The 461373-nt window shown below is 69.7% G+C and carries 392 protein-coding genes, 5 tRNA genes, 3 rRNA genes, 12 pseudogenes and 1 riboswitch (2 of these 413 cut by a window edge); of the genes and pseudogenes, 184 read left to right on the top strand and 228 right to left on the bottom strand.

Annotated features, from left to right (window positions below; genetic code table 11):
• Window positions 1-757, top strand: the 3' portion of a protein-coding gene (locus OG747_RS27425) for an ADP-ribosylglycohydrolase family protein (RefSeq protein ID WP_405882059.1). Its footprint begins 179 nt before the window's first position; only the last 757 of its 936 coding nucleotides appear in the window; its start codon lies beyond the left edge, outside the window; it ends in the stop codon at window positions 755-757.
• A gap of 316 nt (window positions 758-1073) precedes the next feature.
• Here the strand turns inward: OG747_RS27425 and OG747_RS27420 are convergent, their stop codons facing one another.
• Window positions 1074-1766, bottom strand: a complete 693-nt coding sequence (locus OG747_RS27420; RefSeq protein WP_405882058.1) for a TetR/AcrR family transcriptional regulator — start codon at window positions 1764-1766, stop codon at window positions 1074-1076.
• A 158-nt stretch (window positions 1767-1924) separates the two neighbouring features.
• Here OG747_RS27420 and OG747_RS27415 point away from each other — a divergent pair, with 158 nt between their 5' ends.
• Complete coding sequence (locus OG747_RS27415) at window positions 1925-2836, top strand: ABC transporter permease (RefSeq protein ID WP_405882057.1); 912 nt, start codon at window positions 1925-1927, stop codon at window positions 2834-2836.
• Between the two features lies 1 nt (window position 2837).
• Window positions 2838-3662 (top strand): ABC transporter ATP-binding protein, encoded by an 825-nt coding sequence (locus tag OG747_RS27410; RefSeq protein ID WP_405885696.1) that lies wholly within the window; start codon window positions 2838-2840, stop codon window positions 3660-3662.
• Between the two features lie 123 nt (window positions 3663-3785).
• Here OG747_RS27410 and OG747_RS27405 read toward each other — a convergent pair whose 3' ends face one another.
• The 4 genes from OG747_RS27405 to OG747_RS27390 form a co-directional block, all read right to left on the bottom strand.
• On the bottom strand, window positions 3786-4937 hold the full coding sequence (locus OG747_RS27405; protein ID WP_405882056.1) for a glycosyltransferase: 1152 nt from the start codon (window positions 4935-4937) through the stop codon (window positions 3786-3788).
• Window positions 4934-7852 carry a CDP-glycerol glycerophosphotransferase family protein gene (locus tag OG747_RS27400; RefSeq protein ID WP_405882055.1) on the bottom strand — a complete coding sequence of 973 codons (2919 nt, stop codon included), beginning with the start codon at window positions 7850-7852 and terminating at the stop codon, window positions 4934-4936. Before OG747_RS27400 ends, OG747_RS27405 begins: the two co-directional genes overlap by 4 nt.
• 123 nt (window positions 7853-7975) lie before the next feature.
• Window positions 7976-8482 (bottom strand): GtrA family protein, encoded by a 507-nt coding sequence (locus tag OG747_RS27395; protein WP_405882054.1) that lies wholly within the window; start codon window positions 8480-8482, stop codon window positions 7976-7978.
• A gap of 142 nt (window positions 8483-8624) precedes the next feature.
• A complete protein-coding gene (locus OG747_RS27390) occupies window positions 8625-13565 on the bottom strand; it encodes an NAD-glutamate dehydrogenase (protein WP_405882053.1) in 4941 nt (1646 codons plus the stop codon).
• A 663-nt stretch (window positions 13566-14228) separates the two neighbouring features.
• On the opposite strand from OG747_RS27390, the gene OG747_RS27385 reads away from it, so the two are divergent.
• Window positions 14229-14795, top strand: coding sequence for a DJ-1/PfpI family protein (locus OG747_RS27385; protein WP_405882052.1), 567 nt, complete (start codon window positions 14229-14231; stop codon window positions 14793-14795).
• Window positions 14796-15023: 228 nt separating this feature from the next.
• Here OG747_RS27385 and OG747_RS27380 read toward each other — a convergent pair whose 3' ends face one another.
• On the bottom strand, window positions 15024-15692 hold the full coding sequence (locus OG747_RS27380; RefSeq protein WP_405882051.1) for an HAD family hydrolase: 669 nt from the start codon (window positions 15690-15692) through the stop codon (window positions 15024-15026).
• A 58-nt stretch (window positions 15693-15750) separates the two neighbouring features.
• The gene (locus OG747_RS27375) at window positions 15751-16266 is read right to left on the bottom strand and encodes a DUF6912 family protein (protein ID WP_405882050.1); all 516 of its coding nucleotides are present in this window, start codon (window positions 16264-16266) and stop codon (window positions 15751-15753) included.
• A gap of 335 nt (window positions 16267-16601) precedes the next feature.
• Between OG747_RS27375 and OG747_RS27370 the strand changes: the two genes are divergently transcribed.
• Entirely contained in the window at window positions 16602-17192 is a 591-nt protein-coding gene (locus OG747_RS27370; RefSeq protein ID WP_405882049.1) for an Rv3235 family protein, read from the top strand.
• Window positions 17193-17310: 118 nt separating this feature from the next.
• On the opposite strand, the gene secA is transcribed toward OG747_RS27370, so the two are convergent.
• Complete coding sequence (secA, locus tag OG747_RS27365; protein ID WP_405882048.1) at window positions 17311-20127, bottom strand: preprotein translocase subunit SecA; 2817 nt, start codon at window positions 20125-20127, stop codon at window positions 17311-17313.
• 244 nt (window positions 20128-20371) lie between these two features.
• On the opposite strand from secA, the gene OG747_RS27360 reads away from it, so the two are divergent.
• The gene (locus OG747_RS27360; RefSeq protein WP_405882047.1) at window positions 20372-20968 is read left to right on the top strand and encodes a GNAT family N-acetyltransferase; all 597 of its coding nucleotides are present in this window, start codon (window positions 20372-20374) and stop codon (window positions 20966-20968) included.
• Window positions 20969-21350: 382 nt separating this feature from the next.
• Window positions 21351-22529, top strand: a complete 1179-nt coding sequence (locus OG747_RS27355; RefSeq protein ID WP_405882046.1) for a winged helix-turn-helix domain-containing protein — start codon at window positions 21351-21353, stop codon at window positions 22527-22529.
• A 6-nt stretch (window positions 22530-22535) separates the two neighbouring features.
• On the opposite strand, the gene OG747_RS27350 is transcribed toward OG747_RS27355, so the two are convergent.
• The 7 genes from OG747_RS27350 to mtnA form a co-directional block, all read right to left on the bottom strand.
• Window positions 22536-23282 (bottom strand): response regulator, encoded by a 747-nt coding sequence (locus OG747_RS27350; protein ID WP_405882045.1) that lies wholly within the window; start codon window positions 23280-23282, stop codon window positions 22536-22538.
• A 206-nt stretch (window positions 23283-23488) separates the two neighbouring features.
• Complete coding sequence (hpf, locus tag OG747_RS27345) at window positions 23489-24181, bottom strand: ribosome hibernation-promoting factor, HPF/YfiA family (RefSeq protein WP_405882044.1); 693 nt, start codon at window positions 24179-24181, stop codon at window positions 23489-23491.
• A gap of 313 nt (window positions 24182-24494) precedes the next feature.
• The gene (locus tag OG747_RS27340) at window positions 24495-25445 is read right to left on the bottom strand and encodes a ComF family protein (RefSeq protein ID WP_405882043.1); all 951 of its coding nucleotides are present in this window, start codon (window positions 25443-25445) and stop codon (window positions 24495-24497) included.
• Window positions 25446-25610: 165 nt separating this feature from the next.
• A complete protein-coding gene (locus OG747_RS27335) occupies window positions 25611-27449 on the bottom strand; it encodes an LpqB family beta-propeller domain-containing protein (protein WP_405882042.1) in 1839 nt (612 codons plus the stop codon).
• Window positions 27439-29550 (bottom strand): MtrAB system histidine kinase MtrB, encoded by a 2112-nt coding sequence (gene mtrB / locus OG747_RS27330; protein ID WP_405882041.1) that lies wholly within the window; start codon window positions 29548-29550, stop codon window positions 27439-27441. Before mtrB ends, OG747_RS27335 begins: the two co-directional genes overlap by 11 nt.
• A 1-nt stretch (window position 29551) precedes the next feature.
• On the bottom strand, window positions 29552-30241 hold the full coding sequence (mtrA, locus tag OG747_RS27325) for a two-component system response regulator MtrA (RefSeq protein WP_015659998.1): 690 nt from the start codon (window positions 30239-30241) through the stop codon (window positions 29552-29554).
• Between the two features lie 8 nt (window positions 30242-30249).
• A complete protein-coding gene (gene mtnA, locus OG747_RS27320) occupies window positions 30250-31401 on the bottom strand; it encodes an S-methyl-5-thioribose-1-phosphate isomerase (protein WP_405882040.1) in 1152 nt (383 codons plus the stop codon).
• 140 nt (window positions 31402-31541) lie between these two features.
• Here mtnA and OG747_RS27315 point away from each other — a divergent pair, with 140 nt between their 5' ends.
• The 5 genes from OG747_RS27315 to OG747_RS27295 are packed head-to-tail and all read left to right on the top strand — an operon-like array spanning window position 31542 to window position 37128.
• Window positions 31542-32888: a glycerophosphoryl diester phosphodiesterase membrane domain-containing protein gene (locus tag OG747_RS27315; RefSeq protein WP_405882039.1), complete on the top strand. Its 1347-nt coding sequence runs from the start codon at window positions 31542-31544 to the stop codon at window positions 32886-32888.
• A 4-nt stretch (window positions 32889-32892) separates the two neighbouring features.
• Entirely contained in the window at window positions 32893-33639 is a 747-nt protein-coding gene (locus tag OG747_RS27310) for a DUF4129 domain-containing protein (protein WP_405882038.1), read from the top strand.
• Window positions 33636-34829, top strand: a complete 1194-nt coding sequence (locus OG747_RS27305; protein ID WP_405882037.1) for a DUF4350 domain-containing protein — start codon at window positions 33636-33638, stop codon at window positions 34827-34829. Before OG747_RS27310 ends, OG747_RS27305 begins: the two co-directional genes overlap by 4 nt.
• On the top strand, window positions 34829-35818 hold the full coding sequence (locus OG747_RS27300; RefSeq protein ID WP_405885694.1) for an AAA family ATPase: 990 nt from the start codon (window positions 34829-34831) through the stop codon (window positions 35816-35818). The genes OG747_RS27305 and OG747_RS27300 overlap by 1 nt, the downstream gene beginning before the upstream one ends.
• On the top strand, window positions 35818-37128 hold the full coding sequence (locus tag OG747_RS27295) for a DUF58 domain-containing protein (protein WP_405882036.1): 1311 nt from the start codon (window positions 35818-35820) through the stop codon (window positions 37126-37128). Before OG747_RS27300 ends, OG747_RS27295 begins: the two co-directional genes overlap by 1 nt.
• Window positions 37129-37230: 102 nt before the next feature.
• Here OG747_RS27295 and rrf read toward each other — a convergent pair.
• From rrf to OG747_RS27275, 4 genes are all read right to left on the bottom strand, one after another.
• A 5S ribosomal RNA gene (gene rrf / locus OG747_RS27290) occupies window positions 37231-37347 on the bottom strand.
• Window positions 37348-37441: 94 nt separating this feature from the next.
• Window positions 37442-40564 (bottom strand): 23S ribosomal RNA (locus tag OG747_RS27285).
• Window positions 40565-40879: 315 nt separating this feature from the next.
• Window positions 40880-42405 (bottom strand): 16S ribosomal RNA (locus tag OG747_RS27280).
• Together the 16S, 23S and 5S rRNA genes form the textbook arrangement of a ribosomal RNA operon.
• A 612-nt stretch (window positions 42406-43017) precedes the next feature.
• A complete protein-coding gene (locus tag OG747_RS27275; RefSeq protein ID WP_405882035.1) occupies window positions 43018-44025 on the bottom strand; it encodes a stage II sporulation protein M in 1008 nt (335 codons plus the stop codon).
• Window positions 44026-44144: 119 nt separating this feature from the next.
• On the opposite strand from OG747_RS27275, the gene OG747_RS27270 reads away from it, so the two are divergent.
• Complete coding sequence (locus OG747_RS27270; protein WP_405882034.1) at window positions 44145-45155, top strand: RDD family protein; 1011 nt, start codon at window positions 44145-44147, stop codon at window positions 45153-45155.
• A gap of 69 nt (window positions 45156-45224) precedes the next feature.
• Here the strand turns inward: OG747_RS27270 and OG747_RS27265 are convergent, their stop codons facing one another.
• From OG747_RS27265 to OG747_RS27230, 8 genes are all read right to left on the bottom strand, one after another.
• A complete protein-coding gene (locus OG747_RS27265; RefSeq protein ID WP_405882033.1) occupies window positions 45225-45839 on the bottom strand; it encodes a hypothetical protein in 615 nt (204 codons plus the stop codon).
• Window positions 45840-45938: 99 nt separating this feature from the next.
• Complete coding sequence (gene ahcY, locus OG747_RS27260) at window positions 45939-47396, bottom strand: adenosylhomocysteinase (RefSeq protein ID WP_405885692.1); 1458 nt, start codon at window positions 47394-47396, stop codon at window positions 45939-45941.
• A 521-nt stretch (window positions 47397-47917) separates the two neighbouring features.
• A complete protein-coding gene (locus OG747_RS27255; protein ID WP_405882032.1) occupies window positions 47918-48898 on the bottom strand; it encodes a cation diffusion facilitator family transporter in 981 nt (326 codons plus the stop codon).
• A gap of 141 nt (window positions 48899-49039) precedes the next feature.
• Complete coding sequence (manA, locus tag OG747_RS27250; RefSeq protein WP_405882031.1) at window positions 49040-50191, bottom strand: mannose-6-phosphate isomerase, class I; 1152 nt, start codon at window positions 50189-50191, stop codon at window positions 49040-49042.
• A gap of 83 nt (window positions 50192-50274) precedes the next feature.
• Entirely contained in the window at window positions 50275-51402 is a 1128-nt protein-coding gene (locus OG747_RS27245) for an SIS domain-containing protein (protein WP_405882030.1), read from the bottom strand.
• Window positions 51403-51526: 124 nt separating this feature from the next.
• Window positions 51527-51697 (bottom strand): Trm112 family protein, encoded by a 171-nt coding sequence (locus OG747_RS27240; RefSeq protein ID WP_266413406.1) that lies wholly within the window; start codon window positions 51695-51697, stop codon window positions 51527-51529.
• A 196-nt stretch (window positions 51698-51893) separates the two neighbouring features.
• Window positions 51894-53255, bottom strand: a complete 1362-nt coding sequence (locus OG747_RS27235; protein WP_405882029.1) for a phosphomannomutase/phosphoglucomutase — start codon at window positions 53253-53255, stop codon at window positions 51894-51896.
• 412 nt (window positions 53256-53667) lie between these two features.
• The gene (locus tag OG747_RS27230; RefSeq protein WP_405882028.1) at window positions 53668-54147 is read right to left on the bottom strand and encodes a DUF3499 domain-containing protein; all 480 of its coding nucleotides are present in this window, start codon (window positions 54145-54147) and stop codon (window positions 53668-53670) included.
• Window positions 54148-54390: 243 nt separating this feature from the next.
• Here OG747_RS27230 and OG747_RS27225 point away from each other — a divergent pair, with 243 nt between their 5' ends.
• Entirely contained in the window at window positions 54391-54840 is a 450-nt protein-coding gene (locus OG747_RS27225; protein WP_405885691.1) for a metallopeptidase family protein, read from the top strand.
• A 116-nt stretch (window positions 54841-54956) separates the two neighbouring features.
• Here OG747_RS27225 and OG747_RS27220 read toward each other — a convergent pair whose 3' ends face one another.
• The 3 genes from OG747_RS27220 to OG747_RS27210 form a co-directional block, all read right to left on the bottom strand.
• Window positions 54957-56456, bottom strand: coding sequence for a DUF5719 family protein (locus tag OG747_RS27220; RefSeq protein ID WP_405882027.1), 1500 nt, complete (start codon window positions 56454-56456; stop codon window positions 54957-54959).
• Entirely contained in the window at window positions 56453-60220 is a 3768-nt protein-coding gene (locus tag OG747_RS27215; protein ID WP_405882026.1) for a glycosyltransferase, read from the bottom strand. Before OG747_RS27215 ends, OG747_RS27220 begins: the two co-directional genes overlap by 4 nt.
• A 262-nt stretch (window positions 60221-60482) precedes the next feature.
• Window positions 60483-60746, bottom strand: coding sequence for a WhiB family transcriptional regulator (locus tag OG747_RS27210; RefSeq protein WP_003975777.1), 264 nt, complete (start codon window positions 60744-60746; stop codon window positions 60483-60485).
• A 735-nt stretch (window positions 60747-61481) separates the two neighbouring features.
• On the opposite strand from OG747_RS27210, the gene OG747_RS27205 reads away from it, so the two are divergent.
• From OG747_RS27205 to OG747_RS27190, 4 genes are all read left to right on the top strand, one after another.
• Complete coding sequence (locus tag OG747_RS27205) at window positions 61482-62009, top strand: cysteine dioxygenase (protein ID WP_405882025.1); 528 nt, start codon at window positions 61482-61484, stop codon at window positions 62007-62009.
• A gap of 62 nt (window positions 62010-62071) precedes the next feature.
• The gene (gene cofD, locus OG747_RS27200) at window positions 62072-63031 is read left to right on the top strand and encodes a 2-phospho-L-lactate transferase (RefSeq protein ID WP_405882024.1); all 960 of its coding nucleotides are present in this window, start codon (window positions 62072-62074) and stop codon (window positions 63029-63031) included.
• Window positions 63028-64383 carry a coenzyme F420-0:L-glutamate ligase gene (locus OG747_RS27195; protein WP_405882023.1) on the top strand — a complete coding sequence of 452 codons (1356 nt, stop codon included), beginning with the start codon at window positions 63028-63030 and terminating at the stop codon, window positions 64381-64383. Before cofD ends, OG747_RS27195 begins: the two co-directional genes overlap by 4 nt.
• A 132-nt stretch (window positions 64384-64515) precedes the next feature.
• Window positions 64516-65517 carry a DNA-3-methyladenine glycosylase family protein gene (locus OG747_RS27190; RefSeq protein ID WP_405882022.1) on the top strand — a complete coding sequence of 334 codons (1002 nt, stop codon included), beginning with the start codon at window positions 64516-64518 and terminating at the stop codon, window positions 65515-65517.
• A gap of 263 nt (window positions 65518-65780) precedes the next feature.
• On the opposite strand, the gene OG747_RS27185 is transcribed toward OG747_RS27190, so the two are convergent.
• Window positions 65781-66863: a sugar phosphate nucleotidyltransferase gene (locus OG747_RS27185; protein WP_405882021.1), complete on the bottom strand. Its 1083-nt coding sequence runs from the start codon at window positions 66861-66863 to the stop codon at window positions 65781-65783.
• Window positions 66864-66982: 119 nt separating this feature from the next.
• The gene (locus OG747_RS27180) at window positions 66983-68335 is read right to left on the bottom strand and encodes a peptidoglycan recognition protein (protein ID WP_405882020.1); all 1353 of its coding nucleotides are present in this window, start codon (window positions 68333-68335) and stop codon (window positions 66983-66985) included.
• 128 nt (window positions 68336-68463) lie between these two features.
• Between OG747_RS27180 and OG747_RS27175 the strand changes: the two genes are divergently transcribed.
• From OG747_RS27175 to OG747_RS27160, 4 genes are all read left to right on the top strand, one after another.
• Complete coding sequence (locus OG747_RS27175; protein WP_405882019.1) at window positions 68464-69219, top strand: TIGR03089 family protein; 756 nt, start codon at window positions 68464-68466, stop codon at window positions 69217-69219.
• Between the two features lie 258 nt (window positions 69220-69477).
• Window positions 69478-70773 carry an LCP family protein gene (locus OG747_RS27170; RefSeq protein ID WP_405882018.1) on the top strand — a complete coding sequence of 432 codons (1296 nt, stop codon included), beginning with the start codon at window positions 69478-69480 and terminating at the stop codon, window positions 70771-70773.
• Between the two features lie 244 nt (window positions 70774-71017).
• A complete protein-coding gene (locus tag OG747_RS27165) occupies window positions 71018-72760 on the top strand; it encodes an LCP family protein (RefSeq protein ID WP_405882017.1) in 1743 nt (580 codons plus the stop codon).
• A 155-nt stretch (window positions 72761-72915) separates the two neighbouring features.
• A complete protein-coding gene (locus OG747_RS27160; RefSeq protein WP_405882016.1) occupies window positions 72916-74694 on the top strand; it encodes an LCP family protein in 1779 nt (592 codons plus the stop codon).
• Window positions 74695-74761: 67 nt separating this feature from the next.
• Here the strand turns inward: OG747_RS27160 and OG747_RS27155 are convergent, their stop codons facing one another.
• Entirely contained in the window at window positions 74762-75802 is a 1041-nt protein-coding gene (locus tag OG747_RS27155; protein WP_405882015.1) for a glycosyltransferase family 2 protein, read from the bottom strand.
• Window positions 75803-76067: 265 nt separating this feature from the next.
• On the opposite strand from OG747_RS27155, the gene OG747_RS27150 reads away from it, so the two are divergent.
• Window positions 76068-77474 carry an LCP family protein gene (locus OG747_RS27150; RefSeq protein WP_405882014.1) on the top strand — a complete coding sequence of 469 codons (1407 nt, stop codon included), beginning with the start codon at window positions 76068-76070 and terminating at the stop codon, window positions 77472-77474.
• A gap of 66 nt (window positions 77475-77540) precedes the next feature.
• Here the strand turns inward: OG747_RS27150 and OG747_RS27145 are convergent, their stop codons facing one another.
• Entirely contained in the window at window positions 77541-78089 is a 549-nt protein-coding gene (locus OG747_RS27145; protein ID WP_405882013.1) for an acyl-CoA thioesterase, read from the bottom strand.
• 118 nt (window positions 78090-78207) lie between these two features.
• Between OG747_RS27145 and OG747_RS27140 the strand changes: the two genes are divergently transcribed.
• Entirely contained in the window at window positions 78208-79503 is a 1296-nt protein-coding gene (locus tag OG747_RS27140) for an LCP family protein (protein WP_405882012.1), read from the top strand.
• A gap of 74 nt (window positions 79504-79577) precedes the next feature.
• Window positions 79578-80204 (top strand): HAD family hydrolase, encoded by a 627-nt coding sequence (locus OG747_RS27135; RefSeq protein ID WP_405882011.1) that lies wholly within the window; start codon window positions 79578-79580, stop codon window positions 80202-80204.
• Between the two features lie 402 nt (window positions 80205-80606).
• Here OG747_RS27135 and OG747_RS27130 read toward each other — a convergent pair whose 3' ends face one another.
• The 5 genes from OG747_RS27130 to OG747_RS27110 all read right to left on the bottom strand — a co-directional run bounded on the left by OG747_RS27130 (window position 80607) and on the right by OG747_RS27110 (window position 86256).
• Window positions 80607-81188 carry a TetR/AcrR family transcriptional regulator gene (locus OG747_RS27130; RefSeq protein ID WP_405882010.1) on the bottom strand — a complete coding sequence of 194 codons (582 nt, stop codon included), beginning with the start codon at window positions 81186-81188 and terminating at the stop codon, window positions 80607-80609.
• Window positions 81189-81633: 445 nt separating this feature from the next.
• Complete coding sequence (locus OG747_RS27125; RefSeq protein WP_405882009.1) at window positions 81634-82101, bottom strand: VOC family protein; 468 nt, start codon at window positions 82099-82101, stop codon at window positions 81634-81636.
• A 215-nt stretch (window positions 82102-82316) separates the two neighbouring features.
• Window positions 82317-83267, bottom strand: coding sequence for an NmrA/HSCARG family protein (locus OG747_RS27120; protein ID WP_405882008.1), 951 nt, complete (start codon window positions 83265-83267; stop codon window positions 82317-82319).
• Window positions 83268-83695: 428 nt separating this feature from the next.
• Window positions 83696-84484 carry an SDR family NAD(P)-dependent oxidoreductase gene (locus OG747_RS27115; protein ID WP_405882007.1) on the bottom strand — a complete coding sequence of 263 codons (789 nt, stop codon included), beginning with the start codon at window positions 84482-84484 and terminating at the stop codon, window positions 83696-83698.
• A gap of 614 nt (window positions 84485-85098) precedes the next feature.
• Window positions 85099-86256 carry an acyl-CoA dehydrogenase gene (locus OG747_RS27110; protein WP_405882006.1) on the bottom strand — a complete coding sequence of 386 codons (1158 nt, stop codon included), beginning with the start codon at window positions 86254-86256 and terminating at the stop codon, window positions 85099-85101.
• A 175-nt stretch (window positions 86257-86431) separates the two neighbouring features.
• On the opposite strand from OG747_RS27110, the gene OG747_RS27105 reads away from it, so the two are divergent.
• Complete coding sequence (locus OG747_RS27105; protein WP_405882005.1) at window positions 86432-87775, top strand: UDP-glucose dehydrogenase family protein; 1344 nt, start codon at window positions 86432-86434, stop codon at window positions 87773-87775.
• A 226-nt stretch (window positions 87776-88001) separates the two neighbouring features.
• Here OG747_RS27105 and OG747_RS27100 read toward each other — a convergent pair whose 3' ends face one another.
• The 4 genes from OG747_RS27100 to OG747_RS27085 form a co-directional block, all read right to left on the bottom strand.
• Entirely contained in the window at window positions 88002-89144 is a 1143-nt protein-coding gene (locus tag OG747_RS27100; protein ID WP_405882004.1) for a dipeptidase, read from the bottom strand.
• 134 nt (window positions 89145-89278) lie between these two features.
• Window positions 89279-90475: a dipeptidase gene (locus OG747_RS27095; RefSeq protein WP_405882003.1), complete on the bottom strand. Its 1197-nt coding sequence runs from the start codon at window positions 90473-90475 to the stop codon at window positions 89279-89281.
• Window positions 90476-90480: 5 nt separating this feature from the next.
• On the bottom strand, window positions 90481-91017 hold the full coding sequence (gene purE, locus OG747_RS27090; protein ID WP_405882002.1) for a 5-(carboxyamino)imidazole ribonucleotide mutase: 537 nt from the start codon (window positions 91015-91017) through the stop codon (window positions 90481-90483).
• Window positions 91014-92165, bottom strand: a complete 1152-nt coding sequence (locus OG747_RS27085) for a 5-(carboxyamino)imidazole ribonucleotide synthase (protein ID WP_405882001.1) — start codon at window positions 92163-92165, stop codon at window positions 91014-91016. Before OG747_RS27085 ends, purE begins: the two co-directional genes overlap by 4 nt.
• A 195-nt stretch (window positions 92166-92360) precedes the next feature.
• Here OG747_RS27085 and OG747_RS27080 point away from each other — a divergent pair, with 195 nt between their 5' ends.
• A complete protein-coding gene (locus OG747_RS27080; RefSeq protein WP_405882000.1) occupies window positions 92361-92945 on the top strand; it encodes a GtrA family protein in 585 nt (194 codons plus the stop codon).
• Between the two features lie 51 nt (window positions 92946-92996).
• Here the strand turns inward: OG747_RS27080 and OG747_RS27075 are convergent, their stop codons facing one another.
• Window positions 92997-94280 carry an ATP-binding protein gene (locus OG747_RS27075; RefSeq protein ID WP_405881999.1) on the bottom strand — a complete coding sequence of 428 codons (1284 nt, stop codon included), beginning with the start codon at window positions 94278-94280 and terminating at the stop codon, window positions 92997-92999.
• Window positions 94281-94449: 169 nt separating this feature from the next.
• Complete coding sequence (locus OG747_RS27070) at window positions 94450-95127, bottom strand: response regulator transcription factor (RefSeq protein ID WP_018566970.1); 678 nt, start codon at window positions 95125-95127, stop codon at window positions 94450-94452.
• 491 nt (window positions 95128-95618) lie between these two features.
• On the opposite strand from OG747_RS27070, the gene OG747_RS27065 reads away from it, so the two are divergent.
• Window positions 95619-97115, top strand: coding sequence for an oligopeptide:H+ symporter (locus OG747_RS27065; protein WP_405881998.1), 1497 nt, complete (start codon window positions 95619-95621; stop codon window positions 97113-97115).
• 329 nt (window positions 97116-97444) lie between these two features.
• On the opposite strand, the gene OG747_RS27060 is transcribed toward OG747_RS27065, so the two are convergent.
• Together OG747_RS27060 and OG747_RS27055 are read right to left on the bottom strand one after the other, a co-directional pair.
• Window positions 97445-97747: a DUF397 domain-containing protein gene (locus tag OG747_RS27060; RefSeq protein ID WP_405881997.1), complete on the bottom strand. Its 303-nt coding sequence runs from the start codon at window positions 97745-97747 to the stop codon at window positions 97445-97447.
• Window positions 97729-98571 carry a helix-turn-helix domain-containing protein gene (locus OG747_RS27055; RefSeq protein WP_405881996.1) on the bottom strand — a complete coding sequence of 281 codons (843 nt, stop codon included), beginning with the start codon at window positions 98569-98571 and terminating at the stop codon, window positions 97729-97731. Before OG747_RS27055 ends, OG747_RS27060 begins: the two co-directional genes overlap by 19 nt.
• A gap of 188 nt (window positions 98572-98759) precedes the next feature.
• On the opposite strand from OG747_RS27055, the gene OG747_RS27050 reads away from it, so the two are divergent.
• The 3 genes from OG747_RS27050 to OG747_RS27040 are packed head-to-tail and all read left to right on the top strand — an operon-like array spanning window position 98760 to window position 99255.
• Window positions 98760-98909 (top strand): hypothetical protein, encoded by a 150-nt coding sequence (locus OG747_RS27050; RefSeq protein ID WP_164405967.1) that lies wholly within the window; start codon window positions 98760-98762, stop codon window positions 98907-98909.
• The gene (locus OG747_RS27045; RefSeq protein WP_405881995.1) at window positions 98906-99085 is read left to right on the top strand and encodes a hypothetical protein; all 180 of its coding nucleotides are present in this window, start codon (window positions 98906-98908) and stop codon (window positions 99083-99085) included. Before OG747_RS27050 ends, OG747_RS27045 begins: the two co-directional genes overlap by 4 nt.
• Entirely contained in the window at window positions 99082-99255 is a 174-nt protein-coding gene (locus OG747_RS27040; protein WP_405881994.1) for a hypothetical protein, read from the top strand. The genes OG747_RS27045 and OG747_RS27040 overlap by 4 nt, the downstream gene beginning before the upstream one ends.
• Before the next feature lie 130 nt (window positions 99256-99385).
• Here OG747_RS27040 and OG747_RS27035 read toward each other — a convergent pair whose 3' ends face one another.
• The 7 genes from OG747_RS27035 to OG747_RS27005 all read right to left on the bottom strand — a co-directional run bounded on the left by OG747_RS27035 (window position 99386) and on the right by OG747_RS27005 (window position 105814).
• Complete coding sequence (locus OG747_RS27035) at window positions 99386-99955, bottom strand: GNAT family N-acetyltransferase (protein WP_405881993.1); 570 nt, start codon at window positions 99953-99955, stop codon at window positions 99386-99388.
• 126 nt (window positions 99956-100081) lie between these two features.
• Complete coding sequence (locus tag OG747_RS27030; RefSeq protein WP_405885690.1) at window positions 100082-101338, bottom strand: hypothetical protein; 1257 nt, start codon at window positions 101336-101338, stop codon at window positions 100082-100084.
• Window positions 101339-101400: 62 nt separating this feature from the next.
• Window positions 101401-102579, bottom strand: coding sequence for a hypothetical protein (locus tag OG747_RS27025; RefSeq protein WP_405885689.1), 1179 nt, complete (start codon window positions 102577-102579; stop codon window positions 101401-101403).
• A 56-nt stretch (window positions 102580-102635) separates the two neighbouring features.
• Entirely contained in the window at window positions 102636-103583 is a 948-nt protein-coding gene (locus OG747_RS27020; protein WP_405881992.1) for a hypothetical protein, read from the bottom strand.
• Between the two features lie 45 nt (window positions 103584-103628).
• Window positions 103629-104393: an LPXTG cell wall anchor domain-containing protein gene (locus OG747_RS27015; RefSeq protein ID WP_405881991.1), complete on the bottom strand. Its 765-nt coding sequence runs from the start codon at window positions 104391-104393 to the stop codon at window positions 103629-103631.
• Between the two features lie 217 nt (window positions 104394-104610).
• Window positions 104611-105123 carry an ATP-binding protein gene (locus tag OG747_RS27010; protein WP_405881990.1) on the bottom strand — a complete coding sequence of 171 codons (513 nt, stop codon included), beginning with the start codon at window positions 105121-105123 and terminating at the stop codon, window positions 104611-104613.
• Window positions 105124-105445: 322 nt separating this feature from the next.
• Window positions 105446-105814 carry an STAS domain-containing protein gene (locus tag OG747_RS27005; protein ID WP_405881989.1) on the bottom strand — a complete coding sequence of 123 codons (369 nt, stop codon included), beginning with the start codon at window positions 105812-105814 and terminating at the stop codon, window positions 105446-105448.
• Between the two features lie 250 nt (window positions 105815-106064).
• Between OG747_RS27005 and OG747_RS27000 the strand changes: the two genes are divergently transcribed.
• Window positions 106065-106919, top strand: a complete 855-nt coding sequence (locus OG747_RS27000; RefSeq protein ID WP_405885687.1) for an RNA polymerase sigma factor SigF — start codon at window positions 106065-106067, stop codon at window positions 106917-106919.
• A 396-nt stretch (window positions 106920-107315) separates the two neighbouring features.
• Here OG747_RS27000 and hutI read toward each other — a convergent pair whose 3' ends face one another.
• From hutI to hutU, 4 genes are read right to left on the bottom strand one after another with little or no spacing between them, the layout of a single operon-like run.
• Window positions 107316-108503 (bottom strand): imidazolonepropionase, encoded by a 1188-nt coding sequence (hutI, locus tag OG747_RS26995; RefSeq protein WP_405881988.1) that lies wholly within the window; start codon window positions 108501-108503, stop codon window positions 107316-107318.
• 35 nt (window positions 108504-108538) lie between these two features.
• Window positions 108539-109912: a formimidoylglutamate deiminase gene (locus tag OG747_RS26990; RefSeq protein ID WP_405881987.1), complete on the bottom strand. Its 1374-nt coding sequence runs from the start codon at window positions 109910-109912 to the stop codon at window positions 108539-108541.
• Window positions 109909-111138, bottom strand: coding sequence for an allantoate amidohydrolase (locus OG747_RS26985; protein ID WP_405881986.1), 1230 nt, complete (start codon window positions 111136-111138; stop codon window positions 109909-109911). The genes OG747_RS26990 and OG747_RS26985 overlap by 4 nt, the downstream gene beginning before the upstream one ends.
• A complete protein-coding gene (gene hutU / locus OG747_RS26980) occupies window positions 111135-112808 on the bottom strand; it encodes a urocanate hydratase (protein WP_405881985.1) in 1674 nt (557 codons plus the stop codon). Before hutU ends, OG747_RS26985 begins: the two co-directional genes overlap by 4 nt.
• 166 nt (window positions 112809-112974) lie before the next feature.
• Here hutU and OG747_RS26975 point away from each other — a divergent pair, with 166 nt between their 5' ends.
• The 5 genes from OG747_RS26975 (at window position 112975) to OG747_RS26955 (ending at window position 116956) form a co-directional block, all read left to right on the top strand.
• Complete coding sequence (locus OG747_RS26975; RefSeq protein ID WP_405881984.1) at window positions 112975-114444, top strand: diaminopimelate decarboxylase; 1470 nt, start codon at window positions 112975-112977, stop codon at window positions 114442-114444.
• A 278-nt stretch (window positions 114445-114722) separates the two neighbouring features.
• On the top strand, window positions 114723-115121 hold the full coding sequence (locus OG747_RS26970; RefSeq protein WP_405885686.1) for a hypothetical protein: 399 nt from the start codon (window positions 114723-114725) through the stop codon (window positions 115119-115121).
• Between the two features lie 107 nt (window positions 115122-115228).
• The gene (locus OG747_RS26965; RefSeq protein WP_405885684.1) at window positions 115229-115960 is read left to right on the top strand and encodes a transcriptional regulator; all 732 of its coding nucleotides are present in this window, start codon (window positions 115229-115231) and stop codon (window positions 115958-115960) included.
• 38 nt (window positions 115961-115998) lie between these two features.
• Complete coding sequence (locus OG747_RS26960) at window positions 115999-116514, top strand: roadblock/LC7 domain-containing protein (protein WP_405881983.1); 516 nt, start codon at window positions 115999-116001, stop codon at window positions 116512-116514.
• A gap of 67 nt (window positions 116515-116581) precedes the next feature.
• Entirely contained in the window at window positions 116582-116956 is a 375-nt protein-coding gene (locus OG747_RS26955; RefSeq protein WP_405881982.1) for a hypothetical protein, read from the top strand.
• A 26-nt stretch (window positions 116957-116982) separates the two neighbouring features.
• On the opposite strand, the gene OG747_RS26950 is transcribed toward OG747_RS26955, so the two are convergent.
• The 3 genes from OG747_RS26950 to OG747_RS26940 all read right to left on the bottom strand — a co-directional run bounded on the left by OG747_RS26950 (window position 116983) and on the right by OG747_RS26940 (window position 120330).
• Window positions 116983-117552, bottom strand: coding sequence for a hypothetical protein (locus tag OG747_RS26950; protein WP_405885682.1), 570 nt, complete (start codon window positions 117550-117552; stop codon window positions 116983-116985).
• 127 nt (window positions 117553-117679) lie between these two features.
• The gene (locus OG747_RS26945; protein WP_405885681.1) at window positions 117680-118546 is read right to left on the bottom strand and encodes a MurR/RpiR family transcriptional regulator; all 867 of its coding nucleotides are present in this window, start codon (window positions 118544-118546) and stop codon (window positions 117680-117682) included.
• Window positions 118547-118650: 104 nt separating this feature from the next.
• Window positions 118651-120330, bottom strand: a complete 1680-nt coding sequence (locus OG747_RS26940; protein ID WP_405881981.1) for an aromatic amino acid ammonia-lyase — start codon at window positions 120328-120330, stop codon at window positions 118651-118653.
• A 140-nt stretch (window positions 120331-120470) separates the two neighbouring features.
• Between OG747_RS26940 and OG747_RS26935 the strand changes: the two are divergent.
• A pseudogene (locus OG747_RS26935) lies at window positions 120471-120895 on the top strand (ATP-binding cassette domain-containing protein); the annotation flags it as partial.
• A 216-nt stretch (window positions 120896-121111) separates the two neighbouring features.
• On the opposite strand, the gene OG747_RS26930 reads toward OG747_RS26935, so the two are convergent.
• Window positions 121112-123988, bottom strand: coding sequence for a PKD domain-containing protein (locus tag OG747_RS26930; RefSeq protein WP_405881980.1), 2877 nt, complete (start codon window positions 123986-123988; stop codon window positions 121112-121114).
• A gap of 754 nt (window positions 123989-124742) precedes the next feature.
• Between OG747_RS26930 and OG747_RS26925 the strand changes: the two genes are divergently transcribed.
• Window positions 124743-125195 carry a hypothetical protein gene (locus tag OG747_RS26925; protein ID WP_405881979.1) on the top strand — a complete coding sequence of 151 codons (453 nt, stop codon included), beginning with the start codon at window positions 124743-124745 and terminating at the stop codon, window positions 125193-125195.
• 323 nt (window positions 125196-125518) lie between these two features.
• Here the strand turns inward: OG747_RS26925 and OG747_RS26920 are convergent, their stop codons facing one another.
• Window positions 125519-126523, bottom strand: a complete 1005-nt coding sequence (locus tag OG747_RS26920; RefSeq protein ID WP_405881978.1) for a LacI family DNA-binding transcriptional regulator — start codon at window positions 126521-126523, stop codon at window positions 125519-125521.
• A gap of 150 nt (window positions 126524-126673) precedes the next feature.
• On the opposite strand from OG747_RS26920, the gene OG747_RS26915 reads away from it, so the two are divergent.
• From OG747_RS26915 to OG747_RS26895, 5 genes are all read left to right on the top strand, one after another.
• On the top strand, window positions 126674-127573 hold the full coding sequence (locus OG747_RS26915) for an amidohydrolase (protein WP_405881977.1): 900 nt from the start codon (window positions 126674-126676) through the stop codon (window positions 127571-127573).
• On the top strand, window positions 127570-128097 hold the full coding sequence (locus OG747_RS26910; RefSeq protein WP_405881976.1) for a cysteine dioxygenase: 528 nt from the start codon (window positions 127570-127572) through the stop codon (window positions 128095-128097). Before OG747_RS26915 ends, OG747_RS26910 begins: the two co-directional genes overlap by 4 nt.
• A gap of 131 nt (window positions 128098-128228) precedes the next feature.
• Window positions 128229-128894, top strand: a complete 666-nt coding sequence (locus OG747_RS26905; RefSeq protein ID WP_405881975.1) for a carbonic anhydrase — start codon at window positions 128229-128231, stop codon at window positions 128892-128894.
• A gap of 60 nt (window positions 128895-128954) precedes the next feature.
• Window positions 128955-130565 carry a SulP family inorganic anion transporter gene (locus OG747_RS26900; protein ID WP_405881974.1) on the top strand — a complete coding sequence of 537 codons (1611 nt, stop codon included), beginning with the start codon at window positions 128955-128957 and terminating at the stop codon, window positions 130563-130565.
• 10 nt (window positions 130566-130575) lie between these two features.
• Window positions 130576-131016, top strand: a complete 441-nt coding sequence (locus OG747_RS26895; RefSeq protein ID WP_405881973.1) for a hypothetical protein — start codon at window positions 130576-130578, stop codon at window positions 131014-131016.
• Between the two features lie 466 nt (window positions 131017-131482).
• Here the strand turns inward: OG747_RS26895 and OG747_RS26890 are convergent, their stop codons facing one another.
• A complete protein-coding gene (locus OG747_RS26890; RefSeq protein WP_405881972.1) occupies window positions 131483-132877 on the bottom strand; it encodes a cystathionine beta-synthase in 1395 nt (464 codons plus the stop codon).
• A gap of 143 nt (window positions 132878-133020) precedes the next feature.
• Between OG747_RS26890 and OG747_RS26885 the strand changes: the two genes are divergently transcribed.
• The 3 genes from OG747_RS26885 to OG747_RS26875 all read left to right on the top strand — a co-directional run bounded on the left by OG747_RS26885 (window position 133021) and on the right by OG747_RS26875 (window position 136611).
• Window positions 133021-134046 (top strand): SGNH/GDSL hydrolase family protein, encoded by a 1026-nt coding sequence (locus OG747_RS26885; protein ID WP_405881971.1) that lies wholly within the window; start codon window positions 133021-133023, stop codon window positions 134044-134046.
• A 247-nt stretch (window positions 134047-134293) separates the two neighbouring features.
• The gene (locus OG747_RS26880) at window positions 134294-135514 is read left to right on the top strand and encodes an acetyl-CoA C-acetyltransferase (protein WP_405881970.1); all 1221 of its coding nucleotides are present in this window, start codon (window positions 134294-134296) and stop codon (window positions 135512-135514) included.
• Window positions 135515-135798: 284 nt separating this feature from the next.
• Window positions 135799-136611, top strand: coding sequence for a hypothetical protein (locus OG747_RS26875; protein WP_405881969.1), 813 nt, complete (start codon window positions 135799-135801; stop codon window positions 136609-136611).
• Window positions 136612-136760: 149 nt separating this feature from the next.
• Here OG747_RS26875 and OG747_RS26870 read toward each other — a convergent pair whose 3' ends face one another.
• Window positions 136761-137072, bottom strand: a complete 312-nt coding sequence (locus OG747_RS26870) for a hypothetical protein (protein WP_405881968.1) — start codon at window positions 137070-137072, stop codon at window positions 136761-136763.
• Between the two features lie 104 nt (window positions 137073-137176).
• Here OG747_RS26870 and OG747_RS26865 point away from each other — a divergent pair, with 104 nt between their 5' ends.
• Window positions 137177-137407: a DUF4287 domain-containing protein gene (locus OG747_RS26865; RefSeq protein WP_026178224.1), complete on the top strand. Its 231-nt coding sequence runs from the start codon at window positions 137177-137179 to the stop codon at window positions 137405-137407.
• A 150-nt stretch (window positions 137408-137557) separates the two neighbouring features.
• Here the strand turns inward: OG747_RS26865 and OG747_RS26860 are convergent, their stop codons facing one another.
• The 3 genes from OG747_RS26860 to OG747_RS26850 all read right to left on the bottom strand — a co-directional run bounded on the left by OG747_RS26860 (window position 137558) and on the right by OG747_RS26850 (window position 140166).
• Window positions 137558-138436, bottom strand: coding sequence for a Bax inhibitor-1/YccA family protein (locus OG747_RS26860; RefSeq protein ID WP_405881967.1), 879 nt, complete (start codon window positions 138434-138436; stop codon window positions 137558-137560).
• A 232-nt stretch (window positions 138437-138668) separates the two neighbouring features.
• The gene (locus tag OG747_RS26855) at window positions 138669-139895 is read right to left on the bottom strand and encodes a 4-hydroxybenzoate 3-monooxygenase (RefSeq protein ID WP_405881966.1); all 1227 of its coding nucleotides are present in this window, start codon (window positions 139893-139895) and stop codon (window positions 138669-138671) included.
• A gap of 188 nt (window positions 139896-140083) precedes the next feature.
• Window positions 140084-140166: transfer RNA gene (locus tag OG747_RS26850), tRNA-Leu, on the bottom strand.
• 392 nt (window positions 140167-140558) lie between these two features.
• Between OG747_RS26850 and OG747_RS26845 the strand changes: the two genes are divergently transcribed.
• Together OG747_RS26845 and OG747_RS26840 are read left to right on the top strand one after the other, a co-directional pair.
• Window positions 140559-141329 (top strand): ABC transporter ATP-binding protein, encoded by a 771-nt coding sequence (locus OG747_RS26845; RefSeq protein ID WP_405881965.1) that lies wholly within the window; start codon window positions 140559-140561, stop codon window positions 141327-141329.
• A 98-nt stretch (window positions 141330-141427) separates the two neighbouring features.
• Window positions 141428-143956 (top strand): ABC transporter permease, encoded by a 2529-nt coding sequence (locus OG747_RS26840; RefSeq protein ID WP_405881964.1) that lies wholly within the window; start codon window positions 141428-141430, stop codon window positions 143954-143956.
• A 184-nt stretch (window positions 143957-144140) separates the two neighbouring features.
• Here the strand turns inward: OG747_RS26840 and OG747_RS26835 are convergent, their stop codons facing one another.
• From OG747_RS26835 to OG747_RS26800, 8 genes are all read right to left on the bottom strand, one after another.
• Complete coding sequence (locus tag OG747_RS26835; RefSeq protein WP_405881963.1) at window positions 144141-145442, bottom strand: class I SAM-dependent methyltransferase; 1302 nt, start codon at window positions 145440-145442, stop codon at window positions 144141-144143.
• A 258-nt stretch (window positions 145443-145700) separates the two neighbouring features.
• On the bottom strand, window positions 145701-147095 hold the full coding sequence (locus OG747_RS26830) for an NAD(P)/FAD-dependent oxidoreductase (RefSeq protein ID WP_405881962.1): 1395 nt from the start codon (window positions 147093-147095) through the stop codon (window positions 145701-145703).
• A gap of 509 nt (window positions 147096-147604) precedes the next feature.
• Window positions 147605-148546, bottom strand: a complete 942-nt coding sequence (locus tag OG747_RS26825; RefSeq protein WP_405881961.1) for an exopolyphosphatase — start codon at window positions 148544-148546, stop codon at window positions 147605-147607.
• Complete coding sequence (locus OG747_RS26820) at window positions 148543-149142, bottom strand: DUF501 domain-containing protein (protein ID WP_405881960.1); 600 nt, start codon at window positions 149140-149142, stop codon at window positions 148543-148545. The genes OG747_RS26825 and OG747_RS26820 overlap by 4 nt, the downstream gene beginning before the upstream one ends.
• Before the next feature lie 78 nt (window positions 149143-149220).
• Window positions 149221-149697 carry a septum formation initiator family protein gene (locus OG747_RS26815; protein ID WP_405881959.1) on the bottom strand — a complete coding sequence of 159 codons (477 nt, stop codon included), beginning with the start codon at window positions 149695-149697 and terminating at the stop codon, window positions 149221-149223.
• Window positions 149698-149849: 152 nt separating this feature from the next.
• Complete coding sequence (gene eno / locus OG747_RS26810) at window positions 149850-151145, bottom strand: phosphopyruvate hydratase (RefSeq protein WP_405881958.1); 1296 nt, start codon at window positions 151143-151145, stop codon at window positions 149850-149852.
• A 297-nt stretch (window positions 151146-151442) separates the two neighbouring features.
• Window positions 151443-152156, bottom strand: coding sequence for a transglycosylase family protein (locus tag OG747_RS26805; RefSeq protein ID WP_405881957.1), 714 nt, complete (start codon window positions 152154-152156; stop codon window positions 151443-151445).
• Window positions 152157-152160: 4 nt separating this feature from the next.
• A riboswitch (cyclic di-AMP (ydaO/yuaA leader) is annotated at window positions 152161-152323 on the bottom strand.
• Between the two features lie 182 nt (window positions 152324-152505).
• Window positions 152506-152700 (bottom strand): hypothetical protein, encoded by a 195-nt coding sequence (locus OG747_RS26800; protein ID WP_405886102.1) that lies wholly within the window; start codon window positions 152698-152700, stop codon window positions 152506-152508.
• Between the two features lie 187 nt (window positions 152701-152887).
• Here OG747_RS26800 and OG747_RS26795 point away from each other — a divergent pair, with 187 nt between their 5' ends.
• A complete protein-coding gene (locus tag OG747_RS26795) occupies window positions 152888-153385 on the top strand; it encodes a hypothetical protein (protein ID WP_405886101.1) in 498 nt (165 codons plus the stop codon).
• Here OG747_RS26795 and OG747_RS26790 read toward each other — a convergent pair.
• A pseudogene (locus tag OG747_RS26790) lies at window positions 153295-153582 on the bottom strand (transglycosylase family protein); the annotation flags it as partial. The gene OG747_RS26795 and the pseudogene OG747_RS26790 overlap by 91 nt on opposite strands.
• 404 nt (window positions 153583-153986) lie before the next feature.
• Here OG747_RS26790 and OG747_RS26785 point away from each other — a divergent pair.
• Window positions 153987-155243, top strand: a complete 1257-nt coding sequence (locus OG747_RS26785; RefSeq protein ID WP_405881956.1) for a cytochrome P450 — start codon at window positions 153987-153989, stop codon at window positions 155241-155243.
• Window positions 155244-155394: 151 nt separating this feature from the next.
• A complete protein-coding gene (locus OG747_RS26780) occupies window positions 155395-156618 on the top strand; it encodes a globin domain-containing protein (protein WP_405881955.1) in 1224 nt (407 codons plus the stop codon).
• A gap of 303 nt (window positions 156619-156921) precedes the next feature.
• Here the strand turns inward: OG747_RS26780 and OG747_RS26775 are convergent, their stop codons facing one another.
• From OG747_RS26775 to OG747_RS26755, 5 genes are all read right to left on the bottom strand, one after another.
• Window positions 156922-157944, bottom strand: coding sequence for a nucleoside triphosphate pyrophosphohydrolase (locus tag OG747_RS26775; RefSeq protein WP_405881954.1), 1023 nt, complete (start codon window positions 157942-157944; stop codon window positions 156922-156924).
• A gap of 122 nt (window positions 157945-158066) precedes the next feature.
• Window positions 158067-158726, bottom strand: coding sequence for a SurA N-terminal domain-containing protein (locus tag OG747_RS26770; RefSeq protein ID WP_405881953.1), 660 nt, complete (start codon window positions 158724-158726; stop codon window positions 158067-158069).
• Between the two features lie 195 nt (window positions 158727-158921).
• On the bottom strand, window positions 158922-159581 hold the full coding sequence (locus tag OG747_RS26765) for a hypothetical protein (protein WP_405881952.1): 660 nt from the start codon (window positions 159579-159581) through the stop codon (window positions 158922-158924).
• A gap of 60 nt (window positions 159582-159641) precedes the next feature.
• Window positions 159642-159953 carry a hypothetical protein gene (locus tag OG747_RS26760; RefSeq protein WP_405881951.1) on the bottom strand — a complete coding sequence of 104 codons (312 nt, stop codon included), beginning with the start codon at window positions 159951-159953 and terminating at the stop codon, window positions 159642-159644.
• 58 nt (window positions 159954-160011) lie between these two features.
• On the bottom strand, window positions 160012-160839 hold the full coding sequence (locus OG747_RS26755; protein ID WP_405881950.1) for a glycoside hydrolase domain-containing protein: 828 nt from the start codon (window positions 160837-160839) through the stop codon (window positions 160012-160014).
• 390 nt (window positions 160840-161229) lie between these two features.
• Between OG747_RS26755 and OG747_RS26750 the strand changes: the two genes are divergently transcribed.
• Window positions 161230-161949, top strand: a complete 720-nt coding sequence (locus OG747_RS26750) for a hypothetical protein (protein ID WP_405881949.1) — start codon at window positions 161230-161232, stop codon at window positions 161947-161949.
• A 97-nt stretch (window positions 161950-162046) separates the two neighbouring features.
• Window positions 162047-162406 (top strand): hypothetical protein, encoded by a 360-nt coding sequence (locus OG747_RS26745; RefSeq protein ID WP_405881948.1) that lies wholly within the window; start codon window positions 162047-162049, stop codon window positions 162404-162406.
• A gap of 79 nt (window positions 162407-162485) precedes the next feature.
• Here OG747_RS26745 and OG747_RS26740 read toward each other — a convergent pair whose 3' ends face one another.
• From OG747_RS26740 to OG747_RS26730, 3 genes are all read right to left on the bottom strand, one after another.
• Window positions 162486-164057, bottom strand: coding sequence for a hypothetical protein (locus OG747_RS26740; RefSeq protein ID WP_405881947.1), 1572 nt, complete (start codon window positions 164055-164057; stop codon window positions 162486-162488).
• A gap of 77 nt (window positions 164058-164134) precedes the next feature.
• A complete protein-coding gene (locus tag OG747_RS26735) occupies window positions 164135-165871 on the bottom strand; it encodes an insulinase family protein (protein ID WP_405881946.1) in 1737 nt (578 codons plus the stop codon).
• A 33-nt stretch (window positions 165872-165904) separates the two neighbouring features.
• Window positions 165905-166855, bottom strand: a complete 951-nt coding sequence (locus OG747_RS26730; RefSeq protein WP_405881945.1) for a hypothetical protein — start codon at window positions 166853-166855, stop codon at window positions 165905-165907.
• Between the two features lie 440 nt (window positions 166856-167295).
• Here OG747_RS26730 and OG747_RS26725 point away from each other — a divergent pair, with 440 nt between their 5' ends.
• Both OG747_RS26725 and OG747_RS26720 read left to right on the top strand, forming a co-directional pair.
• Window positions 167296-167739 (top strand): hypothetical protein, encoded by a 444-nt coding sequence (locus OG747_RS26725; RefSeq protein ID WP_405881944.1) that lies wholly within the window; start codon window positions 167296-167298, stop codon window positions 167737-167739.
• 114 nt (window positions 167740-167853) lie between these two features.
• Window positions 167854-168573 carry a hypothetical protein gene (locus OG747_RS26720; RefSeq protein WP_405885679.1) on the top strand — a complete coding sequence of 240 codons (720 nt, stop codon included), beginning with the start codon at window positions 167854-167856 and terminating at the stop codon, window positions 168571-168573.
• Window positions 168574-168770: 197 nt separating this feature from the next.
• Here the strand turns inward: OG747_RS26720 and OG747_RS26715 are convergent.
• Both OG747_RS26715 and OG747_RS26710 read right to left on the bottom strand, forming a co-directional pair.
• Window positions 168771-168860, bottom strand: a pseudogene (locus OG747_RS26715) (IS5/IS1182 family transposase); the annotation flags it as partial.
• A 91-nt stretch (window positions 168861-168951) separates the two neighbouring features.
• Window positions 168952-169926: an alpha/beta fold hydrolase gene (locus OG747_RS26710; protein WP_405881943.1), complete on the bottom strand. Its 975-nt coding sequence runs from the start codon at window positions 169924-169926 to the stop codon at window positions 168952-168954.
• Between the two features lie 306 nt (window positions 169927-170232).
• On the opposite strand from OG747_RS26710, the gene OG747_RS26705 reads away from it, so the two are divergent.
• Window positions 170233-170676, top strand: coding sequence for a polysaccharide biosynthesis C-terminal domain-containing protein (locus tag OG747_RS26705; RefSeq protein ID WP_405881942.1), 444 nt, complete (start codon window positions 170233-170235; stop codon window positions 170674-170676).
• 16 nt (window positions 170677-170692) lie between these two features.
• Here the strand turns inward: OG747_RS26705 and OG747_RS26700 are convergent, their stop codons facing one another.
• From OG747_RS26700 to OG747_RS26690, 3 genes and pseudogenes are all read right to left on the bottom strand, one after another.
• On the bottom strand, window positions 170693-171409 hold the full coding sequence (locus OG747_RS26700) for an HNH endonuclease family protein (protein WP_405885678.1): 717 nt from the start codon (window positions 171407-171409) through the stop codon (window positions 170693-170695).
• 148 nt (window positions 171410-171557) lie between these two features.
• Window positions 171558-171821: pseudogene (locus tag OG747_RS26695) on the bottom strand (hypothetical protein); the annotation flags it as partial.
• Between the two features lie 449 nt (window positions 171822-172270).
• Entirely contained in the window at window positions 172271-173149 is an 879-nt protein-coding gene (locus tag OG747_RS26690; protein ID WP_405885677.1) for an SCO6745 family protein, read from the bottom strand.
• Between the two features lie 200 nt (window positions 173150-173349).
• On the opposite strand from OG747_RS26690, the gene OG747_RS26685 reads away from it, so the two are divergent.
• Entirely contained in the window at window positions 173350-173958 is a 609-nt protein-coding gene (locus OG747_RS26685; protein ID WP_405881941.1) for a TetR/AcrR family transcriptional regulator, read from the top strand.
• A 273-nt stretch (window positions 173959-174231) separates the two neighbouring features.
• Here the strand turns inward: OG747_RS26685 and mfd are convergent, their stop codons facing one another.
• From mfd to OG747_RS26665, 4 genes are all read right to left on the bottom strand, one after another.
• Entirely contained in the window at window positions 174232-177771 is a 3540-nt protein-coding gene (gene mfd / locus OG747_RS26680; RefSeq protein WP_405881940.1) for a transcription-repair coupling factor, read from the bottom strand.
• 71 nt (window positions 177772-177842) lie between these two features.
• Window positions 177843-178211 (bottom strand): helix-turn-helix domain-containing protein, encoded by a 369-nt coding sequence (locus OG747_RS26675; protein ID WP_405881939.1) that lies wholly within the window; start codon window positions 178209-178211, stop codon window positions 177843-177845.
• Window positions 178212-178457: 246 nt separating this feature from the next.
• Window positions 178458-181037, bottom strand: coding sequence for an ABC transporter permease (locus OG747_RS26670; RefSeq protein ID WP_405881938.1), 2580 nt, complete (start codon window positions 181035-181037; stop codon window positions 178458-178460).
• Complete coding sequence (locus tag OG747_RS26665; protein WP_405881937.1) at window positions 181034-181822, bottom strand: ABC transporter ATP-binding protein; 789 nt, start codon at window positions 181820-181822, stop codon at window positions 181034-181036. The genes OG747_RS26670 and OG747_RS26665 overlap by 4 nt, the downstream gene beginning before the upstream one ends.
• Before the next feature lie 405 nt (window positions 181823-182227).
• Here OG747_RS26665 and OG747_RS26660 point away from each other — a divergent pair, with 405 nt between their 5' ends.
• Window positions 182228-183733 (top strand): MFS transporter, encoded by a 1506-nt coding sequence (locus tag OG747_RS26660; RefSeq protein WP_405881936.1) that lies wholly within the window; start codon window positions 182228-182230, stop codon window positions 183731-183733.
• A 16-nt stretch (window positions 183734-183749) separates the two neighbouring features.
• Here OG747_RS26660 and OG747_RS26655 read toward each other — a convergent pair whose 3' ends face one another.
• The 3 genes from OG747_RS26655 to OG747_RS26645 form a co-directional block, all read right to left on the bottom strand.
• Entirely contained in the window at window positions 183750-184637 is an 888-nt protein-coding gene (locus OG747_RS26655; RefSeq protein ID WP_405881935.1) for a cellulose-binding protein, read from the bottom strand.
• A gap of 191 nt (window positions 184638-184828) precedes the next feature.
• Window positions 184829-187474, bottom strand: coding sequence for an SUKH-4 family immunity protein (locus OG747_RS26650; protein ID WP_405881934.1), 2646 nt, complete (start codon window positions 187472-187474; stop codon window positions 184829-184831).
• A gap of 7 nt (window positions 187475-187481) precedes the next feature.
• A complete protein-coding gene (locus OG747_RS26645; protein ID WP_405881933.1) occupies window positions 187482-188495 on the bottom strand; it encodes an SMI1/KNR4 family protein in 1014 nt (337 codons plus the stop codon).
• A 229-nt stretch (window positions 188496-188724) separates the two neighbouring features.
• Between OG747_RS26645 and OG747_RS26640 the strand changes: the two genes are divergently transcribed.
• The gene (locus OG747_RS26640; RefSeq protein WP_405881932.1) at window positions 188725-189231 is read left to right on the top strand and encodes a YwqJ-related putative deaminase; all 507 of its coding nucleotides are present in this window, start codon (window positions 188725-188727) and stop codon (window positions 189229-189231) included.
• A gap of 137 nt (window positions 189232-189368) precedes the next feature.
• Complete coding sequence (locus OG747_RS26635) at window positions 189369-189863, top strand: SUKH-3 domain-containing protein (RefSeq protein WP_405881931.1); 495 nt, start codon at window positions 189369-189371, stop codon at window positions 189861-189863.
• A 179-nt stretch (window positions 189864-190042) separates the two neighbouring features.
• Here the strand turns inward: OG747_RS26635 and OG747_RS26630 are convergent, their stop codons facing one another.
• Complete coding sequence (locus OG747_RS26630; RefSeq protein WP_405881930.1) at window positions 190043-191359, bottom strand: sensor histidine kinase; 1317 nt, start codon at window positions 191357-191359, stop codon at window positions 190043-190045.
• A gap of 167 nt (window positions 191360-191526) precedes the next feature.
• Between OG747_RS26630 and OG747_RS26625 the strand changes: the two genes are divergently transcribed.
• From OG747_RS26625 to OG747_RS26595, 7 genes are all read left to right on the top strand, one after another.
• Window positions 191527-192396, top strand: a complete 870-nt coding sequence (locus OG747_RS26625; RefSeq protein ID WP_405881929.1) for a hypothetical protein — start codon at window positions 191527-191529, stop codon at window positions 192394-192396.
• 11 nt (window positions 192397-192407) lie between these two features.
• Window positions 192408-192478, top strand: a tRNA-Gln gene (locus tag OG747_RS26620).
• A 117-nt stretch (window positions 192479-192595) separates the two neighbouring features.
• Window positions 192596-194044, top strand: a complete 1449-nt coding sequence (gene glmU, locus OG747_RS26615) for a bifunctional UDP-N-acetylglucosamine diphosphorylase/glucosamine-1-phosphate N-acetyltransferase GlmU (protein ID WP_405881927.1) — start codon at window positions 192596-192598, stop codon at window positions 194042-194044.
• Between the two features lie 134 nt (window positions 194045-194178).
• Window positions 194179-195153 (top strand): ribose-phosphate diphosphokinase, encoded by a 975-nt coding sequence (locus OG747_RS26610; RefSeq protein ID WP_405881926.1) that lies wholly within the window; start codon window positions 194179-194181, stop codon window positions 195151-195153.
• A 202-nt stretch (window positions 195154-195355) separates the two neighbouring features.
• Window positions 195356-195949, top strand: a complete 594-nt coding sequence (locus OG747_RS26605) for a 50S ribosomal protein L25/general stress protein Ctc (protein WP_405881925.1) — start codon at window positions 195356-195358, stop codon at window positions 195947-195949.
• A gap of 127 nt (window positions 195950-196076) precedes the next feature.
• On the top strand, window positions 196077-196688 hold the full coding sequence (gene pth / locus OG747_RS26600; protein WP_405881923.1) for an aminoacyl-tRNA hydrolase: 612 nt from the start codon (window positions 196077-196079) through the stop codon (window positions 196686-196688).
• Between the two features lie 95 nt (window positions 196689-196783).
• Window positions 196784-197281: a hypothetical protein gene (locus tag OG747_RS26595; RefSeq protein WP_405881921.1), complete on the top strand. Its 498-nt coding sequence runs from the start codon at window positions 196784-196786 to the stop codon at window positions 197279-197281.
• A 91-nt stretch (window positions 197282-197372) separates the two neighbouring features.
• Here OG747_RS26595 and ppc read toward each other — a convergent pair whose 3' ends face one another.
• Entirely contained in the window at window positions 197373-200117 is a 2745-nt protein-coding gene (gene ppc / locus OG747_RS26590) for a phosphoenolpyruvate carboxylase (RefSeq protein ID WP_405881919.1), read from the bottom strand.
• A 339-nt stretch (window positions 200118-200456) separates the two neighbouring features.
• Here ppc and OG747_RS26585 point away from each other — a divergent pair, with 339 nt between their 5' ends.
• Window positions 200457-201470, top strand: coding sequence for an acyl-CoA desaturase (locus tag OG747_RS26585; RefSeq protein WP_405881918.1), 1014 nt, complete (start codon window positions 200457-200459; stop codon window positions 201468-201470).
• Window positions 201467-202147: a TetR/AcrR family transcriptional regulator gene (locus OG747_RS26580; protein WP_351698195.1), complete on the top strand. Its 681-nt coding sequence runs from the start codon at window positions 201467-201469 to the stop codon at window positions 202145-202147. Before OG747_RS26585 ends, OG747_RS26580 begins: the two co-directional genes overlap by 4 nt.
• A 32-nt stretch (window positions 202148-202179) precedes the next feature.
• On the opposite strand, the gene OG747_RS26575 is transcribed toward OG747_RS26580, so the two are convergent.
• A complete protein-coding gene (locus OG747_RS26575) occupies window positions 202180-202446 on the bottom strand; it encodes a Uma2 family endonuclease (protein ID WP_405881917.1) in 267 nt (88 codons plus the stop codon).
• Between the two features lie 233 nt (window positions 202447-202679).
• On the bottom strand, window positions 202680-203438 hold the full coding sequence (locus OG747_RS26570) for a GntR family transcriptional regulator (RefSeq protein WP_405881916.1): 759 nt from the start codon (window positions 203436-203438) through the stop codon (window positions 202680-202682).
• 130 nt (window positions 203439-203568) lie between these two features.
• Between OG747_RS26570 and OG747_RS26565 the strand changes: the two genes are divergently transcribed.
• The 3 genes from OG747_RS26565 to OG747_RS26555 are packed head-to-tail and all read left to right on the top strand — an operon-like array spanning window position 203569 to window position 205044.
• The gene (locus tag OG747_RS26565; protein ID WP_405881914.1) at window positions 203569-203829 is read left to right on the top strand and encodes a hypothetical protein; all 261 of its coding nucleotides are present in this window, start codon (window positions 203569-203571) and stop codon (window positions 203827-203829) included.
• A 4-nt stretch (window positions 203830-203833) separates the two neighbouring features.
• Window positions 203834-204127: a hypothetical protein gene (locus tag OG747_RS26560; protein ID WP_405881913.1), complete on the top strand. Its 294-nt coding sequence runs from the start codon at window positions 203834-203836 to the stop codon at window positions 204125-204127.
• Window positions 204124-205044, top strand: coding sequence for an ATP-binding protein (locus OG747_RS26555; protein WP_405881911.1), 921 nt, complete (start codon window positions 204124-204126; stop codon window positions 205042-205044). Before OG747_RS26560 ends, OG747_RS26555 begins: the two co-directional genes overlap by 4 nt.
• On the opposite strand, the gene OG747_RS26550 is transcribed toward OG747_RS26555, so the two are convergent.
• Together OG747_RS26550 and OG747_RS26545 are read right to left on the bottom strand one after the other, a co-directional pair.
• Entirely contained in the window at window positions 205019-205402 is a 384-nt protein-coding gene (locus OG747_RS26550) for a glyoxalase (protein WP_405881909.1), read from the bottom strand. The two genes, OG747_RS26555 and OG747_RS26550, sit on opposite strands and share 26 nt — an antisense overlap.
• A 4-nt stretch (window positions 205403-205406) precedes the next feature.
• On the bottom strand, window positions 205407-206225 hold the full coding sequence (locus tag OG747_RS26545) for a trans-aconitate 2-methyltransferase (protein ID WP_405881908.1): 819 nt from the start codon (window positions 206223-206225) through the stop codon (window positions 205407-205409).
• Window positions 206226-206402: 177 nt separating this feature from the next.
• Here OG747_RS26545 and tamR point away from each other — a divergent pair, with 177 nt between their 5' ends.
• Complete coding sequence (gene tamR / locus OG747_RS26540; protein ID WP_405881907.1) at window positions 206403-206900, top strand: MarR family transcriptional regulator TamR; 498 nt, start codon at window positions 206403-206405, stop codon at window positions 206898-206900.
• Here tamR and OG747_RS26535 read toward each other — a convergent pair.
• On the bottom strand, window positions 206859-207626 hold the full coding sequence (locus OG747_RS26535; RefSeq protein ID WP_405881906.1) for a LuxR C-terminal-related transcriptional regulator: 768 nt from the start codon (window positions 207624-207626) through the stop codon (window positions 206859-206861). The genes tamR and OG747_RS26535 overlap by 42 nt on opposite strands.
• A 267-nt stretch (window positions 207627-207893) precedes the next feature.
• On the opposite strand from OG747_RS26535, the gene OG747_RS26530 reads away from it, so the two are divergent.
• Window positions 207894-208337, top strand: coding sequence for a GNAT family N-acetyltransferase (locus OG747_RS26530; protein WP_405881904.1), 444 nt, complete (start codon window positions 207894-207896; stop codon window positions 208335-208337).
• A 132-nt stretch (window positions 208338-208469) separates the two neighbouring features.
• Here the strand turns inward: OG747_RS26530 and galK are convergent, their stop codons facing one another.
• The 3 genes from galK to galT are packed head-to-tail and all read right to left on the bottom strand — an operon-like array spanning window position 208470 to window position 211644.
• Window positions 208470-209612: a galactokinase gene (gene galK, locus OG747_RS26525; RefSeq protein WP_405881902.1), complete on the bottom strand. Its 1143-nt coding sequence runs from the start codon at window positions 209610-209612 to the stop codon at window positions 208470-208472.
• Window positions 209613-209620: 8 nt separating this feature from the next.
• Window positions 209621-210583, bottom strand: a complete 963-nt coding sequence (gene galE, locus OG747_RS26520) for a UDP-glucose 4-epimerase GalE (RefSeq protein WP_405881901.1) — start codon at window positions 210581-210583, stop codon at window positions 209621-209623.
• Window positions 210580-211644 carry a galactose-1-phosphate uridylyltransferase gene (galT, locus tag OG747_RS26515; protein WP_405881899.1) on the bottom strand — a complete coding sequence of 355 codons (1065 nt, stop codon included), beginning with the start codon at window positions 211642-211644 and terminating at the stop codon, window positions 210580-210582. Before galT ends, galE begins: the two co-directional genes overlap by 4 nt.
• 153 nt (window positions 211645-211797) lie before the next feature.
• On the opposite strand from galT, the gene OG747_RS26510 reads away from it, so the two are divergent.
• Both OG747_RS26510 and OG747_RS26505 read left to right on the top strand, forming a co-directional pair.
• Entirely contained in the window at window positions 211798-213519 is a 1722-nt protein-coding gene (locus OG747_RS26510) for a sodium:solute symporter family protein (RefSeq protein ID WP_405881898.1), read from the top strand.
• A gap of 40 nt (window positions 213520-213559) precedes the next feature.
• A complete protein-coding gene (locus tag OG747_RS26505; RefSeq protein WP_405881897.1) occupies window positions 213560-213871 on the top strand; it encodes a hypothetical protein in 312 nt (103 codons plus the stop codon).
• A gap of 363 nt (window positions 213872-214234) precedes the next feature.
• Here OG747_RS26505 and OG747_RS26500 read toward each other — a convergent pair whose 3' ends face one another.
• Both OG747_RS26500 and OG747_RS26495 read right to left on the bottom strand, forming a co-directional pair.
• Window positions 214235-215113: a hypothetical protein gene (locus OG747_RS26500; RefSeq protein WP_405881896.1), complete on the bottom strand. Its 879-nt coding sequence runs from the start codon at window positions 215111-215113 to the stop codon at window positions 214235-214237.
• A gap of 33 nt (window positions 215114-215146) precedes the next feature.
• Window positions 215147-215560: an ATP-binding protein gene (locus OG747_RS26495; RefSeq protein WP_405881894.1), complete on the bottom strand. Its 414-nt coding sequence runs from the start codon at window positions 215558-215560 to the stop codon at window positions 215147-215149.
• A gap of 235 nt (window positions 215561-215795) precedes the next feature.
• On the opposite strand from OG747_RS26495, the gene OG747_RS26490 reads away from it, so the two are divergent.
• The 3 genes from OG747_RS26490 (at window position 215796) to OG747_RS26480 (ending at window position 218212) form a co-directional block, all read left to right on the top strand.
• Window positions 215796-216647, top strand: coding sequence for a helix-turn-helix domain-containing protein (locus OG747_RS26490; RefSeq protein WP_405881893.1), 852 nt, complete (start codon window positions 215796-215798; stop codon window positions 216645-216647).
• 9 nt (window positions 216648-216656) lie between these two features.
• The gene (locus OG747_RS26485) at window positions 216657-216863 is read left to right on the top strand and encodes a DUF397 domain-containing protein (RefSeq protein ID WP_405881892.1); all 207 of its coding nucleotides are present in this window, start codon (window positions 216657-216659) and stop codon (window positions 216861-216863) included.
• 68 nt (window positions 216864-216931) lie between these two features.
• On the top strand, window positions 216932-218212 hold the full coding sequence (locus tag OG747_RS26480; protein ID WP_405881891.1) for an ATP-binding protein: 1281 nt from the start codon (window positions 216932-216934) through the stop codon (window positions 218210-218212).
• Window positions 218213-218266: 54 nt separating this feature from the next.
• On the opposite strand, the gene OG747_RS26475 is transcribed toward OG747_RS26480, so the two are convergent.
• The 9 genes from OG747_RS26475 to rsmI all read right to left on the bottom strand — a co-directional run bounded on the left by OG747_RS26475 (window position 218267) and on the right by rsmI (window position 229373).
• A complete protein-coding gene (locus tag OG747_RS26475; protein WP_405881889.1) occupies window positions 218267-218971 on the bottom strand; it encodes a LuxR C-terminal-related transcriptional regulator in 705 nt (234 codons plus the stop codon).
• A gap of 388 nt (window positions 218972-219359) precedes the next feature.
• A complete protein-coding gene (locus OG747_RS26470; protein WP_405881888.1) occupies window positions 219360-221201 on the bottom strand; it encodes a PQQ-binding-like beta-propeller repeat protein in 1842 nt (613 codons plus the stop codon).
• A gap of 232 nt (window positions 221202-221433) precedes the next feature.
• Window positions 221434-223242: an ABC-F family ATP-binding cassette domain-containing protein gene (locus OG747_RS26465; RefSeq protein ID WP_405881887.1), complete on the bottom strand. Its 1809-nt coding sequence runs from the start codon at window positions 223240-223242 to the stop codon at window positions 221434-221436.
• Window positions 223243-223358: 116 nt separating this feature from the next.
• Window positions 223359-224300: a 4-(cytidine 5'-diphospho)-2-C-methyl-D-erythritol kinase gene (locus OG747_RS26460; RefSeq protein WP_405881886.1), complete on the bottom strand. Its 942-nt coding sequence runs from the start codon at window positions 224298-224300 to the stop codon at window positions 223359-223361.
• On the bottom strand, window positions 224297-225169 hold the full coding sequence (gene rsmA, locus OG747_RS26455) for a 16S rRNA (adenine(1518)-N(6)/adenine(1519)-N(6))-dimethyltransferase RsmA (protein ID WP_405881885.1): 873 nt from the start codon (window positions 225167-225169) through the stop codon (window positions 224297-224299). The genes OG747_RS26460 and rsmA overlap by 4 nt, the downstream gene beginning before the upstream one ends.
• A 112-nt stretch (window positions 225170-225281) precedes the next feature.
• Window positions 225282-226751, bottom strand: coding sequence for a ubiquitin-like domain-containing protein (locus tag OG747_RS26450; RefSeq protein WP_405881884.1), 1470 nt, complete (start codon window positions 226749-226751; stop codon window positions 225282-225284).
• A 190-nt stretch (window positions 226752-226941) separates the two neighbouring features.
• On the bottom strand, window positions 226942-227814 hold the full coding sequence (locus OG747_RS26445; RefSeq protein WP_405881883.1) for a TatD family hydrolase: 873 nt from the start codon (window positions 227812-227814) through the stop codon (window positions 226942-226944).
• Between the two features lie 81 nt (window positions 227815-227895).
• A complete protein-coding gene (locus tag OG747_RS26440) occupies window positions 227896-228315 on the bottom strand; it encodes a hypothetical protein (RefSeq protein ID WP_405881882.1) in 420 nt (139 codons plus the stop codon).
• 200 nt (window positions 228316-228515) lie between these two features.
• On the bottom strand, window positions 228516-229373 hold the full coding sequence (gene rsmI, locus OG747_RS26435) for a 16S rRNA (cytidine(1402)-2'-O)-methyltransferase (RefSeq protein ID WP_405881881.1): 858 nt from the start codon (window positions 229371-229373) through the stop codon (window positions 228516-228518).
• Between the two features lie 242 nt (window positions 229374-229615).
• Between rsmI and OG747_RS26430 the strand changes: the two genes are divergently transcribed.
• Both OG747_RS26430 and OG747_RS26425 read left to right on the top strand, forming a co-directional pair.
• Window positions 229616-231355 carry a dolichyl-phosphate-mannose--protein mannosyltransferase gene (locus tag OG747_RS26430; RefSeq protein ID WP_405881880.1) on the top strand — a complete coding sequence of 580 codons (1740 nt, stop codon included), beginning with the start codon at window positions 229616-229618 and terminating at the stop codon, window positions 231353-231355.
• 49 nt (window positions 231356-231404) lie between these two features.
• Window positions 231405-231524, top strand: a pseudogene (locus OG747_RS26425) (integrase); the annotation flags it as partial.
• Window positions 231525-231564: 40 nt separating this feature from the next.
• On the opposite strand, the gene OG747_RS26420 reads toward OG747_RS26425, so the two are convergent.
• Both OG747_RS26420 and OG747_RS26415 read right to left on the bottom strand, forming a co-directional pair.
• Complete coding sequence (locus OG747_RS26420; RefSeq protein ID WP_405881879.1) at window positions 231565-232281, bottom strand: hypothetical protein; 717 nt, start codon at window positions 232279-232281, stop codon at window positions 231565-231567.
• 353 nt (window positions 232282-232634) lie between these two features.
• Complete coding sequence (locus OG747_RS26415; RefSeq protein WP_405881878.1) at window positions 232635-233132, bottom strand: hypothetical protein; 498 nt, start codon at window positions 233130-233132, stop codon at window positions 232635-232637.
• Window positions 233133-233346: 214 nt separating this feature from the next.
• On the opposite strand from OG747_RS26415, the gene OG747_RS26410 reads away from it, so the two are divergent.
• The 3 genes and pseudogenes from OG747_RS26410 to OG747_RS26400 all read left to right on the top strand — a co-directional run.
• A complete protein-coding gene (locus OG747_RS26410) occupies window positions 233347-234981 on the top strand; it encodes a penicillin-binding transpeptidase domain-containing protein (protein ID WP_405881877.1) in 1635 nt (544 codons plus the stop codon).
• A gap of 97 nt (window positions 234982-235078) precedes the next feature.
• Entirely contained in the window at window positions 235079-236749 is a 1671-nt protein-coding gene (locus tag OG747_RS26405; protein ID WP_405881876.1) for a penicillin-binding transpeptidase domain-containing protein, read from the top strand.
• A gap of 117 nt (window positions 236750-236866) precedes the next feature.
• Window positions 236867-237084 (top strand): annotated as a pseudogene (locus OG747_RS26400) (EamA family transporter); the annotation flags it as partial.
• Here the strand turns inward: OG747_RS26400 and OG747_RS26395 are convergent.
• Complete coding sequence (locus OG747_RS26395) at window positions 237001-237636, bottom strand: TetR/AcrR family transcriptional regulator (RefSeq protein WP_405881874.1); 636 nt, start codon at window positions 237634-237636, stop codon at window positions 237001-237003. The pseudogene OG747_RS26400 and the gene OG747_RS26395 sit on opposite strands and share 84 nt — an antisense overlap.
• Window positions 237637-238299: 663 nt before the next feature.
• Between OG747_RS26395 and OG747_RS26390 the strand changes: the two genes are divergently transcribed.
• From OG747_RS26390 to OG747_RS26365, 6 genes are all read left to right on the top strand, one after another.
• Window positions 238300-238479 (top strand): hypothetical protein, encoded by a 180-nt coding sequence (locus OG747_RS26390; RefSeq protein ID WP_405881873.1) that lies wholly within the window; start codon window positions 238300-238302, stop codon window positions 238477-238479.
• A 124-nt stretch (window positions 238480-238603) separates the two neighbouring features.
• On the top strand, window positions 238604-239872 hold the full coding sequence (locus OG747_RS26385) for an FAD-dependent monooxygenase (RefSeq protein WP_405881872.1): 1269 nt from the start codon (window positions 238604-238606) through the stop codon (window positions 239870-239872).
• 731 nt (window positions 239873-240603) lie between these two features.
• Window positions 240604-241365: a class I SAM-dependent methyltransferase gene (locus OG747_RS26380; protein ID WP_405881870.1), complete on the top strand. Its 762-nt coding sequence runs from the start codon at window positions 240604-240606 to the stop codon at window positions 241363-241365.
• A gap of 291 nt (window positions 241366-241656) precedes the next feature.
• Window positions 241657-242598, top strand: coding sequence for an ABC transporter ATP-binding protein (locus OG747_RS26375; RefSeq protein WP_405881869.1), 942 nt, complete (start codon window positions 241657-241659; stop codon window positions 242596-242598).
• Window positions 242595-243983 (top strand): ABC transporter permease, encoded by a 1389-nt coding sequence (locus OG747_RS26370; RefSeq protein ID WP_405881868.1) that lies wholly within the window; start codon window positions 242595-242597, stop codon window positions 243981-243983. The genes OG747_RS26375 and OG747_RS26370 overlap by 4 nt, the downstream gene beginning before the upstream one ends.
• Before the next feature lie 4 nt (window positions 243984-243987).
• Entirely contained in the window at window positions 243988-246744 is a 2757-nt protein-coding gene (locus tag OG747_RS26365; protein WP_405881867.1) for a bifunctional YncE family protein/alkaline phosphatase family protein, read from the top strand.
• 610 nt (window positions 246745-247354) lie between these two features.
• Here OG747_RS26365 and OG747_RS26360 read toward each other — a convergent pair.
• From OG747_RS26360 to OG747_RS26340, 5 genes are all read right to left on the bottom strand, one after another.
• Window positions 247355-247528, bottom strand: a complete 174-nt coding sequence (locus tag OG747_RS26360) for a hypothetical protein (RefSeq protein WP_405881865.1) — start codon at window positions 247526-247528, stop codon at window positions 247355-247357.
• Window positions 247529-247605: 77 nt separating this feature from the next.
• Complete coding sequence (locus tag OG747_RS26355) at window positions 247606-248592, bottom strand: hypothetical protein (protein WP_405881864.1); 987 nt, start codon at window positions 248590-248592, stop codon at window positions 247606-247608.
• Window positions 248593-248688: 96 nt separating this feature from the next.
• Window positions 248689-249171 carry a hypothetical protein gene (locus OG747_RS26350; protein WP_405881863.1) on the bottom strand — a complete coding sequence of 161 codons (483 nt, stop codon included), beginning with the start codon at window positions 249169-249171 and terminating at the stop codon, window positions 248689-248691.
• A gap of 143 nt (window positions 249172-249314) precedes the next feature.
• On the bottom strand, window positions 249315-249461 hold the full coding sequence (locus OG747_RS26345) for a hypothetical protein (RefSeq protein WP_405886100.1): 147 nt from the start codon (window positions 249459-249461) through the stop codon (window positions 249315-249317).
• A 71-nt stretch (window positions 249462-249532) separates the two neighbouring features.
• Window positions 249533-249889 carry an SsgA family sporulation/cell division regulator gene (locus tag OG747_RS26340; RefSeq protein WP_405881862.1) on the bottom strand — a complete coding sequence of 119 codons (357 nt, stop codon included), beginning with the start codon at window positions 249887-249889 and terminating at the stop codon, window positions 249533-249535.
• Window positions 249890-250072: 183 nt separating this feature from the next.
• On the opposite strand from OG747_RS26340, the gene OG747_RS26335 reads away from it, so the two are divergent.
• The 7 genes from OG747_RS26335 (at window position 250073) to OG747_RS26305 (ending at window position 256713) form a co-directional block, all read left to right on the top strand.
• Window positions 250073-251158 carry an energy-coupling factor ABC transporter permease gene (locus OG747_RS26335; protein WP_405881860.1) on the top strand — a complete coding sequence of 362 codons (1086 nt, stop codon included), beginning with the start codon at window positions 250073-250075 and terminating at the stop codon, window positions 251156-251158.
• Window position 251159: 1 nt separating this feature from the next.
• Window positions 251160-251921, top strand: a complete 762-nt coding sequence (gene cbiQ / locus OG747_RS26330; protein WP_405881859.1) for a cobalt ECF transporter T component CbiQ — start codon at window positions 251160-251162, stop codon at window positions 251919-251921.
• Window positions 251909-252724, top strand: a complete 816-nt coding sequence (locus OG747_RS26325) for an energy-coupling factor ABC transporter ATP-binding protein (protein WP_405881858.1) — start codon at window positions 251909-251911, stop codon at window positions 252722-252724. Before cbiQ ends, OG747_RS26325 begins: the two co-directional genes overlap by 13 nt.
• Before the next feature lie 27 nt (window positions 252725-252751).
• Window positions 252752-253231, top strand: a complete 480-nt coding sequence (locus tag OG747_RS26320) for a MarR family winged helix-turn-helix transcriptional regulator (protein ID WP_405881857.1) — start codon at window positions 252752-252754, stop codon at window positions 253229-253231.
• A gap of 176 nt (window positions 253232-253407) precedes the next feature.
• On the top strand, window positions 253408-253884 hold the full coding sequence (locus OG747_RS26315) for an organic hydroperoxide resistance protein (RefSeq protein WP_405881856.1): 477 nt from the start codon (window positions 253408-253410) through the stop codon (window positions 253882-253884).
• Between the two features lie 73 nt (window positions 253885-253957).
• Window positions 253958-255127: a serine hydrolase domain-containing protein gene (locus OG747_RS26310; protein ID WP_405885675.1), complete on the top strand. Its 1170-nt coding sequence runs from the start codon at window positions 253958-253960 to the stop codon at window positions 255125-255127.
• Window positions 255128-255216: 89 nt separating this feature from the next.
• Entirely contained in the window at window positions 255217-256713 is a 1497-nt protein-coding gene (locus tag OG747_RS26305; protein ID WP_405881855.1) for a metallophosphoesterase, read from the top strand.
• Window positions 256714-257018: 305 nt separating this feature from the next.
• Here OG747_RS26305 and OG747_RS26300 read toward each other — a convergent pair whose 3' ends face one another.
• Together OG747_RS26300 and OG747_RS26295 are read right to left on the bottom strand one after the other, a co-directional pair.
• Window positions 257019-257279, bottom strand: a complete 261-nt coding sequence (locus OG747_RS26300; RefSeq protein WP_405881854.1) for a DUF397 domain-containing protein — start codon at window positions 257277-257279, stop codon at window positions 257019-257021.
• Window positions 257276-258121 carry a helix-turn-helix domain-containing protein gene (locus OG747_RS26295; RefSeq protein ID WP_405881852.1) on the bottom strand — a complete coding sequence of 282 codons (846 nt, stop codon included), beginning with the start codon at window positions 258119-258121 and terminating at the stop codon, window positions 257276-257278. The genes OG747_RS26300 and OG747_RS26295 overlap by 4 nt, the downstream gene beginning before the upstream one ends.
• Window positions 258122-258257: 136 nt before the next feature.
• Here OG747_RS26295 and OG747_RS26290 point away from each other — a divergent pair, with 136 nt between their 5' ends.
• The 3 genes from OG747_RS26290 to OG747_RS26280 all read left to right on the top strand — a co-directional run bounded on the left by OG747_RS26290 (window position 258258) and on the right by OG747_RS26280 (window position 260222).
• Window positions 258258-258704: an ATP-binding protein gene (locus OG747_RS26290; RefSeq protein ID WP_405881850.1), complete on the top strand. Its 447-nt coding sequence runs from the start codon at window positions 258258-258260 to the stop codon at window positions 258702-258704.
• A gap of 103 nt (window positions 258705-258807) precedes the next feature.
• A complete protein-coding gene (locus tag OG747_RS26285; protein WP_405881849.1) occupies window positions 258808-259731 on the top strand; it encodes a hypothetical protein in 924 nt (307 codons plus the stop codon).
• Window positions 259728-260222, top strand: a complete 495-nt coding sequence (locus OG747_RS26280; RefSeq protein WP_405881847.1) for a hypothetical protein — start codon at window positions 259728-259730, stop codon at window positions 260220-260222. The genes OG747_RS26285 and OG747_RS26280 overlap by 4 nt, the downstream gene beginning before the upstream one ends.
• 94 nt (window positions 260223-260316) lie before the next feature.
• On the opposite strand, the gene OG747_RS26275 is transcribed toward OG747_RS26280, so the two are convergent.
• Both OG747_RS26275 and OG747_RS26270 read right to left on the bottom strand, forming a co-directional pair.
• Window positions 260317-262542, bottom strand: a complete 2226-nt coding sequence (locus OG747_RS26275) for an MMPL family transporter (RefSeq protein ID WP_405881846.1) — start codon at window positions 262540-262542, stop codon at window positions 260317-260319.
• A gap of 117 nt (window positions 262543-262659) precedes the next feature.
• Window positions 262660-263250 carry a TetR/AcrR family transcriptional regulator gene (locus OG747_RS26270; RefSeq protein WP_405881845.1) on the bottom strand — a complete coding sequence of 197 codons (591 nt, stop codon included), beginning with the start codon at window positions 263248-263250 and terminating at the stop codon, window positions 262660-262662.
• A gap of 211 nt (window positions 263251-263461) precedes the next feature.
• On the opposite strand from OG747_RS26270, the gene OG747_RS26265 reads away from it, so the two are divergent.
• The gene (locus OG747_RS26265; RefSeq protein ID WP_405881844.1) at window positions 263462-266872 is read left to right on the top strand and encodes a S41 family peptidase; all 3411 of its coding nucleotides are present in this window, start codon (window positions 263462-263464) and stop codon (window positions 266870-266872) included.
• 152 nt (window positions 266873-267024) lie between these two features.
• On the opposite strand, the gene OG747_RS26260 is transcribed toward OG747_RS26265, so the two are convergent.
• From OG747_RS26260 to OG747_RS26245, 4 genes are all read right to left on the bottom strand, one after another.
• Window positions 267025-267261 carry a hypothetical protein gene (locus OG747_RS26260; RefSeq protein WP_405881842.1) on the bottom strand — a complete coding sequence of 79 codons (237 nt, stop codon included), beginning with the start codon at window positions 267259-267261 and terminating at the stop codon, window positions 267025-267027.
• A gap of 86 nt (window positions 267262-267347) precedes the next feature.
• Window positions 267348-268232: an SDR family oxidoreductase gene (locus OG747_RS26255; protein ID WP_405881841.1), complete on the bottom strand. Its 885-nt coding sequence runs from the start codon at window positions 268230-268232 to the stop codon at window positions 267348-267350.
• A complete protein-coding gene (locus OG747_RS26250) occupies window positions 268229-269146 on the bottom strand; it encodes an alpha/beta fold hydrolase (RefSeq protein WP_405881839.1) in 918 nt (305 codons plus the stop codon). The genes OG747_RS26255 and OG747_RS26250 overlap by 4 nt, the downstream gene beginning before the upstream one ends.
• Window positions 269143-270738 carry a flavin-containing monooxygenase gene (locus tag OG747_RS26245; RefSeq protein ID WP_405881838.1) on the bottom strand — a complete coding sequence of 532 codons (1596 nt, stop codon included), beginning with the start codon at window positions 270736-270738 and terminating at the stop codon, window positions 269143-269145. The genes OG747_RS26250 and OG747_RS26245 overlap by 4 nt, the downstream gene beginning before the upstream one ends.
• A gap of 154 nt (window positions 270739-270892) precedes the next feature.
• Between OG747_RS26245 and OG747_RS26240 the strand changes: the two genes are divergently transcribed.
• Window positions 270893-271522, top strand: coding sequence for a MerR family transcriptional regulator (locus OG747_RS26240; RefSeq protein ID WP_405885673.1), 630 nt, complete (start codon window positions 270893-270895; stop codon window positions 271520-271522).
• A 147-nt stretch (window positions 271523-271669) separates the two neighbouring features.
• Complete coding sequence (locus OG747_RS26235) at window positions 271670-272398, top strand: Crp/Fnr family transcriptional regulator (protein ID WP_405881837.1); 729 nt, start codon at window positions 271670-271672, stop codon at window positions 272396-272398.
• A gap of 95 nt (window positions 272399-272493) precedes the next feature.
• Here the strand turns inward: OG747_RS26235 and OG747_RS26230 are convergent, their stop codons facing one another.
• The 6 genes from OG747_RS26230 to OG747_RS26205 form a co-directional block, all read right to left on the bottom strand.
• Window positions 272494-274254 (bottom strand): hypothetical protein, encoded by a 1761-nt coding sequence (locus OG747_RS26230; RefSeq protein ID WP_405881836.1) that lies wholly within the window; start codon window positions 274252-274254, stop codon window positions 272494-272496.
• Window positions 274251-275159: a protein phosphatase 2C domain-containing protein gene (locus OG747_RS26225; protein ID WP_405881834.1), complete on the bottom strand. Its 909-nt coding sequence runs from the start codon at window positions 275157-275159 to the stop codon at window positions 274251-274253. The genes OG747_RS26230 and OG747_RS26225 overlap by 4 nt, the downstream gene beginning before the upstream one ends.
• A gap of 614 nt (window positions 275160-275773) precedes the next feature.
• On the bottom strand, window positions 275774-276451 hold the full coding sequence (locus OG747_RS26220) for a vWA domain-containing protein (protein ID WP_405881833.1): 678 nt from the start codon (window positions 276449-276451) through the stop codon (window positions 275774-275776).
• Between the two features lie 19 nt (window positions 276452-276470).
• A complete protein-coding gene (locus OG747_RS26215) occupies window positions 276471-278267 on the bottom strand; it encodes a hypothetical protein (protein WP_405881832.1) in 1797 nt (598 codons plus the stop codon).
• A gap of 2 nt (window positions 278268-278269) precedes the next feature.
• On the bottom strand, window positions 278270-280534 hold the full coding sequence (locus OG747_RS26210) for a hypothetical protein (protein WP_405881831.1): 2265 nt from the start codon (window positions 280532-280534) through the stop codon (window positions 278270-278272).
• Complete coding sequence (locus OG747_RS26205; RefSeq protein WP_405881829.1) at window positions 280531-281337, bottom strand: hypothetical protein; 807 nt, start codon at window positions 281335-281337, stop codon at window positions 280531-280533. The genes OG747_RS26210 and OG747_RS26205 overlap by 4 nt, the downstream gene beginning before the upstream one ends.
• A gap of 236 nt (window positions 281338-281573) precedes the next feature.
• Here OG747_RS26205 and OG747_RS26200 point away from each other — a divergent pair, with 236 nt between their 5' ends.
• Complete coding sequence (locus OG747_RS26200; protein ID WP_405881828.1) at window positions 281574-282458, top strand: hemolysin III family protein; 885 nt, start codon at window positions 281574-281576, stop codon at window positions 282456-282458.
• Between the two features lie 50 nt (window positions 282459-282508).
• Here the strand turns inward: OG747_RS26200 and OG747_RS26195 are convergent, their stop codons facing one another.
• Entirely contained in the window at window positions 282509-283378 is an 870-nt protein-coding gene (locus tag OG747_RS26195; RefSeq protein ID WP_405881827.1) for a lysophospholipid acyltransferase family protein, read from the bottom strand.
• Window positions 283379-283685: 307 nt separating this feature from the next.
• Between OG747_RS26195 and OG747_RS26190 the strand changes: the two genes are divergently transcribed.
• Window positions 283686-284363: a lysophospholipid acyltransferase family protein gene (locus tag OG747_RS26190; protein ID WP_405881826.1), complete on the top strand. Its 678-nt coding sequence runs from the start codon at window positions 283686-283688 to the stop codon at window positions 284361-284363.
• 160 nt (window positions 284364-284523) lie between these two features.
• Window positions 284524-284871 (top strand): hypothetical protein, encoded by a 348-nt coding sequence (locus OG747_RS26185; RefSeq protein WP_405881825.1) that lies wholly within the window; start codon window positions 284524-284526, stop codon window positions 284869-284871.
• Window positions 284872-284957: 86 nt separating this feature from the next.
• On the opposite strand, the gene OG747_RS26180 is transcribed toward OG747_RS26185, so the two are convergent.
• On the bottom strand, window positions 284958-285146 hold the full coding sequence (locus tag OG747_RS26180; protein WP_405881824.1) for a hypothetical protein: 189 nt from the start codon (window positions 285144-285146) through the stop codon (window positions 284958-284960).
• Between the two features lie 69 nt (window positions 285147-285215).
• A complete protein-coding gene (locus OG747_RS26175; protein ID WP_405881823.1) occupies window positions 285216-286019 on the bottom strand; it encodes an exodeoxyribonuclease III in 804 nt (267 codons plus the stop codon).
• A gap of 58 nt (window positions 286020-286077) precedes the next feature.
• Here OG747_RS26175 and OG747_RS26170 point away from each other — a divergent pair, with 58 nt between their 5' ends.
• Window positions 286078-286563, top strand: coding sequence for a GNAT family N-acetyltransferase (locus OG747_RS26170; protein WP_405881822.1), 486 nt, complete (start codon window positions 286078-286080; stop codon window positions 286561-286563).
• A 67-nt stretch (window positions 286564-286630) separates the two neighbouring features.
• On the opposite strand, the gene OG747_RS26165 is transcribed toward OG747_RS26170, so the two are convergent.
• The 7 genes from OG747_RS26165 to galU all read right to left on the bottom strand — a co-directional run bounded on the left by OG747_RS26165 (window position 286631) and on the right by galU (window position 292213).
• Window positions 286631-286704 (bottom strand) — tRNA-Ala (locus OG747_RS26165).
• Window positions 286705-286803: 99 nt separating this feature from the next.
• Window positions 286804-288054: a gephyrin-like molybdotransferase receptor GlpR gene (gene glpR, locus OG747_RS26160; protein ID WP_405881821.1), complete on the bottom strand. Its 1251-nt coding sequence runs from the start codon at window positions 288052-288054 to the stop codon at window positions 286804-286806.
• A 173-nt stretch (window positions 288055-288227) separates the two neighbouring features.
• Complete coding sequence (locus tag OG747_RS26155) at window positions 288228-288902, bottom strand: GNAT family N-acetyltransferase (RefSeq protein ID WP_405885671.1); 675 nt, start codon at window positions 288900-288902, stop codon at window positions 288228-288230.
• The gene (locus OG747_RS26150) at window positions 288899-289411 is read right to left on the bottom strand and encodes a molybdenum cofactor biosynthesis protein B (RefSeq protein ID WP_405881820.1); all 513 of its coding nucleotides are present in this window, start codon (window positions 289409-289411) and stop codon (window positions 288899-288901) included. Before OG747_RS26150 ends, OG747_RS26155 begins: the two co-directional genes overlap by 4 nt.
• Window positions 289408-289887 carry a cyclic pyranopterin monophosphate synthase MoaC gene (gene moaC / locus OG747_RS26145; RefSeq protein WP_405881819.1) on the bottom strand — a complete coding sequence of 160 codons (480 nt, stop codon included), beginning with the start codon at window positions 289885-289887 and terminating at the stop codon, window positions 289408-289410. Before moaC ends, OG747_RS26150 begins: the two co-directional genes overlap by 4 nt.
• A gap of 96 nt (window positions 289888-289983) precedes the next feature.
• On the bottom strand, window positions 289984-291306 hold the full coding sequence (glp, locus tag OG747_RS26140; protein ID WP_405881818.1) for a gephyrin-like molybdotransferase Glp: 1323 nt from the start codon (window positions 291304-291306) through the stop codon (window positions 289984-289986).
• Between the two features lie 4 nt (window positions 291307-291310).
• Window positions 291311-292213: a UTP--glucose-1-phosphate uridylyltransferase GalU gene (gene galU / locus OG747_RS26135; protein WP_405881817.1), complete on the bottom strand. Its 903-nt coding sequence runs from the start codon at window positions 292211-292213 to the stop codon at window positions 291311-291313.
• A 134-nt stretch (window positions 292214-292347) separates the two neighbouring features.
• On the opposite strand from galU, the gene OG747_RS26130 reads away from it, so the two are divergent.
• Window positions 292348-292923: a 5-formyltetrahydrofolate cyclo-ligase gene (locus OG747_RS26130; protein WP_405881816.1), complete on the top strand. Its 576-nt coding sequence runs from the start codon at window positions 292348-292350 to the stop codon at window positions 292921-292923.
• A gap of 132 nt (window positions 292924-293055) precedes the next feature.
• Here OG747_RS26130 and OG747_RS26125 read toward each other — a convergent pair whose 3' ends face one another.
• On the bottom strand, window positions 293056-295818 hold the full coding sequence (locus tag OG747_RS26125; protein WP_405881815.1) for a penicillin acylase family protein: 2763 nt from the start codon (window positions 295816-295818) through the stop codon (window positions 293056-293058).
• A 302-nt stretch (window positions 295819-296120) separates the two neighbouring features.
• Here OG747_RS26125 and OG747_RS26120 point away from each other — a divergent pair, with 302 nt between their 5' ends.
• The 6 genes from OG747_RS26120 to mscL all read left to right on the top strand — a co-directional run bounded on the left by OG747_RS26120 (window position 296121) and on the right by mscL (window position 302125).
• Window positions 296121-297647: a potassium/proton antiporter gene (locus OG747_RS26120; RefSeq protein WP_405885670.1), complete on the top strand. Its 1527-nt coding sequence runs from the start codon at window positions 296121-296123 to the stop codon at window positions 297645-297647.
• A gap of 393 nt (window positions 297648-298040) precedes the next feature.
• Window positions 298041-299303, top strand: a complete 1263-nt coding sequence (locus OG747_RS26115; RefSeq protein WP_405881814.1) for an MFS transporter — start codon at window positions 298041-298043, stop codon at window positions 299301-299303.
• Between the two features lie 68 nt (window positions 299304-299371).
• Window positions 299372-299695, top strand: a complete 324-nt coding sequence (locus tag OG747_RS26110) for an FmdB family zinc ribbon protein (RefSeq protein WP_405881813.1) — start codon at window positions 299372-299374, stop codon at window positions 299693-299695.
• A 231-nt stretch (window positions 299696-299926) separates the two neighbouring features.
• Complete coding sequence (locus OG747_RS26105) at window positions 299927-300760, top strand: S-methyl-5'-thioadenosine phosphorylase (protein WP_405881812.1); 834 nt, start codon at window positions 299927-299929, stop codon at window positions 300758-300760.
• Between the two features lie 156 nt (window positions 300761-300916).
• Entirely contained in the window at window positions 300917-301516 is a 600-nt protein-coding gene (locus OG747_RS26100; RefSeq protein WP_405881811.1) for a hypothetical protein, read from the top strand.
• 138 nt (window positions 301517-301654) lie between these two features.
• Complete coding sequence (gene mscL / locus OG747_RS26095) at window positions 301655-302125, top strand: large conductance mechanosensitive channel protein MscL (protein ID WP_405881810.1); 471 nt, start codon at window positions 301655-301657, stop codon at window positions 302123-302125.
• A gap of 19 nt (window positions 302126-302144) precedes the next feature.
• Here mscL and OG747_RS26090 read toward each other — a convergent pair whose 3' ends face one another.
• Window positions 302145-302357 (bottom strand): hypothetical protein, encoded by a 213-nt coding sequence (locus tag OG747_RS26090; RefSeq protein ID WP_405881809.1) that lies wholly within the window; start codon window positions 302355-302357, stop codon window positions 302145-302147.
• Window positions 302358-302760: 403 nt separating this feature from the next.
• Here OG747_RS26090 and OG747_RS26085 point away from each other — a divergent pair, with 403 nt between their 5' ends.
• From OG747_RS26085 to OG747_RS26075, 3 genes are all read left to right on the top strand, one after another.
• Window positions 302761-303792, top strand: coding sequence for a P1 family peptidase (locus tag OG747_RS26085; protein WP_405881807.1), 1032 nt, complete (start codon window positions 302761-302763; stop codon window positions 303790-303792).
• A 289-nt stretch (window positions 303793-304081) separates the two neighbouring features.
• Entirely contained in the window at window positions 304082-305308 is a 1227-nt protein-coding gene (locus tag OG747_RS26080) for an Ig-like domain-containing protein (RefSeq protein WP_405881805.1), read from the top strand.
• A 157-nt stretch (window positions 305309-305465) separates the two neighbouring features.
• Window positions 305466-306215 carry a DUF6227 family protein gene (locus tag OG747_RS26075; RefSeq protein WP_405881804.1) on the top strand — a complete coding sequence of 250 codons (750 nt, stop codon included), beginning with the start codon at window positions 305466-305468 and terminating at the stop codon, window positions 306213-306215.
• Between the two features lie 101 nt (window positions 306216-306316).
• On the opposite strand, the gene OG747_RS26070 is transcribed toward OG747_RS26075, so the two are convergent.
• The 5 genes from OG747_RS26070 to OG747_RS26050 form a co-directional block, all read right to left on the bottom strand.
• Window positions 306317-306577 carry a hypothetical protein gene (locus tag OG747_RS26070; RefSeq protein WP_405881802.1) on the bottom strand — a complete coding sequence of 87 codons (261 nt, stop codon included), beginning with the start codon at window positions 306575-306577 and terminating at the stop codon, window positions 306317-306319.
• Window positions 306578-306665: 88 nt separating this feature from the next.
• The gene (locus OG747_RS26065; RefSeq protein ID WP_405881801.1) at window positions 306666-308735 is read right to left on the bottom strand and encodes a fructose-specific PTS transporter subunit EIIC; all 2070 of its coding nucleotides are present in this window, start codon (window positions 308733-308735) and stop codon (window positions 306666-306668) included.
• 259 nt (window positions 308736-308994) lie between these two features.
• The gene (pfkB, locus tag OG747_RS26060; protein ID WP_405881800.1) at window positions 308995-309948 is read right to left on the bottom strand and encodes a 1-phosphofructokinase; all 954 of its coding nucleotides are present in this window, start codon (window positions 309946-309948) and stop codon (window positions 308995-308997) included.
• Entirely contained in the window at window positions 309945-310706 is a 762-nt protein-coding gene (locus OG747_RS26055) for a DeoR/GlpR family DNA-binding transcription regulator (protein WP_405881798.1), read from the bottom strand. Before OG747_RS26055 ends, pfkB begins: the two co-directional genes overlap by 4 nt.
• 621 nt (window positions 310707-311327) lie before the next feature.
• Window positions 311328-312872 (bottom strand): MFS transporter, encoded by a 1545-nt coding sequence (locus OG747_RS26050; RefSeq protein WP_405881796.1) that lies wholly within the window; start codon window positions 312870-312872, stop codon window positions 311328-311330.
• A gap of 62 nt (window positions 312873-312934) precedes the next feature.
• On the opposite strand from OG747_RS26050, the gene OG747_RS26045 reads away from it, so the two are divergent.
• On the top strand, window positions 312935-313900 hold the full coding sequence (locus OG747_RS26045) for a helix-turn-helix transcriptional regulator (RefSeq protein ID WP_405881794.1): 966 nt from the start codon (window positions 312935-312937) through the stop codon (window positions 313898-313900).
• A gap of 765 nt (window positions 313901-314665) precedes the next feature.
• Here OG747_RS26045 and OG747_RS26040 read toward each other — a convergent pair.
• Window positions 314666-315667, bottom strand: coding sequence for an RNA polymerase sigma factor RpoD/SigA (locus OG747_RS26040; RefSeq protein WP_405881793.1), 1002 nt, complete (start codon window positions 315665-315667; stop codon window positions 314666-314668).
• 169 nt (window positions 315668-315836) lie between these two features.
• Here OG747_RS26040 and OG747_RS26035 point away from each other — a divergent pair, with 169 nt between their 5' ends.
• Entirely contained in the window at window positions 315837-316412 is a 576-nt protein-coding gene (locus OG747_RS26035) for a GNAT family N-acetyltransferase (RefSeq protein WP_405881792.1), read from the top strand.
• A gap of 77 nt (window positions 316413-316489) precedes the next feature.
• Here OG747_RS26035 and OG747_RS26030 read toward each other — a convergent pair whose 3' ends face one another.
• Entirely contained in the window at window positions 316490-317308 is an 819-nt protein-coding gene (locus OG747_RS26030; RefSeq protein WP_405881790.1) for a dioxygenase, read from the bottom strand.
• Between the two features lie 127 nt (window positions 317309-317435).
• Between OG747_RS26030 and OG747_RS26025 the strand changes: the two genes are divergently transcribed.
• Window positions 317436-317945 (top strand): MarR family winged helix-turn-helix transcriptional regulator, encoded by a 510-nt coding sequence (locus OG747_RS26025; RefSeq protein ID WP_405881789.1) that lies wholly within the window; start codon window positions 317436-317438, stop codon window positions 317943-317945.
• A gap of 211 nt (window positions 317946-318156) precedes the next feature.
• Here the strand turns inward: OG747_RS26025 and OG747_RS26020 are convergent, their stop codons facing one another.
• Together OG747_RS26020 and OG747_RS26015 are read right to left on the bottom strand one after the other, a co-directional pair.
• Entirely contained in the window at window positions 318157-319707 is a 1551-nt protein-coding gene (locus tag OG747_RS26020; protein ID WP_405881788.1) for an MFS transporter, read from the bottom strand.
• Between the two features lie 199 nt (window positions 319708-319906).
• Window positions 319907-320551 (bottom strand): TetR/AcrR family transcriptional regulator, encoded by a 645-nt coding sequence (locus OG747_RS26015; RefSeq protein WP_405881787.1) that lies wholly within the window; start codon window positions 320549-320551, stop codon window positions 319907-319909.
• 308 nt (window positions 320552-320859) lie between these two features.
• Here OG747_RS26015 and OG747_RS26010 point away from each other — a divergent pair, with 308 nt between their 5' ends.
• The 5 genes and pseudogenes from OG747_RS26010 to OG747_RS25990 all read left to right on the top strand — a co-directional run bounded on the left by OG747_RS26010 (window position 320860) and on the right by OG747_RS25990 (window position 325560).
• Window positions 320860-322146, top strand: coding sequence for a M6 family metalloprotease domain-containing protein (locus OG747_RS26010; protein ID WP_405881785.1), 1287 nt, complete (start codon window positions 320860-320862; stop codon window positions 322144-322146).
• A 151-nt stretch (window positions 322147-322297) separates the two neighbouring features.
• The gene (locus OG747_RS26005) at window positions 322298-324220 is read left to right on the top strand and encodes an IclR family transcriptional regulator C-terminal domain-containing protein (RefSeq protein ID WP_405881784.1); all 1923 of its coding nucleotides are present in this window, start codon (window positions 322298-322300) and stop codon (window positions 324218-324220) included.
• A 171-nt stretch (window positions 324221-324391) separates the two neighbouring features.
• Window positions 324392-324808 (top strand): annotated as a pseudogene (locus OG747_RS26000) (nuclear transport factor 2 family protein); the annotation flags it as partial.
• A 22-nt stretch (window positions 324809-324830) separates the two neighbouring features.
• Window positions 324831-325130 carry a hypothetical protein gene (locus OG747_RS25995; protein WP_405886099.1) on the top strand — a complete coding sequence of 100 codons (300 nt, stop codon included), beginning with the start codon at window positions 324831-324833 and terminating at the stop codon, window positions 325128-325130.
• Window positions 325131-325487: 357 nt separating this feature from the next.
• A tRNA-Arg gene (locus OG747_RS25990) sits at window positions 325488-325560 on the top strand.
• 47 nt (window positions 325561-325607) lie between these two features.
• On the opposite strand, the gene xerC is transcribed toward OG747_RS25990, so the two are convergent.
• A complete protein-coding gene (gene xerC / locus OG747_RS25985) occupies window positions 325608-327281 on the bottom strand; it encodes a tyrosine recombinase XerC (protein WP_405881783.1) in 1674 nt (557 codons plus the stop codon).
• On the bottom strand, window positions 327278-327964 hold the full coding sequence (locus tag OG747_RS25980) for a helix-turn-helix domain-containing protein (protein WP_405881782.1): 687 nt from the start codon (window positions 327962-327964) through the stop codon (window positions 327278-327280). The genes xerC and OG747_RS25980 overlap by 4 nt, the downstream gene beginning before the upstream one ends.
• Before the next feature lie 94 nt (window positions 327965-328058).
• On the opposite strand from OG747_RS25980, the gene OG747_RS25975 reads away from it, so the two are divergent.
• The 5 genes from OG747_RS25975 (at window position 328059) to OG747_RS25955 (ending at window position 333868) form a co-directional block, all read left to right on the top strand.
• Window positions 328059-328289, top strand: a complete 231-nt coding sequence (locus OG747_RS25975) for a hypothetical protein (protein WP_383825078.1) — start codon at window positions 328059-328061, stop codon at window positions 328287-328289.
• Between the two features lie 233 nt (window positions 328290-328522).
• Window positions 328523-329851 (top strand): DUF3631 domain-containing protein, encoded by a 1329-nt coding sequence (locus OG747_RS25970; protein ID WP_405881780.1) that lies wholly within the window; start codon window positions 328523-328525, stop codon window positions 329849-329851.
• A gap of 550 nt (window positions 329852-330401) precedes the next feature.
• Window positions 330402-331241, top strand: a complete 840-nt coding sequence (locus OG747_RS25965; protein ID WP_405881779.1) for a DUF2637 domain-containing protein — start codon at window positions 330402-330404, stop codon at window positions 331239-331241.
• A 345-nt stretch (window positions 331242-331586) separates the two neighbouring features.
• Window positions 331587-332156 (top strand): MobC family plasmid mobilization relaxosome protein, encoded by a 570-nt coding sequence (locus OG747_RS25960; protein WP_405885669.1) that lies wholly within the window; start codon window positions 331587-331589, stop codon window positions 332154-332156.
• On the top strand, window positions 332153-333868 hold the full coding sequence (locus tag OG747_RS25955; RefSeq protein ID WP_405881778.1) for a relaxase/mobilization nuclease domain-containing protein: 1716 nt from the start codon (window positions 332153-332155) through the stop codon (window positions 333866-333868). The genes OG747_RS25960 and OG747_RS25955 overlap by 4 nt, the downstream gene beginning before the upstream one ends.
• Before the next feature lie 6 nt (window positions 333869-333874).
• Here the strand turns inward: OG747_RS25955 and OG747_RS25950 are convergent, their stop codons facing one another.
• The 7 genes from OG747_RS25950 to OG747_RS25920 form a co-directional block, all read right to left on the bottom strand.
• On the bottom strand, window positions 333875-335008 hold the full coding sequence (locus OG747_RS25950; RefSeq protein ID WP_405881777.1) for a hypothetical protein: 1134 nt from the start codon (window positions 335006-335008) through the stop codon (window positions 333875-333877).
• 89 nt (window positions 335009-335097) lie between these two features.
• Complete coding sequence (gene fxlM / locus OG747_RS25945) at window positions 335098-337179, bottom strand: methyltransferase, FxLD system (protein ID WP_405881775.1); 2082 nt, start codon at window positions 337177-337179, stop codon at window positions 335098-335100.
• 21 nt (window positions 337180-337200) lie between these two features.
• The gene (locus tag OG747_RS25940) at window positions 337201-338475 is read right to left on the bottom strand and encodes a lanthionine synthetase C family protein (RefSeq protein WP_405881774.1); all 1275 of its coding nucleotides are present in this window, start codon (window positions 338473-338475) and stop codon (window positions 337201-337203) included.
• Complete coding sequence (locus OG747_RS25935) at window positions 338472-341426, bottom strand: lantibiotic dehydratase (RefSeq protein ID WP_405881772.1); 2955 nt, start codon at window positions 341424-341426, stop codon at window positions 338472-338474. The genes OG747_RS25940 and OG747_RS25935 overlap by 4 nt, the downstream gene beginning before the upstream one ends.
• Window positions 341427-341643: 217 nt before the next feature.
• Entirely contained in the window at window positions 341644-341823 is a 180-nt protein-coding gene (locus OG747_RS25930) for an FxLD family lanthipeptide (RefSeq protein WP_016825826.1), read from the bottom strand.
• Between the two features lie 189 nt (window positions 341824-342012).
• Window positions 342013-342201, bottom strand: coding sequence for a hypothetical protein (locus OG747_RS25925; protein ID WP_019759144.1), 189 nt, complete (start codon window positions 342199-342201; stop codon window positions 342013-342015).
• Window positions 342202-342428: 227 nt separating this feature from the next.
• On the bottom strand, window positions 342429-342875 hold the full coding sequence (locus tag OG747_RS25920) for an ATP-binding protein (RefSeq protein WP_405881771.1): 447 nt from the start codon (window positions 342873-342875) through the stop codon (window positions 342429-342431).
• A gap of 240 nt (window positions 342876-343115) precedes the next feature.
• Between OG747_RS25920 and OG747_RS25915 the strand changes: the two genes are divergently transcribed.
• A complete protein-coding gene (locus OG747_RS25915) occupies window positions 343116-344399 on the top strand; it encodes an XRE family transcriptional regulator (protein ID WP_405881770.1) in 1284 nt (427 codons plus the stop codon).
• Window positions 344396-344935, top strand: coding sequence for a GNAT family N-acetyltransferase (locus tag OG747_RS25910; RefSeq protein ID WP_405881769.1), 540 nt, complete (start codon window positions 344396-344398; stop codon window positions 344933-344935). The genes OG747_RS25915 and OG747_RS25910 overlap by 4 nt, the downstream gene beginning before the upstream one ends.
• A 64-nt stretch (window positions 344936-344999) precedes the next feature.
• Here the strand turns inward: OG747_RS25910 and OG747_RS25905 are convergent.
• From OG747_RS25905 to OG747_RS25835, 15 genes and pseudogenes are all read right to left on the bottom strand, one after another.
• Window positions 345000-345571: pseudogene (locus tag OG747_RS25905) on the bottom strand (ISAzo13-like element transposase-related protein); the annotation flags it as partial.
• A gap of 99 nt (window positions 345572-345670) precedes the next feature.
• A complete protein-coding gene (locus tag OG747_RS25900; RefSeq protein WP_405881768.1) occupies window positions 345671-346765 on the bottom strand; it encodes a ComEC/Rec2 family competence protein in 1095 nt (364 codons plus the stop codon).
• Window positions 346762-347472 (bottom strand): response regulator, encoded by a 711-nt coding sequence (locus OG747_RS25895; protein WP_405881767.1) that lies wholly within the window; start codon window positions 347470-347472, stop codon window positions 346762-346764. Before OG747_RS25895 ends, OG747_RS25900 begins: the two co-directional genes overlap by 4 nt.
• Before the next feature lie 2 nt (window positions 347473-347474).
• Window positions 347475-349724, bottom strand: a complete 2250-nt coding sequence (locus tag OG747_RS25890) for an ATP-binding protein (RefSeq protein WP_405881766.1) — start codon at window positions 349722-349724, stop codon at window positions 347475-347477.
• 230 nt (window positions 349725-349954) lie between these two features.
• Window positions 349955-350626, bottom strand: a pseudogene (locus OG747_RS25885) (transposase); the annotation flags it as partial.
• A 428-nt stretch (window positions 350627-351054) separates the two neighbouring features.
• The gene (locus OG747_RS25880) at window positions 351055-352206 is read right to left on the bottom strand and encodes a tyrosine-type recombinase/integrase (protein WP_405881765.1); all 1152 of its coding nucleotides are present in this window, start codon (window positions 352204-352206) and stop codon (window positions 351055-351057) included.
• The gene (locus OG747_RS25875; protein WP_405881763.1) at window positions 352206-352388 is read right to left on the bottom strand and encodes a helix-turn-helix domain-containing protein; all 183 of its coding nucleotides are present in this window, start codon (window positions 352386-352388) and stop codon (window positions 352206-352208) included. Before OG747_RS25875 ends, OG747_RS25880 begins: the two co-directional genes overlap by 1 nt.
• Window positions 352381-353676 (bottom strand): replication initiator, encoded by a 1296-nt coding sequence (locus OG747_RS25870; protein ID WP_405885668.1) that lies wholly within the window; start codon window positions 353674-353676, stop codon window positions 352381-352383. The genes OG747_RS25875 and OG747_RS25870 overlap by 8 nt, the downstream gene beginning before the upstream one ends.
• Before the next feature lie 165 nt (window positions 353677-353841).
• On the bottom strand, window positions 353842-354087 hold the full coding sequence (locus tag OG747_RS25865; RefSeq protein WP_405881762.1) for a SpdD protein: 246 nt from the start codon (window positions 354085-354087) through the stop codon (window positions 353842-353844).
• A gap of 25 nt (window positions 354088-354112) precedes the next feature.
• A complete protein-coding gene (locus OG747_RS25860) occupies window positions 354113-354307 on the bottom strand; it encodes a hypothetical protein (protein WP_099921822.1) in 195 nt (64 codons plus the stop codon).
• A gap of 15 nt (window positions 354308-354322) precedes the next feature.
• The gene (locus OG747_RS25855) at window positions 354323-354514 is read right to left on the bottom strand and encodes a mobile element transfer protein (RefSeq protein ID WP_075027204.1); all 192 of its coding nucleotides are present in this window, start codon (window positions 354512-354514) and stop codon (window positions 354323-354325) included.
• A gap of 12 nt (window positions 354515-354526) precedes the next feature.
• A complete protein-coding gene (locus OG747_RS25850) occupies window positions 354527-355147 on the bottom strand; it encodes a DUF2637 domain-containing protein (RefSeq protein WP_405881761.1) in 621 nt (206 codons plus the stop codon).
• Window positions 355148-355234: 87 nt separating this feature from the next.
• Window positions 355235-356614 (bottom strand): FtsK/SpoIIIE domain-containing protein, encoded by a 1380-nt coding sequence (locus OG747_RS25845; protein ID WP_405881760.1) that lies wholly within the window; start codon window positions 356612-356614, stop codon window positions 355235-355237.
• The gene (locus tag OG747_RS25840) at window positions 356614-356970 is read right to left on the bottom strand and encodes a hypothetical protein (protein ID WP_095854128.1); all 357 of its coding nucleotides are present in this window, start codon (window positions 356968-356970) and stop codon (window positions 356614-356616) included. The genes OG747_RS25845 and OG747_RS25840 overlap by 1 nt, the downstream gene beginning before the upstream one ends.
• A gap of 174 nt (window positions 356971-357144) precedes the next feature.
• Window positions 357145-357933, bottom strand: a complete 789-nt coding sequence (locus OG747_RS25835) for a GntR family transcriptional regulator (protein ID WP_010985167.1) — start codon at window positions 357931-357933, stop codon at window positions 357145-357147.
• Between the two features lie 107 nt (window positions 357934-358040).
• Here OG747_RS25835 and OG747_RS25830 point away from each other — a divergent pair, with 107 nt between their 5' ends.
• The 6 genes from OG747_RS25830 to OG747_RS25805 all read left to right on the top strand — a co-directional run bounded on the left by OG747_RS25830 (window position 358041) and on the right by OG747_RS25805 (window position 363181).
• Entirely contained in the window at window positions 358041-358448 is a 408-nt protein-coding gene (locus OG747_RS25830; protein WP_405885667.1) for an NUDIX hydrolase, read from the top strand.
• A 46-nt stretch (window positions 358449-358494) separates the two neighbouring features.
• Complete coding sequence (locus tag OG747_RS25825) at window positions 358495-358923, top strand: ATP-binding protein (protein WP_405881758.1); 429 nt, start codon at window positions 358495-358497, stop codon at window positions 358921-358923.
• Window positions 358917-359264: a hypothetical protein gene (locus tag OG747_RS25820; protein ID WP_405881757.1), complete on the top strand. Its 348-nt coding sequence runs from the start codon at window positions 358917-358919 to the stop codon at window positions 359262-359264. Before OG747_RS25825 ends, OG747_RS25820 begins: the two co-directional genes overlap by 7 nt.
• Window positions 359261-359638: a hypothetical protein gene (locus OG747_RS25815; protein WP_405881756.1), complete on the top strand. Its 378-nt coding sequence runs from the start codon at window positions 359261-359263 to the stop codon at window positions 359636-359638. Before OG747_RS25820 ends, OG747_RS25815 begins: the two co-directional genes overlap by 4 nt.
• Window positions 359639-360211: 573 nt before the next feature.
• Window positions 360212-362158, top strand: coding sequence for a hypothetical protein (locus OG747_RS25810; protein ID WP_405881754.1), 1947 nt, complete (start codon window positions 360212-360214; stop codon window positions 362156-362158).
• A gap of 864 nt (window positions 362159-363022) precedes the next feature.
• Window positions 363023-363181 (top strand): hypothetical protein, encoded by a 159-nt coding sequence (locus tag OG747_RS25805; RefSeq protein WP_405881753.1) that lies wholly within the window; start codon window positions 363023-363025, stop codon window positions 363179-363181.
• Window positions 363182-363332: 151 nt separating this feature from the next.
• Here OG747_RS25805 and OG747_RS25800 read toward each other — a convergent pair whose 3' ends face one another.
• On the bottom strand, window positions 363333-363647 hold the full coding sequence (locus OG747_RS25800) for a hypothetical protein (RefSeq protein ID WP_405881752.1): 315 nt from the start codon (window positions 363645-363647) through the stop codon (window positions 363333-363335).
• Window positions 363648-364035: 388 nt separating this feature from the next.
• On the opposite strand from OG747_RS25800, the pseudogene OG747_RS25795 reads away from it, so the two are divergent.
• Window positions 364036-364277, top strand: a pseudogene (locus OG747_RS25795) (DNA mismatch repair protein MutT); the annotation flags it as partial.
• A gap of 265 nt (window positions 364278-364542) precedes the next feature.
• Here the strand turns inward: OG747_RS25795 and OG747_RS25790 are convergent.
• A complete protein-coding gene (locus OG747_RS25790) occupies window positions 364543-365058 on the bottom strand; it encodes a hypothetical protein (RefSeq protein WP_405881750.1) in 516 nt (171 codons plus the stop codon).
• 1112 nt (window positions 365059-366170) lie between these two features.
• Between OG747_RS25790 and OG747_RS25785 the strand changes: the two genes are divergently transcribed.
• Both OG747_RS25785 and OG747_RS25780 read left to right on the top strand, forming a co-directional pair.
• Window positions 366171-367883: an RICIN domain-containing protein gene (locus OG747_RS25785; RefSeq protein WP_405881748.1), complete on the top strand. Its 1713-nt coding sequence runs from the start codon at window positions 366171-366173 to the stop codon at window positions 367881-367883.
• A 573-nt stretch (window positions 367884-368456) separates the two neighbouring features.
• Window positions 368457-368532: transfer RNA gene (locus OG747_RS25780), tRNA-OTHER, on the top strand.
• Between the two features lie 68 nt (window positions 368533-368600).
• Here OG747_RS25780 and OG747_RS25775 read toward each other — a convergent pair.
• Complete coding sequence (locus OG747_RS25775; RefSeq protein ID WP_405881747.1) at window positions 368601-369566, bottom strand: tyrosine-type recombinase/integrase; 966 nt, start codon at window positions 369564-369566, stop codon at window positions 368601-368603.
• 387 nt (window positions 369567-369953) lie between these two features.
• On the opposite strand from OG747_RS25775, the gene OG747_RS25770 reads away from it, so the two are divergent.
• Both OG747_RS25770 and fxsT read left to right on the top strand, forming a co-directional pair.
• Window positions 369954-370295 carry a hypothetical protein gene (locus OG747_RS25770; protein WP_405881746.1) on the top strand — a complete coding sequence of 114 codons (342 nt, stop codon included), beginning with the start codon at window positions 369954-369956 and terminating at the stop codon, window positions 370293-370295.
• Window positions 370296-370316: 21 nt separating this feature from the next.
• A complete protein-coding gene (gene fxsT, locus OG747_RS25765; RefSeq protein WP_405881745.1) occupies window positions 370317-372470 on the top strand; it encodes an FxSxx-COOH system tetratricopeptide repeat protein in 2154 nt (717 codons plus the stop codon).
• A 210-nt stretch (window positions 372471-372680) separates the two neighbouring features.
• Here fxsT and OG747_RS25760 read toward each other — a convergent pair whose 3' ends face one another.
• Window positions 372681-373334, bottom strand: coding sequence for a DNA-binding response regulator (locus OG747_RS25760; RefSeq protein ID WP_405881744.1), 654 nt, complete (start codon window positions 373332-373334; stop codon window positions 372681-372683).
• A 74-nt stretch (window positions 373335-373408) separates the two neighbouring features.
• Between OG747_RS25760 and OG747_RS25755 the strand changes: the two genes are divergently transcribed.
• The gene (locus tag OG747_RS25755; protein WP_405881743.1) at window positions 373409-374266 is read left to right on the top strand and encodes an aldo/keto reductase; all 858 of its coding nucleotides are present in this window, start codon (window positions 373409-373411) and stop codon (window positions 374264-374266) included.
• A 411-nt stretch (window positions 374267-374677) separates the two neighbouring features.
• Here OG747_RS25755 and OG747_RS25750 read toward each other — a convergent pair whose 3' ends face one another.
• Window positions 374678-375502: a polysaccharide deacetylase family protein gene (locus OG747_RS25750; RefSeq protein WP_405885666.1), complete on the bottom strand. Its 825-nt coding sequence runs from the start codon at window positions 375500-375502 to the stop codon at window positions 374678-374680.
• A 663-nt stretch (window positions 375503-376165) separates the two neighbouring features.
• On the opposite strand from OG747_RS25750, the gene OG747_RS25745 reads away from it, so the two are divergent.
• The 3 genes from OG747_RS25745 to OG747_RS25735 all read left to right on the top strand — a co-directional run bounded on the left by OG747_RS25745 (window position 376166) and on the right by OG747_RS25735 (window position 378028).
• Window positions 376166-376432: a hypothetical protein gene (locus OG747_RS25745; protein ID WP_405881742.1), complete on the top strand. Its 267-nt coding sequence runs from the start codon at window positions 376166-376168 to the stop codon at window positions 376430-376432.
• Window positions 376429-376875: a hypothetical protein gene (locus OG747_RS25740; protein ID WP_405881741.1), complete on the top strand. Its 447-nt coding sequence runs from the start codon at window positions 376429-376431 to the stop codon at window positions 376873-376875. The genes OG747_RS25745 and OG747_RS25740 overlap by 4 nt, the downstream gene beginning before the upstream one ends.
• A gap of 586 nt (window positions 376876-377461) precedes the next feature.
• Window positions 377462-378028 (top strand): Uma2 family endonuclease, encoded by a 567-nt coding sequence (locus OG747_RS25735; RefSeq protein ID WP_405881740.1) that lies wholly within the window; start codon window positions 377462-377464, stop codon window positions 378026-378028.
• A 286-nt stretch (window positions 378029-378314) separates the two neighbouring features.
• Here OG747_RS25735 and fumC read toward each other — a convergent pair whose 3' ends face one another.
• Window positions 378315-379787 (bottom strand): class II fumarate hydratase, encoded by a 1473-nt coding sequence (gene fumC, locus OG747_RS25730; protein ID WP_405881739.1) that lies wholly within the window; start codon window positions 379785-379787, stop codon window positions 378315-378317.
• Window positions 379784-381445: an NAD-dependent malic enzyme gene (locus OG747_RS25725; protein WP_405881738.1), complete on the bottom strand. Its 1662-nt coding sequence runs from the start codon at window positions 381443-381445 to the stop codon at window positions 379784-379786. Before OG747_RS25725 ends, fumC begins: the two co-directional genes overlap by 4 nt.
• A 239-nt stretch (window positions 381446-381684) precedes the next feature.
• Here OG747_RS25725 and OG747_RS25720 point away from each other — a divergent pair, with 239 nt between their 5' ends.
• Complete coding sequence (locus tag OG747_RS25720) at window positions 381685-381915, top strand: hypothetical protein (RefSeq protein WP_405881736.1); 231 nt, start codon at window positions 381685-381687, stop codon at window positions 381913-381915.
• 217 nt (window positions 381916-382132) lie between these two features.
• Here OG747_RS25720 and OG747_RS25715 read toward each other — a convergent pair whose 3' ends face one another.
• Complete coding sequence (locus OG747_RS25715) at window positions 382133-382342, bottom strand: hypothetical protein (RefSeq protein WP_405881735.1); 210 nt, start codon at window positions 382340-382342, stop codon at window positions 382133-382135.
• A gap of 356 nt (window positions 382343-382698) precedes the next feature.
• A pseudogene (locus tag OG747_RS25710) lies at window positions 382699-382866 on the bottom strand (DUF2000 family protein); the annotation flags it as partial.
• A 168-nt stretch (window positions 382867-383034) separates the two neighbouring features.
• On the opposite strand from OG747_RS25710, the gene OG747_RS25705 reads away from it, so the two are divergent.
• Window positions 383035-383193, top strand: a complete 159-nt coding sequence (locus OG747_RS25705) for a hypothetical protein (RefSeq protein WP_405881733.1) — start codon at window positions 383035-383037, stop codon at window positions 383191-383193.
• A gap of 217 nt (window positions 383194-383410) precedes the next feature.
• Here OG747_RS25705 and OG747_RS25700 read toward each other — a convergent pair whose 3' ends face one another.
• Both OG747_RS25700 and OG747_RS25695 read right to left on the bottom strand, forming a co-directional pair.
• A complete protein-coding gene (locus OG747_RS25700) occupies window positions 383411-383713 on the bottom strand; it encodes a putative quinol monooxygenase (RefSeq protein WP_405881732.1) in 303 nt (100 codons plus the stop codon).
• Between the two features lie 332 nt (window positions 383714-384045).
• The gene (locus OG747_RS25695; RefSeq protein ID WP_405881731.1) at window positions 384046-385008 is read right to left on the bottom strand and encodes a carbohydrate kinase; all 963 of its coding nucleotides are present in this window, start codon (window positions 385006-385008) and stop codon (window positions 384046-384048) included.
• Between the two features lie 247 nt (window positions 385009-385255).
• On the opposite strand from OG747_RS25695, the gene OG747_RS25690 reads away from it, so the two are divergent.
• The 4 genes from OG747_RS25690 (at window position 385256) to OG747_RS25675 (ending at window position 389327) form a co-directional block, all read left to right on the top strand.
• Window positions 385256-386272 carry a sugar ABC transporter substrate-binding protein gene (locus OG747_RS25690; RefSeq protein WP_405881730.1) on the top strand — a complete coding sequence of 339 codons (1017 nt, stop codon included), beginning with the start codon at window positions 385256-385258 and terminating at the stop codon, window positions 386270-386272.
• 128 nt (window positions 386273-386400) lie between these two features.
• A complete protein-coding gene (locus OG747_RS25685; protein ID WP_405881728.1) occupies window positions 386401-387396 on the top strand; it encodes an ABC transporter permease in 996 nt (331 codons plus the stop codon).
• Window positions 387393-388229: an ATP-binding cassette domain-containing protein gene (locus tag OG747_RS25680; protein ID WP_101404508.1), complete on the top strand. Its 837-nt coding sequence runs from the start codon at window positions 387393-387395 to the stop codon at window positions 388227-388229. The genes OG747_RS25685 and OG747_RS25680 overlap by 4 nt, the downstream gene beginning before the upstream one ends.
• 75 nt (window positions 388230-388304) lie before the next feature.
• Window positions 388305-389327 carry a LacI family DNA-binding transcriptional regulator gene (locus OG747_RS25675; RefSeq protein ID WP_389597215.1) on the top strand — a complete coding sequence of 341 codons (1023 nt, stop codon included), beginning with the start codon at window positions 388305-388307 and terminating at the stop codon, window positions 389325-389327.
• 82 nt (window positions 389328-389409) lie between these two features.
• On the opposite strand, the gene OG747_RS25670 is transcribed toward OG747_RS25675, so the two are convergent.
• The 4 genes and pseudogenes from OG747_RS25670 to OG747_RS25655 form a co-directional block, all read right to left on the bottom strand.
• Entirely contained in the window at window positions 389410-392157 is a 2748-nt protein-coding gene (locus tag OG747_RS25670) for a hypothetical protein (protein ID WP_405881727.1), read from the bottom strand.
• 648 nt (window positions 392158-392805) lie between these two features.
• The gene (locus tag OG747_RS25665) at window positions 392806-393192 is read right to left on the bottom strand and encodes a VOC family protein (RefSeq protein ID WP_405885664.1); all 387 of its coding nucleotides are present in this window, start codon (window positions 393190-393192) and stop codon (window positions 392806-392808) included.
• Between the two features lie 120 nt (window positions 393193-393312).
• Window positions 393313-393777, bottom strand: a pseudogene (locus OG747_RS25660) (site-specific integrase); the annotation flags it as partial.
• Window positions 393778-393919: 142 nt separating this feature from the next.
• Window positions 393920-394852 carry a helix-turn-helix transcriptional regulator gene (locus OG747_RS25655; protein WP_405881725.1) on the bottom strand — a complete coding sequence of 311 codons (933 nt, stop codon included), beginning with the start codon at window positions 394850-394852 and terminating at the stop codon, window positions 393920-393922.
• A gap of 300 nt (window positions 394853-395152) precedes the next feature.
• On the opposite strand from OG747_RS25655, the gene OG747_RS25650 reads away from it, so the two are divergent.
• From OG747_RS25650 to OG747_RS25585, 14 genes are all read left to right on the top strand, one after another.
• Window positions 395153-396217 (top strand): hypothetical protein, encoded by a 1065-nt coding sequence (locus OG747_RS25650; protein ID WP_405881724.1) that lies wholly within the window; start codon window positions 395153-395155, stop codon window positions 396215-396217.
• A 128-nt stretch (window positions 396218-396345) separates the two neighbouring features.
• Window positions 396346-396771, top strand: a complete 426-nt coding sequence (locus tag OG747_RS25645) for an organic hydroperoxide resistance protein (protein ID WP_405881722.1) — start codon at window positions 396346-396348, stop codon at window positions 396769-396771.
• Window positions 396772-397625: 854 nt separating this feature from the next.
• Window positions 397626-399167 carry a histidine ammonia-lyase gene (hutH, locus tag OG747_RS25640; RefSeq protein ID WP_405881721.1) on the top strand — a complete coding sequence of 514 codons (1542 nt, stop codon included), beginning with the start codon at window positions 397626-397628 and terminating at the stop codon, window positions 399165-399167.
• The gene (locus tag OG747_RS25635) at window positions 399164-399463 is read left to right on the top strand and encodes a hypothetical protein (protein ID WP_405881719.1); all 300 of its coding nucleotides are present in this window, start codon (window positions 399164-399166) and stop codon (window positions 399461-399463) included. Before hutH ends, OG747_RS25635 begins: the two co-directional genes overlap by 4 nt.
• Window positions 399460-400560 (top strand): hypothetical protein, encoded by a 1101-nt coding sequence (locus tag OG747_RS25630; RefSeq protein ID WP_405881718.1) that lies wholly within the window; start codon window positions 399460-399462, stop codon window positions 400558-400560. The genes OG747_RS25635 and OG747_RS25630 overlap by 4 nt, the downstream gene beginning before the upstream one ends.
• A complete protein-coding gene (locus tag OG747_RS25625; protein ID WP_405881717.1) occupies window positions 400557-402866 on the top strand; it encodes a beta-ketoacyl synthase N-terminal-like domain-containing protein in 2310 nt (769 codons plus the stop codon). The genes OG747_RS25630 and OG747_RS25625 overlap by 4 nt, the downstream gene beginning before the upstream one ends.
• A gap of 67 nt (window positions 402867-402933) precedes the next feature.
• On the top strand, window positions 402934-403824 hold the full coding sequence (locus OG747_RS25620) for a hypothetical protein (protein WP_405881715.1): 891 nt from the start codon (window positions 402934-402936) through the stop codon (window positions 403822-403824).
• Window positions 403825-404162: 338 nt separating this feature from the next.
• Window positions 404163-404720 carry a hypothetical protein gene (locus OG747_RS25615; protein ID WP_405881713.1) on the top strand — a complete coding sequence of 186 codons (558 nt, stop codon included), beginning with the start codon at window positions 404163-404165 and terminating at the stop codon, window positions 404718-404720.
• A gap of 182 nt (window positions 404721-404902) precedes the next feature.
• On the top strand, window positions 404903-406036 hold the full coding sequence (locus OG747_RS25610; protein WP_405881711.1) for a histidine kinase: 1134 nt from the start codon (window positions 404903-404905) through the stop codon (window positions 406034-406036).
• A gap of 146 nt (window positions 406037-406182) precedes the next feature.
• On the top strand, window positions 406183-407130 hold the full coding sequence (locus tag OG747_RS25605) for an ABC transporter ATP-binding protein (protein ID WP_405881710.1): 948 nt from the start codon (window positions 406183-406185) through the stop codon (window positions 407128-407130).
• Window positions 407123-407875: an ABC transporter permease gene (locus tag OG747_RS25600; RefSeq protein ID WP_405881709.1), complete on the top strand. Its 753-nt coding sequence runs from the start codon at window positions 407123-407125 to the stop codon at window positions 407873-407875. The genes OG747_RS25605 and OG747_RS25600 overlap by 8 nt, the downstream gene beginning before the upstream one ends.
• Window positions 407876-407933: 58 nt before the next feature.
• The gene (locus OG747_RS25595; protein ID WP_405881707.1) at window positions 407934-408194 is read left to right on the top strand and encodes a hypothetical protein; all 261 of its coding nucleotides are present in this window, start codon (window positions 407934-407936) and stop codon (window positions 408192-408194) included.
• A gap of 46 nt (window positions 408195-408240) precedes the next feature.
• Window positions 408241-408915: a response regulator gene (locus OG747_RS25590; protein WP_405881706.1), complete on the top strand. Its 675-nt coding sequence runs from the start codon at window positions 408241-408243 to the stop codon at window positions 408913-408915.
• A 645-nt stretch (window positions 408916-409560) separates the two neighbouring features.
• Complete coding sequence (locus OG747_RS25585) at window positions 409561-409800, top strand: hypothetical protein (RefSeq protein ID WP_405881705.1); 240 nt, start codon at window positions 409561-409563, stop codon at window positions 409798-409800.
• Between the two features lie 78 nt (window positions 409801-409878).
• Here the strand turns inward: OG747_RS25585 and OG747_RS25580 are convergent, their stop codons facing one another.
• Window positions 409879-412554 (bottom strand): WD40/YVTN/BNR-like repeat-containing protein, encoded by a 2676-nt coding sequence (locus tag OG747_RS25580; RefSeq protein ID WP_405881704.1) that lies wholly within the window; start codon window positions 412552-412554, stop codon window positions 409879-409881.
• A 151-nt stretch (window positions 412555-412705) separates the two neighbouring features.
• Window positions 412706-413056 (bottom strand): undecaprenyl diphosphate synthase family protein, encoded by a 351-nt coding sequence (locus tag OG747_RS25575; protein ID WP_405881703.1) that lies wholly within the window; start codon window positions 413054-413056, stop codon window positions 412706-412708.
• 79 nt (window positions 413057-413135) lie between these two features.
• Here OG747_RS25575 and OG747_RS25570 point away from each other — a divergent pair, with 79 nt between their 5' ends.
• Entirely contained in the window at window positions 413136-413450 is a 315-nt protein-coding gene (locus OG747_RS25570) for a hypothetical protein (RefSeq protein ID WP_405881702.1), read from the top strand.
• A 45-nt stretch (window positions 413451-413495) separates the two neighbouring features.
• Window positions 413496-413831 carry a glycosyltransferase gene (locus tag OG747_RS25565; protein ID WP_405881701.1) on the top strand — a complete coding sequence of 112 codons (336 nt, stop codon included), beginning with the start codon at window positions 413496-413498 and terminating at the stop codon, window positions 413829-413831.
• A gap of 88 nt (window positions 413832-413919) precedes the next feature.
• Here OG747_RS25565 and OG747_RS25560 read toward each other — a convergent pair whose 3' ends face one another.
• The 6 genes from OG747_RS25560 to OG747_RS25535 form a co-directional block, all read right to left on the bottom strand.
• A complete protein-coding gene (locus OG747_RS25560; protein ID WP_405881700.1) occupies window positions 413920-414294 on the bottom strand; it encodes a hypothetical protein in 375 nt (124 codons plus the stop codon).
• Between the two features lie 152 nt (window positions 414295-414446).
• A complete protein-coding gene (locus tag OG747_RS25555) occupies window positions 414447-414668 on the bottom strand; it encodes a hypothetical protein (RefSeq protein WP_405881699.1) in 222 nt (73 codons plus the stop codon).
• 88 nt (window positions 414669-414756) lie between these two features.
• A complete protein-coding gene (locus OG747_RS25550) occupies window positions 414757-415287 on the bottom strand; it encodes a MarR family winged helix-turn-helix transcriptional regulator (protein ID WP_405881698.1) in 531 nt (176 codons plus the stop codon).
• 41 nt (window positions 415288-415328) lie between these two features.
• Window positions 415329-415823, bottom strand: coding sequence for a DoxX family protein (locus OG747_RS25545; RefSeq protein ID WP_405881697.1), 495 nt, complete (start codon window positions 415821-415823; stop codon window positions 415329-415331).
• Between the two features lie 53 nt (window positions 415824-415876).
• Window positions 415877-417766 (bottom strand): amidohydrolase, encoded by a 1890-nt coding sequence (locus OG747_RS25540; protein WP_405881695.1) that lies wholly within the window; start codon window positions 417764-417766, stop codon window positions 415877-415879.
• A 98-nt stretch (window positions 417767-417864) separates the two neighbouring features.
• Window positions 417865-418551: a YoaK family protein gene (locus tag OG747_RS25535; protein ID WP_405881694.1), complete on the bottom strand. Its 687-nt coding sequence runs from the start codon at window positions 418549-418551 to the stop codon at window positions 417865-417867.
• A 65-nt stretch (window positions 418552-418616) separates the two neighbouring features.
• Here OG747_RS25535 and OG747_RS25530 point away from each other — a divergent pair, with 65 nt between their 5' ends.
• On the top strand, window positions 418617-418754 hold the full coding sequence (locus tag OG747_RS25530) for a hypothetical protein (protein ID WP_405881693.1): 138 nt from the start codon (window positions 418617-418619) through the stop codon (window positions 418752-418754).
• A gap of 434 nt (window positions 418755-419188) precedes the next feature.
• Here the strand turns inward: OG747_RS25530 and OG747_RS25525 are convergent, their stop codons facing one another.
• From OG747_RS25525 to OG747_RS25510, 4 genes are all read right to left on the bottom strand, one after another.
• Complete coding sequence (locus tag OG747_RS25525; RefSeq protein ID WP_405881692.1) at window positions 419189-419851, bottom strand: hydrolase; 663 nt, start codon at window positions 419849-419851, stop codon at window positions 419189-419191.
• A 779-nt stretch (window positions 419852-420630) separates the two neighbouring features.
• Window positions 420631-421263: an LAETG motif-containing sortase-dependent surface protein gene (locus tag OG747_RS25520; protein ID WP_405881691.1), complete on the bottom strand. Its 633-nt coding sequence runs from the start codon at window positions 421261-421263 to the stop codon at window positions 420631-420633.
• 551 nt (window positions 421264-421814) lie between these two features.
• Window positions 421815-422492, bottom strand: a complete 678-nt coding sequence (locus tag OG747_RS25515; RefSeq protein ID WP_405881690.1) for a GAP family protein — start codon at window positions 422490-422492, stop codon at window positions 421815-421817.
• 932 nt (window positions 422493-423424) lie between these two features.
• A complete protein-coding gene (locus OG747_RS25510) occupies window positions 423425-424879 on the bottom strand; it encodes an amino acid permease (protein ID WP_405881689.1) in 1455 nt (484 codons plus the stop codon).
• 394 nt (window positions 424880-425273) lie between these two features.
• On the opposite strand from OG747_RS25510, the gene OG747_RS25505 reads away from it, so the two are divergent.
• Both OG747_RS25505 and OG747_RS25500 read left to right on the top strand, forming a co-directional pair.
• Window positions 425274-426008, top strand: a complete 735-nt coding sequence (locus OG747_RS25505; protein ID WP_405881688.1) for a FadR/GntR family transcriptional regulator — start codon at window positions 425274-425276, stop codon at window positions 426006-426008.
• A gap of 76 nt (window positions 426009-426084) precedes the next feature.
• Window positions 426085-427557, top strand: coding sequence for an APC family permease (locus OG747_RS25500; RefSeq protein WP_405881687.1), 1473 nt, complete (start codon window positions 426085-426087; stop codon window positions 427555-427557).
• A gap of 182 nt (window positions 427558-427739) precedes the next feature.
• On the opposite strand, the gene OG747_RS25495 is transcribed toward OG747_RS25500, so the two are convergent.
• The 6 genes from OG747_RS25495 to OG747_RS25470 form a co-directional block, all read right to left on the bottom strand.
• Window positions 427740-429128: a S8 family serine peptidase gene (locus tag OG747_RS25495; RefSeq protein ID WP_405881686.1), complete on the bottom strand. Its 1389-nt coding sequence runs from the start codon at window positions 429126-429128 to the stop codon at window positions 427740-427742.
• A 566-nt stretch (window positions 429129-429694) separates the two neighbouring features.
• Window positions 429695-430273, bottom strand: coding sequence for a hypothetical protein (locus tag OG747_RS25490; RefSeq protein ID WP_405881685.1), 579 nt, complete (start codon window positions 430271-430273; stop codon window positions 429695-429697).
• A 695-nt stretch (window positions 430274-430968) separates the two neighbouring features.
• The gene (locus tag OG747_RS25485) at window positions 430969-431475 is read right to left on the bottom strand and encodes a CAP domain-containing protein (RefSeq protein WP_405881684.1); all 507 of its coding nucleotides are present in this window, start codon (window positions 431473-431475) and stop codon (window positions 430969-430971) included.
• A gap of 928 nt (window positions 431476-432403) precedes the next feature.
• Complete coding sequence (locus OG747_RS25480) at window positions 432404-433411, bottom strand: hypothetical protein (RefSeq protein WP_405881682.1); 1008 nt, start codon at window positions 433409-433411, stop codon at window positions 432404-432406.
• 69 nt (window positions 433412-433480) lie between these two features.
• Entirely contained in the window at window positions 433481-434008 is a 528-nt protein-coding gene (locus OG747_RS25475) for a hypothetical protein (RefSeq protein WP_405881681.1), read from the bottom strand.
• 793 nt (window positions 434009-434801) lie between these two features.
• A complete protein-coding gene (locus tag OG747_RS25470) occupies window positions 434802-435134 on the bottom strand; it encodes a carboxymuconolactone decarboxylase family protein (protein ID WP_405881680.1) in 333 nt (110 codons plus the stop codon).
• A 771-nt stretch (window positions 435135-435905) separates the two neighbouring features.
• On the opposite strand from OG747_RS25470, the gene OG747_RS25465 reads away from it, so the two are divergent.
• Window positions 435906-436754, top strand: a complete 849-nt coding sequence (locus OG747_RS25465) for an HAD family hydrolase (protein ID WP_405881679.1) — start codon at window positions 435906-435908, stop codon at window positions 436752-436754.
• Window positions 436755-436818: 64 nt separating this feature from the next.
• On the opposite strand, the gene OG747_RS25460 is transcribed toward OG747_RS25465, so the two are convergent.
• From OG747_RS25460 to OG747_RS25440, 5 genes are all read right to left on the bottom strand, one after another.
• Entirely contained in the window at window positions 436819-437031 is a 213-nt protein-coding gene (locus OG747_RS25460) for a hypothetical protein (protein WP_405881678.1), read from the bottom strand.
• A gap of 162 nt (window positions 437032-437193) precedes the next feature.
• A complete protein-coding gene (locus tag OG747_RS25455; RefSeq protein ID WP_405881677.1) occupies window positions 437194-438339 on the bottom strand; it encodes a 3-oxoacyl-ACP synthase III family protein in 1146 nt (381 codons plus the stop codon).
• A gap of 75 nt (window positions 438340-438414) precedes the next feature.
• Window positions 438415-439452, bottom strand: coding sequence for a hypothetical protein (locus tag OG747_RS25450; RefSeq protein ID WP_405881676.1), 1038 nt, complete (start codon window positions 439450-439452; stop codon window positions 438415-438417).
• 105 nt (window positions 439453-439557) lie between these two features.
• Window positions 439558-440181 (bottom strand): hypothetical protein, encoded by a 624-nt coding sequence (locus OG747_RS25445; RefSeq protein ID WP_405881674.1) that lies wholly within the window; start codon window positions 440179-440181, stop codon window positions 439558-439560.
• A gap of 92 nt (window positions 440182-440273) precedes the next feature.
• Window positions 440274-441056: an AfsA-related hotdog domain-containing protein gene (locus OG747_RS25440; protein WP_405881673.1), complete on the bottom strand. Its 783-nt coding sequence runs from the start codon at window positions 441054-441056 to the stop codon at window positions 440274-440276.
• A gap of 340 nt (window positions 441057-441396) precedes the next feature.
• Here OG747_RS25440 and OG747_RS25435 point away from each other — a divergent pair, with 340 nt between their 5' ends.
• The 7 genes from OG747_RS25435 (at window position 441397) to OG747_RS25405 (ending at window position 447933) form a co-directional block, all read left to right on the top strand.
• Window positions 441397-441999 (top strand): TetR/AcrR family transcriptional regulator, encoded by a 603-nt coding sequence (locus OG747_RS25435; protein WP_405881671.1) that lies wholly within the window; start codon window positions 441397-441399, stop codon window positions 441997-441999.
• Between the two features lie 619 nt (window positions 442000-442618).
• Window positions 442619-443407, top strand: a complete 789-nt coding sequence (locus OG747_RS25430) for an SDR family NAD(P)-dependent oxidoreductase (RefSeq protein ID WP_405881670.1) — start codon at window positions 442619-442621, stop codon at window positions 443405-443407.
• A 78-nt stretch (window positions 443408-443485) separates the two neighbouring features.
• Complete coding sequence (locus OG747_RS25425) at window positions 443486-443716, top strand: 4-oxalocrotonate tautomerase family protein (RefSeq protein ID WP_405881668.1); 231 nt, start codon at window positions 443486-443488, stop codon at window positions 443714-443716.
• A gap of 111 nt (window positions 443717-443827) precedes the next feature.
• Window positions 443828-445255, top strand: a complete 1428-nt coding sequence (locus tag OG747_RS25420) for an MFS transporter (protein WP_405881667.1) — start codon at window positions 443828-443830, stop codon at window positions 445253-445255.
• Between the two features lie 139 nt (window positions 445256-445394).
• Window positions 445395-447101: an acyl-CoA carboxylase subunit beta gene (locus tag OG747_RS25415; protein ID WP_405881666.1), complete on the top strand. Its 1707-nt coding sequence runs from the start codon at window positions 445395-445397 to the stop codon at window positions 447099-447101.
• The gene (locus OG747_RS25410) at window positions 447098-447367 is read left to right on the top strand and encodes an acyl-CoA carboxylase subunit epsilon (RefSeq protein WP_405881664.1); all 270 of its coding nucleotides are present in this window, start codon (window positions 447098-447100) and stop codon (window positions 447365-447367) included. Before OG747_RS25415 ends, OG747_RS25410 begins: the two co-directional genes overlap by 4 nt.
• A 29-nt stretch (window positions 447368-447396) precedes the next feature.
• Window positions 447397-447933: a MerR family transcriptional regulator gene (locus OG747_RS25405; RefSeq protein WP_405881662.1), complete on the top strand. Its 537-nt coding sequence runs from the start codon at window positions 447397-447399 to the stop codon at window positions 447931-447933.
• Here the strand turns inward: OG747_RS25405 and OG747_RS25400 are convergent.
• Window positions 447894-449048 carry an acyl-CoA dehydrogenase family protein gene (locus OG747_RS25400; protein ID WP_405881661.1) on the bottom strand — a complete coding sequence of 385 codons (1155 nt, stop codon included), beginning with the start codon at window positions 449046-449048 and terminating at the stop codon, window positions 447894-447896. The genes OG747_RS25405 and OG747_RS25400 overlap by 40 nt on opposite strands.
• A gap of 133 nt (window positions 449049-449181) precedes the next feature.
• Here OG747_RS25400 and OG747_RS25395 point away from each other — a divergent pair, with 133 nt between their 5' ends.
• A complete protein-coding gene (locus tag OG747_RS25395) occupies window positions 449182-449853 on the top strand; it encodes a TetR family transcriptional regulator (RefSeq protein WP_405881660.1) in 672 nt (223 codons plus the stop codon).
• On the opposite strand, the gene OG747_RS25390 is transcribed toward OG747_RS25395, so the two are convergent.
• Window positions 449826-450941, bottom strand: a complete 1116-nt coding sequence (locus tag OG747_RS25390; protein WP_405881659.1) for a ScbA/BarX family gamma-butyrolactone biosynthesis protein — start codon at window positions 450939-450941, stop codon at window positions 449826-449828. The two genes, OG747_RS25395 and OG747_RS25390, sit on opposite strands and share 28 nt — an antisense overlap.
• Window positions 450942-451058: 117 nt before the next feature.
• On the opposite strand from OG747_RS25390, the gene OG747_RS25385 reads away from it, so the two are divergent.
• On the top strand, window positions 451059-451754 hold the full coding sequence (locus OG747_RS25385) for a ScbR family autoregulator-binding transcription factor (protein WP_405881658.1): 696 nt from the start codon (window positions 451059-451061) through the stop codon (window positions 451752-451754).
• 22 nt (window positions 451755-451776) lie between these two features.
• Here the strand turns inward: OG747_RS25385 and ccrA are convergent, their stop codons facing one another.
• The 3 genes from ccrA to OG747_RS25370 all read right to left on the bottom strand — a co-directional run.
• Entirely contained in the window at window positions 451777-452961 is a 1185-nt protein-coding gene (gene ccrA / locus OG747_RS25380) for a crotonyl-CoA carboxylase/reductase (protein ID WP_405885662.1), read from the bottom strand.
• A gap of 202 nt (window positions 452962-453163) precedes the next feature.
• Window positions 453164-457138 carry a type I polyketide synthase gene (locus OG747_RS25375; protein WP_405881657.1) on the bottom strand — a complete coding sequence of 1325 codons (3975 nt, stop codon included), beginning with the start codon at window positions 457136-457138 and terminating at the stop codon, window positions 453164-453166.
• Window positions 457131-461373 carry the 3' portion of an amino acid adenylation domain-containing protein gene (locus OG747_RS25370; protein WP_405881656.1) on the bottom strand. Its footprint extends 3521 nt past the window's final position, so only the last 4243 of its 7764 coding nucleotides appear in the window; the start codon falls outside the window, past its right edge — the gene reads right to left on this strand; its stop codon occupies window positions 457131-457133. Before OG747_RS25370 ends, OG747_RS25375 begins: the two co-directional genes overlap by 8 nt.

Raw genomic sequence — 461373 nt, 5'->3', positions numbered from 1 at the left:
CGACACGCAGATGGCGGTGTTGGTCGGGGAGTCGCTGCTGGACCGCGAGGGCCTTGAACTCCCCGACATGTTCCGGAGGTTCCAGCGGTGGGCCGCCGCCGAGCCCAAGGACATAGGGCTGCAGACCGAGGCCGTACTCGGCGGCGGGGACCCCTGGGACCTCGCCGCCGCGCTGCACTTCCAGGTCAGTCAACGGGCTGCGGGAAACGGGGCGTTGATGCGGGCCGCCCCCTCCGCGGTGTACTTCGCGGCGCAGGGACGGGACGCCACCATGGACGCCGCCCGGCGCATCGCCGCGCTCACCCACGGCGACCGGGCGGCCTGGGAAGGCACCGCGGTGTTCCACGAGTTGATCCGGGTCGCGCTCGACGGCGGCGATCCGGTCGCCGCCGTACCGGCAGCCCTGGAGGCCGTGCATCCGGATCACCGGGCTCGGTACGCCGTCGTTCTCGCCGACGACTGGCATCCCGACCGGGCCACGGAGTTCAACGGCGCGGTGTGGCCCTGTCTCGGGTCCGCCGTGTGGGCGGTGCGGACCACCGGCTCGTACGAGGACGCCGTGCGGGCCGCCGTCGATCTGGGCGGTGACACGGACACCGTCGCCGCCGTGACGGGTGGGCTGGCCGGAGCCGTGTACGGGGCGGACGGCATCCCGGCGCGGTGGGTCGCGCCGCTGCACGTGCCGTTGCCGGGGTTCGGCGGGCGGGTACTGCGGGCACCCGAACTCGTCGGCCTTGCCCGGCGGCTGACGGCCTGAGCGCCGGCCACCGCGCCCCGAGGACCTCAGAACCTGAGGACTTGAAGACCTCGGAACCGAAGGCCTGAGGACCCCAGGACCTGACGAGCACCCGTCCGGTTACGAATCCTTGTTGAGGTACGCCAGTACGGATCGGCCGATGAATGCCGCGCACGACGTGCCGCAGCTCCGTCAGCGCCTCTCGCGACCGCGGTCGGCATGGGTGTCGTCTCCCTCGGAGCGGGCAGCGCCCTTCTCAAGGGCCGGGGGCACGGACCGCACGCCGCCTGAGCCCGGCCCTTTGACAGGTGCCTGAACCCGCCTCGGACAGATGCCCTCACAAGGCCCGGAGCGCCGCCGCCGTAGCCCGGGCCAGGCTCACCAGATACCCCTTCGGCAGCTTGGGCCCGCGGACCACCACCGCCCGCCAGTACAGCGGCCCCGACATGAGATCGAGCGCGAGTTCCTGGTCGATCCCCTCGCGCACCTCGCCCCGCGCGGCCGCCGCCGCCACGATCCCGCTCGCCACCCCCTGCTGGCCTTCCCTCAGCGCCTTCTGCATGGCCTCGGCGATATCGGGGTTGCGGGCCGCCTCGGCCTGGAGGTCCGGGATGATCTGGCCGGCCACGGGGTGCCGCAGCGCGCGGGACGTGAGCTCGTACAGCAGACGCAGGTCGCCTTCGAGGGAGCCCGTGTCGGGGGCGGGCAGTCCCTGGATCGCGATGGCGGAGACCAGGTCGAGGACCAGGTGAAGTTTCGAACGCCACCGCCGGTAGACCGCCGTCTTGCCGACGCCCGCGCGGCGCGCGATGCCCTCGATGGACATCCGGGCGTAGCCGACGGCCGCGAGTTCCTCGAAGACGGCGGCCCGGATCGCCTCGGTCACGTCCTCCCGCAACACGGCCGCGCCCGCCGGGGCCCTACGACGCGGGGCCTTCCCGGCGGCACTCCCCGCAGCACTCCCCACGGCACTCTCCGCACTCGCGGCGGCACTGGTGGTGTCGGCGTTCGTCGTCATGCGCTCCAGCATAGGCCGTTACGACGATACGGTTGCGTTCCGACGTCAAGAAGCTCTAGTCTCGCGTTGCGACGATACGGTCCCGTCCCGACCTAAGAAGCTGGCAAAGGCGCAGCAAGAAACGGTAAAGACGGCCCGCGCATCCCACCCCCCGAGCGAAAGCAGCGGATGTGAGCCAGGTCCTCCACACACCGCCGACGTCGGTTCCCCCCACCGACGACCCCGCGGCGCTCGCCGCCCATTACGGCCTCACCGTCAGCGGCGCCCGCCCGACCCTGCCCGAGTACGTCCGCCAGCTCTGGGCACGACGCCACTTCATCACCGCCTTCGCCACCGCCAAGCTCACGGCCCAGTACAGCGAGGCGAAGCTCGGCCAGGTCTGGCAGGTCATGAACCCGCTGCTGAACGCGGCGGTCTACTACTTCATCTTCGGTGTGCTGCTCGGCACCAAGCGCGGCGTGCCGGACTTCGTCCCGTTCCTGGTCACCGGCGTCTTCATCTGGACCTTCACCCAGAGCTCGATCATGGCGGGCACCCGGGCGATCTCCGGCAGCCTCGGCCTGGTCCGCGCCCTGCACTTCCCGCGGGCCGCGCTGCCGGTGTCGTACGCCATCCAGCAGCTCCAGCAGCTGCTGTTCTCGATGGCCGCGCTGGTCGTCATCCTGCTCTGCTTCGGCGTCCCCGTCAGCGCCTCGTGGCTGCTCGTCGTGCCCATCCTGGTGCTGCAGTTCGCCTTCAACGCGGGTGCGGCGATGATCATGGCGCGGATGGGCGCCAAGACGCCGGACATCGCGCAGCTCATGCCGTTCGTGCTGCGCACCTGGATGTACGTCTCCGGTGTCATGTGGAGCATCGCCTCGACGCTCAAGCACAGCCACATGCCGCACTGGGCGATGGTCGCGCTGGAGAGCAACCCGGCCGCCGTCTACATCGACCTGATGCGCTACGCGCTGATCAACAGCTTCCACGCCCACCAGTTGCCGCACCACGTGTGGGCGCTGGCGATCGGCTGGGCCCTGCTCGCCGGGGTCGGCGGCTTCATCTACTTCTGGAAGGCCGAGGAGACGTACGGACGTGGCTGACATGGCTGACACCCTCACGCAGGACGCCCGGCCCCAGGGCGCGGCCGGTGCCGCCGACGCGCTCATCCCCACCGTCATCGCCGACCACGTGGACATCATCTACCGGGTCAACGGCACCGGTGCGGGCCGCGGCTCCGCCACCGCCGCGCTCAACCGCATGCTGCGGCGCAAGCAGGCCGAGAAGGCCGCGGGCGTCCGCACGGTGCACGCCGTCAAGAACGTGTCCTTCACCGCCTACCGCGGCGAGGCCATCGGACTGATCGGCACCAACGGCTCGGGCAAGTCCACCCTGCTCAAGGCGGTCGCCGGCCTCCTCCCCGTGGAGAACGGCAAGATCTACACCGACGGCCAGCCGTCGCTGCTCGGCGTCAACGCGGCCCTGATGAGCGACCTCACGGGTGAGCGGAACGTATACCTCGGCGGGCTCGCCATGGGCATGTCCCGCGAGCAGGTCAGGGAGCGCTACCAGGAGATCGTCGACTTCTCCGGCATCAACGAGAAGGGCGACTTCATCACCCTCCCGATGCGGACGTACTCCTCCGGGATGGCGGCGCGGCTGCGGTTCTCCATCGCGGCGGCCAAGGATCACGACGTGCTGATGATCGACGAGGCCCTGGCCACCGGGGACCGCTCCTTCCAGAAGCGCTCCGAGGAGCGGATCCGGGAGCTGCGCAAGCACGCGGGCACCGTGTTCCTGGTGAGCCACAACAACAACTCGATCCGGGACACGTGTGATCGGGTGCTGTGGCTGGAGCGCGGGGTGCTGCGCCTGGACGGGCCCACGGAGGATGTACTCAAGGAGTACGAGAAGTTCACGGGGAAGTAGGCGGGACGAAGTAGGGGGCGCGGGGAACTGCGCGATCTCGGCCGCGGGTTGACCGTGGCTGGTCGCGCCTATGCGGCGGAGCCGCACAGGTCACAGCCCCGCGCCCCTTCGGGGCGCCTCAGCTCACCTCTCCAGGAAGGCGAACAGGTCCTCCCACCTGCGTACGATCTCGTCCGTCGTGTAGCGCTGGATGTTGACGCGGGCCGCCTCGCCCATGCGGTCCCGTAGGTCCTTGTCGGACATCAGGGTGTCGAGGCGGCGGGCCAGTTCGGCGGTGTTGCCGAGGGTGGCCAGGAGGCCGTCCTCGCCGTCGCGGACGATCTCGTGGACGCCGGGTGCGCAATCGAAGGCGGCGCACGGCAGGGCGGTCGCCATGGCCTCCATGAGGGCGAGGGGGAAGCCCTCGCCTCGGGAGGACAGGACGAAGACGGAGCCGCCGCGCAGGGCGCCGGGTACGTCGCTGGTGCGGCCCATCCACTCGACGGAGTCGTCGAGGCCCAGGGCGGTGCACTGCTTCTTGAGCATCTCCTCGTCCTCGCCGGAGCCGAAGATCCGCAAGGTCCAGTCGGGATGGCGGGGCGCCACCTCGGCCCAGGTGTCGAGGAGCATGTCGATGCCCTTCTGGTCCGAGAGCCGGCCGATGCTGACGACGACGTTCTCCGTGCGCGGCGAGGGCACCTCGGGCATGAAGGGGATCGGGTTCGGCATGAAGGACGCGTTGTCGAGGCCCTGGCGGATCCACAGGTCGGCGTCCTCGCGGGTGAGCGCGAGCATCCGGTCGACGTCCTTGTAGTGCTTCTCCACCCGCCCGAAGCGCGAGGTCGCCTTCGAGTACGCGAAGGACTCGTGGCTCATGCCGATGACGGTCAGGCCGGTGGTGTCGGCCAGTTCCACCCACTCCATCGCCCACACCTGGGTGACGATCACGACGGCGCCGGGGCGCGCGGCCCGGAAGAGCCGGGTCAGCTTGGCGGCCTGTTCGCGCATGCCCGCGGCCCGTTCGGCGCGCAGCTTGCGCTCGGCCACGTTGAGCCGCCCCTTGATGCCGCGCGCGGAGCCGACGCGCGGCGGATGGACGTCGTACAGCGTCGTGGTGGGGTACGAGAGCTCGCCGAGCTCCTGGACGACCGCGGGCTCGGTGATGCCGATGACATGGACGCGGTGGCCGCGCTCGGTGAACAGGCGGGCCATCTGGTGCGACCAGCTGGTCACCCCGCCCAGTTCGTCGACGCTGTTGGAGACGAAGAAGATGTCCCGCTCACTGTTCGCGGTCACGCGCGCCTCCACTGGGAGAAGAACTGGTCGACGATGCTCTGCGCGGCGTTCCCCTGGTCGAACTCGCTGAAGTCGGCGACGAACCGCTCGCGCGGGGCCGCGTACTTCACCTTCTGCTCCTCCAGCGAGTCGAGGACGGCGTGCAGTTCGTCCTCGGTGCGGACGACCGGGCCGGGGGCTCTCTCCAGCAGGTCGAAGTAGGTACCGCGGCCCTCGTGCACGTACTCGTCGTAGTCGTAGGCGAAGAAGAACATCGGGCGGTCGAGGAGGGAGTAGTCGAACATCACGGATGAGTAGTCGGTGATCAGGCCGTCGGCGAGCGCCAGCAGCGGGGTCATGTCGTGGTGGTTGGTCACGTCGATGATCCGGCCGCGCACGGAGGGCGGCAGCACGACGTGGTTGAGATAGTGCGAGCGGACCAGGAGGACATAGCGGTCGCCGAAGGTGTCGGCGAAGCGCTCCACGTCGAAGGGCAGCTCGAACCGCCGCTTGCCGCCGCGCTGGCGGAAGGTCGGGGCGTACAACAGGATCTGCTTGTCCTCCGGGATGCCCAGCTCGGCGGCCAGCGGACCGCGTTCACGGCGTCCGGTGGCCTCCTCCTGCTGCTTGGCCTGGACGAGCGCGTCGTTGCGCGGGTAGCCCACCCGCAGCAGCGTCCGCTCCTGGAGCCGGAACGCCCGCGCGAGGGTGTGCACATCGTGCTCGGAGCGGATGAGGAACCGGTCGAAGCGGTCGAGGGTGCGCTGTTGCTCGGCCTGCTCCTCGCGGGACTTCAGCTTCCACTCCGGCTCGTCGAAGCCCATCCGTTTGAGCGCCGAGCCGTGCCAGGTCTGGATGTACGTCGTCTCGGGCCGCTTGGCGACCTTCAGCGGGTAGCTCTGGTTGTCGACCCAGTACTCGGCCTGCGCGAGCGCCTTGAGGTAGGGCAGTGACCAGCGGCGGACGAGCGTGGCGTCGGACGGGAAACCCTGGGGGTCCTCCGCGTAGGCCCAGACGGCCTCGAACTGAATGCCCTGGCGGCGCATCTCCTCGTAGATGGCCTTGGGGCTGTCGCTGTACTGCCGGCCCAGGTGGCTCTCGAAGACGACGAGGCCCTTCTTGACGGGCAGGCGGCTGAACAGGTCGTGGTAGACGCGGAGCTTGGTGTCGCCGGAGGCGAGTTCCTTGCGCAGCGCCTTGGCCTTGCGGTAGCCGGTCTTGGCGAGCCGCCCGGTCGGGCCCTGCACACCGCGCTGGACCAGGTCGTTGGCCTTCTTGTCCGGGACGAGCCGGAAGGAGAGGTGGCCGCGGGAGGAGACCTCGGGCTCGATGCGGTCGGCGACCAGCCGGGTCAGGCGGGGCCGCACGGGCAGGTGCCCCTGGGCCAGCTCGGGTTCGGAGGCCGTGAGCCGGGTCGTGGTGCGGACCGTCCGGGCGCCTTCGCCCTCACCGGCGACGGAGAGGTGGAGGCGTACGTCCCACACCTCGTCCACGATGCCCAGCGGGCGCAGGCCCTTGGCGAGGTCGGCCGAGGTCTCCCAGGCGATGGCCTCGCCCTCGTGCCGCACGGTGGCCACGGGGAAGCGGAAGGTCTGGAAGCGCACGCCCGGACGGCGGGCGTAGAACTCCAGCTGCGCGGAGAGCCGGGCCTCGGGCTGGATCACGCCGAGCGGGTTGGTGATGCGCCCGGCCAGCCGGACGGTGCCGTCGCTCTCCGCGTACCCGGTCAGCGCGTTGCGCAGGAACATCTTCTCGACCGGCTTGGCGTGGTAGCCGAGCTCGGTGACGTCCAGGACATGCCGGCCGAAGGGGTCGTCCTCGAGGTGCTCGGCGCACCAGTACACGCGGCCGTCGCGCTCGACGAGCGGCGAGGAGATCTTGTCGCGGTTGCTGAGCGTGTCCACGGCGGGCAGCAGGTTATCCCAGTCGCTCTCGTGGAGGAGGTAGGCGCAGATGGCGTGGATCGGCTCGATCTCGTCGAAGGCGGCCCGGTCGATCGACTCCAGGTAGGCGCGCGCGATCTCCGCGAACTCCTGCCGGTAGCCCTCGTCACGGAACGGCAGCTCGCGCAGATGCAGCACCAGGTCGTGCTTGAGCCACTTGACGTCCTTGGCGAACTTCAGCTCCAGCAGGCCGTGGTCGGCGAGGAGCTGGTCGACCCGGCGGTGGATCTCCATGCGGTGCGTGAAGTTGGCGATCTCGTCACGCCGGTTACTGATGGACTTAGTGGACGAATTCGCCGGTTTGTCCACGATCCGCCAGTCGTACACCCGGTTGGGGATGAGGGTGATGCGGCGGGCGGCCACGTAGGCCTGCGCGGAGAACAGCAGGTCTTCGTAGTGGATCCCGACCGGGAACTGAAGGCCCTCGTCGAGCAGGAACTGCCTGCGGTAGCACTTGTTCGTCGACAGCGTGTCGAAGACCAGCAGGTCGGGCAGTTCGGAGATGGACTCCAGGGTGCGGGTGCGCTCGTACAGCCAGGGGTACCACTTGACCTCCTTGCCGTTGCGCGAGTCGACGTGCACGCGCACGCACATACCGGAGACGAGGTCGGCGCCGGTGGACTCGGCGGCCTCCAGCATGTTGCGGCAGGCGTTGCGCTCCAGGACGTCGTCGCTGTCGAGGAAGAGGACGTAGTCGCCGCGGGCCTGCTGGATGCCGTGGTTGCGGGGGGCGCCGCAGCCGCCGCTGTTCTCCGGCAGCCGGAAGGCGCGTACGCGATCGGGGTGCTCGGCCGCGAGCCGCTGGGCCACCTCGTACGAGCCGTCCGTGCTCCGGTCGTCGACGATGACGACCTCCGCGCTCCGCAGCGTCTGGTCGAGGACGGAGCGCACGGCCGTGGGCAGCCGGGACGCGTCGTTGTAGACGATCACGACCACGGACACGGCGGGCACGACTGCTGTTTCTGCCGGCGGGCGGCGGTGATCCACGTTCATCCTATTGATGCTAGACATTCCTGATGGTTCCACCTAGGCGATCTACTCCGTTTGTGTACCACTCAGTTTGTGTACCACTCAAGTAGATGCCGATCGCCCGGAAAGGGTTGTACTGGCTGCCGTCTAGCGACCGTGCTTCGTCTGTTCGAACACCCATGTCCGGTACACCAGGAAGCGGAAGGCCGAGGCCAGCACGATCGACACCGCCTTGGCGAGGTTGGAGCCGAGCGGGCTGTTCATGCCCAGGCCGTGGTAGCCGACGTAGAACAGCGCGCTCTCCATGATGACGCCGATGCCGCTGAAGACAAAGAACAGGGCGATCTGGCGCCGGGTGCGCGAGGCCCGGTCGCGGTAGGCGAAGAAGCGGAAGCCGAGGTAGTTGCTGCCCATGGCGACGCAGCTGGCGATGACCGTGGCCGCCATCGGGGCCCACTTCAGGCCGTGCAGGAGGAGGTTGAAGACCAGGAAGTTGACCGCGACGCCGCTGCCGCCGACGGCCCCGAACTTCACCACTTCGAGGACGATCCGCCGGGTCCGTTCGATCACCCCGGGAGGGGTGGCGGCGGGTGCGGGCTGGGTCGGCGCGGGGGCCTGATGGTCCACAAGGGCCCGCCCCTCGGAGAGGTTCACAGTCACAATTGTCCCTTTTATCAGCAATAGGTAAATTCCAGGTCAGGTTTTCCCGAGAAATCGACAAGAGCGAGGCAAGAAAAGCGCCCCGAGCCGTTTGAAACTCGGGGCGCTTCCACCGGCGAATGAGCGAACGTATGACCTACGAATGCGTGCGCAGCAGCGTCCGCATCGTGCGCATCGCCACCGACAGGTTCGCCAGGTCGAACGAATCCGAGGTCTGGATCTCCTCCAGGGTGGTGCGGGCGCGGCCGAGGATCGCGGCGTTCTTCTCCTCCCAGGCCTTGAAGCGCTGCTCGGGGGTCGAGGTGCCGTTGCCGACGGCCAGGACGTCCGCGGTGAGCGCCGCGTGGGCCGCGTACAGATCCTCGCGGATCGAGGCGCGGGCCATGGACTGCCAGCGGTCGGCGCGCGGCAGCTCGATGATGCGGTCCATGAGCTGGGTGATGTTCAGACGGTCGGCGAGGTCGTAGTAGACCTCGGCGACGGCCATCGGGTTCTTGCCCACGCGGTCGGCCACCGCGACGATGTCCAGCGTCGGGAAGGCCGAGGAGAACCCGGCCACCCGCGTGGCGAGCTCCTCCGGGACGCCGGCGCCCGTCAGCTCCTCGAAGATCTGCTGGTACCACTCCAGGTCCGCGCCGCGCAGCAGCTTGGGCAGCTCGCCCCAGACCTGCGCGACCCCCTCCCGGAAGAAGGAGATGTTCTCGGCGAGCTGGAGCGGCTGCGGCCGGTTGTTGAGCAGCCAGCGCGTACCGCGCTCGACGAGCCGGCGCGAGTGCAGCCGGATCCGGGTCTGGACGGCCGCGTCGACGACATTGTCGAGCCCCTCCACCGCGTCCCACACCTTGCCCGACTCGAAGATCGCACGGGCCGCGGTCTGCGCCCGGACGATCTCCTCCAGCGACGCGCCGGTCTCCTCGCGCAGACGGTGCAGGAAGCTCGTACCGCCCGTGTTGACCGTGTCGTTGACCAGGACGGTCGTCACGATCTCACGGCGCAGCGCGTGCGCTTCGATCTGCTCGCGGAACTTCTCGCGCAGCGCGGTCGGGAAGTACGCGAACAGCAGGCTCTGCAGATACGAGTCGTCGGGCAGCGAGGTGGCGAGCAGCTCGTCGGAGACCGTGATCTTCGTGTACGCGAGGAGCACGGCCGTCTCCGGACCGGTCAGGCCCTGCCCGGAGTTGAGCCGCTCGCGGATCTGCCGCTCGGTGGGCAGGAACTCCAGCGCCCGGTCGAGGTGGCCCTCCCTGACCAGGAAGCGCAGGAAGCGCTGCTGGGCGTGGAGCATGCTCGGGGACTGGGCGAGCGCGTTGGCGATCGCCACGTTCTGCGCGTAGTTGTTGCGCAGGACCAGGGCGCCGACCTCGTCGGTCATCTCGGCGAGCAGCTTGTTGCGCTGTTTGACCGTCAGATCGCCGTTGGTCACCACCGCGTTGAGCAGGATCTTGATGTTCACCTCGTGGTCGGAGGTGTCCACGCCCGCGCTGTTGTCGATGGCGTCCGTGTTGATCTTGCCGCCGTGCTGCCCGAACTCGATCCGGCCGAGCTGGGTCAGACCCAGGTTGCCGCCCTCGCCGACGACCTTCGCGCGCAGGGCGGCGCCGTCCACGCGGATCGCGTCGTTGGCCTTGTCGCCGACGTCCGCGTGCGACTCGGTGGACGCCTTGACGTACGTACCGATGCCGCCGTTCCACAGCAGGTCGACCGGTGCCCGCAGGATCGCCTTCATCAGGTCGGCCGGGGTCATCTTGGTGACGCCCGGTTCGATGCCGAGGGCCTCGCGGACGTGCGTGTTGACCGGGATCGCCTTGGCGGTGCGCGGGAAGACGCCACCGCCGGACGAGATCAGCTCGGCGTCGTAGTCGGCCCAGGACGAGCGCGGCAGCTCGAAGAGACGGCGGCGCTCGGCGTACGAGGTCTCCGCGTCCGGGGTCGGGTCGATGAAGATGTGCCGGTGGTCGAAGGCGGCGACGAGCCGGATGTGCTCGGAGAGCAGCATCCCGTTGCCGAACACGTCACCGGACATGTCACCCACACCCACGACCGTGAAGTCCTCGGTCTGGGTGTTGACGCCCAGCTCCCGGAAGTGCCGCTTCACGGACTCCCAGGCACCGCGCGCGGTGATGCCCATCTTCTTGTGGTCGTACCCGGCGGAGCCGCCGGAGGCGAAGGCGTCCCCGAGCCAGAAGTTGTAGCTCTCGGCGACCTCGTTGGCGATGTCCGAGAAGGTCGCGGTGCCCTTGTCGGCGGCGACGACGAGGTAGGTGTCGTCCCCGTCGTGCCGGACCACGTCGGCGGGCGGCACGACGTCACCGGCGACCATGTTGTCGGTGATGTCGAGCAGCGCCGAGATGAAGGTCCGGTAGCTGCGGATGCCCTCCGCGAGCCAGGCGTCACGGTCCACCGACGGGTCGGGCAGCTGCTTGGCGACGAAGCCGCCCTTGGCTCCGACGGGCACGATGACGGTGTTCTTCACCATCTGCGCCTTGACCAGGCCAAGGATCTCCGTCCGGAAGTCCTCACGCCGGTCGGACCAGCGCAGCCCGCCGCGCGCGACCTTGCCGAACCGCAGGTGCACGCCCTCCACCTTCGGCGAGTACACCCAGATCTCGTACGCCGGTCGCGGCGCCGGCAGGTCCGGGATGGCCTGCGGGTCGAACTTCATGGAGATGTACTCGTGCGGCTTGGCGCCCATCGCCTCCTGGAAGAAGTTGGTGCGCAGGGTCGCCTTGATGAGGGTGAGGAAGGAGCGCAGGATCCGGTCCTCGTCCAGGCTGGCCACCTGGTCGAGGGCGGCGTCCAGCTCCTCCTTCAGGGCGTCGGTCAGCTCGACACCGGCGTGCTGGCGCTCCGGCGACATCCGCGCCTCGAAGAGGGAGATCAGCAGCCGGGTGGTGTGGACGTTGTTGCGGAGGGTGTTCTCCATGTAGTCCTGGCTGAAGGTGGAACCGGCCTGGCGCAGGTACTTCGCGTACGCGCGCAGCACCATCGCCTGCCGCCAGCTCAGCCCGGCACTCAGCACGAGGGCGTTGAAGCCGTCGATCTCGGCCTGGCCGGTCCAGGTGGCGGCGAAGGCCTCCTGGAAGCGCTCGCGGCCGTCGTCACCGAGGTAGTCCCCGTTGCCGTTCAGGGACTTGGGCAGGCGCAGCCCGAAGTCGTAGATCCAGGCCGTCGTACGGTCCGAGCAGCGCAGCTCGTACGGGCGCTCGTCGGTGACCTCGACGCCCATGCGGTTGAGGGCCGGCAGGACCGCCGAGAGCGAGACCTGCTCGCCGGTGCGGTAGATCTTGAAGCGGCGCTCGCCGGGGCCCGCGTTCACCGGCTCGTAGAGGCTGAGCGCGAAGTCCTTGCTCGGGTCGCGGGTGAGCTTCTCCAGGTGGACCAGGTCGGCCACGGCGGCGCGCGGGGTGTGGTCGGCCTTGTAGCCCTCGGGGAAGGCGCCGGCGTAGCGGCGCAGCAGCTCGGCCGCGCGCTCCTCGCCGCACTCGGCGTTCAGCGCCTCGGCGAAGGCGTCCGCCCAGGAGCGGGCGGCCTCGAGGAGCCGGGCCTCGATGCGCTCCTTGTCCGCTTCGCTGAGCTGCGGCAGCTCGGTGCCCTGCGGGACGCGGACCACGAAGTGCAGCCGGGAGAGGATCGACTCGGTGTTCCAGGCGGTGAAGTCGACGCTGGTGCCGTTCAGTTCCTCCTTCAGGATGTCGATGATCCTGAGGCGTACGCCGGTGGTGTAGCGGTCGCGCGGGAGGTAGACAAGGGCCGAGTAGTAACGGCCGTACTCGTCCTGGCGCAGGTAGAGCCGCAGCCGACGGCGTTCCTGGAGGTAGAGGACGCTGGTGACGATGGAGCGCAGCTCGTCGGCGGGCGTCTGGAAGAGCTCGTCGCGGGGGTAGGTCTCCAGGATCTGCAGCAGGTCGCGGCCGTCGTGGCTGTTGGGCGAGAAGCCCGCGCCCTTGAGGACCTCCTCGACCTTGCGGCGGACCACGGGCACGCGCCGCACGGACTCGGTGTACGCGGCCGAGGAGAACAGCCCCAGGAAGCGCCGCTCACCGACGACATTGCCCTCGGCGTCGAACTTCTTCACGCCGATGTAGTCGAGGTAGGACGGCCGGTGCACGGTGGCGCGGCTGTTGGCCTTGGTGAGGACGAGCAGCTTGTGCTCACGGGCCTTGGCGCGGGCGTCGGCGGGCAGCCGCTCGAAGGACGGGCTGACCGGGTGGCTCTCGTTGCCGGCGTGGTGCGGGTCGGAGCGCAGGATGCCGAGCCCGGTGCCGGGCACGGCGGCCAGCGAGTCGTCGTCGCGCAGCTGGTACTCCCGGTACCCCAGGAAGGTGAAGTGGTCGTCCGCGAGCCAGCGCAGCAGCTCACGGGCCTCCTCGACCTCCTGGTCGCGCAGGTCGTCGGCGGTCGGCTCCTTGGGGAGCTCCTCCGCCATGCGCATCGCCGCGTCGCGCATCTTCTCCCAGTCCTCGACGGCCTCGCGGACGTCGGACAGGACGCGCAGCAGATCGGCGGTGATCTGCTTCAGGTCGGCGCGGTCGGTCTCGCGGTCGATCTCGACGTGGATCCAGGACTCGGCGTGCGCGTCGTGCGCCAGTTCCTCGGCGGCGGGCCGGTCGGGCAGTACCTCGATGAGCTCGCCGGTCAGATCACGCCGTACGACGAACTGCGGGTGGATGACGACGTGGATGCCGCGCCCCTGCCGGGACAGCTCATTGGTGACCGAGTCGACGAGGAAGGGCATGTCGTCGGTCACGACCTCCACGACGGAGTGGCTGCACGTCCAGCCGTTCTCCTCGACGGTGGGCGTGTGCACCCGGACGTTGGCCTTGCCCTGGGGGCGATTCTCGGCCAGTCGGTAGTGCGAGAAAGCGGCTCCGAAGACATCGACCGGATCGCGGTCGGCCAGGTCCTCCGGGGCGGTGTGCAGGTAGTAGCGCTGGAGGAACGCGAGCACGGTGTCCCTGTCAGGGGTGCCCTCGCCCGTCGTCCCAGTCGGTAGGTGCCCCCCGACCGGGCTGTTCTCAGCTACCCGGGCAGCCCTCTCGAGCAGCTCGGCCTTGGCTTCGTCCAGCTTGGTCTGCATTGTCCTCTGGCTCCTGTCGCGCGCCGTTGCGTGACGTAGAAGGAAGTACGGTCTCTTCTCCGACGTAACGCCGTGACGCGGGGTGTCCGGTCTGGTCCGACGCTATGCGGCATGGAGAGATGAGCGGGGGTGTATCGGCCATTTTCGGCGCCCACGGAGACTGTGACGCTGATCTCTGCGGCGTCCGTCCCTGGGGTTCCCTGGCCATACGGAGTGCGCTCGCGTTTCCGTCGACGCCTGCGTCTCCGCTTGCGCCCTCAGGTCCGCCTGCGCTTGCGTTTCCACTCGCGCCTGCGGTTCCGCTTGCGCTTGTCGCGTTCGCCGTCCCGTCCCGCCCACGAAGATCAGCGACCGCCGCCCGGTCACGGATGTGGTCCGTGCGGTCCGGGCGCGGGGCAGGGGCGATGACGCCCCCGCGAGATATCGCGCTGATCACGCCACCAGGCTATCGCTCCTCACCCGGGCCCCGTCATGAGCCGTATGTGTACAAAACAGGGGGTGGAACTTTGACAGTCTGCACAGGGACGAAAGGGACGGGGACGTGCAGTCCCTCGGCAACCTCCTCCCGGAGCGGCACGTTGACGAGGACGGCCGACGGGGGCGGAATGGAGCTGGAGCCCCGCTGGGCCCCGCTGAGGCTCCACCGAAGGGAGCGGCACCGACATGACACCGAAGATCCTGATGATCACCGGCGACGCGGCGGAATCACTGGAGGTCCTGTACCCCTACCAGCGCCTGCGCGAGGAGGGCTACGAGGTCCACATCGCGGCCCCCACCCGCAAAACACTCCGCTTCGTGGTCCACGACTTCGAACCCGGCTTCGACACGTACACGGAGAAGCCCGGCTACACCTGGCCCGCCGACCTGGCGTTCGCGGAGGTCGACCCCGGTCAGTACGCCGCCCTGGTGATCCCGGGCGGCCGCGCCCCGGAATACCTCCGCAACGACCTCGAACTCCGCAAGATCCTCAAGTCCTTCTTCGACTCGGACAAGCCGGTGGCCCAGATCTGCCACGGCCCCCTGCTCACGGCGGCCGTCGACGCCCTGCGCGGCCGCCGCGTCACGGCGTACCCGGCGCTGGAGCTGGACATGCAGGCGGCCGGCGCGACCTTCCAGGACGCGGAGGTGGTGGTCGACGGCACACTCGTCTCCGCCCGCGCCTGGCCGGACCACTCCGCCTGGATGCGCGAGTTCCTCACGGTACTGCGAGCGAAGGCGCCGCTGGGCTGAGGCGCCGGTGGGCTGAGGCTCGGGTGGGCTGAGGCTCGGGTGGGCTGAGACACAGGTGAGTGCGGCGCGGGTTAGTGAGACTCCGGTGGGCTGAGCGGGAGGACGCCGGTGGGTGAGCCGGAGGACCTCGGCGGCCCGGGCCGGAGGACGCCGGTAGGTGAGCCGGAGAGGCCACCCGCGCCCGTCCAGCGCCTCCTTCCAGCGTCCCCGGGAGCACGCCGCCTCCGCTCAGGCCGCGAGCCGCTCGGCCTCCTCGACCGCCTCCTCCAGGCTGTCCACCACGGGCACGCCGACCTCCTCGAGGCTGGCGCGGCTGTGCGAACCGCCGGTGTAGAGCACGGCCCGCGCCCCCACGTGCAGGGCGGCGACCGCGTCGTCGGCGGCGTCCCCGATCACCACGGTGCGCTCCGGATCCACCCCCGCGAGCGCACCTATGTGCCGCACCATGTGCTCGGCCTTGCTCCCGCCGGACGGCCCGACCCGCCCCTCCACCCGTACGAAGTGCGGCTCGATCCCGAACCCCCTGACCAACGGCACCAGTTCGTCATGCACATACATGCTCAGCAGCGACTGGCTGCGCCCCGCCGACCGCCAGTCGGCGAGCAGCGTCGCCGCCCCGTCGGTGAGCTCGCACGCTATGCGGTGCTCCGCGTAGTACCGATGGAAGGTCTCGTCCATGACCTGCCACTCGGCGTCCGTCGGCAGCCGCCCCATCAGCCGCTCGTAGAACTTCGGCACCGGCACGCAGTACAACGCCCGGTAGCGCTCCAGCGTGAGCGGTTCCATCCCCAACTCGGCGAACGCCGCGTTCGTCGCCCCGATGATCGCGGCGTTGTCGTGGAACAGCGTCCCGTTCCAGTCCCACACGATGTGCGCTGCTGCGCCCTGCTTCCCCATACCAAGAACGTACCCGCCGCCACTGACAACGCCCCCTTGTCCCGGCACGGGCGAAGACTCAGTCCCCCAACCCCACCAGATGGGAAATCTCCTGCGTCGCGAACCACAGCAGCTCGTGGTCCTCGGCCCCGTCCACGATGAACTGCGCGTCGTCGTCCCCGTGATCGGCCGCCCCCAACGCCTCCACGGCAGCCGTGACATCCTCCTCGGCGTCATCGGCGTCGACGTGCACCGCGGCGGCCTTCGCCAACGCCACGGCTCCCGACACCCGCACCTCACCGAGCGCCGCCGGATCGAGCCCCCGGTCGGGATCGGCGACCGCGGCCCGGTCGGCGACGTCGACCGCGACGACCACCCGACGCCGCACGGTCGCCGGCTCCCCCGCGAGCAGCCGCAGTGAGGCCAGCGCGGCCCGGTTCAGCGCCGCGTACTCGAGTTCCTCGATGTCGTCGGAGAGGTACCACTCGCGCAAGGCGGGCGTGACGGCGTACGCGACGAACGGTCCCGTTCCCAGCTCCCCCGTCTTGTACGCCTCGGCGAGACCGGAGAGGGTCAGGGGGACGTAGACGCGCATGGTTGGCCGCTTTCGTAGTCGGGGGTTCCTGGGGTGGAGGCTCCTGGAAGGGCGGTCCCGCGCCTCCCTGGAGGGCCTTCAGGATACGTGCGGGCGTCCCCTTTCGGGTCCCGGTCCCTCCCCCGTACGGCGTCCACCCCGGGCCGTCGATTCACCCGGTACACCCCGTCCCCGCCAAGCGCCGCACTCCTCCAGGTCACCCTGATAGGTGAACCTCCCGACCGCCGCGGCGCGCCTCGGGCGTCCTTGCGGGGGCCCGCTCCCGCCTCGTACAAGAACCCCGACACGAAAGTTACCGCCCGGTACCACCGGGTCGCAGCGAGCGGGGACGACGTATGAACAAGGTGATGACCAGGACGAAGCGCCGCCCGGGCACCCGCCCGCCCGGCCGCCACGACACCCGCCGCCCGGGCAACACCCCACCCCGCACCCCGGCCGCGGGCACACCCCGCCCGACCCCGGGAGGCAGCCCTCCGCCGGGTACGGCGGGTACGGCGGGTATGGCAGGTACGGCAGGTACGGCAGGTACGCCGACGCCGGGAGCAGCGGGAACAGCGGTCGCAGCCCCGCCAGGACCCGTGCCGCAGCCCCGCCCCACCGACCTCTTCGCCGACCGCCTGCTCGCCGTGCTCAGCGGCCGGCGTCCCGTCCACTGCATGCTGCGCCACACCGCGGGCCGGGCCTACGACGAGCTGGCCTGGCTCGCCGAGCGCGGCCCCCTGCGCGCCCGCGGCGCCCACCCGATCGTCCGTGACGTCGGCTACTACGTCCCCCGCCCCGGCGCGATCGAGGCCTTCGCCCGCATCGGCGCCGGCGACCAGCTCCGCGCGATGGCCTTCCGCCTGGAACAGGGCCCCGACCTTCGCTGGCGCTGCACGGCGGTGGACCTGGGCGGCCCCCGCATGCCCCGCCAGGACGAGGACTGAGTACCTCCTGCGGGCCCCTTGAACCTGCGGGCCCCTGAACGACCCACGGAGCGACGCGAAGGGCCGGACACCCCGAGGTGCCCGGCCCTTCATCGCTCAGCCCGCTCGCGCGGTGGCGTCACTTCTTGCGGCGCCGCCCGTTGCTCTTCTGCTGCTTGCGGCGCTCCGCACGCGTGAGGCCGTCCGCCTCGGAGCGCACGGGCTCCTCGTCGTCGCTGATGAAGTCGCCCTCGACGATGCCGCCCTCGCCGTCCACCTTCGGCGCGGAGAAGTGCAGCCGCTCGCGCCGCTGCGGGGCGTCGAGCCCCTTGGCGCGGATCTCGGGACGCGCACCCGCGGGGACGACGTCCTCCTTCTTCTCCAGCGACGGCGCGGCGTCCTCGACCGGGACCTCCTCGACCTGCTGCTCGACCTGGACCTCCAGGTTGAACAGGTAGCCGACGGACTCCTCCTTGATGCCGTCCATCATGGCGGAGAACATGTCGAAGCCCTCGCGCTGGTACTCGACCAGCGGGTCCTTCTGCGCCATGGCGCGCAGGCCGATGCCCTCCTGGAGATAGTCCATCTCGTAGAGGTGCTCGCGCCACTTGCGGTCCAGGACCGACAGGACGACCCGCCGCTCCAGCTCCCGCATGATCTCGGAGCCGAGCTGCTCCTCACGGGCCGCGTACTGCTCGTGGATGTCGTCCTTGATGGACTCGGAGATGAACTCGGCGGTCAGACCGGCACGGTCGCCGGCCGCCTCCTCCAGCTCGTCGACGGTGACCTTCACCGGGTAGAGCTGCTTGAAGGCGCCCCACAGCCGGTCCAGGTCCCACTCCTCGGCGAAGCCCTCGGCGGTCTCGGCCTCGATGTACGCGCCGATCGTGTCGGCCATGAAGTGCTGGATCTGCTCCTGCAGGTCCTCGCCCTCCAGGACGCGGCGGCGCTCACCGTAGATGACCTCGCGCTGCCGGTTGAGCACCTCGTCGTACTTCAGGACGTTCTTACGCGTCTCGAAGTTCTGCTGCTCGACCTGCGACTGCGCGGAGGCGATCGCGCGGGTGACCATCTTGTTCTCGATCGGCACGTCGTCGGGGACGTTCGCCATCGACATGACGCGCTCGACCATCTGGGCCTTGAACAGGCGCATCAGATCGTCGCCGAGGGAGAGATAGAAGCGGGACTCGCCGGGGTCGCCCTGACGGCCGGAACGACCGCGCAGCTGGTTGTCGATGCGCCGGGACTCGTGACGCTCGGTGCCCAGCACATAGAGCCCGCCGAGATCCTTGACCTCTTCGTTCTCCGCCTTGACGGACTGCTCGGCCTTCTCCAGGGCGGCGGGCAGCGCCGCGGCCCACTCCTCGATGTGCTCCTCGGGGTCGAGGCCACGCTGGCGCAGCTCGGCCTCGGCGAGGTCCTCGGGGTTGCCGCCGAGCTTGATGTCCGTACCACGACCGGCCATGTTCGTGGCGACGGTCACGGCGCCCTTGCGGCCGGCCTGGGCGACGATCGTCGCCTCACGGTCGTGCTGCTTGGCGTTCAGCACTTCGTGCTGAATACCGCGCTTGGAGAGCTGCTGCGAGAGATATTCGGACTTCTCGACCGACGTCGTACCGACGAGGATCGGCTGGCCCTTCTCGTGCTTCTCGGCGATGTCGTCGACCACCGCGTCGAACTTGGCGACCTCGGTGCGGTAGATCAGGTCCGACTGGTCCTTGCGGACCATCGGCTTGTTGGTCGGGATCGGGACCACGCCGAGCTTGTAGATCTGGTGGAACTCGGCGGCCTCGGTCATCGCCGTACCGGTCATGCCGGAGAGCTTGCCGTAGAGGCGGAAGAAGTTCTGCAGGGTGATCGTGGCGAGCGTCTGGTTCTCGTCCTTGATGTCCACCCCTTCCTTCGCCTCGATCGCCTGGTGCATGCCCTCGTTGTAGCGGCGGCCGGCGAGGATTCGGCCGGTGTGCTCGTCGACGATCATGACTTCGCCGTCGATGACGACGTAGTCCTTGTCCTTCTTGAAGAGTTCCTTGGCCTTGATGGCGTTGTTCAGGTACCCGACGAGCGGGGTGTTCACCGACTCGTAGAGGTTGTCGATGCCCAGCCAGTCCTCGACCTTGGCGACGCCGGGCTCGTGGATGGCGACGGTGCGCTTCTTCTCGTCGACCTCGTAGTCCCCGGTCTCCTCGATGCCCTTGAGGGAGTTGCCGGCCTCGCCCTTCTTCAGACGGGTGACCAGCTTGGCGAAGTCGCCGTACCACTTGGTGGCCTGGTCGGCCGGGCCGGAGATGATCAGCGGCGTACGGGCCTCGTCGACGAGGATGGAGTCGACCTCGTCGACGATCGCGAAGTTGTGGCCGCGCTGGACGAGTTCGTCCTGCGACCAGGCCATGTTGTCACGCAGGTAGTCGAAGCCGAACTCGTTGTTCGTGCCGTAGGTGATGTCGCACGCGTACTGCTCGCGGCGCTGGGCCGGCGTCATGTTGGCCAGGATGCAGCCGACATCCAGACCCAGGAACTTGTGGACGCGACCCATCATCTCGGAGTCGCGCTCGGCCAGGTAGTCGTTGACCGTAATCAGATGAACGCCGTCTCCGGAGAGGGCGTTCAGATACGCGGGCAGCGTGCCGACCAGGGTCTTGCCCTCACCGGTCTTCATCTCCGCGACATAGCCGAGGTGGAGCGCGGCGCCACCCATCATCTGCACGTCGTAGTGACGCTGACCGAGGACGCGCTTGGCGGCCTCACGCACGGTGGCGAAGGCCTCAGGGAGCAGGTCGTCCAGGCTCTCCCCATCCGCGTACCGCTGCTTGTACTCATCAGTGAGGGCGCGCAGCTCGGCGTCGGAGAGGTCGACGAAGTCCTCTTCGATGGAGTTGACCTGGTCCGCGATGCGGTGCAGTTTGCGCAGGATCTTGCCTTCGCCTGCACGCATGATCTTCGAGAGGACGGACACGGGGGTTGGTCTCCTTGCCGGTCGGGCCTGGGACGGTCGGATTCAATGACAGATTCAAATCACAGCTTGAGCAACGGCCATCGTAAGCGAGGACCCCACCGCGCCGGGAGGTCTGCCAGTGACAGCCACTAGGACAACGGACAGGGGTTGCTGAAGGTGCCGCGTCCACGCTGCGAAAAGTAACCGAACCATCACTCAGCGCAAAGCGATGGCGCCCTTCCGTCGGCGCGAGCAGAATCAGCCGATGGACCCCGTCACACTGACCACCGGCCGTCTGCTGCTGCGCGCCGTGGGCCCGCACGACACCGACGCCGTGTACGAAGCCGTCCAGGACCCCGACATCCAGCGCTGGACCACGATCCCCTCGCCCTATCTGAGGGAGCACGCGGCAGGCTTCACGGATCAGATGGTGCCCGACGGCTGGGCGGACGGATCCATGTTCACCTTCGGCGTCTTCCTCCCTTCCGGGGAGCTTGCGGGCATGCTCAGCATCACCATGCGCTCCCTGGGCGTCGGCGAGGTCGGTTTCTGGGCCGCCAAGGAGCATCGCGGCAATGGCTACATCACCGAAGCCACCCTCGCCGCCTCCCGCTGGGCCTTCACCAACCTCGCCGTCGACCGCCTGGAATGGCGCGCCGAGGTCGGCAACAGGGCTTCCCGCGCGGTCGCCGAACGCGCCGGCTTCACCCTGGAGGGCACCCTCCGTTCCGCCCTCAACAACAAGGGCGTACGCAGAGACTGCTGGGTCGGCTCCTTGCTCCCCTCAGACTTCGGCCTCGCATCGACAGCCCCGTACCTCCCGCCCCCGTCACCATCCAGCACACCGTCACCGTCCGGATAACCCGACGCCCAGAGCCAACCCGCAAGCCGCCTCCACCCACATTCCGGCGCAGGGACCCACACCCCGGCCCGTCCGACGTCAGGCAAAATGCCGCGGTCCGTGCCCACCCGCCCCGCCCCAAATCCCCCAGCCCCGGCCCGCACCTCCAGCCCACCCGGCATTCGAGAACAAGACCCGAGGACCGTGCCCCACCCACCCCCGGCCCGTCCGGCGTTTGAGGACGAGGCCGTTCAGGCCGAAGCGGGGTCTCGGGGAGGGCGGCAGCCCTCAGCGGGGTGCAGGGGCGCAGCCCCGCCGGGGTCCATGGGCGCTGCCCCGGGGATGGGACGGGTAGGGGCGGCGGGGGCGAGGGACTGTCAGTGGCACCCCCTACCGTGTGGGCATGACGAGCAGCCTCCCGCGTCCCACCACAGAACTCTCCGCCGACGAAGCCCGCCGCATCGCCCTGCGCGCCCAGGGCTTCCTGGGCGCCCCCGACCGCAAGGCCGGCGTCCGCGGAGTGCTGCGCCACCTGGGCGCGGTCCAGCTCGACACGATCTCCGTCCTCGCCCGCTCCCACGAACTCATCCCGTACGCCCGCCTCGGCGCGATGGGCCGCGCAACGGTCGACCAGGCCTACTGGACCGACACGCACGCCTTCGAGTACTGGTCGCACGCCGCCTGCATCCTCCCCATCGAGGAGTGGCCCCACTTCGCCTTCCGCCGCCGCGCCTACAGAGCCCGCCCGCACTGGAACCACGCCCTGCCGGACGGCACCTACGACCAGGTCGTCAAGCAGCTCCGCACCGATGGCCCCCTCACTGCCACGGAGTTGGGCGGCGCGAAGAAGACCAGCGAGTGGTGGGACTGGTCGGGCACGAAGGTGGCCGTCGAGCGCGCGCTGATGTACGGCGAGGTGGTGTGCACCGAGCGCCGCGGCTGGAAGCGGGTGTACGACCTGGCCGAGCGCGCCGTCCCCGACGCCCTGCTCCATGACGAGCTGGACGACGCGGAGTGCCTGCGCCGACTGGTGGCCCTGGCGGGCCAGTCCCTGGGCGTCGGCACGCGCGCGGACATCGCCGACTACCACCGCCTCAAGGGCGAGCAGGTCGACGCGGTGATCGCGGACTCGGGTCTGGTCCCGGTCACGGTGGAGGGCTGGGGCAAGCCGGCATGGGCGGACCCGGCGGCCCTGAAGTCGGCCCCGCGCGGCCGCCACCGTACGACGCTGCTGTCCCCGTTCGACTCGCTGATCTGGGAGCGGGCCCGCACGGAGCGGATCTTCGGCTTCACCCACCGCCTGGAGGCGTACACGCCGAGGCCGAAGCGGGTGTACGGCTATTTCGCGATGCCGGTCCTCGCCGGCGGCCACCTCGTCGGCCGCGTGGACCCCGCCCGCGAGGGCCGCACCCTGGTCGCCAAACAGGTCACCCTGGACGGCCTGAAGGCAGTCCCGGCCGTGGCCCAAGCCCTGCTGGAGGCGGCAAGCTGGGTGGACTGCACAAACATACGCGTGGAGCGAGTGGACGCCCCGGAGCTGCGCGAGCCACTCACGACGGAACTCACCCGCGCGCTGGCCTGACCGGACCTACCGGATCTCGAGGATCTTCTCCCGCATCGCGTACACCACCGCCTCCATCCTGGAGTGCAGCTGCAGCTTCTCCAGGATGTTGCGCACATGGTTCTTGACCGTGTTCTCGGAGATGAACAAATCCTTGGCGATATCCCGGTTGTTCATCCCCGTCGCGACGAGCTTGAGAACCTCCAGCTCACGATCCGTGAGCCGGGGCGCGGGCACCAGTCGGCGCTCGTCCGTCCGCTGAATCATCGACTTGAACTCGGTAAGAAGTTTCGACGCCATCGACGGGCTGATCTGCGACTGTCCGTCCGCCACCGCGCGAATGGCCGTGGCGACCTCGTCCGTGGAGATCTCCTTGAGGAGATAACCGGTCGCGCCCGCCTTGATCGCGTCGTAGAGATCGGCCTCCTCATCGCTGATCGTCAGCATGATGATCTTCGCGCTGGGAGCCACCTCCTTGATGGAGGTGCACGCCTCGATGCCGCCCCGTCTCGGCATGCGTACGTCCATCAGCACGATGTCCGGAAGCAGGTCGGCCGCCTTGTCGACCGCCTCCGCCCCGTCACCCGCCTCGCCGACGACCTGGATGTCTTCCTCGGCCGCGAGCACGATCTCCAGGCCGCGGCGGAAGAGGGCATGGTCGTCCACGACGAGGACCCGAATGGGCTCCTTGCGTGGGGAGCCCCCGTCCGGGCCTATGCCGACGACGCCGCCGTCGGCATCCCCATCACGCATCGGTCCGAAGCTGTCCGCCATCGTTCCTCCCCCTGAAGGCCGTGGCCTGTGTTCCTGCGCCATCGCCAACCCAAGGCAACGACCCACCGATTGAGGCCGGTGCGGCCATGATTTCATGCCCGGACGTCAGTGCGGTGACAGAGCGGGTCGCGAAGTGGTCGCACACCGGTGCCCCTGGGGGCGCACACGCGCTCCAGGGGCACCGGCTCAGCCGTCACCGGGACGGGTCAGCCGCCGAGCGCACCGCCCGGCGCGTCAGATCCGGCCTGGGCGACCATGGGGTCCGTGCTGAGGTGGATGACGCCGTAGTCGTACGCGTGCCGTCGGTAGACGACACTCGGTTCCTTCGTCTCGGAGTCGACGAACAAATAGAAGTCGTGCCCGACCAGCTCCATCTCGTAAAGCGCCTGGTCGAGCGTCATCGGGGCGGCCACATGGGTCTTCTCGCGGACGACGAGGGGGCCTTCGCCCATCACCTCGAGCGAGCCGATCTTCTTGGTCGGCACGCTGTCCAGCTCATCCTCGTGGACGACGCTCCCGTTCCCGTTCAGTGTCGCGGCGCCCGGGACGTGGTCGGCGACCTCGGCTGCCGAGATCCGGCCGTTGCCACGGCGGGTGTAGCGCTTGTCGTGCTGCTTGCGCAGCCGGGCTTCGAGTTTGTCCGCCGCCAGGTCGAGTGCTGCATACGGGTCGCTTGCCGCTGCCTCCGCCCGGATCACCGGACCGCGGGAGCGGAGCGTGATCTCCACTCGGTCGCAACGGTCGGCCTGCCGAGGGTTGGGCTCCTTGGACACCTCGACGTCGAGGCTGATCACCTTGCCATCGAGCTTCTGGATCTTCTCCAGCTTCAGCTTCTCGGCCACGTGCTTGCGGAACCGCTCGGGCACCTCGGTCTTGCGGCCCTTGACGACGATGTCCACGCAGAACTCCGTTCCCGGATTGCTCCGCTGCACTGGCGGAGCGTCTCCCTTTTGCACCAGATCCCGGTGAGTCCCGGAACCTCGGACTTGGTGACTTTCACCTCCTCCTCCCCCATGGGGAAGATCTACACCCCACCGCTTCGGGTGATTCAGAAACCCGCAGTACGGCATTCGGATAGGCGAGGTACGGCCAGCGCCATTGCCTCACAACCGAACATATCTCGCCTGGACGGATGTCGTCACCCTCTACTGCGGCGTACCTCCGGTCAGGTGAATTGACCCGGTCATTACCTGCAACGATGGAAGTTCCCAGTCAGTTCCGGTTTATTTTGAAAGAGTCCGGCGAGGCCGCGACCACGGCTGCGCGGATCGTGTCGCCGACTTCGCTCACACCCGCCATTCCTTGGTGCACTTGTGTCCGGTCGAGGCCCGCCGCTGTTGCCGTTTCCGTTGCCTCGGTCATCCGTTCCCCCATCGCTTCCCCCGCTTCTTCGCCGTACGCATCAGTGTCCGCCACCGCCGCCCGGACGGCACGCGCCGCCTCGGTCAACGAGGCGCCCGTCGTCATCAGGTCGTCCACGAGCACGACCCCGCCACCGCCCGTCAACAGCCGGGCACCCCCTGCGGCGACCTCCAGGGCGCCCGTGAGATTTTCCAGCCGCTGCCGGGAGTTGAGCCCCGACTGGTCCGCCACGGCCCGTCGCTGCCGCAGCACGGCCAGCACACGGGCCGGCGTCCCGGTGCGCCGCAGTTCGCCCGCCGCCGCGAGCGCGATCCGCCGCGCCGGGTCATGGCCCCGTGCCCGCACCGCCCGTCGGGAGGACGGCACGGGGACGAGCAGCAGGGGCCCTCGCCCGCCCCCGACGGCGGCCGCTCCCGACGGACCGCCCCCGGACCAGAGGTGCCCGTTGCTTCCCCTCAGGCGCCCGTCCGAGGCCGTAGGCCGTCCCTCCGGGACCGGGAGGCACAGGTGCCCCACTCCTGCCCGTACAGCGCCCGCCAGGGCCGTTCCCAGCGGTGTCGCGAGTGTCAGTGCCCCCCGTTCCTTGTGGGCGAGGAGTGCCGCGCGCACCTCGTCCTCGTAAGGGGCCGCCGCGTGCACCACCGGCAGCCCGGGCGGCTCCGGATCCGGTCGCACCCGGCGCGGTGCGGCCCCGCTCAGGGCGGCACGGCACTCCGGGCAGAGCACCGTGCGAGGCCTCCCGCAGCCTCCGCACTCGGCCGGCAGCACCAGATCGGTGAGGTCCTGCCACCACCCCCGCATGCCCACCACTGTGCCAACGCACGGGCCGACCGGCCACCCCTGTGGATAACTCTCTGTGGACAACCACATGGCCATCACCCACAAGGCTGACCCACCCGGGACGGCAGAAATCCCTACCCACCCGGGACGGCGGAAGTCGATACCCGGCGGGCCGGCGGAAGGTCCCTACCCTGGATAAATCGGCGCCGTGCCGTCCTTGACGACCTTCTGCCACTGCTCCCCGGACGACAGCCGCACGATGCCGTCCTCCTCCGAGTGCGCCACCAGCGGCAGCCTGTCGTCCTCGGACGCGGCGATCTCCTTCACCCCCGTCAGCGCGGCGGGCGCGGTACCCACCGGAGTGGAACCGTCGACCTGGACGTACCGCATCTGCTGCACGCCACCGGACTCGCGCCCGACGACGACGAGCCGGCTGTCCCCGGCCCACGACATGGCCGTGACCTCCTCCAGTTGCGGCGCGACGGAGCGCAGTTCGAGAATCGAGACGAGGGGCGGCTCGCTGCTCTTGGTGTCGCGCTCGATACGCCCGATCTGCAGCGAGCTCTTGCCGTCCTTCTCGACGATCAGCGCGATGCGCGCCCCGTCGGCGGCCACGCGCACCGCCTGGACGCGCCCGTCGATCCCCGGCGCCGTGACCTGCAGCGGAGTACCCATGCCCTTCTCCAGCAGGAGCAGCCGCGGGTTCTTCGGATCACGGTCGGCCACCCACAGGTCGCCCCGCCCGTCCCAACTGGGCGTCGTCAGCCGGTCGGCAGCCGTCTTGCCCTGGCTGTGCAGCACCGCGTCCCCGAGCGAGGAGCCCGACACCAGCGATCCGACGTACAGCGAACTCCCGTCGGCCGACACGCCGGCCGCGCTGTCCTCGTTCCGCGACACCGCGGCCGCCCGCAGCTTCTTGTCACCCTCACCCAGCGCACCGGGCACCGGCTCGGCCTGCGTGTCTCCGTTGCCGCTGGACAGCCGTACGAGCCGCTGCTTGCCGTCGATGAAGTACTCGTACCCCGGGCGCCTGCCCGTGCCGTGCGAGGCGATGGTCTCCGCCCGGTCCTCGGCGAGCACGCACAACTGCGAACCGTTCGACCGCTGCAACTCCACCTCGTCGACCCCCGTGGGCGTCAGATCCTGGAGCGTGAAGAGGAGTTGGGCCGCCATCTTGTTGCACTGGGTCTCTCCGACCCGGTCGGCCTTGGAGTTCAGCGGGACCGTCACCCTGTTGCGGTCGTCGGGCGACAGCGACGTGACGCCCTTCTTCAGGTCCGTACCGGAGGGGAAACTCGACGTCACCACCGGGTCCAGCCAGCGCGTGGGCCCCTTCAGGAGTGCCCGGACCATCTGCGTCATCGGGTCCACCTCCCCGCGTACATAGACCGGATCGGCGACGGTCTCGAGCGGTCCGCCCGTCCCGGAGGGCGCGTTCGAGGCGAAGTAGTACTTGTTGACGGACACATAGTTGCGCTGGAAGTCGGACTTACCCATCACCACACCCTGCGGCAGCCCGTCGATGCGCCACTGCTTGGTGTCCTTCTGCAGCGTGAGGTGCACCGTCTTGCGGTAGTCACCGGAGTCCGGCGCGTACGCGTGCTGCCCGTCCACGGTGGCGACCTTGCTACCGGACAGCGTGTACGAGTAGTCGTCGCCCTCTCTGGCCCCCGAGTGCTCGGACTCGGTGTTCGGCCCGTCCGCGAGGACGGTCGTGGAGCTGTAGGGGTCCCACGTCTTGCGGGCGCTCGCCGTCAGATACTTGCGTGCCGTCTCGTACTGCGGGTCGTCACTGGTCAGTGCCTCCAGGAAGCCCTGCACGATCTCCGCCGACGGGGCGTCCTCGCGCGGCGGCATCGCGAAGACCCGGACCTGCGAGTCCTGCCTCGGCGTGGACTCGACCCCGCGCAGATCCCCGCTGTCCGGCATCGAGGCGCACCCGGCCAGCAGCAGCGCACCACAGCCGATGTACGCCCCCACGCGCGCAGGACGCCGGCGGCCGCTCCCCTCGCGGTCAGCGCCCACGAAATGCCTCCCCTTGCCCGAGTTCCTCGGGCTCACCTTGTCCGAGCTCTTCAAGCGCGCCGCCCTTCCGGCCGCGCTCCTCCACGCTCCGCTCCCCACCCACGGCAGCCACGTCGTCCGGCCGCCGCGCGGCCCCGGAAGGCCGCGGCACCACACGCGCGCCGTTGCCCGGCAGCGCCGTCGGATCGGCCGTGGGGGACGCCCCGGCCATTCTCGGCACCATGGGCGTGCGCGGCGGCATGGGCGGTGCCACGTACCCGCCCGCGGCCTGCACCGGCACCGTGGCGAGCTTGTCACCGCCGCCGGAGGGCAATCCCGCGTCATTAAGTCCACGATTACGCCGCGAGTCCTTGGGCTCCAGGGGTATCGGGGACCCCCGTAGCGGCTCGTCCGCGGTCCGCGGCAGTGTCAGCCGGAACTGCGAACCGCCGCCCGGCTCACCCCACGCCTGCAGCCAGCCGCCGTGCAGCCGGGCGTCCTCCAGGGCGATGGACAGCCCGAGCCCCGTACCACCGGTGGTACGCGCGCGTGCCGGGTCGGCGCGCCAGAAGCGGCTGAAGACCCGGGTCGCCTCGCCGGGCTTCAGGCCGACGCCGTAGTCGCGCACCGCGACCGCGACCGCCCCGCCCGCCGCGGCGAGCTTGACCACCACTTCCTTGCCGTCGCCGTGCTCCACGGCGTTGACGACGAGGTTGCGCAGCACCCGCTCCACCCGCCGGGCATCCGCCTCGGCGATCACAGGCTGCTGGTCGCCGACGACGCGTATCTGCGAGCTCTTGCGCTCGGCGAGCGGCTCGGCCCCGCTCACGACACGCCGTACGACGTCTCTGAGGTCTATCGCCTCGGCCTCCAGCGCTGCCGCGCCCGCGTCGAACCGGCTGATCTCCAGCAGATCCGCGAGCAGCGTCTCGAACCGGTCCAGCTGATCGGCGAGCAGCTCGGCCGACCGAGCGGTCATCGGATCGAAGTCCGCACGCGCGTCGTGGATGACGTCGGCCGCCATCCGGACGGTCGTCAGCGGCGTACGCAGCTCGTGCGACACGTCGGACACGAACCGGCGCTGCATCCGCGACAGGTCCTCCAGCTGTTGGATCTTCAGCTGGAGGTTCTGCGCCATCTTGTTGAAGGCCTCGCCGAGCCGCGCGATGTCGTCCTCGCCGGTGACCTTCATCCGTTCCTGCAGACGCCCTGCTGAGAGCCGCTCGGCGATCCCGGCCGCCATCCGCACCGGAGTGACGACCTGGCGCACCACTAGCCAGGCGATGGCCCCCAGGAGTACCACGACGAACAGTCCGGCCGTCGCGAGCGTCCCCTTGACCAGGCTGAGCGACTTCTCCTCCTGCGTCAGCGGGAAGAGGTAATAGAGCTGGTAGGGGTCTCCGTTGGGGTCGTTGACCTGCTTGCCGATGACCAGCGCCGGCTGCGACTCCTTGTCGTCCTTGTAGACGACACGCGTGTAGCTCTGGGCCGCCAGCGTGCTGCTGTCGACGCGTGCGCGCAGGTCAACCGGCACGCTGACCGTCGGATCGACATTGCCCGAGTAGCGCGGCCCGAGCCCCGCGCCGCCGTTTCCGGCCACACCGGAGCTGAGCGTCACCACGTCGAAGGCGCCCTGCCCACCACTGGAGAGTGACACCACGAGGTCGCTCATCCACTGGCTGACGTTCTTGGACGGGCGGCCATCAGCGGTCGAACCGTCGTCGCCGTTCGCCGTCGCGGCCGAGTCAGCCTTCTGCTTGGCCACCGAGAAGCCACCGGTGGCCTGGCTCTGCGAGGCCTTCACCTTGGCGTCCAGCAGGCCGTTGCGCACCTGCCCGATGACGACGAAGCCGAGCAGCAGCACAACGCCCAGCGACATCAGCAGCGTCGTGACGACGATCTTGAGCTGGATGTTGCGCCGCCACAGCCGCATCACGGGCAGCAGCGGTCGGCGCACCCAGCGCATGAACAACCGTAGGACCGGGCTGCCCTGGACTCCGCCCTGCAACAGCCCGCCTTCCAAGAACCGTCCCCAGCGGGAGCCCGTCACCTTTCGGCCGACAGGCCGCCCCGAACGGACTCCCGGCTCACCGGGCGCCGAAGCGGCACTGTCCCGGGACATGTCAGCTCGGTCCGGCCTTGTAACCGACACCACGGACGGTCACCACGATTTCCGGCCGCTCCGGGTCCTTCTCGACCTTGGAGCGCAGCCGCTGGACATGGACGTTGACCAGGCGGGTGTCCGCCGCGTGCCGGTAGCCCCAGACCTGCTCGAGGAGCACCTCCCGCGTGAACACCTGCCACGGCTTGCGGGCCAGCGCCACCAGCAGATCGAACTCCAGCGGCGTGAGCGCGATCGACTGCCCGTCCCGCTTCACGGAGTGACCGGCCACATCGATCACAAGATCGCCGATGGCCAGCTGCTCGGGCGCCGGCTCCTCCGAACGGCGCAGCCGTGCCCTGATCCGCGCCACCAGCTCCTTTGGCTTGAACGGCTTCACGATGTAGTCGTCCGCGCCCGACTCGAGGCCGACCACGACATCGACGGTGTCGCTCTTCGCCGTGAGCATCACGATCGGCACCCCGGACTCCGCCCTGATCAGGCGGCACACCTCGATGCCGTCCCGGCCGGGAAGCATCAGGTCCAGGAGCACCAGATCGGGCTTGGTCTCACGGAAAGCGGCCAGCGCCTTGTCGCCGTCGGCTACGAAAGACGGCTCAAAACCTTCACCACGCAACACAATGCCGAGCATCTCGGCCAGTGCGGTGTCGTCATCGACGACAAGGACTCGTCCCTTCATAAACGACATCATCCCATTAACTAAATCGTTACCTGGCGTGACCTGTCACACAGCTCGGCAAGCGCCTCAGCTGTCACGGGCGACACGGCGCCCTCTTCGGTCACGATCGCCGTCACCAACTCGGGGGGCGTCACATCGAACGCCGGGTTGTACGCCTGGGTTCCCAGGGGTGCCACCGGTATCCCGCCTCCCGCTTCCACTCCCGCCAACGGCACCGGCACCTGGGGCGCTGTGACCTCAGTCACTTCATGACCAGGGCGCTGCTCGACCTCGATGGACGCTCCGTCCGGGGTGTCCGGATCCACCGTCGTCACCGGCGCCACCACGATGAACGGCACATGGTGATACCGGGCCAGCACCGCGAGCGGATAGCTCCCCACCTTGTTCGCCACCGAACCGTCGGCAGCGATCCGATCGGCCCCGATGAGCACCGCGTCCACCTCCCCCGCCGCGAACAGAGACCCCGCCGCGTTGTCCGTGAGCAAGGTGTACGCCATTCCGTTGCGCGCCGCCTCGTAAGCCGTCAGGCGAGCACCTTGCAGCAACGGACGCGTTTCGTCCACCCAGAGCCGCCGCAGCCGCCCCGCCCGATGCGCCGCGAGGGCCACCGCGAAGGCCGTGCCCTCCCCTCCAGACACCAGCGCCCCGGTGTTGCAGTGGGTCAGGATCCGGTGCCCACCGCCCGGCAACAGCTCGTCGAGCAGCGCCAGCCCATGCTCGGCCATTCGCGCACTGGCCACGGCGTCTTCTCGGTGCAGCGCCCGCGCCGCCGCGAGCGCCGCCCCGGCGGCCTGCCGCTGATCACCGCCGCCCAAGACCGCCGCACGGTACGCCGCCTGCGCCCGGCGCACGCCGACAGCGAGGTTCACCGCGGTGGGCCGGGCACCCGCCAGCGCACGTGCGGCGTCGTCCACGTCGAAGCCGCGCGCGGCGGCGAGCGCGACACCGTACGCCCCGGCGATCCCCAGCACTGGCGCCCCGCGCACGGCGAGCGTGCGGATCGCCTCCACCAGGGCCGGTGCGTCCGTGCACACCAGTTCGACCTCCTCAGCGGGCAACCGCGTCTGGTCGAGCAGGACCAATACCGGCCCCTCAGGCGGCTCGTCCCAGCGGATCGTCGGTATCTCCAGTGGCCCGTCGTGCTCGCGGGATTGCGCGTACTGATCAGCCATCCGCCCAGTCTGCCCCGTACCCGGCGGACAATTGAAGGTGCACAGCCCATACGGGGGCCGGTCCCCAGCCGGGCACACCGTGGCACGATGGCTGCCAACCTGCCGCCGCGACCGCGGGCGGGCACCGTGAAGGAGCGACGATGAAAGACACTCCGGGCTGGGCCTCGCCCGGATCTGCCCCCTCCAACGGGCAGGAGCCGGACGGCTCCGGCGCCTCGCAGCCCTCGGACCAGGGCGGCGCGGACCAGCCTGAACCGCCCGCGAAGTGGTCCAAGGAGCAGCCCCCGCCCGGCCAGTGGTCCGCTCCCAGTCCGCAGGACCCCGGCCAGACCCCGCCACCGCCCGGTCCGGGCTGGGGCGGCCAGCAGCCTCCAGGCCCGGGCGGCCACGGAGGCCGGGGCGGCGGCTACGGCGGCTGGGGAGGCCCCGGCCGCGGCTACGGAGGCCCTGGGGGTCCCGGTGGCTGGGGAGGCAACTGGGGCGGTCCGCCGCCCGCCGCCAAGCCCGGCGTGATCCCGCTGCGCCCGCTCGGCGTCGGCGAGATCCTCGACGGCGCGGTCTCCACGATGCGGACCTACTGGCGTACCGTCCTGGGCATCTCGCTGACCGTCGCGGTCGTCACGGAGATCGCGGTCATCCTGCTCCAGGGCCTGGTCCTGAACGACACCGCGAGCACGGACGCCCTCAACGACCCGAGCGCCACCGTGGGCGAGCTCAGCCGCGCCTTGGGCGACGCCCTGCTGAGCTCCGGCGTCGTCCTGCTCATCTCCCTGCTCGGCACCATCGTCGCGACGGCCCTGCTCACTTCCGTGACCAGCCGCGCTGTACTCGGCAAGTCGGTCACCACCGCCGAGGCCTGGCGCGACGCCCGACCCCAGCTGCCGAAACTGTTCGGCCTGACCTTCCTGCTGCCGCTCCTCGCCGTCGCGATCATCGGCGTCGGCACCCTGCCCGGCGTGCTCATCGCGCTCGCCGGAGCGAGCGGCGCCGGCGCCGCACTCGCTGTTCTCGGCGGACTCGGCGCGGGCGTCGTCGCTCTCTGGCTGATGATCCGCTTCTCGCTCGCCTCGCCCGCACTGATGCTCGAAAAGCAAGGCGTCCTGAAGTCCATGAGCCGCTCCGCGAAGCTCGTCCGCGGCTCCTGGTGGCGGGTCTTCGGCATCCAGCTGCTCGCCACGATCATCGCCAACATCGTGGCGTCGATCGTCGTGATCCCGTTCACCTTCCTCGCCGGTGCCCTGAGCGGCGACGGCGTCACCGGCTTCCTCAACAGCGGCAACGGCAGCCTCGGCTGGACGTTCCTCATCGTCAGCGGAATCGGCTCGGTGATCGGGTCCATGCTCACCTTCCCGATCACCGCGGGCGTCACCGTGCTCCTCTACATCGACCAGCGCATCCGCCGCGAGGCCCTCGACCTCGACCTGGCCCGCGCCGCCGGCGTCCAGGACTACGGCTCCGGCACCCCCGGCACCACCCCGGGGAGTTGATGCGGTGAGTCCGGCGGGGGGAGTTCTCACAGCAGTAGTGGCACTGCCGCGCACCGGCGCCACGGCGGTCCTCGCGCTGCCGCGCGGCGACGAACCACCGGTGACGATCCCGCGCGACCCCGCGCGGGAGGCGGCCAGGCGCGAGCTGTCCAAGCGGATGTACCACGAGAACGACCCCAGCCTGGTCCAGCGCGCCCTGAACGCCTTCTGGGACTGGGTCGACAAGCTGTTCGGCGCCGCTTCCTCGGCAACTCCCGGCGGTGCGCTCGGACTTGTCGTCATCCTGCTGGCCGTACTGGCCGTCGTGGCCGCCCTCTGGTGGCGCCTCGGCACCCCGCGCCGCACCCCCACGTCATCCGCCGCGCTCTTCGACGACCGCCCCCGCAGCGCCGCGGAACACCGCGCGGCTGCCGAGGCGCACGCCGCCCAGGGACACTGGAACCAGGCCGTCCAGGAACGCATGCGCGCCGTCGTCCGCTCTCTGGAGGAGCGTGCCCTACTCGACCCGCGCCCCGGCCGCACCGCGGACGAGGCCGCGGCCGAGGCGGGCCGCTCGCTGCCCTCCCACACGGACCGACTGCGCGCCGCGGCACAGGACTTCGACGACGTCACATACGGCGGCCGAGCCGCGGGCTCCGACACATACCACCGCCTCACCCAACTCGACCGCGACCTGGAGCGCACCAAGCCCGTACTCACCAGCAGCGCCCGGAGCACGGCCCACAACGCTCGCCAGGGGGCCGCCTCATGACCGAGGCCACCCTGACGTCCACCTCGGCCTCGCCCACCGCCCGCCAGGTGTGGACCCGCGCCCGAGGGATCACCCTCGCGGTCGTGGTCCTGCTGGCGGCCGCTGTCGCGATCGCCGCGATCCGCTCCGGCGCCCAGCACGGCCGCCTCGACCCGCGCTCCGCCGACCCCTACGGCAGCCGCGCCACCGCCGCACTCCTCGGCGACCGTGGGGTCTCCACGCGCGTGGTCACCACCCTGGACGAGGCTCGCGCCGCGGCCGGCCCCGACACCACACTCCTCATCGCCGCCCCCGACCTGCTGACCCACCGTCAACAGGCGAGCCTCCACACGGCGACCAAGAACTCCGGCGCCCGCACGGTCCTGATCGCCCCCGAGTCGCCCTCCCTCGGCACCCTCGCCCCCGGAGTGACCGCCGACCCCGCGATCAGCTTCGACTCGACGCTCTCCCCCGGCTGCGACCTGCCCGCCGCCCGCCGCGCGGGCAGCGCCGACACCGGCGGCATCCGCTACAGCACGACCGACCTCGGCGCCGACGCCTGCTACCCCAGCGACGGCCTGCCCACCCTGCTGCGCATCCCGGCGGCCACCCCGAACGGCGACACCGTCGTCATCGGCGCCCCCGACATCCTCTACAACAACCGTCTCGACAAGCAGGGCAACGCCTCGCTCGCCCTCCAACTGCTCGGTTCCCGGCCCCACTTGGTCTGGTACCTCCCCTCGCTCTCCGACACCTCGGCCACCGACGCGGGCGGCCGGACTTTCCTCGACCTGCTCCCCTCGGGCTGGCTCTGGGGCACACTTCAGCTCTTCATCGCGGCAGCCCTGGCCGCCCTCTGGAGGGCACGCCGACTCGGCCCCCTCGTACCCGAACGCCTCCCCGTCGCGATCCGCGCCTCCGAAACCGTCGAAGGCCGCGCCCGCCTCTACCGCAAAGCCAACGCCCGCGACCGCGCGGCCATCGCTCTGCGCTCCACCACCCGCACCCGCCTCGCCCCCCTCGTCGGCGTGTCCCCCTCCCAGGCGCACACGCCCGAGGCGCTGCTCCCCGCCCTGTCCGCCCAGCTCCACGGCGACGGACAGGCCCTGCACGTCCTCCTCTTCGGCCCGCCGCCGCCCCACGACGACGCGGCCCTCATCTCCCTCGCCGACCAACTCGACGCCCTCGAAAGAGAGGTACGCCGTTCATGATGGACCCGACCACTGACAACGCCGGGTACGCCGGGGATCCGGGCACCGCCCGCTCCTCCCTGGAAGCCCTGCGCGCCGAGATCGCCAAAGCCGTGGTCGGCCAGGACCCCGCCGTGACCGGCCTCGTCGTCGCCCTCCTCTGCCGCGGACACGTTCTACTTGAAGGAGTCCCCGGAGTTGCCAAAACGTTGCTCGTCCGCGCCCTCGCATCCGCACTCGAACTCGACACCAAGCGCGTCCAGTTCACTCCCGACCTGATGCCGAGCGACATCACCGGCTCCCTGGTCTACGACGCCCGCACCGCCGAGTTCTCCTTCCAGCCCGGCCCGGTCTTCACGAACCTGCTGCTCGCCGACGAGATCAACCGCACCCCGCCCAAGACCCAGTCGTCCCTCCTCGAAGCGATGGAGGAACGTCAAGTCACGGTCGACGGCACCCCCCGCCCGCTCCCGGAACCCTTCCTGGTCGCCGCGACCCAGAACCCGGTCGAGTACGAGGGAACGTATCCTCTCCCCGAAGCCCAACTGGACCGCTTCCTCCTCAAACTGACGATCCCTCTCCCGTCCCGCCAGGACGAGATCGACGTCCTCACCCGCCACGCCGAGGGCTTCAACCCACGCGACCTGCGCGCCGCCGGCGTACGCCCCGTAGCGGGCCCGGCCGACCTCGAAGCCGCTCGCGCCGCCGTGGCCAAGACCGTGGTCTCCCCCGAGATCACCGGCTACGTGGTAGACATCTGCCGCGCCACCCGCGAATCGCCGTCCCTCAACCTCGGCGTCTCGCCGCGCGGCGCCACGGCCCTCCTCGCCACCGCCCGCGCCTGGGCGTGGCTGACGGGCCGCGACTACGTCATCCCCGACGACGTGAAAGCCCTGGCCCTCCCCACCCTCCGCCACCGCATCCAGCTCCGCCCCGAAGCGGAGATGGAGGGCGTGACGGCCGACTCCGTCATCAACGCGATCCTCGCCCACGTCCCCGTCCCCCGCTGATGGCACTCACCGGACGCGCCGCCCTCCTGGCGGCTCTCGGCACACTCCCCATCGGCATCTGGGAGCCGAGCTGGACAGGCATCCTCGCCGTGAACGCCCCCCTGGCCCTGGCCTGCGCCTGCGACGCCGCCCTGGCGGCTCCCGTACGCCGCCTCGGCCTGACCCGCTCCGGCGATACTTCCGTGCGCCTCGGCGAAACCGCCGACGTCACCCTGACCGTCACGAACCCGTCCGGCCGCCCCCTGCGCGCCCACCTCCGCGACGCCTGGCCCCCCAGCAGCTGGGAGCCGGGCACCGAGGTAGCCGCCTCCCGCCACCACCTGACGGTTCCCGCCGGCGAACGTCGACGCCTCACCACCCGCCTGCGCCCGACCCGCCGCGGCGACCGCACGGCAGACCGCGTCACGATTCGCTCGTACGGCCCCCTGGGTCTGTTCTCGCGCCAGGGCAGCCACAAGATCCCCTGGACCGTACGAGTCCTGCCGCCGTTCACCAGCCGCAAGCACCTCCCGTCCAAACTGGCCCGCCTGCGCGAACTCGACGGCCGCACCAGCGTGCTGACCCGCGGCGAGGGCACGGAATTCGACAGCCTGCGCGAGTACGTCCCCGGCGACGACACCCGCTCCATCGACTGGCGCGCCACGGCCCGCCAGACCACGGTCGCCGTACGCACCTGGCGTCCCGAACGCGACCGCCACATCCTCCTGGTCGTCGACACGGGCCGCACCTCGGCCGGCCGGGTGGGCGACGCCCCACGCCTGGACGCCTCCATGGACGCGGCCCTCCTCCTCGCCGCCCTGGCGTCCCGGGCCGGCGACCGTGTGGACCTCCTCGCATACGACCGCCGGGTACGCGCCCTCGTCCAGGGCCGCGCGGCAGGCGATGTCCTCCCGTCCCTGGTCAACGCGATGGCGACCCTGGAACCGGAACTCGTCGAGACGGACGCCCGCGGCTTGACCGCCACAGCACTCCGTACGGCACCCCGCCGCTCCCTGATCGTCCTGCTGAGCAGCCTCGACGCGGCCCCCATCGAAGAGGGCCTGCTTCCCGTGCTCCCCCTCCTCACCCAACGCCATACGCTGCTGGTGGCGTCGGTGGCCGATCCGCACGTCGCCCGCATGGCGAAGGCTCGAGGAACCGCCGAAGCGGTGTACGAAGCAGCAGCTGCGGCCCAGGCCCAGACGGAACGCCATCGCACGGCCGAACAGCTGCAGCGCCACGGAGTCACTGTCGTGGACGCGATTCCCGACGACCTGGCGCCTGCTCTCGCGGATGCATATCTGGCACTCAAGGCCGCAGGGCGGCTGTAAGCGGGCACAAAAAAGGGGCCTCCTTTTTCAGGAGGCCCCTAGAAATGATCTCGAACGCAGAAAACCCCCTTGCCATAAGGCAAGGGGGTTTTCTCAAAATTTGTTCGGCGGCGTCCTACTCTCCCACAGGGTCCCCCCTGCAGTACCATCGGCGCTGTGAGGCTTAGCTTCCGGGTTCGGAATGTAACCGGGCGTTTCCCTCACGCTATGACCACCGAAACACTATGAAACTGTAACTACCGCACCATACCCAGTGGCCCAGGGCATGGGGTTGTTCGTGGTTTCAGAACCAACACAGTGGACGCGAGCAACTGAGGACAAGCCCTCGGCCTATTAGTACCAGTCACCTCCAGCGGTTACCCGCCTTCCAGATCTGGCCTATCAACCCAGTCGTCTACTGGGAGCCTTAACCCCTCAAGGGGGTGGGAATACTCATCTCGAAGCAGGCTTCCCGCTTAGATGCTTTCAGCGGTTATCCCTCCCGAACGTAGCCAACCAGCCATGCCCTTGGCAGGACAACTGGCACACCAGAGGTTCGTCCGTCCCGGTCCTCTCGTACTAGGGACAGCCCTTCTCAATATTCCTACGCGCACAGCGGATAGGGACCGAACTGTCTCACGACGTTCTAAACCCAGCTCGCGTACCGCTTTAATGGGCGAACAGCCCAACCCTTGGGACCGACTCCAGCCCCAGGATGCGACGAGCCGACATCGAGGTGCCAAACCATCCCGTCGATATGGACTCTTGGGGAAGATCAGCCTGTTATCCCCGGGGTACCTTTTATCCGTTGAGCGACGGCGCTTCCACAAGCCACCGCCGGATCACTAGTCCCGACTTTCGTCCCTGCTCGACCCGTCGGTCTCACAGTCAAGCTCCCTTGTGCACTTACACTCAACACCTGATTACCAACCAGGCTGAGGGAACCTTTGGGCGCCTCCGTTACTCTTTAGGAGGCAACCGCCCCAGTTAAACTACCCATCAGACACTGTCCCTGATCCGGATCACGGACCCAGGTTAGACATCCAGCACGACCAGAGTGGTATTTCAACGACGACTCCACAACAGCTGGCGCTGCCGCTTCAAAGTCTCCCACCTATCCTACACAAGCCGAACCGAACACCAATATCAAACTGTAGTAAAGGTCCCGGGGTCTTTCCGTCCTGCTGCGCGAAACGAGCATCTTTACTCGTAGTGCAATTTCACCGGGCCTATGGTTGAGACAGTCGAGAAGTCGTTACGCCATTCGTGCAGGTCGGAACTTACCCGACAAGGAATTTCGCTACCTTAGGATGGTTATAGTTACCACCGCCGTTTACTGGCGCTTAAGTTCTCAGCTTCGCCACCCCGAAGAGTGACTAACCGGTCCCCTTAACGTTCCAGCACCGGGCAGGCGTCAGTCCGTATACATCGCCTTACGGCTTCGCACGGACCTGTGTTTTTAGTAAACAGTCGCTTCTCGCTGGTCTCTGCGGCCACCCCCAGCTCAGAGTGCAAGACTCATCACCGGTGATGGCCCCCCTTCTCCCGAAGTTACGGGGGCATTTTGCCGAGTTCCTTAACCATAGTTCACCCGAACGCCTCGGTATTCTCTACCTGACCACCTGAGTCGGTTTAGGGTACGGGCCGCCATGAAACTCGCTAGAGGCTTTTCTCGACAGCATAGGATCATCCACTTCACCACAATCGGCTCGGCATCAGGTCTCAGCCTTGATGTGCGACGGATTTGCCTATCGCACGGCCTACACCCTTACCCCGGGACAACCACCGCCCGGGATGGACTACCTTCCTGCGTCACCCCATCACTCACCTACTACAGGTCTGGTCCGTCGGCTCCACCACTCCCCTTTGCCCGAAGGCTCCGGGACGGCTTCACGGACTTAGCATCGCCTGGTTCAATGTTTGACGCTTCACAGCGGGTACCGGAATATCAACCGGTTATCCATCGACTACGCCTGTCGGCCTCGCCTTAGGTCCCGACTTACCCTGGGCAGATCAGCTTGACCCAGGAACCCTTAGTCAATCGGCGCACACGTTTCTCACGTGTGTATCGCTACTCATGCCTGCATTCTCACTCGTGAACCGTCCACCACTGCCTTCCGGCGCGGCTTCACCCGGCACACGACGCTCCCCTACCCATCACAGCAGGCGTTGGCCCTATAGCTGCAATGACACGACTTCGGCGGTACGCTTGAGCCCCGCTACATTGTCGGCGCGGAATCACTAGACCAGTGAGCTATTACGCACTCTTTCAAGGGTGGCTGCTTCTAAGCCAACCTCCTGGTTGTCTCTGCGACTCCACATCCTTTCCCACTTAGCGTACGCTTAGGGGCCTTAGTCGATGCTCTGGGCTGTTTCCCTCTCGACCATGGAGCTTATCCCCCACAGTCTCACTGCCGCGCTCTCACTTACCGGCATTCGGAGTTTGGCTAAGGTCAGTAACCCGGTAGGGCCCATCGCCTATCCAGTGCTCTACCTCCGGCAAGAAACACACGACGCTGCACCTAAATGCATTTCGGGGAGAACCAGCTATCACGGAGTTTGATTGGCCTTTCACCCCTAACCACAGGTCATCCCCCAGGTTTTCAACCCTGGTGGGTTCGGTCCTCCACGACCTCTTACAGCCGCTTCAACCTGCCCATGGCTAGATCACTCCGCTTCGGGTCTTGAGCGCGCTACTAAACCGCCCTATTCGGACTCGCTTTCGCTACGGCTTCCCCACACGGGTTAACCTCGCAACACACCGCAAACTCGCAGGCTCATTCTTCAAAAGGCACGCAGTCACGAGACACCAAGCAAGCTTGATGTCCGACGCTCCCACGGCTTGTAGGCACACGGTTTCAGGTACTATTTCACTCCGCTCCCGCGGTACTTTTCACCATTCCCTCACGGTACTATCCGCTATCGGTCACCAGGGAATATTTAGGCTTAGCGGGTGGTCCCGCCAGATTCACACGGGATTTCTCGGGCCCCGTGCTACTTGGGTGTTTCTCAAACGAGCCGTTGACGTTTCGACTACGGGGGTCTTACCCTCTACGCCGGACCTTTCGCATGTCCTTCGCCTACATCAACGGTTTCTGACTCGTCTCACGGCCGGCAGACCGTGAAAGAGAAATCCCACAACCCCACATACGCAACCCCTGCCGGGTCTCACACGCATATGGTTTAGCCTCATCCAGTTTCGCTCGCCACTACTCCCGGAATCACGGTTGTTTTCTCTTCCTGCGGGTACTGAGATGTTTCACTTCCCCGCGTTCCCTCCACTTGCCCTATGTGTTCAGGCAAGGGTGACAGCCCATGACGACTGCCGGGTTTCCCCATTCGGAAACCCCCGGATCAAAGCCTGGTTGACGACTCCCCGGGGACTATCGTGGCCTCCCACGTCCTTCATCGGTTCCTGGTGCCAAGGCATCCACCGTGCGCCCTTAAAAACTTGGCCACAGATGCTCGCGTCCACTGTGCAGTTCTCAAACAACGACCAACCACCCATCACCCCCGGTTACCACCGGAGTTCACTGGGGCCGGCACTGAAGGCAGCCAAAATCGGCCGTACCTTCAGACACCCAACAGCGTGCCCGACACCCTCACCGCTTCCCTCATTCGTTCCACGCCCCGAAGAGCAGTACTGGAAGGAGAAGACAGTCAAGTGTGCCGAATAATCAACGTTCCACCCATGAGCAACCAGCATCAGACATTCGCTGATGTACTGGCCTCTGACCTCACCCCGGAGGGATCGGTAAGAAGTGCTCCTTAGAAAGGAGGTGATCCAGCCGCACCTTCCGGTACGGCTACCTTGTTACGACTTCGTCCCAATCGCCAGTCCCACCTTCGACAGCTCCCTCCCACAAGGGGTTGGGCCACCGGCTTCGGGTGTTACCGACTTTCGTGACGTGACGGGCGGTGTGTACAAGGCCCGGGAACGTATTCACCGCAGCAATGCTGATCTGCGATTACTAGCAACTCCGACTTCATGGGGTCGAGTTGCAGACCCCAATCCGAACTGAGACAGGCTTTTTGAGATTCGCTCCGCCTCACGGCTTCGCAGCTCATTGTACCTGCCATTGTAGCACGTGTGCAGCCCAAGACATAAGGGGCATGATGACTTGACGTCGTCCCCACCTTCCTCCGAGTTGACCCCGGCAGTCTCCTGTGAGTCCCCATCACCCCGAAGGGCATGCTGGCAACACAGAACAAGGGTTGCGCTCGTTGCGGGACTTAACCCAACATCTCACGACACGAGCTGACGACAGCCATGCACCACCTGTACACCGACCACAAGGGGGCGACCATCTCTGGCCGTTTCCGGTGTATGTCAAGCCTTGGTAAGGTTCTTCGCGTTGCGTCGAATTAAGCCACATGCTCCGCTGCTTGTGCGGGCCCCCGTCAATTCCTTTGAGTTTTAGCCTTGCGGCCGTACTCCCCAGGCGGGGAACTTAATGCGTTAGCTGCGGCACCGACGACGTGGAATGTCGCCAACACCTAGTTCCCACCGTTTACGGCGTGGACTACCAGGGTATCTAATCCTGTTCGCTCCCCACGCTTTCGCTCCTCAGCGTCAGTAATGGCCCAGAGATCCGCCTTCGCCACCGGTGTTCCTCCTGATATCTGCGCATTTCACCGCTACACCAGGAATTCCGATCTCCCCTACCACACTCTAGCTAGCCCGTATCGAATGCAGACCCGGGGTTAAGCCCCGGGCTTTCACACCCGACGTGACAAGCCGCCTACGAGCTCTTTACGCCCAATAATTCCGGACAACGCTTGCGCCCTACGTATTACCGCGGCTGCTGGCACGTAGTTAGCCGGCGCTTCTTCTGCAGGTACCGTCACTCTCGCTTCTTCCCTGCTGAAAGAGGTTTACAACCCGAAGGCCGTCATCCCTCACGCGGCGTCGCTGCATCAGGCTTTCGCCCATTGTGCAATATTCCCCACTGCTGCCTCCCGTAGGAGTCTGGGCCGTGTCTCAGTCCCAGTGTGGCCGGTCGCCCTCTCAGGCCGGCTACCCGTCGTCGCCTTGGTGAGCCACTACCTCACCAACAAGCTGATAGGCCGCGGGCTCATCCTTCACCGCCGGAGCTTTTAACCCACCCAGATGCCCAAGCAGGTATTATCCGGTATTAGACCCCGTTTCCAGGGCTTGTCCCAGAGTGAAGGGCAGATTGCCCACGTGTTACTCACCCGTTCGCCACTAATCCACCCCGAAGGGCTTCATCGTTCGACTTGCATGTGTTAAGCACGCCGCCAGCGTTCGTCCTGAGCCAGGATCAAACTCTCCGTGAATGTTTTCCCGTAATCGGGACGACACCACGAGAGCGGAACCAAGGGGAGGAATAATCCCCTCGGTTCACAGCGTCCTCGCTGTGCGCCTGCCAGGCAGTGCCCGGCAGGACTTTTTCAAAGGAACCTCGTCCCAGCCGATCGGCCGGAGACGGGGTATCAACATATCTGGCGTTGATTTTTGGCACGCTGTTGAGTTCTCAAGGAACGGACGCTTCCTTTGTACTCACCCGAGAGACTCTCTCAGGCTTTCCTCCGGGCGCTTCCCTTCGGTGTTTCCAACCTTACCAGATCCGCTTTCCGTTCCGTTTCCGGTCGGAATTCATTTCCGGTGGCCGTTGGAAGGCCTTTGCCTATTTGATTGCCTTCCGGCTCCCTTTCGGCGAGTCCGACTTTATCAGAAGTTTTCGACCGGTCTTACCGGCCACTCAGTCCTGAATAATCGGGAGGTGCTTCTCGCGAATCACATTCGCAAGGAGCTCGCAGATACTAACCGCCACCGTCTGGACTTGTCCAGCTCTAGGCAACTGTTTGAATCTACCTCCCCACCAGCTCCGTGTCAACGGTCTTGTGGGGCGAAGAGGAGACTAGCAGGTCAGCGGGTGTGGACGCACATCAGGCGGCCGTCGGGAGCGTGGCGCTGCGCTCGGACTCGTCGATGTCTCCGGTGTCACCGGCCCGTGCCGCACGACCGCCCAGGACATAGACGTACGCGAGAAAGGCCAGTTCAGCCGCTATTCCGATGCCGATGCGGGCCCAGGTGGGGAGACCGGACGGAGTAACGAAGCCTTCGATGGCGCCCGAGACGAAGAGGACCAGCGCCAGGCCTATCGCCATGCCGAGAGCGGCGCGGCCCTCTTCCGCCAGCGCCGTGCGGCGCGAGCGGGGACCCGGGTCTATCAAGGTCCAGCCCAGTCGCAGCCCAGTGCCCGCGGCCACGAAGACGGCGGTCAGTTCCAGGAGGCCGTGCGGAAGGATCAGGCCCAGGAAGGTGTCGAGGCGGCCTGCCGACGACATCAGGCCTATGCCTACGCCGACATTGAGCATGTTCTGGAAGAGGATCCAGAGGACCGGTATCCCGAGGAAGACGCCCAGCACCAGGCACATCGCGGCGGCCTGGGCATTGTTCGTCCAGACCTGGGCGGCGAAGGCCGCGGCGGGGTGGCTCGAGTAGTAGGTCTCGTACTCGCCCCCGGGGCGCGTGAGCCGGCGCAGTTCGCCGGGCGCGGCGATCGAGGACTGGACCTCGGGATGCGTGCCTATCCACCATCCGAGGACGACCGCGACCAGGGTCGAGAGAAGAGCCGTCGGTACCCACCAGTGACGCGAGCGGTAGACCGCCGCCGGGAAACCGTGGGACAAGAATCGGGTGACATCGCGCCAGGAGGCGCGGCGGGTGCCCGTCACCGCACTTCGCGCGCGTGCCACCAGTTGGCTGAGCCGACCCGTGAGCTGCGGGTCCGGGGCGCTGGACTGGATCAGGGAGAGGTGAGTGGCCGTACGTTGATAGAGGGCGACGAGTTCATCGGCCTCGGCCCCGGTGAGTCGGCGCTGGCGACGCAGCAGGACGTCGAGGCGATCCCACTCGGCGCGGTGGGCGGACACGAAGACGTCGAGGTCCATCGGTTCTGCTGCTCCTCGTCCTCTCGTACTGCGTGTCAGCTTGTCGTACCGCGGCGCGATGTGCCCTCAGCTTGGCAGACTGGCCGTTCTCGGGGCAGGCCAGGGGAAGGACAGCGAGCGTGAGTGAGCTAGTGACAGGCGAGGCGGTGGCGCTGGAGTTGCGCCCCGCGAAGCTGCCGAGCCGGGCGCTGGCCGTGTTGCTCGACCTGATCGTGGCGATGGCCGTCTATGTCGTCGTCGCCATCGCCCTGGTGGCTTCGACGGCGACCTTGGACGAGGCGGCGCAGATCGCGGTGTCGATCGCGAGCTTCATTCTGCTGTTGGTGGGCGGGCCGATCGCGGTGGAGACGCTCAGCCACGGCCGTTCGCTGGGGAAATTGGCGCTCGGGCTGCGGGTGGTGCGGGACGACGGGGGGCCGATCCGGTTCCGGCATGCGCTGGTGCGCGGTGCCATCGGCGTGGTCGAGATTCTGATGACGTTCGGAACCGTCGCGTGTGTCGCCTCGCTCGTGTCGGCGCGGGGGCGGCGGCTCGGTGATGTGTTCGCGGGGACCCTTGTCGTGCGCGAGAGGATTCCGGTCGGACGTATGGGCTTCGTGCCTCCGCCGCCGCCCTGGCTGGCGGGGCGGTTCTCCGGACTTGATCTGTCGGCGGTGCCGGACGGGCTGTGGCTGGCCATTCGTCAGTACCTGACGCGGATGCAGCAGCTGGATCCTCAGGTCGGTGCGGCGATGGCGGAGCGCCTCGCCGTCGATCTCGCCTCCCGTACGGGGGCGCCGGCGCCGCAGGGGGTGCCTGCGGCCTCCTATCTCGCGGCCGTGGTGCAGGAACGGCAGGCGCGCGATGCCCGGCGGGCCTTTGGTGGTGGGGCTAGCCCGGCCGTGCCCGGGGGTCCGGGTGGGCCTGTCGCCGGGATACCCGGCGTAGGCGGCGCGGTCATGCAGCGACCGGGGGCCTACGCCTATCCGCCGGCGGCTCCCCCCTCGCCTGTGGCGCCGGCAGGCTCGTATGAGTCGTCGTCCCCTGTCTCGGACCGCCCGGCGGCGTCGGCGCCGCGGGCGCCGCAGCCCGCGGAGCCGCGGGACGAGCAGGCCGACCGCCCTACCACCGGGTTCGCGCCACCTGCCTGACGCTGTCCGAACCTCCGAACCTCCGAACCTCCGAAGTTCTGAAGTGAAGTCCTGAACCTCCCGACGTCGTCAGGCGAAGACCGACGGCGGCGATTCGAGGTGCTCGAGTTCGATGCCGGGCGCCGCGAGGACCACGTCTCCCGCGAGGTGCACGGCGTGCTGCTCCCCCGTATCCAGCGCTGTGACCTGGTATTCGTCCACGGTCAGGGGGCCGTTGTCAGTGGCGTGTGTTTCTCTCGAGATCAAGGCCCAGGACTGGTCGAGGGTGCGCGGGGCGAGGACCGGGTCGGTGAAGGCGACGAGGCGTACGCGGGTTGCGGAGGCATCGGGGGTGAGGCGAAGGAGACGGGCAGTGGCGACGAGGAACGCGGGGGAGGCGCCGGTGAAGGCGTGGGCGCGGACATTGCCTTCAGTGGCCTCGGTGCCGGTGGGGTCGGTGCGGACCCAGGTGACGCCGTCGAGTGCGGCGCCACGGACCTGCCAGGCCGCGGCGTGGAGTTCGAGACGGATGGGGCGGCCCAGTTCGTCGAGGGCGAGGTCGACGGAGCCGAGATGGTCGCCGGAGGGGGTGGTCAGTTGGGAGACGTAGCGCCAGCCGGAGGGGCCGGGCGCGCAGTGGAAGTGTTCTTCGGCGAGGGGGGTGTGATCGTGCGGATCGTGGAGCGAATAACGGCCGCGGGGCATGGGCGTTCAGGTCCTCATCGGGGACAGGCCCCCGCCACGGGGGCGAGGGCCTGCTGACATCCGTACGCCGAGCGGTGGTACCGCTGCTCGGCGGGGTGCTCAGTAGCGGTAGTGGTCCGACTTGTACGGGCCCTCGACCTCTACGCCGATGTACGAGGCCTGCTCGGGGCGGAGCGTGGTCAGCTTGACGCCGAGGGCGTCGAGGTGGAGACGGGCGACCTTCTCGTCGAGGTGCTTGGGCAGCACATAGACGTCGGTCGGGTACTCGCTGGGCTTGGTGAACAGCTCGATCTGGGCCAGGGTCTGGTCCGCGAACGAGTTGGACATCACGAACGAGGGGTGGCCGGTGGCGTTGCCCAGGTTCAGCAGGCGGCCCTCCGACAGCACGATGATCACCTTGCCATCGGGGAACTTCCAGGTGTGGACCTGCGGCTTGACCTCGTCCTTGACGATGCCGGGGATCTTCGCGAGTCCGGCCATGTCGATCTCGTTGTCGAAGTGACCGATGTTGCCCACGATCGCCTGGTGCTTCATCTTGGCCATGTCCGAGGCCATGATGATGTCCTTGTTGCCGGTCGTGGTGACGAAGATGTCGGCCTTGTCGATGACCTCGTCGAGGGTCGTGACCTGGTAGCCGTCCATCGCTGCCTGGAGCGCGCAGATCGGGTCGATCTCGGTGATGATCACGCGGGCGCCCTGGCCGCGCAGGGACTCCGCGCAGCCCTTGCCCACGTCGCCGTAGCCGCAGACGACGGCGGTCTTGCCGCCGATGAGGGTGTCGGTGGCGCGGTTGATGCCGTCGATCAGGGAGTGGCGGCAGCCGTACTTGTTGTCGAACTTCGACTTGGTGACGGCGTCGTTCACGTTGATCGCCGGGAACAGGAGGGTGCCGTCGCGGTGCATCTCGTACAGGCGGTGCACGCCCGTCGTGGTCTCCTCGGTCACGCCGCGGATCTCCGAGGCGAGCTGGGTCCACTTCTGCGAGCCGTCGGTGATGGTGCGGTGCAGGAGTTCGAGGATGACGCGGTGCTCGTCTGACTCGGCGGTGTCGACCGAGGGGACTTTGCCGTCCTTTTCGTACTCGACGCCCTTGTGGACGAGGAGAGTGGCGTCACCGCCGTCGTCCAGGATCATGTTCGGGCCGCCGGTGGGGGTGTTCGGCCAGGTCAGAGCCTGCTCCGTGCACCACCAGTACTCCTCCAGGGTCTCGCCCTTCCAGGCGAAGACCGGGACGCCCTGCGGGTTGTCGGGCGTGCCGTTCGGGCCGACCGCGATGGCGGCGGCGGCGTGGTCCTGGGTGGAGAAGATGTTGCAAGAGGCCCAGCGGACCTCGGCGCCGAGGGCGACCAGGGTCTCGATGAGGACGGCGGTCTGCACCGTCATGTGCAGGGAGCCGGTGACGCGGGCGCCCGCCAGGGGCTGCGCCTTGGCGTACTCCTCGCGGATCGACATCAGGCCGGGCATCTCGTGCTCGGCGAGGGTGATCTCCTTGCGGCCGAACTCGGCCAGGGAGAGGTCGGCGACCTTGAAGTCCTGTCGGTTGTCGACAGTCGTCATGGGGAGCTGCTCCTCGGGATATAAGGCGAGGTGGATACGGCTGGTCTGCGCGGCGGCGAGCATACGCACGCCCAATCCAGGCACGCTGGTGCCCGGCAGGACACAGGCGTGCCTGATGCGCGCAGCGCAGTCCGTCGGAGGCCCTCTCTCCCTCGGCCGGTCCGCGGTGGGACCGCCCGACCGCCATCAGCAGCGACGTCTGGCTCAGTGACCAAGCTACACCGGTTGCCCCGGGCCTCCCCAGCCCGGCTTCGGCCAACAGACGTCCCGGGCAAGGCCCCGGACGGCGACGAGCCCCGTGTGTCGGCGGGTCGTAGGCCTCGCCGTCGGGCGTTCGGACGAGCCGGGGCACGCTTCCGACCAGCGGGGTGTTCACAGCGGGGTGTTCCTGCCGGGAAGTCGCTCGGTCGGTCGTGCCTGTCCGGGTCCGTGCGGACCTGGACGCCGCTGGGGCCCGTCTGAAATCCAGGCAGGCCCCAGCGGCGTACGAAAGGAGGTGGGTCGTGCGAAAGGAGGTGGGATCAGTGCACGGAAGGGGTCTGGGCCGGGCCGCCGGGGGTGGCTTCGGGGTCTGGGCCCTTTGCCGCCTCCGCCTCGCTGTAGATGTCCGGCTCCAGGTAGATCACGCGGGCGATCGGGACGGCGGTTCGGATGCGGGACTCGGCGGCGTTGATCGCGGCGGCGACCTCGGTGGCCGTGTCGTCGTGCTGGACGGCGATCTTCGCGGCGATCAGGAGCTCCTCCGGGCCGAGGTGGAGGGTGCGCATGTGGATGATGCCGGTGACCGTGGCGCCGTCGACGATCGCAGCCTCGATCTTCTTGACCTCTTCGATGCCCGCGGCCTCGCCCAGCAGGAGGGACTTGGTCTCGGCAGCCAGCACCAGCGCGATCAGGATGAGCAGGATGCCGATGCACAGCGTGCCGATGCCGTCCCAGACGCCGTCGCCGGTGAGCAGGGCGAGGCCGACGCCGCCGAGGGCGAGGACCAGACCGATGAGCGCGCCGAAGTCCTCCAGGAGGACGACCGGCAGCTCGGGGGCCTTGGCGCGGCGGATGAACTGCGACCAGGAGTGCGTGCCGCGCAGTTCGTTGGACTCCTTGATGGCCGTCCGGAAGGAGAAGCCCTCGGCGATTATCGCGAACACCAGGACGCCGACCGGCCAGTACCAGTGCTCGATCTCGTGCGGGTGCTTGATCTTCTCGTAGCCCTCGTAGACGGCGAACATGCCGCCGACCGAGAAGAGGACGATCGAGACGAGGAAGGCGTAGATGTAGCGCTCGCGGCCGTAGCCGAAGGGGTGCTGCGGGGTCGCCTCGCGCTGGGCCTTCTTGCCGCCGATCAGAAGCAGGGCCTGGTTGCCGGAGTCGGCGAGCGAGTGGACGCCCTCGGCGAGCATCGAGGACGAGCCGCTGAAGGCGAACGCCACGAACTTCGATACCGCGATCGCGAGGTTGGCGCCGAGTGCCGCCACGATCGCTCTGGTGCCGCCTGAAGCGCTCATGTGCTCCTGCTGTCCCTTCGTACGCCGTCCGGGCCCCGTTCGTACCCTCGTACGCCGGTCCGGGCTTTGCCCGCCCTTTGCGGTGGGCCATTCTTGCAGCCCGGTCCGACAGCGGCGCCTCAGGCCACCACACTCACCTCGTCAGGCCACCACTGTCGCACGGAAGATCGTGCCGGACCCGGACACCTCGGCCTTTTCGGCCGCCGGTACGAAGACCGACTGGCCGGGTGCCAGCGTGGTGCCGTCCGCGTGTACGGAACCCGCCGTGCAGAGCAGGATCTGCGGGGTCGCGCGCGTGAGGTCGTGCGGGGCGGCGCCCTCCGCGAGGGTGTACCGGGAGAGACGGAACTCGTCGATGGGGGTCTCGTAGACCTCCTCGCCGTCGGGGGACGCCTCCGGGCGCAGGACGCCGGGGTCGCTCGCCTCGAAGCGGACGATGCGCAGCAGTTCGGGGACGTCGACGTGCTTGGGGGTCAGGCCGCAGCGCAGGACGTTGTCGCTGTTGGCCATGATTTCGACGCCCAGGCCGTTCAGATACGCGTGCGGGACGCCGGCGCCGAGGAACAGGGCCTCGCCGGGCTGCAGTTGGACGTAGTTGAGGAGCATCGCGGCGATGACGCCGGGGTCGCCCGGGTAGTGGTGGGCGATGTCGGCGTAGGGGGTGTAGGCGCCGCCGAGGCGGGCGCAGGCGGCCGCGGCCTCGGTGACCGTGTGGGCCATCTCGTCGGGGTCCGCGCCCAGTACCGCCGTCAGGACCTCGCGCAGCGCCGCCTCCTCCGGGTGGGCGTGCAGCAGGTCGACGTACGGCTTGAGGGAGTCGACGTCCAGGCCCGCGAGCAGTTCGGCGGCCTCGTCGGGGGCGCGGAAGCCGCACAGGCCGTCGAACTCGGTGAGGGCGCAGATCAGTTCGGGCTTGTGGTTGGCGTCCTTGTAGTTGCGGTGCGGCGCGTCGATGGGAACGCCGCGGCGCTCCTCGTCCTCGTACCCCTCCCTCGCCTGTTCGAGGTTGGGGTGCACCTGGAGGGAGAGGGGGGCGCCCGCGGCGAGGATCTTCAGCAGGAACGGCAGGTGGGGGCCGAACTTGGCGACGGCCGCGCGGCCGAGTTCCTTCTCGGGGTCCTCGTCGATGACCTCGGTGAGGGGACCGCGCGCGGTGAGCGAGGGCGCGCCCGCGTGGGCGCCCATCCACATCTCCGCCTGCGGTTCACCGGTCGGCTCGACGCCGAGCAGCCGCGGGATGGCGGTGGTCGAGCCCCAGGCGTAGGGGCGGACGGTGTTGTCGAGGCGGTCCATGTCTGGTGTTCTCTCCGTACGTACGCTGCGCTGGTCAGGAATCCCGGTTCCAGCAGGCGCTGGTCAGGGGGCCAGGCTCAAGGTCAGGCCCCCGAAGCGAGCGCCAGGTAAACGGCGGCGAAATCCGTGGTGGCGATCAGCTCCGCGAGGGTTTCGAGCTCGCCGCCCTCTTCGGGTTCGAGCTCGCTGATCGCGGTGTCGTGGCTGAGGGCGAGTTCGCGGGCGGCGGGGGCGGCGGTGAGGCCGCCGGCCGGGCGGTCGCGCAGCAGCACCACGCGCGCGTGCAGGGCCTGTGCCTCCTCGACGCGGTCGCGGAAGAAGTCGTCGGGGTCGGCGCCGGCGGCGAGTGCGCCCGCGAGCAGCACACGGTGGGCGGCGAGCGCCTCGGGGAGTTCGGCGGTGAGTCCGGGGCGGCCTGCCAGCTCCGCGAGTGCGGCGGTGAAGCGACGGCCCGCGGGGCCCGCGGAGGTGCCCTCCGTCCAGATCACCGGGAGCGCTTCGGCGAGGTCGGCGGCGAGCGTCTTGGCGGGGTTGCTGTAGGTGGCGATGGCCGGGCCGCAGCGTTCGGCGACGCGGTCGAGGCGGTCGGCGACCTTCTGCAAAGCCTCGGGCGGGGCGGAGACCAGACCGGTGCGGTCCAGCAGTGCGAGCAGCGGGGTGAACAGTGCCCACAGGACGCCGGGGGCGGAGGCCGCCAGGGGCGCGATCGGCTCGTACGGAGCGGTCGCCATCGGTACGAACAGGCCGTGTGCGCCCTCCACCGCCTCCGTGATCGGGCTGCCGGCGGGGGCCACCGCGACGACGGTGCTGCCGCGTCGGTACGCCTGCTCGACCAGGAGTTCGAGGCCGGGTTCGGTGCCGTCGGGGGTGGCGATGAGCAGGAGGTCCACCGGGCCCGCCCAGCCGGGCAGTTCCCAGCGCAGGGCGCCCGCCGCGGGGGCGACGCCGGTGGGGGTGAGCCGGGTGATGGGGCAGCTGGCTCCGGCGAGCGTGCCGAGCAGCTCGGCGACGCCCGTGGCGGCCATGCCGGGGCCGGCGATCATGACGGCACGGGGGCGGCCGTCCGGCTTCAGGTCCGAGATTCCGGCCTCCGCGGCGTGCCGGACCGCGGTACGCACACGGGCGCCGGCCTCGGCGGCGCCCCTGAGCAGCTCGCGACGGTCGGCGCGGGCGAGCGCCTCTGGGTCGTCGAGCAGCGATTCGTCGAGCATGGGTCGGCAGCCTCCCGATCGCCGGTGTGTCGCCTTTACGCCTGTATCGCGGATGTCGCCTGTGTTGCGGGGGTTGCAGGTGCCACGGGTGTCACGTGTGTTGCAAGTACTGCCCGTGGGGCGTTTACGCGGGGCGGCGGGCCTCGTCGACGAGCAGTACGGGGATGCCGTCCCGGACGGGGTAGGCGAGGCCGCAGTCCTGGCCCGTGCAGAGCAGCTCGCTCTCCTGCTCCTTGAGCGGGGCGTGGCAGGCCGGGCAGGCGAGGATCTCCAGGAGGCCGGCTTCGAGCGGCATGGGGTGTCCTTTCGAACAAGGTGAATGCGGCCTGGTCAGCGTACCGCTGTGGAGGGGTGGGGTGCGGGGCTGTGCGGGCGCGGGGGATTTCGCCCCCCGCGCCCGCCAAGGGGCCCCGTCCCTGGACCCCGAGGGATCCTTTCGGCCGTGGGACGGTGGGAGCCGGGGCGCGGCTCCCCCGCGCCCCTTACGGGGCTCAGCCTCGGATGATCTCCAGTACCTCGTCACGTACCTTCGCCATCGTCGCCTCGTCCTTCGCCTCCGCGTTCAGGCGGAGGAGGGGCTCGGTGTTGGAGGGGCGGACGTTGAACCACCAGTCGTCGGCGGTGACGGTCAGGCCGTCGAGGGCGTCGAGGGTGACGCCCTCGCGGCCCTCGTACGCGGCCTTGATCGCGGCGAGGCGGGCCGCCTGGTCGTCGACGGTGGAGTTGATCTCGCCGGAGCCCACGTAGCGGTCGAACTCGGCGACGAGCTGGGAGAGGGGGCCGTCCTGGCCGCCCAGCGCGGCGAGGACGTGGAGGGCGGCCAGCATGCCGGTGTCCGCGTTCCAGAACTCGCGGAAGTAGTAGTGCGCGGAGTGCTCGCCGCCGAAGATCGCGCCGGTGCGGGCCATCTCGGCCTTGATGAAGGAGTGGCCGACGCGGGTGCGGACCGGGGTGCCGCCGTGCTCGCGGACGACCTCGGGCACCGACCACGAGGTGATGAGGTTGTGGATCACCGTCCCGCCGCCGTGCTTGTCCAGTTCGCGGGCGGCGACCAGGGCCGTGATCGCGGACGGGGAGACCGGGTCGCCGTGCTCGTCCACGACGAAGCAGCGGTCCGCGTCACCGTCGAAGGCGATGCCGATGTCGGCGCTCTCCTCACGCACGCGCTGCTGGAGGTCCACGATGTTCGCCGGGTCGAGCGGGTTCGCCTCGTGGTTCGGGAACGTGCCGTCCAGCTCGAAGTACATGGGCACGAGATCCAGGGGCAGGCCGGCGAAGACGGTCGGGACCGTGTGCCCTCCCATGCCGTTGCCCGCGTCGACGACCACCTTCAGGGGGCGGATGGAGGTCAGGTCGACGAGCGAACGCAGGTACGCCGCGTAATCCTCCAACGTGTCACGTTGCGTGATCGTTCCGGGCGTCGCGTCCGAGGTCGGGACGTCCGAGTCGAGCCAGGACTCGACGAGTTCGCGGATCTCGGCCAGGCCGGTGTCCTGGCCGACCGGAGCGGCGCCCGCGCGGCACATCTTGATGCCGTTGTACCGGGCGGGGTTGTGCGAGGCCGTGAACATGGCGCCCGGCAGGTCGAACGCACCCGACGCGTAGTACAGCTGGTCCGTCGAGCACAGCCCGATTTCGGTCACGTCGACACCGCGGGCAGCCGCCCCGCGCGCGAAGGCACGCGACAGACCGGGCGACGAGGGCCGCATGTCGTGCCCGATCACGATGGCTTCCGCTCCGGTCACCTGGACGAAGGCCGCCCCGAACAACTCGGCCAACGACTCGTCCCACTGGTCCGGTACCACCCCGCGTACGTCGTACGCCTTCACGAGCTGCGACAGATCAGCAGTCACGGCCAACCCTCCAGAAGTCCACTTCGGTCACCCCAAACTACCCGTCCCGGCTGACAGTCCGCTGTGAAGTGGCTGATCGGACGCGTATCCGTCACCTGGGGTCCCACTCGTCACCCAGGAGTAACGCACGGATCGAAGCGCCGGCCGTCAGGGGCCAAGGAGGCGCCGATGCGGGCGAGTTGCACGCCGGGCTGGTTCGAGACGGCGATCAAAAAGCTTATGGGCCCGGCCCGGTGCGCCTTCATGGGGACGCCTGCGAGCGGGACGAGGCCGGCGAGAGTTCCTGGACGTACGGGGCGCCTCACCGGATGTCACCGTGCGGGGGATTCCGCGATGCGGAAAGTATTTTCAGCAAGCGGCGAAAATGATCGTGCCCCTGACGACCAGCCGTCAGAGCGGACGAAGTGGACGCTCAGTTGTCCGGCGAGCGCAGCACGCGCAGGTGGCCGCGGCGTGCGACCTCCATCGGGTCCGCCGAGCGTGCGCTGCCGCCACCGGCCTCGGCTGCGCGCTGCTGCGGACGGGCCGCCTCGCGCACCGCGTTGGCAAGCGCTTCCAGATCGTCGCCGCTGGGGCGGGAAGGCGCCGAGGTGTCGGCGAGCCGGACGACCTCCCAGCCGCGCGGGGCGGTGAGGCGCTCGGAGTGCTCGGCGCACAGGTCGTAGCAGTGGGGTTCGGCGTAGGTGGCGAGCGGGCCGAGGACCGCGGTCGAGTCGGCGTAGACGTACGTCAGCGTCGCGACGGCGGGGCGGCCGCAAGCGGTTCGCGAACAGCGACGTACAGGGCTCACGAGGTTGGACGGTACCGCACTCTTGAGCGGGCCGCGACGACTCTCCCCCAGGTCACCCCACCGTGTCGTGCCGCGAGTCCGCGCACAGGGGCCTCCGGACATCCCGCCCTGACCTGGGACGACATCCCATGACGAGATACCGAACGGACCTGAATCCGGTCACCACTTGGTGCAAACCACGTCAATTGCAATGTGAGCGACGGTCGGGGAGGGATACGGAATCGAGCCCAAGCTTGGCTGGAATGGTCATCCGGCGACATCCGGAACCGGCACCGGGCTTCCCGCCCCGGACCCCGCGTGGGGGGCCGGGCGCGCGGACCTCGTGGGGACTACTCTTCGTCAGTGATGGACAACCCCGTACCTCCCACCGCCGCCGCACCCGGGCCCCGCCGTCGCGATCGCCACGGAAGGGGCATGCGCGGCCCCGTCGCGCCCCCACAGGTGCCGCTCGCCGCGAGCCGCGCCGAGGTGTTCGCGGACCTGGTGCAGGACTCCGTGGAGCGACTGGAGCGGCGCTGGCCGCAGCTCGCCGACATCGACTTCATGGTCCTGGAAGTGCCGCGACTGGACGGCTCCGGCGAGGGCTGGAGCGACGAAGCGGTGCCCCTGGGAGGCACGATTCCGGCAGGCGAGGGCCATCCGCCGCGCGTGGTCGTCTACCGTCGCCCGGTCGAGATCCGCACCAAGGGCCGCGACGAGCGCGCCGCGCTGGTGCACGACGTCGTCGTGGAGCAGGTCGCGGAGCTGCTGGGGCTGACGCCGGAGACGGTGGACCCGCGGTACGGCGAGGACTGAGGACCACCGAACCGCCGAACCGCCAAAACACCGGATCACTGGATCACTGGATCACCGGAACACCGTCGGAGCGCCACCGGGTCCCCTGGAGGACCCGGTGGAGCACCCGTACGGGATCAATTCTTCAGCAGCACCGAGAGGTCCTGGTCCGCTTCCGGTACCGCTACCGTCCCGCGGTCGTCCGGAAGGGTCTGGACCGTGAACCCGGGGACGCCCTCCTGGGTCGAGGCGAGGGTCCGGGAGGCGTAGACAGGGCCTCCTGAGACGGGCTCGACGGTCAGGGCGTACGTCCCCTTGAGGCCGGTCGGCACCAGTGCGTCGACGTCCTGGGTCGTACCGCCCTTGATCGTGTACGTCTTCGTCGTCGCCGTGCCGCCCTCGCTGCCCGCGGACGCGGTGACCTTGACCTGGGCGGTCCGGCCGGGGGCGGTCAGGGCGAGTGTGGAGCCCTTGGAGCTGTTGTCGGCGACCGTCGCGCGCGCCGCGACCGGGCTGGTGGCCGGGATGAACGCCATCTCCTGCTTGCCACCCTTGCCGCGCATCACCTGGACGGCGGCGACGACCGGCACCGACGTGTCGGTGGGCGTGAGCACCAGGGAGCCCGCCTCGCCGCGCGTGACGTCGCCGAGGTCCATCGCGGCGGTCATGCCGGACTTGACGTGCAGCGTCTCGTTCCCGGCCGGGGTGATCAGGCCCGAGGGCGAGGCGAGCCGCACCTTCAGGTCGGCGTCCTGGTCGCCGGGCACGAAGGCGACCAGGTGCACGGCCGTGGCGTCCTTCGGGATGCCCGGCATCACGAGGCTGCCCGCCGGGTCGGTGGAGGCGGCCAGCCAGTCGCCGCCGTTCTTGTCGTCCAGGGCCTGGATCACGGCGCCGACCCGGCCGCTGCGGACGGTCACATGGACGGTGAGGTCGGTCTGCGGCGCGCCGGTGAGCGTGTTCAGCAGGATCGGCTCGCTGGAGTGCGGCTGGACCGTGATGCCCTCGCCCACCGTGGACTTGAGGGTGCCGTCCTTGCCGTACAGCTCGATGTCGACGACGGCGGCCGAGTCGTCGGGGTTGGTCAGGTGCACGTAGTCGGTGCGGCTGTCGGCGGTGCTGGCGCCCGGGAACCAGAACTCGGTGTCCGGGGCGGTGCAGTTGGTGCCGAGCAGGCCGCGGCCGGTGCCCGCGGCGACCGCGGTGGTCTCCTGGACGGTCCAGCCGGGCGCGAATTTGCCCTCGGCGGTGCCGACGAGGGCGGGCGCGTCGGCACCCGAGCTGTCGCCGGTGGCCGGCTTGCCGGGCTCCTTGGGCTCCAGCGCGGGCTTGGCGGCCTTCTTGCCGCTCTTCTTGCCGCTCGCGGAGTCCGCCGACTCCTCGGTCGCGGCCTGCAGTTCGGCCTTGCCGGTGTCGTCGGTGCCCTTGGTGACGGGCGTGAACGACGTGTACGCCGTCTCCGCGATCTCGGAGGTGCTGGGCTGCGGGCAGAGCAGGCTGGTGCGCTCCACGGGCTGCTGGACGGCCGTCCTGGCGGTGTTGTCGCCGGAGGCGGCCGGCGCGTTGAGCGAGGCGAAGCCGGTGACGGCGGCGAGCGCTGTCGCGCCGGCGATCAGGGACAGGGTGGTGCGGTTCACTGCTGGCTCCCGTCGGGGCGCTCACTGTCGGTGCCGTGCGGCGGGGGCGGGGGCGTGTTCGGGTCGTAGGCCGCGTCGTAGCCCTGGGTCCCGTCGTAGCCCTGGCCGGTCCCGTCGTAGCCCTGGTGGTAGGTCTGCATCGGGTCGTACGGCGCCGTGCCCCCGTAGGCGTACGGGTCGTACTGGCCCGCCTGGTAGGGGTCCGCCTGGTACGGCTGCTCGTAGGTGCCCGCCGGGTACTGCTGCCGGCCCTGGTACTGCTCGCCGCCGTAGGTGTCGTACTCGGCGCCCCCGTAACTCGGCGTGTCCCACTCGCCGTACGCCTGCTGGTGGGGGACCGCGGCGGGTGCCGGCTCGGTCTCCTCCTCCGGAGGAGGAAGGGGGTCGGTGTCCTGGGCGGTCTGGACGGTCTCGGTCGACTGCTCCTCGGCCTCCGCCTCGGCCTCGGCCTCCGCCTGGGCGCGCAGACGGCGGGCCCGGCGGCCCTCGCCCGTGGCGTCCTGGGCGGGGACGACCTGCTCCTCGGGAAGGTCGTCGTCGACGTCACGGCGCCGCCCGGGCAGGGCGAGGACCACCAGGACGACGGCGAGTGCGCCCTGGGCCCACAGCCAGCCGGTGTGACCCATCGGCGCGTCGAAGGCGACGTCCAGCTTGCCGCCGCTCGCGGGCAGTTCGAAGCCCTGCGCCCAGCCGTCGACGGTGGTGCGAGTGAGCGGCTTTCCGTCCAGGGTCGCCGTCCAGCCCGCGTCGGCGGTGTCGGCGAGACGCAACACGCGGCCCTCTCCCCCGGAGGGGATGGTGGTGTGCAGCTCGACGGGTCCGGCGGCGATGGACAGCGCCTCGCCGGACTTGGGAACGATCGAGACGCGCGAGACCTGCCGGTCCAGGCGCCACAGGGCGCTGCCGTCCTGCTGGCTGAGCCGGGTCAGGCCCGGGGTGGCGTCCAGGACGCGGCTCACCTCGCGGGGCGCGCCCTTGCGGACCAGGACGTAGCGCACGGCGAAGCCGCCGAGCTGGTCGGCCTGGTCGGCGCCGGAGCCCGCGACGAGGTTGGCGACGACCTTGTCGAGCTTCTTGTTCTCCCCGGCCTCCGCCGCGAGTTCGCCGTCGCCCATGCGGGCGCCGGAGCCGCGCACGAGGGTGTAGCCGACGCGGGCTCCGGAGTCGCTGTCGAGGACGAGGGTGCGGGCCTGGTCGCGGGTGCCGCTCTCCTCGGCGACGAACGCGGGCACCTGCACCGGGTCGCGTCGCTCCACGGGCCCGTCGGCGCCGCTGAGGATCCATCCGGCGGCCACCAGCAGCGGGCCGGCGGCCGAGGCGAACGCGATGAGCGCGGCGACCGGCTGGCGCCAGCCGAAGCTCTGCTCGGCCACGCGCGCGCGTGCCCCGTCGGCGCCGAGCGTGGCGGCGGCGAGCAGGGCGAGGCCGTAGACGAGGGTGGCGGGACCGGCCCACGCCGACTTGTTGGACAGCGCGGCGAAGACGAGCGCCACCAGCGCGACGGCCCAGGCGGCCCACACCGCTCGCTGCCGATCGCTGCGCATCAGGGCGGCCAGTGCGGCGAGCACGATGCCTAGGAGCATCACTCCGCTGACCGTCCCGGGGCCGCCGGGGCTGGCGCCGAGCAGGTCGAGCGTGGAGGCCGCGCTCTCGCCGTAGGGCAGACCGGCTTCCTTGAAGAAGCCGAACGGAAGCAGCGTCAGCGACCAAGGGGCGAGGACCAGCAGCGGGGTGCCGAGCTGGGCCAGGAAGCGCGCCCCGTAGGCGGTGATTTCCCTTCGGCGCACTGCGAGGAGCGCGATTCCGAGGACCAGCGCGATGGGCCAGACGATGGGCGTGAAGGCCGTGGTGAAGGTCAGCAGAAGGGCGTACGCCCAGGTGGCGCGCCAGCTGCCGCGCGCGCCGGAGGAGTGGGCCAGTCCGCTCGCGGCGATACCCGCGCGTGCGATGAGCGGCAGCAGGATCGCGAGGACGGCGGTGCCGATGCGGCCGCCGGCGAGGGCGCCGGTGGCGGCGGGCAGGAAGGCGTACACCACGGACGCCCAGGCGCGCAGCAGGCGCGACTCGACGAGCGGGCGCGACGCGAAGTACGCGGCGAAGCCGGCCAGCGGCACGGAGGCCACCAGGAGCACGGTGACCGCGAGCCCGGTGGAGCCGAGGAGCAGGGAGGACAGCAGCGCGACGAGCGCGAGGTACGGCGGCGCGGTCTCGGTGCCTCCGGCGCCCACCGGGTGCCAGCCGTCGAGGTAGCGCGACCACAGCTCGGAGGCGTCGGCGGGCGCGGGCAGCAGGGCGCCGCCCGCGAGCGCTCCGCCGCCGAGCAGCGCACGGCAGGCGAGGAGGGAGACGAACAGCAGCACCAGGAAGAGCATCGGGCCGGGGTTGCGGGCGATGCGCTTGAGCCGGGCGAACTGCTCGATGTCCAGGAAGTCGGCGTCGTCTCCGCCGGGACCGGACTCGACCGCGCCGCCGTGCCGTCCGGCGCCGGTGGTGGCCTCGGGGTCGTCGCGGCCCACGAGGTTGCCCGCGACCTGCTCGACGGTGGCCCGCACGGTCGCGCCGGGCGGCGGGAACAGCGCGCGCAGTTCGCTCTTGTCGACTTGGGGGCGGCCGCGTCTGCGGCGGCCCGCGAGGATCCGCTCGGGGCGCAGCAGGATCCCCAGCAGGCCGCGGATCTCGTCGACGGCCTGTCCGGGGACCTTGCCGACGAGGTAGGCGACGGTGCGCAGCAGGGTGCCGAGGACGAGCCGGATCAGGATCCAGGGCAGCTGTGCCGTACGAGCGTTGACGAGGAGGGTGTAGACGGCGCCCGCCTTGTCGACCTTGTGCGGGGAGGCGGCGGTGCGGCCCACGCAGTCGACGGTGCGGCGCTCGCGGGAGGCGGCCTCGGCGTGCCGGACGACCGCTTCGGGGGCGACCAGGACGCGGTGTCCGGCGGCCTGGGCGCGCCAGCACAGGTCGACGTCGTCCCGCATCAGGGGCAACCGTCGGTCGAAGCCGCCGAGTTCCTCGAAGACATCGCGCCGGATCAGCATGCCGGCGGTGGAGACGGCGAGCACGGGGTGCACATGGTCGTGCTGGCCCTGGTCCTGCTCTCGGCGGTCCAGGCCGGTCCAGCGGCGGCCGGAGTTGGCGATGGTGACGCCGACCTCGAGGAGCGCGCGCCGGTCGTACCAGCCGCGGAGCTTGGGGCCCACCACGGCTACTTCGTGGCCGAGCTCCTGCTCGTTCTCCACGACCCGGAGCAGGTGGGCCAGGGCGTCGGGCTCGGGGGCACAGTCGTCGTGCAGCAGCCAGAGCCACTGCTCGGGTTCGCCGTGCGGGAGCTCCGGCATGTCGTACGTGTCGTCACGCCACGTACGGGTGACGGGGTCCCAGCCGCTGGGGCGCTTGAGGTAGGGCAGGTCGTCCGGGGTGAGCACACCGGCGCCGCGGGTGGCCTCCTCGACGGCCTGGCCGAAGCCGGTGCGCCGGGCGAGGTGCAGCACCCGGTCGGCGCCGAGTGCGTCGGTGAGCAGCTGGGCGGATTCGTCCGCGCTGCCGGTGTCGGCCGCCACCGCGTTCTGCACGGGGCGCTCCTGGCCGAGCAGGCCGGCGAGCGCGTCGGGCAGCCAGCGGGCACCGTCGTGGGAGACGAGCACCGCGGTCACCACGTGGCGCGGAAACTCGGGTGGGCGGGCCGGGTCGAACGACGCTGGGCGGGCCGGGTCGAACGGCGCGGTGGCGGCGTCGTGTGGGACTGCCGAATGGCTGTGCACGGACATCGAGGTACGGGCCCCGGTTCGATGGACTGCGGTGGACGTCTGTGTCCGGCGGGGACAGCGGGACGTCTCGGACGAGGGCCCACACTAACGGCTGAGCAACACGGCGGCCCGCCGCCTGTGGATAACCCACCTGCGACGGGCCGTTCGTTACGTGTCGGTTCGGGACGTGTCGGGTTCGGTACGTGTCGGGTTCGGTACGGAGAGGTGGGTGCCGTTCGGTCAGCGGCACGCACGCGCGCGTACGACGTGTTTTCGGACGGCTTCAGACGGCGGCCTTCTTCAGGCGGCGGCGCTCACGCTCGGACAGACCGCCCCAGATGCCGAACCGCTCGTCGTTGGCGAGCGCGTATTCAAGGCACTCGGAGCGGACCTCACAGGCGAGGCAGACCTTCTTGGCCTCGCGGGTGGAGCCGCCCTTCTCGGGGAAGAAGGACTCGGGGTCGGTCTGGGCGCACAGCGCGCGCTCCTGCCAGCCGAGTTCCTCGTCCGCGTCGTCGACCAGCAGTTGCTGCACCAGCTCGGTCATGTGCGCCCCTCGTCTGTCTTTCGCGTCCCCGTGATGCTGCCGTTACCGATTTCGGCTGAACGACACGAGTGAAATTACAAGTGTGCCGATCCGGGCCAGTCAAGCCGAGATCTGCTATTGGGCCCCTTATTCACTCTGCGGAACCAAGGTTATGCGGAAAGTGTTCAAATCGGCATAAACCATGACGGCCTCAAGGGTCCCCACCAGACCTCCGACCCGCTACCGAGAAGGACGCCCAGAAGTTCGATCTCGTTCCGACGCGGACTTCGATGCGAACCGGATCACATTTTGATCACGGGATCGCATCGAGGTTTGCGCGCCCGGTTGTGCGCCATGTGTCCGGGGCGCCTCCTGAGCAAACCTTTCGCCATACAGATGAACCGGATGAGGTGAAACATTTCCCATATAGCGGACATGAAGTTGACAGTCGAGGTGTGAACCGATCTCCTTGTGGGCATGCTCGCGAACTTGGCACTCACCTCGACCCGCACCGCCGGGTCCCACGGTGCTGCCCGCGTTCGCTGTAGCTGTTGTTGCTGTTCCAGCTGTTGAGCCGTACCGCGCTCCGGCTGCCTCGCCGCCACTGAGGCGAATCCCCGCCCCGGCCTCCGGGACGACCGCCCGCACCAGGGCACTCCTCCCCGTCCGTGATCCGGGCGGAATCCCCGTCCCTGACCCGGACGGAAATGGCCCCGCGACACCCCAGCACTCTCCCGCCGAGGAACCACCGCACCCATGAACAGCGACAACGACCTCCAGATCGCCGGCGACATCCTCGAAGTACCGCATCTGCTCCAGCCGCCGCGCGAGCACCCCGCCACCGTGGCCGAGTTCGTCGGCCTCGTCCGCTCCATCGCCGCCGACCGCTCCCGGTGGGAGCACCTCGTCCAGTACGACGCGACCTCGCGCTGGTACCACCGACTGCACACCGGGCCCGGCTACGAGGTGTGGCTACTGTCCTGGGTGCCCGGACAGGGCAGCGGACCGCACGACCACGGGCGCTCCTCCGGCGTACTCACCGTCCTGGAGGGCGCGTTGACGGAGCGCACGGAGCGCGGCACACGCGCATTGGGGGCAGGATCTCAGCGGGTGTTCGCGCCGGGGTACGTCCACGAGGTCGTGAACGACTCCCTCGAACCGGCCGTGAGCCTGCACGTTTATTACCCGGGTCTCACCGAGATGCCGACGCGCCCCCAGTCTCGGCTTCGTTCGACCGGGGGGACCCCCATGCCCCAGTGCGCGCCCACGGTCGTCACGGCCTGAGGGCGCCGGCGGTCTCGTAACCGCCTCACGCGTTGTCGTACCCGCCTGCCAGACTGAACACCATGCGCATTGTGGTTCTGGCAGGCGGTATCGGTGGTGCCCGGTTCCTGCGTGGTCTCCAGCGGGCCGTGCCGGACGCGGACATCACGGTCATCGGGAACACCGGGGACGACATCCATCTCTTCGGACTGAAGGTCTGCCCGGACCTCGACACGGTGATGTACACGCTCGGCGGCGGCATCAACGAGGAGCAGGGCTGGGGTCGGACCGACGAGACCTTCCATCTCAAGGAGGAGCTCACGGCGTACGGAGTCGGGCCCGAGTGGTTCGGGCTCGGCGACCGCGACTTCGCGACGCACATCGTGCGGACGCAGATGCTGAGCGCGGGCTACCCGCTCAGCGCGGTGACCGAAGCCCTGTGCGACCGGTGGAAGCCGGGCGTCCGGCTGATCCCGATGTCCGACGACCGCGTGGAGACGCACGTCGCCGTGGAGATCGACGGTGAGCGCAAGGCGGTCCACTTCCAGGAGTACTGGGTGCGGCTGCGGGCCTCCGTGCCGGCCGAGGCCGTCGTGCCGGTCGGCGCCGAGCAGGCCAAGCCGGCGCCGGGTGTCCTGGAGGCCATCGCGGAGGCGGACGTGATCCTCTTCCCGCCGTCCAACCCGGTCGTGTCCATCGGCACCATCCTCGCCGTGCCCGGCATCCGGGAGGCCATCGCCGACGCGGGCGTGCCCGTGGTGGGCCTGTCCCCCATCGTCGGAGACGCGCCCGTGCGGGGCATGGCCGACAAGGTGCTGGCGGCCGTCGGCGTCGAATCGACCGCCGCGGCGGTCGCCGAGCACTACGGTTCGGGGCTCCTCGACGGCTGGCTCGTCGACACGGTGGACGCGTCCGTCGTGGAGCGGGTGCGGGAGGCGGGCATCCGGTGCCGGGCCGTGCCGCTGATGATGTCCGACCTCGACGCCGCGGCACAGATGGCGCGCGAGGCGCTGGCGCTGGCGGAGGAGGTGCGGGCGTCTTGAGCGGACGGCTTTCTCCGGGAGACGGGCTTTCGGGCGACGAGGCCTCGGGCGGTGCAGTCGTCTCTCCCGGTTACCGGGTCTGGGCGTTGCCCGGGCTTCCCGAGGTGCGGCAGGGGGACGACCTCGCCAAGTTGATCGCCGTTGCCGAACCCGGGCTGGTCGACGGGGACGTCCTTCTCGTCACCTCGAAGATCGTGTCCAAGGCCGAGGGGCGCGTGGTCGAGGCCGCCGACCGGGAGGCCGCCATCGACGCCGAGACCGTACGGGTCGTGGCGCGGCGCGGGACCCTGCGGATCGTAGAGAACCGGCAGGGGCTCGTGATGGCCGCCGCCGGGGTCGATGCCTCCAACACCCCGGCCGGGACGGTGCTGTTGCTGCCCGAGGACCCCGACGCGTCGGCGCGGGCGATCCGGGACGGACTGCGGGACAGCCTCGGGGTCGACGTCGGCGTCGTGATCACCGACACCTTCGGGCGGCCCTGGCGCACCGGGCTCACCGATGTCGCCATCGGGGCCGCGGGCGTACGGGTGCTGGACGATCTGCGCGGCGGCACCGACGCGCACGGCAATCCGCTGAGCGCGACCGTCGTCGCCACCGCCGACGAGCTCGCCGCCGCCGGTGACCTGATCAAGGGCAAGGCCTCCGGGCTGCCCGTCGCCGTCGTACGCGGGCTGCCCCATGTGGTGGCCGAGGGCGAAGGGGCGCGGGCGATGGTGCGGGGCGCCCGCGACGACATGTTCCGGCTCGGCACCTCGGAGGCCGTACGGGAGGCGGTGACCCAGCGGCGTACCGTACGGGCCTTCACGGACGAGGCGGTCGATCCGGGGGCGGTACGGCGGGCCGTGGCCGCGGCCGTGACCGCTCCCGCGCCGCACCACACGACGCCGTGGAGATTCGTGCTGCTCGAGTCCGAGGAGTCGCGGACGCGGCTGCTCGACGCCATGCGGGACGCGTGGATCGCGGATCTGCGGCGCGACGGGAAGACCGAGGAGTCCATCGCCAAGCGGGTGCGACGCGGGGATGTGCTGCGCAAGGCGCCGTATCTCGTGGTGCCGTGTCTGGTGATGGACGGGTCGCATGCGTACGGCGATCCGCGCCGGGACGCGGCCGAGCGGGAGATGTTCGTGGTCGCTGTCGGAGCGGGCGTGCAGAACTTCCTGGTCGCCCTCGCCGGGGAACGGCTGGGGTCCGCCTGGGTGTCTTCGACGATGTTCTGCCGGGAGGTCGTACGGGACGTGCTGGGGCTGCCGGAGGGGTGGGATCCGATGGGGGCCGTGGCCGTCGGACATGCGGCGGAGGAGCCCAGGGCTCGGCCCGAGCGGGATGCTGCCGCGTTTGTCCAGGTGCGGTGAGCGCGGGGTGCGGTGCGCGCGAGGGTGTGGTGCGCGCAGGGTGTGTGGTGCGCGGGGTGTGCTGAGAGGCGGGGTGTGCTGAGAGCTGAGCGCCTATTCTCGTAGGGCACCCCGATCCTTAGGACCTTTTTCGTGGCTGGACGTTTCGCTCCTCGGCCGACGCGCACGACTGTGCGTGGCGGGCATGTCGCCGTGCCCGGTGGAGTGCCGCGGCAGGCGGTTGTGCCCGGGCGTACGCGTACCTGGACGCCGCCCGGGCCGCTCGATCTCGGGCTCGTGCTCGGGCCGTTGCGGCGAGGGCCGGGGGATCCGACCTTCCGTGCGACGCCGGACGGGGCCGTGTGGCGGGCCAGTCGGACGCCCCTCGGGGCCGGGACGCTGCGGGTCTCCTTGCGGGACGGGGTGGTGCGGGGCGAGGCCTGGGGGCCGGGGAGTGAGTGGCTGCTCGAGCAACTCCCCGAGATGCTCGGCGCGGCGGACGACCCCGGTGTCTTCGAGCCCCGGCATCGGGTGGTCGCGCTGGCGCGGCATCGGCGGCCGGGGTTGCGGTTGACCCGTACCGGGCTGGTGCTGGAGTCGCTGATCCCGTCTGTTCTGGAACAGAAGGTCACCACCGACGAGGCGTATCGGGCGTGGCGGTTGCTCGTACGGAAGTTCGGGGAACCGGCGCCGGGGCCCGCGCCGGAGCGGATGTCCGTCATGCCGGCGCCGCGGGGCTGGGCGTTGATTCCCTCCTGGGAGTGGCATCGGGCCGGGGTCGACAACAAGCGGGCGTCGACGATTCTGCGGGCCGTGCGGGTGGCTGGGCGGCTCGAGGAGGCGGTGGGGATGGAGGCGGGGGCTGCGCAGGCCCGGTTGGAGTTGGTGTCCGGGATCGGGCCGTGGACCTCGGCGGAGACCGTGCAGCGCAGTCACGGTGCGGCGGATTCCGTGACCGTCGGGGATCTTCATCTGCCGGGGATCGTGGGGTACGCGCTGGCGGGGGACCGTGATGCGGACGACTCCGTGATGCTTTCGCTGTTGGAGCCGTATGCCGGGCAGCGGCATCGGGCGGCTCGGTTGATTTTGTTGTCGGGGCGGACGCCGCCGCGACGGGTTCCGCGGATGCCGCGGGGGGATATCGGGCGGCTGTAGTCGGTTGCGTCGGTGGGGGCGGCTGGGCTCGGGTTTCCTCGCCCCCGCCGCCCCTACCCGTCCCATCCCTCTGGGGCCCCGCCCCAGACCCCGCCAGGGGCGCAGCGCCCCGTAAGGGGCGCGGGGAAGTGCGCGACCAACCCCCACCGGCCCGCAGCCAAAGACTCCGGGCGGGCGGGAATCCGGGGCGCGGCCCCGCGGGCGGGCGGGGAGAGCGAGACGCCGCCCCGTCCGCCCGTGCTGGGGGCTCTACTGGTCGATCTCTACTGGTCCGACGAGAAGCGGACCGCGGCGGCTGGGATCCTTGCCTCACACCAGACTCTTACGCCCTCGCGGAGTTCGTTGTCGGGGCCGACCACCGCACCGTCGCCGATGACCGTGCCGGTGAGGATGGTGCGTTCGCCGATGCGGGCGCGGGTGCCGACGAGGGAGTCGGTGATGACGGCGCCGGGTTCGACGACGGCGCCGGACAGGATCGTGCTGCCGCTGATGCGGGCGCCCTCGCCGATGTGCGCGCCGTCGCCGACGACCGTGCCGCCGGTCAGCTTGGCGTCGGGGGCGACCCGGGCCGTGGGCAGGATCAGGCGGTCGCCGCAGCGGCCCGGTACGGCGGGTGAGGGGACGCGGCCCAGGACGAGGTCCGCCGAGCCGCGCACGAAGGCCTGGGGGGTGCCCAGGTCCAGCCAGTACGTCGAGTCCACCATGCCCTGGAGGTGGGCCCCGGTGGCGAGGAGGTCGGGGAACGTTTCGCGTTCCACCGAGACCGGGCGGCCCTCGGGGATCGTGTCGATGATCGAACGGCGGAAGACGTACGCCCCCGCGTTGATCTGGTCGGTGACGATCTCCTCGGGGGTCTGGGGCTTCTCCAGGAAGGCCGTCACGCGGCCCGTCGCGTCCGTGGGGACCAGGCCGTATGCCCGGGGGTCCTCGACGCGGGTGAGGTGGAGGGAGACGTCCGCGCCGGTCGTTTCGTGGGTCGCCACCAAGGCCCGGATGTCCAGGCCCGTCAGGATGTCGCCGTTGAAGATCAGGACCGGGTCGTCGGGGCCCGAGTGGAGGCGCGCGGCCACGTTGCGGATCGCCCCACCCGTGCCGAGGGGCTCGTCCTCGGTGACGTACTCGAGGTGGAGACCCAGCGCCGAGCCGTCGCCGAAGTACGGCTCGAAGACCTCGGCCAGGTAGGAGGTCGCCAGGACGATGTGCTCGACGCCCGCCGCTCTCGCCCGCGCCAGCTGATGCGTGAGGAAGGGGACCCCGGCCGCCGGGACCATCGGCTTCGGGGTGTTCACCGTCAGCGGGCGCAGCCGGGTGCCTTTGCCCCCGACCAGGAGGATCGCTTCTGTCACCTGTCGTCTCTGCTTCCTGCCGGGACCGGCGGATGGTGTTTCGGCTGGCCAGTGTATGCAGTCGGATGTAAGAGGCCTTCGACGGCAGTGGGGTTGTCCTCGATGGCTGGATGCGGACCTCACCGGCCCTGGTAGCGGGCCGCGGCCGTCCTGACCGAGCCGAGTTTGCCGTACAGGAGCCGCCCTGGGCACTCCGTGGCGAACGCGTCCCGATGGCCGGAGATCACGTTCAGTCGTACGTTCTTACCTTTTGGGAAGAGATTGCCACCACCGGACTTCAGGTATGTCGTGCCACGCGGGTCGGCTCCGTAAAGGCCGAGTTTCCATGCCGCGAGTCGCGCGATGGCGGTCACCGCGGCGGCGGACGGCTTGGTACTGCCGTAGCTTCCGAGGACCGCGATCCCCATGCTGTCGTTGTTGAAACCGAGGGTGTGGGCACCCAAGACGGGCTTGGCCACTCCCCCGGCGCGGCCTTCGTAGATGTTTCCGCACTTGTCGACGAGGAAGTTGTAGCCGATGTCGCGCCAGCCACTGCTCACTACGTGGTAGCGGTAGACACTGCGGATGACCGAAGGGCCTTGCGAGCAGAGGTAGTTGTTGCCCGAGGCCGTGTGATGCACGAAGGCGGCCTTCACCTTTTTGGTGTATACGAAGCCGCCCTCGCGCAGGCTCTCGTCCGCACCCCAGCCGCGCCGGGTGACGATGGTCGGGCGCTCGCCGATGTACGGCTCGCGCGCGGCGCCCTCCGGCATTCCCGCGAGCAGGTCCCGTTCCGTCTTCTGGCGGGAGAGCGCCGGGATCTCGGTGGCACCCAGGGGCGCGAGATCCACGTTGGCCGCGGACGCGTACGCCGTCCGCGCGTTCAGCGCGCCGGTGCGCCCGGCACGCCCGGCGCGCCCGACGCCTGCCGGCGTGTATGCGGACGGGGGCTCCGCGCCGGGGTCGACGAGCTCGATGTGCATGCCTCTGGGGAGCGGCGAGTCTCCGGGTTCCGTGGCTCTTTCGTCCGCCTCCGCCTGGACACGTACCTCGACTCCGTCCGAGTCCCCGACCCACAGTGGCGCCGTGGAGCCGCGCACCCGGCCCGAGTCGCGCTCGGCGGTGCCCGGGTCGGCCGCGTGATCGTGGTTGTGGGTCTCGATGTCCTGCCAGCCGGTCCAGTGGTCGGTTCCGGTGGCGCGGGTGCGGACCTGGACGCGACCGCGCAGTTCGGTGTCCGGGTCGTCCCAGATGACACCGACGAGCGAGAACGACCGTACGTCCCGTCTGCCGAGGCCCTGTTCGGGCGCGGCGGCACCGAGGTCGCGGTCGGCGCCGAGCGGGACGAGGGGGAGGGATTGGGTGCCGCCCGGGACGGCGGGCTCGGTCCGCGCCGCCTGGGGTCCGGCCTGCGCCGGGGCGGACAGGGCCAGCGGAAGGGCGAGAGCGGCCGCGCAGGTGACGCCGGCCGAGGAAGCAAGGAATCCACGCATGCCCCCGATCGTGGACATAGTCATACATATCTGTCCATCGCGAAATTGACGGGCCGTCGGGCGCGCTCCTCCGAACCGGTGGTCCGGGCGTCGCGTCCCACCGGCCGCCCCCGCGTACGCTTGCGCGCGTGAACGCCACCGACCGCACCCCTGCCGACCTGCTGCGATCCGCGCTCGCCGCGGACCCCGCGCGACCTCTGGTGACCTTCTACGACGACGCCACGGGCGAACGTGTCGAATTGTCCGTGGCCACCTTCGCCAATTGGGTGGCCAAGACCGCCAACCTCCTCCAGGGCGAGTTGTCCGCCGAGCCCGGCGACCGGCTGGCGCTGCTGCTGCCCGCGCACTGGCAGACGGCGGTGTGGCTGCTCGCGTGTTCCTCGGTGGGCGTCCTCGTGGACGTCGAGGGCGATCCAGGAGCCGCCGACCTCGTCGTGGCGGGGCCCGACGCGCTGGAGGCCGGGCTCGCCTGCTCCGGCGAGCGCGTCGCCCTCTCGCTCGCGCCGCTCGGGCGCCGCTTTCCGACACCGCCCGCCGGGTACGCCGACTACGCCGTCGAGGTGCCGAGCCAGGGGGACCGTTTCCAGCCGTACACGCCGGTGGACCCGGAGGAGCCGGCGCTGATCGTCGCCGGGGCCGAGCACACGGGGGCCGAGGTCGTCGAGCGGGCCCGCGCGGAGGCGGCTTCGCTGGATCTGACGGGGCCCGGGTCGCGGATTCTGTCCGCGCTGCCGTACGACACGTGGGAGGGGTTGAGCGCGGGGCTGTACGCGCCGCTCGCCTCCGGCGGCTCCGTGGTGCTCTGTCGGCATCTGGAGCGGCTGGGCGAGGATGCGGTGGCCAAGCGGATCGAGAGTGAGAGGGTGACTTCGACGGTTCGGTAGGGATCGGCAGGGAGGCCACGGGGGTTGCCGGGGGTTGTTTGTCGCCTGCGGGCGAGTGGGGGCTTGTCGCGCCCACTCGGCGAAGCCGCACATATGCCGCAGCCCCGCGCCCCTCACGGGGCGCGCCCTGCCGTAGGCCCGCGCCCCCTACTGGACCCATCCCCCGTTCGGCCCATCAAAGCCCACCCCTGGCCGCGGGTCCGCGCCATGGTCGTAGGAGCACCGCACGCTCGTACGCCATGAGGGGTGGACTCCGACGTGACCGACAGCGCAGGGCCGGGAACGGGGGCTTCGCCCACCGGTGCCGGGCTCATACGGCGGCGACGGCGGCGCTGGGTCCGGTACGTGGCGCTCGGTGTCACCGTCGTCGTGGTCGGTGCCGTCGGGGTCGGCTGGGGCGCGTACGAGAAGTTGAGCGGGAACATCACGGCGGACAACGACGCGGCCGCCGAGCTCGCCCGTTACGAGAAGGAGCGGCCCACCGCGCTGGTGCGCGGCGCGCAGAACATCCTGCTGATCGGGTCGGACTCGCGGTCGGGGGACGGCAACCGGAAGTACGGCCGGGACTCCGGGACCGAGCGCTCCGACACCACGATCCTGCTGCACCTGGCCGCGAACCGGCAGAGCGCGACCGCCGTCTCGCTGCCCCGCGACCTGATGGTGGACGTGCCGAGCTGCCGACGGAAGGACGGCACCCGCGCCCGGCCGGCGTTCGCGATGTTCAACTCCGCCTTCGAGGTGGGCGGTTCGGCCTGCACGATCCGGACCGTCGAGAAGCTCACGAACATCCGCGTGGACCACCACATGGTCGTCGACTTCCACGGGTTCAAGGACATGGTCGATGCCGTGGACGGCGTCGAGGTGTGCCTGAAGGAGCCCATCGACGACAAGGCCGCCAAACTGAAGCTGCCGGCCGGCAAGGTCGTGCTCGACGGCGAACAGGCCCTCGGGTACGTCCGCGCCCGCAAAAGCATCGGCGACGGCAGCGACACCGAGCGGATGGAACGCCAGCAGCGGTTCCTCGGCGCGCTCGTCAACAAGGTGCAGAGCAACGACGTCCTGCTCAATCCGGCGAAGCTCTATCCCATGCTCGACGCGGCCACCTCCTCGCTCACCACGGACCCGGATCTGGCGAGTCTGCGCGGGCTGTACGACCTGGTGCGCGGCATGCGCGACATCCCCACGGAACGTGTGCAGTTCCTGACGGTGCCCCGGACGTCGTACGCCCACGACGCCAATCGCGACCAGCTCGTGGAACCCGCGGCCCACAAACTCTTCACGCGGCTGCGCGCGGACGCGCCGGTGGTGGTCGCGAAGGACCTTCCGGAGGATTCCGCCGCGAAAAGCGAGAATGCGGCATCCGGGCGTTCGGACCGTGCGGGGAACTCGTACAAGCGTGGTGACGAAGGCGCGTACGACTCCGCATTCGACTACGAAGAGGAGTCGTTCGGCAACAGGAAGTCGAAGGGAAAGCAACCCGCCGGACCCGCCGATACCCCTCCTCCCGCGCCGACTTTCCGGGGGAACACGGCGGCCGAGGGAGGCTGCGAGTAAAGCGCGCGTCAAGCGGAGAACTGTTGAGCGAAGAAGTCTCTGAGAAATAGGGCGGATTGCCCAGTTGTAGGGACGTGGAATTTGTCACCGCCGTCGCTCGACCCTGAACCGTGCGGATAGTGTGAGCGATCCGGTGCACCGGGCCCGAGGGCAGTCCTGGGGGTCGCGCACTGTTTGACCGAGACCCGAGCGCCTTTTGAGGGGGAAGGGCGCCGCGTGGCCCCGACGGAGGATTCAGACAACCGTGGACGCGCAAGGCCGTGGGCGGGCGGACAACATCGATCCCGCAGACCAGTGGGTACTTAACCCGAACACCGGCGAATACGAACTGCGACTGACTCCTTCCGCACCGCAGTCGGGAGTCCCGAGACCGCGCCGCGGCGCCTCCGCGGCATCGGGGGCGGGAACGCGTGCGCGCACGGCGCCGCAGCGGGAGCGGGAGAGTCCGTCGGCTCCCGGCCCGGACGTGCCCGGGCAGCGCCGACGCCGGGGTGCCCCGGCGGAGCCGCCGCCGGGCCGCCGCCGGACGAAGGCGAAGCCGAAGAAGTCGAAGGCGAAGAAGATACTGCTGTGGACCGGCGGCACGATGGCCTTCGTGCTGGTCGCCGTCTCGGCCGCGGGGTATCTCTACCTCAAGCACCTTGAGGGCAACGTCACCACGACGGACGTCGGCAGCGCGGGCAAGAAGGGCTTCAGCAAGAACGAGGCCTTCAACATCCTGATCATCGGCACCGACAAGCGCACCGGCAAGGGCAACGAGGGGTACGGCGACGCGGGCAGCGTCGGGCACGCGGACACCAACATCCTGCTGCACGTCTCCAAGGACCGTACGAACGCGACCGCGTTGAGCATTCCGCGTGACCTGATCGTCAACGTGCCGGACTGTCCGACGAAGCAGACCGACGGCACCACCAAGATCATCCCGGGCACGCAGAACGTCCGCTTCAACACGAGCCTCGGCCAGGACGGCCGGGACCCGGGCTGCACGATGCGTACGGTCAAGGAGGCCACCGGGATCTCGGTGGACCACTTCATGATGGCCGACTTCAACGCGGTCAAGACGCTGACCAGCGCGGTCGACGGCGTCGAGGTGTGTGTGGCGCACGCCGTCAACGACAAGGAGTCGCACCTCAAACTGCCCGCGGGCAAGTCCGAGGTCCAGGGCGAGCAGGCGCTGGCCTTCGTCCGCACCCGGCACAGCTTCGGCAACCACGGCGACCTCGACCGCATCAAGGCGCAGCAGCAGTTCCTGGGGTCCCTGATGCGCAAGATGGCCTCCAGCGACACCCTCACCAACCCCGCCAAGCTGTTCAGTCTGGCCGAGGCCGCCACCAAGGCGCTCACGGTGGACACCGGCATAGGGAGTGTCAGCACCCTCAAGGACGTGGCCCTGGAGCTGAAGAAGGTGCCCACGAAGAACATCACCTTCACCACGGTGCCGGTCCTCGACAACCCGGCGGAGAAGATCAAGGCGACCGTCGTCGTCAACCAGGCGCAAGCCCCCCAGGTGTTCGACGCGATCAAGAACGACGTCTCCTTCACCGCGGTGAAGCAGAAGGAGAAGAAGGAGAAGTCCGCGGCGGCCGCCCTCCTCAAGGGCACCCGTTCCGCCGCCTCCGACATCCGGGTCGACATCTACAACGGCGGCGCCGCGGGAGGCAGCGCACAGGAGGCTCTCAACTGGCTGCAGAATACTGAGGGCGTACCCAAGGCCAGCCAGCTCGGTAACGCCGGCGCGACGCTGAGCAAGACGACCCTGGAGTACTCTCCCGACCAGGCCGATCAGGCACGCAAGCTGGCGGACCTCATGGGGCTGCCCGCTTCGGCGATGAAGCCTGGCAAGAGCGAGACGAACTCACAGGGTCTGCCCGCGATCGTGCTGACCCTGGGCAAGGACTTCAAGGGCGCCGGGGTGTCGATGACCACTCCGACGAAGGCGCCGACCGTCGTCAAGTCCACGGCGGACAAGACAGTGTGCGCCAGTTGATGACCTGACGGGTCCGTCAGACGTCTAACAGGACGCAAGCGCGTCCAGACCGGACGCAAGGACCGGACGCAAGGGGTGTCCGGTCCAGACGCGCGCGTCCAACAGGGCGCGGGAGAGACCCGTTTGTCAGGCGCAGGGTGGGGAGGGGCAGGGAGATGGCGCGAAGCAGTGTGCGTGGGGAGGGGGCTCGACCACGTGAGCGGCAGGCCGGTGATCTGGGCTGGGACGACAGCCTGTACGACGAGAACGGCAATCCCACGGACAAGGGTGACCGGGGTGCCGAGGGCAAGCAGGGCGGCAAGGGCGAAGAGAGCGACAGACCCACGGACGGGGGCGGCGACGACGACGCGTCGGCCGAACCGCGTGGGCAGGGCGGGCACGGCAGTGGCGGCGGGCGTCGGCCTGGAGACGGGGACGGCGGGAGCCCACGGCGCAGACGCCGCGTACTGCGCTGGTCGGCGTCCGTTCTGGCGGTCCTGATACTTGGCACCGCCGGTGCCGGTTATCTCTACTACCAGCACCTGAACGACAACATCAAGAAGGACGACCTGAACCTCGGCGACGAGAAGGACCGGGCGGCCAAGAGCAAGGCGAACGCGGCTGGGCAGACCCCGCTGAACATCCTTCTGATCGGCTCGGACGCCCGGGACACCAAGGAGAACCAGTCGCTCGGCGGCGCCAAGGACGACTTCAACGCCCCCCCGCTCGCGGACGTCCAGATGCTGCTGCACCTCTCCGCCGACCGCAGCAACATGTCGGTGATCAGCATGCCGCGCGACACCCTGCTGACGATCCCCAAGTGCACGGACCCGAAAACCGGTCACAAGTACCCGGAGTCCACCCGCCCGGAGATGACCAATGAGTCCCTGGGGCGCGGTGGTCCGGGCTGCACGGTGGCCACCTGGGAGAAGCTCACCAAAATCCACATCGACCACTTCATGAAGATCGACTTCTCGGGTGTGGTGTCGATGGCGGACGCGATCGGCGGTGTCCCGGTCTGCGTGGATGCCAACGTCTACTCCAAGGACAGCCAGGGCCACGGCTCCGGGCTGAAGCTGAAGAAGGGCACCACCTCCGTCAAGGGCACACAGGCCCTGGCGTGGCTGCGGACGCGGTACGGCTTCGAGGACAACACCGACATCGCCCGGACCAAGGCGCAGCACCAGTACATGAACTCGATGGTCCGCCAGCTGCGCGAGAACGCCACGATCAGCAACCCCGGCAAGCTGCGCAGCCTCGCGGAGACGGCCACCACGGCGCTGACCGTCGACAAGGGCCTGGGCAGCGTGCTGAAGCTCTACGACCTCAGCAACGAGCTGAAGAAGGTCGAGCCGAAGCGCATCACGATGACCACGATGCCCTGGCGGTGGGCCGTGTCGGACAGTAGCCGCGTGGAACCGAGGCCGGTCGAGGCCGAGCAGTTGTTCCGTCTCGTGCGCGAGGACATCGCGCTCGACGGCAAGGACAAGAAGAAGAAGACGACGACGACCGCGGTGAAGGCCTCCACGGACCCGGCCGCCGCGGACGACCAGATCGGTGTGACGGTACAGAACGGCACCGGCACAGCCACGCTGGGCGCGGTCCGCCTGCGCGCGCGTACGGTGGCGCAGTTGCTCGCCGGAAAGGGCTTCACCAGGGCCACGGCGGACACCTCGACGGCGACCGCCGAGGAGACGACGGTGATCCGCTACCCGAGCGCCGATCTGCAGGGCGACGCCCAGGCGGTCGCCAAGGCGCTGGGGATCCCGCTGAGCGCGGTGACGAAGTCGACGGACGTCTCGGGCGTCACGCTCGTGGTCGGCGCCGACTGGCGCGACGGTACGACGTACAAGGCCAAGGCGCAGGACGACACGACGCCGGAGTCGGCGGACGCGCTCAACGGCGCCAAGACCGACGCCTGCATGCACGTGAACAAGGACTACACCTGGTCGTAGACCGGTCGGTAAAAGAAATTGGGCCCCTCTCGACATCGAGAGGGGCCCAACTGCTGTATGGCGAGGCTCAGTTGGCGGGCTCGGTGGTGCTGAGCACCGCCGGGCGGCGGGACGCGATGACCTTCTTCGCGAGCGCCTTCGGGCTGGTGAGGAAGCCGAAGCCCCACGACATGTGCATCGTCGCGAGGGCGACGGGGATCTGCAGGCGGGCCTTCAGCCCCAGCCCCTTGCCCGCGGGCAGCGAGCCCGCGGCTATCGCCGCGAGATAGCCGCCGGGGATCAGGAAGCCCCAGGGCGTCAGCACCGCGCCCACCACGACGCCCGCCGTGATCGCGCACACGGCGGTCGGCGGGGCGAGGTAGCGCAGGTTGATGGAGCCCTCGTGGTAGCGGGCGACGACATGGCGCCAACGCCCGTAGTCCTTGTACTGCTTGGCGAGGGCCCTGACGGACGGGCGGGGCCGGTACGACACCTTCAGCTCGGGCGAGAACCAGATGAGGCCGCCCGCCTCGCGGATGCGGAAGTTCAGCTCCCAGTCCTGGGCGCGGATGAACTCCTCGTTGTAGCCGCCCTGCCGCTCCAGGGCCTCGCGCCGGAACACACCGAGGTACACGGTCTCGGCGGGGCCGGCCTCGCCTCCCGTGTGGAAGGCGGCGTTCCCGACCCCGATCTTCGAGGTCATCGCGGCGGCGACCGCGTGCTCCCAGTCGTTCTCGCCCTCGGCGTGCATGATGCCGCCGACGTTCTGCGCGCCGGTCTCCTCCAGGAGGCGCACGGCGGTCGCGATGTAGTTCGGCGAGAGCATGCCGTGCCCGTCGACGCGGACGACGACGGGGTGCCGGGACGCCTTGATCGCCGCGTTCAGCGCTGCCGGGGTGCGGCCGGTCGGGTTCGGGACGGTGTGGACGCGCGGGTCATCGCGTACGAGCTCGGCGGCGATCTCGTCCGTACGGTCCGAGGACGGACCGATGGCGATCACCACCTCCATCTCGCCGTCGTACTCCTGCGCCAGGATCGCTTGGACGGCCCCGCGCAGATGCCGCTCCTCGTTGAGGACGGGCATGATCACAGAAACGGCGGGGGGCCGCACGTCAGACTTCTCGCTCATCGGACGTCACGTTACCGCGAATGGGGGACACGGGCGCGCGCCGCCCGGCCTAAGGCCCGGGCAGCAGATCCTATGGGCCTACGGTGCTCACCGATCCCCACGTTCACCCCCAGCGGAGGTGTCCCCCTTGCCCACGCCGCCCCGCTCCCCCGCCCGCCCCCGGACCCACCCGCAGCCGCCCCGCCCGCAGCCGCCCCGCTCCCGGCGGCCTCCGGAGCGGTCCACCGTACGGCCACCCGTGCAGAGGAAAAAACCACGCTGGGCCATGCGGGTGGTCACCACGATCTCGGTGGTGGTCCTCGCCTCGGCGGGCATCGGGCACGCGGTGGTCACCAGCCTGGACGAGAACATCGCCCGGGTCGACCCGTTCAAGGACATGAAGAACCGCCCCGCGGCCGGCCACGGCATGAACGTACTACTGGTCGGGACCGACGGCCGCGACAAGATCACGGAGGAGGAACGGCGGAAGTACCGCCTGGGCGGGGCCCCCTGCCACTGCACCGACACGATCATGATCGTGCACATCGCGGCGGACAAGGAGCGGGCCAGCATCGTGAGCCTGCCGCGCGACTCGTACGCCGAGACACCCGCGCACACCGACCAGACCACCGGCACAGAGCACGGCCCGCACCCGATCAAGCTCAACGCGGCGTACGCGGAGGGGGGTCCGCAGCTGACCGTGCGCACCGTCGAGAGCCTGACCCACGTCAAAATCGACCACTACTTGGAGGTCGATTTCACCAGCTTCATGCAGACGGTGGACGTCCTCGGCGGCGTGAGCATCTGCACCAAGCAGCCCCTGAAGGACTCGTACACCGGACTCGACCTGACCGCCGGCACGCACACGCTGAACGGCGGACAGGCGCTCCAGTACGTACGTTCCCGCCATGTCGACGGCGCCTCGGACATCGGCCGGATGCAGCGCCAGCAGCGGTTCCTGGCGGCGCTGATCGAGCGGGCCACGTCGTCCGGGGTACTGCTGAACCCGATGAAGTTCCGTGACGTCACCCGGGCCGTGCTCGGCTCGGTCCGCGCGGACCAGGGGTTCGGCACGGACGAACTGCTGGACCTCGGCCGGGCGATGCGGAACTTCTCCCCTTCCTCCTCCGAGTTCACCACCGTGCCGATCGGGCAGATGTCCTACGTCGTCAAGGGGCTCGGCTCGACCCTGAAGTGGGACGAACCGAAGGCCGCCGCGCTCTTCCAGTCCCTGCGCGACGACAAGCCACTGGCCCCGCCGCACAAGGCGGCACACAAGGCGGCACACGAGGCGGCACACAAGGCGGCGGCGCAGCCCGAGACCGTGCACGTCGACGTGGCCCCGGGGCAGATCCAGGTCCAGGTCCAGAACGGGTCGCCCACAGAGGGCCTTGGCAAGCGCGTGGACGGCGCGCTCGCCGCCACCGGCTTCCACACGACGGGGCAGCCCGTCAACGCCCAGGACCGCACCCTCAAGCACACCGTCATCACCTACGACCCCCGCTGGGACCGCTCGGCGAAGTCCCTCGCGGCCGCGCTCCCCGGCAGCGAACTACGCGCCGTACGCGGGCAGGGCCCCCTGCTGAAGGTGCTCGCGGGGGCGGACTTCAAGGAGGTCACGCGGGTACGGGTGGAGGATCCGTATCAGGGAGATGCGGGGGTGGTAACGGGGGATCAGGTGCTGTGTCCTTAAGGAGGCCGCTCTTGGGCGGCAGCCCCGGGGCGCCGAGGCCGGGGCGGCGGGGCCGGAGTCGGTGCCTCAGTCCTCCAGTCCCTCCGCCGCGCGCTTCTCGCGCAGCTCCATGATGGCCCGTCGCCTCGCCAGCCGGTGCGTGCGCCGGATCTGGGCCTCCTGGTAGCGCCGCTCGTCCCGCTCGGTCTCCGGAAGCACCGGCGGCACCCGCCGCGGCCTGCCATCGGCGTCGACCGCGGCGAAGACGAGATAGGCCGAGCCGACCTGCTGGGCCGGCGCCGACTCGTTCCACCGCTCGGCGAGGACGCGGACACCGACCTCCATGGACGTCCGCCCCGTCCAGTTCACCTGGGCCTTCACATGCACGAGGTCGCCCACACGCACGGGCTCCAGGAACACCATCTCGTCCATGGAGGCGGTGACGGCGGGTCCGCCGGAGTGCCGCCCGGCCACCGCGCCTGCCGCGTCGTCGACCAGCTTCATGATCACGCCGCCGTGCACCGTGCCCAGAAGGTTGGTGTCGTTGTGGGTCATGATGTGGCTGAGGGTGGTCCGGGACGCGGAGGTCGGCTTGCCCGGTATATCGGATTCCGGGGTGGGCGCCTGGTCTGTCATGCGCTCCACCCTATGCGCAGGCGCGCAGGGGTTTTTTGCATCAGCTCTGCAACAGGCGTGACCCAGATCTCCTGACTCTCTTGTAAGACACACCGTGCGGCCCGGCACACTGGTCCGCATGAACGATTGGCCCGAGGGGTGGTCCGACGACAACCGCGGCAGCGGCGGCAACCGTTACGGACGCGGCAGCGCAGGCGCTCAGCCTGAGGGCGCCCGCGTCATGCGGCAGGTACAGCGCGGCCCGGCGGCGCCCGGTCCGCGCCCGGCCGCGCCGCCGTACGGCGGCGTGCCCCAGCAGCCGACATACGGCGACGGCCAGGGGTACGGCGACCAGTACGACTCCGGTTACAACACCGGCCAGGTCTACGGGTCCCCGGGCGGCCCCGGCGGTCCGCAGGGCCCCGGCGGCCCGAACACGCGCGGCCCGCGCCCCGCGCCGAACTGGCGGCGGCGGATCAAGTGGACCGCGATCACGCTGGTCACGCTGCTGGTCGTGGTCTCCGTCAGCACGTACTTCTGGGCGGACTCCAAGCTCCACCGCGACGTGGATCTCTCGACGGTCATCGACCGGCCCGATTCGGGCAAGGGCACGAACTATCTGATCGTCGGTTCCGACAGCCGCGCCGGCTTGTCCGCCGCGGAGAAGAAGAAGCTGCACACCGGGTCCGCCGAGGGCAAGCGCACGGACTCGATGATGATCCTGCACGTCGGGGACAACGGAGACACGCTGGTCTCCCTCCCCCGCGACTCGAACGTGACGATCCCCACGTACAAGGGCTCCGCGTCCGGCAAGACCTTCCAGGGCACGGGCCGCCAGGTGAAGCTGAACGCGGCGTACGCGGAGGACGGACCGACGCTGCTGGTCCGCACCATCGAGTCCAACACCGGCCTGCACATCGACCACTACGTGGAGATCGGTTTCGCCGGCTTCGCGGACATCGTCGACGCGGTCGGCGGTGTGGAGATGACCCTCGACCAGGGCTTCAAGGACAAGTACTCCGGCGCCGACTTCAAGGCGGGCAAGCAGACCCTCAACGGCGAGCAGGCCCTCGCCTTCGTCCGTACGCGCCACGCCTTCGCGGCCTCCGACCTCCAGCGCACCAAGAACCAGCAGAAGTTCCTGTCCGCCCTGGCCCACCAGGTCGCGACCCCCGGGACCGTCCTGAACCCGTTCAAGCTGTACCCGACCATGGGCTCGGGCCTCGACAGCCTCACCGTCGACAAGGACATGAGCCTGTGGAACCTCGCGAGCATGTTCTGGGCGATGAAGGGCGTCACCGGCGGCGACGGCAAGTCCATGAACATGCCGATCTCCGGTTCCATAGGCGGCAACCTCGTCTGGGACAAGGCCAAGGTCAAGACGCTGGTGACCGAGCTGAACAACGACGAGAAGGTGACGGTGTCGGGCAACTGACGACTACCGCCCTCACCGTCACCATGACTGAATCTCCCGTACCGGATGCATCGGATGTGTCGGATGCATCGGATGTGTCGGATGCATCGGATGTGTCGGGTCGCCCCTTCGACGCGGTGCTCTGTGACGTCGACAACGTGATCCGCGTCTACGACCCGACCCCTCTGTCCGCGCTGGAGCGCGCCGCCGGACTCGCCGAGGGCACCACCATGAAGGTGGCCTTCGCGCCGGACACGGTGCTGCCGCTGGTGCTCGGCCGCATCACGCCGGACGAGTGGGCGTGGTCGGCCGCGCGGGGCCTGAGCGGGCTCGTGCCCGAGGTGACGGCCCTGGAACTGACCACGGCACTCGCGCACTCCCCCTTCCACGCCGACGACACGGTCGTGGCGCTCCTGCGGCGGGCCTGTACCCGGGTGCCGCTGATCCTCGTCACCAACGCGTCGGTCCAATTGGAAGAGGATCTCGAGGTGCTCGGCCTGGCGGACCTCGCCGACCACGTGGTCAGCAGCGCGCGGGTGGGCCTCGCCAAGCCGGACCGGCGGATCTACGACCTCGCCGTCGACCTGGCCGGCGTACCGGCCGAGCGGTGCCTGTTCGTGGACGACACCCTGGAGAACGTGCGGGCGGCCACCGCGCTGGGCATGCGGACGGCTCACTACCGCGTACCGGAGGACCTGCGGCGCGCGTTGAACGGTCCCTGACCGGCGAGGGCCTGCCCGGTCGGCGGCGGGTCAGTCGCGGAGGGTACTCCGGCCGCGGCGGCGCGGGCCGTCGAACTTCGCCCGGTCTACCGGGGCTTCGGGGCGGGCTCGGCGGCGCGACCGCACGGACCGCTCCCCTCCTCATGGCGACTGTCCCCTCCCCGCGCGCGTCCCGGAGTCAGTGGCGGCACGAACCTGATCACTGGTGAGGTAGGCATCTGTATGTTCCATCGCCCGGATCGTGCTCGGCTGTCCGGCGAGGAATCCGGTACGGACGAAATCGTCTCCCGCCACCACGTGCAGCATCCAGTTCGTGGCGACGCGGATCCTCGCCGAAACACCGCGGTCCAACAGCTCTACCGGTGCCCGAGTGAGGGGACCACGCACCGCGTCGGCAGCTCCTCAGCTGCCGACGGCCCCAGAAACCTCGTCGGCGAGGCCAATCAGGCTCATCACGGCGCGTCTGATGTCGTCCCAGTTGTATTCGTCCAGGGAGATGCCCGAGGCGCGCGAGTGCTTCGTGACGCCGACGAACGCTCCGAACACCATGGAGAGCAGGACCTGTGGGTCGCCCGGACGAACCGCACCGGTCGCCTGCGCTGCCCGGAGGATCTCCACCAGCTCGGAGTTGAGCCGATGGACAACCTCCAGTGCTTGTGGGCGCAAGTAGTAGCTGTGGATCTGGTGCTCGAGAAATGAGAATGCCTGAGGGTAGGCGGTGGCGAACGCGACCTGGTTGCACCAGATCATGTTGATGGCGGTCACGGGATCGGCCCTGCGCACTTCGTCCGTGATCACGGCGTTGGCGAATGCTGCCTTCGCTTCGGTGAAGACTGCTTCTCCCAGGGCCTGTTTGTTCGGGAAGTAGCGGTAGATCGTGCCGACGGCGACGCTGGCTCGGGTCGCGATCTCCGGGACGTTGGTGCCGTCCCAGGTGCGCTCGTCGAACAGTTCCAGCGCAGCGTCCAGCACTTTGCGGCGCATCGGAGTCTCGTCACTCGTCGCAGATGGGGGCATTGGCACCATTGAAACTTCGTTGAGGTGGGCCGATCTTGTCAAGCTCTGACGTGAATGAAGATTCATTCAGTGGAACCGTCGGCCGTTGAGCGCGGCCGCGTGCTGAGCGTCACTGCCGCCCGCCCGCGTGAAAGAGGTCGCCACACCGGCGGTGGTCTTCCGCGATCGGTCAGGAGCGCCCACGCTACTGACGGATGCCGGCACCATCTCCGACAGCGTCAAGTTGCCTAAGAAGCTGAGGAGTTGTGCGGTCTGTTGATCGCCGGACGTCAGCGCGAGCGGCCCGCTCGGCGCCCGTGGGATCGTCCGTCATCCTGCGCGGTCGCCCGGCTGCCGACGGCCGGATCGTATGGGGCCACCAGTACCCACGTCGTCCGGCAGGAAGCCGAGTACGGCGCGGGCTGCAATACGGTCATACCGGTGGAGCGATAAACAGGCCGCGGTCGACGTCGTTTTGCATTTCCTTCAAAATCGGCTCGGTCAGCGGGTTGGCTGTTCCCCACTGGTCAGTCACTTCCTCGTCCAGGACCGAGTAGTGGTGCGGGTGCCAGGCGTCTTCGTCCAGTTCCTCCATCTCCGTGGTGTATTCGACGCTGTTGCCGTGCGGGTCGAAGAAGTAGGAGAAGGCGTTGTCGCCCGCCAGATGGCGGCCAGGGCCCCACGCCAGGCGTGCCCCGGTACGGAGCAGCCGTCCGGTCCCGCGCAGGAACTCGTCGAGTCCGCGCAACTCGAAGGAGACGTGGTGGATCGAGGCGTGCGGCCCGGCGGCGATGCCCAGACTGTGGTGCTGCGGGCTGATCCGCATGAAGTTCAGGAACATGCAGAAGCTCAGCGGGTCCCCTGCTGGGACCCAGCCATGACGTCCAGATTCACCGCTCATGCGGTAACGGCACAAGTCGATCCCGACAACGACGTGATGCATGCCGGTGTCGCCGACAGTTCCTTCGCTGCGAAACCGCCGTCCCCGAGAGGCCGCGAAGGAAGCCGACGACCACGAGGCGGTTCCGACAAGGGCCCGGGTCAACGGCCCGGGCCCCGTGTGGTGCCGCTCTCAGACGGTGTAGCCGCCGTCGTCGATGTTCATCGTCGCGCCGGTCAGCCCACCTGGATCTTCGAGGCGTTCTCGGCCAGCCAGGTGTCGAAGTCCTTGAGCTCCGGGTTGATCTCCCGCAGCCGGTTCAGGTCACGGGCGCCCGTGAACTCCTGGTCGAAGTCACCGTAGTACTGGAACATGTTGGCGATTTCTTCGGCCGCCGGGATGTCGAGGGTGCGGAAGACGTCGTAGGGCACCGACTGGAAACGCACCGGCTCGCCGAGCGCGGCCCCCAGCTTCTCCGCGTACTGCGCACCGGTCAGATGGTCACCCGCCAGGCTGACGGTGCTGCCGATGAACGGCTCGCCGCCCTTCAGGATGGCGTAAGCCGTCCGGCCGATGTCCGCCACGTCCACCCCGGCGAGGAGCTTGCCGTCCTCCAGCGGCAGGGTGAGTGTCAGCACGCCGTCCTCGGCGCGCTTGGGGGCCAGGGCCTGCAGGAAGCCCTGGAAGAAGAAGGTGGTGTTCAGGAAGGTGGTCGGCACTCCGGCCTGCCTGAACAACTCGTTGGCCTCACCCTTGGCGTCGAAATGCGGCACGTTGTACTTGTCCTGCAGGACGGGCATCCGGTCGTCGTCCAGCGGCAGCAGCTCGCGGGTGTCTTCCAGCGTCGACCACACCACGTGCCGCAGACCCGCGGCCTTGGCGGCCCGAACGAGGACCTCGATCTCCGCCGTCTCCTTGGCCGCCGAGCCATGTGCCCAGAAGTTGGTGACGAGGAATGCGCCGTAGGCACCCTCGAACGCCTTGTGCACGCTCGGCTCGTCGTGGAAGTCCGCCCGTACGACCTCCGCCCCGAGATCGGCGAGTTCCTTTGCGGCGGACGAGTCGGGAGTCCGCGTGAGCGCGCGCACCGTGAAGCCGGAGGCCGGATCGGCGAGGATCGCCCGGGCGGCGCCGCCGCCCTGTGCACCCGCTGCTCCGGCGACCGCGATGACCTTCTTGCCGTTCATGCCAGCTACCCCTGTCCGAGGAGGGTGATTACCTTGACGTGTCAACTAAAGCACGCCGCTGGTTGATGGCTCAACTTCTATGGGATGTATTGAGTCATGATCATTTCGGCTCTCACTCGTGCATCTCACCCTGTTCGACCTTGGCCATCAAGGAGGGGCCGCACCGGCGATCCGATGCCGGGACGGAGCCGGCGTTGGCGTTCGTCCGCCGGCAAGACCACTGGGCACCGGCAAGCAGGTCCGGGCCGGGGTGCCGCCGGGCGGCACCGGCCGACCACAAGCCCGGCTGAATCTGGGTCCAGTTGGGCCACTCCGGCCGGGTCCGGGGAAACCGGGGCCTCGAAGACCGACAGCAGCGAGGCCCCGCCAGCGGGCGGCACTGCCGCCGGGCGGGCGTGGCACACAGGTCACGCGCCCGGAAGCGCGCATCAGCCCTGCTTGGGCCGCAGCAGCCTCTCTCCCAGCCGGGCCATCACGGAGCGCGGCAGGACACGAGGCACCTTGGTGGTGATCTTCCAGGGGAGGCCGACGACGACGTACGGCCGGTTCCGCTCGACGGCGCGCAGCGCGGCCCGCGCCACGCCCACCGGCGGACGCTTCGGCCCGAAGCGCGCCTCGTCCTCGTTGCCCAACACGTCGAAGTACTCGGTGTCGGTGGCGGAGGGGCAGCAGGCGGTGACGCGTATCCCCCTGCCGCGGTTCTCGGCCCACAACGCCTCGCTGAACGACTGCACGAAGGCCTTGCTGGCGGCGTAGACGGCCTGGTACGGCATGGGCTGGAAGGATCCGGCCGACGACACGTTGACGATCGCGCCGTGGCCGCGGGCCACCATGCCAGGCAGGTAGGCGTGGGTCAGGTCCACCACGGCGGACACGTTCACCGCCACCTGCGCGTGGTCCCGCGCCGGGTCCACCTCCTCGTAGCGGCCGTACGTGCCGAACCCGGCGTTGTTGACGAGGATGTCCACTGTCCTTCCCATGGCGTCGGTCGCCCGGCGGACCTCGGCCGCGGCGGTGGGCAGCGAAAGGTCCACGGCGACGACGTCGACGGAAACGCCGTGCTCGCTGCGCAGTTTCTCGGCGAGTTCCGCCAGCCGGCTCTGGCGGCGGGCGACGAGCACGAGGTCGCAGCGGCGGGCGGCGAGTTCCCGGGCGAAAGCGGCACCGATTCCTGAGGAGGCTCCGGTGACCAGCGCGGTGCGGCCGGCGTAGTGCATGACTGCTCCATGGGCGATGGACGTGCCACAGAACGCGCACGTCGTGCGAACGAACCTTCATTCATAGCGAACTGGCGTCAACCCGGCGTCCGGAGGAGGGGTACGGGGCGTCGGTCGACGACGATCGCCGCGACTAGAATGAACTTTCATTCATCGCTGCGGCGTACGTCAACCCGGCGCCCGGAGAAGGAAGCGCTGTGCTGTCCGCTCAAGAGACGAGTCTGCTTGCCCACCTCTCCGGCTTGTCGGCGATGACGGCCTCGGTGGTGACGAACAGCGCGGCGATGGAGACGGCGTTTCTGCAGGGCGGAACGGGTCACCTTCGCCCAGCGCAGGTCCGCTCGGGCTGGACAACGTCTCGTTCCGGGCGTTACTCCCGGGTCGCCGAAGGGGCCGGAGCAGCATGCTCCGACCCCTCGGGCGTGGGGCTTACGCCTCCTCGTCGACCCGGCTCATCAGCTTGCGCAGCTGCTTGCCGGTGGTCTCCAGCAGATTCCGGACCGGCATCAGCCCATGTCGGGGCAGACAGAAGCACCTCAGGCGCGCGCCGCAGGATCTACCGTGCTCCCGGCGCGCACCCAAGATGCGCTGGATCGCTGACCTGCAAAAACCTACTAGGGAAGGTTCCTCGCCATCACGATCCGCTGAACCTGGTTCGTTCCTTCGTATATTTGTGTGATTTTCGCGTCGCGCATCATCCGCTCCACCGGATAGTCCCGCGTGTAGCCATAGCCGCCGAGGAGCTGCACCGCATCGACGGTGACCTCCATCGCCACGTCCGAGGCGAAGCACTTGGCCGCCGCGCCCTGGAAGGTGAGGTCGCGGTCGCCGCGTTCGGACTTGGCGGCAGCCGCGTACGTCAGCTGGCGGGCGGCCTCGACCTTCATGGCCATGTCGGCGAGCATGAACTGGACGCCCTGGAAGTCGGCGATCGGCTTGCCGAACTGCTTGCGCTCCTGGACGTAGCCCTTGGCGTAGTCGAGGGCGCCCTGCGCGATGCCGAGGGCCTGCGCGGCGATCGTGATGCGGGTGTGGTCCAGGGTCTTCATGGCCGTGGCGAAGCCGGTGCCCTCTTCGCCGATCATGCGGTCGGCCGGAATCCGGACGTTGTCGAGGTAGACCTCGCGCGTCGGGCTGCCCTTGATGCCGAGCTTCTTCTCGGGGGCGCCGAAGGAGACGCCCTCGTCCGACTTCTCGACGACGAAGGCCGAGATGCCCTTCGAGCGCTTGGTGGGGTCGGTGACCGCCATCACCGTGTAGTACTCGGACTCGCCCGCGTTGGTGATCCAGCGCTTCACGCCGTTGAGGACGTAGTCGTCGCCGTCGCGGACGGCCTTCGTCTTCATGCCCGCCGCGTCGGAGCCCGCGTCCGGCTCGGAGAGGCAGTACGAGAACATCACGTCGCCCTTGGCGAGAGGCGCCAGGTACCTCTGCTTCAGGGCCTCGGAGCCGGAGAGGATCACCGGGAGCGAGCCCAGCTTGTTCACCGCGGGGATGAGGGAGGAGCTGGCGCAGACGCGGGCCACCTCCTCGATCACGATCACCGTGGCGAGCGCGTCGGCGCCCGCGCCGCCGTACGTCTCGGGAACGTGCACGGCGTGCAGGTCGGAGGAGACCAGGGCGTCCAGGGCCTCCTGCGGGAAACGGGCTTCCTCGTCCACCACGGCCGCGTACGGCGCGATCTTCGCCTCGGCCAGCGAGCGGATCGCGTCACGGAGCATGTCGTGCTCCTCGGACGGGCGGTACAGGTCGAAATCAGCCGATCCGGCCAAGGTCTCTCACGCTCCAAGGACGCTAATTACCGTTAAGTAACCCAAATTTTAGGGGTCGGCCCACGAGAGGGATACGTGAGCTTCGCGACAGGGGGGAACCTGCCCGATGAGGGGCCCGAACATGCCCCGACTATGCTCGGGCAGCGCACTGAAGCCATTCATCCCAGGAGCACCCATGGCCCTCAAGATCACCGTGATCGGCACCGGCTATCTCGGCGCCACCCACGCCGCGGCCATGGCCGAGCTCGGGTTCGAGGTGCTGGGGCTGGATGTCGTCCCCGAGAAGATCGAGATGCTGCAGCGGGGCGAGGTCCCGATGTACGAGCCGGGGCTGGAAGACCTGCTGCGCAAGCATGTGGCGGGCATCGAGGGGTCCACGGGCCGGCTGCGCTTCACCATGGACTGGGCCGAGGTCGGGGAGTTCGGCGACGTCCACTTCGTCTGTGTGAACACGCCGCAGAAGCACGGCGAGTACGCCTGCGACATGTCGTACGTCGACGCGGCCTTCGAGACGCTCGCCCCGCATCTGAAGGGGCCCGCCCTCGTGGTCGGCAAGTCCACCGTGCCCGTCGGCTCCGCGGAGCGGCTGGCGCGCACGCTCGCCGAGCTCTCCCCCGCCGGTGAGGACGCCGAGCTCGCCTGGAACCCGGAGTTCCTGCGTGAGGGCTTCGCCGTGCAGGACACGATGCACCCCGACCGGGTCGTGGCCGGCGTGCGCAGCGAGCGGGCCGAGAAGATACTGCGTGAGGTGTACGCGACGCCCGTCGCCGAGGGCTCGCCCTTCGTCGTCACCGATTTCCCGACCGCCGAGCTGGTGAAGACCTCCGCGAACTCCTTCCTCGCGACCAAGATCTCCTTCATCAACGCCATGGCCGAGGTCTGCGAGGCCGCCGGCGGCGATGTCGCGCTGCTGGCCGAGGCCATCGGGCACGACGAGCGGATCGGAAGGAAGTTCCTGCGGGCGGGGATCGGGTTCGGCGGCGGATGCCTGCCCAAGGACATCCGCGCCTTCATGGCACGGGCCGGTGAGCTCGGCGCCGACCAGGCGCTGACCTTCCTGCGCGAGATCGACTCCATCAACATGCGGCGGCGCGGCCAGATGGTGGAGATGGCCCGGGAGGCGCTGGGCGGCGGGTCCTTCCTCGGCAAGCGGGTCGCGGTGCTCGGCGCGACCTTCAAGCCCGACTCGGACGACGTCCGGGACTCGCCCGCGCTGAACGTCGCCGGGCAGATCCACCTCCAGGGCGGCCAGGTCACCGTCTACGATCCGAAGGGCATGGCGAACGCCAAGCGGCTCTTCCCGACGCTCGGGTACGCCGACTCCGCGGTCGAGGCCGTGCGCGGCGCCGACGTCGTCCTGCACCTCACGGAGTGGCGGGAGTTCCGCGAGCTCGACCCGGCCGCCCTCGGCGAGGTCGCCACTTCCCGCGTCCTGCTCGACGGCCGCAATGCCCTCGACCCGGAGCTGTGGCGCCGGGCGGGCTGGACGTACCGGGCGATGGGACGCCCCACCGCGTAAGCGCTCCGCTGGAGGAACGGTTCGCGAACTGCGGGCCGTCCGTGGCTGGTCGCGCAGTTCCCCGCGCCCTCTGAAGGGCGCTGATCCCGCTCAGCACGCCGTGGGTGACGCCGATCCGGCCGAGGCTCAGTCGGCCGGATCGGCGTCTGTTGCATTCTGCACCACTTCGCTGTGCGCCCGAGGGGCGTCCGCCCGACTGCCCTTGTCCCTGCTGCCCCGGCGGTGTTCAGCCGTCCAGTTCCGCGATCTTGGCCGCGGACGGCTCGCGGCGCTGCTGGGCCGCGCGGGCCGTGAAGTCCGCGCTGCGCAGGGCGCGTTGGACGTTGCCCCAGGTGAGCAGGGCGAGGTCGGTCTCGGACCAGCCGCGGGAGAGGAGTTCCGCGATGAGGTGCGGGTAGCAGGAGGCGTCGGCGAGGTCCTGGGGGTGGGCGGCTCCGGAGTCGTACGTTCCCGAGATGCCGACGCACTCCGGGCCCGCGATCGCGCGGACGTGGTCGAGGTGGTCGGCGACGTCCCGGACGGTCGGGCCCGTCTGCTCGGCGGTGAGCGGGACGAGGCAGACCCCCTTGGCGGCGCCGAGTTCGGCGAGGACGTCGTCGGGGAGGTTCGCCGGGTGGGGGCGCAGGGCGCGGGCCGCGGAGCGGGTGAAGACGACCGGGGCCTTGGAAGCCGCCATGGCGCGGGCGATCGTGGCGTCCGAGGTCCCGGAGAGGTCGGCGAGGACACCGACGCGGTTCATCTCGCGCACCACCTCCTCGCCGAACCGGGTCAGGCCCGCCCCGCTCGCCCAGGAGGCGCCCGAGAGGGTGAGCACGCGCAGGCCGAGCGAGTGCAGGGCGCGCAGAATGCCGAGCGAGTCGCCGAGCGCGCCGGCTCCGGCCGGGCCGGCCACGACGGCGACGCGGCCGCGGTGCCGGGCGTCGTTGACGTCGGAGGCGGTATACGCCATGCACAGGCTCTCGGGGTGGGCCCGGACCACCGTCCGGACCAGGTCCAGCTGCTCCAGGGTCGCACCGACGGCCCGGTCTCCGGCCGGCCCCTCGGGCAGGTGCAGCGACCAGAACAGCGCGCCCACATGCCCTTCCCGCATCCGTGGCACATCCGTGTCCACGGCGCTCTCGCCCAGCTCCAGGTCGTAGCGGGGCAGATGGCGCAGCGCCCAGGGCAGACCGCTGTAGCCGTCGGCGACGGGGTGCCTGGCGAGGAAGGTGTGGGCCCGCACCAGGGGGTCGGCAGCGGGGCCGGCGTCGGGGACGGCGTCGGGGACGTACGGCTCTGTGAAGGGGTCGGCGGCGAAGGGCTCCGCCGACCGGTCGTCGAGCCCGCCGGCCTCTGGGGTGGTGTGCAGTTCGTCCTGGAGGTCGGCCATGGCGGGCTCCGTACGTCGAGATCGGCGTCGTGATCGCTGTACCGTCACCGTCGCACGGAGCCAAGGACGCTTCCTGGTGGGCAGCGCGTTCGGGGGTACCGGGATGCGCGGCCCCGGTACCCGACCCGGAGGGGTCAGCCGTCCAGTTGCTCGATGGTCGCGTGGGACGGCCCCCGCGTCGCCCGGACGTCGCGGGCCACGTCCTCGGCCGCGCCCAGCACCCGTACCGCGTTCTGCCAGGTCACCTTGGCCAGGTCGGTCTTCGACCAGCCGCGGTCACGCAGTTCGGCGATGAGGTTCGGGTAGCCGGAGACGTCGTCCAGGCCGTCGGGCGTGAAGGCCGTGCCGTCGTAGTCGCCGCCGATGCCGAGGTGGTCGATGCCGGCGACCGCGCGCATGTGGTCGAGGTGGTCCGCCACCGTGGACACCGTGGCGACGGGGCGCGGGTGCGACTCCTCGAAGGCGCGGTGCACCTTCATGCCCTCGGAGGTGGTGTCGAGGTGGTGGAAGCCGTGCGCACGCATGTTCTCGTCGGCCTCGGCCGTCCAGTCGACCGCTGCCTGGAGGACGAATTTCGGTACGAACGTCACCATCGCCACTCCCCCGTTGGCGGGCAGCCGCTCCAGGACGTCGTCCGGGATGTTGCGCGGGTGGTCGCACACCGCGCGGGAGGAGGAGTGGGAGAAGATCACCGGGGCGGACGTCGTGTCCAGCGCGTCCCGCATGGTCGTCGCCGCGACGTGCGAGAGGTCGACCAGCATGCCCTCGCGGTTCATCTCCCGGACGACCTCGCGGCCGAAGGCCGACAGACCGCCGACGGCGGGCACGTCGGTCGCCGAGTCCGCCCACGCGATGTTGTCGTTGTGGGTGAGCGTCATGTAGCGCACGCCCAGCGCGTACAACCCCCGCAGCACGGCCAGGGAGTTGTCGATGGAGTGGCCGCCCTCCGCGCCCATCAGCGAGGCGATACGGCCCTGAGCCCGCGCCGCCTCCATGTCGGCGGCGGTCAGCGCAGCGCGCAGGTCGGAGGGGTGACGGTCGATCAACCGCTGTACGCAGTCGATCTGTTCGAGCGTCGCGGTGACCGCGCCCGGGAGGTCCGAGCGGACGTACACCGACCAGAACTGCGCGCCGACGCCGCCCGCGCGCAGCCGGGCCAGGTCGGTGTGCAGATGGGCGCTCTGGTCGGTGGCGATGTCGCGGGCGCCGAGGTCGTAGCGGACCTGTTCGCGCAGCGCCCAGGGGAGGTCGTTGTGGCCGTCGACGACGGGGAACTCCCGCAGCAGCTCCCGGGCTTCCGCAAGGGACTCCGCAAGGGACGAGGAGGTCATCCGCGTCACTTCCCGAAGCCGAAGCCGCCGGTCGCGCCCTCGACCTTGGCGCGCAGTCGCTTGCCCTTCTCGGTGGCCTGGTCGTTCAGCTCCTGCTGGAACTCGCGCATCCGGGCGAGGAGTTCCTCGTCGTGCGCGGCGAGGATACGGGCGGCCAGCAGGCCCGCGTTGCGCGCGCCGCCGACGGAGACGGTCGCGACCGGGACACCGGCCGGCATCTGCACGATCGACAGCAGCGAGTCCATGCCGTCGAGGTACTTCAGCGGGACCGGCACACCGATGACGGGCAGCGGGGTGACCGAGGCGAGCATGCCGGGCAGGTGGGCGGCGCCGCCCGCGCCCGCGATGATCGCCTTGAGCCCGCGCTCGGCGGCCTGCTCGCCGTACGCGATCATCTCGCGCGGCATGCGGTGTGCGGAGACGACATCGACCTCGTACGGGATCTCGAACTCGTCGAGGGCCTGGGCGGCCGCTTCCATGACGGGCCAGTCGGAGTCCGACCCCATGACGATTCCTACGGCGATGCCTTCGACGGGGCTCATTCGGTGATCGTGCCTCTCAGGTATCCGGCTGCGTGGCGGGCCCGCTCGAGGACGTCGTCCAGGTCGTCGCCGTAGGTGTTGACGTGGCCGACCTTGCGGCCGGGCTTCACGTCCTTGCCGTACATGTGGATCTTCAGCTGGGGGTCGCGGGCCATGCAGTGCAGGTACGCGGAGTACATGTCCGGATAGTCGCCGCCGAGAACGTTACACATGACCGTCCATGTGTCACGTGCGCGCGGATCACCCAGGGGGAGGTCGAGGACCGCGCGGACGTGGTTGGCGAACTGGGAGGTGATCGCGCCGTCCTGGGTCCAGTGGCCCGAGTTGTGCGGGCGCATGGCCAGTTCGTTGACGAGGATGCGGCCGTCCGCGGTTTCGAAGAGCTCCACGGCCAGGTGACCGACGACGCCGAGCTCCCCCGCGATGCGCAGGGCGAGCTCCTCGGCCTGGAGGGCCAGTTCGTCCGTTATGCCGGGCGCGGGGGCGATCACCGTGTCGCAGACGCCGTCGACCTGCTGGGACTCGACGACGGGGTAGGCGACCGCCTGGCCGTGCGGGGAGCGGACGACGTTCGCCGCGAGTTCCCGTACGAAGTCGACCTTCTCCTCGGCGAGGACGGGGACACCGGCGCGGAAGGGCTCGGCGGCCTCCTCGATCGACCGGACGAACCAGACGCCCTTGCCGTCGTAGCCGCCGCGAACGGTCTTGAGGATGACGGGGAAGCCGTCTCCCTCGCCGTCGCCCTCGGCCGCGAACCGGGCCACGTCGTCGACGTCGGTCACGATCCGGTGCCGTGGGCAGGGCACGCCGATCTCGTCGAGCTTCGCGCGCATCACGCCCTTGTCCTGGGCGTGCACGAGCGCGTCGGGGCCGGGGCGGACGGGGATGCCGTCCGCCTCCAGGGCACGCAGGTGCTCGGTGGGTACGTGTTCGTGATCGAAGGTGATCACATCACAGCCCCGCGCGAAGTCACGCAGCGTGTCGAGGTCGCGGTAGTCGCCGATGACGACATCGCTGACCACCTGCGCCGCGGAATCCTGAGGGGTGTCACTGAGGAGCTTGAATTTGATGCCGAGCGGGATGCCCGCCTCGTGTGTCATACGAGCGAGCTGACCCCCGCCGACCATGCCGACTACCGGGAACGTCACACTCCAAGAGTATCGGCCGCGCCATGGGGGCCGGTTTCCGCGCCCGCGGTTCTGGTTTTTCCTGTCTGTGACGCGCTCTTACCGGTCTCGTAATGCTGTCTGCAGGCGCGGCAGGGGCTCGCTGGTTAGCATGGCTGGGTTGAAATTTCCGACCGCCATACGACCGATATACGACCTACGGGAGCTCGCGACACCATGGGCAATGCTTCTTCGGGGCTTCATGCGCGGCCTCGCAGCGCGGTTCGCCGCCGATTCGACCACATCCTGCGGGAGGTCGCGAAGTTCGGGGCGGTCGGCGGAGCGGGGCTTCTCGTCAACCTCGTGACCTTCAACCTGGTGCGTCAGGCGACCGGGCTGCAGGTCGTGCGGGCCAGTGTCGTCGCCACGATCGTCGCCATCATCTTCAACTACATCGGGTTCCGCTACTTCACGTACCGTGACCGCGACCGCGGCGGCCGCACCAAGGAGATGGGCCTCTTCGTGCTGTTCAGCGCGGTGGGGCTGGTCATCGAGAACGGCGTGCTGTACGTGGCGACGTACACGTTCGGCTGGGACAGCCCGCTGCAGAGCAACGTCTTCAAGTTCCTCGGCATCGGCATCGCGACGCTGTTCCGATTCTGGTCGTACCGGACGTGGGTGTTCCGTACGCCGTCCGCATCCGGCGGGGAGGACGACGGGGACGACGAGGAGAGCGAGGTCGTGGCGAGCGCGGAGGCGTTCCTGGACGCGGAGCCTGAGCCCCAGCGTCCGCGGGCACGAGCCCGGTCGGGTTCCAGATGACCGATGCGGGTTCGGTCGGGTTCCGGGTGACCCACCCGGCTCGGTCGGTTTCTACCTGACCGTTCGCTCCTCTTCCTCTTCCTCCGCGAACGGCGGCCTCTTCATCGGCGTACGCGACAGGAACAGTCCGAACACCGGCGGCTGCGCCTGAAGCATCTCCAGCCGGCCCCCGTCCGCCTCCGCGAGGTCACGCGCCACCGCGAGGCCGATGCCCGTGGAGTTGCGCCCGCTGATCGTGCGCTCGAAAATGCGGGCGCCCAGGTCGGTGGGGACGCCAGGACCCTCGTCCGTGACCTCCACGACGGCCTGGTTGCCGGTGACACGGGTACGCAGGGCGACGGTGCCGCCCCCGTGCATGAGCGAGTTCTCGATGAGCGCGGCCAGCACCTGGGCGACCGCGCCCGGGGTGCCCACGGCCTGCAGATGCCGCTTGCCCGAGCTGACGATGGCGCGGCCCGCGCTGCGGTAGGCCGGGCGCCACTCCTCCAGCTGCTGCTTGATGACCTCGTCCAGGTCGAAGGAGACGGCGGAGCCGGTACGCGGGTCGCGGGCGTTGGTGAGCAGGCGCTCGACCACGTCCGTGAGGCGCTCGACCTGGGCCAGCGCGATCGTCGCCTCCTCCTTCACGGTGTCCGGTTCATCCGTGAGGGTGATTTCCTCCAGGCGCATGGAGAGGGCCGTCAGCGGCGTACGGAGCTGGTGGGAGGCGTCGGCGGCGAGGCGGCGCTCGGCGGTGAGCATCCGCGCGATCCGCTCCGCGCTGCGGTCCAGGACGTCCGCGACGCGGTCCAGCTCCGGAACGCCGTACCGCTTGTGGCGCGGGCGGGGGTCGCCGGAACCGAGGCGCTCCGCGGTCTCCGCGAGGTCGGTGAGCGGAGAGGCGAGGCGGTTGGCCTGGCGTACGGCCAGCAGGACGGCGGCGACGATCGCGAGCAGGGCGACCGCGGCGATGACCAGGAGGGTACGGCCGACCTCGCGGGTCACCGCCGAGCGGGGCTCCTGGACGGTGACCGTCTCGCCCTCCTCGCCCTTGGCCGTGGCGTGGATGACGTCACCGCTGGGCTGGAGGCCGGCCTCGACGGGGGCCTGGCCGGGGATGCGGATCACGGCGTACCGGTCTTCCGCGACCTGGTTCTTGAGGATCTCCCCGTTGATGTGTTCGTCGCCGAGGATGCGGCTGTCCACGATGCTGGCCAGGCGCAGGGCCTCAGAGTCCACGCGCTCCTGGGCGCTGTTGCTGATCGTGCGGGTCTCGACGATCACGAGGGAGACGCCGAAGACGGCGATCACGACGAGCACGACACTGAGCGTGGACTGGATGAGACGGCGACGCACGGGGCCCTCCGGGCGGGTGGCTATACGTGGACCAGTGTGCCTTGACGCTGCGCCGGCCGGGGCGGGGGCTCGTCGGTCGCGCCCACGCGGCGGAGCCGCACCATGTCACAGCCCCGCGCCCCTTACGGGGGCGCAGCCCCCAGGAACGGACCTCCCGCCCGGTAGGGCCTCAGCTCTTTTCGAAGCGGAAGCCGACGCCTCGTACCGTCGCGATGTACCGGGGATTCGCCGCGTCGTCGCCGAGCTTCTTGCGGAGCCAGGAGATGTGCATGTCGAGGGTCTTGGTGGACGACCACCACGTGGTGTCCCAGACCTCGCGCATGAGCTGGTCACGCGTGACGACCCGGCCGGCGTCCCGGACGAGGACCCGCAGCAGGTCGAACTCCTTCGCCGTGAGCTGGAGTTCCTCGTCGCCCATCCACGCCCGGTGCGACTCGACGTCGATGCGCACCCCGTGCGTGGCGGGCGGCTGCTGCGGCTCCGCGGCGCCGCGCCGCAGCAGGGCCCGGACACGGGCGAGCAGTTCGGCAAGACGGAAGGGCTTGGTGACGTAGTCGTCGGCGCCCGCGTCGAGACCGACGACGGTGTCCACCTCGTCGGCACGCGCGGTCAGGATGAGGATGGGGACGGTGTGGCCTTCGGCGCGGAGTCGGCGGGCCACTTCCAGGCCGTCCATACCGGGCAGGCCCAGGTCCAGGACGACCAGGTCGACGCCGCCCTGCATTCCGGCGTCGAGCGCGGTGGGTCCGTCCTCGCGCACTTCGACCTCGTAACCCTCCCGGCGCAGGGCACGGGCCAGCGGCTCCGAGATGGACGCGTCGTCCTCGGCGAGCAGTACACGGGTCATGGGGTGATGGTAGTCCGCCTCGGACAGCGCCTGTGGCGTGATCGCCAACCGGGATTCTTACCTGCGGCTGTGCGGATCCTTGCCTTCGGCTGTGGGATGCGATCTTGGATGGGGCCTTCGAATGCGTGTCCGTGGTTCCATTATTACCTGTGATCCATCTCTCAAGTCCTTCCATATGCCGCATTGGAATGTCGTATGGTGACCAGACGCCTGTAGCACCACACGGGGACCTTTGGCGAGGTATTGACGCTAAAGGTCTCTTTTGTGTGCGGGCTGGTGTTTGCCAGCCTTGAAAGGAATGACCTGTGGCCGGGCCCGAGCGCATCGACGCGTGACGGGCGTGGATCCCGGTGGTCGCCGTCCACCGCTTCGCAATCCGGAGCGGACTCCCCGTGGGCGTGGGGAAGGACGGTCGAACCCCGCCGGTGCCGGCCGCCCCCCACCGGGCGCGCGACGCTCAAGCAGCGCGTCCCGACCAGCAAGGAACGACCATGGCGTCCAGCCTGACGAAGGACTCGGTGACTCCGGGCACCCCCGGTTCCGAGAGGACCTTCTTCGGCCACCCCCGCGGACTGGCCACTCTCTTCATGACCGAGATGTGGGAGCGATTCTCCTACTACGGCATGAAGGCTCTGCTCCCGCTGTACCTGGTGGCACCGGGCGGCCTGCACCTGAGCGCGGCCACCGCGACCGCGATCTACTCGGTGTACCTGTCGCTGGTGTACCTGCTCGCCCTGCCGGGTGGCTGGTTCGCCGACCGTGTTCTCGGCCCCCGTAAGACGGTCGCCGTCGCGGGCGTCATCATCATGCTGGGCCACCTCACGCTGGCCCTGCCGTCGTCCGGCACGTTCTACGGCGGCCTCGGCCTCGTCGCGATCGGCTCCGGTCTGCTGAAGGCCAACATCTCCACGATGGTCGGTCACCTCTACGACGGCCCGGACGACCCGCGCCGTGACGGTGGCTTCACGCTCTTCTACATCGGCATCAACCTCGGCGCCTTCGCCGCGCCGCTGGTCATCGGCACCGTCGGCGAGAACGTGAACTGGCACCTGGGCTTCGCGCTCGCCGCGGTCGGCATGGCGCTGGGTCTGGCCCAGTACCTGCTCGGCGGCCGTCACCTGAACCCGCGCTCGCACCAGATCCCGACCCCGCTGTCGGCCGAGGAGAAGGCCGCGACGCTGCGCAAGTCCGCGCTGTGGGCCGCTGTCGCCGTCGTCTTCTACTGCATCGTCGGCTTCTCGGGCCACTACACCCTGAACTGGCTCCTGGTCCCGATCACGATCGCCGGTCTGATCATCCCCATCATGGTCATCGGCCGCATCAAGCGGGACAAGGACCTGGACCGCGCCGAGCAGTCGAAGATGTCCGCGTACATCTGGTTCTTCGTCGCCGCGGCCGTCTTCTGGATGATCTACGACCAGGGCGGCTCGACGATGTCGATCTTCGCCGACTCCTCCGCCGAGAACACGATCTTCGGCTGGCAGTTCCCGGTCTCCTGGTACCAGTCCGTCAACCCGGTCATGATCATGGCGCTCGCGCCGGTCTTCGCCTGGGCGTGGCTGGCGCTGAACAAGCGCGGCAAGGAGCCGAGCACGGCCACCAAGTTCGCCTCGGGTCTGATCCTGATCGGTGCGTCGTTCTTCCTGTTCCTGGCTCCGCTGACGATCGCCGAGGGCGGTCACAAGGCGGCCGCGATGTGGCTGGTCGCGATCTACTTCGTGCAGACCGTCGGTGAGCTGACGCTCTCCCCGGTCGGCCTCTCCGTCACCACGAAGATGGCTCCCGCGAAGTACGCCTCGCAGATGATGGGTGTCTGGTTCCTGGCCGTCACCGCCGGTGACGCCACGACGGGTCTGCTCTCCATCGCCAATGTCGACCTCAACAAGACGGGCATCGTCGCCCTGGAGGCCACCCTCGCCGTCATCGCCGGCATCGCGGTGTGGATGTACCGCAAGAAGGTCAAGGAACTGATGGGCGACGTGCACTGACGCACGCCCGAACCTGGCGTTCCACCGAAGGGGCCGCCGCACCAGTGGGTGCGGCGGCCCCTTCGCGTGTGACGCTGTCGGCGCATCCGCTGCGGACGGGTAGTCGGCCGCGGGAATGTGACACTCGGCGCCCAAGTGTCACATTCTCCGGGCCATACACCGTGGCCCCTGGGGCACCGGCCAGACCGCCCACCACGCCGACAGGGAAGCCGACGGAACGCAGGGCCCGAGCCGCCGCACAGGAATGGCGCGCCGCGATCGCCGCCGGGCGGCTGGGAGAGCGCCGCTGATCCCGTCCGGCCGGCCCTGAACCGCGCCCGCCGCGTGGATCAGGCGGTGGGCAGCTCGTCACGTCGTACGGCGGTGACGAAGGACGCCCAGGCGGTGGCGGGGAGTATGAGAGCGGCCCCGTGGGGGTTCTTGGAGTCACGGACGGGGACGAGGGGGGTGGCGGGGGTCGGGAGGTTGTCGGCGACTTCGAGGCACTGGCCGCCGTCCGAATTGCTGTAACTGCTCTTGCGCCAGGCTGCGGCAGCCAGGAAGTCGTCGGAGACCTCGACGCACTCGCCGCCGTCCGAATTGCTGTAGCTGCTCTTGCGCCACGTCACGGCCGTCAGGTCGATGGATCGCACGGTGCTTCCTCCAGCATCTGCCCGATGAACTTCCGCGACTCAGCCGGGGACAATGCCAGGTCGCGCAGCGAATCGTATGCGAGCTGCAGCCGCCCAACCGAGCTTGATTCCTCGATGAGTTCACCCCGGTGAGCGGTCTCCGTGTAGGCCACGGTACGCCCGTTCGGCATCCGCAGGAACATCACGTCGGTGCTGTCCAGGCTGCACGGCCCAGCGCTGAACGGCAGTACCTGGACGGTGATGTTCGGACGCTCGGCGGCCTCCAGCAGGTACTCCAGTTGCTCGCGCCATGCCTCGGTGTCCCGCAGCGCCATGCGCAGCACCGCCTCATACAGGATGGTTCGGAAGCTCGGTCCCCCGTCTCTGGTCAGCAACTCGGTGCGGCCGAGCCGCGCTTCAACCTGCTGGACCAGTTCCTCTCCCCGGATGTCCCCCGCCACGAGCACCTCGGTCGCGTACCCCCTGGTCTGGAGCATGCCTGGGACCCTCGTGACCCCGAAGTGCCACAAGCTCCCCGCTTCCGCCTCAAGCAGCATGTACCTGCGGTACTGCTCCTTGAACTGCGTCGGGTCGCCCACCGCCAGCTCCCACAACGCCAGCAACAACCCCGGCGTCCCGTAATGCCGGTCCAGCGCCTGGGCCACCTCAGGGCTCCCCAGGGTGTGCCCGGTCTCCAGCTTCCCGAGCGTCGACCAGTCCCAGCCCAGTTGCTCCGCGAGCTGACGCAGGCTGGCGCCGCTCTGCTCACGTAACTCCCTCACCTCCTCGGCGAATCGCCTGCGCGGCTCCTGGCTGCGGCTCGTCACCGTCCGTCTCTGCGGCATCCCGTCCTCCCCCTCCGGCGGCTGTGGAATTTGTGGAATTTGGAGTGCCCGGTGTGGAACCAGCGCGCTTCCACGGCATTTCCGCCCTGCTCACACGGCATGCTCGTACTGCCTGAACACGCACCGTAATCCACCGGGTGCGCTCCGCACAGGCATGTCCGCGACCACGCAACCAAGGAGTGAGCCCCATGACCACCACGACCCTCCCCCGACTCCCCCGCCGCACCCGTACCCACAGCACCACCTCATCCCCCTGGACCCCGCCCGGCGGCTGGGCGCGTCCGACCCCCGCGGCTCTGCGGGCGATCGAGGCGGCGCTCGCGCAGTGGTCGGCATGACGGCGCGTACGGCGGTGGCGGCGCCGACACCCCCGTACGGCGGCGGCTGCGACGTGTGCGCGGCGCTGCTGGCCCAGCGGACGGCCGCGAAGGAAGCGGGCCGCACGGGCGAAGTCGCCGAATGCGACCGGGAGTTGCGGGCGCACGGCAGACACGCGGAGGGGTGTATGCCGTGATCGGGCCGACGGACGACGTGAGCCGTCCGCCCGTTCCCGTCGACGGCTGCGAGGCCTGCCGGGAGCTCGCCGCACGGCGCCACGCGGCGCGGGCGGTGTTCGACCACAGCGCGGTGAGCGACGCGAACGTACGGATGCGCGCGCATCTGCGGTCCGCGCACGGCACGTGAACACATGAACACGTGAGGGGGTGCTGTCGGACCCCGCTCACAGACGCCTTCTGGAGCGGGATCCTCACACTTGGAGGTCGTCTCGATTGGTGCTGAAGGAACAGGAGCTGAGACCTGTCGGTCCAGATGTTCAGGGAGCGGGAGTGCCGTTAATAGGCGGTGAAGGGCGGTTCAGGCGCCAGACCACGTCGATGCCGCTGCCTGAGGGAGCTGCGGGTGGTGTTGCCTGCTCACGCCGGACTTCGGTGAACCCCAACCGGCGCGGAATGGCGCCACTGGATGTGTTGGCCAGGTCGTGCGCGATTTCCAGGTACTCCACGTCCGGCAGGGCAAACATCTCGGCAACCATGGCCGCCGTCGCTCTCGTGGCGATGCCCTGGCCGATGGCGGCAGGGTGCAGCCAGTACCCCAACCTCCATCCCTGAGGTTCGGCCCCGCGGTAGGTCTGGCACATGCCGATGAGCGTGCCGTCTTTGGTGATGGCGTAGTTGTACACGTCGCCGCTTGCCCACTTTGACTCGGACTTCGCGAGAAAGTCTCGGGTGTTCTTCTCGCTGTGACAGGCGACCCACGGCTCCCAGGGGCGCAGGTGGTCCAGAGACTCCTCGATCAACTTGAACGCCGGAGCGAAGTCGCCCTGTCCCCGCCAGCGTCGCAGGGCGAAGTCTCCGCACTCGATGATCTGACTCGGTCGCTCCATGACAGCCATGGTTGTTTCGCGGAACGGGTCATTGCAACGGGATATGAGGAACCGGCGGCCCCGTCTGCCTGGCAAGACGGCGATAGCAGATCAAAGCGGCGGCGATGCCGACGAAAGCCAGCACACTCAGCGCACGCGGCGGTGCGGCAGGAAGGTGAAGATCGCCCCGCCGAGCAGGATGACCGTCCCCGCGACCAGGCCGAGGGCCTTGAGCGCGCCGTGGCTGTCGGAGCCGGTTGCCGCCAGGCCGCCGCTGGACGACGTACCGCTGCCCGACGTACCACCCGAGGAGTCGCCGCCCGAGGCACCGCCCGCCTGCTGGGTGGTGTCCAGGGTCAGGGAGACCTCCGACGTGGTCGGGGTGCAGGTCGTCGTCGTACCGAGGGCCTTCACCGTCAGCACGCCCGGGGACAAGGTCGACTGACCGCTCGCACCCGGCTTGTACGTGCCCGTGAGGTCCGGGACCTCGATCGGGTCGCCCGATTTGATCGCCTGGGCGTTGGTCGGGCCCTCGACATGCACCGTTCCCTTGTCCGCGCCGCCCAACGCCACCTCCATCGACGGCTTGACCGAGTCGGCGGGGATGTCCACCGGGCTGTCCATCACGGACTTCTTGAACTGGACCGTGAGGTCGTAACTCCCGCCGTCCTTCTTGGCGTTGATCTGGACGGGGGACGTGGCGCTCTTGTCGCCGATGGGCGTCTTGCAGGCGTAAGGGACGGAGACTTCCTTGCCGGTGAAGTCCGTTTGCCCGCTCGCGCTCGCGCTTGCCGAAGCCGAGTCGGTGGGCTGCGTGGAGGGCGTCGTCGACGGTGTTGTGGAGGGGGTCGTCGACGGTGTCGTCGAAGGGGTCGTGGACGGTGTTGTGGACGGTGTTGTCGAGGATGCCGTCACCTCGATCGTCGCCGCCGGCTGCACCGTCTCCATCGGCGCGCACTTCGTGTCCGTCGAGAAGGCGTTGATGGTGTACGCGTCCGGTGTCAGCGTCACCTCACCGGGTGCCGTCAGCTTCAGCGTGCCCTTCATGTCGGAGAGCACCATGGCCCCGCCCTTGGGGATGGCCGGGTTCTCGCGCGGTCCCTGCATCGCGAGGTCGGCGGTCTGCGCACCGGCCGCCTTGAGGGTGCCGCTCGGCTGGACCGAGTTGGCCGGGAGGTCGATGAGGTCGGGGTTCTTCGAGGCGGCCTGCGTGAACTTCCAAACCACCTCGATCTCATCGCCCACGGTCGCCGTCGCGGGCGCGGTGATCTCCACCTTGGTGGTGCCCTCTACGGGGTCCAGTCCGGAGGCGGCGGGCGGGACGCACTTGGTCGCGTACGACACCTCGGCGGCCTGGGCGGGGCCCGCCGCCACGCCCACCAGGATGCCCGCGCCGCCGAGCAGCAGCGCGACCCCGGCCGCGCTCACTCTCCCTTGGGCTCTTGCTCGCGCTCTCCCTCGCACTCTCACGTTGATCCCTTCGTCGTAGGACTGTTCTCTTGCGGTGCGGAGAGCTGACCGTTCGCCGAGGTCCCCGGATGGTTGTCCGGTGTGAACCACGGCAGGGTCGGGGGAAGGGTCGGGGTCGGGGTCGTAGTGGTCTCAGCCGTCACCGGCGTGCCCGGCGACGCGCCGACCCCGGGCATACGGGACGGGCTCAGCCTGGGCATGCGGAGGGTGCGATCGGGCAGCCGCAGGCTGCCGTGGCGGCCCGCCCGACCCGCCGACCGGCCCGCCCGACCCGGCGATCGGCGCGGCCGCACCCGATCCACCATCGCCATGCCGACCCGGAACACCGCCGCCGGTACGACCACCGCGAGCAGGATCCAGAACAGAGTCACGCCCCAGGGGCGGCCCACGCCCCACGGCTGTTCGGCGAGCACCTTGCCGCCGTACTGGAGGGAGACGGTGTAGTCGCCGTGCGCCCCGGCCGCGAGTTCGACCGGGAGTTTGATCAGCGCTTTCTTCCCGGGGGCGATCGTGCCGCGCCACTGCTGTTCCTCCCACTGCGGGGCGAACACCCCGTGGGAGGTGCCGATCCGGAAGACGGGGTCCTTGACGGCGGCGGTGCCGAGGTTGCCGACGGTGAAGACGAGTTGGCGGGCGGGGGGCGCGCCGAACCAGGTCAGCAGGCCACTGGATCCGTCGAGGCGGGTGTCGGTGAGTACCGAGAGCCGCCCGCCGCCCGTCTCCTTCGGCAGCGGTTCGACCGAGTGGCCCGCGACCATGAAGATCGCGTCCGCCGCCGCCTTCTCCCCCATGACCGTGGCCACGTGCACCACGCACGGGCACGGCTTGGGCGGCTCGGCGACCGGCAGCTTCTTGCTGAAGGTGCCCTTGGCGTCGGTGGTGACGGCGCGGCCGTCGGCGTTGGCGCAGGAGTTGGTGCCGCCGATCACGCCCCGGGACGGCACGGACTGTCCGCAGATCAGCATCATCAGCAGCGTCTTCGGCCGCCATCCGCTGCCGCTCACGGTGATCGAACCGCCCGTTCCCGCCTGGGACGTGGACAGTTTCACGCTAGGTGTCCCGGCGGCGGAGGCGGTGGTCGCGGCGTACGCGGTGGACGCGGTGGACGCGGTGGACGCCCCCGCGAGGGGGGCAAAGACCAGCGCGACCACCGCCACCAGCCCCGCCGCCCGCATCCTGACGGTCGCGGCACCGCTCACCGCACCGCTCACGGCACCCCTCACCACACCGTTCACGACACCGCTCCCGTCCACTCGACTTCCGTACGCGGCTGTCCGCCCGCCTCGCCCCGCGCCGCACGACGACGCCTGGAACGCCGTACGGCCCACAGGGCACCCACCGCCGCGAGCCCGCCCCCGGCCGCGCCCGCCACCGCGCCCCACGGCACGAACCGCACCGACGTGGACGCCGTGGCGTGCGCCCCGTCCGCCGCGGTCACCGTCAGCCGTACGTGGACCGAGTCCAGCGCCGGGGGGTCGCGCCAGGGCTCGGTGAGGGTGACGCGGCGGCCGGGCAGGAGTTCGACGGGCAGGGTGCGCGGGGCGCGGTCCAGGGCCCGGCCGAGGACGCCGTCGGCGCGTACCGCGAGCTTCGGGGTCAGCACGGTGTTGCCGCGGTTGACCAGCTCGTACGAGATGCGCCCGGCGTGGACGGTGACGTGCTCGACCGTGAGCGCGGACAGCGTCGGCCCGGCGAGCCGGAGGTGGAGCCGGACCGCCGAGGAGCGGCCGTCGGCGTCCGCGACGATCGCGCCGGGGTGGTCGCCGGGGGTCGCGCCCGCCGGGATGTTCACGGTGAACGGCACGTCGGCACGGGTGCGCGCGGGGACGCGCAGGGAGAGCGTGCGCACCGGCAGCCGCCGCCCGTCGGCCACCCGCGCGAAGCCGATCCACGCGCCGGTGTCCGTCGCCGCCCGCCGTACGGTGAAGCCGCCGCCCGCGGTGTTGTCGGCGTCCGCGCCGCGCAGCCGGACCGTCAGCGGCCGCGCGCCCGGGTTGAGCACGGACACGCTGTCCTGCAGGACCGTGCCGGGCGCGCCCTCCGCGTAGACGTACGGCCGCCCGTCCGCCGCGCTCGCGGACGGCACGAGGGACCAGCCGTCGTCGGCCACGGCCACCGGTGCGGCGGCGGCCGACAGCAGCGCGGCGACGGCACAGCAGAGGACGGGGGCGGACGGCATCGGCGGCTCCTGCTGGTCGTACGGTCGTACGGGGTCGCAGCGCCCTCAGCGGCGGGTCGTCTGGTGCCTGCGGGTCAGCCACAGCGTGCCCGCCGCGCCCGCGAGCAGCACCGTGCCGCCGAGCGTGCCGAGGGCGATCGCCGAGTCGGCGGGGCCGGTCTGCGGGAGCTGGCCACCGGAGTCCGAGCCGGTCTGGGACCCGCTCGAACCACTGCTCGAACCACCGCTCGACCCACTTGACCCACTTGACCCGCTCGATCCGCTCGATCCGCTCGATCCCGAACCGCCGCCCGCGGCCGTGACGTCGAGGGTCAGCGACGGCCCGGGGTTGTTCGTGGGCGTGCACGTGGTCGTCGTGCCGAGCGCCTTGATGGTGAGCACGCCCGCGGTGAAGGTGACCTTGCCGGTCTTCTTCGGCGTGTACGTGCCCGACAAGTCACTGATTTTGATGGGGGTGTTGGCGGGGATCGCGGCCGCGTTGGCCGGTCCGCTCACGGCCACCGTGCCGCTGTCCGCGCCGCCCACCTTGATCACGGCGCTCGGGGCCATCGCACCCTTGCCCAGTTCCACCGGGCTGGAGGAGACGCCCTCCTGCCAGGACATGGTGAGCTTGTAGCCGCTGCCACTCTTGACGCTCTTGATGTCGATGGGCGAGACGGCGCTCTTGTCGCCGATCGGCGTCTTGCACTGGTAGTTGACGTTCACCACGGCGGCCTGGGCGGCGGGGGCTGCCATCAGCACCGCCGAGCCGGCCAGGGCCGCGGCGAACGCGAGCGCGGCGGTTCGTTTCTGGTACGTCCGGTACGACACCTCGGGGCCTCATTCCTGACGGAACATCAGATCGGCCGTCAAGGTACGCCCGGGGTCCTGTGGAAGGAAGACAAAGTGCGCGCCGGATCCGAGGAGATCCGGCGCGCATTAAGTGACGTACGAAGTGGCGCACCGAGTGACGTACCCAGTGGCGCACGAAGAAGGGTTCGAACCGCGGGTAACCCAAGGTGGGAGTTGCCCGCGGAATGGGGTGGGGCTACGCGGGTGCCCCCAGCTCCGCCCACACGGTCTTGCCCGCGACCCCCGGAGTCCGTACGACCCCCCAGTCCAGGCACAGTCGCTGCACGATGAACATCCCGTGGCCGCCGGGGCGCCCGGCGCGGTGCGGGGTGCGCGGGGTGGGCTGGCCCGCGCCGCGGTCGGCGACCTCGACGCGCAGCACCTTGTTGTCGCAGGCGATCCGGAGTTCCTCGGGGCCCTCGGCATGCAGGCAGGCGTTGGTGACGAGCTCGGAGACGACCAGCAGGACGTCCTCGGCGGCGGCCCGCTGGTCGGCGCTCGCGGCGGGCAGCCAGCCCCACGCGTGCAGTGCCTGGCGGGCGAAGTCGCGGGCGAGCGGCACGACGGCGCTCTCGCCGTCGAAGCTCAGCCTGCGGGCCTGCCGCCCCCCGGACGGGACGGCCGGGCCGTCTTCGGGCGCCCCGGAAGCGCCGCTGTCGCCCGCCTCCGGGCCGCGGTCGCCCGGCGAGTAAGGCCGGGTGGTGCTCATCAGCGCTTCACCTCACCGATTCACCAGTTTCACGATTCAAGACTCAGCACGATTCAAGACTCAGTACGTGCGGATCGAACTTGCGGATCAACGGCGCTCGCGCCGTGTTCATTCTCTGACTCCCGGCCCACGCGCTGCCGACGTGTTCAGGATGTCTCCTGCCCGACCGAACCGTCCGAACACCCACTTATTCGACACGGAACACGTGACGGGAGTAACGCGCCGATCACACGGAGACAACGGAGACGGCGGAAGTGACGGATTTGACGGAGACGACCGAGGCAGGCATCACCCTGGCGCGAGAGAGCCGGTCGGCCCAGACCTAGTCGGCCAGGGCCGCATCGAGCGTCTCGTGGACGGCGAAGACGGCCTCCGCCCCGGTGATCTCGAAGACCCGGGCCACCACCGGCAGCATCCCCGCCAGATGGACTCCGCCGCCCGCGGCCTCGGCCTTCAGCCGGGCGCCGAGCAGCACGTTCAGCCCTGTGGAGTCACAGAACTCCAGCCGCGAACAGTCGACGACGAGCCGGACATACCCCTTTTCGAGGCAGTCCGCGAGTGGCTCACGCAACAATTCGGCCGTGTGGTGATCCAACTCACCCGCGGGGGTCACGACGGCGCTTGAGCCCTCTTCCCGCACCTCGACAAGAAGCCGGCCCGACTGTGCGCTGCCGACCGTCCCGCGGTCCATGCCGTCTCTCTCCCGAGCGTCGCGACTGCTGCTTTTCGCACTCGAACACTACGCCTTCCCCGCGACCTCCGACAGCCGAACAACCGCCCGAAAATGGACATTTCATAATGAAACGCACTTGCGAGGGGTGTGCGAAAGCGGGTAGGGCTAGTAGAGACAGCTATTCGACACGGCCGGCTTCGGAGGCGCCGCACACCGCAGTGCACGTACTGGCATCGGCGGCCATATGCCGAGAACGATGGAGGACACCATGTCACCCCGGCTCGACGCATCGCAGACCCGGACGGCGACGTCGACACCCTCTCTGGACCTCCCGGAGATCCCCCCTTACCAAGAGGTGGGGCCGGTGGACGCACGGGCCCTGTCCAAGACGCTCTTCGAGCGGCTGGAGTCCCTCGAAGAGGGCACCCACGACTACTCGTACGTCCGCAACACACTGGTCGAACTCAACCTCGCGCTGGTGAAGTTCGCCGCCTCCCGCTTCCGCTCCCGCAGCGAGCCGATGGAGGACATCATCCAGGTCGGCACGATCGGCCTGATCAAGGCGATCGACCGCTTCGAGCTGAGCCGCGGCGTCGAGTTCCCCACCTTCGCGATGCCGACCATCATCGGCGAGATCAAGCGTTTCTTCCGCGACACCTCCTGGTCCGTGCGCGTACCGCGCAGACTGCAGGAACTCCGCCTCGACCTGGCCAAGGCGGGCGACGAACTCGCCCAGCGGCTCGACCGGGCCCCCACGGTGGGCGAGTTGGCGGAGCACCTGGGCATCGGCAAGGACGAGGTCGTCGAGGGCATGGCCGCCTCGAACGCCTACACGGCCAGTTCGCTGGACGCCCAGCCCGAGGAGGACGACTCCGAGGGCGCGCTCGCGGACCGCATCGGCTACGAGGACCACGAGCTCGAGGGCATCGAGTACGTGGAGTCCCTCAAGCCCCTGATCGCCGAACTACCGCCGCGCGACCGCCAGATCCTCTCGCTGCGCTTCGTCGCCAACATGACGCAGTCCGAGATCGGCGACGAACTCGGGATCTCGCAGATGCATGTGTCGCGGCTGCTGTCGCGGACGCTGGTGCGCCTGCGCAAGGGATTGACCGTCGAGGAGTGACTGTCCCCACCCTCCGGACTGAGTGACTGCCCCCGTCCTCTCCGGCTGAGTGACTGTCCTCACCCTCTCCGCCCTCTCCACGCTCTCCGCCCTCCCCGACCTCTCCGCCCTCCCCGAGCTCCCCGAGCTCTCCGACTGAAAGCGGTCCGGCCGACAGTGCCGGACCGCTTCGTTTTCCGGCCGTCCGCCTCGGTTTCCGGAGGGCTCGTCGGCTTACCCGCAGAAACCGGACTGCGGGCCGCCTTCGCCTCTGCCTGGACAGCCGCGGCTCCGTGGCCAACGGCGTCGGGATCTGGGACTGCGGCTCGGTCGACGGTGACCGCGGTCACGCCGAACGGCGGGGACGGCCTGTCGCTCCAGCCGCTGAACGGAAGCGGGTGCCTCGTAACCCCGACGTCAGACCTCGCGTACGCCGCGCCGCCAGACGCCGGTGACCAGCGGAACGCCCGGCCGGTAGGCGAGGTGGACGTGGCTGGGCGCGTCCAGGAGGGCCAGGTCGGCGCGGGCGCCGACGGTGAGGCGGCCGATGTCCTCGCGGCGCAGGGCCGCCGCGCCGCCCGCCGTGGCCGACCACACCGCCTCGTCCGGGGTCATCCCCATGTCCCGTACCGCCAGCGCGACGCAGAACGGCACGGAGGAGGTGAAGGACGAGCCCGGATTGCAGTCGGTGGAGAGGGCGACGGTCACGCCCGCGTCCAGGAGGCGGCGGGCGTCGGGCCACTCGGCGCGCGTCGAGAACTCGGCGCCGGGCAGCAGGGTCGCGACCGTCCGGCCGTTCGCCAGGGCGTCGACGTCCGCGTCCGTGAGGTGGGTGCAGTGGTCGGCGCTCGCCGCGTCGAGTTCGACGGCGAGCTGGACGCCGGGGCCGTAGGAGAGCTGGTTGGCGTGGATACGCGGGTGCAGGCCCTTCGCCTTGCCGGCCGTGAGGATCGCGCGGGCCTGGTCGCCGTCGAAGGCGCCCTTCTCGCAGAACACGTCGATCCAACGGGCGTACGGGGCGCAGGCGTCGAGCATCTCGCCGGTCACCAGCGCCACGTACGCGGCCGGGTCGTCGGCGTAGTCGGGCGAGACGATGTGCGCGCCGAGGTAGGTGACCTCGTCGGTGTGCGCCGCCGCGATGCGCAGCGCACGGGCCTCGTCCTCGACGGTGAGGCCGTAGCCCGACTTGGTCTCGAAGGTGGTGGTGCCCTGGCGGAGGGCCTCGCGGAGGTAGCGCGTGAGGTTGCGCTCCAGGTCCTCGTCGCCGGCGGCGCGGGTGGCGGCGACGGTGGTGCGGATGCCGCCGGCCGTGTAGCCGCGGCCCGACATGCGGGCGTTGAACTCCTGGGTGCGGTCGCCCGCGAAGACGAGGTGCGAGTGGGAGTCCACGAAGCCCGGAATCACAGCCCGGCCACCGGCGTCGACCCGATTGTCAGTGGCGGGTGCTTTTCTTGAATCACCGGTCCACGCGATGCGGTCGCCGTCGATGACGACGGCCGCGTCCTGGATCAGACCGAGGGGGGATCTGTCACCGAGGGAGGGGTCGTTGGTGACCAGCGTGGCGATGTTCGTGATGACGGTGGTCGTGCCGGTGGTGCTGCTCATGGCGTCCTCGCGGGGGCGGAGTTCGGCGGTCGTCTCTAGGCGCGCAGGGCTTCCACTGCCTGCGCGAGGGCCTGCGGCACATCGGGAACAAGGGCGTGCGCTCCGTCTCGTACGACGTGCCGACCGCCCACGACGGTGTGGCGTACGTCGGCCGCCGTCGCCGCGAATACGGCCGTCTCGGCGCCGAGGCGCGGCACCGGTCCCGCTGTTCTGACCGAGTCGAGGGCGATCGTCGTGAAGTCGGCGAGCGCGCCCGCTTCGAGGACGCCCGCGTCCTGCCAGCCGAGGGCCGCGTGGCCGTCCACGGAGGCGGCGCGCAGGAGGGCGGCCGCCGTCCAGTGACCGCGGGTGCGGGTGCGCAGGCGCTCGTTCAGCTCCATCGCGCGGGCCTCTTCGAGCAGGTCGATGACGGCGTGGCTGTCGGAGCCGAGGGAGAGCGGCGAGCCCGCTTTCTGCAGGGCGACCGCGGGGCCGATGCCGTCCGCCAGGTCCCGTTCCGTCGTCGGGCACATACAGGTGCCCGTCCCGGAGCCGCCGATCAGCGCGATGTCCTCGTCCGTGAGGTGCGTGTTGTGGACACCGGTCGTGCGCGGGCCGAGGACGCCGTGGTCGGCGAGCAGCCGGGTGGGCGTGCGGCCGTGGGCCTCCTGGCAGGCGTCGTTCTCCGCCGTCTGCTCCGACAGATGCACATGGAGCGGGGCCCGCCGCTCCTCGGCCCAGCGCGCGACCGTCGCCAGCTGTCCGGCGGGCACGGCCCGTACGGAGTGGATGGCCGCACCGATCCGTGCGTGATCACGGTCCTTGAGAAGTGAAGAGCGTTCCGCCCAGGCCTCCGCGCTGCCGTCGGAGAAGCGGAGTTGGTGGTGGTTGGGCGGCTGCCCTCTGTGCTCGTTCAAGAGGCCGGAGGACACATACGCGGTGTCGAGGAGGGTGATCCGGATGCCGGCCTCGCCCGCGGCCGCGATGAGCGCCTCGCCCATCGCGTTCGGGTCGGCGTACGGGATACCGCCTGGCGCGTGGTGCACGTAGTGGAACTCGCCGACGGCCGTGACGCCCGCGAGCGCCATCTCGGCGTACACGGCGCGGGCGAGTGCGTGATAGGTCTCCGGGGTCAGCTTGTCCGCGAAGGAGTACATGATCTCGCGCCAGGTCCAGAAGGTGCCGGAGCCGACCTGGACGGTGCCGCGCAGGGCGCGGTGGAAGGCGTGCGAGTGGGCGTTGGCGAGCCCGGGGAGGGTGAGTCCGCGGAGGATCTCGGCGCCGGGGGGCGGGGTGTCGAGGCCCGTGCGGACGGCGGTGACGCGGCCGTCCGCCCCCGCGGCGGAGCCGCTCATGGACACGGTCAGGGCGACGCCCGGCTCGACGTGGGTGTCGAGCCAGGCGTGCTCCAGCCAGTACGTCTGCGTCACCTGCAGGCCAGCCCTTCGAGTACGTCGGCGAGTGCGGTCACCCCGGCCACGCAGTCGTCCTCGGCGGCGTACTCGGCCGGGGAGTGCGAGACACCCGTGGGGTTGCGTACGAACAGCATGGCGGTCGGGACGGTCCCGGAGAGGATTCCGGCGTCGTGTCCGGCACCCGTGCCCAGCACGGGGACCGTGAGTGCCGCGTCCCCTTCCCCGTCCTTGCCGAGGATACGGGCGAGCTCGTCGCGCAGGGCGTGCTCGAACTCGACGACGGGGGTGAACGACTCGCGGACGACGTCGAGTTCGACGCCCTGGGCTTCCGCGTACTGGCGGGCCGCCTTCTCGATGCCGGTGACGACCGTGTCGAGGGTCGTCTGGTCGGCGGCGCGGGAGTCGAGCCAGCCGCGCACGAGGGAGGGGATGGCGTTGACGCCGTTCGGCTCGACGGCGATCTTGCCGAAGGTGGCGACGGCGCCCACGATCCGGGCCTCGCGGCGGGCGGCGAGGACCGTCTCGGCGTACGACAGCATCGGGTCGCGGCGGTCCACGAGCCGGGTGGTGCCCGCGTGGTTGGCCTCGCCCCGGAAGTCGAAGCGCCAGCGGCCGTGCGGCCAGATGGCGCTGGCGATGCCGACCTGGTCGCCGCTCAGGTCGAGGGCACGGCCCTGTTCCACGTGCAGTTCGACGAAGGCGCCGATGCGTGAGAGGCGCTCGGGGTCCGGCCCGATGGTGTCCGGGTCGTATCCGGCGCGCTCCATGGCCTGCGGGAGCGTGATGCCGTCGGCGTCGGTGAGCCGGTGCGCCTGCTCGACGGTGAGCTGTCCGGCGGCCAGCCGGGAGCCGACGCAGGCGAGCCCGAAGCGGGCGCCCTCCTCGTCACCGAAGTTGACGATGGCGAGGGGGCGAGTGAGTTCGGCGTGCCGGGCGCGCAGTTCGTCGAGGGCGGCGAAGGAGGACACGACGCCGAGGGGCCCGTCAAAAGCCCCACCGTCGGGCACGGAGTCCAGGTGCGAGCCGGTGACCACGGCATCGCCCTCGGCGGGGTCGCCGAGCCAGGCCCACTGGTTGCCGTTCCGGTCCAGCTCGTAGCGCAGCCCGCGCGACTCGGCCTGCGCCCGGAACCAGGCCCGGCAGTCGGTGTCGGCCCCGGTCCAGGCGAACCGGCGGTAGCCGCCCGAGGCGGAGTTGTGGCCGATCGGCAGCAACTCCGCCCACATGCTGTGGAAGGTCACGCGGCGCCACCCTCGCGACCTTCGCGCATCGGGATGCGCACGCCGCGCTCCTCGGCAACGGTCTCGGCGATGTCGTACCCGGCGTCGACGTGGCGGATGACGCCCATGCCGGGGTCGTTGGTGAGCACGCGGCGGATCTTCTCACCGGCGAGCTTGGTGCCGTCGGCGACGGACACCTGACCGGCGTGGATGGAGCGGCCCATGCCGACGCCGCCGCCGTGGTGGATGGAGACCCAGGAGGCGCCGGAGGCGACGTTCACCATGGCGTTCAGCAGCGGCCAGTCGGCGATCGCGTCGGAGCCGTCGAGCATGGCCTCGGTCTCGCGGTAGGGGGAGGCGACGGAGCCGCAGTCGAGGTGGTCGCGGCCGATGGCCAGGGGCGCGGCGAGCTCGCCGGACGCCACCATGTCGTTGAAGCGCTCACCGGCCTTGTCGCGCTCGCCGTAGCCGAGCCAGCAGATACGGGCGGGCAGGCCCTGGAAGTGGACGCGCTCGCCGGCCAGCTTGATCCAGCGGTGCAGGGACTCGTTTTCCGGGAAGAGGTCGAGGATCGCCTTGTCGGTCTTGGCGATGTCCTGCGGGTCGCCGGAAAGGGCCGCCCAGCGGAAGGGGCCCTTGCCCTCGGAGAAGAGGGGGCGGATGTAGGCGGGGACGAAGCCGGGGAAGGCGAACGCCCGCTCGTACCCGGCGAGCTGGGCCTCGCCGCGGATCGAGTTGCCGTAGTCGAAGACCTCGGCACCGGCGTCCATGAAGCCGACCATGGCCTCCACGTGCTTGGCCATGGACTCACGGGCGCGGGTGGTGAAGCCCGCCGGGTCCTTGGTGGCCGCGTCGGCCATGTCGTCGAAGTCGACGCCGATGGGGAGGTAGGCCAGCGGGTCGTGGGCCGAGGTCTGGTCGGTCACGATGTCGATGGGGGCGCTCTCGGCGAGCATGCGGGGCAGCAGCTCGGCGGCGTTGCCCAGCAGGCCGATGGAGAGCGGCTTGCGCTGGTCGCGGGCCTCGACGGCGAGCTGGAGGGCGTGCTCCAGGGAGTCGGCCTTCACGTCCAGGTAGCGGTGCTCGATGCGGCGCTCGATGGCGCGCGGGTCGACGTCGATACAGATCGCGACGCCGTCGTTCATCGTCACGGCGAGCGGCTGGGCGCCGCCCATGCCACCGAGACCGGCGGTCAGGGTGATGGTGCCCGCGAGCGTGCCGTTGAACTTCTTGGCGGCGACAGCGGCGAAGGTCTCATAGGTGCCCTGGAGGATGCCCTGGGTGCCGATGTAGATCCAGGAGCCGGCCGTCATCTGGCCGTACATGGTGAGGCCGAGGGCCTCCAGACGGCGGAACTCCTCCCAGTTCGCCCAGTCGCCGACCAGGTTGGAGTTGGCGATGAGGACGCGCGGGGCCCACTCATGGGTCTGCATGACGCCGACGGGGCGGCCGGACTGGACGAGCATCGTCTCGTCCTGCTTCAGGGTCCGCAGCGTGCGGACCATGGCGTCGAAGGAGCGCCAGTCGCGGGCGGCCTTGCCGGTGCCGCCGTAGACGACGAGCTTGTCGGGGTGCTCGGCGACCTCGGGGTCGAGGTTGTTCTGCAGCATCCGCAGGGCGGCTTCCTGCTGCCATCCCAGGGCACTCAGTTCCGTACCGCGCGGCGCTCGGACGGGGCGGGGTCCTGACATGGTCTGCCTCCTATGCGGACTGTTCCAGCTGATGATGCGGCTGATGGTGCGGCTGATGTTCCAGCGGACTGTTGCAATAGATATTCACATCCTGACTTCTTGAATAGAGCTAGTCAATAGATGCGTGGGCCAGCGCGGGCGCGGCGCGGATGTTTCGCTGGGACGTATGGGCGCAGACATGGACAGGACGGGGAATCCAGTGGGCGACGGAGTGACAGGAACTGTGGTGTCTTCGACGGGCGGGGGCGGCGACCCCGACCCCCATGGCGCCTCACGGCGCGACCGGGCCGTCCGGGCCGCCGTGGAGCTGGGGCTGCTGGGGCCGGAGGCCCCCATCATCGCCCTGCTCGACGTTCCCGGCATCAGGGCCTCGGCGGCGGAGCTGCGGGCCGCCTTCGACGCCGTGACGGCGCCGGGCACGCCCGTGCTGCACGCCTTCGCGGTGAAGGCGACCCCGCTGGTGCCCGTGCTGCGGCTGCTGCACGAGCAGGGCATCGGCGCGGAGGTGGCGAGCCCGGGCGAGCTCGCCCTCGCACGCGCGGCCGGAGTACCCCCGGCGCACACCGTGCTCGACTCGCCCGCGAAGACCCCCGCCGAGCTTCGCGAGGCGCTGACGCTGGGGATCGCCGTCAACGTGGACAACCCGCAGGAGCTGGACCGCATCGACGCGACGGTGCGGTCGGCGGCCACTCGCTCCCCCCTCGGAATCCGGGTGAACCCACAGGTCGGCGCCGGTTCCATCGAGGCGTTGTCCACGGCGACGGCGACGTCGAAGTTCGGGGTGGCACTGTGCGACGAGGGCGCGCGGGAGTGGATCGTCCAGGCGTACGCCGACCGCCCCTGGCTGACCCGGCTGCACGCGCACACCGGGTCGCAGGGCATCCCGCTCTCACTGATGGCGCGCGGCATCGGGGAGACGTACGCCCTCGCCGAGGAGATCAACCGGCGCGTCGGGCGACAGCAGATCGACACGCTCGACATCGGCGGCGGACTGCCGGTCAACTTCGGCTCGGACGTCACGACCCCGACGTACACGCAGTACGCACGGCTGCTCGCCGAGACCGTGCCGGGACTGTTCGACGGTCGGTATGGGCTGGTCACCGAGTTCGGGCGGTCGCTGCTGGCCAAGCACGGGACCGTGGTCGCGCGGGTCGAGTACGCGAAGTCCGCCGGGGGCCGGCCCGTCGCGATCACACACGCCGGGGTGCAGATCGCGACCCGCACGGTCTACGCGCCCGGGTCCTGGCCGCTGCGGATCACCGCGTACGACGCGAAGGGCCGCCCCAAGACGGGACCGGACGTCGTCCAGGACATCGCGGGGCCCGCCTGTTTCGCGGGCGATCTGCTCGCCGAGGGGCGCGCGCTGCCGCTGCTCGAACAGGGTGACTACGCGGCGGCGCTGGACACGGGCGCGTACTACTTCGCGCACCACTACGCGTACAACTCCCTGGCGCGTCCCGGCATTTACGGCTTCGCGACGGTCGAGGGCAGGGACGACGGCGGGGACGAGGGCGGGGGCGGGGACGACGGCGGGAGCACGGGCGTGCGGTTCGCGGTCGTACGGGAGCCGCAGAGCCTCGACGAGATCGTCGCGGAGTCGGGCGGGGCACAGCCGGCGGCACTTACAGGGCTGTAGCCCACCCGGCACCCGGCACCCGGCACCCGGCGAAAGGACACGGCGCTCGCGGGATCGCCGCACACCCTGGCGGGCCTGCGAGCGCCCTCTCGCGCGCCTTCGCAACGCCCTCACCAGCCCCCACACCGGCCCCACCAGCCAGAAAATATGGTCAGCTGACCCACCTTAGTCATCGCGGGCATGTTCCACAGGAAAATGCCAGATCCCTCATCCGTCGCGCACACGTTGCGTAACTTCGTCGTCACTCGGCCGAACCCTTTGGCGGGAGGGGATACGTGGTGCCCGGAATCGACGAGTGCCTACTGGAAGCCATGCGACTGCCCGGTGCCCGGGGCGCCGCGGTGGTCGACTGGACCAGCGGACTGGCCCTGGGCACCGTCGGGGACGCACCGGGCGGTGACCACGAGACGACCGCGGCCGAGGCCGCCGAGCTCGCCCGGCTCGCCGCCGAGCACAAGGCGTTCGCCCCGGCCGACGGCTCCGACTGGTCGGAGCAGGAGACCCCGGTCGAGGACCTGATCGTCAGCAACCGCGACAGCTACCACCTGCTGCGGTTCGTCAGGACCACCTTCGACAGCAGCGTCTTCCTGCATCTGTGGCTGGACCGCGCGGACGGCAACCTCGCGCTGGCCCGGATCCGGCTCGGCGAGATGGCCGGACGGCTGGTGCTGGGATGACGCAGGTCAGAACGCCTCCCGCGCTCGAACTCCCGGTGCGCGACAAGGACCGCGACAAGGACCGCGACCAGGACAAGGCGGCGGGCCCCGGCGGCGGTCTCTCTCCCATGCTCAGCCGGCTCGCCGCCGAGCGGGCCACCGGTGTGCTGGTGCGCGAGCGCGGGGTGCTCTACCTCTGCGACGGGCAGGTCGTGCACGCCGAGAGCCCCGCCACCCCCTCGCTCGACGTGCTGCTCACCGCGCGCGGAGTGCTGACCGCCGAGGCCTGGCGGGAGGCGGTCGCCGAGGCCGGGGCACGGCGGCAGGTGGGACGGTTCCTGGTCGAGCGCGGCCGGATCGCCGAGGGCGCGCTGGAACTGTGCCACCTCGGAGCGTTGTACGACGCGGCGTACTTCGTGCTGGGGCCGAGCAGCACCCCGGCCCGGTTCCGGTACGGGGCCGCGCACTGGCTCGGCCCCGTACGCCCGGTGTCCGTGGCCGCGCTGGAGCGCGAGACGCTGCGCCGCCGCGAGCTGCTGCACCGGGTCTGGCCCGACGCGGCGACGGACACCGCGCCGCTGGCGCGTTCCAGGCGCGCGGCCGAGCCGTCGGTTCCGCTGCGCCAGTGGTCCGTGCTCGGCCGGGTGGACGGCCTGCGGACGGCGTCGGACATCTCGCTCGCCCTCGGGCGGCCCGCGTTCCACACCCTGGTCGACGTCCGCCGGCTGGCCGCGGCCGGGGCCGTCACGGCGGCGAAAGCGCCGGAGCGTGCGCCGCTGCCCCGGGTGCTCACCCAGCCCTCCGCCGATCCCGACGTCGCGTTGTTGCGCCGGCTCCGAGACGCGTTGGAGGCCCTGTGATCCGCGCGCTGCGACAGCGTGCCGAGAGGAGACTGCTGATGGCGGCGGAACCCGAAGTCCTCGACGAGCTGCACCGGTTGAGGGCCCGCGTGCCCCAACTGACCGGTGCGCTGGCGGCCAGCGTCGACGGCCTCGTGCTCGCCCACGACACGCCGGGAGTGGAGCCCGAGGGCGTGGCCGCGCTCACCGCCGCCGCGCTCGGGGTCGCCATGCGCATGGCGGACGCCACCGGGCAGGGCGAGTTCCGCGAACTGCTGGTGCGCGGCGTCGACGGCTATGTGGCGACCTACGCGGCGGGCGCCACCGCCGTGCTGACGCTGCTGGCCCAGGACCGGGTCAACGTCGGGCGGCTGCATCTGGAGGGGCGCCGCTCCAGCACCCGGATCGGCGAGCTCGTGGAGGCCGCGACGGCGCGCGGCGAGCCGGTCACCCCGGCGCGCGCTCCCACGCGGGCGGCCTCCCTGCCGACGCGCACGCGTACGGCGCGCGGCACACCCCGTACGCCCTCGACCCCCGCCCCCACCCCCAACACCCCCACCACATCAGAGAGCTGACCGAAGAGTCGGACCGAAGGGTCGGACCGGAAAGTCGGACCGGAAAGTCGAAAGGGAAAACCACACCATGAGCAACACCGAAACCGCGCTGAAAGAAGCGCTGGCCTCCATCGAGGGTGCGACCGGAGCCGCTCTCGTCGACTACACCAGCGGTATGGCGCTGGGCACGATCGGCGGCAGCAAGGGCTTCGACCTCACCGTCGCGGCGGCCGGCAACACCGACGTCGTACGCGCCAAACTCCGCACCATGGAACACCTGGGGCTGAAGGGCGAGATCGAGGACATCCTGATCACGTTGTCCGACCAGTACCACCTGATCCGGCTGATCAAGGGACGCGGCGGCAACGGGCTCTTCCTGTATGTGGTGCTGGACTCCAAGCGGTCCAACCTGGCGATGGCCAGGCACCAGTTGAAGAGGATCGAGGCGGACCTCGAGGTGTAGCGACCCCCAGTCGCCACGGCCTCGGGTCAGCGGCGTCGCGCTCCGCCGGGCGCGGCGTCGCCGGCCGCCACTCCGGTGGCCCGGCAGGCCTTGACCGGCTTGCCCGCGGGGGCACCGGCGCGCCGGTCGAGCCAGTCGACGCGTACCCAGATCAGCGACTCCTCGGCGCGTTCGCGGCGCCCGAGCCAGCCGGCCTTGAGCCACAGCCCGACGCCCGCGCCGGCCAGCAGCATGCCACCGGCGGCGGGCACCGCGAACGAACTGCCCAGCGCGGCCACGAAGGCGAGCAGCAACCACCGGCGGTGGCCCCGGCGCCAGTTGCGTACCGTCACGGCCCGGTCCTGGAGCACATCGTGCTTGCTCGCGCGGGCGGCCGAGCGGACCAGCGCGGCGTACCGCTTGCGGCGGGTGCACGCCACGACGGCGGCGGCGAGGATGAACAGCGCGGCCCCGGCCATGACCCCGATCCGGCGTCCGGTCAGCCCCGGCAGCAGCACCCCGATACCGGCCGCGAACACCCCGAACCACCACAGTGGTGCGGCCCCGGCCCTCACGACGACGGCCACCCGAGCCAGCCCCTGCCCTCCGCGCGCCACGATCTCCGCCTCCCGTACATGCGTCTTCAGCGTCCTTTGGGCGCGCACGCTAACGAGCGAAGGTGAGATGAATCTGAGAGAGCCTCGGCCCCGCGGAGACCGCGACTGCTCCCCGGCTACTCCACGGCTACTCCACGAACAGGCCCCTGGCCGCCGCCCGCACGTCGAACTCCTCCAGCCGCGCCTGGGCGTCCGGGATGTCGTCGCACATCGCCTCCAGCAGGACGCGCCCGAGGAGCATCGGGGAGCAGGCCGTGTCGAAGGCGAGCCCGGTGCCGACGGCGGCGGGCAGGAGGAGGTCCGAGACCTTCGCGACCGGCGCGAAGGCGGAGTCCGCGACCGTGACGACCGTCAGCCCCGCCTGCTTGGCGTAGGCGAGCGAGTCCACGACCTCGCGCGGGTGGCGGGGCAGCGCGAAGCAGAGCAGGGTGGTGGCTCCGGCGTGGACGGCCGCGTCGATGCGGTCGTGCAGCATGGTGCCGCCCTCGTGCAGCAGCCGTACGTCGGGGTGGACCTTGGCGGCGAAGTACGCGAAGCCGTACGCCTGGGAGGCCGCGGCGCGCAGCCCAAGGACCGGGAGCGGGCGGGAGGCGGCGAGCAGCCGTCCCGCGCGCTGCACCGGGCGCGGGTCGGCGAGCATCTCGGCCAGATGCCTCAGGTTCTCGATCTCGGCCTCGACGGCCTGCTGGTATTCGTTGTACGAGCCCGGGGTCGCCGGCTGTTCGGTGGGCGCGACCTCGCGCAGGTGCTTGCGCAGCGCCGGGTAGCCGTCGAAGCCGAGCGCGACCGCGAAGCGGGTGACGGAGGGCTGGCTGACGCCGGCGAGTTCGGCGAGTTCGACGCTGGAGAGGAACGGCACGTCGGCGGCGCGCCGCACCATGCTGTGCGCGATGCGCCGCTGGGTCGGTGTCAGCCGGTGCCCCTCGAAGAGCGCCTGCAGGCGCCCGGCAGGACTGTCCGTCACGCTCACATCCGCGTTCACATCCGAGTTCATGTCCGCGTTCATGTCGGTATTCACGTCCGCGTTCGATCCCGTCTTCACGTCCGCGCTCAATCCCGCGTTCACGCCCGCGCTCACGTCCATGCTCCTGTCCACGCTCATGACTCGCTCCCCCTCCAGATGTCCGTGAACCGGTCGAGCAGTGCGGCCGCCGCCGTCACGTCGTCGGTCAGCGGGCGGTCGGCCTGGTCCGCGCCGAGCACCGATTCGGCCAGCTCCAGCGCCCGCCCGACCGGCAGCTCCGGGTCGGGCCGCAGATCGCGCTGGCGCAGCGCCCGTACGGCGGCGACCAGTTCGCAGCCGACGACGAGACGGTAGGCACCGCACGCCCGCAGTGTCTGCCGTGCGGCGAGCGAGGCGAAACTCGCCTGTTCCTCGACGCCCCGGGAGAGTACAGCGTGGCCGAGCGAGGCGGGTGCGGAGAAGGCCCGCAGGTCGCCGAGGGCGGCTGCGGCGGCGTACTCCAGGATCATCACGCCGGAGGACGCGGGCTCGTGGTCGGCGAGGAAGGGGCGCAGTCGGGTGTAGGCGGGTTCGTTGAGGGTGGAGAGCCGGGAGGTCGACAGACGGGCCACCTGGGTGATCGCCAGCCTGAAGTGGTCCAGGGCGAGGGCGAGTTGGGCCTGGTAGAAGCCGCCGTGGTGGTACGCGGCCATGTCCTCGGGGGAGATGAGCGGGTTCTCGGCGGCGGCGTTGATCTCGACGACGAGGACCCCTTCGAGCGCGTCCGCGGCGTCGTGCGCGGGCCCGTGGATCTGCGGAACGCACCGGAAGCCGTACGGGTCCTGGATCCGCCCGAGCGGAGGGGTGGGCCGGTCCGCCGCCCCGATCAGCTCCCGCATCCGCCGGGCCACTTCGGTCGACCCCTTGTGCGGGCGCGCGGCGTGCACGGGCGCCGCGTACGCCTCGTGCGACCCGTCCACGGCCAGCAGCGACAGCGCGGCGACGACCTGCGTGGCCTCGATCAGCCCGCGCAGTTCATCCAGCGCGAGGGCGGCCTGCCCGAGGGTGAGCGCGTTGCTGCTGATGAGCGCGAGGGCGTCGTTGTTGTCGAGGGGCTGGGGCTCGGGCGGCACGCCGTGTCCGAGGGACGACACCTCCTCCTCGAAGGACGAGACGCGCTCACCGAGGGACAAGATCCCCTGCCCCGGGGACGGCACACCCTGTCCCGGAGACGGCGCGCCCCGCTCCTGGGGTCGCGGCTCGGACCGGCCGCCCCGCACCTGCGTGGCGTCCGGCCCCCGCCACGGATGCTCCCCCACCAGCGCCAGCCCCACCTGCGCCAGTGCCGCGATGTCGCCCGTGCCCACCGACCCGAACTCGTTCACGACCGGATACGCACCGTTCTCCAGCGCCTCGCACAGCGCCGTGACGACGGTGGGGCGCAGGCCCGCTCCGCCCGCCAGGAGCTGGTTGGCGCGGACGGCGAGCATGGCCCTGACCTGGCGGGCGGGGAGTTCCTCGCCGATGGCGCCGGCGTGGCTGCGCAGCAGGCGCAGGCCGTGCTCGGCGGCGGCCTCGGTGGGCACGTCCTCGTTCCGGTTGGCGCCGACGCCGGTGGAGCGGCCGTAGACGCGACCGGTGGCTGCGATCTGCCGGGCGGCGTCCCAGGACTGCTCGACGCGCTTCATCGCCTCGGTGCCGGGAACGGGGCGCGCGGCCCCGTCGGCGAGCCGCACGATGTCGCCGACACCCGTGCTGCACCCGTCGAGCACCACGAGACCGGCTGTGAGACCGGCCGTCACTGCACTCGGCGTGTCCGCATTCCGTGACGACATAGATCCCAAACTCCCCTCAGCACGGACATTGGATCTTGCCTGGTGGCCATAAGTAACCAGCGATTAACACCGGACCGTTGGCAACCTATTCAGGTACAGAGAACTCTGCATGACGATATGCAGACCGGGCAAGGGACTGCGTCATCCAGCAGGCCGGCCTCTTCCCGCACCGCACGGTGCTCGACAACATCGCCACCGTGCCGCTGCTGCTGGGCTGGGGCCGCAAGAAGGCCCCCGCCAGGGCGGCCGAGCTCCTGGAGACCGTCGGCCTCGCCGCCGACGCCGGCAAGCGCTACCCGCACCAGCTCTCCGGCGGCCGGCAGCTGGGGGTCCCCCCAGGCTCTTAAAGCACTGGGGGAGCGTGGGCGTGGCCCGCGCGCTCGCCGCCGACCCGCCCGTCCTGCTCATGGACGAGCCCTTCGGCGCGGTCGACCCGGTCGTGCGCACCCAGCTCCAGGACGAACTGCTCCGCCTCCAGAAGGAGCTCAGCAAGACCATCGTCTTCGTGACCCACGACATCGACGAGGCCGTCCGGCTCGGCGACCAGATCGCGATCTTCCGCACGAAGAAGTTGGCGTGAGCCTTCGAACGCCGGACGGTTTCATCCTGTCCGGCGTTTCAAAAACGCCGGCCCACCGGGTCGGGCGAATTTCAGGCCGCGCCTTGGCGGGGCTGGGCTTGATCACACGGCGGTTGATGATCTCGGTTGGCCGTGTTCGTGCGCCGCTGTTGGCGTACAGGTTGGCGTACACCGGCCAGCCGCGAGCCGGCTGTCGGCCGGTCAGCCCACCGGGAAGACAGCGTAGTCGCCCAGGAGGTCGGCGTAGACGTCGACGGAGGTGGAGCCGGCGTTGTAGAGGTCGATTTCGCCGTCGGTGCCGACCTTGACCAGCGCGCGGTTGGCCACGGTATGTCCGGTGGTGAAGTCGGCCGAGTGCACGCCGGGGCGGGCGGTGCCGTCGGCGTAGGCGACGAGGTAGCCGCTGCCGGAAGGTGAGGGCACCGTGAGGTTGAGGTCGGCGGCGCTGACCCCGCTCGCCGGGACTCCGTGTGCGCCGGTGACCTTGAGCTTGAGCGTGGCGTGGGCGCCGAGCTTGGCGATCTTCCCGCCGGTTCCCGTGCCGGTGCGGGTGTTGAGGATCCGTCCCGGCCCGACGGGCTGGAACTCCGAACCGCTCGCGGTGGGGCCGTACCAGCCGACGAGGTCCGCGACCAGGTTCGCCGACGACCTGCTGTCGTTGTGCAGGACGACCTTGCCGTCCACCAGCGGGAGCACGATCTGATCGGAGGCCGTCTGCCCGGTGGTCCAGTACGGGCCCGTCACGCTGGAGTCGGAGGTGCCGTGGGTGGAGACGGTGAGGCTACCGGACGCCTTGGTGGTGGTCGCCCCGACGTTGAGCACCACCGCGTCCGCTCCGGTCGGGACGCCGTGGGTGCCGGCGACTGTCAGCGTGACCGAGTGGCCGCCGGCGACCGGGCCGGTGACGCCGCCTGTGCCGTTGCGGGTGTCGAGCAGGCGGGCCGGTGTGGCGGGGTGGTAGGTGCGGGCGAACTGGGCGTGGGCGTGGAGGCCGACCGTGGCGACGTTGACGGTCACCGAGCCGGAGCTGCCGTTGTAGATGTCGACCGAACCGGTCGGGGTGACCTTCACGGTCGCCTCGTTGGTGGCCGTCCGGCCGGGCTCGAAGTTGATGCTGGAGGTGCCCGGCCGGGTGGTGCCGTCGGTGTAGAGAGTCAGGGAACCGCTCGCCTTGGCCTCGCTGGTGACGATCTGCAGTTGGGCTGCGTCCACTCCGTCGGAATCGGCCTGCACCGTGGCCGCCGAGAGCTTCAGCACCCCGTGCGCGGCGATCGTCCTCTCGGCGTCGTAGAGCGGGGCGATGGGCGTGAAGGTGTCCGCGGCGTGGAAGGTCACCTTGGCGGTGGTGGTCCGGCCGAGCCGGTCCGTCTGCGTCAGCGTGGCGGTGTACGTGCCGGGCGCCGAGTACTGGTGGTACGTCTGCTGCGCGCCGCCGCCCGCTGTGTCGTGGCTGCCGTCGCCGAAGGCCACGGTCTGGCTGAGTACCTCCCACGCGTCCGCCGGTTGCGCAACGGCGAACTGTGCCGCCCCCCCGTTGACCTGCCCGTCGCTCGTGGTGTCCGTGGTCACGGACAGCGACGCGGCCGGCGGGGTGGCCGTACCTGCCACCATGTTGCCGTACCGCAGGGTCCGGCTCGTCCCGTCGGTGTCGGTCACTGTGATACTGGCGGGATACATGCCCGGCGTGGTGTAGGTGTGGGTGATCGCGGTGCCCGCGACGCCGGTGACCGGGGTGGTGCCGTCCCCGAAGTCGGCCGAATACGTGAGTGCTTCGCCCCAGGCACTGGTGGCGTCGTCGGTCCTGACCGAGGCGGTGAAGGGGGCGACTCCGCTTGTCGGCGACGGCATGTCGTCGGACGGGACGGTGATGGTGTCCTCCCGCTCGATGGCGCCCCGGTCGGGGCGGGCCGACGTGCCGGTGGCGGTGTCGGCGACGAGCGGGTCGTCGACGCGCTTGGAGCCGTCGATGTCGGTGCCGAGCGCGCCGGGCGCGTCAGCGTCGGCCGAGTCGATGAGGGGGGAGTGTTCGTACGGTGCCGTGAGGGACAGCACGTTGAGTCCGTCGATGTCGTGCGCGCCCTGCCCGGTTGCGTCCCGCAGCGCCGCAGTGGTGGCGTAGGAGGTTCCGGCCCAGGAGTACTCGGCGCGCGGCCGGACGGACGCGCCCGTACCGTTCGCGGCTACGTTGTAGTCACTAATGATCTGGGCCGCCGAGTCGGCCGACACCGCGTACAGCGGCGCGGTGGGCGCCGGGCACGTACTGCTCTGCCTCGCCGCCGCGGAAGCGACCACGTTGTTCTCCACCGCCCCCGAGCTCTGGCCGTCCAGTGAGATTCCGGGGGCGCACGGCGCCACGACCGTGTTGCTCGTCACGTCCGTGCCGGTTGTCCCGCTCACCGCGATCCCGCCCTGCCGCGGGGTGGTCACCACGTTCGTCGTCACGGTGACCCGGGCCGCTCCCGGCTCCACCCGCACGCCGTACGCGTATCCGTCGCCGACCCAGTTCCGCGACACGGTCACGTCCGAGGATTCGCCGTCCACGCTGACCGCGGTTCCCGTGCCCGAGGCCGACAGTACGGGGCGGTCGAACGACAGCCGGTCGAGGGTGACGCCTTCAGAGCCCGTCACCGCCACCCCGTTTCCGTCGTCGTAGGCGACCGTCAGCGATTCGACGCGTACGTCGTGCACCGCTTTCAGTGTCAGCGCCGGCGCGGAGCCGGGCCACGCGAGCACCGCCCGTGAGCCGCCCACGCCGAGGGGTGTTCCGGTGAACGTGATCGGTGCGTCCTTGGTGCCCGACCGCGTCAAGGTCACCGATCCCGAGTAAGGCTGGTTGTTCGGCGACTCGATCTGGACTGTCTGCCCCGGCTCCACCACGTCCGCCGCAGCCTGCACGGTGCAGAAGGGCACGCTCTGTGTGCCGGCACCGGTGTCGCTGCACGCCACGTCGTGGTTCACGTACAGCGTGCCGGCCGCACCTACGTCCGCCGACGCCTCATCGGTCCCCCAGCCGCTCACCATTCCTGCCACGACGAGCACGGCCACAGACACCCCGACTACGGGGCGAGGTCTACGCATGGGATCTCCACGGAGAATTCGCGGTGCGGGCGATGAGCCCTGGGGCTTAGTGCTGAGTCGTCGACCGACGGAGTGCGTGACGAGCATGCCAGTTGGGGGCGAACGACCGCTGGTGGACGGCGGGTTGGCCGTCGCGGACCGCTCGGCTCAGCGCTGACACGCAGCCGCAATCGTGTCAGCCTCGCCCTCAAGGAAAGGCCATGATCCACCCTTGCCTTCCTCAAAAACCGGCTCGCCAGGCGGCTTTGGCGCGGATTCGTTCACCCCGGCGGATGCGCGAGCCGGACGCCGGGCCGTCGAATGTGGCCGCCCACGGCAGGAGACGTTACGAGGCCCAGGGCCTCAAGCGCCGAGCCGTCGGGGCAATGCCGGCGATCCCGATTCCGCCCTCCTCGTATGCATGGTGAGGGAGTACATGGCGGCATCGAGACTGCCCCGGCGGCTCCGGCTTTCAAGACCGTTCCCTCAGGCCGCTCGGGCAAGCAACCCACCCGGGGCAGAACCCCTGATCTCAGATGTCCGTCAAAGCGGATCAAGCCCAAGAGAACGCCCGATGTTCGGCCACCGCGTCAGGCTCCGCATACGCCTCGGCCACGCCTTCGATTTTGCCGCCCTACGGCCGGGGCCATGCGGGTGGTTTCTCCGCGCACCATTTGCGGGGGTTTATCAGGTCAAATAAGTTTGACGTGCATCTGGTGTTGGGCGAGGTGCCATATGCGGCTCGCACACCCAATCCGACCAAGGGAGTTTCGAAGTGTCGACCGATCGGACCATCAATGTACGGTTCTTCAACATGTGGGGTGCGGACATTCAGAGCGTCATTCTGAAGTTCAGCACCTCCAAGAGTGGTGTCGAATCCGATACATATAAGATCGACTCGCTGAAGAACGGGGAGAGTGCCGGACCGTTCGTTCGGCACTACCAGACCGGGATCGGCTCGGAGGAATTCGACTACTGGTATGTCGAATTTGTTTCCACGGGGACACCGAGCGGAAAGTTCTGGTGCAAGAACAACTTCTCCTGCGTGCTGGACTCCGACGTCGACAACAGCCGGGAGGCCCACTTCTGGATCGGTGGGACCAAGAAGGAGGCGTACACAGGATTCCCCGAGGACGGAGGCGGCTGGGAAGACGGATACAACGGAACTCCGTCGGAGAACCCCGGGAGCAATTACACGTGCTACGTCAGCCTGGACGGGCCCGCCTGATCGGCGGAGACCTCTTCGGCCACGGCCCGCCCGCCTCTTCTGCCGGCGGGCCGTTTCGCGGCCCGCCGGAAGCTCCCGGCCCCGAATCTCGCGATGCGCAGGACGAGACGTCAGTCGTCTTGCGTACGCGAAGGGTGCGTGCGCTCATGGTGGTTCGAACGGCAAACAAGGCCCGGGCCTCCGACCCGGGCCTTCACGGAATCCGGCCGTGTCCTGGCTGGTCTGACGGCTGATCCCGGCCGAAGTCCCGATCGCCTGGCAGACAAGAGGCGCCCGCGCGCAGAGCACGCCGACAGGCACTGTGGAGAAGAGGCCCCGCAGGGCTACACCCGTACCGCCGACCCCCGCTCACTCATCCGCGGCGCGCAAAGAATCCTCTTCTTCCGTACCCGCTTCCCCTCGATCGCCGCGACGGTCAGGCGTGCCGCCTCCGCGGCGATCTCCGGCAGGCCCCAGTCCACCGTGGTCAGCGGCGGGGTGAGGACCCGGGACACCGGGTGGTCGTCGAAGCCGACCACGGACACGTCCCGGCCCACCTCCAGCGAGGCCTCGGCGGCGGCCGCGTACACCCCGTACGCCAGTGAGTCGGAGAAGCAGAAGACGGCGGTCGCGGGCCGCGGGCCGACCAGCAGGCGGCGTGCCACCACCGTCGCCTCGCCCAGCTCCTGGGGGCACGGCACCAGTTCGGCCTGCAGCCCGAGCCGTTCGGCGGCCTCGCGGACGTACACGTCGGCCGGCCGGTCCGGCGTGCTCGGCCGGGTCGGGGTCAGCACGGTCACCCGGCGGTGGCCGAGGCCGTGCAGATACTCCAGTACGGCGTCGATGCCGGCCCGGTTGTCGAAGATGACCTGCCCTGCCGTACGGGCCGCACTGAGCGAGTCCCCGACGGCCACCACCGGCAGCGCCTCGGCGATCGCCGCCCACTCCTCGGCCGAGGGGTTCACCGGCGACACCAGCAGCGCGTCGACGCGCTGGTCGCGCAGCTGCTTGGCGAGCTTCAGCTCGCGGTCGGGGTCACCGCCCGCGTCCAGGATCAGCGCATAGCGGTCGCCGGCCAGCAGCTCCCGGCCGATGGCTGCCATCAGCTGCTGCTGCCAGAGGTCCTGAAGGTCGCCCGCGAGGACGCCGACCATGCTGGTGCGGCCGCTGGCCAGGGCGCGGGCGATGGGGTCGGCCTCGTAGCCGAGCTCGGCGGCGGCCCTGCGCACCCGCTCCTCGGTCTCCTTCGAGACGTGCTTGCCGCGCAGCGCGTAGGAGACAGCGGCGGTGGAGAGACCCGTGGCCTCGGCCACCTCCCGGAGGGTGGTGCGCTTATTGGGCCTGGCCATGCCGGGAAGCCTACCGGGATGCGTCCGCATTGTGGGCGCACGGCCCGTCCGCGCTCCGGGCGCACCCTTGACACGCCCCCTTGTTAATCGCTTAAGTTAATCGCATCAGTGAAGCGCTTAACTTCACGTCCATCCTGCGAGGACCGCCGCGTGCCCACCGACGTCCACCAGCACATCTGGCCGCCCGCCTTCGTCGAGCTGCTGCGCGCCCGCACCGCGCCCCCGTACCTCGACGGCTGGACCCTGCACCTGGCGGGTGAGCCGCCGTACGAGGTCGACCCGGCCGACCACGACCTCGCGGCCCGCACCCGCCTGGCCGCCGACGACGGCCTGGACCTCGCCCTGGTCTCCCTCTCCAGCCCGCTCGGAATCGAATACCTGCCGCCCGCCGAGGCCGCCCCGCTGCTCGCCGCCTTCCACGACGGCGCCCTGGCGCTCCCCGCCCCCTTCGGCGTCTGGGCCTCGCCCTGCCTGTCGGAACCGGACACAGACCCGGATGCGGTCGAGCGCGAACTCCACCGCGGCTGCGCGGGCCTCCAACTCCCCGCCACCGCCCTGCTGGACGCGGCCGGCTGGGACTACTGCGCACCCCTCCTCGACGTCCTCACCCGCCACGACAAGCCGCTCTTCGTCCACCCGGGCACGGCCCCGCCCACCCCCGACACCCCGCCCTGGTGGCCGGCCCTGGTCCCCTACCTCCACCAGATGCACGCGTCCTGGTTCGCCTTCCGCGCCTTCGGCCGCGCCCGCCACCCGCGCCTGCGCGTCTGTTTCGCCGCCCTCGCGGGCCTGGCCCCGCTGCACGGCGAGCGGCTCGCGGCGCGGGGCGGAGGGCGCGGCGAGGTCGACTTCGACGCCTTCTACGAGACCTCGTCGTACGGAACCCGCGCCGTGGACGCGCTCGTCCGGGCCGTCGGCATCGACGTGGTCGTCAGCGGCAGCGACCGCCCCTACGCCACCCCCACCGTCCCCGACCTCGGCGCGGCCGCCGCCGTGCACGCCCTGCGCACCGCCAACCCCGCCCGCCTCCTGAAGGGAGCCACCCCATGACGGACCGGTCCACGGCATACCAGTCCCTGCCGGACCGCACGCTCGACAAGCGCGAACTCCAGGACCTCGTCGACGACCTCGCCACCCGCCCCGAACTCTGGCGCGAACAGGTCGCGTTCTCCGACGAGGAGCGGTACTACGCGTCGCTGTACCGCGACGAGTACGTCGACGTCTGGCTGCTGTGCTGGACCCGGCGCAACGACACCGGCTGGCACGACCACGACATCTCCTCCGGCGCGGTGGGCGTCGTACAGGGCTCGTTGACCGAGTCCAACCCGCGCATCGGCGGCAGCCATCTGTCCGTCACGGTCGGCGCGGGCGAGTCCTTCTGCTTCGGCCCCGAGCACATCCACCGTCTCACCGGTGCCACCGACGACGCGGTGTCGATCCACGCGTACTCGCCGCCGCTGTGGCGCCTGGGCCAGTACGACATCACCGAGGACGGCCTGATGCGCCGGATCTCCGTCTCGTACGCGGACGAGCTGCGGCCTCTGAACCTTCCCGCGGACAGCTCCGCCGCCTGATCAAGGGGCGGTATCGCGGCGGCGATGATCTGACGACGAATCGACCAAGGGTCGTTAAATCGATACTCAGGGTGAGTGTGCGTGTGCGTACGGTGAATGAGCGCCATAAGCACAACTCCTGAGGGAGCGTCATGCCCTCGAACCGCAGGGCCTTTCTGGCGGCGACCACCGCCTCCGTACTCACCACAGCCGCGCCGGCGTCGGCCGCCGCCGCACCCCGACCCCGGCCGACGACCGCCCGCACGGCGCTCGACGAACTCCTCGCGGGCAACCGGCGGTACGCCGCCGGACGGCCCCGTCATCCGCACGAGGGGCGCGCCCGGCGGCATGTCCTCGCCGCCGGGCAGCATCCGTTCGCGGTCGTCGTGGGCTGCATCGACTCCCGCGTCCCGCCCGAGCTGGTCTTCGACCAGGGGATCGGGGACCTGCTCTGCATAAGGACCGCCGGGCAGGTGCTGGACGAGGCGGTCCTCGGATCCATCCAGTACGGCGTGGCGGAGCTCGGCATTCCGCTGGTGCTGGTGCTGGGACACGAGCGCTGCGGGGCCGTCGCGGCGACGCTCGAACACCTCCGTACGGGGGCACCCGTACCCGGCCATCTCGCGCTCCTGGTCGACGAGATCATGCCCGCGGCGCTCCGTACCCGGGCGGTGCCCGGGGACTGGGCCGAACACACCATACGGGCGCACGCGGCCTGGGTTCGGGACGCGATCCGGGCGGACCCTGCCTTCACCCCGGCCCATGTGGCCGCCGCGAGGTTCGACCTCGACACCAGCCTGGTCGCCCTCCTCCCCTGAGCCCGCCCCACCCTCGGCGCGTTCCTTTCACCCTCGTACGCGAAGAAGTCGCACACTCTGATGAAGCACTCCCCCGCCCTCACCCGGGCGCTCTCCGTCCTGCCCTCCGCCGCCGACTTCCGTTCCATGGCCCGCGCCCCGCGCCGGGATCTCCTCTGCGGTCTGACCGTCGCCGTGGTCGCCCTCCCCCTCGCCCTCGGGTTCGGGGTCACCTCCGGACTGGGCGCCGCCTCCGGGCTGGTCACCGCGATCGTCGCGGGAGCGCTCGCCGCGCTGTTCGGAGGGTCCGCGAGACAGGTCAGCGGGCCCACCGGGGCGATGACCGTGGTCCTCGTGCCGATCGTCCACGAGTACGGCGCGAACGGGGTGCTGACGGTCGGTCTGATCGCGGGGGTGATGCTGCTGGGGCTCGCCTTCTCGCGGGCGGGGGCGGCCATGGCGTACGTCCCGGCGCCCGTGATCGCCGGGTTCACGGTCGGCATCGCCTGTGTGATCGCGCTGCAGCAGGTCCCGTCGGCGCTGGGGGTGCCGGTGCCGCACGGGGAGCAGGTCGCGGCCGTGGCGGCGCGGGCGGGAGAGGAGTTCGGGCGGAGCCCGCAGTGGGCGGCGCTCGCGCTGTCGCTGGGGGCCGCGGCGGTCATGCTCGCCGGGGCCCGCCTGCGGCCGGGCGTGCCGTTCTCGCTGGTCGCGGTGGCGGCGGCGACCGTCGTGGCGGAAGGACTCGGCCTGCACGTGACCCGCATCGGAAGCCTGCCCGCGTCCCTCCCCGCCCCCTCCCTCGCCTTCTTCGACGCCTCCCGCGTGCCCTCCCTGCTCGCACCTGCGGCCGCCGTCGCGGCACTCGCCGCCCTGGAGTCCCTGCTCTCCGCCTCTGTCGCGGACGGCATGCGGCCCGGCGAACGCCACGACCCCGGCAAGGAACTCTTCGGACAGGGCATCGCCAACCTCGCCGCCCCGCTCTTCGGCGGCGTACCGGCAACGGGAGCGATCGCCCGTACGGCGGTGAACGTCCGTACCGGCGCGGCCTCCCGGCTCGCCGCCCTCACCCATGCGGTGCTCCTCGCGGGGATCGTGGCGGCCGCGGCCCCACTGGTGGCCCGCATCCCGCTGGCCGCGCTCGCGGGCGTCCTGCTGGCCACCGCCGTAAGGATGGTGGAGACGGGCGCGGTACGGGCGATGGCCCGGGCGACCCGCGGGGACGCACTGGTCCTGGCGCTCACCGCGTGCGCGACGCTCGCCCTCGACCTGGTGCGGGCGGTGCTGCTGGGCCTCGCCGTGTCCGTGCTGCTCGCCCTGCGCGCGGCGGTACGGGGCAGCCGCCTCACGCCCGCCGCGACCGACGAGGGGCCGGGGTGCGCGGAGGTCACGTACCGCTTCGACGGACCGCTGCTGTTCGCCGCGGCCCACCGTTTCCGCAGCAGCCTCGCGGACGTGCACGGGGTGTCGGCGGTCGACCTGCGGCTGTCGGGTCTCACGGCCGTCGACGCGACCGGCGCGCTCGCGCTGAAGGACGCGGTCGGAGATCTGCGGGGCCGGGGCATCGAGGTCCGCATCACCGGGGTCGAACACGGTCACCGCAGGGTGCTGGAGTCGCTCGGGGTACTGGCCCCGGGGGTGCACAGCCCGAACAGGGGGGCTATCCCCAGTGCCACGGGGGCCACCGCCCCTTAACGTGAACACCATGACGGGTAGGCAAGCGGGCGGCGACGCCGAACTGAAGAAGGAACTCGACGCCACTCTGCACGCGCGCAGGGAGCTGGGCGAGGATTACGAGTCCGCGCTCGTCGAATCGTTCCTGGAGAAGGTCGAGCAGCGTCTCGACGGCGCGGTGGACCGCCGGGTGCGGCGGCAGCTGGCCGAGCAGCAGATGGTGGTGGCCCGCGGCGCACGTTCCCCGCGGGGGACGTCCGATTCGTGGGGCGAGCGCTTCGGTTTCGGGATCGTCTCGCTGGTGCTCGCGATCCCGCTGTCCGCGATCGGCGGCGCTTTCGCGAGCCTGACCGGCGTGCTGGTGGCCTGGGCCGGCATCGTGGGGATCAACGTGGTCCAGGCCGCGCGCGTCACCCCGGACTTCTTCGGCCGCCGCACGGGCAAGTCACAGGGCTCGGACTGGGACGAGTAACCCCGTTTTTGAAGCGACGAATGCCGTAACCACTAATTGAGGAACCACGACGGCGAGCAACCAGGTCCGCGAGAGCGGCGCCGGTTCAGGCGCAAAGACGCGAAAGGGCCCGGCACCTTCACAGGTGCCGGGCCCTTCCCACGTGTTGCGCGGGGACCGCCGCACCCCCCGTTACCGGGAGGGCGGGACGACGGCGGTCCCCGCGAGGGACGCGGGCCGGGTCAGGACCGGGCTTGCGCGTCCATGGCGTCCATGGAGGTCCGGGAGCCGCTCCGGAGGTCCTTGGCGCCGTTTTGGTGTCGGCCGAGGCGGGGAGCCGCTCCCGCCCTGCCGACACCCACCAATGTGCCGGACCCGTGTTAAGCGGGTGCTGCGCGGACGTGACGCGCTCGTACCACTTCCGCGAAGTTCCCTGCCGAAACGGCGGAAGATCCCTCTCAGGAGCGCCTCCGTGCCCGCTGCCCGGCTACTGCTTGGCGCCGCCCTTGGCGAGGAAGGACAGCAGGTCCTGGCGGCTGACGACGCCGGTGGGCTTGCCCTCGACGAGCACGATCGCCGCGTCGGCATTGCCGAGAACGGACATCAGGTCGCCGACCGGTTCGCCGGAACCGACCTGCGGCAGCGGCGCCGACATGTGCTTCTCCAGCGGGTCCTGCAGCGAGGCCCGCTGGGTGAACAGCGCGTCCAGCAGCTCCCGTTCGACGACCGAGCCGACGACCTCGGCGGCCATCACGTCCGGGTGACCGGCGCCGGGCTTGACGATCGGCATCTGCGAGACGCCGTACTCGCGCAGCACCTCGATGGCCTGACCGACCGTCTCGTCCGGGTGCATGTGGACGAGCGAGGGGATGGTGCCGCCCGCCTTGTCGTTGAGCACGTCACCGACGCGCGCGCTCGGGCCCGAGTCCTCCAGGAAGCCGTAGTCGGCCATCCACTCGTCGTTGAAGATCTTGCTGAGGTACCCGCGCCCGCTGTCGGGAAGGAGGACGACCACGACGTCGTCCGGGCCCAGCCGCTCCGCGACCCGCAGCGCGGCGACGACGGCCATCCCGCAGGAGCCGCCCACGAGCAGCCCCTCTTCCTTCGCGAGCCGACGGGTCATCTGGAACGAGTCCTTGTCGGACACGGCCACGATCTCGTCCGCGAGGGTCCGGTCGTACGCCGTCGGCCAGAAGTCCTCACCGACGCCCTCGACGAGGTACGGCCGCCCGGACCCGCCGGAGTACACGGACCCCTCGGGGTCGGCCCCGATGATCTGGACCTTGCCGTCGCTGACGTCCTTCAGGTAGCGCCCGGTCCCGGAGATGGTGCCGCCGGTCCCCACACCCGCCACGAAATGGGTGATCTTCCCCTCCGTCTGCTCCCACAGCTCGGGGCCGGTGGAGTGATAGTGCGAGAGGGGGTTGTTCGGGTTGGAGTACTGGTCGGGCTTCCAGGCGCCGGGCGTCTCGCGCACCAGCCGGTCGGAGACGTTGTAGTACGAGTCCGGGTGCTCCGGGTCCACGGCCGTCGGGCAGACGACGACTTCGGCCCCGTACGCCCGCAGCACATTGATCTTGTCGGTGCTCACCTTGTCGGGGCACACGAAGATGCACTTGTACCCCTTCTGCTGCGCCACGATGGCCAGCCCGACGCCGGTGTTTCCGCTGGTCGGCTCGACGATCGTGCCGCCGGGCTTGAGGGCGCCGCTCTCCTCCGCGGCCTCGATCATGCGCAGGGCGATACGGTCCTTCACGGACCCGCCGGGGTTGAAGTACTCAACCTTCGCCAGGACGGTCGCCTGGATGCCCGCGGTCACGTTGTTGAGCCTCACCAGCGGGGTGTTGCCGACGAGGCTGATCATCGAGTCGTGGAATTGCACCGTTGTCTCCGGAGCTGCGATTTAACAGGAATGGTCCCGTCAGCCTAAGGCCCTGGGTGACGGTTCACTCGCCGTTGAGATTGGCCGACCCGCTCCGCGGGGCAAGCAGTGGTTGTACGGCTACGAGGAGGTGGCGGCGACGCATGTCGAGCTTGTCGAGGGCGAGGGTGGCACGGCGGATCGCGGCGGGCGCGGCGTACGGCGGCGGCGGGATCGGGCTGGTCGGCGCCGCGGCGGTCGGTGTGGTGCTGGCCGAGGTGCAGCTGGCGAAGCGTCATGTGGGCAACGGGGACAGCCATGCGCCCCGCGCGGACGGTCTGTACGGCTATGCGTACGCGGCGCAGGACGGTCCGCCGCTGCGGCTGACCATGCTCGGTGACTCCACCGCGGCCGGGCAGGGCGTGCACCGGGCCCGCCAGACGCCGGGCGCGCTGATCGCCTCCGGGCTCGCGGCGGTCGCCGAGCGCCCGGTGGAACTCTGCAATGTCGCGTTGCCCGGCGCCCAGTCCGACGACCTCGACCGGCAGGTGGCGCTGGCCCTCTCGGACACCTCCCGGGTGCCCGACGTCTGCGTGATCATGATCGGCGCCAACGATGTCACCCGCCGGATGCCGCCGACCCGGTCGGTCCGTCATCTGTCGGCGGCGGTGAGACGCCTGCGTACGGCCGGGGCGGAGGTCGTGGTCGGCACCTGTCCCGACCTGGGCACGGTCGAACAGGTCCAGCAGCCGCTGCGCTGGCTGGCGCGCCGCGCGTCCCGTCAGCTCGCCGCCGCCCAGACGATCGGTACGGTCGAACAGGGCGGCCGTACGGTGTCACTGGGCGACCTGCTGGGCCCGGAGTTCGAGGCGAACCCGCGCGAGCTGTTCGGCCCCGACAACTACCACCCCTCGGCGGAGGGCTACGCGACGGCGGCGATGGCCCTGCTCCCCACCGTCTGCGCGGGCCTGGGCCTCTGGCCGGCGGAGGAAGAGCGCCCGGACGTCTCCCGTCGCGAGGGCTTCCTGCCGGTGGCGCGGGCCGCCGCGGAGGCCGCCTCCGAGGCCGGCACCGAGGTCACGGCCGCCATGCCCACCGGCCCGCGGGGCCCCTGGGCCCTCCTCAAACGCCGCCGACGCCGCCGCGTCCCGGAAACAGACCCGGCCCCGGCCCCCACACCATCCACCTGAGCTTGAAATCCACCTGAGCTTGAACGGCCTCGTCCTCGAACGCCGGACGGGCCGGGAGTCTCCAGGGGCGCGGGGCTGTGACATCGTGCGGCTCCGCCGCGTGGGCGCGACCGGCCCGGGCGAAAAAGCAAGCGCTTAGAAAAGTGCGGCCGGAGTCACACGGCCGGAGCGGTGACCTGGGCGGTACGGGCGGGTAACTTCCCAAGCAGCCAGGCCCTTCCACCCCATAGCGCCAATGGAGCCGTTGATGCCCGAAGCCGTGATCGTCTCAGCCGCCCGCTCCCCGATCGGCCGCGCCTTCAAGGGCTCTTTGAAGGACGTACGCGCCGACGACCTCACCGCCACCATCATCCAGACCGCCCTCGCCAAGGTCCCCGAACTGGACCCCAAGGACATCGACGACCTGATGCTCGGCTGCGGCCTCCCCGGCGGCGAGCAGGGCAACAACCTCGGCCGCATCGTCGCCGTACAGATGGGCATGGACCACCTCCCCGGCTGCACCATCACCCGTTACTGTTCCTCCTCCCTCCAGACCACCCGCATGGCCCTGCACGCCATCAAGGCCGGCGAGGGCGATGTCTTCATCTCGGCCGGCGTCGAGATGGTCTCCCGCTTCACCAAGGGCAACTCCGACTCCCTCCCCGACACGCGCAACCCCTTCTTCGCCGAGGCGGAGGCCCGCACCGAGGCCGTGGCCCAGAGCGAGGGCTCCACCTGGCACGACCCGCGCGAGGACGGCCTCGTCCCCGACGCGTACATCGCGATGGGCCAGACCGCCGAGAACCTCGCCCGCATCAAGGGCGTCACCCGCCAGGACATGGACGAGTTCGGCGTCCGCTCCCAGAACCTCGCCGAGGAAGCCATCAAGAACGGCTTCTGGGAGCGCGAGATCACCCCGATCACCACCCCCGACGGGACGGTCGTCAGCAAGGACGACGGTCCGCGCGCGGGCGTGACGCTGGAGGGTGTCCAGGGTCTGAAGCCCGTCTTCCGCCCCGACGGCATGGTCACGGCCGCCAACTGCTGCCCCCTCAACGACGGCGCCGCCGCCCTCGTGATCATGTCCGACACGAAGGCCCGCGAGCTCGGCCTCACCCCGCTCGCCCGGATCGTCTCGACCGGCGTCACCGGCCTCTCCCCCGAGATCATGGGCCTCGGCCCGGTGGAGGCCAGCAAGCAGGCGCTCCGGCGCGCCGGCCTGAGCGTCGACGACATCGACCTCTTCGAGATCAACGAGGCCTTCGCCGCCCAGGTGATCCCCTCCTACCGCGACCTGAACATCCCGCTGGACAAGCTGAACGTGAACGGCGGCGCCATCGCCGTCGGCCACCCCTTCGGCATGACCGGCGCCCGCATCACCGGCACGCTCATCAACTCCCTCCAGTTCCACGACAAGCAGTTCGGTCTGGAGACGATGTGCGTCGGCGGCGGCCAGGGCATGGCGATGGTCATCGAGCGCCTCAGCTGAACCCGTTCCCGTAACGGCGACTGAACCCGGCGTGACCGGATCGGCCCGGAGCCCCGTACCCACCAGGGCTCTGGGCCGATTTGTGATCCAATCCCCCCCAAGATGTGACCTATCTCCCCCTGGAGAGCGATTTACGCAGGTCAGAGGCGTTACGCAACTAAACCTCAGGCATAAAGTCCTGTCCATTTTGTGACGTTACGCACTGACAGCTCGATGGTCCACCCTTCAAGCTGATGTAGGAAGTCGGGGGCCGACTTGGAACTGGGAGTACGTCAGTGAGCGCCATGCCGATTGCTTTGCTGCTCACCACCGCCGCGACCGCGGTCGTGGGCGTCGCCGTTCTGCGCATCCTGCGGGGTCTGCGCCGGCAGGTCGCGGCCCTGCACGCCGAACTCGCCGAGAGCAGGGCCACCGCCGCGCGCGGCCTCGTACCGGCCGCGCGCTCAGCCGCGGACGCGGACGAGATACGCGCTGCCGTGGCCGAGGCGCTCGCCGAGGAGCGGGAGCAGGAGCTCGCCGAGGCACGGGCGTTCTGGGCCGCCCAGGAGGCACGTGACGCCTCGGACGCGCCCTCGCTGCTCGGGCTGCCCGACAGCGAACTGTTCCTGCCCCGCCACTCGGACTTCGCGGGCCTGGAGCCCCTGGAACCGGTGACCGAGGCCGGCCTCGACGCCGACGAGTACTTCCCCAAGGACTTCGTGCAGGGAGGCACCACCAGCGACTCGCCCGAACTGGCCGCCGCCCGCCGCCGCCACCCCTCGCACCCCGACTTCGTACCGGTCCAGTCACCCGTCGTGAACGACCACGAACGCACGGTCGCCTGCCTGGAGGAGCTCGCCGAGTCCCGCACGGAGCTGGCCGATGTCCGCCCCGGCCCCCTCGGCACCCTCGACGTCTACGTCTTCGCCGACGGTACGACCCTGTGCATGACCCCCGGCCACCGCGAAACCGCCGAGCGGCTGTCCGCGGCCCTCGCCGCAGGCGAAAGCCCGGTCCTCCTGGGCGGCTCCGGCATCTCCGGCGCCTACGCCCTGACCTTCGCCTGCGGCGAGGAGAGCATCTACGTCCTGGCGGACCGGGTCATAGCGTCACTGTAGAAACACACTCAGTGGGAGCGCCCCGTAAGGGGCGCGCGGGCTGTCACCTGGCGGCTCCGCCGCGACCTGTGCGGCTCCGCCGCGACCTGTGCGGCTCCGCCGCGCGGGCGCGAGCAACCCCGGACGGCCGGCAGTCGGCGGACCCGCCGTCACACCCCCGCCCTCTTCTGCGCTTCCTCCACAAGACCCACAGCCTCCGCGAGCTGTCCCTCGTCCCGCAGCACGAGCGCCAAGTCATGCCCCGCGACGGTGATTTGATCGGCGGCGGCGAACATCCCCGCGTCAGGCATCTCATGAGGCTCCCCGGACGGGTCCTCCAGCCGCTGGGCACGCAGTGCCAACTCCCTGGCCAGCCCCAGCGCCTCGGCGGCGGCCCCCCGTTGCAGCCGGCTCTGCGGAGCGGCCCGCAACCGGTCGGCGAAGTGGTCCACGGCTCGCGTCAACGGCGTCGTATCAAGCACGCCGCGAGACTACGCGCCGCGACGGGACTGTTGCCAACAACCCAACCCTCAGGCACGGTGGCGTGAAGGACCGGCTTACATCCCCATTGCGTCCGGAGGCGCCGATGTCCCAAGTGTTCTCCCAGGAGACCCATCGCAATCTGCTCGCCCGCATCCCCCACTGCACCGGTCGTGAAGTCTCCGACTGGCTGCGCACCGTCGACGAAGGCCCCGCCCTCTTCCGCTTCGAGGAGAAGGTCAGCTGGCTCCGCGCCGAGCACGACCTCGCGTACGGCCACGCCAAGGCGATCATTCACGAGTACGACTTGAGGAGGGCCGCGCGCAAACTGCTCTGAGCGCGCACCACCGAGACCGGACGACCAGGCATCCGAACGAAGCGTTCGAACGAATCATGCGGTGAAGCATGCGAATGAAGCATGCGAACGACGAAGGGCCCGCGAACCGGTGGTTCGCGGGCCCTTCAGACGTTACCGCTCGGCTGCTCGCTAGTCGTTGCTACTGAAGATGGCGACCAGTCGCAGCATCTCGACGTAGATCCACACGAGGGTCATGGTCAGACCGAACGCGGCCAGCCAGGCCTCCTCCTTCGGCGCGCCGTACGCGACGCCGTCCTCGATCTGCTTGAAGTCGAGGGTCAGGAAGAACGCGCCGATCAGGATCGCCAGGATGCCGACGATCGCGCCCAGCGGGCCCATGCTGCGCAGTCCGCCGTCCTCGGCGACGCCGAAGGCGACAAGCAGCAGGTTGACCGCCATGACGACCACGAAGGCGATGGCGATGGACATACCGATGCGCGCGTACCGCGCGGTCACGCGAATCCAGCCCGCCTTGTAGACGAGGAGGGTCGCGCCGGAGACCGCCATGGTGCCGAGCACCGCCTGGAACGGCGCGCCGTTCCACCGGCTGTTGTAGATCTCGCTGATGACCCCGAGGAAGACGCCCTCGAAGGCGGCGTAACCGAGGATCAGCGCGGGCGAGACCGTGCGCTTGAAGGACTGCACCATGGCCAGCACGAACGCGACCAGGCCGGAGGCGGCCGCGAGTCCGTAACTCGTGTTGGACACCGGAAGCAGCGCCCAGGCCAGGATGGCGCCGACGGTGACGGTGCCGAGCGTCATGGCCGAGCGCATGACGACGTCGTCCATCGTCATCCGGCCGGTGGAGGCCGGGGCCTGCGGCGGGGCGCCCTGCAGGTCCTGCTGGGCGTAAGGGTTCTGCGCGTAGGGGTTGCCGCCCTGCTGGGCGTACGGGTTGGCCTGCGTGCCGACAGCGGGTCCCCCGGCCTGCGGCGCCGCGTTGAATCCCGCGTAGCCGTTGTCGCGGCTGAACCCCCGTCGCGAGAAGACCGGGTTGCTGCTCCTCATTTCGCTCCTCCATGGCCATGGTGCATGGCCTTGGCCTCAAGAGTAATAGGTAGGCAAAGGGTTGACCCTAGTGCTTGGGGAGGATCTTTCCCTCGCCCTGCCAAGGTACGCGTGTGTCCCATGACCTGCGAGCACTGGTACCAAGCCGTGACAGGGCCCTTAGGCCGTGCTTAGCCCGTCCGTGACGTCCGTGAGTCCGCGACCGGCTCTTCGCCCCGTCTCGGTCCAGGTCTCAGTCCAGGGGAAACCCGGTGTACCCCTCGGCGAGGTCCGTCTCGGCCGCCCGGGACCCGGCGACCCTGCGCAGCCGGGCCAGTTGGAGGCGGTCCTCGAAGGAGGTGGCGTCGGGGGCGCGGTGCAGCAGGGTCGTCATGTCGTACGAGAACCGCTCGGCCTGCCAGACGCGGCGCAGACAGGTCTCGGAATACGCGTCGAGGCGTTCCGCCGATCCGGTCTCCTCCAGGTGGACGAGCGCGCGGGCGAAGGTGACGACGTCTCCGACGGCGAGGTTGAGTCCCTTGGCGCCGGTCGGCGGGACGATGTGGGCGGCGTCCCCGGCGAGGAAGAGCCGCCCGTGCCGCATGGGTTCATGGACGTAGCTGCGCATGGGGGTGACGGACTTGGAGGTGATGGGTCCGCGCTCCAGCCGCCAGTCGTCGGCGGTCTCGAAGCGCCGCTCCAGCTCGTCCCAGATCTCCTCGTCCGCCCACGCCTCGGCGTCCGTGCCCTCGGGCACCTGGAGGTAGAGCCGGGAGACGAAGGATCCGATAGGGAGCGAAGCGACTTCCTTGGAAGGGTGGTGGCGGGTGACGGGCGGGCGCATGCTGAGCAGGGCGAAGCCGCGGTCGTGGTGGGCGTAGACCAGTTCGTCGTGGGAGGGCGGCACATCGGCGAGGATGCCGAGCCAGCCGAAGGGGTACGTCCGTTCGAAGACGCGGGAGAGTTCGGCGGGTACCGCCTTCCGGGCGACCCCCCAGAAGCCGTCGCAGCCGACGACGTAATCGCACTCGAGTATGTCCTCGCGCCCGTCGTGGCGGAAGCGGACGCGCGGCCGTTCACTCTCCGCCCCCTCCACGGCCAGCGCCTCGGCCTCGAAGAGCAGCGGTCCGCCCTCCCCCAGCTGGAGCGCGATGAGGTCCTTGCAGACCTCGGTCTGGGCGTACACCATCACGGAGCTGCCGCCGGTGAGGGCGGGGAAGTCGACCCGGTGCCGCTCCCGTTCGAACCGCAGCTCGATCCCGTCGTGCCGCAGCCCTTCCCGGTCCATCCGCTCCCCGGCCCCGGCGGCCCGCAGCACGTCCACCGTCCCCTGCTCCAGGATTCCGGCGCGCTGCCGCTGCTCCACGTACGCCCGGTCGCGACTCTCCAGCACCACGGAGCCGATCCCCGCGTTGCGCAGCAGCCGCGCCAGCAGCAGACCGGCCGGCCCGGCTCCGATGATCCCGACGGTGGTACGCATCCGGCACGCCCCTTCGCGTTCCGCTCAAGTCTGTTCGTCTGGTGAAATTTGCTTCACCAATTCCTGACGGGAGTCTCCGACCGCACGCGCTTGCTGTCAACGGTTCGCGATGGAGTCGTCAGAGGCGTCCATGGCGTCCATCGACGAGAAACGCCCATGAGGGATGTAAGGGACAGAAGTGTCGGAGGTGCCCGGAACCGGACTTGAACCGGTACGCCCGCGAGGGGCAGCGAGGTTTAAGCTCGCCGTGTCTGCATTCCACCATCCGGGCAGGCCATGGGCTCCGCATCGAGGTTCCGAGCCTATCGGGGCGCATCCCTCGAACAACGAACGGGCGAACCGATGTTGTCTTATTTTATTGACGTCTGAGGGTGCATCAGCCCTCGGTACGGGCCATCCGCACTTGCCAATAGCCTTTCGGGCGGCGAGAGCCCGCGTATACGGAATGACGGAATTTCACCGCCCGAACGGACGCACTCCCTCAAGTCGTACCCCGACGCCACTCAGGGAGCGCCCTCATCCCCAGGTATGAGACGGCCGTTCGCGGTCCGACCCCAGGCTGCCCCCGGAACCGGAACAGCGGCTGACTACACAGCGCCGAACACCCGCGACGATGGGACACGTCCCCAAAAAACGCCGTCGTCCCGACAGGAGCACCCTCCCGTGACCAGCACACCCCTAGCCGACCGGGCCACCACGGTGGCCGCCCGCGCCACGGAACTGTCGAAGGTCTACGGACAGGGCGAGACCCAGGTGGTCGCCCTCGACCAGGTCTCCGTCGACTTCCGGCAGGCCGAGTTCACCGCGATCATGGGCCCGTCGGGGTCCGGCAAGTCCACGCTGATGCACTGCGTGGCGGGCCTCGACACCTTCTCCTCCGGCTCCGTGCGCATCGGCGAGACCGAGCTGGGCTCCCTCAAGGACAAGCAGCTCACCAAGCTGCGCCGGGACAAGATCGGCTTCATCTTCCAGGCGTTCAACCTGCTGCCGACGCTGACGGCCCTGGAGAACATCACCCTTCCGATGGACATCGCGGGCCGCAAGCCCGACCGGGAGTGGCTCGACAAGGTCATCACGATGATCGGCCTCGCCGACCGCCTCAGCCACCGGCCCTCCCAGCTCTCCGGCGGCCAGCAGCAGCGCGTCGCCGTCGCCCGCGCCCTCGCCTCCCGGCCCGACATCATCTTCGGCGACGAGCCGACCGGAAACCTCGACTCACGCTCCGGCGCGGAGGTGCTGGGCTTCCTGCGCAACTCCGTACGGGAGTTGGGGCAGACCGTGGTGATGGTGACCCACGACCCGGTGGCGGCGGCGTACGCGGACCGGGTCGTCTTCCTCGCGGACGGACGGATCGTGGACGAGGTGCACGGGCCGACGGCGGACTCCGTCCTGGACCGCATGAAGCAGTTCGACGCCAAGGGCCGCACCAGCTGAGGCAGAGGCAACTCGCCCCCGCCGCCTCCCGAACCCGGAGGCCGCGCGACCAGCCCCCACCCGCCGACAACCTCACCCTCCTGGACTGAGAAAACCCCATGTTCCGTACCGCCTTGCGCAACGTGCTCGCGCACAAGGCCAGGCTCCTGATGACCGTGCTCGCCGTGATGCTCGGCGTGGCGTTCGTCTCGGGAACCCTGGTCTTCACCAACACCATCTCGGACGCCTACCAGAAGAGTTCCGCCAAGGGCTTCGACCAGGTCGACGTCGCCATCCAGCCCGAGAGCCAGGAAGACAAGGGCGACACGGTCGGCAAGGAGCAGAAGCTCACGCAGGCACTGCTCGCCAAAGCCGCCAAGGTCCCCGGCGCCGGCACCACCGTCGGTGTCGTGAACGGCTTCACCGCCATAGCCGACAAGAACGGCAAGCTCGTCGGCGGCGGCTTCCAGTCGCAAGGCGGCAACTACTGGGGCAGCAAGGACGCCCGCTACCCGCTGACCAGCGGGCACGCGCCCAAGGGCAAGAACGAGGTCGCGATCGACTCGGAGACCGCGAAGCGCGCGGGCTACAAGGTCGGCGACACCGTACGGCTGTCCGTCGACGGCCCCGTCCTCACCCCCACCGTCGTCGGCATCTTCACCACCGACGACGGCAACGTCGCCGCCGGCGGCAGCCTCGCCCTCTTCGACACGGCGACCGCGCAGCGGTTCTTCCACCGGGTCGGCGAGTACGACGAGATCGATGTGAAGGCGGCCTCCGGCACCAGCCAGACCGCCCTGCGCGGCGCCCTCGACCAGGTCGTCCCGAAGAACGTCGCCTCCACCATCACCGGCAAGCAGCTCGCCGACGACCAGGCGAGCGCGATCGCCTCCGCGATGAGCGGCATGAAGACCGGCCTGCTGGTCTTCGCGGGCATCGCGCTGTTCGTCGGTACGTTCATCATCGCCAACACCTTCACCATGCTGGTCGCCCAGCGCACCAGGGAACTCGCCCTGCTGCGCGCCGTCGGCGCCTCCCGCCGCCAGGTCACCCGGTCCGTGCTCGTCGAGGCCTTCGTCGTCGGCGCGGTCGCGGCGGTGACGGGTCTGGTCGCGGGCATCGGCATCGGCGCGGGCATGCGCTCGCTGATGGGCTCGCTCGGCGCGACCGTCCCGGACGGCCCGCTGATCATCTCCCCCGGCACGGTCGCCACGGCCCTGCTCGTCGGCATCCTCATCACCATGCTCGCCGCCTGGCTGCCCGGCCGCCGCGCCGCGAGGATCCCGCCGGTCGCCGCGATGAGCAGCGTGCACGCACAGGCCACGACGAAGACCCTGGTCGTACGGAACACGATCGGCGCCGTGTTCGCCGCGGCCGGTGTCGCCGTCGTCCTGTACGCGACGACCATGAGCGGCTCGGACGGCCAGGCCCCGATGGGCCTCGGCGCGGTCCTGCTCATCATCGGCGTCTTCGTCCTGACCCCGCTGCTCTCCCGCCCCCTGATCGCGGCCGCGGCCCCGGTGCTCCGCGTCTTCGGGGTCTCCGGCAAGCTGGCCCGCCAGAACTCGGTGCGCAGCCCGCGCCGTACGGCCGCCACCGCCTCCGCCCTGATGATCGGACTCACCCTGATCACCGGGATGACGGTGATGGCGGGCAGCCTGCAGAAGTCGATCGACAAGATGGCCAGCTCCGCGATCAAGGCGGACTACGTCGTGTCGATGGCGAACCGCAGCCCCCTCTCCCCTGAGGTCGAGAAGACCCTCGCAGGCCTCGACTCGGTCACCGACACCAGCTCCCTGCGCAACGCGCCCTCACGCATCGACGGCACGACCGAGTACCTGACGGGCGTCAACGGCAAGTCCATCGCCAAGCTCACCGACCTCACACTCGACGAGGGCGCCTTCAAGGTCGGCGGCACCCAGGTCGTCGTCGACGACGACACCGCCAAGTCGCACGGCTGGAAGGCCGGTTCGGACTTCACGGTCTCGTACGAGGACGGCAAGAAGCAGCACCTCACCGTCGCCGGGGTCTACCAGGGCAACGAGATGATCAACGGCATCATGCTCGACAACGCGACCCTCTCGCCGCACCAGACCGACGCCTCCGACATGCAGGTCATGCTGAAGACGTCCAGCGGCACGTCCGACGCGACCAAGAACAAACTGGAGAAGGCCCTCGGCAACAACCCGGCCATCCAGGTCCAGGACAAGAAGGACATCTCCAACGGCATCGCGGCGATGTTCACCCTCATCCTGAACATGCTCTACGGCCTGCTCGCGATGGCGGTCATCGTCGCCGTCCTCGGTGTCATCAACACCCTGGCCATGTCGGTCTTCGAGCGTTCCCAGGAGATCGGGATGCTCCGCGCGATCGGCCTCGACCGCAAGGGCATCAAGCGGATGGTCCGACTGGAGTCCCTGGTCATCTCGCTCTTCGGCGGCGTGCTCGGCATCGGCCTGGGCGTGTTCTTCGGCTGGGCGGCCGGCGAACTCATCGGCAGCAAGATGTCGACGTACGAACTGGTCCTGCCCTGGGCCCGGATGGCCCTCTTCCTGCTCCTCGCGGGGACGGTCGGCGTACTGGCCGCGCTGTGGCCGGCCCGCCGGGCGGCCCGTCTGAACATGCTGACGGCGATCAAGTCGGAGTAGCCGGGGACGGGAGTAGCCGGGGACCGGTTACGTGAGCCGGTGCGCCGAGGGCCACGGTGTATGGCCCGGGGAATGTGACACTCGCGCGGAGAGTGTCACATTCCCACGGTCGCCTACCCGGCCGCAGCGGACGCGCCAACTGCGTCCGGACCGGAACGGGGCCCCGGTCGTCGGCGGGCCGCTGTCAGCGGGCGGGGTTCCAGGTCCTGGCCCGCAGCGGCATCCCGGAGGCCCCCGAGGTCCCCGGGGTCCGGACCGCCAGCACCTGGTTGACGCCGATGCGGTTGCGTTCGAAGGCGACCGCGGAGGCCGCCATGTAGAGGCGCCAGACGCGGGCGCGACCCGGGCTGGTGAGCGCTACGGCCCGCGCCCACTGCGCCTCCAGGTGGGTGACCCAGCTGCGGAGGGTGAGGGCGTAGTGCTCGCGGATCGACTCGACGTCACGGACCTCGAACCCGGCGCGTTCGAGCTGCGTGACGGTGGTGCCGACGGGCGCGAGCTCGCCGTCGGGGAAGACGTACGCGTCGATGAACTCGTCGACGGCGTAGGCCGATTCATCCCGTTGGGGCCGCCGCCCGATCTGATGATTCAGCAACCGCCCACCGGGCTTCAGAAGGTGGTGGAGCACCTCGGCATACTCCAGGTAGCGCTCGGCGCCCACGTGTTCGGCCATGCCGATGGAGGAGATCGCGTCGTACGGCCCGTCCTCGACGTCCCGGTAGTCCTGCACCCGGATCTCCACCCGGTCGGTCAGCCCCTCGTCCGCGACCCGCTTACGGGCGTACGCGGCCTGCTCGTGCGACAGCGTGACCCCGACGACGCTGACGCCGTGCTCGCGGGCGGCGTGAATCGCCATCGAGCCCCAGCCGCAGCCGATGTCGAGAAGCCGCTGCCCCGGCCTCAGGGCGAGTTTCTGGGAGATGAGTTCGAGCTTGTCGCGCTGGGCGTCCTCGAGGGTGCCGCCGTCCTGCCAGTAGGCGCACGAGTAGACCATCGAGGGCCCGAGGACGATCTCGTAGAAGTCGTTCCCCACGTCGTAGTGGTGGGTGATGGCGCTCTGGTCGCTGCGCTTGGTGTGGAGGCGGCGGCGGCGCCTGCGTGCCTCTTCCTGGGGCGGGGCGGGCGGCAGCGGGAGGCCGCCCATCTTCACCAGGCCGCGCACGGCGGCCCGTACCTGCGGGTCGCGCAGGGACTCCGCGACCCCTCGGGCGTCCTCCCCCCGTTCCCACACCAATCCCGACATCAGGTCGAGGGCGGTGTAAAGGTCGCCCTCCACTCCGAGGTCCCCGGCGACCCAGGCCCGGGCGAGGCCCACTTCGCCCGGTTTCCACAGCAGTCGGCGTACGGCGCGCCGGTTGTGCACGACGAGGGCGGGGGCGTTGGGAGGGCCGGCTTCCGAACCGTCCCAGGCGCGGATGCGCAGCGGGAGCGGGGCCCCCAGCAACTGTTCGACAAGGCTCTTCAGCCGCGGCGCGGCGTCCTGCATGGCGTACACCTCCGAGACAACACTCCCGAACGCTCCAACACCACGTAAACACCAACTGGCCTCGTGCGCAGTCCCCCTTCCGCGTTACAGCTGGGCAAAATGCCTGTACCCGCCATGTTTTTTCGCGCGCGGGTCCGCATCTTCAGGCCGACGCGGGGGTCCAGGGGGCGAGGAGCCCTGGGTGGCCCCGAACACCGAAGGGACCCCCCGCACCACGGATGGCGGAAGGCCCCTTCGGGACGGGCGGGTGACCGGAGGTCAGGAGGCCTTGGCCTTCTCCTCGGTCTTGGCGACGGAAGCCGGGGCGGCGGCGGCCGGCGCCGGCTTGGCGGCCTCGTAGAACTCCTCGCGAGGAGTCTCGATGGCACCGAGCGAGACGACCTCACGCTTGAGGAACATCGCGAGCGTCCAGTCCGCGAAGACGCGGATCTTCCGGTTCCAGGTCGGCATGGCCAGACCGTGGTAGCCACGGTGCATGTACCAGGCGAGACGACCCTTGACCTTGATCTTCGTCTTGCCCATGACGATCATCGCGACGCCCTTGTGCAGGCCGAGACCCGCGACAGCGCCCTTGTTGGCGTGCGAGTACTCCTTCTGCGGGAAGCCCCGCATACCGGAGACCACGTTGTCGCCGAGGACCTTCGCCTGACGCAGCGCGTGCTGCGCGTTCGGCGGGCACCAGGCGTTCTCGACACCGGCCTTGCGGGCGGCGACGTCCGGCACCTGGGCGTTGTCGCCGGCGGCCCAGATGTAGTCCGTGCCCTGCACCTGGAGGGTGGTCTGGGTGTCCACGTGACCGCGCGGGCCGAGCGGCAGGCCGAAGCGGGAGAGGACGGGGTTCGGCTTGACGCCGGCCGTCCACACGATCGTGTTGGAGTCGACCTCGAGGCCGTTCTTCAGAACGACGTGGCCGTCGACGCAGGAGTCCATGGACGTGGAGAGGTAGATCTCCACCCCGCGGCTCTCCAGGTGCTCCTTGCCGTACTGGCCGAGCTTGGGGCCGACCTCGGGAAGGATCTTGTCCGCGGCGTCTACGAGGACGAACCGCATGTCCTCGCGGGAGACGTTGGTGTAGTCCTTCGCCGCGTCGCGGGCCATGTCCTCGACCTCGCCGATGGTCTCCGCACCCGCGAAACCACCGCCGACGAAGACGAAGGTGAGCGCCTTGCGGCGGATGTCCTCGTTGGTCGTCGAGTCGGCCTTGTCGAGCTGCTCAAGGACGTGGTTGCGCAGACCGATGGCCTCCTCGATGCCCTTCATGCCGATGCCCTGTTCGGCGAGGCCGGGGATCGGGAAGGTGCGGGAGACCGCGCCCATCGCGATGACGAGGTAGTCGAAAGGCAGCTCGTACGCCTCGCCCACGAGGGGGGCGACCGTGGCGACCTTGCGGTCCTGGTCGATGGTGGTGACCCGACCGGTGAGGACCTCCGCCTTCGGCAGGACGCGTCGCAGCGGGACGACGACGTGCCGAGGGGAGATGCTGCCGGCGGCGGCTTCGGGGAGGAAGGGCTGGTAGGTCATGTACGACCGGGGGTCGACGACCGTGACGGTCGCCTCGCCGTAGCGCATCTTCTTGAGAATGCGCCGAGCTGCGTACAGGCCTACGTACCCACCGCCTACTACGAGGATCCTGGGACGCTCCGTGGTGCTCATGCCATCGAGTATCCACCCGCCCCTAGAGGGTCGCTCGTGCGCCCCTTCACAAGCTTGGGCATGCCCTCTGCTACACTGCGCGGCCCACGTGCCCCAGGTCATGGCGGCGGAGGGGAACCACCGTGTACTGCGTACCGCTGTCAACACCCTGTGAGCTGCCGCTCCCGGCGCCCAAAGGGGTCGAACCGCCCCTCCGCTTCACCCGCCGGAAACACTCCCGGAACGCTCCGCCGAGCACGCTCCCAAGCCCGGTGAGCCCCCCGAGAGCACCCGAGCGGCCCAGCCGCCCCTCGACAGGGTCCAATTCCTTGTGAAGAACTTCACGAAGTTTTCCGGCGGCGTGTCGCCGAGAGGGTCCGGATGGCCCTCTGGGCGCGCTCATACGTTATCCGACCTGCTCAGGAGAGGCTACCAGTGGGTAGCAAAGTCTCGTCGGAGCTGCCACGCGGGAGCCCCACACGCCCTGCCGGGACGCACAGGACTCACGCGACTCACGCGACTCACGCGACTCACGCGATGGACCACGCGATCCCGTCGAGGATGTCGTGCTCGCTCACCACGACCTCCTCCGCGCCGATCCGCTCCATGATCGAGAGCAGTACGAGGGCCCCGGCGGCGATGACGTCCACACGCCCCGGGTGCATCGAGGGGATCGCGGCCCGCTCGGCGTGGGTGGAGGCCAGCAGCGACTCGGTGATCTCACGGACCTTCTCGTACGGGACACGCGAGTGGTGGATGGCGGCCGAGTCGTACTCGGGGAGGTTCTGCGCGATGGCCGAGACCGTGGTGACCGAACCGGCGAGGCCGACGAGGGTATGGGCCTCGCGCAGGGGGACCGTCTGCTCGGCGAGGTCGAGGGCCGCCTCGATGTCGGCGCGGACGACGTCGATCTCAGCGGGGGTCGGGGGGTCGCTCACCACCCCGTCGTGCACCAGGTGCCGCTCGGTCATCCGTACACAGCCGATGTCCACGGAACGGGCGGCGCGTACGTGGTCGTCGCCGACGACGAGTTCGGTGGACCCGCCGCCGATGTCCACGACCAGATACGGCTTGGCGAGGTCGTCCCGGCCCGTCAGTTCCTTGGTCGCCCCCGTGAAGGAGAACTCGGCCTCCTGGTCGCCGGTGATGACCTCGGGCTCGACACCCAGGATGTCCAGCACACCGCGGACGAACTCGTCCCGGTTCTCGGCGTCGCGCGAGGCGGAGGTCGCCACGAAGCGCAGCCGCTCCGCGCCGCGCTCCTTGATGATCGCCGCGTACTCGCGGCAGGCCGCGAAGGTGCGGTCCAGCGCCTCGGGGGCGAGCCGTCCGGTGCGGTCGACGCCCTGACCGAGCCGGACGATGATCATCCGCCGGTCCAGCTCGACGAGTTCACCCGTCTCAGGGTTCGCGTCGGCGACGAGCAGCCGGATGGAGTTCGTACCGCAGTCGATGGCGGCGACACGGGTCACTTGTCGTCCTCCCTGTCCGTCTCGTCCAGACCGAAGAACCCGCCTCCGTTGGCACCGAGCTTCAGGATGTCCTCCTGAGTCTGCATCGGCATCACACACGGGCCCTTGGCCCACCACTCCGGCAGCATCGCGATCGCCTCGTCCCCGAGGGGGTTCACTCCCGGCCCCGCGGCCAGGGAGTGCGCCACCAGTACGTGCAGACACTTCACCCGGTCCGGCATGCCCCCCGCGCTCGGGAAGCCCTCCAGCACCTCGATGGCGTCGCGACGCGCGATGTAGTCCTCGTGGGCGGCCCGGTACGCGGCGGCCAGCTCGGGATCGGTCGCCAGCCGCTCCGTCATCTCCTTCATGACGCCGCCTGCCTCCAGCGTGCCGATCGCGGAGGCCGCCCGCGGGCACGTCAGGTAGTACGTCGTCGGGAACGGCGTACCGTCGGGCAGCCGGGGCGCCGTCTCGACCACGTCGGGCTGACCGCAGGGACAGCGGTGCGCGATCGCACGCAGCCCGCGCGGCGGCCGGCCGAGCTGTTGCTTGAATGCCTCGACGTCCGCGTCGGTCGGCTCGGTGCGCGGGGTGGGCGGCGGGGGCGTTTCCATGCCTGTGCTCAAGTCTCTTTCTTCATCAATTCACCGGTTCACCAGTTCGTCGGTTCACCAGTTCACCGGTTCGTCGGGTCAGCGGTCGGAGCGGTCCGACTTGTCGACGCCGTCCCAGACATTGGCGTACCAGGGGCGGGCTGCCACCCCCGGGTTCGTACGCGACTGCTTCGCCGCGGTCGGGTCGATCACGACGTATCCGGTCTCGCCCGGCATCACATAGTGCAGCCGTTCCCGGATCTGCTGCTTCGCGTACGCGTCGTCCTGCCAGCGCGCCTTCAGGTCACGCAGCTGTTCGACCCGCGCGCGGGCCTGCTCCCGCTGGCGCTCCAGATCGGCGATCTCGGCGCGCTGGGACACGTACTGCCTTATCGGGTAGGCCAGGGCCACGATCAAGGAACAGAGTACGAGAGCGAGGAGCGCGGCGCGGCCCGTCAGCCGCGAGCGGCGGGCCTGCCGCTTGGTCTGCGAGCGGTAGACCCGGGCCGCCGTCTGCTCGCCGAGCAGCCGCAGCCTGGTCGCGGTGGAGAACCGGTCCCTGTCCTTCCCGGCCATGAGTCCCGCCTCCCCAGTACTACGGTCCCGTCATGTGCGTACGTCCCCGCACACGGTACGGGACCGAGTACGGGGACGTACGTACGACTGGCTAAGGATGGGCCCTGCCGATGGCCATGGCTCGGCCCTGCCGAGGTCAGCCCTTGCTGTGCTTACTGGTTCGCAGAGCGAAACCGCGGGAACGCCGAGCGGCCCGCGTACACCGCGGCGTCGTCGAGGATCTCCTCGATGCGCAGCAGCTGGTTGTACTTGGCGACACGGTCCGAGCGGGCCGGGGCGCCGGTCTTGATCTGACCGCAGTTCACCGCGACGGCGAGGTCGGCGATGGTGACGTCCTCGGTCTCGCCGGAGCGGTGGGACATCATGCACTTGAAGCCGTTGCGCTGGGCCATCTCTACGGCGTCCAGGGTCTCGGTCAGCGAGCCGATCTGGTTCACCTTGACGAGCAGGGCGTTCGCGGAGCCCTCCTCGATGCCACGGGCCAGGCGCTCCGGGTTGGTGACGAAGAGGTCGTCGCCGACGATCTGGACCTTGTCGCCCAGCTTGTCGGTGATGACCTTCCAGCCGGCCCAGTCGTCCTCGTACAGCGGGTCCTCGATGGAGACCAGCGGGTACGCGGAGACGAGCTCCTCGTAGTACTCGGTCATCTCGGCGGCCGAGCGGGACTTGCCCTCGAACTCGTACTTGCCGTCCTTGTAGAACTCGGACGCGGCGACGTCGAGCGCGAGCGCGATCTGCTCGCCGGGGATGTAACCGGCCTGCTTGATGGCCTCGAGGATGAGGTCGAGCGCGGCACGGTTGGACTCCAGGTTCGGGGCGAAGCCGCCCTCGTCGCCCAGGCCGGTGGACAGACCCTTGGTCTTCAGCACCTTCTTGAGGGTGTGGTAGACCTCGGCGCCCCAGCGCAGGGCCTCGGAGAAGGACTCCGCGCCGATCGGGGCGATCATGAACTCCTGGATGTCCACGTTGGAGTCGGCGTGCGAGCCGCCGTTCAGGATGTTCATCATCGGAACGGGCAGCAGGTGCGCGTTCGGGCCGCCCAGGTAGCGGAAGAGCGGGAGGTCGGACGCCTCGGAAGCGGCGTGCGCGACGGCGAGCGAGACGCCGAGGATGGCGTTGGCGCCGAGGGAGCCCTTGTTGTCGGTGGCGTCCAGGTCGAACATCGCCTGGTCGATCAGGCGCTGCTCGGTGGCGTCGTAGCCGACGAGCTCCGGGCCGATCTGCTCGATGACGGCGAGGACGGCCTTCTCGACACCCTTGCCGCCGTAACGGTTGGGGTCACCGTCACGGAGCTCGATGGCCTCGAAGGCCCCCGTGGAGGCGCCGGACGGGACGGCGGCACGACCGGTGCTGCCGTCGTCGAGGCCGACCTCGACCTCGACCGTGGGGTTGCCTCGGGAGTCCAGGATTTCCCGGGCTACGACGACGTCGATGGACGGCACGAGCATCTCCTTCTGGGATGTGACGCGGGTAACGCGGAACCTGTGATGACTCCGCGACATGAGCCTAACCGCCCCGGGGGGATCGGCCAGCCGGTCGCCCACCCTTTGGGCAGAACTGAACGTACACATTGTTTCAGAACGGAACAAAAACGGAAACAAAAAACCCCGCTCCAGTGCGTACGGGGGAACACGCACCGGAGCGGGGGGCCCGTGGGGACGGGGGGTGGTCCTCATCGGTGTCTCCAGTGTGGAGACCCCTTCTATGAGGGACCTGTCATTCAGCTGGGGCGAAGCTGCCGATCATCAGCCGAGGTGCAGCTGCTGACCCGGGTAGATGAAGTCCGCGTCGTCGATGATGTCCTTGTTCAGCTTGAACAGCTGCTGCCAGCCACCCTTGACCTTCTTCTTCTCGGCGATCGAGCCGAGGGTGTCGCCCTTGACGACCTTGTACGCGCCGTCGCCCTTCTTGACCTTCTTGCCGGTCGGGGTGGACACGGTCTTCTCGACGGCCGGGCGGGTCGCCGAACGGGAGGCCGCGGTGTCCGCCGACCGGGTGGTACCGGCGCTCGCCGAGCTGGAAGAGCCCGAAGAGGTGGAGGGGGTGGACGGGCTGGACGGGGTGCCGCTCGCACCACCGGTGTACGCGGCGCTCGACAGACCCGTGCCGCAGGTCGGCCAGGCGCCCTTGCCCTGCGCGGCGAGGACCTTCTCGCCGATGGTGATCTGCTCGGACTTGGAGGCCTGGTCGGCGGTGGAGGAGTACGCGGTGCCGCCGTACGCGGCCCAGGTGGAGGCCGAGAACTGCAGACCGCCGTAGTAGCCGTTACCGGTGTTGATGGACCAGTTGCCGCCGGACTCGCACTGGGCGACGGTGTCCCACTCGGAGGTGGTGGCGGCGGAGGCGCTGCCGGCCGCCATCAGCGGGGCGGCGATGGCGATGCCGGTGACACCGGCGAGCGTGGCGATACGGGTGGCCTTGTTCGGACGGCGGTGCTTGCCCTTGCTGGAAAGCAGCATGGAGTGATCCCCTCACCGACGCCTGCGAGGTGAGCTGTCGGGTTCGGGCGGGTGAGTGCCCGGCCGTGCGCTCTGGGCGCACGGCTTCACCCCAAGCCGCTCCGGTCAACTACCGGGCGCGGCGCTTACCTTGGGTCCCCCGCTCCTGCCTACGGCGCTGACGCGTCGACTGTTCCCGTGCGGCCGTTGGCAGGATTCGGCGTTGCGACCGTCGGGGCCCGCTGTGGCGAGCGGTGATGACCGTAAGCAGTCGATCCGGTGAATTCCAAAGACGATCAGGGCCTTTGAGATCCATATCTCACTCGCGCCAAACCGGACATTCCACGACGAACCATGACGTGAACTGCCCCTACTTTTCGCCCGATTGAGCACCAACTGCAAGGCTCTGACCGGGAAGGATGAGGTTCGGGTCGACGCCGACGGTCTTCTTGTTCGTGTCGTACAACTCGGTCCATCCGCCTTCGAGATCAAGGGCGTCGGCGATGGTGCAGAGGCTGTCTCCGATACGAACGACGTACAAACCGTCGATGACCTCACGGGACACACCGGAGTCGCGGGAGGCATGCCGGCCGGAGGCGTCGTCGGTACGACCGTCCAGCAGACTGTCGGTCGCACTCTCGTCGGCGCTGCCGCCGCGGTGACGTCCGGCGCCGGTCGTCGCACCCTCGGACGTAGTCGAAGAGTCATCGTTCTGCCCGGAGTTGTCCGAGTCGCTGCTCTTCGTCCCATCCGTGGCCGAGCTGTCGGTTCCCTGGGTGTCGCCGGTCGCGGCCTTCGTCGTGCTCTCGGTCGCATTCGGGGATGAAACGGACGAAGGCGAGTCAGATGAAGACGAATCGGATGACGGCGAACCGGACGGCGACGCGTCGCCTGATGAACCGGACGAACCAGATGAACCAGACGAAGTGGACGAACCCTTCGAACTCGATGATTTCGTCGAGTTCGTCGAGTTCGTCGAGTTCGTGGAGCTGGACGAGCTGAACGAGCTCGACGCATCGGGTGTGCTCGACGAGTCGTTCGCCACGCCCGTGTCGACCGCGACGTCACCGGATTTCTTGCTGAGTCCGGAGAGCGGTCCGCAGGTGGGCCAGGCGACGAGACCCCGGCCGTCGAGCACCTTCTCGGCGATGGCTATCTGCTGCGAGCGGCTGGCCTCGTCGGCGCTCGGCGCGTACTTGAGGCCGCCGTACTTCTCCCAGTCGGCCTGGCTCATTTGGAGCCCGCCGTAGTACCCGTTGCCGCTGTCGGCGCTCCACTGGCCGGCGCTCTCGCACTCCGCGACCCGGTCCCAGGTGGTGCCGTCGGCCGCGTGCGCGCTCGCGGCACCGAGCAACGGGATCGCGATCGCCGATCCGGTCACTCCTGCCGCGACGATGAGGGCCGGGGCCTGACGGGGGCGACGATGGCGGCCGTTCCCGGAGAGCATGCGGAAGCCTTTCGCGTGACAGCAGGTGACTACGCGGCGGATGAGCCGCGTTGACGAGTGAACGTATCCGCACCCGATCACTTGTCACAAGTCGATGCAGCGCAGATCACGTGAAGATCACAGAGTTGATGATGCGTCAGGTTTGCGACAGCCCCCGGCACGGCTCCGACGCACCTCCGGCCTGCCTCCGACACGCGCGGTCGACCCTGGGGGACGAGGACGCGGTTGAAGCGCTTTTGGTGTGCGTCAGCGACGAGACGGTCCATCTCGGGTCGGCTCTCCATGGCCCCGGACACGGCTTCGTCCACGTAGGACTCATAGACGGTGACTTCCGGATGTTGGTCAAGCCATCCGTCGGAGTCCTCGCCCACGCAACGCAACGTGACTCCCGGTACCGTCACCCCGTGAACGCCCCACATTTCGAACCTGAACTCTTCACCTGGGAGTTCGCCGCCGACCCCTACCCTGCCTACGCATCGCTCCGCGAGCATTCACCCGTGCACCGCACCACACTTCCCAGCGGTGTCGAGGCGTGGCTTGTGACTCGGTACACGGACGCCAAACAGGCGCTCGCCGACCAGCGGCTCTCCAAGAATCCCGTGCACCATTCCGACGACGCCCGCGGCAAGAGCAAGACGGGCATCCCCGGCGAGCGCAGCGCCAACCTCATGACCCACCTGCTCAACATCGACCCGCCGGACCACACGCGGCTCCGGCGGCTCGTCTCCAAGGCGTTCACCCCCCGTCGCGTCGCCGAGTTCGCCCCCCGCGTCCAAGAGTTGACCGACCGCCTCATCGACCAGTTCGCGCAGACCGGAAGTGCCGACCTCATCCACGAGTTCGCGTTCCCCCTCCCCATCTACACCATCTGCGACCTGCTCGGTGTCCCCAGCGAGGACCAGGACGACTTCCGGGACTGGGCGGGGATGATGATCCGGCACGGTGGAGGGCCGAGAGGCGGTGTCGCCCGGTCGGTCAAGAAGATGCGCGCCTATCTCGCGGAGCTGATCCACCGCAAGCGGGAGGCTCTCCCGGATAACCCCGGCCCCGGCGAAGACCTCATCTCCGGGCTCATCCGCGCCTCCGACCACGGCGAGCACCTCACCGAGAACGAAGCCGCGGCCATGTGTTTCGTACTGTTGTTCGCCGGTTTTGAGACGGTTATCAACCTCATCGGCAATGGCACGTATGCGCTGCTGCGCAACCCGGAGCAACGGTCGCAACTACAGAAGTCGATCGAGCGTGGCGAACAGGAACTGCTCGATACCAGCATCGAAGAGCTTCTCCGATACGACGGTCCTGTCGAGCTGGCCACCTGGCGCTACGCGACCGAAGCCCTCGAAATGGGTGGACAACGAATCGCTTCGGGTGATCCCGTACTCGTGGTCCTCGCCGCTGCCGACCGCGATCCCGCGCGTTTCGACGAACCGGACACGCTCGACCTCACTCGCAGGGACAACCAGCACCTCGGCTACGGACATGGCATCCACTACTGCATCGGCGCCCCGCTCGCCCGTCTCGAAGGCCGCACCGCTCTGGCCACTTTGCTGCGCCGTCTGCCCGACCTCCGGCTTGCCGCCGATCCCGCGGACTTGCGCTGGCGAGGCGGTCTGATCATGCGTGGGCTGCGAAACCTCCCCGTGGAATTCACGGCCGCCTGACAGGTGTGGATCAGCTCGCTGGGGTGGTCCCTCCCGGTCACCGGCCGCGGCGGTTTCCGGCATTCGCCCGCCAATAACCCTTTCACCCCAGACTATCCTTAAATCTCCCTCTCCTTGACTCCATGGAACGCCCGCTCCCTAAATTCGCGCCGTGGACCCCGAAATACTCAGATCCAGCTTCGCGGTCGTCGAGAGACGGGCCGAGTTCGCGGTCAAGTACTTCTACTCGCATCTCTTCCGGCACCATCCGGACGTCCGCGGGCTCTTCCCGCTGGACTTCCCTGAGGACATGGAACGACAGCGGGACCGGTTATTCGCGGCACTCACGTATGTGCTGGAACGACTGGAGGACCCGGCACTGCCGGGGTACTTACGGGAGCTGGGGCGGGACCACCGCAAGTATCTGGCCGAGCCGGAGCACTACGCGGCTGTAGGGGCGAGCCTGATCGCCGCGTTCGCCGTCGTCGCGGGGTCGGCGTGGAACGCGGAGGCCGAGAAGGCCTGGGCCGAGGCGTACGGGGCGATCGCGAACGTCATGCTCCAGGGCGCCTGGGAGGCACAGCGCGGGGGCGAACCGCCCTGGTGGGACGCCGAGGTCGTGTCCCGGACCCGGCACAGCGACGACCTCGTCGTACTGACCCTGCGCCCGCACCACCGGCTCCGCTACCGCCCCGGCCAGTACGTCAGCGTCAACGTCCCCCACCTGCCCGGCATTTGGCGCCCGTACTCGCTCGGCAACGCACCCCGCGCCGACCACACCGTCGACCTGCACATCAGTCAGGTCGAGGACGGGGTGCTGTCCACCGCCCTGGTCCGGCAGGCCCGGAAGGGTGACGTCCTGCGGCTCGGCGCGCCCGGCGGCGGACTGACCCTGCGGGCGCCCGCGGAACGCCCGCTGACCTTCATCGCGGCCGGCACCGGCTGGGCCCCCGTCAAGGCTCTGCTGCAACAGCTCGACGCCACGCACGAGACCACGCACGAGGCCCGGCTGTTCCTCGTCGCCCGCGACACCTCGTACCTCTACGACCGCTCCGCCGTGGAACGCCTGCAGGCCCGGCTGCCGCGCCTCGCCGTCACCTTCATCACCCCCGCTCCCGGCCGCCCCAGGACCCAGGCCACCGAACGGCTGCTGACCGCGCTGGGCAACCGCGCCGGCTGGACCCGCCACGACGTCTACGTCGCCGGCCCGCCCCAGCTCGTCGAGGAGATCACCGAGGTCCTCCCCACCCTCGGCACCCCGCCCGAACGGATCTACCGCGACCTCCTGGCCCCCACCGGAGAGGCCCGTCCCCGCCCGCTGGGCGCGGCGGAGTGGCTCCTCGGCCGGCCTCAACCGAACTGGCACAACCCGGCGAGCCGCGCCCCGAGCGCGTAACCCCGTCTCCGGGGCAGCGGGTCCACGAGCGATCAGACCCCGGCCTTCACAGCGACAGGCCATGAACCTGAACCATCAGGCCCCGGGCTGTTAAGCAGCGTGGCGCATCACCCGGCGTGGCGCCGGGAACGGGGCCCGGCACGCCCGGCCGACGGCGGGCGAACAGGCCAATCAGCCGGCCGTCAGCCCCTCGACCCCACAGCCCGACAGCCCGACAGCCTCGCGGCCTCGCAGCCCTCGGGCAACAGGCCTCGGGCAGCAGGCCCATGAACCAGCCCCTCGCCCTCGCCCTCGCCCCGGCCCTCAGTCGTCATCGGCCGCCCCGGCAGACTCCCGCGCCCGGATCGCGTCCCGGTAGGCCCGCGCAGCCGCCCGCAACGCCGCCTCCGGGTCCACGCCCTCGGCCTCCGCCCGCGCGGCCATCGCCAGCAGCTCGTAGCCGACGCCTTCGCCGCGCGGCACTTCGACCTCGAGTCCCGCCGTGCGCACCCGTGAGGCCAGCTTCGCCGCGAGGGCCAGGCCCGGCTGGCCCAGTGGTATCCCCTCCGTCACGGACGTCCGCCGCTTCTCCACGGCCTTGGTGCGCAGCCAGTGCTCCTTGACCTCCTCGGGGGTCGTGGCCGTCTCGTCCCCGAAGACATGCGGGTGGCGGTGGATCAGCTTGGCGACGATGCCGCCGGCCACGTCGTCGATGGAGAAGGGAGTCTCCACGTCCTCTTCCGCGATCCGGGCGTGGAAGACCACCTGGAGCAGGACGTCGCCGAGCTCCTCCCTGAGCTCGTCCCGGTCACCTTCCTCGATCGCCTCGACGAGCTCGTACGCCTCCTCGATCCCGTACTTCGCGAGACCTTTGTGGGTCTGCTGGGACGACCAGGGGCACTCGACGCGAATGCGGTCCATGACCTGGACGAGGTCGAGGAGACGGGCGCCCGGCAGGTCGTAAGAGGCGGGGAGCAGCTCCAGGTCCGGCATCTGTATGCGGCCGGAGCCGGCGAGCCGGGCCAGGCCGTCGGTGAGGCGCGGCTCGCCCTCGCCGGTGGCGACGACGACCACCGTGCGGCCGTCGGCACAGGCGTCCACCAGGTCCTGGGCGTCGGGGGACGCCTCGTCGACGGTGATGCCCGCCTCGCGCAGATACGGCAGCTGCGGATGCGCGCCGTCCGCGCACAGCACCTGGTCGGCGGCGCGCAGCACCTGCCAGGCGGGCCAGGACAGCAGTCCGGGCGCGACGCGGTGGCTGGTGGTGAGCAGGACGATGCGGCCAGGGGTGGGGGCCTGGGCGGTGGCGTCGGAGCTGGTTGCGTTCACCCCACGAACGTAACCCACGCCGCCGACCGTCCCGGAAGTTATCCACAGGGCGACGGGCGGTCGAGTCACTTATCCACAGCCCGCCCGTTTATCCATAGCCCCACAGCCCCACAGACCCGCCCCGGGGCCTGGCCCGCCTACTACGTCGTCTGTTGCGTCCCCGTCGACGTGACCTCCCGCAGCCACGGCGTCTTCGCGTCGACGCGGCTGCTCTTCTGGACGTCCCAGGCGCCGTAGCGCGGGTTCAGGTCGACGTTCAGCTTCTTGGAGGCCTCGGACATGGCCTTCCAGAACGTGGCCTTGCCCTCGGTGGTGTTCATGTCGGCGCCGAGCGCGGCGGCGAGCTTCTGGGCCTCGATCTCGGTACGGAGGTTGTCGTCGAGACGCTGGGGCGCCACCCCGTACTGCTGGAGCCAGGCCGTCTCCAGCCCCTTCGCGCTGCCCACCTGCCGCTCCAGCCCGGCCCGCAGCTGCTGGGTGTCCTTGCGGGAGACGGTCACACCCGCGTCCTTGGCCGCCTGGTCAAGAACGCGGTCGAGGACCATGGTGTGCAGGGTGTCGCGGGTGAGGCTCCCGGTCTTGGCGACGACCTGCTCGTACTGGGCCTCGTTCTTGACGGCGGCCCGCTGCGCCGAGCGCACCTCGCTCACCCGGCTCTCCAACTGTGCGACCGTGATCCGCTGACCGCCGACGACGGCCGCGGCGCCTGGGTGCGCCTCGCTGCCGCACGCGGTGAGAAGGGGGGCCGCGGCGACGATCGCGGCGGAAAGGACGAACGCGGTGCGACGGCGGCGGTGCAAGGAAACCTCCCGAGGAGATTGTGCGACGGTGCACAAAGTCTTGCGGTGATCGATGGTAGGCAGTGGCCCGGCTCTCGGCCAGCCATTCGACCAACGATTCGCGGAGACTTCAGGTACCGCCGCGGCTCCCGTGCCGCACGGGACGACCACCGTCCGGCCGTACGACCCGGTCACGTCCCGCCGTACAGCCGACCGCTAACCGCGTGCGTTCACCTCGCGCTCGACGACCCCGGCGACCTCGGCGCGCAGTCCGTCGCCGGTGTGGGCCACGGTGATGTTCTTGGCGCTGGTGTTCTTGGCGTTCGTCGCCCCGGTCCCGCCGTCGCCCACCAGCACGAAGCCGACCTTCTGATACCGCGGTGCCGCCTGCGCGGCGGCCGTGACCTCGGGCTTTCCGGCGGCGAGGACGACGTCGCAGGAGCGCTGGAGCAGACCGTCGAGGTACGGCCGCGCGTTGGCCGCGGACTGCTCACCGGTCACCGGTACGTAGCTCACGCGCGCGTGCGTCTTGAGGGACGCGTCCTGCATGCCCTGCCAGACCTCCGCCGCGGTGGTCCCGGCCGCTGTCCCGTCCTTGCCGGTCAGCAGACAGGCGTCGACGTCCTTGTAGTGCCGGGCCGGGGTGTCGGGCAGCTGCCGCTCCGTGCTGTCGGCGCGGGAGAGGAAGTACCCGGTGACGGCGACGGCGGCCACCACCATCACGGCGGCCGCCACCATCGCGATCACCCGGCCGCCCAGTGCCCGCGGCCACTCGAGTACGGTCCGCACGCCGACGGCGAGCCGCGACTCCTTCGTGGCGTCGTGCGCCGCCTTCGCGCGCTGCGCCTGCGGCACCTGTCTGACCCGCTTGACCACGTGGTTCCCGTACTTTCGTTCTTCTGTCCGCCCGGTGCGCCCGGTGCGCCCGGTGCGCCGCTAGTGTCCGACGCGCCGGGGCCAGACCGTCCAGGCGTGCACGGCCGCGCCGGCCATCGACGCCAGGATCAGAAGCCGGTCGTCGGCGAACTCCAGCACATGGGTGGTCTCGGGCGTGAGCTGCATGACCCACGCCACCAGCACGGCGCTGAACGCGCCGAAGGCGGCCCAGTCCGCGCGGGAGCGTCGACGCGGGGCGATCACGAGGGGCGGAACAGGACTCAACAGCCTCAGGCTGACGACGGGCAGCGCCATCAGCCCGGCACGAACGGCTGACGGCCCGACCAGCGCGGGAACCCTTTCGACCCGCATGTCCTGCTCCTCCACTCGGACAACCGACACGGACCACCGACTCGGACCGTCGGTCGGCTCAGCCGGTGATGGCGACCGGTGCGTCCCAGGCGTCGCGGTCCACGGTGATCGTGTAACCGCCGCGCGCCTCCTTGCTGTTGACCATGTACTGGTGAGCGCGGCTGTGGTTGGTGAACTGGGTGGAGCCCCACGGCCAGTCCGTGGTCGTGGTGTTCACCTTGTCCCACAGCGCGTACCAGAGGTTGCCCGGCAGGTCCGTCTTGTCGGTCGCGGTCGCGATGGCCTTGGCGCTGGAGCTGGTGAAGCCGTAGAACCCGGTGCGATACGTCTTGGCCTTCAGCGCCTTGTCGAAGGCGCGTACATACGTCAGCGTGGCGTTGTTGCACGCCGTGTTCGTGGTGTCGTAGGACTCCATGTCCAGGTAGACCGGGCTGCCCGCCTTCATCCCCAGTGCGGACGCCTTGGCGACCGCGTCCGCGGCGTCGGCGGTGCCGAGCGAGGCGGCGTTGGAGGCGGTGAGCTTCTCCGGGTTGGAGCCCGTCTGGCACGACGGCTGAGCACCGACGTACAGCGGGATGAGCTTCCAGCCCACCGTGCTGACCGACTTCACCCAGGACGCGGTGAGGTTGGGCTGGTTGCACCCGCGGTTCTTGCCGCCTATGTAGACGGCGGCCGCGCCGTAGAAGCCGGTGTTCCAGGCCTTCATCGCGGCCAGCGAGGGCGCGGCGCAGGTGTCGAAGGCACGGCCCGTGAACGTCCGTTGCGCGGGCCATGTGGTCGCCGCCATCGACGTCTGCGCCGCGATCCCCGCTCCGGCGATCACGGCGGCGCCTGCCGTCGCCCAAGCGATGTAACGGCCCTTCTTAGACATCCGATGGCTGGACATCCCCACCCCATTCACGACATGCGTACGTCACGGCACGCGGAACGCGTGAGACGCACGGACCAAAGACAGTTGAGCCCCTGACGACGCCATCCCGGCCCACCGACGAAGGGTGTCCGGCCCCCGGCGCGCGGGGCGGATCGCACGGTAACCGACGCCATCCCTCCGAGAGGGAAACCCTTCACCTCATTCACCACAAGAATCACTCAAGGCACAGCAAAACATGGCGAACCCATGGAACCCCCGGCTGCCTCTCTCCCTCTTTTCCTAAATCTGACACGCGCATGCCTGTGCATGGCCTATGCACTAGAGTCCGCCCGGGCCGAACGCTTGCTCGTCCCACCGGTTGACACCGGTTCCCGCCGGTCATCGTCAAAGGATTCAGAGATACCGATGCGTCACCCCTCCCGCGCGGCCAAGGTGCTGCTCGCCGCAGCCGTGCTCCCGCTGGCCCTGGCGGCCTGCTCCTCCGGAACCACCGATCACCCCGCAGCCGCCACGAAGACGAAGGCGGCCAAGGACCCCAACGCCGGTCTGCTGACGGGCGCTCAGCTCAAGAAGGCGCTGGCGCCCGCGTCCTTCTTCGCCTCCGGTTTCGCGGTCGACCCCAGCGCCGCGCGGGACTCCGGCACCACGTACACCCTTCCGAGCTCCTCCCCCGCACCGAAGCCGGACTGCTCCCTGCTCAGCGGCACCAGCTGGATAACGATCACCCGCGACTCGGGGGTGTCCTTCGCCCAGAACGACTACGTCAGCAAGAACACTTCCGAGGACATCGCCCAGGAGGTCGACACCTACCGCGGCACGACCTCGGCGACCGTGCTGAAGGAGCTGGAGAAGGCCGCCACCACCTGCGCAACCTTCACCGACTCCCAGACCCACACCAAGGTGAAGGCCACCGGCGCCGCCACCTCCGGCCTGGGCGACGCGGCGTACACCATCACCCTGACCTGCAGCGCCTGGGAGAACGGCTCCACCCTGATCGGCGTGCGCACGGGAACCGATGTCGTCAGCGTCATGTCCACGGACGGGCACGACAACGGGGCGGCCACGGCGAAGAAGCTGGCGGCGCAGATCGTCACGTCCCTGAAGGGCGAACACCAGCGCGCATGACCCACCGGGTGGGAGCATGACGCCCCCGAGAGGTTTCTCGGGGGCCCCGGGAAACCCCTCGGGGCTCGAGGGGTGCTCGGGGGACACGGGGGGTCTGATGGGCAAGCGCTTGGAGGCCGGCTGGGCCCAGCGGATCGCGTGGTCGGTTCTGGTGGTCGCGACGCTGGGTCTGCTGGTGTGGGTGCCGTTCCTGTACGTGGCGATCCGTCGCGGACGGGGCTCGGACTGGGGCGCGTTCGCCGCGTTCCTGCTGTACGAGGTGGTGACACTGCCGTGGGCGATCGTCCGGTCGAACGGATCGGGTGATCCCATCCTGGGCACGGTCGCACTCGTCGGCATGGTGATGGCGGTGGGGATGCTGCTGTTCGCGCTGTTCGACAAACGGCTGCCGAAGTACACCTCGGTCATGGCGAGTTCGGTACCGGGTCCTCCGCAGGGCAACCCGTACATGCGTTAGACATGCGTTGAGACGTGCGTCAGAGGTGTGTTGGACGTGCCTTGGACGTGTGTACGGCGCGTGTCCGGTGGGCTCGGAGTCAGCGCAGGACGCGCACCGGCGGATTCCTGTCGGTGCCGTCCACGTTGACGATCACAAAGCGGTCGCCCATCGCGTACAACTGAGCGCCGAGAGACTGCGTGTCGGCGTGAATCAGCAGCTCGTCGAGGTTCTTTCCGCTGGAGGCCGCCACCTTGGTCAGCGTGTCCCCGGCCAGTGCCCACACCGCCTCTCCCCGTACGGCGACACCGGTGACCTCGTCGTCGAGCGGCGCGGTCCAGCGCTGCCGTCCGTCGGTGAGGGAGTAGCCCACGAGACGCCCCTCGGCGCTGCGACCGACGCCGTGGTTGCCGTTGTTGTAGAACCGTATGTCACCCGGTTCGGCGGCGGGGGCGATCAGCATGCCGTCGACAACGACCGCCCCGCGTGCCGGGCGGGCCTCGAACGCGGGCGTGAACTGGTCCTGCCGGTCACCGATGTTGACCAGGACGTCGTGGTCGGGCCCGGAGGTCGGGATCGTCGCGCGCAGCCGGCCCGATCGCGCGTAGGAGAGTACGGCGTGTGTGCCGCGCAGGGCCGTCTCCTCGACCCAGACGGTCAGTGGGTCGGCGGACAGGAGTTCGAGCGCGTGCAGGTCGCCGTGGACCGGCAGTTCCGGGCGGGCCCGCTCGCTGCCGTCCACCGCGGACAGCGACCGCAGTACCGGCCGCCCGGTGTCGGCCGCCGCCTCGTCACCGCCGCAGTACGCCAGGACGGCCACCGTCTCTCCCCCGCCCACGGCCTTGGCGGCCCGGCAGCCCCGGCCCGCCGACACCTGCCAGCGCGGCGCGCCGTCGGACAGCCCCACCGCACGCCAGCGGTCCGCGTCCTGCAGTACGGCGACATCGCCCGCGACCGCGAGCAGCCCGCTGTCGGCCGCCGTCCCGTCCGTGCGCTCGGGAGCCCGGACCGGGGTCGACCAGCGGGCGGTGCCGTCGGCAAGGCCGACTGCCGTGACCGCGCCGCATGGACTGCCGGCGGGCGCGTGCCCGAGCAGGCCCGTTCCGCCGCCGGCCGAGTCGCTCATCGCGCACACCTCGTCCTGGCCCGGTGGCGTCCAGCGCCAGGCGACCGTGCCGTCGTCGACCCGATAGCCGACCGCCATGTCCTCACGCACCCGGACGACGATGCCCGCCGCGTCGTCGGACCAGCTGCCGACCGCAACAGCGTCCGAGGGCCGGTCCCGTTCCGCCGCCCATGCCTGCCGCACCCCGTGCCCGCCCAGGGTCACGCAGACGAGCACCAGGGTCAGCGCTCCGACCAGCACGCCGGGCAGCCCGCGCCGCGGCCTCCTGAACGCCACGACCAGGCACGGAACCATGACGGTGAGGCCACCGAGCCCGCCTACAATGAGCACGGCCATCATGAAGCGGCCACCGAGGTCGAACAGGAGACAGACGAGTCCGGCGAGGAGGGCCGTGGCCGTCGCCCCGCCGAGGATCCCGGTGAGCAGGGGCAGGAGAACCGATCCCCCGCGCTTGCCGTACGCGGTTCGTCTCCCACCCGCGGCGCCGCGCTCTTCTCCGGCGCCGCGCTCTTCTCCGGCGGCCCCCGATTCCGACGTGACGGACATGCCGCTACCCCTCCCCCGAGGCCCGGTGCGACAACCGGACCAGGACGAAGGTACCCGTCAGCTCCCCACCCGGCGCCTCACCTGGATGGCTTGCGTCGAGTCCGCCGCAGCACCCGCACGGCCGGCCAGGCCAGCAGCGCGCCGACGCCCCACAGGAAGACGGTGAGCCCGGCCCATTCGCCGATGCTGGTCTGCGGGTCCGAGGAGCCGAAGAGGGTGAACGTGAACGCCACGATGGACCAGAGGCCCGCCAGGACACCGAAGATGACGAGCAGGGCCGTCTGACCGCCGGTACGCCGTACCGGAGCCGAAGCCCCCCTTGGGCCGGCACCGGCGCCACCGGCCGAGTCCCTGACCTCGCCCCCCGGAGCAGCGTCTTCCGGCTGCCGGGGCCGGGGCGGCAGCTGAACGATCGCACTCGGATGCACCGCCGCGTCGATGGTCGCCATGGTGTGCGCGTCGATCCCGTACAGCCCCGGTTCCACCTCCACGGACAGCCCGTCGTGGCCGATGAGCCGGCGCCCGCCGTCGGCCCAGCTCAGCAGGGCGGCGCAGGCGCGGAAGACCACGGTGGCCTGCTCGTTGCCCGCCGTCAGGCTGACGCCCTCGCCCCCGACGACAAGGGCGGAACCGTCCTTGCGTACGGAGTCGAAGCGCGTGCCCTGGACGGTGTACGACGAGGTGGTCGGGGCCGCGGTGTAGCCCGCCCAGTCGGCGGTGTGGCGTGCGGGCGCCTGGAGCAGTGCCGTCCCGGCGGCCTCCAGCGCGACCGCGTGGACGTGCTGCGGAGTCATCGCCCACAGCTCGGCCCGCAGTTCGTCGAGCCCGCGCGGCGGACGATGGGCGAGGAGGTCCTCCGCCGCGCCCGGCAGCCGCCGTACGGCCGCGTCGGGCGCGGTCAGCGTGGCGTCGCTGCGGCTGCGTACGGCCTCCAGGTCGGCCTGCGCGATCCGGCCGACCTGGAGCCCCGCGAGCACGTCGACGAAGCCGCCGAGCACCGCGTCCTGCTTGGCGGGCAGGGCGTCCGCGAAGGCGGTGACGAGCGCGAAACCGTCCCGGCGGGAGGTGTAGTCGGTGGCCGCCGTGTAGGAGTAGCCGCCCTCCTGACGCAGGGAGCGGGAGAGTTCGCGCTCCAGGACTCCCGCGTAGAGCCGGGCGGCGGTGGTGTCGGTGACGACGGAGTCGAGCAGGACGCCGCCCTTGCCGTCGGAGAAGTAGGCGGGAGCGGTGGGGAGGGCGGAGGTGACGGCGGGCATCGGGCGGCGCTCACCCGCGGGCAGCTTGAGCGAGAGCCCGGCCGGCAGCCGCTCCCCCGCGATCCACAGCACGGCGTTGTCCCGCGTGAACCAGGCCCCCGCCCACCTCCGTACGTCGTCCGGCTTCAGCTGTCGTACGCCCCACTCGGGGTAACTGACCAGCCCGTACCCCTGAGCCCCGTACCGCCACAGCGGCAACTGCCCCGGCTCGCGCCGCGCCTCCTCCGTCCGCAGGATCTCCTTCTCGGTCTCCAGCCGTTCCATGGGCAGGTCGAGGAGGGAGGTGCACACGCCGTCGAGGTAGGCGACGATCTCGTGCTCGGCGCCCTCGACATGGAAGTGGGTGAACGCGGCCTTGGTCGCGCCGTTGAAGTGGTAGTCGGCCAGGCCCTGGCGGTGCAGTGCCAGGTGCTCGACCAGGTGGGTGATCCCGGCCCCGGCGAGCGTCTCGTCGGCGACACCGACGCGGAAGACCAGTCCGGCGCGCACGGGCCCGGTGGCGTACGCGAAGAGGGCGGGTACGCCGTCGACCTCGGTGTGGTGGATGGCCTGGCTCATCGTCTGCCTCTGCCTGTCTTGTTCGGCATCCGCTCAGCCTCTTCCGAGGGCGGCGGAACGGTGTCTTACGTACGCCTCCGCGGGCTTGCCGAGGTAGCTCCAGGGGTACTCGGAGGCCAGGTTGCCCAGCGCGCGGAAGTGCGCGGCGGCGCGTGCGGTGTCGCCGATCAACGAGAAGAGGGCGGCGAAGACGCCGTGGATGGTGACCCAGCCGTAGGCCGGCCGGTAGTGCGGGTGCAGCACGGAGCGGTCGGCGGCCTCGACGAGTTCGGCGTGGACATGGGGCTGTCGCAGGTACTCGGTGCGCTCGGCCCCGGCGGACAGGGCGAGCCAGTGCTCCAGATGCGCTTCCGCGACCAGCCCACCGTTGAGCGCCCCTTCCGGCGCGTTCAGCAGGCACTCGCGGGCGAACCCGTGCGCCGCCTCCCAGCTCCCGCTCCACTTGGGGCAGAGCTGCTGGAGCAGCCGGGCCTGTCCGGTGAAGTGGTACGGGTGGTACGCGGCCAGTCGGTCGTAGCGCCGCCGGGCCTCGTTCTGCCCGAGCTGCAGCCCCCTGGCCGTGGTCAGGCGCGAGGCCCAGGCCGCGTCGTGGGACGGGTCGAGGGCGGTGGCCCGGATGAGCAGTTGCTCGGCCTGCCGCAGGTGTGCGTGCAACCCCTCGAACTGCTCCCGGCTGACGTTCTTGGCCCGCGCGTCGGTCCGGATCTCCCAGCCGAGCTCCACTTCCCGGGTCCCGAGCAGGGTGAGGGCGAGTACGTCGTCGGGGGCGGCGGCGACGAGTTCCCGCAGGGGGTGTTCGACCCCGGGCACCTCGGCGACGACGCGAACGAGGAACGCCCGGTCGACGCCCTTCGGAAGCCCGTCGACGTACTGCCGGATGCCCGCCCAGTCCCGGGCGGCGGTGGCCTGCCGCAGCCAGCCGACCTCGGGAAAGGCGGAGGCGAGCTCGAAGTCGGGGGGTGGGAGGGATGCGTCGGTCGGCATGGAGCGGATGGTAAGTGGAGGGTTGGAAGCGGTTTCGGACGAGGTGAGTCGAACCTGTGGGAACACAATGCCCAAACAGCGCATAGAGACGTCGACTTGACCCGCCATTGGCCACACTTGACCTTGCCATGACTCGAACTTGAGTTCACCTTGTCGGAGGTTTCCTTCCGGCTTTCCCCCGACTTGGAACAATCTATGTACGAGCGAGGTGCGACGGCAGCCGCAGCACCTGACCTCCGAGAGCCGGACGTACTCACGCGCCCGCCGCGCGCACCCCCACCGCACGCTCGCCTTCGCGCCCCCCGCGCGCAAGGCTGCGCGCGCCTTGCCGCGCGGGCGGGGACCCACGCCGCTCACGGCTTCACGCTTTCCATGCAGCGACACCCCCGCTCCCCCCTCTCCACACCCACCTGTCCCCACTGTCATCAGGAGCCCCACCCATGGCCATGAACGCCCGCCGCGCCAGACAACTGCTGGAGATCTCGGCCCCCTTGCTGCTCCAGGGCGAGCAGGTCGAACTCACCAGCGTGGCCGGCATCGGGACGGTCTCGGTGCGCAAGCAGGCCCTCACCGCGGCCGTGGTCGGCGTACTCAGCTTGGGGACGGTGATGGCGACGGTCACCCCGCGCCCGATGTACATCGTTCTGACGAACCAACGGATCCTGTTCTTCGACGGCAACCGAGGCGGCAAGCCGGGCAAGCTGCTGATGAACCTCCCGCGCCCGTACGTCACCGCCGGCGCGCCCAAGAAGACCTTCCTGGGTCTCAAGGTCGTCACCCACCTGACCGTCGAGGGCCAGGAGGGCTCCCTCAAGGTCGACTTCCCGGTTCAGACCCGCGCCGACGGCCACCGGTTCGCCGCGGCCCTGCCGGTCACGCGCTGACCTCGATCACGTGTGGCATAGACCTGGGGCATATTCATTCGTACGACCACGATCGAGCTCCTCGACACCGATCTCACCGAGATCAAACCCTTGGTGCGCCGCGTGGACACCCTGATGCGCGTGAACACGGCGGACAGCGGAAGCTACCTGCTCGCCGTGGAGGCGCAAGGCAAACCGGACCCGGACAAGCTCAACAGCTGGACGTACTACCTGGCGTACCTCTACGCCGAATACAAGCTGCCGCCCCTCCTGCTCGTCGTCTGCCAGGACAAGCCCACCGCGTCCTGGGCCGCGCAGCCCATCCGCATCGGCCTGCCCGCCCACACCAGCATCGCGGTCTTCCCACTGGTTCTGGGCCCCGAGAACCTCCCCGCCATCATCGACCCGGACGAGGCGGCCGAAGACCTGGCCCTCGCCGTCTTCTCCGCGCTCGCCCACGCCAACGACCCCGCCCTCCCTGCGATACTGGAGGCGCTGGCGACGGCACTCGCCAACACCGGAGGCGAGACCGCGGAGGACTGGGCGGAATACACCGAGATCGGCCTGGGGGACACCCAGAGCCGCGCATTCTGGAGGCACCTGATGAATCTGCGCCCCAGCCGCTTCCCCGGCAGCGGCACCCTCATCGAGGAAACCCGAACCAAGGGCCGCGTCGAGGGCCGTGCCGAGGGCCGCGCCGAGGACATCCTCCGCATCCTCGATCTCCGCGCCATCGACATCCCCGAGGCCGCCCGCGAGCGTGTCAACGCCTGCACCGACCTGGAGCTGCTCAGCACGTGGTTCGACCGGGCACTCACAGCCACCACCACCGAGGAACTGTTCGCCGAGGCGTAACGAGCCCTGAGAGCAGTCACACCGAAGCAGGCCGCGCAGTACGGAGTCGGCCGCGGGCACGCTCGGCTGAGGAGTCCCAGACCTGGCAGCCCGCCAACGTTCCCAACTACTCCCCGTACGACAGAACTCCTACGAGGCGGCATGAAGGCGGTCGTCGGGATTCGTCAGGCAGATTCGGACGGCACTCCCCTTGCGGGGCCCCACTCCTGGCCTCGGGCGCGTAGCAGACCGGACTGGAACCGAAGTGCCGAGCTGGACAGATCGATCCCTGATGGGTGGACAAGCACGCGAAGCTCCGGGTGGACAGGTTGCTCCTGGTCGACAACCCAGCTACCAGAAGCTTCACCTCTTCCCACAGAACGCCGTCCTGGAGCGCCGTCAGGGCTCGGTGTGCCTCAGCCGGCGGCCCAGGAGGACGGCTCCTGCGCCCGCGATCAACGAGGCGGCGGCGATGCCGGTGAGTGCGGTCTCGGCCAGGGCGTCATGGGTAGACCCCATGGCGGCCAGCGCAGGCCGGACGGAATCGGCCGCTGTGGCGGCTTGGAGCACGAGGTCGGTGACCGCTTCGGGGTGGGCGATCATGGCCACATGGGAGGAATCGATCTCCACCGTGTGTGAACCCGCGCGCTTCGCCTCGAAGCGTTCCTGGTCGGGGTTGATGGTCTTGTCCTGCTTCGCGACGAGGAACCATGACGGGATGTGTTTCCAGGCAGCCACCTTGGCCTTCTCCGAGAACGCGGTCGTTGCCACGGGCCGTTGGGTCACCGCCAGGACCCTCGTGGTGCTCTCCGGCAGGTCGGCGGCGAAGACCTGACGGAGCCTGTCGGGCTTGAGGTAGAGGTCGGTCCCGCTGACGCCGCCGGCCCGGTAGGGAACGGACTTCGTGGCGGTGCCGAGTTCGCTGGGGAACCTGGCGGCCAGGGACATGCCGCTCTCGCCCACGTCGGGCATCAGTGCCGATACGTACACCAGGGACTTCACCCGAGCGTTGCCCGCGGCGGCCGAGCTGATCAGGGCGCCGCCGTACGAGTGACCCACCAATACGATCGGGCCCTTGATGCTGTCCAGCACGGAGGCGATGTAGGCGGAGTCGTTGTACAGCCCGCGCAGCGGATTGGCGGCGGCGATGACGGTGTAGCCACGGCGTTCGAGCCGTTCGACGACCCCGTTCCAGCTGGAGGCGTCCGCGAACGCCCCGTGCACCAGCACGATGGTGGGTTTGGTCGTGATCGTGCCGCCGCCCGCGGCGGCAGGGGCCGCCACGGTCGTGCACAGGGCCATGGCGCACCCGGCCGCGATGACGGGTGTGCGACCTATTCGGCGCCGTGATCCGGGGACCGGAAATGCTGCCATGTCACTCTCGCCTTCCGTGGAACCTGGAGACCTACGGCACCTGAGTGTTCGCCCATCCGCACCGGCAGGCGCGGCCACGCACTCCAACCGGGTTACAAAAGTGGGCTATAGGAGTGAATGCTGGAGTCAACGGGTTTCCAAAACCTACGTTGTGAGCTGTGTGTATTCCGACGACCGTCCAGAGCCGTGGGCAGAGCACTGGCTCGACTGGCATTCCGTCGCAGAAACCGTGCCACTGCGCGAACTTCCGTTCGCCTCGGGTGCAAGTCACTCACATGCGCTACTGGGCCGACAAGGGCTACCAAGGTGTCGGCGGCACCGTGCGGCTTCCCTACCGCGGTCGGCCCGTTCTTCATGGCCGCCCGGATCGCCACGGTGAACATCGCGCCGGCTACCATCTGCCACCTGCTGTTGCCCGCGCGATGGACCGTGACCGGTATGGCGGGCGCCTACACCATGTCATACCTGGCCGGACTCGCCCTGACGGCACGGCTGTTGCGCAAGAAGGTCGGTGGCCGCCTCGACGATGGCGCACTGTGCCGCACCTACACGAAGCCACTGTGCGCCGCCAGCCTTGCCGCGGCACTGAGCTGGGCTGCCTCGCACGCTCTTACCACGGCCATGAACACGGGCACCTGGTCCACCGCGATCACGCTTGCGGTGGGAGCGGTCACGATGGCACTCAGCTATCTCGTTCTCGCCCGTCTCATGAACGTCGGGGAAGTACGGCGACTTCCTGGCCTGAGGTGAGAAAGCCGATGCCGCTTCACCCGCCGCACTGCTTCAGCATCATCTGCTTGTCGGCCATCGTCACGGAAAGGTCGTACTTCAACGACACCTGGGCGAAGCGCACCGAGTAGGCACAGCGGATCTGCTTGTTCGGAGGCAGCCAGGTCGCCGGACCGGAGTCGCTCTTCGCGCCGTTGGCCGGTCCGTCCACCGGGATCAGGTTGAGCGGGTCATTGGCGATGTCCTCCCGCTTGCCCTGCGTCCAGTGCGAGGCGCCCATCTGCCAGTCGTACGACAACGGCATGACGTGATCTATCTGGACCGTCGTCGCACGGGACTTGGCCCACTCGATCGTCTTCCCGGTGTACGGGTCACGCAACGTCATGGAGGTGACAACGCAGTCCGAGCCAGCCCGGAAGCGGACATTCTCGCCATCGCGTTTCAAGAGGTCATTTCGCGAGTCACATCCGTTGTGAGCATAGGGAATACCGCCCGGAGCCGAGTCCATCCAGGCGTAGCCGAACTTGTCCCGTTCGTAGCCCGTCTTGGGGCCGCGCCCCTTCGTCACCACTTTCTCGATCAACGACCGCGCCTTCGCCATGTCCGCGGTGGAAGTGACCGCCGCCAGCCCGGGCTTCGTTCCGTCCGGGTTGTCCAGCGGGTTCACAGCGCGACCGTTGCCGGCAGTCGGAACGGCGGAACCAGAGGGGCCGCTGTCCGAGGACGGGGCGAGGCCTTCACAGCCGGCAAGCATCAATCCGGTAGCCAGTAGTGCGGCGGACGCCACGAGGACGCGCCGACTTCCACCACTGTGCCTCACATGCCTCTCAGTACGCACAGCGCACCGCCCCCGCCATGAGCTGTGAGAACCCTGCGATCATGCCGCGCAGCATAAAGACAACGCGGGTGTCGCACTCGTTGGAGTCCGTGTCGGCCCAGGCCGTGCCGAACCTCGCCCTGCTGTACCCCGTCCTGGGCGCGCGCCCCTTGACGGTCAGCGAGTCCACTGCGGTGAGCGCGGCGCCGCCGGCCCCCGCCCCCTTCGAACCTGCTGAACCCGCGGAGCCTGCTGAACCCGCGGTGTCCTTCGTACAGCCGCTGACACCGGCACCGGCGGCGAACAGCACCACTGCGGCCGCGACCGACCCACCCCTCAGACGCACCACGACGCCCCTCCCCCTGCCTCCCCGGGTCCGCCCTGCACGGGCGCGTTTCCCCTGGTCCCCACGGTAGCGGCCGGGCAGCCGAGGCCATACCCGCCTTACGGGGGCAGTAGGTGCACGCCGGGCGTATCGCCGGTGGTGGCGGACCTCCGGAAGGAGCTTCCGCGTGGGCATCTTCGGCAGATTCAAGGACCAGGCGAAGTCCAAGGGCAAGGACGCGTCCGACGCCGGAGAACGCCCGATCTACAGGTCGAAAAGCCGTCACCCCGCGACGCCCGGACCCACCGCGAATCCGCTGCGGCCGGGTAGTCGGCCGCGGGAATGTGACACTCTCCGCGCAAGTGTCACATTCTCCGGGCCATACACCGTGCCCCTGAGGCCACCGGCCAGACCGCCCACCACGCCGACCGGGATTCGCCAACAGCGGCCGGTCACCGGGCGGGGGCCCGCGCTCACACCTTCCCTATCCCCAGCGTCGACTCCGAAGGCAGCAGTCCCGAGCCCAGGACGGCGACCCAGAACTCGCCGAGCAGGTCGGCGAGGCGGGTGCGGTCGGTCGGGGTGAGGGCGCGCCAGGGGGCGGCGGCCAGTTCGTCCGTGTGGCGCTCGACCTCGGCGCGGAGGGCGCGGCCCGTCGGTGTGGCGCTGCCGGAATCCGTCACGAGGCCGCGCGCGACGAGGCGTTCACGGGCGGCGCTCCACTCCCCCGGGCTCCAGCCGCGGCTCTCGAAGCGCTCCACGGAGGCCGCGCCGATCGCCGCGAACGAGACGAGCGCCTCGACGGGGTCGAGCCCGGCGACGAGCAGCGCCGCGAGGTGGCCGTCGCCACGTTGCTCGCGCAGGATCGTCGCCGCGTGCCAGAGCTGGAGGTGCGGGGCCTCGGGCCACGCCAACTCCGCGTTGGCGGCGGCCATGGGGCGACCTGCGGTGTTCGCGGCCTCGGCGACGCGGCGCAGCAGCCGGGCGGCCTCGGCGAGTTCGGGACTTGCCACGCGCTCGCCGAGTATCGCTCGGTAGGTCCGGTCGATGCCCCTCTCCCTCGCCTTCAGCACGTCCGCGGGGCCGGCCGTGGACCATGCGGAGTCCATGTGCTCGGCGACCATCCGCGGGCTGAAGCTGTAGAAGGCCGACGCCACGCGCTCACTCCCGACCGCCCCCAATGGCGCGGCGCGGAGGGGGAAGTAGGTCGGCCAGCGCTCCCCCGTTCCGTACCCGAGCGCGGCCGACTCCTCGAAGACCTCCGGCGCGTAGTAGAGCACCGCGTGCAGGGGCTCCAGCAGGTGCCACAGGCGGCGCACCTCACCGAGCTCGATACCGATCCCCGTACCCATGCCCATGCCCATGCCCATGCCCATGCTCGCGCCCATACCGATCGCCCCGTCCCCCTGAACCGTCCCGTCGACCTCACTGCCGTTCTCCGACATGGCGAACCCCCTCGTCCCGTCCCCACCCACTCGACAACTTGACACTGACAAGATTGCCCCACCCCGCCAAACTTGTCAATGCCTAGATTCCGCGTACGCTGACAACCATGGAGACCAGCGCCCCCCAACGTCCCTACCACCACGGCGACCTGCGCCGCGCGATCCTGAGCGCCGCCCTCGACGTCATCGCCGCCGACGGCCCCTCCGCCCTGAGCCTGCGCGACCTGGCCCGCCGCGCGGGCGTCTCGCACGCGGCCCCGGCGCACCACTTCAAGGACCGCACCGGCCTGCTCACGGCGATCGCCGCCGAGGGCCACGAGCTGCTGTCGGCCACGCTCGCCGAGGCCACGGATCTGCGGGACGCGGGCGTCCACTACGTACGCTTCGCCCGGGAGCACCCCGCGCACTTCCAGGTGATGTTCACGCCGGAGCTGTTGCGTGAGAACGACCTCGAACTGACCACGGCCCGGGCCCTGACCGCCGACCGCCTACGGACCGCCGTCTCCACCGCCTCCGGGGTTTCCGACGAAATCGACCCCCGTCTCGCCGGTATCGCCGCCTGGTCCCTGGCCCACGGCTTCGCCACGCTGCTCCTCAGTCACAACCTGGACGGAGCGATCGGAGCGATCGGCGGGGTCGGCGCGGTCGGCGGCCAGGACCCCGAGGAGGTCTTCCGCACGCTGACGGGGATGTTGTTCCAGTCACCGTCTGCGTGACCTCGACGTTCGCCCATGTCGAGGGTGAGGCCCGCCGACAGCAGGTGGCGGATGGCAGGTGGTGGATGGCAGGTGGTGGATGGCGGATGGCGGGTGTTGCGAACGCGGGTGACGGTCCACGCCTCGCACACGCGATAGCCGTTCGCCGTGCGCGCCTCGACTCGATCAGGTCCGCCCGCTCGTGGTGGCGCGGGGCACGCGCAGTCGCGCCCGTCATCCGCCCCGGCTCACCTGTCCGCACCCCATCCCCCGGGCCGCCACACGAACCAACCCCTACGACCCGAGAATCGTCGCCAGGAACTCCCCCGTCCACCCCATCAGCTCCCGCCCGACCAACGGCTTCCCGCCCACCTTCGCCGTCTTCGGGCGGGGGACCAGGAGCTGGTGGGCGGCCGGCTTGATGACCGTGCCCGGGTACAGCCGCTTGAGGCGCAGCTCCTGGGACTCCCGCAACTCCACCGGGGCGAAGCGGATGTTGTTGCCCTGAAGCACGATCTCGCCGACGCCGCACGCCCGCGCGAGCATCCGCAGGCCCGCCACCAGCAGCAGGTTCTCCACCGGCTCGGGCAACTTGCCGTAGCGGTCGGTCAGTTCCTCGCGTACGGACTTCACGTCCTCCTCCGTGTTGGCGGAGGCGATGGCGCGGTAGGCCTGCAGGCGCAGTCGCTCACCCGGCGCGTAGTCGTGCGGGACGTGCGCGTCGACCGGGAGCTCGATCTTGACCTCCAAGGGCGGCTCCTCCTCGACGCCGCCTTCCAGGGAGGCGCGGTAGTCGGCGACCGCCTCGCCCACCATGCGGACGTACAGATCGAAGCCGACGCCCGCGATGTGGCCCGACTGCTCGCCGCCGAGCAGATTGCCCGCGCCGCGGATCTCCAGGTCCTTCATCGCCACGTACATGCCGGCGCCCATCTCCGTGTGCTGGGCGATGGTCGCGAGCCGCTCGTGCGCGGTCTCCGTCAGGGGCTTCTCCGGCGGGTAGAGGAAGTACGCGTAGCCCCGTTCCCGCCCGCGGCCGACCCGGCCGCGCAGCTGGTGCAGCTGCGAGAGGCCGAAGTTGTCTCCGCGCTCGACGATCAGCGTGTTGGCGTTGGAGATGTCGATGCCCGACTCGACGATCGTGGTCGACACGAGCACGTCGAACTTCTTCTCCCAGAAGTCGACGACCACCTGTTCCAGGGACTGTTCCGACATCTGGCCGTGGGCCGTGGCGATGCGCGCCTCGGGGACGATCTCCCGCAGTCGGGCGGCCGCCCGGTCGATCGACTCCACCCGGTTGTGGATGTAGAAGACCTGGCCCTCGCGGAGCAGCTCGCGGCGGATGGCGGCGCCGATCTGCTTCTCCTCGTACGGGCCGACGAAGGTCAGTACGGGGTGCCGCTCCTCCGGCGGGGTGGTGATCGTGGACATCTCGCGGATGCCCGTGACTGCCATCTCCAGGGTGCGGGGGATGGGGGTGGCCGACATCGTGAGGACGTCGACGTTGGCGCGCAGCTTCTTCAGCTGCTCCTTGTGCTCGACGCCGAAGCGCTGCTCCTCGTCGACGATGACCAGGCCCAGGTCCTTGAACTTCGTCTCCGACGCGAACAGCCGGTGGGTGCCGATGACCACGTCCACCCCGCCCTCCCGCAATCCCTCCAGGACCGCCTTCGCCTGCGTGTCCGTCTGGAAGCGGGACAGGGCGCGGACGTTCACCGGGAACTGCGAGTAGCGCTCGGAGAACGTCCCGAAGTGCTGCTGCACGAGCAGGGTCGTGGGGACCAGGACCGCGACCTGCTTGCCGTCCTGCACCGCCTTGAAGGCCGCGCGCACCGCGATCTCCGTCTTGCCGTAGCCCACGTCGCCGCAGATCAGGCGGTCCATCGGGACCGTCTTCTCCATGTCCTCCTTGACCTCGGCGATCGTCGTGAGCTGGTCGGGGGTCTCCGCGTACGGGAACGCGTCCTCCAGCTCGCGCTGCCACGGCGTGTCGGAACCGAACGCGTGCCCGGGAGCCGCCATGCGCGCGCTGTACAGCTTGATCAGGTCCGCGGCGATCTCCTTGACCGCCTTCTTCGCGCGCGCCTTGGTCTTCGTCCAGTCGGCGCCGCCCAGGCGGTGCAGGGTGGGGGCCTCGCCGCCCACGTACTTGGTGATCTGCTCCAGCTGGTCCGTGGGGATGTAGAGGCGGTCGCCGGGCTGGCCGCGCTTGGCGGGGGCGTACTCCACCACCAGGTACTCGCGGGTCGCGCCCTGCACGGTCCGCTGCACCATCTCGATGTAGCGGCCGACGCCGTGCTGCTCGTGGACGATGTAGTCGCCGGCTTCGAGGGAGAGCGGATCGATGGTCTTGCGGCGGCGGGCCGGCATCCGCGCGCCGTCCTTGCCGGCCGCCTTCTGGCCGGAGAGGTCGGTCTCCGTGAGGACGGCGAGTCTGAGCGCCGGGTCCACGAAGCCGTAGTCGATCGAGCCGCACGAGACATGGACGACGGACGGGCTGATGTCCGCCAGGTCCGTGTCGAGGCGGGCCGCGATGCCCTCGCCGCCGAGCACCTCGACGGTACGGGCGGCGGGGCCGTGCGCCTCGGTGACGTACACCGTGCGCCAGCCGTCGGCCAGCCAGCCCTTGGTGTCGGCCAGAGCCCTGGCCGTGTCACCGCGGTAGGTCTCCGGAGCGTGCATGCCGAACTTGAGCGTGTCCGCGGCCGGCGCGTCCAGTTCGAGGTCTGCCGCGAACGGCGACACCGACCACCACATCATGTCCAGCTCGCGGGCCCGGTCCCGGACGTCCGCGATGGACCACAGGGAGGCGGCGCCGACGTCGATGGGGGCCTCGCCGCCCCCGGCCGTCGCCGCCCAGGACGCCTGCAGGAACTCCTGCGAGGTCGCCACCAGGTCCGCGGCCCGTGTCCGCACCCGCTCCGGGTCGCAGACGACGGCCATCGAGCCCCTGGGCAGGACGTCGAGCAGCAGCTCCATGTCGTCGACCAGGACCGGAGCCAGCGACTCCATTCCTTCTACGGCGATGCCCTCGGCGATCTTGCCGAGGAGTTCGCCCAGCTCGGGGTGTTCCTCGGCCAGCCGGGCCGCCCGCTGCCGTACCTCGTCCGTGAGCAGCAGCTCGCGACACGGCGGCGCCCACAGGCCGTGCTCCGCGACCTCCAGGGACCGCTGGTCGGCGACCTTGAAGTAACGGATCTCCTCGACGTCGTCGCCCCAGAACTCCACCCGAAGGGGGTGCTCCTCGGTGGGCGGGAAGACGTCCAGGATGCCGCCACGGACCGCGAACTCGCCGCGCTTCTCGACGAGCTCGACCCGGGAGTACGCCGCTGCCGCGAGCGCCTCGACGATCCCGCCCAGGTCTGCGGTCTGGCCGGTGCGCAGCGCGACCGGCTCCAGGTCGCCCAGGCCCTTGACCTGCGGCTGCAGCACCGAACGAACGGGGGCGACCACGACCGCCACCGGGCCGGTCTCGGGGTCGTCGGGGCGCGGGTGGGCCAGCCGGCGCAGGACGGCGAGGCGGCGGCCGACCGTGTCCGACCGGGGGGACAGCCGCTCGTGCGGGAGCGTCTCCCACGAGGGGTACTCCGCGACTGTGTCCGCCGGGAGGAGGGACCTGAGCGCCGCGGCCAGGTCCTCGGCCTCGCGTCCCGTCGCCGTCACCGCGAGGACGGGGCGGCCGGCGTCGCGGGCCAGGGCCGCCACCGCGAAGGGGCGGGCGGCGGGCGGGCCGACCAGGTCGATATGCATCCGGTTACCGTCGGTGGCGGCCTTCACCGCTTCCGCGAGGGCGGCGTCCTTGACGACGGCGTCGAGCAGACCGTGCAGGCTCATGAAGGGCTTCCATCCCGGAGAGTGGGCAACGCGAACCGCCCGACACGTCGCACGGGCCGGGGGTCCCCAGCCTACGACGCTCGCGACGCCACCGCCCTCTCTCCCTCGCACCGCGGGCGGGCGAAGGTGACCGAGACCCCGCGGTGCGGTTCGACGGCCACGAGGAGGACGGAGTCGAACGCCGCGGCGATCCTCTCCAGTAAAGGGAACGTCGGCATGCATTTTCCGTGCTCAAGCCGGGAAATCGCCGCCTGTGTCATACCGGAGAGTTCGGCCAACTGAATTTGCGTCATTCCGCTCTCGTCCCGCAGATTCCGAACGGCCCTCCCCAAAGTTTTCTCCAACGATTTTCCAATAAACCTTCTGCCGCCCGCACGCTCCCCATCCTGCCCCCGTTGATGACGCACCGCCCTCACTCCCGCATCTTCCGTCCGGCTCATAGGGCGACCTGAACCGAGTCTGCGGGCAGAAGTTCTGGGCCGACCCGTACCCGCCGGCCGTGCGCAAGAAGCTGAAGGCGGCCTGCTACAAGACGGCGACGAAGTACTACAACGCCGTCCGCGCCCTCGGCTGACCCCTCTCGCCGACCCCCTTCGGCCCGGTCACCGTCACGGTGACCGGGCCGACGCCGGCGGGGCGCGGGTCCTCTCCCCACGCCCCGCCGGCCGGGACCGCGCCGGAGCCCCCTACTCCGTCGCGATCGCGTTCAGCACGTTCATCCGGCCCGCCCGGAACGCCGGCACCAGGGCCGCGAACAGCCCCACGAAGGCCGAGCCGACGAACACAGCGACGATGGTCGGCCACGGGATGTCCAGGACCTTCAGGCCCTCCAGCGCGAGGAGCTCGTGGGCGGTCGCGCCCCAGCCCATCCCCAGGCCCAGCCCCAGCAGCGCGCCGAAGAGGGCGATCACCACCGACTCCAGCCGGATCATGCGGCGCAGCTGGCGTCGGGAGAGGCCGATGGCCCGCACGAGCCCGATCTCCCTGGTGCGCTCCACCACCGACAGGGCCAAGGTGTTCACCACGCCCAGGACCGCGACCACGATCGCCAGGGCCAGCAGGCCGTAGACCATGTTCAGCAGCTGCCCGATCTGGTCGCGCAGGCTCTGCTTGTAGTCGCTCTGGTCCATGACCTTGACCGTGGGGTCCGAGGCCACGGCGGCCTTGAGTGAGGCGTATGCCCGGTCCTCCTGGCCGTTCTTCGCCGCGGCGAGCAGGCCCGTGTCCAACGGCATCCGGCCGGCCGGGACGTACCGCTCGACCGTCGTGATGTTCGTGTACATCGCCCCCTTGTCGAGCCCGGTGTCGTCCGAGGTGACCGCGGCCACCCGGAGCCGGGCCGTGCGGCCCCCGTCGAAGGCGACCGTCAGCGTGTCGCCGGTCTTCACGCCGTTCTTCTCGGCGAACTCCGATCCGACGGACATCGCGTCGGCACCGTAGGCGCCGGCCAGCGCGCCGGAGAGCGTCGTGCGGCGCAGGTCCTGCATGTAGCCGGGGTCGGTGGCGAGCAGCTGCTCCTTGTGGACGGTGCCGTTCGGCGCGGTCAGCTCGGCGGGCACTTCCTTGACGCGGGTGACGTGGGCGAGGTCCGCGACGCCCCGCGCCGCCTTCTCCGTCGCCGGGTTGAGCGGCCGCATGCCGCCGTCCGTCTTGACGATGAAGTCGGCGCCGACCGACTTGTCCAGCTCCTCGGTCGCCGACGCCACCATGGAGGAGCCGACCACCGACAGGCAGGCGACCAGCGCCAGGCCGATCATCAGGGCCGCGCCTGTGGCGCCCGTACGGCGCGGGTTGCGCAGTGCGTTGCGCTCGGCCATCCGCCCCACCGGTCCGAAGACCCGCAGCAGCACCGCACTGAGCACCCGGACCATCCCGCCCGCGAGCAGCGGACCGATCACCACGAAGCCGATCAGGGTCAGCACGACGCCCGCGCCCAGCATCAGCGCGCCGTCGCTCGCCCTGTCCGCGGTCGCCGCCGTGTAAAGCGCGAACCCGCCGGCACCCGTGAGCACCAGGCCGACCAGACCGCGCACCCAGCCCGCCCTGCCGTCGGCCGGAGTACCGGCGTCGCGCAGTGCGGCCATCGGGGAGACCTTGCCGGCGCGGCGGGCCGGCAAGTAGGCGGCCAGAACGGTGACGACGACGCCGAGCACCAGGCCGGTCACCGGAGTGGTCGCCTTCACCGTCAGGTCCCGCGTCGACAGGTCCATGCCCATCGACGACATGAGCTTCATCAGGCCGATCGCGATGCCGACGCCCGCGCCGACGCCCAGGACCGAGCCCACGACGCCGAGCAGCAGCGCCTCGACCAGCACCGACCGGTTGACCTGTTTGCGGGACGAGCCGATCGCCCGCATCAGGCCGATCTCGCGGGTGCGCTGGGCGACCAGCATCGAGAAGGTGTTGACGATCAGGAAGATGCCGACCAGGAACGCGATTCCGGCGAAGCCGAGCATGACGTACTTGATGACGTTCATGGACGAGCCGACGCCGGAGCGGTTCTCGTCCGCGTACTCCTTCTGCGTCTGCACCTTGTACGAACCGGCGCCGCCGAGGGAGGAGATGACGTTCTGCTTGACCTGCGCGTCGGTGACGCCCTGCGCGGCCACGACGTCGATGTGGGTGAACCGGCCGGTGGTGCCGAGGAGTTCACGCTGGGCGGTGGCGGTGTCGAAGTAGACGACGGCGGCACCGGGGTTGGTCACCTTGAAGGTGGCGATGCCGACGATCCGCGCCTTGAAGTCACCCGTCACGGCTATGGTGCGCAGCTCGTCGCCGAGCTTGAGGTGGTGCTTGTCGGCGGTGTCGGCGTCGACCATCGTCTCGGTGGGACCGCGCGGGGCGCGACCGGAGGTGATCTCCATCGAACGCAGGTCGTTGTGCGTCCAGTTGCCGGCGATCGTCGGGGCTCCGTTGCTGGACCCCATGTTCTTGTTGGCGCTGTTGACGACGGTCACGTTCATCGAACTGATCGCGCCCTCGGCCGACTTGACGCCGCCCGCCTTCCGGGCCTGCGCCAGGACGGACGCGGGAATCGACTCCGGCTTGCCGTTCCGCGGGGTGTCGTCGGTCTTCGCCGCCTTCGGCGAGATGGTGACGTCGGCGGAGGTGGCGGCGAACAGCTTGTCGAACGTCGTGTTCATGGTGTCGGTGAACACCAGCGTGCCGCAGACGAAGGCCACGGACAGCAGCACCGCGACCGCCGACAGCGCCATTCGCCCCTTGTGCGCGAAGAAGTTGCGCATCGAGGTCTTCAGGACGGTCATGACGTACGCCCCCGGGCGTCGAAGTCCTTCATCCGGTCCAGCACCTGATCGGCCGTCGGCTGGTGCATCTCGTCGACGATCTGGCCGTCCGCGAGATACAGCACCCGGTCCGCGTACGAGGCGGCCACCGGGTCGTGTGTGACCATCACGATGGTCTGGCCCAGCTCGTCCACGGAACGCCGCAGGAAGCCCAGTACCTCGGCGCCCGCCCGGGAGTCGAGGTTTCCGGTCGGCTCGTCCCCGAAGATGATCTCGGGCCGGGCGGCGAGTGCCCGCGCCACCGCGACGCGCTGCTGCTGGCCGCCGGAGAGCTGGTTCGGCCGGTGCTTGAGGCGCCCCGCCAGCCCGACGGTCTCCACGACCTGGTCCAGCCAGCCCTTGTCCGGCTTGCGGCCCGCGATGTCCATCGGCAGCGTGATGTTCTCGATCGCGTTCAGCGTCGGCAGCAGGTTGAACGCCTGGAAGATGAACCCGATCCGGTCCCGGCGCAGTTGCGTGAGCTTCTTGTCCTTGAGACCGGTGATCTCGGTCTCGTCGAGGTGGATCTGGCCGGAGGTGACGGTGTCGAGTCCGGCGAGGCAGTGCATCAGCGTGGACTTGCCGGACCCCGAGGGGCCCATGATCGCGGTGAACTGCCCCCGCGCGATGTCCACGTCGATGTGGTCGAGGGCGACGACCCGGGTCTCCCCGGACCCGTACGCCTTGACGACCTGCCGCGCCCGCGCGGCAACGGCCGTACGCCCTCCAGTGCCCCCGTGCCTGGGAATGGTCACAGCCGATGTCACGGTATGTCTCCTATGTTGATTGCTGGGCGGCAGACGTGCGTTGCGCTTCGTCGGTAAGTCTGGCGACGGGGGACGGTCCGGCGCGCTGGTGCCCAGCGCAGTCTTCTCCTGGGGAAAACCCCACCCCGGAACGTGCGGCCTGTACGACTGCTCCCGCTCCCCCGCGGCGTAAAACCAGGTTAAGGACACCCCCTGCCCCGTCTCGTCCTCCGCCGGTACGAGCGCTCCCCGAGACGTAGTGAGGAGGGACCCCTAGGGGCAATCCACCCCTCGGTGGAGTACTCCTCAGGGTTGTCTCCACCCTCGGATCCGGTCAGCGTCCACCCTCCCGCTACGTGAAGGTCAAGTGAGATGGTGGGGGGCGGCGGATAGGTGCAGGGGGAAACGAATCAGGGGGGCACCCAAGTGGGCCAGCGGGACACCGGGATACGGGCCGCGGCGGCGGAACAGTCACCGACCTCACGCAGCCGCAGGGGCGCCGTCGTCGCCGCCCTCATGCTCTCCATGGCGCTGCCCGCGCTCGACTCCACCATCGTGTCGACGGCCGTACCGCAGATCGTCGGCGACCTCGGCGGCTTCTCCGTCTTCTCCTGGCTGTTCTCGGGCTACCTGCTCGCGGTGACGGTCACCCTGCCGGTGTACGGCAAGCTGTCGGACACCTTCGGCCGCAAGCCGGTGCTGATCGCGGGCGCCACCGTCTTCCTCCTCGGCTCGCTGCTCTGCGCCACCGCCTGGAACATGGCCGCGCTCATCGCCTTCCGGATCGTGCAGGGCCTGGGCGGCGGCGCGTTGCAGGGCACCGTGCAGACGCTCGCCGCCGACCTCTACCCGCTCAAGGAACGCCCCAAGATCCAGGCGAAGCTGTCCACGGTGTGGGCGACCTCGGCGGTCGCGGGCCCTGGCCTCGGCGGGGTCCTCGCCGCGTACGCCGACTGGCGCTGGATCTTCCTCATCAACCTGCCGATCGGCGCGCTCGCGCTGTGGCTGATCGTCCGCCACCTGCACGAGCCGGTACGGGATACGTCCGGCCGTCGCCCCCGGATCGACTGGGCGGGCGCGCTGGCCGTCTTCGCCTGCGGCGGCGTACTGCTCACCGCGCTGGTGCAGGGCGGGGTGGCCTGGGACTGGCTGTCGGCCCCGTCCCTCGCCCTGTTCGGCACCGGACTCGGACTCATCGGTGCCGTGGTCGTGATCGAGCGCCGGGCGGCCGAGCCGATCATCCCCGGGTGGGTGTGGCGACGCCGCACGATCGCCGCCGTCAACCTGGCGCTCGGCGCACTGGGGCTGCTCATGGTCGCCCCCTCGGTCTTCCTCCCCACGTACGCGCAGGCGGTCCTCGGCCTCGCCCCCGTCGCCGCCGGATTCGTCCTCTCCGTATGGACCTTGAGCTGGCCGGTGTCGGCGGCGTTCAGCCAGCACCTCTACGGCCGGATCGGCTTCCGCAACACCGCGATGCTCGGCATCGGCGCCGCGACCCTGATCCTCCTCGCCTTCCCCTTCCTCCCCTACCCCGGCGAGCCCTGGCAGCCGGCCCTGCTGATGCTCCTGCTCGGCGGCGCTCTGGGCCTCTTCCAACTCCCCCTGATCATCGGCGTCCAGTCGACGGTCGGCTGGGAGGAACGCGGTACGACGACGGCGTCCGTCCTCTTCTGCCGCCAGACCGGCCAGACCATCGGCGCGACCCTGTTCGGCGCGGTCGCCAACGGGGTACTGGCCTCACGGCTCGGCGGCGCCGGGGACCTGGACGCGGTGACGCGCGCGCTGGACTCCGGCGCACCCGCCGAACACCTGCGCCGCGCGGTGGCGGACGCGGTCCACGCCGTCTACCTGGGCGCGGCCGGCGCCGCCGCACTCGCCTTCCTGATCCTGCTGTTCGTGGCACCGCGACGCTTTCCGGTGCTCAAGGAGTGAGCCCTCACGCGCCCGCCTACTCCGCCGGCGCCCGCCCCGTCAGGGTCGCCAGACTCGCCCGTACGTGATCCATCTGCGCCCGTACGTCGTCCCACCGCTCACCGTGTTCGCGCAGCACCCGCTCCGTCTCCCGGGCCATGCCCTCCTCCCGCACCCGCGCCTCGGCAACCAGCTCGGCGGCCCGCACCACCGCGTCCTCCTGCCCACGCCGAGCCGCCTCCTCGGCCTCGGCGAAGGCGTGCCTGGCCTCCGACAGCGCGGCCTCGGCGCATGCCGCCCGCTCCACAAGCTGCGCGTCGAGCGCGACCGCCCGCTCGACGGCCGCCCGCTCGGCCTCGTCCCAGCGCGCGGCGTGCTCCTTCTCCTGCTCCTCCAGGACCCCCGCCGTCCGCTGCCGCATCTCACGCAGCGCGGCCAGCGCCTCCCCGCGGTTCTCCTTGATCTCGCGACGGGCCGAGACGCGCATCTCGTCGGCCTCCGCGCGGGCGGCGAGCAGCCGCTGCCGGGCGCGTTCCTCGGCCTCGCCGCGCACCTCGTCGGCGTACGCCTGGGCCGCCTCGCGCACCCGGCACCCCACCGCCTCGGCCTCGTCGACGGCGTGCCGGGCCTCACGGCGCGCGGTCTCCCGTACGGACGCGGCCTCCTCCTCGCCGAGTTCGCAGATCCGGCGGGCGCGCTCGCCGAGCGTCTCGTACGTCTGCGGGACGAGCCGCGCCACGACGTCCCTCAGCCGCCGCACCTCCGCGTCCATCTCCTTGGCCAGGACGGTCAGCCGCGCGGCGCGCTCCCAGGCCACGTCGCGGTCCCGCGAGAGCGCCGCGGCGTACGCGTCGACCTGCTCGGGACGGTAACCGCGCCCCCGTACGGCCATGAAGCCGTGCGGCGACACCGATGTGCTGCTCATCCCCGAACCCCTCTCCGATGTGCGCCATACGACATGATTCGTCAACATGATTTGGCGCATATCTTGGTGGATCAGGCATAGATGTACATAACGCGACACTCCGCCCATTCGTTCCGGTCAAGGTGCATAAAAAATGGGTGGGACCCGGTCATACGACCCGGTCCCACCCATGAGCCACCCTCAGCGGCGCGTCACAACAACCCGTCCCACATCTGCTCCAGCAACACCGACCACCAGCTCTCCGGAGAGCCGAGCGCCGCCGGGTCGAGGGAGGCGAGCTGGGCCTGGAAGTCGACGGTCCAGCGACCCGCCTGCTCCTGGTTCAGCCCGAACCGCAGCCGCCACATCCGGCCCAGCAGCGCCAGACAGCGCGCGAACTCGGGCAGCCCGGTGTTCACGAACTGCGGCGGTACGGAGGATCCCCCAGGACCCGCCTCCACGGGCACCGCGACGATGTTCGCCGTGCCGTACTGCACACAGATCGCCTTGCCGAAGTCGCTACCCATGACGAGGTACGAGCCCGCGTCCGCGGCCGGCTGCACCCCGCGCTCCTGCGCCAGCTCCGCGAGCGTCGGCACCGGGCGGCCCGGCTGGGCCTGCGCCCAGAAGAACGGGCCCATGTCGACCGGGAGTCCGGCCACCACCAGGGTGTGCGCCACCAGGTTCGGCACACCCTGCCGCGACACCGCCGCCTGGTCGAACCGGAACAGGCCCGGCCCGAACGCCGCCGCCAGCTCCTGCCCGATCGCCTCCGGCGGAACCGGCGGCGCCGGCTGCACCGGCGGAATCGGCGCGCGCACCGGCGCGGGGCGCGCCGGGCCGTCCGCCACCTGGTGCAACTCGCCCTGGTGCGCGAGGAGCTCGTGCATGCCCTGCTGACGGCTCGTGTGATCCGTGCCGTACGGGGCGATGCTCGTGATCCGCGCCTGCGGCCAGCTCTCCCGGATCATCCGCGCACAGTACGCACCCGGCAGCTCACACGACTCCAACTCCGTGTGCAGCTCCAGCACTTGCTGCGGCGGTACGTTCATCGCCCGCAGCTCGTGCAGGATCTGCCACTCCGGGTGCGGGGTCCCCGGCGCGGAGCGCCGGATCAACTGCCGCTCGGAACCGTCCTGCGCGCGGTAGCGCAGGACGGCCTGATAGCCGGGGCCGACGGTCGGCTGACCGGTCGGGGGATAGCCGTACGCCAGGGGCTGCTGGCCGGGCGGCATGGGCTGCCCCGGCATCACATGCCCCGGCATGGGCTGGCCCGGCAGGGGCTGACCAGGCATCGGCTGGCCCGGCATGGGGGGCTGTCCCTGCATCGGCTGCGGGGCGCCCGGGGGCACTCCGGGGGCCTGCGGGGGCGGCGGAGGCGGGGCGCCGGGGCCGACCACCGGGGGGCCGACCGGCGGACCGGACAGCATGGTCGCGGCGTGGTGAACACCGCCGGGAGGCGTACCCCCCGGAGGCTGCGGAGCACCGGGCGCGGCAGGCGCACCCGGACCCGCCAGGCCCGCGGGCCCGTCCGGGCCGAGCTGCGATACGAGTTGCGTCGGTACGTACCCGCCCGCCGGGGTACCCGGAACACCGGGCCCGGACGGTGGAGGCGGAGGCGGAGGCGTACTCCCGGGCCGCACGCCCGGCACACCCGGGGCGCTCGGCGGAGGCGGCGCGCTCACGCCACCACCCCGCGCGCCCCGCGGCGGCGCCTGCGCCTTGCTGGTCGCGGCGTCGGCGATGTCACCGGCGTTAGGCGCCAGCGGCCGGCGAGGCGCCACGGGGGCCCCCGGACCGCCGAGCGGCGGCGGAGCCTGCTGGGGGTAGCCGTACGCGGGCGCACCCGAAGGCGGCGCGGGAGCGGAAACGGGAGGAGAAGGAGGCGGCGGAGTCCCGGGCACGCCACCGGGCCCCTGCGGGAAGCCGTACGCGGGCGCACCGAGAGGCGGCATACCGGGCGTACCCGGACCACCCTGCGGATAGCCGTACGACGGCGCGCCCTGAGGCGCCACGCCGTGAGGTGCCACACCGTGAGGTTCCACACCCTGCGGGAAACCGGGCGGCCGACCGAAGTCGGGGTCGCCTATCGCGGGTGCCTGCGCCGTGCGCGGGAGTTGGCTGCCGCCGGACATCAGGGCCGTCTGGGCATCCGGGGTCACCCCCGGCGGCGGCGTACCCGGACGCGCCCCGTCGTCGACGTCGGTCAGCGGCGGCGCGAACACGGTCGCCGGCAGCGGTACGGAACGATCCTCGCCCGCGTCCGCGTTCGTGTCCGTCCCCGCCCACGGGGTCGCCGAATCGGGCACGCCCGACGCCGGCACGGCGTCCTGCGGACCCGAGTCCCGCACATCACCGGCCGCAGCGGCGGGCCACGGCGTGGCTCCGGAGGACGCGGCATGCGCCCCCGGCGCCGAGGCCACCGAGCCACCGCCCGCCGAAACTCCCTGCGTACCGCTGGACGCCCCCGCCCGCCGATCAGGAATCCCCAGCTTGTCCGCGGCCTCCTGCAACCACTCCGGGGGACTCAACAGGAACGAGGTCTGGTTCAGATCGACCCGGGCCGCAGGCGCCGGCGCCGGTTCCGGGGACGCCTCCGGCACCCCGTACTCCTCCTCGTACCGGCGAATCACCTCACCGACCGGCAGCCCGGGCCACAGCGTGGCCTCCCCGCTGTCCCGCGCGAGGACGAGCCGCTGCGCGCCCCCGTCGGAGCGCGGACCCCCGGCACGGTCCTCGGCCCACACCACGAACCCGAGCTCGAACTCCCGCACCCGCACCTCACGATGCTGGTACGAGGCCACATCCCCGTTGATCCACTCTTCCGCGCGCTCCTGCGCCTGCGCGAAGGTCACCATCGGAAGTTCACTCCCCCACCGAAGACACCGAAGACACCGAGGCCACTGAAGAGACAGGGACGGCACGCGCGAAGCCGCCGTCCACCATCAGGTTCGCCACCGTCTCCAACTCCGGCGGATTGCCCGCCAGCCGGGACAGGAACTGGTCGAAGTCGGCGCCGCAGGGCAGCAGCAGCCGCCGCACCCGCTCCGCCGGCGGCCAGGCGTCCTGGTCGCGGGCGTCGTCGTACGCGCAGAACCAGACCGACCCGATCGCGTCACCCTTCACCTTCACGGCGAGCAGACCACCCTGCACGAACCCGACACACAGGTAGTCCTTGGTCAGATGGTCGCGCAGACATTTGTTGATGTAGACGAGGTCGTTGACGGCGGCCTCTTCGCGCACCGTGAAGAAGGGCTGGTCAATCAGCAGCCCCAGTTCGGCGTCGAGCGCGGCACCGACAGGCGCACAGCCACCCGCCGCCTTCAGGAACGACCGATAGACACCCGGCAGCCGATAGCCGAGGTCCTCCTCAACTCCCAGCACCTGCTGCTCACTCACCGCCACCGCCGACTTCGGCAACCCGAAGTGCGCGGGCCGCGTCTCCTGCAACGGCCGCGTCCCGCGCTTGTTCTGGTCGACGGCCGCGGTCGCTATACCACCGTGGTGCCGCAACAACGCCTTGACCTCAACAGGAACGAGCTCCAGCCGACGGGTGCCCGGCACGTGGTGCCAGGTCCAGCCGTGCGGGGTGGCCACGGAGGGGATCGTGTCCCACAGATCGTGCCCGGTGGCGGCGAGCGCGGCATTCGCGGACACATAGTCCGTCAGCCGCAACTCGTCCACACCGAAACCCTCCGGAGGCTCGGCGATCTCCGCGGCGGCACGCGCGTACGGCGAGAAGTCGGGGTAGCCGTGCGCGTCGACCCGTACGCCTCTGGGGTGGCGAGCGGCCCGGACCGGATCCGGGAAATGCACGACCTGCCCGGCGTACGCCGCGTTCGGCGGCGCGGCTTGCTGCCCGAGCCGACCTGTCGTCATGACGGTTGCCCCCTGCGGCGTTCTCAATAGCTGTATGGATCGCGGATGTCGACAGCCTATGCGGTTGGAAGACACCGGTCACCGGGCCTCCGGTTCCGTGACCTGCCGTCACCCCGCCGTGACGGTGCGACGAAGCCCGGGCGTGTCGCACGCCCCAGCTTCCGCACCCGCCACGCCATTTGGCAGTCTGTAGCCGCACCGGGGGATGCACGGGAGGGAAAGAACAATCATGAACGCGACGCATACAGGCACGTCCGGGGACCCACGCGTCGGCTGGAGCAGCGCCGAAGCCCCGCACGCCCCCGCCCTCCTGCACCGCCGCGACGGCATACTCCCGACGGTCGCCGCCGCCCTCTCCGTACGCGGCGAGACCCTCACCGGCACGGCGGCACGCGGCGACCAGCCGCCCGCCCTGCACCCCCTCGTCCAGGACTTCCTCGACACCCTCACCAGCGCGCAACGCGACCGTTTCACCGGCCGCTGCGCCGAGGCGATCCTGATCTCCCGGCACATCACCACGGCCGACGCCACCCGCAGCAGACGGGCCGCGCGCAAGCCGATGACCAACGGCGAGGCACGCAAGGCGCTCAAGCAGGCCAAGCTCACCGCCCGCCGCATCCGCGAGGACGGCGACCCGCTGCACGGCAGCTTCGCCCAGCCCTGCCGCGCCTGCACGGCGCTCAGCGACCACTTCGGCGTCCGCGTCGTCGACCCGACAGCGACGACGAACGCCTGAACTCCCCCACTCCCCCACACGTACATACGACGGCGCCCCACGGCACCGACGTCCCAACCCCCATCCCTCATACCTCCCCCATCCCCCATCCCACCTCCCACCCCCCGACTCCACGTCACTCGACGAACGAAGGGCAGATGCACGCCGACCGCACCTCCACCACACGCTTCTCCGTCCCCGTGGACGCCGCGCTGCGCTCCGCGGGATGGCAGCCCGGACGCTGGGACATAAAGCAGGCCGAGTACTGGGCCGACGTGCTGCGGGGATACGAGTCACCCGCCGGGCACCGGCATACCGTGTTCCCGGCGGCGGTGGAGGCATGGGCGGAATTCGGCGGCCTGCACGTGACTCCGTCCGGCCCCGGCCGCCAGCTCGCCCCGACCGCACTGCACTTCGACCCCCTGCACGGCCTCCACCTGGCCCGCACCCTCGGCGACCTCGGCCGCGCCCTGGACACCGAGGTCTGCCCCCTCGGCGAGGAGTCCGACTCCCGCGCCCTGCTGGCCATCGACACCGAAGGCCGCGTGTACGCACTGGACCACACCGGCGACTGGTACCTGGGCCCGGACATCGACGCCGCCCTCACCACCCTCCTGTCGGGCATCGAGCCGGTACGCCTGACGGCCGGCTGACCCAGCCCCAGCCATGGTGTATGGCCCGGAGAATGTGACACTTGCGCGGCGAGTGTCACATTCCCGCGGCCGACCACCCGGCCGCAGCGGATGCCCCAACAGCGTCCGGCCCCGGCCCAGAGGCGCGGGGAGGGTGGGGGCAGCGGGGGCGAGGAGACCCGCCCCTCACGCCCCCGCCCTCACGCCCCCGCCGGGATCACCGCCGACACCCGAAACCCACCCGCATCCGTAGGCCCCGACACAAACACCCCACCCAGCGCGGCAACCCGCTCCTTCATCCCCAGCAGACCATTGCCACCACTCGGCAGATGCACAACGGCCCCCGACCCCAGCTCCGGCGGACACTCGTTCTCCACCTGCATGGCGATCTCGGCGTCACGATGAGCGAGCCGGACATACGTCTTCGCACCCGCAGCATGCTTGTGGACGTTGGTCAGCGCCTCCTGAACGACCCGATACGCGGTCTGCTCTATCTCCGGCGCGTACGCCCGCGCATCACCCTCCACCGACAGATCGACCACCATCCCGGCCGCCGCCGACTGCCCGATCAACTCATCCAGCTCGGCAAGACAGGGCCCGTCGGCCGGATCGTCGACCGCCCGCGACGCCGCGGCGGCAGCGGCAGCCGCCACCCCCACAGCCGCCAACGGCACCGGCTGCGCCCGCACCGTCAGCCCCTCCCCCGTCCGCAACACACCCAGCATCTCGCGCAACTCGGTCAACGCCTGCCGCCCCATGTCACCCACCAGAGCGGCGTTCTTCACAGCCTTCTCGGGATCCTTCCGCGCCACGGCCTGCAGCGCGGCGGCATGCACGACCATCAAGGACACCCGGTGCGCGACCACGTCGTGCATCTCCCGGGCGATCCTCGTCCGCTCCTCGTTGCGCGCCCACTCCGCCCGCTCCTCGGCCCGCTCCGCGAGCAACTGCAGCTCCCGCTCCAACGAGTCCGCCCGCTCCCGCAGGCTCTCCATCAACCGCCGCCGCGCCCCCACGTACAGCCCGAGCAGGACGGGCGGAGCGGTCATGCCGATGGCGGTCGTAATAGAAATAAAGGGGACGAACCAGTCCCCCATGGTCACGTCCCCGCGCACCATGCCCTGATGCGCCCGCACGAACGTGACGATCAGCATCCCGGCGAAGGACATCCCCGCGAGCGCCCCGATGATCCGGCGCGGGAGCTCGGACGCGGCGAGCGTGTACAGCCCGACGAGCCCCATCAGGAACCCCATCTGGGCGGGCGTGATGGCGATCGACACCAGCACCACGGCGATCGGCCACCGGCGCCGCAGCAACAGCACGGACCCGGCGATCAGCCCGAACCCCATCCCCACCGCAACCGGCAGCCCCGCGTCGTGCGCGAACGGAATCCCCTCGATCGCGCACTCCGCCGCCGACGCCGACGCCAGGCCCGCGTCCAGCAGGGCACTGCGCCATCTGACCCACCACCACGGCCCGGTCCCGGCCGCGGTGTGCTCTTCCCCCGTCGTGGTCATGACCCCAGCCTACGTTCGCCCACCGCCCCTTTTCCGGTGACTTTCGCCTACTGGCCTACACCACGCTCCGCAATCGAACAGAAGCGAAACCGTCCGGTATCCCTCGAACTGCCGAATCGCTCACCGTTCGACCCCGGAAGCCTCCATACCGCCCGGACGGTATGCCCATGGCACATCCACATGGCAAATACGCCGATTTCGAGACGCTGCGGGAGCGGGCGGTGGCGCTGCGACGGGCGGGACTCAGCCGCCGCCAGATCCGCGACCGCCTCCACGTCGACAACAACGACATCCTCAACCGACTCCTGGAGGGAGAGCCGCCCCCGGAGTGGACCAAACGCCCGAACGCGAAGGACGACCTCCGCGACAAGGCCCGCGAGCTACGGCTCCAGGGCTGGACCTATGACCAGATCCAGGTGGGGCTGGGCTGCTCGAAGAGTTCGATCTCGCTGTGGGTACGGGATCTGCCGAGGCCGGAGCGGAAGCGCACTCCGGAGGAGGCTTCGGCAATCGCCAAGCGCGGTTGGGAGGCGACTTTGCGGCGCCGCGAGGAGGAGCGCCAGCAGACCAAGAAAGCATCCGTTCGTGAGATCGGCACGATGTCCGACCGCGAGCTCTTCATCCTTGGCGTAGGCCTCTACTGGGCCGAGGGCTCCAAAGCCAAGCCGCACCGTCCACAGGAGCGGGTCACCTTCATCAACAGCGACCCCCACATGATCGAGGCCTACTTGGCCTGGCTCCGCCTGCTGGGCGTCAGCCAAGATCGCCTGCGGTTCCACGTGCACATCCACGAGTCGGCCGACGTAGCAGAGGCCGAGCACTTTTGGGCTCAGCTCGTCGGCACCGATGCCACCTTCGGCAAGACCACGCTCAAAAAACATAACCCGAAGACCAACCGGAAGAACATCAGCGTGGACTACCGCGGTTGCCTGGCTGTCCGCGTTCTGCAGAGCGCGGACTTGTACCGTCGCATTGAAGGCTGGTGGTACGGCATAGTGTTGTCCGCACGCGAGGCCGATCAACCGAATCGGACTTAGCGCGCAAACCATCCCGGGTCGTCTAATGGCAGGACAAAGAGTTTTGGTCTCTTGAATGAGGGTTCGATTCCTTCCCCGGGAGCCCCCACCGAGCGGGCCCTGACAACTCCGTCAGGGCCCGCTCTCATGTCCCCCCTGAAACACCCCGGTATCCTGCGGATGTCCACACCCCAGCCATCCGAAGCCGAAGGGCATATCCGTGAGCGCCAATCCTCCGGCAGCCGTCGTCGTTCTCGCAGCGGGTGAGGGCACCCGTATGAAGTCGGCCACACCCAAGGTCCTGCACGAACTGTGCGGCCGTTCCCTGGTGGGCCATGTGCTCGCGGCCGCGCGCGCGTTGGAGCCCGAGAACCTGGTCGTCGTGGTGGGCCACGCCCGCGAGAAGGTCACCGCGCACCTCGCCGAGACCGACCCCGGCGTGCGGACGGCCGTGCAGGCCGAGCAGAACGGCACCGGGCACGCCGTACGCATGGGCCTGGAAGAGCTGGGCGGCACCGTCGACGGCACCGTCGTCGTGGTCTGCGGCGACACCCCGCTGCTGAGCGGCGAGACCCTGCGGACGCTCGCCGCCACCCACACCGCCGACGGCAACGCCGTCACCGTGCTCACCGCCGAGGTCCCCGACGCCACCGGCTACGGCCGCATCGTGCGCGACGGCGCCAGCGGCGCGGTCACCGCGATCGTCGAGCACAAGGACGCGAGTGAGTCGCAGCGCGCGATCCGGGAGATCAACTCCGGGGTCTTCGCCTTCGACGGGCAGCTCCTCGCGGACGCCCTCGGGAAGGTGCGGACGGACAACAGTCAGGGCGAGGAGTACCTGACCGACGTCCTCGGCATCCTGCGCGAGGCCGGGCACCGCGTCGGCGCCTCCGTCGCCGGCGACCACCGCGAGATCGCCGGTATCAACAACCGGGTCCAGCTCGCCGAGGCCCGCCGCATCCTCAACGACCGGCTGCTCACCGAGGCCATGCTCGCCGGGGTGACCGTCATCGACCCCGCCTCGACCTGGATCGATGTGGCCGTCACCTTCGAGCAGGACGCGATCGTCCACCCGGGGACGCAGTTGCAGGGTGCCACGCACCTCGCCGAGGGCGCCGAGGTCGGGCCCAACTGCCGGCTGAAGGACACCACGGTGGGCGCGGGGGCCCGTATCGACAACACCGTCGCCGACAGCGCCGAGGTCGGGCCGCAGGCGACCGTGGGCCCGTACGCGTACCTCCGTCCGGGCACCCGCCTCGGTCTGAAGGCCAAGGTGGGTACGTACGTCGAGACGAAGAACGCCACGATCGGCGAGGGCACCAAGGTCCCGCACCTGTCCTACGTGGGCGATGCGACGATCGGCGAGTACTCCAACATCGGTGCCGCGAGCGTCTTCGTGAACTACGACGGGCAGGAGAAGCACCACACCACCGTGGGCTCCCACTGCCGTACCGGGTCGGACAACATGTTTGTGGCTCCTGTCACGGTCGGGGACGGCGCGTACACCGCGGCGGGCTCGGTCATCACCAAGGACGTGCCGCCCGGTTCGCTGGCCGTGGCCCGTGGCCAGCAGCGGAATATCGAGGGTTGGGTGGCCCGCAAGCGTCCGGGAAGCGCGGCCGCGAAGGCGGCGGAGACGGCCTCCCGGGAGCCGGAAGGCGAAGCCTGACCGGAAACAGGTGCGTCTGACACGGCGTACCGTGATAAGTGCACACCCGCACCCCCCAGCTGAGAACGCCTCTCGCACTCCAGCCGAGAAGACCTCTCGTGCCCCAGCTGAGACACCTCTGAGGAGACAGTGCTGTGACCGGGTTCAAGACGACCGGCGAGAAGAAGATGATGTTCTTCTCCGGCCGCGCCCACCCCGAGCTTGCCGAGGAGGTCGCCCACCAGCTGGGTGTCGGGCTTGTCCCGACGAAGGCCTTCGACTTCGCCAACGGTGAGATCTACATCCGCTACCAGGAGTCCGCACGCGGCGCCGACTGCTTCCTGATGCAGAGCCACACGGCTCCCATCAACAAGTGGATCATGGAGCAGCTGATCATGATCGACGCTCTGAAGCGGGCCTCCGCGCGGAGCATCACCGTGATCGTGCCGTTCTACGGTTACGCGCGGCAGGACAAGAAGCACCGTGGACGTGAACCGATCTCGGCGCGTCTGATCGCCGACCTGATGAAGACGGCGGGCGCGGACCGCATCCTCACCGTCGACCTGCACACCGACCAGATCCAGGGCTTCTTCGACGGCCCGGTCGACCACCTGTTCGCGCTGCCGATCCTCGCGGACTACGTGGGCGCGAAGGTCGACAAGGCGAAGCTGACGGTCGTCTCCCCGGACGCCGGCCGCGTGCGCGTCGCCGACCGCTGGTGCGACCGTCTCGACGCCCCGCTGGCGATCGTGCACAAGCGCCGTGACAAGGACGTCGCCAACCAGGTGACCGTGCACGAGGTCGTCGGTGATGTGAAGGGCCGCGTCTGTGTCCTCGTCGACGACATGATCGACACCGGTGGCACGATCTGCGCCGCCGCGGACGCGCTGTTCGCGCATGGTGCGGAGGATGTCATCGTCACGGCCACGCACGGTGTGCTCTCCGGTCCGGCTGCCGACCGTCTGAAGAACTCGAAGGTCAGCGAGTTCATCTTCACGAACACCCTGCCGACCCCGGGTGAGCTGGAGCTCGACAAGATCACGGTGCTGTCGATCGCGCCGACGATCGCGAACGCGGTCCGTGAGGTCTTCGAGGACGGTTCGGTGACGAGCCTGTTCGAGGAGCAGTAAGCCCTCGATCCTCTCGATCGCCTGGATCGCCTAGATCGATTTCTTGTACGGCCTCCCCGCCGCGTAAGCTGTCACAGTTGCTCGGCGAGGGAGGCCGTACTGCTTGCGAAAGCGGTTCGGCGGTCCGTTATCGACGCGCTCTTCGTAGCAGGCCGATGTTTTGGCCGGGTGACCTTCCCCAACTGATCTACGAGGAGTGAACATGTCCGAGGTCAAGCTCGCCGCCGAGACCCGTACCGAGTTCGGCAAGGGCGCCGCCCGCCGCATCCGCCGTGAGAGCAAGGTTCCCGGCGTGGTCTACGGCCACGGTGCCGAGCCGCTCCACGTCGCACTGCCGGGTCACGAGCTGCTGCTCGCCCTGCGTACCCCGAACGTCCTGCTCTCCCTGGACGTCGAGGGCAAGACCGAGCTGGCGATCCCGAAGGCCGTTCAGCGCGACGCCATCAGGGGCCACCTCGTGCACGTCGACCTGCTCCTCGTGAAGCGTGGCGAGAAGGTCACCGTCGAGATCCCGGTCCACACCGAGGGCGAGCTGGCCGCCGGTGGCAACCTGCTCGAGCACGTGCTGAACACCCTGACGGTCGAGGCCGAGGCCACCCACATCCCCGAGTCGGTCACCGTCTCGGTCGAGGGCCTTGAGGCCGGCGCCTCCGTCCACGCCAAGGACATCCCGCTCCCCAAGGGCACCACGCTGGCGATCGACGAGGACGCGGTCGTTCTGCAGGTCCTGTCCGCCCAGGCCGAGGAGCCCGCCGCCGAGGGCGAGGGCGCGGGCGAAGCGGCCGCCGAGGCCTGATTCCCCCCGGGATCATCATCTGTGTCAGCCGCCGCTCCCGTCAGGAGCGGCGGCTGCCGCGTATCAAGGACACGACCCGTTTCAAGGACACGGCGCGTATCAAGGACACGGCGCGTATCAAGGACACATGGGAGACACCGACGTGACGACCGACGCCAACGCCCCCTGGCTGATCGTGGGCCTCGGCAACCCCGGCCCCGAGTACGCCATGAACCGGCACAACGTGGGCTTCATGGTCGCCGATCTGCTGGCGGAGCAGATCGGGGGCAAGTTCAAGCGGGCCGGTAAGGCGCAGGCGCAGGTGATCGAGGGGCGGATCGGCCCGCCCGGTCCGGGCAACCGCCGGGTGATCCTGGCCAAGCCGATGTCGTACATGAACCTGTCCGGCGGTCCGGTGAACGCCCTGCGCGACTTCTACAAGGTGCCGACGGCGAACATCGTCGCGATCCATGACGAGCTGGACATCGATTACGGCGTGCTGCGTCTGAAGCTCGGCGGTGGCGACAACGGCCACAACGGGCTGAAGTCGATGACGAAGGCGATGGGCCCGGACTACCACCGGGTGCGGTTCGGCATCGGGCGCCCTCCGGGCCGGATGCAGGTCGCCGATTTCGTTCTGAAGGACTTCTCCTCGGCGGAGCGCAAGGAGCTCGGCTACTTCGTGGACCGGGCGGCGGACGCGGTGGAGTGCCTTGTGATCGAGGGGCTGGAGCGGGCGCAGAGCACGTACAACTCCTGAGTGATTGCCGGGGGCGGTCGATGTACTCGTACAACTGCCGACTTGTCCCCCACCGGGGTTGACCAGGTGCGCAGCCATGGCCAAGGATCGCCGCCATGCCTGCCGTCACCTCACATCGAGGCTCCCGTAGGAGCGCACATCCGGCGCTGCGGTTCGGGCGGTTCGCGGCGATGGGTACGGTCGCGGTGCTGATCCTGATCGCGGGCGTCTGGGGTTCCTGGGGCACGGCTCAGCACGTGATGCTGAGCAAGGGCCGGGAGCAGGGGACCATGACCGTGACGGCCTGTTCCGGTGACACCTGTACGGGGCCGTACGCGCCGACGTCCGCGGGTTCCCGGGCGCGGGCCCGCGTCACCATCGACGAGGCGGTGGCGGTGAAGAAGGGCCGGACGTACACGGTGACCGTGAAGCCCGGCAGCGGTGATGTCGTCCGCAGCGGTCCCGCGGGAATCCTGTATGCCTGGGTCCCGCTCGGTGGCGCCCTGTTGCTCGCCTCGGTGGTGGTCGCGGGCGGCCTGCGGCGGACGCGGGCGGCGTGGGTGCTGGCGGGGGCGGGGATCGTGCAGCTGACGGTCACGTTCCTGGCCTTGTGAGCCGATGGCCGATGGCGGTGCCCCGCGCTCGGGGCACCGCCGACTCGTAGGGGATCAGCCGACTCGTAGGGGATCAGCCGCTCGTAGGGGATCAGCCGGTGTTGCGCAGTCCGGCCGCCACACCGTTGACCGTCAGGAGCAGGGCCCGTGACAGCAGCGGGTCCGGCTCGGCGCCGGCCGCGGCCTCGTCGCGCTGGCGCTTGAGGAGGGCGACCTGGAGGTAGGAGATCGGGTCGAGGTAGGCGTCGCGGATGGAGAAGGTCTGCTGGAGCACCGGGTTGGTGTCCAGGAGCTTCTTGCCGCCGGTGATGCGCAGGACCTCGCGGACCGTCAGCTCGTGCTCGGCCTCGATGGTGGCGAAGACGTGCTTCAGCTCGTCGGGGACGAGGGTCTCGACGTAGTGCCGGGCGATCCGCAGATCCGTCTTCGCGAGGGTCATCTCGACGTTGGAGAGGAAGTTCTGGAAGAAGTGCCACTGCTCGTGCATCTCGTCGAGCACGGTGTCCCCTTCTTGCCGCAGGCCTGCTTCCCGCAGCGCCTTGAGGCCGGAGCCGACGCCGAACCAGCCCGGCACGATCTGCCGTGACTGGGTCCAGCCGAAGACCCAGGGGATGGCCCGCAGGCCGTCGAGTCCGGCGCCGCTGTCGGGGCGGCGGGACGGCCGTGACCCGAGGTGCAGGTCGGCGAGCTGGTCGACGGGCGTGGCGGCGAAGAAGTACGCCGGCAGGTCCGGGTCCTCCACCAGCCTGCGGTAGGCGGAGTGGGCGGCGTCCGATACGACGTCCATCGCGGCGTCCCAGCGGGCCAGTGCCTCGTCGCTCTGCCGCGGGGCGGTGTGCAGGGCGGACGCCTGGAGCGTGGCGGCGACGGTCAGCTCCAGGTTCTCGCGGGCCAGCGAGGGCACCAGGTACTTGTCGGAGATGACCTCGCCCTGCTCGGTCACCTTGATCTCGCCCTCCAGCGTGCCCCAGGGCTGCGCGAGGATCGCGTCGTGGGAGGGGCCGCCGCCGCGGCCGACGGTGCCGCCGCGGCCGTGGAAGAGCCTGAGGCGTACGCCGTAGCGGTGGGCGACGTCGCGCAGGCGGCGCTGGGCGCGGTGGATCTCCCACTGCGAGGTCGTGATGCCGCCGAACTTGGAGGAGTCGGAGTAGCCGAGCATGACCTCCTGGACGTCTCCGCGCAGCGCGACGAGGCGGCGGTAGGAGGGGTCGGAGAGCATGTCCTCCAGGATCGTGTCGGCGGCCTTGAGCTCGTCGGTCGTCTCCAGGAGCGGCACGATACCGATCTTCGCCCAGCCGCCGTGCAGGTCGAGGAGACCGGCCTCGCGGGCGAGGACGGCGGCGGCGAACACGTCGTCCGCGCCCTGGCACATCGAGATGATGTACGACTCGATGACCTCGGGTCCGAAGACCTCCAGGGCTCGCTTGACCGTCTGGAAGACGCCGATGGTCTTCTCGCCGGCGGCGTCCACCGGTGCCGGGGTCGGGGCGAGCGGGCGGCGGGACCTGAGTTCCTTGGCGAGGAGCTTGGAGCGGTAGTCGCGGGGCATGTCGGCGTAGCGCCAGGACTCCTCGCCGAGGCGGTCGAAGAGCTGGCCGAGCGCGTGGTGGTGGGCGTCGGCGTGTTCGCGTACATCCATGGTGGCGAGCTGGAGGCCGAAGGCGGCGAGCGTGCGGATGGTGCGGTTCATGCGGCCGTCGGCGAAGAGGCCGCCGCGGTGCTCGCGCAGCGAGGTCTGGATGAGGGTGAGGTCGCGGAGCAGTTCGGCGGTGCCGAGGTAGTCGCGGCCTGCCTCGTGGGGTGTGCCCTTGGCGAGGCGCTGCTTGGTGTTCTCCAGCTTCTGCCGGATGCAGGTGGCCTTCAGGCGGTAGGGCTCTTCGACGTTGAGGCGCTTGTAGCGGGGGCTGATTTCGGGCAGTCGTTCGAGGTCGGCCTGGAGGGACTCCAGCAGCTCTTCGGTCGCGCCGGTGTACCGGATCGAGTTCGACAGGAAGCCGCGGAGTTCGTCGATCAACTCCAGGGCGTCGTTAATGCCGTGTTCGTGCTGGAGGATGAGGACGTCCCAGGTGACGGCGGGGGTGACGTTGGGGTTGCCGTCGCGGTCGCCGCCGATCCAGGTGCCGAAGGTGAGGGGCCGGGTCTCGTCGGGCAGTGTCACGCCGACGCGCTCCAGCTCGGCGGTCAGGTCCTCCAGGACATCGCCCACCGCGCCGGCGTGCAGCTCGTCGAGGTAGTAGATGGCGTTGCGGGCCTCGTCGGCGGGCTCGGGGCGGACGACGCGGAGTTCGTCGGTCTGCCAGACGAGGTCGATGTTCTCGGCCAGCCGGGTGTCGTGGCGGCGGCGGTCGGCCTCGATGACGGGGGTTTCGAGGAGCGCGGCGATACGGCGCAGCTTGTTGAGGACCGAGCGGCGGGCGGCTTCCGTCGGGTGGGCGGTGAAGACCGGGCGAACGTTCAGGTTCTTGACGGTCGCCCGCAGGTGCTCGGGGTCGGCGTCCTTGAGGCGGTCCGCCGTCCGGGCGAGGAGTCCGCCCTCGGCGGCCCGCTTGGCGCGCAGCTCGCGGCCGCGGTGGACCTGCTCGGTGACGTTCGCCAGATGGAAGTACGTCGAGAAGGCGCGGACCAGCTTGGCCGCGGTCTCCAGCTCGGTGCCGCGCAGCAGCTCGGCGGCGGCTTCGCCGTCCTCGCGGGTCAGGCGGCGGACCTTCTCGACCAGTTCCAGGAGCTCGGGGCCCTCCTGCCGGACGAGGGTCTCACCCAGCAGGTCGCCCAGGCGGCGGATGTCGGCGCGCAGCTCGCTGCTGGTCGTGGTGGTCTGGTCGTCGGCACTGCTCACAGGTGCGGCTCCTTGCAGTGTGGAAGCTCGGCTGAAGAGTGTGGAAGCTCGTCTGAAGCTCGGCTGAGAGGAAACCCGGGTGGCGGCCGCGCGGCGGGTGCCGCTTAGGGACGTGGCATCCGGGAAGAAGAGAGAACGGACCGCGCTGTCCGACCGACTCCAAGGATAGGTGTCCAAGCGGACGCGCAGGTTCTTGGGCTCTTGCCGCCGAGCCGCGCGCTGCCATACTTACGACGCCGTAGGTTACGGAACCGTAGGTCTTCTCGTCAGATGACGGGAAGAGCATGGAATCCCGTGCGGACAGCTCTCTTCACCCTCGAAACCCCACAGGGGACGCCCATGACCACGAGCTCCGATGTGATCGACGACGCCCCGCGGGCGACCAGCGACGACACCCAGCTCCCCGCCGCCACGCTGGGCGGCGAGAAGAAGGGTTCACTCGAACAGCTCACGCTTCTCCTCTTCATCACCGTCCCGTTCCTCGCGCTGCTCGCGGCGGTGCCCGCGGCTTGGGGCTGGGGGGTGAGCTGGCTGGACCTCGGCCTGCTGGTGTTCTTCTACTACCTGGGTTGCCACGGCGTCACGATCGGCTACCACCGCTATTTCACGCACGGTTCCTTCAAGGCGAAACGACCGCTGCGGATCGCGATCGCGATCGCGGGGTCGATGGCGGTCGAGGGGCCGCTCGTCCGCTGGGTCGCCGACCACCGCAAGCACCACAAGTTCTCCGACGCGGAGGGTGACCCGCATTCGCCCTGGCGTTACGGCGAGACGGTCCCGGCTCTGATGAAGGGCCTGTGGTGGGCGCACATCGGCTGGATGTTCGACGAGGAGCGGACTCCGCAGGAGAAGTACGCGCCGGACCTGATCAAGGATCCGGTGATCCGTGCGATCTCGCGTCAGTTCATCTTCTGGACGATGCTCTCGCTCGCTCTCCCTCCCCTGATCGGCGGGCTGGCGACGATGTCCTGGTGGGGCGCGTTCACCGGTTTCTTCTGGGGCTCACTCGTCCGGGTGGCCCTTCTTCACCATGTCACCTGGTCGATCAACTCGATCTGCCATGCGGTGGGCAAGCGTCCGTTCAAGTCGCGTGACCGTTCGGGCAATGTGTGGTGGCTGGCGGTGCTGTCGTGCGGCGAGTCCTGGCACAACCTGCACCATGCCGACCCGACCTCGGCGCGGCACGGTGTGGACCGCGGTCAGATCGACTCCTCGGCCCGGATCATCCGCTGGTGCGAGCAGCTCGGCTGGGCGTACGACGTGCGCTGGCCGTCACGCTCGCGTATCGATTCCCGCCGCAACTCGGACGGGTCGGACTCCCGACGCAAAACGGAAACCGCCGACGCGGCATGATTGAAGGCGTGGCGACCGACTCCAGCAGCACCCCGAGCAGCAGTGAAAAGCCGCGGCGTGCGCGCCGCACCCGCATGACCGGTGCCGAGCGCCGTCAGCAGCTGCTGGAGATCGGTCGCACCCTCTTCGCGGCGAAGGGTTTCGAGGGGACGTCGGTGGAGGAGATCGCGGCGAAGGCCGGTGTCTCCAAGCCGGTGGTCTACGAGCACTTCGGCGGCAAGGAGGGTCTGTACGCGGTGGTGGTGGACCGTGAGATGCGCCGTCTGCTGGACATGGTCACCGGCTCCCTCACCGCCGGTCACCCCCGCGAGCTGTGCGAACAGGCCGCGTTCGCTCTCCTGGACTACATCGAGGAGTACACGGACGGCTTCCGCATCCTCGTCCGTGACTCCCCCATCCCCCAGTCCACGGGCTCCTTCGCGTCCCTGATCTCGGACATCGCCACCCAGGTGGAGGACATCCTGGGCCGCGAGTTCAAGCTCCGCGGCTTCGATCCGAAGCTCGCTCCCCTCTACGCCCAGGCCCTGGTCGGCATGGTCGCCCTGACGGGCCAGTGGTGGCTGGACGTCCGTAAGCCCCGCAAGGCGGAGGTGGCGGCCCATCTGGTGAACCTGGCGTGGCACGGTCTGGACGGCTTGGAGCCGAAGCCTCGGCTGATCGGGCACCGCAAGAGCTGACGGAGCTGACGGTACAGCGGCATCGGGCGGGGTCAGGCCCGGGTGATCGCCTCGCCGATGACAAAGCCCTTCGCCGGGCCATCGGGGATCACGGCGTCCGTGCCATACGGGACACGGTGCTCGTCGGTGTAGACAGCTTTCTTGGGGTCGGGTGAGGCCAGCACGACGACCGTGCCGTCACCGTCGTGGTCATCGACGAGGATGTACAGCGGAATCCCCGCCCGGGCGTACTCGCGGCGCTTGCGGATGCGGTCCCGCTGCTCGTTCAGCCGACCGGGCGGGACAACCTCGATGACCATGGGGACACCGGCTGCGTCGACACCGAGGCCCTCCTCGTCAACGCCCCGGTGCGGCGAGATGCCTTCTGATCATCAGAACGGGTGAGGTCGGGCCACCGGCTCCAGGTGGGGGCGGGTGGCGACGGGCCCGCCTTCGCGGCGGCACAGGCCGCGCGGCGGGTGGCCGGGCAGGCCCGCTTCGTGTCGTACCGGAAGCGGTCGCGTCAGAGGGTACGGTCCAGCCCGTCGCCCTGCTACGGCGCCTCGATCCCGAACTCGTACGCCACTTCCCAGCGAGCATCCGGCACGACGATGTTCGCCGTCTCCACCGGCCGCCCATCGGTGTCGTAGTACGTCCGCTCGATCTCAAGCAGCAGATCGCCCACACTGATCCCCAGCAGATTCGCCTGCGCTTGGGTGGCGCGGGCCGGACGTGGCACTTCGACAGCGGTCTCGACACCAACGCCGATGGATCGCATGCGCTCGACGACCCCCGCCCCGGCAAGCGGTCCCATCTCGGGCAACACGACGGGCGTCCCATCAGTGATCGCCATTGGCTCCCAGGATTCGGAGAGCTGGACGGGCTGCCCATCAGCCAGGAATTCGTAGCGCGTCACTACACACAGGTCTCCTGGACTGATCGCAAGCCGCTCGGCGACGGGTTCGGGAGCAGGCACTCGCGCCTGGCTGTGCGACTCCCAGGTTCCAGCCTTGCCCCGTTCCTTCATATCGGCGCGGAACGGCGAGCCACCGCGGCGCTCACGGTGATGTGAACGGACCATCCGCAGCCGCTCGCGGGGCTTCCGGACGTACGTACCGGATCCCGCGCGACCTTCGAGGAACCCCTCGATGATCAGCCGATCCATGGCCCGCTGGGTGACGTTACGGCCGACACCGTACTCCTCGGCGAGCTGCGCCCGGGAAGGCAGCCGCTCGCCAACCTCCCACTCTCCCGCGAGGATTCGGGCGCGTAGGGAGTTGGCCACTTCAAGGTACGGCGCCTCTCGAGGCATGGACAGCTCTCCGATTTCTCGGTCACAGGTCGGCGAGTGTTCCCAACGACATTGACAAGCTACTGCATCAGGTAGAAGCTACTGAAGTAGAAATACTCTCCGCATTCATGTGCTTACGGAGGCCTCCTTCGTGTGCTCTGCAAAGTCACAAGCGGTCGCGCTGGCCGCCAAGCTCACCGCGCTCACGGGCCACGAGGCACACGTCGAGGAGTTCCCGGATCGCATTCACATCAGGATCGCGCTGCCGCCCCAACTCACCGACGTCCGCCGTCGCTCATTGCTGACAACCCTTGCCGACGCCGACCGGTACGGCCACGACATGACGACGCACGGTTCGTCCTTGTGGGCCGAAATCGACAACCTGAACAACCTTGCAGAAAAGGGGAGTTGATGGCATGACCGACCTGATCCTCCGACTCGCAGCCTATGCACGCACTCTCTTCTCCCCGCGCGGCCGGCACCGCGCCGGGCAACCGCTGCCCCCACCCCAGCCCCGACCCCGGCCGACCCCAGCCCGACACCCCGGCCCATACGCCACCGACACCCCTCTGGACGGCCGCGCAACCGCCCTGATCCGCCCCTACCTCCTCACCCCCGAGCAGCGCAGCCGCCGCCGCGCCCTATGGCTGGCCACATACGGAATCGATGTCGGCCCGCGCCACATCCACGGCATGGAGGTCGCCCGATGAACCCCGCCGAAACCGGCGGACCCCCGCCCCGCCTGCTGCCCTGGACCGGCGCATACGGCCAACCCTGCTACCTCTCCACCGACGGCACCGGCCCCGCCTCCCGGCTCGCCGACCGGATCGAGAACGTACAGCTCGGCCTCGCGGGCGGGCTCCTCGACCGGGCACGGGGCACACTCACCGAGCCCTGCTCGGTTCCGTCCACGGAACTCGGTTTTCTGGCAGGCCAGTTGACGGACGCCCTCCGCGACGCGCTGCTCATCGCCAAAAGCCGAGGCGCTCGCCTCGCTCCGGCAGAGAACGGTCGAGTCCTGCCGAACGGAGTTCGCGCCACGCCACCCCTCGTCGAGGTCATCCACAACGCGCTGGCCCGCTGCCCTCCCACGCCCCAGGCGCTCGATCTGCTCTCGCTCCCCGGCGGGGATCTCACCTCCGCGGGCGCCGCCCGACGCTTCGTACGTACGGCGGCCCGATCGTGGGGACTCCCACCCGACACGGCGGACACCCTGGAAACGATCACCGGTGAGCTCGCCGCGAACGCGCTGGAGCACACCGTCAGCAACTCCATCGCCGTCGCACTCTCCCACACCGCCGACACAGCCACCGTCAGCGTGACCGACGAAGGCCAGAGATCCCAGGTCTTCGTACCGGACACACCAGGGCCCGAGCGGGAACGCGGACGCGGCCTGCTGATCACCGACGCGCTGGCTACCCGCTGGGGGCAACACCAGACCGCGAGCGGTCTCGCCGTGGTTCTGGACACCATCGACAAACTCGCCCACAACCCCCGCCCGGCGGGGTCGACGCCTTACGAGTCACCCGACCTCCGCCGCCTGCGCATCGACGACTACCGGGTTCTTTACGTCATCGGCGACGACGTCATCCGCGTCCTCGTCACACACCTCGGCCGTACTCCGTGACGCACGGCTCCAGGAACTCCAGCCGGTTGCCCACCGGGTCCTCCGCGTAGAAGCGGCGGTGGCCGGGGAGGTTGTCGTCCCAGGTCACCGGGGCGTGGTGGGCTTCGAGCCGGACGGCGTACGCGTCGATGCCGGTGACCAGCAACCCGGGGTGGGCCTTCTTCGCGGGCCTGAAGTCGTCCTCGATCCCCAGGTGCAGCCGCACCGCGCCCGCCTGGAACCAGCAGCCCCCGCGGGCGGCGAGGGCGGGCGGTTTGGGGACTTCGGTCATGCCGAGGATGTCGACGTAGTACGGGCGCAGGCGGGGTTCGCTGCCGGGCGGGGCCGCGAGCTGGACGTGGTCGATGGCGGCGAGCATCCGGTCACGCTCCCTTGTACGCCACGGCGAACAGCCGGCGGAAGGGGAGCACCGTGCCGTACGGGGCCGTCGGATAGGCGTCGCGGAGCAGGTCGCGGTACTCCGTCACAAAGGCGTCCCGGGCCTCGGGGTCGTCCGCGAGCGCCGTGAGGACGGGGCGCAGGCCGGTGCCCTTGACCCAGTCCAGCACCGGGTCCTCGCCGGTCAGGATCTGCATGTACGTCGTCTCCCAGACGTCCACCGCGCAGCCGAGGCGGGCCAGCCGGTCCAGGTAGACCAGCGGGTGATGGACGGAGTCCTCGTGGCGCAGGACGTCGGAGAGGCGGTCCTTCCAGCGGGCGGTGGCGGCGAGTTCGCGCATCAGGGCGTGCAGGGGCGCGTCGATGTTGTTGGGCACCTGGAAGGCGAAGGTGCCGCCGGGGGCGAGCGCGTCGAGCCAGCCGGGGAAGGCGTCCAGGTGCCCTTGCACCCACTGGAGCGCGGCGTTGGAGACGATCAGGTCGTACGTCCCTGTCGGCGCCCAGTCCGTGAGGTCGGCGTGGGCGAAGTCGAGCCGACCACCGCCGGCCGTGGCTCCCGCGTACGCCTCAGCCCTGGCGAGCATCTCCGGGGAGTTGTCGTAGCCGGTGATGTGGGCGGTGGGCCAGCGTTCGGCGAGCTGGACGGTGACGTTGCCGGGGCCGCAGCCGAGGTCGGCGATCCGGGCCGGGTCGGCGGGCAGGGCGGGGACGCGGGCGAGGAGGTCGGCGAAGGGGCGGGCGCGGTGGTCGGCGTGGCGCAGGTACTGGCTCGGGTCCCAGGTGGGGGTGGTGGCGGCAGGCATGGAAGGCCCTCCTCGAATTCACATACGAACATCATCCGTCCAGGCAGGTTCCACGCTCGCAAGAAATTATCTCGACGTCAAGAGACTCCACACTAAGAGGCTCTACGCCGAGAGACTCCCCATCAAGAAACTCCACATCAAGAGACTTCATGTCGACACAACCACTACACTGATCGTATGGAGGACGAGGTCGATCGGCTGGTCGCATCATGGCGCCGGGAGCGCCCTGACCTCGACGTGGAACCGCTCGAGGTACTCAGCCGGGTGAGCAGGCTCGCCCGGCACCTGGACCGCGCCCGACGGCTGGCGTTCTCCGAGCACAGCCTGGAGCCCTGGGAGTTCGACGTGCTGACCGCCCTGCGGCGCGCGGGCTCCCCGTACCAGCTCTCCCCCGGTCAACTGCTCACCCAGACACTCGTCACCTCCGGCACGATGACCAACCGCATCGACCGGCTGACGAAGAAGGGCCTGGTGGAGCGCCTCCCGGACCCGAGCGACCGCCGGGGCGTCCTCGTCCGCCTCACGGACGAGGGCCGCGACCGCGCCGACCAGGCGCTGGCCGGACTCCTCGACCAGGAGCGCGCGATCCTGGCCGAGCTCAGCTGGGCGCAGCGCAGTGAACTCGCGGCGCTGCTACGCCAGTTGACCGCCCCGTTCGACAACATCCCCGGATAGGTCGACGGGCCCGACCCCGGCGCGGCGGGCGAGCGCGACCGCGGCGAGCGTCGAATGCACGCCCAACTTCCCGAGTACGTTCTGCATATGCGTACGGACGGTGTGCGGGGAGAGGAACAGCCTCTCCGCGACGGCCTTCCTGCCCAGCCCCGCGACCATGCACCGCAGCACTTCCCGCTCCCTGGGCGTGAGCGATTCGACGAGCCGCTCGCTCTCGGTGCGGTGCTTGCGCGCGGCGGTCAACTCCCGCAGTACGCCCGTGAGCAGGGCGGGCGGAAGATGCGTCTCGTCGCGCAGCACACCCCGGATGACGGTGAGGAGCCGCGACAGAGAACAGTCCTTGGCGACCCATCCCGAAGCACCGGCCTGCAGCGCGAGGGCTGCCCGGCGCGGGTCGTCCTTCTCGGCGAGCACGACGATACGTACGCTCGGCTGGCCGGAGCGGACGCCCGCGACGAGCGAGATCCCGTCGACGAGCCCGTCCTCGTTGCCCTCCTGGACCGGTACGGCGGGCCGGGCGCCCGGCAGATTGCCGCCCAGGTCGGCGTCGACGAGCAGTACGTCGAATCTGCGGCCTTCCGCGGCCGCCCGCTCCAGGCAGCGCAGCGCGGCAGGGCCACTGCCGGCGGCGGACACGTCGACGTCGGGCTCGGCCGCCAGGGCTGCGGCGAGCGACTCGGCGAAGATGCGGTGGTCGTCGACGACCAGGACACGGATGCGAACCACTGATACCCCCACTGGTCGGGGGACGACCGGCGCAGGTACGACACCCGAAGTGACCCCGAGCCCGCTCGAACTCGGAAAACGGGGTGCCGCAGTCGCACGGCCGCCGCCGTGCTGGAACTGCTACCCCCACTTCGGGCGTCGTACCCGACTGTCTCGCCCCCTGATCAGCACCGGCCCCCACCGGCGCTGTTCACAGGGTACGGCTGGGGGCGAGGAGCGGAAGGCAATTTGCAGAACTGATTGGCCAGTGCGTTTATGGTGAGCCCTATGTTTCATATCGAGACAGGAGACGACAAAGAACGGCGTGATCTGCTCCGCCGACGGCTGCTCGACACCAACACGCAGGCGTCTCCGGTCCTCCGCGCCCTGCGCGGAACCCCTGCCGAACGGGAACTTCCGCTCCATGTCTGGGCCTTGGACCCCGCCGGCGCCCTCGCGGGCGGCCTCGTCGGCCACACCTGGACGACCTGGCTGCACGTGACGTACCTCTGGGTGGACGACCCCCACCGCGGCACGGGCCTCGGCTCCCGCCTCCTCGCCGAGGCCGAGCGCCTCGCCCACGAGGAGCGCGGCTGCCACAACTCCCGCCTGGAGACCTGGGACTTCCAGGCCCCCGAGTTCTACAAGAAACACGGCTACGAGGTGGTGTGCGTGATCCCGGACTATCCCCCCGGAATCACGGAATACACCTTGACCAAGCCGCTGCCCTGACCAGGACTCCCCCGCCTGCGAACACCGGTCACCCCGAGGCTCTTAGGGGCGCGGGGCTGTGACATTGTGCGGCTCCGCCGCGTGGGCGCGCCCAGCCCCCACCCACCCGCAGACAAAGAACACACCCGAGCGTCAGCTCACACGGCGGGCGCCCGCCGAGGGCACCGCCGGGAAGACCCGAGGAGCCGTATAACCGGCGGAGCCGAACGCCTCGGTCACCGCCTTCGTCACCGTGTCCACATCCGCCGACTCCACCAGCACGATCGCCGAGCCGCCGAAGCCGCCGCCCGTCATCCGCGCCCCCAGCGCCCCCGCGGCATTGGCCGTGGAGACAACCAGGTCCAGCTCCTCGCAGGAGATCCGCAGGTCGTCACGGAGCGAGGCGTGCCCGTCCGTGAGCACGGGCCCGATCGCCCGTACGTCACCGGCGTCCAGCAGCGCTATGACCCGCTCCACCCGGTGGTCGTCCGAGACGACATGACGTACGTAACGGCGTACCCGCTCGTCGGACAGGCGCGCGAGCGCCGCGTCGAGCTCCTCGTACGCGACATCCCGCAGATGCGAGACCCCGAGCTGCCGCGCGCCCTCCTCGCACCCTTCGCGCCGCTCGGCGTACGCCCCGTCGCCCAGCGCATGCTTGACGCGCGTGTCGACGACCAGGAGCTCCAGTCCGTCGGCCGCCAGGTCGAAGGGGACCTGCCGGATGGACAGGTCGCGGCAGTCGAGGTGCAGGGCATGCCCCTCGGTGCAGCACGCGGAGGCCGTCTGGTCCATGATCCCGCAGGGCACGCCGACGAAGTCGTTCTCGGCGCGCTGGGAGAGCCGGGCCAGTTCGGGCCCGGTGAGGCCGAGTTCGTACAGGTCGTTGAGGGCGAGCGCCGTCACGACCTCCAGGGCGGCGGAGGAGGACAGGCCCGCGCCCGTCGGCACGGTCGAGGCGAGATGGACATCCGCGCCCGTCACCGCGTGCCCCGCCTCGCGCAGCGCCCAGACCACACCCGCCGGGTACGCGGCCCAGCTGGTGTTGGTCAGCGGCACGAGCTCATCCACCCGCAGCTCGACGACCGGGCCCTCGATGTCGGCCGAGTGCAGCCGCAGGACACCGTCGTCGCGCCGCGAGACCGCCGCGACCGCCGTGTGCGGCAGGGCGAGCGGCATCACGAACCCCTCGTTGAAGTCCGTGTACTCGCCGATCAGGTTGACGCGGCCGGGAGCCGCCCAGACACCCTCGGGCGCGGCCCCGTACAGCTCCTCGAACCCCTCGCGTACGCCCACCGAATTACCTACCGCTCCTTGTTCTGAGCGAACGCCCACGCGTCCGCGACGATCCCCGCGAGATCCGCGCGGGACGGGTTCCAGCCGAGCCGCTCGCGCGCGGTCGCCGCCGAGGCGACGAGCACGGCCGGGTCACCGGCCCGGCGCGGGGCCATGACCTCGGGGATCGGGTGCCCCGTGACCTGGCGGACGGTCTCGATGACCTCGCGGACGGAGAAGCCGTTGCCGTTGCCGAGGTTGCAGATGAGGTGCTCACCGGCGGTGGCCGCCTCGACGGCCAGCAGGTGGGCCTCCGCCAGGTCCGCGACGTGGATGTAGTCGCGGATGCAGGTGCCGTCCGGCGTCGGGTAGTCGTCGCCGAAGACGGAGATCGCGTCCCGGCGTCCCTGCGCCACCTGGAGGACGAGCGGGATGAGGTGCGACTCGGGGTCGTGGCGCTCGCCCTGCGCCCCGTACGCGCCGGCCACGTTGAAGTAGCGCAGCGAGACGGCGCCCAGTCCGTGGGCCGCCGCCTCACCGGTGATCATGTGGTCGACGGCGAGCTTGGAGGCGCCGTAGGGGTTGGTGGGCCTGGTCGGCGCGGACTCGACGATCGGGGTCTGCTCCGGCTCGCCGTACGTGGCGGCCGTGGAGGAGAAGACCAGCTTGCGCACGCCCGCCTCGCGCATCGCCCCGAGCAGCGCCATGGTGCCGCCGACGTTGTTCTCCCAGTAGTTCTCGGGCTTCACGACGGACTCGCCGACCTGCGAGAACGCGGCGAAGTGGAGGACGGCGTCGTAGGAGGAGTCCAGCCACTTGGCGGCGTCGCGGATGTCGCCCTCGATGAAGGTGGCCCCGGCGGGCACGCCCTCGCGGAAGCCGGTGGAGAGGTTGTCGAGGACGGTGACCTCGTGACCGGCCTCGATCAGATGCTGCGCGACCACGCTGCCGACATAACCCGCGCCACCCGTGACCAGGTACTTCCCACTCATGAACTCGCTACCTCTCGCAGTCGCTGGGCCGCGGCTTCCGGCGGCACGTCGTTGATGAACACGCTCATGCCGGACTCGGAACCCGCGAGGAACTTCAGCTTGCCGGAAGTGCGGCGAATGGTGAAAAGCTCGAGGTGAAGCGCGAAGTCGTCCCTGCTCACACCCTCGAACTCCGCCAGCGCGCCGAACGGCGCCTGGTGCCAGGCGGCGATGTACGGCGTCGGAGGCTCGCCCTCACCGAAGATCCGGTCGAAGCGCCTCAAGAGTTCCAGATAGACCTGGGGGAACTCTGTGCGCGCTTCCTCGTCGAGCCCGAGCAGGTCGGGCACCCGCCGCTTGGGGTAGAGGTGGACCTCGTAGGGCCAGTGCGCGGCGTACGGCACGAAGGCCACCCACTGCTCGGTCTCCAGGACGATCCGGTCGCCCTCGGCGAGCTCCCGCGCGATGACCTCGTCGAAGAGGTTCTCGCCACCGGTGGCCTCCTTGTGCGCGGCCAGCGAGCGCAGCATCAGCGCCGTACGCGGGGTGGTGAACGGGTAGCCGTAGATCTGGCCGTGCGGGTGACCGAGGGTGACGCCGATCTCCTCGCCGCGGTTCTCGAAACAGAAAACCTGTTCGACGGAGGGGAGGTGAGACAGCTCCGCCGTCCGGTCCGTCCACACCTCCAGCACCAGCCCCGCCTGCTCCTCCGTCAGGTCGGCGAAGGACGAGTCGTGGTCGGAGGTGAAGCAGACGACCTCGCAGCGTCCGGAGTCGCCGGCGAGCGAGGGGAAACGATTCTCGAAGACGACGACGTCGTACGAGGAGTCCGGGATCTCGCTCAGCCGGTCGCCCTGCGAGGGGCAGAGCGGACACTCGTTCGCCGGGGGGTGATACGTCCGCCCCTGGCGGTGCGAGGCGATCGCGACCGAGTCGCCGAGCAGCGGGTCGCGGCGCACCTGGGAGCTGGTGACGGTCGGCTCGAGCGGACGACGGTCCACCGCGTCGCGCACCGTGTCGTCGCGTGAGTCGTAGTAGATCAGCTCACGACCGTCGGCGAGCCGGGTCGAGGTCTTCTTCACCGCTGGACTCCTCATCCACACCACACTCAACCACCAAACAGAAACAAACACAACAAACCACAAAGCAACAGCAACGTCAATGCCCGCAGGGGTTCGGGGGGTGTCCGTGAAGCTGGAGCAGCGTTGTGGGGCGCACGGGGCATAGATAGCGGCATGCCTACCCCCACCTACCTGGCAGACGGCCCGACCCACCTGGCGAACGGCTCCGCCCGCCTGGCCGCCGAGCTCCGGCTCCCCACGAACGGGCTCGACTACACGATCCTCGGCATCTATTTCGTCGTCGTGCTCGGCATCGGCTTCGCCGCGAAGCGCTCGGTCAGGACGAGCCTCGACTTCTTCCTCTCCGGGCGCTCGCTGCCCGCCTGGATCACCGGCCTCGCGTTCATCTCGGCCAACCTCGGCGCGACCGAGATCCTGGGGATGGCCGCCAACAGCGCGCAGTACGGCGTCTACACCGTGCACTGGTACTGGATCGGCGCCATCCCCGCCATGGTCTTCCTGGGCCTGGTGATGATGCCCTTCTACTACGGCTCGAAGGTCCGCTCGGTCCCGGAGTTCCTGCTTCTGCGCTTCGACAAAGCGGCACACCTGCTGAGTTCGATCCTGTTCGCCTGCGCGGCGATCCTGATCGCGGGCGTCAACCTCTACTCGCTCGCGATCGTCGTAGAGGCACTCCTCGGCTGGCCGCAGTGGGTGGCGATCGTGGTGGCCGGCTTCTTCGTCCTGGCGTACATCACGCTCGGCGGCCTGTCCTCGGCGATCTACAACGAGGTGCTGCAGTTCTTCGTGATCCTCGCCGCGCTGATCCCGATCGCCGCACTCGGCCTGAAGCGGGTGGGCGGCTGGGACGGCCTGACCGACGCACTCGACAAGACCCACGGCTCCAACTTCACGACGGCCTGGGGCGGTACGGGCATCGGTGAGACGAACCCGCTGGGCGCGAACTGGCTGACCATCGTCCTCGGCCTCGGCTTCGTCCTCTCCTTCGGCTACTGGACGACGAACTTCGCGGAGGTGCAGCGAGCGCTCTCGGCGAAGAACCTGTCGGCGGCCCGGCGCACCCCGCTGATCGCCGCGTACCCCAAGATCTTCATCGTCTTCCTGGTGATGATCCCGGGCCTGGTGGCGGCCGTCCTGGTCCCGAAGATCGGCACGAGCGGCTCGAACCTGCAGTACAACGACGCGGTCCCCTACCTGATGCAGGCGCTACTGCCGAACGGCGTCCTGGGCATCGCGGTGACCGGCCTCCTCGCCGCCTTCATGGCGGGCATGGCGGCCAACGTCTCGTCCTTCAACACGGTCTTCACGACCGACATCTGGGGAAAGTACGTGGTGAGGGGCCGAGAGGACTTCTACTACGTCCGTTTCGGCCGCCTGATCACGGTGGTCGGCGTGCTGGCCTCCATCGGCACGGCGTTCCTGGCGTCGTCCTTCTCCAACATCATGAGCTACCTCCAGGCGCTCTTCTCCTTCTTCAACGTGCCGATGTTCGTGGTCTTCGTCGTCGGCATGTTCTGGAAGCGGGCGTCGGTGAAGTCGGGCTTCTGGGGCCTGCTGGCAGGCACGACGGCGGCGATGGTCAACTACTTCGTCATCTACAAGCACGGGATCATCGGCATCCCCTCCGACCAGGGCGCCAACTTCGTGTCGGCGATCGCGGGTTTCGTGGCCGGCGCGGTGGTCATGGTCGCGGTCTCGCTCGTCACCGCCCCCAAACCGGCGGAAGACCTCCAGGGCCTGGTCTACGGCACGCGCTCCCCCGGCATGGCCGAGCCGCCCGCCGTCGGCGACGACGCCTGGTACCGCAAGCCGGCCCTGCTGGGCTGGGGCGCGCTGATCCTGGCGGCGGTCTGCTACATCCCGTTCTCATTCTGATCGCCCAGATCTCGCCCCGACGAGGGAGGCTTAGGAACCCATGTCCGACCACTACTCGGACCGCGACGTCCAGCGCGAGGTCACGGAGCTGGAGCACCAGTCCACGACCGCGACCCGCCTCTTCGACATCCGCACCGTCATCGGCGGCCTGTTCGTCGTCTACGGCATCATCGTCACCGTCGCGGGCCTCACCGCCTCCGACGCCAGCCTCGCCAAGGCCCAGGGCGTCAACATCAACCTCTGGACGGGCCTGGGCATGCTGGCCCTGGGCGTGTTCTTCCTGGTGTGGCTGTGGCTGCGCCCGTTGGCACCACCGGTGCCGTTCCCGGATGAGGAGGGGCCGACGGAGTAACGGTCGTACGTGGGGCCGGGGTTCTCCAAGGATTCCGGCCCCGGACGGCTATGCGGCGCTTCGGGGGTGAAGAGGTCGGCCGGATCGGTCACTTCGAAGGCGCGATCGCGCAAGATCTGGAGCCGCTCCAGATCGGTGGTCGCGAACACCCTGGCATTGACGTCAGGTGGCGCCTCAATGCCCCGCCAGTACAGGAGTTTCAGGACGATGCGCTGCAGGCGCCCCCGTTCGAAGCGCTCCGCATAGCCCTCGGTCCAGGCCTGCTCGGCGGCCTCCAGCCATGCTCGTCGTACCGTTGGGTGCCAGATGTACGAGGGCAGCCTCCAGGGCGCCGAGTCCTGTTGTTGGCTACCGTCCTTCTCCTCAGGCCCCGTCGTCATCGAACAGTTCGGTGGCTTCGGTCACGTGGATGGCTCGTTCCCACCAGATCTTGAGCTGGTCCACGTCGGAACATGCCTTTACCCGGAGCCGGACAGAGTCGGGAACTTGGAGGCCGCGCAGCTCCAGGGTCCTCAGAGTCATCTCGGCCCGCTCCTCGACACGCGTCTCTTCCCTCACCTTCTCCGCGGCCGGGTTCTTGAAGAAGTAGTTCACCGGAGCCATCAGGTCCCTCCAAATCTCCTTCGCCTGGGAATCCACCAGGCCAGACGTCACGAGCTGTACGAGCAGAGCCGCGCTTGCCGGGTCAATCGTCTCCAGAGCCGCCGCGAGTGGTCCCAGTATCGCAGCGGCACGCGGCCCTTTACCATGCGTAATCGCCGAGAGCACCGCGAGCGACACGTCCTGCGCGGCCTCCTTCTCGTCGGTGATCACCGGCACGTTGTCCGGTCCGAGAACCATCGGCCGTACGACGAGCGAGGCCCAGCCGGGCAGACCGAACCGGATGGGCTGTGCGGCCCACCGCGCGGTGGAGCTGCTCTGGGTCATCACGACCAGCACCGGCTCACAGCGGTACTCCTCGTAGAGGTACGAGAGGTAGTACGGCCAACTCCCGCGCTTCCTCTCGTCCTTCTTGCCCTGCGACTCCAGCACCAGCAGATAGTCGCCCTCCTTGGTGTTCACCCGCACCAGGCTGTCCACGCGCCGCTCGACCGGCTCGATCTCGGTCAAGTCCGTGTTGAGCACCGTGAAGCCGCACGGCTCCGGGAACGGCACATGGAACAGCCGCTGAAAGTTGCGGATCAACCCGGCCGTGTCCTTCTGGCCGAAGTGGTGCAGCGCCTCATGCGACGAGCTGACCATCAGCCCTCCTTCCTGTACGACGTGATCAACGAGCTACGCGGCGGCGAGGTCACACCACGCGTACTTGCCGCGCTGCCCGTTCCTGGCCAGCGGCTGCCAGCCCCACAGATCGGCACAGGCCCGCACGAGGCCGAGGCCGCGGCCCTCCTCGGCATCGGTGAGTCGGTCCCACGGCAGGGACGGCTCGGGCGGCTGGGGGTCCGCGTCCCAGGCGCCGATACGCAGGACCCCGGCCCGCCACTGCACCCGTAGCGCCGCCTGGCCCTTCGTATGCCGTACGGCGTTGGAGACCAGCTCGGCCGCGATCAGCTCGGCGGCGTCGGTGAGGCGGATCAGGCCGTGCAGGGTGAGGATCAGGCGGACGGTACGACGACTGACGGTGACGGCGCGGAGGTCGTGGGGGATGTACATCATGTACTCCCAGGGTTCGGCGACGGTTTCGGGCATGGGTGAACTCCGTTCGGGCGGTGGGGGGTTGGAGATACGCGGCGATGGCGGGCGGTGGCATGGCCGCAGCCGTCGTGGCAGGACGGAGTGGTGCGCTTCCGGTACCCCGGGGTTTCGCAGCGTGTGCGTCGCGTCACTGACGGTATTTCCTAACTTTAGGAATACGCAACACGCTGCCGTATTCTGACCCCCGAACGAGGTACACACACGGGACAGTTGGGACGAGGGGGTGTTGATGCCGCCGAAGAGACATCTCACGGCCCGCAGAGTGCGACTGGGCGCCGAACTGCGCAAACTGCGTGAGGCGACGGGCATGAAGGCCCGGGAGGCCGCCGAGTTGCTCGGTGCCGATTCGGTCCAGATCAGCCAGATCGAGTCCGGCGTCGTCGGCGTGAGCGCGGAACGCGTGCGCCGTCTCGCCGCCCATTACGCCTGCACCGACGAGGCGTTGATCGAAACCCTCGTGACCATGGCGACCGACCGGACTCGGGGCTGGTGGGAGGAGTACCGAGGGGTGTTGCCGCCGGTGTTCCTGGATGTCGCCGAGTTGGAACACCACGCAACGTTCCTTCGCGAGGTGGTGATCACGCACGTCCCGGGGCTCCTACAGACCCCTGACTACGCCCGGGCGATCTACTCGTACATGGTCCCGGGGCTGCCCGAGAGCGAGTTGGAGCCTCGCGTGGAGCAGCGCATGCGGCGACGCGTCGCGATCGAGGGCGACGATCCCACTCCGTACGAGACGATCATCCACGAGGTCGCCCTGCGCATCCGCGTGTCCGGCCGGTCGGTCGCCCGCGCTCAACTCCGCCAGATCCTGGACCAGATCGAGCGCGGTCACGCCACCGTGCGGATCATCCCCACCGACCAGGACGGCTTCGCCGGGGCCGGAGCCTCGATGATGTACACCGGCGGCCCGGTGCCCCGGTTGGACACCGGTTTGCGCGATGCCCCGACGGGCACCGCGTTCATCGACGCCGAACCCCAACTGGAGCAGCTTCGAACGCTCTTCCGTAGGGTGGAAAAGGCTTCGCTGGACCCCGCGGCGTCGCGGGACTTCATCCACCGTCTGTCAAAGGAACTGTGAGGCGCTTCCATGACCCAGACCCTGCATTGGCAGAAGTCCACGTTCTCCGACGGCGGTGACGGCAACACCTGCCTCGAACTCGCCACCACCACCCCCGCCACCATCCACCTCCGCGAGAGCGAAGAACCCGCCACCCACCTCACCACCACCCCCACCCCCCTCTCCCACCTCCTCCACCACATAAAGACCGGCGGGCTCGGTACGCCCCTGGCCTGATCGTCGGGCCCTCCGGTCGCCCGGCGTTCGATCTGCGCGGAGAATGAGTAGTCGGCGAGGTGGCGATGATGCCGACATGGCGACTGCGGGACTTCCGCGACGACGATCTCGACCGCGCCATCCAGATCTGGGATCAGGACCGGCAGACGGACGATTCGCCTCCCGTGTTCCCCGTCTCCGAGGTCATGGCCGCCGCCCGGACCGGCGGGCCCGCGGTGGTCGCGGTGGTCGGCGAGGACCTGGTGGGCATGGCGGTGGCGCAGGCCCAGGGCGAGCGGGCCTGGATCACGCTGGTGGCGCTCGCGGGGAACTGGCGCAGCCGTGGGATCGGAAGCGCCCTGATCGCCGAGCTCGAACGGCGCCTGCGCACGCAGGGGATACGCCGGATCGGCGCGCTGCTCGCCCCCGGGGTCACCGGAACCGCGGCGCTGGAGAACTCCGGCTACCGGACCCGTGACGGATTGGTCTTCTACGAGAAGGTCGAGCACCTCGGCGCGAGCGATGCTGGTCTCCTCGCGGAGCTCGGCGGGAGGGTGCAGCCGGGGGGACTCTGGGGTGCCCTCGCGGGGATGGAGCGGGAGAAGGAAGCCATCGAGCGGCGGATCGTGCTGCCGCTGGCCGAGCCCGCGCTGGCCGACCGGTACGGGGTGACGCCGCCGAAGGCGGTCATCCTCTTCGGCCCGCCGGGCACCGGCAAGACCAGCTTCGCCAGAGCCGTCGCCTCCCGGCTGGAGTGGCCGTTCGTGGAACTCTTCCCCTCCCGGCTCGCGGCGGACGGTAGCGGGGGCCTGGCCGCCTCGCTACGGGACACGTTCAACGAGTTGGCCGGGCTGGAGACCGTCCTCCTGTTCATCGACGAGGTCGAGGAGATCGCCGGCGTCCGGTCCGGTGTGGCCGTCGACCCCGGCCACGGAGTCACCAACGAACTGCTCAAGCTGATCCCCGGCTTCCGCGACCACGACGACCGTCTGCTGATCTGCGCCACCAACTCCGTCCGCTCCCTCGATCCGGCGTTCCTGCGCCCTGGCCGGTTCGACTACGTCATACCGGTCGGTCCCCCCGATCCGGTCGCCCGGGAAGCGATCTGGCGGCGCTATCTCGGCCGCGCCGCCGACGGGGTCGGGCTGCACCGGCTGGTGGCGGCCAGTGAGATGTTCACGCCCGCCGACATCGAGTTCGCCGCCCGCAAGGGCGCCCAAGCCGCGTTCGAACGCGAGGTCACCGAGCGCCGGGGCGCGCCGGCCGGCACCGAGGACTACCTCGCCGCCATCGCCGACACCCGTCCCTCGCTCACCGAACAGGCGCTCACCGAGTTCAGAGAGGACATCGAGCAATACGTGCGCATGTGATGCCGGGTTCTCCTGAGCGCGATCAGCGCCTCGCCCGTGACCTCGCCGTCCTTCTCAGCCGGCGTCCTCCGCCGCGCCCCCGGAAGGCATCGGCACCGGCCCCGCCCGGTCCAGCAGCCCCGTCCGCGCCGCCAGCGCCGCCGCCTCCAGCCGTGACCCCACCCCGAGCTTCATCAGCACCCGCTGGACATGGGTCCGGGCGGTCGACGGGGCTATCCCCATTCCGGCCGCGATGAGCCTCGTATCCTCCCCGTCCGCGACCCTCACCAGGACCTCCACCTCGCGTGGGGTGAGCATCTGGAGCAGGCGTTGCCCCTCGTCGTCCGGCTGGGCGGCGGGGTTCAGGAGCTCGTTGAAGGCGCCCTGGAGCAGGGCCGGGGCCACCGCCGCCTCGCCCGCCCGCGCCTTCATGATCGCTCGCTCCACGCCCTCTATGCGCTCGTCATGGCGTACATAGCCCGACGCGCCCGCGGCGAACGCGGCGGCGATGCCGCGCGGGTTCGGGACCGGGCCCAGGACCAGGACCGCCACCTGGGGACGCTCCCGTTTGATCTTGATCACCGGGTCGAAGATTCCCGGCTCGGCGGGTGTCGCCGTACCGATCAGGCACACCTCGGGTGCCCTTGTGATCACCAGCTCCGCCGCTCCCGCGGCGGGCGCCGCCGCGGCGAGCACCCGGTGCCCCCGCAGCTTCAACGCCGAGGCCAACGCCTCGGCGAGCAGTCGGTGGTCGTCGACCACCATGAGCCGCACTCCCATCGAGCAACCCCCCAGTCCCCCCAAGCATCCCCACTGGTTCCCCGTGGATTAGGAGCCCCCCGGCTCTCCACCCCCGGAAGCTACACGCTTGTTCGACGTTGCGCTTCCCCTACTGGAGAGAAGTGCCCCGGAATATCGAAATTCCTCGCATTCGGGAGTGATGAGGGGTAAGCGAACGGCCCCGTCCCTGAGCTGGGACGGGGCCATGGTCAACAGAAGTTGACCTACGGCGTGCCGAACGCGATCACCAAGTACTCCTTCTCGGTCGCGCCGGACGGCTCGCGGTGGTGGGGGCGGCTGACTCATGACGTGTATGCGAATGCGTCGGGGACGGAGACGACGGAGACCATGAAGGAGGCGAAGGGAGTGAAGGTGGCGTACGCGCGCGTCACTTGCCGTACGCCAGCATCAACTTCTCCCTCGACCGGTCGTTGCCCGTCAGCCGGGTGGTGGCGATGTAGAGACGCCCGTCCACGTAGTCGACCGCCTTCGAGAAGAACCCGTTCTCGATCGCCGCCGTGCCCTGCGGGTTCTGCAGCAGCTTCGTCGGCCGGTGGCTGCCGCCGGTCGTCGGGATCGACACGATCTGCCCACCGGCGTCGTACGACGGCTCGACATACGCGATCAGCCGCGTGCCGTCCATCCTCAGCGGCAGCATCGACTCGGCGGCCGGGGACTTGACGCGCCACTTCTCCTTGCCGGTCGACAGGTCGAAGGAGACGATCTCGTTGGCGCCGGTCTTCGCCTCGGTCGGCAGATAGAGGGTGCCGGCGTCGGCGGCGGTGCCGAAGCAGCCCGGCAGATCACGGTCGAGGGAGGCGTAGCCGCACTCGGGTGCGAAGGCGTCGTCGCTCTTGAGCTGCGAGCGGACGTCGCCGTTGTCCCTCAGCGTGGTGACGTTGACCCGATTCTCGTCCTTGTTGGTCATGTAGATGACGACGGGGTCGACGGAGTACATGCGCTCGACCGTCCAGCCCTTGGGGATCTTCGTGGTCCACTTGGCCTTGCCGGTGGCCGGGTCGAGCTCCTGCACCTCGTCGTGCTCGGTGTCGGTGGCGATGCCGCAGGAGGAGACGGCGAGCAGCTTGGCGCCGCCCGCGAACGCGGCCGGGTAGCAGCCCGCGCCGTAGTTCTCCTTGTCCCACAGGTGCTTGCCGCTGGTGACGTCGTACGCCGTACCGGACTGCGAGCGGCCGACCATCAGCGTCTTGCCCGCGATCGACAACTCGATCGAGAGCGTGCTGTCGAAGAGCGCGCCGTCGGGGACCTTGGCGCTCCAGCCCTTGGCGCCGGTGTCGAGGTCGATCTGCTGGAGCTGGTTGCACTTGGCGTTGTCGCCCGCGCCGCTCATGTACGCCACGACGGCCTTGTCGTCGGACGTCTTCCGCGGGGTGACCGCGCAGATCTTCTGCGGGAACGTGATCGGGTCCCAAGTGGGCTTACCGTCACCGACGTTGTACGCGAACACCTGCTTGTACGCGGGCTTCACCGCCGTCTTGTCGGTGATCCACAGGCCGGGGGCGTCGGCGCCGGAACCGGGCGCGTCGGGCGCCTGCTTGTACCAGAGCACCTTCGCCTCGCCGGGCTTCCGGCCGGAGTTGAGGTTCTCGGGGTCCTTGCCGCCGTTGCCGCTGCCGTCGCCGGGGTTGACCGGGGCGCCGGAGGCGGAGGTCTTGCCGCCTTTGCTGTCCTCGGCGACCGGCTTCTTCCCGCCGACACCGCCGCCGACGGCCCATACGGCTGCGCCGGCGACCAGCAGTGCGGCCACGGCCACGCCGATGATCACAGCGGGCCGCCCCTTGAAGGGGTTCTCGGAACCGCCGGGGGGCGGAGGAGGAGTTCCGGGCGGGCCGGGGTACTGCGGCTGCGGCGGGTAGCCGTACCCCGGTCCGTAGCCGGGTTGCCCGCCGTAGGGACCGGGTTGACCGTACGGGCCGGGTTGACCGTGGGAGCCGGGTTGACCGTACGGGCCCGGCTGGGCATACGGTCCCGGCTGGGCGTACGAACCGGGCTGGGCGTACGGGCCCGGCTGGGCGTACGGGCCCGGCTGCTGCGGATATCCGTAGCCGGGGTGCGGCGGACCGGCGGGCGGAGGGGGCGTGCCCTGGGGGATGCCGGGGGGTGCGCCGAAACCGCCCTGCGCCGGTGATGCCGATGGTGGTGCCGACGGCGGCTGGTCCTGCGGTGCCCCGAAGCCGCCCTGCGGCGGCTGATCCGGCGGCTGACTCATCAGCGCGTCTCCCTCATTCACTGAAGTCGCGTCATTCACTGATGTCGCGCCCCACCGGCGGCATGGCGGGCGGTCGACTTCGCGCCACGCCGGTGGTTCTCAGACTGTTCTCAGACGGACCTTTCTATCACTCTGACGCCCTCGCACAGGGGGCCGATCCTCCCCCTGTTCCCAAGGGAGGACCGGCCCGTGATGCCCTCGTTATGCGCCTTTACGCGCTCTGCACCGTGGATTACGCGTCCTCCGCGAGCTCCAGCCAGCGCAGCTCCAGTTCCTCGCGCTCACCGACCAACTCGCGCAGTTCGGCGTCGAGTTTGGCGACCTTCTCGAAGTCCGTCGCGTTGTCGGCGATTTGGGTGTGCAGCTTGGTCTCCTTCTCGGAGATCTTGTCGAGCTGCCGCTCGATCTTCTGCAGCTCCTTCTTCGCGGCGCGGGCATCGGCGGCGGAGGCGGTCCTGGCGGAGGTCGCGGGCGCGGCGGCGAGTACGGCGGCCGCGGCGACCTCCTCCATCCGCTTGCGCCGCTCCAGGTACTCGTCGATGCCGCGCGGGAGCATCCGCAAAGCGCCGTCGCCGAGCAGGGCGAACACGTTGTCGGTCGTGCGCTCGATGAAGAACCGGTCGTGGGAGATCACGACCATCGAGCCGGGCCAGCCGTCGAGCAGGTCCTCCAGCTGGGTCAGCGTCTCGATGTCGAGGTCGTTGGTGGGCTCGTCGAGGAAGAGGACGTTGGGCTCGTCCATGAGCAGCCGCAGCAACTGGAGCCGACGCCGCTCACCACCGCTCAGATCGCCGACGGGCGTCCACTGCTTCTCCTTGTTGAAGCCGAACGTCTCGCAGAGCTGCCCGGCGGTCAGCTCGCGCCCCGTGCCGAGGTCGACCCGGTCGCGGACGGCCTGGACGGCCTGCAGCACCCGCCAGGTCGGGTCGAGTTCGGCGACTTCCTGCGACAGATAGGCGAGCTTGACGGTCTTGCCGGTGCTGATCCGCCCGGCGGCGGGCTGCCGCTCCCCCTCGCTGCGGGCGGCCTCGGCCATGGCGCGCAGGAGGGAGGTCTTGCCCGCCCCGTTCACCCCGACGAGTCCGACCCGGTCGCCGGGCCCGAGCTGCCAGGTGAGGTGCTTGAGCAGCACCTTCGGGCCCGCCTGCACGGTCACGTCCTCAAGATCGAACACGGTCTTGCCGAGCCGCGAGCTGGCGAACTTCATCAGCTCGCTCTTGTCGCGGGGCGGCGGCACATCGGCGATCAGCTCGTTGGCGGCCTCGACGCGGAAGCGCGGCTTGGAGGTACGGGCGGGCGCCCCGCGCCGCAGCCAGGCAAGCTCCTTGCGCACAAGGTTCTGCCGCTTGACCTCTTCCGTGGCGGCGATGCGCTCGCGCTCGGCACGCGCGAAGACGTAGTCGGAGTACCCGCCCTCGTACTCGTACACCGCGCCCTTCTGCACGTCCCACATGCGGGTGCAGACCTGGTCGAGGAACCACCGGTCGTGGGTGACGCACACCAGTGCGGAGCGGCGCTCGCGCAGGTGCTGGGCGAGCCAGGCGATGCCCTCGACGTCCAGGTGGTTGGTGGGCTCGTCGAGGATGATCAGGTCCTGCTCCTCGATGAGCAGCTTGGCGAGCGCGATACGGCGGCGCTCGCCACCGGAGAGCGGGCCGATGACGGTGTCGAGCCCCTGCGGGAACCCGGGCAGGTCCAGCCCGCCGAACAGCCCCGTCAGTACGTCCCTGATCTTGGCGTTGCCCGCCCACTCGTGGTCGGCGAGGTCGCGGATGACCTCGTGCCGGACGGTGGCCGTGGGGTCGAGGGAGTCGTGCTGCGTGAGCACGCCGATGTGCAGGCCGCCGGAGTGCGTGACGCGGCCGGTGTCGGCCTCCTCCAGCTTGGCGAGCATGCGGATGAGGGTGGTCTTGCCGTCGCCGTTCCGCCCGACCACACCGATCCGGTCCCCCTCGCTGACGCCGAGGGAGACTCCGTCGAGCAGGGCGCGGGTGCCGTACACCTTGCTGACGGACTCGACATTGACCAGGTTGACGGCCATTTCTCTCCTGAACAAGGGGGACGATCGACCCTCAAGAGTAGTCCGGGCCTCTGACTACTACGTACCCGTGTGCCCGTATGCCCGTATGCCCCCGTGTGCCCGTGCCCGTGTACCCGTCAGAGGACCGTCGCGCCGGGGGCGGGCCCGTCGGTGACCCGTACCGCCCGGCAGGTGCCGGAGGCGCGCAGCGCGTCGGCGACCGTCCGGGCGGACTCGGCGTCCGGCGTGAGGAAGGCCGTGGTCGGGCCGGAGCCGGAGACGAGCGCGGCGAGCGCACCGGCCGCCCGCCCCGCGGCGAGGGTGTCGGCGAGGGCCGGGAAGAGGGAGAGGGCGGCAGGCTGGAGGTCGTTGGAGACGGCGCCCGCGAGGGCCCCGGCGTCCCCCTTGGCCAGGGCGTCGAGGAGCGCCTGCGAGGCGACGGGCTCGGGAATCCGCACCCCGTCGTTCATCCGGTCGAACTCCCGGAACACCGCCGGGGTCGACAGTCCGCGCTCGGCGATCGCGAAGACCCAGTGGAAGGTCCCGCCGACCTCCAGCGTCCGCAGCTGCTCGCCCCGTCCGACGCCGAGCGCCGCGCCGCCGACCAGGCTGAACGGCACGTCGCTGCCCAACTCGGCGCAGATGTCGAGGAGTTCCTCGCGGGAGGCGTTCGTCCCCCATAGGGCGTCGCAGGCGAGCAGCGCTCCGGCGCCGTCGGCGCTGCCGCCCGCCATGCCGCCCGCGACGGGGATGTCCTTGGCGATGTGCAGGTGGACGGCGGGGTCGATGCCGTACCGGCGGGCGAGTTCGAGGGCCGCGCGGGCCGCCAGGTTCGTACGGTCGAGGGGGACCTGGTCGGCGTCCGGACCCTCGCAGGTGATGCGCAGCTCGTCCGCCGCCGTCACCGTGACCTCGTCGTACAGCCCTACGGCGAGGAAGACATTGGCCAGGTCGTGGAAGCCGTCGGGGCGGGCGGCGCCGACGGCGAGCTGAACGTTGACCTTGGCGGGGACGCGTACCGTCACCGTCTGCGTGTGCGTCTCCGTCTCCGTCTCCCTCTCCCTCTCCGTCTGGGTCACGGCTTGACCGGCTCCTTGTTCTCGGCGATACGGGCGAACTCCTCGACCGTGAGCGACTCGCCGCGGGCCTGCGGCGAGACACCGGCGGCGACGAGTGCGGCCTCGGCGGCGGCCGCGGACCCGGCCCAGCCGGCGAGGGCGGCGCGCAGGGTCTTCCGCCGCTGGGCGAAGGCGGCGTCCACGACGGCGAACACCTCGTGCCTGGAGGCCGTGGTCTTGAGGGGCTCGGAGCGCCGGACGAGCGAGACGAGCCCGCTGTCGACGTTCGGCGCGGGCCAGAAGACGTTCCGTCCGATGGCGCCGGCCCGCTTCACCTCGGCGTACCAGTTGGCCTTGACGCTCGGCACGCCGTACACCTTGGAGCCGGGGTCGGCGGCGAGCCGGTCGGCGACCTCGGCCTGCACCATCACCAGCGTGCGTTCGATGGTCGGGAAGGTGTCGAGCATGTGCAGCAGCACGGGTACGGCGACGTTGTAGGGCAGGTTGGCGACGAGTGCGGTGGGCGCGGGGCCCGGGAGCTCGTTCACCCGCATGGCGTCGGAGTGCACGAGCGCGAACCGCTCGGCGCGGGCCGGCATACGGGCGGAGATCGTCGTCGGCAGTGCCCCGGCCAGTACGTCGTCGATCTCCACGGCGACGACCCGGTCGGCCACCTCCAGCAGCGCGAGGGTCAGCGAGCCGAGGCCGGGGCCGACCTCGACGACCACGTCGTCGTCCCGTACGCCCGCGGTGCGCACGATGCGGCGCACGGTATTGGCGTCGATCACAAAGTTCTGGCCGCGCTGCTTGGTGGGCCGCACGCCGAGGGCACCCGCGAGTTCGCGGATGTCGGCGGGGCCCAGGAGGGCGTCGGGGGTGGGGCTGTTCACGCCCCAAGGGTACGGGTGCGCCGGGGTGCCCAGGTTTTCCTCGTCCCCGCCGCCCCTACCCGTCCCATCCTGTACCTGGGGGTCTGGGACGGAACCCCGGATTGGGGATGGGTCAGTCGTGGAGGCGGGCGCCGCAGTGGGGCCACGGTGTCGCCCCAGTGCGGATGTACAGCTTCTTCGCCCGGAATGTCTGCTCCGTGGCGGGCGCGTTCTCGGGCCGCCCGGAACCACCCAGCGCGTGCCACGTGTGCATGTCGAACTGGTAGAGACCGCCGTAGGTACCGGAGGGGTCCACGGCCCCGGGCCGGCCCCCGGACTCGCAGTGGGCGAGCCCGGCCCAGTTCAGCCGGTCGACACCCTGCACCGACTCGGGCCGCGGCTTCGTACCCACCCGCACCACCTGCACCCGGGGCTCCCGCACCACCTCGGCGCCCACCCTCCACGGCCGCTGCTTGACCCCGTTGACGGTCCGCAGCACGTACGTGACCCGCCTGGTCCCGGCCTCCCCGGCCCGGTCGACGACCTCCGTGCCGCGGAAGAGCAAGGGGTCGTGCGTGCACTGCACCTCGAAGGGGATCACCTCGTCCCGGACCTCGTTCGCCCCGGTGATCCGCATGACGCTCACCGTCTGCCCGTCCCGGGGAAAGCTCCCCGGCGGGACCGACGTCGTGTCCTGGCCGTGGAGGGTGATCCCGGCCTCCTCGACGGCCTCACCCACGGTCGCCGCGTTCGTCCGGATCGTCCGCGCCCGCCCGTCCGCCATGATCGTCACGGTCCGCTCGGTCCGGACGTCGAGCCTGAGCCCCTCCCGCCCGATACGCCGGGAGCGCGCGGTCGACACGTACGCCCCCTCCACCCGCACCCCGAGCTGTTCGAGCGCCGCGTCCACCGTGTGCGCCGTCGTCCACACCTCGCGCGACTGACCGTCGAGGGTGAGGTGCAGGGGCCGGCCGTAGTGCACCGCCACCTCCTCGCCGCTGGTCAGCGCGGTCCCGGGGGCGGGCGCGACGACATCGTGCTCGCCCACCCGTACGCCCTCTTCGGAGAGCAGCTCGGTCACGTCGTCCGAGAAGGTGTGCAACGTGCGCGGCTTCCCGTCGACGCTGAACTCGACGGCCTTGTCCTTGGCGACGAACGCGGAGGTACCGCCGGCCAGGAAGGCGACGACCAGCGCCTGAGGGAGCAGCCGACGCAGCGGATCGGACCGCTCGACGGTACGCCGACGCCGGGCCGAACGCCTCGCCGCACGCCTCGCCTCGGCCCGCCCACCACCCCGGGGCGCCCCAGCCGCCCCAGCCGCCCCAGTCAGGTCCCCCTGCGCCTGCCGGGGCAGCACCGGCCCGGTCGGCACGGTCGGCAGGGTCGGCACGGTCGGCACGGTCGGCACCCAGGACGCCGCCACCTCGTACGCGGGCCGATACGTGTCCATGTAGCCGCCGCCATAGAGTCCCTCGAGGCTTCCGTCATGGGCGCCGGCACCGGCACCGTACGGCTGCTCACGGTTCTCGTAGGTCTCGTGGTCCTCGAACGACGTTCCAGCCAGGCCATACGTCTCGAACTGCGAGTTGGGCGAGTTGCTCACGACGAAACGCTCCAAGGGGTCCGGCGGAGTAAAAAGTGCGCCCGCAGGGCTCGTCCAGGGTGGTGGTGGGAGACGGGTGGGCGACCAGAACCTAGCGGAGCGGTCGTCACTCTCCCAAGCAACGCGGCTACGCTGTGTCGCGACACTCCCCAGAGCCGAGGCCACGGAAAACAGCCGGAGGGGTTATTCCTCAGTAACCAAAAGCGCGCGCAGTGTTCGCGGACAGCGCCATCGCCAGCGTGTCCTCGTCGATGTCCCGTACGGCCGCCATGGCCCGCACCGTGACCGGAATGAGATAGGGCGCGTTAGGCCGTCCGCGGTAGGGAGCGGGGGTCAGGAAGGGCGCGTCCGTCTCGACGAGGACGAGTTCCAGGGGGGCCACGGCCAGCGCGTCGCGCAGCGGCTGGGCGTTCTTGAAGGTCATGTTTCCGGCGAAGGACATGAAGTATCCGGCCTGGGCGCAGATTTCGGCCATCGCCGCGTCGCCGGAGTAGCAGTGGAAGACGGTCCGCTCGGGCGCGCCCTCCTCCTTGAGGACGCGCAGCACATCGGCGTGCGCGTCACGGTCGTGAATGACCAGGGCTTTTCCGTGCCGCTTGGCGATCTCTATGTGGGCACGGAAGGAGCGCTCCTGGGCGGCCTTGCCTTCGGGTCCCGTACGGAAGTAGTCGAGCCCGGTCTCGCCGACGCCCTTGACCTGGGGAAGGGCGGCGAGCCGGTCGATCTCGGCGAGCGCCTCGTCCAGGGCACGGTCACCGCCGGGCTGCCGCGCGCCCTGGCGGGACCATCCGTCGGGGTCGCCGTGCACGATACGGGGCGCTTCGTTGGGGTGCAGGGCGACCGTGGCGTGGACGGCCTCGTACGCCGCGGCGGTCTCGGCCGCCCAGCGCGAGCCGTTCAGGTCGCAGCCGACCTGGACGACCGTGGTCACGCCGACCGACGCGGCCTTGGCAAGGCCTTCCTCGACGGTGCCGGACTGCATGTCGAGGTGGGTGTGCGAGTCGGCGACGGGGACGCGCAGCGGCTCGGGGAGCGGCGGCGCTTCGGTCTTGTCGGAGGGCATGCCCCGATCCTACGAAAGGGGCACGCCGGACCTCACCCGAGTAAGGTCACCCCTCCTTCGAGATCGTCCCGTCGTCGAGATTCATCCCGCCTTGCGGTGGTGGAAGGGGTGCAGCAGGTCGGAGAGGTGCCAGTGGTGCGGTTCCTCGGGCACGGCCGGCTGGTCGAAGGCCTCGTCGTGGGCCGGCTCGGGGTGGTTCGGCACCGGGCGGTGCGCGTGCTGGTGCATGGAGTTCTGGACGGAGGACACCTGGCCGGCGCGCATGATGCGCACCACATGGCCGTCGCAGTTCTGGCAGGAGGGCCGGCTCAGCGGCGACGGCACGACATGGCCGTCGGTCACGTACATCACGAACTCGCTGCCCCCGGCGTCGCGGTGGTGCTCTATCTCGAACGACTGCTCCCAGCCGTGCCCGCAGCGCATGCAAGCGAAGGAATACGACTCGTTGACCACGGCGGTCGCCGCGCTGCGGTTGCCGCGCTGCCCTGCGATCTCACTCATGCCAGCTCCTGCTGTTCCGCTGGACAAGCGCCCCCGGTCAGCGGGGGCGAGGGACGGGTACGTCCCTTCAACCAGTGGACGCTTCTCCGAGCGGGAACGCATCAGGCCTGTCGACTATTGGAGTCGTTTTGGCCTTTCCTTGTCGGAATGCTCTCGGGACCCGGCCTGAGCTTTGCTTTCGGTGGCGCTCCTTTGCTCGTCTATGGGGCGCTGTGCGCCGCGTTCTTTGCCGCGACCACCGCATCAAAGACGTCGCGCTTGGGAATTCCCGCCTCGGCCGCAACCGCCGCGATGGCTTCCTTGCGGCGCTCCCCCGCCTCTTCGCGTACCCGTACCCGGCGCACCAGTTCGACGGCGTCCAGTTCCTCGGCGCCCTTCTCCGGCGCGCCCTCGACGACGACGGTGATCTCCCCGCGTACGCCCTCGGCGGCCCAGGCGGCCAGCTCGCCCAGCGGGCCGCGCTTGACCTCCTCGTACGTCTTCGTCAGCTCGCGGCAGACGGCGGCCCGGCGCCCGTCCCCGAAGACCTCGGCCATCGCGGCGAGGGTGTCGTCGAGCCGGTGCGGGGCCTCGAAGTAGACCATCGTGCGGCGCTCGCCCTCGACCTCCCGCAGCCGGGACAGCCGCTCGCCCGCCTTCCGGGGCAGGAACCCCTCGAAGCAGAACCGGTCGACGGGCAGCCCGGACAGCGCGAGCGCGGTGAGCACGGCGGACGGCCCCGGTACGGCGGTGACCTTGATGTCCTTCTCCACGGCCGCCGCGACCAGCCGGTACCCGGGGTCGGAGACGGACGGCATCCCGGCGTCCGTGACCAGCAGCACGCGCGCCCCACCGGCCAGCGCCTCGACGAGCTCGGGCGTCCGGGCGGCCTCGTTGCCCTCGAAGTACGACACGACGCGCCCGGCGGGCTGGACGCCCAGCGCCTGCGTGAGCCGCCGCAGCCGCCGGGTGTCCTCGGCGGCGACGACATCCGCGCCCGCCAGCTCCTGGGCGAGCCGGGGCGGGGCGTCGGCCACGTCGCCGATGGGGGTGCCGGCCAAAACAAGGGTTCCTGTCACGGTTCCATCCTCGCAGGGCCGATCCACGGCAGCCGCATCCGCTCACAGATAAGCCAAGGCCACGCCTCTTTCACTCCACACCCACTCATCACATCCAGATCCACTCATCACATCCAGTCATCACGATCCAGTCATCACGATCTACTCATCACGGCAGCCGCGACCACGCCTCTTCCACTCCTCATGCCCCTATTACGGCCCGTGCACGGGACTCCCACAGACCTGTTCCCTACGATGGCGCGGTGACCAGTACCGCGTCCTCCACGGACACCCGGCAGGGCCAGGCCGCCGAAGAGCTGCGGCCGTCGTGGCAGCAGCGGCTGCGCCGCTTCGGATACACGGCGCCACCGAGAAGCGATGTGCGCGACCGCCTCGTGCCGCCGTACGCCGAGCCCAGTCCCCGTATCTGGGCGGCGTTCGGGCTGCGCCACGAGGTCGCCGAGCGCGTCAAGCGCTGGTCGGGCTGGGGCGGCCCGCTGCTCGTGACCCTGATGGCGGGGCTGATGCGGTTCTGGAACCTGGGCAGCCCGAAGGCGGTGATATTCGACGAGACGTACTACGCCAAGGACGCCTGGGCGCTGATCCACCGCGGATACGAGGTCAACTGGGACAAGAACGCCAACGACCTGATCCTCCAGAACAACGGGCATGTCGGCATCCCCTCCGACGCCGCGTACGTCGTCCATCCCCCGGTCGGCAAGTACGTCATCGGCATCGGCGAATGGATGTTCGGGTTCAACCCGTTCGGCTGGCGCTTCATGACGGCGCTGCTCGGCACGCTGTCGGTGCTGCTGCTGTGCCGGATCGGGCGCCGGATGTTCCGCTCGACGTTCCTGGGCTGTCTGGCGGGCGCGCTGATGGCGGTGGACGGGCTGCACTTCGTGATGAGCCGGACCTCGCTGCTCGACGGTGTGCTGATGTTCTTCGTGCTGGCGGCCTTCGGCTGTCTGGTCGTGGACCGCGACAAGGCCCGCGCCAGGCTCGCGGCGGCCCTCCCCGCCGACGCACACGGCGTCGTACGCCCCGACGCGCACATCGCCGAGACCACCCGCCTCGGCTGGCGCCCCTGGCGCTGGACGGCCGGTCTGATGCTGGGCCTGGCCCTCGGCACCAAGTGGAGCGGCCTGTACGTCCTGGCGGCGTTCTGCGTGATGGCCGTCCTGTGGGACGTCGGCGCGCGCCGGGTGGCGGGCGCCCGTCACCCGTACGTGGCGGCCCTCAAGCACGACGCAGGCATCGCCTTCCTGGCGACGTTCCCGGCGGCGATCGCCACGTACCTCGTCTCCTGGACCGGCTGGATCCTCTCCCCCGCCAACGGCAAGGGCGGCTACTACCGCAACTGGGCCGCGACCGACGGCAAGGGCGGCAGCTGGACCTTCCTCCCCGACTGGCTGCGCAGCCTGTGGCACTACGAGCACGAGGTGTACAACTTCCACGTCCACCTCTCGTCCCCGCACACCTACCAGTCGAACCCGTGGAGCTGGATCGTCCTGGGCCGCCCGGTCTCGTACTTCTACGAGTCCCCGCTGCCCGGCAAGGACGGCTGCCCGGCCGACGCGGGCGGCAAGTGCGCCCGGGAGGTCCTGGCGCTCGGCACGCCCCTTCTGTGGTGGGCGGCCTGCTTCGCGATCGTCTACGTCCTGTGGCGCTGGGCGTTCCGCCGCGACTGGCGGGCGGGCGCGATCGCCTGCGGCATCGCGGCCGGCTACCTCCCCTGGTTCATGTACCAGGAGCGCACGATCTTCTTCTTCTACGCCGTCGTCTTCGTCCCGTTCCTGTGCCTGGCCGTGGCCATGATGATCGGCGCGATCCTCGGCCCACCCGGCTCCACGGAACGCCGCCGCCTGATCGGCGCGGCGAGCGCGGGCGTCCTGGTCCTCCTGATCGCCTGGAACTTCATCTATTTCTGGCCCTTGTACACGGGCACGGCGATCCCCATAGACCAGTGGCGCTCCCGGATGTGGCTGGACACCTGGGTCTAGCTGCACGGACACACCACGAGGGCGCGGCAGCCTGCCGCGCCCTCGTGGTCGGGCCCTGAACCAGTACCTCGGTCACAGCGATCCGGGGTTCACGCTCCGGACCTACACGCACCTCATGCCGAGCAGTGAGGGACGCACCCGGAAGGCCATAGATGAGCTGTACCTGTAGGTGACGTGAGTGGCGGCGGGAGCGGCCCCGCCGCCCTTGGTCACTGAGAGTCGTAGGCCTTGACGCTCACTGCCGGGCCGTCCGAGTACCTGGCTACCGCGCGGGCGGCGTCGCCGGTGACCTTGACGACTGCCGTACCGTCAGCCGGAACGCGAACCAGCCCCCCGATGGGGGTGACGGAGATCGCTTGCTGCGTCTCGCCCTCAGCCGGCTGGTCGTAAACGAGGTAGGCGACACGCACAGAAACTGCGAAGGCGTCGGTGTTCGTCACGCGCACGGCGGTGAAGCGGGAAAACTTGCTCACGACGTGCCCAGCAGCGTCCAGCGGCTGGGTGGTCACTGGGTGGATATTGGCCCGGACCTTGGCGGTGGCCAGGTGAGCAACGGTGACGCGAACGTCGTAAACCTGGTGCTCGCCCGACCCCGAGAAGCGCAGGATGTCGTAACCCCACCCGTAAGGAACCACCAAACGGCCGCTGTCGCTACCGTAGACGGTTCGGACCTGCACCCCTGGTAGCCGGTGACCGAGCCGATCAAACGCGGTGAACGCCAATACAGGGACGACCGAGCCTGCGTTGGTGTTCTTGATGGACAGTGTCTGGCTGATGTAGTTGTCGCCGCTCTCCCGGTGATACGTGAACGTCAGCGCGTTCTTGTCCGGCTCGAATGACAACTTAGCCGTGCTTACTGCGACTCCGACCAGCGCCACCATAGCCACCCCGACCATCACCCCAGCCCATCTTCGTTCCACCTTCACCCCTCCCGAACGTGCATCCGAGCTCCCCCCGGAAGCGCCGTCGGATCCTAGCGAAAGTGATCACGCAAGTTGACAGAGGAGGCAGGCGGGGGCCGTGCTCGCTCAGGTCTACGCAATCTACGGCGCGAATGCATCCCTCGCGCAGCCCCTGATTACAGTCACGGCCCATGCACGGCCCAGAGCGGAGATCGTGCACCCAGCCAACATGAAGTACCTGGTCAGGCGCTACGCCAGCCGCGACAGAGCGACTTCATCTATTTCTGGCCCTTGTACACGGGCACGGCGATCCCCATAGACCAGTGGCGCTCCCGGATGTGGCTGGACACCTGGGTCTAGCTGCGTAGCCGAGTGGGTCAGATGGGCGGGGACGCTGAGACGAAGTCTTCGCCGCCGTAGAGAGATTCGTAGTGGATCTCAATCCGCAGCCGCCGCAGAACCAGATCACCGAAGCCGGCATGTCGATCACGGTCGAAGGGAGTGAGTCTCAGCAGAAAGACGCTCTGCCCGGACAACAGCACCACACCGCCGGGCAGTGCGTACTTCTCCACATCTTCTGGATCTTCTGGCGTCTGCCTCAGGACACGCTCGAAGGTCGGCCTGGTCCACTGTCCGATGTGCTCGCCATCGAGGTAGACCAGCGTCCGGGTGACGATGGCAGGTCCGAGTCCCGCATTGATCAGTTCGATGCCCGCCCGGTGAGCGACACGATCCCGTATCTGTCGTTGCTGGAGGAGCGGACGTACCGACTGTTTATTGTGTCGCATGCTCAGTCGCGACTGGACGATCGAAACGTAGAGCGAGCCCAACGCGATCACTGTGGCCGCCCCGGCGGTCACCGCTTCTACGCCCACCACATACCCCCCACCACACCTCCAAGGCGTCCCGCCTCCAAGGGCAGGGTTACCCGCTTGGGGCGGGCGCCTCACCATCGCTTGCTCCGGCGGGCTAACAATCAGGGAACGTCGCCCCCACGCGTCACTCCTCCCGCATACAGTGCGGACATGACAAGCCTTTCTGAACGCGTTCAGAAGTTCGGGAAGGGGTCCACGGGGAGGGTTTCGCGCGATGCGCAAGGGGGCAAAGGCCGCCGTCATCGGTGGTGTGTTCGCGGTGATGGTGGGGGGCGCCGGATACGGCGCGTTCAATGTGCTGTCGGCGCTCAGCAGTGACGGGGGCTCAGGGGCGAACGGGCCCGCGGCCGTGAAGACCGGGCCGCCGAGCAGCGCGGAGGTCAAGGAGACCTCGACGAAGTTCTTAGCGGCCTGGGAACAGGGTGACGCCGCCAAGGCCGCGGCGTACACGAACTACGCGACGGCGGCGGAAAGCCTGCTGACCGGGTACAGCGCCGACGCGCACCTCACCGGCGTGAAGATCACGCCGGGGGCGCCGACGGGGGCCTCCGTGCCGTTCTCCGTCAAGGCGACGGTGTCCTTCGAGGGGAAGTCCAAGCCCTTCTCGTACGCCTCGCACCTGACCGTCGTACGCGGGAAGACCACCGGGAAGGCGCTGGTGAGCTGGGATCCGTCCGTCGTGCATCCCGATCTGAAGGAGGGCGACACGCTGGTCACGGGCGAGTCGGCGAGCCCGCCGATCGAGGCCGTGGACCGGAACAACGTTGTCCTGACGAAGGAGAAGTACCCGTCGCTGGGGCCGATCCTCGACGCGCTGCGCGAGAAGTACGGCGACACGGCGGGCGGTACGGCCGGCATCGAGCTGGCGATCCATCACGCGACCGAGGGCGAGGGGGACACCAGCCTGGTCACCCTCACCAAGGGCAAACCGGGCAAAGTGCACACCACCCTCAGCGCGAGCGCGCAGGCCGCGGCGGAGAAGGCGGTGGCGCAGTTCGCCGAGTCGTCCGTGGTGGCGGTGAAGCCGAGCACCGGTGAGGTGCTGGCGGTCGCCAACCACCGGAAGGACGGCTTCAACGCGGCGTTCCAGGGCACCCTGGCCCCCGGCTCCACGATGAAGATCATCACCGCGGCGATGCTCATCGACAACGGCGTGACCACCATGAACGGCCCGGCGCCCTGCCCACAGACCGCGACCTGGCAGAGCCAGACCTTCCACAACCTCACAGGCCTCGTGCCGAACGAGAAGGCGAGCCTCGCCAACAGCTTCGCGCGCTCCTGCAACACGGCCTTCGTGAAGCTGATCGACGAGAAGCCGCTCACGGACGAGTCGCTGACGACGGAGGCGCAGACGCGGTTCGGTCTCGGCCAGAACAACTGGAAGACCGGCATCCCGTCCTTCGACGGCGACATCCCGGCCTCCGGCGGCCCGGACCGCGCGGCGAACGCGATCGGCCAGGGCCAGATCCAGATGAGCCCGCTGAACTTGGCCTCGGTGACGGCGACGGTGGTGACGGGCTCCTTCCGGCAGCCGGTCATCGTGTCGCCCAAGCTCGACAACCGCGAACTGGCGACGGCGAAGGGCCTGCCCAGCGGTACGGCCGCGCAGCTGCGTTCGATGATGAACCTCACCGCGACCAGCGGCACCGCCGCCCAGGTGATGGCCGGGCTCAGCGGCAACATCGGCGCCAAGACCGGCTCCGCCGAGGTCGACGCCCAGTCCAAGTCGAACAGCTGGTTCACCGGGTATCGGGGCGACATCGCGGCCGCCGCGATGACCCAGGGCGGCGGCCACGGAGTGGACGCGGCCGGTCCGATCGTCGCAGCTGTGCTACGAACGGGCGGCTGAAGTCACCCTTGACAGGGCGGGACCCTAGGGTGGGGGCTCTCGTTGAGGAGCATGAGGGTGCCGGGGGACTTGGGGAACAGGCGGAGGATCGAAAACTGTGGGGAACAGAAGGCGCGTCGCCGAGCGACGGAAGACGAACCCCGCCGTGGTCGGCGGGCTGATCGCGGTCGTCGTGGGCGGCGGGGCGTTCGGCGCCTACAGCCTGTTCGGCGGCGGTGCGGCGGCCGAGGACCGGACGTCGGCGACGGCCGACCACAAGGCCGTGAAGACCAGACCGCCGTCGGCTACCGAGGTCACGGCACTGTCCACGCGGTTCCTGACCGCCTGGCAGAGCGGTGACGTCGCGAAGGCGGCCGCCGCCACGGACAACGCGACGGCCGCGACGACGGCGCTGACCGGCTACGGCAAGGACGCCCACATCACCGGCGTCAAGCTCACGCCGGGCACGGCGTCCGGAACCTCCGTCCCCTTCTCCGTCAAGGCCACCGTCACCTACAAGGGCAAGAGCAAGCCCCTGGCGTACGAGTCGAAGCTGACCGTCGTGCGCCGCGCCAAGGACGGTGCGGCGCTGGTCGGCTGGAAGGCGTCGGTCGTGCACCCCGACCTGCAGGACGGCGACCGCCTGGTCACCGGCGAGGCGGGCACTCCCCCGATCACCGCCCTCGACCGCAACGGCGGTGAGATCACCACGGCGAAGTACCCCTCGCTGGGCACGGTGCTGGACGGGCTGCGCGAGAAGTACGGCAAGATCGCCGGCGGCAAGTCTGGCATCGAACTGCGCGTGGTCCGCAAGGCCGCGACGAAGGGCACCCAGAAGACCCCCGACAAGACCCTGGTGACGCTGAGCGAGGGCACCCCGGGGACCGTGAAGACGACGCTCAGCCCTACCCTCCAGGCGGACGCCGAGCAGCAGGTCGCCAAGAAGGACCGGGCGTCGGTGGTCCTGATGCGCCCCTCGACGGGCGAGATCCTCGCGGTCGCCAACACCAGCCACGGCTTCAACGCGGCCTTCCAGGGCTCCCTGGCCCCCGGCTCCACGATGAAGATCATCACGTCGTCGCTGCTCATCGACAAGGGGCTCGCCTCCGCCGACAAGGCGCACCCGTGCCCCAAGACGGTGACGTACGGCGGCTGGAAGTTCCACAACGACAACGACTTCGAGATCAAGGGCGGCACGTTCAAGGCGAGCTTCGCGCGCTCCTGCAACACGGCCTTCATCAGCCAGGCGAAGAAGCTGCAGAACGCCGACCTGACGAACCAGGCCCAGCAGTACTTCGGCCTTTCCATGAACAACTGGGCCATCGGCGTCCCGACCTTCGACGGCTCGGTTCCCGTCCAGTCCGCGGCCCAGATGGCGGCCTCGCTGATCGGCCAGGGCGGGGTCCGCATGAACCCCCTGAACATGGCGTCGGTGGCCTCCACGGTCAAGTCGGGCGTCTTCCGCCAGCCGTATCTGGTGTCCCCGACGGTCGACAACCGCACCCTCGCCAAGGCCTCCCACACCCTCCCCGCCTCGACCCTCTCCCAGCTCCGCGAACTCATGCAGTACACGGCGGCCGCCGGCACCGCCGCCGAGGCGATGTCCGGCCTCGGCCCCGACTACGGCGCGAAGACCGGCTCCGCGGAGGTCGACGGCCAGAAGAAACCGAACGGCTGGTTCACCGCGTGGAAGGGCGACCTCGCCGCGGCGGGCGTGGTCCAGCAGGGCGGACACGGCGGCGACACGGCGGGGCCGATCGTGGCGGCGCTGCTGAAGGCGGGGAGTTAGGATCTGCCTTCAGCAGGCCCTGGCACCCGGTGCACCCGAACTCGGTCGCGTGTCTCCTGCACCCACCGCCAGCGTGCCGTTCGTGGCGGTCCCGGCCGCCGGGGCGTGGCCGTATCTGTGACGGGCGTCGCGCTGTGGGGGATGCGCGGTCGGCGCCCCCACTGGGCGGCCATCGGCGCGGCGTTGGCCACGGGCCTGTCGATCGCCGCGTACACCGTCGTGGACGGGCTCGGCGTACGCGCCCCGGTTCCTCACTCGGGTACATCGCCTGGCTGATGGCCGTCCAGGAGGTCGTGATCCCGTCGTACGCCGCCTACCGCCTGCGTGGCGCCTTCCCGGTCTGCCAGGGCGGGTCCCTTCGAGACCGGGAGGTGGCCGTGCAAGAGGAGGCTGACGAGCTGGCCAACCACCGCCTCGCCCGGCGGTATGCGGTTCACCGCGGCCAGGTACACGACGGTTCCGGAGTAGATGTCGACCATCAGTGAGGTATCGGTGTCCGGCGGCAACCGGCCTTCGAGGCGGGCCCGCTCCAGCAGGTTCACGACCGACGCGCGGCGGGGTTCGATGAGCTCGGCGAAGGCTCCGGTGCCGGTGGGATCCTCGATCACGTCGGCGAGAAGCGCCGGGAGGATCAGGCAAGTGGGCATGGCGGAGACGAGCTCGATGGTGAGACGGACGGCGGTGCGCAGGTCGGCTTCGAGGTCACCGGTCTCGTGGATGGGAGGCAGGGGGACTTCCCCGCTGAGGGCCTCGATCACGAGTGCGGCCTTGTTCGGCCACCACCGATAGATGGTGGCCTTGCTGACTCCGGCCCGCCGGGCGATGCCTTCGAAGGTCAGCCGCTGGTATCCGACCTCGCCGAGGAGGTCTTTCGTGGCTCGGAGCACGGCTTCGTGAGATTCCCGGCGACGCCGCCGCGAGTCAGGCGTGATGCGGTCGGGCTGGGCGTACTCAGAAGCCAAAGTGCTCTGGCGGCCGTCTTGCGGCCTGGGAGTGTCCACCGCATGCCTCCCTTGTGAGCCACTGGCACCCCCGTTGATTTTGCCCGGAAAGTGACCCTATATTGGCGAAACGACGCGTTTCGTACTGTATGCTCAATCTTGTACTCAATAGTAAGATCCGCAAGCCTGCTTGGAAACTGCTGCGACGTGGTTCAACAGGTCCGGCGGGTGGATCACCACGTGTCAGACCCGCGCGCAGGATCTGGCGCGTATGGGCGTTCCCCCTGAGCGCCCGAGATCCCTGTTACGACCCCCGGAAGGGGGACATCATCATGCGCGCAACTACGAGCAGGATGCGGCGGATAGCCGCTGTGGTCTGCACGGCACCCATCCTTGCCATCGCGGCCGGAGCCGGCGCTGCCAGCGCGGCCGCTTTCCCCTCGTCGTCCCATGTCGCTTCGGCTACTTCGGCTCCCTCCCACGACAGCAAGGGCCTGGGAGATCTCTGCTTCTCCGGTGACGGCTGGGGCTGGGGAGGTCGCTGCTTCTTCGGTGGCGGCTGGGGCTGGGGCTTCGATCACGGCTTCGGTGGTGATCACGGCTTCGGTGGTGACCACGGCTTCGGAGGTGACCACGGCGGTGGCGATCACGGCTTCGGAGGTGACCACGGCGGTGGCGATCACGGCTTCGGAGGTGACCACGGCGGTGGCGATCACGGCTTCGGAGGTGACCACGGCGGTGGCGGGCATGGCGGTGGCGGGCATGGCTACTGACGCTCCAGCGCAGTGAGCTCGCGATCAACGTGCGGCAGTTTTGTGAGTGCCGAATCCGGATGCCCGGACACCTCGGGCATCCGGACCCGTCTGAAGCGACAGGCCTCCCATCCGACTGATAGTCGGGGCGGTGCGTAGCGGTGAGGATCGTGTGCGTCGGTGCGGGGCCTGCAGGGCTGTATTTCGCGATCTCGGCCAAGTTGCGCGATGCCGGGCACGAGATCACCGTGTACGACCATGACCCGCCCGCGGCCACCTACGGCTGGGGCGTCGTGTACTGGGACGACCTGTTGGACGTCCTCTATCGCAACGATCCGGAAAGCGCCCGGGAGGTCACCGCCAGGTCCGTGCTGTGGCAGGACCAGGAGGTACGTGTGCACGGCTCGGGCGGCGAGCAGACGGCGTACTTCGGGGGTTACGGATACAGCATGAGCCGAGCTGCATTGCTCGACGTCCTGGCCCGGCGTGCCTCGCAGCTCGGCGTCGACGTCCAGTACGGCCACCGTGTTGCAGATCTCTCGACGCTTCCCGAAGCGGACCTTCTCGTTGCCGCCGACGGTGCGAACAGCGGGATCCGGGGACAGAGCGCAGCGTTCGGAACTCGCATTGAAGCCGGTCTCAATCCCTACATCTGGCTCGGCACGGACCAGGCGTTCCGCAGCTTCGTGTTCGGCTTCGAACAGACGTCCGCCGGATGGATCTGGTTTCACGCCTACCCCTCGGTCGCGGGAATCAGCACCTGCATCATCGAATGCTCACCGCAGACCTGGCGCAGTCTGGGACTCGACGTGCTCGGCCGCGACCAGGGAGTGCGACTGCTGGAGGACACCTTCAAGCGCGCACTCGACGGCCACCGCCTGATCAGTCGATCACGGGGCGCACCGGCGCACTGGCAGCGCTTCGCGCACGTGACCAACAAGACCTGGTACCACGGCACGACGGTGCTCGTCGGCGACGCTGCCCACACCACCCACTTCACGCTGGGGTCGGGCACCAGACTGGCGATCATCGACGCGATCGTCCTCGCACACAGCCTGCAGAAATACCTTGACGTGGAGGACGCCCTGCGGGAGTACGACCGCCATCGCCGCGCGGAACTCCATCCGGTGCAGGCGGCCTCGCGTACGAGCATGGCGTGGTTCGAGCACTTGGACCAGTACATCGACCGCGACGCTGTGGCGTTCGCGCACGCCATGTCGGTACGCCACGGTGGCCAGAACCCCTGGCACCACCAACTCCACCTTGCCACCCAGATCGCTGCCGTACGCACGGCACGGCGCGCCTTTGCCACCGGCCGACGTTGGTACCTCGCCCGCCGGCGAGGCGAAGGGAAAGACGACCAGTCACGTCGAACTGGCCGACTACCGTGCCCGTCCGGACTTGATCAGCAGGGAAACCGTGACGGGTAGACAGTGGGGGCATGGGCCTTCGACGGCGCCTTGCAGATCTCCCGCCGCCGCGGGCCTGCGCGACGACGTGGCCATGGTGGTGAGTCGATCCTTGCTCATGCGGTAATAACTTCGCTGTTCAGGGGGCCGGAGAAGCCATTCCGGACGCCCCGGCCTCGCCCCGCGCCATGAGAGCGCGATGGAGATCTACCGTTTCGCCGGCGTCAGTTGGCGACGTTCTCAACCCAGCGTGAGCCATCGGATGCCCAGGCGGCTGACGTCCAATGCTTCCTCCCTGAGCCTCGGCGATACGCCTGAGTAACCCCGGAGAGTCCTCATGGGCCTGCCGCAGCCGTGGATGCAGTGGCTGCCCGCCGGCCGCCTGACAGAGTTCGTTGAGGACGCGCTCAGACGGAGTCCCCCGCAGCGTCCGAAACTCGTCGTCGATGTCAGGGCTCGGCGCCGCCGGGTGGGGCGTGAGGAAGTCGGGAAGCAAGCGCCGCGGACCGACGAGCGCTTGGAGCAGCGGCCAGTCCAAGTGGGAGAGCAACGGGGCGGACTGCCTCAGGAACGACTGGTGCACCACGTGCCTGATCGGGTTGTGCCATGCCCACAAGCTCAGGACCGTCTCCTGCAGCGGGGACACAGCGAACCGGACCGAGGCGAGATCGCGCAAGTTCAGCCGGAACATCAACATTCGGCCCATGCTAAATCTCTGGTCTTCGCCCTTTCGACCTGCTGGGCTTGGCCTCATGGACACCACCGCTGCCGACCGTCCGTCGGCGACCTACGACCGCATCGGCATTGGGTACAGCGACATCCGACGTCCCGATCCCCGATTGCACGCCTTGATCGGCCAGGCGCTGGAAGGTGCCCGTACCGTTGTCAATGTCGGTGCCGGTACTGGCTCCTACGAGCCGGAAGGCGTCGACGTGACCGCAGTCGACCCCTCCCAGGTCATGCTCGACCAACACCCTGGGACGAAGAAGGTGAAGGCCGGAGCCGAAGCGCTGCCGTTCGCGGACGGCTCCTTCGACGCGGCCATGGCCATCATGACCGTCCACCACTGGCCCGCCCTGCACCGCGGACTCGACGAACTGCGCCGCGTCGCCCGAAGGCAGGTCGTCTTCACCTGGGACCCGACCCACCGGCCGGAGTTGTGGCTGCTGGAGGAGTACTTGCCGGAGATCCGCGAGCTGGAGCACGCCCGCTTCACCCCTCTGGCAGAGGTCGCCGACGCGCTCGACGCGCACACCGTGCTGCCCTTTCCCATCCCGCACGACTTCACCGACGGCTTCCAGATCGCCTACTGGCGCCGACCGAAGTTCTACCTCGACCCGGTCATCCGGCTGGCCAGCTCCACCTTTGCGCAGCTGCCGCCGTCCGTCGTAGAAGCGGCGATCGCCCGGCTCCGTACCGACCTCGACTCCGGCACCTGGCACCGCCACCACGCCGACCTGCTGGGTCAGCAGAGCATGGACTATGGATACCGACTGCTCATCGCAGGCAAGTAGTCCCGTCAGCCCTCAACTTCACGTCGGTCAAGCCGTGCTGACGCAGTAATAACTGTGCTGTTCAGGAGAGTCGCCCAACCGGACGCCTTCGGCGCTGTTGCAGCGCCCGACAGCGCGCAGTGAACGCCTGCTTCGCGCTGGAGTGCACGCCCAGGTCCGGCTCCATGTCGGCTACTCGCTCACACGACTTGCCGACGACTTGACGATCCGTTCCATGAGCGTTCAGCCAGCTGTCTGTGTCTGGGGTGTGTGTTGTCCCTAGGGTCCCTGAGGATTCGAAAGAAGGGGCTCATGGACACACTCCACGCGGTCCGGGCTACCGGGATCACCAAGTGCTTCGGCGACGTTGTCGCGCTCGACGGCGTCGATCTGGACGTGACGCAGGGACAGATCCACGGCTTGGCCGGGCCGAACGGGGCCGGCAAGACGACATTGCTCGGTCTCCTGCTGGGCCTGGCCGTCGCCGACGGCGGCCGCCTGGAGATCCTGGGTACGCCGGTCGGGCGGGCGTTCGCCGCCCCCGACGGTGTCGCCGGCTTCGTGGACGGGCCCGGTCTCTACCCCTCGCTCACCGCCAGGCAGAACCTCGCCGCGCTGGCCGCACTCCGCGGCCATGACGCGCGGACAGCGGGGATCGACGAGGTGCTCGACCAGGTCGGGCTCACCGATGTCGCCGACGACCGGACCCGCGGCTTCTCGCTCGGCATGCGTCAGCGGCTCGGGCTCGCCGCCGCCCTGCTCACCAGGCCCCGGCTGCTCGTGCTCGACGAACCTTCCAACGGCCTCGACCCGGCCGGCAAAAGACAAGTACACGGTGTGCTCACCCGGCTCGCCACGGAGGGAACCAGCGTCGTGCTCTCAAGCCACCGCATGGACGACCTTGAGGCACTGTGCTCCGAGGTCACCATTCTTGCCACCGGACGGGTCGTCTTCTCCGGCCCGCTGAACAAGCTGGCTGCCGAGAACCGTGAACTCGACTACCGGTTGCGCACCTCCGACCCGCGGGCCGCGCGCCTGCGGGCTGCCGACACGCCTGGGATCCGGGTCGTCGACGACTCCGGGCCACGGCATGACGTCGAAGTGCTCGTCGTGCGCGCGCTGGTGCCCGCCCTCGACGAACTGATGGTGGGTCTCGTGCAGTCGGGCATCGCGGTGCGCGAGCTCGCCCCCGTGGTGTCGCCGCTTGAGGCCGCGTTCCTCGCGCTCACCGAGCAGCAGGAGGTCGGCCGATGACCGTCGCCGACGCCGACGCCGACGCCGACGCCGACGCCGACGCCGACGACAGCGTTGCCGGTGTCCGCCGCGTCTCGGTTTCGCGCGGCTATCGCTTCGAGCTGGTCAAGCTGGTCTCGCAATGGCGGATCCGCTTGCTGGTCCTCGCCTGCTGGATCGCGCCGGCGCTCTTCGTCGCCGGGGTGAGCCGGCAGAGCACGCTCCCCGCCGACACTCTCTTCGGCCGCTGGATGCACGCCACGGGGTGGGCCGGACCCCTGGTGATGCTCGGTTTCGCGGGCACCTGGGCGCTCCCGCTGCTGACTTCGTTGGTCGCCGGCGACGTGTTCGCCTCCGAGGACCGGCTCGGCACCTGGCGCCACCTGCTGGTGGCGGTCCGCTCGCCCAGGCGGATCTTCGTGGCGAAGTCTCTGGCCAGCCTCACCGTCATCCTGCTGCTCGTGGCCGGGCTGGCCTGTTCCAGCGCGGCCGGCGGGCTCGTGTCGGTCGGCAACCAGCCGCTGGTCGGCCTCGACGGCCACCTGCTGGCGCCGGGGGACGCGGCCGGCAGGGTCCTGCTCGCCTGGGTCTGCGCCCTCGCCCCGACCCTGGCCCTTGCCGCGATCGGACTCCTCGGGTCGGTCGCGCTGGGGCGGTCCCCGATGGGGCTGCTGCTGCCCGTGCTGGTCGCGCTCGCGATGCAGGTCGCCCAGATGCTGCCGCTGCCCGTAGCCGTGCGTCTCGCCCTGCCCGGCTACGCCTTCATCGCCTGGAACGGTCTGTTCGCCGGCCCGGCACAGCTCGGCCCGCTCCTGATCGGCATCGTGGTCAGTCTGGTGTGGGCCGTGCTCGCGACGGCGCTGGCGTATCTCCTGTTCCTCCGGCGCGACTTCACCAACCTCGCCTACGACGGTGCCGGGCGCCGCGCGCTCACCATCGGAGTGCTGCCGCTGGCCGCACTGGCCGCCCTCACGGTCGGGGGCATCGCCGTGGCGACCCCGTCCATGGGCTCCGGCATCAAGCAGGACAAGATCCAGCGGTCCCTCGCCACGGCATTCGCGCACCTCTACCGCATGCAGACCCGCCAGCTGAACCGCCCCGCCGTCACCGAGGCGCAGCTGCGGGCCACGGCGGCGTGCACCAAGAGCGACGGCCAGGGCGTCCAGGAGGGTGCGGGCAACGACTGGCGGTGCGTCGTGACCTGGCATCTCCCCGGCGCCGCGGTGACAGGGACCGCCATCTACCAGCTCGACGTCGGCTCGGACGGACGGTTCGTGGCCGACGGCGACGGACCCAAGGAAGTCAACGGCTACTTCCTGGTGCGGACTTCGACCGGGGACGCGCCGAACCCGCTGTGGCAGTTCGACGGCAACGTCGAGCTGCTCGACACCACCTCGAAGGGATAACTCCATGCAGGTAACACGGCAGCGCCGGGTTAACGAGAAGGAGCAGTTCAACCTCTTCGGCAGACACGTCGGCCGCCGGGCCATGCTGGTGACGGCGGGCATCGCGGTCGCCCTCGGCGTCACGGGCACCGCGGTCGCCTCGACGTACCAGTTCGGCACCCGGCAGGTCGCCCAGGACACCCCCAACGGCCAGGTCATCTCCAGTGACCAGTACATCAAGCCGTACGGCAGCCGCACCGTCATCAACGACGGCAAGATCATGTCGTCCACGGTCAGCCCGGACGGCAGCCACCTCGCTGCCTCGGTCGCCGACGGGGACGCGGCGCTGGTGATCACGGACCTCTCGACCGGGCAGGTGAAGCAGCGCGTCGGCACCAAGGCGGCGGACGACCTGCGCATCCAGAGCGCCTCCGTCGGCCAGGAGGGCCCGACCTACTCGCCCGACGGCTCGCAGCTGTGGCTGGGCCAGACCGACGGCTACACCAAGTTCACCGTCGGCGCGGACGGCACCCTCTCCAACCCGGTGACCGTCGCCATCCCGGCCGACGGCACCAAGCACGCACTGGTGGGCGCGGCGGTCTTCTCGGCCGACGGCTCCACCGTGTACTCCGCGGTCAACGGCCAGAACCGGGTCGTCGCCATCGACGCGGCGACCGGAACCATCAAGCAGAGCTGGGCCGTCGGCAACGCCCCCCGCGGCATCGCCCTGGTCGGCGGCAAGCTCTACGTCAGCAACGAGGGCGGGCGCCCGGCCGAGGCCGGCGACACCACCATCAACTCCTACGGCACCGACGTGCCCGCCGACGCCGACACCGGTGCCAGCACCACCGGCACCGTCAGCGTCATCGACACGACGGACCCGTCCGCCGCCGTCGGCAGCATCGACGTCGGTCTCCACCCGACCGCGGTGTACGCGAAGAAGGGCGCGGTGTTCGTCACCAACACCGCCGACAACAACGTGTCGGTCGTCGACACCCGCAAGGACAAGGTCGTACAGACCATCGCCACCCAGCCGTGGCCGGAGGCGAAGGTCGGCTACGAGCCGAACGCCGTGACGCTCACCGACGACAACCATCTGCTGGTGACGCTCGGGCGCGCCGACGCGGTCGCCGTCTACCGGTACAAGTCCCCGCAGGAGCCCGCCAGTTACGTCGGCCTGCTCCCGACCGACTACTTCCCCTCGGAGATCGCCACCGTCGGCAAGAACGTGGTCGTCTCCAACACCCGCGGCATCGACGCCCGCCGCCCCACCACCAGCACCGGCCACGGCACCCACGACACGACGTCGAGCCTGACCCAGTTCACGCTGCCCGACGACAGCGTCATCAGGGCCCAGACGGCCAAGGTCTTCAAGCAGAACGGCTGGACGCGTGGCTCGGTCCTGACGGCCAAGGGCAAGAGCTACGCCACGCCGCTCCCCGTCCCGGTGCGGCTCGGCGACCCCTCGACGATCAAGCACGTCTTCCTGCTCGTCAAGGAGAACCGGACCTACGACCAGGTCTTCGGTGACCTGCCGCAGGGCAACGGCGACTCCTCGCTCACGCAGTTCGGCGAAAACGTGACGCCGAACCAGCACGCGCTTGCCCAGCAGTTCGGGCTCTACGACAACTTCTACGACGTCGGCACGAACTCCGCCGAGGGCCACAACTGGTTGATGCAGTCGGACAACCCGGAGTACACCGAGTCCTCCGCCGGTGAGTACCAGCGCAGCTACGACACCGAGGACGACGTCCTCGGCCACCAGAAGTCCGGCTTCATCTGGACCGGTGCGCAGGCGGCCGGCAAGTCCGCGAAGGACTTCGGCGAGTTCCAGTCGCTGGAGACCAAGCCGGCCGGCGCGACCTGGCAGAACCTGTACTGCGACAGCAAGAACATGGCCGCGACCGGAGCGCAGACCGCCTACCCCATCAAGACGGGCTCGGCGATCCCCTCCCTCAACAACGTGTCGGTGCAGGGCTTCCCGCTGTTCGACCTCAACGTCCCGGACATCTACAAGGAACAGATCTGGAAGCAGGACTTCGAGAAGAACGGTCCGGCGAACCTGAACATGTTCTGGTTCTCCAACGACCACACCGGTGGCCCGGCGAACGCGTCCGCCGAGGTGGCGGACAACGACCTCGCGGTCGGCAAGATGGTCGACGAGATCTCGCACAGCAAGTACTGGAAGGACTCGGCGATCTTCGTCGTCGAGGACGACTCCCAGAACGGCCTCGACCACATAGACGGCCACCGTGCCCCGGTCCAGATCATCAGCCCCTGGGCCAAGCAAGGCACCGTCGACAACCGCTACTACTCGCAGATCACGATGAACCGCACCATCGAGCAGATCCTCGGGATCCACCCGATGAACCAGAAGGACAGCGCCGCCACCCCGATGTACGGGGCGTTCAGCCTGAAGCCGAACAACACGCCGTTCACTGCCGTGCCCAACCGGACCTCGCTGACCCTCGGTGTGAGCCCCCAGCCCACCTGCGGCTCGGACACCCCGGCGCCCCAGGACACCAAGGCGGCCGCCGCGCCGACGTCCGCCGCGGTGCCGCAGGCCGAGCAGAAGCTCGCGGCCGAGTGGAAGACCTGGGCCTCGCACCAGCGGCTGACTGGCCCGCACGCCGTGCCCGACTACGCCAACCCCGAGCAGATGAACCGCTACACCTGGTACCAGACCCACAACTGGACCAAGCCGTACCCCGGCGACAGCAAGGTCTACGCACCGAACGACGTACCCGGCGCCTACATCCCGTCGTCGGAGTCCGACGGCTGACGTAGCGTCATCGCGTCAAGGGTCCCTGGCCGGCGTCACCGTCGGCCAGGGACCCCTTCTGTCGCGAGGAAACGCCCCGCCTCAGAACGCGAGCCATCCGGCCCATCGCCGATCTGTCCTGTCGGACCGAGGCCAGGTCGCGCATGCCACATCTTTGGTCATCGCCCGTTCGACCTGCTGGACTTGGCGCCATGGACACCACAGCTGCCGACCGTCCGTCGGCGACCTACAACCAGTCATCGCCCGCGCAAGCTGCCTCGCCTCAAGGCGAAACGCTTCAACTACCCGCCCCTGATCCATGCCGATCAAACTAACCGACCAGAACTGGTGCAGCAGCAGATCTCAAACGCGCTCTGTGTCCCCAGTAGGGTCAAGGTTGCGTCTGGCGCACATCGAGGTTGGCTCTGTCAGGTGACCAGCCGGTCGCCGCTCGATGATCTGCCGCAGTGGCCTGAACAGCTCGGCCACAGCCCGTTCCCGCTCTCCCCTCCGAGGCGGCCGCAGCAGCCGGATCTCCACCGCGGCGACGTGGCGCTCGAAGGTCTCCGGTCCTCTCGATGCGGTGGGGCAGGGGCCGTCGGGCGTCGGCCGCATCGAACTTCCAAGGGGCTCAGCGGCGGCCTCGCCGGTCCTCGTAGTTGACGAAGTAGCTCACAACAACGAGCACGCCGAAAATCCCCAGGCCGAAGGTGCCGAAGATCGTCCAGATCCCCTTGCCGTCCAACGCAGAGCGCACCCCACCGGCGAGCCCGCCGACGGCCATGCAGAAGCCGAAGACGAGCATCCGTGAACTTTGGGGTCTCAGCCAGTGCCGCAGGTCCGGGCGGCGGCGCCCGCGCGTGGGCGGTCCAGCGGAGTGCGTCATTGATACCTCACCTTTCCCGGTTCCCCCGGGGCGTCCACATGGGTGTCGCCCGGCCCCTTGGGCGCCTCGGGCGTGTAGTAGAAGTCGACCCCCGTCGCGACCACGGCGACCGGCACGCCGAATATCTTCTCCCCGAACTTGCCGATCGTGTTGATGAACGTGGGGCGATGGTGCTTTCCGCGGACGTCGCTCAGGAGCGCGCCCTTGGCGAGGTGCTTGCTGGCCTCGCCGCCGGCCGCGGAGGGGGCGCCGCCGATTGCGCCCTGTATCGCGCCGTTGAGGTCTCCGTGCAGTGCCGCCTCGCCGCCGTCCATCCAGGAGCGGTAACTGAGGAACTCGGCAATGGGCTTGATGGTGCCGCTGCCCCACTTCGAGGGTGGCGTGTACTCCTCCGAGTCCGTCTGGGTCTGCTGGGCCTGCCGGGCGTAGGTCCTCGCGTCCTTGAGGGAGCCGTAGTACGTGCTACCGAACTCATTTTTGTCCTTGGTGAGTTGCCACAGGCCCCAGGAACAGGTCGAGTCCGCTTCCGCCGCCCGGCCGATGATCGCATCGATGCGCTCCTGCAGGGCGTCGAAGTCGTCCTGAGTCACCACATACTCGGGATCCCCGTGCGACATGCGCTGGGGCTGGACGCTACGGCTCAGCGTGCCGTCGGCATGGATCGTGATGCCTGCGGGCGGATTCTCGCAGAGATCCTTCAGGTCGTTCCTCGCCGCCTTGATCTTGTCGTGCGCGGAACTCAGCAGGTTCCCGATGCTCTCCGCTTCGGTGACGGCGTCGGTGAACTCGTCCGACACCCGGACGACGAACGGCTTGGTGACGGAGGCGTTCTCGCCCTTCCACTCGGTGCCCTGGGCCAGGATGCGCATGCTCCCGGCCTCTTTGGCGACTTTGTTCAGCAGGGCCGCCATGGCGGCCCAGTCGTCGGCCGCCGACTGCAGCGGTGAGAGATTGGCGTGGAGAAGTTCTTCGAAGGTCGGCACCGGCCCCCCTGTCGTTCCCGGCGTCGCCGCCGGCGTTTTCCGGAGGGTTCCCGGTCCGCTTCGGAATCCCTCCGCCCCGCACACACTGACCAGACGTCACATGATGGGACCGTCCGCCTTCGGCACGTGGGGCGCGTCGGAATCCGCGGTGGGCGGTGGCACGTCCAGGTACTCGGAGATCTTGGAGACCTTCATCTGCGCGGCGATGAAGTGGTCGTCCTGCTTCGACGACTTCACCGAGTAGTCGAGATGGTTGGAGATCTGAGCGCAGGCATCGACCAGCACCTGAAGCTGCCCCTGCCAGCCCTCTTCGGCCTTGGCCAGTGCGGCGCCCATGTCGAACCCGTCGTTCTCCAGGCTCTTCGCGGCGGCCTCGGTGTGCGACTGGGCGTGCGTGCCGGCGCTCGACAGGTGCTGGTGCAGCAGGAACGCGGCGTGCCCGATCTTCCCCATGTCGTCATACTTGACGATCAGGTCCGCGCCACCGGGCGACGGCCCGCCGGGATCCATGCTGGGCACACTGTCCAGCCGCATCTGGGCCTTCGCCTTCAGCTCCGCCCACTCCTGATCGAACGACATGTTTTCACGCCCCCGATATCGTTGATCGAGCAAGGCTACCCCTGAAGACGCATCCAGAGATTGCTGGCAGCGATAGAAGGGCGTCAAGGGGAGTGCGGCCGGCCTCAGTGAGCTGTGCAGCTCACCACTCCTGCCCTCTCTGGCTAGTCCAGCGGGTTCGGCTTGATGTCCACCCGGTCGGTGTCGAACCCCCTGCCCTTCCTCGTCGGCGGGCGGACGACCACCGCTTCGGGGCGCCGCAGATCGCGGCGGCCGGGCTGCTGGTGGTGGGGATCGGGCTGATGCTGCACGCGGGTCAGCCGGTTGCATCGGCTTCTGTCAGCTTGACGGGTGTGTTCGACGGGTGTGTTTGACGGGTGTGTCAGCGAGCCACCGGCGCAGCCGCCATATACGTGCGGCGCAGGAAGCGGATCAGCGTCTTCGAGTCGAACTGCACGACCGCCACCCCCTGGGATGAATGGAACTCCACGATCGCCTGCACCCGACCGCACGGCCACACGCTCACCTCGCCGCTGCTGACCGGGCCCCGAAGCCCCTTCTCCAGCAGCTCGCGGGAGAAGACCCACTCATGGGGGCCGGGAAGTGTCATGTGCACTCGGCGAGGGTCGTCTTCGGGGTCGTATCGAAGGGCTACCGGAACGGCCGGGTGCTCGTCGTCGAAGGAGTCGTTGGTGTCGGTGACGATGTGGGCGCGCGCGTACTGTTCGACGGCATACATGAACCCAATCCTTACGCTGCGTTACCTGTCTGGAATCTTTGAATCCGTCGCCTTTCCAATGTCGCACATTTCGGAGAAATCGCCCGCGGATCACTCCTGTCTCCGGGTTCCCAGGTCGTCCCCCACTATTCATGGGTGACTCGCTCTTGCAAGTTATTCGCAACAAGGCATTATCATCGAACGGTGCATGTGCCTGACGGATTCATCAACGCCCCGGTCTCCGCGGTCACCGGCGTGGTCGCCGCCGGTGCCATCGCCGTGAGCCTGCGCGGCGCCCGCCGCGAGCTTGGGGGCACCTCCCGCTCGAACGAAGCCGAGAGTGGGGGAGAGAAGACCGCGCCGCTCGCCGGCCTGGTCGCCGCCTTCATCTTCGCCGTGCAGATGCTGAACTTCCCGGTCGCGGCCGGGACCAGCGGACATCTGCTCGGCGGCGCGCTCGCGGCGATACTCGTCGGCCCCTTCACCGGGGTCCTCTGCGTCTCCGTGGTTCTGCTGATGCAGGGCATCCTCTTCGCCGACGGCGGCCTCACCGCGCTCGGCGTGAACATCACGGACATGGCGATCGTCACGACGGTCGTCGCGTACGCCGTCTTCCGGGGTTTGGTGAAGGTACTGCCCCGCAAGAGGCGCTCCATCACCGTCGCCGCCTTCGTCTCCGCGCTGCTGTCCGTCCCGGCCGCCGCCGCCGTCTTCACCCTCATCTACGCCCTCGGCGGCACCACCGATGTCCCGATCACCAAGGTCGCCACCGCGATGATCGGCGTGCACGTCCTCATCGGCATCGGCGAGGCCACGATCACCGCCCTCACGGTCGGCGCGGTCATCGCCGTACGACCGGATCTCGTGTACGGGGCGCGCGGTCTGCGGCAGCGGCTCAAGCTGCGGGTGGGCGGCGAGCTGGTCGACGCGCCCGCCCCCGCCCTTCCCGTCGCCGCCCGGGCCTCCCGCCGCAAGGTGTGGGCGGTCGGCCTCGTCACCTCCCTCGTCCTCGCCGGTTTCGTCAGCTTCTACGCCTCCTCCAGCCCCGACGGCCTGGTGAAGGTCGCCAAGGACCAGGGCATCGACAAGAACACCAAGAAGCACCACACCGGGGACTCCCCGCTGGCCGGGTACGGCGTCAAGAACATCTCCGACGCCCGGCTCTCCGGTGGCCTCGCGGGCGTGATCGGCGTCGGCGTCACGGCCGTCGCGGGCAGCGGGATCTTCTGGGCGGTGCGCAGGCGCCGTACGGCCGACGCCTCGCCCGCCTCCCTCCCCGAGGGCGTCTGACGTGGGCGCCGGTCACACCCACCGGCTCTACCGGCAAGGCCACTCGCCCGTGCACGCCCTGCCCCCGCACACCAAACTCGCCGCGGCCTTCGCCTTCGTCGTCGTGGTCGTGTCCACCCCGCGCGAGGCGATGTGGGCCTTCGCGCTGTACGCCGCGCTCCTCGCGACGGTGGCGTACCAGGCCCGCGTACCGGCCGCCTTCCTGCTCAAGCGGCTGCTGATCGAGATCCCGTTCGTCGCCTTCGCCGTGCTCATGCCGTTCGTGGCGGAGGGCGAGCGGGTGGACGTCCTCGGCCTGTCCTTGAGCGTGAACGGTCTGTGGGGCGCCTGGAACGTCCTCGCCAAGGGCACCCTCGGCGTCGCCGCCTCCGTCCTCCTCGCCTCCACCACCGAACTGCGTGAACTGCTCCTCGGACTCCAGCGGTTGAAGCTGCCCCCGCTCCTCGTGCAGATCGCCTCCTTCATGATCCGGTACGGCGACGTCATCACGGACGAGATGCGGCGGATGCGGATCGCGCGGGAGTCGCGCGGCTTCGAGGCGCGGGGTGTACGGCACTGGGGCGTCCTCGCGAAGTCGGCGGGCGCGCTCTTCATCCGCTCGTACGAGCGCGGGGAGCGCGTGCATCTCGCCATGGTGAGCCGGGGGTACGCCGGTTCCATGCCGGTCATCGACGAGATGACCGCGTCCCGGGCGCAGTGGTCGTACGCCCTCGCCCTGCCGTTCGCCGCCCTTGTCGTCTGCCTGTTGGGATGGACTTTGTGACACATTCGCCGGAAGTGACACATTCGCTGGGCACCACACCCTCGCGGGACACCACACCCTCGCTGGAGGTGTCCGGGCTCGCTTTCGCCTACCCGGACGGCCATCAGGCCCTCTTCGGCGTCGACTTCACCATCGACCGGGGTGAACGTGTCGCGCTGCTCGGCCCGAACGGCGCCGGCAAGACCACCCTCGTCCTCCACCTCAACGGCATCCTGACCGGCGGCGCCGGAACCGTGACGGTGGCCGGGCTCCCGGTCGGCAAGCGGCACATGGCCGAGATCCGGCGCAAGGTCGGCATCGTCTTCCAGGACCCGGACGACCAGCTGTTCATGCCGACCGTGCGCGAAGACGTGGCCTTCGGGCCCGCCGCCGCCGGAATGAAGGGCTCCGAGCTGGAGGAACGCGTCCGTACGGCCCTGGAGCAGGTCGGTATGGCGGACTTCGCCGACCGTCCCCCGCACCATCTGTCGTTCGGGCAGCGGCGACGGGTGGCGGTGGCGACCGTCCTCGCGATGGAGCCGGAGATCCTCGTCCTCGACGAGCCGTCCTCCAACCTCGACCCGGCCTCGCGCCGCGAACTCGCCGACATCCTGCGGTCGTTGGACGTCACCGTCCTCATGGTCACGCACGACCTGCCGTACGCCCTCGAACTGTGCCCCCGGTCGCTGATCCTCAGCGACGGCGTGATCGCGGCGGACGGGAAGACCGGCGAGCTGCTCTCCGACGACGGCCTCATGCGTACCCACCGACTGGAGCTGCCCTTCGGTTTCGACCCACGCTCTACAGCCATGAGCACTCCATAGCCATGAGTACTCCGTGACAATGGGCGCGTGACGAAACAAGGGGACCAAGAGGACTTCGGGTCGGCCGGGTCGCTGCTCCTCGACGAACAGCTGTGCTTCGCGCTGTACGCGGCCCAGCGCGCGGTGACCGCCGCGTACCGCCCGCTGCTGGAGGAGCTCGGCCTCACCTACCCGCAGTACCTCGTCCTGCTGTTCCTCTGGGAGCGCGGCGAGACCACCATCAAGGAGCTGTCGGGCGCGCTGCGGCTCGACTACGGCACGGTGTCGCCGCTGCTCAAACGGCTGGAGTCGGCCGGGCTGGTCCGCCGTGAGCGCGCGGCGCACGACGAACGCTCGGTGCTCGTCGCGGTCACCGCGCACGGCGAGGCACTGCGGGAGCGTGCGGCGGGCGTCCCGCGGGCGCTGCTGGCGGCGACTGGGCTGGGCGGGGACGAGGTGGCACGGATGCGGGCGGAGCTGTGGGGGCTGGCCGAGCGGGCGGAGGGCGCGGCGGGGCGCGACCGCTGACACTGGCGCTGGCGCTGACCTGCGGCATTTCCGGGCACCTTGGGGTTACCTGCGGTTTCTGCCCCCTGGTGATCACATCTCCCGTACCGGACGGTACCTTGTGCACGATGTACTTGCACACTTCGGTGTTTGGTACGCGCACACTTCTGCGTTTCCGTCCTGGGGGAGATCCCGCCATGATCGATGGCACCACTGCCGAAGGCACCACTGCTGAAGGCACCGTCGTCGACACTCGTCCGACAAAGATCATGTACGTCGCCGAGGCCACCGCGCACGGCGGCCGTGACGGCTATGTCACCAGCCAGGACGGCCAGATCGAGCTGAAGGTCGCGATGCCGCCCGCGCTCGGCGGGGACGGCAACGGCACCAACCCCGAGCAGCTCTTCGCGGCCGGGTACAGCGCCTGCTTCCACAACGCGCTGGTGCTGGTGGGCCGCCGGGCCGGACTCGACCTGACCGGCTCGACCGTCGCCGCGAAGGTCGGCATCGGCCCCAACAAGCAGCGCGGTTACGGCCTCGCGGTCGCCCTGAGCGTCTCGCTGCCCGTCCTCGACCAGGAGGTCGCGACGAAGCTGGTGGATGCCGCCCACGAGGTCTGCCCATACTCGAACGCGACCCGGAACAACATCGAGGTCACAATCCTGCTGGGCTAGGAATCGCCGGCGGTCGGTGGCTGTTGCACCCAGTGTTGACGGTGGTCGGGCAACAGGGAGCGCGGACGTGGACGTGGACGTGAACGGCACAGTGGCCGAGGGCTTCGAGCCGGTCAGGGAAGCGTTCGTACGGAACTTTGACACGCTCGGGGAACGGGGCGCGGCGGTCGCCGTGTACCGGGACGGGCGCAAGGTCGTCGACCTGTGGGCCGGCGTGCGGGACGTGGACGGTGCGGCGGATTCGGCGCCCTGGGAGCGTGACACCGCGCAGATCGTGCGCTCCGCGACCAAGGGTGTCGCCGCCGCCGTACTGCTGATGCTCGCCGAGCGCGGGGAACTGGACCTGGACGCTCCGGTGAGCCACTACTGGCCCGACTTCAAGGCGCGCGGCAAGGAACGGGCCCTGGTCCGGCACGTGCTCGCACACCGGGCCGGGGTGCCCGTGCTCGACCGTCCGCTCACCCTGGCCGACGCGGCGGACCCCGATGTGGCCGCTGCCGCCGTCGCCGCCCAGCGGCCCGCGTGGGGGCCGGGGACCGACCACGGGTATCACGCGCAGACGTACAGCTGGCTGACGGGCGAGCTGGTGCGGCGGGTCACGGGCCGGTCGATCGGCGCGTGGATAGCCGAGGAGATCGCCGCCCCGCTGAGCCTGGACCTGTGGGTCGGGCTGCCGGACGCGGAACGGGGGCGCGTGGGCCGGGTCGCCCAGATCGAGGCCCCGGCGGCGGCCGGTGGTCTGCGGACCCGCCCGAAGCGGACGGTCTCGGAGGCGTACGCGGACCCGTCCTCACTCACCCGGCGCGCCTTCGCCGCGATCACCCCGCAGCCGGACGAGAACGACCCGGTGTACCTGGCCGCGGTCCTCCCCGCCTCCAACGGTGTCGCCACGGCGGAGGGACTGGCACGCTTCTACGCCTCGCTGATCGGGGAGGTCGACGGGGTGCGACTGTTCTCCGAGGGGACGGTTGAGCTGGCCCGCGCCGAGCAGTCCGCGGGCCCCGACCGGGTCCTGGTCGTCAACACCCGCTTCGGGCTCGGCTACATGCTGCACGGCACGGCGTCCCCCCTGCTCTCGCCGGGCTCATTCGGGCACCCCGGCCGAGGCGGCGCCCTCGGCTTCGCCGACCCCGAGACGGGCATCGCCCTCGGCTACGTGACGAACGGCTTCCGCAAGAGCGTGACGGCGGACCCACGGGCGCAGGCGCTGGTAGGGGCGGTGCGGGCGGCGCTCGCGGGCTGAGGCTCGCGGGCTTAAGTTGTCGCGCCCCATACCTGGTGCCGCCCCCGCCACCACGACGGCCGTTCACTGCCGGCGGGCAGCTACCCGGCATGCGCTGCTGCCTCTCCGCTCCCCTCGCCGCCCTGTCGGCTCTCCCCTCCCCCTACGACGTCCTGCGCTCCGGCACTCTCCTCGTCCCCGCCCTGCTGCGGACCGCCGCCGTACGCAGGGGAGGCCGCCGGCACCCCGACTCCCTGGCCGCGGTCAACCTGGAACTGGTCACCCTCGCCGAGGACCACGCCATCATCACCTGGTACACCGGCATACCCGGCACCGAAGACGGCCTCGGTCATCCGCTCCCCGCGGTGACGGAGGGCGAGGTCGTCTACGGCACCCACCCCGCCCGGCTCAACCGCACCGCGGCCGAGGACCGGCCCACCGCACACCACTACGTGGAGCTCACGGACCTGGAACCGGGCCAGACGTACTACTACCGGGCCCGCTCGCGGGGCGTAGCCGCCACACCCACACCACTTCACCTCGTACGCGGCAACGCCGTCGGCACCTCCCTCCACGGCCTCGGCTCCGTCGGCGGCCCGTACTCCTTCACCGCGCCCCAGCCCCCACCCGGCCGCCATCTCCTGTCCATCGCGCTCTGCAACGATCTGCACCTCGGCGAGACCACCGCGGGCCTGGTGGCCGGCATCCCCCTGATACGCGGGGTGTCGCAGGAGCCGGGGCTCGCGCCGTACCCCGAGATCATGAGCCGGGCCGTGGTCGAGGAGGCGCGTCGGCGCGGGGCGGACCTGCTGCTGGCCGCCGGAGACATCTCGGCCGGCGGGGCCCCGCGGGACCTGGCCGAGGCCAGGCGGATCCTGGACGGTTTCGGCACCCACGGACAGGACTACTTCGTCGTACGCGGAAACCACGACCGCCCCAGGCAGCCCGGTGACGCCCTCCACGACGCCTTTCTCGACGGCTTCCGCGACGGTGACGGGCCCGCGTACTTCGCCCGCGACCTCGGCGGGCTGCGGATCATCGGCCTCGACACCTACGAGAAGGACGGCAACGGCGGTGACGCGGGCAGGCTCGGCGCCGAGCAACTCTCCTGGTTCCGGGCCCGGTTGAAGGAGCACGGCGACCAGCCGACCGTGGTGTTCGGCCACCATCCGCTGGCCGTACGGGACTCCGTCTTCCCCATGGGCCGCGGACAGCGCCTCGACCGCCGCCAGGCGCGCACGATCCTCGACGCCTACGCCACCGCCCCCGGCGTCTTCCTCCACCACGCGGGCCACACCCACCGCAACAAACACACCGTCCTGCCGCAGGCCTCGCACGTCACCCAGCAGGAGGTCAGCGCCGTCAAGGACTACCCCGGCGGCTTCTGCTTGCTACGGATCCACTCCGGAGGCTTCGCACTCAACCACTACAAGGCCGCCGACGCCCCGGCCCGCGCGTGGGCCGAGCGCAGCCGCCGGGTGGCCGGGGGCCTGTGGCCCCACCACGCCCTCGGCCGCTCGGTCACCGACCGCAACAGCGTGACCGTCCGCGACCTGTCCGGTGTCGCCGGTTCCGTTACCGGTGTCGTGCTTCCACGGTCCAGGTAAAGGGCGCTGCGCGTCGGCTGCGCCGATCGGCCTTCGGCCGACGGGTGAGGTGGATTGTGTCGCGTGTCCGACGTCGACGGGCGCCCTCGCACCTCGGCGGCACGCCGGGTCGGCTCAGCGGCGGACGGCCGGACGCCTTTGGTGAATCCGGTCGGCGGTGACGCCTCCACCCCGTAGGTGCCGGAAACGGTGAACACTTTCCGCGAAAGTGTTCACGGTTTGCGGGAAGGGTGGTCCCCCGGCAGCGGATTCGCCAACACCATCAGCTTGGCAGCAGACAGCCAGTAGGGGTCCGCACGGTCACCTCACCACTGACGGTTGGACGACGCGTACGTGAGGAAGTCGGCCCAGGTGGTCGCAGCGACGGTGAGGTGAGGGGCGGCGGGGGTCTTTGAGTCGCGGATGCGGATGGTGGTGGGGGCCACGGCTATCTCGACGCAGTCGCCGGCTTCGCCGCTGTCGCTGTGGCTGCTCTTGAACCAGTCGAGCGCCACCTCCACGCAGTCGCCTGGTTCGCCGCTGTCGCTGTAGCTGCTCTTGAACCAGTGGAGTTCCCTGATGCTCATAGTTCTCCCAGCTTCTGCTCGATGAAGGCCAGCGACTCCCTCGGCGTGAGAGCCTGCGCCCGGATCATGCTATAGCGCAGCTCAAGGATCCGAAGATCCCTGGGACTTGAGACCGGGCGGCCGTTGAACGCCCCGTCGGATCGCCCGACCGCCGTGCCGTCCTGAAACTTCAGCACCTCGATCAGGCCCTGCGTCCCGGCGTGCTCCTCCCGGTCGGTCGGCATGACCTGAAGTGTCACGTTCCGCAACCGCGCCACCTCCAGCAGGTGTTCGAGCTGTCGACGTAACACCATCTTCCCCCCGTAGGGGCGTTCCAGCGTTACCTGTTCCTGGACAAAGCCGAGCGTCGGGGCGGGATCCCGTTCGAAGATCACCTTTCGGGCCATGCGGGCGTCGGCCTCCCGCGCCACCACGTCCGCCGAGAGCGCGGGCTGCGTCATCTCGAACAGCGCCTTCGCGTACTCCGGTGTCTGCAACAACCCATGAAGGTTGTGGGTGCGGTACCAGAGCAACTCAACCGCCCGCGCCTCCAGCTTCGCCAGCTCCCGCACCTTCTTCGGATAGCGCGCCTTCTCCGTGTGCATCCGCAGCGCGGTGATCGCCCCGCCCGCGTTCAGCGCCTCGTCGGCCTGGTAGAGGAACTCCGTCCGGGGAATCCGCGCCCCACGCTCGATCTTGCGGATCATGTCCTCGCCGTACCCGATCGCCTCCCCGAAGTCGGCCGCGCGCATCCCCGCGGCCTCTCGATAGAACTTGATGACACCGCCGACGACCTCGATCATCGGCGCCATCTCGTCCCCGGGCTCGATTCCCCAGCCCGCCTCGTCCACGTCTTCACTCATCGCCCACCTCCAACGCGCTCCCGTACCCGTACGGCACGGAGACAGCCGAGACAGCCCGAGACAAACGCCGGACAGTCACCGTACGCACACGCGCCGCGACTCCCCACCGTACGCAGAACCCGCCACGCTGAGTGACGTGAATCAAGAAACCGCCGACCCCCACGCCCAACTCGGCTCCCCCATTCGCAACTTCAGCGTGATCCTGTCCCCCACACCCCGCGGCGCCCGCCTGGCCAGGCTGCTCGCGGTGGAGCAACTCCGCAGCTGGGGGCTTCCGTTGGAGGCGGCAAGCCAGATCGTGGCCGAACTGGCCACCAACGCGGCGACGCACGGCCGGGTCGCAGGCCGTGACTTCCGGCTGACGCTGTACGTGGTCGGCGACACGCTCCGTATCGAGGTGACGGACACGCGGGGTGACCGACTCCCCCACCTCGACAGCCCGGAGCCGGAGGCGGAATCGGGCCGGGGGCTCGTACTGGTGGCGGCGCTGGCCGCCCGCTGGGGCGTGGTGCTCGGTCCGCCGCCCCGGAAGACGGTCTGGGCGGACGTGGACGTAAGCAGGATTCATCACCCACATGGGTGATCACCACCCGATTGGCCGTGTAAGCACATATCCCACCGTCATATGCTCACCACCGTTCATCACGAATGACGTCAAGGAAGACGTAAGGAGCGCAATCTCCACGATGGTCAGTTCCCCGCACGAGGCGATGCACCGGATCTTCCGTCAGGATCCGGGACTCTTCGCCCGCGTCACCCGCAAGCTCGGCATCCCGGCGTTCGGAACGCCGATCTCCGTCACCGAACTCCCCACCGACCTCAGCGAGAACCACCCGGTGGAGCGGCGGGTGGACACGCTGTTAGAAATCAAGGAGGCGGCCTGCAGCTACATCGTCGCCGTCGAAGCACAGGGAAAACCGGACGAGTCCAAACATGCCAGCTGGGCTTGGTACATGGCCTTCGTGAACGACAAGTACAAGGTTCCGCCCGTGCTCCTCGTCATCTGCCGGGACCGGAAGACCGCTGACTGGGCGGCCCGCCCCGTGAAGATCGGCCCCCCGCAGTGGCAAGGTCTCGCCCTGCGGCCCCTGGTCTTCGGACCGGACGACATCCCCCTCATCGAGACCGTGGACGAAGCCACCCGCGACGTCCCGATGACTGTTCTGTCCGCCGTTCTGCACGCCCGGGACCGGTCGGTCGATGCCACACTCAAGGTACTGGCAGCAGCTTTGAGGGCCATGGAGGCCCGCGACCCGGACAGCGCGCGAGTCTTCGCGGAATTCACCAATCAGGGCCTGGACAAGACCGAGGCCCTCAAGCTCTGGAGGCAACTCTTGGCCGCCGAAACCTCATTCTTCACGTCATCGCTGTCACAGGAGCTCCGCGACGAAGGTCGCGCCGAGGGGGAGGTCAAGGCGCTCGCCAACTACCTCCTCCACCATCTCGACCGCCGAGGCATCCCCGTCTCCGACGCCGACCGGGACCGCATCACCACCTGCGACGCCCCCGACACCCTCACCCACTGGATCGACCTCGCCATCACCGCCACCTCCACCGCCGAGGTGTTCGCCGAGGACCCGGCCACCCAGGAACCCGGTGAGAAGCAGTGACAGAGAACCCCCCGAGCAACGGACCGTCCGAAGAGCTCTGCCGGGCCCTCACATCGTCCTCCTGGTCAGAACGTTCGGACATTCCCGCCGAGGTCGCGGCCGAGGGCATCCTTACGGCCCTGAACCGCGTGGGCCTGTCCGTTTCCAAGGTCACCCCCCTCTCCGAAAGGTTCCCCGAAGAGCCCGTGCCCGTCGGCGCGCTGGCCCGGGAGGTCCGCGCCGAGCGAGTGCGCGAGGAACTTGCCCGGGGATACGGCGAGATCTACGTCAGAGAGACTTCCTGGGAGTACCTCAAGGGATACTCCCGGGGCAGAACGGCTGACGTCCTGCTCCTCCTCGACCGCCGCGGCGTCCTCGTCCCGGACGCCGACCGCGAACGCATCTCCAAATGCAACGACCTCGACACTCTCACCCGCTGGTTCAACCGAGCCATCACCGCCACCTCCACCACCGAGGTGTTCGCCGAGGACCCGGCCACCGGGGGCAAGTGAGGGCAATAGTGAGGGGCACCCCGCCACAACGCAGGGTGCCCCTCACCACATCAGTCAGGCCTCAGCCAGGCCACAGGCAAGCCTCGGTCAGGCCTCAGACCCGCACCAGCTCCCGGTCCTCGTCCCTGCCGCCGCGGCCGTCGCCCCTCTCCTCCGCGGTACGCAGCCCCTCGCCCTCCACGTCCACGTTGGGCAGTGCCCGGTCCAGCCACTTCGGCAGCCACCAGGCCTTCTTGCCCAGCAGAGCGAGCACCGCCGGGACGATCGCCATGCGGACCACGAACGCGTCGAAGAAGACCGCGATCGCGAGGCCGAAGCCGATCATCTTGATCATCGACTCGCTGGAACCGATGAAACCGGAGAAGACGGCGATCATGATGACGGCCGCGGCCGTGACAACACGGGCGCCGTGCTTGAAGCCGGTCACGATCGCCTGGTGGGGCTTCTCCCCGTGGACGTACGCCTCGCGCATCCGGGTCACGAGGAACACCTCGTAGTCCATCGCGAGACCGAAGACGACACCCACCATGAAGATCGGCATCATCGACATGATCGGGCCGGTCTCCTCGACCCCCATGAGGCCGGACAGCCAGCCCCACTGGAAGACCGCGACGACCGCGCCGAGGGCCGCCATCACGCTCAGCAGGAAGCCGAGCGCCGCCTTCAGCGGGACCAGGATCGAGCGGAAGACCACGATCAGGAGGAGGAAGGCGAGGCCGACCACCAGCGCGAGATACGGGATCAGCGCGTCGTTGAGCTTCTGCGAGAAGTCGATGTTCATGGCCGTCGTGCCGGTGACCAGCACCTGCGCGTCGGTGTCCGCCTTGATGTCGCCGCCCGTGTCACGGATGGCGTGCACCAGGTCCTCGGTCTTGACGGAGGACGGCTTGGAGTCGGGGATGACCGTGATCGTCGCGGTGTCCCCGGCCTTGTTGAACGCCGCCGGGCTGACCGACACGACGTCCTTCATGCCCTTGACCGTGTCGACGACCTTGGTGGCCGCGGCCTTGGGGTTGTCGCTCGACTTGCCGTCGACGACGAGCATCAGGGGACCGTTGAAGCCGGGGCCGAAGCCGTCGGCCAGCAGGTCGTACGCGCGGCGCTGTGTGGTCGACGTCGGCTGCGAACTGTCGTCGGGCAGGCCCAGCTGGAGCGAGGCCGCCGGAAGCGCCGCGGCGCCCAGGCCGAGCACACCGAGCACCAGCACGGCGAGCGGACGGCGGACGACGAAGCTCGCCCAGCGGGTGCCCATGTTGGGCTTGCCCTCCTTGCGAGCGGCCCGGCCGCCGCCGAGCAGCTTGCTCTTCTTGCCGGCGGGCTGGACCTTGCGGCCCGTGTAGCCGAGGAGGGCCGGAATCAGGGTGAGCGCGATGAAGACGGCGATGGCGACCGTGCCCGCCGCCGCGACACCCATCTTCGTCAGCATCGGGATGTTGACGACCGACAGGCCGACCAGCGCGATCACGACCGTCAGACCCGCGAAGACCACCGCGGAGCCCGCCGTGCCGACGGCCCGCCCGGCCGCTTCCTCGCGCTCCCGGCCCTCGGCCAGCTCGGCGCGGTAGCGGGAAACGATGAACAACGCGTAGTCGATGCCGACCGCGAGGCCGATCATCATCGCCAGGGTCGACGTCGTGGTGCCCAGGTCGAGCGCGTTCGCGAGCGCCGTGATCGTCGAGACGCCGATGCCCACGCCGATCAGCGCGGTCAGCAGCGGCAGCCCCGCCGCGATCAGCGAACCGAAGGTGATGACGAGCACCACCGCGGCGACCGCGATACCGATGACCTCGGTGGACCCGGTCTCGGGCGTCGCCTGGAGGGCGTCACCTCCCACCTCGACGGTCAGCCCGGCATCCCGCGCCTGCTGAGCGGTGTCCTCCAGTGCGGTCTTCGAGGCGTCCTTCAGCTCCATGCCGGACACCTTGTACTTCACCGAGGTGTAGGCGACCGACCCGTTCCTGCTCACCGCGTGGGACTTGAAGGGGTCGGAGACGGAGGTGACCTCGGAACCGTCGCCGAGCGCCTTGACGGTCTTCTCGACGGTCGCCTTGTTGGCCTTGTCGCCCAACTTCTCGCCGGCGGGCGCCTTGAAGACGACGCGGGCGGTCGCGCCGTCGGCACTCATGCCGGGGAAGCGCTGCTCCAGCAGGTCGAAGGCTTTCTGCGCCTCGGTGCCGGGGATCGAGAAGGAGGATGCGCCCGCGGTGGGCGCGGAGGCCGCGCCGACACCCGCGAGCGTCAGCAGCGCCACCCATATCAGGGCGACGAAGTGCCGTCGCCTGAAGGCGAGTCGGCCTAGTTTGTAGAGGAATGTGGCCACGAGTGCGTACTCCCGGTCAGGTCGTGGGATGGCAACTGGGCAGGGGAGATCAGCCCGACGACGTGAGCGGTCGTGTCAGGTGCGCTTACTGGGGATGATCGAGGAGTCGTACAGGGATCAGGCGCCGAGAGCGGGGAGGATCACGGCGTCGATGTACGAGGTGAGGTAGGCCTGGGTCGGTGGCAGATCGTCGATCAGGGTCCGGGCCACGAAGCCACCGATCATCATGTGCAGCACATAGTCCATCGCGGGGTTGTCCGGGCGGATCTCCCCCCGGTCGACGGCGCGCTGCAACGCCGACCGCATCTCCTCGACCTCCGGCTCGATGATCAGTTCCCGGAAGGCCTTCAGGAGATCGGGGTTCGCATGGATCGCCATGGCCAGAGCCCGCATCAGCGCGGAGTTCTGCTCCATATGACAGTCGTCCTCGCGCCGCACCATCGCGTGGAAGTCGCCCCGGAGGGACCCGGTGTCGACACCACCGAGCGCGGCCGGCTTCTGCTTCCTCAGCGCCCTCACGACGAGCTCGGCCTTGCCGCCCCACTGGCGGTAGAGGGTGGCCTTGCTGGACTTGGTGCGGGCGGCTACGGCGTCCATGGTCAGGGCGTCGTAGCCGACTTCCCGGAGCAGGTCGAGCACGGCCGCGTACAGCTCGGCCTCACGCTCGGGCGTGATCCGACTGCGTCGCACCGTCGCGGTCTCAGTCATCCCACTCACCCTCCGACTCCGGTTCTCACTCCGAACGACACTGTTTCGTACATCACCGTCGTACGTCTACGACGATACCCCGAGCTTCTGCGAAACGAAACCGTTTCGTACGTGTCCTGAGTCACGCGCACCCGCGCACCCGCACCCCTTCACATACACGCACACATGTTCACGAGTTGCCACGGCCCGCCCAGAGGAAAAGCATGGGTAGGTGAGCGACGCGCACGAGAAGGCGACCACCGGGGACAACGCCTCCGGCTACCTCCGCTTCCCGCACCTCAGCGGCGACCGGCTGTGCTTCGCGGCCGAGGACGACCTGTGGGTGGCCCCCCTCGACGGGCCCGGCCGCGCCTGGCGGCTCACCGTCGACCGGACCAAGGTCGGCCACCCCCGCTTCTCCCCCGACGGCCGGCACATCGCGTACACGAGCTGGCGCAGCCTCGTGCCGGAGATCCATCTCGCGCCGGTGGACGGCGGCCCCGGCCACCGGCTCACCTACTGGGGCAGCGCGGACACCCAGGTCTGCGGCTGGTCACCCCCGGAGAAGGACGGACACAGCGACATCCTCGCCGTCGCCTCGCACAACCAGCCCTTCTCCTACTTCACCTGGGCCTACAAGGTCCCCACCAACGGCGACCCCGGCGGAGCACTCCCCTGGGGCCCGGTCTCGGCCATCCAGGTCGCCGACATCGACGGCGAACACAAGACACTGCTGCTCACCGGCACCCCACCGCACGAACCCGCCTCCTGGAAGCGCTACCGGGGCGGCGCCACCGGCCGGCTCTGGCTGCACGGACGGCGGCTGCTCGCCGACCTCGACGGCCACCTCGACTCCCCCATGTTCGTCGGCGGCCGAATCGCCTTCCTCTCCGACCACGAGGGCATCGGAAACCTGTACTCGTGCGCGTACGACGGCTCCGACCTGCGCCGCCACACCGACCACGACGCCTTCTACGCCCGGCACGCCTCCAGCGACGGCACCCGGGTCGTGTACCAGTGCGCCGGGGACCTGTGGATCGTCGACGACCTGTCCGCGGACTCGGTCCCACGCCGCCTCGACGTCCGCCTGGGCGGTCCGCGCGCGGGACGGCGTACGTACCAGGTGCCCGCGGCCCAGCACGTCGACGGGATCTCGGTCGACGAGACGGGGCGGGCCAGCGCGGTCGTCGTACGCGGCAGCCTGTACTGGCTCACCCACCGCGACGGCCCCGCCCGCACCATCGCGGACACCCCCGGCGTACGGGTCCGGCTCCCCGAGATGCTCGGCTCCAGCGGCCAGGTCGCCTACGTCACCGACGCGGACGGCGAGGACGCGATCGAGATCACCTATCTGCCGCGGGCCTCCGGCGAACGCGAGCCGCGCCGCCTCGCCTCCGGCGAACTGGGCCGCGTACTGGAACTGGTGTCCGACTCGCAGGGTGAACGCCTCGCGATCGCCGCGCACGACGGACGGCTGCTGCTCCTCACCGTGTCCGATACCTCTGATACCTCTGATACCTCTGATACCTCCGACACCTCTGATGTGCCCGACACATCTGATACTTCCGATACAGCGGCTGCCGCCGCGGGCACAGAGGAGTCCGGGGACACCTCCCGGACGGAGTCCGGGGGAGGCGAGGTCACGGAGCTGATCAGGTCGATCAACGGGCCGGTGCGCGATCTCGCCTTCTCCCCGGACGGCGCCTGGCTGACGTGGTCGCAACCGGGAATCGGCCGGTCCCTCCGCCAGATCAAGATCGCGCGGATAAAGGACCGGCTGATCGTCGACGTCACCAACGGCCGCTTCGAGGACGAGAGCCCGGTTTTCACCCGGGACGGCCGCTACCTGGCCTTCCTCTCCTGGCGCGGCTTCGACCCGGTGTACGACGTCCACACCGGCGACCTGTCCTTCCCGCTCGGCTGCCGCCCGTACCTCGTCCCGCTGTCCTCCGCCACCCCCTCCCCCTTCGCCCTCAACCCCGAGGGGCGGCCGGTCGCCGGGGGCCTGGACCCGATCGAGGACGAGGGCGCCGACGGCGCGGTGAGCGTGGAACTGGAAGGGCTGGCGAGCCGGGTGACCCCCTTCCCGGTCGCCGCCTCCAAGTACTCGGCGCTCCACCCGGTCGCGGGCGGCGGCCTGGTCTGGCTGCGCTGGCCGATCTCGGGCGCGCTGGGCGAGACCTTCGTCAACCCCGACGACACCTCTGGCCGGCCGACGCTGGAGTTCTTCAACATCAGCAAGGCGAAGAAGTCCGAACTCGTCCAGCACCTGGACTGGTTCGCGGTGAGCGGCGACGGCTCGCGGCTGGTGGTCGTGGACGAGGGCGACCTGCGCGCCGTCCCCTCCACCGAGTCCGGCGACTCCGACTCGACGGTCTGGATCGACCTGCGCCGCATCATCCACGAGGTGCACCCGCCCGCCGAATGGCGCCAGGCCTACGAGGAGGCGGGCCGCCTCACCCGCGCCTACTTCTGGGAACCCCATATGTGCGGCATCGACTGGGACGGGGTGCTCACCCAGTACCGCCCGCTCGTCGAACGGGTCGCCTCCCCCGACGACTTCGCCGACCTCCTGCGGGAAGTCCTCGGCGAACTCGGCACCTCCCACGCCTACGTCGCCGCCGCCCGCCGCAACGAGGGTCCGGCCCACTACCAGCGCCTGCAGGGACTGCTGGGCGCCAACTTCGTCCGCCGCGACGGCAGTTGGATACTGAAACGCATCCTCCCCGGCGACTCCTCGGACTCCAAGGCCCGCTCACCGCTCGCCGGCACGGGCATCCGCGAGGGCGCGGTCCTCACCCACGTCGACGGCCGCCCGGTGGACCCGGTGACCGGCCCGTACCCGCTGCTCGCGGGCGCGGGCGGTACGACGGTGGAGCTGACGTTCACCCCGGCGGCGGGCGAGGGCCACTCACGCCGGGTCGCCGTCGTCCCGCTGATCGACGAGCGGCCCCTGCGCTACCAGGACTGGGTGGCCAAACGCCGCGAAGTCGTACGGGAGCTGAGCGGCGGCCGCTGCGGCTACCTCCACATCCCCGACATGGGCGGTTCGGGCTGGGCCCAGTTCAACCGCGATCTGCGCCTGGAGGTCTCGCGTCCCGCACTGATCGTGGACGTGCGCGGCAACGCGGGCGGCCACATCAGCGAGCTCGTCGTCGAGAAGCTGACCCGCACGATCCTGGGCTGGGACCTGACGCGCAACGCCCAGCCGGTGTCGTACGCCTCGAACGCCCCGCGCGGCCCGATCGTCGCCCTCGCCGACGAGGCGACCGCCTCCGACGGCGACATGATCACCGCCGCCTTCAAGCTGCTGAAGCTCGGCCCGGTGGTCGGCCAGCGCACCTGGGGCGGAGTCGTCGGCATGACCGGCCGCCACCGCCTCGGCGACGGCACGGTGATCACGGTGCCGATGAACGCGGCCTGGTTCGACGCGTACGGCTGGTCCATCGAGAACCAGGGCGTCCCCCCGGACCTGGCGGTCCTGCGCACCCCGCTGGAGTGGGCGGAGGGCCACCACACCGAGATGGACACCGCGATCCAACTGGCCCTGGACCTCCTGACCACCCACCCCGCGGCCTCCCCACCCGACTACACAGACGTCCCGGACAGATCAAGACCAAAACTCCCCCCGAGGAATCAGTAAGGGGCGCGCCCCTTACTCAGGGGCGCGAGGAACTGCGCGACCAGCCACAACGCACCCGCACCCGACAACGCACCCCCCGACCCCAAACAAAAGCGTGGGGCGCCCCCAATAAAGAGGGCACCCCACACCTCGGCCTGAGCCCAGCGCAGCGGCTACGCGTCGTAGTCCTGGTCGAACCGGTCCTGCGCCTCCTGCTGCAGACGCTCGTTCTCCGGGATCGACCGCTCACGCCCCTGCGGGGAACGCTCGCCCGGCCGCGGGGAACGCTCGCCCGGCTGCGAGGTGCGCTCGCCCGGCGTGCCCTTCTCCTGGCCTGTCTGGCCCATCTTCTTCTTGGTCTGCTGCTTCATGTTCTCGGCCTTGCTCTGCGTCTGGTCCTTCTTGCCCATGAGGTTTCACTCCCGTTTGTGGGTGAGGGGGATCGGGCTCGACCAGACTTACACGCACGGAGAAAGCACGCATTTTGGGCAGTTACTCACGGTGAGATCCCCTGCCGCCGCTGCTCGTCGGCCGCCCCACCGGCGCCGACCAGCCCCGTACCCACGCCCTTGAGCCGCGGCTCGAACCGCCGCATCTCCCGCTGCCCGACCGCCCCGATGATCCCGGGCAGGTAGCCCCGGACGCCCTGCATCCCGCGCAGCCACCACTGCGCGTACACATGGCTGGAGCGCCGCTCGATCCCGGCGACGATGCGATCGACCGCCGGCCCCAGCGGATAGGTCTTGTTGGACGGCCACGGCAGCCGCTGCCGCAGTTCGCGCATCACCTCGTCCCGGTCGGCGCCGCGCACCATGTCGGTGTCGGTCCAGGACAGATACCCGACCCCGACGCGTACGCCCTTGTAGCCGACCTCGGCGCGCAGGCTGTGCGCGTACGCCTCCACGCCCGACTTGGACGCGCAGTACGCGGTCATCATCGGCGCCGGTGTGATGGCCGCCAGCGAGGCGATCTGCAGCAAGTACCCGCGGCTCTCCATCAACACGGGCAGAAACGCCCGCGCGGTGACCGCCGACCCGATGAGGTTGACCTCGATGACCCGCCGCCAGGCGACGGGATCTGACTCCATGAAGGGCCCGCCGTTCGCGACCCCGGCGTTGGCGACGACGATGTCGACCTTCCCGAATCGTTCCTTCACCTCGGCCGCGACCCGAGCCATCGCCTCGTGGTCGGTGACATCGGCGTACCAGAAGCCGCTCTCGCCGTGCAGCCGCTCCGAGACCCGCTTGAGCGCGTCCGGTTCCAGGCCGACCAGCGCGACCGTGGCGCCGCGCGCGGAGAGCTTGCGGGCGAGGAGTTCACCGACGCCGCGCGCGGCTCCCGTGACGACCGCGACCTGCCCCTCCAGACTCACCCTGCTCATGCGCCCTCCTTGATCTCTCCGTAGGTGGAAACGAGCTCGCGTATGCGGGAGGTGACCAGCTCCGGCGCCTCCACCGGTGTCATGTGTCCGAGCCCGGTCAGTTCGGTGAGGCCGACGCAGTTCGGCAGCGTGGCGACCAGGGCGCGGGCGTGCACCACGGGCGTCAGCCGGTCCGCCGTACCCACCACCACGGCCGTGGGCACCGCCAACTCCCGTACGCCGTGGTCGAGATCGAGCAGGTCGAGCACCCGCGACCAGGCGTGGCGCACCGTGCGCGGACACGCGTGCACGATCCGGGCGCACACCTCGACCATGCCCGGCGACGAACCGGCGCCCATGGTCGCGTACTTGAGGATTCGCCGGGCGACCGGTGTGACGGGCCCGAGCGGCGCCCGGGATCCGAGGATCCGCCGGGTGACCTGGGTCCGCAGCCACCCGGCGGGCATCGGCACCACCCGCGCCTCGGCCACCAGCCGCGAACTGCCCGTGCTGCACAGCAGGGCCGCCGCCGCGTGCTCCCGGAAGCGCGGCCGCGCCGAGGCGGCCATCAGCGTCATCCCGCCCATGGAGTGCCCGACGAGCACGGCCTTCTCACCGGGCCCGAGCGTGGCCGCGAGCACGGCTTCCAGGTCGTCGGCGAGCGCGTCCGTGGTGCACGTCCCGCTCGCGGGACTGCGTCCGTGCCCGCGCTGGTCGTACGCGATCACCCGGTGGTCGGCGGCGAGGTCCCGTATCTGCGCGGCCCAGAAGGCGGTCGAACAGGTCCAGCCGTGCGCGAGGACGACGGGCGGAGCGTCCTCGGGCCCGTGCACCTCGACGTGCAGCCGGGCGCCGTCGGCGGAAACGGCGGTCAGCTCGCGCGCGGGCACGGGCGGCGCGTACGCCTCGTGCTCCACCTGCGTCAGTCGGCTCACGCTCCGGCCTCCGCCTTCTTCTTGGGGATGGACTCCGGGGTGGACTTCGGGGTAGAGGACTTCGGGGTGGTCGTGGGGGTGGTCCCGGTGCGCGGCTGGGGCGCCCGCAGCACCTCGTACTCTCCCAGGTCCACCCGCCGCGTCGCGCTACGGAACTCGGTCGTCGTGCCCGGCCAGATCGTGGTGTTGCGGCCGTTCGCGTCGAGGTACCAGCTGGTGCAGCCGCCGGTGTTCCAGACCGTGCGCTTCATCCGCTCCTGAACCTCGTGGTTCCAGCCCTGCACGGCGCCGGGCCGCGCATCGAGGGCGACGCGTCCCCCAAGGACGTCCAGCTGCCGTACGAAGTCGGCCATGTAGTTCAGCTGGGACTCGATCATCAGGATCATGCTGGAATTGCCCAGCCCCGTATTGGGCCCGATGATCGTCATCCAGTTGGGGAACCCGGACGCGGTGGCCCCGCGCAGCGACTTCATACCGCTCCGCCACACCTCCGCGAGCGTCTTGCCCTCCGCGCCGACGACCCGCTGCGCGATCGGCATGTCGGTGACGTGGAAGCCCGTACCGAAGATGATCGCGTCGACCTCGGCCGTGCTGCCGTCGGCGGCGACGAGGGTGGAACCGTCGATCTCGGCGAGCCCGGAGGCCACGACGTCGACATTCGCCCGGGTGAGCGCGGGGTAGTAGGTGTTGGAGAGCAGGATCCGCTTGCACCCGATCCGGTAGTCGGGGGTCAGCTTGGCCCGCAGACCGGCGTCCTTCACGGCCCGGGCCATGTTCCGCCTGGCCAGCCGCTCGACGAGACCGAGCTCATCGGGCCGCTTGGTGAACGCCTGGACCTGCAGTTCCCTGATCCCCCAGAGCCATCCACGCCGGGCCTGCGTGGTGAAGGGCAACTGCTTGTGCAGCCATCGCTCGGCGCCGCTGATGGCCCGGTCGACGCGGGGCATCACCCACGGCGGAGTGCGCTGGAAGAGGGTCAGCCGGGCCACCTCCGGCTGAATGGCGGGCACGATCTGGATGGCCGAGGCCCCCGTACCGATCATGGCGACGCGCTTGCCGCGCAGGTCGTAGTCGTGGTCCCAGCGGGCCGAGTGGAAGACCTTGCCGGGAAAGGAGTCGATCCCCGGAACATCGGGGATCGACGGATCGGACAGCGGCCCGGTGGCGGACACGACGAGATCGGCGGTCAGGACCCCGCTACTGGTCTCGATCTCCCACCGAAGCTTCTTCTTGTCCCACGTCATCATCTTCACTTCGGAGTCGAAGCGGAGGTGCGGGCGCAGCCCGAAGACATCGGTGACGTGCTCCAGATAGGCCCGGATGTGCTCCTGCCCCGAGAAGGTGCGCGGCCAGTCGGGGTTGGGCGCGAACGAGAACGAGTACAGATGGGAGGGCACATCACAGGCACACCCCGGGTAACTGTTGTCGCGCCACGTACCGCCCACACTCCCGGCCCGCTCCAGGACGACGAAGTCGGTGACCCCTTCGCGCCGCAGCCGCACCGCGGCCCCCAGACCGCCGAACCCGGACCCGACCACCGCCACGCGCACATGCTCATGCTCATGCTCGGCCGTCCCGACCTCTCCGCCCATCCCGACGCCTCCCAGCCGCACGACCCTGCCAGTGAACACTGGCGCAATGGGGAGGGTAGAGCAGGTACGTACTGATGGGTAGGGGTCGCGGCCACGAAAGTTACCGACGGTACGACGTAAGGTTTCGCACGTGGCGGAGAAGCGTGAGTACCGGATGGAGGAGCTGGCCAAGGAGGCCGGCATCACCGTGCGCACCCTGCGCTTCTACCGGGAGCGCAAGCTGATACCGCCGCCCCGCCGCGAGGGCCGTATCGCCTGGTACGGCGACACCCACCTGGCCCGTCTGCGTACGATCTCTGCGCTCCTGGAACGCGGCCACACCCTGAGCGGCATCGCCGAGCTGGCCGAGGCCTTCGACCACGGCCGCGACGTCGGCGAACTCCTCGGCCTCGGCGAACCCACCGAGGAAACCCCCGTCCGCCTCTCCCCCGAGGAACTGGCCGACGTCTTCGCCGGCCAGGCCACCCCGGAGAACCTCGCCGCGGCCCTCGACCTCGGCTACCTCGCCACCGACGGCGGCGAGATCGTCCACATCAGCCGCCGCCTCCTCGATGTCTCGGCGGCCCTGGTCCGCGAGGGCATCCCGCTGGCCGACGTCCTCACCGCCGCGCGCCGCGTCCGCGACCACGCCGACGCCCTCGCCGAACTCTTCGCCACCGTCATCCTCACCCACAACCGCACGACGGAGGACCTGAAACGCCTGCGCCCGCTGGCGAAGAGCGTGGTGGAGGCGGAACTGTCGATGGCACTGGACCGCCGGTTGCGCCGGGACAGGCCCATGTGAAGTCCCCGGCACAGTGGGCCGGTTCGCCACCTTCCCGCCGCTTGACCGTTATGGTGCGAGAGTCCGCCCGCACGGCCTCATGCGCACGGGCCGACGACGCGCCGGCTCCGGGCCGACCTCACCACGGGTGGACCGGAAGGAAGGGCGATGACGGCGGATTTCGGAAGTGGCGCGCCGGGCCGGCACGGGCCCGGCAGAACTCCCTTTTGGAGCCTGCTGGACGACGCCGCCCGGAAGGCGCTGCGGAACGTGGGTGAGGTGCGGACGTTCGCGGCACGCCGGCACCTGATGAGGCAGGACGACCTCACCGACCACCTCCTGGTCGTCGGCAGCGGCTGCGTCAAGGTGACCGCCGTCTCCTCCGCCGGCTATCAGGCGGTGCTCGCGCTCCGCACCCCCGGCGACCTCCTCGGTGAGCAGGCCGGCCTGGACGGCGGGCCACGATCGGCGACGCTGACGGCGCTCACCACCGTTCAGGCCTTGTGGATCGCCGCCGACTCCTTCCGCCAGGCCGCGCGTTCCCACCCGGACATCACGGCCGCCGTCCACCAGATGCTCTCGGCGCGGCTCAGGGACGCCGACCGACAGCGGACCTCGGCGGGCGCCGACACGGTCGCCGCCAGACTCGCCGCGCTGCTCCTCGAACTCGGCACGGCCTATGGACGGCGGCACGCCTCGGGAGCGGTCGAGATCGGACTGCCGCTGTCCCAGGACGACTTCGCCGGGCTGGTACTCAGCTCCCGCAGGACCGTCAGCCGCATTCTCGAGCAGTGGCGAACCGACGGCTGGGTGACCACCGGCCGTACGCACCTCGTCATCGACAACGCCGACGCGCTGAAGCGGGAGTGCGAGAGCACGCCCGACGGCAGAAGCTGAAGCACCCCCGTCGCCGCACGCCCCCGGTCCGTACCTCGCAGGTGCGTACCTCGCAGGTCCGTACCTCGCAGGTCCGTACCTCGCGGGTCGGTAGCTCACAGGTCCGTCCAGGCCAGCGAGCGCATGCCGTACGTCTCCGCGACGGGGTTCCAGGCGGCGACGAAGTCCTTCTTCGCCGTCGTGGCCCGTTCGCCGGCGCGCGAGGCGTCCTGCCACGCGTCCGCGGCGGTGACCTGACCGCGTACGCAGCCGCCCGACACCTCGTCGACCAGCCGGACATAGGCCTGGTCGGCGTCCCGCGAACTCTGCCAGGCCGTACGCAAGTCCGAGGTCATGCTGTCGGGAAGCTGATCGACAGCGAGTGTGTCCAGTTTGTCGAGCAGCCCGGAACGCGCGTCGGCCGCGCTGCCGAACACCTCTCTGGCGTCCTGGAGAGCGGCGGACCCGGGACAGGACAGCACCGACTGAACGGCCTTGGCGACACTTCCACGATTGCCGCTGTTGTCGACCAGCAGCCCGTTCAGTCCCTCCGCCTGGGCCTGGCGTGTCGCCGGGGTCTGGGTCACCTGGTCGGTGCCACTGCTGCCGGAGCCGCCACCACTGCCGGAGCCCGCGCTGCTGGAGCTGCCCGCGCTGCCGTCGTCCGCATGGTGCAGCGCCGTCCAGCCTCCCCAGCCGACGATCGCCAGCAGGAGCAACCCCACCAGCTGCCCCGTCCCCCGGCGAGGCGGGGACGAACCGCGCGAGGGCGCGTTCCCGCCGTAGGGCGTCCCGTAGGACGTCCCGTAGGACGTCGTCGAAGCGGGTCGGCCCCGGCCGGGCCCGGAGGCCGACGGCCGAGGGGACCCTGTGCCCACGTTCCCGGACCGTCCGCCGGCCGCTTGCGCAGGAGCGGCCGGCGTGCCGACCGTCTGCGTACCGACGGACGGGTTGCCGACGGACGGGTTGCCGACCGACGGGTTGCCGACCGTCTGCGCCGTACGGCTCGGCCAGGCGTTCGGCGCCGAGGCGACCGCCTGGCGCAGCGGTTCGAGCCACTCCGCGAGCGCGGGCCGGTTGCCCGGTGTTCTGTGCAGGCCGCGTACGGCCAGCTCGGCCACGGCACGGTTCACCGACCGTAGAACCGTCGGGTCGTCCCCCTGCTGCTCCCGCAGAAAGAGCCGGACGGCCAGCAGCGCGAACTTGTAGACGTCGCCCTGCGGTGTCACGGGCTGCTCCCCGGCGGGCAGCCCCCACGCGGGTGTCTGCACCGGCTTGAGCACCCACTCGCCGCCGACCCCCATGGCATCGCAGTCGATCAGGAAACAGCCGGGCTGTCCGGACAGCGAGAACAGCAGGTTCTTCGGTGACAGATCACCGGCCACCACATGGAGGGTGTGCAGCCGGTGGAGTGTGTCGGCCAGGGCGAGCAGCAGGGAGAAGAGCTGGCGGGGGGACGGCACCACCCCGACGACCTTGCGCAGATACGCCTCGGGGTTCAGCAGGAACTCCAAGCCCGCGGGCTTCTTCTCCCCGCTGCTGCGCAGGGTGATGAAGTACTCGTCCGGGATCTGCCGCATCAAGAACCCACGGACCGCCGCTCCCTCGGTCACCAGCGCGGCGGGCCACGCCGTGTGCTCCGCCAGCCAGCGCCCCTCCGGGGCCGTCATGCCGGGCAGGAAGCCGACCATGCGCTCCAGCGCGTCCACCTTCAACTTGCCGAGCGCGTCCTGCTTGTACTCCTTGTACACGACCGGCCAGGTGTTGTTGATCAGGCGTTTGTGGACCGTCCACACCGTGCCCTGGCCGCCGTCGCCGAGGCGCGGGCCCATGGACAGCGAGGAGTACGGGATGCGCGGTGCCCCGGTAGCGCTCACGGCACCTCACCGGGCCGCTGTCGGCGGGTCCACACGGCGAGTAGGGTCCGGTCGTCGTCGAACGTCTCCCGTGAGAAGTCCAGCAGGTGGGCCAGGGTCCTGGGCTCGTCCGGCGGGGAGCCGAGCTCACCGGCGAAGAGGCTGCCCACCATGCCGCTGCCGTCGCCGAGCGGGACGCCGAACCCGTCCGTGCCCACCAGCAGCACACAGTCCGGGGGCAGGTCGAACGACCTCGGCACGACACGCGGCGGCACCCACGGCAGCCCGACCACGGCGGTGCTGGAGATCTCGCCGCTCCCCTGGCCCTCGTCGTACAGCAGCTCGCTGTACTGACCGCTCCTGAGGCACCACGCCGAGGAGTCGCCCGCCCGGACCAGCGTGACGCGCATGGCGCCCTCCGGGGTGGGTTCGACCGTGCCCGCCACAAGGGTCGTCGCCAGGGTCCGGGCCGCCTCGGCATAGTCCTTCTCGCCGGGCTGTCCGCCGCCCGCGACCCGCATCACCAGCTGATACGCGGCCGCCCGCAGCACCCGGGACCAGTCCGGGCGCGCCCGGTCCTCGGCGAGCTGCGTCAGCACGTCGTTGACGGCCGTACGACAGGCCAGTACGGCACCCACGTGCGACTGCGGTGCGGAGGAGACCCCGTCGGCCACGGCGAACACCACCGCACCCGACGGCTCGTGCCAGGCCACGACCGCCTCGTCCTGCCGGGGCAGCCCGCTGAAGCGGTGCTCGTCGCCGCGGACGGAGGCCAGCCGCATGGTCAGCCGCGGAGTGGACCAGCCGTCGAACACCGTGTCCGGTCGGTAGGGGGCGGCCGGGGGCGGTTTCGGCTCCACACGCGCGGTGGCCCTGCCCAGGACGATGCGCTCCCATCGGGTGGGCGCGGGGCGAGAAGCGGGCAAGGAAGCGGGCGCCGCGTCCGCGGGCAGCCGCTGCCCCGGCCCCTGTCCCGGCCCTGGCCCTTGTCCGTGTCCCGGCCCCTGTCCCGGCCCCTGCTGTTGTCCCTGCGGCGGACCGTACGGCTGCCGGGTGACGGACAGCCGGGGGTCGTACGGCCCGTAACCCTCCGCCGGTGACTGAGCCGCGCCCGCCGACGACTCGGGCGACGGCGGTTGTTCGCCTTCACCCGTCCAGGCAGCGGCATCCCCCGGGGGCGAGCCGGGTCCGGCATACGGCTCCGGCCGCGGCGCCGCATGCCGAGGCTGCTCACGCTGTCCGTCGTGAGCGGGCCATGCGCTCGGCTCGTGGGACGGCGGGGCGGGGCCGAACGACCGCCCGGTCATCGGATCGCCGCCGCCGTACGCCGTTCCCCCGGCCCCGAACCCCACAGATCCGGCACCGGCCGGACCCGTCTCACCGGTCGCCTCCACGCCCACCACACCCGCCTCTCCGATCGGACCGCCCCCCTCATCAGCACGAGCGGACCCGTCGGAACTGTCGGAACCGTTGGAGCCGGACGCGTCCGACGGGTCCGACGGGTCCCGGCCACCCCGCCTCCACAGCCTCGGCGCCACGATCAGACCTCGTCGATCGCGAGCCTGAAGCCTTCGGGCTTCTCGACCACGAGCTCGGCCTGTCCCGACGCCATCGCGTTCCCGGACTCGACCACGCTCTTGGTGAGCGCGGTGAAGAACTTGGCGATGGAGTCGCCCAGCTGGGCGCCCGGGATCGACACGAACGCGAACTCCTGCCGGGTCGCGACGGACAGGATCGTCTCCGCCTCGGCCGCGCCGATGCCGAAGGCGATCACGTTCGGCGCCGCGCTGGTGACGGACCGGTCGGTGAGCCGACGGTGCTTGTCCTTCCAGTCCGCGCCCGAGTTCGGCTGTCCGTCGCTGAGGAAGAAGACCGCGGGACGGTGCACGCGATAGCCCTGGGACTTGAGGGTCCCGACGTCCTGCGGGATGCGTTGCAGCAGCGCGCCGAAGGCCGCGTCGTAGTTCGTCCCGCCGCCGGCCGACAGCAGCGGCAGCTCGTTCTCGCTTCTCAGGTCGGCCAGGATCATCCGTTCCGAGACCTTGTTGGAGAAGCCGAGGACGGAGAACCGTACCTTGGCGGCTGCCATCGGCTCCCCCAGCAAGGCGATGTGCAGCGACTTCATGCCCTCGTTGAGATCGCTGACGTACGGGGCCATCGACCCCGACTCGTCCGCGAGCACGTACACCGGCAGCAACTGCCCGAGTGTCTCAGCCATTCGGGTAACTCCCTCTCTCTCAATCCGCCGTGACCGGTCTCAGACCGTGTGGGCAGTCCAGACGCAGTTCCATTTGTCCGGCGAGCGCGCTCCGGCCGAGGTGCAGCACCGTGTTCTGCAACAGCACGGAGAACTGCACCGCCGACTGGTCCAGGGCGGCTGACTCGGTGGCGACGACGGCCAGCTCCGGCCGCGAGGCGATCCGCTGCGCCGTACGCACCCGACCGTCCCCGATGGCGCACGCCACGATGTGCGGCGCGTACTTGTGCCGCATCAACTCGGCCTGCGTGTCGGGCCATTCCACGTCGTCCTCGGCCTGCCCCACACCCAGGAAGAAGACAACGGGCCGCAGCACCCGGGGCACTTGCTGCTTCAGCCGTTCGGTCTCCAGCGGTACGAGATCGAGCAGCCGCTGGAACACCGGCCGGTACCGACAGCCCGGGGCGGCGCTGAGCCCCGGGACCCCGGTCCGCCAGGAGACCTCGGTGAGGGACAGCACCACATCCGCACGGTCGGCGTACGTGATCACCGACAGCCGGATCGCCGCGGCGACATCGGGGCTGTTGGCCAGCAGGGTCTGCAACGAGCGCAGCGCGTTCCCCAGGTCGGTCAGACATCCCGCCGCGGCCGACGAGGTGTCCAGGACGACGTACACCGGGACCAGGCCCGCCGGCGGCGCCGTCGCGGCCGTCTGACCGCTGCCGCTACCGCCCCACTGCACCCGCCCGCCGTCCTGGGGCGCGGGCCCGCCGGAGCCACTCAAACCAGCGGAGCCACTCGGGCCGCCGAAGCCACCCGGGCCGCCCGAGCCGCCCGTAAGGGCGTTTCCGGCGACGGGTGCCGCGCCACCGCCGGCTCCTGGAGCCCGCGACGCGTCCGGACGTTCGAGGACGCCCGCGACGCCGGTGCCGGGGGCGCTCGCGCCGAGCACCCCCTGCCGCAGCCCCGGCAGGTCGACCTCCCTGACGACGCCCTGGTCGATCAGGTACCGGACCATCTCGGCGTGCCGCTGGTCCCGGATCTCGTGCTGGGCTGCCTCGGTCTCGCGGACTCTGGCCAGCAGTTCGAGGGCGTGCGCGGTCTCGCCCGGGTGCCGGACCAGGTGCTCTCTGATCAGGTTCTCGAAGTCGAGCGGTGCGCCGCGCAGCAGATCACGCTCCTGGGCCTGCCGGCGCCGTCGGCCCTCCTCCTCGATGTCCTTGATGCGCTCCTCGGACATGACCTTGCCGACCTCGGCCTGATGGACGTACGTGCCGAGTTTGCTGCGCCGCCGGGACTCCTCCAGCTCCTGGATGTACCGGGCCGCCGCGGCGTCGGGCTCCATCTGGACCTTGCAGTGGTAGATGGTGATGCCCTCGGGGAGTTGGATGTCCGCGGCCAGCGCCCCGTTGATGCGCTGCTGAGCGGGCATGGCCTCGGTGATGGCGAACTGCGAGGCGTGCAGACGGATCTGGTCCGTCAGATAGCCGTAGACGACGCCGAGGGCATCGCGCACGTTCCCGCGCACCACGCGCACGGGGTCGTGGACCCGGAACCCCACATCCAGGGTGGCCTGAAAACGGTGCCCACCATCGCTGCAGGTCAACGGTGTCTTCGTGACGGCGGCCTGACGCCGGTGGTCGCTGAGGTCGACGGCGTAGCAGGAGCGGTTCCTGCCCAGTCCTAACCAGCGCTGCCCCAGCGTCCGTACGGACTCGACCTCCCAAGGGCCGCCGTCCACCGGATAGACGATCGCGATCGCCGGCGGCAGATCGGACAGCTCACCTACCCGACTGCGCGGAATCGCACGGTCGTTGAGGATGAGGGAGACGGACATCTTCACACCCTTTCCAGGTCGAGCTGTGCGTGCACCATCGCGGCGGTGAGGGGCAACGGGACGATCCGGTCCGAGTGGGTCCAGGCGTCGGCGCACTGGCGGAGGATGCGCCCCGAGCGCACATCGCCGTAGGCGATCGCCCCGACCATCAGACGGAACATCTCCCGCAGTTCGGAGTCCTGTTCGGCCAGCGCCGCCCAGCCGCCGATGACCTGCTCCGCCTCTTCGTGGAAGAACGCCTCGTTCAGGGCGTCACGCCACAAGGTGATGAAGGGGGTCCGGAGTTCCTCCCTGCGATGGGCCAGGAAGAGCAGCGTCGGCCACTGGGGGACCTCGGCGGCCGGCTTCACGTCCTTGGTCTCGACGACCACCTGGGCCGCGACGATCAGGAAGGCGAGCAGCGCGGCCCGCCGCGACCTGTGCTCCTCGGCCTTCTGCCGCAGCATGGCGAGCACGGATCCCGCCGCGTCCGGGTCGTCCGCCACCAGGTCGGCCAGCGCGCAGCCCACGGCCACGGCCACCGTGACGCTGTCGATCACGAACAGTCGGGCGATCTCCGCGACGGGGCTGTCCGACACGGCCGCCAGACCGTGCACCCGGGCTGCCGTCGCCCGCCCCAGGGGACGGCTGTCGTCGGCGTACCAGCCGTTGACGAGGGCGGCGGCCTGCTCGCGCACCCATGGGTCCTGGCACGCGACCGAGAGCGCGAAGGCCACGGCGATACGGCGCAGCGCGTTCTCGCTCTGCGCCCAACGGCGGAAGACATGCTGCTCGATGTGCCGGTAGGACTCGGCCGCGAGGACGCCGAGCCCGGAGGCGGCCGCGTACACCCGCACCTGTTCGGAAGGGTGGAGCACCAGCTCGCTGAGCCAGTCGAGGAGTTCCTCCTGGATCTCGTACTGGGTCCACGCGTGGAGGATGACCTGGCGCGCGTAGTCGGGGTCCTTGTACTCCAGTACCTTCCCGGGTTCACCGTCGGGCTGGTCCAGCTCCTGGGCCCGCAGCTGCACCAGCCGACGCCTCAGCGGGGTCACGAAGGGATCCTTCGGCCGGACGACGCGTCCATCGGGTCCGGTGCCCCTGAGGTACGGGCCGTCGTCCTCGATGCGGCCGCGCAGCGACCGGGCGGCCTGGGCGATGTCCTCCTGCGGCAGACCGTTGAGTACGGCCATGGCCAGGGCGAAACTGCGCGTCGCCGGGTCCGGCAGGCTCTCGGCCCAGATCTCGAAGTCCTCCGCCTCCAGACGGGCCCGGTGCTCCCTGAGCCGTGCCACGTCCACGCTGCCCGACTCGTGCTGTTCGCACAGGGCCGCGGCGAGGTCACCGGCCTGCTGGCAGGCGGGCGCGTCGCCCAGCAACTCCATGATCACCTCGCGCACTTCCGCGCGCGCCAGGAGATGGTCGGCCTCGCGCTCCCCCAGCCGCCACCGCGTGTGCGCGCGCACCACGGCCACTGGTTCCGGAGCTCCCGTCAGATCCTTCACACCGGCCAGCAGCTGACCGTCGGCCAGCTCTCCGCTCGCGACGGTGACGACCATCCAGGCCCCGGCCGCGGCCAGCGCTCCCTGAACCTTCTCGTAGACCTCGCGACCGAGGTTGCCGATGTCGGCTGGGCGGTCGAGCAGGAAGCCCACCCCCGTCTCGATCACCCCGCTGTCGCTCTCCAACTGCTCGGCGAGGGAGGCGAAGTCGACGCCGCTGTCCAGGTGGTACAGCGGCCCCTGGCAGACGCCGAGCAGCGCCCGCACGGCCAGCGCGGACTTGCCGTACCCGGTCGCGCCGCGCAGGATCAGGACCTTCTGCCGCTTCAGCGCCTCACGGCTGTCGGGCAGATCCTGATGCGCGCAGTAGGCGAACCGGACACGCTCCTCGATGAGCGGGGACAGCACCCGTAACCGACGTCTCTGGCCTCCCAGCAGCAGTACGAACTTGTCGCCGCCGACCATGTCCCCTTCGACGTTGGCGACGGCGTTCTGCAGATGGCCACGCCGCTGCGAACCCTGTCCGAGCTGCCCGGTGGCCTCGTACGACTCCGCGCCGCGGCCTGCCTGCGGCGTCTGCTGCTGTGCCGCACCGGCCTCCGCGCCCGGCTGCCCCGGGGGCCGGCTGTCCGGTGTGTCGCCGCCTTGACCAGCGGCGGGCGGCTTGGGGTCCGGCCCCGCCCCGCCCGCCGCTGTTCCCCCCGTTGTTCCCCCCGTACCGGCCGTCGGCTGGCTCCCCCCTGGAGCACCGACGGCCGGAGTCCCTCCTGCCGCCCCGCCCGTCATGGCCGCGCGGTCCCGGTGGTGTGCACGGTCACGTGCTTGTCTCCGCCGACCTGGTCACCCTGGACGGTCCCGGCGTTCATCGTGACCGTGCCGCGACCTCCGGTGGCCTGCCCCGCGGCACCGGCGGGCACGGTGTCCGCGGTCTGCTGCCCGGCGTCGCCCGTCTGCTGGCCGGCGTCATCCGCCTGCTGTCCGGCTGCGGCTGTGGGCAGTCCGGGAGGCGCGGGATACCCGGGCACGGTGATCCAGCTGCTGATGGCCTCGCCGTGCTTGGTGGTGAAGCCGTACGGCAGATAGGCCGCGGGATCGATCCCCCGGTGGCCGTGTCTGATCACGCCCTGATACGTCTGGTCCGAGACGGCGAAGACCATCCGCGCGGAGGGAGCGGCGGTCAGCACGTCCCGCAGTGGCTGGGCGTCCACCAGTCGGCACGCCGTGTTGACCGCGTCACCCGACCATCCCCGGGGATCCCGCGTCACGAGCCCCTGGTGCAGCGCCACGCGGAAGCGCAGGGCGTGCGCCTCGTTGAGCATATTCGCCTTCTGCGCGAGCTCCTCGTCCAACTCACGCACCAGGGGTCCGGCGATCAGGAGCGGAGAGACCGATGAGGAGATCAGCATCAGCACACCGTCGCCGCGGTCCTCGACCACGGTGTCCGCGGCCATGAGTCCAGCACGCTCCATGGCGCCGTCGAGGACCTCGTACATCGCGGCCCGCACCCGCCTCTGCACTGGATCCGGGCGCGGGCTGAAGTTCTCGATGTCCAGCACCACGATCCACCGGTGCGTGGTCTCTCCCGCCATGGACCCACCTCCCGAGGGCAGTTGCCGATCAGCTCCACCAGTAGTACGGCAAGCCTGGAAGTGGGGTCTACGCCATATGGCGCATTCACGGGATTGAATGAAAAAGGGTTGGGACGGGCGTTCGACGGTCGATCAAATGTTCCCGTAAGTTGCAGAAGATCACGCGGCAGAAGATCAGTAGCTATTCAGCAGGGTGCGGTTCACCGGCTGGCCGGCCCGATCGCTAGGGTGTCGGGGTGGGGAATCCCGACTGGTCCGTGAAGGATCTGTTCGCAGAGTTGGCCGCGATACGCGGCGAGTTGGTGGCTGCACGGAGCCGGGAGGCCGCGAAGGATGAGCGGATCGACCAGCTGCTGATCCAGATCGCTGAGTTGACCACACAGGTGCAGGCTCTGGTGCTGCGGTTGTCGAAGGACTCCTCGACCTCCTCGACGACGCAGGTTGTGGCTTTGGCCACAGAGCCAGTCGCCGGCGCAGCAGTTGGGGCGATCAAGCCGAAGTTACGTGGGTGGCTGCACGCTGGAGCCTTCCTACCCGCGCTGGCCGCCGGGATCGTACTGACCTGCCTGGCGCCCACCGCGCGCGCGGCGGCGGCGTGCGCGGTGTTCGCGGCCACTTCCTGCCTCCTGTTCGGAGTGAGCGGGGTCTACCACTGCGGCACCTGGAGCCCGCGGGCCCGCGCCCTGCTACGCCGGATCGACCACGCCGACATCTTCCTGATCATCGCCGGGACGTACACGCCGCTGGTGGTGGTGGGGCTGCCGCACGAGTCGGCGCCAGTGCTGTTGGCCATGGCGTGGGCCGGGGCGCTGATCGGCATCACGGTGCGGGTGCTCTGGCTCTCCGCCCCGCGCTGGGTGTACGTCCCGTGTTACCTGGTGCTCGGCTGGACCGTGATGTTCAACCTGCCCGCTTTCCCGCAGCCCGACGGCGTGGCAGTGGTGGCGCTAACGATTGTCGGGACCGTGCTGTACTCGGTCGGTGCGGTGGTGTATGGCCTCAAGCGGCCGAACCCCTCGCCGCGATGGTTTGGCTTCCACGAGGTCTTCCACGGCTTCACCCTCGCGGCCTTCGTCTGCCACTACACCGCGATCTCGATCGCGGTGTACCACAGCAGTTAGCGCAGCGGCGCACGCGGACGCCGAGCACGCGACAAGCCATGCTGCGTGCGTCAGCGAAGCCCGGGCCCCGGAGAGTACTCATCGACATATTCTTGTCTCGATAGTCGCTGCACCCCGCGCATGATTTCATCCGTGATTGCGCGAAGCGCCACGCGGTCGGATTCCGCCCCTTCCCCGACGGGGAAGTTAAGTGGTTGACCGATGCGTATGGTCAGCGGGGACCGCTTCGGCACGGTGGCGCCAGGCGGCTGGATCTTGTCCGTGCCGATCAAGGCAACCGGGATGACCGGGCAGCCGGTTGCCAGCGCCATCCGCGCGACGCCCGTGTGGCCCCGGTACAACCGGCTATCGGGGGAACGCGTGCCCTCCGGGAAAACCGCGAAGAAACCACCTCGTCGCAGCACCTGGACACCTGTTTGCAGGGCGGTGTCGCCGACGGATCCGCCGACCCGATCGACGGGTATTGCGCCCAGGCCGTGGAAGAACCGCGATATGAGCCACCCCTTGATACCTGGTCCGGTGAAGAGGCTGGACTTCACCAGAACGGTGATTCGGTGGGGCATGACCGCAGCCAGGAAGAACGCGTCGAGGAACGAGAGATGGTTGGCGGCGATGATCGCCGGCCCGGGCGGCAGGTTACGGATTCCGTCCACCTTGGGGCGAAACCATAAGCGCAGCACCGACAGGATGGTGAGCTTGAAGATCCGGTATGTCATTTTCAGGTATCTTGTCGCATTCGGCGGGGGCGATGATCGGACGGAGGATTCCTGCACTTCTCCATCCCGGTGTGCGGCCTTCGAAATGGGACCCGGGCCGCCCAAGCGATAGGAACGATAGGGAAAGGACGTGAAGATGACAAGCGTAAAGAGCGCCGCCGCGCCGCCCCCTTCTGGAACATCCCCGATTCTGTCGGGTTTCACGTCTGCGCGGCGGCCCCGTCCGCAGGGTGATAGCCAGATTCGCCCTTAAGGGTACGAGAGTGGATTAAACGGAGCAACCGAGGGGGCCGCCAAAGAATGGCTGTTTTGTATCGGTTTGCCGTGGAGGCGGGTGGGGTCGACTCGGCGGCCTGCGTGAGTTATGAGAGATCCGGGGGTAGTTGCCGCCCGACCTTCGGGCAGCAAACGCGTGATGCGGTGAATTACTGACGATTGCTTTTCACGGGTGGCGGGTGGGTAACGTGTACCCTCCGGGTGGACATCTCAAGGGCACAGGGGGAGATCAAGCGTGGAACGGCGCACGGCAGGATTTCGGCGGCGGTGTGGAAGCGGCCTGATAAAGATCTTCACGCTGTCGCTCACCAGACGAAGCTGGTCGAATCTGTCAAATATCCCTCGCGAAGGCGGCTGTATCATAGCGGTCAATCATGTATCGGAGTTCGACCCCTTGGTGGTATGGCACTGCTTGAGGGATGCCGGACGCTGGCCGCGTTTTCTCACCAAGGCGAGCCTGCTCGAAGCCCCGATTCTGGGACCGTTCCTCTATCTGGTGGGGTGCATACCCGTATACCGGGGCACCGCTGACGCGGCCTCGGTGCTGGATGCCGCGGCGGATGCCGTCCAGGCGGGGGACTGCGTCGTCATCTACCCCGAGGGAACCACGCCCAAGGAAGGCGATCTGTGGCCACGACGGGGAAAGACCGGTGTCGCGCGACTGTTCCTGGCCACGGCGGCACCGGTGGTGCCCCTCGTGACCTGGGGCCCGCAGAACGTGTTAGACCCGCGCACCCGCAAGTGGCACTTGCGCTCACGGACGTCGGTGACCGCCGTGGCAGGTCGCCCGATAGACCTTTCGAGATGGGCCGACACGGAGCCGACCGCCACCAACCTCAACGCGATCACCGAGCAGGTCATGGCGGCTTTGCACGTCTTGCTGGCCGAACTGCGGGATACCGCGGATCAGTGAGTCTTTGACGCATGTGCGCCGTTCGGCTACACGGCCGTGCGTGCAGCAGTTGTGCGGGGCCGGCGCCCGCGCCGTTTGTCCAGGTGCGCTTCCCGCTGGTCCTCGTGGAGGGAGGTAAGCGTGGTGACCAGCGTGTCCCACTCCTGGGCCGGGAGCGGGTGTGTCACCCGGACCCCTGTCTGCAAGTCCTGCGCGAGGGTGCCACACCAGCGCCGACTCGGCCAGTTCTATCCCTGCCACGGCGAACAGCTCCCGCGCATCGGCCGGGCTGAGCCACCTCGCGGCCGGGAACGCGGCGGCGGCCTGGCGGGTCCTCAGGAATCTCGTCACGGTAAAGCCGAGCGAGGCCGCGCAGCGCGCTTACGTGGACCTGGTACAGGCGGCATTGGCCGCTGACGAGTTGCGCGCCGCACTCCGGCTGCTGGCGGCCGGACCGCAACTCGTCTCCCCCACCGCGCCGATGACGACGGCCCGGGTCTGGCACGCCCGCGGGCTCTGGGCCGCCTAGTGCCAGAGGGCCGGGCCGGTGTCATGTCGCCATCCGTCGAGTCCGTTCGACAGCGAGGGAGGCCGTCGGGACAGGTGTGACGATCTTCAGGTACCGGCGTACGTCTTGTAGCGGGCCGTGATCTCCAGCGCCAAGACGGCAACGGTGATCAGCACCATGAGCAGGGCCGCCTGCGGTTGGCCGGAGATGTCGCCGGTCCGACCGCAGGCCTCCCAGCACCGCAGCTCGTCCACGTAACGGTCCGTCCCCGGCGCCGCGGGAATGAACGGTGCCACCAGCTCCATGCTCCCCAACCCGCCCTCCGCCACTTCCCCGTCCAGTCCCGTGAAGCGGATCCGGCGGATCTAGAGGTCGTAGACGACCGTCACCGGCGCATGGTCGGACCACCGCTCCCCGTGCGTCGCCGCCCGCTCCACGAACCCCTTCACTGCCTTGCCCGCGAGCCCCGGCGTGGAGACGTGGTAGTCGATGCGCCATCCGCTGTCGTTGTCGAAGGCGCGCCCGCGGTACGACCACCACGAGTACGGCCCCTCGACGTCCGGATGCAGGGCACGCACGACATCGACGTACCCGCCGTCGCCCGCGTCCAGGACCTGCCCCAGCCACTGCCGCTCCTCGGGCAGGAAGCCGGAGTTCTTCTTGTTGGCGCGCCAGTTCTTGAGGTCGGCCTCCTGGTGGGCGATGTTCCAGTCGCCGCAGACGACGACCTCGCGCCCGTCGGCGGCGGCGCGCTCGCGCAGCTCCTTCAGGTAGGCGAGGAACTCGTCCATGAACCGGATCTTCTCGTCCTGCCGTTCGGTCCCGACCTCGCCGGAGGGCAGGTAGAGGCTTGCGACGGTGACGCCGGGGAGGTCGGCCTCGACGTACCGCCCGCTGGAGTCGAACTCCTCGGACCCGAACCCGACCTGCACGCGATCGGGCTCACGCCGGGTGTACAGGGAGACTCCCGCGCGCCCCTTGGCGGCCGCGGGCGCGTGCACGACGTGCCACCCCTCGGGCGTCCGCACCTCCTCGGGCAGCTGCCCGGGCTCGGCCCGTACCTCCTGAAGGCAGAGCACGTCCGCGGAGGTCTCCGAGAGCCACTCCACGAAACCCTTCTTCGCGGCGGCCCGAAGCCCGTTCACATTCACCGAGGTAACAGTCAGCACCCAGGCACGATACTTAATCTGTTCCACTCAGCGAGTGCATAGATGTACGATTTTCCGCATGAGTATCCGCCTGGTCCCGTACGACCACCCCGACGCCGTCAAGCTCAACGACCAGGTGCAGGCCGAATACGCCGAGCGCTACGGCGATGGGGGCGATTCCACACCGCTCGACGCGTCGATGTTCAGGCCGCCGCTCGGTCTGTACCTCCTCGCGTACGACGAGCAGGGCAGCCCGATAGCGTCCGGCGGCTGGCGCAGCCAGGACGAGAACGACGAGGGGTACGCGGACGGCGACGCCGAGCTCAAGCGCATGTACGTGGTCCCGCAGGCCCGCGGTCTCGGCCTCGCCCGGCGCGTCCTGGCCGCCCTGGAGGAGGACGCCCGCGCGGCCGGCCGCACCCGCATGGTCCTGGAGACCGGCTCCAAGCAGCCCGAGGCGGTCGCCCTCTACCTCTCCAGCGGCTACGAGCCGTGCGCCAAGTTCGGCTACTACCGCTTTCACGAGCTGAGCCTCTGCTACGCCAAGCCGCTGACCGTGCGGTAAGAACAACAACCGAGCCGAACAGGCAAGAACCCCGCCGGATTGAATCCGACGGGGTTCTGAATTGCAGTGGACCTGAGGGGATTCGAACCCCTGGCCCCCTCGATGCGAACGAGGTGCGCTACCGGACTGCGCCACAGGCCCTTGCAACGAGTGAAACTCTAGCATCCCCGTCTGGGTGCTTGGAAATCCGTTCCTGGCTGGTCAGCAGGGGGCTCCCGAGTGCGGCTCTCGGCTTCGCGGTCACTCGTTGGCCGCGCGCGGCCGTTCGCCGTCCTCGTACTGGTCGAACAGCGGGGTGCGACCGCGCTCGCGGGCGCGCCGGGCGGACGCGGCGCGCCGGGCGTCACTGCGGCCGTCGTCGACAGCCTCGGCCGAGTCGGCCGACTCGGCGGCTTCGGGCTCCTCATCGGCGGCGGGCTCCTCGTCGCACGGCTCAACGGCGCTGGAGCGCGCCGAGCTCCACGCGTCCGGCGCCCCCAGGTCGACGCTGGACGTGGCCCGGGGCGCGACCGGCGCGGTCACGTACGTCGGGAGCGGAACCGGCACCGGGTCCCAGCTGTCACCCCGGCCGGGGCCCCGCTGGCGCTCGCGCTGCTGGTCGACCCACTCGGCGTGGTCGGTCTGCTCGACGAGGGCGCGACGGTCGGCCGCGAGCGCGGACAGACCGGGGTCGGCCTCCGGCTCGGGGCTGTCGTCCGGCTCGTCGGCGCCGGGGTCGATAGTGGGCCGCCGGCGCGGCTGCCGCTCCCGCAGCCGCTGCGCCGCGGCCTCGGCCCGGCGCCGGTCCATGGTGTACGTGAAACGCCGCCGCTCCTGGGCGCGCAGGTACACGATGTACGCGCTCAGCATCACGGCGGGCACACCGGGCGCCCACAGGAACGCGAGTCCCCCGACGGCCGCCACGATCGCGCCGAGCGTGAAGGCCAGGAAGAGCATCACGGTCGTACGCCGCCGACGCGCGAGCACCTTCGAGCGCCGGGCGCGCTCCGCGGCCTCCGCCGCGGAAGCCCGGCGGGCGGCTGAAACCTGCGCGCCCGCGGACTTGGCCGGGCCCGACGCCGACGCCGACCCCGACGCCGACGGTTTGGGCGCGGGTTTGGCCGACTGCTGCGGCACCGGCCTACCGGCTGCCGGGGCGCTCTGCCGGGCGGCGGGCTGCGGGGCCTGCTGCTGCTCCGGCTGGGCTTGGGACGGGAGTTGGGCTTTGGCCTGCTGCCGGGCCGGAGGCATGGCGAAGGCCCGGACGTCCACCGAATCGGTGGCGCCGTCCGGATCGGCGCTGGGCTCCCCCTCTTCGGCGGAGCGCGCCCGCAGGTCCCTGGCGTACCGGCGCTCCATACCCGCCCGTCCGGACAGCAGCCGGATGGCGGTGCTGAAGCGTTCCGTCGGACGGGCTTCGTTCAGCTCGTCCTGCCTACGGAGCCACATCGGCACCAAGTAGGCGGCCCAGGCCCCGACGATGACTGCGTAGATGAGGCCGCTGCTGCTCACGCCTCACACGGTAGAGGGGTTTGCGTGAGGCCATCTGCCAATTGGGCCGGTGTGTCGCACGATCCGGCTGATATTTCGAGCTTTTTTTGTGCCCGATGTGATCAGCAGGCCATCGGGAGCGCCGATTTAATGCCTCGAGACGGTCGCAGGGCGATCAAATTCGAACACCTATTTCATTTATTGGCGTTGCCCGGCCTGCTCTGGTTCTGGGAGGCCTGCTGCTTCTGTGAGGCCTGCTCCGATCGTGCCCGCCGCCAGCGACCCAGCAACCCCTCCGGCACCTCTTCCGCTGTCAGCGTGAAGACGAGATGGTCGCGCCAGGCCCCGTCGATGTGCAGATAGCGGGGCCGCAGCCCTTCCTCACGGAATCCGAGTTTCTCCACGACGCGGCGGCTCGGCCCGTTCTCCGGGCGAATGCAGACTTCGAGGCGGTGCAGTCCGACCGTGCGGAAGCAGTGGTCGGTCGCCAGCGCCACGGCCGTCGGCATCACGCCGCGCCCCGCCACCGCCTGGTCCACCCAGTAGCCGATATGCCCGGAGCACATCGATCCCCAGGTGATCCCGGCGACGGTCAGCTGGCCGACCAGACGGCCCTGGTACTCGATCACGAAGGGCAGCATCCGGCCCGCGTTGGCCTCGGCACGCAGATGCCGGACCATCTGGCGGTAGGTCGGCCGGTGCGCGATCGGGCCGCTGGGGGTGGGCGGCGGGATCGTCGCCTCCCACGGCCGCAGCCAGTCCCGGTTGCGCCGGTTCACCTCGCGCCAGGCCCGCTGGTCGCGCACCTTTATCGGCCGGAGGACGACATCGCCGTCCACCAGCTCGACGGGCCAGGATGGGCTGTTCAGCTCGCACCCCCACTGCCGCTGGGTCTGGGGTGGTCGCCGCCGCGGAGCTGATCGACGGCGTGGATCAGGAGGGGCTCCAGGACGGCCAGACCGTCCTTCACCCCGCCGGTGGAACCCGGCAGGTTGACGATCAGCGTCCGTCCCGCGACCCCGGCGAGCCCCCGGGACAGCGCCGCCGTCGGCACCTTCTCTCTTCCGAACGCCCTGATGGCCTCGGGAATGCCCGGCACCTCGTGATCGAGTACGCGCCGGGTCGCCTCGGGCGTCCGGTCGGTGGGCGAGATCCCCGTACCGCCCGTCGTCACGATCACGTCGTACCCGGCGTCGACGCCCGCGCGCAGCACCGCCTCCACAGGGTCGCCGTCCGGCACGACCCGGGGCCCTTCGACCTCGAAGCCGTACGACGTCAGCCCCTCCGCGATCAAGGGACCGCCCTTGTCCTCGTAGACCCCCGCGGCGGCTCTGTTCGACGCGGTGACCACGAGCGCGCGGTATGACGGTGCCGTCATGACCGGCTCCAGTCGCCCGACTTCCCGCCGGTCTTCTCTTCCACCCTCACATCCGTGATGACCGCCCCCTTGTCGACCGCCTTGACCATGTCGATCACGGTGAGGGCCGCCACGCTGACCGCTGTGAGGGCCTCCATCTCGACGCCCGTACGGTCGGTGGTCTTCACGGTGGCGATGATCTCGACGGCGTCGTCCGCGACCGACAGATCAAGCTTGACACCCGACACCGACAACGGGTGGCACAGCGGGATCAGATCCGGGGTGCGCTTGGCGCCCATGATGCCCGCGATGCGCGCGGTGGCCAGGGCGTCGCCCTTGGGGACCCCCTCGCCGCGCAGCAGCTCGACCACACGGGGGGAGACCAGGACGCGGCCGCTGGCGCGGGCGGTGCGCGCGGTCACGTCCTTCCCGGAGACGTCGACCATACGGGCGGCGCCCGCCTCGTCGATGTGGGTCAGTCGGTCCTGCGTACTCATATCTGCGCGGCGCTCCAGGTCGGGCCTCTTGTGCGCGACACGGTACCTCCAACCGGGTGCGTCCAGCGGGGCAGGACCCTCCTGGCCTCCGGCCGCTCAGCCGAGCAGGACCACCTCGACCTCGGTGCCGGGCTCGACGGAGGTGACGTCCTCGGGGACGACGATCAGTGCGTCGGCCTGGGCGAGGGCCGCGACCAGGTGCGATCCGGCGCCGCCGACCGGGGTCACCTTTCCGTCGGCGTACCGCCCCCTCAGGAACTGCCGGCGGCCATCGGGCGAGGTCAGCGCCTTCTCCGTCTCCAGGGTCGCCCTGGTGGTGGGGCGGTGGACGTCGTCCAGGCCCATCAGGGTGCGGATCGCGGGGCGGACGAACAGCTCGAAGGAGACGTACGACGACACGGGGTTGCCCGGGAGGGCGAGCAGCGGGGTGTGCTCGGGGCCGATGGAGCCGAAGCCCTGGGGCTTGCCGGGCTGCATGGCGAGCTTGCGGAAATCGATGCCGCTGCCCGCCTCGTCCTCGTCTCCCACGGAGGAGAGGGCTTCCTTGACGACGTCATAGGCGCCGACGCTCACGCCGCCCGTCGTGACCACCAGGTCCGCGCGGACGAGCTGGTCCTCGATGGTGGAGCGGAGCGTCTCGGCGTCGTCGGCGACCGCGCCCACCCGGTAGGCGATGGCCCCGGCGTCGCGGGCGGCGGCGCACAGGGCGAAGCTGTTGGAGTCGTAGATCTGGCCGGTGCCCAACGCCTCGTCGGGCTGGACGAGTTCGCTGCCGGTGGACAGGACGACCACGCGCGGGCGCGGGCGCACGCGTACGGTGCCGCGGCCGATCGCGGCGAGCAGGCCGATCTGCGGCGGGCCGAGAATCGTGCCGGCGTCGAGGGCGCGGTCGCCGGCCTTCACATCGCTGCCCTTCGCGCGCACATGCGCGCGTGCCTCGGCCGGGCGGTGGACCCGCACCTGGCCGGAGGCGCCCTCGGGGGCGGCGCTGTGGGCGCGCATCCCGGAGACCGGGCCCTCCCCCAGACCGCCGTCGGTCCACTCCACCGGGACGACCGCCTCGGCGCCGGGCGGCAGCGGGGCACCGGTCATGATGCGGGCGGCCTGGCCGGGGCCCACATGGGGCTGCTCGCCCTGGCCGGCCGCGACATCGCCGACGACCGTCAGGACCGCCGGATACTCCTCGCTCGCGCCCGCGACATCGGCGACCCGGACCGCGTACCCGTCCATCGAGCTGTTGTCGAACGGCGGCAGGGAGACCGGCACCGTGACGTCCTCGACCAGGACGCAGCCCTGGGCGTCGAGGAGTTGCAGCTCGATGGGTTCGAGGGGGCGGACGGTCGCGAGGATGTCCTCCAGGTGCTCGGTCACCGACCAGAGGTGGTCCTGGCTGGTGACGCGGGTCGCGGCGCTGCTCAAGTTCCTACATCTCCTCGGCTACGTAACTGCGAAGCCAGGTCCGGAAGTCCGGGCCCAGGTCTTCACGTTCGCATGCGAGTCTGACAATGGCACGCAGGTAGTCGCCGCGATCGCCGGTGTCATAGCGGCGGCCCTTGAAGACGACGCCGTGTACGGGGCCGCCGACCTTCTCGTCCTGGGCGAGCTGCTGGAGGGCGTCGGTGAGCTGGATCTCACCGCCGCGGCCCGGCTCGGTCTTGCGAAGTATCTCGAAGATGTGCGGGTCGAGGACATAGCGCCCGATGATCGCGTAGTTGCTGGGCGCGTCCGTCGGGTCCGGCTTCTCGACCAGGCCCGTCACCCTGACCAGGTCGCCCTCGTCGGTGGTCTCGACGGCCGCGCACCCGTAGAGGTGGATCTGCTCGGGCGCGACCTCCATGAGCGCGATGACGCTGCCGCCGTGCTGCTCCTGGACCTCGACCATGCGGGCGAGGAGGGGGTCGCGCGGGTCGATCAGGTCGTCGCCGAGGAGCACGGCGAAGGGCTCGTGGCCGACGTGCGGAGCCGCACACAGCACGGCGTGGCCGAGGCCCTTGGGGTCGCCCTGACGCACGTAGTGCATGGTGGCGAGGTCGCTGGACTCCTGGACCTTGGCGAGCCGGTCGGCGTCTCCCTTCTTCTGAAGGGCGGACTCCAGCTCATAATTGCGGTCGAAGTGGTCCTCGAGGGGGCGCTTGTTGCGGCCGGTGATCATCAGGACGTCGTCGAGACCCGCCGACACGGCCTCTTCGACCACGTACTGGATCGCCGGCTTGTCGACGACCGGCAGCATCTCCTTGGGAGTGGCTTTGGTGGCCGGCAGGAACCGGGTGCCGAGGCCTGCTGCGGGGATGACAGCCTTGCTGATCCTGGGGTGCGACTCAGTCATGCCCGTAACCATATCCGGTGGCTATGAGCGCAATCTGTTGCTCCACCTTAATTAACTCTCATATGAGCGCATAAGAAAGGGTACGGAAGCGATCCGTGAGTCACCTCGGACGTGAAGCAGAGCCTGACAAGCGAATGTTGCGGCGAGGATTCCTCGCGGTGAGAAGCAGGTTGACACCCTATGACCTGCGGGAAACCGCGGCCTCCCTCGCCGTGCGCGCGCTGGAGCTGCCGGAGCTGGCGCAGGCGCGCACGGTGGCGGCGTACGTCTCCATGGGGAGCGAGCCGGGCACCCTCGCGCTCCTGGACGTGCTCCACGCGCGCGGGGTGCGCGTGCTGCTGCCGGTCCTCATGGCGGACAACGACCTGGACTGGGGCGCGTACGCCGGAGCGGGCTCCCTCGCAGAGGTCCAACACGGCGGCAGGATGGCTCTCTTGGAGCCTGCGGGCGAGCGCCTCGGCCCCGAGGCCGTCCGGGAGGCCGACGCCGTCCTGCTGCCCGGTCTGGCGGTGGACCGGCGCGGGATGCGCCTGGGGCGCGGCGGCGGCTCGTACGACCGCGTACTGGCCCGTCTTGAGCGCGCGGGGGCCGATCCCGCGCTGGTGGTGCTCCTGTACGACGCGGAGGTCGTCGAGCACGTCCCGGAAGAGCCGCACGACCGTCCGGTCCATGCGGTGGTGACGCCGTCGGGTGTACGCCGCTTCCGCTGAGCGCGCCAACGAATACGTGGGGGCGCCAACAGATGCGAAAGTGCGCCAATAGACATGAAAGGTCACCAATCGGACGTGAGAAGGCCCTCCACGCACGCGTGGAGGGCCCTTTCGCTTACCGCCGTCAGCGGGTCACGGCTTGAGCACCAGTGTGTCGCTCGTGCTCTTGTCGACCGCCTTGCCGGAGAAGGACCACGGCAGCAGTTCGCCCTTGGCCCACTTGTCCGTCTGGTCGGTGTAGTGGGCGCTGAACGCATGGCCGGAAGCGCCGGAGAGGTTGATCCACTTGGACTTGTCGAAGTCGCCGAGGTTGACCACCATCCGCATGGACGGCACCCAGACCACGCCGTAGCCGCCCGCGGCGTTCCAGCCGGTCGCATTGACCGTCGCCTCACCGCCGCTGATCTTCCAGGGACCGCGGTTGAGCATGTACTCCAGGACGCCGGGACCGTCGGTGCCCAGGGTCTGGTTCTTCAGGAACAGGCGGTGCAGCCGGCCCCAGCTCCAGGTGTCCATGTCCTTGCCGAGCTTGGCGGTCAGCTCCCAGCGGGCGTCCTTCATGGCCCGCGCGAAGAGCTCGTCACGGGTGTTGGCGGCCTTGTCGAGGCGCGTCTTGGGCGCCTTCCACCAGTCGTTGTTCTGGTCGTCGATGATCTTGCGGACCACCTCGAACCAGCGGTCGCCGCCGTCCGGCTGCGCCTGGTCCGCCTCGCGCTCACCGCACTCGCGGACCGCCTGGTTCTCGTCCGCCGGGCCCGTGGTGTCGACCGGGTCGACGTACAGGCACTGCCCCTTGACCCGCAGCTCCTTGGGCAGCTTGTTGCCGAAGGCGAGCTTGAGGATGTTGCGCCAGGTCGCGTTGAAGTACGCGGCCGCCGCGGAGTCGGCGTCCTGGGTGTAGTCCCAGCCCTCCAGGAGCTTCTGCGCGTCACGGACGTTCTTGTCGGCGACGTCGATCTTGAGCAGCTTGGGCACGATCAGCTTGGCGATCTCGCTGCTGTCGTCCAGCTGCATCTGGCGCATGTCGTCGGTCGAGATCTTGCCACCGTCGATCTTCGTCTTGATCAGATCGGTGATCCGCTGGCTGCGGGTGCCGTAGCCCCAGTCCGTGGTGAGCGTGTAGGGGTACTTGTCCTTGTCGACGACGGCCTGGTTGGCGGTGACGATGTAGCCGCGCTTCGGGTCGTACTCGTAGGGCAGCTCGGACTGCTTGATGTAGCCGGTCCACCTGTACTTGGGGTCCCAGCCGGGCGACGGGAGCGAGCCGTCGTCGCCCTTGGCCCGGGTCGGGATCTTGCCGGGCAGCTGGTAGCCGATGTGGTTGTCGGTGTCGGCGTAGATCAGGTTCTGCGAGGGCACGTCGAAGGACGCGGCCGCCTTGCGGAACCCGGTCCAGTTCGACGCCTTGTCCAGCTCGAAGACGGCGTCCAGGGAGTTGCCCGGGTCCAGGGCGGTCCAGCGCAGCGCGATGGCGTAGCCGTCGCCGCGGTCGGGCGCCCCGCTGTCGACGGTGGCCTTCTTGCCGACCTTGACCAGTTCGTCGTCGCGGTCGGAGAGCAGCGGCATCCCGTCGTCGGTCTCCCGGACGACGATCGTCTTGCTGGCGCCGCCCGCGACCTTGATCGTTTCCTTGCGGGTCGTGAAGGGCAGCACCTTGCCGTCGTACTCGTAGCCCTCGCCGGTGATCTTCTCCAGGTAGAGGTCGGTAACGTCCACCCCGGAGTTGGTCATGCCCCAGGCGATGTCCTGGTTATGACCTATGACCACGCCGGGCATGCCCGCGAAGGTGTAGCCGGAGACGTCGTACTGGCACTTGCTGGAGACGCTCGTGCAGTGCAGGCCCATCTGGTACCAGACCGAGGGCAGCGAGGCGGACAGGTGCGGGTCGTTGGCCAGCAGCGGCTTGCCGGTGATGGTGTGGTCGCCCGAGACGACCCAGGAGTTCGAGCCGATGCCGTTGCCGTTCACGCCGACGGCCGTGGGCACGTTGTCGAGGACGTTGTAGAGCTTGGAGAGCTGGCTCTGCAGGCCACCCGGAGCGATGGTGTTTCCCGCCAGCCCGGTGCCCGACGTGGACCGCGTCGCGGAACCCGACGTCGTGCTGCTGCCCTGGACGTACGACCCCGTGACGCTGTCGTACCGGCCTTCCTGGGTGATCGTCTTGTTCCGGCTGTACGGGTACTCGGGGTACAGGTCGGCGATCTGCTTCGGGCCGAGGCGGCTGGTCATCAGGGACCGGTCGATCTCCTCCTGCATGTTGCCGCGCAGGTCCCAGGCCATCGCCTTCAGCCACGCGATGGAGTCGACCGGGGTCCACTCCTGGGGCTTGTAGTCGTTGGTGAAGCCAAGGGCCGCGTACTCCAGGGAGATGTCCTTGCCGTCCTTGCCCTTCAGGTAGGCATTGACTCCCTTGGCGTACGCCTGGAGGTACTTCTTCGTGGAGGCCGACAGCTTCTTGTCGTACTCCTGCTCGGCGACCCGGTCCCAGCCCAGTGTGCGCAGGAATTCGTCGTTCTTGACCTGGCTCTTGCCGAACATCTCGGACAGCCGGCCCGAGGTCATGTGACGGCGTACGTCCATCTCGTAGAACCGGTCCTGCGCCTGGACATAGCCCTGCGCCATGAACAGGTCCTCGTCGGACGAGGCATATACCTGCGGGATCCCGTAACCGTCCCGCTTGACGTCCACGGGCCCCGACAGTCCGTCGAGCGTGAGGGAGCCCTTGGTCTGCGGGAAGGAGGCACGAACGGTGCTGACGCCCCAGTACCCGCCGAAGGCCACGCCTCCGATGACGGCCAGAACCAGGATGATCAGGACCAGTCGGGCTTTGCGCCCCTTCTTCCTGCCGGACTTGCCCGGCTTCTGGCCGGAAGAGGCGGTGGTGTTCGGGGGCATCGCTGTCCTTGCTGTCCTAACGCGAGCGGCAGGCGGTCCTGGAGTGCTGGAGCAACCATAGGCGCAGGGCCCGGCGCGCCTTGACGCGGAGTCGGGTACCAGGGCGGACGAGCGTTCGGTCTCGGCCCCTGGAGCGTCAAGAAAGGGTCAAGAGTTAGGTAAGGTAACGAAGTACTTGGACTGATGTACCGACTTCGGGTGTTCGGATCCACGTGCACGGACCGACGCGTTCGCACCGTCTCGGCGCGTTCGCATCGACGTGTTCGAATCCAGTGCCCGGATTGGCGTGAAGGGAACGGCCGCTGACTGTCCACCACCTCAACCAGCTCCTGCTCGTCTGCTCGCTCGTTCTGCTCGTCGCCGTGGCAGCGGTTCGTATCTCCTCGCGCAGCGGGCTCCCCAGCCTGCTCGTCTACCTGGGCATCGGCATCGCCATGGGCCAGGACGGGATCGGCAACATCCACTTCAACAACGCCGAGCTGACCCAGGTCATCGGATACGCGGCCCTGGTCGTGATCCTGGCCGAGGGCGGCCTCGGCACGAAGTGGAAGGAGATCAAGCCGGCGCTGCCCGCGGCCACCTCGCTGGCGCTGGTCGGCATCGCGGTGAGCGTCGGGGTGACGGCCATGGGCGCCCACTATCTGATCGGCCTGGAATGGCGGCAGGCGCTCATCATCGGCGCGGTGGTGTCCTCGACGGACGCGGCCGCGGTCTTCTCGGTGCTGCGGAAAGTGCCCCTGCCCGCGCGCGTGACGGGCGTCCTGGAGGCCGAGTCGGGCTTCAACGACGCCCCGGTGGTCATCCTCGTCGTCGCCTTCAGCAAGGCGGGCCCCGTGGAGCACTGGTACGTGCTGCTGGGCGAGATAACCCTGGAGCTGGCCATCGGCGCGGCCATCGGCCTCGCGGTGGGCTGGCTGGGCGCCTACGGACTGCGGCACGTGGCGCTCCCCGCCTCCGGCCTCTACCCGATCGCGGTGATGGCGATCGCGGTCACGGCGTACGCGGCCGGCGCGCTCGCCCACGGCAGCGGCTTCCTCGCCGTGTACCTCGCGTCGATGATGCTCGGCAACGCCAAGCTGCCGCACTGGCCCGCCACCCGCGGCTTCGCCGACGGACTCGGCTGGATCGCCCAGATCGGCATGTTCGTCCTGCTCGGCCTGCTGGTCACCCCGCATGAGATGGGCGACGACATCTGGCCGGCCCTCGTCATCGGCCTGGTGCTCACCATGGTCGCGCGGCCGCTGAGCGTCATGGTCGGCCTGCTGCCCTTCCGCGTGCCCTGGCAGGAGCAGACGCTGATGTCCTGGGCGGGCCTGCGCGGCGCCGTGCCCATCATCCTGGCGACCATCCCGATGGTGAGCGGCATCCCCGAAAGCCGCCGGATCTTCAACATCGTCTTCGTCCTGGTCGTCGTCTACACCCTCATCCAGGGGCCCACACTGCCCTGGCTGGCCCGCAAGCTGCGGCTGGGCGAGTCCGAAGGGCCCGCCGACCTGGGAATCGAGTCGGCGCCCCTGGAGCGACTGCGCGGCCATCTGCTGTCCGTCGCGATCCCGGAGGGCTCGCGCATGCACGGCGTCGAGGTGGCCGAGCTACGACTGCCCGCGGGCGCCGCCGTCACCCTCGTCGTGCGCGACGGGACGTCCTTCGTGCCCCTGCCCGCGACCGTCCTGCGACGCGGCGACGAACTGCTCGTGGTGGCCACCGACCCGGTCCGGGACGCGACCGAACGGCGGCTGCGCGCGGTGGGCCAGGGCGGCAAGCTGGCGAGCTGGCTGGGGCTCGCGGGCAACGGTGCCGGACACCACTCGGGACATTCCCGACAGTAAACAAACGGGACATTAAGGGGCGATGTGCATTCGCAGGCGAACGCCGCCATGGTGCTCACTTTCACAGGCACCGGAACCCCCACCCCCTGTACGATGAAGGCACACCTTGATCGAACCAACTCTGCCTGAAGCAGAGCTGGCGCGACCGTATGGCGGTCGCGGTGCCCCCGCAGGGGGCGGCGCGGCATCTACCGCAGTTCCGCGCAAGAGGACAGCTCTCGGCGCCCCCCGCAGGGCGAGTGAGCCAAAGGGGTGCGACGGTGTCGAGAGGTCGAGCGCGCGGAGGCCCGAAGGGCTGAGCACGGTCGGCCTCTCGACACCGGCTGCAGCACCCCGGAGGCGAACCGCCCGACAAAAGGGGCCGCGCTACCAGGCGGCAGAAAGGCACGGGCCGTGGCATCCACGGTCACCTCCCGCCCGGGGTACGGACAGCTGCTGCGCACCCGCGGCGCCTGGACGTTCCTGCTTCCCGGCTTCGCCGCACGCCAGCCGTTCGCGATGCTGACCATCTCCCTCGTGCTCCTCGTCCAGCACACCACCGGCTCGTACGGGGCCGCGGGTGCCGTCGCCGCCGCCACCGGCGTCTCCATGGCGCTGTTCGCGCCCTTCACCGGCCGTCTCGCCGACCGCCACGGGCAGCGGGCCGTCCTGCTGCCCGGCGTCCTGGTGCACGCCCTGTCCGGCTTCTCCTTGACGGCGCTCGCACTGATGGGCGCCCCCTTGTGGGCCCTTTTCGCCGCCGCCGTGCCGACCGGCGCCTCCGTGCCGCAGGTCGGGCCCATGGTGCGCGCCCGCTGGGGCGTGAAACTGCAGGACTCTCCCCTGATGACCACCGCGGCGGCCTTCGAGTCCGTCACGGACGAGCTGACCTTCGTGTTCGGCCCGCTGCTCGCCACCGCGCTGTGCACCGCCGTGCACCCGGCCGCGGGCCTGCTGACCGAGGCCGGTCTGACCCTGATCGGCGGTCTCCTCTTCGCCGCACAGAAGAGCACCCAGCCCGCTGTCGCTCCCGCCGGGCACGCGCGCGTGCAGCACGGTTCCGCGCTGCGGGTCCCCGGAGTGCGCGTGCTGATCATGACCTTCCTGGGCATCGGCTCCGTCTTCGGCGGCATGCAGGTCTCGCTCGCCGCGTTCAGCGAGTCGATCGGCGAGCCCGGTCTGAACGGCGTCCTGTACGGCGTCTTCGCCGCGGGCAACATGCTCTCCGGCGTCGTCTGCGGCGCCATCGCCTGGAAGGTGGCCCCGCAGCGACGGCTCGTCGTCGGGTACGCCGCCCTGGCGCTCACCGCGTCCGGGCTGTGGGCCGCCCACTCCGTGGCCGTGCTCGCCGGGATCGGCCTCCTGGTCGGCATGTGCATCGCTCCGGCCCTGATCGCCGGCTACACGCTGGTCGAGGGCCTGGTGCCGGCGGGCGCCCGCACGGAGGCCTTCACCTGGCTGACCGGAGCCGTCGCACTCGGCCAGGCGGCGGCCGTCACGGTCGCCGGACAGCTGGAGGACCGCCTGTGGGACGGCGCCGGATTCCTGGTGCCGATGGCCGGTACGGCACTGGCACTGGTGACTCTGGTGACCCTGCGCTCACGGCTGGCCACGCGGCCCGCCGGACGCACCGTCGCACGTGGCGTCGGTCACCGAGTGCCGGTGACAGTGGACTGATCTCGCGGAATACGTCAGTATGGATCGTCGTTAGCACTCACTGAGTGAGAGTGCCAGGAGGAAGACAAGTGCCGACCTACCAGTACCAGTGCACCGAGTGTGGCGAGGGCCTCGAGGCGGTGCAGAAGTTCACCGACGATGCCCTGACCGAGTGCCCCAACTGCGGTGGCCGCCTGAAGAAGGTGTTCTCGGCCGTCGGCATTGTCTTCAAGGGCTCCGGCTTCTACCGCAACGACAGCCGCGGCTCGTCGTCGAGCAGCTCGGCGGCGTCCAAGCCGTCGGCTTCTTCGACGTCCTCGTCGTCGTCTTCGTCGTCGTCGTCGAGCTCGTCGTCCTCGTCGGACTCGAAGTCGTCGGGCAGCGGCTCGTCGAGCAGCAGCTCGGCCGCGTAGAGCCCGAGCAGCGGCTCGGCCGGGCGAAGCTCGAGCAGCAGCCAGGCCGCGCAAGGATTTCTCGCGGGGACCCTGCCGTCGTACGACGGCAGGGCCTCCGGCGTTTTCGGGGCCGGGTGAGGGCCTGTCCTTTGGATGGATCAGGTCGCTTCAGGAAACGGCGCCTGATCGGTCCCTCGGCCCAGGCCTGATCCAAAAGACAGGCCCTCACCGCCCGCTAATGTGCTCGTCATGGCGAACGCAGAGATCGGTGTCATCGGCGGCTCGGGCTTCTACTCCTTCCTCGACGACGTGACCGAGATACAGGTCGACACCCCTTACGGACCCCCCAGCGACTCCCTGTTCCTCGGCGAGATCGCCGGGCGCCGGGTCGCTTTCCTTCCCCGCCACGGCCGCGGCCACCATCTGCCGCCGCACCGCATCAACTACCGGGCCAACCTGTGGGCACTGCGCTCCCTCGGCGCCCGCCAGATCCTCGGGCCCTGCGCGGTGGGCGGACTGCGACCCGAGTACGGGCCGGGAACGCTGCTCGTGCCGGACCAGTTGGTCGACCGTACGAAGGCGCGGACGCAGACGTTCTTCGACGGACTGCCGCTGCCGGACGGCACGGTGCCGAACGTGGTGCACGTGTCGCTGGCCGACCCCTACTGCCCCGTCGGCCGCAAGGCCGCCCTTGAGGCGGCGCGCGGCCGGGACTGGGAGCCGGTGGACGGTGGCACGCTCGTGGTGATAGAGGGGCCCCGTTTCTCTACCCGCGCCGAGTCGCTGTGGCACCAGGCGCAGGGCTGGTCCGTGGTGGGCATGACCGGCCATCCCGAAGCCGCGCTCGCCCGTGAACTCGAACTCTGCTACACCTCGTTGACCCTGGTCACCGACCTCGACGCGGGCGCGGAGGCCGGCGAGGGCGTCTCGCACGACGACGTGCTGAAGGTGTTCGCGGCGAACGTGGACCGGCTGCGGGATGTGCTGTTCGACGTGGTGGCGGCGCTGCCGGGGAACGGGACGCGGGACTGTCTGTGCACGACGGCGCTGGGCGGCATGGACCCGGGGTTCGAGCTGCCGTGACGGCCTGCCCGACGATCGCTTCCGAGAGGTGGAACCTCCGGTTCGGGTGAGGGAGTTGTCCACAACTCGTCGGTAGTCCACGGGCTCCAGCGGGATCCGCCGCGAGGCCGCATCGTGGGATCGCAAGCCGATCTCTCGTCGCAGGTGGTGGTCCCCGTGGCTCAACTGTCCCCTCTCACCGATCTCACCGATCTCACCGATCTCGTAGGTCCGCCCGGCGTGGACGCACCCGCGACCTGCGAGGTGCCGCAGTTCGCGCCCGTTCGCGTGCGCGGCGGGCGGTGTCGGCTGCGGCGCCTCGCCCGGCACCGGCGGCGGGCCGTGGCCGCGGGGCTCGCGGTCACGGCGGCGGCTCTCGTCGCGGCGGGCCCCCACGACGCGGAGCGAACGCGCGGCCATCCGGCGGCCACTTCCCCACCCGCGTCACCCACGTCGCCCACGTCGCCCACGTCCATGCGCGCCCCCTCTTCCACTTCCGTACGCGGCCGGAGCGCGGTCGAGATGGTGGCGGTGCCGGTGCGGATCGCCGACGCGGCCACGGTGCGGCTGCTCAGGCCGGGCGACCGGGTCGATGTGGTCGCGGCGGACGGCGGGAGCGAAGGGCGTGTGGTCGCGGCCGGGGCGCGGGTGACCGAGGTGCCGGACTTCGCCGCCACCGAGACCGGGGCGCTGGTGGTGCTCTCCGTGCCCCGGTCCACGGCGGCGCGGCTGGCCGGCGCGGGCACGACCGCACGGCTGGCGGTGACACTGTGCTGAGCGCCGCGCCGACTGCCGTCCTGGATATCGAATCGGTGTCAAGTCTCTCGATCAAGCTGCCGAATTGGACCAGCCGGGCACGCCCTGCCGTAGGTTGCGGAGCTGTTTGTTCCACAACTTGTACAGAGGGGCCTCTTGGTGAGCAAGAAGAAGCAACCCGGCGTCTGGGAAGGGTTCAAGACCTTTCTGATGCGGGGCAACGTCGTCGATCTGGCCGTCGCGGTGGTCGTCGGCGCGGCCTTCACCAACATCGTCAACTCGGTGGTGAAGGGCATCATCAACCCGCTGGTGGGTGCGATCGGCACGCAGAACCTCGACGGCTACAACTCCTGCCTCAAGGCGCCCTGCACCGGCAGCGGGGACACCGCGACGGGCGTCCGGATCCTGTGGGGCTCGGTGCTGGGTGCCACGCTCAGCTTCGTGATCACCGCGGCCGTCGTCTACTTCCTGATGGTCCTGCCGATGTCGAAGTTCCTCGCGCGGCAGGCGGACCGCCAGAAGGCGAAGGAGGGCACACAGGAGGTCATCGAGGTGTCCGAGCTGGAGGTACTGAAGGAGATCCGCGACGCCCTGCTGGCACAGCGCGGCTCGGGACACCGCCAGAACTAGCGACGGGGATCGGGGGCTCTCAGAGGTGGTGGGGCGGCTTCTCGTCGAGGAAGCGCTTCAGGTCCGCCGCGCTGTCACCGTCGCCACGGGACTGCTCGCCCCACCCCCGGTCCGTGTCGTCCGAGGACTGCTGGCTCAGCGGGTCGTCGAAGACCAGCGCCGACTTCGGAACGCGCGCTGCGGGGGCTTCGCGCGGCTCGGGTGCTTCACGCGGCTCGGGGGCGGTACTCATGCGTCCAGGGTACGACGAGGGGGTGGTGGCCCACCCCGGCACGGCCGGGACCGTGGGCCCTCAGCCCGGGCGGCCGGGACTCTCTTCTGAAGTCCTTGACCCTATGACGTCCAGTGCCGCTTCCGCATCCGCGCCGGCGCCCAGGGCGGCCCTGTTCGGGCCGCTGCACAGAATGACCGGCCGGAGACGGGAGGAGGCGCACCGGGTCTCCTCGCCGCCGCAGCTCCTGTTCGACCTGTGCTTCGTCGTGGCTTGCTGGTCATGCGTCCACCTTCCCGGGCGGCTGGGCGGTGCTGGCGGCGGGCATCGTGGCGGCGCTGACGGTGGCGGTCGGGGTGACCCTGACAGCGCGGATGGTCGCGCGGGGAGAGGTGGGGGCCGCGAAGGTGGAAACACTGGAGGCATGACAGTTGACGCTCTGACGGATGTCGCGGGGCTGCGCGTGGGACACGCGACGCGTACCGGTGACGGTTGGCTCACCGGCACCACGGTCGTACTCGCCCCGGAGGGCGGCGCCATCGCTGCCGTGGACGTGCGGGGCGGTGGGCCCGGCACCAAGGAGACCGACGCGCTGGACCCGCGCAACCTGGTCCAGAAGGTCGAGGCGGTCGTACTGACCGGCGGCAGCGCGTACGGGCTGGATTCCGCGTCCGGGGTGATGGCCTGGCTGGAGGAGCGGGGCCGCGGGGTGCGGGTGGGTCCCGATCCGGCGCACGTCGTGCCGGTCGTGCCCGCCGCCTGCGTCTTCGACCTGGGCCGCGGCGGCGACTTCCGAGCGAGGCCGGACGCGGCCATGGGCCGGGCCGCGGTCGAGGCGGCCGAGGCGAGCGAGCCGGCTGCCCGAGTGCCGGAGGGGTGCGTGGGCGCCGGGACCGGGGCGACGGTCGGGCGGATCAAGGGTGGGGTGGGGACGGCGAGCGTCGTGCTCGACTCGGGGATCACGGTGGCCGCGCTGGTGGTGGCCAACGCGGCGGGTTCGGCGGTGGATCCGGAAACGGGGGTGCTGTATGGGGAGTTGCTGGGGGGCGGCCGTGCGACATATCCCGCGCCCGAGGTCCACGAGGCGGCGCGGCGACGGCTCGCCGAGGCCGCCGCGAAGAACGCGCCTCCCCCGCTGAACACCACGCTCGCCGTCGTCGCCACCGACGCCGACCTCACCCGAGCGCAGGCCCACAAGCTCGCGGGCACCGCTCACGACGGCATCGCGCGCGCCGTACGCCCGGTCCACCTCCTGAACGACGGCGACACGGTCTTCGCCTTGGCCACGGGCGCCCGCCCCCTCGCCGCCGACAACCCCCTCGCCCTCAACGAGATCCTCGCGGCGGGCGCGGACCTGGTGACCCGGGCGATCGTCCGCGCGGTACGGGCAGCCGAGTCGGTGGACGGGCCGGGCGGGGTGTGGCCGTCGTACGGAGAGTTGTACGGGGGCGCCTGACCGGTGGTGAGCATGCTGCTTCCGCGTGTCCAGGAGAAGACCGAGTTGCCCGGACACCCTTCTCGCTCGTGACCTGCTCCGCCGACTCCGCGACTCCACGTCGGACCAGGACGTGGATGTTCAAGTCGGACTAGGGCCTGGGTGTTCGGTATGTGGCCGCCCGGTCATTGTCCCGTTTCTGTCACCGGACGGTGATAGGTGGGGACGGTGGGAACCCTTCGCGGCGGTGCTCGCTCTTTCTCCACGCACTGGAGCGGATCACGCACATCACAAGAAACTGGAGCAGCCCGTGACAACGCCGAACATAGCAGCGCGGCGCGCACTGGGGGCCTGTGCCGCCCTGATGGTCGGCGCCCTCACCCTGACCGGCTGCGGTGGCAACGCCAACGCCGACACCGACACCAAGGGCGCGAAGGACGGCGGCAACTCGGCCAAGACGTCCACGGCGAAGATCGTCATTTCGGCCAAGGACGGTTCGACGAGCGCGTCCGTCAACGCGACCGGCGTGAAGGTCAGCGACGGCAAGCTGACCGATGTGCGGATGACGGTGGCGGGGGCCGGGACGGCGGTGCCGGGGGCGATCGCGGCGGACGGCGGGAGCTGGAAGCCGAAGGCGCAGTTGGAGCGCGGGACGAAGTATCAGATCTCGGCGACCGCGAAGGACGCGAGCGGGCGTACGGCCGCCGCCAACGCCATCTTCACGACGGTCTCTTCGAGCAACAGCTTCATCGGCACATACACGCCCGACAACGGCACCACGGTCGGCGTCGGAATGCCGGTCTCCTTCACCTTCGACAAGGTGATCAACAACCAGAAGGCCGTCCAGTCGCACATCACGGTCACCTCCAGCAGCGGGCAGCAGGTGGTGGGGCACTGGTTCGGGGCGCAGCGGCTCGACTTCCGGCCCGAGGAGTACTGGAAGGCCGGTTCCAAGGTCACGATGAAGATCGACCTGGACGGTGTCGAGGGCGCGAACGGCGTCTACGGGGTGCAGAAGAAGACGGTCACCTTCACCGTCGGCCGCTCCCAGGTCTCCACCGTCGACGTCAACACGCAGACCATGACGGTGGTGCGCGACGGCAAGACGGTCAAGACGCTGCCGATCTCGGCGGGCAGCCCGGAGCACACCACGTACAACGGGCAGATGGTGATCTCCGAGAAGTTCGTGCAGACGCGGATGAACGGCTCGACGGTGGGCTACGGCGGCGAGTACGACATCCCGGACGTACCGCACGCGATGCGGCTGACGTCGTCGGGGACGTTCATCCACGGAAACTACTGGTACAACCGCGGGAATCCGCCCTTCGGGCGGCAGGGGACCAGCCACGGATGCGTCGGGTTGGCCGATGTGCAGGGGGCACAGGGGGACACCACCGCGAAGTGGTTCTACGACAACTCCCTGGTCGGGGATGTCGTGACAGTCAAGAACTCGCCTGACAAGACCGTCTCGCCGGACAACGGGCTGAACGGCTGGAACATGGCGTGGAGCGCGTGGACCGCGGGAAGTACCGTCTGACCGGGGGCCGTTGACGTCTCAGCGGGCCGTGTGGGAACTTGCCACGCGGCCCGCTCGTTTTCTGTCCATACGTTTTCTCGGTTCACAGGAATGATGTCCGACCGAGGGGCTACGGTATGCACCCACAAGGTGACATGCAGCAACGCCGGGAGAAGCCTTGAGCGTCCCGTACGAGACAGCAGCGTACGAACCACCCGAGTCGCCCGAGTCTCCGGAGGAGCACCTCGAGCGACTCCTCGGCCGTGCCCTGAACTCCTTCGAGCTGCCCGACGAAGCCATACGGCGGCTCGACTGCGCGCTGGCGCACGACAGTTCGCTGCACTCCGCGCACCACAGCGCGGGGCTGCACCGCGAGACGTACCGGCACACCTGGCTGCTCGCCGACGGCTCGGCGGTCACGTTGTGGGAGCTCGTGCACAACACGGCGCCCGGCAGCGAGCCGCAGCACGAGGTGTACGTCGACGAGGAGGAACTGCGCGCGGCCACGGCGCGGCTGCCGCTGCCGCAGGACACACCGGACTTCGAACTGCCGGTGCTGGTCCATCTGTCGCCGATCCCCGAGCCGCCCCACGCCTACCTGGCCGACGACTCGGCGGACCACGCGCGACGGCTGCTGCGGCGGGCGGAGAACGCGGACCGGCCGGGCGCCGACATCACGACGCTGCTGCTGCGGACGGCGTTCGCGCACCAGATCACCCAGGCCTTCGGCCGCCCCTGCCGGGCGGGCCAGGCCGGGCTGTGCTTCTCGCTCTACGAGCACGCGTTCCTGCTCCGCGACGGCCAGGAGATCTCCCTGTGGGAGGTCGAGCACACGGCGACGCCGGACGGGCGCCACATGTGCGAGGTCTATCCGACGGAGAACGAGGCCCGGGCGGCGATGGAGCGCCGGGCGGCCCGACTCGGCTGACACCGGGGCGACTCGGCCCACACCGAGGCCGGGGCCGGGGCCGGGGCCAAGGACAGGGACCAGGGAGCGGATCGGTCCCTAGGACCATGGGGGCGGATCGGTCAGGGGCGGCTGTCGCTGAACTGGCGTATCAGGCCGGCGAAAGCGGCGTGTTCCTCGGGGGTGAGCTCGACCGACTCCGCGGCGGGGCCGGACCGCCGCTGATGGGGGATGGTCCGGAGCACATGTCCGTAGTGCCGCCGTGCGGCGGCCTCGGCACGGGCCCGGCGCAGCAGGCGCGACAGACCGACGATCCAGATGGCGGTCGCAAGGGCGAGGACGGGCACGCCCGTCAGCTGGAGGATCGACACGTGCTCAGGCATACCGTCCAGTAGACACCACGGTCCGGGACTTTGATCCCGGACCGTGATGTATCTCGCAGATGCCCTAAAAGGGCGAGCAGTTGGCCGTTCAGGCCGCGACCGGCTCCTTGGACTCGGCCTTCGCCGCTATCGGAGCGTCGGCGAGGCCAGCGCCGTTGCCCCCGGGGGCCTGCTTGCGCATGCCCTTCAGGACGACCACCAGGGCGGTGGTGACACAGACACCGGCCGCGACGGCGATGAGGTAGAGGAACGGGTTGCCGATCAGCGGGACCACGAAGATACCGCCGTGCGGGGCGCGCAGCGTGGCGCCGAAGGCCATCGACAGGGAACCGGTGACCGCGCCGCCCACCATGGCGGAGGGGATGACACGCAGCGGGTCGGCCGCCGCGAACGGGATCGCGCCTTCCGAGATGAAGGAGGCGCCCAGCACCCAGGCCGCCTTGCCGTTCTCGCGCTCGGTCTGCGTGAAGAGCTTGCCGCGCACGGTCGTCGCCAGGGCCATGGCCAGCGGCGGCACCATGCCCGCCGCCATCACGGCCGCCATGATCTTCATGGCCGAGTCGCTGGGGCTCGCGACCGCGATACCGGCGGTGGCGAAGGTGTACGCGACCTTGTTGACCGGACCGCCGAGGTCGAAGCACATCATCAGGCCGAGCAGCGCGCCGAGCAGGACGGCGTTGGTGCCGGTGAGGCCGTTGAGCCAGTCGGTCATGCCCTTCTGCGCCGAGGCGATGGGCTTGCCGATGACCACGAACATCAGGAATCCGACGATCGCCGCCGAGATCAGCGGGATCACCACCACCGGCATGATGCCGCGCAACGCCGCCGGGATCTTCACCTTCTGGATCCCGATCACCACTCCACCGGCGATGAGACCGGCGGCCAGACCGCCGAGGAAGCCCGCGTTGATGGTGAGGGAGATCGCGCCGCCGACGAAGCCGGGCACGAGACCTGGCCGGTCCGCCATGCCGTAGGCGATGTAGCCGGCCAGCACCGGGACGAGGAAGCCGAAGGAGACGACGCCGATCTGGAAGAACAGCGCGCCCCAGCTGTCCGCCTGGGTCCACAGGAAGTGGTCCATGACCGACGGCGCCTTGTTGACCGTGTAGCCGCCGATCGCGAACCCGAGGGCGATCAGAAGACCGCCCGCGGCGACGAACGGGACCATGTAACTGACGCCGGACATCAGCCACTTGCGGAGCTTGGTCCCGTAGCCCTCGCCGGACTCACCGCCGCGCTCGACGGGCGTGGCGGGGGCCGAGCCGGAGGTGACCTCGCCGCGCGCGGCCTTGTCCCGCACCTGGGAGATCAGCTCGGCGGGCTTGTTGATGCCGGCCTTCACACCGACGTCGACGGTCGGCTTCCCGGCAAACCGGTCCTTGTCCCGTACGGGCACGTCGTGGGCGAAGATCACGCCGTCCGCGGCCGCGATGACCGCCGGGTCGAGCCGGGTGAAACCGGCCGAGCCCTGCGTCTCGACGACGACTTCGATACCCGCCTCGCGGCCCGCGTTCTCCAGCGACTCGGCCGCCATGTAGGTGTGCGCGATGCCGGTGGGGCAGGAGGTGACGGCGACGATCCGGAACGGACGCTGCCCCGCGGACGTGTCGGCGCTGGTGTCCGTGGTGGTGTCGGCGGAGGCCGCCGCCGACACCGCCACGGAGTTCTTGGAGCCCTCGGCGCCCTCAGCCGCGGTCGAGGCCGCGGCCGCCGGGGACTCGTCCCCGCGGATGAGCGCGGCCGCGGCCGCCGCGTCGTCCACGGCCCGCAGCGCGGACGTGAACTCGGCGTTCATGAGCTGGCGGGCCAGCGACGACAGGATCGTCAGATGCGCGTCGTCGGCACCCGCCGGGGCGGCGATCAGGAAGATCAGGTCGGCAGGCCCGTCCGGCGCACCGAAGTCGATCCCGGCCGCGCTGCGCCCGAAGGCGAGCGTCGGCTCGGTGACGTGTTCACTGCGGCAGTGCGGGATGCCGATCCCGCCGTCGAGGCCGGTGGGCATCTGGGCCTCGCGGGCGGCCACGTCGGCGAGGAAGCCGTCGAGGTCGGTCACCCTGCCCAACGTCACCATGCGCTCGGCGAGGGCGCGTGCCGCGGCCTCTTTGGTCTCGGCGGACAGGTCGAGGTCGACCAGGTCCGCGGTGATCATCTCGCTCATCGCGGGCTCCTTCGCACGCGTATCGCCCGGGGGAAGTCTTGGGCGAGGGTGGGGACGGGGGTTCCGCGCTCAGGGAGCGCGGGGTAGGTGCCGTGCTCAAGGAGCGCGGGGTATGCGCCGTGCTCAAGGAGCGCGGGGTACACGGGGAGAGAGACCGGGACTGAGGTGGCGGAGGCGGGGCCGGGGAAACCCCGCCTCATCAGTGCCGGTCCAGGGGGTGGAGCCGCAGGAGTGGCGGTCGTCATGACATGGGGATTCGTCATGACACCGGCTCCGTCAGCACGCGGTCCACGGGGACCTCCGACGTCACGGTCACGGCGGAGGGGTCTAGGTCGGCCGGGCCCGGCATCACACTGCCGGGCAGTTGTACGGCCGCGGCGCCATGGGCGACGGCGGAGGCGAGGGCCTCCGGGCCGCGGCCGCCGGCGATCAGGAATCCGGCGAGGGAGGAGTCACCGGCGCCCACGTTGCTGCGTACGGCATCCACCTGGGCGCTGCCGAACCAGACGCCGGAGCCGTCCACGAGCAGCTGCCCGTCAGCGCCGAGGCTCGCGAGCACGGCGCCCGCACCCAGTTCGCGCAGTTCCTCGGCGGCCTTGACCGCGTCGCCGACGGTGGCGAGAGGGCGCCCGACGGCTTCGGCGAGCTCCTCGGCGTTGGGCTTCACGACGTCGGGCCGCTCGCGCAGCGCCGCGAGCAGCGCCGGTCCCGAGGTGTCCAGTGCGATCCGGGCGCCCGCCGCGTGGGCGCGGGCGACCAGGTCGGCGTACCAGGAAGGCCCGAGTCCGCGCGGCAGGCTGCCGCAGCAGGTAATCCAGTCGGTGTCGCCGAAACGATACTGCTGACGCACGGTCTCCAGGAGCAGCTCGGCCTCGGCGGCGGAGAGTTCGGGACCGGGGGCGTTGATCTTCGTGAGCGTGCCGTCCGGCTCGGCGACCGAGATGTTCGAGCGGGTGGCTCCGGCAACCGGGACCGGTGCGACCTCGATGCCCTGTGCGTCGAGCAGATCGGCGACGAGTGCGCCGGGCGCACCACCGAGGGGCAGTACGGCGACCGTGCGCTGTCCGGCCGCCGCGACCGCGCGCGAGACGTTCACGCCCTTGCCGCCCGGGTCCATGCGTTCGCCGGTGGCCCGGATGACCTCGCCGCGGTCGAGCGACGGGACCTCGTACGTACGGTCGAGGGAGGGGTTGGGGGTGACGGTGAGGATCATGCGCGCACTACTTCCGTGCCGCCGCGCTCGATGGCGGTGGCGTCTTCGGGGCTCAACCCGCTGTCGGTGATCAGCAGGTCCACATCGCTCAGGTCGCCGAAGCGGGCGAAGTGCTCCTGGCCGTGCTTGGAGGAGTCGGCGAGCAGCACCACGCGGCGCGCGGCACGGATGGCCGCGCGCTTCACGGCGGCCTCGGCGAGGTCGGGGGTGGTCAGTCCGTACTCGGCGGAGAAACCGTTGGCCGCGACGAACAGCACGTCGGCGCGGATCTCGCCGTACGCCCGCAGCGCCCAGGCGTCCACGGCGGCGCGCGTACGGTGCCGGACGCGTCCCCCGACCAGATGGAGCTGGATGCCGGGGTGGTCCGCGAGGCGGGCCGCGATCGGCAGGCTGTGCGTGACGACGGTGACCGTCGCCTCCAGCGGGAGGGAGCCGGCGAGCCGGGCGACCGTCGACCCCGCGTCGAGGATCATCGTGCCCTCCTCCGGCAGTTCGGCGACCGCGGCCTGTGCGATGCGGTCCTTCTCGTCGGCCGCGGTGGACTCGCGCTCGGCGAGGTCGGGCTCGAAGTCCAGCCGCCCGGCCGGTATGGCACCGCCGTGCACCCGCCGCAGGAGTCCTGCGCGGTCGAGGGCCTTCAGGTCGCGGCGGATGGTCTCCGCGGTGACCTGGAACTCCTCGGCCAGCGAGAGCACGTCCACCCGGCCGCCGTCACGGGCGAGCCGGAGGATCTCCTGCTGCCGCTCCGGTGCGTACATGTCCGTTCGCCTCCGATTAACGTCCGGCTGATGCCCGAACCTGTGGTTTCACCGGGAGGCTACGCTCGGATTTCCAGAAAGTAAACAGGTTCGGGCGCCATTCGGGCATGAACGGACTTCCGCTTCCCGCTGCGGGGTTGGCACCTGCTCGTCGAGGAGCGTGCGTGAGGTCGTTTTAGCTCGATCGTGTGATGGTCGGCTTCCGGGCTTGCGGCGCCCTGGGCCCTCCGGGTTAGCGTGGCTGTGCGATCTGGGACGCCGGGTGCGGTGCCAGCGTGCGGGGCCCCTGCTCCACCAGAGTGATGGTTCAGGGCCTCCCCGTCGCCTCTGGCCGTACCCATATGGCCAGGTCGCGCAGGGAACTGGCCTCCCGGGACCGGACCACGCACAGGATGCGTGTCGCCGCCCCGGGGTTGAGTACGCCGGGGACCTGGGGGTACCTCCCACGCCCTTAAGGCAGTGGGGGAGCGCCCAAGACCGTTCGGGGCGCGCGGCTGAGCAGACTCACTCCTGCTCAGTCCATAGGAACGGTCTGAGCTCCCCACTACGGGGTCTGCGGGGACAGCGGGGACAGCGAAAAGGGGCCCGGCACCTGAGGTGCCGGGCCCCTTCAACCGTGGCTCACCGGGCGAGCGCCGGCTCCTTCTCCCCCACCGTGTCCGTCACCTCGCCGTCCATCACCTCGCCGCTCACCGCGGAGGATCGACCCGGCAGCGCGAACATCAGCAGGAAGATGGCCACCATCACCGCCGCGACCCACCCCAGCGCATGCTGGAAGCCGTTCACGAAGGCCGGACCCACCTGGGCCGGGGTCAACCGGTCGCCGATCTGGCCGAAGAAGACCACGGACACCAGCCCGAGCCCCAGCGCGTTGCCCATCTGCTGCACGGTGTTGATGAGCCCGGACGCCGAACCGGAGTGCTCGCGCGGCACCTCCGACAGCACCGCGTCCGTCAGCGGGGCCACGATGAAGCCCATGCCCGCGCCCATGACGACCAGGGGAAGCGCCATCTGCCAGGAGTGGATGGCGAGCCCGTACCGCTCGGACTCCCAGACATAGAGCAGCACCCCGACCGCCATGATCAGCGCGCCCGCCTGCAGCACCTTGCGCCCGAAGCGCGGGACCAGCAGCTGCACCGACATCCCCGCCGCCGCGGACACCGCGATCGAGAACGGCACCCCGGTCAGCCCGGCCCGCAGCGGACTCCAGCCCAGCCCGACCTGCATGTACAGCGTCCAGACCAGGAAGAAGATGCCGAGGCCGACCCCGAAGACGGTCTGTACGGCGATGCCCGCCGCGAAGCTCTTCACCTTGAACAGCGACAGCTCGACCAGCGGCGAACCGTCCCGCGCCGCCTTCCGCCGCTCGTACGCCACCAGCGCCGCGAAGACGACGAGGGCGCCGCCCATCGACAGGTACCCCCAGACCGGCCAGCCCAGCTCCCGCCCGCGGGTCAGCGGGTAGAGCAGCATCAGCAGACCGAGCGTGACGAGGGCGACGCCGACGAGGTCCAGCTTGAGGGCCTTCGGAGCCTTGGACTCGCTGATGAACTTCCTGCCGAGGATCAGCGCGGCGATGCCCACCGGAAGGTTGATGAGGAAGATCGGCCGCCATTCCAGACCGAAGAGGTTCCACTCGGTGAGCAGCGCGCCGAGCAGCGGACCGGACACGGCCCCCAGTCCGACGATCGCGCCGAAGAGACCGAAGACCTTGCCCCGCTCGTGTGCCGGGAAGGTCGCGTGCACGATCGACAGCACCTGCGGCACCATCATCGCGGCCATCGCGCCCTGCAGGATGCGCGAGGCGACGAGCATCTCCGGGTTCGCGGCGAAGCCGCACAGCGCGGAGGCGATCGTGAAGCCGAATATGCCGACGAGGAAGAGCCGCCTGCGGCCGTGGATGTCGCCGAGCCGTCCACCGGTGATGAGCCCTGCGGCGAAGGCGAGCGCGTAGCCGGCGGTGATCCACTGGATCTGGCTGAAGGACGCGCCCTCGTCCCGCTGGATCGAGGGGATCGCGATGTTGACGATCGTGACGTCGACCAGGTCCATGAAGGCCGCGGTCATCACGATGGCGAGCGCGAACCAGCGCCGCCGGTCGGCCACGGCGGCCGGGCCCTGCGGCTGCCCGGCCGGGCTGTTGCGAGTGGTCTCGGTGGAGGTCATGGCTTGAAGGTAAGGCCTCATTAGGTCAGATCGTGTCCTAGATGTACGGCACTCTGGAAAACATGACGACGGATACGCCGGCCCGGCTCCTCCAGCTCCTCTCCCTCCTCCAGACGCCCCGCGAATGGCCCGGCGGCGAGCTGGCCGACCGGCTGGGCGTGTCCCGCCGTACCGTCCGCCGGGACGTCGACCGCCTCCGTGAGCTGGGCTATCCGGTGCAGGCGACGAAGGGGGCCGACGGCGGGTACCGACTGGTGGCCGGCAAGGCGATGCCACCGCTCGTGCTCGACGACGAGGAGGCGGTGGCGATCGCGGTCGGGCTGCGGGCCGGCGCCGGGCACGCGGTCGAGGGCATGGACGAGGCCTCCGTACGAGCCCTGGCCAAGCTGGAACAGGTGCTGCCGTCCCGGCTACGGCACCGCGTGTCCACGCTCCAGGCCGCGACCACCCCGCTGACCAGCGGGGACGGGGCGAGCATCGCGCCCGAGACGCTGATCGTGATCGCCGCGTCGGTGGCGGGGCGGGAGCGGCTGCGGTTCGCCTACCGCTCCGGGGACGGGACGCCGTCGCGGCGGCTGACCGAGCCGTACCGGCTCGTCTCCACCGGCCGTCGCTGGTACCTCGTCGCCTACGACCTCGACCGCGACGACTGGCGCACCTTCCGCGTCGACCGGGTCGCCGAGCCTTTCGCGACCGGCGCCCGCTTCACACCGCGCGAGCTGCCGACGGGGAGCGCGGCCGAGTACTTGCGGCAGTCGATGTACCGGCGCCAGGAGACGTACGACGTCGATGTCACCTTCGCCGCGCCCGCCGAGTTCGTCGCGGCCCGCCTGCCCCACTGGCTCGGCACGCCCGAGCCGATCGACGAGCACAGCTGCCGACTGCGCTCCCGCGCCGGGGACGCCGTGGAGTGGCTGGCGGTGCGGCTCGCGATGGTCGACTGCGAGTTCACGGTACGTCAGCCGGCGGAACTGGTGAGTTGCGTACGGGACTTGGGCGGGCGTCTGACGCGGGCGGCGGGCGGATAGGAAGACGGGCGGGCAGGAAGGCAGCCGATCGGAAGGCAGCCGCGGGGCGTTGCGGAACGGGGCGGCGTCAGCGTGGAGTGTCCCTTACGCCGACCTCCCAAGTCCGGGGGCCACCTTGGTCCGGGGCTCGCTCACACGGCGCCCCAGGGAAAGTCGCGCACGGCTTCCAGATGGCGTACCGCGGGTACTACCGGTCACGGACGGCAGGTTATGCCCTTGTGGCACAATCTGCCGTCCGGGTCACCCCGGGGTTCAGGTTCGGGGTGGCCCGTCGGCCTGCCCAAAAAGTGGCCGGTGGACGTGCCCGGCCGGTGGACCTGCCGGAATCAGCGTGCCGCGCCCACAGCTTTCGTCCCCGCGGCGCTCCGCGCCCACAAAAGGAGCCGAGCCCCGGCGCCAGGGGGGGGGAAGGCGCCGAAGCTCGGCTCTCGAAGAGTCCCGGCGCGGGGGGGGAGTGCGTCGGGACTCGGTTCTGGGGGGTCTTGGGGCTGCGCCCCGGGACCCTGAACCCTGGGCCCTGAGGTTTTGTGCCCAGAGCCCAGCGAGTTAAGCGGCGTTACATGGCCATGTCCGGTCGACTTATGGCCGACCTCCCACCGGTACGGTCGGCCGACATCACCTCGAATCCGTATGAACCATACGTGGCACACGAACCGTATGAGTCGCGCAAACCGCGCGAACCGCACATATTCTTACGCCGCTTCCTCACGCCGCTTCCTCACGCCGCTTCCTCACGCCGCCTTCTTGTGCCGCCACGCTGCCTTCTCATGCCACCGCGTCGAAGCCCGTGTCACGGGCCAGCTTCTTCAGCTCCAGCAGCGCGTGCTTCTCGATCTGGCGGATGCGCTCGCGCGTGAGCCCGTGCTCCTTGCCGACCTCCGTGAGCGTGCGCTCGCGGCCGTCGTCGATGCCGTACCGCATCTTGATGATCGAGGCCGTGCGCTGGTCGAGACGGCCGATCAGGTCGTCGAGCTCCTCGCTGCGCAGCAGGGTGAGGACGGACTGCTCGGGCGAGACCGCGGAGGTGTCCTCGAGCAGGTCACCGAACTGGGTGTCGCCGTCGTCGTCCACCGACATGTTCAGCGAGACCGGGTCGCGGGCCCAGTCCAGGACGTCCGTCACACGCTCGGGGGTCGAGTCCAGCTCGGCGGCGATCTCCGCGTGCTCGGGCTCCCGCCCGTTCTTGCGGTTGAACTCGCGCTGCACGCGGCGGATCCGGCCCAGCTCCTCGACCAGGTGCACGGGGAGGCGGATCGTGCGCGACTGGTCGGCGATGGAGCGGGTGATGGCCTGACGGATCCACCACGTGGCGTACGTGGAGAACTTGAAGCCCTTGCGGTAGTCGAACTTCTCGACCGCGCGCACCAGGCCCGCGTTGCCCTCCTGGATCAGGTCGAGCAGGGGCAGGCCGCTGCGGGGATACCGCCGGGCCACCGCCACGACCAGCCGCAGGTTCGAGCGGATGAAGACGTCCTTCGCCCGTTCCCCCTCGGCGACCAGTGTCTCTAGCTCCTCGCGGGTCGCGTCCGCCTTGGGGGCATCCACCTCGTCGTCGAGGATCTGCCGCGCGAACACACCCGCCTCGATGATCTGGGACAGCTCGACTTCCTTGGCGGCGTCGAGCAGCGGTGTACGCGCGATCTCGTCGAGGTACATGCCGACCAGGTCGCGGTCGGCGATTTCGCCGCCTCCGGCGCGAACACTGCGTGCCGCGTCGGTGGTCTCGCCGGTGGCGGACTGACGACGGGCGACGGCACGGGTTGCCATGCGTGCTCCCTTGCGATGGTGGGCTTGCGGGTCCTAGTGGCGGCTCGGACACTCTTCCGAGTGCCCGGCATCCGAAGGAAACAACGACTGGAATCCGGACAGAATTCCCAACCCGCCCCTCTATTTTTCTGATCATGCAGTACCCTGTGCCGCCACAGTGGGAGGTCGGATGTCGACGGAACGTACAGAGGTGCAGGTCAGACCAGGAGCCGAGAGTGACCTCGACGCCCTCACAGACATCTACAACCACTACGTACGCGAGACGCCCATCACATTTGACACCGCCGTCTTCACGTCGGAGGAGCGTCGCCCTTGGCTGCTCTCTCACCCTGAAGACGGCCCGCACCGTCTGATGGTTGCCACGGACACGGACTATGAATCAGGCGCAGCGGCGCGAAAGCGCCTCGTTGAGGGGCGGCGGCCGGGAGACGGGCGGGCGATTCTTGGGTACGCCACCAGCAGCGCGTTCCGTCCCAAGCCGGCCTACGTGACCTCCGTCGAGGTCACCATCTACCTCGCCACCGACGCGCGCAGCCGCGGCGTCGGCACACTGCTCTACAAGGCCCTCTTCGAGGCGCTCGCGGGCGAGGATGTGCACCGCGCCTACGCGGGCATCGCGCAACCCAACGAAGCGTCCGTGCGACTGCACGAACGCTTCGGGTTCCGGTACGTCGGTACGTACCGGGAGGTGGGCCGGAAGTTCGGCCGGTACTGGGACGTCGCCTGGTATGAAAAAGACCTCTAGGTCAGCCGAACTGTCAGGTCAGCCGAAGAGCTGCCGGCGTCAGCCGAACTGTCAGCGTCGGCCGAACTGCACCGACGTCAGCCGAACTGCACCGACCGCTTCGCCATCCCCATCCAGAAGCCGTCGATGACGGACTTCTGCCCGTCCAGCTCGCCGGCCGCGTCCGCCGCGCCCATGGTCACGAACAGCGGGGCGAAGTGCTCGGTGCGCGGGTGGGCGAGGCGGCCCACCGGGGACTTGCGCTCGAAGTCGAGCAGCGCGTCCACGTCGCCGGCGTCCAGCGCGCGGTGCCCCCAGTCGTCGAACTCGCTCGACCAGGACGGGACGCCACCGCCGGCGTGCCGCAGCGCCGCCAGGTTGTGTGTGAAGAACCCTGAGCCCACGATCAGCACGCCCTCGTCACGCAGCGGCGCCAGCTTGCGTCCGATCTCCATCAGCTTCACCGGATCGAGGGTCGGCAGGGAGATCTGCAGGACAGGGATGTCGGCGTCGGGGAACATCTCGACGAGGGGAACGTACGCCCCGTGGTCGAGGCCGCGGTCCGGGATGTCCTGGACCGGAATGCCGGGCGCGCGCAGCAGCTTCCGTACGGACTCGGCGAGTTGGGGGGCGCCGGGAGCCGCGTACCGGACCTGGTAGTAGTGCTCGGGGAAGCCCCAGAAGTCGTAGACGAGCGGTACGGTCCGGACCGCGCCGAGGGCCAGCGGGGCCTCCTCCCAGTGGGCGGAGACCATCAGGATCGCCTTGGGGCGGGGCAGTCCGGCGGACCAGGCGGCCAGTTCCGCGGGCCAGATCGGGTCGTCGGCGAGCGGCGGGGCGCCATGGCTGAGGTAGAGGGCGGGCATGCGCTCCTGCGGGGCACGCCCCTCGGTAACGGCAGACGTGGCCACGGACATGGCGGCTACTCCCTCCGGGGGTTCATCGTAAGACCGATTGACTAGTTAATTGAAGTCTCAAGCTCTCGGGATCGACCATACTCTCGACTTGTTTAATATTCAAGAAGGGGCTCGTACAGTGGAGTACATGAATACGGCATCCGCATCCGCTGAAGAGCCGCGCTGGCTCACCGACGAGGAACAGCGCACCTGGCGTGCGTACATGAGCGCCGCCACCCTCCTCGAGGACCATCTCGACCGTCAGCTGCAGCGCGACGCGGGCATGCCACACGTCTACTACGGTCTGCTCGTGCAGCTCGTCGAGGCGCCGCGCAGAAGGCTGCGGATGACCGAGCTGGCCATGAGCGCGAAGATCACCCGTTCCCGCCTCTCGCACGCGATCGCGCGCCTGGAGAAGAACGGGTGGGTGTGCCGCGAGGACTGTCCCTCCGACAAGCGGGGCCAGTTCGCGGTGCTGACCGACGCCGGTTACGAGGTACTGAGCAAGGCCGCGCCGGGTCATGTCAGCGCCGTACGGCAGGCCTTCTTCGACCGGCTCACGCCCGAACAGCAAAAAGCCCTCGGCGACGCCATGCGCATCGTCGCCGAGGGGCTGCAGCCGAAGGACGCGGGCGCGGACCTGCCCTGGTTGCGCTAGGACCTGTCCGGTCGGTCACGGCGGAGACGCGGGGGGTGTGGACGCGGGTCCGCCCCGGCTCCGATGAACTCGGAACCGGGGCGGACCCTGGGAATCGTACGAGCGAGGCGTCCCCACCCCGCGCCCGTACGCGAAGCACCTGAAGCACCGGAAGTGCCCGAAGTGACCGAAGTACCGGAAGTACCAGCGGCGGTACGAGCGGTACGGGTGATCAGTGGGCGATCACCGGCACCTTGATCTCGTCCTCGGCGCCCTCGCCCGCGCCGGAGCCCGCGGTCAGGTCCGGGCGGCCGGTGTTGACGAAGGTCGCGGCGATCGCGGAGGCGATCGCCAGGATGCCGACGGCGAACCAGATGGCGTTGGTGTAGCCGTGCACCATGCCCTGCAGCTGGACGAGCTGCTGCTGCGGCTTGGAGGCGGCACCGGCGATGTGGTCCTTGACGTACGAGGTGGTCGCCGAGGCGGCGATCGTGTTCAGCAGGGCCGTACCGATCGCGCCGCCCACCTGCTGCGAGGTGTTGACCATCGCGGAGGCGACACCGGCGTCCTTCGGCTGGACGCCGTAGGTGGCCAGGGACATGGCGGGCATGAACGCCGAACCCATGCCGAGGCCGAGCAGCAGCTGGGCCGGGAGCAGCAGACCCGCGTAGGAGGAGTTGATCTCCATCTGGGTCAGCAGCAGCATGCCCACGGCGGCCAGCGCGAAGCCCGGAGCCATCAGCATCCGCGGCGGGACGCGGGTCATCAGCCGGGCGCCGATCTGGGTGGAGCCGGTGATCATGCCCGCGATCATCGGCAGGAAGGCGAAGCCGGTCTTGACCGGCGAGTAGCCCTTCACGATCTGCAGGTAGTAGGTCAGGAAGAGGAACAGGCCGAACATCGCGATGATCGCGAGGCCGAGCGAGAGGTAGACGCCGCCACGGTTGCGCTCGGTGATGACGCGCAGGGGCAGCAGCGGGGCCTTGACCTTGGACTCGGTGAACACGAAGGCCGCGAGCAGCACCGCCGAGGCGACGAACAGACCGATGGTCGTGGAGTCGCTCCAGCCGTCGGACGCGGCACGCGTGAAGCCGTAGACCAGGGAGACCAGACCCAGGGTGGAGAGGACGACGCCGGGGATGTCGAGCGGCGAGCGGTTGCGGCCACCGGCCGGCTCACGGATGACGAAGAACGCGCCCATGGCGGCGACGATCGCGAACGGGATGTTGACGAAGAACGTCCAGCGCCAGTTCAGGTACTCGGTGAGGAAGCCGCCGAGGATCAGGCCGACGGCGCCACCGCCACCGGCGATCGCACCGTAGATGCCGAACGCCTTGGCGCGCTCCTTGGCGTCGGTGAACATCACGGCGAGCAGCGAGAGCGCGGCGGGGGCGAGCAGTGCGCCGAACGCGCCCTGCAGCGCGCGGGCGCCGAGCAGCATCGCCGAGCTCTGCGCGGCACCGCCGATGGCGGAGGCGCCGGCGAAGCCGATCAGACCGGTGACGAAGGTGCGCTTGCGGCCCCACAGGTCGGCGATACGGCCGCCGAAGAGCAGCAGGCCGCCGAAGGCGAGGGCGTAGGCCGTGATGACCCACTGCCGGTTGCCGTCCGATATCCCCAGGTCATGCTGGGCGGAGGGCAGCGCGATGTTCACGATGGTCGCGTCGAGGACGACCATCAGCTGAGCGAGCGCGATGAACGCGAGCGCTTTCCAGCGGTTGCTGTGTGCGTCGGCGAGTTCCGCCGCCGACGTTGCGGAGGCTGAGGTGCCTGTTTCAGACATGGGGATACCCACTCCGGTACTTCGCAGTGAAAAAGTGAGGGATGGTGAGAGATAGTGAGGGAACGTCGGTGAACGTCGGTGAACGTCAGGGAAGGGCACGGCTCGTCGCCGTCGACGGCCGGAAGCTTGTCGGCCTACGGATGGACCTTGTTGGACTACGGATGGACTACTGACTGGCGCCGCGCGCTGAACTCATCGGTCAGGCTGTTCGCAGATCCTCCACGGTGGCCGCCACTCCGGGCAGTACGGAACGGGCCGGTGCCCGCAGTCCGTCCAGGAACAGCTGCAGATGACGGTGTACGAAGCGGTCGATGCCCTGGCACATGAGGCCCGGCAGCGGCCTGGTGAGCTGACTCAGGGCGATGAGCACGTCGCCGGACTCGACGTCGGGTCGCAACTGTCCGGCTTCGCGAGCGCGCGCCATCAGCTCGTCCATCAGTTCCGTGATCCGCTCGCGTGCGGCGAACAGATCGGGGTGGTGCTGGTCGAAGGCCTCGGAGAGCATGGGGCACAGGGCGCCGATCCGCTCGTCCGCCGCGAAGTGCACGAAGCCGCTCAGCGTCTCGAAGGCGTCATCGCCCTCGGCGAGAGCCGACTCGATCCACTCCGACGTGCGGTCCATGACCGAGCAGACGACCTCCCGTGCCAGCGCGTCGCGGTCCGGGAAGTTGCGGTACACCGTGGCGTTGCCGACACCGGCACGGCGGGCGATCTCGTCGAACGGCACATCGGAGCCGAACTCGACGAACATCTCGCGCGCGGCGGCGACGATCCGCTCCCGGTTGCGCAGGGCATCGGCGCGGGGCCGGGGCACGCGACGCTTCACGGGGGTGGCGGTCTCCACGGCGTCCTCCTCGGACGTAGCTCAAGCAGTTGCTCAAGTGCTCAAGCTGATACTCAAGCTGGATGAAGGCTGTGGTGCGATCCGGGGATTCCTTCCCCGTTTCGCTCGGACACAGGGTCAAACGGGGAAACCGTCCCCAGTTATTTCCCGCATTCCGCGAGATCTTCTGTGACCTACGTCACACCCGTCCGGGCGGGAAAACCCACGATCGGGCTCCTCCAGCGCGCGCCCGCGCATCCCCCGACACAGGGTGATCGCACAGGGTGCAGCCGGTGACCGGGTGGCTGCCGTAAGCGAAGGGCCCCTGCATGCAGCCGATGCAGCAGCCGACCAGCCGCCGGATACGCCCGCGCCGCGTGGCCGCGCTCGCCACGGTGACCCTTCTGACGCTGGCGGTCAGCACCTCCGCCGGTACCGGTCACCTCACGGGTGGCTCCACGACGGCGGGCTCCATCGCGCTGGCCCGCTCCACGGCGCTCGGTCCCTGCATGATCAGCGGCGCGATGAGCGTACAAATGGGCGAAGGCATACCGACCCCGACCGGATACGCCCACCCCACCGGAACGATACGGGCCCTCACCCTGATGGTCGACTTCTCCGACGCGCCCGGCCCGGGCAGCGCGCTCGACCGGCTCGCCGAGTTCTTCCCGCAGACCCAGAACTGGTTTCGCACCAGCTCCTACGGCCGCCTCGACTACCGCCCCGAGACCCCCGTCCGGCACTGGCTGCGGATGCCCAAACCCTTCAAGGCGTACGGCATAGAACGCGGCGCCCCCTTCGACCCCGGCTACCGCGACCTGGTCCAGGACATAGTGGCCGCGGCCGACCCCGAGGTGGACTTCCGCTCGTACGACATCCTGAACGTGCTGATGACGCCGAACGCCGGACCCTCCGCCCTGGACACCGTCCTGTCCGTCACCTTCGCCGGCAACACCGAGGCACCGGTCGCCGACGGCGTCCACATCTCCAACGCGTCCTTCGTCTACAGCCGCCAGGACGACGGCTCCGGCTCCTACGCCGACACCGGCTACCGGGTACTCCCCCACGAGAACGGCCACACCTTCGGCCTGCCCGACCTCTACACCCAGGACGGCGGGGGCGCGGTCGGCCACTGGGACATCATGAGCGAGGACTGGGGGGCCGACAACGACCTGCTCGGCTGGCACAAGTGGAAGCTGGGCTGGCTCGACGACGCACAGGTCAGCTGCGCCACGATGCCCGGGACGACGAAGTACACCCTCACCCCGCTGTACCGGCCCGGTGGCCCCAAGCTCGTCTTCGTGCCCACCAGCTCCAAAACGGGGTACGCCCTCGAACTGCGCACCCGCGGGGGCAACGACTCCGCGGTCTGCCGCCCCGGCATCCTCATCTACAAGGTCGACGCAGGAGTCGACACCGGAAACGGTCCGATCACCGTCTACGACTCCAAGCGCAACAGCGGCGGCTGCACCCGCAGCCCCAACGTCCACGCGGAACTCTCCGACGCGCCCTTCGCCCCCGGCGAGTCCTTCATGGACCCCAAGAGCGGCGTCACCATCTCCGTCACCGGAGCGGATCCCTCGGAGAACTACAAGGTGTCCGTGACCCGCCGCTGACGCACCGCTGACGCGCCCCCGACCCGCCCCCGACCTGCCGCCGACCTGCCGATCCGGGCCGCTCACGGTGGCTCGCCGACCTGCTGACCCGGTCCTGCAAGGACTACGGTGTCTGTTCCGAGACTCTTCAGAGAGCCGCAACGGAGAGCCCATGCCATCGAACGTCGTGCCGGCCCCCGAGGCCGAGACCGGCAGCACCGCAGCCGTTGCAGGCAGCACCGCAGCCGATACCGCCGGCACCGCGGGGGGCGAGGCCACCGTGCCCGCCGAGGCCGTCACCCCTCTGATCCGCGGTATCGCCGTACTGCGACGGCTGACCGACGCCGACGGAGTGTCCAGCCTCAGTGGTCTGGAGCGGTCCACCGGGCTCGCACGTTCCACCGTCGACCGGATCACCGCGACCCTGGCACGCCGGGGGTACATACGCCTCGACGGCCGGGACGCCGTCCTGGCCCCCCGTCTGATGGAACTCGGCAACGCCTATCTGGCCGCCCTGCGCCTGCCCCGCCTGCTCGACCCACACGCGGACGCCCTCGCCGACGAGCTCGACGAGTCCGTCTCGCTCGCGGTCGGCGACCGGGACGGCATCCGCTTCATCCACCAGGCGACCCGGCGCCGCGCCATGTCGCTGAGCTTCCGCATCGGCGACCTGCTCCCCGCCGAACGCACCGCGCCGGGCCCGCTGTTCGCCACCGAGTGGGGCGAGCGGGAGTGGGCACGGTGGCGCGAGCGGCGCGCTGCGGATCCGGAGGACCGGGGGTTTCCGACGGTCCCGGCGCGGAGTCGGCCGATCGAGGCCAGGGACGAGCAGGACAGGGGCGGCCCGTTCCCGTCGAGCACAGGGAGCCCTTCGAGCGCAGGGAGCCCTTCGAGCACAGGCGGCTCTTCAGGTGCCGGCGGCCCTTCGAGTGCCCACGGTCCTTCGGGCGCCCACGGTCCTTCGGGTGCCCAGGGCCCTTCGGGTGCCGGTCGGTTCCCCACCCTCGGCGACGACTTCGAGCGCCGTACGGCCGAGGCGCGGGAGGCCGGCTGGGCGCTGGACGACCAGTTGATCGAAGCGGGCCTGGTCGCCCTCTCCATGCCCGTGCGGGAGTCGGGTCGGATCGCCTGTGTGGTGAGCGTGGTGAGCCACACCAGCCGGCACACCGCGGCCGATCTGCGCGACACCCTGCTGCCGCGGCTGCGGGCGGCCGTGGCGGCGATGGAGCGCGAGCTGCGCGAGGCGCGGCTCGCCGAATCCACCGCACCCGCCTCCCCCACCACTCCCACCGGCCTGGCCGTCTGGACGGGCGCCTCCAAGCAGGAACTGGGCCGGGATTTCATCGAGTCGCTGGCCCGCGGCCTCACCGTGATCACCGCGTTCGGCGAGGGCCGCGCCGAACTGAACCTCACCGAGGTCGCCCGGGCCACCGGCCTCGCCCGCGCGACCGCGCGCCGCGCCCTGATCACCCTGGAGCACCTCGGATACGTCACCGCGCACGACCACGTCTTCCGCCTCACCCCCCACGTCCTGGGCCTCGGCTACCCCCCGTTGTCCCGGACCTCGCTCCCTGAGATCGCCGCCCCGCACCTCACCGAACTCTCGCAGCGGCTGCACGAGTCGGTGTCGCTGGCTGTCCTCGCGGGCGACGAGATCCAGTACACGGGCCGCGTCTCCACCAGCCGGATCATGAGCGTCCACATCACCGTCGGCACCCGCCTGCCCGCGTACGCGACCTCACTGGGCCGGGTGATGCTGGCGGACCAGCCCGAGCCACGGCTTCTTGAACTCCGCCCCCTGACCCCGCACACCATCACGGACCCCGCACAGCTGAGGGGCGCCTTGGACCGCGTACGGGAAGAGGGGTACGCCCTCGTCGACGAGGAACTGGAACAGGGACTGCGCTCGATCGCCGTACCGGTGCGCGAGCGCGGTGGGCGGGTCGTGGCCGCCGTCAATGTCGCGATGCACAGCAGTCGTCGTACGCGTGAGGAGTGTGTCGATCAGGTGCTGCCGGAGTTGCGTGCGACGGCGGGGCGGGTCGAGGCGGATCTGTGGGTGGCGGGGCAGTTCCGGCGAGTGCCGAGCGCGTAAGCGCACGTACGCATGAGCGCGTGAACGCCCCCCGCCAGGCCCGCGCGCACGGCCTTCCCGCCACGACGCCACGACCGCAAACAACCAATACGACCGGTCATCTGTCGTTACGCCTCCGGTGGTGCGAGGACGCGTCAGTTCTCGACCTTCTTCGGGTAGGTCGTGGGGTTGATGAGCTCCGGGTCGGGGCCGGCGCGTACGCCCGTGTCGAGGGGGTCGATGGCAGCGTCGAGTGACCCATCAGCCGGCGCGGAACACGCGTCAGGAGGGCATGCGATGCGAGCGGCGCACATCTGGAAGACCGGGGAGGGCCGGAGAGCGTGCGGGTCGGAGAGCTACCCGCGGTCTCATGCACGACGCCGCACGACGCCGCCCACGAACAGAGCCACCCCAACGACAGGAGCGACCATGCACACAACCCCCGATCAGAACGCTCACGACGAGGTCATCGAGGCCTACCGCGCCCACCTGCAAGCGATGACCGACGGCGACACCGAAGCTCTCGACGACATGCTCGACGACGGCTTCGCCCTCACCCACATCACCGGGTACGAGCAGCCGAAGACGGAGTGGCTGTCCCAGATGCGAGCCGGACGGTTCGGAGAAGGAGGTGACCGTCGAGGTCGACGGCGACGACGCCCGCCTCGTAGGCCGGATCGTGACGGATGCGACGGTCTACGGCACGCACGCGAACTGGCGGCTGCAACTGACCATGGACTACGCCCGCGAGCGCGACACCTGGACCGCGCTCCGCTCAATCCCGGACGAGACCGCGTGCCACGTACATCGTGGTGGTTTCAAAGGTGACCGTTACGCCGTGAAATCGCATAACTGGTTTCAATCCCAGACTCGCACGATATATGCAAAGTGCCACAAATCATTCAATCTTCGCTCACCCATATCCCCATAAACGGTTCCCCGCATACGGCGCCAACGGCACCCTGCTCATCCACATCGGTTACGCCTGGGAGAACAACTCCACAGCCCGGATCATGGCCCCAGGGCCGACAAGCACAGCGGCCCGACCCTCCCCACAGAGAGGCGCCTCCCCCCCTCCCGGGCCGCGCGACCAGGGCGGACCCGACACACGGACCCGCCACCCACCGGCTGCCCGCCCAACTCGCCGACCGCCCGAGCGTCACCCGCTACACTGTCGGCGGTGGCACAGCCGTGGACTGGCCTGACCACCACAACACTGTTGGGATCCGGTCTGGATGAGCCCGCTCACTTGGGCATTAATTTCAGACACGCTTTCCGACAGATCCCCGCCTTCGTAGCTCAGGGGATAGAGCACCGCTCTCCTAAAGCGGGTGTCGCAGGTTCGAATCCTGCCGGGGGCACAACGCATTAGCACTCTGACCTGGGGTTTCTTCCCCAGGGAGGGCTTCTACTCGGCCTCGGACTCCTCGTCCGGGGCCGTTTGCGTGAGCGGTGCGTGAGCGGACGGAGAGTTGATCTCCGGAATTTCTCCCAACGGATCAGCATCATCCGGCACGGACTCCGGGCCGGGATCCTCCGCGTCGTCGGGCTCAGGCTCCGCTTCGGAGGCGGTGTTCTCCGAGGTGTCGCGGGCACGCGGGACGAGCCGGGCTGCGGCCTCGGCGATCGCCAGGTCCGCTTCGGGGAGCAGGCTCGTGTACGTGTCGGCCGTGATGGTGATCGAGGAATGGCCGAGCATCTCCTGGATGTCCTTCAGGTCGGCCCCGGCCGCGTGGGCGAGGGTCGCGGCACCGTGGCGGAGGTCGTGGAGCCGGACCGGAGGGAGGTCGATCTCCTCGTACAGCTCGATGAACCGCCGTGTGACATTGGCGGGGTGGAGCATCTCACCATTTTCCTTGGTGAAGACGCGGCCGGTCTCCACCCAGGCGTTCTCCCACTCCTTACGGTCCTTGTCCTGCTGGGCGCGGTGCCGCCTGAGGGCCTGGACCGTGTCGGAGTCCAGCGCGATGGTCCGCGCGCCGGCGTCGGTCTTGGGGTCGTCCTCGTACACCTCCCAGCCGTCCACGACGAGTTGCTTGGCGACGGTGATGAGACCGGCGTCCAGGTTGGTGTCGGTCCACTTCTGGCCGCACGCCTCGCCCCGCCGCAGTCCGCGGAACGCAATCAGGTGGAACAGCGCGTACAGGCGGTCCTCCGCGACGTGGTCGAGGAAGAGGCCGGTGTGCGCCGGCGTCCAGACCATCACCGACGACGGCTTCTCGCCGGTGCGCTTCCAGTGAAGGATGCGTTCCTCGGTCCACACGAGAGCCTTGGGCCGCTTACCCGCTTCCAACTCGACATGGGCCGCCGGGTTGAAGGTGATGAGCTGCTGGGCGATCGCAGCGTTCAGCGCGGCCCGCAGGGTGGAGCGGACGCGCTGGCGTGTGGCCGGACCGACGATGCGGCGGTAGGGCTCCATCTCGGCGATGGCTGCCTTCATCGCTTTGCGGCGGGCGCGGGGCTCGCGGCCCTTCCAGGGGATCTGGGCGAGGTCCTCGAACGCCTTGCGGCGGGCCGCGTTGCCTTCGGCGATCTCGACGTTGGCCTCGGCAATGGCCTCGAACATCTCCGACAGGTGGGCGACCCGGAGGCGGTCGAGCCGGTAATGCCCGATCCGTGGTTTGAGGTGCACCCGGATGTTGCTCTCGTCGCGGCTGATGGCGCTCTGCCGCCCCTTCTTGCCCGCCAGCCACATGTCCAGCCACTCGCCAACCGTGAGCCTGCTCGTCAGGTCCAGGCCGTGGCTGAGGCGCCTGCGGGTCGCCTCGATGTTCGGCAGCGGGGCCTTCTCGTCGGCCACCTTCTCCAGCAACTCGGCTATCTGGGCCAGGCCCTCGGAGTCGTCGGCGTCGGCCAGGCCGACGAGCGCGCGCACGTGGTCGAGGTCGACCTGGGCGGCCTTGAGGGAGTCGTAGCCGGCGCGACTGAAGGAGCGGCGGGTGCCGTCCTCGCGGGGCGGGAGTTCCTGGCGTATGGAGTACGAGCCGTGCTTGCGGCTGGAGAGCTTGGGGCACTTCTTGCCGAGCGGCTTGCCGGTGTAGGGGTCGCGGCAGTAGCAGCGGCGGTGGGTGGAACCCTTCAAAGATCGTTCTCCTCGGTGGTGTTGGGGGCGGTTTCGGGTGGGTCGACATCGGCGAGTTCCGGCGGCAGGTGCGGTGGTGTGCCGCCGTCTTCGCGGATGAAGGCGCGGGCGCTTCGAAGCCGGTACTTGGCTTCCAACGCCCTTTCCGCGTAGTCGGCTTGGGCGAGGAGGGCTTCCTCGCGTTCGGCTTTGTTGGGTGCTGTCTCCGCTTTCCAGCGCTCGTGCTTCTCGCCTTTCAGGGCGGCCAGGGCGGCGCGCTGGTGGCGGATGTGGGCGCGGAAGGACCGGAACATGGCGTCATCCCTGCCGAGCTCCTCCCTGTCGCCGGTGAACCAGCGCATGGCATCCCAGGTCCGTTCGGAGTGCTGCAGGGGGAGGCGCTGGACTCGGTCGACGTAGCCGACGGGGTAGAGCAGGCAGATCGGGTAGGTGTCCAGGGCTTCGGCGAGGACGATGACGTCGACCAGGGGCAGGTTGGCGCGGCGGCCGGACTCCATGTTGGCGATCACGTTGCGCGGGATCGGGTGGCCGATCTCCTCGCAGCGGTCGGCCAGGTCCTGGGCGCTCATGTGCAACTCCTTCCTTCGTCTGCGGACCTCGGCGGCCACGGTGGCCATCACTTGGTCCACCCACTCCGGGACGTCGTCCTCGTCCCTTCCAGCATCGAAACCGTGTTGTGTCATGTAGACACATTAACTTCCCTACCGTTGATTCCATGGCCTGGAGACGAGCGTGATCGTCGTGTTCGCCGAGGGCTCAGTCATGGATGGAGCGCGTATGCGCGAGAACGGACCGGCCGGCCGAGTGAAGGGCATGAGCCGCGAGGAGCTGCTGGAGCTTCCCGCCGCCGTTGACCTGGAGACAGGCAACCGGGCGCTGGGGCTCGGGCGAAGCAAGGGGTACGAGCTGGCCAAGCGCGGCCAGTACCCGTGCAAGGTGCTGCGGCTGGGCAACGCCTACCGGGTGGTGACCGCAGACCTGTTGGCCCTGCTGGGCCTGGCCGCATGAGAGCGGGGAACCGTAGCAGACCGTTCTGCGCTGAGCTGACACAGAAACGCTGGACTGTTGCCGGGCGTGGACGTACGGTCCGTGTTCCCTCGCGATCACCGAACGCTCGCGAGAAGAGGGTGGGCCCCCGGCGGTGCAACGCCGGAGGCCCGAGCAACCCCGAACGGCCCTGGAAGAACCAACCCGGCGGCAAGGGCGTGCGAGCCCGCCACCGCCAGACGAGGAGCTGCCGAGTGCAACCCGAGAACCCCGAACCCTATTCCGGCCCCGCACAGGCCATCTGGCCCGCAGCGGCCATCCCCGGCCGACCCGGCGCCCACCTGCACGCCACGCAGGCCGACGACGCCGATCCGAGCCCCAGCAGTGATGCGGACGCCCGCAGCACCGACGAGGCGAAGACCCCGAGCGGGCCGGAGGAAATATCCGATGCGGAGCCGACGTACGGCTCCGCGCTGCTGGACGAACTGCGCGGGCAGATCGCCCAGTTCGTGATCCCGCCCTCCCAGGAGGCCCTCGACGCGATCACCTTGTGGGTGGCAGCGACGCACCTGCAGCCCGCATGGCAGCACGCCCCGCGCCTGGCGGTGGTGGGCCCGGCGAAGAGGTGCGGCAAGTCGCGGCTGCTGGACGTGCTGACCGAGACGGTCCACGAACCGATGCTCACCATCAACACCACCCCGGCGGCCATCTTCCGGTCGATCTCCGAGGACAACCCGCCCACGCTCCTCGTGGACGAGGCGGACACCATCTTCGGCCCGAAGGTCGCGGAGAAGAACGAGGAGACGCGCGGCCTGCTCAACGCCGGCCACCAGCGAGGGCGGTACGTGACCCGGGTCGTGGGCAACGACCACACCCCGCACCGCTTCGCGACCTTCGCCATGGCGGCCATCGCGGGAATCGGCGAGCTGCCCGACACGGTCATGGACCGGTCGGTCGTGATCCGCATGCGGCGCCGGGCCGAGGGCGAGAAGGTCAAGCCCTTCCGCTCCCGCCGCGACATCCCGGCCCTGCACGATCTGCGCGACCGCATCGCCGCGTGGGCCAGGCCCCTGCTGGACGACGCCGCGAACCTGGAGCCGGACATGCCCGTCGAGGACCGCGCCGCAGACACCTGGGAACCCCTGGTCATCGTCGCCGACCTCGCCGGCGGTCACTGGCCCAGGCTGGCGCGCCTCGCGTGTGCGCGGATGGTCGCCGCCGAAGTGGCGGCCGAGGAGGACCACCCGAGCGGAGCGCGGATCCTTGCCGACATCCGCCGGGTCTTCTACGCCCAGCGTGAGGTGGACAGTCTGTCCACCGAGGAACTCCTCCATCACCTGCGCCAGGACGCGGAGGCGCCGTGGGCGGAGTGGGGGCGGGGCGGGCTGACCGCCCGTGAACTGGGCAGGATGCTGCGCGAGTTCGAGATCAGGCCCGGCAACGTGCGCATGGCCGATCGGACCCAGCGCAAGGGCTACATGCGCAACAAGTTCCTGGATGCCTGGAGCCGGTACTGCCCCACCGTCCACTCAGTGGGCCCCCAGGCGGCACGCCCGGTGAACCACCCGCCGTTCACTGAGTGAACGCCCTGCCCGGCGAACTCGACGCGGGCTGAACCCCGCCCCCTTGTTGCCGTCCCTGCCGTCCCTGCCGTGATCTCGCAGGTCACACGGCATACCGGCAAGACGCCAACCGGGGCCAAGACGGCAACGCGATCCGCCATCGCAGCCCTACCGCCAAGACGCCGCCCGCATCTGTCTTGCGCCGTCCCCCGCCGTCCTGCCGTATCAGCGCAGGCCACAGCACCGCCCACCGGGACGGAAGACACAACGCCACCGTCCCGGCCCGGGGCACGGCCACACCGGCACCAGGCCCGCCAGGATGCGCCGACGTCGTGTTCCGACTCGGAACACGACGTCGGCGGCACACGCCAGGACGGAAGGCCGAGGCGGTTGCCGTACCCGCTGTGACCTGCGCTTGCAACGGCCAAGACGGCAAATACGCACCACACGACTACGCCAGGAGTACCCCGCTTGAAGGTCCCTCTCATGTCCCGTCGCCGAGACCGCCCGCCGCGCGGCGACCAGCCCGGTCAGAAGCAACCAGCGAAGGCGAAGCTCCCCGGAGCAGTACGTGCTCCGCGCGGCCGGCATCGTCATCGTGGCCCTTACCGCCGGTGCGTTCTGGCTCTCCTACGCCCACCTGGCCGAGGTCGCCGCCCAGCACGGACTCCGCGACTCTCCGATCCGCCGATGGGCGTGGCCCGCGACGCTGGACGCATTCATCGTCGCGGGCGAACTCCTCATGCTCCGCGCGGGCCTGCGCCGCGTCACCGACCCGTGGGCCATCGGCGTCACCGCCATCGGATCATTCGGCTCCATCGGGCTCAACGTGGCCGGGGTGACCGGCACGCGCGACGCCGGCAGCGTCCCATTGCTCGACTACGTGGTCGCCGCGGTTCCCCCGGCCGCCGCGATGGTGGCCTTCGGCGTGCTGATGCGGCAGATCCACGAACTCGTCGCACAGCCTGATGTCGACCAATCGGGCCCCGATTCGGTGCAGGTGCCGGAACCGTCGGTCACCACTTCCGTCCACCTCGGCGAGGCGCCGGCCATCGCGGTCGGCCGGTCCGGCGAGGTTCCGGCCGGGCGCTTCGGGCCTGCCGAGCTATTGACTGAGCCCGTCCAGGCCGCTGGGCTATCGGCCGCTGTATCCGTCCAGTCTCCCAAACCGCCCGCCTCCGCTGCGGCGGGCAAGGTACGCGGTGGCCGTCCGCCCGGGGCTCCCCTTGAGGAACTCGTGGAGATCGGCCGGGCCGCTGCCGCTGAGCAGGGCAAGCTCACCCGGGCCATCGTCCGGACGGCGGTTGAGGACAAAGGGCTGACGGTCGGCAGCCAGCGGCTGACCGAGGTGATGGACATCCTCCGGGCCGAGCCCGATGCCGTTGTCGAGACCGATCGGTCCGGCGGCTGACCGCAACCGCTGCCGGGTGACCGGAACCCTTCCGGTCACCCGGCCCGCCATACCGCCTCCCAAGAATCGCGCGATCGCCCCCACCTGTGGATGAGGCGGCAGCCGTCCGAACTCCGCCTGATCTCCGCCGTGCCCCGCACGCCCTCCCCACCCCGCTCTGGAGAACCGTCCATGACTCACAACCCACTCGCCCCCGAGAACGCCCCCGACGAGCCGCTGCCGCTGACGAAGTCGCCTACGCTGATGGACCGTTGGCGGCGCGCGTTCGGACGACCTGCCCCGGGCGGAGCCAGTAGTACCCCGAGTCCGACTCAGGGCCGGTCTTCGGGGGTCTCCGCCCCGGGGGTGGCGGAGACGGCCCAGCGCCAGGGGGCGCCAGGCAAGGGCGTCGGGGCCGAGGGCGGCTCCGACGAGGACATGCTCCACACCCTCCAGTGCGAGACTCTGCGCCGCGTACGTGCCGCCGACAGCGCCGAGAGCGTCGGCGGTGAGCCTGTCGTGAAGAGCGTGCAGCCCACGATCCGCCGTTTCACCGGCACCAAGCGCGTCGTCCGCGTCGGCCCGCTGCGCTTCACCGGCGACGAGCACACCCGCCTCCAGGAGACTGCCGCCGAGCACGGCTACAGGGGTGACTCGGGCTTCGCCGCCGACATCGTCCTCGCCTTCATCACCGGCCACTTCACCGCCAACCTGCCCCTGTCCGAGGACCGCCGCCGCACCCACATCTTCCGCGCCCAGGTCCTGCGCCAGCTCAACCGGATCGGCGTCAACGTCAACCAGATCGCCCGCGCCCTCAACAGCGACCACACCCCACCCGACATCCGCCAGCGCCTGACCGAACTCCACCAGCTGCTGGAGCTGATCGCCGAAGCCCTGCGCCAGCCCGCCGACCCGGAGACAGAGGCAGCCGCGTGATCGCCGCCATCAAACCGGCCGGGTCCAACACCCGCGGATTGCTCGCCTACCTCTACGGCCCAGGCCGCCACGACGAGCACCTCGATCCGCACATCGTGGCGGGGTTCGCGATGCTCGGCATGCCCGACCCTGGCCGTGACGAGAACGCCACCCTCACCGAACTCGCCCGCTACCTCGACGAGCCCGTGCGGCTGCGCAACGGCGAGTTCGGCAAACAGGTCACCGACCACGTGTGGCACTGCCCGGTCCGTGCCGCCCCCGAGGACCGTTACCTCTCCGACGCCGAGTGGGGCGAGATCGCCCAGCGCATCGTTGAAGCGGCCGGTATCGCGCCGACCGGTGATGATCTGGGCTGCCGCTGGATCGCCGTACGGCACGCGGATGACCACATCCATATCCTCGCCACCACCGTCCGCGAAGACGGCCGCCGTCCCAAACTCCACGGCAGCGGCGTGCGCGTCGGTGACGAGTGCCGCGCGATCGAGAAGGACTACGGGCTACGGCAGTTGAAGAAGGGGGACGGGACCGGAAGCCGTCGCCCGACTCAGGCCGAGATGCACAAGGCCGAACGCCTCGGCTGGGATGAGCCCAGCCCCGAGTGGCTCCAGGACCGCATCCGCGCCGCCATCCCCCACGTGACCAGCGCCGAGGAATTTGTCGCCTACCTCGAAGCCAGCGGCGTTGAGGTTCAGATCCGGCGCGGCCCGTCAGGCGACCTCCTCGGCTACGCCGCTGGCCGCCCCGGCGACGTCAACGAGGCCGGCGAGCAGATCTACCACCCCGGAAGCAAGATCTCCCCCGACCTCTCCCTGCCCAAAATCAAGGCCCGCCTCGAATCCAGCCGACCCGAAGAACACCCCACCGCCCGCCGCAACCACCCCAGCACCCCCTGGCACCAAGCCGCCGGCGCCCTCGACATGCTCCACACCGATCTGGCCGACGACACCCACGCCCAGGCCCACATCACCGCCCTTGGCGAACTCCTGGAAGCTACCGCCCAGAAGGTACCTGCCCCTCTGCGCGCCGAACTCCAGGCCGCTTCCAAGGCGTTCGCCCGGGCCCAGCGTTCCCAGGTCCGGGCCGAGGACCGTGCCGCCCACGCCCTGCGCGGCGCGGCACGCGACATCGTGCACACCGCCACCGGCCCCGACGGCAGCGCACTCGCCGCCCTGGTCGCAGCCCTCGTCTGGGCCACCATCGTCGCCGCGCGCTGGCACGAAGCGAAGCACCACGCCCACCAGGCCGACGCCGCCCGCCAGGCCGTCCAGCACCTCCAGACGGCCGCCGACCTGACCCTCGCCCCGACGCTCGCCGAACTCACCGCCCGACCGCCCAGGGATGAAGCCAGCCGCATTCTGGCCGGCGACGTACGGGCAGCCGTCCCCGACCACGCTGAGCGCATCCTCACCGACCCGGCCTGGCCCGCGCTCGCCACCGTCCTCGCCGACGCGGAAGCCCGCGGCCACCAACCCCACCAACTCCTTCGGGAAGCCGCGGCTCAGCGCGAGTTGACCACCGCCCGCCAACCCGCCCGCGTGCTCATCACCCGCATCCAGCACACCGGCCGCAACCCGGCACCCAATCGGCGAGCCGAAGCTGCCCGTCGCCGCTCCACCCTCGCAGCCTCGGTCCGCGTCCGGCAGACCCACGACGGTCAGTTTCCGTCGGCTGCTACGACGCCTACCGAACAGCAGCGCCGACAGCGCCGATAGGCACCGTCAGGCCCGCAGGGGTTGCGTTCGTCCGGGATCGGAGGAACGTGTGAGGCTTTCCCGGATCACGCTGTCGCTGGCGTGCAGAGCCGACGTCAGTTCTCCTCGCAGTTCGTCCGGGAGGACTCCTGTGCCGAGGGCGCAGGCGCGCACCAGCGCGCGACAGTCCTGCACTTGCCGGTCCGTGGCGATCTCGGTGAACAGAGGGTGAGCCAAGTTCTCGCGGGCCGCGTAGCCGTCCTCGGCGTCCGTCGTCCTGCGGTGGAGGTCCTCGACGATGCGGTGCGCGGCGAGCGCCTCGGCGGAACCGATCGCGTCGAGGATGGTAAGTCCGAGGCGGGTGTCGAAGACGGTCATCCCGGGTTCGGCCTTCCGCCCGGAGTAGGTCGTGAGCAGGTCGGCCAGGTGGCTGTCGATCGGCTGCCCGGCGTCGCGGCGGCACAGGACGGTCAGGCATGCCGTGACGGCTTGCTCCCACGGGTCGCCGGGCATCGTGTCGGCGAGGAGACCAGCCGCTGCTGCCGTGTCGTTCGCAACGAGGCCGGTGAGTACGGCGACCTGCCGACCGTCGAGCATCCGCTGTCCGATGCCATGGTGGGCTTCGATGTGCGCCAGGGCCTCGGCCCATCGCCCCTCGGTGGTGAGGGTACGCGTGCCGTCGGCGAGGAGGACGCGCCACAGCCACGCGCGAACTTCCTGGCGGTCTTCGCCGGTCGCTGTGAGGTCCGCAGGGACGTTGACGCCCTCGAACCGTGCCGCTGTGCCCGTCTCGACGGCCTTGTGCAGGTCGAGGAGTCGCTGGCGCCCCTCATCGGCGTGGCCATCGCGGATCTGGAGGCGGGCGAGGTTGACGACCGGTTCCAGTCCTCGGATCGCGCTCATGCCGGGCAGGGGGCAGGCGTGGAGGTAGGCGGCGGCGTGCTGGTGGCACATCTCGCGGGCGAGGTCGGGGAAGTCGAGGTCGGAGGCGATGAGCGCGGCCTGGTTGTAGACGGCCGATGCGAGCCCCTGGTCGGCCTTCTTCACTGCGGTGTCGGCCAGGTCGACGAGTGCGCGTACGCGTTCAGGCAGGGGCAGGCAGGCGGGGCGGAATCGGGCGACGAGCGGGAAGCGCTGGGCTGTGAGGCCGTGCGGGTCCATGGATCCCCCGGGTCGAGAGTGAGGACTGCTGAGGCGGCGGTGCCCGCCAGTCGTGTGCCGACGGGCACCGTCCGCTAGGGGTGGGGGCGTCATCGCCAGTCGACGACGATGCGGTTCAGCGGGGTGTCGAGGGCGAAGAGACCGGGGCGCTGCTCGATCTCGGGGGCGTCAAGGGGCTGGATTTCGAACGTGGCCTCACGGTGGCGGTAGTCGCGATCCCAGGTGCGGATGGCGTCGGCTACCCTCGCGACCAGTTCGTCACTGCCTGGGCCGTGGCCGATGACGCCGAACTCCCAGAGCCTGTCGCCCTCGGGAGTCTTCTCCTTCGAAAGGCGCCGGGCGAGGTAGGTGACAGTGCCCTTGTCGACGACCGCAGTCGACGAGGGGTAGGGGTCCTCGGTGAGCAGAGTGCCCTTGGCGCTCTGGGGGAACAGCATCCGGATCAGACCGGAGGGCAGGGAGCAGGTGACGAACAGTTCCATCCACTCCGGTGACTCCATGGCGCGGACCGTCATACCGGTCCACTCCTCGGTGTGCGGCTGGTCAAGTACACCTGCGAGGGCGTCGGCGTCGATGTTGAGGCCGGCGGGGGCCTGGAGTCGTACGGCGCCGTCTGTGCTGAGAGGGATCACTCGGCGGTCGTCGTCGGCGATGCCCCGCCGAAGCGGCATGAAGGTGTTCATCTCGCTGCCGAGGGACACCCACCGGCCGTCGCGCTGCTCGTAGGCGATGGAGCGGGAGACGGTGCCCTTGAGGCGCTGGGGGACGAGGAGCCGGCCGCCGGGGGCGAGCTGCTGCAGCCAGGCGTGCGGTACGCCGTGCGCGCCGACGGTGGCGATGATCCGGTCGTACGGCGCTGCTTCGGCGTAGCCAAGTGCCCCGTCGCGGGTCACGGCCTCGACGTTGGTGATTCCGGCGGCGGCGAGGTGCGTGCGGGCGCCTTCCACGAGGTCGTCGTCGACGTCGAGGGTGGTCACGTGTCCGTTCTCGCCGACCAGGTGGGCGAGGAGACCGGCGTTGTAGCCGGTGCCGGCGCCGAGTTCGAGGATGCGCTCGCCGGGTTGGGCTTCGAGTTGGTCCAGCATGAGGGCGACGACGCCTGGCTGGGAGGCGCAGGAGATGGACGTGCCGTCGGTGTCGTACTTGATGTGCACGGGTGCGTTGGCGTAGGCGTCTTCGAGTGACGCGTCGGGCACGAACACATGGCGGGGCACGGTCCGCAACGCGGTCTCGACGGCGGGCGTGCGGGCGTGTCCGTCCGTACGGAGCTGATCGACCAGGGCGTTGCGGAGACGCTCGGCGTCCGCCGTGGGGGTGGTGATCGTGTCGGTGTTCACCGCGCTGACGCTATCGATGCTGGCCGTTGCCTCGGTGGGCGACTCGGTGTGGTCACTCGTTCCCATGACTACCTCTCGTGCGATGTAGGACAGGGCGCTTTGGTCGTCCCGGAGGAGACCGGCGCGGTTGGCATGGAAGATCACGTGGTGGGCGATGACGGCTCGCAGGCCGCGGGTGAGGGCGCCGCGGCCTGCGAGGTCGGCGAGCGTGGCTCCGGCCCGTTCGAAGGCGGTCACCCACTCGTCATACCTGTGCAGTGGACCGTTCGGGCGGCAGAGGCTGCGGGCATCCGCGGTCATCAACTTCTGCATCGGCGAGATCAGTTCGGCGGCTCGTTCGGGTGGTGGTGGATTGGTGACCGGTCGAAGAGCTGCGACCTTGGCCCATACGTCGCCCTGTTCGAACCAGTCGAGTCCGGCGCCGCGCATCATGGCACTCGCGAGCAGGACCGCGGTCTCCCGGCGTCCCAAGTGCATCGGGCTCGGCTGGTAGGTGAGCAGGTGGCGGGAGTCGCTGTGGAAGAGTTCGTGGGCCGCCTCCATGGCCTCGGGCCCACCGAATGCGTCGGTCTCGGGCTCGTACACGCAGGGCAGGCACAACGTGGCCACGCCGTCGCCGATGAAATCGCTCAGGAGCGACTCGATGGCTGGTGAGGGCTTGTCGGCAAGGTAACGCAGCGGCCAGGGCTGCTTGTTCATGAACCACCAGCCGGTGAGCTGCCCGCCGGCCTCGGCCTCGATCAGACCGGGACCGAGGCGTTCGGCGATGGTGCGCCGTGCCATCTCGCCGTCGACGAAGGTGATGTTGTGCTGCTGCCAGCGGTCGGGTGGCATAGAGGTCCTTCGGTCGGTGGATCAAGCGATGAGGAGGCATGCGTCCCAGGCGGACCGGGGTGGTGCGGCGGTGCTGGGCGCCAGGAGGGCCAGAGCTATGCCAGCGGCGCCGTCGAGGAGGCCGGGGCCGCCTTCCTGGTCATGGACGAGCGCTGTGGCCGTGAGTTCGGGGTCAGTGTCTGGTGGGGTGACTGCAGCCAGGAGGGCCGGGATCGCGGCGCGGAGTTTCCCCGCGGTTGAGGGGTGGGCGTCGTCTGCCGTACGTGCGGCGGCGTGGGCGAGGCCGGCGAACCCGTGGCAGAGGCCGTTGTCCGTCGTGGCCTTCAGCTGCTCGGGGTCAGTGAGGGCGGCCACGAGCGCGTTCTCCGCGTCGATCTGGCGGCTGGCATCGCCGAGAGCGAGCGCGGCAAGTTGCTGGGCGCGGGCGAGGCCGGCGGTGCCGTAGCACCAGGACGGCCGCCGGGGCGCGGACGGGGCGAGATGCCCCGTCCGTAGCTCGTCCTGAGTGACCCAGTACGGCCAGACCGGTCCGCCGTCAGCTCTCTGCTTCCAGCGGTCCAGCCAGGTCAGGATGGTGTGCAGTGCCACGTGGTGCCCGTCAGTCACGGAGCCGTTCCGAGCGGCGAGGGCCAAGAACGCGAGCACACCGCCGATGCCGTGCGCCATGCCGGTGTTGGCGTGTCCGCCGGGGAATCGGTCGTCCGGGCTGCCTGAGGGCCCGGTCTCCGTCCACCAGCCCGGCAGTGGCTCGCCATGGTGGGTGATCGGTTCGGTGAGGCGCACGCAGTAGTCGAGAACGGCGCGCATCGTGGAGCTGCCGGGGTTTCGGCGCAGTAGGTAGGCGCCGTATCCGGTGAGGCCCCGGATGGCGTCGAACTCGGCGAGCTGCGGCAGGCGTCCGGCGTCGATGCGGCGGTGCGCGGCATCGAGACGGCGCCCGACGTTGATGGTGATCTGTCCGTCCATCGCATTGAGGGCACGCTGGTAGGAGCCGGGAAGGTGGTCGGCGGCACAGGTCAGGGCGTGGGCGAAGGCGGGCGCCCCGTAGAACGGGTGCCTGTCCGGGCCGCTGGTGAGCGGCTGCCGACAGGCGGCGGCGAGCCAGGCGTGGGCGCGGTGCCACGGGCCGAGGCCGCTCGCGGCCCGCTCGATGTGAAGGAGCGCGATTCCGGGCGGGCCGTAAGCAAGGTGCTGCCGGTCCGAGGACAGCGTCCTGGAGCCGAGGGGCACGGTGTCGGGATCGGCGAGCCGGTCGGCGATGGCGTCGACCAGGCCGAGCGCGGGGCGGGCGGTCACGAAGCCCTCCCTCTGGTGCGGGCGGTCCAAGCCAGGGCGGCGGCACGCGCCAGGTAGAGGCACACCTCCTCCTCCGGAAAGTTCACGGCGACGTGGCGCACGAAATGGACGTGCAGTAGGGAGGTCAGGACGTCGTCGACGGCGATGCCCTGGGTGTCCGGGCCGGGCAGGTGCGGCCGGTACGCGGCGAGCGTCGTATCCCGGTTAGCCCATGCCGACACGATGGCGTCCCCGCCCGGGACAGAGCGCAGCGCCAGCCAGTCGTCGCTCGGGTCGGCGAGCCGTGCGGCGTCGGTGAATTGCGGGCGTGGAACGGGAGCGGGGGCTGTCGGAGGGATGTGGTCGATCAGCCACCGCATCCCGGCTGCGGTGCTGCCGAGGAACGCGGAGGTAATGGCGACCGTGTGGGCCGCTACCAGCGTGCGCTGTCCGGGACGTTGTGGCTGCGTGAGTTGGGCCAGGATGGTGCGCGAGTCGGCCCGGAAGACCTGCTCGGCCGCCTCCCATGCGGTGCCGGAGCCCCAGCGGCCCATCTCCCGGTAGGAGGTGGGATAGCGCAGGTCGGCCAGCAGGCCGATGCTTCGTAGCTCGTCGGCCCAGGCACTCACCGTTCGGGCCGTGTCGGCGAAGGCTTCCGGGTCGGGGAGGGCGATGCGTACGCGGAGGTGTTGGTCCGGGTCGCGGAAGCGGATGAACCACCACGGCGGGCTGCCGAGCTGTTCGAGGAGGCCGGGCAAGTGCCGGGAGAGCAAGACGTCTTGGCGGCGGGGGTCGCCGTAGAGGGCGGCGAGAAGAACCGACGAAGAGGCAGGCGTCTGCATCTGGTCCGCAGACAGGGCACGGGCCCGGCTGGGGGCTGGCAGTGGTGGCCATGTCGACGGCCTGGTTGCTTTGAGTGGCACCACGACCTCGTGGGCTCGCCCGCCGCACCAGCCATACGCATCTGGTTCCGGGGCCTCGACGAGTACGGCCAGGCGCGTCCGGTCGAGGTGTCTGCGCAGGAGCGCACGGTGGCCGGCCTCGTCGAGGTCAAGGAAGAGACGTCGATCGTCCTCAACGAGATGGACGCGGCGCGGCAGCCTCCGCCGGGCACGCCAGTCGCTGAGCACGGCGTCCCACTCGGTCCGAGGGCGGGCATGGCCGGGCAGTTCGGACGCTTCCAGCCTCCAGCGTGCCGGTGCCAGTACTGTCCGGCCGTACCGCAGACGTGGAAGAAACGGCATCGCCGCGGCGGCGCCCCAGTCGAAGACGGTGACCTGCGCGCACTGGGCGCGGGACAGTTCGGTGAGGAACCGCACCAGTGGTGGGGTGTGGGTGCGCAGGTTCAGCGCGTGCATTCCAACAACCTCCACGCGGTGGCCTCGCTCAGGGACGGCGAGGTACATGCGGCGGCCGTCGCACCCCACAGCCAAGTCCTCCGGAGTGAGGACGGTGTCCTGCGGGACGCGGTGCTCCTGAAGGCTGATCACAGTGGGCAGGACCTGTGGGGCGCGAGTGACGTGGGCGCTCTCGGGGAGCAGAGGCGGGAAAGAGAGCTGCGCGGGCACGGTGTTGCCATCTGCGGCCGGGAGGTCGGCAAGCTCTGCGCCCAGGGCATCCCGGTCGGCGGGAGCCAGCACGCTGAGGAATCGACCCGTGGAGACGCCGACACCACGGGACACGCTCACGATCTCCAGCCGGAACCGCCCGCGCTGCAACTCCTCCAGGTTGGCCGCGTGCACTCGCACCCCGATCTCCAAGTGCGGCGGCAGCCGAGGCTCGTCGGGACCCACGTCCAGCGCCTCAATCTGTTCGTCCGTGAGGATCACTTCGTCACGGCCGTCGAGCGCGGCGGCCTGAGCCAGTCGTACGAGGGCGTCATCCCGACCGGAGACGCGGGGCTGGCGTGTGCTGGCCGGAGCGCCTGGGTAGCCGTCGGGATAGCCGGTGCCACTGTCCGCCACGGCCTCCTTGAGCGACACCATCGTGCCGATGCCGTACCGCTCGTAGAAGCGCTGGTGGTACTCCTTCCAGGCGGCGGTCCCGTACGGGCGGATGCTCAAGCGGGGCAGGACGAGAGCGGCGCGCTCGATCTCTCGGGCGACCGCTTCCGGCAGAACGAGCCGCGCATCCAGGCGGAGGTCGAGCGCGACGGGGTGGCGACGCAGGCCCGGGACGAGGTCTCGCATCCGCGCCGCGACGCTGTCCCGGCGGCCGTGCGTGGCGCACTCCTCCAGGCCCGCCCGGATGGCGTGGAGTTCGCGTACGGTCTCGGCGACCGGGGCGAGGCTGCCGGCGTCGATCGCGTCGAGTTGGCCCACCAGATACCCGAGGGCATCGGTCTCGGTGCTCGGAGCGTGCAGGCCCGTGATCAGTACCCGCCGCCGGATCAGCTCCGCCAGCAGTTGACGTGCCTTCTCGGGACCGGCCTCGGGGAACTCCGCCTGGAGCTTGTCCACGAGGGTGCCGAACCGGATCGGCAGTCGGGTCGCGGCAAGGACCGTGCGCACCGGTCCGGTCAGGGCCAGAGACGCCTCGACCGCGCGCGTCCGGTCGTTTTGGACGTCGGGCTGGAACGGCACGATGAGCCGGTCTCCCCGGTATGTCACGGTGTTGTTGATGACGATAGGCAGCCGTTCGAGGAGGTCCGGGCATGACTCCAACCGTGCGACCAGGGCCGCCAGCCACTCTGCCCCTGCGCGGCCGACGGCCACGTGCTCCTCGCCCCAGTCGGCCCGCGCCTGCGGGCCGAACTCCGCGGTGGCCACGCCGGCGAACAGGCCGAAGGGGGTTGCCCGATGCTGGGCTCGCAGCAGGTAGCGGGCCACCGACAGCGCCGCGCGCTGCACATCCCGGATGGCTGGGTGCTCGGCCGTGCACAGGGCCCCTACCTGCGCGGCCAGGACCGGGCTGGAGTACCGGAGGGCCTCGGCGACATCCCTGTCCGCCCAGGCCGCGCGTAGCCACGACACACGGGCAGACGAACCACTGGGCGAGCGGTCATCGAGGTCAGGGCATGGAGGAATCGGCAGCGAGGGCCGGGCCACGGCGCGCACGAGAACAGTGGAACCGGTGCGGAACGCTGCAGGCGGAGCAACCATCAAGTACCTCCGTAGGTGAGGGGGCGGGCGGCTGGTGCCGCCGCGCGGAGACGCGGCGGCACCAGCCCTGGGTGATCTGGAGTCCGGGTCAGGCGACGTTGGTGGTGCAGGCGCCGCAGGTGGACCCGCAGTTGTCGTCGGTCAGGTTGACCAGGCCAGCCGGGTCGGCGATCTCGACGAGAGAGACATCCAGGTCGAAGCCGTCCGACGCCCCAGGGATCTGCGGGCGTACTTCGGTGCGGCTGGGAACTACGGTGCTGCGCGTCATGCTTCAACTCCTTGTAATCGTTGTGGTGTTACTGGGCTGGAGCGCCCACCAGGTGCCGCCACGGGAGCGCTGCCAGACGGCTGCTCCCCCGACGGCTCCTGGCCGCCCGGCGCGAGGGGACGTGCTCCGCGTAGGAAGTCCTCGCGGGCTGCCTCCCTCACGCCGGGAAGTCGTGTGCCGGGAGACTGATCAAGCGGATGCCGGTCGCCGCTCCATGAAGTAGGCGAGCGCCTGTGCCTTGAGGCGATCGAGGCACGGCTCGCACGCGTAGAAGGGGGCGTGCTGCCCGTCCCACTGCACCGGGCCGAGCCAGATCACCAGGACTCCCGTACGCCCGCAGCCGAGCCAGCAATCACCGGTGATCCACGGCCACTCCATGGAAGGACGTCCCCTTTCTCAGCTGGTCGGGATAGTCGATCTGGTGGCCTGGCAGTTGGGAGCGCAGGCCCAGAGCTGGAACGGCAGGCCCCGGTGGCGTAGATCGCCCAGTCGTCGACCGCTCGCTCCCAGCGGCCGGGCGCAGAGGGCGCAGTCCATGGCCATCTGCTGGCGGGGCCGGAGTCGGGCGAGGTCCGGAAGGGGCGAGGGTGCCGTGGCCGGGATGCTCACTTGCCGCCCTCGGTACGGAGTTCCGCCCAGACCTCTTTGCCCCAAGGGCGTCTGCCCGAGCCGTGCAGGTCGTAGCCCCACCGGTCGGCGACGGCATCGACGAGGAGCAGCCCGCGCCCCGACTCGTCGTCGTCAGCCGCCTGGCTGAGTATGGGCAGACGCGATGGTTCCCGGTCCACGACCCCGACACGCAGTCGTGTCGCGCTCGGCCGCCCAACCGTGAGGCGGATCTCGGGACACGGAGTGTGCCTGGAGGCGTTCGCGATCAGCTCTGTAATGATCAGCGCGGCACGGTCGGCGAGGCCGTCGAGGTGCCACACGTCGAGGACGTCTCGGACGAGTCGACGGCCGAGCTCAGCCGTGGACGGCTCGCATGGGAAGGTCTGGCTGTACGTGAGGTGACCGACGGAGAGGACCTCAACTGTTTTTCTCAGACTCGTCATTGGGGTGGAGCCTTCGTGTCGTCTCGGCGCCCGGCCCGCCCCCGCGGGGGAACCTCAGGGCGGGCCGGGCCGTCAACAGCCGCCCGCACAGTGGGGCGCGGCGGGCGACCAGCACCCAGACAACTCCCTTTCCCAACAGGTTGGTTAGGACGTTCAGGCACTCAGCCGACGGACTCGCCTAGGACGTTTTGACCTCTCCTTTACCTGGCGAGCGGGGATTGCGCGGGCTACCGTGCCCGCATGGACACCACCCGCAACACCGTTCTTGAGGCGTGGATGACCGAACACGGCTACAGCTCCAACAGCCTCGCCGAGGCAGTGAACAGGGCCATTGAACGGTTGACCGGGCGCCCTGGAGGACTCGACGGCTCATCGGTCCGGGCATGGAAAGCGGGCCGGGTCACGTGGCCAAAGTCAGCCGCCCGCAAGGCACTTGAGGACGTCACCGGACTACCCGCCGTCGCTTTAGGGTTCGTGCCACGGAGCCGGCCTTCGTCCACCCCGGCCCCACCGCAGCAGGAGGACCCCGACATGAAGCGCCGCACCCTCGTAGGCAGCATCGCAGCGGCGGCCGCAGCAGCAGCCGCTCCCGGCACCGCATCGCCGCGCCGTATCGGCATGAGCGACGTCAACCGCCTCAACAAGCGCTTCGCCGAGATCATCGCCAGCGACCACCGCCACGGCGGACAACTCGGCATCGAGCAGCGGGCCGCCGCCCTTGCCGACGAGGCACTCAACCTCCAGAACGCCGGCAGCGCCACCCAGCGGGTACGCAGCAACCTCTACGCCTCTGCAGCAGCCTTCCGCTCCTCCGCGATGTGGGCCGCCATCGACGGCCGGCGCTACGACGTCGCCAAGGCGCACATGCGCGAGGCCCAGGCCCTCGCCGAGATGTCCGGCGACCAGGCGATCAAGTTCCGCATCTGGAGCCACGCAGGCACCATGTACCGCCACATGGGCCGCCCCGCCGACGCGCTTGCCGCCAACGACGTCGCCCGCAACCTGCACCTCACCCGCCGAGACCCCCTGTTCGCCTCCCTCGGCCTGGCCCGCCAGGGCGCCATCCACGGCACAGCGCAGGACCGCACCGGCACCCGCCGGGCCTTCGAGCAGGCGCAGGACGCCATGCTGCGCGCCGACCCCGCCGACTACCGGCCGGTGTGGATGCTCGCCTTCTACGACCAGGCCGAACTGGACTCCCTGGCTCTCTCCGCACACTTGGCCCTCGGCGACTACTCGACCGCCGAGTACCACGCCCACCGCTGCCTGTCCGCCCTCCGGCCCCACATGATCCGGTCCCGCGCCATCACCACGACCCGGCTAGCCCACGCCCAGCTCGCACAGGGCGCCCCCGACGCCGCCACGGCTACCGCGATGAAGGTCCCCGCCGAAGCTGCCACCCAGCACGCCCGGGTCACACGCATGCTGCAGGAGTTCGGGGCCGCACTGCGCGCCACCGCACCGGGCAGCTCCACCGCGCAGACCTGGACCGAGCACACCGCCACCTGGAGGATGGCCGCATGACCACGGCGCCCGCCATCGAACTGCGCACCTTCACCACCCTCGACACTGCCCGCGGCGACCTCCTCGACGTGTACGCCGACGTCCGCGCCCCGCTCCTCCACCTACCGAACTACGCGGTCACCGCGTTCGGTGAGCGCCTGGACCGGCACAGCGCCGAGCCGGGGTTCACAGCCGTCCTCGCGTACGCGGACGGACATCCAGTCGGCTACGCCTACGGCAACACCATCGAGCACGGCGACCGCTACTGGCAGCGCACCAGCCCGGCGCCGGCAGGCATGTACACCGAGCGTCCAGCCGTGGCCCTGAAGGAGATTGGCGTCCGGTCGGCCTGGCGTAAGACCGGCACCGCCCGGCGTATCCATGACACCCTCCTCGCCACACGCGACGAGTCCTTCGTCACCCTCATGGTCAACCCGGCCGCCGGGGACGGAAAGGTTCACGCGCTCTACAAGTCGTGGGGGTACGAGGACATCGGGCAGAGTCAACCGTCACCAGCCTCGCCTGTACTCACCGTGATGATCCGGCCCTGTCACTGACCGGCACCCGCGACAGCGCGCTGGTACCGGCGACACGGCCTGGATGCGACGACCCCGGGAGCATGCGGCTGCTGTCCACGCTGATCACCGGGTCACCGGCGTCCCTGTGGTCTCGGGCCTGCTCATTGAGGTAGCGGAACTGGGCGTTCCTGTCGGGGTGCTGAGCACGCTCGATGGTCTTGGCGTTGGCCTTCAGACTGAAGCCTTCCTCCCGCAGCAGCCGGCCACCGTGTCGGCGGCGACCCGGTGGCCCTGCCGGGTCAGCTCCGCTGCCAGCTTCCGGGTCGACTTAGTCGTCCACCGCAGCGGCGGCGTCGGGGCGCCCCGCTCGTCGGGCTCGACCAGCGCAAGCAGCGCCGGCCGCAGCCCCGGATCAAGGTCCACGGCCTACTTCCGGCCCCCACCAAGTCGACGGACCGGCCCCAACAGAGCCTGCCCAGAATCCAGTTCAGCCGCTCCGCGAGAGACCGTACCCTCCCGGACCCCTGCTGCGGCAGCGACGCGCCTGCCCCCTCCATGCCCCGGCGACAGCGCTTCCGCCCCTATGACTAGCCGACGCTGACGCTCGTCCAGATGCGGCAACAACACCTGGAACTTCGCAGCCAGGACGGCCTCGATCCCCTCCGGTCTCGCCATACCAGAACATCGAGTCACACAGCTGAAAGCCACGACTTGATTCCCGGCAAGCCCTAAGACGGTCCCGGCCGAGATACAGCTGACTTCGTCCACCTGCTGCTATCTGACACTGTTGCCAGCCGCAGGGTTCAGGATCGGCGACGCCCCCGCGCGGCATAAGGGCAACGATCCTGCCCCTGTCTCTGACGCCAACGCGAGCACGAACTCCCCATGACGAAACAGCGGCGGCGCATACTGGAAGCCGTTCTCGGTGCGGGTGATCACGATACTGCCCGCGCAGCAGCGACTCGTGGAGCGGCCACGGGCCATGGCCTTGGAGAGGTGCCCCTCGGATGGCGGCGGCGACCCCGCCTCGTGGCAGTGGACCGACAGCTGCGTGCAGGCGATGTGCGCGTCGGGTGCCGCCGCTCGTACGCCCTCAATGATTTCCGGTCGCGGATTGGCTGTTCGGCCACTCGTCCCCATCGAAAAGATCACCATGCGCGGCTCGACTGCGGACGTGAGCGAGCGGGCGAACTCCACCGGATTCATAGCTCCGGGGAGGCCGCCATGATGCGGAAAGACGAGAACATCCGCGCGAAGTTGCTGACTCCGGCGATCCAGGATGTCCCGCAAGCCGACGCCGTCGATGTCACTGGCGAGGAGCACGGCCGCCGCGCCGTCGAGATGGATCCGGATGACGGCGGACATTGTATTGCTCGTCACCGTGCCGAACCGGGCATCGCGCGTGCGCGGACCCGAGAGCGCCATCAGCGATCGAGGGTGACACACTTCGAGCTCCGCCCGGCCCACCCGGATGGGAAGGCCCGTATCCGTAGATACTGGAAGAATGCCTGTGATGCGCTCGTCGTCCGCCACGAGCTGCAGGGTTTCCTGGAGGTGCCGCCACGCCCGCGTGTCCTTGGACGCGTCGGTGTTGACTCGGACACGGCCGAGCGACCACCGCGGGTCCAGGAGGAGCCTGCTCATTCCCGCGATGTGATCGTTGTCGACGTGCGACACGATGACTTCCTCAAGGCCCGTGCAGCCGAGTCTTTCGAGTTCGGCGTGTGTGGTGTCGTCCGCGGCGTCGACAACCGCGCACCGTTGCCCGTCGCGGACGATGGCGGAATTGCCGTGACCGACGTCCAGGATCGTAACTGCGAGGTCGCCCTCGGAAGGTGCGCTCTGACGGGGGAGAAATGGAACGGTCACAGGGCGCGGACATCCTCGGACAGTTGAGGGGCCAGGGAGATGTGTGCGAAGCAGAGGTCCTCAGCCCGAGGGGCGTAGCAGTTGACCTCGGCCCGCAACCAGGTGCCAGGCAGCAGGGCGTCGGCGGGAATCCCAGTGTCCTCCTCGAAGCGCAGCAGCGGCAGTTGCGCCACCTGCGTCAGGCTCCAGCCACTGACCAGCACTTCGGCGTACGGTGCTTCGCCTCCCGGGTGCACGGCGAGGACCTCGATCGGGGTGCGGAACCGGCTCCGCTCTCGTGACCACTTGCCCGCCGCCTCTTCGAGAGCGTATCGGACGGCGCCGAGGACTTCTTCGTCGTCGGCCTGCTTGGGGACGACTGCGGGGATGTCGGCCCGCCATCGGTGGATGGATGATGCCTCGCGGGTGCCTACATGCGAACTCATGACGATGGCCGGGAGCTTGTGAGGGCGGCTGTTGGCCCGGGCGGCGAGCTCCGCTCCCGTGAATGCGACCGTCCAACTGCTACGCAGCTGGTGGTCGCAGACGAGTACGTCCAGAGGAGGTAACGTCGACAGATACTCCTCCGCCGTGGCGCGGGGACGCGGCCGGGGCATAATCAGAGCCTGCATGTCGAAGTCTTCGAAGAGTCGGCCGAGGGCTTCTGCGTCGGCCTTTACATCGTCCACGATGCCGACCCTGTGGACATCCTCAAGCTGCAGAGCCATCGTCACTCCTCCCCTTCGTCGTTCGTGTTACCGGCAGCGGGAACCGACGTCGTCGAGGCAGGCAACTCGACCAGTAGCCGGGCTCCCCCTAGGGGGCCGTTTCTGATCGCCTGCTGGCGTCCCGACATGTCGCCAACCGTGTCACGGACGATGGTCAGACCCAAGCCTGTCCCACCGTCTCGGGTGGTGAATCCGGGAACCCAAATCTCTTCCGTCGAGGCGTCCTGGATCCCCGGGCCCGAGTCATCCACGGTTAGGCGAATCCACGGAGCGTCCTTATCTACGAAGGAGCGGGTCGCCAGGTGGATCCTGCGCTCCAGGCCGCCGTCCGTACGCGTCAGCGCGTGGACGGAGTTGACGAGAAGATTGGAGACGATGGATTCGACCGCAGCCTCGTAAGTTCGTACGCGAAGGTTCCGGCCATCGAGATCATGGGTGACGTGAATGCAGCGGTCACTGAGGAAATTGTGGAACAGACGCAATGTGGCCAGGCACACTTCGTCGATGTCCACGTATGTCAGATCGCGCTTCTTGCGGACAAGAAGTTCTAGAGGAAGTTTGGCGAAGATCTGCAAGGTACGAGCCCCATCCATGATGGCACTCAGAGACGGTTTATAGCGGTCATCGACAGTTGCCGGATCGATGTCCCGACGCACCCTCCGGTCGACCGTACGCGCTTCCTGGAGGATGCGATCAGCTGGCTGCTGCGCTTCGTGGGCGAACACGGAGGTACTCGTTCCCACAGTGGCGAGGGCCCGGTAGAGGAGCAACTCGGATTGGAGATCCTTGATCTCTCGCAGACGCTGGTCCGCAAGGAGCTGCGAGGTGGTCAAGATACGTTGGACCGACGCACGGTCAAAGTTGCCATCCAGGCGGCCCTGATTATCTGCGAGCTGCTCCTCAAGGGCCTTCTTAGCTTCGGTGAAGTCGGCCTCGGCATCGGCCGTCTGCGCCTTCGCGCGCTTGCGTTGTTCTTGCCGTTCGGCTTCGCGAATCTGACGACGGCGCTGTGATGCCCATTCAATTGCGGACCGGGCGAACTCACGTAGTTCACCGAAGGCGGCGTTCTGCACGAAACCACTACGGTCCGTCTTCGGCTGGAGGCGATCTTCCGGGTCATTGACGACCAGCGCCCCTACGGAGTTGTTCGTATAGGGGCGGAATTCGGAGAGCACAGCGCGACGGACGTTGATGCTCAGCCAGTCGTCGTCAGGGTCACCATAGGGCTGAACTCGCAACCCATGATGATACAGGTGCACACCGCCGACGTCGGCAAGCCAGCTCTTAATCTCCGGTGTTGGCTGAATCGAGTCACGCAGGGCGACCGAATGCCTCGGGTTGAGATTGAACATCCACAGGTCGAACTTGGCCGCAGGGGCACTGGTGAAAAGGGGCTCGCCGCCGGTTGCGGTCGTTGGGCGTCGGCCTCCGGCGACCGCGGACCGAAGGTCTTTCGCCGTTGCGGTGCCAATCAGATTTCCCTGATGGTCCCTGAGCTCCGCCGACTGACTGCCATCCGCTCCGAGCCGTCCCGACAAATGGAACTCGGCCCACTGCAGGTGTTCATCCGTCACGGTCGAGGTGAGGTCCTCATACCCGAACGCCGTGTGATTCCAGAGAATCTTAAAGGTCGACTCGGTCTGAAAGGGGCCCGTGAGCAGCGTGAGCGAGCGCGTAAGCCGCTCGACATCGGCGACGCTCAACCCCTGCCGGAGATCGTGTATCTCGATACGAGTTCCCACACGGGCGTAAGGCGGGACGTCGCGGAGTTCGAGCGCTACGTCCTCCACCGCGTGAGCGGAGTCGAGTTCGTCCCAGTCGATACCCAGGGTGTACTGCACACCTGGAGTCGCCGCGGACCGTGTCGTGACCTTCACACGCCGACCCAGGCGAAGCGCTGCCAGACGCCCAAGCCCCTTCTCGCCGACCCGCCTTCGACCGCTGCGGGTGAACGGTGACGACGGTTTCCTGGAACTGCCGATGAGCAGGAAGTCGGAGGTGAGTTCGGCATCGGTCATGCCGTGCCCGTTGTCCGAAACGATGATCGAGCCGCCAGTGCGCGCGGAGTCGACCAACTCGATGCTGCACTCGGTGGCGTCGGCGTCGTACGCGTTGCGTACCAACTCCATGATTCCCATGTCCGGATGCGGAACGAGCTCTTCACCGAGACGCGTGAGGATCTTGGGCGCGAAGCGCAGATGATGCCTGGCCAACCGGCGCCGCCTCTCGTGAGCAGTGGGATCTTCCAGCATGCTAGCTACATAGAGACCGTGCAAGTGAAGTCTTCTGGGATTACCTGTAGTTCGCAAACCCCGATCTTGCATGAGGGTCCGTCAGCTTGCTGACGGACCCTTTGTGGTGAGTGTTGGTGGGGAATTTCGGAGTCTGGGCAGGTGGAGTGCCCGGCTGTCGCGTCGGGTGTGCGCCGGGTTCCACGGCTCCGGTCGGGGTGGTGCTACTCGCAGGGATGAGAAGGTGCTCGTCAGCCCGGGTTCGGGAGGGCCTGGAGCCGGTCCAGGGCATGTGTGATCACGTCGGTCCAGGCCAGTGCCCTGCGAAGCGGAGGATGCGGCGGCGGCCCGTGGTGACGAGCTGGGCGGCGGTGGAGAACAGCCGAAACCGCAGGCGGCGGGACTCCCAGAGCCGGGCTTGGCCGGTCAGGGCGAGCAGGGGCATCCAGGCGAGCAGGTCGAGGGCGATCTGCACGATCTCCAGCCAGATCTGGTTCTGCACGGTGTCATGGAAAGGGAGATTGCGCAGGCCGGTGGCGCGGGCGGCGCGGATGCGGTCCTCGGCCCGGGTCCGCTGCCGGTGTCGCAGTTCGAGGGCGGCGATCGCCTCGCCGGTGGTGTTGGTGGCGAAGCGGGTCAGCCGCATGCCGTCGGCGTCAGTGAAACGCAACTGGGCGCCGGGGTGTGGCCGTTCCTTGCGCACGATCAGCCATAGCCCTTTCGGGCAGCCGGTCAAGCAGTCGCCGGCGAGTTCGACGCCCCAGGCGCCGTCGCGGATCTCGCCGTCGGGTTCCAGTCCAGGCCGGGATCTTCAGGACGGCCTGATGGATGGCGTCGGTGATGGTCACCCCGACCGAGTACGACAGCCACCTGCCCTTCGCGAGCCAGGCGATGAACTCGTGGGTGCCGCCGCCGGAGTCGGTGAGTCCCTCCCCCGCGATCGGAAAGATCGTCTACGTTGGCATGCCTCTACAGCGGTGCACCAACCCTCTCGGGATCTTTTCCTGTCTGCCCGCGGCGAACCGCCCGGGGGCGGGGCGCACGTCCGACAGCTAACCAGAGACACTCCGCCGCAGGTGAGAACGTCCCACATGCGTGAGCGATGCGTGAGCGGACGTTGTGGGACTGGCCGTCACAGACTGGCGCACCCCCCTGTACCGTGTGGCGCTGATCAGGCAGAACAGCACCACACGGCAGGGCCAGTCACTCCCCGGCAAGGATCCAATCCCACTCCTAAAGCGGGTGTCGCAGGTTCGAATCCTGCCGGGGGCACCAGTTCAGAGGGGCCTCACCTCCCAAATTTGGGAGGTGAGGCCCCTCTGACATCCACAGCTGACATCAACGAGCACGGTCACTGACGACCGGGACGCCTCCTGAGCAGCCGGTCCATGTGACTCATGGCCTCGCGCTGCGTGTCCTGCACGACGTGCGTGTAGACGTCCATGGTGATGCTGATCTGACTGTGCCCGAGGATCTCCATCACGACGCGGGGCGCCACTCCGGCCGCTGTAAGCAGGGTCGCCGTGCCGTGCCGGGCGTCGTGCAGCCGGACGACTCGGATGCCGGCGGAGTCGGCAATGCGGGTGAAGGAGCGGTAGACGTTCCGCGGCTCGACCTGGCGGCCGGTGCGGGTGGTGAAGACGTAGCCGGACGCCTGCCACTTCTCCCCCGCCTTGGCGCGTGCGGCGGACTGCCGCATCCGGTGCCAGCGCAGCGGGGCGATGCAGAGCGCGGGCAGCGGTACGACGCGACGGCGGCGGCTCTTCGGATCGTCGTCGTACAGGACGCCACGGCGGCGCTGCGTCTGCTGACGGACGTACAGGACACGATTGTCGAGGTCGAGATCGGACCAGCGGAGGCCGATGATCTCGCCCCGGCGGAGCCCCATAGCAATGGCCAGCACGAAGGCCGCGTAGAGCGGATCTCTGCGAGAGGCGGCGAGGAAGTCGAGCGTCTCGTCCAGCGTCCAGGGCTTCAACTCCCTGTTGTCCGTGCGGGGCGGCTCGACCAGCTTGGCGACGTTGCGCGTGATCAGTTCCTCGCGGCAGGCGGAGGACAGAGCGGAACGGAGCACTCGGTGGGACTCCTTGGCCGTTGCCGCGGTGGTCTCCTTCTCCAGGCGCACGAGGAAGCGGCGTACGTCGGCGACCCCGAGGGATTCGAGCCGCTTCGCGCCGAGAATCGGCACCAGGTAGAGCCGGACGTGTGACTCGTACTTGTCGTACGTGCTGAGCTTCCGCCGAGGCTTGATCACGTTGTCCAGCCAGTACGGGAGCCACTCGGAGAGCTTGGCCGACCGTGTGGGAACGGGCACGCCCTGGTCGACCTTGGCGAGGAGCTCCCGTCGCTTGGTGTCGCACTCGGCCCAGGTCTTGCCGTAGGCGAACTTGCGGGCCCGGGTGCCGTCCGGCTGGAGCACGTAGACCGCGCACTGAAACCGGCCGTCCTTGCGCTTGGTGATCGTTCCCGCGCCGTTGGGATTGCGCTTGCGCTGACCGGCCATCAGGCAGTCGCCTCCAGTTCGTGAGAGATGTAGTCGCTGAGGGCCCGCGCCGGTATGCGGCGGCACCGGCCGATCGTGATCGAGGGGAGCCGACGGGAGCGGATCAGGTCGTAGACCGTCGACCGGCCGAGCTTGAGCCGAGCCATGACGTCGGCCACGGTCAACAGCTCTTCGTCACGCATGCGTCGGTTCTCCTTCTGTGCCGGGAGCGGGTTCGAGGGATGCGGCGAGCCAGGCTTCGGCGGAGGAGAGGCCGGTTCCGGCGAAGGCCCAGTGGGCGAGGACGTATGTCGTGTCAGGCTCGGCCTCAGTGGCTGCTACGGCTTGTGCGCGGCGCCATTCGGCGCGGGCCGTGCGGAGGGCGCCGAGGGTGGTGGAGTAGCGGCGGGATTTGGTGGAGAAGTGGCCGCGGAAGCCGAGCATGTGGGCCCAGGCCCGGAGTCGGAGGTCTTCCAGGTCCTTGCGTGCGCCGAGGGTCCAGGCGGTGCGGATCAGTCGGCGGGCGTGGTCGGTGATGTCGAGTGGGGCGAGTTCGGCGAGGAACTTGAGCGGGCGGTCGAGAGCTCCCGTGGCGGTCTCGGCGCCTTTGGTGGCGTACTTGGCGATGTACGAGGCGACGGCCCGCTCGGTCAGTTCCTGGTTGCCGTCGAAGTCGGCGGATCGGATGGTGCGGACGTCGAGTTGGCGGCCGAAGGTGAAGGTGTGGGCGCGTCCGTCGATGAGCGGGCCGTCCACGCGGACGTGGGCAGCGGCGGCGCGTATGGCATCAGTGAGCAGCTCGGCGGTGGCCCAGGCCGGGGGCGGGGTGTCGCCGCCCTCGGGGCCGTCGATGCGGATGACGGCGTGGAAGTGGACGGCGCCGCGCTTCTGGTATTCGGCGACCTTGGCGAAGGAGACCCGGGCGTACTGGCGGAATGCGCGTTGTGAGAGTCCGGCTCGCTTGGCGACCTCCCGGCGGAGGTAGGTGGAGAGGCGGCGCCAGAGCGGACCGGCGTGTGCGTTCCAGAGGACGGCGGCTTCGTAGTCGTAGGTGTTCGGGTTGAGCGGGGTGCCGAGTTCGGCGTCGTCTTGGTCGTGGTGGACGCCGCAGCGGCAGCGGCGGACTGAACCGGCCGGGCCGGTGGGGCGGTTGTGGACGGGGCCGAAGCTGGGGGCGGTGAAGGTGGCGAAGACGCGGGGGTGTGCGGCGACGCGTTCCGGGATGCCCTTGCCTCCGCGCAGGCCGGAGGTGATCAGGTGGAAGGTGTCGCGGCGGTAGACCTCGGCGCAGGCCGGGCAGCGGGTGGTGCGGCGGTTGTTGCAGCGGACCAGGAGGTGACCGGCCGGGAGGCTGGTGGAGTCGAGGCGGTGGAGGACGTTGCCGATCTCCCCGGTGCGGGTGTCGACGTCGTACTCGGTGCGGTGGCCGTCGAGGCGGATCGGAGTCGTGCAGCCGCCGAGTCCGGAGAGCTGGCGGAGGATACCGGGCAGGGTGCCGTGCTGGGCGAGCTTGGCGAGTTCGGGCAGTGGGGGCGGGGTGGGGCGGGTGAAGATGGCGTTCTCCTTCTGGCTGGCTTGCTGGCTGGTCAGGAGGGATGAGCCCCGGGGCGGCGGATGCTTGGCCGTGTCGAACCGCCCCGGGGCATCAGGCGCCGTTCAGCGCCGGTGGTGCTCGCGGAGCATCGAGCGCAGGACCACGGCGGCGACGGCGACGGATATGGCCGTGACGGCGACGGCGGCCAGGAGCGCGGTCAGGACGACTCCGCCGACGAGGACGGCCGCGACCGCTCCGGGGCTGATGGAGATCTGCGGGAGCGTGCGTCGTACGGGCACCGGATCGGCCGGGGCGTGGGTGTGCGCGGGCGGCGGGGTCGGGTTATCGGGGTACTTGGGCAGGAACACGGCGACACTCTCCTTATCTACTCGTCTAGTCATGTGAGCCGTTGACAATGCCCACGCCGGAACGCGTGCCGGAGTCGATGGCGGGGGCCATGAAGGTGTGCGAGAGCAGGAAGCCGAACAGGGCGATCACGACGACGATCCAGGTACGGACGCCGAGGAACTTGACCGCTCCCCAGGCGATGAAGCCGAGAACGAGGACGAGTGGGAGGCTGACGGTCACGTGGTGCGGGTCCTTTCAGCGGACGGGGCAGCGGTGGGTACGGGCGGCGAGTTCGGCGGCGGCGCGGCTGTCGTAGTCGGCGGAGAAGCCGCAGCGGGGCGCGGTGCAGGCCGCGGTGTGCTTCTCACGGCCCCGGTTGTCGTAGGCGGTGCCGACCTGCACGGGGCCGATGCGGGTGACGTCACGGAAGCGCCGGTCAGGGGACATGTGGGACTCCTTTCAGAGGTGGGCGGCGATGGCGTCGGCCATGGGTGCGGGGACGCCGAGCCGGGCGCGGAGGGTCGGGGTGTCGATGACCGCTCCGGTACGGGTGTGGTGTTCGGCAGCGACCTTGCGGGCGTGTTCGACCAGGGCAGCCGGGACAGTCACAGCAGGCGGAGCGGGGGTCGGCTCGGGAGCCGGTTGCGCGGGCGGCTCCGGGGCGGGATCGGGCGCGTCCCCCTGGTCGTCCTGGTCCTCGGTGTCCTCGTGCGGGGCCGGGGTCGAGTGGGCGAGGAGGGTTCCGCCGAGGAAGGCGACCGCGGGCCAGCCCGCGACGAGGATGCGCAGCCATGCCGGCACCTGGTTCAGGTCCAGGAGTCCGGCGGTGGCGACGTTGGCCCCGAGGGACGCGGTGAGCGCGATGACGAACCAGCACCACCCAGCCGCTTTCGCGTCGCCGGTCCGTAGTCGGCGCCAGGCGGCGACGAGCAGCAGGTCGACGGAGACGGGATACGCCCAGGCCTTCCACCCGTCCTGACCGGCCGCCGAGGCGACGTCGTGCAGGTGGGCGAAGGACAGCGCTGCGGCGATGAGGGCCTGTACGAGTACCGCGTCGATACGGGCCAGTTGGGCGCGCATGCTGCGGCTCCTTCCGGATTCAGGCATGGCAGGGGTAGGGAGTTGGCGCGAGGCGGTCACGCCGACCGGGGTGGGGAGGGGCGAGGGTCAGTCGGTCACGGGGCGCGGCTGGAGTACCGGGGCCGCCGCAGTTTCGACGGGCCGTACAGGCACGTCAGGCCGGAAGCGCTTCAGCGCGGGCAGGTCGGGCACCAGGTGCGCCGACTCGCGGCAGATCTCGGCAGCGTCGCCGAGAGAGAGGTACGGCGTGCGGATGCGGGACCAGCCACCGGAGGTGTCACCGGCCACGGCCAGGCCAGGCCGTTCGGCAGCGATGGCGCACGCGGCGGAGACCGCTTCGGGGGCGATGTCGCCGAGCGCCATCTTGGCGGAGGCTTCGTCGTTGACGCGGTGGCAGACACGGCCGGTCAACTGGGCCCGGAGCATGGTCGCTCCCTTGCCCAGTTCGGCGCCGAAGCGCTGCCCGCAGACCTCCAGGTAGATACCGGCGGCGCGGCCGAGCTGAGCGAGACGGATGAGCTGGGTGACCATTTCGTCGCGCCGGTCCTCGTCCTTGCGGTTGGCGACGAGGAAGAGTTCGGCCACCTCGTCGACGAACAGCACGATGGGGACGGGGCGTTCGTGTTCGGGCAGGCCCCAGACGTCCGAGGTGATCTCCTCGTCGGGGGCGTCCGGCGCGATCCCCTGCCGGGCCTTGATCAGGTCGTATCGGTCCTCCATTTCCTTGACGAGCACGGGCAGCAGCTCGGCCGCCTGCTCCGGGTCGGTGGCCAGCGCCGAAAGCCGGGCGGCGAACGGCGCCAACTCCACACCTCGCTTGCAGTCGATGCCGACCAGGGCGACGGGTTGCGGAGCGAGCCCGGCGACGAGATGCCGCAGGTACATGGACTTGCCGGACAGTGTGGCGCCGAGGGTCAGTTGATGAGGCACGGTCCGGTAGTCCCGTACGAAGGGAGTCGCGTCCTCCCGCAGCGCCACAGGCACCTTGAGGAACCCGCCATCGACCTTGCGCGGCATCCGTACCCGCCGCAGCACGTCGAAGCCGACGAGCCGCAGTTCGACCACACCGGGCTTGACGGTCGTGACGTACACGGCGTGGACGCCCCAGGCGTGCCGCAGCCGTTCGGCCGAGGCGGCGACGTCGGCGGGTTCCTGCCCGGGGGCGAGCCGCAGGCGAAGCCGTAACCCGGTGGATGTGGGCCGGATGATTCCCCGGCGGGGCGGTACGGGGCGGATCTCGCGTCGGGTGGTGGCCTTGACCGCCAGGACCCGCAGGCGGGAGGGAGCGACGGTCAGGCCGCAGGCCTCCATGATGGAGCTGTAGGAGCTGAGCAGCCGGGCCGTGGATATCGGGAGGCCGACCGTGGACCAGTAGACCCCGGGGTGCTTGGCCCGGGTGTAGGCAGCCCCGCCGCCGAGCGCGGCGACAGGACCACCCACCTCCAGAAGCGTTGCCAGATCGGTCATCAGGCCGTGGCCCCCAGGGCCGCCGGGAACGCGGCCGGAGTGACGGCGGCGGAGCGGTAGGCGATGCCGTGCCGCTGCTGCCCGTTGAACACGCTCTCCCAGGGCCGGGCCACGAGCCCCGGCAGCGAAACCGGAGCGCCGAGCGCGAGCCCCTCGGAAACACCGCTCTCCGGAACCGTGACCTTGATGAGAGAGGACTCCCCTTCCTCGATGTAGACGACGCCGATCGTCATCAGGGCCTCACCGCTGTTGATGTCCTTGGCGATCTCACCGGTCTGACGGTCGCGGACCTTGGGCTCGGGCGCCTCGGTCAGCAGGATCGTCGCGGCCGAGGTCTCCACACGGATGGTGCGCAAGAGTTCTTCCTGTCTACTCGTCTATACAAGATGCGGCCTTCGAACCCGATCTCCGGGAACGACGACCACCCTGCCACACAACTTGCCCACTCGTCTATACGAGTATGCCTGTTGGCGTGTACGAGTTCCGGGAAGCGGCCCCGCGCACCACCGCGGATCACCCGCTCGCGCCGGTCACGTCGCCGGGAGCTGGTACGACAGGACGTAGGCGTCCGCCGCCATGACCGTGTCGCAGACCTCCACAGCCCGCCCCTCGGTGTCGTACGCGGTCCGGATCAGGTGGATCACGGGCACGCCGGAGGCCAGCCGGAGCGTCTTGACCTCGGACGGCGAGGGCATCCGGGCCCGGATCTCCTCCTCGAAGTGGTCGAGCCGATGCCCCAGCTCCTCAAGACGGGCGTAGATGCCGCCCGGGCCGGGATTGGGCTCGGCGATCGGGGTGTCCCGGGCGATGTCGAGCGGGAGGTACGAGGTGGCGAACTCGACCGGACGCCCGTCGAGGAGATACCGGCGCCGGCGGGCGAGCACGCGCCGCACGGAGCCGAGCCGGGTGGAGATGTCCTGGCTGGCCTTCTCCTCCTTCACCTCCAGGCTGTCCACCTGCGGGTGACTTCCGGCGGCGTCGGCCTCGACGATGAACGCGGACTTCCCCTGTTCGCGGTGGCGCCGGGCGAACCGGTCGGAGGCGAGCCGCCGCACGGGTGGACGCGGTCGGACGAAGACACCCTTCCCGTGCTCGGCATGGACGAGCCCCTCGCCCTGGAGGATGGAGAAGGAGTTCCGGACGGTCATCCGGGACACACCGTAGTGCTCGACGAGCTCAGCTTCCGAGGGGAGCTTTTCGCCCTCCTTGAATCGCCCACGGTCGATGGCCTCGCGCAGCTGGTCGGCGATCTGCCGGAACACCGCACGATCGCTCGTGGGGTCCAGGTCGCCGAGCAGGCTGGTCGGGAGTGAGGTCACGAGTACTCCTTTAGGTATCTAGACGAGTGGGCGAGTGTTGTTGCTACGGTGGAGAGCCTAGCCATCCGAGAAGGCCGAGGAACGTGACCACTGACCGCCCGCACTCCGTGAGCGTTGCCGGAGTCATTGTCGACGACCAGGGCCGAGCCCTGCTGATCAAGCGTCGCGACAACGGTCACTGGGAACCCCCGGGCGGCATCGTCGAGCGGGAGGAAACTCTCCCCGAGGCACTTCAGCGTGAAGTCCTCGAAGAAACCGGCATCAAGATCGCGCTTCCCGCGACCCTCACCGGTGTCTACAAGAACATGACGGGCCTGATCGTCTCGCTGGTCTTCCGCTGCGAGGCCGCCAACGGCACACCCACCACCGGGGACGAGACCTACGCACTGCGCTGGGCCACCCGCGAAGAAGTCACCGACCTCGCCGACGAGGCATACGCGATCCGCGTCCTGGACGCACTCGACGCGGCGTCCCCGCCGGCCATCCGCGCCCACGACGGCGTGAAACTCGTCTAGCCCGAACCCGCTGCACATGGCGGCCTACCAGCACGAAGGAACTTGTATGCACGAGTATACGAGCACTGCGCGGGTCTGGGGACTCACTTGCCCAGGCTTTCCCGAAGAGGTCAGCAGGGCCCGCCGCTGGACCCGCGACATCCTGCGCGGCTCACCGTTAGCCGAGGACGCCGAACTGATCGTGAGCGAGCTGAGCGCGAACGCGGTCCTCCACACGGCCAGCGGACAGCAGTCGGGCAGCTTCCATCTGGCCCTCGCGGTCTCGTCGCAGGTGGTCGCCCTGTCGGTCACGGACGACGGCGGCACTGGGACGGCGCCGAAGGCCGAGCACGCCGACCAGGACGCCACACACGGGCGAGGCCTCGGCATGGTCAGCGCGATCGCCCACCGAGTCGTGATCCACGACAGCCATGCCGGCCACACGGTCACCGCGGAACTCTTCACGAGCGCCCGCGCGGGAGGCCACCCTTGCTGACGTCGACCACTCCCGAGGACTTAGCCGCGGCGGGGCAGGACGGCACGTACCGCTGCTGGGCCACGGCCTACCCACTGCACGAGGCCAGCTCCATCCCCCTGGGATCACACGAGGCGACGAGCCCCCGCCTGGCGCTGCGATGGCTCCGCGAGCGCACGAGGAACGTCACGGACCAACTCGACATGGCATACGCCCAGCCGGGCCACTACTGGCTCAGGGACGAGGCCGAACACGAACAAGCCCTCGCCCACCTGACAACGGGCACGGCCTACCAACTCACCCTGCGCGACGAAAACACGCGCTACGTCCTCGTGGCCTACCCACCGGGAGCCAACTCGTGAACGGATACACCCGCGGCTTCTGGTGCGAATGCTGGACCCAAGACCTCACCGAGACGCAGCACCCGACCCTCCGCGGCTCCTTCGACGCCCACTCCCCCGGACAGGCAGACCGCTGGATAGCGATCGCGCTGCGCACCATCACACCAGCACTGGACCCCAGAGCCTCCGACGAAGCCTGGGAATGGCTGTACGAGGGCCGCATCGAGACGAGGAGAGCCCTCCTGTGCTCGGAACCCTGCACGGTCACGATCAACCAGGGCGGCACACGCATCACTTGGACAGCCCGACCAGCGCTCTTCCTACCCCTGGCACACCGGCGAAGCCTTGAACTTCCGTCCTGCGCATACGACTTCAAGCCCTACACCAGTTACTGAGTTACAACTTTCTCTACTGGTTCAAGGCACCCGGCTGCGCTCCGCTCCGCCGGGCGCGCTCCCGGCTCCGCTGCGCGCTGCGCTCCTGCCTTCGGCCCGCTCTGCGCGCGCTGCGCCGACGCGCGCCCGCTGACTAAGCCCGAGGGCATGAGTCGAGACCCGTGGACGCCACAGCCGCTCAACGACAAGACCATGCCTCCGGCGGGGGCGCTCAGACTCCGGGATGGACGGGGCGACGTATGCGAGTGCCGGCACATCGTGGCGAGTGTTGGAGGCTGCCATCCCGACCACCTTCGCCCCAGGCAGAGTCGAGCAGACGCGGCCCAGGGCGTCAAGGTCGTTCGTACAGTGGCGCGCTCCACCTTGACGCCCTGAACCACGCCCGCTCCACGGTGTGTGGGTCGAAGGCGGACGGGATGGCAGCAGGGACAGTTGTGGTTCCTGTCGGAGCCAGACCCGCGAGTCAATCGGAAACCTCAAATTGGGCACGGAACGGCGTCCTCCAAACCAGTAGAGTGCTCGCACCAACAGTGCAGTTCAGGGGGGCAAGTGACGAGAGTGCGGCTTGGTGTCGTGACGGCGTTGGTGCTGTTCGCGGCAAATCTGGTGGTGGCCGGGTCCGCGGCAGCCGTGGAGGATGACACGGGCACGGTGCTCCCCATGGCCGGCTTCGACAGCTTGATAGTCGATCCCGTGCATGATCGGCTCTTCCTCAGCGGTGGCAGCACCGACGACAAGATCCTCGTTACGGACCTGTCCGGTGCTGCGATCGGCGAGATCGCAAACGAGCCGGGTGCAACCAAGCTGGCGCTGTCGCCAGACAGCAGCACTCTGTATGCGCTGCTGCCGGGCCAGGGCGCGATTTCAGCCATCGACACGACAACGCTCTCGGAGGTCGCCCGCTACGACACTGGCGGGCAGGCCGGAACTGCAGACCGTCCCGTCCCTACCTCGCTCGCATTCAGCGCGGGGAGAATCTGGTTCACCTATACGCAGGGCGACAGCGGTGGGCTCGGCTCTCTCGATCCTGCAGATCCGGCCGCGCCGGCCGCCCGCACAGAACTGGGTCAGGGGTACGCCGTGCAGTCGAGCCCGAAAGCGCCGGGCACCCTGGCGGCGTCCTTCCAGGTGGCCGGTCAGCCGGAGCTCGACGTCGTCGATGTCACCACTGGCACGCCCCGGATCACGGCGCATGCCCCCGGCGTCTGGTCGTCACGCCTCGTGATCACGCCCGACGGCCAGGGTGTGGCCACTGACGTCAACGGCGTCCTGCGGCTCACTGACCTCTCGCGGGATACCGATTACAGCTCCTTCCCCGCCCGGAGTTGGTGGCTGAATAGCTTCGCATTCGCTCCCGATGGGACCATGGCCATGGAGGGCTGGGACGGCACGGGTAGTTTGGTTCACGAGAGTGTCGTGACCGAACAGCCCCAAGGCACGCAGAGGCTGCGGACCTACAGTTTCCCGGACGTCCAGTCCAGCGGAATCGCGGTGGGGGACATTGCATGGACTCCCGACGGTTCCCGGCTGTTGTCGGTAATCGACACTATGGGCACACTGCGGCTGCACGAGCTACTGCGGCCGCGAGCAGCCCAAACCTCAATGGGCATTACATACCCCAACTTGATCCTCAACACGGGAACTGCCCTCCCCGAGAGCGGCGGGGTGAACAGCGCACTCCCCTTCTCGGCCGGCGCCGTGGTCCACATCAGCCGCGCGGACGCGGCACATCCCGGCGGTGTCGTGCTTCCCGACGCACCCCTCACATCCGACGGCAGCTTCGCTTTCCGGGACACGCCGCCCGGTACAGGGACGTACACATATCACGTGCGATATTCCGGCGACGCTGACCACCTGCCGTCGGACACCACCGCGACGATACGCGTGGCTAAGGTGCTCAGCGTCGGCACCGACGCCAACAGCTACGCCTACGGCGCCACCGCCAAGGTCACTGCGCACCTGAGCGTGGGCTTCACGGGTGGCAAGGTCTCCCTTTACGCTCAGCCTGCTGGCGCCACTAAGCAGCTGCTGAAATCGGGCACCGTGGATTCTTCCGGCAACCTCGCCGTGAGCTACAAGGCCACCAGAGGCACGACCTTCACCGCGGTGTTTGCCGGCAGCTACGACTACTTCGCCACCACCGTCGCCAAATCTGTGGGCGCCCACGCATCGGTTCATGGTTCGCTGAGCGGCTACTACACGACCGCGCTTTACGGGAGCACCTCCTATCGGTTCTACCACCACACCGCGAAGCAGAAGTACACGGTGACCGTCGCCCCCGCCAAGCCGGGAGCATGCGTGCGGCTGCTCGTGCAGCACTACTACTCCGGATCCTGGCATACCTCGAAGGACCTGAGCTGCGTTCGCCTGAGTGCGACCAGCAGCTTGACCTACTCGTTCTCCTACACTGGGCCGGTCGGTGACCGGTTCCGTGTCAGTGCGGAGTCCAATCCGCAGGGCACCGATACAGCTAATTTGCCCACGTGGAGCAGCTGGGGATACTTCATGATTCGCACCTAGCTTCGATCTTGCACGACGGTCCGCCGACGGAGTCGGTGGACCGTTTCGCCTTCTGTGGCTGAAGGCGGGCATGCCGGGGGTCCTATTGTCGCGTCGGGTGGGCGCCGGGTTCCACTGTTCCGGCGGGGTGGTGCTGCTCGCAGGGCCGGGAAAGCTGCCGGTCAGCCGGGGTTCGGCAGGAGAGTGAGCCGTTCGAGGGCGACATGACTTCGACCCCACCGATTCACTCCACGACGCATTCAGGGCTGCCGTCCACGCCAAGAACCAAGCTGGGTAAAGACGCACGCGGGCGACACCGCGCAGCAGCCACACTCTTCCAAACTGCGGCCAGACGCCGGCGTACGGCGCCACGTGGGTCAGCGCGGTTCTGACCCTCTCCCTGCCGCGCTCGCCTCTTTACGGGCGCGCACGGCCGCCGGCATCGCCGTGGCCAGCCTGATCGTCGCCGAGGTACTTGGCGCCCACGCCATCGCCGTCTCTGGACCATGAAGGACTACCAGCACGTGGCGCGAATGGTGAGCCCGCCGTACAGCAGCGAAGTACAGCAACCCCACCAACCGGCGGCGCCCAGCACCAAACCTCCTAGCCCTTCCGGCAGCCTGTATGACCTTCGATGGCCGATCTCTGTAGAGCTACGGATCAAATGCTGACGGCCCCCATGGAGCCTGCGAGAGACTTGGGCCTATGGGGATCGACCTGGAGCTGCACTCCGCACGGCCAACGCGAAACTGGCGCAAATCCCGAGCAACACTTCTGCGTAGCTCGTACGGGCATGGGGACGCGTTGGCTGATGCGCTCGGCTCCCTGCAACTGCTAGGGGTGCCTGGGCGGCTCACCGCTGTTGATCCGTACGGAGACACGTTGATGAACGAGCAAGAGGCCGCCGTCGCACTCACCGAGATCAGCAGTCTGCGTCAACAGTGCAGCGATCAGCTCCAGGTTGCTGCACTGGACGACCTCGCAACGCAACTACAGCAGTGCGCCAACACCCCCGGCAGCTACCTGTGGTTCCAGGGCGACTGAACGCGTGCCACAACCGTGCCAGAACGAGCGGGGAGTCACGGGGAACAGCAGGCGTCCACAGGCCGTGAAGCCCACGCCCTGTGAAGGGCTCATTTCGCAGATCAGCCACCGAGTCGACCAACCTCGCTCCTAAAGTGGTTGTCCAGCGCGCTCACCGAGTCCACACTCTCTGGAACTCTTCGGCCGGGATGGCCTCCAGCGGATCTTCTTCAGGATCGATCGCTTGGTCTGTCAGGCCGCCGTGCTCGTCCTCAAGGTGCTCCCAGCTGTACCGGTGGAGCTGGCCGGCCGAGGTCAGCTCGGCCTGCTTGATGACGATCAACTCGCCGCGGTCGGGTACGGCCTCGATGTACCAGAGGCCGCCTTCTTCGTCAGCGTGGCGGAAGTGGTGCCGCAGCGTGGCGCTCTCGTCGAGTGCTCGCAGGTACGCCGTGATCTCTGCCGCGATTCGTTTCAGGTCAACCACGGGACCATCGTGCCAGCGAGCGAGCGCAGTTGGGCCGCTCTGACATCCATGAGTGACATCAACGGCGCCGGACGCCAGCACTCCTAGGTGACCTGGCATGGCCAGCGTGGCCAGGTGGCTCCCCGGCAGGGCCGAGGAGTGATCGAACTCCTAAAGCGGGTGTCGCAGGTTCGAATCCTGCCGGGGGCACAGCGCATTACGCCGCTGACCTGGGGTTTCCTCCCCAGGGAGGCGCTTTATTCGGCCTCGGACTCCTCGTCCGGGGCCGTTTGCGTGAGCGGTGCGTGAGCGGTGCGTGAGCGGACGGGTCCCCAAGCTCCGAGATTTCTCCCGAAAGATCAGCACCATCCGGCACAGGCTCCGGGCCGGGAGCCCCCGCATCGTCGGGCTCGGGCTCGCCCACATCATCCACGATGCCGGGGGCGTCGAAGTCTCCAATGGTTTCCTCCCTGTCGTCTTCGCCGCTCATGAGTGCAGCGGCGAACCCGAGAACCGCGGCCGCGTCAGCACGCACAGGTCGGCTGGGTCGACGCTGGCGCCCTCCCCGAGGAGTTCGTGGACACCACCGCCAGCGCCCTCCATCGCCATCTCAAAGGCGGGCCGCAGGTGTCGCTTGACGGATGGAAGTAGACGGAAGCGTTCTCGCGCCGGGCGGACGAGTAAGAGCTCGGGGCCCCGAGCCCTCACGCCGTCCGCGTATCCGTCTGCCGTCGACGGACGCTCATACACGCGATGCCCATCCGACGATGCGCAGCAGCGCCGGTTACGGCCGTCGCGAAAACCGTCCGGCAGCTGAAGTGGAAGCAGACGCGCTTGTGCCAGTCAACCGCGATGAACTTCGCTGTTCGGTGGCCATCACTGGGCGCCACCGGCCCCTGGCTCACGTCTCCGCGCGTTACTCCCAGCCACGTTTGACCTCGATGGTGTTGGAGACTTTGGCCACTCCCGCCGGCAAGCTCCAGGCACAGGTGTCGTGAAGGTTGGCCAGCAGCTGTTGCTCCTGGTCGTCGTTGACCCCGACGTAGTAGAGGCTTCGCGTGGACCCGACAGGTGAGCTGTGGATGTCGCGCTCAGACGTGTACGTCTTCTTCTCCGCTCCGGGGCCGATCGGATCACGAGGACAGAACATGGGGTGTTCTGTTCCCTTCTCCCCGACATTGTCCATCTGGCTGATGAGGTAGTACTTCGTGCCTTCCGAAGGCGGGCACATGAGCTTGGCCGTGGTCTCGTAAGTGCCGCCGACTTGGTTGGGCGCGTCAACCCGAACGGCCGGGAAGGCGCAACTTAGCTCCGGCTTGGGCTTGTCGTCCGTCTTATGCGTACTGAACCAGCCGTTGATGAACGCGGCGCTGACCGCGCCGACGACACCAATGATCGCCGCACCGACCGCGGCGTTGACCTTCCATGCCACGACTCCCCCTCGCGCACACTCAGCGTGATAAACAGGTGAACGCTGAGTGAGGGGTGTGCGGTTCCCGCAAGAACCGGACCTTGCAGAAGTCTCGCAGTTTGCGTGTATGCGATCAACTTTGCCCTGTTGAATGTGCTTGTTGTCCTCGAATGCTCGGCGGGCTAGGTGCCGGCTTCGCTCGCGCATCTGCGTCGAACCGTTGGTGACCTCGTTGAACACAGTCACGTTCCGGGTGGCCGGTGCGTGAGTGGTGGATGGGCTCATCACACTGGGACCAGACCGCATCGGGGTGAGTCATGGAGGCGTCTGCGAGCTGAAAGAGCTCTCCTGTGTTCGGAGCCCTGCACGGGCACGATCAACCAGGACGGCACACACATCACTTGGACGGCCCGACCAGTACTCTTCCCACCCCTGGCACACCGGCGACGTCTTGAACTTCCGTCCTGCGCATACGACTTCAAGCCCCACGCCAGGTACTGAGTTACAACTTTCTCTACTGGTTCAAGTGCCCGCGCACGGCGCGGGCGCGCGCCGCCTCTGCGGCGCGGCCTGCCTCCTGTCTCCGCCCCGGCTGGCCGCGCCCGGCGGCGCGCTACGTGCTGCGGGCAGAAGCGAGGAAGTCACCGCGGGTCAAAGACATGCCTTGCCCACAACGGAACAGAAGGGCGCGCCCTTGAGGGCTGCGTTTCCGCTGGTCGGGCGCGCCGGGCGATGGGCCGGACGGCTCCCGATACCCACCATGGGCGGCCGGCTGGCCGACCGTCAGTTGCGTTCCGCCCTGGCCGCCGCTCCGACCCGACGACGTGATCGCCACCCGGTGCGCGGCGTCCGAAAAAAATTCCCGCGGGCCGGGGCAACCTTTTCGGGGGCTGTGACAACTGGGGGTTGTCCGGACCACGCGGTTCGGACAGAGGCAACGGCTGAAAGAGAGCACCGAAATGTTCCCTCGTCCATCCGCGTCGTCGGAGGCGTCGCCCGTCGGCGGTCGCGCCCGCCGTCGTCGCCGTGGTCGCCTGTCGTTCCGCTCAGCCGTTCCGGGGCGACGGCAGGGACATCGTGGCCGTCGGTTGTACCAGCGTCGGAGTCTCTGGGCGGCCGTCGTCCTGGCTGTCGTGGGCGGTTCCGTGGCCGTGGTCAACACGGCCTCAGCGGCAGTCGTGGACACGAAGGCCTGGTACGTGCTGGTCAACCGGAACAGCGGCGAGGTGCTGGACGGCCTCGCCTATGCCACGTACGACGGTGCGGCGGTGGTGCAGTGGGGCCGTCACGGCGGGGCCAACCAGCAGTGGCGGTTCATCGACTCGGGTGACGGGAACTACCGGCTGCAGAACCGGAACTCCGGCAAGGTGCTGGACGACTACGGCTGGTCGAAGACCGCCGGCTCCGCCATGGTGCAGTGGCGCGACCGGAACGGCGCCAACCAGCAGTTCCACCTGAAGAAGTCGTCGGACGGCTACGTGCGTCTGATCAATCGCTTCAGTGGCATGGCCGTTGAGGTCCAGAACGGCTCCAAGGCCGACGGGGGCCGCGTCGCCCAGAACAAGGACAGGGGCGGCGCCAGCCAGGAGTGGAAACTCGTCCCGGCCGGGAGCATCGACAGCACCGGGAGTTCCGGCAGCACCCCCACGCCCACCACACCGGGCGGCAGCGTTCCGACAAGCCAGGCTACGAGCGGTACCCGCTCGCCGTCGCCGTCGGCGTCATCTCCGGCCGCCGGTGGCGGTGCCGGTGCTGGTGGCGGCAGCTCGGCGACAGGTTTCATGGGCAGTAGCACGGTGCTCATCGGCGGCTCGATGTCCGACGCCTCGACGACCGCCGCGCCGTTCGACGTGCGATACGCCTATGTGCACAGCCAGCCCGCGCCCTCGTCGGACTACTATTCGGCATCGCGTTGCCAGGCCGCGTGGTCGAGCTGGTGGGGCTGCTGGAGCGGCGACACCACGGCGCCCGGATTTTACGTGACCTGGGGCGACGATCATGTGGCCAAGGCGACGTACCAGGGCAGCCCGCGCCCGCAGAAGAACCTCTGGACCTGGTACTCATTGCGCGACCTCGGGGATCTGGCAGGCGAGGGCGACGGTCCGGGCGAGGTCAAGGCCATCAACAGGGTTGACCTGCTCACCCGGTATATGAACGACTACCGCTTCTTCCTCCAGAAGATCGGCAACTCGCACGACATGATCGACATCGAGCCCGACTTCTGGGGCTACGTCCGGTCGCTCGGCGATCCGCACCAGGTCGCCGCGCAGGTCACGGCCGCGAATCCGACGGACTGCGGATCGCAGGAGAACAGCGCCGCCGGCCTGTCCCGTTGCCTGATAGCGATGGCGCACAAGTACGCGCCGAACACGGGCGCAGGGTTCCACCTGACCTGCTGGGACTGGCAGACCGACGTCCAGAAATGCGTCAAGGACTACACGGACCTCGGGGCGAAGAACGCCGACTTCCTGGTCGCAGATGTGTCGGACCGCGATGCGGGCTGGTACGCGCAGCCGGCGCACGGCGCCCGTGACACCTTCTGGAACGACCAGAAGGCCGCTGCCGCGCTGGGGTGGTACAAGACGATGGCCGAGTCGGTGGGCAAGCCGGTGGTCCTGTGGCAGATCCCCGTGGGCAACATGGCGCAGAACAACACCCTCAGCCATTACAAGGACGACAAGGTCGACTGGTTCTTCGCGCACATGGACCAGGTGGCGAACGCGCACGTCGCCGGCCTCCTGTTCGGTCCGGGGCAGCAGGAACAGACCACGGTCGAGTCCGACGGCGGAAACCTGATCAACAAGACGATCGCGTACCGCAAGTCGGGTGGTACGGCGCTCAAGTAGGCGCCTGCCGTCGGCCGAGGAGGCCTCGGCCGACGGCTACGGTTCGCCGCGGACGGCCGTTCCCTGGCCCGACCGCCAGGTTCGCTCAAGCGGAGATAGCGGATCGCGTCCAGCATCTGCCGGCCACGACCCACTCCCCGTCCGTCATATCGGTCGGATACCGGCGCTCACGCACCGGCACCAGGGCCTCCTGCTGCTCGGTGACCAGACACCAACGAGCTGTTCAGGAGGCCCTGCTCGTATGCGCCGAACACCCCAGGTCAGCAGAGCGATCGGCCCTGGATCACCTCAGCTTCCCAAGCTGAGAGCTCCGAGGGCGCAGCATGTCAGACGCTTCCTCCCGGGCGAGCCGTCGCGCTCAACTCCGGTCGAGGGCACAAACGGGTAGCGTGGCTGAGGCTGGTGGGGCTGCTGCGAGGCATACGCGTGCCTGGTCGGCCGGCGCACCCGCCGTCGTGGCTGACTGTCGTTGGCCGAGCTTCGTGCCACAACCGTGCCAGATGCAGAGGTCAGCCACGGTCAACAGCGGCGTCACGCGGTCGAGTTTCCACACTCCGCGCCCGGTGTCGAAGCGCCAGGTCAGCGGCGCGATCCCCCCGCCTCTCTCCTAAAGCGGGTGTCGCAGGTTCGAATCCTGCCGGGGGCACCAGGCAAAAGGCCCCGGACCGATCTTGGTCCGGGGCCTTTGACATCTACTTTTTACATCAACGCGGGCGATCACTCACGACCGGGGCGCCGGTTCCTGAGCAGTCGGTCCATGTGGCTCATGGCTTCGCGCTGCGTGTCCTGCACGACGTGCGTGTACACGTCCATGGTGATGCTGATCTGCGAATGGCCCAAGATCTCCATCACCACGCGGGGCGCGACTCCGGCCGCCGTGAGGAGCGTGGCCGTGCCGTGGCGCGCGTCGTGCAGCCGGATCACCCGGAGTCCGGCGGACTGGGCGACCCGGGTGAAGGAGCGGTAGAGGTTGCGCGGCTCGATGGGGCGGCCGGTCCGCGTGGCGAAGACGTAGTCGGAGTCCTGCCACTTCTTCCCCGCCTTGGCGCGAGCCGCAGCCTGCTTCAGGCGGTGCCAGCGCAAGGGAGCAATGCACAGCGCGGGCAGCGGAACGGCCCGGCGACGGCGGCTCTTGGGGTCGTCGCCGTACAGGACGCCACGGCGACGCTGCACCTGATGGCGGACGTAGAGCACGCGGCTGTCGAGGTCGACGTCCGACCACCGGAGACCGACGATCTCTCCCCGGCGGAGGCCCATGGCGATGGCGAGGACGAAGGCCGCGTAGAGCGGGTCCTTCCGGGACGCCGCGAGGAAGTCGAGCGTCTCGTCCAGGGACCATGGGTGCAGCTCGGACGTGGCCGTGCGGGGCGGCTCCACGAGCTTGGCGACGTTGCGCGTGATCAGTTCCTCCCGGCAGGCGGCGGATAGGGCCGAGCGCAGCACCCGGTGCGATTCCTTGACGGTCGCGGCGGTCGTCTGCTTCTCCAGGCGTACGAGGAAGCGGCGGACGTCGGCGACGCCGAGCGATTCCAGACGCTTGGCGCCGAGGAGCGGCACCAGGTAGAGCCGGACGTGTGCCTCGTACGGCTCACCCCCGACGAGGTCAGCGAGCGCATGTCCGAGGTCTTCGCGGTCGGGCTCCTCGACGCCCTGGACGACAACGGCCCCCACGTCCGCAGCCACGACGGCAAGCGCCTCATCCCAGCGGGATAAGACCTTCTCTCCATCAAGGGGTACGTCGCGGCTGGGGCGGCCGACTCCACGACTTTAGCCAGCCACTTTGGCGCGAGCCTCGAAGATCATGGCCCCAACGTCGTGCTTCACCGGGCAGGTCCACAGACTGCCCGACGCGCCGGAAGCTTACGGGGCCATGATCACTTGCGCCAAAGCAGCTCCAGGCCAAAGTCGTTCCGCCGACCGCGTGGACCAGCCTCCCGTTGTCTGCATCGGTTCCCTACATGTGTGCCTGCAGGCGGGGCGTTCCGTGCCAGCATGGGCTGTTCTAGGGCGCGTTGGCGAGGACGGGTCTCGGGGGCTGGCATGCAGGCAGTGGTGCGGTGGTTTGTGGCGGTGGCCGCTTCGGTTCTGGCCTTTTTCGTTGTCGCGGTGCCCTGGGCGTTGCTGTCCGACGGCGGCAAGGACCCGTGGGAGGTCATCGGGCCCGTCGCGGGAGTAGTTGCGGCCGGTGTTTTGGCGGCCGTCGGCTGGTGGGCGTCCCAGGCCCGTACCGCCCCAACGGTCGCCTACACGCGCAGGGTGCGGCAGTCAGCGCGCGGGCAGGGGAACATCACGCAGACGGGAGGCGACCAAGGTGGCACGCCTGCGGCCCGTCGTCGTGTTCGGCCGGAGAGCATCCGGCAGAAGGCGCGCGGCGGCGGTGACATCGACCAGGTCGGCGGCAACCGCGCGTAGGCGTAGTGGGGGACGGCAGCAGTGAAGCAGGACCGGGCCCAGCGCCGCACGCGGCAGAGCGCCCGCACGCAGGGGAACGTCACCCAGATCACGGGTGACGTGAATGTCCAGGTGCCGCCGGTGAGGGAGCCCGAGGTCGAGTGGCCGATATGGGTGGGCACCGTTCCGCGGCTGGCCGCGGCCTTTCAGCCGCGCGCCCAGGCCCGCGAGGCCGTCACACAGGCCCGCTCCGTGGGTGGCAGCGTGGTGCTCTCGCAAGTGCTGGCTGGCGACGGCGGGGTCGGCAAGAGCCAACTCGCCGCCGCGCTGGCACGTGAGCTGCGCGACCAGGAACGATCGCAATACAGCGGATTGGACCTCCTGGTGTGGGCGAATGCGACCGAGCCCGACCAGATCATCACGGCCTATGCGGATGCCGCCGACAGACTTGGCCTTCCGGGCGGCGCCCCGGGCGATGTCGCCGCCGCGGCCAAAGCATTCCTGGCCTGGTTGCCTGCCACCGAGCGGCGTTGGCTGATCGTGCTGGACGACATCACCGACCCGGAAGCCGTCGATCCCTGGTGGCCCGACGGCAGCCACCGCAACGGCTGGATTCTCGCCACGACCCGGCGCAGTGACGCCCTGCTCAGCGGCCAGGGTCGCAAGCTGATCCGCCTGGACCTCTACACCATCGAGGAAGCCCGCGCCTACCTTCACCACCGCCTCACCGACGCCGGACACCCCCACCTCTACGACGCCGATCAGGCCGACCGCCTTGCCGAGGAACTCGGCCGTCTGCCACTGGCCCTTGGCCACGCCGCCGCCTACATGATCAACAAGCGGTGCGGAATCGCTGACTATCTGGAGCGTTTCTGCAACACCAGCAACAAGCTGAGCGAACTCATGCCGCCGAATGCCGATACCGAGGGCTACGGACGTCCTGTCACCACGGCCCTCCTGGTCTCCCTCAACGCCTTGCAGGCCGCCGACACCACCCGCCTCACACGTCCGCTCCTGGAATTCATCGCGCTCATGGACCCACTCGGCCACCCCACCGGCCTGTGGACCACGCCGCCCGTGAGGGCACATCTGCGCACATCGCGGCCCGGCCGTCGTCGCTGGCTGCGCAGCCACCAGCCGGCCGTTACCGAGCAGGACATTCACGCTGCGCTGGAGTGCCTGCGTACCTACGCCCTCATCGCCCAGGACACTGCCCAGGCGCCGATCCGCGTCCACGCACTTACCACGCGGGCCATACGCGAGACGATCCCTCCGCAAGCCCTGCCCGCGATGGCACGCACGGCGGCTGACGCGATCCTCAGCCTCTGGCCCGACCTCGACCACAACGACCGAGACCTATCCGCCACCCTACGCGCCAGCACCATGCTGCTTGACCAGCACACTTTCCCGTGCTTGTGGAAGCCCACTCCACATGCGTGCGTTTACCGGGTCAGCAGCAGCCTGACGGCAGTGGGCCTTTACGAACAGGCCGTTGAATACGACCAAAGGATGCTTCAGCAAAGCTACGAAACCCTGGGCCCCGACCACCCCGACACTCTCGCCGCCCGCGGCAAACTCGCCAACTCCTACAGCCACGCCGGGCGCACCCAAGAAGCCCTCGAACTCGATGAGCGGGTGCTGGCCGACATGGAACGCCTGCTCGGCCCCGACCACCCCGACACGCTCATCGCCCGCGGCAGCCTCGCCATCTCCTACAGAGACGCCGGGCGCACCCAAGAAGCCCTTGAACTCGATAAGCGGGTGCTGGCCGACATGGAACGCCTGCTCGGCCCCGACCACCCCCACACACTCGCCGCCCGCAACAACCTCGCCATCACCTACAGAGACGCCGGGCGCACCCAAGAAGCCCTCGACCTGCACGAGCAGGTGCTGGCCGACCGCGAACGCCTCCTTGGCTCCGACCACCCCCGCACCCTCGCCGCTCGCAACAACCTCGCCATCACCTACAGCGACGCCGGGCGCACCCAAGAAGCCCTCGACCTGCGCGAGCGGGTGCTGGCCGTCCGCGAACGCCTCCTTGGCTCCGACCACCCCCGCACCCTCGCCGCTCGCAACAACCTCGCTCGTGCCCGTGAGGTTGATGACGCTGTACAGCAGCCAAGTACAGCAACCTCAACGACCGCAACTGACCCTCAACTCCCCTCTACAGCCGATCGACCAGCCCAGCAGGCCTGAATGACCACCCAGCCGAGAGTTCGGGACGAAGAGGTCCGTGCCAGACGCGTGCCAGATCCAGCGGGGAACCACGGGGAACACCGGGGTATCGAACGGTGGTCCGCCAGAGCGCCAGCGCCCTTATTCGCAGGTCAGCACGGCAACCCAGGCCAGAGGACACGAGCTTCCCAAGCTGAGGGCGCTCTATCTGATGGATACTTGGCCGACCCCTCAGCCACTCAATCCCATCTCGCCCGCGCGCACCCCGGCCTGGAACCGCGAGCCCGCGTCGAGGGCGTCGAGTAGGCCGGCGACCCGGCGACGGTAGGTTCGCAAAGACATGCCGAGCTCCCGCGCGGCTGTCTCGTCGGTGGCGCCCGATCCTAGGGCGCGCAGGACCGTTCGGCTCTCGGCATCGAGCTGGGGGTGCTCGCCGCGTAGGAAGGCTTGGAGATCGGTGGCGGTCTCCCAGGCGGCTTCGAACAGCGCGTATACGCCGCCGACCAGGGTGGGCGCGGTGGTCAGGGTGTATTCGCGGCCGCCGGGGGCGTTCAAGCCGGCGAGGATCGCGAACCGGCGGTCGATGACGATCGTCTCGTGAGGGAGAGCGGTGGCGGCGATCCGTACCCGGGCGCCCTTGTCGATGAGCTTGCTGAGGTGCTCGCGGCTGTGCTCGTCGGCGAGCGAAGCCGGGCTGAACAGCTTGCGGATCTGCCGAGTGTCCCTGTTTCGGAGTAGGTCGCCGGCGGCCTGCCGGGCTTTGGGGCGGGACCAGGTGTTGAGGTCGCGAGCAACACAGATGAACTCCTCGCGGACAGAGGAGAAGACATGCTCGGTACGAGCGAGGAGTTCCAGGTCACCGCGGATCGTCACGATGTCTGCCACTCCGCCATTCTGCCCGATGGCAGCAAGCTGCCACGGGTTCGCGGCCCGAACACCCCGCCATCCAGGCTGAGTCCATGAGAAACGACTTCCGCCTTGGTGGCGACCTGCTGATCAACCGGATCGGCTTCGGGGCCATGCGCCTGCCCACGAACAGCTTCCATGGTCCGGCGCGCGATCCCGGAACCGGTCGCGCCGTCCTGCGCCGTGCCGTGGAGCTGGGCGTCAACCACATCGACACCGCCGTCTTCTACACCAGCGGCGACGGCACCGTTCGTGCCAACGCCCTGATCCGGGAAGCCCTTCACCCCTACCCGGCCGACCTGGTCATCGCCACCAAGGTCGGCCCGGCCCGCACCCCCGACGGCGGCTTGGCCACAACCACCGATCCCTCGGTCCTGCGACCGATGGTCGAGGAGAACCTCGAAACCCTCGGTGTGGATCGCCTCGATCTGGTCTATCTGCGCATCGGGGGCATCATGCCGCCGCCGCACGGCGAATCCGTCGCCGAACGCTTCGAGGCATTGGCCGCGTTGCGCGAGGAGGGCCTGATCCGCCATCTCGGTCTGAGCAACGTCGACGCCGGCCACCTCGCCGAGGCCCGCGCGATCGCACCCGTCGCAGCCGTCCAGAACCACTTCCACGCCGCCAAGCGCGATGACATGGAGGTCCTGGCTGTCTGCGAGGACGCCGGCATCGCCTACGTGCCGTTCTTCCCACTGGGCGGTGGCCTGAGCGACCTCACCGGTGACCGCATCGCCAAGGTCGCGGACCGGCATAGCGTCACGATCCCTCAGATCGCCCTGGCCTGGCTGCTCGCCTCTTCCCCGGTCGCTCTGGCCATCCCCGGCACCGGCTCCGTCGCCCACCTGGAGGAGAACACTGCCGCCAGGTCGATAGTCCTCACCCAAGAGGATCTATCCGACCTCACCTGACGCGAGGACACTCCGCGCCGCGCCGCCTCGGCCCCGCAGGATGCCGCCGCGCCCGTTCGGAGCTTGCCAGGAAGGCATCCCTGCGGAACACATTCGGCACACACGAGGACGGGAAACCTCGTGGACAGCTGAGAACTACGGAGGGGCGTTTTCCCGGGCGGGACACACTGCGCTCGACATTTCCGCAGGTCACAGCTCTACCCAGGGAAAACTCCTAAAGCGGGTGTCGCAGGTTCGAATCCTGCCGGGGCACAACGCGTTACGCCGCTGACCTGGAATTTTTCGCCCAGGGAGGCGCTTTATTCGGCCTCGGACTCCTCGTCCGGGGCCGTTTGCGTGAGCGGCGCGTGAGCGGACGGAGAGTTGGGTGGATCAGCGCATCGCGGAACATGACTTTCAGCTCTCCGGGATTCAGCCGACCGGTGGCTGGATGTAGTCCTCCAGTCGTGCCACGGCGAACCCTTGCTCTTGGATGAGCCTGAGCAGGTTGGCGAACATCTGCGTCATCGTGTGGCCTTTGAGCTCGGAGGGCCCCCGAAAGTGGGCGAGGATGATGTCACCGTCGCGCAACTTCTTGTCTGCCGTCTGGTACTGCATGTTGCGAATCTGCATGGACTCCCGCCACCACACGATCGCACGGGGCCCGCACTCCCCGACCGCGGTCTTGGTGTTGCTGTCGTACGCGCCGTAGGGCGGCCGGAACAGCAGTGGGGCGGTGCCGTACTCCTTGGTGAGGACCTTCTGGTCTCCGCACACCTCTTCCTTCTGACGGGCCAGAGGAAGGGAACTCATGACGGGATGGTGCAGGGTGTGGTTCTGTATGTGATTGCCCAGCTGCTGCAGCGGTTTGAAGTATGCGTAGCCCGACTTGATGGCGTCGTTCATCAGGAACATCGTGATCGGGACCTTCAGGTCCCGCATCATCTTGATGAACTTGGGATCCTTCTCCAGGCCGTCGTCCACCGTGATGAAGACGACCTTCTGCGAGGTCGGTATGTGGGTGAAGACCGGAACGGTTCCGGTGGCGGAGAGCTTCACCGCCTTGTCAGCCGGCGGCTGCGGGGCGGTCCGCAGCGGTGTCAGGCCCCACCTGTGCCAGGCCGCGACGTCAGCAGCGCGAGGAATGTTGCCCGCGGTGGCTTTTGGTGCGGCGGACTGCGAGGTGCGGGCGGCGTGACCGGTTCCGTTGCCGCCGCCCGCACCGCAGCCAGCGACTGCAACGGCCACCGCAACCATCCCCGTCACCGACGCGTACAACCTGCCCCGACTCTTCCGCACCGTTCCTCGCTCCCGTCTGGCATATGACGCCGACCTGATGAAAAAACTTGATAATTCAAAAAATGGTAATATGCATGCATATGATGTGATTAAACTGTGCGTTAATCGTCCCCCTTGGACGAGTGGGATGATGCAGGACCCCGGAGAGGACCGCGTTCACCCGGTTTGATGACGGAGGCGCGGGCAGGGTTCCCGCCGACCACTGAACGCATGACTTGCGCTCGATCAGGGCCTACCGGTCGTCGGGCAGGTCGCTGACGACTGCTCGACGACCGACTCACGGCCCGGTTCGGCTCGGTGGCGCTCGTACGCTTCTGCGGCGCCCTGGCCTCGATCGGGATGAGGACGTCCCTGCTGGTCGACCGCCCGCCGGCGAGGCTGATCGGCTTCGCCTGCACGGGCGCAGGCATGTCGATCATCGCCCCGCAGGTCTGTTGCGCCGCGGGTCGGCTCGGCCCGGCCCGGGCGGGCGCCGTGTCATCCCTCGTAGTCGGCCTCGGACTTCCCGGTCCGGGGCCGTTTTGCGTGAGCGGGCGGAGAGTTGATCTCCCGAATTTCCCCCAACGGATCTATATGCTCCGGCACGGGCTCCGAGCCAGTCAGACATGGCATACTTAAAGTATGGCAACCCGGAAGATCACCATCACCGTGCCGGAAGAGCTGGTGGAATCGATCAAGGAGCGCGTCGACGCACGCGGGGTGTCCGGCTACATCGCGGCCGCTGCCGCTCATCAGGACGCCATGGACCGACTGCGCGAGCTGGCCGGACGACTCGAGGAAGAGCACGGCGGCGTGACGGACGACGAGCAGCAGGCAGCGCTGGACCGCATCGCCGCCATTGACGGCTGGCATGACGAGCAGCGATCACATTCGGACGAGGCCGCGTGAGCCGCACCGCCCAGGCGAAGCTGCACCGCCCGCGACAGCGCGTCTTCGTGTTCGGCTCCGAGGCTCTCTCCAAGGCAGTTCAGGGCGATCGGGAGATAACTGCGCTGATCAAGACCGCTCCTCGGCTCGACATTCCAATCGTCACCTCAGCGCTCACGACCTTGGAAGCATGGGACCCCCGCGAAACGTCGAGGCAGGCACTGTGGAACTGGACGTCGTCCCGGATCCGCGTCGTGCACACGGACGACCAGGTGATCGCCATGGCACGCGACATGCTGAAGACAGCCGGGCTGCATGGGCACAAGTACGCCATCGACGCAATTCTGGCGGCTGTGGCCGGGCGGGAAGCCGTGCAGGGAGCTGAGGCAACCGTCTTCACCTCCGACACCGACGAGATGAATCAACTCCTCGCGGGACACTCCGTGCGAGTCGAGAAGGTCTGACGAGACGCCACCCGCACCTGACTCCGGCGACTCGCCGACTGCCCGCTGGCCGTCCACCGACGGGCGCCCTCCGTTACGGGTGGTCAAGCCGACCGCCGGAGCCGCGTGCGAACGCGTGGTACGTCTCGATCTACAGGTTCGGTGGCGGCATGACCATGCCCAAGGTAGGAAACGAGCGCCTTGTTGAAGGTGACGAGCAGGGTGCGGCCTCCGATTCCTGAAGCCGTGGTCAGGCAGTGAGCCCGGTGGACCGCCAGACGACGGGCCTTGACCGCGTAGCCGAGAACGCGGCTGAGGACGACGTACGCCTTGCGGACCGAACAAGGGCTGAGCTTCCTGCCACCACGGAGCCCACGTGGAACTCGTGATGAGCCGTGAACGCCCCGTACGGTCCCTCGACGAGGCCGCGGCTGCCGACCGGGACGTTCCGCAGGCCGACGCTGGTTCCTCACTTGTCGTGGGCTCGCTGGTCGGATGCCGGCCGACGGGGAGGGGTGTGAGCGAGATCAGCGTGCCGGACGGAGGGCAGACAGTACGCTGAATCCAGCGGGATCGGGCCCGCAGCACAGTGTCCGGGAGGTGCTTCATGACGGCCGAAATGGTGGCCCCGGCGTGGATGCATGAGCAGATCACGGCGGAGGAGTACGAGTCCTGGTCCGAGGAACAGTGCGCCGGTATCGAGATCGTGGACGGGATGGTCGTCGTGAGTCCGAGTGCGTCCAAGCGGCACAACCGGCTGGCCCGGATTCTGGCGAACGCCCTGGATGCCGCCGCGGGCCCGGAGTGGAACGCCGACACGGACTTCGACGTCCGACTTCAGGACGTCCCTCTCACTAATCGCCGCCCGGACGTTGTCGTGTACCGCGCAGACACTATCGACATCACCCCCACCCGCCCTGAGCACGTGCTGCTGGTCGCGGAGGTGGTGTCGCCAGGCTCGGAGACCACCGACCGGATCGTGAAGGTCGACCAGTACGCCAAGGCAGGCATCGGCTTCTACTGGAGGATCGAGCAGGCCGCAACAGGCGTTCCTCTCGTGTACACCTACGTTCTCGACCCCGCGACGAAGACCTACCGGGACGGAGACGTGTTCACCGGCGTCCTCAAGGCAGCGGCCCCCTTCGCGGTGGAGATCGACCTCGACCAGATCTGACCCACGCGCTGCTCAGCAGCCGACAGCGCGTGAGTGATGCGTGAGCGGACAGCCCGATGTGTCGGCGGCGGCTGAACCTGGACCCAGTCTGGACAGGTGAAATCTGACCCGGGTGTCTTCGGTTCGGTCGTTTCAGTCGTTGTCGGTAGCGGCGGGGACGCGTCCGAGTTCGCGTCCTCGCATGCGGAATGAGTCGCCTTTGAGGGAGTGGACCTCGGCGTGGTGGACAAGGCGGTCGATCAGGGCACCGGGCCGTCGCGACTCGCTACGACAAGCTTGCCGTCCGCTACGAAGCAGCCGTGAGGTGGACCATTTTCTTGGGGTCGACGATCCGGTCGAAGTCCTGTGCTGTGATGTAGCCGGTGGCAAGGGCGGCTTCGCGCAGTGTGGTCCCCTCGTTCTCCGCCTTGTGCGCGATCCGGCTGGCTTTGTCGTAGCCGATCTCCGGCGAGAGTGCGGTGACGAGCATCAAGGAGCGGGAGAGGTAGTCGTCGATCTGCCGGCGATGCAGCTCGACGCCTTCGATGCAGTAGGTGCGCAGCTTCTCGCCGGCGTCTCCGAGAATGCGGGCGGAGTGCAGGAAGTTGTTGATGATGACGGGCCGCATGGCATTGAGTTCGAAGTTGCCCTGGGTGCCTGCGAAGGCGATGGCGCTGTCCTCGGCCAGGACTTGGATGCAGACCATGAGCATCGCTTCGCACTGGGTCGGGTTGACCTTGCCGGGCATGATGGAACTGCCTGGCTCGTTGGCGGGCAGGGCGAGTTCACTGATGCCGCAGCGGGGGCCGGAGGCGAGCCAGCGGATGTCGTTGGCGATCTTCATCAGCGGCACGGCGAGAGCCCTCAGTCCGGCCGAAGCCGCCACCATGGCATCCAGGCTGCCTTGGGCGGCAAAGGAGTTGGAGGCCGTGGCGAACGGGTAGTCGGCCAGCTGTGCGATCTCCTGTGTCACCTGGGCACCGAAGCCCTCGGGGGCGTTGAGACCGGTGCCGACCGCGGTCCCTCCTACAGCCAGTTCGTACAGTCCCGGCAGGGTGGCCTCGATGCGGTCGATGGCGTCGGAGACCTGGGCGGCGTAGCCGGACCACTCCTGGCCTACGGACAGCGGGACGGCGTCCTCCAAGTGGGTGCGTCCGATCTTGACGATGTCCCACCACGCTTGGGACTTGGCTTCCAGGGCGTGTTGAAGGTCCCTCACCTTCGGGAGCATGTGCTCGTGGATCTGGCGGACGGCGGCGATGTGCATCGCGGTGGGGAAGGTGTCGTTGGAGGACTGTCCCATGTTGACGTGGTCGTTGGGGTGGATGGGCGTCTTGGACCCCAGCGTGCCGCCGACCAGCTGGATCGCCCGGTTGCTGATGACCTCGTTGATGTTCATGTTGCTCTGCGTGCCGGACCCGGTCTGCCACACGTACAGGGGGAAGTGGTCGTCCAGCGAGCCGGAGATCACCTCGTCGGCGACGCGAGCGATCAGATCGGCCTTCCAGCCGGGCAGGCGACCCTCGCGCCCGTTGACGAGCGCGGCGGCCTTCTTGACGTAGCCGTACGCGTGGTAGACGGCCTTCGGCATGCGGTCGTCGCCGATGGAGAAGTGGATCAGGGACCGCTGCGTTTGGGCGCCCCAGTACCGGTCGGCGGGCACCTCGATGGCGCCCATCGAGTCCGTTTCGCGGCGGGTGCCAGTGGCAGTGATGCCGATCGGGATGTCCAGCAGCTTCGGCGGCTGCCCAACGACGGCGTCCTGGTGCCCGGAGGTCATGGCGACGCCTCCTTCTCGGACAGCGGTCCATAGACCGGCTGCCACATGGTGTCCTGCACGGCCTGGACCAGATCGGTCGGCCGGCGGGTGGCGACGTTGTCCTGGACGGCCGCACGCACTACCGCCACGGCTACCGTCGCCGAGGAAGCGCGCAGGTTCGCCACCGGCGGCAGCAGTGGCGCGCCGGGGGCCCTGGCGTCGACCTGCCCAGCCACCGCCTCCGCGGCGGCGAGCAGCATCCCGGCGGTGAGCCGTGTAGCTCCGGCGACGACGGTGCCCAGGCCCAGACCGGGGTAGAGCAGAGCGTTGTTGGCCTGCCCGATGACGTGGCGGACTCCGCCGTATTCGACGGGGTCGACCGGGATGCCCGTCGCCGTCAGGACCTTGCCGTCGGTCCAGGCCAGCAGGTCGGCCGGCATGGCCTCGATCTTCTCCGTGGGGTTGGACAGCGGGAAAATAATCGGCCGCTCGACATGCTCGGCCATCGCGGTGACGACCTCTTTGTCGAAGGTGCCCGGCGTGGTCGAGGTGCCGATCAGGATGGTGGGGTGGACGTGCCGGGCGGTGGTGAGCAGGTCGATGTCTCCGTCCGCCCAGCCCTGCACCTCCGAGGCCGGCCGTGCGTAGGGGGTCTGGTAGTCACGTAGGTCCGGCATGCCCTCGACCAGCAGCCCCTGCTTGTCGACCAGCCACACCCGTCGGGTGGCCTCCTTGGGCTCCAGTCCGTCGCGGACCATCGCGTCACGCAGCTGGTCGGCAATGCCCACCCCGGCCGTGCCGGCGCCGAAGACCACGACGCGCTGGTCACGGAAGGACTCGCCGGTGATCTTCAAGGCCGACACCGCAGCGGCCAGGGTGATCGCCCCGGTGCCCTGCATGTCGTCGTTGAACATCCGATAGCGGTCCCCGTACGTCTCCAGGATGCGTCGGGCATTGCCCGGCCCGAAGTCCTCGAAATGCAGCAGTGCGTTCGGATACAGCTCTGAGACCGTCTCCAGATAGTTCTCGATGAACGAGTCGTACGGATTCCCACGCACCCGACTGTGGCGCACGCCCAGGTAGAGGGGATCATTCAGCAGGTTCTCGTTGTCGGTGCCGACGTCCATGACGACCGGCACGCAGCGGGCGGGATGCAGCCCCGCCGCAGCGGTGTAAACGGCGAGCTTGCCCACCGAGATCTGGATGCCCTGCACACCCCAGTCGCCGATACCCAGGATCTCCTCGGCGTCGGTGACCACCACCAGATCGACCTCATCCCGGTGGAGCTGAAGTGCCTCGAATGAGCTGCGCACATCCTGCGGCCGGTCGATGGACAAGAACACCCCGCGCGGGCTCCGGTACTCGTGGCTGTACCGCTTGATCGCCTCACCCACGGTCGGGTCGTAGACGACCGGCAGCAACTCGGCGAGGTGATCTTGCAGCAGCCGGTAGTACAGCACCTCATTGCGGTCGTGTACCTGCTCAAGATTGATGAACTTCGCCAGATCGGTCAGCTCCTGCTGCAACTGCTCGTAGGCACGAAGCGCCTGCTGGTCAAGGGTGAGCACAGCGTCCGGCAACCGGCCTGCCAGCCCGAGGCGCTCCCGCTCCTCCGCCGTGAAAGCGGTACCCCGATCGGTCAGCGGATCCAACAGGACGGAATGCGTGTGTATCGGCATGAGAACCCCTCTATAGGCATGACTCCAGTGGTCCAGCCCCTATTTCCATGCTTGTCCCGTTCCCCAAGCAGTGCCACTGGGGAAGCCCGCGCATTCCGGCGCCATGGTCCGCCGCCGTATGCCGTCGATCAGCTGCCGACGCGACCGCGCCGGCGGCCGGCCCGACTTCTTGCCCACCGGCAACGACGGCTCAAACCAGGCCAACTGACTGCTCGTCAGATCCCTACGCGCCAAAACGCTTGATCACCCCCCTGGGCGCCTCCGTACGCCCTCTCCACAGCCTGCCGAGCGAGTTGGCGGAGGTCTCCCTGGGCGTGGACGCCATACCGGTCCGCAGGTTCTCCCGCGGCCGCCGGACGAACGGTCCCGAGGTCGCCGCTGACCCCGACGCCGGCTGGTACGACGCCGACCATGTACTCCATGGCTGGGCCGTCCGAGGTCGCTCAACAGGGACCAACGACGACCAATGACGACCGCTCAACCGCAGACGAGACCCGCCCTGAACTGCGAAAACCCAGGCCACCAACATCCCCGGCAAGGCCCAGGGCAAGAAGAAGCAACCCCTAACGATCAAGCCCCCTACCAGCGAGGACCCGCGGGTAGGGGGCTTGTCGCTGTGGACGCCGATCGGCGGTCAGGCTGCCGGTATCAGCGATCCCGCGATGAGGAAGTCCCGCGATCTGACGATCAGAAGGAGACAGCGACGCCGACCTGGTGGTACTGGCCGACGGTGTCCAGGACCCCGTCCTTGACCGCGCCGAACTGAGCCACGAGGTCCGAGCTGCTGATCGCCGTGGGGCCGGCGGCGATGCCGACCTGCGGGCTCAGGCCGCCGGAGACGGTGTCGAGCTCGGCGTCAGAGATTTCAAGGGTCTGAACCTGGGGAGCGGAGTTCATGATGAAACTGCCCTTCGTATGGATGTTCCACAGGGGGGAGCGGCCAAGCCGGTGGGCCGCGACCGCAGGCGCGCGCCATCCGTTTCCGGACGTCTTGGCGCGATCCCGGCGGCGCGAAGGATCAAATCACGGAGCGTGCCCGGCATCCAGTCGGTCGCTGCTCCCAGCAAGGCAGTTGAAACAGTCGACTACTCATCCGTGCACGCATGCACACGAATCGAGGGCAGTTTCTCTACATGCAGCCCCGCACAGGAAACCGACAGCTATTGCCACGGCGGCTCCGACCAGGACAACTCCGCACCAACAGGACGCACCCGTGCCGCAGTTGCGCATTCGCTGTGCAGATTCAGTCACGTCTATATCCGCGCGTCTTTCAGCACCTTGTCCACCGCGTTCCGCGGCCCGTACACCGCCAGCCTCATCAGGTCCAGCTCCTCCGTCGGCACGGCCCGGACGGCGGCGCGGTTGTCGCGGTCGTTGCCGGTCGCGAAGAGGTCGGAGGTGAAGACGGCACGGGGCAGGGCAGGGCACGACTACGGATCAGAAGGTGCCCGTGCCCCACCCGCTGCCCAGTCCATCAGGGTCCGTGGTCCGCATACGGTGTGGCCCAGCACAAGGAGAGGGAAGCCGAGGATCGGCGAACCTGTACAGAGGTGAGCCCCATCCGTGCACGGGGCTTGACCCAAGGCCGGGTGCCCCCTGCCCCCTACCTGGACACAGCCACGGGGCCGCTGAGCAACAACGTGAGCCTCTACGCGACGACGGTCCCGCTGACCGAGGGCAAGCAGGTCGCCTTCGTCGGTCTCCCCAACATCGAGCGGATGCACATCTTCGCCGCCGCGATCAGCTGACCGCAGGCCCTGTCGTGCTCTGCCGCGCCGGCCAGGCGCGGCAGAGCACGACTGACCAGCAAAGCAGAGCGCGGCGGGCCGTTCCGCCACAACTGCTCCGGCACCTCCACGACCCGGTGGTACATGCACGCGTACAAACCCCGTCGACCCGGAGTTGGAACAGCAGTCCGATCTTTCTACGCTCCAGCTCCGGGTCGCCGCCGGTGTTCAGCGCCCGTTACGGATGCGTGGCCAGCGGATCGAGGAACGTCAGTACGGAGGCGTCCTCCTCGATCAGCGGGGTGAGGGCGGCGTTGAACGGGGCACCGTACGGGGCGTCCAGGTGTGTCTTGAAGGCGTCCTCGTCCCGGTAGACCTCGAAGATCCAGTATCCGCGCGGGTTTGCCGCCTTGGTGTAGACGTCGAAGGCCAGGTTGCCTTCCTCTTCCCGCACCTTCAGGGCGTAGTCCTGGATCAGGCGGGCAACCTCGTCCTCCGCTCCCTCTCGGGCGGTGAACTCGGCGAGCAGGGTCTTCTTCACGGTTTCGTGTCCTTGTCAGTGAGCGAAGTCGAGGTGCCAGGCGACGGCCTTGTCCAGATTCACCGAGCCGATCCCTCGCGTGCGGGCATGCCGGGTTACGCGTACAGGGCTCAGGATGTCTCCTTGTCCCCCGGCTATCCGCGCAGCGGTGACCGCGGCCCCGGCGCGGACGGACCGAAAGCCCCGGGCCGAGGCCGGCGTCCACGCCGCCGACCAGGGGTGTCATCGTCGACTTGTGTCATCGATGACATCGAGTGTCCGATTATGAAGCGCAATCCGGCCAGTGCGTCAACGGTTCGGGCGCGATTGCTCCGGTGCGGACCGACAGACCATCAGGCGTCGCCGACGGTCGCGAACTGCGCCAACTGGTTCGGCCACGGCGGGTTGGGGCCGGCAACCGCGCAGGTCAGGGCCGCGACCTGCGCGGCGAACAGGCAGGCTGCCTCGACATCGCCGAGACGCAGGTCCGTCAGCCTGCCGCCGAGGAGTCCGTGGGTGCCCAGGTGGTGCAGCAGTCCCGCGGTGAAAGAGTCACCTGCACCGACCGTGTCGACGACCGGCGTCGCCACCGCGGGCACCTGCACCCGCTCCCCGTCGAGTGAGGCCAGGGCGCCGTCGGCACCGCGTGTGATCACGACGAGCCGCGCACCGGCGGCATGCCAGATGTCGCACGCCTGCTCGGGCGGTGTTCCGGGCAGGAGGAGTTCCAGGTCGTCCTCGCTCAGCCGCAGTACATCCGCGAGGGCACACCAGTGCGCCAGCCGGGCGCGGTAGACCTCGGGGTGCACCAGGAGCGGGCGGACGTTGGGGTCGATGCTGATCGTGGCCCGAGGCGCGGCGGCAGCCAGGAAGTCCTCCAGCACGGCCGCTCCGGGCTCCTTGACCAGGGCCAGCGAGCCGGTGTGCGCACAGGCGGTGTCGGCCAGGTCAACGCCGGCCAGCTCCGCACTGGTCCACTGCCAGTCGGCGGTGGCCTGCGCATGGAAGGAGAACGCAGCCTGACCCTCGGCGTCCAGTTCGGCAACAGCCAGCGTGCTGGGCTCGGCGGCCGCGACGGCGTACGACAGGTCCACGCCGGACGCCTCGAGATGGGCCCGGAACAGGCGGCCGAACACATCGCCGGACAGGCGTGCCAGGAAGCGGGCCGGGGTACCCAGCCTGGCCAGGGCCACCGCCGTGTTCGCAGGTCCGCCACCGGGCAGCACCCGCAGGGCGAGCTCATCCGGGACACTTGCGGGTTCGGTGAAGGCGTCCGCGACGCACTCCCCCAGGACGGTGATCTGGCGCGGGCTCATGGGCTGCTCTTCTCTCGGAATGCGCGGACAGAAACAAGCACGTCCCGGGCAGCCGGTGGACGGCTTCGGGCGGGCGACGGCCGCGGGCGTTGCCGATTTGTGACGGGTGCAAGGCATTGACGTTGCCGGGGAACGGAGTCCATCATCCTCGCCAAGCAGTGTCAACGATGACATAAGTCAACGATGACACCGAGGGACGGCATGCCCCGATGCCGGCCGTTCGCCCGCAATCCCGCAGGAGTCGTTCATGTCACGCATCTCTCGTCTGCCCTCCCCCTTGCTCAGAGCCGCTGCCTGCACGGGTGTCGCAGCCCTCGCCCTGACCGCCTGTGGATCCGGATCGGGATCGGGCACCGCGAGCACCGGATCGGGCAGCGTCAAGGTCGGTCTGATCACCAAGACCGACACCAACCCGTTCTTCGTGAAGATGAAGGAGGGCGCGGAGAAGGCCGCCAAGGAGAACGGCGCCCAACTGTCCACCGCGGCAGGCAGGTTCGACGGGGACAACGCAGGTCAGGTCACGGCCATCGAGAACATGGTCGCCGCCGGCGTGAAGGGCATCCTGATCACCCCGAGCGACTCCAAGGCGATCGTGCCCGCGATCCAGAAAGCCCGCGCCAAGGGTGTCCTGGTCATCGCCCTGGACACCCCGACCGAGCCGGAGAGCGCGGTCGACGCCCTCTTCGCCACCGACAACCTCAAGGCCGGCCAGCTGATCGGCGAGTACGCCAAGGCCGCCATGAAGGGCAAGACGGCGAAGATAGCCGCCCTCGACCTCGCGCCGGGTGTCTCCGTCGGCGTCCAGCGGCACAACGGATTCCTGAAGGGCTTCGGCGCCACCGACAAGGACGTCGTGTGCGCCCAGGACACGGGTGGCGACCAGGCCAAGGGCCAGACCGCGATGGAGAACTGCCTGCAGAAGGCGCCCGGCATCAACGTCGTCTACACCATCAACGAACCGGCGGCCCTGGGTGCGTACACCGCGCTGAAGGCCAAGGGCCGGGAGAAGGACGTCCTGATCGTCTCGGTCGACGGCGGCTGCACCGGCACCCAGGCCGTCAAGGACGGCAAGATCGCCGCGACTTCGCAGCAGTACCCGCTGAAGATGGCCGCCGAGGGCGTCAAGGCCGTCGTGACGTACGCCAAGGACGGCAAGAAAGCGTCCGGTTACACCGACACCGGCGTCACGCTGATCACCGACAAGGCGCAGGGCGGGGTCACGTCGAAGGACACCGCCTACGGCCTGGACAACTGCTGGGGCTGAGCCGCTCACCCGCCCCTGGCCGCCATTTCCAAACCCCTCAGCGGGGCGGCCGGCCCCACCTCCCCGACCGGGGACGGCCGCCCCCTTGTCCTCCCACCGGGACTTCTGTCTTCCGACAAGGACTTCGCATGACAGCCACGACCACGCCGTACGCCGAGCTCAAAGCGCCGACCACGGCCCGCAGACTGCTCACGGCACCGACCACCGGCCCTCTGGTCGCCCTCCTTCTCGCCTGCGCCTTCTTCGCCCTCTCGACCGACCAGTTCCTCACCGGCGGCAACTTCTCGCTGATCGTGCAGCAGGTGATGGTCGTCGGCACCCTCGCCATCGGACAGACCCTGATCATCCTCACCGCGGGCATCGACCTGTCCTGCGGAGCCGTGATGGCATTCGGCAGCATCGTGATCGCCAAGATGGCCGCCGAGGGCTCCCTGCCGCCGCTCGTCGCCATCGCGCTGGGCATAGCGGTCTGCGCGGGCTTCGGGCTGCTCAACGGGCTGCTGGTGCAGAAGATCCCGCTGCCGCCGTTCATCGTCACCCTCGGCATGCTCAACGTGGCGTTCGCGCTGACCCACATCTACTCCGAGGAGCAGACGGTCACCAACCTGCCCGGCCCGCTGACGGCCCTCGGGCAGACCTTCCCGCTCGGCCACACCGACATCACCTACGGCTCCCTGGTCACCATCGCCCTGTTCCTCCTGCTCGCCTACGCGCTGAGCAGCACCGGCTGGGGCCGGCACGTCTACGCCCTGGGCAACAGCCAGGAAGCGGCGCGGCTGAACGGTATCCGCACCTCCCGGCTGACGATCGGCATCTACACCGTGGCGGGTCTGCTGTACGGGATCGCCGCCCTGCTGCTCATCTCCCGCACCGGAGTCGGCGACCCCCAGGCGGGACAGACCGACAACCTCGACAGCATCACCGCCGTGGTCCTCGGCGGCACCAGCCTCTTCGGCGGACGCGGATCGGTCCTGGGCACCTTCATCGGCGTTCTCATCGTCGGCGTCTTCCGCAACGGCCTCCAACTGATGGGCGTCGCCTCCATCTACCAGACCCTGATCACCGGTGTTCTGGTGATCCTCGCGGTGACCGTCGACCAGCTCTCCCGGAAGAAGGCCCAATGACCGCCACCACTTCCCCCACGCCCGTTCTGCAGGCCCGTGGTCTGGTCAAGCGCTACGGCCACGTCACCGCCATCGACGGCGCCGACTTCGACCTGCTCCCCGGCGAGGTCCTCGCCGTCATCGGCGACAACGGCGCCGGCAAAACCAGCCTGATCAAGGCCCTCACCGGCGCGGTGGTCCCCGACGCCGGCGAGATACGCCTCAACGGGGAGCCCATCACCTTCTCCGGCCCGCAAAGTGCCCGCGCCCACGGCATCGAGACGGTCTATCAGGACCTCGCCGTGGCGGCCTCCATGGATATCGCCTCGAACATGTTCCTCGGGCGTGAGCTCCGCCGTCCCGGCGTGCTCGGCAGTGTCTTCCGCATGCTGGACAAGAAGCGGATGCGGCAGGAGGCCGCCGAGCACATGGCCGACCTGAAGATCGGCCTGCGCTCGCTGACGCAGTCGGTGGAGACGCTCTCCGGCGGACAGCGGCAGGCCGTTGCGGTCGCCCGTTCCGTCGCCTGGGCCCGCAGCGTCGTCGTCATGGACGAGCCCACCGCAGCCCTCGGCGTCAAGGAGTCCGGTCAGGTCCTGGACCTCATCCGCCGCGTTCGCGACAAGGGCATGCCGGTCGTTCTGATCAGCCACAACATGCCCCACGTCTTCGAGATCGCCGACCGGATCCACGTCCACCGGCTGGGCCGACGCGCTGCCGTGATCAAGCCGTCCGACTACTCCATGGCCGAGGTCGTCGCCATCATGACCGGCGCGCTCAGCATCGACGAGGCCGGAGATACTGTCGTAGCGGATTCCAAGGCCGCGAAGGCCGCCGGAGTCCAGGCCACCTGACAGCACAACCCAGCTCTCGCAGTTTCCGGCCGAGGCCGCGGCCGGAACCGAGAGCTCTCAGGAGACGGTTTCTCCATGGCAGCGAACCGCCGCCCCACCCTGGCCGACGTCGCCCGCGAAGTCGGCGTCAGCGCCAAGACGGTCTCCCGAGTCCTCAACGAGGACGGACCCGCCTCCGCGCAGACCAGGGAACAGGTACTGGCCGCAGTGGCCAAGCTCGGCTTCCAGCCGAACCTGATGGCCCGCAACATCCGCGTCGGCGGCCCGGACACCACCATCGGCCTGGTCATTCCCGACCTCGCCAACCCCTTCTTCGGAGCCGTGGCCCGCGCCATTGAGGACACCGTCCGCGACCGCGGACTGACCCTGCTCATGGGCTCCTCCGCGGACGACCCCGATCGCGAACGCGCCCTGACGGACAAGTTCCTCGCCCGGCGAGTCAGCATCCTGATCGTCGTTCCGTCCGTCGGCGCCGACCACTCCCACCTCAAGTCCCACCGCACGGCGGGACTGCCCGTCGTCTTCCTCGACCGCCCCGGAGCCGGCCTCGCCACGGACAGCATCGTCAGCTCCAACCGCGCCGGAGCCCACGACGGCGTCGCCCACCTCATCGCCCACGGCCACCGGCGCATCAGCTTCGTCGGCGACCTGCCCCCGAAGCTGTACACCCGCCGTGAACGTCTGGCCGGCTACCGCTCCGCGCTGCAGGAAGCCGACATCCCCTACGACCGCTCACTCGTCACCAACGCCCACGACCAGCAGGGCGCCGAGGCCGCGACCGCCCAACTCCTCGGCCTGGCCGATCCCCCCACTGCCCTGTTCGCCGGCAACAACATCATGGCGCTGGGCATCGTCGCCGAACTGGCCCGCAGCAAGCGCAAGGATGTCGCCGTCGTCGCCTTCGACGACGTATCGCTGGCCGAGGCACTCGAACCGGCCCTGACCGTCGTCGCCCAGGACGCGGAAGAACTCGGCAGAACAGCGGCGACCATGGCGCTGGCACGACTCGACGGCGACCGCTCCCGCGCCCGCACCATCACCGTTCCCACACGACTGATCGTCCGAGGCTCGGGGGAGCAACCCGTGCCCAAGCCATAGGCGGCTTACCCTGTCGGACGACCAGCAGGGACCACGCTCTCGCTCACGGGTGCCCCATAGAAAGCCAAGGTCACCAGAGGGGTCAGGGGACGTTGTGCGTGGTGTTGCTGGCCCACAGGGCGCCGCCCTTGCCGACGCCGCCAGTGCGTTTGTAAACGACGAGGTTGCCGTCGTCCTGCATCACCGCGTACGCAGCGGAGTTGCCGTAGGTTCTGGTGGACCACAGGGTGCCGCCCTTACCGGGGCCGCCGCTGCTTGCGTAGACGACGAGGTTCCCATCGGTCTGCATGATCGCGTACGCCCCCGGGTGTCCGGAGGTCTTGCTGGACCAGATGGCGGCGCCGTCGCGCTTGCGGCACATCACCAGGTTGCCGTCGGTCTGCATCACCAGCTGGGTGTATCGGCTCTGTGTCCACCATCCGGCCTTCATGGTCTGGCCGGAGGCGATGGTCTGGGAGCGTGCGTACGAGCCGCTGGACCACAGGACACCGCCGGGGGCGGCGCTGCCGGCCCGGTAGACGACGAGGTTTCCGTCGTCCTGCAGGGCCGTGTGCGCGCCGGGGTTGCCGTAGGTCTTGGTGGACCACAGGGCGCCGCCCTTACCGGGGCCGCCGGTGCTCGTGTAAATGACGAGGTTGCCGTCGGTCTGCATGATCGCGTACGCGCCGGGGTGTCCGGAGGTCCTGCTGGACCAGATGGCCTGGCCGGTGCCACTGCCGCCTGTCTTGAGATAGGCGACGAGGTTGCCGTCCGTCTGCATCACCAGCGTCACGCTGCTGCTGCTCAGATGGTGTCCCGGCGGGAGCACCTGTCCGGACAGCATGGCGGTGCCAGCGGCCGGCGCGGGGGCGGATGCGGGAATCTGCGGGTCGACGACGTGGATGTTCTCGTGCGCGTCGAGGTACGCGATCCCGCCGTGGTACTTGTCCACCGCCCAGGTCACGCGGCGGTCGTCGGTAAGGGGCCCGGCCGGAAGATCGGCTAGGTCGCTGGTGACCGCGGTGTCGGTGTGGACGTCAGTGAGCACCAGTTTTCCGGCAGCCTCGTCGTGTTCAACGAGATAGCCGTCGCCGAGCTGGGCGAGCTCTGCGGAAGGCAAGGGGATGTCCTTGCCTGTGGTCAGGTCCCACACACCGGCCGGTGCGTTGTTCCCGCAGGACCAGTAGACCCACCGGCTGGCCGCGGCCTGCAGTTCGCTTGGCACGCACGGGGCACCGGTGGCGACGGTCTGTACGGTCTTCTGCGTGGTGAGGTCGACCTGGCTGATGGTGCCCGCAGTCGGGCTGGCCTCCCACAGCGTGGAGCCCGACAGCGCCGCCCCGGTGACCGGGCGGGTGAACAGTACCCGGCCGAGGTTGGCCGAATCGGTGTCGCCGATGTACTGCTTGTGCGTGGAACCGCCGTCGTAGACCACATAGCGACCGTCGGCGTCGACGAGCGTGCCGCCGGTCGCGGGAGGTTCGATGAAGTAGCCGGTCTCGCCTTGCTGAACGGTGATCTTGTCGCCTCCGGAGCCGGGCCACAGCTGCGAGATGCGGCCGTCACCGGTACTGATCGGTGCGCAGGTGGCCGCTGCGTCGCAGTAGCTGGGTGCCCAGGTCTGGCCGAACGTCGTGTGGGCACCGTAGGAGGGCGTGGTGCCCAGCGTGATGGTGCGGGTGAAACCGTTCACGGCGGGCGTGCTGCTGCGTTCGACGGTGAACAGAGTGCCGCCGGCGAGCGAGAGTCCGTCGATCGGTGATGGCGTCGCCGGGTCGGAGTCCACTGCGGTCACGGTGGGGGTGCCATCGGGGCCGGGGGTCACCCTGCGTGCTGCCCAGTCGGTGACCGACGTCCCGCCGGTGACCAGAACGCCGCCCGGTCCCGTGCGGATCTGGTCCGGGCTGGCGTGGGGGAGGAGGGTGAGCGTGTCGCCGCTGGTCAGGGGTGTGGCGGTCAACGGTCCGCCTAGGTCGTAGGTTGGGGTGCTGGTGCTGGAGGGGCTGTGGATCGCTATGAGCCAGTCGCCTGCGATGTCGAATCCGGTGGCCACCATGCCGGCGACAGCGGGCACGGTGACGGTCGTCTGCGGGTCGCCTGGGGAGGACCGCGGTACCAGGTGGATGGCCGAGGTGTCCTGCTGGGAGTACCAGGCGATGTATTTGTCCGTCAGGAGGACGGAGACGTTTGCCTCGGGCACGGTGCCGGATATCGGAGTTATCTGGCCGGTGTTGAGGTCTACCAGGGCGAGCCGTCCGCCCGTGGTGTCGCTGTAGTGCACGACCGTCGAGTCGGCGTCGCCCGCTCCCGTGCCGCCGGTGATGGTCGCGTCTGCGGGCCAACCCGTCATCTGGGTGTCCGTGACCTGGCCGCCGGCCGACGTGAGGATGTGCAGTGAGGCGAACCGCTGGCCCGAGGCCCCTGGCACCATCGTCACAACGTGCGATCCGTACGTGCCCATGTAATGCTGACCGGCCGGGATGGGGATGCTCGTCGTGGTATCGGCGTCCATGTCGTGGAGTTCGATACCAGTCGTGTCCACGGTAGCCACGACATCCGCGCCGGCGCCGGGGTGTGTGGCGAGAGTCCCCTTTACGGGGATGTCCGGGCCGCCCTGGTAAGCAGTCCAGACCGCCCCGGGGTTGCTGCCGCTCTGCTGGTGCAGGAACCCGCCGGGACCAGCGAAGTTCAATACGTCAAGGCTCGGAAGGTAGTCCAGAGCAGCGGGAATGACGGTCTCGGTGGGGCTGGCGGCCTCGGCGGCCGGTGCATCGATCGCGGCGAGGCCTGAGACCAGGGTGAATGATGCGGCTACGGCGATCGAGCCGCGTACGAGGGCGCGATGGGCCACCCGTTCCTCCTAATGAAGGTGAGAAGACATGGGTGGGACGCGACAGACGGCGCCTCGCCATCCCGGTGGTGCTGTTGGAAGCCCCCGGCACGCTGTACCCCCATGCAAACGGTGAGGCTAGCCCGGTCTCGCGAGGATGGGGAAGCTGCAGCAGGCCAGACTTGCCGAGTTCACAACTTCGAACCACCCTCATGCGCACGTCTCAAGGCTTGAGTTGACGTGGAACGAGAGGCGTCTACCCGGGAAAGGCCGACGTCGCGTCTGTCGGCAAACGATCGCCCATCCAGCGACTGAAGGCACCCGCGGCACATCGATGGGAGGGACGCACTTGGTCGGTGTGGCCAGCCCCCTGGGTGACGCGCCGTCAGTTGGCGGAGGGCGACGGAGTGTGGCTCGCTGAGGAACGCTCGATGGCGTTCGACCCGTCGTATCCGGTGCCGTATCTGGCGTCGCTTCCGTATACGCGCTTTGATACGACGCCCTGTACCAGGACGGAGGTGCAGACCAGGAGCCCTGCGAGCCACCGGCCGGCGAGCGTATATCGATGCACCAATGCATCCCGATCTAGCTAGTGGAGTTGTGGTCCGAACGGTGCCCTGGGCACACGGTCGCCGAGGCGCCTCCGGCTCCCGGCACCGCTCCGGGGTATCAGTCCTCGCCGCTGCCGTACGGCCTGGTCAGAATCTCCAGGTTGTGTCCGTTGGGGTCGTCGAAGTACGCCCCGCGGCCGCCATCGTTGTGGTTGATCTCGCCGGGGTGGTGGTGATGCGGGTCCGCCCAGTAGGTCAGGCCCGCCTCGCGGACACGGGCGAAGATCGCGTCGAAGTCGTCCTCGGAGACGAGGAACGCATAGTGCTGTGGGCTGATCGACTCGTCCGTGTCCATGTAGTCCAGCGTCACGCCGTTCGGTATCTGTACCGGGACGAACGGACCGTACTCCGGTGCCACCTCCAAACCCAGCAGATCCGCGAGGAACCGTGCGGACGCCATCTTGTCGTGCGCGGCGACGATCGTGTGGTTGAGTTCGACTGCCATCAGTCGGCCTCCTTCCCCCTGGGTGCCAGAACCACTTTCCACGCTAGCAACCGCCCGGGCCGGCGCCATCCGTCTCTGGTCCCGTCCAGCTCCGACCTGCGACCGAGACCGAGAACCAGGGGTGTCGGTCCACCGCTGACCGCACGTCTCACCGCGTCGCAGGCCGCGGAACGCGATCAGGTGGAACAGCGCGTAGAGGCGGTCCCCCGCGACATGGTCGAGGAAGAGTCCGGTGTGCTCCGGCGTCCAGACCATCACCGGCGAGGGCTTCTCGCCGGTGCGCTTCCAGTGGAGGAGGCGCTCCTCGGTCCACACAAGCGCCTTGGGCCGTTTACCCGCCTCCAACTCGACGTGGGCAGCCGGGTTGAGGGTGATCAGCTGCTGCGCGATCGCGGCGTTCAGTGCCGCCCGTAGAGTGGAACGGACGCGCTGGCGCGTGGCCGGACCGACGATGCGGCGGTAGGGCTCCATCTCGGCGACGGCCGCCTTCATCGCCTTGCGCCGCGCGGCGTTGCCCTCGGCGATCTCGACGTTGGCCTCGGCGATGGCCTCGAACATCTCCGACAAGTGGGCGACCCGAATCCGGCCGGGTCCGGTCGGCGGCGGTCAGCCCCGTCTTGTAAGCGGCCCGCTCCCCCGGCTCACGCTCGGTCGGGCGGTCGAGCGGTCGAGCGGTCGAGCGGTCGAGCGGTCGAGCTGTCATCGGAGCGCACTCCCCGGACCCGGCCTAGCGCCGGCTGTCCGCCCCGTCCCGTGGGGATCCCGGAGCCTCGGTGCGCCCCGCCCGCCGCACGGTCGGAACACCGGTCGGAACACCGGCCTGGGCGAGAAGGCTCAGCGCTGCCGCTGACGCGGTCCCGGCGTCGGCGGTCGCCACGACTATGCGCTGGCCCTCCTCCTGCGGGACGTTCAGGGTCTGGAGGTTGAGCTGCATGCGGCCTACCAGCGGATGGTGCATGCGGTACGTCGCCAGGTCCCACTTCCTGACCCGGTGCTCGGACCACATCATGGCGAACTCCGCGCTCTTCATGGCCAGTTCACCGATCAGCGCGGCCAGCCGAGGATCGTCCGGATGCTGCCCGGCGGCGAGCCGCAGCTTCCCCACCACGTCCCTGGCCTTCTTCGGCCAGTCCACGTACAGGTCCCGGGTGTGCGCGTCCAGGAAGACCAGCCGAGCCGTGTTCGGGCGCTGGTCGGGCTGATCGGGGATGTGCGGGTCCAGATGCCCGGCGAACAGTGCGTGTCCCGTACGGTTCCAGGCCAGTACGTCGCTGCGGCGCCCGAGCACGACCGCGGGTGCGTCGCCGAACGCGCCGAGCAACTGCTGGGTCGTGTCACCCGCCCGCTCCGGCGCGGGCCTGCGCCGGGTGCCGGTGCGGCGCGAGGCGCGGGCCAGGTCGTGCAGATGGGCCCGCTCCACCTCGTCCAACCCGAGGGCACGGGCCAGCGCGTCCAGCACCTCCGGTGACGCGTTGAGCGAGAGCCCCTGCTCCAGCCGCGTGTAGTAGGACAGGCCCACCCCGGCGAGCTGGGCCAGCTCGTCACGGCGCAGACCCGGCACACGACGGCGCTCCCCGAAATCCCGGAGTCCCACGTCCGCCGGCTGCAACTGCGACCGGCGCATCTTGAGGAACTCCCCCAACCGCGGCTTCTTGTCCATGCGCCGAGTATCGAGCACCGGGACGCCAGGCAGCCTGCCCCTGGCAAGGGCAGGCTGCGAGCAGCCGACGCCAGCACACTCGGAGCCCACGAGCAGGAGCAGGGCCGCCCCCGCAACGGAACACGGGCGGGGGCCGACCGGCGTCGCCGGCCCGGAACCCGGTACGGCGACTTCGCCGTCCACGCGGTCCCGGCTTCGGCTCGGCCCGACTCACTTGGCCACGGCATCCCCGCCCACCACGTCCCGCACGCGATGTCCGGCGCACCGGCCGGACCGCGTCTTCGGAAGGAAGCACGACCCATGAGGCTGAAGCATTCCGCGATCGCCGTGGTCCTCACCGCCATGACGGCCCTCGGCACCGCGCTGACCAGCACCACCGCCGCCCACGCCACGCCCGGCCGACACGCCACCTCGTCCGCCCACAGCCCTTCCCGTCCGGCGGTGCCCGTCGTCGAGGCCAGGGGTCCGGGGGTCTTCCCTCATTCCGTGGACTACGACCCGGATTCCCGGACGTTCGTGGTGGGTTCGCTGGCGCACAGCACCATCTCCTCTGTCGGCCAGGACGGGACGGTGCGTACCCTCGTCGACGACAAGGATCTGGTGTCCGTGCAGGCCGTCCGGGTGGACTCCAAGCGGAACCGGATCCTGGCCACCAACGTGGATTACGGACTCGCCGACCGCTCCGCGCCTGCCACCAGGTTCCGGGTCGCGGGTGTCGCGAGCTACGACGCCGACAGCGGACGCCGGGAGTGGTACGCCGACCTGAGCAAGGTCGCGGGCGACGGCAAGCAGCATCTGGTGTCCGACGTGACGATCGCTCCGGACGGCACGGCGTACGCCGTCGACGAGCTGACCCCGACGATCTTCCGCATCGACCGCGACGGGCGGGCCTCCGTCCTCCTGCGCGACGACCTGCTGGCCGGGAAGCTGGATATCCCGGACTTCCTGAACGACGTGGGCATGAGCGCCGTCGCATGGATGCCCGGGAACATCCTGATCGTCGCGATGGCCGACGGCAGCCTGGTGCGGGTGCCGGTCCACCACCCCGAACAGGCCGCCAAGGTCCGGCTCTTCACCGGCCTCAAGACCATCACCGCGGGCATCCGGGTCCTGCCGGACGGGTCGATCGCCGCGATCAGCAGCGGACTGCTCAGCGGGCAGGCCGCCGTCGTGCAGCGGGTGCGCCCCGGCCATCACTGGAAGTCCGCCACCGTCACGGTCACCGACACCGTCGCCGACCCGGTCAGCAGCGCCGTCACGGCCGGCCCGCGGGGCACGACCTACGCGCTCAGCGGCGGCCTGGCCGCCCTGCTGGCCGGCGGACCGAACGACGGCTTCACACTGCGCCCGGTGAACGTGCGCTGACCGCACTACCGGTCGGGCCCGCCGAGCCGGCACCTCTCTCCCCATGCCGGTTCCGAAGAAACACCGGCCCGAGCGTCCGCACCACACCTGCCCACCACCATCCGTGGCACCCACGAAAGGGAAACAACATGTCTGCGCTGTACACCACCGAGGCCCTGTCGACCGGTGACGGTCGTAACGGCGAAGTCCGGTCCCTCGACGGCGCCCTGGACGAAGTCCTGGCGGTCCCGAAGGAGATGGGCGGCCCCGGCGGCGACAGGACCAACCCGGAGCAGCTCTTCGCCGCCGGATACGCCGCCTGCTTCCACAACGGACTCCGCCTGATCGCGGGCGGGCAGGGGGTCGAACTGCTGACCTCGACCGTGCAGTCGAAGGTGAGCCTGCTCGCGCTGGAGACCGGCGGTTTCACCCTGGCCGTGTCACTGACCGCGCACCTGCCGGGCCTGGAGCAGTCCACCGCCGACCAGTTGATGCAGGCCACACATGAAGTGTGCCCGTACTCCAACGCCACCCGGGGGAACATCGAGGTGACCCTCACGGCCACAGTCCAGTAGGGGACTTCGGACGGCTGACGCCCCCGAAGAGACTCAGCGGCTGCCGCTGCCGCATGGTGGCGGCAGCCGTGCCCACCAGTCCCGTTGGCCGCCGCAGCCGGGGTCCGTTCGGCCTGCGGGACTCCCCCCGTCGGGGCACCGCCATGGTCCTGGCGGGCATGATCCTTGTCCCGTGGGGCGTCTTCGGTCGCTGGTGGCTTGCGCGGAGCCGGTACAGGCCGATGGAGTGGGGCCTGCGCCGCGTGACCTGGTGGAACGTGGTGCAGCTGCGCCGCCCGCGTCCGTGACACCGGGGCCGACGGTCAGGGCGAGGGTCCTGTCCGCTCCCTGATGGCAGGACCAACGGGAGGAGACCGTGCGCGGGACACCGCGCGTGCCGAACCCTTACCGCGCACGGCAGAACGTCCCCCACAGATCGGGCCGCCCGGCAACCCCGGCACTTCAATCTCCTTGCCGCGCCCCTGGCGCGGGCGCGGTGTTCAAGGGCGGTGGCGACTCGGTCGGAGAGGGCGACCCAGTTCCGGCTCGTCTTGGTCTTGGGGGTGGTCAGCACGAGGTGGTTGTTGTCGACCGCGGAGAGGGTGCAGCGGATCAGGATGACGCGCTCGTCGAGGGGGACGTCATCCCAGTGCACGCCCAGTGCACGCCCAGGACCTCTCCTCTGCGCAGGCCGGCCCGTAGTCAGCCGTTTCTTTCGGTGCGCGATATCGTTCTATTTGCGTTGATACGTGAAGGTTCGTCTCCGACAGGTCCCGGGCGCTGAGCCGTCCGGTCACTTGCACGGATAACGGATAGGGGATTGAGCAATGCTCCTCGACGATTCCGTCCCTCTGCCTGCTGCTCCGTCTGCACTGATGACATCGCCCTTGGTCGAGATCCCGCTCGTGGATGAGCTCACCCCCGCCGTCCTGGAACGGGCCGCCCTGCCGGTCGATTTCAGCGTCGATGACAAGGTGCGCAGGCGGGTTGCCGAATGCCGCGAGTACACCGCCACGGCGATGAGCGACGGCCGCGCGGTGTACGGCGCGACCACCGGCTTCGGACCGCTCGTCGCATTCCCCGGCCGTGCGCAGTACGCCGATCAGTGCGACAACGCGATCAACCATCTGATCGCTGGGCATGGGGAAGATCTACCGGCCGCCGTCGCCCGCGCCGCGCTCACCGTCCGCCTGTGGTCCCTGTGTCAAGGACGCTCTGGGGTATCGCCCGAGGTCATCGACTCCCTGTGCGCCGCTCTGCGTACGTCCTTCGCACCCGCGATCCCCATGTACGGCTCCGTCGGCGCCAGCGGTGATCTCATCCCGCTCGCCTACGCCGCCCGAGCCCTGCGCGGCGAGGGCTACGCCTATCTCGGCGGCGAACGACTCCCCGCCGACGTGGCCCTGCGGCGGGCCGGGCTCTCTCCCCTGGAACTCGACGGGCGGGACGCGCTCGCCCTGGTCAACGGCACCTCGGTAACGGCCGCCGCGGCCGCACTGGCCCTGGCCCGGCTGCGCCGCTCGTACGACAGCGCCCTCACCCTCAGCGCCTGCCTGGCCGACCTGCTGGGCGCCGCTCCTGCCTTCCTCGCCCCGCAGCTGCTGCGCGCCTTCGGACACCCCGGCGCCGTACGGGCAGCGGCCGCGTTGCGCGAGCGGCTGGAAGGGACAGTGCCCGCACCGGACCGGCCACTCCAGGAGCCGTACAGCATCCGGTGCACCCCCCAGCTGCTGGGCGCGGCCGAAGCCTCCCTGGGACACGCGGGCCGGGTCATCGCCGATGACCTCGGCGGGATCAGTGACAACCCGCTCTTCTTCGCCGAGGACGACCTGGTCGCACACGGCGGCAACTTCTTCGGACAGCCCGTGGCCTTCGCGGCCGACCTGCTGTCCATCACCGCGACCCAGTTGGGCAACCTCGCGGAGCGTCAGCTCGACCTGCTGGTCGACCCTCACCGCAACGGCGGGCTGCCGCCGATGCTGGCCGCCGGACCAGGCCGCCAGCATGGGGTCCAAGGCATCCAGCTCGCCGCGACCGCCACTGTCGCAGCGATGCGCCGCGACGCGGTCCCCGCCTCCGTGCAGAGCCTGCCGACCAATGGCCACAACCAGGACATCGTCCCCTTCGGCACCCAGGCCGCACTCACCGCGATGGCCCAGGCCGAGCGGCTGCGCTGGCTGCACGGCTCACTGGCAGTGGCCCTGCGACAGGGCGCTCATCTGTCTGGCGTCCTCTCCGCGCAGCGCCGCGCGGGCGCGCCGCGTTGCCTCGCCGTACTGGAGCGGCTCTCCGCCGTGGTCGCGCCCGTGGATCCCGACCGGCCGCTGGACGCGGACGTCCGCCGGGCTGCCGAAGTGCTGGACGAACTCGCCGCCCCCGACGCCCTCGCCTGTCACCACGAGGAGCAGCAGCCATGACGGACGTCGATGGATCCGCCGAAGCCACCGGATCCGCTGAGGACGCCGCGAGCCCTACGGCCGTCCGGGTCCGCGCCGTCGTGGAAGGCGCCTTGGGGCATTCGCTCGCCACGTGGCCGCAGGCGGCCCCACTCGCCGAGTTCCCGTTGGCGGCGTACGACAGCCTGATGCAACTGGAGGCCGTGACTCGGCTGGAGAAGGAGTTCTGCCTGGCGACCGGTGCGCTGGACACCGCGGACGTGGCCACCCTGCAAGCGGCGACGGCACGCCTCGTACACCTGACGGAGACCCCGTGAGCACCACGGCCTCGCCCTACGAGGTGCTGGGCTTCGACGCTCTGCGGGAGCGGCCCGGGATCGGCGTGTCCTGCGCCCAGCCCGACGGGCCGTGGCACCTGCCGTGGCACCGCCTCTCCACGACCGAAGCCGCCGGTCCACGAGCGGAACTTTTCGCGGGGGACTTCGAGTTCCACACCTCCGGCTCCACCGGCGACCCCGTCCGGCGCATCCTGCCCGGGACCCGGCTGCGCGCCGACGCCGAGCAACTCGCCCGCCTGCTGGCCCCGTACGCTCCCGAGGCCATCGTCAGTTTCGCGCCGCCCCGGCACGCCTACGGTGCCTCGGCCACGATGATGCTGCCCGCCGTGACCGGGCTTCCCGTATGGTTCTGGCCCTCCTTCGACTGCCCGCCACCACCGGTCGCCGCCCGGCGGGTAGCCTTCATCGCGATCCCGTGGACCTTCCGGATCCTGACCCGGTACCCACAGTGGACAGTCGCCTTCGAACAGCTCACCGTTCTGCACAGCTCCGCCGAACTCCCCGCAGAGGCAAGCCGGTTCCAGGGTGACGCCCGCACCACGATGATCGAGGTGCTTGGCTCCACCGAGACCAGCGCCGTCGCCTACCGCAGCGGCTGGGACGCGGCCGGAGCATGGACCCTGTTCGACGACGTCACCTTCGCCGGGGCACACACGGCCGAGGAGGCCCCGCTCACCGTCTCCAGTCCCCGTCTTTCCGCACCCGCCGACGGCAGCCACCCGGACAGCCACGAAATGGACGACCTGATCCGGCGGCTCGACGACCGACGGTTCTCGCGCACCGGCCGCCGCGCCCACCTGGTCAAGATCAACGGGGTCCGGTACGACCTCAACGGCATCGCCGCACGGCTGCGGGCGGCGCTCCCAGGAGCCGACGTGGCCTGCGTGCGCGCGGCCGACCAGTTGCGCGGGGAGACGTACGACGTGTTCGTCGCCGGGGGCGGGCCCCTGACGGCGGACGGCGTACGAGCCACCGCGCGCGGCCTCGGCGCAACCCCCAGGGATGTCCGGCTGGTCGACCGCATCCCGCGCAGTTCCCTCGGCAAGCTGTTGGCCGGTCCGCAGGCAAGCGCATGACGGCCGCATCGTCCGTGCCCGCCGTCGCCGTCAGCGCCATCCACCTCGCCTGTTCCCTCGGCGACACGCCCGAGGCCGTCTGGGCGGGTATCGAAGGCGCGGTCCGCGGGCTCACCCCGCGCGGCCCCCGGCACCTGTGTGGACAGCTGGCCCGGCCGGACGGCGCCGAGGAACCGGACGCAGCGCTACGCCTCGCCGTGCACCACGCCACCGGCGCCTGGGCCGCGTCCGGCCTGGCTCGGTCCGCGCTCGCCCCCGACCGGGTCGCCGTGGTCCTCGGCACCACCGACTGGGGCGCCCCCGACTTCCGCCACCACCTCGACGACCACCGCGACCGCGCACTGGCGCGCCCGCACACCGCTGCCGACGCCATCGCCGGCGCCCTTGGGCTCACCGGGCCCCGGGAGGTGTTCGTCAACGGATGCGTCGCCTCGGCCTGCGCTCTCGGGCACGCCGCCGACCTGGTCCGCACCGGCCGCGCCGACGCTGTCCTGGTCGGCGGGCTCAACCTGCTCGACGACTCCGTGCTCGCCGCCTTCGACAGTTGGCGGGCCCTGGACCGGGCGGGCTGCTCCCCGTATCGGCGTAGCGACGGGACCAGTCTCGGCGAAGGCGTGGCCTTCCTCGTGCTGGAGCCCGCCGGGCGTGCCGGGATGAACCCGCTGGGATACCTGCTGGGACATGCCCTTACTGGCGACGCCCACCACATCACCGCTCCGCACCCGGACGGTGAAGGGCTGGCACGCGCCATCCGGGCCGCTCTCGCCGACGCCGGAATCGGCCCGGAGCTGATCGGTTACGTCAACGGCCACGGAACAGGAACCCGCGCCAACGACATTGCCGAACTGCGGGCACTGGGCTCGGTGTTCGACGTGAGGCCGCCGGTCAGCAGCACCAAGTCGCAGACCGGACACACGCTGGGCGCGTCAGGAGCCCTGGAGGCGGCAGTCACGGTCCTGGCCCTGCGCCATCACACCCTGCCCGGCGACCCGGCCCCCGCACCGGGCGGGCCGCTCGCCTCCGTAGTGGGCGACGGCCGGGACATCGCGGCCGGGGCAGCACGTCCCGCGCCCGGGTTGGAGTACGCCCTGAGCACCTCCGTCGGCTTCGGCGGACAGAACGCCGCCCTTGTGTTCGGAGCTGTTGCCTCCGGTAGGCGCGCGTATCCGGGCGGAGGGGAGGTGCTGGTCACCGGCGCGGGCGTGGTCCACCCTCGGGCGACCGGCCGGGCGGCGTTCCTGGCCGTGCTGCGTACCGCCGGGCCTGCGATCCCCGAAGCCGAGGTGACGGAGGCCGAGCTGGCCCCGTACATCCCCCCTGCCGACTGGCCACGCCTGGACCCTTTCGGGCGGCTCGTGACCGCCGCCGCCCGGCTGGCCGAGGCCGACGCCGGGCCCGGTACATGCCTCGACCCGGCGCGGATCGGCCTCGTCCTCGCCACTGCCTCCGGACCTGTCACCACCCACAACGCCATGGCCGAGTTGCACGCCCAGGGCCTTGCCCCAAGCCCGGTACTCGCCCCCAACGCGGTCGCCGGGGTACACGCGGGACATGCCGCTGTCGCCCTCGACGCACGGGGCCCGACCGTAGTCCTCTCGGCCGGCGACGCCTCCGGGCTGCTCGCACTCGGCCAGGCCGCAGACCTTGTCCGTGCCGGACGCGCCGACGTCGTGTACGTCGTCGCGGCCGACGAGGCCGCCCCCGCCCTGCGGGCCGGATTCGCGCACCACGGGCTGCTGGCCAAGGAAGCGGGCCGCCCCTACGACGTGGACGCCGACGGCGGCGTCCTCACCCCGGCCGCCGTCGCCCTGGTCCTGGAGTCCGCCGAGCACGCGGACCGGCGCGGGGCCAGGGTCCTCGGCCGGATCCTCGGGCACGCCGGAGCCGGAGCCGCCGTGGGACCGGGTGGCGTCGAAGAATCGGGCGCCACCCTGGCACGCTGCCTCGCCGACGCTGCCCGCCGCTCGGGGATCACTCCCGACGACCTGCCCCACCTGTACGGCACATCCTGGGGCCACCCGGCGACCGACGCGGCCGAAGCCCGCGCGCTCGCCCACTTCCCCGGCCCGCGGGCCAACATCTGCGGCGCCACCGGATACACCCAGGCAGCGGGCGCGTTGCTCACGACACTGGCCGCCCTCGAAGCCTGCTCCGACCCGACCCTCGCGCGACGCCCCCTCACCGCGACCCGGCGCCCGCTCACGGAACTCTCCTCCGCCTCCGCGCCGGGCCGACCCACGGCCGCCCTGGTCACCGCCATCAGCCGGGGTGGGACGTGCGCGGCCGCTGCCGTACGAGCCCCCTAGGTACCCCGCGCCGCGCGCCCGCCCCCTCTGAAAGCCGAACACCCTCAGAGAAAGGCGCTGTCAGCCCATGACCGCCGTCGCCCCAGCCCCGACGGGCGTAGCAGCCCCGGCGTTGGTGCTGCCCATGCCGGGTGAGCCCCTGCCGGCCAAGTGCCGCAGAGAGGACTGCGAGGAGCGGCTGCGCAGAGCACTGGCCGCTCTGCGCGAAACCCTCGCAGGGCACCCGCCCACCGCGCTCCGGCCTCCGGCGGACGAGGTGAGCCGCGTCCGATACCGCTGGCTCATCGGACACCACGCGGCATTCGGCGTCTGGCAGTCGCTGGCCAGGGTCCTGCACGCGCTGACCGCCGCCTCCGAGGCCGCCGTCGGCAGCCTGACCGCCTGGGCGGCTGCGCTCTACGACACATACTCGGTCCTGTTCCTGTACGCCGGCAGTTGCACGCCGGAGCTGTACGCCGCCATGCTGCGCCCGCACATGACAGCCGCGCACCCCGCCTTCAGCGGAGAGTGGTCCCGCGACCACGCCTCCGTACGGGCAGCCCTGCGCGCCGCCCGGGACCAGCACTCGCCCGCCCGGATCGCCCCGCTGACCCGCGCCGTGAAGGACAACCGACGGGTACACATGGCAGTGGCCGGGACACTCGTGCCCGGAGGCGCCTCCCTGCTCCAGCAGTCTGGTCGGCACCCTGGACACGGCCCGACCGAGGACGAACAAGCCCTCTACGACGACTACTTCCATGTACAGCGGCAGCCCCTGTGCCGGGTGGCCCACTGGGCGCAGCTGGTCCGGGTGCTCGGGCAGTGCACCGCAGACATCGCCGGCCACGGACTGGGCCTGGCTCCCGAAGGCTGCCCGGAACGCTTCACGCGTGACGCGCTTGAGTTGCTGACCGCCCCGGCCCTCGCCGGGGAACCTCCTCTCCAGATCCACCGCCCACCGAAAGGACGGAAGGCATGAGCATGTCCATCACGGGCCCGTCGGGCATTCCAGGACCCGATCCCTCGGTTATCGGACACGAGTTCTCCTTGGATGTCGCATGCCTCCAACGTCCGGGACTCCTGGCAGGACACTGCGGACCGGATCCTCTGCCCCCGGGAACGGCTCAATTCCCGGGCTCCGTGCAGCGCGTCGCCGCGCCCGAGAGCCTGCCATCGATTCACCGATGACAAAGCGTGTCAAATCGGTCACTCCTGGTTAGTATGCGCATGAGTTTCCTCGTGAAGGTCTCGAATCGGTCGACACCTCGGGGGTGCACAAGCGCAGCTCGAAGGCCGAGCGGGAAGAAGGGTTCCACCATGAAGAGTCACAGGGGCGTGGCACGGCGCATGGGCGTTGCCGTGGTGCTGGCCGGCATGGTCTGCTCGGGAGTTGCACTGGGCACCACTTCGGCGTCGGCAGCCACAGTGGACGCGATCTGCACGGTGACGACCGTGGACAGCGTCAGCCCGGCCCTGGACCCGGGACTGTCCGATACTGCCGAAGCGGTCACCGACACCGGCACCGAGAACTACACCTGTCTCGAATACTCCGGGAATCTCCTGGTCACCGGGACGGGCACGGCGAAGGTCCAGCTGCCGGGGGCCCAGTGCATGGGTGACGAGAACGAGGGGACGAACGACGTGGCGGTGACATGGTCGGACGGCACCACCTCACATATCCACTACGGCAAGATCCATGGGGTTGAGACCGCCGGCCTGGTGGCCGTCTCCGAGAGCGGGACCGTTGCCCCGACCAGCACCAAGTTCGCCAATGACACCTCGTCGCTCACCGGAGAGCTGATCGGTCAAGGTTGTGGTACCGCTACGGGCGAGACGTCGGGCCACGGCGTTTTCACGGTGGTGTTCAGCCACTGATCCGCGTCGTGACCTGGGCCGCCCCGAAGTTCCACCCGTGCACCCCCCGCGGGCGCACGGGCGTGCAGAGTCAACTGCGTCCAGCGGGAGTCGGCGCTGCGCGCCTACGCGCGACTTAAGCGGTCATGGTCCTGTTCCGGCCGTGTTGGACGTCCGGCTGATCAGGCACCTAGGTTTGGGACATGGGAGATGTCTCGCGCCGACGCCTGATCCTCCTCGACGGGGCGGCGGCCCTCGAGTTCGCCCTGCTTCCGCAACTGACGCTGGTACGGCCCGACAGCGGCGGCGCGCCCGGTGGGCTCGCCGTATCGCTGCTCTCGCTCGCCACCGCGCTGCCGCTCGCTGTACGGCGGCTGTGGCCCGTCCCGGTGTTCGCGATCGTCCTCACCGCGTCCTGCGTGGCGCTGGCCGCCGGTCTCGGCCCTGCCGTCTTCCTCTCCGCGGCCTACGCCCTGTACCTGGTCGCGACGACACGGCGACGGCAGCTGGGGCGGTCGGCCGTGATCGTCGGCGGGGCGAGCACGGCGGGCGCGGCCCTGCTGACGGTGACGGGCGGGCAGCACTACACAGGCGGCACCCTGGCGGTGCAACTGCTGTTCGGGCTATTGGTGCTGGGGGCGACATGGGCCGCGGGGACGGCCGTACGGGAGCGACGCGAGAGCCTGCGGCGAACCATCGTGCAGGCGGCCGAGCAGGCCAAGGTCGAAGAACGCATGAGGATCGCCCGGGACATCCACGACGTCGTCACCCACAGCGTGGGCCTGATCGCGATCAAGGCCGGGGTCGCCAACCACGTCATCGCCACCCACCCCGAGGAGGCCGGCGAAGCCCTCACCGTCATCGAGGACATCAGCCGCAGGGCGCTGCGCGACATGCGGGCCACCCTCAAGGTGCTGCGCCGAGAACACGTCGACCAGCGGCAGGACCTCCAGCCGGTCCCCGGACTGTCGGACCTTCCTTCCCTGGTCCATACGGCCGAGGCGGCGGGCGTCAGCGTCGACCTGCGCTCCGATTGCGCGGAGGAACCACCCGACGGGGTCGCGCTGACCGCGTTCCGGATCGTCCAGGAGGCGCTGACCAACGTCGTCAAACACGCTGCCCCGACCCGCTGCCTGGTCAGCGTCACCGCGCAGGACGGCGTGCTGACGATCGGCGTCACCGACGACGGCCCCGGACCCGGGCACCGGCCGACCGTGCCCGGCGGCGACATGGGGCTCGTCGGGATGAGGGAACGGGCCGTCGCGCACGGCGGGACCCTCACCGCGGGCCCCCGCCCCGGCGCGGGCTTCCGGATCCTCGCGACACTGCCGTACTAGTGCCACGCCAACCGCCATACGTCCCGCCCACCGCGTATGGCTGAAACGGTCTCATACTCCGGTATGGGTCCGGTCCGTGAAACCGGCCCGCACCGTCCCGACCCCGGTCCGATGCGTGGTGCGGCCGCCGCGGCCAGACTCGTCGCGTGATTGACGTCCAGAACCTGACCAAGCGGTACGGGCCGACCACCGTCGTGGACGGCCTGACCTTCACGGTGCGGCCCGGAGCCGTCACCGGCTTCCTCGGCCCCAACGGCGCCGGGAAGTCGACCACCCTGCGGATGATGCTGGGCCTGACCCGCCCCGACACCGGAACCGCGCGGATCGACGGGCACGCCTACGGCGACCTGGCCTACCCCCTCCGCCACATCGGCGCCCTGCTGGAGACCCCGGCCCCGCACCGCGGCCTGACCGCGCGCGACCATCTGCTCTGGCTCGCCCAGAGCAACCGGATCGCCCGCGGCCGGGTCGCCGAGGTCCTGGAGGCGGTCGGGCTCGCGGACGCGACCCGGCGCCGGACCGGCACCTTCTCCCTCGGCATGGGCCAGCGGCTGGGCCTGGCCGCCGCGCTCCTCGGCGACCCGCCCGTGCTGGTGCTCGACGAACCGGTCAACGGCCTGGACACCGAGGGCATCCGCCGGCTGCGCGACCTGCTGCGCTCGATGGCCGCCGAGGGCCGTACCGTCCTCGTCTCCAGCCATCTGATGACCGAGATGGCCCTGGTCGCCGATCACCTGGTCGTCATCAGCCGGGGCCGGCTCCTCGCGGACACCGGAATGTCGGACTTCATCGAGCGCCACGGACGGTCGTACGTCCGCGTCCGCACCCCCGAACCCGACAGGCTCGGCAGGGAGCTGGAAGGTGGCGGCGCCACCGTGACCCGTATCCCCGGCGGCGGCCTGGACGTCGTGGGCATGGCGGCCGCGGACGTCAGCCGGATCGCCGCGGCGGGCGGCTTCCCGCTCGACGAACTCAGCACCCACGCCGGGTCGTTGGAGGAGACCTTCCTCGACGTCATCGGAGAAGAAGGCACCCGCGCGGGAGCCGACGGCGAACGCGCCCTCGGTGAGAAAGGCAGGGACACGCATGTCTGAGACCCTCGCGGCCGTCCGCGCCGAGACCACCAAGCTGCGCGGCATTCGCGGCACCCGGATCTCGCTGCTGCTGTTCGCCGCGGTCAGCGTTCTCATCGCCGCCCTCGACGGCTGGTCCGCGAAGAACGCGCTGGAGTCCGACAACCCGAGCCTGCGTTCCGACTTCACCCCGGAGCAGGCCGGTCTCGACGGCATCCTCTACGGCCAGTTGGCGCTGATCGTGTTCGGCGTGCTCATCGTCACCAGCGAGTACACGTCCGGCATGATCCGTGTCTCACTGCTCGCCGTACCCAGGCGCGGGCGACTCTACTTGGCGAAAGTGAGCGTCACCGCCCTGGCGGCGGTGGCCGTCTCCCTCCCGGTCACCGTCCTCGGCTACCTGGTCACGCAGGCGGCTCTCGGGTCCCACGGTTCCTCGCTCGGCGCGAGCGGAGTCCCGCGCGCCCTGGCCGGGGCGGTCGTCTATCTGACCCTGATGTGCCTGTTCGCGGCAGGTATCGCGACGATCGCCCGCAACGCCGTCGTACCGCTGGCCGTTCTGCTGCCGATGGTGCTCGCCGGGACGCACATCCTGTCCCTCATCGGGGCGACCAGGGAGATGGCACGGTACTTCCCCGACCAGGCGGGAAACGAACTGCTCACCGTCCGCTCCCCGCACACGGCCTTCGGCTTCACGGTGCTGCTCGCCTGGACCGTCGCCGCCCTCGGATGGGGCTGGGTGCGCCAGCGCCGTTGGGACAGCTGACAGGACCGGCATGGGACAACTGCCCCATGCCGGTGGGACGGTCCGCCCCGTAACTTCCGTGACAGATCACAGGCGGCACGGCCCACATTTCCTTCGCGGTGTCGAGCTGTATCGGAACAGGCCGGTCTTCTGCAGCCTCGGCAACATCGTCAGCCAGATCGAACCGACCGACCGCGTCTCCGCCGAGGACTACGCCAAGGTCACCACCGACCGGCCGCCTACCCCGGGCCGCTACTACGACCGACTGGGCGGCCACGGCACCCGGTTGTGGCGTGAAGGGCCCTACGTAGCGGGCGAGTTGACGAGAGAGCCTTGCTGAAATGTCATATGTCACCTACGAGCGTACGAGGAACCGGGGAACACGCATGGCCGAGTCGGTCCGGGTACTGATCGCGGACGACCAGGCACTGCTGCGCGGGAGCTTCCGGGTCCTCGTCGACTCCACGCCCGGCATGGAGGTCGTCGGCGAGGCGGGCGACGGCGCCACGGCGGTCCGGCTCGCCCGGGAACTCGCCCCCGACGTCGTCCTGATGGACCTCCGGATGCCGGTTCTCGACGGCATCGCGGCCACCCGGGAGATCTGCTCCGACGAGATGCTGACCGGTGTCCGGGTGCTGGCCCTGACCATGTTCGACATGGACGAGTACGTCTACCCGGCCCTCCAGGCGGGCGCCAGCGGCTTCATGCTGAAGGACGCCTCGCCGTCCGACCTGGTCGACGGCATCCGGGTCATCGCCACGGGCGAGGGCGTACTGGCCCCGACGGTCACCCGGCGCGTCATCGCCAACTTCTCCCGGCGCGGCGAGACGCCCCGCCCCGCTCCACGACTCGTCGGTCTCACCAAGCGGGAACACGAAGTCCTCGTCCAGATCGCCAACGGCCTGTCCAACGCGGAGATCTCCGAACGCCTGGTCATCAGCATGCCGACCGTGAAGACCCACGTCGGCAGCCTCCTGGCCAAGCTGCACGCCCGGGACCGCGCACAGCTGGTCATCATCGCGTACGAGAGCGGCCTGGCCGAGCGGGGAATGCCGACGTGAGCGCGGCGACCAGGACTCACGGCGCGTCGCCCCGCTGGGCGGCTGCGCAGGAGTGGCCGTCGTCGCCGACGGCGGTGACGATCAGTTCGTCGCCGTGAAAGCGGGCCCGGACCCGGGTGTCGACGAGCTCGCACGGGACCGAGTAGCCGGGGCACGGGCAACAAGCACACGGGGAACCGCGGCTGCCGGCGGTGGCCGCAGGAACCGAGCGGCAGCCCAGGACGTCACAGAGGCGTGCGGCGACGTAAGGGGGCAGTTGTGACGGTGGAGCACAGCAGACGCGGCCCCGGGCATGGGTCGGCCTGGCCTTGGTTCGGGGCTTTCCTGGTTGCCGTTTCCTGCCTGCTGACCGCCTGCGGAGGCAGCGGCGACGGCTCACAGGCGGACTCGGCACCGCCGCGCCCTTCCGCCGATCCGCTCAGCACGACGCCCTCGGAGAGTGGCACCGGCACGCCGGGGCTTCCGAGCTCACCCGCTGCGACAACCTCGGCAACGACACCGGCGAGGACGCCGTCCTCGCCCCCGGCGCGGACCCCGACGGCCCCCGGGACAGCGCCTGGAACCGCCTCCGCGTCGAAAGGCTGCATCGCCGGCTCCGCCACCGTCACCCACGGCCCTGGGGACGCATCCGTCCACAGCCTGTGTATGCGCCCTGGTGCGACGGTGACCGTGGTCCTGGAGCCCCGCCCCGAAGGCTCCTGGCCGCAGCCGCGCACCAGCAATCCGATGCTGGCGACGGTGACCTCGACCGCCACCGACAGCAAGGGCGTCACCCGCGTCACCGTGCGGGCCGCACGAACCGGCGCGGTGACCGTCACCTGGGGCGCTCAGGACGCGCCCGTCTTCACTCTCCGGCTGAGCGTGGCGGCTTATCCGGCGCAGTGAACCGAACGCGAGACGGCCGGTGCGCCCCCGGAGTGGGGTCCGCACCGGCCGTCGTCGTGTGACGGGCATCCGCCTTGATCAGTCGTTACGGCCCTTGAGGCGTCGTACGTCGAAGGCCCACAGGCCGCGCCCGTGGGTGGCGGCGTACAGCTTGCCGTCCGGGCCGAGACGCAGCTGCATCACGGCCGTGGTGGGCAGGTCGTGGCCCAGGACCTGCCACTGGGTGGCGCCGGCGGGCCGGTAGAAGGTGGCCAGGTCGGTGCCGAGGGCGAGGCCGCCGCCCGGGAGGAGCTTCACGGTGTCGGCGGGAACGTCGGGCAGGTTGGCCGAGATGTCCGTCCAGTCGGTGCCGCCGTTCTTCGACTCGAAGATGTGGCCGACGCCCGCACCGGGGCCCTCGGTGAACCGGCGGGAGAAGCCGTTGACGGCCACGTACACGTGCTGGGCGTTGGCCGGGTCGACCTCGAAGCCGGAGATGTAGCGGTTCGGGATGGTGCCGTCAACCGGGAGGCTCAGCTGATGCCAGCCCGTGCCATCGGCGTTGCCGACCGCGATGCCCCGGGTGAAGCCCTGGTTGTTGCAGGGCCCGCACCAGCCGACGTACACGGTGCCGCCCGAGGAGGCCACGGCGGTGGCCACGTGGCCGTCACCGAGGTCGTAGGCGCTGTTCCACTCCTTGCCGGAGCGGATCGCGAAGCCCTTGGTCTGCACCCACACGTGCCGGCCGCCCGCGACCCAGGTGTTGGTGTCCTTGGCGTCGGCAGTGATCGGAGCGATGAAGCGGGCGCCGGAGCCGCCCTGGTCCTTGTCCGGCGGGGCGACTTCGTACTCGGTGGCCTTGGACGGGTCCGTGCTCCACGAGCCGTCGTTGACACCGCAGTTCTGGGTGACCCACATGTCCAGGTAGACGTACTCCGCGGCGATGTTGCAGCCGTTGGCCGGGTCGGCGATGGTGTCGCCGCCGTCACCGCCGAAGTTGGAGCCCATGACCTTGTCCCGGCCGCGCAGGATCGACTGACCGTTGTCCTGCAGGCCGCCCGTCACCGAGACGCCCCCGTAGGTGAGGTCCTTGCCGACGCCCACGGAGTAGTACTGCAGCGCGTCGAGGGTGCCGTCGTTGAGGGACTGCCAGTCCTTGGCGTGGCCGCCGGAGTCGACCGCGCCGCCCAGCGGGCGCCGGTAGATGCCGCCGTCGTTGCCGACGTAGGCCCACGACCTGCCCTTGTAGCTGCCGATCGCGACCGCGTGCTGGTCGGAGTGGACGGTGGGCGAGCAGTCGCCGGTCTGCTTGGCCGGGTCGATGCTCCAGCAGGGGAAGGGGAAGTTCCAGTACGGGCCCGGTGTGATCCAGCTCTGTCCGCCGTCCTTGGTCTCGAACACCTCTTCAAGGCCGAGGTAGACGTGGTCGGCGTTGGCCGGATCGACCTGGAGGAACTGGTTGTACCAGGACTGGACGCCGGGCATGTAGCCCGCGCTCTGGAGGGCGGAGCCGGACGCCTTCAGCTTGGTGTAGTCCGCGATCTGCGTCCACGGCCCGAACGGCGAACCGTTCTTGGACACGTAGACGCCCTTGAGCCCGCTGTCGGGGTTGGCGCTCATCTGCGCCGGCGACTGGTCGATGGCATACAGGCGCGAGCCGTCGGCCGCCGCGGCGAACGTCATGTTGCCGACGTCGGCACTGTTCGTCGGCAGGTCACCGAGCCCGCTGACCGGCTTCCAACTGCCGTCCCCCTGCTTGGCGTACAGCCCGTTGTAGGTGTCGCCGCCGCGCCAGCCGACCGCGACGAGAACCTTGTTCGGGTCCTTCGGGTCGACGGCGACGTCGTTGGCGATGTTCTTGTACGGCGCGCTCGGGTCGTCCGCCTTCGAACCGCCCGGCAGATAGTCGGGGTTGGGCGCGAACTCCTGCTTCCACGGCCCGGACAGGGTGGTGGTGGAGTGCGACCACACGCCGGTGCTGGTCGCCGCCCAGACCTTGGTGCCGGCGAACCGCAGCGCGTGGATGACGGTGCTCTCCAGTTCGGCGCCGCCCACGCGGTCGCCGGGCTGGAACTGCCCCTGACGCGGGTCCTTCAGGACGTAGACACCCGTGCCCACGAAGGACGTTGCGCCGGTGTTGGACTCGCCTGTGGCGTACCAAAGCCGCTTCTGGCCGTCCAGGGCGAGGGTGCCCGTCGACAGGGACGGCAGCTTGTCGGCGATCGGCTTCCAGTGTCCGCCGCCGGTCGTGGACCGGAAGACGCCGCCGTTGGCGCCGCCCGCGTACACATAGCCCCGGTCGTCGGCGGCGATCCCGGTGATGCGGCCGGCCACCTTGCCTGCGCCGCCGCTGGAGTTGGAGTTCACATCGCGGTAGCGGGGATCGTCGGAGTTGTACGCCTTCTTCGTGACGTGGTCCCAGCTGCCACGCGCGTGCCGCATCGACTGGAGCTGCTGCCAGGCCGCCCCGTAGGCACCGGGTGCGACCACGCCGGGGGCGGTACGCGCCTCGGTGAACTGCGCTGTGGCTTCTGCCGAGTTCTCCGCCTCGTCGGCGCCATCGTCGTCGCCCTCGGTCGCGGCGAAGGCGGACCTTCCGTGGCCGGCGTACACCGCCTTGATGTGCTGGCGGCCCACGGCGGCCTGGTGGCGTGCGTTCCAGGGCCGGGGTCTGGTGTCGGCCTGCGCGGCGAACGACTGGGTGGTGACCAGTCCGAACGCGGCGGCTACGACGGTGCAGGTTATGAACCGTCGCTGATGCCGTTGGGGCAACATGCCCTCTCCTCCCTGCGACGGGGGCATGGGGGTGTCCCGACGCGGAGGAGATCTTGGCGTGCCCACAACAGTTACACAAAGGGATCACAGGAAAAATGGCGGGAAGTTTACGTTTGCAGCCCGCCTGGACCCAAACTTACTTCTGGCACTGCTATTTGGGGCCATAGATGGTGACGTCGGAAACGTGCGCCGCGTGCTGGGTCGACAAGGCCGACGCTCCGCCTGCGGGAACGAGCGTGAAGGTGAGGTCCCGCTTGCCGGGCAGCGACAGCCGTTGTTCCCCGCTGGTGCGGATGACCAGGTCGGGGTCCGGCCGACCTGCCGTGTACAGGTGCCGGGTGACGTCCTCCACAGTCAGGCTCGCCGCCAGGTCGGCCGGCGACTGCCCCGCTTCGGCACGTTCGTTCATCAGCTCCCGCATGGCGTCGATGACCTCCTGCCGGCCGCCGTAGCCGATGGCAAGGGTGACGTGCGCTCCGGTGGCGCAGTCCCGACTGACCAACAGGGCCCTTCGCCGACTCACCGTCCCAGCCACGCTCGCAGCGGGACTGGTTGCCGTAGCGCATCTCGATGCGGGCGCGGTGGCGGCAGGCCCCTGGCATTACCTTGCGGCCGTCTGCTGGTGGACCACCCTTGCCGGCGGAGCCGCGCAGACCTGCCGGGTCTTCGCGGGCCTCGGCGGGACCGTGATCATTGCTCCCCGGCCAGGACGGCTCCGCGCGGGCATATGGAGCCTCACCGCGGCGAGTGTGCTGGCCGGGTCGAGCGTCCTCGCCACCTCGGCGGCCCGCCAGGTACCGGATCGCATCGCCGTGACGGCAGGGACCGCGCTGGTCCTGCTCGCGTGGACGCTGACCGCGACCCTGCGCGACCTGCACTCCGGGACCACCGACTGACCGGCACCACTGAACCGTTCCCGACCCCTGACCGAGGAGTTGCCGATGGCCGTCTCTTCCCCGCAGGTCGTTGTCGTCGTACCGACCTACAACGAGCGGGAGAACCTGCCCGTCCTGGCCGACCTGCTCTCGGACCTGCCGCTGCCGAACCTGCACCTGCTCGTGGTCGACGACAACTCACCCGACGGCACGGGCGAGGTCGCCGACAAGCTCGCCGCCGAGTCACCGGACACCGTCGGCGTGTTGCACCGCACCGCCAAGGACGGGCTCGGGCGCGCCTACCTCGCCGGAATGACCCGTGCGCTGGACGAGGGCGCCGACGTGGTGATCCAGATGGACGCCGACCTCTCGCACCCGGCCTCGGCAATCCCGGCCATGTGACTGCCGGCGAGTGCGCACCACGGCGTTCGGGAAGGTCCGGCCAGGCCGAGAGGCAGGGGCGTCGGCACGGGAGCCTTCGGCGGGAGTGTCAGGCGGGCGGGCATCCGAACCAGTTCACCGTGCCGTTGCTGGAGGTATAGCCCAGGCACCTGATGGTTCTGCTGTGCAGGGTCTCGGTCCGGTCGACCCTTCCGTCCAGAGTGTCCCCCTTGTAGTGGTTCTGTACGAGGGTGTCGATCTCGATGGTGTACCAGCGACCTTTGCCGGTCGGGATGCTGCAGCGGCGGCCGGTCACGTTGCGGCTGGGCCCGTCGCTCCACATGTCCTGTTCGGCGCGGTCACAGTGCGCGCGGCCGGCGGCGCCGGCGGCGCCGGCGGTGCCGGCGCCGGTGCCGAGCAGGGCCGCCACGCCCGTGGCCACCGCCGCGGTAACGCAGAGCAGGCGCTTCAGAGTGAGGTTCATCGATTGCTCCTCCTGCCAGATGTGGTGACGGCTCGGAGTCGCCATGTCACCCTGGTGCGATGGTCGCACTTATCCGGAATGTCCGGCTCGCCAGCCGACGGCGCTATCCCCCAACCCGGTGACGTCGGTGATGCCAATGCAGCAGGCCGCGGTCACACCCTCGGCCGGCCCCGGAGCGGGCCTCGGTTGATGCCGGGGAGCGCCGCCCCATCCTGGTCACCGCCGACGGCCGACGAGCCCTCACCGTGCGGAAACGATGGCGGCCACGGCCGGCCGACCAGAACCGTGCCCAGGAGTGCGAGGCCCTGCGCCCCCTCCTCCACGGCGAGCAGGCCGCGCGACTCGCCACTGCGGTACGAAGGCATCGTGTTCACGTGCCAAATCCTCATTCGGCGGGGAAGCCACTGCTTCCGGCCGCCGATGTGGCCGGCGTGATGACTCGGACGCCCCTGTGTGTCGTCGTCACTTCCCGAGATCGTCGTCGGCGTCGCGCAGTTCACGCATGGCATCGGCGAGCTTGCCGAACCCGTCGCGTCCGAGGGGGGTGAGTACCCGGGCGCGCAGGATCTGCGTAACCGCCTGGGAGATGGCCTGGGCCGTGTCCTCGCCCTGGTCGGTCAGTTCGAGGTAGGTGAGGCGTCGGTCGTCCTCGCACGCCAGACGCCGGGCCAGACCGGCCGCGCAGAGCCGGTCGGCGAGCTTGGTGAACCCGCCGCTGGACATGCGTGTCTCGTGTGCCAGGCGTGTCATCGGCATCCGGTGCTTGGGGGTGGTGAGCAAGCGCAGCAGGACACCAGCGGCGCCTTGGCCGACGTTGAAGCGCTCGGCCAGCTCGCTCACGAGAGACTCCTGTGTGGCGTGGAAGCCCTGCATCACCAGCATCCACCAGTCAAGCAGCTCACGATCAACGCCCTGGTCGACATCTCGGCCGTTGCCACCGTCGGCCGGCGACGGTGGTGCCGCGCTCTGCAGGCCCCTCGTTTCGGTCTCCATGGCAATGTCAACTCCCTGGCGGCGCGGATGTTCCTGATCACTCAGTATTGAAGGTCCGGCCGTGCGAGGAGGAGGCGGGTCATCAGTCCGCTGGAAACGCCGAGGCCGACGGCCGCGACTGTCCACCATGGGGCCCAGGGAAGCAGCCCGATGGCCTGGTCGACCGACCAGCGCCCGGGTCCGGTGAGCGTCAGCACGGCCGGCAGGATCAGCAGCACGAGCGGGTACTCGTAGCCGTTGTTCTGCGCCCAGAGCCCGTTGCGCCACTTGACCGTGGCCGCGACCGTCATCACTCCCCCTGCGATGGTGGCCGCCAAAGGGGTGAGCGCTCCTGCGCCGAGCAGCAGACCGGCAGCGATCTGCCCGAGGCCCGCGGCGGCGGCAGTGAGCCGGCCGCCGCGGAACCCGTCGGCCCGGAACTCTGCCGCTCCACCCTCGATTCCGTGGCCGCCGAGGCGGTGGCTGACCTTCTGGATCCCATGCCCGACGAACAGCAGGCCGACGACCAGCCTCAGGATGAGCAATCCGGTGTTCATGACACTTTCCTCATGCGTGGGTAGGTGGTGCGGTAGTGGTGAGTTTCCGTGCGTTACAGCACGAAGCAGGTGTCGAAGATCTCCGTCCGAGCCTCCGGGACGAAGCCGCGCTGGGCGCGCCACTGCCGGTGCTGCTCGGACTCGGCGACGGCCTGGCCGAGCAGTTCGGCCTGCCGCGCGCCCGAGATGCTGGGCTTGACGGTGGCCTGGTAGCCCCCGTAGTGGGCGACCGGGCTCCATGCCGGGCTGATCGCCGGAATCTCCTCGTCCAGGCCCTCGTACTCGGCGGTGGCGTAGACGATGCGGCCGCCGGTGACGGTGAGGAGGGACTCGATGTGCGGGATGTCCTGCTCGGGGACGGCGAAGAAGTCGTCGGAGAGGACGGCGAGGTCGCCGTAGAACCCGGGCTTGAGGATGCCCTTGACATCCTGCTCTCCGGTGAGCTTGGCGCCGGCCTGGGTGTACATGGTCAGTGCGGTCTCGCGGCTGACGCGGTTCTCCGGCGGGTAGAGCGTGAGATCGCCGACGGTCCGGCCGGAGACCAGCCAGTGCAGCGCGACCCAGGGGTTGTAGGAGGACACCCGGGTGGCGTCCGTGCCTGCGCCGACGGTCAGACCGCGCTCCAGCATGGCGCGCACCGGCGGTGCGTCTGCGGCGGCTCCGGCGCCGTAGCGGCGTACGAACGCCTCGCCCTGGAAGGACATCCGGTTCTGGATGGACATGGCGCCGCCGAGCTTGGCGATGCGGTCCAGGCTGTCGCCCGAGACGGTCTCCGCGTGGTCGAACAGCCAGCGGTTCCCGGCGGGGAACAGGCCCTCGGCGGCGAGCTTCTCGAAGACCGCGAGGTCGCGGCGGATCGTCTCGTCGTAGGTGGCGTGCAGGCGGAAGCCCCAGCCGTTCTCCATCAGCAGCCGCACGGCCTTCTCGAAGCTTCCCTCGTAGTCCGCGGCCAGTTCGGGCCGGGGCTCGGTGAAGTTTTCGAAGTCGGCCGCCGACCAGGTCAGGTTCTCTCCGGCGCCGTTGAGCCGGAGCCATTCGTCGCCGTCTCCGGGCCGGATCATGCCGATCCAGCGCTGCAGGTCGTCGATCTCCTGTCCCGGGGTCTGCGGGAAGAGGTGGTAGGCGATGCGGAGCGACAACTGGCCGGCCTTGGCAAGGTCGATGACGGTGCCGTAGTTGTCGGGGAAGTTCTGGAAGCCACCGGCCGCATCGATGGCCGAGGTGAGGCCGAACCGGTTCAGCTCGCGAAGGAAGTGCCGGGTGGACGTCTTCAGGTCCTCGCCCTGCAGGGTCGGTGCCGCGGCGAGGGTGGAGTACAGGATGAGCGCGCTGGGTGCGGCCAGGAGCATGCCGGTCGGCTCCCCGTCACGGCCACGCACGAGCTGACCGCCCTTGGGGTCAGGGGTGCTCTTGGTGTAGCCGGCCGCCTTCAGCGCCGCACGGTTCATCAGGGCGGACTGGTACAGGTGCAGCACGAACACCGGTGTGTCCGGCGCGGCAGCATTCAGCTCGGCGAGGGTCGGCAGGCGCTTCTCGGCGAACTGGTCCGCCGACCATCCGCCGACCACCCTGACCCACTGTCCCTTGGGGGTGCGGGCGGCCTGCTCGCGCAGCATCGCCAGTGCCTGACGCAGTGTGGGCACACCGTCCCAGCGCAGTTCCAGGACGTAGTTCAAGCCGCCCCGGATCACGTGCACATGAGAGTCGTTCAGGCCGGGGATGACCCGGCGGCCCAGCGCGTCGACCACTCGGGTCCGGGCACTGACCAGGGGGGCGACGTCCTTGTCGTCACCGACCACGGTGACCTTGCCGTCCTTGATGGCGACCGCGCTGGCCTGCGGGTGCACCGGGTCGCCGGTGTAGATCTTGGCATTGCGGACCACGATGTCGGCGACGTGGTCGTCGTTGACAGGGGGGAGGCCAGCCACAGGCATAGTGGCCATGGAAATCATCTCCAGTGAGCAGGGAGTTCTGAGAATCTGTGTGAGGGGTGAAGCGGCTGCTGGGGGCCGCAGTGGGGTGGGAGTGACCGCGGGCTGCGTCAGCCGGAGGATGAGCCGCGGGGCACGGCCAGGGCGGCGGCAGCGGCACCGAACGTGCCGGCCAGCAGGGGCCAGCCAAGTCCCGTGTGCTGCACAAGCAGGGCTCCCCCGAATGCGCCTGCCAGCATCGCCAGCACGGACACCAGTCGGCGGCCGGCACGCGGATTGGTGCCGCCTGCCAGAGTCGAGTCGGACGCCAGTCCGGTCAGAGTGAGCGTCAGCACCGTCGTGGTCACATCCGGCACGGCGAGTTTGCGCACCGTCCCGTTGCGCAGACCCATGGCCAGGGCGATCAGGGCGATCAGCGCGTAGACCGCGTGGCTCGCGGCGAAGGCGACGGCTGTCGCCGTGGCCAGCAAACCCATTTCAAGAACCTGGATCCGGCGCAGCCAGCGCGCCGAAGTGCCGCGGCGCATCACGGTTTCCAGACGGCCGGCGACCACCGCTCCGACCAGGAAGGCGGCCAGCGACACCAGCGAGCCGAGCACCGAGAAGCCGGGTACGCCGGCGGCGGCGAAGCCGATGATGACCACATTGCCGGTCATGTTCGCGGTGAAGACATGTCCCAGGCCCAGGTAGCTGATCGCGTCGATGAGGCCGCTCACGGCCGTCGCTGTCATGAGGGCCGGCAGCAGCGGCTCGCGACCGCCCGGCGCAGGCTGGGCCTGCGGTTGGTTGATAGTCACTGTCGCTTCCTTGGGTCGAGGCCCGTGTTCGGTCTGGGTTGCTCTGACGGGAGACCTCGTCCGCCGTGCCCGCTGGACGCTCGCCGCAGGCATGGGCCGGCTCCTGGGTCGTGTCCGGGATCTGGTCGGGGATCTGGTCGGGGATCTCGGCCGGCGTCCCCGGTCACCCGGCCGACGGCCGCGCGGACGAGCCGCTGCCCTAGCCAGGGCCTGTCCGACCATTCGCGCCGGATCGGACCGCGGCGTCCGGTGCCGTGCATCGCGAGGCGGAGGGTCGCCCTCGTACTGGGCGTACTTGGGCGTGCCGGACAACGCGGCGAGGTGCGGTGCCAGGCGTCGGGGGCCCGGCGGGAATGGTCGGACAGGTCCTGGCGCCCACGACCGCCGGCCAGCGGCTGACGACACGGCTGCCGTGCTCGGTCCTGCACGCGGCGGCACCTCCCGGGGCCGCCCAACAGGCTGTCACTCGCGTGCAGTTCGGCGCCTGCCTGCGGTGGGTGGCGTTTGCCCTGCGGCGCGAGATGACGTCCGCGCCGCCGAAACCGCCGAACCTCGCGCACATCGAGGTCCTGGGCCCCGGGCCGCCGCCGGCCCGGGGCGGGGCGGGGCGCCCTCGGGCCGGCGGCCCGGACGGCGGTCAGCCCGCGGCGTGGGCACCGATGACGGACTGGGCGTAGACGACGCCGAGACCGTAGGCGCCGCCGTGCTCCTTGACGATCTCCATGACAGCGCCGTAGGTCTCGCCGCGGGCCCAGTCGCGCTGCAGCTCGAGCAGGACCTGGATCCAGGTGACCGGCACCGCACCGGCGTTGATCATGCGCTGGAGGGCGTGCTCGTGAGCCTGCGGGGTGACACCGCCGGAGGCGTCGGCCACCACGTACACCTCGTAGCCCTGTCCGAGCGCGGACAGCGCCGGGAGAACCAGGCACACCTCGGTCCACAGGCCCGACAGGATGATCTTCCTGCGGCCGGTGGCCCTGACGGCCTCGACGAGCGCACTGTCCTCCCACGCGTTCATGGTGGTCCGGTCGATGATCTCCTGGCCGGGGAAGACCTCGGCGAGCTGCGGCAGCAGCGGGCCGGAGAACGACTCGGCGGCAACCGTGGTCAGCACGGCGGGGACATTGAAGGCCTTGGCGGCCTTGGCCAGGCCCACGGTGGCGTTGATGATCGCGCCGCGGTCGCCACTTCCGGTCCCGAAGAACATCTGCGGCTGATGGTCGACGAACAGCATCACGGAGTTGTCGGGAGTCAGCAGGTCCGGGCTGGGGGCGGCCTTGACATTGGCGACATTGAACATGACGGGTTCCTTTTCTTCCGTTACAAGCAGGGGCGCAGACCTGGCGTGCCTGGCCGCGGGTCGGCCGAAGCGTGCCAGCAGTCCCTGCAGTCGGTTCTTGGATGCCGGCATCGCGGCCTCCTTTGGGTGTCGCGCCGGGGCGGTGGTCCGTCCCCCGAGGGGGGGCGCTTACATCAATCAATCTTTCAGAGAAGATGTTTCCTCGCAAGAGGTTGAATGATGAACTACCTCGGTGAGGTGCACCACACGGAACGGGACTCCTCTGCGCGCGCACTCCCGCCAGGCGCCGGCTCCGCGGCAACGTAACGCGCGTAGACCGGACAGAAAACGCTTTCTTTCCTGTCCGGTATCAAGACTGTGGCCACAGACACCCGGTCCGCTATCGAGATGTGGCCACAGACACGGAACACGTCGCGAAGAGCGGTTCGGCGCTTGGGGGAGGCAAGGACCGGGGCGCCGCGAGGGTGGAGAGAGGCCGCCGGGGCCATGGGGCGCCCGTCGCAGCGGGGTAGTGGCAGGCCGCCGCCCACCGTGATCGAACTCCTGAAGCAGGTGTCGCAGGTTCGAATCCTGCCGGGGGCACACGATGAAGGGCCGGCTCAGGAGGGTTTCCCTCCCAGGCCGGCCCTTCGCCGTATCCGGTGCCGTGCCACAGGCGTGCTGCCGCGGACCAGAGAGGCCTTGAGTACAACGCCGCTCCCCCGTCGCCCGGATCATCAAATCCGTGCGGTACAGGGGGACTTTGTTTCACCCGCCTCCGCTCGGCTCGGGCATCCGGCTCAGCGGTGGGCGGTCCGGCGTCGGCGTGTGACGACCAGCAGGGCGGCGCCGGCCAACACGACCGCACCGGCCGTCCCGGCGACCAGCGGAGTAGAGCCGGAGGCACCTGTCTCGGCGAGCGGAGGTGCGGAAGCGGACGATGTGCCCGGTGACGGCAGCGGGGAGGACGCGTCCGACGACGTTCCACTTGTCACGGTAGGGGTCGGTGCGGCGGTGGCTGGGGCGCTGGATGACGGGGTCTGCGACGGGCTCGCCGCCCCGCACACCGGGGACGTCTTGGTCTCGTCGATCGACTGGCCGTCGTCGCTGCCGGCCTTCACCGAGAGACGGATCGAGACCGGCTTGCTGTGGCTCGGGACGGTGTACGTCTTGTGGAACTCGTCGCGGAAGCTGAGCTCCGGTCCCAGGGCCTTGCCGTCTGCCGTGACGTCGACGACCTGCACGACAATGACGTTGTAGCCAGTGAGATCCACAGTCACCTGCGAACAGGTCACGGACCAGTCGTACGTCGAGGCCGAGGCCGGGGCGGATGCCATACCAAGCCCGAGCAGCGTCGCGGCGGCCGTCGTCGCGACGGCGGCCGGTCGGTGCCAGGAGATGGAACGCTTGGTGGTTCTGCTCGATAGCTGCACGGTTTCTCCGGAAAGGTTCTGTGGGCCGTCGGGGCATGACACGCAGGCGGCACAGTACAAGCCGGGGTGAAGCACAGCTCACCCTCCCCTCCCCTCTTCCCAAGCCGGGGAACCCGAGGGCATCGCGTGTCGCTGCCTGACGGCGCTGATCTGTTGCGGTTGTTCAGGGCCGGTAGACCATCCCCGGCTGGGGCTTGGCGGGGGCGAGCAGCCTGTTCCGTGGTTGCCAGTAAGCGGATCGCTTCTGAGTGGTCTCACCTCGCGCTACCGCGCGCGGGCGAAAGCCGGCTTCGCCGCGAGGCCGCTGCCCCTCGCCGCGGTGGCCCGGCAACTCTGCCGGGCCGGCAGCCCTGAGCCTTCGGGTGTGACGTGCGGCGGACAGGGACCGGACTCCGACACAGCCTCCAGCGCACGCGACACGCTAACGGGCGAGCGGGCGGCGAAGCTCCAACGCCTTCATCGCCGAAGCAGCCCCAGCCCAGAGCCGCTCCGCCAGCCTTCTCTGTTGCACGTCTGTGATCGGACCACGCCGCCACGCGTGGGCAGGCCTGTCAGGAGGTGAGGATGGAGATGCCGTCTCCGAGCAGTTTCAGCCCGAGAACGAAGAACAGGACGGCCATCACGGCGACGTTGTGCTGAGCTGCCCAGTCTTTCCAGTTGCCGAGCGTGGTTTTCGCCCGCTCTCCCCCGAGGAGGAACACTGCCAGTGGGGCCAGCAGGCCGAGGGTGGCGATCAGGACGAAGATTGCCAGCGATGCGATCTGCTGCCCGACCGGCAGTCCGGCTGAGCCGATCGCGGCGCCCGCGGCGATGGTCAGCGGGGCGTTCTTGGCGTTGAGCGCGGCCAGGGCCAGTCCGAGTCCGAAGATCTTGACCGGCGTGAGGCGGTCGATCGCGGCCATCCACTTCGGCAGCTGGGCCTTCGAGGGGTCCTTCGGGCGCCGATGCCATTGCCGGGCGCCGAAGAGGACGAGGAACACGCCCAGAGCGAGCTTGAGAACTCCCACCCAGGTAGCCGGGTGATTGTGGGCGGAGGCACCGGCGGGGGAAGCGATCGCCAGCATCACCGCGCCCAGTGCCGAGAGTCCCAGGATCCAGCCACCGGTGAAGAGGAGTCCGTTGAGACGTCCCCGAGGCGTGGCGAGAATGAGGATGATCGCGATGATCGGGAGCGGGCTGATCGCGACGGCGGCCGCGAGACCCAGCACGTCACCGAGGACTTTGCCCATGGTTGCCTCCAGGGGGGTGGGTCAGGGATGCGATCGAGTTGAGCAAGGCTTGGTGCGAATGGGTGACCCGACCGCCCGGTCAGCCCTCCGGACGTTCGGAACTGCACAGCGCCTTCGTCGCTCAAACCCGCTCACAGTGCGGCGGGGACGGCGCCTGGGCCCACGACGGGTTGCTACGCGGCTGGCTTCCCGTCCACGCGGAAGCGGCTGCCCGGGAACGTGACGACGACGTACTCGGGGTGCCCGTTCCATCTTCCTGCGCCTTTCCGGATCTGTCCTCGGGCGCTCCTCAGGGCGCGGGGACCCCGGCGTCGGCCTGCCGGCACCCGCGTTGTTGCCTGACCGGAACCGGACGCAAGCCTGCACCCGAGGCTGCCTTCTTTCTCAGCACCGTGTCGGACGAGGCGCGCCCGCTCTGGCCTGTCGGGCACGGATCGTAGCCGTCCCGGTCCCGGTCCCGGTCCGTAGCCGTCCGCCGACGAGGTGCTTGGCTTGGTGCTTGACCCGGCCCATCCGCAGCTCTTGCGACGCCGTCATCAGCCGCTCCGGGCTGTCGAACGGTGACCGCGGCTCCGACAGCTCTGCCCGCGGTGGCAGCAGGCCATAAGGGCCCGTTCCGTGAGGTCGCCCCACGCAGCGACCGAACTCCTCAAGCGGGTGTCGCACATTCGAATCCTGCCGGGGCACAGGACCAGGGGCCGGCTCAGGAGGGGTTTCCCTCCTGAGCCGGCCCCTGGTCCTGTTCGAGACGACCGGCGACGGTCCGGTCACGGTCGCTGGTCAGGCTGCCCGCCCTGCGTCCCGACGAAGACGTGTCCGTGGCAGAGGCACGCCGACGGCAGGATCGACCGCCGGGCAACGGGACCGGACCGCACCGCCGAGGACGCGGCCGAGGGCGACGTGCGCCGTGCGGACCGACCGCGGCCCGGCCCCTACGACGGGGTGACCGCGCTGTGCGTCCTGCTGCGGCCCAGCCGCGCACGGGCCAGCGAGACAGCCACCACGCCCACGGCCAACAGGGTGGACAGGACCACCTGGTCGCGGCCGCCGCCCGCGGCCGTGTCGGTCAGCATGTAGCCCAGCACGAACGTGATCAGGGCGATGGTGGCCCACGTCAGGTAGGGGTAGAGCCACATCTTGACGATCAGCTTCTCCGGCGACTCCCGCTCGATGATCTTGCGCATCCGCAGCTGGGAGAAGCAGATCACCAGCCAGACGAACAGGGCGATCGCACCGGAGGAGTTGAGCAGGAACTGGAAGACCGTGTCCGGCCACAGGTAGTTGAACGCGACCGCGACGAAGCCGAAGACCACCGAGGCCAGGATGGCCGACTGCGGCACGCCGCGACCCCTGGTGCGGCCCAGGGCGGCCGGGGCGTCGCCGCGCCGGCCGAGGGAGAACGCCATCCGCGACGCGGTGTACAGGCCGGAGTTGAGGCAGGACAGCACGGAGGTCAGCACGATGGCGTTCATGATCTGGGCGGCGTGCGGGATGCCGATGGAGCTCAGGGCGGCGACGTACGAGCCCTCCTTGAGGATCGCCGGGTCGTCCCAGCGCAGCAGCGACACCACGATCAGGATCGAGCCCAGGTAGAACACCGCGATCCGCCAGATCACGCTGTTCGTCGACTTGGCGACCGCGGCCTGCGGGTCCTCGGACTCGCCGGCCGCCAGCGTGACGATCTCGCTGCCCATGAACGAGAAGACCACCATCAGGACGCCGGTGAGGATCGCCCCCGGCCCGTGCGGCAGGAATCCGCCGTGCCCGGTCAGGTTGGAGAAGCCGGTCGCCGGGTGGTCCGAGCCGGGGAGCAGCCCGAAGATGGCGAGGGCGCCGAGCACGATGAAAGCGGCGATGGCGACGACCTTGATGCCGGCGAACCAGAACTCGAACTCGCCGTAGGAGCTGACCGAGGCCAGGTTGGTGGCGGTGAGGACGACCATGACGATCAGGGCCCAGCCCCATTGCGGGACCGCCGGTATCCACCCGGCCAGGATCTTGGCTCCGGCGGTCGCCTCGACCGCGAGCACCACGACCCAGAAGAACCAGTACAGCCAGCCGATCGTTAATCCGGCCCAGCGGCCGAGCGCACGGTCCGCGTAGGCGGAGAACGAGCCGGACGTGGGGTTGGCCGCGGCCATTTCGCCGAGCATGCGCATGACGAGGACGACGAGGACCCCGACCAGCGCGTAGGAGATGAGAATGCCGGGGCCCGCGGCGGCGATGCCGGAACCGGAGCCGACGAACAGGCCGGCGCCGATGACACCGCCGATCGCGATCATCGACAGGTGGCGGTTCTTCAGTCCGGCTTGCAGGCCGGATCCTGCCGGGGTGCTTTCGGTGGTAGTGACCGGGTCTGCGGCGGATACAGGGGGACGTGTGGTCATCTCGACATCCAGGGAGGGGAGTTCGGACGAGGACATGCGTCGGCAGGCCCGGGCGGGGATGACCGCACAGGTTCTGCCGAAGGGGGACGGGCACCGCGACGGCATGGTGGGCCGCGGCCTCATGGTCCGTGTCTGCGGAGGCAGCCACGGCTGGCCGACAGGAAATTAGTTCACTACGATCGAAAAGAACAAGGCTTGTTTAACTGTTCACCATGCTCTATTTTTCGTGCAGCGCGGAGTTGCTTCTTCCGTTGTGGCTGCCGCGTCGTCCCCTGTGTTCCGGCCCCCGTGGGAGCCCCCATGCACAACACCGCGGCATGGTCGCGAGAGCCACCGGTGCGGACGGCGTCCCCGCGGGCCGTGACCCCGCTCAGCAGGCCGTTAGGGTGGCGGCGTGGTGAATCCAGCGGGCAAGTTCGGGCCCTACAACCAGCCGGGGCCGGCACGGCCGGGGCCGGTCGCCGGGGTGCGGGACGCCCGTTTCCTGCCCGGCAGGGGCCAGACGGGATCGGAGCTCGTCCGGTCACGGATAGCACTGCGGGTGCGCCTGAAGTCCGTGTCACCGGGGGACCGGCTGCCGGACGCCGGCGTCCTCGCCGAGGAGCTGGGGATCAGTGAGATCACCGTGCGCCGCGCGCTGGAGGTGATGTGCCAGGACGGCTTGCTCGACCGCCGACGAGGCCGGGCGGGCGGGACCTTCGTCGCGGCGGAGTGGGACGCGGTCGTCGCTCTGATGCACGACGCCGACGAGGCGGCTTCACTGGACGCCTTCCACCTGCTGCTCGAGTGCGGCCTCGTGGCGCACAGTGCCGGCGAGGTCCCGCCCGATCGTCTCGAAGCGCTGCAGGCGCTGGTCGACGAAATGGACCTGGCCGAGGACCAGGCACGACTGCTCGAACTGGAGACGCGCTTCCACCTCGACCTCGCGGAGGCGCTCGGCGGCAGCGGAATCCGCGAGTTCGCCGCCGACCTGCTCGGTCGACTGTGCCTGCTGTTGCCCGCCCCGACAGCCGAGGTCGTACGGGCGCAGAACCGCTGCCACGCCGAACTGCTCGCCGAACTCGGCCGTGGCGCGATGGACCCGGCTGTGCGGGCGGTGAAGACACACCAGCAGGCCCGCCCGAGCTGACGCCCGGTTGTGCCGACCCCAGTGCCCACACCCCACACGCCCCTTGCACCGCCACACCGCAGAAGGAGTTGCCGCCATGTCTGACCCCGGAGCCGTCGACCCGTCGTCGACGTCGGGCCCCGTCGGCGGCACACCCCAGCGCCTGCGCGGCGGCGTCCTCGGCATGGCGGACATCGCCGCCGCCACGATGGCCAACGTCGGCCCGGCCATGAGCTTCTTCTTCGGCTTCGCCTTCCTGACCACCACCGCGGGCATCGCCTCCCCGCTGACCATCGCGGCCGCAGGCGTCGCGGTCGCGCTCCTTGGCAACACGCTCGCCGAGTTCTCCCGGGCGCACCCCTCGGCGGGCAGCTTCATCACCTTCGTCGGCAAGACCTTCGGGCCGGTCAGCGCGGTGACCACGGCCCTGCTGGCCGGACTCGGCTACATCATCGCCATGGCCTCCGTCATCGCGATCTCGGGCGGCTTCGTCCAGATCACCCTGCACGAATACACCGGCGTAGACCTGCCGTGGATCATCTGGACGCTGCTGCTGACCGGGCTCTCGGTGGTGCTGATGCTGCGCGGGGTGGTGGTCTCCACCAAGTGGGCCGGCTACTTCTTCGGCGTGGAGATGCTGGTGCTGGTCGTGGTCTCGATCGCGGCGATCGTCGAACACCGCGGCCATCTCTCCGCCGACCCGTTCCTGCCCAGCCACATCAGCCACGGCCTCAGCGGCCTGGCGGCAGGCTTCCCACTGGCGGTGTACCTGTTCGTCGGCTGGGAGAACTCGGCCGCGCTGGCGGAGGAGACGGAGAACCCGCGGCGCAACGTCGGCCGCGCCGTGTTCTTCTCCATCGCGATCATGACGGTGAGCTACATCCTCTTCTCCTACGCCACGGTGACCGGCTTCGACTACGACGTGGCCAGGCTCGGCGACGTTCGCATTCCCTTCATCGCCGTCGCCCACGACACACTCGGAGCGCTGGCGTTCGTCGCCTACGTCGGGGGCTTGACCTCCACCCTCGGCGTACTGATCGCGGGCATCAACTCCCAGGCCCGCCTGGTGTTCAATGCCGGACGCGAGGGGCTGCTCCCGTCCTTCTTCGGCTACGTGCACCCCACCCGCCGCACGCCGACCAACGCGATCGTCACCTTCACCGCCACCGCACTGCTGATCATCGGAGGCTGGGGCCTGGGCCATCTGCTCGGGCCGGACGGCAGCCCCATGAACCCCGTGGTCTTCTTCACCGAGTCGTCGAGCCTGGGCGCCATCCTGATCCTGCTGGTCTACCTCGCGTCCAACATCGCCCTGCCGCTGTACTACCGCAGGTACCGTCCACAGGAGTTCCGGACGGTCCGGCACCTGGTGCTGCCCTCGATCGGCAGCCTGGCCATCCTGGTTCCGCTCTACTACCTCGCCAAGCCCGGACAGCCCGCGCCGTACAGCTGGTTCCCCTTCGCGGCACTGGCCACCCTGTTCGCCGCCATCGGCTACGCGACGCTCCTGGTCCGCCGCGACCCGAGCCTGGCCGAACGTGTCGGTTCCGTCGTCGCCGACGCGGAGTGAGCATGTTGCTCTTGGGCGGCTGAAGATCGCCACAACGAGGCCGGGCCGGCGGCCCTCCACCTTCACTCGCTGCACGAGCGGCAGGATTTCCCGCATCTGCCGTACGAGGGACGGCCCGGGTGCGGAACCCGGGCCGTCTCAGGGGCAACTGTCAGGGGAAGAAACCCTGTTGCAGCGTGGCGTCAGCCGCGGCCGCTCCCCTGGGCGAGGGCAGACACGAAGCGGAGGGCGTCCACGGTGCCGACGCCGGTGGCCATGTCGTAGCCGTTGACGGCCTTGTACCCGGTGACGCCTTCGTAGGTGTTGTTCGTGCCGTCGTTGACGTCGACGACGCCGGTGGTCTTGTCGTGGTGGGTGGCGCGCTTGGAGAGGTCGTACAGCGCCTCGTTGATGTTGCCCACCCGGTGGCCGGCCGCCTGGTCGGCGAGGGCGATGATGCCCGAGAAGAGCGGGCTGGCCTCACTGGTGCCGCCGGTGACGTCCCAGCCGGTGGCGGTCGGGTCGAAGCTGGAGTAGATCCAGGCGCCGCCGTTGACCGCGGCGGCCAGCGACACGTCCGGGGTGCCGCGGCGGGCACCGACGACGTTCTTCACACCGTTCTGGAAGGCAGGACGGGAGAAGACGTGGGACTGGCCGCCGCCGCCCGAGCCGTAGTCGTTGTAGACGCTGTCGGGCTTGACGCGCTGGCCCTTGTCGTTCAGGTGGAGCTGGGTGCCGCCGATGGAGGTGACCAGCGGGTCCGAGGAGGGCCAGGAGTTGACGCGCTTCTTGTAGTAGGTCTTGCCGTCCGCCTGGAGGTCGGTGGCGCCACCGTCGCCGGAGGAGGCGAGGACGGTCACGTGCTTGCGGTTCGCGTCCTCGAAGGCGTAGCGCAGCTTCTTGATGCTGGAGAAGTCGCCCTTGCCGAAACCGGGGAAGGTGTCCTCGGTGGCACCGAAGCTCTGGCTGATGACATCGCCGACGCCGTGGTCGATCAGGTGCTTCTCGGCGTCCATCATCTCCGGCAGACCGGTGACGCCCTCGGTCTCGGCGACCGCCGTCTCCACCAGGACGATCTTGGCGTCGGGCGCGACCGCGTGGGCCATCTCGACGTCCAGGGTGCTCTCCCCCGCCCAGCCGGTCATGTCGGAGTTCTTGGGGTCGAAGACGGGCACCTTGCCCCACTTGACTACGTTGACCTTGGTGCTGCGCAGGCCGAACTGCTTGCTGTACACGTCGAGGTCGTGCTGGATGGTGGGGGAGCCGAACGAGTCGACGATGACGATGGTGCGCCCCTTGCCCGTGATGCCCTTCCGGTACAGCGGGTTGAGGTCGTACGCGGTGCGGTACTGGAGCGGGTTGTAACAGGCGATGTGCCACTTGGCCTGGCACTGCTCGCTGGAGAGCGGGCTGGCCACGCCGTGGACCAGGGTGTGCCCGACGATGGCCGGAACCGCCTTGGTGTGCGGTACGGCGGCAGGCGCGGCGGTGGTGACGCCGGCCAGCGGAGCGGTCGCCAGCGCGGCGACGGCGAGGGCGGCGGTGGCGGCCGTGGAAGCCGCGACACCCCGCCCGGTACGGGCTATGTGCATGAATCCCCCTGAATGGTCCTGGGTGGTCTTGAGTCACACGAAGTGCTCTTCGTGCATCCCATCGACTGAGACATGCACAGGACAAGAGTGTTGAACTGTCGATGCCGAACCCTTTACCCAAACAGCACCTCCGGTGCGAACGGACCTGCCTGGCCAGCACGTTCACGGCGCGAGGGCGAAGCCGACGCTCGTCGGAGCGGTGAACGGCAGTCACGGCCTGCCGTTGCGCAATGGGCCGAGGATGCAGGATTGAGTGGCGGCGGGCGCCCGATGAACCCCGTTCACGGCCGTTCGAACGAGACCAGACGAGACCAGACGAGACCAGGAGTCGGGACCGGGTCGGTGGCGAACCGCCCATGAACCCAGGGGCAACGGCCCCGAACGACGCCCAACACCCCACCTGCCAGACCTGGCAGGCGTGTTGGATCGCGTCCGCCCTGCGACCAGTTCGTCTCGACGGAAGTGGGCCGGGCTTCTGGACTCCGACCGGAGAACCGAACGAAGTCCCGGCACGCAGCGCAGCGTCGAGACCGCACCCGCAGCAGGCTGACGCACCTACGGCAGAGTCAGGCCGCGGCTCGGAGTCTTGCAAAGGCCTTGGCCAATGCTTGGTTCAGCATCGTCCGATCGAACTTGACCGTGCTGGTCGATGCGATCAGCACGCCCTCGATCTCCACCACGTTGTTTCCGACCTGAACCACGGCCAGCACATTGTCGGATGAGCCGGTCGTGCTGCCCATGGACCACTCGATTCCAGCGCTCGCGTCACCCAGTCCCGGAACGGTGAGGGAACGGGGTTCGGATGCCACCGTGCCGGTTGCCCGCCTGCTGTAGACGGTCTGGCATGTCGAGCCGGCGGTCGCCACATCGGCCACGATCTTGGCAGCGACGCCTCGCGGGTAGCCGGCCACAATCTCGGATATCACGGTCACACGATCGGACCCGATCAGGTCGATCCCGGCATAGGCATCGGCGGTGGGTGCCTTCTTCCCGTAACCGATCGCGTTGAGCAGCCGCGAACACGGTTGTGTGTCCGCGTTCGAGATGATTCCGAACGGGCCGTCGACGGGCGGCTGGTCGCTGATCGAGCTGTGACGGTCGCTGTAGGCACCGCCGGGGTTGGTGCCCAAAGCGCCGTCTGTCATGAATGGGCCGTGTGGCAGGTCCGTGGCGCGAAGCAGTCCCGCCTTAAGCCGAGCCAGGGACAGCGGCCGGGTCGCTAACGCTGAATTGCGGGAGTGCCTGGCGGCGGCCAGGCCAGGCCACGCCACAAGAGCCTGCGGTGGGAACGGACAGTGGGTGTCGCAGGTTCGCATCCTGCCAGGGGCTCTGCGTCCGACCAGGTACGGAGCAAGCGACAGCCCCTCGGGACAATCTCCGAGGGGCTGGCCTGGTCCGGACCGATCGAGTTCGACCTCGACCAGCCGCGCCTGCGTATGCACTACTACCGCATCGTCCTGACAGAGGTCCTCCACGACAACCTGGTCCACTACCTCGACCGGGACCTGCTCATCAGCATGTCGCCCACCCTGCGCACACCGAGCACTCACCGGGGCGCCGGCCTGCTGTGCCGACGCCCAGGGCCACGCCGAGACGGACGGCAGACCGCGCGTGCTCTGCCAGGCGGTCGATCTGGGGCAGCATCCGTAAGCCGTCTGGGCCGCGCCTACTTGGCGACAGGCCGCGTCCGCGCAGCGCCTTCACCCGTGATGGTGGACTCGGATCAGCGGCCGGTTGGGCCCCGCCGGGGACCGGAGGGATCTGCCGTCCTCCGCGTACGCCCGGTCGGGGCCCTGAACCTCACCCATCAAGTGGGTGACGGTTCGTCAGGGGCGCTGCGTCACCCGGGCGCTGCGAAGACCTGCACTGTGTACTTGCCGCTGACGGCGACACCGGTGTCGGTCAGTGCGCAGTTGACGATGTTGGCGCGGTGGCCCGAGCTCCCCATCCAGTCGTCGACGATCTTCTTGGCGTCGGTGGAGCCCCAGGCCATGTTCTCCGCCGTCGGGCCCGCGTTGTAGCCGGCTTCCTTGATCCGCTGCTGGGGGCTGGAGCCGTCGGAACCGGTGTGGTTCGTCAGGTTGTTCTTTTCCGCGTCGTCCGCGAAGGTCTTGGCGGCCTGGGTGAGCTGCGCGTTCTCGTTGAGCGCGGGGCAATTGGCCTTGCCGCGTTCCGCGTTGACCAGTTGCAGGATCTCGCCGCCCGTGACCTGCAGGGCGCCTGGCGCGGCGGCGGGGGCGGTGGCCGCCGCTGTGGCGCCGGCGCCGGCCGCTCCGGCGAACACCAGTAGGGGGGCCGTGCAGGCGGCGGCGCAGAGACGGCGTATTCGTGTGGTGTTGGTGCGCATGGGAAATGCCTTCCATTGGAAGGGTCGGTAAGGAGTCCCTCGGGAGTCCGTGAGATGCGTGAACTCCGCGCGCTGCGGCCCAACTGCGGGCGGCACCGGACGGGTTCGGCCCGACCGGGGGCGTGCGGGATGGGCGCGGGCACGGCATACGACCGCCCGGAGGACCCTCGGTCACCGGCGGCCCCGTTGAAGGGTGCCCGGCGCCTGCGCTCTCTCCTACGGCTCCACAGTACGCCCGCTGCGGCCGGCCCACGAGTTCAGCGGGAGGGTGCGGCCGTCGCGCTGCCGAGCCGCTGATTGCGATGACGTGTGCGTCCCGGTCTGGTGGTGTCCCCGCCATGGCGGTCCGGCGGAGCGCGTGACTGCCCGCTGCGCGCGGCATCTCGTCTTTCGTCCTACGCCTGGCCACCGCAGAGCGGTCGGCGCATACGTGCCCGCCGGGTGAGCGGCTGCTGAGGCGGCACGGCGAGAGGGGAAGTCGGCGCGCACGGCGCCGTCCTCGCCACCCGCGTCGGCTGCGGCCTCGGGTCTGGGGGCCGTTGGCAGCGGGCGTTTCCAGGTCCCGTCGGCCGAACACCCGGTGACGGACGGTCTGTCGGGGCACAGAGCCGGTTGGCCGACGTCACCGACTCCCCTTGATCGCCCTGGCAGGGATCGGGCCGCGGCTTCACCTGGTGACCGGAGGATGTCCCGCCACTGGAGTGGGATGAGGGGCCTGCGGCTGATGGCCGCGATCGCTCAGGTGACGGCCCTGGAGCAGGCCGCCGACCGCGAGGTGACCGCCACCGACCGATGCCGGCCGTAGGCGACCGGCTGCCCCCCACCCCCCGTACACCGTCGACGGGTGGAAATGTGCGAACTGCGACTGCGGGGCCCAGTAGGGCGTGTGCCGGCGGCAGGACCGGAATCAGGCCTCAGGACTCAGGACTCAGGACTCATCGTCTCCGGCACGTCGGCGATAGGAACGGACGGTCGTGAGCGTCGCGGCGATCAGGAGGACCAGAGCCGCCGATCCTGAGATGAGGCTCCGGTTCAGAGAGCTTGGCTCATCACGATGTGAAGGGACTGCCGCGGCCATACCTGGACCGTTCGGGAAGGTGATTCGAGCCCGATGCGTCTCCTCCAACAGCCCGCTCTTCAGCTTGAGTGAGACGTCCCACGGGCCGTCCACCACCTGATCGGGCACGACGACCCTCACCGGCTCGGATTGGCCGGGTGCCAACGTCGTTCCGGGGTCGACCAGGTACGGCCCTGCGCTGATGCTTCCGGACACTTGGGACATCTTCATGGTGCCGGTGAGGTCCAGAGCGCGGCCACCGGTGTTGTGGACCTTGGCGTATACGACGGCACGCCCACTGGCATCGCGCCCAGCCGTCATGTTGTCCACCGTGAATTGGGCACGAGGCGGATTATCGCCGCCGACTGAGAGGTAGAGCCGGATTCCGGTGCGGCTGACCAGGGTGATGCCGCTGCCTTGGTCGCGACCGTTGACCTGTGCCCATACCACGCCGTATCGCTCACCCGGGGCAGCATCCTTCGGAATGACGATGGTCACGGTGTCACGAGCTCTTGAGTGAGCGGGGATGTCCAGGATCCGTTGACCGGTCTTGATCCAGGTGGTGAGCTCGTTACGGCCGTGTCCGGCAGCTCCGGTGAAGGAACCTTTGCGGATGTCGGCGGCGCCGGCGTAGACCGCGACCCGCAGGTCGGCGGCCGATTTGTTCGACACCTCGATGCGCCGCTTCACGATGACACCGGGTTCCAGGTTGTCGATGATGTACTGCCTTGCCCGCGGGTCGCGGATGAGGTCGGCAGGGGCATCGACGAGCCGAATGCCCACGGAGTCCGGGGGGTTCGGTCGCTGTACCGGATTTGATACGAGGGATGCGGCCGACGCGGTGCTGGTGGCCACGGCAAACGCCGTGGCCAGCAGCACCGCGAGGGAAAAGAACCTGGGCACAGGGCCTCTATTGTTTCCTTTTCTGCGGCGAGGACGTACGAGATCTCAGAGCACGGAGTGGGTGACCGTCGAACTGTACGTTCCTGCCAGGGCGTTCGCAGGAATGGTGAGACTGATCGTCGGGTTCCAGGTGGCCGAGTTGATGCCGCTCACGCCGGTGGCCGTCTCAACGGTGCTGGGTGGATAGAGCTGAGTCAGGTTGGTCGAGGCGACATTCACCGTGCCGCTGGTCGAGACCGACGGTGTGTCGTAACTGCTGGAGCCGGCAGCGGATACGGAGATGTTCTGGGGGCCGGTGAAGTCGGTTGCGCCTGCCGTGACGTGCCAGCCCGTGATGGCGCCTCGATCGTCTGTCACCGTGACGTTGCCGAGCGGACTGGAGACCGTTTGCGCACTTCCGCTGACGGCGACAGTGCCGAGATTCACGGGCCCCGCCGGGACACTGATGTCGAGCGTGCCCGCCGTGACCTGGACGGTCACCGGTGTGTCCGCCGCCGAAGCCGGCAAGGGGGAAGCCAATGCCGCCACCGCCGCGCCGGCAATCAGGGGGCTGATGACAATACGTTTTCTCATTGGCGCGACCTCGCTTGACTTCGGGGAGAGGCTGGGACAGCACGACCGGAACGGCGAATGCGTAATTCACGCTACTGAGAGCATGATCAAAAAGCGGAAAGACGCCATTGCGCGGAGACCCGGTCCACTCAAATGGCCGAGTTTGCGGGGCGGCTGAGATGGCTACACCGACGATCGCCACCAAGGACAGTCCCGGCATCCATCGCTGACATCAACGGCCCGGGACAGAGACGTACACGGGCATCCCCGTCTGGTCGTCGCGACGGCAGGCGACGGCAGGCGACGGCAGGCGACGACGACGGTGGCGACGGTGGCGAGCAGCGACCGTGAGCGGTGTCCCACCGGCTCCGCCCGGGGAAGGCCGTCGGCCACGGGGTGGTTCGGGGTCTTGGTGCCGGAGTCGATCTGGGCGGCGTGGTGGGCCGCCCACCACTGCCGGAACTGAGGCCGACAGTGGAAATGGCCGATCTGCGGCCCGCGACACGATCGGGGGGCGGCACGATCAGGGGGCGACACGATCGGGGGCGACACGATCGGGGGCGAACGAGCGAGCGGGCAGCATCCGGCGGCTTCGGCATCCCCTGTGGCGCATCGGGCCCAGTTCCCCTTTCCGCGGACTCCAGCACGACCGGACCGGACCGTGCGGGAAACAGCTGGAAATCAGCGGGGAATCAGGGGGGAAATGAGGGTGAAATCAGCGGCACGGGATGGTGCCGTGCCCTGCTCAGCCCCCAGCCGCGCCGGTCATCGATGCCAGGCGCGGCTGGGGGGCTCCAGATCTCGGGCGACGTCTCTACGCTCGGCCCTTGGCCTCGGCCTCGGCGTCGGCGACGGCAATCGCGATGCCGAGTGCTTTGGCGATGTTGCCGGCTGCCGCCATGACACGGGCCGTGCCCACGATGGGGGCGATGGCGACCAGGACGTCCTGCAGTTGTTCGGCGGTCAGGCCGGCCTGGAGGGCGGGGTCGATGTGGGCGACGTAGGAGATCGGCGGAGCGTCCGAGGCGGCCAGGGCCGCGATGCGTGTGAGCAAGAACGTGTCCTGGGCCAGCCCGCACCGCTCGATCGAGTCGACCGTCATAGCGGCGAGGGTGTCCAGTACCGGGGTTTCAGATGCTGTGGCCATGGCGGTTCGTCTCCTGTTGGTGTCGTGACGAGGATCAGCGGACGGACGAAAGGGATCCGTATCTCGGTGCAGCGTCCCCTGCTCGACCGTAGGTCCGTTTCGCACGGTTTGCCTGTCGAGGAGATCACCCAAGGAGGCGAGGCAGATGCATGGCGGGGCGAACCCTGAGATGCCCACGACGGCTGCCAGGTCGGAGAAAGTCCTGCGGGTCCCATACGACTGCTTGAGCGGCTGTGCCCGGCCCGTCCGCGGGGTCGGTCACGTCCGCGCGGGCCGGCGTCGTCGCACTGTGGCGCGGGTCGGGTGTGTGCGCATGATGCGCTGCATCACGGGGGCGATTCAGTCGCCGGCGTCGGGTGGCCAGCGCAGTTCGACCTCAAGCCATTGGCTTTCCTGCCGCCACACGTCGAGAGCGGTCACCAGCCGGCGGCTCAAGGCGCCGATCGTGGTCTTCCCCCGCACTGGTCACAAGAATCCGCAGGTTCGGATGGGTGGGGTGAGCGACTGAGTGACTGAGTGACTACTGAATGTTCAGACGGATGGGGTGGGAGGCGTCTTCGGGGCAGGTGAAGGTGCGGAGTTCACCGGTGCGTACGGCGCGAGCGCCCGGTGCGCTCCCCGTGCGTTCCGGGCGCGCTCCGGGCACGTTCCGGGCGCGCTCTGGTCCGCGACTTGAGCCACTAGGCACGCCCGAGGCCGAGTGATACCTTCACGAAGGAATTTTATTGGAGGTGCGGCGTCGCGTTCGCGCCACGAGGGGGAGGACTGGAGATGAGCCTTGCGGTGGTGGAAGGGACAGGCGCCAGGGAGCGGAAGCACCGGCCCGCGTATCTGGTGTTCTGTGATGTCGACGAGACGTTGATCGACTGCAAGAGCATGTTCGAGTTCCTGCGGTTCCAGCTCGTACGACGGTACGGGGCGGACGGCGAGGAGCGGTATCGGCGGATCGCCGGGGAGTTGCGGCGGCGGTCCGCGGACGGGGCGCCTCGGGAGCGGGTCAATCGGGAGTACTACCGGGCGTACGCCGGGGAGAGCGTGGCCGAGATGACGGCGCTCGGGCGGGAGTGGTTCGCGCTCGCCTCCGCCGACCCGGGGTTCTTCATCTCGGAGACCGTGGCCGCCCTGGCCCGGCACCGCGCCGCCGGGGCGGAGGTCGTGCTCGTCTCCGGGTCGTTCCTGCCCTGCCTCGCGCCCGTCGCCGAACGGGTCGGAGCCGTCCATGTGCTGTGCACCTCGCCCCTCGTCGTGGACGGGCGCTACACCGGGGAGGTGCTGGAGCCGGTGATCGGTGAGGGCAAGCGGTCCGTGGCACTGCGGATGCTCGCGGAGCATCCCGGGGTCAACCCGCAGGACTGCTTCGCCTACGGGGACCACCCCTCCGACTTCCCGCTCCTCGACTGCGTCGGCAACCCGCGCGCCGTGGGGTACGACCCCGCCGTACGGGAGTATCTGGCCCGGCGCCGGGAGCAGGAGCGCCCCACCCGATCCGGATCGGGCTCACGCTCGGGCTTCGGTTCCGGCTCCGGTTCCGGCTCCGGTTGCGCGCTGGCTTGCTGGTCCATGGGGCGGGACGAGCTCTCGGAAACCTGCTCGGGCGACTGCGCGCTGCCGCTCGGCTGAACCCGTCCGCACGCGGTGAGGGACGACGGTCCTGGACCGTCGTCCCTCACCGTGCCTACGGCGGTCAGTCGATGCTCCGGCAGATGTGCGGTTCCAGTTCCACGTCGTCCGTGTCGCCCGCCAGGCGCAGGACGGGTGCCTTCGCCCCGGGGCTCGTATCTATCAGGTACCAGCCGCCGTCGCGTTGCACCGAGGCCAGCGTTCCGCTGGTCTGGATGGAGAACTGGGTCAGCGGCTGCGTCGTCGGGGTCGTCTTCGCGATCGTCATGACGGTCATTTCCGCTCCTCTTTTCGATGTCGTGTACCGGATTCCGTTTTTCTGGTCCGTCTTTCTCGTACGTCTTTCTCGTACGTCTTTTCTTGCACTTCTCTTCTTGTACTTCTCTTCTTGTACGTCTCTTCTTGTACGTCTCGATCGCTGCCGTCGGTTATCAGTCGGTTATCGGGCGCCCACCAAGGCCGGCTCTTCGACCGTCGCGTGCGGGAGCCTCAACTGTCGGGCCGGGCGTGCGTGGCGGGTGGGTGCCCAGCGCAGCAGGGCCGAGCCCACCGACATGCCGCCGCCGAACGCCGACAGCACCGTCAGGTCGCCCTCGGCGAAGAGACCGCGCCGGTGGGCCAGGTCGAGGGTGATGGGTACGGAGGCCGCGCCCGTGTTGCCGTGGTGGGCCAGGGCCAGGTGCATACGGGCGGCGTCCAGGCCTAGGTCGGGCCAGACCTCCGCCAGCATCACGCCGTTCGCCTGGTGCGGGACGAAGTGGCGGACCTCCCTGCCGCGCACGCCTGCCTTCGCCAGGAGTTCGCGGATCGCGCCGGGCAGGTTCTCGTGCACGAAGCCGCGCACGCCCCGGCCGTCCATCGTGAAGTAGTGGGCGCCCTCCGCCAGGGTGGCCGCCGAGGCCGGGTGCCTGCTGCCGCCCGCCGGGACGCTGATCAGGTGGTGCTGGTCGCCACGGGTGGTCAGGCTCGTCGTGATGCCGCCGGTGATGGAGGGCACCGGGCCCAGGACCACGGCTCCCGCGCCGTCGCCGAACAGGATCGCCGTCTTGCGGTCCGCGCCGTCCAGGATGCGGGAGTAGATGTCCGCGCCGATCACCACCGCGTACGGACCGTTCGCGCTCGGGCCGTTCACGCTCGGGCCGTTCGCGCTCGGACCGTTCCCACAAGGGCCGTCCTCCCCCGCGGCCTCCGCGCGCAGCATTCGTTCCGCCGCCGTCAGCGCGAACATGAAGCCGCTGCACACCGAGTTGACGTCGAAGGCGGCCGCGCGGGTCGCGCCGATCAGGTGTTGGACGATGGCGGCGGTCGCGGGCTGGGGGTGGTCGGGGGTCGAGGTCGCGACCACGACGTAGGAGATCTGGTCGGGTGTCAGGCCGGCTTGTTCCATCGCCCGACGGGCGGCGTGGGCGGCCAGATCGGAGGTCGCCTCGTGGGGCGCCGCGCGACGGCGCTGCCGTATGCCGGTCTTGTGTTCGATCCATTCCGCGGTCACACCCGCCGCTGCGCCGACCTCGTCGTTGTCGACGACGGTGGCGGGGAGGTACGAACCGGTGCCGATGATGCCGATGGGGGGCGTGGTGGTCATGGTCGGGCTCCTTGTGCTCGATGGGTAGGAGGCGAGGGGGACGAGGCGAGGGGAAGGCGAGGGGGCTGGGGGTGGTCAGGACGCCGGGATCGTCGTGAACTCCAGGAAGCTCGGGCCCTTCAGCTTCAGCTGGGCGTGGATGTCGCCGCCGAGGCCGAAGTGGCCGATGGCGCCTCCGTAGTTCTGCTGGTAGCTCATCCACAGCACGACCACGTTGATCACCCGGTTCGAACCGGGCGAGCCGGCCTCGGGGAAGGGGTTGGGCAGCGTCGCCCGGTAGTGCGCCATGCCGTTGCTGTCGCTGATGAAGGCGTTGGGCACACCGAGCGGGCCGGGGCGGGTCGGGCCCGCCGGGTCGAGGTCGTGCTCGCGCAGCGACATGACCGTGTAGAGGCTGTCGGGGATCAGGCCGGTGAAGGCGAACGAGAAGTCGGCGCTGCGCCGGTGGGCCGGTACGTGGACCTCCAGCTGGGCGCGGGCCTTGACCCACTGGCCGAGCGTGATGGGCTCGCGCACCTTGGGCCCGTCCTCCTCGCGCAGGTCGGGGATCGGGGCGCCGTGCAGCGGGTAGCTGGGGCGCTTGACCTCGTGCGCGTCGGGGCGCTGCTCCGGGGCGAAGAGCATGGGGTAGTTGTTGCACGGGAGGGGGAGGGGGAGGGTGTAGAGCTGGGTCAGGGAGTCGGCGGACGTGGGGTCGGCGCAGTCGAGTTCGCGGAGGATGTCGTACGGCAGGTTCTGGCCGAGCGGCGGCAGCGGGCTGTCCGGGGAGACCACCGCGCTCCCCCACTCGGAGACGGTGGCGCCGTCGGGGCCGGGCCGGTTGATCCGCCCGATGACGACGAAGTCGCCGTTCTCGTCGACGATTTCGCTCGGCGGGTAGAGGGGGCCCTGGGTGGTGACGCTCAGGTCGTAGGTGCGGGTCATGGCGGTGGGCGGCGGGGCGGCCACCGTGACGGCCTTGTCGGTCGTGACGGCCGTACGCGTCGTGCGGGCCTTGCCCGTCATGACGGGCGTGTCGCTCGTGACGGTCGTGACGGTTGTGTCGGTCGTGTCGGTCGTGACGATGGCGTCCGTCGCGTGAGTCGTGACGGTCGCGTCGGTCGTGACGGTCATCTTCGTACTCCTTTGCCAGTACGAACGGCCGGCCGCGGGACGCCTTGCGAGGGTTCCGCGACCGGCCGTGGGCGGGCGGGGCCTGGGGTCGGCCCCGGGGTCGGGTCAGGCGGCGGTGACACGCTCGTAGATGCGGGTGTACAGGCCGTTGTCGCCTCCGGTGATGTACGTGTCGCCCGCCTCGCGGACGATCTGCTGGTAGCGCGGGGAGGTGAAGGCCTCCAGGTACTTCGCGGGGTCGGCGTTGAAGCCGGACACGAACATCACGCCGGGCTCGGTACTGGCCAGCGAGTGGAAGGCCTGGAAGCTCTCGACCTCGGCGGAGGTGCGGACGACGTCGAAGATGGTCTCCTCGCGCCAGGCGCGGTACTGCCGGTAGACACGCGGCACGACCTCGACGTGGCGCATCTGCACGTACCGGGTGTCGGGCAGGGCACCGGCGGCCGGCTTGGGCGCCTCGACGAACTGCAGGAACTGGCGGCGGAAGTCACCCTCGCCCAGCGGGCCGACGGCCTCCCAGAGCTTCCACCAGTCGGCGCGCAGCTCCTCCATGTGCTCGAAGCCGTCCAGCGGGGCGAGTTCCAGGACGGAGTTGGTCTCCAGGCCGCGGTAGAGGATCCGGCCCTCGAAGCCGGAGGCGTCGTTGTGCTGCTGCCAGGCCTCGGCGACGGCGGCGACCTGCTCGGGCTTGGCGAAGAGCTCGGTGGCGGTGATGAGGGCGGCGGACATGACGGTCTCCTTGGTGTGTGAAGTGGGCTGTACGTGAAGTGGGCTGTACGCGAAGTGATTTGATCTGCTTGACCGGGGGGTCGAGGTGGCCGTCAGGCTCCTACGAGCACCGGTGCCTCGGCCGGCGTGACGGTCGTCATCGCGTGTTCGACCGCGAACCGCGCCCGGCGGTGCTCCTTGGCCTCGATGACCCGGGCGTCGAAGGCCGTGTACGCGACGGTGGTGACCGAGGCGCGACGGCCGGCCTGGTGAACGCTGATCTCCGCGGTGAAGGAGAGCCGGTCGGGGCTGTCGGTCTCGGCCCTGACCGTGCGGTACTCGATCGTGGCGTCCAGCGGGAAGAGGAAGTTCTCGAAGTCGGTGTTCATCGACTCGATGACGTAGTAGTACGACCGGTCGAGGTGGCGTGAGGCGTGGTAGCGCTCGCTGACCGCGAGGAACATCTGGCGGGCGGCCTCGACGGCCACCATGCCCTGGACGTGCTCGCCGGTCTGGTGGTCGATCAGCAGCTCGTTGTCGTTGTGCACCCGCAGGTTCGCGACGAAGAGGGTCTCGTCCGTGCGCCGCAGATCGGCTATCAGGGTGTTGCAACTGCGGTGTTTGTGCGCCTCGCCGCGGGCCGCGAGCAGGGGCTCCTCGTAGCGGAACTCCAGCCGCTCGGCGAGACCGAGCAGCAGGGCCTGCTCGTGCACCAGCTCCCAGCCGTCGGCGGTGACGCCCTGTCCGGCGCGCACCTGGATCGGCAGGGTGTCCCATGAGTACACCCCCAGCCGCATCTCCTCGATGAACTGCGTGACGGTGAGGACGTCCTCCTGGACGGCGAATCCGGCAAAACGGTCACCGACGATCAGCAGGGTACGGGTGGTGGCTGACATGTGGATCTCCTTGGTGGGGCGGTCCTCACTTGGGGAGGCGTACCGCGGACGGGAGGAGCAGGTGCAGCTGTCACTGACGATCACTCATGGACTTGCGGGCTCGTGCACTCGTGGGCTCGTGGGCTCGTGGGCTCGCCAACTCATGCACTGACGTACCGGCGTACGGGCCTGTTGGCGCCGGAAGGCGTGCGGGGCGGGGTGAACTCCCGTTCCCTGCACCGTTTTTCCGGGGCGGCGGGGCCGATGTGAAGAACCGTAGAGGACGCCGGACACGGATGCAACCATCTAGTTGGTTTTTCAGAACTATCCAGTTGGTTTCACCGTGGACTAGGCTCGTGGCATGGCAGAGACACCCAAGGGACAGCAGACCCGCGAAAAGCTCCTGGAGGCCGCTCAGGCCGAGTTCTCCGAGCACGGACTCGCGGGCGCGCGCGTCGACCGCATCGCCGAGCGGTCCGGCGTGAACAAGCAGCGCATCTATGCCTACTTCGGCAACAAGGAAGCGCTGTTCGCGGCCGTCATGACCCGGGTGTACGCGCACATGTCGGCGGTCGTGCCCATCCCCACCACGGAGGAGGGGCTGCGCGCGTACGTGGGTGAGGTCTTCGACTATCACCGCAAGTCCGACCTGGTACGGCTGCTCGCCTGGGAGGGACTGCACTACCGCGACCGGCCCATCCCGGACGAGAAGGAACGCGAGGCGTACTACGTCCACAAGACGGTCGCGCTCAGCGTCGCGCTCGACATCGACGACCCCACGGCGGCGGCCCGGGTGCTCATCGCGCTGGTCGGCATCGCGTCCTGGCCGTTCATCGTGCCGCAGCAGCGCCGGCTGATGCTGGGGCCGGACGGCGACACGGAGTCCGGCTGGGCGCTGCTGCGGGCCAGCATCGTCGCGCACGGGCACTCCATCATCGACAACGTGCTGGAGGGGTCCGTCTGAGGGGGCGGGGCGTACGGGGCCGACTGGCCGCCTCTGCGGTCGACTGACCGTCCCTACGGTCAACCGGCGCCCCTGTCGTCAACCAGCCGCCCCTGCGGTCAACCGGCATCCCCGTGGTCAACCAGCCGCCCCTTATGGGGAGTTCGACGAGGTCGAACTCCCCTTTTTTTGTGCCCTTTTGCGCCTGGGATGTACGCGGGGGGGTGCGCGGGGGGTGTGTTTTCGGGCTCCTGACCGCCGGGTTCAAGGTCTCCAACGCTCCCGCCGGAGGTTGGGTGAGCGGTTCCCCCCGGGGGGCAGGCAGAGGCCTGGTAGCCGACCCCGGGGTAGGGCAGGGCGGGCACACTCCCCGGCGCCCTCATTTTCCCGTTCCGCATCCGCCCCCTGACGAGGTGTTTCCCCGCGGCGCGTGCGCATCACCGGGACGGAAAACCAACTAGATGGTTGCAACCGTCCCTCGATCCCGCTACCTTCTTCATCACCAGGCCGGACACGCTTCCCGGATCGCGGAAGCAGACCGACGGCCCGTCAACTCCGGCCGCCCGCACACCTGTTGCCATCCGCACCTGCACCCGCACCCGCCATGAACCGGGACACGACCCGGGAAAGTGAGGACAAAATGGAATCCAACGCCCCCGTCATCGTCGTCAGCGGAGCCACCGGCGGCATGGGTGCGGCCGTGGTCGAGGAACTGGCCCGGTCCGACGCGACCGTGGCGCTGCTCGGCCGGGACGCCGCCCGACTGGAGCGCACCCGGCAGGACATCGACGCCCGTACAGGAGGCGCCGGCCGGCTGCTGACCTACGAAACCGACATCAACGACACCGGCGCCGTCGACACCACCGTCGCGGACCTGGTCGCCGAACTCGGCCGGGTGGACGCCCTGGTGCACACCGCCGGCGACGGCCCTCTCGCCCCGCTCGCGGAGACCACCGACGAGATGTGGCAGGCCACCTTCAACGGCAAGCTGATGGGCGCGGTCCGGCTGACCCGGGCTCTCGCCGGCCCCATGGCCGCGGCCGGCGGCGGCTCGGTCGTCCTGGTCAGCGGCGTCTTCCGCAAGGACCCCGACCCCCTCTTCCCCGTGAACAGCGCGGTCAACGCCGCCCTCGCCACCTTCGCCAAGGCCGTCTCCAAGGACCTCGGCCGCTCCGGTATCCGGGTCAACGTGGTCGACCCCGGCGCCGTACAGACCCCACTCTGGGACGAGATCGCCAAGACGCTCGGCGACCGCACCGGTGCGAGCGCCGGTGACGTCACCGCCCAGGTGGCCGCCGCGACCCCGCTCGGCCGGCTCGCCGAACCGCACGACGTGGCCCGCCTCGTCACCTTCCTGCTCTCCCCCGCCGCCCGACACCTCGCGGGCGCGTCGATCACCCTCGACGGCGGAGCCTCGGCCGGCCTGTAGCAGCCCCCGTCACCCCCGCCGCCCCGGTCGTCACCTTCTCCTTCACCTCAACTCCCGTACGACACAAGGAGCTTCGCCATGCCCATCCTCTCCATGACCACGTGGCCGAACCAGACCGACGAGAAGTGCCAGGAGCTCATCGAAGAGCTGACGGCGACCGTGCACCGCGTGATCGGCGCACCCCTCGACAAGATCACGGTCTACATCAACGAGATTCCGCAGAACCGCTGGGGCGAGGGCGGAGTCCTCGGCACGAACCCCGAGTTCGCCGAACTCAGCCGCCGCCGCGCCGCCCCCGCCGACGCCTGATCCTCAGCGCGGCTCTCCGTACCCCCCATCCCCCATCCCCCATCCCTCACGCCTCAAGCCTCAAGCCCCCGGCTCCCCCCACCCACCTCGCCCTCTCCAAGGAGCGTTCCCATGGCCATCCTCACCCGGGCCGCGCGGACCGACCGGACCCCGGTCGTACCGGCGGGCGAAGCGCCCGCCCCCCGCCGCTCGTCCACCACCACCGTCCTCGCGGCGGCGCTGCTCGCCTTCTTCGTCATCTCTCTCGACGGCTCCGTCGTCAACGTCGCCCTTCCCGCCATCTCCACCAGCCTGCGCGGCTCCATGGCCGACCTGCAGTGGATCGTCGACGGCTACACCCTGATGTTCGCGGCCTTCATGCTGTCGGCCGGTACCTTCTCGGACCGGATCGGCGCCAGCAGGGCGTACGCCTGGGGTCTCGCGTCCTTCACCGTGGCCTCCCTGGCCTGCGGACTCGCCCCCGACCTGGGCACCCTCATCGCGGCCCGGATGGTGCAGGGCGGCGCCGCCGCGCTCATGGTCCCCGCCTCGCTCGCACTGATCCGCCAGACCTACACCGACCCCGGTAAGCGGGCGCGGGCCATCGCGATCTGGACGGCGGCCGGTTCGGTCGCGGTCGCCGTGGGACCGGTGATCGGCGGCATGCTGACCAGCGGACTGAGCTGGCGTGCCGTGTTCTACCTGAACCTGCCGGTGGGCGCGATCGGTCTCGCCCTGCTCACCCGGATCGCCCCCTCCCCGCGCCGCGCGGCCCCGGTCGACCTGCTGGGCCAGCTCTCCGTGGTGATCTCCCTGGCCGGTCTGACGTACGCCGTGATCGAGGGCGGCCGGGAGGGCTGGAGCAGCGCGGGTGTGCTCGGCACGCTGGCCGTGGCCGCCGTAGCGACCGCCGTCTTCGTCCTCACCCAGTCCCGCCGCAAGCAGCCGATGGTGCCGCTGAGCATCTTCAAGTCCCGTACGGTGCTGGTCTGCCTGGCGGCCGGCTTCACCATCAACGCGGTGTTCTACGGAGCCATCTTCCTGCTCGGCATGTACTTCCAGCAGGTGCGGGGCGCCTCCCCGGTCAGCGCCGGTGCGATGTTCATCCCGATGTGCGCGCTGATCTCCATCGTCAACATGGCGGGCGTCAAGCTGGCCGCCCGCAAGGGGGCCCGGGTGCCGATGGCGATCGGGCAGCTGATCATGGCCGGCGGTTCGCTGCTGATGCTGACGGTCACCCCGCACACCTCGTTCGTGATCCCGGTCCTGCTGCTCGTCCCGATCGGCCTCGGCGGCGGTCTCGCCGTGCCCTCGCTGACCGCGGCGATCCTGGAGAACATCGACGGCGAGCGGGCGGGCACCGCGGCCGCGGTGCTCAACACCTTCCGCCAGGTGGGCAGTTGTCTCGCGGTGGCGGCGTTCGGCGCACTGATCGCCGACACCTCCCACTTCCAGCACGGCATGGACACCAGCTTCGTCATCAGCGTGGTGATGCTCCTCGTGACGGCCGCGGCCACGGCGCTCCTGCTGCCGCGGCTCACCCACCGGTCGGGCGACTAGCCACGTCCCGGCGGTGCGCCCGCCACGACAGCCACCCCCCGCGCGAAGGCCCCGGCCCGGACTCCCCTCCGGCCGGGGCCTTCGCAAAGTCCAGATAAAATACCTTCACGAAGGAATCTTAATCCCCCATGATGGACGCATGACCGTCATCGAGGAACGCACCGTGGCCCGCCCCTCGTCCCCACCCCCACCCGCGTCCCCACCCCCTCCTCCACTCTCTCCCCCGCCCACATCCCCGCCCACATCCACATCCACGTCCACATCCACGTCCCCGCACACGAACCACCCCGTCGCCGAGACAACCCGCGCCCGCCTCGCCGAACTCGAGCTCATACGACAGCTCGCGCACGAGGGCCCGGCCCCCGGCGCGAGCGCCCAGCAGCACGCACGCGGCAAGCTCACCGCCCGCGAGCGCATCGAACTCCTCCTGGACGAGGGGTCGTTCACCGAGATCGAACCGTTGCGCCGGCACCGCGCCACCGGCTTCGGGCTGGAGGCCAAGCGCCCCTACACGGACGGCGTGGTGACCGGCTGGGGCACCGTCCACGGCCGCACCGTCTTCACCTACGCCCATGACTTCCGCATCTTCGGCGGCGCCCTCGGCGAGGCCCACGCCGCCAAGATCCACAAGGTGATGGACCTCGCGCTGGCCGCCGGGGCGCCCCTCGTCAGTCTCAACGACGGGGCGGGCGCCCGGATCCAGGAGGGCGTCAGCGCGCTCGCCGGATACGGCGGCATCTTCACCCGCAACGTCGCCGCGTCCGGAGTGATCCCGCAGATCAGCGTGATGCTCGGCCCGTGCGCGGGCGGCGCGGCCTACTCCCCCGCCCTCACCGACTTCGTGTTCATGGTGCGCGGCATCTCCCAGATGTTCATCACCGGCCCCGATGTCGTCCAGGCCGTGACCGGCGAGCAGGTCACCCACAACGGCCTCGGCGGCGCCGACGTGCACGCCACCGTCTCCGGCGTGGCCGCCGCGGCCTACGACGACGAGGCGGGCTGCCTGGAGGACGTACGGCACCTGCTCTCGCTGCTGCCGCCGAACAACCGCGAACTGCCGCCCCGGGAGCAGCCGTACGACGATCCCGAGCGGCGCTGCGACGCCCTGCTCGACCTGGTCCCGGCCGAGCCGAACCAGGCCTACGACATACACCGGGTGATCGAGGAACTCGTCGACGACGGTGACTTCTTCGAGGTGCAGCCGGGCTGGGCGCCCAACCTGGTCTGCGCGCTCGCCCGGCTCGACGGTCATGTCGTCGGCGTCGTCGCCAACCAGCCCTCGGCGATGGCGGGCGTGCTGGACATCAAGGCCTCGGAGAAGGGCGCGCGGTTCGTGCAGTTCTGCGACGCCTTCAACATCCCGCTGGTCACGCTCGTCGACGTGCCCGGATTCCTGCCCGGCGTCGGCCAGGAGCACGAGGGGATCATCCGCAAGGGCGCGAAGCTGCTGTACGCGTACTGCAACGCGACCGTCCCGCGGATCTCCCTGGTGCTGCGCAAGGCCTACGGTGGCGCGTACATCGTCATGGACTCCCGTTCCATCGGCGCCGATCTGGCCCTGGCCTGGCCGACCAACGAGATCGCCGTGATGGGTGCCGAGGGCGCCGCGAACGTCGTCTTCCGCCGGGAGATCGCGGCCGCGGACGACCCCGAGGCCGTACGGGCGCGGCGCATCAAGGAGTACAAGGCCGAACTGATGCACCCGTACTACGCGGCCGAGCGCGGTCTGGTCGACGACGTGATCGACCCGCGCGACACCCGCGCCGTCCTCATCCGCTCACTGGCCATGCTCCGCGCCAAACACGCCGAGCTGCCCGCCCGCAAGCACGGGAACCAGCCCGTATGAGCGCCGACGACCAGGCCGTACTGCTGCGGGTGCTGCGAGGCAGCCCGACACCGGAGGAACTGGCCGCGGCAACCGCGGCGCTGCTCGGGCTGGCACGCGCCACCACCACCGCGACCGCTGTCCCTGCCACCACCGCCGCCACCACCACCGCGTCGGACGACTCTCCCGAGTCCCCCGTGGGCGCGTCCCCCGGCGTCCGGCGCCGGGCCCGCTGGCACCGGACCGCCCACTCCGCCCACCGCGGCGCCGGCTCATGGCGCCGCTGACCGCACCCGACCGAAGGGCCACCATCACCATGTCCGCACCCGGATCACCCAGCCAGACCGCCCACGCCGCCCATGCCGCCCATGCCGGTCACTCCACCCACACGGAGACGTACTCCCTGGACGAAGTCGTCCGGATCAGCGGGCTCGACCCGCAGACGCTGCGCTGGTACGAGGACCAGGGGCTGATCGAGAGCGCCGTGGAGGACCCCTACGGCGAGCGCGCCTACAGCCCGGTGCACCTGCGCTGGCTGGAGTTCCTCAACCATCTGCGCAGCACCGGGATGTCGCCGGCCGACATGAACCACTACGTCGAGCTGTACCGCGCGGGCGACTCGACCATCGCCGCCCGCCGCGAACTCCTCGAAGCGCACCGCGAGTCGCTGCGCGCCCGGGCCCGGGACTTCGACTCCACCCTGCGCTACCTGGACTGGAAGATCGGCTTCTACCTGGAGCGCGAGGCGGCGCTGGCCCGCGCCGCCGTGCCCCCGACCCCGAGTCCGAGTCCGAGTCAGTCTCCGAGCCCGAGTCAGTCTCCGAGCGTGTCGCCCAGCGCGGCACGGGCATAGGCGGCGGCCACCGGTTCGAGCCGCAGCACTCCGTGCGAGGCGACGGTGTGCACGTCCCGCCACAGACGCTGGAGTTCACCGCCGGCGTCGCGGATGTGGGCGCCGCCGGTGCGGAACATCTTGTCCACCGCGCCGGCGAGGAGCTCGGCGGCGACCGCGGCGTCCCGCTGGTTGGCGGCGACCAGGAGGTCCGTGACGGGTTCGGTGTCCGCGCGCTCGGCGGCCCGGGCCAGCAGCAGTCCGGCGGCTTCGACGTGGGCGGAGGCGGTGGCGAGCGTGTCGCGCACCGCCGCGCTGTCGTGGTTCGGGCGCCCACTGCCGGGCGCCTTCGCGGCGGCCCACCGCGACCACACGCGCAGCGCGCGGCGGGCGGCGCCCAGGGCCGGGGCGCAGAACAGGATTCCGCCGGCCAGCTGGGCGGGAGCGGTGTGGCACCGGGCGCGGTCCGGGGCCGAGGCCGAGGCCGAATCCGAGTCCGAGTCCGAGTCCGAGTACTCGCGCCCCCGTATCAAGTCGGCCTGGAGGAAGGAGCGGTGGTACGGGACAACGGCGTCCCGGATCACCACCGTGTGACTGCCGGTGCCGCGCAGCCCGGTGCTGTCCCAGGTGTCCTCGACCTCCACCTCACGGGCCGGCACGGCGAACACCCGTACCCGCGCGCTCTCCTCGTACGGCTCGGGGGCGGACACCAGCACCCAGTCGGCGAAGTCGACGCCGCTGACGCAGGTCCAGGTCCCCCGCACCTGCCAGCCGTCTCCGCCGGGGAGCGGGCGCGCCGAGCCCGCGGGCGGCATGAGCGCCGCGGCGATCCGTACGTCGGGCGAGGCGCCCCACACCTCCCGCTGCCCCTCCTCGGGCAGCAGCGCGGCGAAGCGTCCGTGCGCGGCCCAGAGCATGCCGCACCAGGCGGCCGAGGTGCAGCCCTCCGCGACCGCCGCGACCTCGGCGAGCAGGGCGGCGAAGGTCCCTTCCGCGCCGCCCCAGCGGCGGGGCACGAAGTGTCCGGGCAGCCCGGACGCGGTCAGCGCGGCGACCACGTCGTCCGCCAACTTCCGTTCCGTGTCGGCGAGTCGGGCGTGCTCGGCGGCCACCTGGACGGGGTCGGTGTGCGGCATACAGCTGCTCCTTGTCCGAAAGGGAGGGGATCCGACGTACAGAAAAAGTGCGTTCAAGAAGGTATTCTTTTGGTGTACCGGCCGCACACCTGGTGGAACCGGCCGCTCCTCCACGCATCGGAAGGGACACGCGATGGCGAAGCAGGCGCGCTCCCGCCGCACCCATGAACTGGTCCTCGACGCGGCGGCGGCCGAGTTCCTCCGGCACGGCTATCCACGCGCCAACCTCCAGCACGTGGCGGACCGTACGGGGCTGACCAAGGGCGCCCTGTACGGCCACTTCGCCTCCAAGGAACAGCTGGCGCAGGCCCTGATCGCACAGCTGGACGAGATGATGGAGAAGGCCGGGGGTGAAAGCGAGGGCGAGAACGAGGGCGAGAACGAGGGAGCGGGCGCCACGGCCCGCGAGCGGCTGCGCGCGCTGTCCTGCGCGCTGGCCGAGCGGATCGAGTCCGACGTCCGGATCAACGCCGCGCTGCGGCTGGTGATGGACGAGGCGCACTCCGGTTCCCAGCCGCCGAAGCTGCTCGCCGATCTGCGTCGTCTGGCCACCGAGGTGGTGGAGAGCGCCAGGAGCGAGGGCGCGCTGGGCGAGCGACCGCCGACCGCGCCACTCGCCGACCTCACCGCGGTGATCCTGGTCGGTGCCTACTACACCGCGCCCGACCTGGAGCGGCGGGGCCTCGCGGACCGGGTGCGCGACCTGTGGGACGCACTCCCCGCCTCCCCGATGTCCCCCGCTTCCCCCACTTCCCCTCTGCCCTACCCCTCCGGGGCTCAGGCCGTACGGGAGACCGCGTCCTGATGGCCGAGCGCCCCCACGCCCGCCTGGGCCCCCGCACCCGTGTCGGCCCAGGTCGTCCGGCAGGTGGTGAGCACCTTGCCGTCCTGTACGGCGTCGGTGACCAGGTGCACGGTGCCGGGTCCGGCCCCCGGGTGCCGTTCGCGCACCACGAGGTCGATCGGCGCGTCGAGTTCACCGAAGGCCAGGCAGTCGACGTCCACGCCCACCAGCGAGTACACGGAGCACGCGGAGTACACGGAGTACACGGGGGAGCTGTGGAGGTCCGCCGGGTGCAGCAGCAGATGGCCGAGCTGGCGGAAGCCCTCGAGCGTGACCATCAGCGGCACATGGTCGCTGGGGTGGTCGAAGAAGATCGGGTGCTCGACGTCGATGAGCAGCTGCCAGGGACCGTCGGCCCGTTCCCGGACGAGGACGCTGTCCTTGGAGCGCAGCCGGCCCACCGCGGCCGGGTGCACCCGCTCCACGGCCCGCGGGGCCGGACCGGCCACCGCCGCGCCGACCGGCCGGGCGCCGCGGCCGCGCAGCATGGCGTACCGCTTGTCGTCCACCGCGACGACGTGCAGCGCCCCCCGGCCGCAGGTGCGTCCGTCGACGGTGAGGACGACTTCGAGGCGCATGCCGAAACGGTTCGGCGGACGATTGCCGACCCACAGCCACTGCGCCTCCAGAACCACCGGGACCGGCTCGCCGCCGATGCGCAGCGCGGCCGGGTCGGTTATCTCGAACTCCGAGCCGAAGCCGATGAAGCGATGGGTGAGCGGGACGCCGTAGAAGGCGTGCGCGAGGTAGACGAGCGACTGGCGGATGGTCTCCATGAACAGCAGCGGGTCACTGGTGCCGTCGCTGCCCGGGGAGTAGAGCGCGTGGTCGCGCGGCCACTGGGCGGCGACCAGAAAGCTGTGCTCGCCGGTGCGGACGGCGTCGGTGAGGAAGACCTCGGCGATCGCCGCGCGGTGGACCATGTGGCGCGGAACGGGCTGCAGATAGCTGAGCTGCGAGCGGTCGGGCCGGACGTCCGGTCCCTGTACGGCGGCGAGCCGGGTGGCGGCCGCGGCCGCAGGGACAGGGATGGTGGCAGGCTGATGCATGGTCTGAACCCCCAGTGAATGTATTCACGCAGACGGCAACATCGGCGCGACGCTTGTGCTCATCGAGCCGCCACTTACAATACATTCCCGAAGGTATATTTCAAGGAACCAATGAGGATGGACACCATGGCCGCGGAAAGCAGCTCCCGGACGTCCCGGCCCACCCGGGACGCCGCGCCCCGCCACAAGGACACGGGCCTGAAGCAGGAGCGGGCCGTGCGCACCCGCGGGCAGGTACTCGACGCGGCGGCGGAGGCGTTCGCGACCAAGGGCTTCCCCGCCGTCACCGTGGCGGACGTGGCCGAGCTCGCCGGGGTGACGAAGGGGGCCGTCTACTTCCACTTCGCGAACAAGGAGGCCCTCGCCCAGGCCGTGGCCGAGGAGTTCTACCACCTGCTCGGGGTGATCGACGTGGAGGTGCAGGAGGCGGAGCTGTCCCCCCTCGACGCGGTGGCCGAGCTCCTGGTCCGTACGGCGCTCTCCTTCCGCGACGACACGATGGTCCAGGCGGGCGCCCGGCTGCAGATCGAGCGCTCCCTCATCGGCGCCGACCTGCCGATGCCGTACCTGGGCTACACCGAGTCGCTGGTCACCTGGTTCAAGCAGGCCCAGAACGAGGGCGAGTTGCCCGCCACGGCCGACCCGGACGTCACCGCCCGGGTCCTGGTCGCCGCGTTCTTCGGAGCCCAGCACATCTCCTGGGTGCTCAACGACCGCGCCGACATCGCCGACCGCGTCCGGGAGATCCTGGACACCGTGGTGCCGCGGCCGACGACGTCGGCGAAGTCGACGACGTCAGCTAAGTCGGCGTAGAGACAAGGCCGTTGCCGCTCTGTCAGACGCTCGCCCCCTCCTCCGCGTCCCGCGCGCCGACCAGGACCGCGAGGTTGCCCGGGGGGTGGGCGTTGTCGTGCAGGAGCTGGTGGGCCTCGCCCAGGTGCTCGAAGCCGAAGGTCAGCGACAGACAGGGGTCGAGGATGCCCCGGTCGACGAGCTCGGTGACCTCACGGGCCTGCTGGGCGTTGGCCGCGTGCGAGCCCTGCAGACGCTTCTGCCGCATCCACAGGAAGCGCAGGTCCACATCGCCGTTGTAGCCGGTGCTGCCCCCGCAGATGACGACCATGCCCGCGTTGTCGCACAGGTACATCGAGGTGGGGATGGTGTCGGCGCCGGAGTGCTCAAGGACCACCCGGGGCGCCCGCCGCTCGCCCAGCACCTCCCAGAATCGGCGGCCGAAAGCGCGGGCCCCGGCCAGCCAGCGCGCCATCGCCTCCTGGTCGTCGGTGTGCGGCAGCCGCCCCCAGTGGTCGAACTCGCGCCGGTCGATCCAGCCCTCGGCGCCCAGCCGTACGCACTCCTCGCCGCGCTCCGCGCTGGAGACCACCGCGACCGGAACTCCCCCGGCCCAGCGCACCAGTTGGATCGCCATGCAGCCCAGGCCACCGGCGCCGCCCCAGATCAGCACCGGGTCGCCGGGGCGCACGGTGTTCGGCGGCCAGCCGAACAGCTGCCGGTAGGCGGTGGCCGCGGTGACCATGTAGCAGGAGGCCGCGGCCCAGGACAGCCGGCGCGGCTTGGGGTGGCACATGTACTCGTCGGCGACGGCGAACTGTGCGAAGGAGCCGAAGTTCTCCTCGTACCCCCACACCGTCTGCGAGGACGACGTCGCCGGGTCGGCGCCGAGCCGGATGTCCTCGGCGCTCTCGTCCCACTGGTTGCCGAGCAGCACCACCTCGTCGCCCGGCTTCAGCGTACGGACGTCCTCGCCCACCGCCCACACCACACCGGAGCCGTCGGAGCCGCCGATGTGGAAGGGGTCGGTGTCGCCCCGGCGCGCCCGGGCCGCGACGACGTCGACCGGGTGGCCGAGCGCGGCCCAGACGTTGTTGTAGTTGACGCCGGCCGCCATCACCTTGATCAGCACCTGGCCGCGGCCCGGCCGCGGGGTGTCGACGACCTCGGTACGGAACGCGTCCGCGGGACGGCCGTAGCGCTCGGGCCGGATCACCGAGGCGTACATGTGCCGGGGGATCCGGCCCAGCGGCGGGGCGTCACCGAGTTCGTAGAGGTCCTCGGTCGTCGGGGCGGTCGTCGGCGCGGTCGTCGGCTCAGTGATCGGGGCGGTGATCGGGGCGGTGATCGGGGGTGTCAGCAGGGTGGTCATCGCAGGTTCCCTCCAGTGCGGGGTCAGTCGGGTCAGCGGGTTCGGTCAGTGGGCCAGGTCAGTGGGCGAGGGCCTCGGCGAGTACGTCGCCGACGCGGGCGATGTGTTCCGGGCGGGTCATCTCGTAGTGGCCGCAGGGCAGTCGGTGGTCGTGGACGGTGCCCGCGAGGTGCCGCTGCCACTGCCGGGCGAGCGGCTCGGGCCCGGTGGACGAAGGCAGCCCCTCGGGTACGGAGCCGGGCCCGTCGGCGGTGAAGAAGAGCAGGTCGCCGTCGAACCGACCGAGCTCGAAGCCCCCCGACACCCGCAGGTTGTTGGCGAAGACGCGGGCCATCGCGCGGACGTCGGTGTCGTCGACCGGCACCTCGGAGCCGTCGCCACGCAGGATCGCCGCGACCTGCCGCTCGGCCTCGGCGACGTCCGGCACCGGCAGCGCGGCCAGCAGGGCGGGCAGCGGCGAGTCCATCATCGCGAGCAGTTCGACCCGCTCGCCCTGGCGGCGCAGTTCGGTGGCCATGGCATGGACGACGACTCCGCCGTACGACCCGCCGAGCAGCCGGTACGGGCCGTGCGGCTGGACGGCCCGTACCCGCTCCAGATAGCCGGCGACCATCCGCCCGGCGTCCGCGACGACCGGCAGCCGCCCGTCGAGTCCGTCCGCCTGGAGCCCGTACACCGGCTGGTCGGGGCCGAGCCGGGGCAGCAGGGCCGTGTAGCACCAGGCGGTGCCGATGCTGGGGTGCACACAGAACAGCGGGCGCCGCGCGCCGCCGGACCGCAGCGGCAGAACCGGCGCGAAGGCGTTCCCGGCCCCTTCGCCTGCCCCTTCCCCGGCCCCGTTCTCCTCCGGGTCGACGGCCAGGGCGGCCACGGTCGGCGCGGCCAGTACCCGGCTGACGGGCACGTCCAGCACTCCGGCCGCGCGCAGGCGCCCCGTCAGGAGCACCGCGCGCATCGAGTCGCCCCCCAGGTCGAAGAAGTTGTCCTCGACACCGATTCCGGCGATACCGAGCACGTCCTCCCAGTGCGCGGTCACGGCGCGTTCGAGGTCGGTGCGGGGTGCGATGTACGGGACGGCCAGGTGGGGGCGGGGGGTACGGGGGGTACGGGGGGAGTGTGCGGTTTCTGCGGTATCCGGCTCAACAGCGCTGGTGGACACGGATGTTGAGACGTCCGTCCGCTCGGTCGCGCGCGGTGCGGGGATCCAGTGGCGGCGACGGTCGAAGGGGTACGGCGGCAGCGGCACCCGGCGGCGCGCGCCCCTCGTGTCGCCCGTACCACCGCCCGTACGGTTCCAGCGGTCCAGGTCCGCCGGTGCTCCCGCGCTCCACAGCCGGCCGAGGGCCTCGCCGAGGACCTGGGTGTCCGGGCGGTCGGCCTTCGCGTGGCGCAGGGTGGGGACGGTCGTCGGGACCGCGTCGGGGAGGGCGGACTCGGCGAGGGTGGTGAGGATCTGGCCGGGGCCCACCTCCAGGAGCAGCGGGGCGCCGCGGTCCCACAGGGCCGTGATGCCGTCGGCGTAGCGGACCGTCTCGCGGGTGTGGGCGAGCCAGTGGCGGGGGTCGGTCACCTGCTCGTCGGTGATCCAGGTGCCGGTGACATTGGTGACGTACGGGATGCGCGGCGGCCGGAAGGTGACGCCCTCCAGCGCCGTCGCGAAGGTCTCCAGGACGGGGTCGAGGACGAGGGAGTGGGCGGCGGCGGGCATCCGCAGCCGCCGGTGGGTGACCCCGTTCGCGGCGAACTTGGCCTCCAGCGCGGCGATCGCGTCCTCGCGGCCCGCGACGGTGCAGGCGGCCGGGCCGTTGACGGCGGCCAGGGACACGCCCTCGTCGAGGTAGCCGCGCAGTTCCCGCTCGCCGAGCGCCACGGAGGTGGTGGCGCCGCCCGCCGCGGTGATCAGCCGGAGGCGGGTGGCGACCAGCGGCAGCATCTCCTCCAGGGAGATCGCCCCGGCCAGGCAGGCGGCGGTGTACTCGCCGAGCGAGTGCCCGATCAGCGCGGCGGGGCGCACCCCGTGCTCCAGCAGGGTGCTCGCCAGCGCGTACTGGGTGGCCACCAGCGACAGGAACGCCTCTGGGCTGCCCGGTGCGGTGTGCTCGTACAGATCGGTCCGCAGATCGTGGCCGAGGTGCGGGCGCAGGATACGGGCGCAGGTGTCGATGGCGTCGCGGTAGACGGGCAGGGCGCGGTAGAGCCCGGCGCCCATACCGACGTACTGGGTGCCGCCGCCGGGCAGCAGGAACGCGACGGGCGGGACCCGGCCCGGCTGAACGTGCGAGACCGGCGGCAGGACGCCGTCCAGCGCCCGGACGGCGTCCTCGGCGTCGGAGGCGACGACGGCGGTCCGGTACGGCATCTCGGGGCGCCCGGTGCGCAGGCCCTCGGCGACATCGGGGAGCGGGTACGACGTGAGGTGCGCGGCCAGGTCGGTGGCCATGGTGCGCAGGGGGGCCGGGGTGCGGGCGGAGAGCGGGAGGACGGTCCAGCCCGTGCCCTCGGACGATGAACCGGTCTCGGCAGATACGCCGGTCTCGGCAGATACGCCGGTCTCGGCCGATGCGCCGAGTTCGGCCGATGCGCCGAGTTCGGCCGATGCGCCGAGTTCGGGCGACCAGGGCAATGAATCGAGCTCGGCGGACATGCTCCGCGGCGCCTCCTCCAGCACCACATGCGCGTTGGTGCCGCCCACCCCGAACGCGCTGACCGCCGCGCGGCGCGGGCCGTCCGGGCTCTCCCAGGGCTCCAGGCGGGTCGGCACCCGGAAGGGGCTCGACGCGAAGTCGATGAGCGGGCTGGGAGCGTCGAAGTGCAGGTTGGGCGGGATGGCCCGGTGTTCCAGGGCGAGCACGGTCTTGATGAACCCGACCAGACCCGCGGCGGCGCCGAGATGGCCGATGTTGGTCTTGGCGGAGCCCAGCGCGCAGTACTGCCGCCGCTCGGTGGTCTCCCGGAACGCCCGGGTCAGCGCGGCGACTTCGATGGGGTCGCCGATCCGGGTGCCGGTGCCGTGCGCCTCCACGTACGTGATCGATCCGGCGTCGACACCCGCGGCGGCCTGTGCCTCCAGGATCACCTCGGTCTGTCCCTCGGCGCTGGGCGCGGTGAAGCCCATCTTGCGGCGGCCGTCGTTGTTGACGGCGGTGCCCCTGACCACGGCCCGGATACGGTCCCCGGCGGCCAGCGCGTCCTCCAGGCGCTTGAGTACGACCACGCCGGCGCCGCCGCCGGAGACCGTGCCCCGGGCGTCCGCGGCGAAGGCCCGGATGCGGCCGTCCGGCGCGTAGGGGCCGTCGGGGATGTGGTGGTAGCCCAGTACCGCCGTCGGGTCGATGCTCGCGGCGGCGGCCAGCGCGAGGTCGCACTTGAAGCCGAGCAGTTCCTGACAGGCGGTGTGCACGGCGACCAGGCCGGTCGAGCAGGTGGTCTGGACGCTCAGGCTCGGCCCGGTCAGGCCGAGTTCGTACGAGATACGGGTGGCCGTCGCGCCCAGCGAGTTGCTGATGGCGGCGTGCGTACGGGCCACGGAGTCGGGCCTGCCCGCGAAGCGCGGGTGGACGTGCGCCGCGTAGTACTGGCTGTCCTCGGCCCCCGCGTACACGCCGACCACGGGCTCGTCGGGCAGAACGGCGTATCCGGCGTCCTCCAGGGCGTGGTAGGCGCACTCCAGGAGCAACCGCTGCTGTGGGTCGAGGAGTTCGGCGTCGGCCGGGCTGTAGCCGAAGAACGCGGCGTCGAAGAGGTCGATGCCGTCGGGGACGGAGACCTTGCGGACGAGGGACGGGTCGTCGAGGCCGGCCGGGTCGCCGCCCGCCGCGAGGTACTCCTCGTCGGTGACATCCCGGACTCCCTCCCGCCCCTCGGCGAGCAGTTCCCAGAACTCGTCCACGGTCGCGGCCCCCGGGAAGCGCCCGGCCAGCCCGACGACGGCGACATCGAAGGCTCCCGTGTCTCCCGGTGCTTCCGGTACTTCCGGTACTTCCGGTACTTCCGGTGCGGCGCCCGCGGGGAATTCCTCTGTGGGTTCAGACATGACGTGCGGTCCCTTCGGTGTCCAGGGGGCGGCGGGCGGGGCGGGCGACACGGTGCCGAGCGGCACGGTCACGGGCGCGCCGGAGAGTCGGGGACGGGGACGAGTCGGGGGCGGAGTCGGGCGCGGGGGTCGGCCCGGCCGGGCGGGTGGCGAGGTGGGCGGCGAGCGCGCGCACGCTGGGGTGGTCGAAGAGGTCGACGACGGTGAGCTCGTGGCCCAGCCGTTCCCCGGTCAGCGCCTGGACGCGGACCAGCAGCAGGGACGTACCGCCGAGGTCGAAGAAGTTGTCCAGCGGGCCGACCCGGTCGGTGCCCAGGACTTCGCGCCAGATGGCGGTCAGTTGCTCCTCCAGGGCCAGGGTCGTATCCGGCACCGGGGCCGGGGCCGTATCGGGGACCGGCGCCGAGCCCGGGGCAACGGCCTCGGTGCCCGCGCTCCCGGCCGCCGCCCGCAGCACCCACCGCTCCCCCGCCCCGACCCGTACGGCGGTCTCGGCGGCGGCGCGGTACAGGGCGCCCAGGTCGGTGTCCGCGGCGAGGGTGACGCGGGCCGCCGGCCGGTACAGCGGGCGGGCCGGGGCGGCCACATGGCTGCCCACCCACACCGCGCCGCGGTCCGCGCCGATCAGGAGGTGCGGCGCGTCGATGCCGAGCGCGGCCCGGAGGCTGCGCAGCCCGGCCGACCGGGTGATGGTGCGGTATCCGCGGGCCTCGGTGAGCGCGGCCAGACCGTAGCCGCGGCTCATGCCGAGCTCGTCCCAGCGGCTCCACGCCAGACTGCGCGCGTCGACGCCCACGACCCGGCGCTGATGGGTGGCCAGCGCGTCGAGGAAGGCGTTCGCGGCCGAGTAGGCGCCGCTCAGCGCCCCGCCGAAGAAGCCGTTGACGGAGGAGAAGGCGACGAACACCGCTCCCGGGTGGTCGGCCGCGAGGTCGGCGAGCACCCGGCCGCCGGTGACCTTGGCGGCGAGGGCGTCACGCCACTCCCGTACCGAGTACTCCACGGCGGGCCGCTGGTCGAAGCCGCCCGCCAGGTGGAAGACCCCGGCGAGCGGGGCACCCCACTCCCGCGCCGCCCGATCGACGGCCGCGCGCACCCGCTGCTCGTCGGTGACGTCGACGGGCTCGTAGCGGACCTGGCCGAGTTCGCGCAGGCGCCGGTAGGCGGCGAGCCGGTCGGAGCCCTCCCGCTCGGCGGACAGTTCGGTGCGGCCGAGCAGGAGCAGTCGGGTGCCCGGGGTGGCCAGCAGCTGCGCGCCGATCTCGGTGGCGAGCCCGCCGAGACCGCCGCTGACGACGACGAATCCACCGGCTGGGAGGGCCGGGGCGGATGGCAGTGGTCCGGTGACCGGCTCCAGCCTGCGCACCCAGCGGCGGCCGTCACGGTAGGCGACTTCGAGGGTGCGGTCGTAGCCCCGGATCTCCGCCGACAGGGTCTGGGCGTCGGGCTCGTCGACGTCGATGTGACGGCCGTCCAGCCACGGGAGTTCGGCCCGCAGGCTCTTCAGCAGTCCGCCCGCGGCGGCGTGGGCGTACGAGGGCCGGTCGTCCTCCCGTACCGCCCAGGCGTTCACGGTCACCAGGTGGACGGCGACCGGTGTCGCCCGCGCGGCGAGCGCCTTCACCAGGACCAACAGGGTCTCGGCGGAGTCGGCTTCGCCCTCGCCCTCGCCCTTGTGCCTGTGCTCGTCCTTGTCCTCGGCCTCGTCCTCCCACAGGAGCACCACGACGTCAGGCGTACGCCCGTCCGCCGCCAGCCGGTCCAGGAGTACGGTCCAGTCGTCGACGGAGTCGGGCCGCAGACCGTAGTCGGCGACGTCACGGCGTACGAACTCCTCCGCCCACGTCGCTACCGTGCACAGGCCGCCCGCCGCACGCCACGCCCCGGCGAGCCCCGCGGCGCCCGCCCCGACGACGAGGGCCGTCCGGGAAGGCCCGGCGCTCCCGGCGCCCGCGGGGCGTTCGGCTCGCTCGGCGCGCTCCGCGCGCTGCCAGACCGGCCGCAGGAACCAGTCCGGTACCGTCTCCGCCGTCCCCAGCAGCCGTTCGACACGGCGTACGACGGTGTCGTACTCCCCCGCCTCGAAGCGCCGCCGCAGCAGGGTGCGCTGGATCTTGCCGATCTCGGTCTTGGGGATGTCGTCCGCCCCGACGGGCACCAGGTGGGCGGGGGCGACCCCGGTCTCGCGGGCGACCTTGCCGCGCAGTTCGCGCAGGGCGGCCGCCTCGTCCGTGCCGGGCGCGAGGTGGACGAAGAGGGCGAGGGAGTCGGTGACGGCGGCCGGGTCGGTACGCACGGCGCAGGCGGCGGTGAACGACCGCTCCACGAACGGGAGTTCCTCGGCGACGGCCTCGATCTCGTGGCTGTAGTGGTTGACGCCGTTGATGATGATGACGTCCTTGGCGCGACCGGTGAGGTACAGCTCACCGTCGCGCAGGTACGCCAGGTCGCCGGTCTCGAACCAGCCCTCGGCGGTGAAGGCCTCGGCGTTCTGCTCCGGGTTGTCGTGGTAGCCCTCGGTCACGGAGGTGCCGCGGACCTGGAGCCGTCCGGGTGTGCCCTCCGGCACGACCCGGTCCGTACCGTCGACGTCCTCGACCACGCGCATCGCGAACCCGGGGTAGGGCAGTCCGCAGCTGACGACCGCGCCCTCGTCCGGGACCGGCTCGGCGGGCAGTTCGGCGTCGGTGACCACGGACGAGGTCTCGGACATGCCCCAGCCGGGATGCATCGCGGTGCCCGGCAGGCCGTACGGGGCGAGGAGTTCCAGGAAGCGGCGCGCGGTGGCGGCGACCACCACCTCGCCCGCGTTGGTGATGAACCGCAGCGGGGAGAGGTCCAAGTCGCGGTCCGTCAGGCGGTGGGCGTGCTCGGCGAGCAGGCCGAAGGCGAAGTTGGGCGCCCAGGTGACGGTGGCGCGGTGCCGGTCGGCCAGGTCGAGCCAGCGCAACGGGTCGGCGAGCACCCAGGGGGTGGGCGCGTGCACCTGTCGGCAGCCGAGGTACACGTCCCGGAGGTGGAACATCACCACACCGGTGACGTGGTCCATCGGAATCCAGTTCAGCGAGGTCTCCTCGCTGGTGAGGGCGTTGACGGCGGCGGTGGCGGCGGAACGGGTGAGGATGTTGCGGTGGCTGAGGCGTACCGCCTTGGGCAGGCCCGTGCTGCCGGAGGTCAGCAGCATCAGCGCGACGTCCGTGGGCCGCGCGGGGTGGATCGCGAGGTCCGCCTCGGCCTCGCGCAGCACGCCGACCGTGGCGAGGCGGGGCGCGGCGGCACCGTCACCCGCGTCGCCTCCCGCATCGCCTCCCGCATCGCCGAGGACCGTCCGCAGGGCGCCCTCGTGCCGCCCCGAGGTGATCACCCAGGGCCGGCCGAGCATCCCGTGCACGCCGACCAGCTTGGCGCGGGCCGCCGACGCGGTGTCGTACGAGGGCGGCACGGTCAGCGGTACGACGACGATGCCGCCCAGCAGGCAGCCCCACAGAGCGGCCAGGAAGTCCTCGTTGTCGTCGCACTGGAGGATCACGGCGTCGCCGGGCGCCAGACCCCGGGCGCGCAGCCCGCCGAGCACCCGGGTGGCCTCGGCGTACAGGCTCTCGTAACTCCGCCGCACCTCCGCGCCGTCGGCCCGCACCTGCACGATCTCCCCCTGCGGCCCGGCCTGCGCGGCCCGCAGCAACGCCTCGGGGAGCGTGCGGACACCGGGCTCGGGGAGGGCGGGGCCTTCGCTGAGGGCGGGGGGCGCGGGAGCTTCGTTCGGGGCGGGGGCTTCGTCGGGCGCAGGGGCTGAGGCCGAGGGCCCGGAGACGGCTGCGCTCCGCGCGCCGGTGGCGAACTCCAGCTCCCCGAGATCCGGTACATCCGGCTCCAAGGTGACCTCGGCCGCCAGCACCCCGGGCAGCGCGGCGAGTTCGCGCTGCCACTGCGCGGCGGTCACGTCGTCGACCGGCGGCACGGCGGCGAGGGCCGCGCGGTCCACCCGGCCGTCCGGGGTACGCGGCAGGTCGGAGACCGCCGCCACCCGCAGCCCCGTGGCCTCGGCGGCCCGCCGCACCGCGCCGTCCCGGTCGGGCACGGCCAGTACGAGGGGACGGCCGTCGGGACCCTCGACGGCGACGGCGTCCCGCATGCCGTCCCGTCCGAGAACCGACGACTCCGCCGAGGCCGAGATCCGCTCGGGGCGCCGCGTGTGCCGCGGCGCGGGCAGTTCGCCCACCCGGCGCCCGGCGTCG

The sequence above is a fragment of the Streptomyces sp. NBC_01384 genome (genome assembly GCF_045040035.1).
GTDB lineage: Bacteria > Actinomycetota > Actinomycetes > Streptomycetales > Streptomycetaceae > Streptomyces.
The sequence above is the reverse complement of the archived record's forward strand: the minus strand, read 5'-3'. Positions and strand labels throughout refer to the sequence as shown.

Coding starts and splice junctions, on each gene's coding strand:
- OG747_RS27420 (WP_405882058.1), bottom strand. CDS start 1,766: ATGCTGGAGCGCATGACGACGAACGCCGACACCACCAGTGCCGCCGCG.
- OG747_RS27410 (WP_405885696.1), top strand. CDS start 2,838: ATGGCTGACACCCTCACGCAGGACGCCCGGCCCCAGGGCGCGGCCGGT.
- OG747_RS27400 (WP_405882055.1), bottom strand. CDS start 7,852: ATGAACGTGGATCACCGCCGCCCGCCGGCAGAAACAGCAGTCGTGCCC.
- OG747_RS27390 (WP_405882053.1), bottom strand. CDS start 13,565: ATGCAGACCAAGCTGGACGAAGCCAAGGCCGAGCTGCTCGAGAGGGCT.
- OG747_RS27385 (WP_405882052.1), top strand. CDS start 14,229: ATGACACCGAAGATCCTGATGATCACCGGCGACGCGGCGGAATCACTG.
- OG747_RS27380 (WP_405882051.1), bottom strand. CDS start 15,692: ATGGGGAAGCAGGGCGCAGCAGCGCACATCGTGTGGGACTGGAACGGG.
- OG747_RS27375 (WP_405882050.1), bottom strand. CDS start 16,266: ATGCGCGTCTACGTCCCCCTGACCCTCTCCGGTCTCGCCGAGGCGTAC.
- OG747_RS27370 (WP_405882049.1), top strand. CDS start 16,602: ATGAACAAGGTGATGACCAGGACGAAGCGCCGCCCGGGCACCCGCCCG.
- OG747_RS27360 (WP_405882047.1), top strand. CDS start 20,372: ATGGACCCCGTCACACTGACCACCGGCCGTCTGCTGCTGCGCGCCGTG.
- OG747_RS27355 (WP_405882046.1), top strand. CDS start 21,351: ATGACGAGCAGCCTCCCGCGTCCCACCACAGAACTCTCCGCCGACGAA.
- OG747_RS27350 (WP_405882045.1), bottom strand. CDS start 23,282: ATGGCGGACAGCTTCGGACCGATGCGTGATGGGGATGCCGACGGCGGC.
- OG747_RS27340 (WP_405882043.1), bottom strand. CDS start 25,445: ATGCGGGGGTGGTGGCAGGACCTCACCGATCTGGTGCTGCCGGCCGAG.
- mtrB (WP_405882041.1), bottom strand. CDS start 29,550: ATGTCCCGGGACAGTGCCGCTTCGGCGCCCGGTGAGCCGGGAGTCCGT.
- mtrA (WP_015659998.1), bottom strand. CDS start 30,241: ATGATGTCGTTTATGAAGGGACGAGTCCTTGTCGTCGATGACGACACC.
- mtnA (WP_405882040.1), bottom strand. CDS start 31,401: ATGGCTGATCAGTACGCGCAATCCCGCGAGCACGACGGGCCACTGGAG.
- OG747_RS27315 (WP_405882039.1), top strand. CDS start 31,542: ATGAAAGACACTCCGGGCTGGGCCTCGCCCGGATCTGCCCCCTCCAAC.
- OG747_RS27305 (WP_405882037.1), top strand. CDS start 33,636: ATGACCGAGGCCACCCTGACGTCCACCTCGGCCTCGCCCACCGCCCGC.
- OG747_RS27300 (WP_405885694.1), top strand. CDS start 34,829: ATGGACCCGACCACTGACAACGCCGGGTACGCCGGGGATCCGGGCACC.
- OG747_RS27295 (WP_405882036.1), top strand. CDS start 35,818: ATGGCACTCACCGGACGCGCCGCCCTCCTGGCGGCTCTCGGCACACTC.
- OG747_RS27275 (WP_405882035.1), bottom strand. CDS start 44,025: ATGGACCTCGACGTCTTCGTGTCCGCCCACCGCGCCGAGTGGGATCGC.
- OG747_RS27265 (WP_405882033.1), bottom strand. CDS start 45,839: ATGCCCCGCGGCCGTTATTCGCTCCACGATCCGCACGATCACACCCCC.
- ahcY (WP_405885692.1), bottom strand. CDS start 47,396: ATGACGACTGTCGACAACCGACAGGACTTCAAGGTCGCCGACCTCTCC.
- OG747_RS27255 (WP_405882032.1), bottom strand. CDS start 48,898: ATGAGCGCTTCAGGCGGCACCAGAGCGATCGTGGCGGCACTCGGCGCC.
- manA (WP_405882031.1), bottom strand. CDS start 50,191: ATGGACCGCCTCGACAACACCGTCCGCCCCTACGCCTGGGGCTCGACC.
- OG747_RS27245 (WP_405882030.1), bottom strand. CDS start 51,402: ATGCTCGACGAATCGCTGCTCGACGACCCAGAGGCGCTCGCCCGCGCC.
- OG747_RS27240 (WP_266413406.1), bottom strand. CDS start 51,697: ATGCCGCTCGAAGCCGGCCTCCTGGAGATCCTCGCCTGCCCGGCCTGC.
- OG747_RS27230 (WP_405882028.1), bottom strand. CDS start 54,147: ATGTCCGGAGGCCCCTGTGCGCGGACTCGCGGCACGACACGGTGGGGT.
- OG747_RS27225 (WP_405885691.1), top strand. CDS start 54,391: ATGGACAACCCCGTACCTCCCACCGCCGCCGCACCCGGGCCCCGCCGT.
- OG747_RS27215 (WP_405882026.1), bottom strand. CDS start 60,220: ATGTCCGTGCACAGCCATTCGGCAGTCCCACACGACGCCGCCACCGCG.
- OG747_RS27210 (WP_003975777.1), bottom strand. CDS start 60,746: ATGACCGAGCTGGTGCAGCAACTGCTGGTCGACGACGCGGACGAGGAA.
- OG747_RS27205 (WP_405882025.1), top strand. CDS start 61,482: ATGAACAGCGACAACGACCTCCAGATCGCCGGCGACATCCTCGAAGTA.
- cofD (WP_405882024.1), top strand. CDS start 62,072: ATGCGCATTGTGGTTCTGGCAGGCGGTATCGGTGGTGCCCGGTTCCTG.
- OG747_RS27180 (WP_405882020.1), bottom strand. CDS start 68,335: ATGCGTGGATTCCTTGCTTCCTCGGCCGGCGTCACCTGCGCGGCCGCT.
- OG747_RS27160 (WP_405882016.1), top strand. CDS start 72,916: ATGGCGCGAAGCAGTGTGCGTGGGGAGGGGGCTCGACCACGTGAGCGG.
- OG747_RS27155 (WP_405882015.1), bottom strand. CDS start 75,802: ATGAGCGAGAAGTCTGACGTGCGGCCCCCCGCCGTTTCTGTGATCATG.
- OG747_RS27150 (WP_405882014.1), top strand. CDS start 76,068: ATGCGGGTGGTCACCACGATCTCGGTGGTGGTCCTCGCCTCGGCGGGC.
- OG747_RS27145 (WP_405882013.1), bottom strand. CDS start 78,089: ATGACAGACCAGGCGCCCACCCCGGAATCCGATATACCGGGCAAGCCG.
- OG747_RS27140 (WP_405882012.1), top strand. CDS start 78,208: ATGAACGATTGGCCCGAGGGGTGGTCCGACGACAACCGCGGCAGCGGC.
- OG747_RS27130 (WP_405882010.1), bottom strand. CDS start 81,188: ATGCGCCGCAAAGTGCTGGACGCTGCGCTGGAACTGTTCGACGAGCGC.
- OG747_RS27125 (WP_405882009.1), bottom strand. CDS start 82,101: ATGAGCGGTGAATCTGGACGTCATGGCTGGGTCCCAGCAGGGGACCCG.
- OG747_RS27120 (WP_405882008.1), bottom strand. CDS start 83,267: ATGAACGGCAAGAAGGTCATCGCGGTCGCCGGAGCAGCGGGTGCACAG.
- OG747_RS27115 (WP_405882007.1), bottom strand. CDS start 84,484: ATGCACTACGCCGGCCGCACCGCGCTGGTCACCGGAGCCTCCTCAGGA.
- OG747_RS27105 (WP_405882005.1), top strand. CDS start 86,432: ATGGCCCTCAAGATCACCGTGATCGGCACCGGCTATCTCGGCGCCACC.
- OG747_RS27100 (WP_405882004.1), bottom strand. CDS start 89,144: ATGGCCGACCTCCAGGACGAACTGCACACCACCCCAGAGGCCGGCGGG.
- OG747_RS27095 (WP_405882003.1), bottom strand. CDS start 90,475: ATGACCTCCTCGTCCCTTGCGGAGTCCCTTGCGGAAGCCCGGGAGCTG.
- purE (WP_405882002.1), bottom strand. CDS start 91,017: ATGAGCCCCGTCGAAGGCATCGCCGTAGGAATCGTCATGGGGTCGGAC.
- OG747_RS27080 (WP_405882000.1), top strand. CDS start 92,361: ATGGGCAATGCTTCTTCGGGGCTTCATGCGCGGCCTCGCAGCGCGGTT.
- OG747_RS27070 (WP_018566970.1), bottom strand. CDS start 95,127: ATGACCCGTGTACTGCTCGCCGAGGACGACGCGTCCATCTCGGAGCCG.
- OG747_RS27065 (WP_405881998.1), top strand. CDS start 95,619: ATGGCGTCCAGCCTGACGAAGGACTCGGTGACTCCGGGCACCCCCGGT.
- OG747_RS27055 (WP_405881996.1), bottom strand. CDS start 98,571: ATGCCGCAGAGACGGACGGTGACGAGCCGCAGCCAGGAGCCGCGCAGG.
- OG747_RS27050 (WP_164405967.1), top strand. CDS start 98,760: ATGACCACCACGACCCTCCCCCGACTCCCCCGCCGCACCCGTACCCAC.
- OG747_RS27045 (WP_405881995.1), top strand. CDS start 98,906: ATGACGGCGCGTACGGCGGTGGCGGCGCCGACACCCCCGTACGGCGGC.
- OG747_RS27035 (WP_405881993.1), bottom strand. CDS start 99,955: ATGGAGCGACCGAGTCAGATCATCGAGTGCGGAGACTTCGCCCTGCGA.
- OG747_RS27025 (WP_405885689.1), bottom strand. CDS start 102,579: ATGCGGGCGGCGGGGCTGGTGGCGGTGGTCGCGCTGGTCTTTGCCCCC.
- OG747_RS27020 (WP_405881992.1), bottom strand. CDS start 103,583: ATGCCGTCCGCCCCCGTCCTCTGCTGTGCCGTCGCCGCGCTGCTGTCG.
- OG747_RS27010 (WP_405881990.1), bottom strand. CDS start 105,123: ATGAGCACCACCCGGCCTTACTCGCCGGGCGACCGCGGCCCGGAGGCG.
- OG747_RS27005 (WP_405881989.1), bottom strand. CDS start 105,814: ATGGACCGCGGGACGGTCGGCAGCGCACAGTCGGGCCGGCTTCTTGTC.
- OG747_RS27000 (WP_405885687.1), top strand. CDS start 106,065: ATGTCACCCCGGCTCGACGCATCGCAGACCCGGACGGCGACGTCGACA.
- hutI (WP_405881988.1), bottom strand. CDS start 108,503: ATGAGCAGCACCACCGGCACGACCACCGTCATCACGAACATCGCCACG.
- hutU (WP_405881985.1), bottom strand. CDS start 112,808: ATGTCAGGACCCCGCCCCGTCCGAGCGCCGCGCGGTACGGAACTGAGT.
- OG747_RS26975 (WP_405881984.1), top strand. CDS start 112,975: ATGGGCGCAGACATGGACAGGACGGGGAATCCAGTGGGCGACGGAGTG.
- OG747_RS26965 (WP_405885684.1), top strand. CDS start 115,229: ATGCTCAGCCGGCTCGCCGCCGAGCGGGCCACCGGTGTGCTGGTGCGC.
- OG747_RS26960 (WP_405881983.1), top strand. CDS start 115,999: ATGGCGGCGGAACCCGAAGTCCTCGACGAGCTGCACCGGTTGAGGGCC.
- OG747_RS26955 (WP_405881982.1), top strand. CDS start 116,582: ATGAGCAACACCGAAACCGCGCTGAAAGAAGCGCTGGCCTCCATCGAG.
- OG747_RS26945 (WP_405885681.1), bottom strand. CDS start 118,546: ATGAACTCGGATGTGAACGCGGATGTGAGCGTGACGGACAGTCCTGCC.
- OG747_RS26940 (WP_405881981.1), bottom strand. CDS start 120,330: ATGTCGTCACGGAATGCGGACACGCCGAGTGCAGTGACGGCCGGTCTC.
- OG747_RS26930 (WP_405881980.1), bottom strand. CDS start 123,988: ATGCGTAGACCTCGCCCCGTAGTCGGGGTGTCTGTGGCCGTGCTCGTC.
- OG747_RS26920 (WP_405881978.1), bottom strand. CDS start 126,523: ATGGCCAGGCCCAATAAGCGCACCACCCTCCGGGAGGTGGCCGAGGCC.
- OG747_RS26910 (WP_405881976.1), top strand. CDS start 127,570: ATGACGGACCGGTCCACGGCATACCAGTCCCTGCCGGACCGCACGCTC.
- OG747_RS26905 (WP_405881975.1), top strand. CDS start 128,229: ATGCCCTCGAACCGCAGGGCCTTTCTGGCGGCGACCACCGCCTCCGTA.
- OG747_RS26900 (WP_405881974.1), top strand. CDS start 128,955: ATGAAGCACTCCCCCGCCCTCACCCGGGCGCTCTCCGTCCTGCCCTCC.
- OG747_RS26895 (WP_405881973.1), top strand. CDS start 130,576: ATGACGGGTAGGCAAGCGGGCGGCGACGCCGAACTGAAGAAGGAACTC.
- OG747_RS26885 (WP_405881971.1), top strand. CDS start 133,021: ATGTCGAGCTTGTCGAGGGCGAGGGTGGCACGGCGGATCGCGGCGGGC.
- OG747_RS26880 (WP_405881970.1), top strand. CDS start 134,294: ATGCCCGAAGCCGTGATCGTCTCAGCCGCCCGCTCCCCGATCGGCCGC.
- OG747_RS26875 (WP_405881969.1), top strand. CDS start 135,799: ATGCCGATTGCTTTGCTGCTCACCACCGCCGCGACCGCGGTCGTGGGC.
- OG747_RS26865 (WP_026178224.1), top strand. CDS start 137,177: ATGTCCCAAGTGTTCTCCCAGGAGACCCATCGCAATCTGCTCGCCCGC.
- OG747_RS26860 (WP_405881967.1), bottom strand. CDS start 138,436: ATGAGGAGCAGCAACCCGGTCTTCTCGCGACGGGGGTTCAGCCGCGAC.
- OG747_RS26855 (WP_405881966.1), bottom strand. CDS start 139,895: ATGCGTACCACCGTCGGGATCATCGGAGCCGGGCCGGCCGGTCTGCTG.
- OG747_RS26840 (WP_405881964.1), top strand. CDS start 141,428: ATGTTCCGTACCGCCTTGCGCAACGTGCTCGCGCACAAGGCCAGGCTC.
- OG747_RS26835 (WP_405881963.1), bottom strand. CDS start 145,442: ATGCAGGACGCCGCGCCGCGGCTGAAGAGCCTTGTCGAACAGTTGCTG.
- OG747_RS26830 (WP_405881962.1), bottom strand. CDS start 147,095: ATGAGCACCACGGAGCGTCCCAGGATCCTCGTAGTAGGCGGTGGGTAC.
- OG747_RS26820 (WP_405881960.1), bottom strand. CDS start 149,142: ATGGAAACGCCCCCGCCGCCCACCCCGCGCACCGAGCCGACCGACGCG.
- OG747_RS26815 (WP_405881959.1), bottom strand. CDS start 149,697: ATGGCCGGGAAGGACAGGGACCGGTTCTCCACCGCGACCAGGCTGCGG.
- eno (WP_405881958.1), bottom strand. CDS start 151,145: ATGCTCGTGCCGTCCATCGACGTCGTCGTAGCCCGGGAAATCCTGGAC.
- OG747_RS26805 (WP_405881957.1), bottom strand. CDS start 152,156: ATGCTGCTTTCCAGCAAGGGCAAGCACCGCCGTCCGAACAAGGCCACC.
- OG747_RS26760 (WP_405881951.1), bottom strand. CDS start 159,953: ATGCGGGTCGAAAGGGTTCCCGCGCTGGTCGGGCCGTCAGCCGTTCGT.
- OG747_RS26755 (WP_405881950.1), bottom strand. CDS start 160,839: ATGTCCAGCCATCGGATGTCTAAGAAGGGCCGTTACATCGCTTGGGCG.
- OG747_RS26750 (WP_405881949.1), top strand. CDS start 161,230: ATGCGTCACCCCTCCCGCGCGGCCAAGGTGCTGCTCGCCGCAGCCGTG.
- OG747_RS26745 (WP_405881948.1), top strand. CDS start 162,047: ATGGGCAAGCGCTTGGAGGCCGGCTGGGCCCAGCGGATCGCGTGGTCG.
- OG747_RS26740 (WP_405881947.1), bottom strand. CDS start 164,057: ATGTCCGTCACGTCGGAATCGGGGGCCGCCGGAGAAGAGCGCGGCGCC.
- OG747_RS26735 (WP_405881946.1), bottom strand. CDS start 165,871: ATGAGCCAGGCCATCCACCACACCGAGGTCGACGGCGTACCCGCCCTC.
- OG747_RS26730 (WP_405881945.1), bottom strand. CDS start 166,855: ATGCCGACCGACGCATCCCTCCCACCCCCCGACTTCGAGCTCGCCTCC.
- OG747_RS26725 (WP_405881944.1), top strand. CDS start 167,296: ATGGCCATGAACGCCCGCCGCGCCAGACAACTGCTGGAGATCTCGGCC.
- OG747_RS26720 (WP_405885679.1), top strand. CDS start 167,854: ATGCGCGTGAACACGGCGGACAGCGGAAGCTACCTGCTCGCCGTGGAG.
- OG747_RS26710 (WP_405881943.1), bottom strand. CDS start 169,926: ATGGCAGCATTTCCGGTCCCCGGATCACGGCGCCGAATAGGTCGCACA.
- OG747_RS26700 (WP_405885678.1), bottom strand. CDS start 171,409: ATGCTTGCCGGCTGTGAAGGCCTCGCCCCGTCCTCGGACAGCGGCCCC.
- OG747_RS26690 (WP_405885677.1), bottom strand. CDS start 173,149: ATGGGTACGGGGATCGGTATCGAGCTCGGTGAGGTGCGCCGCCTGTGG.
- OG747_RS26685 (WP_405881941.1), top strand. CDS start 173,350: ATGGAGACCAGCGCCCCCCAACGTCCCTACCACCACGGCGACCTGCGC.
- mfd (WP_405881940.1), bottom strand. CDS start 177,771: ATGAGCCTGCACGGTCTGCTCGACGCCGTCGTCAAGGACGCCGCCCTC.
- OG747_RS26675 (WP_405881939.1), bottom strand. CDS start 178,211: ATGAGCCGGACGGAAGATGCGGGAGTGAGGGCGGTGCGTCATCAACGG.
- OG747_RS26670 (WP_405881938.1), bottom strand. CDS start 181,037: ATGACCGTCCTGAAGACCTCGATGCGCAACTTCTTCGCGCACAAGGGG.
- OG747_RS26655 (WP_405881935.1), bottom strand. CDS start 184,637: ATGAGCAGCACATCGGTGTCGCCGCACGGCTTCATGGCCGTACGGGGG.
- OG747_RS26650 (WP_405881934.1), bottom strand. CDS start 187,474: ATGGTGACCTTCGCGCAGGCGCAGGAGCGCGCGGAAGAGTGGATCAAC.
- OG747_RS26645 (WP_405881933.1), bottom strand. CDS start 188,495: ATGACGACAGGTCGGCTCGGGCAGCAAGCCGCGCCGCCGAACGCGGCG.
- OG747_RS26640 (WP_405881932.1), top strand. CDS start 188,725: ATGAACGCGACGCATACAGGCACGTCCGGGGACCCACGCGTCGGCTGG.
- OG747_RS26635 (WP_405881931.1), top strand. CDS start 189,369: ATGCACGCCGACCGCACCTCCACCACACGCTTCTCCGTCCCCGTGGAC.
- OG747_RS26630 (WP_405881930.1), bottom strand. CDS start 191,359: ATGACCACGACGGGGGAAGAGCACACCGCGGCCGGGACCGGGCCGTGG.
- OG747_RS26625 (WP_405881929.1), top strand. CDS start 191,527: ATGGCACATCCACATGGCAAATACGCCGATTTCGAGACGCTGCGGGAG.
- OG747_RS26605 (WP_405881925.1), top strand. CDS start 195,356: ATGTCCGAGGTCAAGCTCGCCGCCGAGACCCGTACCGAGTTCGGCAAG.
- pth (WP_405881923.1), top strand. CDS start 196,077: ATGGGAGACACCGACGTGACGACCGACGCCAACGCCCCCTGGCTGATC.
- OG747_RS26595 (WP_405881921.1), top strand. CDS start 196,784: ATGCCTGCCGTCACCTCACATCGAGGCTCCCGTAGGAGCGCACATCCG.
- OG747_RS26585 (WP_405881918.1), top strand. CDS start 200,457: ATGACCACGAGCTCCGATGTGATCGACGACGCCCCGCGGGCGACCAGC.
- OG747_RS26580 (WP_351698195.1), top strand. CDS start 201,467: ATGATTGAAGGCGTGGCGACCGACTCCAGCAGCACCCCGAGCAGCAGT.
- OG747_RS26575 (WP_405881917.1), bottom strand. CDS start 202,446: ATGGTCATCGAGGTTGTCCCGCCCGGTCGGCTGAACGAGCAGCGGGAC.
- OG747_RS26570 (WP_405881916.1), bottom strand. CDS start 203,438: ATGCCTCGAGAGGCGCCGTACCTTGAAGTGGCCAACTCCCTACGCGCC.
- OG747_RS26560 (WP_405881913.1), top strand. CDS start 203,834: ATGACCGACCTGATCCTCCGACTCGCAGCCTATGCACGCACTCTCTTC.
- OG747_RS26555 (WP_405881911.1), top strand. CDS start 204,124: ATGAACCCCGCCGAAACCGGCGGACCCCCGCCCCGCCTGCTGCCCTGG.
- OG747_RS26550 (WP_405881909.1), bottom strand. CDS start 205,402: ATGCTCGCCGCCATCGACCACGTCCAGCTCGCGGCCCCGCCCGGCAGC.
- OG747_RS26545 (WP_405881908.1), bottom strand. CDS start 206,225: ATGCCTGCCGCCACCACCCCCACCTGGGACCCGAGCCAGTACCTGCGC.
- tamR (WP_405881907.1), top strand. CDS start 206,403: ATGGAGGACGAGGTCGATCGGCTGGTCGCATCATGGCGCCGGGAGCGC.
- OG747_RS26530 (WP_405881904.1), top strand. CDS start 207,894: ATGTTTCATATCGAGACAGGAGACGACAAAGAACGGCGTGATCTGCTC.
- galE (WP_405881901.1), bottom strand. CDS start 210,583: ATGAGTGGGAAGTACCTGGTCACGGGTGGCGCGGGTTATGTCGGCAGC.
- OG747_RS26510 (WP_405881898.1), top strand. CDS start 211,798: ATGCCTACCCCCACCTACCTGGCAGACGGCCCGACCCACCTGGCGAAC.
- OG747_RS26505 (WP_405881897.1), top strand. CDS start 213,560: ATGTCCGACCACTACTCGGACCGCGACGTCCAGCGCGAGGTCACGGAG.
- OG747_RS26500 (WP_405881896.1), bottom strand. CDS start 215,113: ATGGTCAGCTCGTCGCATGAGGCGCTGCACCACTTCGGCCAGAAGGAC.
- OG747_RS26495 (WP_405881894.1), bottom strand. CDS start 215,560: ATGCCCGAAACCGTCGCCGAACCCTGGGAGTACATGATGTACATCCCC.
- OG747_RS26490 (WP_405881893.1), top strand. CDS start 215,796: ATGCCGCCGAAGAGACATCTCACGGCCCGCAGAGTGCGACTGGGCGCC.
- OG747_RS26485 (WP_405881892.1), top strand. CDS start 216,657: ATGACCCAGACCCTGCATTGGCAGAAGTCCACGTTCTCCGACGGCGGT.
- OG747_RS26480 (WP_405881891.1), top strand. CDS start 216,932: ATGCCGACATGGCGACTGCGGGACTTCCGCGACGACGATCTCGACCGC.
- OG747_RS26475 (WP_405881889.1), bottom strand. CDS start 218,971: ATGGGAGTGCGGCTCATGGTGGTCGACGACCACCGACTGCTCGCCGAG.
- OG747_RS26470 (WP_405881888.1), bottom strand. CDS start 221,201: ATGAGTCAGCCGCCGGATCAGCCGCCGCAGGGCGGCTTCGGGGCACCG.
- OG747_RS26465 (WP_405881887.1), bottom strand. CDS start 223,242: ATGGCCGTCAACCTGGTCAATGTCGAGTCCGTCAGCAAGGTGTACGGC.
- OG747_RS26445 (WP_405881883.1), bottom strand. CDS start 227,814: ATGCCCTCCGACAAGACCGAAGCGCCGCCGCTCCCCGAGCCGCTGCGC.
- OG747_RS26440 (WP_405881882.1), bottom strand. CDS start 228,315: ATGAGTGAGATCGCAGGGCAGCGCGGCAACCGCAGCGCGGCGACCGCC.
- OG747_RS26410 (WP_405881877.1), top strand. CDS start 233,347: ATGCGCAAGGGGGCAAAGGCCGCCGTCATCGGTGGTGTGTTCGCGGTG.
- OG747_RS26380 (WP_405881870.1), top strand. CDS start 240,604: ATGGACACCACCGCTGCCGACCGTCCGTCGGCGACCTACGACCGCATC.
- OG747_RS26375 (WP_405881869.1), top strand. CDS start 241,657: ATGGACACACTCCACGCGGTCCGGGCTACCGGGATCACCAAGTGCTTC.
- OG747_RS26370 (WP_405881868.1), top strand. CDS start 242,595: ATGACCGTCGCCGACGCCGACGCCGACGCCGACGCCGACGCCGACGCC.
- OG747_RS26365 (WP_405881867.1), top strand. CDS start 243,988: ATGCAGGTAACACGGCAGCGCCGGGTTAACGAGAAGGAGCAGTTCAAC.
- OG747_RS26360 (WP_405881865.1), bottom strand. CDS start 247,528: ATGCTCGTCTTCGGCTTCTGCATGGCCGTCGGCGGGCTCGCCGGTGGG.
- OG747_RS26350 (WP_405881863.1), bottom strand. CDS start 249,171: ATGTCGTTCGATCAGGAGTGGGCGGAGCTGAAGGCGAAGGCCCAGATG.
- OG747_RS26340 (WP_405881862.1), bottom strand. CDS start 249,889: ATGTATGCCGTCGAACAGTACGCGCGCGCCCACATCGTCACCGACACC.
- OG747_RS26325 (WP_405881858.1), top strand. CDS start 251,909: ATGGACTTTGTGACACATTCGCCGGAAGTGACACATTCGCTGGGCACC.
- OG747_RS26315 (WP_405881856.1), top strand. CDS start 253,408: ATGATCGATGGCACCACTGCCGAAGGCACCACTGCTGAAGGCACCGTC.
- OG747_RS26305 (WP_405881855.1), top strand. CDS start 255,217: ATGCGCTGCTGCCTCTCCGCTCCCCTCGCCGCCCTGTCGGCTCTCCCC.
- OG747_RS26300 (WP_405881854.1), bottom strand. CDS start 257,279: ATGAGCATCAGGGAACTCCACTGGTTCAAGAGCAGCTACAGCGACAGC.
- OG747_RS26295 (WP_405881852.1), bottom strand. CDS start 258,121: ATGAGTGAAGACGTGGACGAGGCGGGCTGGGGAATCGAGCCCGGGGAC.
- OG747_RS26285 (WP_405881849.1), top strand. CDS start 258,808: ATGGTCAGTTCCCCGCACGAGGCGATGCACCGGATCTTCCGTCAGGAT.
- OG747_RS26270 (WP_405881845.1), bottom strand. CDS start 263,250: ATGACTGAGACCGCGACGGTGCGACGCAGTCGGATCACGCCCGAGCGT.
- OG747_RS26260 (WP_405881842.1), bottom strand. CDS start 267,261: ATGGGCAAGAAGGACCAGACGCAGAGCAAGGCCGAGAACATGAAGCAG.
- OG747_RS26255 (WP_405881841.1), bottom strand. CDS start 268,232: ATGAGCAGGGTGAGTCTGGAGGGGCAGGTCGCGGTCGTCACGGGAGCC.
- OG747_RS26245 (WP_405881838.1), bottom strand. CDS start 270,738: ATGGGCGGAGAGGTCGGGACGGCCGAGCATGAGCATGAGCATGTGCGC.
- OG747_RS26240 (WP_405885673.1), top strand. CDS start 270,893: ATGGAGGAGCTGGCCAAGGAGGCCGGCATCACCGTGCGCACCCTGCGC.
- OG747_RS26235 (WP_405881837.1), top strand. CDS start 271,670: ATGACGGCGGATTTCGGAAGTGGCGCGCCGGGCCGGCACGGGCCCGGC.
- OG747_RS26220 (WP_405881833.1), bottom strand. CDS start 276,451: ATGGCTGAGACACTCGGGCAGTTGCTGCCGGTGTACGTGCTCGCGGAC.
- OG747_RS26215 (WP_405881832.1), bottom strand. CDS start 278,267: ATGTCCGTCTCCCTCATCCTCAACGACCGTGCGATTCCGCGCAGTCGG.
- OG747_RS26210 (WP_405881831.1), bottom strand. CDS start 280,534: ATGACGGGCGGGGCGGCAGGAGGGACTCCGGCCGTCGGTGCTCCAGGG.
- OG747_RS26205 (WP_405881829.1), bottom strand. CDS start 281,337: ATGGCGGGAGAGACCACGCACCGGTGGATCGTGGTGCTGGACATCGAG.
- OG747_RS26170 (WP_405881822.1), top strand. CDS start 286,078: ATGAGTATCCGCCTGGTCCCGTACGACCACCCCGACGCCGTCAAGCTC.
- OG747_RS26150 (WP_405881820.1), bottom strand. CDS start 289,411: ATGACGGCACCGTCATACCGCGCGCTCGTGGTCACCGCGTCGAACAGA.
- moaC (WP_405881819.1), bottom strand. CDS start 289,887: ATGAGTACGCAGGACCGACTGACCCACATCGACGAGGCGGGCGCCGCC.
- galU (WP_405881817.1), bottom strand. CDS start 292,213: ATGACTGAGTCGCACCCCAGGATCAGCAAGGCTGTCATCCCCGCAGCA.
- OG747_RS26130 (WP_405881816.1), top strand. CDS start 292,348: ATGTTGCGGCGAGGATTCCTCGCGGTGAGAAGCAGGTTGACACCCTAT.
- OG747_RS26125 (WP_405881815.1), bottom strand. CDS start 295,818: ATGCCCCCGAACACCACCGCCTCTTCCGGCCAGAAGCCGGGCAAGTCC.
- OG747_RS26105 (WP_405881812.1), top strand. CDS start 299,927: ATGGCGAACGCAGAGATCGGTGTCATCGGCGGCTCGGGCTTCTACTCC.
- OG747_RS26090 (WP_405881809.1), bottom strand. CDS start 302,357: ATGAGTACCGCCCCCGAGCCGCGTGAAGCACCCGAGCCGCGCGAAGCC.
- OG747_RS26085 (WP_405881807.1), top strand. CDS start 302,761: ATGACAGTTGACGCTCTGACGGATGTCGCGGGGCTGCGCGTGGGACAC.
- OG747_RS26070 (WP_405881802.1), bottom strand. CDS start 306,577: ATGCCTGAGCACGTGTCGATCCTCCAGCTGACGGGCGTGCCCGTCCTC.
- OG747_RS26065 (WP_405881801.1), bottom strand. CDS start 308,735: ATGAGCGAGATGATCACCGCGGACCTGGTCGACCTCGACCTGTCCGCC.
- pfkB (WP_405881800.1), bottom strand. CDS start 309,948: ATGATCCTCACCGTCACCCCCAACCCCTCCCTCGACCGTACGTACGAG.
- OG747_RS26055 (WP_405881798.1), bottom strand. CDS start 310,706: ATGTACGCACCGGAGCGGCAGCAGGAGATCCTCCGGCTCGCCCGTGAC.
- OG747_RS26050 (WP_405881796.1), bottom strand. CDS start 312,872: ATGACCTCCACCGAGACCACTCGCAACAGCCCGGCCGGGCAGCCGCAG.
- OG747_RS26045 (WP_405881794.1), top strand. CDS start 312,935: ATGACGACGGATACGCCGGCCCGGCTCCTCCAGCTCCTCTCCCTCCTC.
- OG747_RS26040 (WP_405881793.1), bottom strand. CDS start 315,667: ATGGCAACCCGTGCCGTCGCCCGTCGTCAGTCCGCCACCGGCGAGACC.
- OG747_RS26035 (WP_405881792.1), top strand. CDS start 315,837: ATGTCGACGGAACGTACAGAGGTGCAGGTCAGACCAGGAGCCGAGAGT.
- OG747_RS26030 (WP_405881790.1), bottom strand. CDS start 317,308: ATGTCCGTGGCCACGTCTGCCGTTACCGAGGGGCGTGCCCCGCAGGAG.
- OG747_RS26025 (WP_405881789.1), top strand. CDS start 317,436: ATGAATACGGCATCCGCATCCGCTGAAGAGCCGCGCTGGCTCACCGAC.
- OG747_RS26020 (WP_405881788.1), bottom strand. CDS start 319,707: ATGTCTGAAACAGGCACCTCAGCCTCCGCAACGTCGGCGGCGGAACTC.
- OG747_RS26010 (WP_405881785.1), top strand. CDS start 320,860: ATGCAGCCGATGCAGCAGCCGACCAGCCGCCGGATACGCCCGCGCCGC.
- OG747_RS26005 (WP_405881784.1), top strand. CDS start 322,298: ATGCCATCGAACGTCGTGCCGGCCCCCGAGGCCGAGACCGGCAGCACC.
- OG747_RS25980 (WP_405881782.1), bottom strand. CDS start 327,964: ATGACACAACACGGTTTCGATGCTGGAAGGGACGAGGACGACGTCCCG.
- OG747_RS25975 (WP_383825078.1), top strand. CDS start 328,059: ATGCGCGAGAACGGACCGGCCGGCCGAGTGAAGGGCATGAGCCGCGAG.
- OG747_RS25950 (WP_405881777.1), bottom strand. CDS start 335,008: ATGGACCCGCACGGCCTCACAGCCCAGCGCTTCCCGCTCGTCGCCCGA.
- fxlM (WP_405881775.1), bottom strand. CDS start 337,179: ATGCCACCCGACCGCTGGCAGCAGCACAACATCACCTTCGTCGACGGC.
- OG747_RS25930 (WP_016825826.1), bottom strand. CDS start 341,823: ATGACGCGCAGCACCGTAGTTCCCAGCCGCACCGAAGTACGCCCGCAG.
- OG747_RS25925 (WP_019759144.1), bottom strand. CDS start 342,201: ATGGAGTGGCCGTGGATCACCGGTGATTGCTGGCTCGGCTGCGGGCGT.
- OG747_RS25920 (WP_405881771.1), bottom strand. CDS start 342,875: ATGACGAGTCTGAGAAAAACAGTTGAGGTCCTCTCCGTCGGTCACCTC.
- OG747_RS25915 (WP_405881770.1), top strand. CDS start 343,116: ATGGACACCACCCGCAACACCGTTCTTGAGGCGTGGATGACCGAACAC.
- OG747_RS25910 (WP_405881769.1), top strand. CDS start 344,396: ATGACCACGGCGCCCGCCATCGAACTGCGCACCTTCACCACCCTCGAC.
- OG747_RS25895 (WP_405881767.1), bottom strand. CDS start 347,472: ATGGCTCTGCAGCTTGAGGATGTCCACAGGGTCGGCATCGTGGACGAT.
- OG747_RS25890 (WP_405881766.1), bottom strand. CDS start 349,724: ATGCTGGAAGATCCCACTGCTCACGAGAGGCGGCGCCGGTTGGCCAGG.
- OG747_RS25880 (WP_405881765.1), bottom strand. CDS start 352,206: ATGGCCGGTCAGCGCAAGCGCAATCCCAACGGCGCGGGAACGATCACC.
- OG747_RS25875 (WP_405881763.1), bottom strand. CDS start 352,388: ATGCGTGACGAAGAGCTGTTGACCGTGGCCGACGTCATGGCTCGGCTC.
- OG747_RS25855 (WP_075027204.1), bottom strand. CDS start 354,514: ATGTCCCCTGACCGGCGCTTCCGTGACGTCACCCGCATCGGCCCCGTG.
- OG747_RS25850 (WP_405881761.1), bottom strand. CDS start 355,147: ATGCGCGCCCAACTGGCCCGTATCGACGCGGTACTCGTACAGGCCCTC.
- OG747_RS25845 (WP_405881760.1), bottom strand. CDS start 356,614: ATGACCGATCTGGCAACGCTTCTGGAGGTGGGTGGTCCTGTCGCCGCG.
- OG747_RS25825 (WP_405881758.1), top strand. CDS start 358,495: ATGCACGAGTATACGAGCACTGCGCGGGTCTGGGGACTCACTTGCCCA.
- OG747_RS25805 (WP_405881753.1), top strand. CDS start 363,023: ATGAACGAGCAAGAGGCCGCCGTCGCACTCACCGAGATCAGCAGTCTG.
- OG747_RS25755 (WP_405881743.1), top strand. CDS start 373,409: ATGAGAAACGACTTCCGCCTTGGTGGCGACCTGCTGATCAACCGGATC.
- OG747_RS25750 (WP_405885666.1), bottom strand. CDS start 375,502: ATGGTTGCGGTGGCCGTTGCAGTCGCTGGCTGCGGTGCGGGCGGCGGC.
- OG747_RS25745 (WP_405881742.1), top strand. CDS start 376,166: ATGGCAACCCGGAAGATCACCATCACCGTGCCGGAAGAGCTGGTGGAA.
- OG747_RS25735 (WP_405881740.1), top strand. CDS start 377,462: ATGACGGCCGAAATGGTGGCCCCGGCGTGGATGCATGAGCAGATCACG.
- fumC (WP_405881739.1), bottom strand. CDS start 379,787: ATGACCTCCGGGCACCAGGACGCCGTCGTTGGGCAGCCGCCGAAGCTG.
- OG747_RS25725 (WP_405881738.1), bottom strand. CDS start 381,445: ATGCCGATACACACGCATTCCGTCCTGTTGGATCCGCTGACCGATCGG.
- OG747_RS25715 (WP_405881735.1), bottom strand. CDS start 382,342: ATGAACTCCGCTCCCCAGGTTCAGACCCTTGAAATCTCTGACGCCGAG.
- OG747_RS25695 (WP_405881731.1), bottom strand. CDS start 385,008: ATGAGCCCGCGCCAGATCACCGTCCTGGGGGAGTGCGTCGCGGACGCC.
- OG747_RS25690 (WP_405881730.1), top strand. CDS start 385,256: ATGTCACGCATCTCTCGTCTGCCCTCCCCCTTGCTCAGAGCCGCTGCC.
- OG747_RS25685 (WP_405881728.1), top strand. CDS start 386,401: ATGACAGCCACGACCACGCCGTACGCCGAGCTCAAAGCGCCGACCACG.
- OG747_RS25680 (WP_101404508.1), top strand. CDS start 387,393: ATGACCGCCACCACTTCCCCCACGCCCGTTCTGCAGGCCCGTGGTCTG.
- OG747_RS25675 (WP_389597215.1), top strand. CDS start 388,305: ATGGCAGCGAACCGCCGCCCCACCCTGGCCGACGTCGCCCGCGAAGTC.
- OG747_RS25665 (WP_405885664.1), bottom strand. CDS start 393,192: ATGGCAGTCGAACTCAACCACACGATCGTCGCCGCGCACGACAAGATG.
- OG747_RS25655 (WP_405881725.1), bottom strand. CDS start 394,852: ATGGACAAGAAGCCGCGGTTGGGGGAGTTCCTCAAGATGCGCCGGTCG.
- OG747_RS25650 (WP_405881724.1), top strand. CDS start 395,153: ATGAGGCTGAAGCATTCCGCGATCGCCGTGGTCCTCACCGCCATGACG.
- OG747_RS25645 (WP_405881722.1), top strand. CDS start 396,346: ATGTCTGCGCTGTACACCACCGAGGCCCTGTCGACCGGTGACGGTCGT.
- hutH (WP_405881721.1), top strand. CDS start 397,626: ATGACATCGCCCTTGGTCGAGATCCCGCTCGTGGATGAGCTCACCCCC.
- OG747_RS25635 (WP_405881719.1), top strand. CDS start 399,164: ATGACGGACGTCGATGGATCCGCCGAAGCCACCGGATCCGCTGAGGAC.
- OG747_RS25625 (WP_405881717.1), top strand. CDS start 400,557: ATGACGGCCGCATCGTCCGTGCCCGCCGTCGCCGTCAGCGCCATCCAC.
- OG747_RS25620 (WP_405881715.1), top strand. CDS start 402,934: ATGACCGCCGTCGCCCCAGCCCCGACGGGCGTAGCAGCCCCGGCGTTG.
- OG747_RS25615 (WP_405881713.1), top strand. CDS start 404,163: ATGAAGAGTCACAGGGGCGTGGCACGGCGCATGGGCGTTGCCGTGGTG.
- OG747_RS25610 (WP_405881711.1), top strand. CDS start 404,903: ATGGGAGATGTCTCGCGCCGACGCCTGATCCTCCTCGACGGGGCGGCG.
- OG747_RS25600 (WP_405881709.1), top strand. CDS start 407,123: ATGTCTGAGACCCTCGCGGCCGTCCGCGCCGAGACCACCAAGCTGCGC.
- OG747_RS25590 (WP_405881706.1), top strand. CDS start 408,241: ATGGCCGAGTCGGTCCGGGTACTGATCGCGGACGACCAGGCACTGCTG.
- OG747_RS25585 (WP_405881705.1), top strand. CDS start 409,561: ATGCGCCCTGGTGCGACGGTGACCGTGGTCCTGGAGCCCCGCCCCGAA.
- OG747_RS25580 (WP_405881704.1), bottom strand. CDS start 412,554: ATGTTGCCCCAACGGCATCAGCGACGGTTCATAACCTGCACCGTCGTA.
- OG747_RS25565 (WP_405881701.1), top strand. CDS start 413,496: ATGGCCGTCTCTTCCCCGCAGGTCGTTGTCGTCGTACCGACCTACAAC.
- OG747_RS25560 (WP_405881700.1), bottom strand. CDS start 414,294: ATGAACCTCACTCTGAAGCGCCTGCTCTGCGTTACCGCGGCGGTGGCC.
- OG747_RS25550 (WP_405881698.1), bottom strand. CDS start 415,287: ATGGAGACCGAAACGAGGGGCCTGCAGAGCGCGGCACCACCGTCGCCG.
- OG747_RS25545 (WP_405881697.1), bottom strand. CDS start 415,823: ATGAACACCGGATTGCTCATCCTGAGGCTGGTCGTCGGCCTGCTGTTC.
- OG747_RS25540 (WP_405881695.1), bottom strand. CDS start 417,766: ATGGCCACTATGCCTGTGGCTGGCCTCCCCCCTGTCAACGACGACCAC.
- OG747_RS25525 (WP_405881692.1), bottom strand. CDS start 419,851: ATGTTCAATGTCGCCAATGTCAAGGCCGCCCCCAGCCCGGACCTGCTG.
- OG747_RS25515 (WP_405881690.1), bottom strand. CDS start 422,492: ATGGGCAAAGTCCTCGGTGACGTGCTGGGTCTCGCGGCCGCCGTCGCG.
- OG747_RS25510 (WP_405881689.1), bottom strand. CDS start 424,879: ATGACCACACGTCCCCCTGTATCCGCCGCAGACCCGGTCACTACCACC.
- OG747_RS25500 (WP_405881687.1), top strand. CDS start 426,085: ATGTCTGACCCCGGAGCCGTCGACCCGTCGTCGACGTCGGGCCCCGTC.
- OG747_RS25495 (WP_405881686.1), bottom strand. CDS start 429,128: ATGCACATAGCCCGTACCGGGCGGGGTGTCGCGGCTTCCACGGCCGCC.
- OG747_RS25490 (WP_405881685.1), bottom strand. CDS start 430,273: ATGACAGACGGCGCTTTGGGCACCAACCCCGGCGGTGCCTACAGCGAC.
- OG747_RS25485 (WP_405881684.1), bottom strand. CDS start 431,475: ATGCGCACCAACACCACACGAATACGCCGTCTCTGCGCCGCCGCCTGC.
- OG747_RS25475 (WP_405881681.1), bottom strand. CDS start 434,008: ATGAGAAAACGTATTGTCATCAGCCCCCTGATTGCCGGCGCGGCGGTG.
- OG747_RS25470 (WP_405881680.1), bottom strand. CDS start 435,134: ATGGCCACAGCATCTGAAACCCCGGTACTGGACACCCTCGCCGCTATG.
- OG747_RS25465 (WP_405881679.1), top strand. CDS start 435,906: ATGAGCCTTGCGGTGGTGGAAGGGACAGGCGCCAGGGAGCGGAAGCAC.
- OG747_RS25460 (WP_405881678.1), bottom strand. CDS start 437,031: ATGACCGTCATGACGATCGCGAAGACGACCCCGACGACGCAGCCGCTG.
- OG747_RS25455 (WP_405881677.1), bottom strand. CDS start 438,339: ATGACCACCACGCCCCCCATCGGCATCATCGGCACCGGTTCGTACCTC.
- OG747_RS25450 (WP_405881676.1), bottom strand. CDS start 439,452: ATGACCGTCACGACCGACGCGACCGTCACGACTCACGCGACGGACGCC.
- OG747_RS25445 (WP_405881674.1), bottom strand. CDS start 440,181: ATGTCCGCCGCCCTCATCACCGCCACCGAGCTCTTCGCCAAGCCCGAG.
- OG747_RS25440 (WP_405881673.1), bottom strand. CDS start 441,056: ATGTCAGCCACCACCCGTACCCTGCTGATCGTCGGTGACCGTTTTGCC.
- OG747_RS25435 (WP_405881671.1), top strand. CDS start 441,397: ATGGCAGAGACACCCAAGGGACAGCAGACCCGCGAAAAGCTCCTGGAG.
- OG747_RS25430 (WP_405881670.1), top strand. CDS start 442,619: ATGGAATCCAACGCCCCCGTCATCGTCGTCAGCGGAGCCACCGGCGGC.
- OG747_RS25425 (WP_405881668.1), top strand. CDS start 443,486: ATGCCCATCCTCTCCATGACCACGTGGCCGAACCAGACCGACGAGAAG.
- OG747_RS25420 (WP_405881667.1), top strand. CDS start 443,828: ATGGCCATCCTCACCCGGGCCGCGCGGACCGACCGGACCCCGGTCGTA.
- OG747_RS25415 (WP_405881666.1), top strand. CDS start 445,395: ATGACCGTCATCGAGGAACGCACCGTGGCCCGCCCCTCGTCCCCACCC.
- OG747_RS25410 (WP_405881664.1), top strand. CDS start 447,098: ATGAGCGCCGACGACCAGGCCGTACTGCTGCGGGTGCTGCGAGGCAGC.
- OG747_RS25405 (WP_405881662.1), top strand. CDS start 447,397: ATGTCCGCACCCGGATCACCCAGCCAGACCGCCCACGCCGCCCATGCC.
- OG747_RS25400 (WP_405881661.1), bottom strand. CDS start 449,048: ATGCCGCACACCGACCCCGTCCAGGTGGCCGCCGAGCACGCCCGACTC.
- OG747_RS25395 (WP_405881660.1), top strand. CDS start 449,182: ATGGCGAAGCAGGCGCGCTCCCGCCGCACCCATGAACTGGTCCTCGAC.
- OG747_RS25390 (WP_405881659.1), bottom strand. CDS start 450,941: ATGCATCAGCCTGCCACCATCCCTGTCCCTGCGGCCGCGGCCGCCACC.
- OG747_RS25385 (WP_405881658.1), top strand. CDS start 451,059: ATGGACACCATGGCCGCGGAAAGCAGCTCCCGGACGTCCCGGCCCACC.
- ccrA (WP_405885662.1), bottom strand. CDS start 452,961: ATGTACGCCTCGGTGATCCGGCCCGAGCGCTACGGCCGTCCCGCGGAC.
- OG747_RS25375 (WP_405881657.1), bottom strand. CDS start 457,138: ATGTCTGAACCCACAGAGGAATTCCCCGCGGGCGCCGCACCGGAAGTA.